General features: G+C 46.2%; 286 protein-coding genes, 1 tRNA gene, 6 pseudogenes and 2 riboswitches. Of the genes and pseudogenes, 212 read left to right on the top strand and 81 right to left on the bottom strand.

What is annotated here, in order from left to right; translation table 11 throughout:
• Nucleotides 1-632 precede the first annotated feature (632 nt).
• The 12 genes from rpmH (at nt 633) to NYR53_RS34260 (ending at nt 11,627) form a co-directional block, all read left to right on the top strand.
• Nucleotides 633-767 carry a 50S ribosomal protein L34 gene (gene rpmH / locus NYR53_RS34315; RefSeq protein WP_029196162.1) on the top strand — a complete coding sequence of 45 codons (135 nt, stop codon included), beginning with the start codon at nt 633-635 and terminating at the stop codon, nt 765-767.
• 146 nt (nt 768-913) lie between these two features.
• The gene (gene rnpA / locus NYR53_RS34310) at nt 914-1,273 is read left to right on the top strand and encodes a ribonuclease P protein component (protein WP_261303401.1); all 360 of its coding nucleotides are present in this window, start codon (nt 914-916) and stop codon (nt 1,271-1,273) included.
• Nucleotides 1,274-1,344: 71 nt separating this feature from the next.
• On the top strand, nt 1,345-2,112 hold the full coding sequence (yidC, locus tag NYR53_RS34305; RefSeq protein WP_437180116.1) for a membrane protein insertase YidC: 768 nt from the start codon (nt 1,345-1,347) through the stop codon (nt 2,110-2,112).
• A complete protein-coding gene (gene jag / locus NYR53_RS34300; protein ID WP_261303400.1) occupies nt 2,109-2,726 on the top strand; it encodes an RNA-binding cell elongation regulator Jag/EloR in 618 nt (205 codons plus the stop codon). The genes yidC and jag overlap by 4 nt, the downstream gene beginning before the upstream one ends.
• Before the next feature lie 71 nt (nt 2,727-2,797).
• Nucleotides 2,798-4,174: a tRNA uridine-5-carboxymethylaminomethyl(34) synthesis GTPase MnmE gene (gene mnmE, locus NYR53_RS34295; protein WP_261303399.1), complete on the top strand. Its 1,377-nt coding sequence runs from the start codon at nt 2,798-2,800 to the stop codon at nt 4,172-4,174.
• Nucleotides 4,175-4,220: 46 nt separating this feature from the next.
• Nucleotides 4,221-6,116 (top strand): tRNA uridine-5-carboxymethylaminomethyl(34) synthesis enzyme MnmG, encoded by a 1,896-nt coding sequence (gene mnmG / locus NYR53_RS34290; protein ID WP_261303398.1) that lies wholly within the window; start codon nt 4,221-4,223, stop codon nt 6,114-6,116.
• A gap of 3 nt (nt 6,117-6,119) precedes the next feature.
• Nucleotides 6,120-6,848: a 16S rRNA (guanine(527)-N(7))-methyltransferase RsmG gene (gene rsmG, locus NYR53_RS34285; protein WP_261303397.1), complete on the top strand. Its 729-nt coding sequence runs from the start codon at nt 6,120-6,122 to the stop codon at nt 6,846-6,848.
• Nucleotides 6,849-7,182: 334 nt separating this feature from the next.
• A complete protein-coding gene (noc, locus tag NYR53_RS34280) occupies nt 7,183-7,998 on the top strand; it encodes a nucleoid occlusion protein (protein WP_261303396.1) in 816 nt (271 codons plus the stop codon).
• Nucleotides 7,999-8,159: 161 nt separating this feature from the next.
• Nucleotides 8,160-8,918, top strand: coding sequence for a ParA family protein (locus NYR53_RS34275; RefSeq protein ID WP_029196154.1), 759 nt, complete (start codon nt 8,160-8,162; stop codon nt 8,916-8,918).
• Complete coding sequence (locus NYR53_RS34270; protein ID WP_029196153.1) at nt 8,915-9,787, top strand: ParB/RepB/Spo0J family partition protein; 873 nt, start codon at nt 8,915-8,917, stop codon at nt 9,785-9,787. Before NYR53_RS34275 ends, NYR53_RS34270 begins: the two co-directional genes overlap by 4 nt.
• Nucleotides 9,788-9,959: 172 nt before the next feature.
• Complete coding sequence (locus tag NYR53_RS34265; protein ID WP_261303395.1) at nt 9,960-11,120, top strand: aminotransferase class V-fold PLP-dependent enzyme; 1,161 nt, start codon at nt 9,960-9,962, stop codon at nt 11,118-11,120.
• A gap of 15 nt (nt 11,121-11,135) precedes the next feature.
• Entirely contained in the window at nt 11,136-11,627 is a 492-nt protein-coding gene (locus NYR53_RS34260) for a DUF4446 family protein (protein WP_261303394.1), read from the top strand.
• Here the strand turns inward: NYR53_RS34260 and yyaC are convergent.
• Entirely contained in the window at nt 11,602-12,225 is a 624-nt protein-coding gene (gene yyaC, locus NYR53_RS34255; RefSeq protein ID WP_261303393.1) for a spore protease YyaC, read from the bottom strand. The two genes, NYR53_RS34260 and yyaC, sit on opposite strands and share 26 nt — an antisense overlap.
• Nucleotides 12,226-12,322: 97 nt before the next feature.
• Here yyaC and NYR53_RS34250 point away from each other — a divergent pair, with 97 nt between their 5' ends.
• From NYR53_RS34250 to NYR53_RS34230, 5 genes are all read left to right on the top strand, one after another.
• On the top strand, nt 12,323-12,559 hold the full coding sequence (locus NYR53_RS34250) for a putative Se/S carrier protein (protein ID WP_082615209.1): 237 nt from the start codon (nt 12,323-12,325) through the stop codon (nt 12,557-12,559).
• A gap of 19 nt (nt 12,560-12,578) precedes the next feature.
• Nucleotides 12,579-13,418, top strand: coding sequence for a mechanosensitive ion channel family protein (locus NYR53_RS34245; protein ID WP_261303392.1), 840 nt, complete (start codon nt 12,579-12,581; stop codon nt 13,416-13,418).
• Nucleotides 13,419-13,465: 47 nt separating this feature from the next.
• Nucleotides 13,466-13,681 (top strand): DUF951 domain-containing protein, encoded by a 216-nt coding sequence (locus NYR53_RS34240; protein WP_029196148.1) that lies wholly within the window; start codon nt 13,466-13,468, stop codon nt 13,679-13,681.
• 70 nt (nt 13,682-13,751) lie between these two features.
• Nucleotides 13,752-13,839: transfer RNA gene (locus NYR53_RS34235), tRNA-Ser, on the top strand.
• A gap of 160 nt (nt 13,840-13,999) precedes the next feature.
• Nucleotides 14,000-14,431, top strand: a complete 432-nt coding sequence (locus NYR53_RS34230) for a hypothetical protein (protein ID WP_261303391.1) — start codon at nt 14,000-14,002, stop codon at nt 14,429-14,431.
• A gap of 41 nt (nt 14,432-14,472) precedes the next feature.
• Here the strand turns inward: NYR53_RS34230 and NYR53_RS34225 are convergent, their stop codons facing one another.
• Entirely contained in the window at nt 14,473-15,837 is a 1,365-nt protein-coding gene (locus tag NYR53_RS34225; protein WP_261303390.1) for a right-handed parallel beta-helix repeat-containing protein, read from the bottom strand.
• A gap of 193 nt (nt 15,838-16,030) precedes the next feature.
• Between NYR53_RS34225 and NYR53_RS34220 the strand changes: the two genes are divergently transcribed.
• Genes NYR53_RS34220 through NYR53_RS34200 form a run of 5 tightly spaced genes read left to right on the top strand, consistent with a single transcriptional unit; the run spans nt 16,031 to nt 20,953 of the window.
• On the top strand, nt 16,031-17,275 hold the full coding sequence (locus NYR53_RS34220; RefSeq protein ID WP_261303389.1) for a hypothetical protein: 1,245 nt from the start codon (nt 16,031-16,033) through the stop codon (nt 17,273-17,275).
• 60 nt (nt 17,276-17,335) lie between these two features.
• The gene (locus tag NYR53_RS34215; RefSeq protein WP_261303388.1) at nt 17,336-18,061 is read left to right on the top strand and encodes an ABC transporter ATP-binding protein; all 726 of its coding nucleotides are present in this window, start codon (nt 17,336-17,338) and stop codon (nt 18,059-18,061) included.
• Nucleotides 18,048-18,800 carry an ABC transporter permease gene (locus NYR53_RS34210; protein ID WP_261303387.1) on the top strand — a complete coding sequence of 251 codons (753 nt, stop codon included), beginning with the start codon at nt 18,048-18,050 and terminating at the stop codon, nt 18,798-18,800. Before NYR53_RS34215 ends, NYR53_RS34210 begins: the two co-directional genes overlap by 14 nt.
• A gap of 12 nt (nt 18,801-18,812) precedes the next feature.
• Nucleotides 18,813-20,240, top strand: coding sequence for a sensor histidine kinase (locus tag NYR53_RS34205; RefSeq protein ID WP_261303386.1), 1,428 nt, complete (start codon nt 18,813-18,815; stop codon nt 20,238-20,240).
• Nucleotides 20,241-20,257: 17 nt separating this feature from the next.
• Complete coding sequence (locus NYR53_RS34200) at nt 20,258-20,953, top strand: response regulator transcription factor (protein WP_261306616.1); 696 nt, start codon at nt 20,258-20,260, stop codon at nt 20,951-20,953.
• Between the two features lie 66 nt (nt 20,954-21,019).
• Here the strand turns inward: NYR53_RS34200 and NYR53_RS34195 are convergent, their stop codons facing one another.
• A complete protein-coding gene (locus NYR53_RS34195) occupies nt 21,020-21,292 on the bottom strand; it encodes a hypothetical protein (RefSeq protein WP_173185084.1) in 273 nt (90 codons plus the stop codon).
• A gap of 26 nt (nt 21,293-21,318) precedes the next feature.
• Nucleotides 21,319-21,510 (bottom strand): YjzC family protein, encoded by a 192-nt coding sequence (locus NYR53_RS34190; RefSeq protein WP_261303385.1) that lies wholly within the window; start codon nt 21,508-21,510, stop codon nt 21,319-21,321.
• A 241-nt stretch (nt 21,511-21,751) separates the two neighbouring features.
• Between NYR53_RS34190 and rpsF the strand changes: the two genes are divergently transcribed.
• The 11 genes from rpsF to NYR53_RS34135 all read left to right on the top strand — a co-directional run bounded on the left by rpsF (nt 21,752) and on the right by NYR53_RS34135 (nt 31,964).
• Nucleotides 21,752-22,039: a 30S ribosomal protein S6 gene (gene rpsF, locus NYR53_RS34185; protein ID WP_029196141.1), complete on the top strand. Its 288-nt coding sequence runs from the start codon at nt 21,752-21,754 to the stop codon at nt 22,037-22,039.
• 34 nt (nt 22,040-22,073) lie between these two features.
• A complete protein-coding gene (ssb, locus tag NYR53_RS34180; protein WP_261303384.1) occupies nt 22,074-22,556 on the top strand; it encodes a single-stranded DNA-binding protein in 483 nt (160 codons plus the stop codon).
• 23 nt (nt 22,557-22,579) lie between these two features.
• Nucleotides 22,580-22,867, top strand: a complete 288-nt coding sequence (gene rpsR / locus NYR53_RS34175; protein WP_029196139.1) for a 30S ribosomal protein S18 — start codon at nt 22,580-22,582, stop codon at nt 22,865-22,867.
• A gap of 81 nt (nt 22,868-22,948) precedes the next feature.
• The gene (locus tag NYR53_RS34170; RefSeq protein ID WP_261303383.1) at nt 22,949-23,287 is read left to right on the top strand and encodes a cupin domain-containing protein; all 339 of its coding nucleotides are present in this window, start codon (nt 22,949-22,951) and stop codon (nt 23,285-23,287) included.
• A 73-nt stretch (nt 23,288-23,360) separates the two neighbouring features.
• Nucleotides 23,361-23,672, top strand: a complete 312-nt coding sequence (locus NYR53_RS34165) for a MazG-like family protein (protein WP_029196137.1) — start codon at nt 23,361-23,363, stop codon at nt 23,670-23,672.
• Nucleotides 23,673-23,678: 6 nt separating this feature from the next.
• Nucleotides 23,679-24,593, top strand: coding sequence for a DUF2232 domain-containing protein (locus NYR53_RS34160; RefSeq protein WP_261303382.1), 915 nt, complete (start codon nt 23,679-23,681; stop codon nt 24,591-24,593).
• Nucleotides 24,594-24,611: 18 nt separating this feature from the next.
• Nucleotides 24,612-26,582 carry a DHH family phosphoesterase gene (locus tag NYR53_RS34155; protein WP_261303381.1) on the top strand — a complete coding sequence of 657 codons (1,971 nt, stop codon included), beginning with the start codon at nt 24,612-24,614 and terminating at the stop codon, nt 26,580-26,582.
• The gene (gene rplI, locus NYR53_RS34150; RefSeq protein WP_056838752.1) at nt 26,579-27,028 is read left to right on the top strand and encodes a 50S ribosomal protein L9; all 450 of its coding nucleotides are present in this window, start codon (nt 26,579-26,581) and stop codon (nt 27,026-27,028) included. Before NYR53_RS34155 ends, rplI begins: the two co-directional genes overlap by 4 nt.
• A 662-nt stretch (nt 27,029-27,690) precedes the next feature.
• On the top strand, nt 27,691-29,055 hold the full coding sequence (gene dnaB, locus NYR53_RS34145; protein WP_261303380.1) for a replicative DNA helicase: 1,365 nt from the start codon (nt 27,691-27,693) through the stop codon (nt 29,053-29,055).
• A gap of 789 nt (nt 29,056-29,844) precedes the next feature.
• A complete protein-coding gene (locus NYR53_RS34140) occupies nt 29,845-31,131 on the top strand; it encodes an adenylosuccinate synthase (RefSeq protein WP_261303379.1) in 1,287 nt (428 codons plus the stop codon).
• Between the two features lie 170 nt (nt 31,132-31,301).
• Nucleotides 31,302-31,964, top strand: coding sequence for a hypothetical protein (locus NYR53_RS34135; protein WP_261303378.1), 663 nt, complete (start codon nt 31,302-31,304; stop codon nt 31,962-31,964).
• 21 nt (nt 31,965-31,985) lie between these two features.
• On the opposite strand, the gene NYR53_RS34130 is transcribed toward NYR53_RS34135, so the two are convergent.
• Entirely contained in the window at nt 31,986-32,246 is a 261-nt protein-coding gene (locus tag NYR53_RS34130) for a hypothetical protein (RefSeq protein WP_261303377.1), read from the bottom strand.
• A 344-nt stretch (nt 32,247-32,590) separates the two neighbouring features.
• Between NYR53_RS34130 and NYR53_RS34125 the strand changes: the two genes are divergently transcribed.
• From NYR53_RS34125 to NYR53_RS34100, 6 genes are all read left to right on the top strand, one after another.
• The gene (locus NYR53_RS34125) at nt 32,591-34,105 is read left to right on the top strand and encodes a M23 family metallopeptidase (RefSeq protein WP_261303376.1); all 1,515 of its coding nucleotides are present in this window, start codon (nt 32,591-32,593) and stop codon (nt 34,103-34,105) included.
• 213 nt (nt 34,106-34,318) lie between these two features.
• Nucleotides 34,319-35,038 carry a response regulator YycF gene (yycF, locus tag NYR53_RS34120; protein WP_261303375.1) on the top strand — a complete coding sequence of 240 codons (720 nt, stop codon included), beginning with the start codon at nt 34,319-34,321 and terminating at the stop codon, nt 35,036-35,038.
• Between the two features lie 2 nt (nt 35,039-35,040).
• Nucleotides 35,041-36,873 carry a cell wall metabolism sensor histidine kinase WalK gene (walK, locus tag NYR53_RS34115; protein WP_261303374.1) on the top strand — a complete coding sequence of 611 codons (1,833 nt, stop codon included), beginning with the start codon at nt 35,041-35,043 and terminating at the stop codon, nt 36,871-36,873.
• Nucleotides 36,870-38,159: a YycH family regulatory protein gene (locus NYR53_RS34110; protein WP_261303373.1), complete on the top strand. Its 1,290-nt coding sequence runs from the start codon at nt 36,870-36,872 to the stop codon at nt 38,157-38,159. Before walK ends, NYR53_RS34110 begins: the two co-directional genes overlap by 4 nt.
• Nucleotides 38,160-38,194: 35 nt before the next feature.
• The gene (gene yycI / locus NYR53_RS34105) at nt 38,195-39,022 is read left to right on the top strand and encodes a two-component system regulatory protein YycI (RefSeq protein WP_261303372.1); all 828 of its coding nucleotides are present in this window, start codon (nt 38,195-38,197) and stop codon (nt 39,020-39,022) included.
• A 65-nt stretch (nt 39,023-39,087) separates the two neighbouring features.
• A complete protein-coding gene (locus tag NYR53_RS34100) occupies nt 39,088-39,888 on the top strand; it encodes an MBL fold metallo-hydrolase (RefSeq protein WP_261303371.1) in 801 nt (266 codons plus the stop codon).
• Here the strand turns inward: NYR53_RS34100 and NYR53_RS34095 are convergent.
• Entirely contained in the window at nt 39,857-40,066 is a 210-nt protein-coding gene (locus NYR53_RS34095; RefSeq protein WP_029196124.1) for a hypothetical protein, read from the bottom strand. The two genes, NYR53_RS34100 and NYR53_RS34095, sit on opposite strands and share 32 nt — an antisense overlap.
• 298 nt (nt 40,067-40,364) lie before the next feature.
• Here NYR53_RS34095 and NYR53_RS34090 point away from each other — a divergent pair, with 298 nt between their 5' ends.
• The 6 genes and pseudogenes from NYR53_RS34090 to NYR53_RS34065 all read left to right on the top strand — a co-directional run bounded on the left by NYR53_RS34090 (nt 40,365) and on the right by NYR53_RS34065 (nt 44,432).
• The gene (locus NYR53_RS34090) at nt 40,365-41,588 is read left to right on the top strand and encodes a S1C family serine protease (RefSeq protein WP_261303370.1); all 1,224 of its coding nucleotides are present in this window, start codon (nt 40,365-40,367) and stop codon (nt 41,586-41,588) included.
• Between the two features lie 267 nt (nt 41,589-41,855).
• Nucleotides 41,856-42,023: a CxxH/CxxC protein gene (locus tag NYR53_RS34085; RefSeq protein WP_063860151.1), complete on the top strand. Its 168-nt coding sequence runs from the start codon at nt 41,856-41,858 to the stop codon at nt 42,021-42,023.
• A 278-nt stretch (nt 42,024-42,301) separates the two neighbouring features.
• Complete coding sequence (gene rlmH / locus NYR53_RS34080) at nt 42,302-42,781, top strand: 23S rRNA (pseudouridine(1915)-N(3))-methyltransferase RlmH (RefSeq protein WP_261303369.1); 480 nt, start codon at nt 42,302-42,304, stop codon at nt 42,779-42,781.
• Nucleotides 42,782-42,898: 117 nt separating this feature from the next.
• Nucleotides 42,899-43,054 (top strand): annotated as a pseudogene (locus NYR53_RS34075) (AraC family transcriptional regulator); the annotation flags it as partial.
• A gap of 34 nt (nt 43,055-43,088) precedes the next feature.
• Complete coding sequence (locus tag NYR53_RS34070) at nt 43,089-43,568, top strand: DinB family protein (RefSeq protein WP_261303368.1); 480 nt, start codon at nt 43,089-43,091, stop codon at nt 43,566-43,568.
• A gap of 78 nt (nt 43,569-43,646) precedes the next feature.
• On the top strand, nt 43,647-44,432 hold the full coding sequence (locus tag NYR53_RS34065; RefSeq protein ID WP_261303367.1) for a class I SAM-dependent methyltransferase: 786 nt from the start codon (nt 43,647-43,649) through the stop codon (nt 44,430-44,432).
• A gap of 122 nt (nt 44,433-44,554) precedes the next feature.
• Here the strand turns inward: NYR53_RS34065 and NYR53_RS34060 are convergent, their stop codons facing one another.
• Nucleotides 44,555-45,646: a GntR family transcriptional regulator gene (locus NYR53_RS34060; protein WP_261303366.1), complete on the bottom strand. Its 1,092-nt coding sequence runs from the start codon at nt 45,644-45,646 to the stop codon at nt 44,555-44,557.
• Nucleotides 45,647-46,056: 410 nt separating this feature from the next.
• Between NYR53_RS34060 and NYR53_RS34055 the strand changes: the two genes are divergently transcribed.
• From NYR53_RS34055 to NYR53_RS34030, 6 genes are all read left to right on the top strand, one after another.
• Nucleotides 46,057-47,673: a xylulokinase gene (locus NYR53_RS34055; RefSeq protein WP_261303365.1), complete on the top strand. Its 1,617-nt coding sequence runs from the start codon at nt 46,057-46,059 to the stop codon at nt 47,671-47,673.
• 2 nt (nt 47,674-47,675) lie between these two features.
• Nucleotides 47,676-48,371, top strand: coding sequence for an L-ribulose-5-phosphate 4-epimerase (locus tag NYR53_RS34050; protein ID WP_261303364.1), 696 nt, complete (start codon nt 47,676-47,678; stop codon nt 48,369-48,371).
• A 42-nt stretch (nt 48,372-48,413) separates the two neighbouring features.
• Nucleotides 48,414-49,838, top strand: coding sequence for an L-arabinose isomerase (gene araA / locus NYR53_RS34045; protein WP_261303363.1), 1,425 nt, complete (start codon nt 48,414-48,416; stop codon nt 49,836-49,838).
• A 502-nt stretch (nt 49,839-50,340) separates the two neighbouring features.
• Nucleotides 50,341-50,943, top strand: a complete 603-nt coding sequence (locus NYR53_RS34040; protein ID WP_261303362.1) for a class I SAM-dependent methyltransferase — start codon at nt 50,341-50,343, stop codon at nt 50,941-50,943.
• A 136-nt stretch (nt 50,944-51,079) separates the two neighbouring features.
• Nucleotides 51,080-51,541, top strand: coding sequence for a DUF8821 family protein (locus NYR53_RS34035; protein WP_261303361.1), 462 nt, complete (start codon nt 51,080-51,082; stop codon nt 51,539-51,541).
• A 310-nt stretch (nt 51,542-51,851) separates the two neighbouring features.
• Complete coding sequence (locus tag NYR53_RS34030; protein ID WP_261303360.1) at nt 51,852-53,243, top strand: amino acid permease; 1,392 nt, start codon at nt 51,852-51,854, stop codon at nt 53,241-53,243.
• A 132-nt stretch (nt 53,244-53,375) separates the two neighbouring features.
• Here NYR53_RS34030 and NYR53_RS34025 read toward each other — a convergent pair whose 3' ends face one another.
• The gene (locus NYR53_RS34025) at nt 53,376-54,173 is read right to left on the bottom strand and encodes a YhfC family intramembrane metalloprotease (RefSeq protein ID WP_261303359.1); all 798 of its coding nucleotides are present in this window, start codon (nt 54,171-54,173) and stop codon (nt 53,376-53,378) included.
• Nucleotides 54,174-54,388: 215 nt separating this feature from the next.
• Between NYR53_RS34025 and NYR53_RS34020 the strand changes: the two genes are divergently transcribed.
• Entirely contained in the window at nt 54,389-55,030 is a 642-nt protein-coding gene (locus NYR53_RS34020) for a MarC family protein (protein WP_261303358.1), read from the top strand.
• A 136-nt stretch (nt 55,031-55,166) separates the two neighbouring features.
• Nucleotides 55,167-55,514, top strand: coding sequence for a VOC family protein (locus tag NYR53_RS34015; RefSeq protein ID WP_261303357.1), 348 nt, complete (start codon nt 55,167-55,169; stop codon nt 55,512-55,514).
• A gap of 159 nt (nt 55,515-55,673) precedes the next feature.
• On the opposite strand, the gene NYR53_RS34010 is transcribed toward NYR53_RS34015, so the two are convergent.
• Both NYR53_RS34010 and NYR53_RS34005 read right to left on the bottom strand, forming a co-directional pair.
• Nucleotides 55,674-56,852: an epoxide hydrolase family protein gene (locus tag NYR53_RS34010; protein WP_261303356.1), complete on the bottom strand. Its 1,179-nt coding sequence runs from the start codon at nt 56,850-56,852 to the stop codon at nt 55,674-55,676.
• Nucleotides 56,853-57,222: 370 nt separating this feature from the next.
• The gene (locus NYR53_RS34005; protein WP_261303355.1) at nt 57,223-57,948 is read right to left on the bottom strand and encodes an NADPH-dependent oxidoreductase; all 726 of its coding nucleotides are present in this window, start codon (nt 57,946-57,948) and stop codon (nt 57,223-57,225) included.
• Nucleotides 57,949-58,151: 203 nt separating this feature from the next.
• Between NYR53_RS34005 and NYR53_RS34000 the strand changes: the two genes are divergently transcribed.
• Both NYR53_RS34000 and ltrA read left to right on the top strand, forming a co-directional pair.
• Nucleotides 58,152-58,643, top strand: coding sequence for a MarR family transcriptional regulator (locus tag NYR53_RS34000; RefSeq protein WP_261303354.1), 492 nt, complete (start codon nt 58,152-58,154; stop codon nt 58,641-58,643).
• Between the two features lie 864 nt (nt 58,644-59,507).
• Complete coding sequence (gene ltrA, locus NYR53_RS33995; RefSeq protein ID WP_261303353.1) at nt 59,508-61,301, top strand: group II intron reverse transcriptase/maturase; 1,794 nt, start codon at nt 59,508-59,510, stop codon at nt 61,299-61,301.
• Between the two features lie 364 nt (nt 61,302-61,665).
• Here ltrA and NYR53_RS33990 read toward each other — a convergent pair whose 3' ends face one another.
• Entirely contained in the window at nt 61,666-62,580 is a 915-nt protein-coding gene (locus NYR53_RS33990) for an alpha/beta hydrolase family protein (RefSeq protein ID WP_261303352.1), read from the bottom strand.
• A gap of 248 nt (nt 62,581-62,828) precedes the next feature.
• Between NYR53_RS33990 and NYR53_RS33985 the strand changes: the two genes are divergently transcribed.
• Nucleotides 62,829-63,206, top strand: coding sequence for a MarR family winged helix-turn-helix transcriptional regulator (locus NYR53_RS33985; protein ID WP_261303351.1), 378 nt, complete (start codon nt 62,829-62,831; stop codon nt 63,204-63,206).
• 291 nt (nt 63,207-63,497) lie between these two features.
• Here the strand turns inward: NYR53_RS33985 and NYR53_RS33980 are convergent, their stop codons facing one another.
• Entirely contained in the window at nt 63,498-64,346 is an 849-nt protein-coding gene (locus NYR53_RS33980) for an NAD-dependent epimerase/dehydratase family protein (protein ID WP_261303350.1), read from the bottom strand.
• Between the two features lie 338 nt (nt 64,347-64,684).
• On the opposite strand from NYR53_RS33980, the gene NYR53_RS33975 reads away from it, so the two are divergent.
• On the top strand, nt 64,685-65,701 hold the full coding sequence (locus tag NYR53_RS33975; protein ID WP_261303349.1) for an SDR family oxidoreductase: 1,017 nt from the start codon (nt 64,685-64,687) through the stop codon (nt 65,699-65,701).
• A gap of 471 nt (nt 65,702-66,172) precedes the next feature.
• The gene (locus NYR53_RS33970) at nt 66,173-68,596 is read left to right on the top strand and encodes an EAL domain-containing protein (protein ID WP_367618683.1); all 2,424 of its coding nucleotides are present in this window, start codon (nt 66,173-66,175) and stop codon (nt 68,594-68,596) included.
• Between the two features lie 63 nt (nt 68,597-68,659).
• Here the strand turns inward: NYR53_RS33970 and NYR53_RS33965 are convergent, their stop codons facing one another.
• Entirely contained in the window at nt 68,660-69,214 is a 555-nt protein-coding gene (locus NYR53_RS33965) for a DUF3231 family protein (RefSeq protein WP_261303348.1), read from the bottom strand.
• Nucleotides 69,215-69,315: 101 nt separating this feature from the next.
• Between NYR53_RS33965 and NYR53_RS33960 the strand changes: the two genes are divergently transcribed.
• The 10 genes from NYR53_RS33960 (at nt 69,316) to NYR53_RS33915 (ending at nt 79,755) form a co-directional block, all read left to right on the top strand.
• Complete coding sequence (locus tag NYR53_RS33960) at nt 69,316-70,020, top strand: response regulator transcription factor (protein WP_261303347.1); 705 nt, start codon at nt 69,316-69,318, stop codon at nt 70,018-70,020.
• The gene (locus NYR53_RS33955; protein WP_261303346.1) at nt 70,020-71,021 is read left to right on the top strand and encodes a sensor histidine kinase; all 1,002 of its coding nucleotides are present in this window, start codon (nt 70,020-70,022) and stop codon (nt 71,019-71,021) included. Before NYR53_RS33960 ends, NYR53_RS33955 begins: the two co-directional genes overlap by 1 nt.
• 92 nt (nt 71,022-71,113) lie before the next feature.
• Nucleotides 71,114-71,878: an ABC transporter ATP-binding protein gene (locus NYR53_RS33950; RefSeq protein ID WP_261303345.1), complete on the top strand. Its 765-nt coding sequence runs from the start codon at nt 71,114-71,116 to the stop codon at nt 71,876-71,878.
• The gene (locus tag NYR53_RS33945; RefSeq protein WP_261303344.1) at nt 71,853-73,736 is read left to right on the top strand and encodes an ABC transporter permease; all 1,884 of its coding nucleotides are present in this window, start codon (nt 71,853-71,855) and stop codon (nt 73,734-73,736) included. Before NYR53_RS33950 ends, NYR53_RS33945 begins: the two co-directional genes overlap by 26 nt.
• A gap of 143 nt (nt 73,737-73,879) precedes the next feature.
• On the top strand, nt 73,880-75,193 hold the full coding sequence (locus tag NYR53_RS33940; protein ID WP_261303343.1) for an ATP-binding protein: 1,314 nt from the start codon (nt 73,880-73,882) through the stop codon (nt 75,191-75,193).
• On the top strand, nt 75,168-76,061 hold the full coding sequence (locus NYR53_RS33935; RefSeq protein ID WP_261303342.1) for a response regulator: 894 nt from the start codon (nt 75,168-75,170) through the stop codon (nt 76,059-76,061). The genes NYR53_RS33940 and NYR53_RS33935 overlap by 26 nt, the downstream gene beginning before the upstream one ends.
• A gap of 289 nt (nt 76,062-76,350) precedes the next feature.
• Nucleotides 76,351-77,160: a transporter substrate-binding domain-containing protein gene (locus NYR53_RS33930; RefSeq protein ID WP_261303341.1), complete on the top strand. Its 810-nt coding sequence runs from the start codon at nt 76,351-76,353 to the stop codon at nt 77,158-77,160.
• Between the two features lie 97 nt (nt 77,161-77,257).
• Nucleotides 77,258-77,914, top strand: a complete 657-nt coding sequence (locus NYR53_RS33925; protein WP_261303340.1) for an amino acid ABC transporter permease — start codon at nt 77,258-77,260, stop codon at nt 77,912-77,914.
• Nucleotides 77,911-78,633 (top strand): amino acid ABC transporter ATP-binding protein, encoded by a 723-nt coding sequence (locus NYR53_RS33920; protein ID WP_261303339.1) that lies wholly within the window; start codon nt 77,911-77,913, stop codon nt 78,631-78,633. The genes NYR53_RS33925 and NYR53_RS33920 overlap by 4 nt, the downstream gene beginning before the upstream one ends.
• Nucleotides 78,634-78,759: 126 nt before the next feature.
• On the top strand, nt 78,760-79,755 hold the full coding sequence (locus tag NYR53_RS33915; protein WP_261303338.1) for an asparaginase: 996 nt from the start codon (nt 78,760-78,762) through the stop codon (nt 79,753-79,755).
• Between the two features lie 38 nt (nt 79,756-79,793).
• On the opposite strand, the gene NYR53_RS33910 is transcribed toward NYR53_RS33915, so the two are convergent.
• From NYR53_RS33910 to NYR53_RS33895, 4 genes are all read right to left on the bottom strand, one after another.
• Nucleotides 79,794-80,300 carry a DinB family protein gene (locus NYR53_RS33910; protein ID WP_261303337.1) on the bottom strand — a complete coding sequence of 169 codons (507 nt, stop codon included), beginning with the start codon at nt 80,298-80,300 and terminating at the stop codon, nt 79,794-79,796.
• Nucleotides 80,301-80,304: 4 nt separating this feature from the next.
• On the bottom strand, nt 80,305-80,700 hold the full coding sequence (locus NYR53_RS33905; protein ID WP_261303336.1) for a VOC family protein: 396 nt from the start codon (nt 80,698-80,700) through the stop codon (nt 80,305-80,307).
• 62 nt (nt 80,701-80,762) lie between these two features.
• Nucleotides 80,763-81,737 carry a helix-turn-helix transcriptional regulator gene (locus tag NYR53_RS33900; RefSeq protein WP_261303335.1) on the bottom strand — a complete coding sequence of 325 codons (975 nt, stop codon included), beginning with the start codon at nt 81,735-81,737 and terminating at the stop codon, nt 80,763-80,765.
• A 118-nt stretch (nt 81,738-81,855) separates the two neighbouring features.
• A complete protein-coding gene (locus NYR53_RS33895) occupies nt 81,856-83,607 on the bottom strand; it encodes a sigma-54-dependent Fis family transcriptional regulator (protein ID WP_261306614.1) in 1,752 nt (583 codons plus the stop codon).
• Nucleotides 83,608-83,846: 239 nt separating this feature from the next.
• Between NYR53_RS33895 and adh the strand changes: the two genes are divergently transcribed.
• From adh to NYR53_RS33870, 5 genes are all read left to right on the top strand, one after another.
• On the top strand, nt 83,847-85,367 hold the full coding sequence (gene adh, locus NYR53_RS33890) for an aldehyde dehydrogenase (protein WP_261303334.1): 1,521 nt from the start codon (nt 83,847-83,849) through the stop codon (nt 85,365-85,367).
• 12 nt (nt 85,368-85,379) lie between these two features.
• Nucleotides 85,380-85,745 (top strand): DUF779 domain-containing protein, encoded by a 366-nt coding sequence (locus NYR53_RS33885; protein ID WP_261303333.1) that lies wholly within the window; start codon nt 85,380-85,382, stop codon nt 85,743-85,745.
• A 362-nt stretch (nt 85,746-86,107) separates the two neighbouring features.
• Nucleotides 86,108-87,304: a ParM/StbA family protein gene (locus NYR53_RS33880; RefSeq protein ID WP_261303332.1), complete on the top strand. Its 1,197-nt coding sequence runs from the start codon at nt 86,108-86,110 to the stop codon at nt 87,302-87,304.
• Entirely contained in the window at nt 87,301-87,750 is a 450-nt protein-coding gene (locus tag NYR53_RS33875) for a hypothetical protein (RefSeq protein ID WP_261303331.1), read from the top strand. The genes NYR53_RS33880 and NYR53_RS33875 overlap by 4 nt, the downstream gene beginning before the upstream one ends.
• Nucleotides 87,751-87,784: 34 nt before the next feature.
• On the top strand, nt 87,785-88,243 hold the full coding sequence (locus NYR53_RS33870; RefSeq protein WP_261303330.1) for a hypothetical protein: 459 nt from the start codon (nt 87,785-87,787) through the stop codon (nt 88,241-88,243).
• A 60-nt stretch (nt 88,244-88,303) separates the two neighbouring features.
• Here the strand turns inward: NYR53_RS33870 and NYR53_RS33865 are convergent, their stop codons facing one another.
• From NYR53_RS33865 to NYR53_RS33855, 3 genes and pseudogenes are all read right to left on the bottom strand, one after another.
• The gene (locus NYR53_RS33865) at nt 88,304-89,206 is read right to left on the bottom strand and encodes a YutH/CotS family kinase-like spore coat protein (RefSeq protein WP_261303329.1); all 903 of its coding nucleotides are present in this window, start codon (nt 89,204-89,206) and stop codon (nt 88,304-88,306) included.
• Nucleotides 89,178-90,224: an aminoglycoside phosphotransferase family protein gene (locus NYR53_RS33860; protein WP_261303328.1), complete on the bottom strand. Its 1,047-nt coding sequence runs from the start codon at nt 90,222-90,224 to the stop codon at nt 89,178-89,180. The genes NYR53_RS33865 and NYR53_RS33860 overlap by 29 nt, the downstream gene beginning before the upstream one ends.
• A 298-nt stretch (nt 90,225-90,522) precedes the next feature.
• Nucleotides 90,523-92,073, bottom strand: a pseudogene (locus tag NYR53_RS33855) (catalase); the annotation flags it as partial.
• A gap of 166 nt (nt 92,074-92,239) precedes the next feature.
• On the opposite strand from NYR53_RS33855, the gene NYR53_RS33850 reads away from it, so the two are divergent.
• The 5 genes from NYR53_RS33850 to NYR53_RS33830 all read left to right on the top strand — a co-directional run bounded on the left by NYR53_RS33850 (nt 92,240) and on the right by NYR53_RS33830 (nt 98,821).
• Nucleotides 92,240-93,229, top strand: coding sequence for a substrate-binding domain-containing protein (locus tag NYR53_RS33850; RefSeq protein ID WP_261303326.1), 990 nt, complete (start codon nt 92,240-92,242; stop codon nt 93,227-93,229).
• Nucleotides 93,226-94,689, top strand: coding sequence for a sensor histidine kinase (locus tag NYR53_RS33845; protein WP_261303325.1), 1,464 nt, complete (start codon nt 93,226-93,228; stop codon nt 94,687-94,689). The genes NYR53_RS33850 and NYR53_RS33845 overlap by 4 nt, the downstream gene beginning before the upstream one ends.
• A complete protein-coding gene (locus NYR53_RS33840; RefSeq protein WP_261303324.1) occupies nt 94,664-96,031 on the top strand; it encodes a response regulator transcription factor in 1,368 nt (455 codons plus the stop codon). Before NYR53_RS33845 ends, NYR53_RS33840 begins: the two co-directional genes overlap by 26 nt.
• 253 nt (nt 96,032-96,284) lie before the next feature.
• Nucleotides 96,285-97,736 (top strand): sugar porter family MFS transporter, encoded by a 1,452-nt coding sequence (locus tag NYR53_RS33835; protein ID WP_261303323.1) that lies wholly within the window; start codon nt 96,285-96,287, stop codon nt 97,734-97,736.
• A gap of 425 nt (nt 97,737-98,161) precedes the next feature.
• On the top strand, nt 98,162-98,821 hold the full coding sequence (locus tag NYR53_RS33830) for a cupin domain-containing protein (protein ID WP_261303322.1): 660 nt from the start codon (nt 98,162-98,164) through the stop codon (nt 98,819-98,821).
• 105 nt (nt 98,822-98,926) lie between these two features.
• Here NYR53_RS33830 and NYR53_RS33825 read toward each other — a convergent pair whose 3' ends face one another.
• Both NYR53_RS33825 and NYR53_RS33820 read right to left on the bottom strand, forming a co-directional pair.
• On the bottom strand, nt 98,927-100,243 hold the full coding sequence (locus NYR53_RS33825) for a sensor histidine kinase (protein WP_261303321.1): 1,317 nt from the start codon (nt 100,241-100,243) through the stop codon (nt 98,927-98,929).
• Complete coding sequence (locus NYR53_RS33820) at nt 100,240-100,932, bottom strand: response regulator transcription factor (RefSeq protein ID WP_261303320.1); 693 nt, start codon at nt 100,930-100,932, stop codon at nt 100,240-100,242. Before NYR53_RS33820 ends, NYR53_RS33825 begins: the two co-directional genes overlap by 4 nt.
• Before the next feature lie 199 nt (nt 100,933-101,131).
• Here NYR53_RS33820 and NYR53_RS33815 point away from each other — a divergent pair, with 199 nt between their 5' ends.
• Together NYR53_RS33815 and NYR53_RS33810 are read left to right on the top strand one after the other, a co-directional pair.
• Nucleotides 101,132-101,566: a DUF6220 domain-containing protein gene (locus tag NYR53_RS33815; RefSeq protein ID WP_261303319.1), complete on the top strand. Its 435-nt coding sequence runs from the start codon at nt 101,132-101,134 to the stop codon at nt 101,564-101,566.
• Between the two features lie 5 nt (nt 101,567-101,571).
• Entirely contained in the window at nt 101,572-102,453 is an 882-nt protein-coding gene (locus NYR53_RS33810) for an SGNH/GDSL hydrolase family protein (RefSeq protein WP_261303318.1), read from the top strand.
• Between the two features lie 57 nt (nt 102,454-102,510).
• Here NYR53_RS33810 and NYR53_RS33805 read toward each other — a convergent pair whose 3' ends face one another.
• Together NYR53_RS33805 and NYR53_RS33800 are read right to left on the bottom strand one after the other, a co-directional pair.
• Complete coding sequence (locus NYR53_RS33805; protein WP_261303317.1) at nt 102,511-103,710, bottom strand: MFS transporter; 1,200 nt, start codon at nt 103,708-103,710, stop codon at nt 102,511-102,513.
• Between the two features lie 359 nt (nt 103,711-104,069).
• Nucleotides 104,070-105,098, bottom strand: coding sequence for an NADH:flavin oxidoreductase/NADH oxidase (locus NYR53_RS33800; RefSeq protein WP_261303316.1), 1,029 nt, complete (start codon nt 105,096-105,098; stop codon nt 104,070-104,072).
• A gap of 394 nt (nt 105,099-105,492) precedes the next feature.
• Here NYR53_RS33800 and NYR53_RS33795 point away from each other — a divergent pair, with 394 nt between their 5' ends.
• Complete coding sequence (locus NYR53_RS33795) at nt 105,493-106,200, top strand: DUF421 domain-containing protein (RefSeq protein ID WP_261303315.1); 708 nt, start codon at nt 105,493-105,495, stop codon at nt 106,198-106,200.
• Nucleotides 106,201-106,318: 118 nt separating this feature from the next.
• Nucleotides 106,319-107,689, top strand: coding sequence for a sodium-dependent transporter (locus NYR53_RS33790; protein ID WP_261303314.1), 1,371 nt, complete (start codon nt 106,319-106,321; stop codon nt 107,687-107,689).
• Nucleotides 107,690-107,824: 135 nt separating this feature from the next.
• Here the strand turns inward: NYR53_RS33790 and NYR53_RS33785 are convergent.
• Both NYR53_RS33785 and NYR53_RS33780 read right to left on the bottom strand, forming a co-directional pair.
• Nucleotides 107,825-107,998: pseudogene (locus NYR53_RS33785) on the bottom strand (small acid-soluble spore protein H); the annotation flags it as partial.
• A 102-nt stretch (nt 107,999-108,100) separates the two neighbouring features.
• Nucleotides 108,101-108,520 (bottom strand): hypothetical protein, encoded by a 420-nt coding sequence (locus NYR53_RS33780; RefSeq protein WP_261303313.1) that lies wholly within the window; start codon nt 108,518-108,520, stop codon nt 108,101-108,103.
• A 244-nt stretch (nt 108,521-108,764) separates the two neighbouring features.
• Between NYR53_RS33780 and rlmN the strand changes: the two genes are divergently transcribed.
• The 8 genes from rlmN to NYR53_RS33740 all read left to right on the top strand — a co-directional run bounded on the left by rlmN (nt 108,765) and on the right by NYR53_RS33740 (nt 117,436).
• Complete coding sequence (gene rlmN / locus NYR53_RS33775) at nt 108,765-109,862, top strand: dual-specificity RNA methyltransferase RlmN (RefSeq protein ID WP_261303312.1); 1,098 nt, start codon at nt 108,765-108,767, stop codon at nt 109,860-109,862.
• A gap of 286 nt (nt 109,863-110,148) precedes the next feature.
• Nucleotides 110,149-111,354, top strand: a complete 1,206-nt coding sequence (locus NYR53_RS33770) for a sensor histidine kinase (protein ID WP_261303311.1) — start codon at nt 110,149-110,151, stop codon at nt 111,352-111,354.
• A gap of 3 nt (nt 111,355-111,357) precedes the next feature.
• On the top strand, nt 111,358-111,957 hold the full coding sequence (locus tag NYR53_RS33765; protein ID WP_261303310.1) for a response regulator transcription factor: 600 nt from the start codon (nt 111,358-111,360) through the stop codon (nt 111,955-111,957).
• Between the two features lie 391 nt (nt 111,958-112,348).
• A complete protein-coding gene (locus NYR53_RS33760) occupies nt 112,349-112,516 on the top strand; it encodes a hypothetical protein (RefSeq protein ID WP_261303309.1) in 168 nt (55 codons plus the stop codon).
• Between the two features lie 248 nt (nt 112,517-112,764).
• Entirely contained in the window at nt 112,765-115,230 is a 2,466-nt protein-coding gene (locus NYR53_RS33755; protein WP_261303308.1) for an S-layer homology domain-containing protein, read from the top strand.
• Between the two features lie 358 nt (nt 115,231-115,588).
• Entirely contained in the window at nt 115,589-116,023 is a 435-nt protein-coding gene (locus tag NYR53_RS33750) for a uracil-DNA glycosylase family protein (RefSeq protein WP_367618605.1), read from the top strand.
• 6 nt (nt 116,024-116,029) lie between these two features.
• Entirely contained in the window at nt 116,030-116,626 is a 597-nt protein-coding gene (locus tag NYR53_RS33745) for a DNA-3-methyladenine glycosylase (RefSeq protein ID WP_437180208.1), read from the top strand.
• Nucleotides 116,627-116,755: 129 nt separating this feature from the next.
• Complete coding sequence (locus NYR53_RS33740) at nt 116,756-117,436, top strand: dioxygenase family protein (RefSeq protein ID WP_261303306.1); 681 nt, start codon at nt 116,756-116,758, stop codon at nt 117,434-117,436.
• A 446-nt stretch (nt 117,437-117,882) separates the two neighbouring features.
• On the opposite strand, the gene NYR53_RS33735 is transcribed toward NYR53_RS33740, so the two are convergent.
• Nucleotides 117,883-118,389 carry a hypothetical protein gene (locus NYR53_RS33735; RefSeq protein ID WP_437180207.1) on the bottom strand — a complete coding sequence of 169 codons (507 nt, stop codon included), beginning with the start codon at nt 118,387-118,389 and terminating at the stop codon, nt 117,883-117,885.
• A 203-nt stretch (nt 118,390-118,592) separates the two neighbouring features.
• Between NYR53_RS33735 and NYR53_RS33730 the strand changes: the two genes are divergently transcribed.
• Nucleotides 118,593-118,772: a hypothetical protein gene (locus NYR53_RS33730; RefSeq protein WP_261303304.1), complete on the top strand. Its 180-nt coding sequence runs from the start codon at nt 118,593-118,595 to the stop codon at nt 118,770-118,772.
• A gap of 79 nt (nt 118,773-118,851) precedes the next feature.
• On the opposite strand, the gene thrC is transcribed toward NYR53_RS33730, so the two are convergent.
• From thrC to NYR53_RS33715, 3 genes are all read right to left on the bottom strand, one after another.
• A complete protein-coding gene (gene thrC, locus NYR53_RS33725) occupies nt 118,852-120,240 on the bottom strand; it encodes a threonine synthase (protein WP_261303303.1) in 1,389 nt (462 codons plus the stop codon).
• Between the two features lie 134 nt (nt 120,241-120,374).
• The gene (locus NYR53_RS33720; protein ID WP_261303302.1) at nt 120,375-121,415 is read right to left on the bottom strand and encodes a copper amine oxidase N-terminal domain-containing protein; all 1,041 of its coding nucleotides are present in this window, start codon (nt 121,413-121,415) and stop codon (nt 120,375-120,377) included.
• Between the two features lie 201 nt (nt 121,416-121,616).
• On the bottom strand, nt 121,617-121,898 hold the full coding sequence (locus NYR53_RS33715) for a hypothetical protein (RefSeq protein WP_261303301.1): 282 nt from the start codon (nt 121,896-121,898) through the stop codon (nt 121,617-121,619).
• 202 nt (nt 121,899-122,100) lie between these two features.
• Here NYR53_RS33715 and NYR53_RS33710 point away from each other — a divergent pair, with 202 nt between their 5' ends.
• Both NYR53_RS33710 and NYR53_RS33705 read left to right on the top strand, forming a co-directional pair.
• Nucleotides 122,101-123,846, top strand: coding sequence for an ABC transporter ATP-binding protein (locus tag NYR53_RS33710; RefSeq protein WP_261306613.1), 1,746 nt, complete (start codon nt 122,101-122,103; stop codon nt 123,844-123,846).
• 26 nt (nt 123,847-123,872) lie between these two features.
• Complete coding sequence (locus NYR53_RS33705; protein ID WP_261303300.1) at nt 123,873-125,621, top strand: ABC transporter ATP-binding protein; 1,749 nt, start codon at nt 123,873-123,875, stop codon at nt 125,619-125,621.
• 382 nt (nt 125,622-126,003) lie between these two features.
• On the opposite strand, the gene NYR53_RS33700 is transcribed toward NYR53_RS33705, so the two are convergent.
• Nucleotides 126,004-126,342 carry a hypothetical protein gene (locus NYR53_RS33700; RefSeq protein WP_261303299.1) on the bottom strand — a complete coding sequence of 113 codons (339 nt, stop codon included), beginning with the start codon at nt 126,340-126,342 and terminating at the stop codon, nt 126,004-126,006.
• A gap of 48 nt (nt 126,343-126,390) precedes the next feature.
• Entirely contained in the window at nt 126,391-126,672 is a 282-nt protein-coding gene (locus NYR53_RS33695) for a hypothetical protein (protein WP_261303298.1), read from the bottom strand.
• A gap of 563 nt (nt 126,673-127,235) precedes the next feature.
• Between NYR53_RS33695 and NYR53_RS33690 the strand changes: the two genes are divergently transcribed.
• The 5 genes from NYR53_RS33690 to NYR53_RS33670 all read left to right on the top strand — a co-directional run bounded on the left by NYR53_RS33690 (nt 127,236) and on the right by NYR53_RS33670 (nt 130,475).
• Nucleotides 127,236-127,679, top strand: coding sequence for a MarR family winged helix-turn-helix transcriptional regulator (locus NYR53_RS33690; protein WP_261303297.1), 444 nt, complete (start codon nt 127,236-127,238; stop codon nt 127,677-127,679).
• A gap of 85 nt (nt 127,680-127,764) precedes the next feature.
• Nucleotides 127,765-128,166: a DoxX family protein gene (locus tag NYR53_RS33685; protein WP_261303296.1), complete on the top strand. Its 402-nt coding sequence runs from the start codon at nt 127,765-127,767 to the stop codon at nt 128,164-128,166.
• Nucleotides 128,167-128,231: 65 nt separating this feature from the next.
• A complete protein-coding gene (locus NYR53_RS33680) occupies nt 128,232-129,191 on the top strand; it encodes a ring-cleaving dioxygenase (RefSeq protein WP_261303295.1) in 960 nt (319 codons plus the stop codon).
• On the top strand, nt 129,188-129,796 hold the full coding sequence (locus NYR53_RS33675) for an alpha/beta hydrolase (protein ID WP_261303294.1): 609 nt from the start codon (nt 129,188-129,190) through the stop codon (nt 129,794-129,796). Before NYR53_RS33680 ends, NYR53_RS33675 begins: the two co-directional genes overlap by 4 nt.
• 67 nt (nt 129,797-129,863) lie before the next feature.
• Nucleotides 129,864-130,475, top strand: coding sequence for a flavin reductase family protein (locus NYR53_RS33670; RefSeq protein ID WP_261303293.1), 612 nt, complete (start codon nt 129,864-129,866; stop codon nt 130,473-130,475).
• Between the two features lie 219 nt (nt 130,476-130,694).
• On the opposite strand, the gene NYR53_RS33665 is transcribed toward NYR53_RS33670, so the two are convergent.
• Nucleotides 130,695-131,690, bottom strand: a complete 996-nt coding sequence (locus NYR53_RS33665; RefSeq protein WP_261303292.1) for an LLM class flavin-dependent oxidoreductase — start codon at nt 131,688-131,690, stop codon at nt 130,695-130,697.
• Between the two features lie 563 nt (nt 131,691-132,253).
• Between NYR53_RS33665 and desA the strand changes: the two genes are divergently transcribed.
• The 6 genes from desA to NYR53_RS33635 all read left to right on the top strand — a co-directional run bounded on the left by desA (nt 132,254) and on the right by NYR53_RS33635 (nt 138,880).
• Nucleotides 132,254-133,288 (top strand): Delta(5) desaturase DesA, encoded by a 1,035-nt coding sequence (desA, locus tag NYR53_RS33660; RefSeq protein ID WP_261303291.1) that lies wholly within the window; start codon nt 132,254-132,256, stop codon nt 133,286-133,288.
• A gap of 142 nt (nt 133,289-133,430) precedes the next feature.
• Nucleotides 133,431-134,057, top strand: coding sequence for a TetR/AcrR family transcriptional regulator (locus NYR53_RS33655; protein WP_261303290.1), 627 nt, complete (start codon nt 133,431-133,433; stop codon nt 134,055-134,057).
• A gap of 67 nt (nt 134,058-134,124) precedes the next feature.
• Nucleotides 134,125-137,235, top strand: a complete 3,111-nt coding sequence (locus NYR53_RS33650) for an MMPL family transporter (protein WP_261303289.1) — start codon at nt 134,125-134,127, stop codon at nt 137,233-137,235.
• A 7-nt stretch (nt 137,236-137,242) separates the two neighbouring features.
• Entirely contained in the window at nt 137,243-137,449 is a 207-nt protein-coding gene (locus tag NYR53_RS33645) for a hypothetical protein (protein WP_261303288.1), read from the top strand.
• 580 nt (nt 137,450-138,029) lie between these two features.
• Nucleotides 138,030-138,371, top strand: coding sequence for a winged helix-turn-helix transcriptional regulator (locus NYR53_RS33640; protein ID WP_261303287.1), 342 nt, complete (start codon nt 138,030-138,032; stop codon nt 138,369-138,371).
• A 116-nt stretch (nt 138,372-138,487) separates the two neighbouring features.
• Nucleotides 138,488-138,880 (top strand): RidA family protein, encoded by a 393-nt coding sequence (locus tag NYR53_RS33635; RefSeq protein WP_261303286.1) that lies wholly within the window; start codon nt 138,488-138,490, stop codon nt 138,878-138,880.
• A 122-nt stretch (nt 138,881-139,002) separates the two neighbouring features.
• On the opposite strand, the gene NYR53_RS33630 is transcribed toward NYR53_RS33635, so the two are convergent.
• Nucleotides 139,003-139,212 carry a hypothetical protein gene (locus NYR53_RS33630; RefSeq protein ID WP_437180209.1) on the bottom strand — a complete coding sequence of 70 codons (210 nt, stop codon included), beginning with the start codon at nt 139,210-139,212 and terminating at the stop codon, nt 139,003-139,005.
• 234 nt (nt 139,213-139,446) lie between these two features.
• Here NYR53_RS33630 and NYR53_RS33625 point away from each other — a divergent pair, with 234 nt between their 5' ends.
• From NYR53_RS33625 to NYR53_RS33535, 19 genes are all read left to right on the top strand, one after another.
• On the top strand, nt 139,447-140,409 hold the full coding sequence (locus NYR53_RS33625) for an ABC transporter permease (protein WP_261303285.1): 963 nt from the start codon (nt 139,447-139,449) through the stop codon (nt 140,407-140,409).
• Between the two features lie 18 nt (nt 140,410-140,427).
• Nucleotides 140,428-141,309: a carbohydrate ABC transporter permease gene (locus NYR53_RS33620; RefSeq protein WP_261303284.1), complete on the top strand. Its 882-nt coding sequence runs from the start codon at nt 140,428-140,430 to the stop codon at nt 141,307-141,309.
• A gap of 152 nt (nt 141,310-141,461) precedes the next feature.
• Nucleotides 141,462-143,045, top strand: coding sequence for an extracellular solute-binding protein (locus tag NYR53_RS33615; protein ID WP_261303283.1), 1,584 nt, complete (start codon nt 141,462-141,464; stop codon nt 143,043-143,045).
• Between the two features lie 89 nt (nt 143,046-143,134).
• Complete coding sequence (locus NYR53_RS33610) at nt 143,135-144,175, top strand: response regulator transcription factor (RefSeq protein WP_261303282.1); 1,041 nt, start codon at nt 143,135-143,137, stop codon at nt 144,173-144,175.
• Nucleotides 144,172-146,016: a cache domain-containing sensor histidine kinase gene (locus NYR53_RS33605; protein WP_261303281.1), complete on the top strand. Its 1,845-nt coding sequence runs from the start codon at nt 144,172-144,174 to the stop codon at nt 146,014-146,016. The genes NYR53_RS33610 and NYR53_RS33605 overlap by 4 nt, the downstream gene beginning before the upstream one ends.
• Before the next feature lie 72 nt (nt 146,017-146,088).
• The gene (locus NYR53_RS33600; protein ID WP_261303280.1) at nt 146,089-146,856 is read left to right on the top strand and encodes an SDR family NAD(P)-dependent oxidoreductase; all 768 of its coding nucleotides are present in this window, start codon (nt 146,089-146,091) and stop codon (nt 146,854-146,856) included.
• Nucleotides 146,853-148,982: a heparinase II/III domain-containing protein gene (locus NYR53_RS33595; protein ID WP_261303279.1), complete on the top strand. Its 2,130-nt coding sequence runs from the start codon at nt 146,853-146,855 to the stop codon at nt 148,980-148,982. The genes NYR53_RS33600 and NYR53_RS33595 overlap by 4 nt, the downstream gene beginning before the upstream one ends.
• 26 nt (nt 148,983-149,008) lie before the next feature.
• Entirely contained in the window at nt 149,009-151,312 is a 2,304-nt protein-coding gene (locus NYR53_RS33590) for a DUF4962 domain-containing protein (protein WP_261303278.1), read from the top strand.
• A gap of 526 nt (nt 151,313-151,838) precedes the next feature.
• Complete coding sequence (locus tag NYR53_RS33585; protein WP_261306612.1) at nt 151,839-153,146, top strand: extracellular solute-binding protein; 1,308 nt, start codon at nt 151,839-151,841, stop codon at nt 153,144-153,146.
• A 94-nt stretch (nt 153,147-153,240) separates the two neighbouring features.
• Nucleotides 153,241-154,131: a carbohydrate ABC transporter permease gene (locus NYR53_RS33580; protein ID WP_261303277.1), complete on the top strand. Its 891-nt coding sequence runs from the start codon at nt 153,241-153,243 to the stop codon at nt 154,129-154,131.
• A 17-nt stretch (nt 154,132-154,148) separates the two neighbouring features.
• A complete protein-coding gene (locus tag NYR53_RS33575) occupies nt 154,149-155,030 on the top strand; it encodes a carbohydrate ABC transporter permease (RefSeq protein ID WP_084595214.1) in 882 nt (293 codons plus the stop codon).
• An 84-nt stretch (nt 155,031-155,114) separates the two neighbouring features.
• Nucleotides 155,115-156,962 (top strand): sensor histidine kinase, encoded by a 1,848-nt coding sequence (locus NYR53_RS33570; RefSeq protein WP_437180115.1) that lies wholly within the window; start codon nt 155,115-155,117, stop codon nt 156,960-156,962.
• A 3-nt stretch (nt 156,963-156,965) separates the two neighbouring features.
• Nucleotides 156,966-158,159: a response regulator gene (locus NYR53_RS33565; RefSeq protein ID WP_261303276.1), complete on the top strand. Its 1,194-nt coding sequence runs from the start codon at nt 156,966-156,968 to the stop codon at nt 158,157-158,159.
• Between the two features lie 162 nt (nt 158,160-158,321).
• Nucleotides 158,322-158,861, top strand: a complete 540-nt coding sequence (locus NYR53_RS33560) for a C40 family peptidase (RefSeq protein ID WP_261303275.1) — start codon at nt 158,322-158,324, stop codon at nt 158,859-158,861.
• A 252-nt stretch (nt 158,862-159,113) separates the two neighbouring features.
• The gene (locus tag NYR53_RS33555) at nt 159,114-159,515 is read left to right on the top strand and encodes a pyrophosphohydrolase domain-containing protein (protein ID WP_261303274.1); all 402 of its coding nucleotides are present in this window, start codon (nt 159,114-159,116) and stop codon (nt 159,513-159,515) included.
• 13 nt (nt 159,516-159,528) lie between these two features.
• Nucleotides 159,529-159,741, top strand: a complete 213-nt coding sequence (locus NYR53_RS33550) for a helix-turn-helix domain-containing protein (RefSeq protein WP_261303273.1) — start codon at nt 159,529-159,531, stop codon at nt 159,739-159,741.
• Nucleotides 159,742-159,916: 175 nt separating this feature from the next.
• Nucleotides 159,917-160,117: a cold-shock protein gene (locus NYR53_RS33545; RefSeq protein ID WP_028555213.1), complete on the top strand. Its 201-nt coding sequence runs from the start codon at nt 159,917-159,919 to the stop codon at nt 160,115-160,117.
• Nucleotides 160,118-160,493: 376 nt separating this feature from the next.
• Nucleotides 160,494-161,387, top strand: a complete 894-nt coding sequence (locus NYR53_RS33540) for an RNA polymerase sigma-70 factor (RefSeq protein ID WP_261303272.1) — start codon at nt 160,494-160,496, stop codon at nt 161,385-161,387.
• A 54-nt stretch (nt 161,388-161,441) separates the two neighbouring features.
• On the top strand, nt 161,442-161,888 hold the full coding sequence (locus tag NYR53_RS33535) for a carboxymuconolactone decarboxylase family protein (protein WP_261303271.1): 447 nt from the start codon (nt 161,442-161,444) through the stop codon (nt 161,886-161,888).
• Nucleotides 161,889-161,943: 55 nt separating this feature from the next.
• Here the strand turns inward: NYR53_RS33535 and NYR53_RS33530 are convergent, their stop codons facing one another.
• From NYR53_RS33530 to NYR53_RS33505, 6 genes are all read right to left on the bottom strand, one after another.
• Entirely contained in the window at nt 161,944-163,260 is a 1,317-nt protein-coding gene (locus tag NYR53_RS33530) for an ABC transporter substrate-binding protein (RefSeq protein WP_261303270.1), read from the bottom strand.
• 146 nt (nt 163,261-163,406) lie between these two features.
• Nucleotides 163,407-165,023: a response regulator transcription factor gene (locus NYR53_RS33525; protein WP_261303269.1), complete on the bottom strand. Its 1,617-nt coding sequence runs from the start codon at nt 165,021-165,023 to the stop codon at nt 163,407-163,409.
• Entirely contained in the window at nt 165,001-166,761 is a 1,761-nt protein-coding gene (locus NYR53_RS33520) for a sensor histidine kinase (protein ID WP_261303268.1), read from the bottom strand. Before NYR53_RS33520 ends, NYR53_RS33525 begins: the two co-directional genes overlap by 23 nt.
• 80 nt (nt 166,762-166,841) lie before the next feature.
• A complete protein-coding gene (locus NYR53_RS33515) occupies nt 166,842-167,681 on the bottom strand; it encodes a carbohydrate ABC transporter permease (protein ID WP_261303267.1) in 840 nt (279 codons plus the stop codon).
• Nucleotides 167,678-168,640 (bottom strand): carbohydrate ABC transporter permease, encoded by a 963-nt coding sequence (locus NYR53_RS33510; RefSeq protein ID WP_261303266.1) that lies wholly within the window; start codon nt 168,638-168,640, stop codon nt 167,678-167,680. The genes NYR53_RS33515 and NYR53_RS33510 overlap by 4 nt, the downstream gene beginning before the upstream one ends.
• Before the next feature lie 188 nt (nt 168,641-168,828).
• Nucleotides 168,829-169,620 (bottom strand): putative protein N(5)-glutamine methyltransferase, encoded by a 792-nt coding sequence (locus NYR53_RS33505; RefSeq protein ID WP_261306610.1) that lies wholly within the window; start codon nt 169,618-169,620, stop codon nt 168,829-168,831.
• Between the two features lie 226 nt (nt 169,621-169,846).
• Between NYR53_RS33505 and NYR53_RS33500 the strand changes: the two genes are divergently transcribed.
• The 8 genes from NYR53_RS33500 (at nt 169,847) to NYR53_RS33465 (ending at nt 179,023) form a co-directional block, all read left to right on the top strand.
• Entirely contained in the window at nt 169,847-170,815 is a 969-nt protein-coding gene (locus NYR53_RS33500) for a lysylphosphatidylglycerol synthase transmembrane domain-containing protein (RefSeq protein ID WP_261303265.1), read from the top strand.
• A 1-nt stretch (nt 170,816) separates the two neighbouring features.
• Complete coding sequence (locus tag NYR53_RS33495; RefSeq protein ID WP_261303264.1) at nt 170,817-172,277, top strand: alkaline phosphatase family protein; 1,461 nt, start codon at nt 170,817-170,819, stop codon at nt 172,275-172,277.
• Nucleotides 172,270-173,016 carry a glycosyltransferase family 2 protein gene (locus NYR53_RS33490; protein ID WP_261303263.1) on the top strand — a complete coding sequence of 249 codons (747 nt, stop codon included), beginning with the start codon at nt 172,270-172,272 and terminating at the stop codon, nt 173,014-173,016. The genes NYR53_RS33495 and NYR53_RS33490 overlap by 8 nt, the downstream gene beginning before the upstream one ends.
• Entirely contained in the window at nt 173,013-174,539 is a 1,527-nt protein-coding gene (locus tag NYR53_RS33485; RefSeq protein WP_261303262.1) for a hypothetical protein, read from the top strand. The genes NYR53_RS33490 and NYR53_RS33485 overlap by 4 nt, the downstream gene beginning before the upstream one ends.
• Before the next feature lie 111 nt (nt 174,540-174,650).
• A complete protein-coding gene (locus NYR53_RS33480; RefSeq protein ID WP_261303261.1) occupies nt 174,651-175,664 on the top strand; it encodes a hypothetical protein in 1,014 nt (337 codons plus the stop codon).
• A gap of 42 nt (nt 175,665-175,706) precedes the next feature.
• Nucleotides 175,707-177,188, top strand: a complete 1,482-nt coding sequence (locus tag NYR53_RS33475) for a copper amine oxidase N-terminal domain-containing protein (protein ID WP_261303260.1) — start codon at nt 175,707-175,709, stop codon at nt 177,186-177,188.
• A gap of 92 nt (nt 177,189-177,280) precedes the next feature.
• Nucleotides 177,281-178,204, top strand: coding sequence for an FTR1 family iron permease (locus NYR53_RS33470; protein ID WP_261303259.1), 924 nt, complete (start codon nt 177,281-177,283; stop codon nt 178,202-178,204).
• Nucleotides 178,205-178,225: 21 nt separating this feature from the next.
• Nucleotides 178,226-179,023, top strand: coding sequence for a Rossmann-fold NAD(P)-binding domain-containing protein (locus NYR53_RS33465; RefSeq protein WP_261303258.1), 798 nt, complete (start codon nt 178,226-178,228; stop codon nt 179,021-179,023).
• 54 nt (nt 179,024-179,077) lie between these two features.
• Here the strand turns inward: NYR53_RS33465 and NYR53_RS33460 are convergent, their stop codons facing one another.
• The 3 genes from NYR53_RS33460 to NYR53_RS33450 form a co-directional block, all read right to left on the bottom strand.
• Complete coding sequence (locus NYR53_RS33460; RefSeq protein ID WP_261303257.1) at nt 179,078-180,136, bottom strand: YncE family protein; 1,059 nt, start codon at nt 180,134-180,136, stop codon at nt 179,078-179,080.
• Between the two features lie 199 nt (nt 180,137-180,335).
• Nucleotides 180,336-181,670, bottom strand: a complete 1,335-nt coding sequence (locus NYR53_RS33455) for a 5'-deoxyadenosine deaminase (protein WP_261306609.1) — start codon at nt 181,668-181,670, stop codon at nt 180,336-180,338.
• 70 nt (nt 181,671-181,740) lie between these two features.
• Nucleotides 181,741-181,840: riboswitch (purine riboswitch) on the bottom strand.
• A 99-nt stretch (nt 181,841-181,939) separates the two neighbouring features.
• Nucleotides 181,940-184,054, bottom strand: a complete 2,115-nt coding sequence (locus NYR53_RS33450; protein ID WP_261303256.1) for a multicopper oxidase family protein — start codon at nt 184,052-184,054, stop codon at nt 181,940-181,942.
• A 340-nt stretch (nt 184,055-184,394) separates the two neighbouring features.
• Here NYR53_RS33450 and NYR53_RS33445 point away from each other — a divergent pair, with 340 nt between their 5' ends.
• The 12 genes from NYR53_RS33445 (at nt 184,395) to NYR53_RS33390 (ending at nt 202,213) form a co-directional block, all read left to right on the top strand.
• Nucleotides 184,395-184,595 carry a cold-shock protein gene (locus NYR53_RS33445; protein WP_047679716.1) on the top strand — a complete coding sequence of 67 codons (201 nt, stop codon included), beginning with the start codon at nt 184,395-184,397 and terminating at the stop codon, nt 184,593-184,595.
• Nucleotides 184,596-184,744: 149 nt separating this feature from the next.
• Nucleotides 184,745-184,972, top strand: coding sequence for a cold-shock protein (locus NYR53_RS33440; protein ID WP_029199449.1), 228 nt, complete (start codon nt 184,745-184,747; stop codon nt 184,970-184,972).
• 70 nt (nt 184,973-185,042) lie between these two features.
• Nucleotides 185,043-186,455 carry a M23 family metallopeptidase gene (locus NYR53_RS33435; RefSeq protein ID WP_261303255.1) on the top strand — a complete coding sequence of 471 codons (1,413 nt, stop codon included), beginning with the start codon at nt 185,043-185,045 and terminating at the stop codon, nt 186,453-186,455.
• Between the two features lie 190 nt (nt 186,456-186,645).
• Nucleotides 186,646-188,808: a heparinase II/III domain-containing protein gene (locus tag NYR53_RS33430; protein WP_261303254.1), complete on the top strand. Its 2,163-nt coding sequence runs from the start codon at nt 186,646-186,648 to the stop codon at nt 188,806-188,808.
• Between the two features lie 120 nt (nt 188,809-188,928).
• The gene (locus NYR53_RS33425; protein WP_261303253.1) at nt 188,929-191,841 is read left to right on the top strand and encodes a polysaccharide lyase family 8 super-sandwich domain-containing protein; all 2,913 of its coding nucleotides are present in this window, start codon (nt 188,929-188,931) and stop codon (nt 191,839-191,841) included.
• A 107-nt stretch (nt 191,842-191,948) separates the two neighbouring features.
• The gene (locus tag NYR53_RS33420) at nt 191,949-193,346 is read left to right on the top strand and encodes an ABC transporter substrate-binding protein (protein WP_261303252.1); all 1,398 of its coding nucleotides are present in this window, start codon (nt 191,949-191,951) and stop codon (nt 193,344-193,346) included.
• A gap of 31 nt (nt 193,347-193,377) precedes the next feature.
• Entirely contained in the window at nt 193,378-194,274 is an 897-nt protein-coding gene (locus NYR53_RS33415; protein ID WP_261303251.1) for a carbohydrate ABC transporter permease, read from the top strand.
• A gap of 23 nt (nt 194,275-194,297) precedes the next feature.
• Nucleotides 194,298-195,128 (top strand): carbohydrate ABC transporter permease, encoded by an 831-nt coding sequence (locus tag NYR53_RS33410; protein ID WP_261303250.1) that lies wholly within the window; start codon nt 194,298-194,300, stop codon nt 195,126-195,128.
• A 104-nt stretch (nt 195,129-195,232) separates the two neighbouring features.
• Entirely contained in the window at nt 195,233-196,927 is a 1,695-nt protein-coding gene (locus NYR53_RS33405) for a cache domain-containing sensor histidine kinase (protein ID WP_261303249.1), read from the top strand.
• A 19-nt stretch (nt 196,928-196,946) separates the two neighbouring features.
• Nucleotides 196,947-198,569 (top strand): response regulator, encoded by a 1,623-nt coding sequence (locus NYR53_RS33400; RefSeq protein WP_261303248.1) that lies wholly within the window; start codon nt 196,947-196,949, stop codon nt 198,567-198,569.
• A 131-nt stretch (nt 198,570-198,700) separates the two neighbouring features.
• Entirely contained in the window at nt 198,701-201,043 is a 2,343-nt protein-coding gene (locus NYR53_RS33395; RefSeq protein ID WP_261303247.1) for an ATP-dependent DNA helicase, read from the top strand.
• A 795-nt stretch (nt 201,044-201,838) separates the two neighbouring features.
• A complete protein-coding gene (locus NYR53_RS33390; protein ID WP_261303246.1) occupies nt 201,839-202,213 on the top strand; it encodes a VOC family protein in 375 nt (124 codons plus the stop codon).
• 15 nt (nt 202,214-202,228) lie between these two features.
• Here the strand turns inward: NYR53_RS33390 and NYR53_RS33385 are convergent, their stop codons facing one another.
• From NYR53_RS33385 to NYR53_RS33370, 4 genes are all read right to left on the bottom strand, one after another.
• A complete protein-coding gene (locus NYR53_RS33385; RefSeq protein WP_261303245.1) occupies nt 202,229-202,591 on the bottom strand; it encodes a hypothetical protein in 363 nt (120 codons plus the stop codon).
• Nucleotides 202,575-202,886: a hypothetical protein gene (locus tag NYR53_RS33380; RefSeq protein ID WP_261303244.1), complete on the bottom strand. Its 312-nt coding sequence runs from the start codon at nt 202,884-202,886 to the stop codon at nt 202,575-202,577. The genes NYR53_RS33385 and NYR53_RS33380 overlap by 17 nt, the downstream gene beginning before the upstream one ends.
• A 61-nt stretch (nt 202,887-202,947) precedes the next feature.
• The gene (locus tag NYR53_RS33375; protein WP_261303243.1) at nt 202,948-203,331 is read right to left on the bottom strand and encodes a VOC family protein; all 384 of its coding nucleotides are present in this window, start codon (nt 203,329-203,331) and stop codon (nt 202,948-202,950) included.
• A gap of 135 nt (nt 203,332-203,466) precedes the next feature.
• Complete coding sequence (locus tag NYR53_RS33370; protein ID WP_261303242.1) at nt 203,467-204,630, bottom strand: iron-containing alcohol dehydrogenase; 1,164 nt, start codon at nt 204,628-204,630, stop codon at nt 203,467-203,469.
• 287 nt (nt 204,631-204,917) lie between these two features.
• On the opposite strand from NYR53_RS33370, the gene NYR53_RS33365 reads away from it, so the two are divergent.
• The 4 genes from NYR53_RS33365 to NYR53_RS33350 all read left to right on the top strand — a co-directional run bounded on the left by NYR53_RS33365 (nt 204,918) and on the right by NYR53_RS33350 (nt 209,150).
• On the top strand, nt 204,918-205,313 hold the full coding sequence (locus NYR53_RS33365) for a VOC family protein (protein WP_261303241.1): 396 nt from the start codon (nt 204,918-204,920) through the stop codon (nt 205,311-205,313).
• A gap of 7 nt (nt 205,314-205,320) precedes the next feature.
• Entirely contained in the window at nt 205,321-206,190 is an 870-nt protein-coding gene (locus NYR53_RS33360) for a MerR family transcriptional regulator (RefSeq protein WP_261303240.1), read from the top strand.
• Between the two features lie 80 nt (nt 206,191-206,270).
• Nucleotides 206,271-207,203: an NAD-dependent epimerase/dehydratase family protein gene (locus tag NYR53_RS33355; RefSeq protein WP_261303239.1), complete on the top strand. Its 933-nt coding sequence runs from the start codon at nt 206,271-206,273 to the stop codon at nt 207,201-207,203.
• A gap of 132 nt (nt 207,204-207,335) precedes the next feature.
• The gene (locus tag NYR53_RS33350; RefSeq protein ID WP_261303238.1) at nt 207,336-209,150 is read left to right on the top strand and encodes an ABC transporter ATP-binding protein; all 1,815 of its coding nucleotides are present in this window, start codon (nt 207,336-207,338) and stop codon (nt 209,148-209,150) included.
• 159 nt (nt 209,151-209,309) lie between these two features.
• Here the strand turns inward: NYR53_RS33350 and NYR53_RS33345 are convergent, their stop codons facing one another.
• Nucleotides 209,310-209,921, bottom strand: coding sequence for an FMN-binding negative transcriptional regulator (locus NYR53_RS33345; protein WP_261303237.1), 612 nt, complete (start codon nt 209,919-209,921; stop codon nt 209,310-209,312).
• Between the two features lie 200 nt (nt 209,922-210,121).
• Here NYR53_RS33345 and NYR53_RS33340 point away from each other — a divergent pair, with 200 nt between their 5' ends.
• The 4 genes from NYR53_RS33340 to NYR53_RS33325 all read left to right on the top strand — a co-directional run bounded on the left by NYR53_RS33340 (nt 210,122) and on the right by NYR53_RS33325 (nt 214,143).
• A complete protein-coding gene (locus NYR53_RS33340) occupies nt 210,122-211,108 on the top strand; it encodes a Gfo/Idh/MocA family protein (RefSeq protein WP_261303236.1) in 987 nt (328 codons plus the stop codon).
• Between the two features lie 200 nt (nt 211,109-211,308).
• Nucleotides 211,309-212,364: an ABC transporter substrate-binding protein gene (locus NYR53_RS33335; protein WP_261303235.1), complete on the top strand. Its 1,056-nt coding sequence runs from the start codon at nt 211,309-211,311 to the stop codon at nt 212,362-212,364.
• A gap of 70 nt (nt 212,365-212,434) precedes the next feature.
• Nucleotides 212,435-213,349 carry an ABC transporter permease gene (locus tag NYR53_RS33330; RefSeq protein ID WP_261303234.1) on the top strand — a complete coding sequence of 305 codons (915 nt, stop codon included), beginning with the start codon at nt 212,435-212,437 and terminating at the stop codon, nt 213,347-213,349.
• Nucleotides 213,349-214,143, top strand: coding sequence for an ABC transporter ATP-binding protein (locus NYR53_RS33325; protein ID WP_261303233.1), 795 nt, complete (start codon nt 213,349-213,351; stop codon nt 214,141-214,143). The genes NYR53_RS33330 and NYR53_RS33325 overlap by 1 nt, the downstream gene beginning before the upstream one ends.
• A gap of 337 nt (nt 214,144-214,480) precedes the next feature.
• Here NYR53_RS33325 and NYR53_RS33320 read toward each other — a convergent pair whose 3' ends face one another.
• Nucleotides 214,481-215,878: a DUF4832 domain-containing protein gene (locus NYR53_RS33320; protein WP_261303232.1), complete on the bottom strand. Its 1,398-nt coding sequence runs from the start codon at nt 215,876-215,878 to the stop codon at nt 214,481-214,483.
• A gap of 252 nt (nt 215,879-216,130) precedes the next feature.
• Here NYR53_RS33320 and NYR53_RS33315 point away from each other — a divergent pair, with 252 nt between their 5' ends.
• The 7 genes from NYR53_RS33315 to NYR53_RS33285 are packed head-to-tail and all read left to right on the top strand — an operon-like array spanning nt 216,131 to nt 226,995.
• Nucleotides 216,131-218,323, top strand: a complete 2,193-nt coding sequence (locus NYR53_RS33315) for an NAD-dependent epimerase/dehydratase family protein (RefSeq protein WP_261303231.1) — start codon at nt 216,131-216,133, stop codon at nt 218,321-218,323.
• Nucleotides 218,316-219,245 (top strand): hypothetical protein, encoded by a 930-nt coding sequence (locus tag NYR53_RS33310; RefSeq protein WP_261303230.1) that lies wholly within the window; start codon nt 218,316-218,318, stop codon nt 219,243-219,245. The genes NYR53_RS33315 and NYR53_RS33310 overlap by 8 nt, the downstream gene beginning before the upstream one ends.
• Nucleotides 219,220-221,040, top strand: coding sequence for a DUF2194 domain-containing protein (locus NYR53_RS33305; protein ID WP_261303229.1), 1,821 nt, complete (start codon nt 219,220-219,222; stop codon nt 221,038-221,040). The genes NYR53_RS33310 and NYR53_RS33305 overlap by 26 nt, the downstream gene beginning before the upstream one ends.
• A 5-nt stretch (nt 221,041-221,045) precedes the next feature.
• A complete protein-coding gene (pelF, locus tag NYR53_RS33300) occupies nt 221,046-222,479 on the top strand; it encodes a GT4 family glycosyltransferase PelF (RefSeq protein WP_261303228.1) in 1,434 nt (477 codons plus the stop codon).
• Entirely contained in the window at nt 222,467-225,577 is a 3,111-nt protein-coding gene (gene pelG, locus NYR53_RS33295) for an exopolysaccharide Pel transporter PelG (RefSeq protein WP_261303227.1), read from the top strand. Before pelF ends, pelG begins: the two co-directional genes overlap by 13 nt.
• Nucleotides 225,578-225,579: 2 nt before the next feature.
• Nucleotides 225,580-226,287 (top strand): polyphosphate polymerase domain-containing protein, encoded by a 708-nt coding sequence (locus tag NYR53_RS33290; protein ID WP_261303226.1) that lies wholly within the window; start codon nt 225,580-225,582, stop codon nt 226,285-226,287.
• A 27-nt stretch (nt 226,288-226,314) separates the two neighbouring features.
• Entirely contained in the window at nt 226,315-226,995 is a 681-nt protein-coding gene (locus NYR53_RS33285; protein ID WP_261303225.1) for a DUF4956 domain-containing protein, read from the top strand.
• 22 nt (nt 226,996-227,017) lie between these two features.
• Here NYR53_RS33285 and NYR53_RS33280 read toward each other — a convergent pair whose 3' ends face one another.
• On the bottom strand, nt 227,018-227,878 hold the full coding sequence (locus NYR53_RS33280; RefSeq protein ID WP_261303224.1) for a copper amine oxidase N-terminal domain-containing protein: 861 nt from the start codon (nt 227,876-227,878) through the stop codon (nt 227,018-227,020).
• Nucleotides 227,879-228,453: 575 nt separating this feature from the next.
• Between NYR53_RS33280 and NYR53_RS33275 the strand changes: the two genes are divergently transcribed.
• The 6 genes from NYR53_RS33275 (at nt 228,454) to NYR53_RS33250 (ending at nt 234,675) form a co-directional block, all read left to right on the top strand.
• Entirely contained in the window at nt 228,454-229,458 is a 1,005-nt protein-coding gene (locus NYR53_RS33275) for an asparaginase (RefSeq protein WP_261303223.1), read from the top strand.
• A gap of 89 nt (nt 229,459-229,547) precedes the next feature.
• Nucleotides 229,548-230,897, top strand: coding sequence for an ABC transporter substrate-binding protein (locus tag NYR53_RS33270; RefSeq protein ID WP_261303222.1), 1,350 nt, complete (start codon nt 229,548-229,550; stop codon nt 230,895-230,897).
• 79 nt (nt 230,898-230,976) lie between these two features.
• Nucleotides 230,977-231,870: a carbohydrate ABC transporter permease gene (locus tag NYR53_RS33265; RefSeq protein WP_261303221.1), complete on the top strand. Its 894-nt coding sequence runs from the start codon at nt 230,977-230,979 to the stop codon at nt 231,868-231,870.
• Nucleotides 231,871-232,088: 218 nt separating this feature from the next.
• Nucleotides 232,089-232,709: a carbohydrate ABC transporter permease gene (locus NYR53_RS33260; RefSeq protein WP_261303220.1), complete on the top strand. Its 621-nt coding sequence runs from the start codon at nt 232,089-232,091 to the stop codon at nt 232,707-232,709.
• 28 nt (nt 232,710-232,737) lie between these two features.
• Nucleotides 232,738-233,439: a copper homeostasis protein CutC gene (locus tag NYR53_RS33255; protein WP_261303219.1), complete on the top strand. Its 702-nt coding sequence runs from the start codon at nt 232,738-232,740 to the stop codon at nt 233,437-233,439.
• 69 nt (nt 233,440-233,508) lie between these two features.
• Entirely contained in the window at nt 233,509-234,675 is a 1,167-nt protein-coding gene (locus tag NYR53_RS33250; protein ID WP_261303218.1) for an ROK family transcriptional regulator, read from the top strand.
• A 71-nt stretch (nt 234,676-234,746) separates the two neighbouring features.
• Here the strand turns inward: NYR53_RS33250 and NYR53_RS33245 are convergent, their stop codons facing one another.
• On the bottom strand, nt 234,747-235,241 hold the full coding sequence (locus NYR53_RS33245) for a PepSY-associated TM helix domain-containing protein (RefSeq protein WP_261303217.1): 495 nt from the start codon (nt 235,239-235,241) through the stop codon (nt 234,747-234,749).
• A gap of 186 nt (nt 235,242-235,427) precedes the next feature.
• Complete coding sequence (locus NYR53_RS33240) at nt 235,428-236,903, bottom strand: DHA2 family efflux MFS transporter permease subunit (RefSeq protein WP_261303216.1); 1,476 nt, start codon at nt 236,901-236,903, stop codon at nt 235,428-235,430.
• Between the two features lie 118 nt (nt 236,904-237,021).
• Here NYR53_RS33240 and NYR53_RS33235 point away from each other — a divergent pair, with 118 nt between their 5' ends.
• Both NYR53_RS33235 and NYR53_RS33230 read left to right on the top strand, forming a co-directional pair.
• On the top strand, nt 237,022-237,561 hold the full coding sequence (locus NYR53_RS33235; RefSeq protein ID WP_261303215.1) for a PadR family transcriptional regulator: 540 nt from the start codon (nt 237,022-237,024) through the stop codon (nt 237,559-237,561).
• 100 nt (nt 237,562-237,661) lie between these two features.
• A complete protein-coding gene (locus tag NYR53_RS33230) occupies nt 237,662-238,300 on the top strand; it encodes a DUF2306 domain-containing protein (RefSeq protein ID WP_261303214.1) in 639 nt (212 codons plus the stop codon).
• 29 nt (nt 238,301-238,329) lie between these two features.
• Here NYR53_RS33230 and NYR53_RS33225 read toward each other — a convergent pair whose 3' ends face one another.
• Together NYR53_RS33225 and NYR53_RS33220 are read right to left on the bottom strand one after the other, a co-directional pair.
• On the bottom strand, nt 238,330-238,854 hold the full coding sequence (locus NYR53_RS33225; protein ID WP_261303213.1) for an AAA family ATPase: 525 nt from the start codon (nt 238,852-238,854) through the stop codon (nt 238,330-238,332).
• A 22-nt stretch (nt 238,855-238,876) separates the two neighbouring features.
• On the bottom strand, nt 238,877-239,362 hold the full coding sequence (locus NYR53_RS33220; RefSeq protein ID WP_261303212.1) for a hypothetical protein: 486 nt from the start codon (nt 239,360-239,362) through the stop codon (nt 238,877-238,879).
• Between the two features lie 163 nt (nt 239,363-239,525).
• Here NYR53_RS33220 and NYR53_RS33215 point away from each other — a divergent pair, with 163 nt between their 5' ends.
• The 3 genes from NYR53_RS33215 (at nt 239,526) to NYR53_RS33205 (ending at nt 242,965) form a co-directional block, all read left to right on the top strand.
• Nucleotides 239,526-241,118, top strand: coding sequence for an MDR family MFS transporter (locus tag NYR53_RS33215; protein WP_261303211.1), 1,593 nt, complete (start codon nt 239,526-239,528; stop codon nt 241,116-241,118).
• Between the two features lie 87 nt (nt 241,119-241,205).
• A complete protein-coding gene (locus NYR53_RS33210) occupies nt 241,206-241,883 on the top strand; it encodes a response regulator transcription factor (RefSeq protein ID WP_261303210.1) in 678 nt (225 codons plus the stop codon).
• Nucleotides 241,880-242,965, top strand: coding sequence for a HAMP domain-containing sensor histidine kinase (locus NYR53_RS33205; RefSeq protein ID WP_437180114.1), 1,086 nt, complete (start codon nt 241,880-241,882; stop codon nt 242,963-242,965). The genes NYR53_RS33210 and NYR53_RS33205 overlap by 4 nt, the downstream gene beginning before the upstream one ends.
• A gap of 608 nt (nt 242,966-243,573) precedes the next feature.
• Here the strand turns inward: NYR53_RS33205 and NYR53_RS33200 are convergent.
• The 5 genes from NYR53_RS33200 to NYR53_RS33180 form a co-directional block, all read right to left on the bottom strand.
• On the bottom strand, nt 243,574-243,783 hold the full coding sequence (locus NYR53_RS33200) for a hypothetical protein (protein WP_261303209.1): 210 nt from the start codon (nt 243,781-243,783) through the stop codon (nt 243,574-243,576).
• A gap of 273 nt (nt 243,784-244,056) precedes the next feature.
• Complete coding sequence (locus tag NYR53_RS33195) at nt 244,057-244,446, bottom strand: MmcQ/YjbR family DNA-binding protein (RefSeq protein WP_261303208.1); 390 nt, start codon at nt 244,444-244,446, stop codon at nt 244,057-244,059.
• Between the two features lie 21 nt (nt 244,447-244,467).
• Nucleotides 244,468-244,851, bottom strand: a complete 384-nt coding sequence (locus tag NYR53_RS33190; protein WP_261303207.1) for a DUF2500 domain-containing protein — start codon at nt 244,849-244,851, stop codon at nt 244,468-244,470.
• 37 nt (nt 244,852-244,888) lie between these two features.
• Entirely contained in the window at nt 244,889-245,326 is a 438-nt protein-coding gene (locus tag NYR53_RS33185) for a GNAT family N-acetyltransferase (RefSeq protein WP_261303206.1), read from the bottom strand.
• A 221-nt stretch (nt 245,327-245,547) separates the two neighbouring features.
• Nucleotides 245,548-246,624: a M42 family metallopeptidase gene (locus NYR53_RS33180; RefSeq protein WP_261303205.1), complete on the bottom strand. Its 1,077-nt coding sequence runs from the start codon at nt 246,622-246,624 to the stop codon at nt 245,548-245,550.
• 157 nt (nt 246,625-246,781) lie between these two features.
• Here NYR53_RS33180 and NYR53_RS33175 point away from each other — a divergent pair, with 157 nt between their 5' ends.
• Together NYR53_RS33175 and NYR53_RS33170 are read left to right on the top strand one after the other, a co-directional pair.
• Nucleotides 246,782-247,507, top strand: coding sequence for an MBL fold metallo-hydrolase (locus tag NYR53_RS33175; RefSeq protein ID WP_261303204.1), 726 nt, complete (start codon nt 246,782-246,784; stop codon nt 247,505-247,507).
• Nucleotides 247,508-247,528: 21 nt separating this feature from the next.
• Nucleotides 247,529-248,098, top strand: coding sequence for a TetR/AcrR family transcriptional regulator (locus NYR53_RS33170; RefSeq protein WP_261303203.1), 570 nt, complete (start codon nt 247,529-247,531; stop codon nt 248,096-248,098).
• A gap of 103 nt (nt 248,099-248,201) precedes the next feature.
• Here the strand turns inward: NYR53_RS33170 and NYR53_RS33165 are convergent, their stop codons facing one another.
• A complete protein-coding gene (locus NYR53_RS33165) occupies nt 248,202-248,915 on the bottom strand; it encodes a DNA-3-methyladenine glycosylase family protein (protein ID WP_261303202.1) in 714 nt (237 codons plus the stop codon).
• Nucleotides 248,916-249,083: 168 nt separating this feature from the next.
• On the opposite strand from NYR53_RS33165, the gene NYR53_RS33160 reads away from it, so the two are divergent.
• The 5 genes from NYR53_RS33160 to NYR53_RS33140 all read left to right on the top strand — a co-directional run bounded on the left by NYR53_RS33160 (nt 249,084) and on the right by NYR53_RS33140 (nt 256,492).
• On the top strand, nt 249,084-251,093 hold the full coding sequence (locus NYR53_RS33160; RefSeq protein ID WP_261303201.1) for a GTP-binding protein: 2,010 nt from the start codon (nt 249,084-249,086) through the stop codon (nt 251,091-251,093).
• Between the two features lie 209 nt (nt 251,094-251,302).
• Nucleotides 251,303-251,860, top strand: a complete 558-nt coding sequence (locus tag NYR53_RS33155) for a glycerol-3-phosphate responsive antiterminator (RefSeq protein WP_261303200.1) — start codon at nt 251,303-251,305, stop codon at nt 251,858-251,860.
• Between the two features lie 24 nt (nt 251,861-251,884).
• Entirely contained in the window at nt 251,885-253,393 is a 1,509-nt protein-coding gene (gene glpK / locus NYR53_RS33150; RefSeq protein WP_261303199.1) for a glycerol kinase GlpK, read from the top strand.
• 132 nt (nt 253,394-253,525) lie between these two features.
• Nucleotides 253,526-255,235 carry a glycerol-3-phosphate dehydrogenase/oxidase gene (locus NYR53_RS33145; protein WP_437180113.1) on the top strand — a complete coding sequence of 570 codons (1,710 nt, stop codon included), beginning with the start codon at nt 253,526-253,528 and terminating at the stop codon, nt 255,233-255,235.
• A gap of 669 nt (nt 255,236-255,904) precedes the next feature.
• Nucleotides 255,905-256,492, top strand: a complete 588-nt coding sequence (locus NYR53_RS33140) for a TVP38/TMEM64 family protein (RefSeq protein ID WP_261303198.1) — start codon at nt 255,905-255,907, stop codon at nt 256,490-256,492.
• 86 nt (nt 256,493-256,578) lie between these two features.
• On the opposite strand, the gene NYR53_RS33135 is transcribed toward NYR53_RS33140, so the two are convergent.
• A complete protein-coding gene (locus NYR53_RS33135; RefSeq protein WP_261303197.1) occupies nt 256,579-257,460 on the bottom strand; it encodes a LysR family transcriptional regulator in 882 nt (293 codons plus the stop codon).
• 109 nt (nt 257,461-257,569) lie between these two features.
• Between NYR53_RS33135 and aroA the strand changes: the two genes are divergently transcribed.
• Nucleotides 257,570-258,925 carry a 3-phosphoshikimate 1-carboxyvinyltransferase gene (gene aroA / locus NYR53_RS33130; RefSeq protein WP_261303196.1) on the top strand — a complete coding sequence of 452 codons (1,356 nt, stop codon included), beginning with the start codon at nt 257,570-257,572 and terminating at the stop codon, nt 258,923-258,925.
• On the opposite strand, the gene NYR53_RS33125 is transcribed toward aroA, so the two are convergent.
• The 8 genes and pseudogenes from NYR53_RS33125 to NYR53_RS33090 all read right to left on the bottom strand — a co-directional run bounded on the left by NYR53_RS33125 (nt 258,918) and on the right by NYR53_RS33090 (nt 268,997).
• Entirely contained in the window at nt 258,918-259,859 is a 942-nt protein-coding gene (locus NYR53_RS33125) for an ATP-binding protein (protein ID WP_261303195.1), read from the bottom strand. The genes aroA and NYR53_RS33125 overlap by 8 nt on opposite strands.
• 4 nt (nt 259,860-259,863) lie before the next feature.
• Entirely contained in the window at nt 259,864-260,739 is an 876-nt protein-coding gene (locus NYR53_RS33120) for a carbohydrate ABC transporter permease (RefSeq protein WP_261303194.1), read from the bottom strand.
• A 134-nt stretch (nt 260,740-260,873) separates the two neighbouring features.
• The gene (locus NYR53_RS33115; protein ID WP_261306606.1) at nt 260,874-261,842 is read right to left on the bottom strand and encodes an ABC transporter permease; all 969 of its coding nucleotides are present in this window, start codon (nt 261,840-261,842) and stop codon (nt 260,874-260,876) included.
• A gap of 85 nt (nt 261,843-261,927) precedes the next feature.
• Complete coding sequence (locus NYR53_RS33110) at nt 261,928-263,535, bottom strand: type 2 periplasmic-binding domain-containing protein (protein WP_261306605.1); 1,608 nt, start codon at nt 263,533-263,535, stop codon at nt 261,928-261,930.
• Nucleotides 263,536-263,843: 308 nt separating this feature from the next.
• A complete protein-coding gene (locus NYR53_RS33105) occupies nt 263,844-266,252 on the bottom strand; it encodes a helix-turn-helix domain-containing protein (RefSeq protein WP_261303193.1) in 2,409 nt (802 codons plus the stop codon).
• Nucleotides 266,253-266,435: 183 nt separating this feature from the next.
• Nucleotides 266,436-267,153 (bottom strand): annotated as a pseudogene (locus NYR53_RS34695) (DUF421 domain-containing protein).
• 284 nt (nt 267,154-267,437) lie between these two features.
• A complete protein-coding gene (locus tag NYR53_RS33095) occupies nt 267,438-267,938 on the bottom strand; it encodes a DinB family protein (protein ID WP_261303192.1) in 501 nt (166 codons plus the stop codon).
• 114 nt (nt 267,939-268,052) lie between these two features.
• Nucleotides 268,053-268,997, bottom strand: a complete 945-nt coding sequence (locus tag NYR53_RS33090) for a helix-turn-helix transcriptional regulator (RefSeq protein ID WP_261303191.1) — start codon at nt 268,995-268,997, stop codon at nt 268,053-268,055.
• Between the two features lie 181 nt (nt 268,998-269,178).
• Here NYR53_RS33090 and NYR53_RS33085 point away from each other — a divergent pair, with 181 nt between their 5' ends.
• On the top strand, nt 269,179-269,985 hold the full coding sequence (locus tag NYR53_RS33085; RefSeq protein ID WP_261303190.1) for a YybI family spore inner coat protein: 807 nt from the start codon (nt 269,179-269,181) through the stop codon (nt 269,983-269,985).
• A gap of 53 nt (nt 269,986-270,038) precedes the next feature.
• On the opposite strand, the gene NYR53_RS33080 is transcribed toward NYR53_RS33085, so the two are convergent.
• Nucleotides 270,039-271,268: an aminopeptidase gene (locus tag NYR53_RS33080; protein ID WP_261303189.1), complete on the bottom strand. Its 1,230-nt coding sequence runs from the start codon at nt 271,266-271,268 to the stop codon at nt 270,039-270,041.
• 84 nt (nt 271,269-271,352) lie between these two features.
• Between NYR53_RS33080 and NYR53_RS33075 the strand changes: the two genes are divergently transcribed.
• The 4 genes from NYR53_RS33075 to NYR53_RS33060 all read left to right on the top strand — a co-directional run bounded on the left by NYR53_RS33075 (nt 271,353) and on the right by NYR53_RS33060 (nt 276,114).
• Entirely contained in the window at nt 271,353-273,017 is a 1,665-nt protein-coding gene (locus NYR53_RS33075) for a glutamine--tRNA ligase/YqeY domain fusion protein (protein ID WP_261303188.1), read from the top strand.
• A gap of 174 nt (nt 273,018-273,191) precedes the next feature.
• Nucleotides 273,192-273,896 carry a response regulator transcription factor gene (locus NYR53_RS33070; RefSeq protein ID WP_261303187.1) on the top strand — a complete coding sequence of 235 codons (705 nt, stop codon included), beginning with the start codon at nt 273,192-273,194 and terminating at the stop codon, nt 273,894-273,896.
• On the top strand, nt 273,890-275,302 hold the full coding sequence (locus NYR53_RS33065; RefSeq protein WP_261303186.1) for a sensor histidine kinase: 1,413 nt from the start codon (nt 273,890-273,892) through the stop codon (nt 275,300-275,302). Before NYR53_RS33070 ends, NYR53_RS33065 begins: the two co-directional genes overlap by 7 nt.
• A 68-nt stretch (nt 275,303-275,370) precedes the next feature.
• Complete coding sequence (locus tag NYR53_RS33060) at nt 275,371-276,114, top strand: hypothetical protein (protein ID WP_261303185.1); 744 nt, start codon at nt 275,371-275,373, stop codon at nt 276,112-276,114.
• 225 nt (nt 276,115-276,339) lie between these two features.
• Here NYR53_RS33060 and NYR53_RS33055 read toward each other — a convergent pair whose 3' ends face one another.
• The 4 genes from NYR53_RS33055 to NYR53_RS33040 all read right to left on the bottom strand — a co-directional run bounded on the left by NYR53_RS33055 (nt 276,340) and on the right by NYR53_RS33040 (nt 281,951).
• Nucleotides 276,340-277,032, bottom strand: coding sequence for a hypothetical protein (locus NYR53_RS33055; RefSeq protein WP_261303184.1), 693 nt, complete (start codon nt 277,030-277,032; stop codon nt 276,340-276,342).
• On the bottom strand, nt 277,029-277,340 hold the full coding sequence (locus tag NYR53_RS33050) for a DUF8691 family protein (RefSeq protein WP_261303183.1): 312 nt from the start codon (nt 277,338-277,340) through the stop codon (nt 277,029-277,031). Before NYR53_RS33050 ends, NYR53_RS33055 begins: the two co-directional genes overlap by 4 nt.
• Before the next feature lie 217 nt (nt 277,341-277,557).
• Complete coding sequence (locus tag NYR53_RS33045) at nt 277,558-280,275, bottom strand: winged helix-turn-helix domain-containing protein (protein ID WP_261303182.1); 2,718 nt, start codon at nt 280,273-280,275, stop codon at nt 277,558-277,560.
• A 509-nt stretch (nt 280,276-280,784) separates the two neighbouring features.
• Entirely contained in the window at nt 280,785-281,951 is a 1,167-nt protein-coding gene (locus tag NYR53_RS33040) for a winged helix DNA-binding domain-containing protein (RefSeq protein WP_261303181.1), read from the bottom strand.
• Between the two features lie 175 nt (nt 281,952-282,126).
• On the opposite strand from NYR53_RS33040, the gene NYR53_RS33035 reads away from it, so the two are divergent.
• From NYR53_RS33035 to NYR53_RS32985, 11 genes and pseudogenes are all read left to right on the top strand, one after another.
• Complete coding sequence (locus NYR53_RS33035; RefSeq protein ID WP_261303180.1) at nt 282,127-282,960, top strand: DUF72 domain-containing protein; 834 nt, start codon at nt 282,127-282,129, stop codon at nt 282,958-282,960.
• Nucleotides 282,961-283,316: 356 nt separating this feature from the next.
• Complete coding sequence (locus NYR53_RS33030) at nt 283,317-283,676, top strand: Na-translocating system protein MpsC family protein (RefSeq protein WP_173184916.1); 360 nt, start codon at nt 283,317-283,319, stop codon at nt 283,674-283,676.
• Between the two features lie 712 nt (nt 283,677-284,388).
• Nucleotides 284,389-286,743, top strand: a complete 2,355-nt coding sequence (locus tag NYR53_RS33025) for an FdhF/YdeP family oxidoreductase (RefSeq protein WP_261303179.1) — start codon at nt 284,389-284,391, stop codon at nt 286,741-286,743.
• A 10-nt stretch (nt 286,744-286,753) separates the two neighbouring features.
• Nucleotides 286,754-286,885 (top strand): annotated as a pseudogene (locus NYR53_RS33020) (formate dehydrogenase accessory sulfurtransferase FdhD); the annotation flags it as partial.
• Between the two features lie 95 nt (nt 286,886-286,980).
• A complete protein-coding gene (locus NYR53_RS33015; protein WP_261303178.1) occupies nt 286,981-289,491 on the top strand; it encodes a trypsin-like peptidase domain-containing protein in 2,511 nt (836 codons plus the stop codon).
• A gap of 94 nt (nt 289,492-289,585) precedes the next feature.
• The gene (locus tag NYR53_RS33010) at nt 289,586-289,897 is read left to right on the top strand and encodes a hypothetical protein (RefSeq protein ID WP_261306622.1); all 312 of its coding nucleotides are present in this window, start codon (nt 289,586-289,588) and stop codon (nt 289,895-289,897) included.
• Complete coding sequence (locus tag NYR53_RS33005) at nt 289,786-290,052, top strand: VanZ family protein (RefSeq protein WP_261306604.1); 267 nt, start codon at nt 289,786-289,788, stop codon at nt 290,050-290,052. The genes NYR53_RS33010 and NYR53_RS33005 overlap by 112 nt, the downstream gene beginning before the upstream one ends.
• Before the next feature lie 59 nt (nt 290,053-290,111).
• Nucleotides 290,112-290,366, top strand: coding sequence for a hypothetical protein (locus tag NYR53_RS33000; protein WP_261303177.1), 255 nt, complete (start codon nt 290,112-290,114; stop codon nt 290,364-290,366).
• A 112-nt stretch (nt 290,367-290,478) separates the two neighbouring features.
• Nucleotides 290,479-290,895: a BlaI/MecI/CopY family transcriptional regulator gene (locus NYR53_RS32995; RefSeq protein WP_261303176.1), complete on the top strand. Its 417-nt coding sequence runs from the start codon at nt 290,479-290,481 to the stop codon at nt 290,893-290,895.
• A 2-nt stretch (nt 290,896-290,897) separates the two neighbouring features.
• The gene (locus NYR53_RS32990; protein ID WP_261303175.1) at nt 290,898-291,737 is read left to right on the top strand and encodes a M56 family metallopeptidase; all 840 of its coding nucleotides are present in this window, start codon (nt 290,898-290,900) and stop codon (nt 291,735-291,737) included.
• Between the two features lie 170 nt (nt 291,738-291,907).
• Entirely contained in the window at nt 291,908-292,396 is a 489-nt protein-coding gene (locus NYR53_RS32985; RefSeq protein WP_261303174.1) for a DUF2231 domain-containing protein, read from the top strand.
• A 435-nt stretch (nt 292,397-292,831) separates the two neighbouring features.
• On the opposite strand, the gene NYR53_RS32980 is transcribed toward NYR53_RS32985, so the two are convergent.
• Entirely contained in the window at nt 292,832-293,008 is a 177-nt protein-coding gene (locus NYR53_RS32980; protein WP_261303173.1) for a hypothetical protein, read from the bottom strand.
• Between the two features lie 311 nt (nt 293,009-293,319).
• The gene (locus tag NYR53_RS32975) at nt 293,320-293,475 is read right to left on the bottom strand and encodes a hypothetical protein (protein WP_261303172.1); all 156 of its coding nucleotides are present in this window, start codon (nt 293,473-293,475) and stop codon (nt 293,320-293,322) included.
• An 88-nt stretch (nt 293,476-293,563) separates the two neighbouring features.
• Here NYR53_RS32975 and NYR53_RS32970 point away from each other — a divergent pair, with 88 nt between their 5' ends.
• The 4 genes from NYR53_RS32970 (at nt 293,564) to NYR53_RS32955 (ending at nt 298,249) form a co-directional block, all read left to right on the top strand.
• Nucleotides 293,564-295,309, top strand: coding sequence for an ABC transporter ATP-binding protein (locus tag NYR53_RS32970; protein WP_261303171.1), 1,746 nt, complete (start codon nt 293,564-293,566; stop codon nt 295,307-295,309).
• Between the two features lie 38 nt (nt 295,310-295,347).
• Entirely contained in the window at nt 295,348-297,402 is a 2,055-nt protein-coding gene (locus NYR53_RS32965; RefSeq protein ID WP_261303170.1) for an ABC transporter ATP-binding protein, read from the top strand.
• 264 nt (nt 297,403-297,666) lie between these two features.
• Nucleotides 297,667-297,765, top strand: coding sequence for a putative holin-like toxin (locus NYR53_RS32960; protein WP_261303169.1), 99 nt, complete (start codon nt 297,667-297,669; stop codon nt 297,763-297,765).
• A 169-nt stretch (nt 297,766-297,934) separates the two neighbouring features.
• The gene (locus NYR53_RS32955) at nt 297,935-298,249 is read left to right on the top strand and encodes a hypothetical protein (RefSeq protein ID WP_261303168.1); all 315 of its coding nucleotides are present in this window, start codon (nt 297,935-297,937) and stop codon (nt 298,247-298,249) included.
• 84 nt (nt 298,250-298,333) lie between these two features.
• On the opposite strand, the gene NYR53_RS32950 is transcribed toward NYR53_RS32955, so the two are convergent.
• On the bottom strand, nt 298,334-298,549 hold the full coding sequence (locus NYR53_RS32950; RefSeq protein WP_261303167.1) for a hypothetical protein: 216 nt from the start codon (nt 298,547-298,549) through the stop codon (nt 298,334-298,336).
• Between the two features lie 228 nt (nt 298,550-298,777).
• Nucleotides 298,778-299,401, bottom strand: coding sequence for an NAD(P)-dependent oxidoreductase (locus NYR53_RS32945; RefSeq protein ID WP_261303166.1), 624 nt, complete (start codon nt 299,399-299,401; stop codon nt 298,778-298,780).
• Between the two features lie 258 nt (nt 299,402-299,659).
• Between NYR53_RS32945 and NYR53_RS32940 the strand changes: the two genes are divergently transcribed.
• The 3 genes from NYR53_RS32940 to NYR53_RS32930 all read left to right on the top strand — a co-directional run bounded on the left by NYR53_RS32940 (nt 299,660) and on the right by NYR53_RS32930 (nt 304,267).
• Nucleotides 299,660-300,766 (top strand): chymotrypsin family serine protease, encoded by a 1,107-nt coding sequence (locus tag NYR53_RS32940; RefSeq protein ID WP_261303165.1) that lies wholly within the window; start codon nt 299,660-299,662, stop codon nt 300,764-300,766.
• 166 nt (nt 300,767-300,932) lie between these two features.
• Entirely contained in the window at nt 300,933-301,646 is a 714-nt protein-coding gene (rluF, locus tag NYR53_RS32935) for a 23S rRNA pseudouridine(2604) synthase RluF (protein ID WP_261303164.1), read from the top strand.
• A gap of 260 nt (nt 301,647-301,906) precedes the next feature.
• The gene (locus NYR53_RS32930; protein WP_261303163.1) at nt 301,907-304,267 is read left to right on the top strand and encodes an S-layer homology domain-containing protein; all 2,361 of its coding nucleotides are present in this window, start codon (nt 301,907-301,909) and stop codon (nt 304,265-304,267) included.
• Nucleotides 304,268-304,411: 144 nt separating this feature from the next.
• Here the strand turns inward: NYR53_RS32930 and NYR53_RS32925 are convergent, their stop codons facing one another.
• The gene (locus NYR53_RS32925) at nt 304,412-304,573 is read right to left on the bottom strand and encodes a hypothetical protein (RefSeq protein ID WP_173184903.1); all 162 of its coding nucleotides are present in this window, start codon (nt 304,571-304,573) and stop codon (nt 304,412-304,414) included.
• Between the two features lie 166 nt (nt 304,574-304,739).
• On the opposite strand from NYR53_RS32925, the gene ilvA reads away from it, so the two are divergent.
• From ilvA to NYR53_RS32890, 7 genes are all read left to right on the top strand, one after another.
• Complete coding sequence (ilvA, locus tag NYR53_RS32920; RefSeq protein ID WP_261303162.1) at nt 304,740-305,996, top strand: threonine ammonia-lyase IlvA; 1,257 nt, start codon at nt 304,740-304,742, stop codon at nt 305,994-305,996.
• A gap of 64 nt (nt 305,997-306,060) precedes the next feature.
• A riboswitch (cyclic di-GMP riboswitch) is annotated at nt 306,061-306,149 on the top strand.
• 86 nt (nt 306,150-306,235) lie between these two features.
• Nucleotides 306,236-307,774, top strand: a complete 1,539-nt coding sequence (locus NYR53_RS32915) for a putative bifunctional diguanylate cyclase/phosphodiesterase (RefSeq protein WP_261303161.1) — start codon at nt 306,236-306,238, stop codon at nt 307,772-307,774.
• A gap of 256 nt (nt 307,775-308,030) precedes the next feature.
• Entirely contained in the window at nt 308,031-309,098 is a 1,068-nt protein-coding gene (locus NYR53_RS32910) for a BMP family lipoprotein (RefSeq protein WP_261306603.1), read from the top strand.
• A 129-nt stretch (nt 309,099-309,227) separates the two neighbouring features.
• Complete coding sequence (locus tag NYR53_RS32905) at nt 309,228-310,769, top strand: ABC transporter ATP-binding protein (RefSeq protein ID WP_261303160.1); 1,542 nt, start codon at nt 309,228-309,230, stop codon at nt 310,767-310,769.
• On the top strand, nt 310,762-311,841 hold the full coding sequence (locus NYR53_RS32900) for an ABC transporter permease (protein ID WP_261303159.1): 1,080 nt from the start codon (nt 310,762-310,764) through the stop codon (nt 311,839-311,841). The genes NYR53_RS32905 and NYR53_RS32900 overlap by 8 nt, the downstream gene beginning before the upstream one ends.
• Nucleotide 311,842: 1 nt before the next feature.
• Entirely contained in the window at nt 311,843-312,826 is a 984-nt protein-coding gene (locus NYR53_RS32895; protein ID WP_261303158.1) for an ABC transporter permease, read from the top strand.
• 189 nt (nt 312,827-313,015) lie between these two features.
• Nucleotides 313,016-315,016, top strand: coding sequence for a methyl-accepting chemotaxis protein (locus NYR53_RS32890; protein WP_261303157.1), 2,001 nt, complete (start codon nt 313,016-313,018; stop codon nt 315,014-315,016).
• Between the two features lie 276 nt (nt 315,017-315,292).
• Here the strand turns inward: NYR53_RS32890 and NYR53_RS32885 are convergent, their stop codons facing one another.
• A complete protein-coding gene (locus tag NYR53_RS32885; protein ID WP_261303156.1) occupies nt 315,293-316,057 on the bottom strand; it encodes an SDR family oxidoreductase in 765 nt (254 codons plus the stop codon).
• Between the two features lie 329 nt (nt 316,058-316,386).
• Between NYR53_RS32885 and NYR53_RS32880 the strand changes: the two are divergent.
• A pseudogene (locus NYR53_RS32880) lies at nt 316,387-316,543 on the top strand (2OG-Fe(II) oxygenase); the annotation flags it as partial.
• A gap of 38 nt (nt 316,544-316,581) precedes the next feature.
• Here NYR53_RS32880 and NYR53_RS32875 read toward each other — a convergent pair.
• Nucleotides 316,582-317,439 (bottom strand): AraC family transcriptional regulator, encoded by an 858-nt coding sequence (locus tag NYR53_RS32875; RefSeq protein WP_261303155.1) that lies wholly within the window; start codon nt 317,437-317,439, stop codon nt 316,582-316,584.
• 232 nt (nt 317,440-317,671) lie between these two features.
• Here NYR53_RS32875 and NYR53_RS32870 point away from each other — a divergent pair, with 232 nt between their 5' ends.
• From NYR53_RS32870 to NYR53_RS32855, 4 genes are all read left to right on the top strand, one after another.
• Complete coding sequence (locus NYR53_RS32870) at nt 317,672-318,853, top strand: galactokinase (protein ID WP_261303154.1); 1,182 nt, start codon at nt 317,672-317,674, stop codon at nt 318,851-318,853.
• 1 nt (nt 318,854) lies between these two features.
• Nucleotides 318,855-319,841, top strand: coding sequence for a UDP-glucose 4-epimerase GalE (gene galE, locus NYR53_RS32865; RefSeq protein ID WP_261303153.1), 987 nt, complete (start codon nt 318,855-318,857; stop codon nt 319,839-319,841).
• 123 nt (nt 319,842-319,964) lie between these two features.
• Nucleotides 319,965-321,542, top strand: coding sequence for a UDP-glucose--hexose-1-phosphate uridylyltransferase (locus tag NYR53_RS32860; RefSeq protein WP_261303152.1), 1,578 nt, complete (start codon nt 319,965-319,967; stop codon nt 321,540-321,542).
• Between the two features lie 454 nt (nt 321,543-321,996).
• Nucleotides 321,997-322,986 carry an acrylyl-CoA reductase family protein gene (locus tag NYR53_RS32855; protein WP_261303151.1) on the top strand — a complete coding sequence of 330 codons (990 nt, stop codon included), beginning with the start codon at nt 321,997-321,999 and terminating at the stop codon, nt 322,984-322,986.
• Nucleotides 322,987-323,026: the final 40 nt, after the last annotated feature.

Here is a 323,026-nt window from a genome sequence, read left to right as displayed (position 1 = left end):
AGTAATTCACTCCTTTTGAAATCAAACATGTGGCATAAGGCCAGTGAAGATATGTTCGGTTTAAAATGCTTTATTGATAAATCTCGAAAATAAGCATTTCATATTACACGATCGGCTTAATCGAAATCTGTATATAGTTTGCTCGGTTAACAACGAAAAGAACCTTTATGTCTGATGCGGTCAAGAAAGGACGATTTTTGTCGATTTTATCCACATTATTAAGGATCGGCTGATATGACTTATTCTTGTAGAGGGAAAATTGTGCACATTGTTATCCACAGGTTGTTGATAAGTCGGAGAGTTAGTGGTGTCTATCCACAACAGAAACATTATCATCTTATCAAAAGATTACTTGTTAATCAACGGATTGTTTGATATTATCCACATTTACAACAAGTTGTGCATAGATTTTGTTCACAACACAAGATATTGTTGATATTATGTTAATTTTCGACAAGCTTCTCTGTGGAGAGGTGAAATTTTATACACAGGTTATTCTTTTTTTTATTTTTACTGAAGAAATGTCTTCTTCACCTGTACGCTCGGGTAGGTTGACTTTCTGCTGTGAAAATGATTTAATGAGTAGTAGAAATTTTGTAGGATGGATATCCTCAGGTAGGGAGGTGCTATAGATGGGTCCGACGTTTAACCCGAATACGAGAAAGCGTAAGAAGAATCATGGTTTCCGTAAAAGAATGAGCACGAAGAACGGTCGTAAAGTTCTGCAAGCTCGTCGTCTTAAAGGAAGAAAAATTCTTAGCGCGTAAAAATGAGGCTCCGGAAGGGGCTTTTTTTTTTGCATTTTATGCGATTGGTTTATATGGGGACAATTTTGTTAAAACTATATAAGCTAACTAATATTGTATAGAACTTAATTTAATCTTGGAGTCATCTGTCTGGAGCGTACATAATCGTGGAAAAAAAATATAGATTAGCTAAAAGAGAAGACTTCAATAAGGTATACCGGTATGGGAAATCGATGGCCAATCATCAATTCGTTCTATATTATTTGCCCCAACCTAAATTGGAACAGTTTCGCCTTGGCGTGTCTGTGAGTAAAAAGGTAGGGAATGCTGTCGTTCGAAATCGGCTCAGACGAATGATGAAGGAAATTATCCGTTTGAAAAAAGAGAATATGACGCCACATTATGACTACATCTTATTGGCCAGAAAACCAGTGGTTGAAATGGAGTATGCCGAGATGGAGAAAAGTATCTGGCACGTGATTCGCAAAGCTTCTTTATTAAAAAGAAATGATGGAATTAAAAAGTAACGTAATATTTCCTTGCGAGCTGAAGATGTGTTATAGTTTATGATGGAAAAGATATTTAGGAGGATCTCATTTTGACTCGTCGAATTTATATGCTAGCTTCACTATCTGCGTTGATCTTATTACTGTCCGGATGTAGTCCGACAAGTGCAGCTATGGCACCTATTGATCCGAATACCGCTGGTTTTTTTGTTAAATATTTTGTGTACCCGCTTTCCATGACGCTGGACTGGTTCGCTGATCATTTATGGGGTCAATACGGATTATCCATCATGGTCGTTACCTTGATCATTCGTTTAATTATTTTGCCGCTTACGCTTAAGCAGTACAAAAGTTCCAAACGGATGCAAGATCTACAGCCAGAGATGAAGAAGCTCAAAGAAAAGTATAAAGATGATGCGAAGAAGCAGCAGGAAGAAACAATGAAGCTGTTTCAGCAAAATGGTGTGAATCCATTAGCAGGATGTTTCCCAATCATTGTTCAAATGCCAATTCTAATTGCTCTTTATCAAGCGATTATGCGTAATGACCACATCCGTGAACATACTTTCCTATGGATGAATCTTGGACAACCGGATCACTTGTACATTCTTCCTTTGATAGCGGCGGCAACGACATTCGTTCAACAAATGTTTATGTCTTCCCAAATGAATCAACAAATGAAAAGTTTGTTATATATTTTCCCTGTTATGATTTTCGTGATGTCCATGAATTTCGCAGCTGCGCTTCCGCTTTACTGGATCTTCGGTAATATCTTTACGATCGTTCAGTCTTACTTTATTTATGGTTCTCCTGCATCGCAAAAGGCGGGGCAAAAAAATAAGGGTGGCTTGTCCAAATGAAAAAAATTGTGGTGACTGGAAAGACTATTGAGCTAGCGGTTAAATCCGGTTTATCTCAATGGCAAGTTTCCGAGGATCGTGTAAACATTCATATTTTGGAGCATCCCTCTCGAGGGTTTCTCGGATTTATTGGTTCCAAAGAAGCTAAAGTAGAGCTTGAATTGATTCCAGATCCACTTGAGGAAGCCATTGCTTTCTTACAAGATATGTTCGAAGCGATGCAAATTTCCATCACCATAGATACTCGCAAAGATCGTGAAGGCTTCATCTTGAATATGAGTGGCTCTGAATTAGGGATTCTGATCGGTAAAAGAGGACAAACACTGGATGCTTTGCAGTATTTGGTGAATATCGTTGCAAACCGGTATGCGAATTCTCATTTTCGTATTATCTTAGATGCGGAAAATTTCAGGGATAGACGTAAAAAGACGTTGGAGGAGCTCGCAGTTAGGCTCGCTAATCGTGTAATTAAGTCCAAAAAAGAAGTGATTCTTGAGCCTATGAATTCTCAGGAACGAAAGATTATTCATGCTGAATTACAAGGACATCCCGTTGTAAAAACATACAGTAAAGGCGAAGAACCGAACCGTCGGGTGGTTATCGCTGTCAAATAACGCTACCGCAATGACTTTGATCATGTCATTGCTTTTTCTTTAAGATGAGGTAAATTCGAGGTGTAAATACTATGTTAAATGATACGATTGCTGCTATTTCTACACCGCTTGGTGAGGGTGGGATAGCGGTTATTCGTGTGAGCGGAGACGAAGCCGTCCCATTCGTGGAACGTATTTTTCGCTCAAAAACGAAATTATCTGTTGCTGAGACGCATACGGTACATTATGGATTCATAATAGAACCTGCTTCTGCCCAAAAGGTAGAGGAGGTTCTAGTTACGTTAATGAAAGCTCCACGTTCATTTACGATGGAAGATGTCGTGGAGGTAAGCTGTCACGGGGGTATAGTTTCCGTTAAGAAAGTTCTTGATTTGCTGCTTCAGCAAGGAGTTCGGTTAGCCGAACCCGGCGAGTTCACGAAGCGAGCTTTCTTGAATGGTCGGATAGATCTGACCCAGGCTGAAGCGGTGATCGATTTAATCCGGGCCAAATCGGATAGAGCGTTCAAGGTAGCTTTGAAGCAAGTCGAAGGAAACTTGTCGAAGCAAATCAAATCTTTACGTTATACATTAGTGGAATTGATGGCTCATGTTGAAGTGAATATTGATTACCCTGAGCATGATGTGGAAGAAATGACGAACAGTTTCATAAAGAACAAATGTGATGCGGTTATGTTTGAAATTGACCGTCTTTTGGTAACCGCGGAGCAAGGGAAGATATTGCGAGAAGGTATTGAAACAGCCATTGTCGGTAAGCCAAATGTCGGCAAATCATCTCTTCTTAATGAATTAGCGCAGGAGAATCGTGCAATTGTTACGGATATTCCAGGTACAACAAGGGATGTCATTGAGGAATTCGTGAATATTGGTGGCATTCCTTTGAAGCTGCTGGATACTGCGGGCATTAGGGAAACTTCAGATCTTGTTGAACAAATCGGAGTTGAGCGTTCTAAGACTGCATTAGCTGAAGCAGATCTTATTCTACTAGTTCTGAATAGTAATGAAGAGCTTCAGTTCGATGAAATAGCGCTGATGAAACAATTAGCAGATAAACAAACGATTGTCATTTTGAATAAGACGGATTTAACTAGAAAATTGAATGTCGAACAAGTTCTGAGTTATTTTCCACAGGAACGTATTGTTGAGTTATCTCTGATTGAGAATAAGGGTATTGAAGATTTAGAAAAAGCGATCGCGGCGATTTTTTTTGAGGGTAAACTAGAATCAAGTGATTTGACGTATGTTAGCAATGTTCGTCATATTTCACTATTGAAGCAAGCTAAACGTTCGTTACAAGATGCACTTGATGCTAATGAACAATATGTACCTATTGATATGATACAAATTGATATTCGAGCTGCTTGGGAGCAGCTGGGAGAAATTATTGGCGATTCAGTAGGAGAATCATTGATCGATCAAATATTTACACAATTTTGCTTAGGAAAATGAAAACGACAGCATTTGCGTTTTCATAAAAGAGGGAGGGACGTTTATTATGGGATATCATGCAGGTGATTATGATGTTATTGTCATCGGCGCTGGACATGCAGGTTGTGAATCTGCACTTGCCTCAGCACGCATGGGTTGTAATACGCTTTTATTAACGATTAATTTAGACATGGTCGCATTCATGCCTTGCAATCCATCTATTGGTGGTCCTGCGAAGGGCCACGTTGTTCGTGAGATTGATGCGCTTGGTGGCGAAATGGGTCGCAACATCGACAAAACGTATATTCAGATGCGCATGCTGAATACAGGGAAAGGCCCCGCGGTGCACGCGCTGCGTGCACAAGCAGACAAATTTGCTTATCAGCATAAAATGAAAGAAACAATCGAAGCGACTCCAAACTTAACGTTACGTCAAGGTATGGCCGAGGAGCTCATTGTTGAAGGTGGCGTGTGTAAAGGTGTTATCACGAAAACAGGTGCTGAATACTACTCTAAAGCAATCGTGTTAACGACAGGGACTTATTTAAGAGGGAAAGTTATTATGGGAGAGCTGATGTATGAGAGTGGTCCCAACAATCAACAACCTTCTGTTAAATTATCGGAATCCTTGCGTAAACTCGGTTTTGATCTTGTTCGGTTTAAAACAGGGACACCGCCGCGCGTTCACAAAGATACAATTGATTTTAGCAAGACGGAAATTCAACCGGGTGATGATGAGCCTAAGTTTTTCTCTTTTGAGACTAAAGAAGAGATAAGTGGCAGTGAACAGCTTCCTTGTTGGTTAACATACACATCTGAGGAAACGCACAACATTATTAATTCTAATTTACACCGTGCTCCGATGTTCTCAGGAGCTATTGAAGGCACAGGGCCAAGATATTGCCCATCTATTGAAGATAAAATAGTTCGATTTGCTGATAAACCTAAGCATCAAATTTTTCTAGAACCAGAGGGACGTAATACTTCGGAATATTATGTTCAAGGGTTATCAACCAGCATGCCAGAAGATGTTCAATTAGGTATCCTGCGTTCAATCCCTGGATTAGAGAAAGTCGAAATGATGCGTACCGGTTATGCCATAGAATATGATGCAGTAGTACCTACGCAACTGAAACCTTCTTTGGAGACGAAATTAGTAAGTGGATTATTCACTGCTGGGCAAATTAATGGAACATCGGGATACGAAGAAGCTGCTGGTCAAGGGGTTATGGCTGGAATTAATGCAGCTCGTAAAGTGCAAGAGAAAGAAGCAATCGTTCTAGATAGATCGGAAGGATATATCGGCGTTTTGATTGATGATCTTGTAACGAAGGGGACGAATGAACCTTATCGTTTACTTACATCACGCGCTGAATATCGTTTGCTTCTTCGTCATGATAATGCTGACTTAAGACTTACACCAATTGGTCATGAAATCGGGCTTATTTCAGACGAACGATATGCTGCATTTTTAAATAAAAAAGCTTTGATTGATCAAGAAATTGAACGTTTGGCTGAGGTAAAGGTTAAACCTGAACCTCATGTGCAGGAATTACTAGCAAGTCTGGAAAGTGTGCAGTTGAACAATTCTGTACCAGCCATTTCCTTGCTTCGTCGTCCTGAGATTGAATATAAGCATATTGAGCAAATGACTCCTTCTCCGCTTGAACTTGACGATGAAATGAAGGAACAAGTAGGAATTCAAGTAAAATATGCTGGTTATATCGAAAAACAAAGCAATCAAGTTGAACGGTTACGTAAGATGGAAAAGAAGAAAATTCCTGATGACATCGAGTATAGCGAAATCCACGGGATTGCGACAGAAGCTAAGCAGAAGTTAGCTAAAATTCGGCCGATTTCTATTGGTCAGGCATCTCGTATTGGTGGCGTTACACCTTCGGATATTTCTATCCTGCTTGTTTATTTGGAACATTACAACAGAATCATTGCGGCTAGAGGTTAATCCATGGATGCTATTCAACAACAATTCGTTCAGTTATTAGAAAAACAACAAATTTCTCTTTCTACACGACAGCTTGATCAATTTGAGTTGTATTACAAGACTCTTGTAGAGTGGAACGAGAAAATGAATCTGACAGGTATTACAGAGAGAGATCAAGTTTATTTAAAACATTTCTATGACTCTCTCTCTGTTTCTTTTAATTATAATGTGGGAGAAGTATCAACTGTTGCTGATATTGGCTCTGGAGCTGGATTTCCGAGTATCCCTTTAAAAATTGCTTTTCCGCATCTTAAAATTACGATTGTGGATTCTTTGAATAAACGCATCTTGTTTTTAAGAGAGTTAGTTGCGCAACTAGGTCTTATGGATACCGAATGTGTTCATGGTAGAGCAGAAGACATTGCTAGACTATCAAAGTATCGTGATCAATTTGATTTGGTTACTGCAAGGGCTGTTGCGCGATTGCAGGTTTTAAATGAATTTTGTCTACCTTTTGTTAAGAAGGGCGGAACGTTCATTGCGATGAAAGGTTCAGAGATTGATGAGGAACTTAGTGAGGCTTCTTTCAGTTTAGCAGAGTTGAGAGGGAAAGTCGTTAAGGTGAATCGTATGCAGCTACCAATCGAAGAATCGATCCGACATTTTGTGGAGATTCACAAACTTTCATCGACTCCCGCTAAGTATCCTAGAAAAGCAGGCATCCCATTGAAAGAGCCTTTGGTCAAATTGTGAATTTGTTCCACGTGAAACATTTACATGGTTTCGAAGGTCAAATAGAAGGAAATATCGACTCTATGTTGAATTAATAATAGAGTGAATTTATTCTAGTAAGTAAGTATTTTGATGAGATTGCACTAGTCATACTTCGACGTAATACTGGTAAAATGTTTTCGTTCGTTGAAAAGAAAGTATAGATTAATACTTTTGCTTCGCATCAACCTTGACAAACGCACTCGTCCCAAACGGACGAAGGTACCGTTTATCCTTGTGTAGGACGAAGAGGTCGTCTATCTTTGGATCATTTTGGTCGCTTAAACTACGGGAAGAGTTGGTGGTAAGTTTTCCTATGAAAGAACAAATTTCAAAGCTATTTGGCCTAACAGATCGATCAACGACTGACGAGGTCAAGAACATATCGGTGAATAGTATTATTCCAAGTCCTTATCAGCCAAGGTTGTTGTTTGATGATGATCGAATAGATGAACTTATGCAAACCATTCGAACACATGGCATCATTCAGCCCATTGTTGTTAGAGTTAAAAACAACACGTTCGAGTTGATTGCTGGTGAACGACGTCTAAGAGCTGTTAAAAAGCTCGGTCTTGATACAATCCCTGCGATTGTACGTGATTTCAACGATTCTCAAGCAGCATCTATTGCTCTTATTGAAAATTTACAGCGTGAAGGACTTACTGCAATTGAAGAGGCGGCTGCTTACCAACAATTAATAGAGATGCATGATTTAACGCAAGAAAGCTTAGCGCAGCGTCTTGGTAAAAGTCAATCGACGATTGCAAATAAGATCCGATTATTACATCTAAGCGAACCAGTTAAGATGGCATTAATGGAACGAAAGATTACTGAACGTCATGCCAGAGCATTATTGGCACTTGATCAAGAAGATCTGCAAGTTAAAGTACTCGAAGAGATTATCGCCAAAGAGTTGAATGTAAAACAAACAGAAATTAAAATTAATTTCTTAAAGGAAGCTACTAAGATTAAGAAATCTCGTCGTGTCTCTTTTACGAAAGATGTTCGCTTAGCATTAAACACAATCCGTCAATCCGTTGAGATGGTTTCGAGTTCCGGTTTAAACATTAATACGTCTGAGCAAGATCATGATGATCATTACGAAATTATAATTAAGATTCCTAAACGATAATAAAGCATTTATTGCTACCTTAAACGGCGCAAGCCGTTTTTTTGCATCTTATGGACATAATCTATCAAATATTGATAAGGTAACTAGGCCATAGATATGATAAGATAGTAATACTGCTTTAGTATGGCATTTGGAACATAAGCGATTGAGGTGAAATGGTTTTGTCTAAAATAATAGCAATAACAAATCAGAAAGGTGGCGTCGGTAAGACGACAACTTCTGTGAATTTAGGTGCTTCACTAGCCTCTTTAGGGAAAAGAGTGCTTCTCGTTGACATCGACCCGCAGGGCAATACAACAAGCGGTATTGGTGTAAACAAAGCGGATGTTGTTAATTGTATCTATGATGTACTTATTAATGATGTTCACCCCAAAGATGCAACGGTTGATACCAATGTTCCAAATCTCAAAATAGTACCTGCAACGATTCAGTTAGCAGGAGCTGAAATAGAACTAGTTCCGACGATTTCAAGGGAAGTACGATTAAAGAAATCCCTCCAGTTAGTGAAGCATTTATATGATTACATCCTGATTGATTGTCCTCCGTCACTAGGCCTTCTAACCATTAACTCATTAACTGCTGCCGATTCTGTCATTATCCCAATTCAATGTGAATACTATGCGCTTGAAGGATTAAGCCAATTGCTCAATACCGTTCGCTTAGTTCAAAAGCATCTTAATACAGGGCTTCAAATTGAAGGTGTATTGTTAACTATGTTCGATGCAAGAACTAACCTTGGTATACAGGTTATTGAAGAAGTAAAGAAATACTTCCAAACGAAAGTTTACCAAACGATTATTCCAAGAAATGTTCGCTTAAGTGAAGCGCCCAGTCATGGACAATCCATTATTACGTATGATCCTAGATCAAAAGGCGCGGAAGTGTATTTAGAGCTTGCGAAGGAAGTGATCTCTGTATGACCAAAGGCCTTTCTAAAGGTTTAGGTAAGGGATTGGATGCTTTAATTACTTCTTTACATATTGATGAAAGTGATAAAGTAATCCAAATTCCATTATCCCAATTGAGAGCAAACCCTTATCAACCTAGAAAAAATTTCAATGAAGATAGTATTAGAGAATTAGCCGATTCAATCAAAGAACATGGTGTTATTCAACCGATTATCGTTCGTAAAGTTCTAAAGGGTTACGAGATCATTGCGGGTGAACGGAGATTCCGTGCTTCACAAGTAACAGGGATAGCGACGATACCTGCTGTTGAAAGAAACTTCTCCGATCAGCAAGTCATGGAAATCGCTTTGATTGAGAACGTACAACGTGAAGATCTTAATGCGATGGAAATAGCATTTGCTTATCAAGGAATTATTGATCAGTTTTCTCTTACACAAGAAGAGCTTTCTGCTAAGGTTGGAAAGAGTAGATCACATATTGCTAACTTTCTGAGATTACTACAACTTCCAGAATCCATCAAACAATATGTTTCACGTGGAACATTATCAATGGGACATGCAAGAGCCATTGTCGGTGTGAAGGATGATAAGTTGAAGAAAGAACTCGCAGAAACAACGATTAGTAAACAGTGGAGTGTACGTGAGCTAGAAGAAGCTGTGAAAACGTTGGAAGAGACACCAGGGCAAGAAAAAGAAAGAAGTAAGCAAAAAGAGAAGAATAGAGATCCATACATTAATCAAGCCGAAGATCAGTTGAGAGATATTTATCGTACGACGGTGAAAATCAAACATCAACAGGATAAAGGTAAGATTGAACTCCTCTATTATTCTAAAGACGATTTAAACCGTCTACTAGAATTACTTCAAGGTAAAATCTCTTAAAATTAGATAGCATACCGATGGTTTTCTTTCGAACTGAAAGATCAAACTAAGGTATGCTATATTTATGAGTAAGGAGTAAGTTTACAACTTAGCGTGCTTCGCACCAACCTTATCAAGCGTGCTCGTCATTAAGGACTGCGTAAGCTGTTTATCGATAAGAGAGGGTGATAAAATGAAGGGTGTTATGTATTTTGACCAAGCCGCATCTTCGTGGCCGAAACCGCCTGCAGTTATGGATGCCATGTTGCAAAATATGCATGAGTTCGCAGCCAATCCAGGCAGAGGCAGTCATCAGATGGCAGTTAAAGCCAGCAGGGTATTATTTGAGACTCGAAAAAATACGGCACGTTTATTTGGGATAAGAAACCCTAATGATATCTCGTTTGCATTAAATACAACCCATGCGCTGAATCAAGCGATCAAGGGCTTCGTAAAAGCTGGGGACCATGTGATATGCACCAATATCGAGCATAACTCCGTGCGTAGACCGCTTGAATATTTGAAGGCTACAGCTAATGTTGAGCTTACATATATCCCTAGTGATGAACAAGGGAATATTCGATTAGAAGAGTTGAAGAAGGTATTTCAACCTAATACAACCCTGGTTGTTGTCAATCACAGTTCTAACCTTTTGGGAACCATTATGCCAGTAAGCGAAATAGGAGACATCAGCCGCGCTAAAGGCGCCAGACTGCTCGTTGACGCGGCTCAGAGCGCCGGTATACTGCCTATTGATGTGGCGAGTATGAATATCGACATGTTGGCATTTCCGGGCCACAAGGGGCTCCTGGGGCCTCAGGGGACAGGTGGGTTATACATTCATCCGGACATAGATTTAGAGCCGCTATTACATGGTGGTACGGGGAGTCAATCGGAGGCCATACACCAACCCACTGTGCGTCCGGATCGCTATGAAGCTGGGACGCAAAACACAGTTGGAATCGCGGGATTGAATGAAGGTGTGAAATTCGTATTGGCTGAAACGGTAGAAAAGATTCATGAGAAAGAGTGGCGTCAAACTCAGCTCCTGATGGAAGGGCTACTGGGAATTGAAGGAGTCACGATTCTTGGGCCGATGCTTGGACAAAATAAAACAGGAATTGTTTCTTTCAATATCAACGATGTGGATTCATCGGAAGTGGCTTTTATCCTGGACCAATCTTTTCAAATTGCCGTTCGTTCAGGCTATCATTGTACGCCACTTGCGCATGAAGCTGCTGGTACTTTAGCCAAAGGTGCGGTTAGAGCGAGTATTGGCTATTACACAACGGATCATGAAGTGAAAGCCTTGATTGATGCTGTTAAAGAGATTCAAACGCAGTATGCGAAGTAGAAAGAGGGATAAATCATGGGGGAACTGTTTGGCATTGATAGTGGGGTCATCGTATTAACATGTTTCGCATTAATCGTTGTGCTATTTATTTTTATATTTATTGTATCCATTAAATTATCGTCCTTGCGTAAGAAGTATACACAAATGATGAACGGTTCAAAAGCAGAAAATATGGAACAGCTCCTGATTGAGATGCAAAATGGATTGAACGAGCAAAAGGCCGAATCAGTAGCGACTTCAGCCAAAGTTGAAACGATTCGTCAAGCATTGATGAAGACGAAGTCAAAACTCGCCATCCATCGCTATAATGCCTTCAATGAAGGCGGTAGTGATTTGAGTTTTACGATTGCCATATTGGATGATTATCAAGACGGGGTTATTCTAACAGGAATACATAGCCGTGAGCAAATGTATTTGTATGCCAAACCAATTCAGAATGCACAATCAACTTATACGCTAAGCCCAGAAGAAAAAGAAGCGATTAATCAAACTTTAAAGCAGCCGTAGCATTAGGTGTATAAGATTGTGTGCGACGCAAAGCAGAATGAAGGGCATCACCAATAATGTTGGCCATATTCATAACTAAGCTAAGCCGCGTGTTTTGCAGAACGAAATATTCCATAAATCCACCGACATTTACAATTCCGGTAACATGAATGTCACCAACTGGAGGCAAATCTTTATTAACACCGGCGCCGGGTTTAAGAGGTCCATCTGCAACCTGAATGCAACCGACGCTGGAAACTTGACCAAGGCAAGCATCGATGGCAACGATGAAAGGGTTTTGAAACTGGTTATGGATTTTATCCACGGTTTCAGCTAAATTCATAGCATGGACAGGCTCATCTAAAGTGCCGAAAAGATGGAGGTTGCGGAGGTTGGTTGTTCGGTTCAAATGAGAGCCAACTAGTGGCCCCAAGGAATCACCAGTAGAACGATCGGTTCCAACACATATGATGACGATAGGTTGATAGGTTGGTAGTTTGCTAAAGATGGTGTGTAAATGCTTTGAGAGAAGAAAAGGGGTATCGGCATCTGTATGTTGAATCTTTAGCGGTTCTAGAACCGCATTTTTCACTCCATCGAAACCAAATTGGAATTTCATCGTATCCCTCCAAATGTTGCTACTTTTTTTACTAGTATATGGAGAGATAGGGACATTTATACGTAGAAGAGGGGGACTTTCCCTGAAACTTTCAATCATGTTGCTAGCGTTCGATTCTACTCAACAAGCACTGAGGGCAGAAATGCTGCTAGAGTACGCAGATATCGAGATCGACATAAGACCGACTCCGAAAGAAATCACAGCGGGCTGTGCACTGTCTATCGAATTCCCTGGAGAGAATTTAGAACAAGTAAGAGACATTATTCATTCTGAAAATGTGGAAATCAGAGGCATCTATTTTAAAAATGAGGATAAATATGTTACGATGGAATGAAAGTAAGGGGGGGCTGAACATGGCCTTTGTAACCAAATTTTTTACGGATTTAAGTCAATGGATACACGAACATATAACTAAGCCAGAAATGATAGCTTCGATATTTTGGATTGTCGTTAAAATTATATTAATCTATGTAGTAGCTAAAATTTGCATAAAAATCGCTGATAAAACAATTGCTCATATGATGTCAGCAAGAGACAAGTCTCCGTTGAAATTTGATAGAAGAAGAACGAACACAATAGGTAGTCTCATACATAATTTAATAGCCTATACGATCAATCTCATATGCATTATGCTGATACTAGGGCAAGTGGGTTTAAATATAGGACCTTTATTAGCTGGAGCAGGTGTACTTGGGCTAGCGATAGGTTTCGGGGCACAGAGTTTGGTGAAAGATGTAATAACAGGATTCTTCATCATATTTGAGGATCAATTCGGGGTGGGAGATGTCATTCAGATTGATTCATTCAAAGGTACAGTAGAAGAAATCGGGATTAGAGTAACGCGGATCAAGAGTTGGACCGGTGAAGTACATATTATTCCAAACGGGAATATCAAACAAGTCACTAATTTTTCTACCTACAATTCACTTGCTGTAGTCGATGTAACGATTCCTCTTCATTTGGATATTGATAAAGCGACAGAAATACTCAAGGAAACGGTGAAGCATGTTCAACTGCTTACCGATGATATCGTGAAAGAGCCTGAGGTGCTTGGTGTTCAGATGGTGGGTACGGCGGATTTGAAAATTCGCATTATCGCGGAGTGCAAGCCAACAAGACAATTTAATGTCACTAGACTTTTGAACATCGAGATTAAGAAGCAGCTCAATATCACGCAAATAGAAGTGCTATAACTCAAGAAGATCATGTCCATAAATTCGGAAAAGGCGGTGACAGACGTATGGAGAAGAAGCAGTATCAACTTGGCGATATTGTGCAAATGAAAAAGCCCCATCCGTGTGGCACCAATGAAATGGAAATCATTCGGATGGGCATGGATATTCGGATCAAATGTGTAGGCTGTAAACACAGTGTGTTAGTGCCGAGAACGAAGTTCGAAAGTAAGTTAAAAAAAGTGCTCCGATCGAATACAGAGATACAAGAAGAATCCTCCTAAAATGGTTCAGGAAAAACACTTGCGAGAGCCTGACTTTTTTGATACAATAAGTCCTGTTCTCGCTTTTCATGGAAAGGTACCCAAGTGGTCCAAGGGGGCTGACTCGAAATCAGTTAGGCGTCGCGAGGCGTGCGTGGGTTCGACTCCCACTCTTTCCGTACTCTAGTGGAATTAACATCGTGAAACAAATTAAGAGCCTTTTACGTCTATGAAGACGTAGAGGGCTCTTTTGCTTTTGCGGGCAGGGAATAAAAGGCAGGGAAAGGAAGCAAAATAACCCCATAGCTAGGCATATGTAAAATGAGGAGGTAGAACGATATGAGAATCTGGGTAATGATGCTTCTGGTGCTGGCTGTGGTCGTTACAGGGTGCTCCAAGAAGAATGCGGGGGGCACAGCAAGTCCAACTGCTGGAGTGACTGTACAGCCGTCTGCAGGGGCTTCTGCGACGCCTGGCGGGACAAGCAGTCCAGCTGGAGGAGCAGCTGCTACTGCGACACCAAAGGCTGGAGACAATGCGACGAAGGATGAGCCGCTTCCAAAGATAACGAAGGAGCAGGCTGATAAAATAAGCATGACAGGCACCTACGATGATGTGGTGAAGCTGACAGGATCCAAAGGCAAGCTGGTTAAAGATGAGAACGGGAAGAAGACGTATGATTTCGAGATATCTAATCAACCTGGTTATTATGTGCAGCTCGTTTTCTTTGCAGACGGTAAAATTTCGGAGAAGCGAGTTTATCAGAAATAACCAAAAAGGCCCCACACCCAATTGGGTTGTGTGGCCTTTTCTTATAGGGTAGAAGTGATTGTATGTGTACCTTTATCGAAAATTTTCTCACCATTGCCTGAACCCACATTGCCAAAGAGGATGGTTTCTCGGCAATTGGCATCCGAGATGCGAATCGGTGCTTTGGTACAGGTGTTTAGGCTATTACCCGTTAACTGATTGTTATCTGTGTACGAACCGCTATCTTTGCCTTCGGCAGCTAGCACGATCCCGTCTGATTTGCAATTTCGAATAGAATTCTGACGAATCTGATTCTCATAAGCATTAATGAGGACAATACCGTTATTACCTATAGCTTGGAGCTGATTATTGGAAATGATGTTGTGATGAGGGCGTTTCTCAATGATGTCCGCTTGTCCAACCAACTGAATGCCAATATCATCGATATCATTTAGCATATTAGCAGTAATCATATTGGAGATACAGTGACCCTTGAGGCGAATGCCATAGGTATACCCTGTGTTACCGCTTGAATTCTTAAAATTCTCAATGATGTTATCGGAAAGGGTATTAAATTGACACGGTTCTTCTTTGGGACCCGATATAAGGTCAATCCCAGATTGATAGCATTTCTGCATGCGATTTCTCGCGATGACAGAACGACTGCTGCCATTGGTCAAAGTGATACACGTTTGAAACAGCATGTTGAATTGATTCTGCACAAAATGATGATTCTTAACGTTACTGCACCAGATGCCATATCCTTGGGTATCGTAATCCTGCGTTCCAATGATGTTATCGAAGGTACAGTTCTCGACAACAACTCGATTCGAATCAACGGATTTAACACCATTATCGATCATGGAAAAAGTGCAGTCTGTGATGGTAATGTCGGCAGCTTGGTCCAGCGCAATTCCGCATTCAATTCGTGGAACCGAGGCGTTTCCGAAGGATCCAATGCCCTGGAAGGACAACCCTTGGATATGTACATGAGAAACCGCAGATAAGTTAAGGAGACCGAATTTATGGGTGGATGACCGAAGGATACTGTTGCTGCCGGCCCCCATTAAGGTAATGTTCGCGCTCACGCGTAAGGGTATCTTGATGAAGTACATGCCTGGCGGAATGTAAACGATGCCACCTGATAAAGCAGCTGTGTCGATTGCACTTTGGATGTAAGGAGCATCGTCTTCGTCATAGCGGCGGTTGCCGCGGGCTCCGAAATCTTTGACATTGTAAATAAGTGTGGAAGGAGATGCTGCTTGAACAGTTGAGCTATTGGTGAAGATGTCTCCCGCTACAAAAGCTAAACCTGCGGCTCCAATTGAAGAGAGCAGTTTTCTACGGCTAAAAGAGGGTGTAGACTGAGGCAGAGGGTTAAGATCAGAAGATGTATCTTCACGCTGTCTATCAATATTTTCGTTCAAAAGAGTTCACCTCATTAAAGGAATGGTAGATATAGTAAATTATAGAATAAAGTGAACAGAACGGGAAGAGCAGAAGTGTCAATGTAAGAGTTAATACTTTGTTAATAATCCATTTAGATGGATTCAATAAGCGTATATTAAAATAAATAGTAAGGAAACGTTTCCCGCAAATTGTGTTTAAAGGAGAACAAAGATGAAACTTAGCAAAAAATCAATTACTGTACTTTCATTTACGCTTGGAGCTTGTCTGTTTGTATCTACCGCTTTCGCCGATACGCTGCTTGGATCCGGGTATGATCGGTTGAAAGATTCGGTCAAAAACACGGCTGCTCTGATGGAAAAGGGTCTAAACAACTATACGGTCGAGGCGCTGTATTCATTGAAAGATAATGATCAAACCTTGCTTCAAGCGTCCACCTTCGCGAAAATGGATACAGTAAACCAGCTGTCTGAGGAAAATACGGTGACTAAAACCGCAAAGGGCGAAACCACCTCCAATTATTCGTATTCTGACAAGAAGCAATCAGTTAGGAAAAGCGGTACGGATAATACCTATTACGTAACCGAATATCCGGCTGATGTGAACCGAAAAGGGCCAGCTGATTTCAGTAATCCTTTTAAAGAAAAGGGAGCAGCGGAGATAGAAAAAATTGTAGACGCTGTGGTTGGCTCTCTGAAAGATTATGTGCAAGTAGAGGAAGGGACTGACGGCGGAAAAGTGTACTCGGGAAGCTTGTCCGAGGCACAGGTGCCGGCTGTGGTGAATGCAGTCTCCTCCTTTGGTATCAAGCAGATGCTTAATGATGAGAGAGATTTACCGGAAATAGAGAAAGATATTTTTGTGAAAAAGGTTGTGGGTACGGCAGTAGAAAATAAAACAGGCTATCTTGAAAATGTGACGGGTGAGATAACCCTGTCAGGAAAAGATAAAAACGGTGTTCAACATGACTTAAACTTAAATGTCATTGTAAAGCTTTCTGCGATTGGCAATACGAAGATTGCCATGCCTGACCTAAAAGGCGCAAAGGTTGAGAAGGTCAGTTATTCGGGCGGATTCAGCAGTAAATATGTGGGAACATATAAAAATGATATCATTATGGACAAAGACGGTAAGTTCGTGAAGATTGGCGAGAGAACGGTTGAAATCACAAGCGTAGACGGCGATAAAGTGACAGGAAAGTATTCAGAAACCGTTTATCCTGGTTTTGAGAGCGAGTATCCAAACAAGGATGCATTTAACTTTGAATACAATCCGGCAACATCTTCAACTTTTACTTACACAGATGCGAAGGGCGAACAGAAAAACGGAACGATTCATCCAAACTCTGCTGGCAAGATTTATTTTGAAATGAGTATAGAGGTCATTGATAAAAACTCGTGGAAATCTAGCAGCTTGAAACCATACTATGATGGAGAATTTAGACGCATATTTGAATAGAAATGATGTTCAGGAGGCGGCGGATAGCGGCTTCCTGAGCATTTTTAGGGAGATGATGAATTGACAGTCAAGGCGATTGAAATAAACGACTTAACCAAGTCATTTAAGAATGGCCGGGGAATCAGCGAGTTGAATTTAGAAGTAGATCAAGGGGATATTTTTGGTTTTCTAGGACCAAATGGCGCTGGGAAGACGACAGCCATGAAGATGATAACAGGACTTATGAAGCCGGATCGTGGCGATGTGAAGATTTTCGGAGCGAGCATTTTAGAAGACTACGTCAATGCGATGAAGTATGTAGGCTGTATGATTGAAACAGCGGAATCTTATCCCTATTTGACGGCAAATGAAAACCTGAAGCTTTTTGCGAGATTCTATCCAGAAATTGATCAGCGGAGAATTGATGAATGTCTTGAAATCACGGGGATGCTGAAATATAAAAATGAGAAATCACAAAAATTTTCGCTCGGGATGAAACAAAGACTGGGGATAGCGGCGGCGATTCTATCGAAACCGAAACTGTTAATTTTGGACGAGCCTTTAAACGGACTGGATGTAGAGGGGATGCTGGAGATGAGGAAGTTGATCAAACAGCTTTCCCAGGAAGGCACGACTTTTTTTATTTCCAGCCACCTGATTCACGATGTGGAACTAACGTGCACAAGAATCGGAATTATTTACGGAGGCAAGCTGGTCAACGTAGAATATACCCAAAATATTCTATCTTATTATTCGTCGCTTGAGAACTATTTTGTTAGTGAGGTGGACAGAAGTGGCAGGGTTTAAAGCTGCATGTATGAATGAAGCCGTGAAGCTGCTTAAAAAGAAAAAAATGATGGCAGCCGCGATATTGTCCATCCTTGCCGTTATGATCGGGCAAATTGCCGTAACAACGATAAAGCATGGCCTTGGATTAAGAGTTGTAGGGAGTGTTGAATTTCCCATCGTAGTTCTGTCGTTTATTGCTTATACACTTTTACCATTATTCGCTATTTTTGTGGCGATCGATATGTTTAACGGTGAATCCTCATCGAATACGATGAAAATAACACTTTTAAGACCGGTCTCCAGATTCGGTGTTTTTAGTGCGAAGGTTTTGAATTTAGCTCTATTTATTGCTGGGAACCTTGTGTTTGTTATGGTTCTTTCGCTGCTGGTTGGTTTTATATTTAATCCTTCGTCCGCCAGCCTGCTTGGGATCGTCAAGGTCATTGTGTCATATGGCTTAACTTTTTTTCCTGTATTTGTGTTTGCACTTATCGTTGTGCTGTTATCCAATGTGATTCAGGGAGGACTAGCCGTATTTTTCCTCTCCATTCTTGTGTTTATTGGTTTTAATTTTCTGGGCATTGTGTTCTCATCCTATTCGAGTTTCTTTATCACGTCGATGTTTGACTGGTATACCCTCTGGATTTCGGAATCGATCAATGTCTTTAAAATAGTCCGGCAGATTTTAATCATGTCAGGTTGTGGTATCATGTTATTTACTACAGGGTATTACTTGTTTGACAGCAAGGATGTATAGAAAGGAATATACATGCACTTAACGAAACGATTTTTCACGATGAATACGCTGGCTGTGCTGCTTTCCATTGGTTTGACGATCCTGGCTGTCATTATTTTTGTGGCTGCTTATACGAAAGTTTTTAGCCGCGAAGCCGATATGAAGGAGTTTCAAAAAGTGTTCGAGGTCAGGGCAGCGATCAGTGAGATCAAAAGAGAAGCACAGACCTTGGGGTTCGAGCAACTCTTGGATAAGAAATATCAACAAGAGCTCTCTGATCGAGTGAACGTTTTGGGTGCCAGTGCCATTATTTTAGTGGGTAGAGAGGTTAAGTACGCCACTCAAAATTTTAATAAAATAGATATCGAGAAAAGCCTAATGCTGTCCGGCGACAAATCTAATCACGATGAGATAGAGCTTGATGGCAAAATGTATATGTTTACCCGAGCGGATTACAAACTTTCGTCTGGCGATACGGGCATTCTGCTGCTGCTTGCGCCAGTCAAAGTGAAAACAAGCTTTTATATGCTGCTTGGCATTTTTACGGTCAGTTTTTTCACGGTTGTTTTTTTGCTAATGAATTTTTGGATTTCGTATAAGTTTTCACGCGGAATTATTTTACCGATTTCCAGATTACAGGACGCCGCTATGAAAATCAGGGAAGGGGATCTAAGCGACGAGATTTCCGAAGAAGGCGAAGGCGAGATTCGGGAATTAGGCAGAACCTTGGAGTTAATGCGGATCAAGTTGAAGGAGTCTGTCTATTTGCAGCAAAAATATGATGATAACAGGAAGTTTTTAGTTTCAAGTATTTCTCATGACTTAAAGACGCCTGTGACTTCCATTAAAGGATATATCGAAGGGATTATCGATGGGGTAGCCAAGACACCTGAGAAAATGGAAGAGTATCTGGAAACCGCCCGATCCAAAGCAATTTTGGTAAACGCGATGATTGATGATCTCCTTTTATATTCTAAGCTCGATTTGAACCAGCTTCCTTACCATTTTGAGAAGAGTGATTTGGCGAGTTATTTCGAGGATTGCGTCGCGGATCATAAATATGAGTGTGAAAAGGCTAATTTAGCCTTAGCGTTAATAAATGAATTAAAGGAGCCTGTCAAAGTATTAATTGATCGTGAAAGATTAAAGAGGGTCGTACAAAATATTCTTGATAATGCTATGACATATGCAGAAAAGGCAAATGGCAAGATTGACATTATTCTCAGGGAAACTAGAACGTCTGCTATTATAGAAATTAAGGACAATGGAAAAGGAATACCCGAGAACAAACTTCCCTACATATTTGAACGATTTTATCAGGTAGACCCTTCAAGAAAAAGCGGCAGTGGGCTGGGTCTTGCTATAGCGAAGCAAATTATAGAAGGGCACGACGGGAAAATATGGGCTAAAAGCGCTGTAGGTGAGGGAACAGGGATCATGATATCTCTTAAGAAGTTCTAACATGTCTGGAGGTTATGATGAAAAGAATTTTGATTGTTGAAGATGACCAAAGTATTGCCAATCTGCAAAAGGATTACCTTGAGCTCAGCGGTTACTCGGTAAAAATGGTGAACAGCGGATCAGCGGGTTTGAGAGCTCTAAAAGAGGAAGAGTTTGAGCTTGTTATATTAGATATCATGCTGCCAGATATGGATGGGTTTGAAGTGTTGAAAAAAGTACGTGAGCAGGATGATATTCCAGTGCTTTTGGTATCGGCGAGAGCAGAGGAAATTTATAAAATTAACGGTTTAGGCCTCGGTGCGGATGATTATATAACAAAGCCGTTCAGTTCGGGTGAGCTGGTAGCAAGGGTTGGCGCCCATCTGAAAAAGTTTGAGCGGATGAAAGAGCGGTTTGGAAAGGGGAATGAGGGAAGCACGATCCAGGTTAGGGGCCTTGAGATTCAAAAGGATGCCAGAAGAGTTTTTGTGAACGGAAATGAAGTCGTTCTGGCTCAAAAGGAATTTGATCTGCTTCTGTTTCTTTTGCAGTATCCTAATCGGGTATTTGGCAAGGAAGAGCTTTTTGAGAGGATCTGGGGGATGGATGCGATGAGCGACGCCTCTACGGTAACGGTTCATATCGCTAGAATCAGAGAGAAAATTGAGGAAATCCCATCTAAGCCCCAGTATATAGGAACAGTTTGGGGATCAGGATATAGGTTTATGGTTTGACCATTCAATTGAAAAAAGCTAGCCCTTAAGCAGGTATACTACAAGGGCTAGCTTCTCATTCAATTACTAATGACTCCTATCACGCCTTCTGTAGCTGACAGAGAAACGGTCAATGATATATCCAACCAGGGCCCATGAGGCGATCGTTAACGCATAAATGATGAGCATTTTAAACATAGAAATCTCATAGATGTTCGTAAATGTTGATGCAAACCATGCTGGTACACTAAGCGCGTAGAACAGCATATAAAAGGCATCATGATCATGAAATAAATAATGAACCAAGCACAAGGCAGCACCTAGGAAGGTGAAAAGCCAGGTAAACGTGGTAGTTCTCATAGCTCATTCTCCTAGTTCATGGGAACTTATTTTAGCGTTATCTTTTTTCGATGCCATTTTCGATTGTGGTTACTATTTTCCGGGAAAGTGTCACCTTTTTTCAACGTAACGGTTTTGGGATTCTTGATACCCATGTGAAAAGCATTTTCGCCGATTTCCATATACTCGCCGTCGTTAGGAACATGATCGCCAGCATTGAATTCTGTCCATTCACCCACGATGATCACCTCTTCTCAAGAATAACATCGTCTATTAGATTACCCCTTTGGAGGGGAAGCATGTATCAATCCCATTACCAGCTTCCTCCTTCGCATTTTATTAGAGAAAAACTTGTAATCTGTCGCTCGATTTGCTATAGTATTCAGGTGCGAGTTTTGAATAAGAATCCTCGCTCCTTGCTCCTTTGCTTGTCTGACAAGCTTAAAAAGGAGCCGCTTAGTCCAAAAGGAGGTGAAATACATGCGCAAATATGAACTGATGTACATCATTCGTACTGACGTTGAGCAAGAAGTTGTTCAATCTACAGTAGAAAAGTTCCAAGGCATCATCACGAACGGTGGGGGAGAAATCTCCAAACATGACCTGATGGGCAAACGCCGTCTTGCGTATGAGATCAATAAGTTCCGTGACGGGCACTATGTGCTGGTACACTTCAACGCAGAACCTGCTGTTGTAACTGAACTTGATCGCGTACTTAAGATTTCGGACGAAGTCATTCGTCACTTAATCGTAAACGACGTAGCTTAATGCATGCCAGTATTTTCGTCAGGAGGGTTGTTCCATGTTGAACCGTGTTATTCTTATCGGTCGATTGACCAAAGATCCAGAACTTCGTTATACACCAGCTGGCGTAGCTGTTACACAATTTACACTTGCAGTAGACCGCCCTTTCACGAATTCACAGTCGAAAGAACGGGAAGCGGACTTTATCAATATCGTTACGTGGAGGCAGCTTGCTGAAACATGCGCGAACTATTTGCGTAAAGGTCGTTTAACAGCAGTGGAAGGACGTATTCAGGTACGGAATTACGACAACAATGAGGGCAAGCGCGTTTATGTGACCGAAGTTATTGCCGATAATGTACGTTTCCTTGAATCCAGCAACAGCGGTAATCGCGAAGAAGGCGGATCGTCTAACGCAAACGCAAGCTACGGCGGCGGAAGCGGCAGTGGCAATCGTGGCGGTGGATCGCGCGAACAGCAGGATCCTTTCATAGATGACGGAAAACCGATCGATATTTCCGATGATGACTTGCCATTCTAAAGTAGAAAGGACTGAACAAACTAATGGCTTTCCAAAAAAGAGATAACAACAGTGAAGATCGCGGCGACCGCAAATTTGCTCCTCGTGGTAAAGGCGGTAAAGGTAAACGTCGTAAGGTTTGTTACTTCACAGTAAACAAAATCAAGCACATTGACTATAAAGATATTGAAACTCTTAAAAAGTTCATCAGTGAGCGCGGGAAGATTCTTCCTAGACGTGTAACTGGTACTTCCGCTAAGTACCAACGTGCATTGACGATCGCTATCAAGCGTTCCCGTACAATCGCATTGTTGCCTTATACAACGGAATAGGGTTAAACCAAGAAGGCAGCTGTATCTAACGGCTGTCTTTTTTGTATGCCAAGAAGCAACCGACGAGGGGAGAAACCAATCGTGAAAATCCACAAAGAGCAGGCAGAACACTACATATGGGGCGATAATTGCGACGGCTGGTACCTAGAGCGGGATGTGGATAGGACCATTATTCAAGAGCGGATGCCCGCGGGAACGAGTGAAATTAAGCATGTGCATCAACAGGCGAAGCAGTTTTTCTTCATTTTAAGTGGAGAAGCTAAGATGTGGATTGATGGTACGGACATCACCCTGAAGCCGCAGGAAGGTTGTACGATCTTACCCGGTATTCCGCATCAAATTCGTAACGAATCCTTGGATGATGTCGAATTTCTAGTGATTTCAACACCATCAACGCAAGGGGATCGAACAGCTCTGTAGAGGCTTTCTTTTCTTGTGCCTATTTGTGGTATAATTGACACAATAGTCATTGCTGAATGAGGAGAGATGACGGTTGCTGAATAGGGAGAAGGATGTTGACCTAGCCAGACGGGCCAAAGTCATTGAATGGCTCAAGACAGAAGTCGTAGATCATGTAGCTCATCTGCTCAAAGGCATATGGGAAGGCAGCCATGTGAAGATTGTTGATGGATTAGCCAGCTTAATTTCGAGCGGTTACATCCTGGGCAGAAGACTAGGCATTTCCTTTCACAGTTTAGACGAAGCTATTGTTGAGAAAATGAAGAAGCACCGCCAAGAGGGCCATCAACTTGAGGACTGGTACGGCGACATTTCATCGCTAGAAGAACATTTACGTAAGAGGTGAGCCCGGTTGGGGAAACGAAGTTGGCAAAGCATCATATGGAGCGCAGTGACGATCGTCTCATTGCTATCTCTAATGACGCCTTTTATTATTTTCACATTTAGTTTTCTCATGATTCCAGTTCTGATGTTATATGTAAAATCAAGCACAAGGCGTTTCGTCATTAGCTATGTGCTCAGCTTGCTCGTTGTTTATATCCTTACCCAATGGCAGGGAATATTCCTTATGTCGGTTTCTCTGTTCTTCTTACCGCCTGTTCTGGTCATGGGTAACTTATATAAACGTAAAGCAGCGGCAAGATCCGTGTTAACGGCAGGGATTATCACGATTCTGGCAGAGTCTCTGGTGAGTCTTGTTATCGGGTATGCGCTCGGATTTGATCCGATTGCCAGGTTCAAACAATTCATGATGGAAAGTATAGCGAGCATGCCTCCAGGGATCCGCGATATTTTGCCGAAAGATCAGGATTGGTATGTCAATTTCATTGTGCAAGTGATTCCTTTGTATTTAATTTTCGTTGCCCTATTCTACACATTTGTCTCTCACGGCATCAGCCGCTGGCTGCTTAACAAAACAGGAGAAGGGATTCCAGGATTGCGCCCAATGAGGGAGTGGATGCTGCAGAAATCGCTTGTCTGGATCTATTTAATTGTATTTGTGTTAGATTTATTTGTTAATCCGGCTTCAATTTCGATGATCTCTACGTTACTGATGAATGCGATGCCGCTGCTTATGCTAGCTTTCGCTATACAGGCGATTTGTTTTCTATTCTTTGTTGCTCATGAGAACAAGTGGAAGCCTATACTGCCAATTGTAGCGATTGTAATCGTTTGTTTCATGCCTCCTTTATTTATCGTATACAGCTTATTAGGGGTATTTGATGTTGCGTTTCCAATCCGAGAACGGTTCAAGAAAAATATATAGGATTAGGAGCTAGTTCGAATGCCGAAGTTCCTTTTAAAGCGGTGGCACGGTCAGCATATCGTGTGGATTTTCGTCCTACTCATCATTTTGACAGCCATTATTTATATGTTCAAATGGTGGCTGGGCCTTACAGCCCTCCTGTTCTGCGGGGTATTGGCCTACTTTACGCTGCAAGCGGAGACTGCTTTTCGCAGAGAATTAAATACGTACGTCGGAACGATTACACATCGGGTGAAAAAAGCGGGCAATGAAGTGATGAGCGGCCTTCCCATCGGAATTATTTTATATAATGAAGAGAAGCGCATCGAGTGGCACAACCCTTTTGTGGCAAAAATGCTTGAGAAGGATTCGGTCATTGGCGAGTCGCTGTTTGAATTCTTCCCTGATTTGAAAAATAAAAAGGACAAGAACGATAAAAGTGATAAGCTGGAGCTGTCCATTGGAAAATTTATTTATCAAGTATGGATTCGGCCCGAGGAGCGGTTGCTTTATTTCCGTGAAATAACGGAGCAGGCGATTCTGGCGAAGAAGTATGAAGATGAGAAAACGGCGATCGGCATCGTGATGATGGATAATCTGGAGGAGTCGACGCAAGGTCTCGATGATCAGACACGCAGCATTATGCTGGCTAAGGTGACGGGTGAGATTACGGAATGGGCTCAGAAGTATCAGCTCTATTTGCGCCGGACGTCGTCGGATCGTTTCCTCATTCTGATGGATCAGAAGGCATTGCGCCAACTGGAACAAACGCGTTTTGAAATCCTGGATGAAGTGCGGGATTTGACGATTGAAAATAAGCTTCCTTTGACGCTTAGTATTGGGATCGCTTCAGGAGCTGAACAGCTCATGGAACTTGGTCAAATGGCACAGATGGGACTAGACATGTCACTCGGCCGCGGCGGCGATCAGGTAACGGTCAAAGTCGGGCAGCGACTTTCCTTCTATGGCGGAAGAACGAATGCGGTGGAGAAGCGTACGCGGGTTCGAGCTAGAGTCATTTCTCACGCATTGCGTGATCTAATGAAGGATAGCGATAAAGTGATCATCATGGGTCATCGGTTTCCCGATATGGACTCCGTTGGTGCAGCGGTTGGTGTCTTGAAGGCTGTACAGGTTGTCGGCAAGGAAGGCTACATTGTTCTTGAGGGTATCAATCCCTCGATTCAGAAGGTGATGGAGACGATTGCTGCCGATGAGCGGCTGCATCGTTGGTTCATTACGCCGGAACAGGCGATGCAAATTACGACACAGCGCTCGCTGGCGGTTGTTTTGGACACACATAAGGCGTCCATGGTAGCCGAGCCTAAGCTGCTGCAGCAGACGCACAGGGTCGTGGTGGTCGATCACCATCGACGTAGTGAGGAGTTCATCCATGATGCGACACTCGTCTATATGGAGCCGTATGCGTCCTCAACGTGTGAGCTTGTGACGGAGCTGCTTCAATATATCAATGAAAAACTAACCATGGAAGTGTTAGAGGCAACGATGCTGCTGGCTGGCATCGTTGTTGATACGAAGAGTTTCAGTCTCCGTACAGGGGCAAGAACCTTTGAAGCGGCATCCTATTTGCGTCGAAATGGCGCTGATTCCGCCTTAATTCAGCGATTGCTGAAGGAAGATCTCGATTCGTATATCGAGAGAGCGGAAGTCATTAAACATACAGAAACGATTTACGAGCACATTGCATTGGCAGTTGCTGAGCCAAATCGCAAATATTCTCAGTTGATGATTGCGCAAGTAGCTGATACATTGTTGAATATGACGAATATTATGGCATCCTTTGTCATCGCCGAACGGCCGGACGGATTAATCGGGATTAGTGCAAGATCGCTGGGACAGATGAACGTTCAGATCGTGATGGAGCGTCTGGGCGGAGGCGGGCATTTAACGAATGCCGCTACGCAGATCGATGGCACCTTAGAGGAAGCAACGAATCGGTTGAAGAAAGTATTAGAGGAAATGCAGGAAGAGGAGGGACTTTTCGAATGAAAGTAATTTTACTAAAAGACGTAAAAGGCCAAGGTAAAAAGGGCGAAGTGAAAGAGGTATCTGAGGGCTACGCACAGAATTTCTTAATCGCGCAGGGGCTTGCTGCTCCAGCTACACAAGGAACTGTTAAGGTGCTTGATAATCAGAAAAAAGCCGAGCAGCGCCGCAAGGATCAAGAGAAAGCTGATGCGCAGGCACTTGGTGAGAAGCTTGGTGAAATGACTGTTCAAATCAAGGCGAAAGCCGGTGAAGGCGGACGTCTTTTCGGAGCCATCCCTAGCAAGCAAATCGCAGAGATTCTAGAGAAGCAGTACAAGATCGTAATCGATAAGCGCAAAATCGTGCTGGAAGATCCAATTCGTACGCTAGGCGTAACGAAGGTTGCTGTGAAACTGCATAGTGAAGTAACGGCTAGCTTGAACGTACATGTGACGGAAGAGAAGTAAGAGCTAAGCTTATGGAGCGTAGGTATTGCGTTGTTTTGGAGCAAGTAGAAATAGGGATCCAGAGCTATAGAAATAACGTTCCAGAGCAGAAAACAGCGTTGCGGAGAAAGAGAAACAAACGTTCAAGAGCAAGAACATGGATGAAGGTAAGAGTCCCTTGGAGGGGCTCTTATCTATTGTGTGGTTATACCACGGTTGTTGATAGTGTCTTGAAATGATAGATTGGCTGGTAGGAAGTAATTGTAGCGCCGACTTAGGTGCCATCTTTTGCAGCGATGATGTAAAAGTGCAGCTAATTCAGCATCTATCAGCACTTTCAAGCGATTTCATGCAAAAAGTGCAGCTAATTGTTCGAATACGAACCCATGAAGTCCGAAGTATGGATATTTGATGCACTAAATACATCAATTCTGCTCAAAATGTGAAATAAACGGTGATTTGCTGCACTTTTTGCATCTAGTTACTTTTAGCTCATAGAGTTGCAGCATGGATGAATATGAACAGAATGATAGAATACTTGGAGTAGCCAACTATATGTGCCTAGTTCCGGGAATAAGAGCAAGGTTAAGACTTCTAATCTATGAAGTTGCTGAATTAGGACGAATAGCGGTCAGTTAAGAGCTTATAAACTAACTAACGAAAAGAAAGGCGGGTACAGCAGCATGAGCGGGGATAATATGTTTATGGATCGTGTACCCCCACAAAATATAGAAGCCGAGCAAGCCGTACTCGGCGCTATTTTGATTCACGGCGAAGCCTTGATTACCGCCATGGAGCGAATATCAAGCGACGACTTCTATCGTGGAACACATCAACGCATCTTCGAGGCGATCGTAGAACTCGCAGAAGAGCAGGAGCCTGTCGATCTGATCACGCTTACGTCACGGCTGCAGAACAAGCAGCAGCTTGAAGAAATCGGTGGCGTGACGTATCTTTCTGAGTTGGCTAACGCGGTGCCAACCGCAGCAAACATTGACTACTACGCGGCTATCGTCGAGGAGAAGTCGATGTTGCGCCGCCTTATCCGCACAGCGACCCAAATCGTCTCCAATGGCTATGCCAATGAGGACGATGTAGGGTCGATGCTCAGCGAGGCGGAGGCCAAGATCCTTGAGATCTCGCAGCGCCGCAGCTCAAGCGGGTTCGTGGTTATTCGCGACGTGCTCATGGAAGTATTCGAGAAAGTCGAGCAGCTTTACTCGAATAAGGGAGGGTCAACGGGGATCCCTTCGGGCTTCATTGACCTCGACAAGATGACGTCCGGCTTCCAGCGCTCGGACCTTGTTATCTTGGCCGCCCGTCCTTCGGTCGGTAAGACCGCGTTCGCGCTGAATGTTGCGCAGAATGTGGGCGTGCGGGCCAAAGAAACCGTCGCCATCTTCTCCCTGGAGATGGGCGCGGCGCAGCTCGTACAGCGTATGATCTGCGCGGAAGCGAACGTCGACGCGAACCGCATGCGGACGGGGTATCTCGAGGGCGACGACTGGGAGAAGCTGACGATGGCGATAGGCGCCTTGTCCGAAGCGAACATCTTCATCGATGATTCACCGTCGATTACGGTCGCGGACATCCGCGCCAAGTGCCGTCGACTGCAGCAGGAGAAGGGGCTCGGCATGATCCTCATCGACTACCTGCAGCTGATTGCCGGCCGTGGTAAAGGCGATAACCGTCAGCAGGAGGTCTCTGAGATCTCCCGTACGCTGAAGCAAATTGCGCGTGAGCTCAACGTTCCGGTCATCGCGCTCTCGCAGCTGAGCCGGGGTGTAGAGCAGCGGCAAGACAAGCGTCCGATGATGTCTGACCTTAGGGAATCGGGATCGATCGAGCAAGATGCCGACATCGTAGCGTTCCTCTACCGGGACGATTACTACGATAAGGAATCCGAGAAGAAGAACATTATCGAGATTATTATTGCTAAGCAGCGGAACGGTCCTGTAGGAACCGTAGAGCTGGCTTTCTTGAAGCAATTTAATAAGTTCGTGAATATGGATCGAAGTCATCAGGAAGCAGCAGCCGCGCAGTATTGACGGCTGTTTTTTTTGCGAACTTTAACGAGAAGGAGTGACTACGGTTGTGGTAAGCCTGCAATTGTACATGCCTTTTTTCTTTGAAAAGCTCCTATACCTAAATTCCTGCAATCGTGCAGGCTTTTGTGGTTTTCTTTTATTCTTAGGATGGAGAAGCTAAAAATTCCTGCATAATAGCAGGCTTTTTTTCTATTCAAACGATTTTAGCAAAAATACCTGCACTTTCGCAGAAATGTGGGACGTTGAAATAATTGTTCTGCTCGTACCACACGAATTCAACATTACATGGAACCACATTCTTCCCTATGCACAAAAGAATGGGTTTACACTAAGCACCTAAGGCAGAGCCTGAGGTTTTTTCTAGTTTTTATTTTGCGAACCTATTAGTATGCGCAATATCCGAACGATTATACAGGCACCTGTGTAATCGTTCGTTTTTCATTGACTTTGCTCAGGGGGACTGCTACACTAGAGACGGTGAAAAACCTTGGTCGAATGCCTGCTTATAGCAAGGCAACTTCGAAATAAGGTCGTTTTTCATGCCGTAAGGTAGGTTCCCTTCCTGCAGATGACTGCCGAAGAAACCTGGATGTTCCTTTGCGGTGAGTAAGCCCTCGGAACCGGTTCACCAAGTGTGTAACGGTGTATAGAGGTATTTGCATCGCCAGAGGGAAAGTACGATGGACGCTAGACGCTTTAGCGCTTTAATGAAGTCCAACTTCTCTCTGTGGTACTAAAGCCATAACGGCTCATTATGGGTGATTCGTCACCGTACGGAGGTAAGTGCATATGTCAACGGTTGTTGTTGTCGGTACGCAATGGGGAGATGAAGGAAAAGGGAAAATCACGGATTTCTTAGCGGAATCTGCTGAGGTTGTTGCTCGTTATCAAGGTGGTAACAATGCAGGCCATACGATCATTATTAGCGGGAAGAAATATAAGCTAACGATGATACCTTCAGGTATTTTTTACAAAGATAAAGCTTGTGTAATCGGGAATGGTATGGTAATTAACCCGGCTGCGCTCATTGAAGAAATTAACTACATTCATGATAATGGTTTTACAACGACGAACCTCAACATCAGTGACCGCGCGCATGTCATTATGCCATACCATTTGTTGCTTGATGGCCTGGAAGAAGATCGTAAAGGTGATAGCAAAATCGGTACGACCCGCAAAGGGATCGGACCTTGTTATATGGATAAAGCAGCTCGCAACGGTATTCGTATTGCTGATTTGATGGATGCGGAAGAGTTCGAGTTGAAGCTTAGACGCATCGTAGCTGAGAAAAATGTTGTGATTGAGCAAGTATACGGTTCGAAAGGGCTTGATGTAGAGCCGATTCTTAAAGAATACCTCGAATACGCGGAAGTGATTCGTCCATATGTTACCGATACGTCGGTTGTATTAAACGAATACATTGATCAAGGCCGCAGAGTGCTGTTCGAAGGCGCACAAGGTGTTATGCTGGATATCGACCAAGGCACATACCCGTATGTTACTTCTTCGAACCCAACTGCGGGCGGCGTATGTATTGGTTCCGGCGTAGGACCAACGAAGATCCACAACATTATTGGTGTGGCCAAAGCATATACGACTCGTGTCGGCGATGGCCCGTTCCCAACGGAACTGGACAATGAGATCGGTGCTTGGATTCGTGAAAAAGGTTTTGAATACGGTACAGTAACGGGTCGTCCACGTCGTGTTGGTTGGTTCGACAGCGTTGTTGTTCGTCACGCAAGACGCGTTAGCGGCATCACGGGTCTATCCCTCAATTCCATTGACGTTCTGACAGGTCTTGAGACGGTGAAAATTTGCACAGGCTACATGTACCGCGGCGAGCTAATTGAGCACTACCCAGCAAGCCTGAAAGCTATCTCCGAGTGTGAAGCGGTATACGAAGAGATGCCGGGTTGGACAGAAGACGTATCCGGCGCACGTACGCTGAGTGACCTGCCTGAGAATGCGAGACATTATGTGGAGCGCGTTTCCCAGCTGACAGGCATTCCAATCGCGATCTTCTCCGTAGGTCGTAACCGTGAGCAAACGAACCTGGTTCGTCCAATCTACGCATAATCATAACCAAATGAAGCGTAATGTTCGCTTTTTCCTGAATAATTTAAGAAATCCTCTAGGCTGTTTGCAGCTTAGAGGATTTCTTTTTTATCAAAAAGGGATTTAATGGAGATGATTCCGTCAATACTGGGAGGGAGGAACATGATTATGCGCCAGGAGTGATAGCGAGTATGAAATTAATAGCATGGTTAGGTAAGATCGTCATTGGAACAGTCCTGATTACATCGATAACGATGTTTACGACATGGTATGTTGTAAATATGTACGTGGAGGATATATTTCGACAATATCAGATCCCAGCTTTGGGTAAAAAGGTTCAATTTAACGAATTTGCTGCAAGATTGGCGGGGGAGCTGAATATAGTTATGCGTAGAGACGGGGGGAAGCAAGCTGCCCCATCTGAAAGCCCTGCACCTACGAAGCCTGTTCCTAGTCTCAACCCGTCTGGAAGCCTCACAAACCCTAGTTCAAACGATCAACTTCCCGCAAGTGGAGTTAGTTCTAGTGACGGTGGAGATGCTTCCCAAGGAGCCAAGGATGATGCCATAGCCGTTATGGGAAGAGCGAGAAGTGAAGCGAACGATCAGAAAAAGGAACTCGTCATGTCGACGGAGGATTTTGCCAAAAAGAAAGAAGCTCTGTCCAGCGACGATAAGATGAAAATATTTTCTCTAGTTGTTGCTAAGCTGCCGCAAAGTGACGTGCAGAATCTATCCGTTTTGCTCGAAGATGGGATCACGACAGAGGAGTTAAAGCAAGTCAATGACACGCTTAAAAAGTATTTAAGTGAGAAGGAATTGAAGCAGCTTACAGATATTCTAAGCAAATATTAATCTTTTCTTTACTTGGATGGATTAGTGGAGTTGTCCGCCGTATTTGATAATCGTATCCTCAGCTTGGCGATAGCGTGACTTCTCAACACTTACTGTGAGTGCAAAGGAGGGCTCAGCAGCAAAGCTGTCTACGGATTGAATGAAGCTGTCAGCATGTTGAACAGAATTAGGCACAAAGCCATTATCGAATTTGATATCTAGTACACCTTGCAGTTTAAGTACTTCAGCCGCCTGCTCTAAATTATCCCTATTTTGGAATGTAGCCGCCAAATTAATTTCCATCGATAATGTCCCCTTTCAATGTTTCATGCAAATTTGTCAATTCTTGTAGCTAAGCGCAAAATCTCTTGGGTTTTCATACAAAAAAATGAATAATTAGAGCCTTCTTTTGGTGATGGACACGAATCTATCACATGGATATCGAGTATTTTGTTGAAATAGGCAGAGAAAGTGTGTTAAATTTAACAAAAGGAAGACATCCTTTATGGATATTATGTCTAATCAAGGTTTATTTATGTATCTAGAAGTAATTAATCATTAGCGTGCAAATTGAATAATTACTTCATGGATGCAAAACCGTTCAAAGGGAGAAGATCATGACAGGTTTCAGGGGAATGCGCTTTGTCATGGATCTCATCAAGAGATTCACGCCTAAGCGAGAAAGCTTGACCGGAAATGAATCAATATCAGACAAGCAGCTGGAAGAATCAACGACAACAACGACGCTAACGGTAATGAAACGACATAAATGGTCTCTTGCACTGGGAGTTAGTGCGATCGCTCTAACTGGAGTAATTACGTTTGCCGGACATCAATATGTAGAAGCTGGCATGGTGAATGTGTATCATGTAAAGCTGGATGGCCAAGAAATAGGTATCGTAAGCGACAATAAGATTATTGATGAATATAAGCAAAGAAAACCGCAAGAAGTGCAACAAAAATTCCCAGATGTCCATGTCGTGCTGAAAACAAATAGAGTCACCTACGAGCCTGAAAAGGCTTACAATGTAAAATCGGATGATTCAGCTGTTTTGGCAACACTTGATGAGCTGCTTGTGCCGCAACCGGTCGGCATCGAATTGAAGGTAGATGGGAAAACCATCGCCATTGTAAAGGATCAGCAGACGGCTGATCGGATTCTTGAACAGGTAAGTGCACCCTTCGCGCCTAAAGCCAAAGAAACCGCTAAGGTAGCTGCCTTATCAACAGGGATAGGTGAGGATATCACCACAGCACCGTCGGAACTCGAGAAAGTAGAGTTTGTTCAACAGGTGGATACCAAGGAAGTTCCTATCGAGCCGAATGACTTGGCTAAACCGGAAGATGTCGTTCAAAAGCTCAAGACCGGTGATGTACAGCCTGCCAAGTATACGGTTGTCGAAGGAGATTGTGTCTCCTGTATCGCCAAGAAACTAGGGATTACGAAGCAATTCATTTATGATAAGAACCCCGGCCTTCAAGATGATAAGCTGAAAATTGGCAACCAACTTGATGTGACGGTGCTCAAGCCAACGCTCTCTGTTAAGACAACAGAACGGGTTGTGCAGAATCAGGAGATTCAATACGACACCGAGTATGTGAAAGATGATTCACTTCGTGTAGGCGTTGTTCAACCGATAACCGCTGGGAAGAATGGGCTGAAGAAGGTTACGATTCAAGTTACGAAGGTCGACGGGTTAATGACCGAAGAAAAGCTTGTGAATGAAGAGATCATTGATAATCCTGTTATGGCTAAGGTGAAAAAAGGAACAAAGGTCATTCAAGGCGAAGGCTCAGGGAAGTTCGCGTGGCCTGTCGTTTCTCCAAGTATTTCAAGTACGTTCGGCATGCGTTGGGGCAAGCTCCACAAAGGAATTGATATCACAGGCAACAAGAATATCATGACGGCCGATAACGGCAAAGTCACGGAAACCGGCTACAAATCCGACTACGGCAATTATATCATTATTAATCATTTGAACGGTTACGAGACGTTATATGGCCATTTGAGCAAAATCACCACCACCGAAGGTACAATCGTCGAGAAGGGCGATAAAATCGGAATTATGGGAAGTACAGGCGACTCCACGGGTGTTCACTTACATTTTGAGATTCACAAAAGTGGCAGTTTAGAAAATCCTTTAAAATATTTAAACCGCTAATTATAGATAGAGGCAAGGTCTAACGGGACAACTCGGGGGACCTTGTCTCTTTTTTCCACATTTAGAAAGAATAAGTTTCGATTTGCCTCGGGTAGAGGGCTTCTCACTTAAATATATGATAAAATAGAGGAATAGTATGCTGGAAATAGGCTGACTTTACATGCTCGTCCCTGTAGGACGAAGTCATTTATTCTTGAGTAGGCGGTGGTAGGTTTGTTTGGTAAAATTCTCGTGGTGGATGACGAACAACCGATTGCAGATATTTTGAAATTTAATTTGGAAAAAGAGGGCTACCAGGTCATCTGTGCGTATGACGGGGGAAGCGCTGTAGAGCTTGCTTTCTCTGAACAGCCTGATTTGATATTGCTGGATCTCATGCTGCCAGTGAAGGATGGAATGGATGTATGCCGAGAGGTTCGCTCGAAGCTGAATACTCCTATTATTATGCTCACAGCGAAAGATACAGAACTGGATAAAGTGCTTGGCCTAGAAATGGGTGCAGACGACTATGTGACCAAGCCATTCGGCACCAGGGAGCTGCTTGCCCGGGTGAAGGCGCACCTGCGCAGACAGACGAAAGCGCAGTCGGCTCCAAGCGAGTCGGACACGCAGCGGAATGGGATGCGTATTCATGGCCTGTTTATCGATAACGACATGTACATGGTGTATAAAGATGGCACTCCGCTCGATTTGACGCATCGGGAGTTCGAGCTTATTCAGTACTTGGCCAAAAATTCAGGCAAAGTGATGACACGCGAGCACTTGCTGCAGGCGGTGTGGGGCTTTGAATATTTCGGCGACGTACGAACAGTCGATGTAACGATTCGGCGCTTACGCGAGAAGCTGGAGACGGACCCGAGCCGTCCTGAGTATATTATGACACGCAGGGGCCTAGGCTATTTAATGCGCAGTCCTAAAGCCGGAGGCTTCTGAGCATGAAGGGCATCCGCTTCTTTCAATCGATTCAAGCGAAGCTGATTATTATTTATGTCTTACTCATTCTGATTGCGATGCAGCTCATTGGCGTGTATTTCTATAAGACGGTGGAGACGTATTTCAAGAATGACTTTTTGGCTTCACGCAACAGTCAGGTGACGCTGCTGGCCGGCTTTGTGGGGCCCTACCTCACAGGGGATCAGGACAGCAAGAACGCTGCTGAAGGCAAGAAGACGTATGCGGATTTGAACGAATTCGTTAGCAATTTATTTTCTATTAATAATGCGGAAATTCAAATTATAGATGCGAATGGGAACGTCATTAGCACATCGGTTCCGAATCATTTGAAACAAAAAAACACACAGCCGGAAGTCATCAGGGCGCTGCAGGGGATTAAAGATAACCAACGGATCTTCACGGATGGGGATGGTTATCGGAAGGTCATTATCGCCAAGCCGGTAGGCAGCGGTGCCCGTGTTCTGGGTGCGGTATACATTATCGCTTCCATGGAAGATGTGTATAAAACGATCCGATCCATTAACCGCATCCTTATCTCAGGAACCTTGATCGCTCTAGGGCTAACCGCTATTCTGGGCGTGCTTCTTACCAGCACGATTACGAATCCGATCAAAGAGATTACGAAGCAGGCGACGGCTGTCGCAGAAGGAAACTTTGATCAACAGGTTATTATTCAAGGGACCGATGAGATTGGGCAGCTCGGTCAAACGTTTAATTTTATGATGAATCGGCTCAAAGAAGCGCTCTCGCTGAATGAAGAAGAGAAGGAGAAGCTTGCTTCGATCTTAACGAATATGAATGACGGGATCATCGCCACGGACGATAGAGGGCATGTCATCGTGCTTAACCGCAGGGCGAAGCAGATTCTACAGACGGAAGAGGAAACGACGCTTGGGCTGGACATATCTGAGGTACTCGGTATTCCGATGGATACGATTCGCGGTTTCCTTCAAGGTCATGTTAGTACGACACTGCTGGATATTCATCTCCCCGATGATGACGAGCAGCTGTCCGTGCGTATCACGTTCACGCCGATTCATCGCCGAGGTGAAGGGCAGAACGGGATTATTGCGGTGCTGCAGGACGTAACGGATCAGGAGAAGCTGGAGCAGGCGAGACGCGAGTTCGTCGCCAACGTGTCGCATGAGCTGCGTACGCCGCTGACGACGATTAAGAGCTATCTGGAAGCGCTCGATGATGGCGCGATTGAGGAGCCGCAGCTGGCCTCACGCTTCATAAGCGTAACGCGCAGCGAGACGGAGAGGATGATCCGCTTAGTGACGGATCTCTTGCACCTTTCGAGGCTTGATTCCAAGCAATCGATGATGAGTAAATCCTCGACGCTTGTGAGCGAAATGCTGGAGGAGGTAGCCGACCGATTCTCCTTCCAGCTGCAGCAACGCAAGATCCAAATTCTAATTCATGTGGAGCAGGGCGTGACCAGCTTACTGCTCGATCGGGATAAAATTGATCAAGTACTCGACAATCTCGTGTCGAATGCGATTAAGTATACGGGTGATGAAGGGGCCATTCGGCTGGAAGCGAGAAGGATCGAGAAGGATGTTTTGGAAATTTCGGTTCAGGATAATGGAATCGGCATCCCGAAGAAAGATCTGTCCCGCATTTTTGACCGATTCTACCGTGTAGATAAAGCACGTTCTCGTAATATGGGCGGTACTGGGTTAGGGTTATCTATTGCCCGGGAAATAGTAAAAGCACATGGCGGCTCGATCAACTTGGAGTCGGAATTGGGACAAGGAACTCGTGTTGTATTCCTACTACCGATTCAGCAAGAGGAGGAAGATGAGCTATGATCGAGAGTCTGAAATCCATCCTACTTGTTGTCCTGATTGGGACGAGCTTGTACCAAAGCTTCTATCTAGCTTCTTACACCCCGCCGAAGATTGAGCCTATTCAACAAAGTAATTATGTTCAAACAGAGACATTAGGAAAGCAATCGGAGCTGCATGACATGCTGTTCCCTGATCAAATCATTGTTCACTTAGGTAATCAGCAGCACTCTGTTTTGTATCCTAACAATTACTATTACACACGACTGCTTGATAATATTAAACAGCGAAGCTTTAAAGGCTTTCGCAAAACGTCGATGTATTTGGTCAACGTGAACTGGGAAGAAGTTCGAACGAAACAGCAAGGGGTTGAGATTCGCTTCCGAGACGGTATTCCTTTTACAATTCTTCAGCAGCTGCTGCGGATTGAAGGTGAAATGCCGGTTGATAATGATAAAATAACGAGGATTTGGATTTATTCGAAGGGCAATAACGAGGATGTGCGTGCTTTCTTCTTTACGGATTCCCCTGGCGTTGGGTACGAAGTCATCTCGGCCGATTTTACAAGTAAAGATGTGGAAAATTTCGCGGCGTTTGGTGACCTGACAAACCTATACAAAACGACAAACAGCGGGGAGTACTATCTCCCAATAAAGCCGCTTCGACTTTCGAACTATATATTTAGTTACAGCTTGTTGACGGCAGATCAATTGAAACAAAGCCTGTTCGTTGATCCGGGTATTACACGATATCTCAAAGAGCGCGACGGTTCTGAAATTTATACGGACAGCAAGCGCGGTTTTCAGCTAAATCGAGATCTGCGGTGGGTTACGTATTCGGATCCTGTTGCACCCGTAGAAAGTAAAACTGAGGTATTGGATGACTTGCAGGCAGGTATTAAATTTATTAATCAGCATATTGGCTGGGATGGGAAATATATGGTTTCTCGCACGCCGCAGAAGCAGTTAATCGATAATCACTCGTTCACATTCCGGCAGTACTATGAATCCTTACCGATTATTACGCCGCAGACTGAAGGCTATGGATCTATGAAAATGCAGGTTCAGAAGGGGATTATATCCGGATTCGAGAGGTCGATGATTATTCCCGATCTGAAGACGGTACAGCGGCGTGATTTCGAAATCATGTCTGGTGAAGCTTTGGAAGGAAGGCTGCAGTATTACCAGAAGCGTTCTAGTATCGTGTCTATTTTCCCAGCGTATCGTCCGGTAATAACGGATAAGACGCTTGTATTGACAGCAACTTGGGCTATTGAACTGCGTGATGGCACGTACGATTTTGTGGAGTAGGCATGTTCCATTTCTGAGGAAAGGTTGGTGAGGTCATGAATTGGAGTCGGGCTAAAACGATTTTGATTTGTTCCTTTTTGATGTTGAATTTGATTCTTGGTTTCCAACTTTGGTCCACCAATCGTTCCAATCAGACGGAAATCGCTTTGGACACATCAAGTGCCGTAGAAGAGCTAAATAACGCGCTCCGAAGCAAAAATATAAGGTTAACGGATGAGCTGCCGACAGATCAACCGAAGATGAAAGTCATAACGGTGAAGTACGACGATAATATGAAGCCCAGTGAGCTGAAGACGCTGAAAACACCCATTAACATGAGTAATCTTCTTGGTAAAGGGGCTAGTAAAGAAGTTCAAGCGCAATCGGAGATTCCGAATTTTGGTCTATACCAATTGGATTCGGCGGTTAGTCGAAATGGTGTGTATGTTTTCACGCAGCTATATGGCAAGATTCCTCTCTTCGATGTGAGAGTAGAACTGAGTGAGAAAAACGGAGAAATTACCAGTTACCGCCAAGCTTATGTTGAAGTAGAATCAGGAGTAGAGCAGGGTGAGCAGAAGCTGATCCCCGCTCAGTTAGCTGTTCGCAGCTTAGTGGACAACTATTTGAGTGATGGCGCCATTATTACAGAAGTCAGACTAGGGTATCACGGGCAGCCGTATAATTCAGAAACGCAACCGATGTTTCCGCACTGGCGGATTACGATCGATAACGGAGATATTTATTATTTGCAAGCTTTCAATGGAGCGGTTGAGTCTCCGCAGAAAGGGTCTGAATTGGCTCCATTCGGTACACAAGCGGATGGTGCGAAAACATCGGAGAATCCTGATAAAAACGGGGATAAGAGTACGGATAAGAAGTAGGCAAATGGGATAGTCAACAATGGACGGCTAGATGGATGACTTGTAAGCATAGAGGAGTAGGGAAGATGGGTATGAGGTTTACGGTACTGTCGAGCGGTTCGACGGGTAATGCAACAGTGGTTGATAATGGTGAAATCAAGGTGCTGATTGATGTTGGATTTAGCGCCAAGAAGATGGAGCTGTTAATGAAGGAACGTGAGCTCGAGGCGAGCAGTATTGATGCCATTCTGGTCACACATGAGCATTCGGATCATATTAAAGGGCTGGGGGCGCTAGCTCGCAAATATGACTTGCCTATCTACGCGAATGAAAAGACTTGGGTAGAGCTGGACCGTCAAATCGGTGTGATCGCAGAAGGCAACAAGAGGGTCATGGAAACAGGAGGTGTCGAGGAATTCGGCACGCTGCGAGTTGAATCATTCGGAATCTCACATGATGCAGCGGAGCCGGTGGGGTACTGCTTTTATGAAGGGGAACAGAAGTTAAGTGTAGTAACGGATTTGGGATATATGAGTGAGAAGGTCAAAGAAAAAATTGCGGATTCAGATAGCTTGGTACTGGAGACGAATCACGATGTGGACATGCTGCGCGTGGGGCACTATCCATGGAGTATTAAGCGACGTATCCTTGGAGACAAGGGGCATTTATCCAATGAAGCCGCAGGGGAAGCGCTCTGTGACGTGTTGACGCACAAGACGAAGTCGGTCTATATGGCGCATTTGAGCCGTGACCATAATTTAATGGATTTGGCCAGGCTAACGGTGAATAACATAGTACAAGAGCGTGCCCCTGAAGCTAAACAGCTGCGGCTGATGGATACATATTTTGACCGCTCTACGAAATGGGATGTATTGGATTCGGAGTAAGCGCGGCGTCGAGCTCTTTGGATTTGAGCTGGATCTCCTGCGCGGTGATGAGACCCTTATCGATCAGAACTTGAATGAGAGATGAGAGGACGAGGGACTGGTGGTAGTGGCTGTCTTTGAGGTCAGCGAGCTTACCAATCATGTTTATTTCATCAAAATGGGAAGGAATCCGGTTCATTCTGGCATTCTCCTTTATTTGTCTGATTTAATTTTTCAGTTAACTCTAGTATTTCGTTAAGAGATTTGGTTTACTATTATTGTAGGCAAGAAGTGAAGGAAACATTCCTATTATTGAAAAATATAAGGTTAGATTGAAAGAACAATCTAGAGATAACATTAAACATTTTAAGGCGAGATCGAGAAACAATCTAAAGTTAACAATAAACAATCTAGGGCGAGATTGAAAAAATTTAGATAACAATTATCCGAGGCGAGAGCGGCATAGCTTAACCCCCGTCAGCGAGGAGGGACCCGATATGAGTTTGTTTGATGATGATTTTTATTCCACCAAAAGGTCCAAACAGCGCCAGGATACTTGGCGTCCCAAAGGGACAGGGGCATTCACAAGCTTCGCGGGCCGCAGACGGAATGTGGCCCTCATTGCTGGAGTTGGCGGAGCGTTAGCCATGCTTTTGCTGGTCGGAATAGTAGCTAGCTTCGGGAAAAGTGATCCATCTGGGACTGCGTTAGCAATACCAGCTTCTGCGGCAAAAGCCGAGGCGCATCCGATGAACAGCAACGATTCCGTTGTGGCGGCAACGGAGAAAATAAAACCTGCCGTGGTCAGCGTTATTTCCTCGAAGAAAGATGATAAAGGGCAAGAGACCGGACTCGGGATTGGCTCGGGTGTTATTTTCGCACGGAATGGTGATAAAGTTCGAATTGTAACGAATAGTCACGTTGTTGAGAACGGGAACCAGTTCGAAATTGTTAATTTCCAAGGTGAGCATCGCAAAGCAACCCTAATTGGTCGGGATCGGATTACGGATCTAGCCTTACTGGAAGCGGATGGAAAAGACATCAAGGTGCTTGCTGAATTCGGTGACTCCGAAACGCTGCGAGCAGGGGAAATGGCGATTGCAGTAGGCAACCCGCTTGGACTTGGATTCTCGCCAACCGTTACCCAAGGCATCATTTCTTCGCCGAAACGAACGATACCAGTTTCACTGTCACGTGAAGGAACCGATTACGACTGGGAGATGGACGTTATCCAAACGGATGCGGCTATTAACCAAGGGAACAGCGGCGGACCGCTGGTGAATATCGAGGGCAAGGTTGTCGGAATCAATTCCATGAAGATATCGGATACGGGCGTGGAAGGGTTAGGTTTTGCCATTCCAATTAATAGTGTGAAGCCGATTATTGAGAGTTTGATCAAGGATCACAAGGTGAAAAGACCGTTGATAGGTGTTTCGACGCAGGAACTGCAAGCTTTTAAAGGGACGGATGTATTAAAGCTCCCTGCAGATGTGAAGACTGGAGTTATCGTCTTCGATGTGTCGGGACCTGCCAAAGAAGCGGGCCTCAAAGCGCAGGATGTCATTGTCCAATTGGATGACCGCAAGATTGACAGTACGATCTCGTTGCGGAAATATTTGTACAATGAGAAGAAGATTGGCGATAAAGTCAGCGTGGTTTATTACCGCGGCGGTAAGAAGCTGAATGCGGTGGTTACTTTGGTTGAAGCGATGGATAAGTGATTGTGATGAGTGATTGTATTGAAGTGCTAAGTGATCAAAGATAAGTGATGAATTATGAATGATGAATTATGAATGATGAATGATGAATGATGAATGATGAATGATGAATGATGAATGATGAATGATGAATGATGAATGATGAATGATGAATGATGAATGATAAGTGAAAAGTGATAAGTGATAAGTGATAAGTGATAAGTGATAAGTGATATTTGAAGAGATATAAGATATGCGTGGATAGAAACATTGCGGATGAGAGGTACTTGCATGCACGTAGTTTGTAAAGATCATGTGGAAATCGCGATTGATGAGTTTGTTGATGAGTATGAGGAGGCTCCGGACATTGTGGATCTGCAGAAGACCCACTTCGCTAGTTGGGAGCCACCGACGCACTGCGAGCACTGCAAGGAGTTAGCGCGATTTCTAGTTGTATGAGGGAGGCGGAGGCCTTCCTTTTTTGTTTGGATTGAAGCGGGTCGATCAACTCGGACCGGACGAGTTTGATTGGATATATTCCAATGATGTCTCATGACATCGGCGGTTGGGATTAGTTCCATTGGATTTTATACAGTAGAATTTGAGGAAATGGCTCAAAAGAGCTGATTTTGGAGCATTCTGTTGGATTTGCTCCAATGAAAACGGGCAAATAAGGTGTATTAGCTTGATTTGATTGTATTTTATCCAATGGATCAAATGAGGGGAGATTGTCGGTTATGCATATACAGATATTAACCGTAGGGAAATTGAAGGAGCGCTATCTCGTGGACGGGATCGCGGAGTATGTGAAGCGCCTTGGGCCGTATGCCAAGGTGCAAATGATAGAGGTGCCGGATGAAAAGGCACCCGAGAACATGAGCCCTGCTGAGGAACAGCAGGTGCGTGTGAAGGAGGGCGAGCGGCTGTTAGCCAAGCTCGGCGCGGACGTGTACGTCGTGGCGCTGGCCATCGACGGCGAGATGTGGACGAGCGAGCAGCTGGCGGGCTCGCTCGATAAATTGGCCACCTATGGGCGGAGCCAGGTGGCCTTCGTGATCGGCGGCTCGCTGGGGCTATCCAGCGAGCTGCTGCGCCGTGCGGATATACGGCTGTCTTTTGGCCGCATGACGCTGCCGCACCAGCTGATGCGGCTGGTCCTGGTGGAGCAGATTTATCGCGCGATGCGGATAAATCGGGGGGAACCGTATCACAAGTGAGGGCAAGTTTTTCATAGAACTCCCTGGGGCGTAGGGATAAGCAACATCTTTTGGCACAAATTGTTGCGAAGCTATTTTTCGATCTGCCTATACTTGAACTCGAGAGGAGGGATTGAGATGGAGTGGCTTGAGAGGATGAATCGGGCGATTGACTATATTGAAGACAATCTGCCTGAAGAGATCGAGTTGGGCACAGTGGCCCGCATGGCGTGCTGTTCGTCGTATCAGTTCCAACGGATGTTCTCGTTCATTACCGATGTGACGTTGGCGGAAATGGATTATTATACCAATAATAGTGGAGGTTACAATGATAAGTTTGGACCAAAATACGATTCTTCGGTATAAAGAATTTACAGAGTGGACGGATACCTTACGTGAAGTTGAAGATACCATATGGTTACGACCGATTGCAGAAGGAAAAGCGTCATTAGGAGAAATTATTTCGCATCTACAAAATTGGGATGCTTACCTCATCTCTTCGATTATCCCAGCGATTAAAAATGGGGAAGGAATGGTATTTCCAGATTTCGATTCGTTTAACAAAATGGCTTATGAATATGCCAGATTGGGAATTTCTAAAGATCGTCTGCTCGATGAATTTAAGCAAACCCGTCTTCAGTTGGTTGAAATACTGTTATCCGAGCCTGACGTTGTTGCTAAACATGTTACAGTGAACGGAGTAGAAACTTGCCCGCACGCCGGCACACCTTATTCCTTGCTTTACATCATTCACGAATTTAACGATCATGACAATCACCATAAAAATCAAATTTTAACGTTAATATAACTCGCTTTATTTTGAAAAAAAATTCTGTATCTTTATCATGCTGGCCGGCAAATCTCATGTTGGAGGTGTTTGCAACAAATGTTTCCTGATTTGACAAAGCATCCAGAATACCTGAGAGGACAAACACTAGAATGGTGCAATCAATTAGCAGCCAAGACGGGAAAATACGAATACTCTTGGAGTCATACTTATGAGGGTCAAGCTGCGGAAAACATTTTGAGTGAAAAGCTTTCTTCTTTGTTACATGGAAAGGTACTGGAAGTTGGTTGCGGTCATGGAGAATATACCGTTCAATGGGCTAAGCACGCGGAAGAAATTGTCGGATATGACATGACGGAGGGGTTTATTGCCACAGCTAATCGAAATCGGAAATCAAATGTCCGGTACGTAGTAGGGCGCACTCATGTTGGATTGCCTTTTCCTGATGATTATTTTGATATAGCCTATACCAAGAAGGGACCGACTAGCTGGTACAAGGAAGGAAACAGAGTTGTTCGGCCCGGTGGAACGCTACTATTGTTTCATCCCGGTGACGGAAATGGCGAAGGAGCAGAACATGGGGTATACTTTCCGGGATTATTCGCTTCACCTTCGATAGGCACCCCGATACTTGATAAGATTCAAGAGAGGTTAGAAACGAGCGGTCTAACTGACATTGAAATGTCTGTCTTGAAAGAAACTGTATGGCTCCCAACACCTGAAGATGTGTTCGAAATGGTTTGCTTCGGGCAGAGTGATGGATTTAGGCAATTTGTTAGAGAAGAATGCTACACTCAGATCGTTTCACAATTTGAAAAACACGCCAGCGAAAAGGGAATAAAAACGACAGGGTTTTACTATTTGATTCAAGCAAAGGCATCATAATTTTTAGGGCTATCCGTTGGGATGGCCCGTTTTCCTTGAGGGACTCGGGAAGCATCAGAGAAGCCGGGGTCAGTTTGATCACTTCTGTAATTCCGGCTTTTCCTTCACACATTTCGCCGTGACTATTCCACTTTGATCGCTTTTACGGTTTCCCCCTCAATTAATACGGGCTGGTAGTAGGTGTTGGTGGGCAAGTCTTTTTTGCCTTGTAAATTCTTAATGACCCAGTCCGCTGCGTCGCGTCCCATTTGTTCTTGGGGGTGCGTCAGCGTCGTTAGTTTGATATTCGCGTTTTTGGCGATATATGAATTGTCCTGCCCAATGATAGATAGCTCGTCCGGAATGGAAATTCCCAGTTTTCTGCAGACATGTACAACTTCTAAGCCTACCTCGTCGTTGTAACACACAAGCGCAGTCAATTCATCCCGATTGTCGTTCAGATATACTTCCAAGTTAGCGGACAGGTCTGACTTTGTTGATGTATCGAAAGAAAGCACATGCTCTTGCTGGAACCGTAATTTGGCTTCACCAAGAGCCTTAATAAATCCTTTCATTCTATACTTCCCTTGCAAATCATCCATTTTCGCGATGATGCCAATCTGGGTATGTCCTTTAGCAATCAGCTCACGTGTTGCGAGATAGCTGGACTGCACGTCATCAAGACAGAAGAAAGGAACTTCCAGCTCTTCATAATAGGCATTGATCATCGCGAACGGAACCTCCTGCTCCTTAAAAGACAGGTAGTAAGCGATATTGGGGTTGAATACATTGCTTCTAGTAGGTTCTATAATCAGTCCATCCACGCCGTAGGATAGCATCATTTCCAACGCCTTTTTTTCCTGGGAGATATCATTATTTGTACTAGCTAACAGCAAGGAATAGTTATCTTCATTTAATCGGCTTTCAATGCCGCGGATAATGGAGGGGAAGATGTAATCCGAGATATAGGTCGTGATGACGCCGATCGTTTTATTCATGGTATTTGCACTCGTTCTGGATCGATATTGGTTGCTGACGTATGTGCCGGATCCCCTCTCGCTTCGCAGGAACCCCTCGTTCGATAACTCCAGAATGGCCTTTCGAACCGTCTGCCGGCTAACGTTATAGTTTTCCTGCAAAACGTACTCCGAAGGGATTTTCTCACCTGCTTTGTATGTTCCAGAGAGGATATAACTTTTGATATCATCAATAATGAGCTGGTACTTTGGCTTCATGCAATCCACTTCTTTCATCGTTGTTCAAAAAGTTGTACGTACATATTCTAGCATATATTGCATGAATTGCAAATGAAGTTATGCTTATTTATGATTTCGACAGTACAAATTCCATGCTTTTCCTTAGAAAGACACCATGATCAGACGAATAAAAACGACACAGTAACTTATGTTAGTATAACTATTAGACTATATTGACAAATGTACGTACAAAAATTATACTAAGGCTGTCAGTAAGAGAAAGCGCCTTCTTTCGGTCGAAATCTTCCGGTTGTCTCATCCAGTGACGGATTCGATGGGAAGCAGCTAGTATAGGAATCGTAATCGGTGGGGTTAAATCACAAAATTAGATCGCGATATAAGCGATTTAATTTCTGTGCAACCCACGAACAGAGAGGGGATACGCGAGCATGAATCATGTCGAAGTGAAAGAAGCGATAACCAAGGGAGAAACTTCGCTGGGTATCGAATTCGGATCTACGCGGATCAAAGCGGTGCTGATCGATCGTCGTTTCGAGACCGTCGCATCGGGAAGCTTTGAGTGGGAAAATCTGTTGAAAGACGGATATTGGACATACAACCAGAAGGATATTATAACAGGCCTTCAAACCGCTTATCGTGAAATGAAGCAGGAAGTGGAACGTAATTATGGAGTCATCCTCCGGACCGTCGGTTCAATCGGGTTTTCCGCTATGATGCACGGCTATATGGCATTCGATAGCACGGGTGAACTTCTAGTACCGTTTCGGACTTGGCGCAATGCAACAACCGGTGCGGCAGCAAGGGAATTAACGGACTTGTTCCAATTTAATATCCCCGAGCGCTGGAGTATCGCCCATTTGCACCAAGCCATATTAAACCAAGAGGAGCATGTTCCTCGCATTGATTTTGTAACGACGTTGGCCGGATATATCCACTATCTGCTGACCGGCAATAAAGTGATCGGCATTGGAGATGCTTCCGGCATCTTCCCTATAGATGAGTCAACCCATAATTACCATCCAACGATGGTCAAGCAATTCAATGAATTAATCGCGGCCAAAGACTATCCGTGGAAGCTTGAGGATCTTCTTCCTAAAGTGTATCTCTCCGGCGAGCAAGCTGGCGAATTAACGGTGGCGGGAGCCGCCATTCTGGACCCGGCCGGGGATCTGCAGTCCGGCATTCCGCTATGTCCTCCGGAAGGCGATGCCGGCACAGGCATGGTTGCGACGAATAGCGTCAGGAAGCGTACGGGAAACATCTCCGTGGGCACTTCCGTTTTTGCAATGATTGTATTGGAGAAAGCATTATCCAAGGTTTATCCGGAGATCGATATGGTAACGACGCCGAACGGAAGTCCGGTTGGCATGGTGCATGCCAACAACTGCTCCAGCGATCTCAACGCCTGGATGGGATTGTTCCGTGAATTCTCCGAAGCCATGGGATACAACTTGGATTCCGGCAAATTGTTCAGCGTGCTGTTGAATAAGGCATTGGAAGCCGACCCGGATGGCGGCGGTTTGCTTAGCTACGGTTATCTTTCGGGCGAAAACATTACGGGAATCGACAAAGGCCGGCCGTTGTTCGTTCGCTCGCCTGAAAGCAACTTTAATCTGGCTAATTTCATGCGAACCCACCTATTCACTGCTTTCGGAGCGTTGAAGCTCGGTATGGACATTTTGACCGAAAACGAAAAGGTGGCCATCGACAGCATCTTGGCTCATGGCGGCCTCTTCAAAACCCCTGTCGTTGGACAAAAAGCTTTAGCCGCTGCGCTGAACGTACCGATCTCGGTCATGTCCACGGCCGGCGAGGGCGGGGCATGGGGCATGGCGCTTTTGGCTTCTTATATGACCAACAAGGGTCAAGAAGAGAGCCTGGAGGACTTCCTCGAGCAGAAAGTCTTCAAAGATGCCGAAGGACAGGAGATTGCTCCGGATAGAGCGGATGTCAAAGGGTTCCAAGCATTCATCAAACGATACCAAGCAGGGCTCGCCATCGAACAAGCCGCTGTAGACCATCTGTTAGAGAACGGGAGGGACTAACGTTGTTAGAACAACTGAAAGAAGAGGTATACCAAGCGAATCTGGATTTGCCGAAGCACGGACTCGTGAAATTCACTTGGGGCAATGCGAGCGCCGTCGATCGGGAAAGCGGACTGTTCGTGATCAAGCCGAGCGGAGTTAGCTATGAGAAGATGAAACCGAGCGACATGGTCGTTGTGGATCTCGACGGTAAGGTGGTCGAGGGAGAGATGAGACCTTCCTCCGATACCGCGACTCACGCCGTGTTGTACAAACATTATCCGCAAATCGGCGGCATCGTGCATACTCACTCGACCTGGGCAACTATCTGGGCGCAAGCGGGACTCGATGTACCTGTAATGGGAACGACGCATGCGGACACCTTCTATGGCACCGTGCCTTGCGCACGGTTCTTGAACCAAGAGGAGGTTGACCGGGGATACGAAGCGGAGACGGGTCACGTTATTATCGAAACGTTCGAGAAGCGCGGATTGGATGTCATGGCGATCCCGGCCGTCCTGCTCCAGGGACATGCGCCTTTCACTTGGGGGAAAGACGTGAAGTCGGCGGTCGTGAACAGCGTCGTGCTGGAGGAAGTGTGCAAAATGAATCTATATGCACGGCAATTGAACAATTTTGCCAAAGAACTGCCGCAAGGCATTCTGGATAAGCACTATCTTCGGAAACACGGGAAAGATGCCTACTACGGGCAGAAGTAATAGCCTTAGCCATTATAAAATATAGAAAAGAGGATGATTAAGATGTCAACAACAGCAGCTAAACAGTTTTGGTTCGTCGTAGGTTCGCAGCATCTGTATGGGGAAGAAGCGCTCGCTGAAGTAAAGGCTCACGCGCAGACGATGACTGATGCCTTGAATAATAGCGGTGTGCTCCCTTACCCACTTGTCTTGCAGGACCTGGCAGTAAGCGCGGATAAAATTACAAGCATCATGAAAGAGGTCAACTATCGCGACGAAGTAGCGGGTGTCATCACATGGATGCATACGTTCTCGCCTGCGAAAATGTGGATTCGCGGTACGAAATTACTACAGAAGCCTCTTCTTCACTTGGCGACTCAGTTCAATGAAAGTATTCCTTGGGCAACGATCGATATGGACTTCATGAACCTGAACCAGGCCGCTCACGGTGATCGCGAATACGGCTTCATCAATGCCCGTCTGAAGAAACAAAACAAAATCGTCGTAGGCTACTGGGAACGTCCGGAAGTGCAGCAGCAAATTGCGGATTGGATGGACGTAGCGGTTGCTTATAACGAAAGCTTCAACATCAAAGTCGCCCGTTTCGGCGACAACATGCGCAACGTAGGCGTAACGGAAGGCGACAAGGTCGAGGCCCAAATTCAATTCGGATGGACCGTGGACTACTTTGGCATCGGCGACCTCGTGCAATACGTGAATGCTGTTAATGAGCAGGAAATCGATGATCTGATGGGCCAGTATGCGGAGCTCTACGAATTCGATTACGGTACGAATAGCAAAGAAGCCTGGGAAGCAAGCGTCAGAGTCCAAGCGAGCTATGAAATCGCTCTTAAACGTTTCTTCGACGAGAAAGGCTATAATGCCTTCACGACGAACTTCGAAGATTTGCATGGCATGAAACAGCTTCCTGGTCTTGCCGTCCAACGTCTGATGGCGCAAGGCTACGGCTTTGCCGGCGAAGGCGACTGGAAGACGGCCGCGCTCGATCGCTTGATGAAAGTGATGAGCCGCAATCAAAACACGGGCTTCATGGAGGATTACACTTACGAGATGGCAGCCGGTCAGGAAGCCATCCTGCAATCCCATATGCTAGAGGTAGATCCGTCTTTGGCAAGCAACAAGCCGAAAATCATTGTTTCCGCTCTCGGCATCGGCGGCCGTGAAGATCCAGCGCGCCTCGTATTCGACGGCAAAGCCGGCGAAGGCGTCGTCGTATCCATGGCTGACTTCGGCACTCATTATAAATTGCTGATCAATGAGGTTTCCGCATTCGAGCCGACGGTTCCGGCTCCTAACCTTCCTGTCGCTCGCGTCCTATGGACGGTGAAACCGAACTTCCAGGATGGGGTGAAAGCTTGGATCGAGAATGGCGGCGGCCACCATACCGTCGTTTCCTTGAACCTGACGACAGACCAAATCGTAACCTACGCCAAGTTGGTGAACTTGGAATATGTCGTAATTAAGTAAACCATACTTGAGGGGAAAAGCAGGAGGACTTGGGACAATCTGGGGCCGCTTCCTTGAACCAAATGTAACAGACCGTTTCTTTCGTAAATGGGTAATTCTATTTAAAAAGAAACGGTTTGCTATCAATGTCATTTATACGGTTAGATGACCCTTTTTAATTTATTATTTAGATGCTAAAGGATGACTCTGGTGGAGCATCCTTTTTGTCGTTGACCACGTTATGGGGAACCGTTCCAGGGAGAACCTTATCATAAGTGAGGCGAAATATTATTCCTTTCCCGCTGAGATCCTCCCCAAGGGGAGAATATCCTTGAGCGATAACTATTTAGAATCCGATATAATGAAGATAAGCTGTTAACAGCTAGAATCGAGGTGCCGAAGCATGATCCTGAGTACCAAACTTCATATTCCACAAACGCGACGCGATGGACTGATGCTCCGCCTACAAGGGGAAGTTTTTTAGTAATCAGGTTTTTTATTAAGGCAGTTAGGAGAGATACTAATGGGAAATACGGATAAGTTTGAAATGATAGCTAAAATGTATGACACTCCTGAAAGAATCCAAATTGCAAAGGTATCATCAGATGCCATTCGTGAATATTTAGTTGACGCTAAAAGTAAGCATGCTATTGATTTTGGTTGTGGAACTGGTCTTGTCGGAATGCACTTGTTAAATGATTTTAATTCTATGCTTTTTCTGGATACCTCACCAAACATGATCGATCAAATAAAGCAAAAAATTTCTGATTTTAATATTCAGAATGTAGATACATTGTGCTTTGATTTTGAAAAGGAAGGTCTAGCGGATTTTCATGCTGACTATATTTTTATGGCTCAGGTTCTGCTTCATATTCATGATGTTGAATTCCTTTTATCAAGGTTATTTGATGTTCTGAATGAAAGAGGACATTTACTAATCGTAGATTTTAATAAAAATGAAAAAATAGTGTCAGATATCGTTCATAACGGATTTTATCAAGATGAGCTGACTGACATTATGTCTAAAATAGGATATAGGGATATTCAATCCAAAACTTTTTATACTGGAAGTAAAATATTCATGGGACAAGATGCATCTATGTTTATTCTTGATTCTCAAAAGTAAACTTCTAAGTCGGAAATTATCCGATATGAACACGATTTAACAAACCAACAAATTTGCAAGTCAAAATGTTCTCTTGAATCATTTTTGGTATAATATTTGGTAGATAAGAAATAATGAGAGAAAACGAGGGATGGAAATGTCGTATATTGTTGATTTTAAAAATGTGTCTACGGTTGGTTTAGAGTCTTCACCTGTAGCAGAAGCGCTTGCTGGTTTACGCGCTAATGAAGCCCGTTACTTCATGAACAAATACAAGCATGAATTTACGGTTGTACCCGCTAGTGAAAGTCAGGAGAGCCTTGATTATGCGAACCGAATTTTGAAAGAACGTGATATTGAATTTGCGGCCAAACCTTTAGAAACGGCACGTTTTCAAGTGGAAAATATCCAATTTACTTACGTCTTTTATGAAGATGGTCTTGCGATCAATGTCATGTATACGGTTGATGACCCTAAGAAGCGGGCTGTTGGTTTTAAGCTTTCTGAGGGGATGGAGGTACCAAAGGAGTTAGAAGGGAAGTTTAAGTTTGCTAGGCAGAAGTCTAAATTAGCTGGAACAATTCGGGGCTCGTTTTTCGTAATTAAAGGACAATATTAAGCAAGCAAAGGCGCAATTAAATTTTTTTTCAAGTATTACGAATAGGCGATCTAATATTAAGGGCGTCCCAAACGGGTGCTCTTAATTTTCGTCGGAGTTGTTTGTTTTCATCAGAAAAAAATATTACAATATACTTCGTCAGTTAAGTAACTCAGGTTAGATGATAATCTTTCTGGAAACTAAGTATGTTTATTAAGAAGCATAATGATATGGAGAGCGCTTACACATAAACCGGTAGCCACTTATCATTGTGAGCATTTCAGTTTATCCAGAAAACAGCTAAGAGCAGCGGAGAGAAAGAGGGACTGAAGTGAAAAACAAAGAATTGAAGAGGGGTCTCGAAGCGCGTCATATTCAGATGATTGCTTTGGGCGGTACAATCGGTGTTGGGTTATTTATGGGTTCTGCAAGCACGATAAAATGGACAGGTCCATCAGTTATGCTTGCGTATGCAATTGTAGGGGTTTTTATATTTTTCATTATGCGTGCAATGGGGGAAATGCAGTACGTAGAACCGAGTACGGGGTCATTTGCGACTTTTGGCTATAAGTACATTCATCCTTTGGCAGGATATACGACAGCTTGGAGCAACTGGTTCCAGTGGGTCGTTGTCGGGATGGCGGAAATTATTGCTGTTGGAACCTATATGAAGTACTGGTTTCCGGATCTACCCGCGTGGATACCAGGTATTATCGCAATGGTGATTCTCGGTGCAGCCAACCTTTTCTCTGTTAAATCATTCGGTGAATTTGAGTTTTGGTTTTCCATGATTAAAGTCGTAACCATCATTTTGATGATTGTTGCAGGGATTGGCGTGATTTTCTTTGGGATTGGCAACGGAGGCAACGCTATCGGGTTGTCTAATCTATGGCGACATGGGGGCTTCTTTACCGGTGGTTGGTCAGGCTTTTTCTTTGCACTCTCACTGGTGATTGGGGCTTATCAAGGCGTCGAACTTATCGGGATTACTGCGGGCGAGGCCAAAAACCCACAAAAAACGTTAATGAGTGCGACTCAAAGTATTATTTGGCGTATTTTGATCTTCTATATCGGCGCGATTTTTGTGATTGTAACGGTTTACCCTTGGAATGAATTGCAGGCAATCGGCAGCCCATTCGTAGCAACATTTGCGAAAATTGGTATTACTGCAGCGGCGGGGATCATCAACTTTGTCGTCATCACGTCTGCCATGTCAGGATGTAATAGTGGGATTTATAGCGCAGGGCGCATGCTTTATACATTAGGAGTAAATGGACAGGCACCGAAAATATTTACGAAGCTATCCCATAACGGCGTGCCCCTGCTTGGAACAATTGGTGTGCTCGTGGGATTGGGCATTGGCGTGATCTTAAGCTATATTGCACCGGAAAATCTGTTTGTCCATGTGTACAGCGCCAGCGTACTTCCCGGTATGGTACCATGGTTTGTTATTCTGATCAGTCAAATGAAATTCAGAAAAGTAAAGGGAGCTGAACTGGATAATCATCCGTTCAAAATGCCTCTCGCCCCAGTGACAAACTATGTAACCATTGCCTTTTTGCTTATGGTATTGGTTGGTATGTGGATTAATGATGACACTCGCATCTCACTTATTTCCGGAATCGTATTCTTAGGTATTGTTGTGATTAGTTTTTACGTTTTCAGAGTTGGCAAGGCTGTTCCATTGCGTGCTCAAACAGGTGATGACATACGAACAGATTGATTGACAAAGAATAGAAGCGATATCCATCAAAAAAGCGGATTCCCTAAAAGGGTAACTCCGAATGACTAAATCCCCAAAGAGAACAAAAAACATCCCGTTTCTCTACCTTAGAGGAATGGGATGTTTATTTTTTTAAGAAGGCGCCAATTTGGCAAACCATTCTTTTGACTTCACAATCACGATTACGGCACCGAGACCGCACACCCACACGATACATTCAACTACCGACAATGGTAATATTTTAGCTTGGAACAGACCTGCAGAAAAATCGATTAGAGCATGAATCAAAACCGCATAAAGCAAGTACACGGCCTTTCGTGTTCGAATCCCGTACAAAACAATTAATGAAAGTGCAATTTGGATAAATATCGCCGGGATGCGCTCGAACGCGCCTAACCAATATTCACTTTGGGGTGTATGAATCATTCGGTCTTTGAGACCTTGGAACAGAGCAATTTGCTCAGATGGTGCTTGGGCGCCAAAGGCCTGCTCGAAGGTTCCTGCGTTAATCATTGTTGCTAAAACGAGCCCCAGTATGCCCATACCGACGCTTATTATCAATACTTCGATACCGCCATGGCCTATGCCTACAGCAATACCGTCTTTGCGCTCTTGGCGCTTTTTCAATAGAAACGAGAAGCCTAGCCAACGTCCTACGTTTTCAAATATACCTGCAGCCAATCCACCGTAAACGGCGGTCATCCAAGGATTTTTCAGCCACGCAGCCGTTGTTTGGTTGCCTGAAAACATATAGCCATGCAGCACTTGCTCCAATATCTGTGAGAAAACGATAAAGATAAGAATTCCGACACCGACTGCACGGTAAGAAATCTTAAGCGTTCTGCGGTAATAAATGAGCAGGGAGAAAGAAATTACAATTCCTAGAATAACCTGAACGATCATAGCCGTGATTGAACTTTGACTCACCATTTGGCTTCACTCCTTATTTTTTTGATCAAAGCAGTTTTCGTTCATCATCTTGTGGCAGTTCCTATTTTATGATATTACAATGATATCACATTTGGCAAATTATTCAATTTTATTCTTGTTGAAGTGGTTGAAATAAATCGTCCTCATTAAACCGTTCTGGGGGTATAATAGGTAATGCTTGTCTATTCATACATTAACAAGTCAGGGGATACAACATGGATCTTTACACATCATTTTTATTGCTGAGCCTCACTTCATTCTTCACACTTATTAATCCACTTGCCATCATGCCAATTTTTATGTCGATGACAGCCGATCTTGAAGCACAGAAGAAAGTCTATACGGCTCGTAAAGCAGTAGTTGTTTCATTTTTTACATTGCTCATTTTTTCAACTACGGGTGAATGGGTATTTCACTTTTTTAACATCTCAATTAACAGTTTAAAGATTGTCGGTGGGGTTATCTTTATTTTAATGGGACAGGATATGCTTCAGGCACGGCTTGTTCGTACAAAGGTTGACAAAGCGGATGTCGATACATATGTCAATGATATTTCCATTACGCCATTGGCTATTCCAATGATTTGTGGTCCTGGCGCAATTACAAATGGCATTGTTCTTATGGAATCTACGACAAATTTTATGGAAAAGATTATATTAATCGTTGTCATTGCGGTTGTACTGTTGCTTACATACATTGTTCTTGTTCATTCAACTGCTATTTATCGTTGGATTGGGCCAACAGGCAATAATGTGCTGATGCGTTTAATGGGACTCATTGTTATGGTGATTGCCATTGAGTTTATGGTCAGTGGAATTACGCCGATTATCCGGCAGATTTTGAAAATTTCGCCCTAGTGATGTTATGTAGACTCATGCGGTGGCCTCGTTACGTTAAAGGGCAGTATAGTTGAAAAGGAACTTAAATTTTAATCTCGAATATCTAATGTAATCGGATAGCTAAAAATTTGATGACAGACAGGAGTTAGATACGATGATAAAAGGTTTCGGAGGAATATTTTGGAGAACTAAGAATCTTGAAGTTACAAAAAAATGGTACAGTGAAGTGTTGAAGATTGAAATAGAAAATTGGAATGGGACTATGATAAAACCCCAATTAGGAAATGAGACTATCTTTTCTTTCTTTACCGAGAATGACAGTTACTTTCCAACAGAACAACAAGTGATGTTAAATTTCCAAGTAGATAATCTAAACGAGACTATTGAGCATCTTGAACATATTGGTGTACCTCTTGCAAAGAAAAAAGAGATTAGTGAATATGGAAAGTTTATTTGGATTGAAGATCCTGAAGGTCGGCTGGTCGAGCTTTGGGAGAAATAACGAGTTGTAATTCATTTGGCTATTGAGCTAACGGAAACGGGAGTTCAATAATCATCAAGATGAAGGCTGCCGACATCAAATAGATCGGCAGCCTTTTCAGTTAGAATGACGTTTTTATTTAGAGAAGGCCCTGTCAGTGTTAAAACAGCGACATTTATCCTAGCGGAAACGACGGAAGAAATTCCGTAGGTCGATCGTCAGAAGGTCAGGCGCATCCATGGCAGCAAAATGGCTACCGCGTTCGAACTCAGACCATTGCACGATGTTGGTATTGTCTCGCTCGGCGAAGCGCTTCATGGATTGGAAGTCATAGGCGAACACGGCAACACCGGTTGGAGTCGTATTCAGCTTTGGTGCTGCCTTGTCTTTAGTATGCGCATCTTCGTAATACCAGCGAGCGGAGGATTCGGCCGTATTGGTCAGCCAATACAACATAACGTTAGTCAGAAATGCATCTCGATTAACTGCGTCTACACCGTCCCCGAACCCGTTGAACAATTCAGCATTCCAAGCGAGCTGGCCTGCCGGAGAGTCTGCGAGCCCATAAGAAAGAGTCAGAGGCCGCGTCTGCTGAATGGCGTTGTAACCCGCCCGTTCATGGAAGTTCGCAAGCACTTGGAGGCGCTTCTGATCATCAGTAGAAAGGTCAACCATTTCTGCTGGATCGCCGGAAGGGAAGGAGAACAACTGCAGCACATGGACACCGAGGAGACCTTCAGGCTTCTGAATGCCCATTTCGCGAGAAACCAGCGAGCCGACATCGCCGCCATGGGCACCGTAATATTCATAACCCAGGCGTTTCATCAATTCAGCCCATGCTTTGGCGATGCGGGGCGTATTCCAACCATTATCCCGGGGCGGCCCGGAGAATCCAAAGCCAGGGACAGAAGGAATGACGACATGGAAGGCATCCGCCGGATCGCCGCCATGAGCCCGAGGATCAGTAAGCGGACCGATCAGCTCCAGGAACTCAACGATCGAACCCGGCCAGCCGTGTGTGAGAATTAGTGGCAGCGCATCAGGTTCGGCCGAACGGACATGGAAGAAATGCACATTAGCCCCATCGATAGTTGTTGTGAACTGAGGAATTCCATTCAGACGAGTTTCGTTCTTACGCCAGTCATATTCATTTTTCCAATAAGCTACCAGTTCTTTCACATAAGTGAGTGACACGCCGTATGTCCAGCCCGCGTCCGGCAAAGTGTCCGGCCAGCGCGTATGTGACAAACGATATTGCAGGTCATCAAGGTCTGCCTGCGGAATATTGATTCTAAACGGCTTGATTTCGTTAGTAGACGCAATGGATGTATGGTTGATGGACGGGGTGGAATTTGACATGTTCAAGAGCCTCCTAAGATCATGATTGCTTCTAAGAGTGGGTTCATTCTTCCCAGCAGTGACAAGCGCTAATTATGGAACTTGCGATTAGGCGGTCCTCTATTCGTTGGACTTTTTGGAAAAATCACTCGCATTTCTCACCCCCTTTGATAGTTAAACGGGCTCAAGGTCCTTGCAAATATCCAGACCAATGATTGAATTCACGGTGTTCTACCTTCAAAGTTTATTTCCGGCAACCCCTATACTGCTTGCAGTTCCACAGCATCGCTTAGATCTATGTCTCAACCAGCTTAAACACGGTTTCTACAAGTAGGTGGCGAACAGTTTAGCGAAGGGGTACACTCCCACGGAAGCTAACGTTGTGCCCGTCTTAGGTTACGTTCAAGCCCTTGCAACGCAAATATTCGGTCATGTCGCCGAGCGGGAATTTCATTTTCAACATGTCGATGTGCTTCCGCGACCAGATGGCGTGGCGGTTATTCTCGTTGCGGGCCTGGTAGTAGTGGTTCATGTCGCGGTCATAAGCTTCGATCCGTTCACGCTGTTCGGTAAAGGAAGCGTAGCGGTTCTCGAAATAAACAGCTTCGAGGGGGAGGCGAGGCTTTACTTCCGGCTCTTGGTCGGGTACGCCGATGGCGATGGCGAAGAGCGGAACGACGTATTCGGGAAGACCAAGCATTTCGTCAAGCCGCCTAATGTCCCTGTTGACTGCGCCCATGATGACGGCACCGAGTCCGAGCGATTCCGCAGCAAGAACGGCGTTCTGGGCTGCGAGTGCAGCGTCAATAACAGCGATTTGATAGAAAGCGGAGCTTTCAAGCATGATTTTCATATCCAGTTTCTCCTGTTCGGTGCCCATGATCGTCAGCCGCTGAAGGTCCGCGCAGAAAATAAACAGATGTCCGTTATCCTCGATATATGGCGTATTCGTGATCTCGCGCAGTTCATGTTTCAATGCGGGATCAGTGAGACCGACAATCGAATAGGCTTGCATGAAGCTGGAGGAAGAAGCCATTTGGGCGGCTCGTACAATAGTTTCTATTTGAGTGGTTGACAGCTTCACGTTTCTGAATTTACGGATTGAGCGGTGATTCATGATGGTAGTCAGCACTTGGTTCGTCGTGGATGCAGGTTGTGTTTTTATTTGCGGTTCACTCCTTTGTTATATTGTTTCCTGGAAACAATATAACATGAGAAGAAGTTGCTGTCAACATTGTTTCTTGAAAACAATATTTACGGACTCGGGTTAGGTTTGCTATACTAAGGACAAATGAAACGGATGAAAGGCGGCACGGAAACATGGCACAGCCCCACGATGAACAGTTATTGCGGGAAGTGTTCGAAGCTTTTACACAATTTGCGATGAAAATACAGCAAGAGGATGACGAGGAGAGAGCTTGGCTGCTTGGGCAATGCACGGATCTGCAGGTTCAGTCTGTTTTGCGCCAGATGACGCCAATGATGTTCCATGTTCTGGATGCAATCGGCAAACTCGGCCGGGCGAACGGCATCACGCTGTCCAGCAGGTTTGGCATTCCCAAAGGCACCGTATCCAAGCTGACGAAACGTCTTGCGGCGCACGGTCTGATCGTGACCGAGACGATTCCGGGCAACAAGAAGGAGCTGCATTTTGCGATTACGCCACAGGGGGAGACGATCTATAAGCTTCACGAGCGGCTGGACGAACAAATCCAGGCGGGCGCGACCCGTTTCATGGCGGACTATACGCAGGAGCAGCTGACATTCCTGAGAGATTTCATGCAAAAGCTAACTTCTACCTCGTTTCTTTAGCTTAACGGACAGCCGGCAGGAGCGGCAGGAGCGGCAGGGACGAAGGCATAAATTGAACTCACTCCGCTGTCGGGAGACAAGAACATAATCTCATTCTGTAGGTGCGTTCAGTATGAAAATTGAATTTCCATTAAACTAACGGATAAGTACGACAAGTTCTGCCATAAGCACTAAACAGTGCGAAAAGCAGAAGATTACAGCAGTAATCTTAACTTTACAACCAAGGATGGGAATGACGGAACCATGTATCCCTAAACCATCCCGCCAATACTCCTGCGCGCGTCATGTTTAACAGAACATGAGGTGTGAAGTACAGGTAGATTCGACAGAACGAAGGCTAGAGCCATTTTGAGAAAAAAAAAAAAAAAAGAGGTAGGCCAACGGATATGTCGCGCGGCTGAAAAACTGGATATGGTGAGAATGCTCGCATAGAAGCGAACTGACGAACTTCCGAATGTACAGGTCTAAAGTTAGAGCATGCGGAAACGTATGTACCATCAGACGATGGGGTGAGCGGCGTAAAGTAAAACTTTTTCCTATGAAATACGCTATGCCGAACCAAGGCGGCATCAATCTCACAGGCTTAGAGGAAGCACCTAAGTTCAGAAAAGATAGCTAGGCTGTAAGGGACTTGGAAAGCAAGGGACGTTGCAAGAAGGGCTGTTACCCGAAACGGTTGCAATAAGGCATAGGCCGAAATGAATTTATCCTTGTGAGGGTAGGGGCACGACCGAAGAAACCTTTGTAATGGAGGTGGAGGAACAGCCCCAAGTCTAATTGAAAAAGAACGATCATTTTCCATGCGTGAATTGCATCGATCAGGTAGGAATGTGGGGACATCACTTCGTCAGGAGGGATGCCACAGTGCAAGCTTTACGAAATTGGGAGTATTACGGCATGACGGAATCTTTTACGGATTTGCACGAAAGATCAGCAAACAAAGAAACCTTCTCACATCTGTATGAGATCGTCACATCCAAAGAAAATATCTTGCTGGCTTATCGTACGATGAAGTCCAATAAAGGATCAAAGACACCAGGAACAGATGGATTAACCATCAAAGACATCGAACAGAGACCCGAATACGAATTAGTAAGTGAAATCCAAAACAAACTGCAAAACTATCGCCCCAAGAATGTCAGACGGAAGCTCATCGAAAAAGATAACGGTAAGATGAGACCGCTTGGCATCCCGTGTATCCTCGATCGCATCATTCAACAGTGCTTCAAGCAAGTTCTTGAGCCCATAGCTGAAGCCCAATTTTACAACCATAGCTATGGTTTCAGACCCCTTCGATCGACACACCATGCTATGGCAAGAGTTCAATTTCTCATTAATCAGGCGTCGATGCATTATGTAGTCGACATTGACATTTTGGGGTTCTTCGACAACGTCAACCATACGTTGCTTTTGAAGCAGCTTTGGAACATGGGCATTCAAGATAGAAAGGTCCTAGCCTGCATTTCTAAAATGCTAAAAGCGGAAATCGAAGGGGAAGGGATACCTTCAAAGGGAGTACCTCAAGGGGGCTTGTTGTCAACACTGCTCTCGAATATTGTACTGAACGACCTCGATCACTGGGTGGCTGGTCAATGGGAACTCTTTCCGCTGACACAACCTTTCAAATCTAGGGATGGAGAAAGGCGCGCGAAAATACGGTCTAGCCTGAAAGAAGGCTATCTGGTGCGTTACGCAGATGACTTCAAAATCATTTGTAGAGATTGGAGATCGGCTCAGAGGTGGTATCATGCGGTAATTCTGTATCTCAAAGATCGCCTGAAACTCGATGTCTCTCCTGAGAAATCGCAAATCATTAATTTGCGAAAACGAGAATCAGAATTTCTTGGTTTCACAATCCGAGCGAACAAAAAGGGTCAAAAACGAGTAGCGCACACAGGTATCAAAGCGAGCAAAAGGCAGAAAATCAAAAGCGAAGCTAAGAGACATATTCTCAAAATGAGGACTTCGCCTACGGCTCTAAGTGCTGCACGTTTCAATAGTTTTGTATTAGGCATTCACAATTACTTCAATCGGGCAACACATGTTAGTGTTGCGTTCTCACGTCTTGCCTACGATCTGCGAGCTTTCATGTACAATCGTCTCAAACAAATCGGGAAATACGAGCATCCTGCAAACCCACCGCCAACGTACAGTAAATTTTACAGTTTGGGTTACAGGACTTTTAAAATAGCAGATGTTTATTTATATCCTCTTGCCAATGTGAAAACCAAGAACACGATGGGCTTCAGTACAGGTCTTTCACTCTTTACCACAGCAGGCAGAGAACTAATATATAAAAAACTTCGACCAGATTTACGTCAGGAAATTTACTTTCTAACGAAATTTAACATCCCGAATCAAAGTGTTGAATATATGGATAATCGAATTAGTCGGTACAGCATGAAGATGGGGAAATGCGAAATTACAGGCATGTATCTCTTCGCATCCGATGTTCACTGCCATCACTATATTCCGTTGCACTTCGGTGGAAATGACAAGTTTAATAATTTGCGAATCCTCCATAAAGAGATCGGGCAACTTATCCTGCAAACACACAAAGAGACGATTGACGTACTCACGAATCAACTTGGTTTAACGGAATTGATGATGATTCAGATCAACAAATACCGTGAAAAATATGCATTAAAACCAGTTTGACATATCCCAATTCAATGAGTAACGAGGAACTTATGATTTAGTAAATTCAGTTAGATGGAGCGCGGAGTACTGGGAAACTCGTATGCTCCGTGTGGAGCAGGGGAAAAGCCGGAGATGACTTCAAATGCTTACCTATTGCAAACCGAAAGAGGAGCTGCTACTTTAAGCAGCTCCTCTTTTGTTCCATTGAAGTAACAGGCAGGATTACGCAATATATAGGCGCAACGATTTATGGTACGGTTCACCGCGCTGTCTGTAACGGCAAGTTTTAGAGCCAGCCTTTTCGGACGGGCCCTTCTTTGAGATCGCATTGATCAATGTGGGCTCAGGTCGCGAGTGTTAGGTCGATGCGCCCTTTAGGCTCTTACTTGGACTCGATGCGACCTAACGGAATGGCCCTCTCTTCAAGAGCTATATGAGCTGCCGACCAGCTGGAATCGTCGAGGTCGAGTGCATCGCGAAGGTAAGACCACGTGAGCCGCCGGAGCAGGGCGACTCGTTCGGGGTTCTCATCCGTCGTTTCCGTGACGTTGTACCCGGCGATTCCGCCAAGCGAATGTTCTGCCCCGAAGAGGATGAGCAGGCTCTTGCTGCCCGGGCTCAGGAAGTATGGGTCGGTGAACCAGTCCGGCCCCCGGGTGGACAGTAGTGATTGGTCATGGTCCCCCGCTACCACAAGGGTCGGCGTGCTCATGTCCGAGAAACTCGGATTCATAAATGGGAAATGCTCTGCCGCGAACGGAGTCAAGTCAGCTCCACCCAGGCCAGTCGTAGCAAGCAACACGCCCGCCTTGATCCGCGAGTCGGACATGTCCTCTCCCGGTTCGCTGTTGGCATCGAGGACCCGCGCGCCGAGCAGCAAGCCCACCGTTTGGCCTCCCCAGGAATGTCCCGCTGCGGCGATACGGCTTCGATCGAGGCGTCCACTGAGGCCTGGAACGGAAGCTTCAATGAGATCGAGCTGGTCGAGGATGCGCTTCATGTCCTCGACTCGGAAACGCCAGATCAGTGGTGTACGGGGATCGTCAGGAGGAAGGTTCAGCGTCCTCGAGTCGAGATGGGTGGGTTGAATGACCACAAAGCCGTGAGCAGCCCAGTAGTCGACCAACGGGCTGTAGCCGTCCAACGACCAGCCAAAGCCGTGCGAGAAAACAATAATCGGCAATTCACTCCCAATCGCGGGCGCAGATACCCGCACTTGCAGATCCTCACCACGGCCCGGGGCAGGCAGCACTACCGGCTTTACCGAGACGACTGGAGTGGGCGTAGACATTTTCATAATAAATGTTCCTTTCTTGGAGAAAAATTGGTCAGACCGTTTCTGAGAGGAAACGTTCAAGCAGGTTTCTGAAATAAAACCTTATGGTTGACATGTCAACTGCAATGAATAGTAGCACGTTGTGGTTGATACGTCAACCATGCTATTATGTTTCTATGGATAAGAGCGAATTAAACGAAGAAGAAATGCTAATATGGCATATGTGGAAAGGCTCCTTTCAGAGCATTTTCGGTCGTGTAATAAAAGAGATGTCCGAGCACACAGGACTATCAGAGGGCGATTATGGGGTATTGGATCGGTTAGTCCTTTTTGGGGACGGTAGCCTTCGCCAACAGGGATTAGCCGTCTCGATGGACTGGGATAAGAGCCGATTGTCACATCATCTGACGCGGATGGAAAAACGCGGACTTCTAATAAGGAGACCATTAGACAACGATCGTGGCGTTCAAGTCATCATCACTTCCGCTGGAAAATCAGCATTGGATGATGCTCGTCCCATAGTCGCAAAGGCGATACGCAAACATTTCTTAGATCAATTAACTGATCAAGACATTGAGTCGATTACTAAAATGGCGGAAAGAACAAAAGCAGAGTCTAAAGAGTCTTGTAAAACCCCGCCGCCATGATCGCGTTTTTTTGAAGTACCTATATTGAACGTTATTTGAACTGGCCCCTTCCGGCAAAACGACGGAGGGGTGCTTTTGCTTTCCGCAAGTAAAAGTCCCCCTCTAGGTACCCCATCGATATGTGCTCCAAAAAACACGCAGCAGCCCGTTTGCATCGGCATTTCCGCCGAGTATGGCCCATCCCAATCCCAATTCTATGTGGTCTGGTGAGATGTTAAGCGTGAGGGATAGTGGCAAGTTTTGCGAAGCAAAATACCCCCCGAAAAGGAAGGGGGGCTGAAGGTAGAACTATTATAATGCTCCTGCATCCCTTGCTGTATAGAATGAAGGGAAGGTAGGACGAAAGTTTAATTCGTCTCTAACGCGTGTTGTATCTACGATCATGTCCCATGGATTGAACGCTTGCTGTAAGTCTTTCGACGGTTCTTGGTAGGGCACATCATTGAGTTGAAACAGCTCTGCCACGGTTATGGGGGAGTCATCGGCAATGTTGTAGATGCGGCCGTCTATTTTTGGTGTTGAGGCAGCAAGCAGCAGTGCTTGGCCCACATCCGCATGATGCACCATATGGAGCCGCTTGGCGGGATTCCACTTGCTCATGATTGGGAGAAATTCCGAGACATGGGGATCACGCTCACCATAGACAAAAGCAAACCGTAGGATGCACAGCCCTAATCCCTTCTCACGATGCAGCCGAAGCAACTCTTCCTCAGCGGTCGCTTTGGTTTGCGGATAAGGAAATGCAGGTCGTAATTCGTCGTTTTCAAGGCTTGGTCTGTCATGATCACTAGCTCCATACACTAGATTCGTGCTTGCAAATAAAAACCTTGGAACGTTTGCTGTCAGAGCAGCCTCCGCTAAGTTAATGCTGGCATCAATGTTTGACATTCTCGCTGTTGCTTCATCTACTCCGCGAAATTGTGCAGCTAGATGTACCACGGTATCAATACCTTGCAACATGTTAGCGAGACTTTCCGGTTGCAATAGGTCACCTTCTATAACCTCGATCCCTTGCTGTTGAAATGAATCCGCCTTTGCAGCATCACGAACCAAAATTTTAACGTTATGACCTTGTTGCAGTAAGCGCGGTATAAACCGGCTTCCTACTTTACCTGTTGCCCCGGTTGCGAAAATATTCATAAATATAACCTCCTCTTATATGGTCGGTACTATACTTAAGAGTATGACATTTTGTGGAATCAACTGCCTTCCTGTAATTATCGTAGGATTGGCAGTGTCAGGATAATAGAGCAGAGGCCTTGACGATTGTTCTGCATGCTTTACAAGCAAATCCGGACCTTAATACGCTTTTAAACTCAATTAAATAATATCTAAACAGGGCATGTGGGTAAGATTACCACGTGTCCTTTTTTGTATGGGCTCCTAGGGGAGGTTTTCTCATAGCAACGTCGAATGCTTGTGTTACTAGCTCTGCAAAACTGAAATGGGTATATCATTTTAACGGAGGTGGATTTGATATGAGAGCACTATTCATCGGAGGTACAGGGACGATCAGCTCTGCAATCACTAAGCAGTTGTTAGAAAAAGGATGCGAGCTTTATCTTCTAAATAGAGGCACAAGGAATGAGGACTTGCCAGCGGGCGTAAATATTATAAAAGCAGATATTAATGATGAAGAGCAGGTATCTAAGCTTATTGAGAACTTGGAGTTTGATGTCGTCGCTGATTTCATAGCATTTGAACCGGCTCAGGTGGAAAGAGATTATCGCTTATTTAAGGATAAAACAAAACAATTTATGTTTATTAGCTCTGCTTCTGCCTACCAAACGCCTTTATCCGACTATAGAATTACGGAGGGAACTCCTTTATCAAACCCTTATTGGGCGTATTCTAGAAATAAGATTGCCTGTGAAGAATATTTGATGAAACAGTATCGTGAGAATGGCTTTCCAATAACGATCGTAAGACCAAGTCACACTTATAGTGAACGTGCGATCCCACTTGGCGTACATGGAAGTAAGGGTACCTGGCAGGTTGCCAAGCGAATGCTGGAGAACAAACCAGTGATTATTCATGGAGATGGTACTTCCCTGTGGACAATGACACACAATAGTGATTTTGCTAAAGGTTTTATTGGTTTAATGGGTAATATTCATGCGATTGGTGAGTCCGTTCATATCACTTCAGATGAGACGGTTACCTGGAATCAAATTTACGAGGTCATTGCTGACGCTCTTGGAGTAAAGCTCAAAGCTGTCCATGTTTCATCTGAATTTCTGGCAGCTTGCAGTAAGGAGGATTACAGGGGCGGGTTGCTAGGAGATAAGGCCAATTCGGTCGTATTTGATAATTCAAAGCTGAAACGACTTGTTCCCGAATTTGTTGCGAGCACGCGATTTGATCAAGGGATTAGGCAAACGATCGCCTATATTTTGGCCCATCCGGAACATCAAACAGAGGATAAGGAATTTGATCGTTGGTGTGATAAGGTTATCCTTGCATTAGAGGCTGCTTTAAGGAAAATAACGGAATAGGTCATTTCAAAGGTAGGGATCAGCATGTACTGGTTAATCTTGATCATTATTTTGATCATCGTACTAATTTTTTTGTTCCTGTTTGCAGGCAAGACGAGAGATAAACTGGAGACAAGGAAAGTAATTCAACTATCACTCAAACAAAAAAAGAATTCGGTAAATAAACAAACGTGTAGTTTTTGTCGCAAAAAAGCCAAACGGCTTCATTTTTATGCATCAGAAGGTGGTCAGGTACTAGGCGTATGTGATCAATGTAAACCACAAGCGGAGCGACGAGCTTTGATGAGAATATAATCAATATAGGTAACGTTCAGGTCGGGAGAGCTTTTTCCTGGCCTGATCTTTTTGTGTTGAATAAAGATAGTTCTTTCCATAATACTTGAATTATTTAAGCAGGGAATAGAAGGAAACTAGTCGAATATAATTGGAAAATGTCGTTTTCTGAGACAAATAAGGAGATTTAAAATATTGATGATGGAGACACTCTCTAACACCTACGACTTCCCCCTTGTCCTTCTTTCTATTCTTATCGCAATCATTGCTTCATTTGCTGCATTGGATCTAGGAATCCATATACATAAAGCAAAAGGCAATGCACGTTACATATGGTTATCTGGCGGAGCATTTGCGATGGGGATGGGCATTTGGTCCATGCATTTCATAGCTATGCTTGCTTTCCATTTGTCCGTCCCTGTCACCTACAATGTAACGCTGGTCATTGTTTCAATTATTCCTGCGATTCTTTCATCGGGGTTAGCCTTACATATAGTAAGTCAGCCTTCCATGCGTAAATTTCAAGTTATCACAGGTGCCTTTTTCATGGGGATTGGCATAGTTTCTATGCATTATTCCGGGATGGAAGCCATGGTGATGGAAGCAACAATTACATATAATTCTTTTCTTTGGGCTCTTTCTGCCATCATTGCTTTTGTCGTATCCTTAGTAGCTTTGCTTCTGTTGTTTTTGGCAAAACAACATTCGAATAAACCAGGTTTTAGGTGGAGAAAAGCAGGAAGTGCCCTCGTAATGGGGATAGCTATAGCGGGTATGCATTACACCGGGATGTCGGCGGCAACGTTCAGACACGATCATCAACAAATCAGCTTGCATGGAGCCTCGTTCGATAATACCCTTCTAGCGTATTCGATTGGAATTGGCATGCTCATTATTTTGGGGTTGGTGTTTATCAGCACCTTTATTGAAAACCGTTTTGAATCACAATCTTTGGGGTCAGAAAGAAAATTCCGTTCCGTGATCGAGTCTGCTAACGACGCTATTATTTTAGCCGACAGCACGGGCACCATTATTTCATGGAACAACGGAGCCCAGCTCATCTTTGGATATCAAGAAAAGGACACCATAGGCAAAAAACTGCAAATTATTATACCTGAACGATACAGAGAAGCTCATAAAAAGGGAATGGAACGTTACCTTTCCACACGTACTCCACACGTTATTGGGAAAACCGTCGAATTACAGGGACTGAGAGAAGATGGAAGCGAATTTCCCATCGATCTTTCTCTTGCCACTTGGGTAGAAGAAGGAAACACTTACTTCAGCAGCATCATTCGAGATATTACGGAACGAAAAAAAGCCGAAGAAAAAATCAATCAAATGGTTTATCTGGATCCTTTGACGGGACTGCCAAATCGACATTTGCTCAATGACCGCCTCACGCAAGCCTTAGATCAGGCAAAGGAAAATAAGCAGACCATAGGAATTATGTTTATCGATTTGGATCGTTTCAAATATATCAATGATACGTTAGGTCATGCCATGGGTGATCGTTTATTGATTGAGGTTGCCAAGCGAATTCGAGACAGCATGGGTAAAATGGATACCGTTTCACGGCAAGGTGGAGATGAGTTTGTTGTGCTTCTCCCTAACACGACTTCGGATGAGGTTACGAAAAAAGCCCAAAAAATAGTCCAATTATTCACGCAATCGGTTGTGTTAAGTGAGCATGAGATGTTCGTAACCCCATCGATTGGGATTAGCTTGTTCCCAGCCGATGGCAGGGATATAGAGACCTTGATCAAGAATGCGGATACAGCCATGTACCGTGTTAAAGAGCAAGGAAAGAATAATTTCCAGTTTTATACACCTGATATGAATGAAATTGTATCCCAAAAAATGAAGTTAGAGATGGGACTTCGCAAAGGGTTGGAACGCGGTGAGTTTAAGGTTTACTATCAGCCACAGATTGATGTTATTTCCGGTAAAGTGATTGGAGTAGAAGCCCTGATCCGTTGGCAGCATCCGGAGTGGGGACATATCTCTCCCGATGAGTTTATCCCTTTAGCGGAGGAAACGGGACTTATTATCCCAATAGGCGAATGGGTGCTTTATGAGGCGTGCCACCAAAATAAAATTTGGCAAAATGCAGGCTACCCACCTTTACGTATCGCTGTAAATATATCGTCCCGTCAATTTCAACAAAATAATTTAGTTGAGATGATCAGTAACACGTTAAAAGAAACGGAACTTGACCCTCAATATCTGGAGCTTGAACTAACCGAGAGCATCATCCAAGATTCGAAGTATGCGATTACGACTATGCAAAAACTTAAAGAAATGGGTATTCATCTATCCATTGATGATTTTGGAACCGGATATTCTTCTTTAAGCTATTTGAAGCTTTTCCCCATCGACAGCTTAAAAATCGATCGCTCTTTTACAAGCAATATTTTTGAGGATTCAAAGGATGCAGCACTTGTTCATACCATCATCGATATGGCACACAATCTGGATTTAAAAGTGATTGCGGAAGGCGTTGAAACGCAGGAGCAGTTACATTTTCTTAGGCAGAGACAATGCAACGAAGCGCAAGGATACTTTTTTAGCCGGCCCGTATCCGGTGAAGAACTATCCATTTTCTTAAAGAACCGTTCGTAAACAAAATGACTGGACAAGTATATACTTATCCAGTCATTTTGTTTATGTCGGTCCCATAAATGTTTACGTTGATGTTTGTGGAGAGCCAGGCGGAATGAAATATGGCGGTATTTTTATCCACCCGCGTTGCATCATTAATTGTTTTAATTTTGCCCCAAGCATAACTTTTTCCGCTTGGAATTGAAGAAATATTAAGCCAAAATCTGTCCGAATCGATTCTGCATTGGCACCTGCGGCACGGAGAATCAAACTCACGATTTTAAACGATAATTCGTTGGCAAGTACGTCATCCGTCAATTTAACGCCAAGCGGAATACTATTAGGATCTGATTGAGGCATATTCTCATGAGCAGGTGGTAAAGTTATTCCTTCCTTCAGCATGAAATCATAGAGACGTTCCCGTTGATTATGATTGAGTTCCAAATCTTCCTTAAGTATTGCTTTCAGATCTTCATCATACGTTGTGTTTATACCCGCTTGGACCGTTGCTTTGGCAACTTCAAGGCCCGCTAAGTAAATCCAACAAGCCATCACCTCACCTACATGAAGAGGGTGGGGTTTTTCTTCATCTGTCAAAGATTTAATTGTAGTAATTGCTGCTTCCAATATGCCAACCATTATAAGTCCTCCTGAAATTGTTATTTATTTGCATATTGTTTACTTGGCAGTCTTTTTTATTCATACTAAAAGTGCGCCGCCAATCGGAAGGAGAGACAGATATGCAAACCATTATGATCGTTGAAGACGATCCCAAAATTGCTGAGCTCTTACAGTCTTACATAAAAAAATACGGATATAACGTAACATTAGCAGCTGATTTTGATCATGTCATGGATGACTTTCATACAAATAGGCCGGATCTTGTACTTCTCGATATCAATTTACCCAGCTATGATGGGTATTATTGGTGCCGGCAGATTCGTACGCAATCGATATGTCCTGTGATATTTATATCAGCGCGAACCGGTGAAATGGACCAGGTCATGGCGCTGGAAAATGGCGGGGATGATTTTATTACGAAGCCGTTTCATGCTGAAATTGTTTTAGCGAAAATTCGCAGTCATCTTCGGCGTGCTTACGGGGAATACGCGGTGAAGGTTGGCGAGCGAGTATTGGAAAGAGACGGACTTAAGCTTTATCCAGAAAGGCTGGAATTCATATTCGGTACAAAGGCCGCTTCCCTGACGAAAAAAGAAGCCGACATTATCGAAAGCCTGATGGAGCGCTATCCGCGCGTATCTGGTCGTGAAGATTTACTTGAAAAGTTATGGGACGATCAGGCGTATGTAGATGAAAATACACTCAATGTAAACATTACACGCGTTAGGAAAAAATTCCATGAACTAGGCATTGAAGATGCGGTGGAAACGGTAAGGGGCGCCGGCTATCGTCTGAACGTTACATGGACGAAGGCGGGAGATTAATGAAGCTATTTATCAAAGAGCATAGGCTATTGCTGGCCTTGCAAATCATACAATTTATAACGATTCTTGGTGTTTACTGGCTTGATGGATATCGCAATATGGCGCCTGCTCTATATGCCATTTTCCTGGGATTTTTCTTTCTTGGATGCTATCTGTTATATCTTTACTTCAGCCGCCGCCGTTTCTATCAGCGCCTCAGCAACCCACTGGAGTCACTGGATGATTCCTTCCAGAAACCGGAGCAAACCCCTGTGTCGGAAGCTTTTAATAAGCTGCTAAGAAATCAGTATAAGCATTACCAACAACAAATCAAAACAGCAGAGCATCGACAAGAGGAGCATCTGAAGTTTATGGACCAATGGGTACACCAGATGAAAACACCTCTGTCCGTCATTGAACTTACCGCTCAGAATTTGGATGAACCGGATTCTTCTTATATTCGCGAAGAGACGGAACGAATGAAAACGGGGTTAAATACGATTCTGTATATGGCGCGTCTTCGAACCATTGAGCAGGATTTTCATGTCAAACCTGTCGTTCTGTCCAAAATCGTGAATGAAGTGAACCAGGAAAATAAACGATTCTATATCCGTAATCAAGTTTATCCTCAGCTGCAGGAGATGAAGGAAGGAATCGTCGTGGAGACGGATGAAAAATGGCTTTTCTTTATGCTTTCTCAATTAGTCAATAATGCGGTGAAATATTCAGCTGGGAAAAGCAAGAAAGTGATCATTTCTCTATATGAAAGAGATAAAGAAGCGATTTTGGAGGTAACTGACTTCGGAGTGGGTATCCCGGATACGGATAAAACCCGTATTTTCAACCCTTTCTATACAGGGGAAAATGGGCGTAAATTCAGAGAGTCGACGGGAATGGGTCTTTATTTAACGAAAGAGGCAGCCGAGCATCTAGGACATCGCATAGAACTTAATTCGGAAGTTTACGAAGGTACAACGTTTCGGATTATTTTCGCGTCATCGCAAAACCTTACATCCGTGTAAGGAAAGTGAAAGATGAATCAATAGTTGGATTCGGTCGATCGCGGTACACTAATCACAGATCGAATGAGGACGATTTGAAAGGGGCTTTCGTGATGCTGAAAGTGAAACAAGTAAGTAAAATCTATGAGGGGAAGATCGCCTACCGCGCTTTAACGGATATCAATTTAACCATTGAATCAGGTGAATTCGTTGGCATCATGGGTCCGTCTGGAAGCGGTAAAACAACCTTGCTGAATATGATCGCAACCATTGACGAACCGACAACTGGTGAAATCATAATCGCTGGCCATAATCCGCATCATCTAAGCAAAAACGACTTAGCGAAATTCCGCCGGCGTGAGCTCGGATTTGTGTTTCAAGACTTTAATTTATTACACACGTTAACGGTTGAAGAAAACATTGTCCTGCCTTTGACGTTGGATGGAAAAAAAGTCAGTGAGATGAAGCAGAAGGCAAATGAAATTGCCAAGAAACTTGGGATTACTGAGATTATGAAAAAACGCACGTACGAGATATCTGGCGGACAGGCGCAGAGAGCGGCAGTTGCCCGGGCAATGATTCATACGCCTAAGCTATTGCTTGCAGATGAACCGACTGGAAATCTGGATTCAAAAGCATCGAAGGATGTTATGGAAATGCTTGAATCCATTAATCAAACCGAACAAACAACGATGATGCTCGTAACGCATGACCCTCAAGCAGCCAGCTATTGCAACCGAGTCGTCTTCATCCGGGATGGAAGGTTTTATTCCGAAATTCATCGCGGCGATAATCGTCAGATTTTCTTCCAGAAGATTATCGATACACTCTCTTTATTGGGAGGTAACGCAAATGACCTTTCGTCAGTTCGCGTTTAATAACGTCACACGCAATAAGAGACTGTATGCGGCCTATTTTCTAAGCAGCATGTTCATGGTGATGGTATTTTTCACATTTGCAATCTTTGCTTTTCATCCGGCTCTGAACGGAGAAGCTGTGAATTCCAAAGCAACTTTTGGTCTTAATGTGGCTTCAGGCATCATTTACGTTTTTTCGTTTTTCTTCGTTTTGTATTCGATGAGCTCTTTTTTGCAGTCTCGTAAGAAAGAATTTGGATTATTGATGATGCTTGGAACGTCCACAAGACAAATCCGTTCGATGGTATTTTGTGAAAACATGCTCATCGGATTTTTCGCCACAATTGGAGGCATTGGCCTAGGATTAGTCTTTGCAAAAGGAATCTTGCTAACAGCTGAAAACGTTCTGATCATAGGAACAGAGTTGGATTTCTATCTTCCATTGAAGGCAATGATCATGTCGTTTGTTTCTTTTACCATTTTGTTTCTGGTCATTTCATTTGTTGTTTCTTTTGTCCTGCGCAGCGGAAAATTAATCGACCTGATTAAAGGAGATAAGAAGTCCAAAGGAGAGCCAAAGGCCTCTGTACTTTTAACCATAACAGCTGTTGCATTGCTCGGGATTGGTTACTTCTTTGCTTTGATTGCGAAAGGAACGTTTGTCTTCGTTGTTATGGTGCCAGTAATTATTGTGGTGATCATAGGTACCTATCTGTTGTTTACCCAATTAAGTGTTTATGTAATTCGCAGTCTAAAGAACAGGGATTCTATCTTCTGGCGGAAAACAAATATGCTGCTGTTCGCTGATCTTTCGTTTCGAATGAAGGATAATGCGCGGACATTTTTCATGGTGGCCATCATTTCAACCGTAGCCTTTAGCGCCATTGGGTCACTTTATGGATTTCAATCGCTAGCCACAGGTTCAATGAAAAAACAAAACCCTTACACGGTAACCTATACGGCAGACAAGGACAAAAGTAAGGATAAAGAAGTGAAGGATATCGCTTTCATCGATGAACAATTAGGCAGCAAGCAAATCGAGACCGTGAAGGCTCAAGCCACCCTCAGTTACTATCGCATTAACGACCAGAAGACTCTTACATTGATCGCCAAGCAATCTGATTATAATCGCTTTGCAAGTGTAATTGGAGCGGGTAAAATCAACCTGCGAGACGGGCAGTCGGCAGTTGTTCATTTTGAAAGACTCGGGAATAACCGAGATGATAAACAGCTGAAGCAGCCTATAAAGCTGCAATCAGGCATGACCCTGCAGCCTAATGTCATTGTCAGCTCAAGAGTTTTTACGGAATTATATGATTATTATGTCGTCAAAGATGATGCCTATGAGCTGCTTCCCAATGCAATTGAACAAAGAAGATTTCATGTATGGCAGGCGAAAGGAAGTCAGCAGCAGGCCATTATTCAAGCAGGAGAAATAATAACTAGACAAGTTGGACGCCATGATCTGTCTGCTGTTGATTACGAAGTGTATGACTTAAATAAAACCTATGGACCGGTCTTGTTTATTGGATTGTTTATAGGAATTGTCTTTTTCGTTTCGGCTGGAAGCTTTCTATATTTCCGCCTCTATACGGATTTAGACGACGACAAACAAAAATTTAAGGCAATTGCTAAAATGGGTTTGACTGAAATCGAATTGAAAAAAGTGCTTAACAGGCAAACAGCGCTTCTTTTCTTCGCACCTATTGTTGTAGCGCTTGTCCACGGGGGCGTGGCACTTACGGCCTTATCCCATATGTTTCAATACAATCTGTTTACAGAATCCGCCATTGTACTGTGTGTCTTTGCCGCTATACAAGTTGTCTATTTCTTCATTGTTCGCTTTTTCTATACAAAACAAGTTAAAGCAGCCATTTAATAAGATTGTATTATCGCCTAATAGACCTCGTGTTTATTAGGTGTTTTTTTTGTTACAATTATGTATGTTAATATAAAGCATTAGAAATTAAGTTCATGGGTAGCGGATAAAATATGACCCCTCAAGTAGGTGCGAGTCGAAAGATGAAGAATTTAGTGAAAAACGAAAGATTGCAAATGATCGTAATCGCTATAGCTACGGCCACCGGCGCACAATTCAAGATTAATCCCTTTAGCAACGATTATTTTCGCATTGGTCTTGGGGTTAGTATCTTTTTGTTTTTATTATTGCTCATGCCGCATCTGCCCTATGTGAAAACGGGTATCCTAACGGGGTTCCTTAGCATGATCGTTCAGTCTGGAGATTGGATTACTCACGTTCATTCCTATACGATCCTGGAGAGCTTGCAGAATAATGTGGCTGCCGGTTGTTATTATGTCGTATTTGCGTTTGGCATGAGTAGGCTTCGACAAAGATTGAAAGAACTTCACCCCCTCATGTTAGGTGGATATATCGCATTAATTGACTTCGTTTCTAATGAAACGGAGTTATTATTGCGTGGGGTATTTCTCGGTACGAATACCTTTTATTTTAAGGAATGGTTCCTTATAATGGTCATAGCAGTAGTACGCAGTTATTTTGTAATCGGCCTGCACAACAGCATTGTGATTAGTCAGATGCGGTTTCTACACGCGGAGCAGGAAAAACGGATGGAGCAGATGCTAAACATCAACTCTGGTTTGTATGGAGAAGCCTTCTATTTGAGAAAAGCAATGGATACTATCGAGGGGATTACCGCGGATAGCTATGACCTTTATCGGAAACTAAATGAAGATAATCTCAAAGCCTATAGTCAGCGCACGTTAGGAATTGCCCAACAAATCCATGAAGTGAAGAAGGATTCCCAACGTATTTTGGCAGGCTTGTTGAAATTATTCGATAGTGAAGTTGTTGTTCATATGAGTCTTTCGGAGATCATGCACTTTGTCGTAAAGGGAAATCAAGAATATAGCGAAATGCTAAAGAAGAAGATTATCATTGAAAAAGAACTGGCATTTAATCAGAACACGACGCACTATGTGCCGTTGTTGACGATCATTAATAATTTAGTTGCCAATGCGGTAGAAGCTATAGCGAAGAATGGAACGATACATATTCGGGTCTTTGAAAAAGAAGACGACGTTTATTTTATTGTTACAGATTCCGGAAAAGGAATTCCTGATCATAAGAAGGAACTTATTTTCGAACCTGGGTACACGACAAAATACAATGAAGATGGGATAGCAGCAACTGGAATCGGTCTTTCTCATGTACGCGATATTGTTCATTCCTTTGGGGGAAGTATTAATGTAGCATCATTAGAGAATGCAAGCGGTACGGAGTTTGTTGTGCGTCTTCCACTAACAAGTCTAATTAAAGAGGGTAGAGTCGATGGCACTTTCCATTATGATCGTTGATGATGATGTCGTTTGTAGAAGTATGCTGCAAGATATTATTGATGATTGCGGCATTGGCGAGGTTACAGGGACGGCGGAAGGTGGCATGGAGGGGGCTCGAATGATCCTGAAATCGAAACCGGATGTCGTGTTGATTGATTTATTGATGCCTGATCAGGACGGTATTGAGACAATCACGCAATTAAAAAACAGTGGGTATGACGGAAAATTTATTATGATTTCACAAATCGAAAATAAGGACATGGTAGGAGAAGCTTATCAAAAAGGAATTGAGTTCTTTATTCATAAGCCGATTAATCGTGTGGAAGTAGAGCACGTCTTGAACAAAGTCAATGAGCAGTGGAAATATGAGCGTTATGTTTCGGAAATCAAGCAATCGTTAGCCAAATTAGATATCGCTGGACCAACTTCTCCACGTAAAGAACGAAAAGTTCGTGATGTGGTGAAGGCCATTCTAATGGATTTGGGAATCATCGGTGAGATTGGCAGTAAAGACATTATAGCTTTAATGGAGAATGCCATTGAACATAGAGAGGCAACGAGCTTCCCTCCTTTAAAAGAATTGTATGAGTCTGTCGCCCACACCTATAAACAAGGCCAGAAAGATATTGAGAAGGAAAGCAAGGCAATTGAACAACGTATTCGACGGACGATCATGGCTGCTTTAAATAATATGGCTTCCATTGGTTTAACCGATTATAGTAATCCTAAGTTCGAATATTATGCGCCGCTGTACTTTGATTTCCAGGATATTCGGATGAGGATGAAAGTCATGGACGAAGATCTGCAACCCGATAAAGGAAAAGTAAACATCAAAAAGTTTTTACAAGTATTTTATATGGAAACCCTAGAAAAATTAAATAATTGAGCAAGGAATTCAACCTCTGGGGTCTGGAGATAGTAAGGACTAGAGGTTTGAATTCCTTTTTTTTATTTCGCTGTGATATATCATCACATGAAACAGATACCGATACGAAATGTAATCGGATACAATTTTTTCTAGTTAAATTACTCGTCGAGCATGTAAACTTTATTTTCATGTCGTGTAATTGTTTTTGTAGGATTCTGTATGTTGCTGTAGAGCAGGAGGTAACATGTAATTACAAAGTGATCCAATCCATTGATTTCAAATTTAATAGAAGAAAAGGGGTTCTTACATGAAAAAAGGTTTATCAGTAGTACTTGGAACAGTTATCGCTTTAACACTTAGTGCTTGTGGAAATGGTGCAGCTACAGATAATAAGACTACACAAACTACGCAACCTGCACAAACAGCAGCAGCCGTTAAGAAATACACGTTTGGTACAGATGCGACGTATCCCCCTTTCGAGTTCCAAAAAGATGGCAAGTACATTGGTATAGATATTGATTTAATCAACGCAATTGCCAAAGAAGAAGGATTTGAAGTTGAACTAAAACCTATGAATTTTAAAGGAATTATACCTGCTATTACATCCAAACAATTGGATGGCGCAATTGCCGGCATCAGTATTACGGACGAACGTAAACAGGTTGTTGGCCTTTCGGATCCGTATTATCAAGCGGGACTATCGCTTATCGTTCGGGAAGATAATACAACGATCAAAACCCCAGAAGATTTGAAGGGGAAAGTCATTGCTATTAAAAAAGGAACATCCGGAGCTAAGCAAGCAGATGAATATGGTAAAAAATATGGCGCAACTGTTAAGTATTTCGACGATAGTCCAGCTATGTATCAGGAAGTCGCTAACAAAAACGCCGATGTAACGATAGAAGACTTTCCAGTGATCTCGTACAAGATCGCAATTGATCCTAACTCCAAGCTGAAAATTGTTGGGGATCGTTTGAACGGTGATAACTACGGTATTGCGATCAGTAAAGAAAATGAAGAATTGATGAAAAAAATTAATGATGGAATCAAAAAGGTAAAAGCGAATGGCAAATATGATGAAATCATTAGCACTTACATGGGAAAATCCACTAAATAGATAACACAAGCGCTAACCTTTTGTCACCCAATATTCGATGGGCTTCAGAAGGTTAGCGTCATTATGAATTCCATAATTAAGGAAGGGTTGGGATCCGGTGACTTCCTCGTTGCAGGTTATTGTAGATGCATTACCCATGTTGATGAAAGGTGCTCTAATTACCTTTAAAATTGTTATCATCTCTTTGCCGATCGCTTTTTTTATAGGTTTAATTACGGGTTTAATGAATGTTTCTTCTAGTAAAACTCTTCGGGCTATTGCTTCTTCTTATGTTGATATCATTCGGGGAACACCGCTGTTAGTACAGGTCTTTTTTGAGTATTTTGGTATACCCGCTTTCTTAGATATTCGGATACCGGCCGAAACTGCAGGTATTATTGCTATCAGTTTGAATGCTGGTGCTTATATAGCAGAGATTTTCCGTGGGGGCATTAACTCTATTAACAGGGGACAGATGGAAGCGGCACGCTCGTTGGGACTTAGTAAATGGTTAACAATGCGATTGGTCATTTTACCACAAGCCATTCGCCGGATGATACCTTCTTTTGTCAATCAATTCATTGTAAGTATTAAGGATACTTCCCTTTTGTCCGTCATCGGAATTAGCGAGTTGACACAGAGCGGGGAGATTATTATCTCTGCCAACTATCGTGCATTTGAGATATGGGGAGTCGTAGGTGTCATCTACTTTATTATCATCTATGCTTTATCCCGCTTAGCTCGCGTATTTGAGAGGAGGTATGCTTCCAAATGATCGTCGTACAAAACTTGAAAAAGAAATTCGGTACCAACGAAGTGCTGAAAGATATTTCGACTACGATCCAAGAGAAAGAAGTGGTTTGCGTGATTGGACCCTCTGGATCAGGAAAGAGTACATTCCTACGTTGTCTGAATCTTCTTGAGGATGTGACGTCTGGTAAAGTTGTGATCGGCGATGTCGAAGTGACTTCACCTAACACGAATATCGATCATTTACGCCAAAATGTAGGCATGGTATTTCAGCTCTTTAATTTATTTCCTCATCTGACTGTATTGGAAAATATCATGCTGGCCCCGAAGCACATTAAAAAGACCGATAAGAAGCAAAATGAACAAAAAGCTATGGAGCTGCTGAACAAAGTAGGATTGGCCGGGAAGCGGGATGCGTACCCAGACCAGTTGTCTGGTGGACAACAGCAGCGCGTAGCGATTGCCCGTGCACTGGCTATGAATCCGCGTGTGATGTTATTCGATGAACCGACTTCGGCCTTAGACCCCGAGATGGTAGGCGAAGTGCTGCAAGTTATGAAGGATTTGGCCCATGAAGGGATCACCATGATTGTCGTCACACATGAAATGGGCTTCGCTCGTGAGGTGGCCGATCGTGTCATCTTCATGGATGGAGGGTATATCGTAGAAGAAGGACCACCTTCCGAGATATTCGATTCTCCTAAACACGAACGTACCCAAGCATTTCTTAGCAAAGTCCTATAAATGGATATATAATATGGTTATACAAACTCGCCTCTAGCAGGTCGCTCATCGTTGAACGGCCTTCATAGAGGTTTTCTACGTATTGCTCATTTATGTAACCGGAAACCACGCGAAAGGAACGTTTCTATGAAAAAGATACTTTTGTTAGCTACGGGGGGAACGATCGCGTCTGTGGTTGGGGAGGATGGATTGACCCCGGGGATGACGGCCGATGAACTGATCAGCTATTTGCCGGCACAAAATCACCTGTATCAGGTAGACAGTCATGTACTGATGGAAATTGACAGCACGAATATGCAGCCTGAATTTTGGGTTCGTATCGCGGAAGCCGTGTATAAGAATTATGACGAGTACGATGGATTCGTCATCACGCATGGAACGGATACGATGAGTTATACATCAGCCGCGCTTTCCTATATGCTGCAAAATATGAGTAAGCCGGTTGTTATTACGGGTTCACAGGTTCCTATCCACAACAATCACACAGATGCCATCCATAACATGCGTAACGCTGCCCAATTTGCGTGTGAAAACATCGGCGGTGTATTTATTGTGTTTGACGGCAAGGTGATCAACGGGACAAGAGCCGTGAAAGTGAGAACCCGCAGTTACGATGCCTTTGAAAGCATCAATCATCCGTATGTAGCTTACTTTGAAGGCGATGAAATCAAGTACACAACGTCTGTTGTACCTGTTCAAAATCAAGAGATAAAGCTGGACATATCGCTATGTCCCGATGTTTTTTTGTTAAAGCTGCATCCAGGTACGAAGCCTGAGCTTTTTGACTATCTGAAACAGCACTATAGAGGTGTGATCATCGAAGGCTTTGGATTAGGAGGGGTTCCTACCCAAGGTCGCAACCTTCTTCCGAAAATTATTGAGCTTGTAGAAGCTGGAGTCGCAGTTGTCATTACGACACAATGTTTGGAAGAAGGCGGCGATCTGACGCTTTATGAAGTTGGGCGAAGAGTAGGCAGAGAACAGATTATATCGTCGAAGGACATGAATAAAGAAGCGATTGTTCCGAAATTGATGTGGGCATTAGGCAAGAGCCATGACCTCAAAGAGATCAAGGAACTGATGGAAACGTCGATCGCCGATGATACCACACTATATAATTAATTTGCATCATACAAGTTCTAATTCACATCATACAAGTACTAATTTACATCATACAAGTAAAACACATAATCACTAGGTACGCCTGCATGTCCGAGTTGACGGAGCATCGAAGTGATGTTGCCGCGGTGGTAAGTGCCGTGATTAACAACATGCTGGATAAGCTCTTCGATGCTGGCATGTAGGACGCCATAGGTTGGATGCGGAAAGTCTTTCACCGCTTGCCAATCGGCATCGCTATTCAGAAAGGCTTTGTAAGCCTCAGCTAGCTCCGAGAAGGCGGCATCCAGTTGTTTCAAGCTTTTCCCTTTGGTCTTTTCTTCAACAGTGACGAGCAGCTCTTTGATTTGTTCATAGCTGTTTCCCTTTATGCCGGACAACCAGACAGTATCCACTCGGTAGATATGCACAAGTCCGGCATAGATGGTTGGAAATACATTGCTCATCTCCTGGTGCAAAATCTCCTCCGGCAGTTCCTCTAAACGTGCGAAAACCCGCTTATTTGCCCATACATGGTACTCGTAATTTTTGAGAGTTGGCGTAGACATCGGATCAATCCTCCTTCTTTTTTGCTTGATAGAGTTCAATTAATGTGCCATCCGCATCCCGAAAATGGGCAAGTCGTCCATTCCATGTTGGATGAGTAAATGGTTCTTTGACGAATTTGATGCCTTTATCGGATAAACGATGGTAGGTTTCATCTATATTTTCAACTTCAATATTGAGTACAAAATTCGTTGTATAGCTGCCGCTTTGCCCCAAATCCTCTCCCAGTGCTTCGCCCATGGCTTTGCGGGATAGCAACTCGATACGAGCAGCGCCTGTGTTAAACAATGCGTATTCCATCGTCTCCTCATACCAGTCAGCTTTCAACTCTAATAGGTCCCTATAAAACGCTGCGCTTTTGTGAAAATCATCTACCAAAATACGAACTTGTAATAAATTCATGATCTTTCCTCCTTAGGTTTTACCTAAGACCCATTGTAGCCCAACTTCACTGACAGAAACGGTCAGTCAAGCTGCGCAGCCGCATAATAATTGTGTAAATTTTTCGTTATCTCAATCATCTGGTTTTGCAGCAGCTGCGGCTCTTTAATGTGAAGGGTCCCCCCATAAGTCAGAAGAAGGTATGGAAGATTAAATAAGATGTATCGCTCTTCCAGTTTAAAATGTGCTTCAAGCTGCGAACGTTCTACCAAGGCATGGGCCAGAAACCAATGACCACATAGATCATCTAGTGCTTGCTCTCTTCCTGTAATTTTGACAGAGATGGGCTCATCTGGCTTATCCGAATCAGGCAGCACACCTGAAAGGATAAATTTGCGCGCCGAGAAATCAGCAGGCCGTTCAAATGTCTTCTCGGTCGTAGCCAACTTGCGAATACGATCGATACGAAAGCTTCGAATTTCATTGCGAAGATGACAATGACCTACCACATACCATTTACTTTTCCAACAAACGAGTCCGTATGGGTCTAAATGACGAGCTTCGGTTACTGAACCGTAGCCTTTTTGATAATGCATAAATAGCGTTACGCTCTGAGCCACCGCAATTTCCACTTCTTGAAGTAGGGATATTTGCGAAGCATCAGCCTGGGGAAGAATGACGTCAAGACCTTGCTCATGCAGATCGATTTGATGGCGTTGTTCCTGATTGGTATACATTTTTAGCTTGGCGACGGCCTGACTTAATTTCTCTCCAAACGGATACCCCGCCTCTTGGGCAAACGCTGCTGCGTGAATCAATGCTTTTTGCTCATCTAGATCAAATACAAGCGGAGCTTCATTGAACTGACCGAGTATGCTATAACCGCCATTATGCCCGGAATCGGCAATAATCGGGACTCCGCTGGCACATAAAGCATCGATGTATCGATAGACGGTTCGGATGTTAATCTCCAGCTTCTCAGCAAGCTGCTTAGCTGTTATTCGCTTCTGAGATTTGAGCAACCATAGGATAGAAAGCATATGATCTGCTTTTGACATAACCCGTACTCCTTTCACAGCGATGCTTTCCACATGATTTCATCATATCATTGACAGACCGATGAAAAAACACCCAATCTCCAATGAGATAGGGTGCTAGATTTATAATAATATATCGTTAAAATAACGTTATGCCGTACTCCTCAATTTTACGATATAGCGTCGTTCTTCCAATTTTCAATTGTCCGGCCGCCTTGCTAAGGTTCCATTCCGAGGCCTTCAGCGCCTTCTTGATCGCCGTGATTTCCGCATCCTTCAACGTGAGTGGATGATCTTTGCCTGATCCTGCTTGCGCTGCCTCATCGGACTCTTCGAATGATAGATGCTCAGCATCAATCGCCTGTTCTCCAGCTAGAAAGACCGCTTGCATAAGAATGCCGCTAAGCTCTCTAATATTGCCCGGCCAGCTGTAGGTTAACAGCTTTTGCTGCGCTGCTTCCGTTATGAATGGACATGGCGAAGCATGCTTTTGGAGGTAATGCTCGGCTAATGCCAAAATATCGCTTCTTTCCCGTAAGGACGGCAGCGTAATATGTATTCCCTTCAACCGGTAATACAAATCGGTCCGAAATCGGCCTGCCTTGATCTCAGTGGCCAAGTCCTTATTCGTTGCGGCAATGACTCTAATGTCGATTGCTTTGCTTTTCGCGCTGCCTACCGGAGTAATCGTGCCTTCCTGGAGTACTCGTAATAAAGCAGCCTGCGCACGAAGAGGCATGTCGCCTATTTCATCGAGAAAAATAGTTCCTTTGTGTGCAGCCTCGAATTTCCCGGCATTGCCGTCTTTGTTCGCTCCCGTGAAAGCGCCGCGAGCGTATCCGAACAATTCACTCTCGACTAGGCTGTCCGGGATGGCGCTGCAATTCAGTGCAATGAACGGCTCTGCCGACCGGGTGCTGGCAGTATGAATGGATTGCGCGAACAATTCTTTCCCCACGCCGCTTTCACCCAATATTAAGACAGGAAAATCAGTCGCGGCGGCCTTCTTGGCCAGCTCTTTCTTCTGTAGGATGGTCGGACACGTGCCGACAATGTCCCTAAACGCATACAGATGCTGTCCGTTTGCCGCCTTCTTCTGAATGGAGACGGACTGCCACAGCTTCTGATGCTCATTATGTATGGTTTCGACCGAAAAGCCTTCCAACTTCGTAAACACTTTGCCAATTGCGTCACTTCCAAGCATTCGGATGGCGGCATGATTAGCTCGAAGGATGCGGTTATCCCGGCTTAAAGAGAGCAGCGGCAAAGGATGATTTAGTGAGGAATGCTCGAGTTCTCTGAGGGTAATGAGATGTTCTTTCTTCGACTCTTCCAGCAGAATTTTGTTCTGCAAGGAATGGGCTGCCATACACGCAAGTGTAAACGTATAGGCCTGGTAATTCTCTTGTTTGCCGCTAATATTGATGATACCGATCAGCTCGCCGATCGAATTGAAGACGGGTGCCGAGGCGCAGGTCAGGAAGTGATTGGAGTTAAAATAATGCTCTTCAGCATGCACACGTACGGGTTTTTTCTCTGCGAGGGCGACTCCAATGGCATTGGTTCCTTTTCTTCTTTCAGCCCAATTTGCTCCTACTTGCAGCTGAACCGCTAACGCCCGGCGAGAGAAATCGATATCTCCGACCGTGTGAATAATGGTTCCCTCCGAATCGATTAGCAGCGCCATCTGGCCGGATTGCTTGATGCCTGTGTGCATTTGCTCAAATATTTGCTCCGTGTAATGTATGGTTTGCTCGTTTTGCCTTAATAGAGATTGCATGTGGCTTCCGGTTAAGATGTCATCGTCAATGGGGTCAGTGGGCATTAAACCAAGTTCGTGACAGCGCTTCCAAGATGACGCCGCCGCTTCTGATAAAAAGTTATTTTCCACGGATAGCAAAAATAAACACCTCCATTGCAATCGGTTTCCTAACCCGATCATATCATAGTTGCTTTTATTAATGGAGAGCTGGAAGAAAGAATGTCCCAAAATGGAACACTTCTGTTGTTTCAAAGCGGTACAAAAAAGAGTAGGCGCTCACCATAAAGCCTAATTGGACGGCGCTCCATATGTTGGCACGATCCTTGCTATTATATTTAACGTATTCCATTTTAAGGAGGCTGAGCTAAATGATTTATGCACAACCTGGACAAAACGGATCAAAGGTTACATTCAAAAAACGGTACGAGAATTTTATCGGAGGACAGTGGACAGCGCCTATTAAGGGCCAATACTTTGATAATCCATCACCTGTAAATAACCGAGTTTTCTGCGAGGTTCCTCGCTCATCTTCAGAGGATATCGAGCTGGCTTTAGATGCTGCGCATGCTGCAAAGGACGCATGGGGGCGCACGTCGGTTGCGGAGCGTGCCGTTATTTTAAATAAAATTGCCGATCGCATGGAAGCGAATTTGGAAATGCTCGCGGTTGCCGAGACTTGGGATAATGGGAAGCCGGTTCGGGAAACGCTGGCGGCAGATCTGCCACTGGCAATCGATCATTTTCGCTATTTTGCAGGATGCATTCGCGCCCAGGAAGGTTCGCTCAGCCAATTAGATGACAATATGGTCGCTTACCATTTTAATGAGCCGCTTGGCGTTGTCGGTCAGATTATTCCGTGGAATTTTCCACTGCTTATGGCAACATGGAAGCTTGCTCCGGCACTTGCGGCCGGAAATGCGGTTGTTCTGAAGCCCGCTGAGCAAACGCCGGCATCCATCCTGGTGCTGACAGAGCTCATTCAAGATTTGCTGCCACCGGGCGTACTCAATATCGTCAACGGCTTCGGACTTGAAGCGGGCAAACCGCTTGCCTCGAGCAGCCGGATCGCGAAAATCGCCTTTACCGGTGAGACGACGACAGGCCGCTTAATTATGCAGTATGCTTCGCAAAACTTGATTCCGGTCACCTTGGAGCTGGGTGGCAAGTCGCCGAACATTTTCTTTGAGGATGTGGTCGCACGTGATGACGCTTTCTTCAATAAAGCGCTTGAAGGCTTTGCGATGTTCGCCCTGAATCAAGGAGAAGTGTGCACCAGCCCTTCACGCGCATTAATCCAGGAATCGATTTATGATCAATTTATGGAAAGAGCTTTGAAGCGAGTCGCTGCCATCAGGCAGGGCAACCCTCTGGATACAGAAACAATGATTGGCGCACAAGCCTCTACCGAGCAGGTTGAAAAAATTATGAGCTATATCCATATCGGTGCAGAGGAAGGTGCTGAATGCCTGATCGGCGGAGGTCGGGCAAAGGTGGATGGAGATATTTCCGACGGCTACTACATTCAGCCGACAGTTCTGAAGGGTCACAATAAAATGAGAATCTTCCAAGAGGAGATTTTCGGACCGGTTCTATCCGTTACGACGTTCAAGGATCAGGAAGAGGCGCTGGCGATTGCGAATGACACGCTCTATGGTCTTGGCTCCGGCGTTTGGACACGCGATATGAACACGGCTTACCGGATGGGGCGCAGCATTCAAGCCGGCCGCGTATGGACGAATTGCTACCATGCGTATCCTGCCCATGCGGCCTTCGGCGGCTATAAGAGCTCAGGCATTGGCCGCGAGAATCACAAAATGATGCTCGCCCATTACCAGCAAACCAAAAATCTACTCGTCAGCTACAGCCCCGACGCACTGGGCTTCTTCTAAGAGAGCCGTACGATGACGATAGAAGTGAGCAAGGTTGTTGCTACCGATGCCGCTCTAGAGCTAATCGAAATCGTAAAGGCCAAGTATGGCCCTGTCATGTTCCATCAATCCGGCGGCTGCTGCGATGGCAGCTCTCCGATGTGCTACGCGCAAGGAGATTTCCTTATCGGCGACAGCGACGTATGGCTAGGGGATATAGGCGGCGCACCCTTCTATATGAGCAAGTCACAATACGACTATTGGAAGAATACGATGCTCATCATTGACGTGGTGCCCGGCAGGGGCGGGATGTTCTCGCTTGAGGGGCCGGAAGGGCGGCGTTTTCTGACTCGCTCGAGGATGTTCTCGGATGAGGAGCGGCGGGTGCTGGGTCTTTAAGCTTTTTTATAGGATAGGATTAAAACCTCTGTTTCCTTTATTGCGAAGGGAGCAGGGGTTTTTGATCTTCAGGTAGAGTCTTACAAGAAAGGCTCCTCCCCTATTCGGCCAATGACCATGAGACAAGTCTCAGAAAGATAAACATAATCTTGGGCGTACTAAACTTTAAAGCTCAAATCTTAACTTTTGAATCTTAAAGTTTAACGTTTAAATTGTAAAGTTTAAAGCTTAAACTTTACAATTTAAAGTTCATTCCAGTTAGCCGCTAAAAATACCAATTACTCCAAATACCCTCTCAATTGGCCCTTGTAGCGCGAATCTTTATATAAACTCAAATAAGGCCTACGGAGAGGGGAATAGACTTGACAAAGAATGAAGTCTTAACCACTACCATCACGCTGTCTATTGATAATGGCAGCAGTCACGTTAAAGTGATTTATGACCATTTGGACTGTAACTTTATTTTTCCTAATGTACTAGCGCAACCGTTTGGCGAACGATTTCTTTTGATGGAACAAGGTGATCCTCTGGATTTCCTCGACGTTCAGATTACATCGCCTTCGATAGAGAGCGATCAGTACCGACATGTTTACGTGGGTAACTTGGCGATCGGTGACGAAGGGATTATTCATGAAATCGTAGGGGATAAAGCGGTGCAAAAGAAGGCCCAGAGACCTGAAACGATGGTGACTCTCCTTACGGCTGCGGCATATGCCATTGCCAAGAAACATGAGGATGCCATTAAGCGGGGGAAAAAGCGGATTAAAGCCGCTGTCAACTTGGGTACGGGCCTGCCGATTCGTGAAATAACGAAATTCCGCGAGGAATTTGCTCATAAGATAACAGGAGGTGTACATTCCGTTACTTTCGGGACAACCCCCATTTTTAAAGGGATAACGGTAGAAATGGAATTTGCGCTTCCTACCGATATCAGCATAGACGATGTATCCGGTGTTTACGACCTTGAGGCCACCTCCAAATCGCATCTATCCCACAAAGGCTTCGGCATTGCGGATGTAGGTGGTGTTGATATGGATATCGCGTTTTTCAAACCCGGCCTCGATCTGGATCAACGGCACTCAACCGGCGCCAAGATCTACCTCAACGATGCCTTAGAGAGCATTCGCAACGAGGTTAACTCGCAAGGCGAGGAATTGATCGCAAGCACGGCGGAATTGACCCTTATGCTGGTCAACAAAGAGTATGAGATTTATGCCGAGGGTAAGGTTGTTTTTGACATGACAAGCCTGATTAACCGGCACATGCGCATTTTAGCGGAAAAAGTGCTGAAATACGCCCGCAACTCTTGGAAGCATGTCCGATATGCCAACGAGTTTTGGTTTATTGGCGGTGGAGCGGTCGTTTTGCAGCCTTGGATTGAGAAGCTAAACGCTGAGCTGGGCTTGCCCATTAAGTTTGATACCGTGGAACACAGCCAATTCCGAAATGTGCGAGGCACCTTTCTCATGCTTGACCACGCGCTGAAACATGAGGACGAAACCGCAGCAGCTAGTAGCGATTCTGAAGGCGTATCCGAGGGTGGGAGCGGTTCGGATTGAAAAAGCGGAGATCCACCGTTTACGTTCGCTCCGGTAAGGATGTTACCCTGTATATTCCTTCAGATACTCCGCCGGAGGTCATCGACTATTTAAACCAATTGAAAATGGAAGGCATATTCAGTCAAGGAATCATGGATATTTTGACCAGATATGTTCGTGAAGAGCAATCGAATAAGCGACCGGTTGCAGAATTATTTCCCGGGAAAGAAATGATCTCGGACGTGGATAGGGCCGCTTCTCTAGCAGAGAACGACAGTCACATGGAGTCGGCAGAGCCTATTGAACCTGCTCATGATGCGTATGATGATTTCAACCAGCCAAAGAAGGAGATCCCGGGTGCCATGGATCAGAAAAAATTCAGCTTGGCGCAAATATTCCGGCAGTCTCGGCACAATTCGGGTAAGCTGGCACAACCCTTGGATGATCATGGGAACAATAATGAGTAGGTGAACTCCATGCTAATGAAAAGGAGGACATCAGATGGACAACGGACAAGCAAAGGATGCAGCGCGTCATTTTAATCTTTCAGATGAAGTTTTTCACCATCCCGGGATGGATATTTATACACAAATGACCTTTATCGTCTTGAAATGTTTTTCTTCGGAATCGAACATTCCAGGATTATCTGATATTGCTAAGCTCGGTCGCATGAATATCAAGCAGGCGACCAAATCTTTGCAGCAACTCGTGGAGCTGAGAATTGTCTCGCACAAAATATTCCGCCGCATGGTGGGAGATTTTCAAGACGATCGACTTTCCTGGGCGGCTAAGGGCTTGCTTACGTTTTGCAAAGAGAACCCGAACATCAACCTAAGCGACCTATTGGAGCTGTCTAGTGAATCGGGCGAGGATGAACACAGCATACGGAAGGCTCTTAGGGAATTGGACGAATATGGGTACTTGGAAGAGTACCCTGTATGGAGCAGAATCGCTAACTAAGGTATAGCTGACATAAGAATCAACTAAAAGGCACCCTGTCTAAGGGTGCCTTTTGATTATTTAAAGCAAAGCCCTAAGCCCACGTTGATACTTGTTCAAATGCGCAACTGTCGGAATAATCTCTTTGGCTAGACGAATTCCGCCAATCCTTATGTTGCGGACCACATGATAAGGTGCAGATAGAAGGGCATGAAGAAGGCTGAGATCAGAAGAACTCAATGGACGGTATTTCTGATAATAATCGATCCAACGAAGCATCTCCGTACTATCCCAGAGGGCGTTTCGATGAAGAATGTGGGACAAATCTTTCATTCTGGTGTGGAGCGACGTGTTGTCAAAGTCGATTAAATGCAGCTTCCGCCGTTTGTCTTTCATCAGATTGGGATAATTGAAATCGCCATGAACAAAGGCGGAAGCCTTTTGTTCCGTATCGATGGCCTCTATCGCTTTGGGTTGTTGCAAATGGTCTAGTACGTCCTCACTAAGTGCTGCTAAATGTTCGGTAATTTTGTAAGAACTGAGTAGGGTTTTATATTCAGTAATTTCGTGATCCAGCCCTGAATATCGAATTCTTGCTTCCGGAGCTTCGGCTATTGGAAATCCTTCAGCTATGGAATGGAATTTAGCTAAGGTTCGAATGCCTTTCTTTAAGTCTTTCCTCCTCGTAAAGTCCGGCCTCGCTCCGTCAACCCAATTTGTTAACGTGTAGAAATGGCCATCATAAGTCATGTAGGGGGATTGCTCCACCGTAGGAGAAACCTTTTGACTACGAGTGAAGCCGCGCTCATCCATATAGGATAGGATACGGGTAATAAATCGGACCTCGTCTTCAGGGAAAGCGTAGCTTTTTAAACAATACATTGCGTCCTTGGTCCGTATCTGATAAATATCTTTGATTTGATGAGTTTCTTTGATTTTTATACCATACATTTGTTCAATCTGTGACTTCATGGACATTTTCATGCTCATTCTCCTTAGGGATTGATTTTGTCCATGCTTCTAATAAATCCATTGCTTTTAACCGGGAATCCCAGGTTTGCTCCAAAATATCGAGCATTTCTCGGCTTCTTGAGCGATTAGGGAACCGAGTAGCGTGCCAAGCTTCCCGAGGCAATCCATATAAGGCCGAAATTAATTTGCGTTCGGTCGCGTCTAAAGGACGGCGTTCCTCGTACCCTTTTAACAACGCTAGTATGAAATCGGGATTGAATTGCGTTGTGTTCATGAGCGCTTTCACTAGATCCACATAGATGGAGCCCACTTTAACACGGTCCCAATCGATAATGAACAGTTGGCCGTTTTCAGAAATAATGACATTAGGGGAAGTAATATCGTTGTGTATCAATGTGGGACGTTCCGATTCCTTCTTCAAAAGATCTGCGATCTCGGGGCTGTTTAAGTTATCCCATACCCGATCGGTAAGGCGCTTACAGTGCTTTCCGTACTTTTTGTACCATCTGCGGTTCCGCTCATGCTTTTGAATAGCTCTATCCATTCGTCTACGAAAGAGGCGATCTTGGATTTTCCATAACTCGATTTGTTTATTTGTGAAGGGCCCTTTCGTGTCGAGGAGATCACCGGATGTTGTATGTAGAGTGGCAAGGGCCCGGCCAAGCTCTTCAAAATCTTCCTTCGTTTCCAGATTTCTTCCTTTTATCCATTCCGTCATATAGAAGGGGCGTCCGTGGTGTAAAGTCCATAACTTCCCAGAACGGGCAGTGAGCCATTTGGGCATGTAGCTGAATCCGCTATTTATCAAAAGTTTTATATTCTCTGCGGTTGTTTTCATTTGATGAAGGGTACTCGAGCGGAGGAGTGTATTTCGAAAAAAGGGTTTCACGGCATAGGTGCCCGTATTCGTTTGTACTTGAATAATTGCGTTTTCTTTGTAAAAGGATGCAACCGTGCCTGACCGGAGCAGCCGCAAGCCAAAGCGGCGAGTAACCTTGCGAATTCGGTGTTTCGTATAGGGATTTGCCATGTGGCAACCTCGCTTTATTTAAGATGGGTGGAAGATTAGTTATTAGCTAGACTATTCATTCATGGGTAGGAATGTATGGTCTAATGCCACGGGTGCAGCTAAAAACTTTCCGTTGAAACAGCGAGGAAACAAAAAAAGAGGAAGGCTAGGCTGCCGGGATTACCAATGTTGTAGTTTCTACAACAATTCAAATGGCAAAAACGCAAAAAGACCCGAGAGAGGTCACTTTTTTCAAAGAGTCCATCTTTCGGGTCACAGTTCTATGAGTATTATTTGGTCATTTTCGAAAGTTTAAATTCTAATATCCATCGGTTCGCTTTCCTGAGTTCTCGGCCATTTCAGCGCCATCTCTTTCGGAATCGGAACCGAGGTGTGCCGAATCGACATTAGCTTGAGCAAGGCCTTCAGAAACACGTCGACCGTAATCCGCATCGGCCTTTGTGAAATATTCGATCATTTTACTCTGGATAATTGGCTTACATATCTTCAGCGCATCTACCAAATTAGCAATCAATTCATCGCGTTCCCAATCTTCGAATTTGCGGTAGGTATCTCCGGCTTGCCCAAAGTCATTGGTTCGGCTGATTTTTTCACGGACTAATTTGTCATTATACATCGGTTGATGTTCTTTGCCTAAAGGAACCGCTTCTTTTAACCCTCCAAGCGAAGAGGGCTCGTAGTTTACATGCGGATTCTGCCCGGGTGCCCGATCCACCATGATGGCCATTTGCCCATCTCGTTGGTTCGTGGCTACACGTGTTTTGGGGGCATTAATCGGCAGCTGAAGGTAGTTCGTTCCCACGCGATATCGCTGGGTATCGGAGTAGGAGAAGGTTCGGCCCTGCAGCAGCTTGTCATCGGAGAAATCAAGTCCATCGACCAGAACCCCCGTACCGAAAGCGGCCTGCTCGACTTCGGCAAAGTAATTGTCCGGGTTTTTATTCAGAACCATTTTGCCCACGGGTAAAAAAGGAAATTGTTCATGATCCCAAAGCTTCGTCGGATCAAGCGGGTCGAAGTCGAGCTCAGGATGCTCGTCATCACTCAAGATTTGAACACAGAGCTCCCACTCCGGATACTCGCCGCGTTCGATGGCTTCATACAAATCCTGCGTGGCATGACTTACGTTTTTACCCTGAATGCCTTCTGCTTCTTTCTGAGTCAGGTTCTTCATTCCTTGCTTCAGCGGTTCCCAGTGATATTTGACTAATACGGCTTGCCCGTCTTGGTTGACCCACTTGTAGGTATTCACACCTGACCCTTGCATTTGTCGATAATTGGCTGGAATTCCCCACGGAGAGAAAACGAATGTGATCATATGAGTGGCCTCAGGAGAGTTCGATACGAAATCGAACATCTTCTCTGGATTTTGCAGGTTGGTAACGGGGTCTGGCTTGAAGGCATGAACCATGTCCGGGAACTTCAACGGATCGCGAATAAAGAAGATCTTCAAGTTGTTGCCGACTAAGTCCCAGTTCCCGTCCTCGGTATAAAACTTTGTGGCGAATCCACGCGGATCACGAAATGTTTCCGGAGAGTAATTGCCGTGAACGACAGTAGAAAATCGGACAAATACAGGGGTTCGTTTACCCGCCTCTTGAAAAAGCTTGGCCCGTGTATAGGTGGAAATAGGCTCTTTACCCACTTTGCCATAGGCCTCGAAATAGCCATGAGCACCGGCACCGCGTGCATGTACAACACGTTCTGGAATGCGCTCCCGGTCAAAATGAGATATTTTCTCGATATAATGGTAGTTTTCGAGCGTTGAAGGTCCTCGATTTCCAATGGTTCTTATGTTTTGATTATCTGAAATCGGATGACCTTGACGATTCGTTAAGGTCATCTCTTGGTTGTCTTTGTCCATTGTCCCCATTCATCCTTCCTTAAATTGTCAGTAGTACCTTTTGCCATGTATAGGAAAATTATTCATCATCGCATACTAAACGAGATTTCCGTTTTATCGGCAGGCTCTGTATAATAAATCTATATTTTTTACTAAACCTCGGGGGTGCTCCATGTCGAATAGAAAGTGGACTGTGGGGCTGATAGGCATATTTCTAGTATTCTGTTATTTTCTATTTCAGTTTTTATCTTCTACACTTAAGATTGATCAACTGGTCGGGCAAATGGAGCAGGGCAAGGTAGAGGATAAACGTATCAAGCACGTTGTGCTTATAGCTCAAGAGATCGACAATCCATTCTGGAGAACGGTGGAACAGGGAGCAAAAGAAGCCGCGGCGCAGCTGGGTGCGAAGATTGATTACATGGGGCCGATTCGCATTAATCCTGCTGAGCAAATGAATCTTCTGGAGAAATCAATTGCTGCCAAGCCGGATGCCATTTTCGTCCAAGGGATAAAAGATCCGCGCTACGATGTTCTGATCGGCAAGGCTATCGATCAAGGTATTCCAGTGATTACAGTTGATGCAGATGAGCCTGAGAGCCGGCGACTTGCCTACGTGGGAACAGATAATTGGGAAGCAGGCAAACGCATGGGAGAGCTGGTGGTGAAAGCTGGTGGCGGGAAAGGCCGTATCGGTGTCATTATCGGGAGCGAACTGGCGGATAATCAACAGCTGCGTCTAGAGGGTTTCCGTTCCATTATTCGAAATACGCCAGGATTTGAAATTGTAGCCGTCCGCTCATCGAATATTTCACGGATTCAAGCAGCTAAGCAGACTGAAGCTATGTTAAACCAATACGCAAGTATTCAGACGATGGTGGGATTTAGCTCCTTAGATGCTGTTGGTATCGTGGAAGGATTGAAGGCAACGAATCGAACAGATGTAAGCGTGTACGGATTTGATGACTTAGATGAAACCAGGCAGGGCATCGCCCAAGGAGCAATCCTTGCTACCATCGTTCAACATCCCAAAGAGATTGGATTCAAATCCGTTCATTTGTTAGCGGAAATTTTCAAAGGGGGCTCCATTCCCGTCCAGCACTTCACCGCTACGGATATTCTGGATAGTAACCATTTGAAGCCAAGTGTGGGCAGCCCATGAATATACGTAGAATGCTATTTGTTGTCATTCCGGCGCTTTTTATATTGAATAACGCGGTCGCTTATTTCATCTTTGAAAGTGGAAGAACGGTGCAGCAAAGCTATAATGTGATGCTGGATCGGGTATTATTGTACAAACAAATTGCCGGACAAACGCAAGAGAATCTTCGTGCTCTGAATGTCTACTTAATGGATCGAACGGAGAACAGCCGCAAGGCCTATATAAGTCAGAGGGATGAGCTCAATCATCTGCGGGAAAGCTTGTCTGCACAGGGGACGACTATTCCAACTACGGATCTTACAGTCCGCAGCTATCGTAATATGATCGATACTTTTATAGGGCAAGAAGCGGGAGTCATAGAGGCTTTAAATAGCCAAAGCTCTTTGGCTTATGCGGCTTTCTACGAAGAGGCAGAGCAGACAGCGGCGTTCATCCAAGCAGAAGGACATCATCTTATTGACCTGGAACTCAGTTATTATCAGCCTTTTTACAGACAAATTCTTATTCAAACAGAAGTTATGAATCATTGGGGAGTCGCTATCTTTATCTTGAATACACTGATAAGTGTCTTGTTTGCTTATTGGATCTCCCTAGGTATTACCCGACCGATCAAGCAGTTGGCCTTAACAGCTCAACAAATTTCAGACGGGAATTTGCAAGCGCCCCCTCCGCAGGTTAGCGAGCATAATGAGTTTGGTATGTTGTCTAAAGCTTTTGGGCGCATGCAAGATAATTTGAAAGATCTGATTATGAAAGAGAAAGAAAGCTTGGAAAAGGACAAGCTGGTTAAGGAATTGGAGCTGGAAGTTTTGCAAAATCAGATCAACCCGCACTTTCTCTTTAATTCCTTGAATGTCATATCCAAGCTTGCTCTGCTTGAGGGTGCTGAGAAAACAAGCGATCTTACGGTATCTATGTCCAATCTTCTTCGGTATAATCTTCGAAAATTGGATCGTCCAGTGACGCTGAGGGATGAGGTCGAGCATGCCAAAGAGTATTTTACTATCCAGCAGGCCCGCTTTCGCGACCGGATTCAGTTCGTAACGGATATTGATGAGAGCGGACTGGATGTGTACGTTCCCATGCTAACCCTGCAACCGATACTAGAGAACGTTTTTGTCCACGGTATTGAGGGAATGGAAGAAGGGGCGGAGATTAAGCTGGTTATTGCATGCGGGCCTAGTGAGGTAAGGGTTGCCATATCAGATAATGGGATCGGTATGAGCGAGGAGGTCCGTGAGTCTCTGCTTCACTTCGAATCCGCACCGCTGCCTGACCAAGAAAAAGGACAATCTACGGGGTTAGGGACGCGCAATGTGTTTAAACGACTTGAATTATTTTATGGAAAAAAGAATCTTGTAGATATTCACAGCGAGCCGGGCCGAGGGACGACTGTCCTCATCCGGATTCCTGCTGCAGGAAAGGAGGATGGAGATGTATCGCCTACTGATCGCAGATGATGAAGCTTTAGAGAGAGAAGGCATCGAGTGGATTGTTACCCGCATGATGCCGAATACGTTTGAAATTATTCATGCAGAGAATGGTCGCGTAGCTATTCAAAAGGCAGATGAATTACGGCCGCATATTGTCCTGATGGATATTCGGATGCCGGGCATTCAAGGACTTGAAGCTTTAAAGGAAATCAAGGCTCATAGTCCGCAGATCAAGATGGTTCTGGTTACAGCCTATGAACACTTTGAATATGCCAAAGAAGCCCTTTCCTTGGGGGTAAAGGAGTACCTGATCAAACCGGCTAAACGCGATCAAATCGTTGCACTTCTAGAGCGGTTGGTAGCTGAAATCGATCAGGACCAAAGAAAGCGCGACGAGGAGTTCGCCATGCGCGATAAGTACTTCCAGCTGCTCCCGCTGGCGGAAACGGAAATGGCTCTGGTCTTTATGTCCGATCAGGTGAATGAAACCGAGGTGGGGTATCTGGCTGATATCCTCGAGCTTTCCATAGATAAAGGATGTGCGCTTGTACTCGCCTTGCCGGAATTCGGGCATACATCCGAACAGGAATTAAGCCTCGAGAAGAAAAAGCTTTACGAAACGGTAAAAAATTTCGCCAAAGGATTTATCAAGAATAGGGTCGGTTGTGTGGTCAGTTCCATGGTCCATTGGCACATGGTCATTTTTCTACTCGAGAAGGCTGAAATCAAGGATGAGGTGTTGCGGGAAGAGGCTCATTTCCTAGGCAATAAGCTGGTCGAGACACTCCGCCAACAGCGCAGCATAGACGCTAATGTAGGCATCGGGTCCGTCCAAGTGGATATGGAGGGAATAAGGAGATCGTATTTTGAAGCCGTCTTCGCATCCACGTATCCTAAAGAGTGGGGTAACCTTTGCTCTTTTGAGGATTTGAAAATGCAATCCCTAGAAGGTGAGCGTGAAACGGCTGATAAGTTGATGGCAGACAACACATCTGAACGTACTTACGTGGAATTGGCCATCAAACGAATCCGTGAGGAGCGTGAGCAGCGAACATGGAGTGTCCTAGACAACGCCATCACGTTCATTCAAGAGAAATTCCGCGAGGAGCTATCCCTTGAAGATGTGGCGGAACATGTCCACTTGAACCCGTATTATTTCAGTAAAGTATTCAAGCAGCAAACAGGAGAAACCTTCATCGATTATGTGACAAGGCTGCGGATCGAAAGGGCCAAAGAATGCATAAGGGACGGGCAATTCAGCCTAAAGGAAGTCTGTTATATGGTGGGTTATAAAGACCCTAACTATTTCAGCCGAGTATTTAAAAAGGTAACTGGGGTAACGCCTACCGAATACCGCAGTCAAGTATAAAAGAGGGTTCATGCTGAGCAGCATGGACTTTTTTGTTTTTACGGGACAAAAATATGCTAGTCTGTCGCCCTATCTCCGACGGAGAATGACAGGCATCAATATTATGCTTGTAATCAACAAATAAGTGAAGGGAATTGGCCCCTGAATTGAACAAAACCCATGGTATAATGAGTCTCGCATTAGACAGATTTACGATTTTTTACGATAAAAGACTCGCACGCGGGTGCGGATAAGTCAGAAGGGATAATCGCTTATGAGCTCACATATAAACCATCAAGACCAACAAGTAAGCATGAAGTTTGTTACGCTAGTTTCAATGGTTGCCGCTTTAGGCGGTTTATTATTTGGATTCGATACAGCTGTTGTGTCGGGTGCAATCGGTTTTATGAAAGAACGTTTCGACCTCAGTGAGGTGGAAGTGGGCTGGGCGGTCTCCAGCTTAATCATCGGGTGTATCGTTGGAGCCGCAGGATCCGGTATGTTGGGGGACAAGTTCGGTCGGAAAAAAGTGCTGATTATGGCTGCGATCCTATTTATTATCGGGTCCATCGGTTCCGCCATTCCAGACACGTTCACCGGTTATATTATTGCCCGTATTATTGGTGGACTTGGGATTGGGATTACCTCAACGCTATGTCCTCTTTATAACGCGGAAATAGCGCCTGCCAAGTATCGCGGCCGTCTAGTGGCCCTGAATCAGTTCGCGACGGTGACTGGTATCTTCCTCGTATATTTCATTAACATGGGCATTGCGGGATATGGTAACGACGCGTGGGACGTTTCAACAGCTTGGCGGTGGATGTTTGGTTTCGGGGTTCTTCCCGGCTTGCTGTTCTTAGTATTGCTTTTCTTTGTGCCTGAAAGTCCGCGATGGTTGATCAAGCAGGGGAGAGCAGCAGAGTCTCTTCCGATTCTGCTTAAGATTCACGGCGACGAATTGGCCAGACAGGAAGTACTGGATATCAAGGAGTCGTTCATGCAGGAAAGCGGATCGATCCGCCAGCTGTTCAGCCCCGCTTTGCGGCTTGCTTTAATTGTAGGTGTAGGGCTGGCTGTTCTCCAGCAAGTTACGGGGATTAACGCGATTATGTACTATGCCCCTGAGATTTTCAAGGAAACAGGAGCTGGCACGAATGCTTCGCTGATTCAGACCATTCTGGTCGGTTTGATTAATTTCCTCTTCACCATTCTTGCTATCTGGCTGATCGATAAGGTAGGACGTAAGGCTCTTTTGCTCGTCGGATCTGCCTCGATGACAGTTTGCCTAGTCGTAATTGGCGCCGCCTTTCACACCGGACAACCTTCCGGGCCATTGGTGCTCATCTTTATTTTATTGTATGTAGCTTCCTTTGCAGTATCGCTTGGGCCTGTCGTGTGGGTGATTATGTCCGAAATTTTCCCGAACCGTATTCGTGGAAAAGCTACGGCGATAGCTTCTATGGCGCTATGGACAGCGGATTATATCGTATCGCAGACCTTTCCGCCGATGCTTGGCTCCGCAGGACCCGCGGTGACATTCTGGATATTCGGTTTCATGTCCTTGGTTACATTCTTTTTCACTTGGCGTCTAGTGCCCGAGACAAAGGGAAGATCGCTGGAGGAAATCGAGGCCTTGTGGTCTTCGAAGAAAGTCACTAATTTGAATAAGGACAAAGAAGTAGAGGGCATCTCATACAGAACTTTGCCGGGCACACCCGAATCCTAAGTGCTCTTTATGGCACGATATGGCGGTTGTTGCGATCCTCTTCACCCATAAAAAGGAACAACGATTCGCTATTTTGAGCAAATGAGAGCTAACCAGGCATCTCGCGGAACGAGGATACCTTATTTCTTTAAAAAACACGCTGCAGGCGCAAAAATGGATCAAATAACGTCTCCTCGTTCCGCATGAACCGAAATTTGAGCAAATCTCAGGAAATAACGCCTCCTCGTTCCCTTTGGATAGGTGGGGATAGGAACATGTCCCATCTATCATGCGAAAAGAACCCCAACTCCACAAAAAGGAGCTTTGAGGTTCTTTTTTGCAATTAAACAGCAACAGCGGCTGCAAAACTAGTCATCTGTCACGAATTAACTTCTAACGCATACCATGTAGTTAAATGATCACGTGCGAAATGGAGTTGTTCCGAAGTGACTACACCTGAGATAGCATATACAAAACCCGATGTTCAGTACTTTTTTGATATCAATAAAAACCGATTAAAAACTAGGAATGCTGAAAACTTTATTAATCGATTGGGACGAGAAAACCTAAACACACTTGGTAACGTTTCTTTGCTTGATATTTATTTAAGCAAGGGACGTGTTGTTGAACCACATTATCATCAAAATGCCTCAGAGCTTGTTTATTGTATTACGGGAACGGCTAGGGTCTCCCTAATTAATCCTTTTAATAATGTGATTACCAATGTGACGATAACCCCTGGACAAGTGGCCAATATTCCACAGGGTTGGTGGCATTGGGAAGTGGCTTTAGAAGATGGTACCCACTTGCTCGCAATCTTTGATGCGCCATATCCAGAGTATATTTTCGGGTCTGATATTCTTACGAAAACACCAATAGAAGTCCTTGCCCATACGTATTGTTTAGATCCTGAACTATTGAGGAAAACTCTTAAACCTCTAGATAATCAGACCATTATCATTGGACCTACGGATGAATGTGTGTCAGAAATGCATAAGCGGCAGGCCTATCCTTCGTATTCCAACATGCCAAGTCATCCTCATGCTGCTCCTCAATACCAGTATCCCCCTCAAAACAATTATAATTATGGGAATCAACAGCGTTGATCATTCGTTATCAATTTGTGGATGGCATGCAAAAAAGGAAGGTCATAATTCCGTTTTCTTTAGAGAAAATCGGAGTAGAGCCTTTCTTTTTTTGTTTCTATCAAGTCATGAAATCCACCCTGTAAAAATTGCGCCTCCTGATGTTGATCGATTCTGAACGATAAGGTCCCCGCTATGTGCCCGTAGAATTCGGCGTGAAATCGTAAGCCCAAGCCCGGTCGCCCCGCTGTCTGGATTTCTTGATTCGTCTCCTCGATAGAAAGGTTCAAAGATATGAGGTAGATCTTGATCGGCAATACCCGGTCCCGTATCTTCAACGATGAAAGAGATCTGGTTCTTCTCCATGTAACACTTCACTTTAATTGTTCCATTAGACGGGGTATGCCGGAGAGCGTTGTCGAGCACATTTCTCACCGCACGGCTAAGTAGATGGGCATCACCTTGAAGCATGCACGGCTCATCCGGAGGATCATAAACGATCGCCAATTGTTTTTCCCGGGCGATAGCATGATAATCATCCAGTGTTTCAGATAGCAATGTGTTGAACTCTACTTGCTCTAAGCGTTGGATTTGCCCCATATATTCCATCTTCGTGTACGCAAAGAGATCCGAGACTAGGCGATCGAGTTGTTCAGCCTTGTGGGAACAGATCGTGATATACCTGGAAATTTTCTCCGGATTATCGGTAAGTCCCCGTTCCAGCCTAGTCAAAAAACCACGCAGAACAAACAGCGGCGACCTAAGATCATGAGCGATCGCACTGATAAAGAACCGACGTTCTTCCTCCAGCTTGGACTGGCGTGTTAACGACTCCCGAAGTCCGTTACCCATCGCTTGGAAGGATGCACGTACATCAGCGATTTCCGCGACGGTCGATCCGGGCAGTTCAAAGTCTAGATCACCACCGGCAATCCGTTTTGCTGCTGCACTCATGGCTTCGAGAGGCTTTACGACCACTTGGCCCATTTGATACCCGATAAATAGGATAGCAAGTATCGCAGAGAGCACGGCACAAATAGTGGCTGTAACGCTACCTCTACCTTGATCTGGCATGTATAAGAGCACATTCCCCAGCAACTGCCCTCCTTCCACAACAGATGCTTGTCGAGCTGGATTTGCTCCGGATTCGATGGCAGCGGAACGGAAAATCTCGCGATCTGCAGAATCCAGAAGCAAGACTCCCATGTGATAAGGAATGGTTTTTTCGCGCAGCGCCGATTGCCAACTCGCGTCCCTCCAAAAGGAAATGTTCGCTGTCAACTCGCTTACTACCGTAGTTAATGCAATTTGTTGCTGCGTCTGTAGGTTTCGTTCGAATACATACCGATCAAGCATGCCTGGAATTTCATAGAATAAACGGGGAATAACGAGGATGATCAACATGCCGAAAAGCATCAATCGGCGTATTTTTAACGTCTTCATCTGGGCACTCCTTCAAAGCGGTAACCGACTCCCCAAACATTTGTAATGAGTGTAGGCTTTTTGGCATCGTCTTCAATCTTCTCACGAATACGGCCAATATGAACCGTGACCGTATGCTTGTCTCCAATCCCATCCCAAAATCGATGGAGCAGCTGATCATAAGTAAAGACTTGACGAGGGTTTTCCGCCAATAAACGCAATATATCGAATTCCTTAGGAGTAAAAGGAACCGGCTTACCTTCAACTCTTGCTTCATGTGCTTTTAAGTCGATGACTAGCCGGTCGAAACTTAATTCGAGCTTCTGCTCTCTTTCGTTATTACTGTAACGACGGAGGACGGCCTTTATGCGTGCTACGACCTCTTCGGGGGTAGCGGATTTAACAATATAATCATCTCCACCTAAACTCAAACCTCGTATTTTATCCACGTCTTCGCCTCGTGCGCTGAAGAAAAGGATAGGTGTGTCGCTCATACGGCGGATTTGTCGGCAGAGTTCAAAGCCGTTCTGACCGGGCATCATGACGTCAAGGAGGATACAGTCCACGCTCGTTTTATTCAATATTTCCATAATCTCCCCAGCGTCAAACGATCCGATTACCCCGAATTGTTCATCTTCGAGAAAGTCTCGCATCAATTCGACGATGGTTCGATCATCATCAACGATCAATACCGTTCGCTTACGGTTCATGGGTAAACCTCCAATATTCTACTTCAAGAAGGGTCTTGCTTGTATTGTATCACATGAAAAATCACCAATCGCCGTTTTGACAGAATTGGTATCCTTTGTTGATCGTTTTGTGACTTTATCCCGCATTGTTTTGTGAGGATTAACGGTTAGTATAAGAGCAGTTGAGAAATGTAAAACGAACTGGAAAGGAGAGGGGAGTATGGAAATCGGTATAGAAAACAAGGGGGCTTCTACCGGGGTGGATGCTGCGAATACCCAACGGCTGCCGATAATCGTTCGAGGGGTGCGTCTTTTCTATGAAATACTGGCTTGGGCGTTCTTACTTTGCATCATCGTACAGGTTTTCATCGCCGGCTTGGCCAGCTTCATGGATCCGGCCGATTGGGAAATACACAAGATGTTTGTGCGGATATTCGCGTTGACTCCCTTAGTGATGTTCCTGCTTACGTTTGTTGGGAGAATTCGAGGACAGGTTCGCTGGTTATGTCTCGGTTTATTCGGTATGGTCATATTTCAGTTTCTTACTGTTCAGATCTTTACATCCGCCTTTGTGTTGGCGGCGTTTCATCCTGTTATTGCGCTGCTGTTGTTCTGGGGTTCGGTCACAACCGTGAAACGAATACCTAGAGGGTAAAGTCTATGCAGATAAAATATGGAACAAGAAAAGGAGCGGCCAAACCGATGGAACCTACGATGAATCCTCTATGGACAAAGCTTGTTCAGTTCCAACATCCTGATAAGATGCTGAGCTTCGCGAGCAATCTTGATGAGAAATTGATAGCGGCACTTTACGGAATGGATATGGAAAGCTATGTTGCTGTAAAACGGCAATTGGAAGATCAGGCGCATGAAGCGGCGATTCAATTGCTTCAAGATCAAGGTTTCGCTGACCGTGTTGATCAGTTGCCCTTTAAACCGGGAGAGACGGTCATCGGTGTTGGAGAAAGTACGACCGACGATCTGCTTTCTTGGCTGGAGATCTTGCGTCACCTTCTGTTGGAGCGGCGGCCGCATGACGGGATTCGCATCATCAACGAAGGTGTTTCGGGCAGCACATCCACACAGATTCTTGGGCGTTTTAGCGGAGTTATGGCCAAACAGCCCGATTGGATCATTTGCATGATCGGGGGCAACGACGTGCTGCGTATAGGGCCGGAGCCGACCAAAACGCAGGTTAGCCTAGAAGAGACGGCTAAAAACTTGTCGGCAATCCGATATGTCGCCGCAGCGCAGACCAAGGCGCATTGGGTTTGGATAACACCACCGACTTTCGACGAGAAGCGAGCGGGTATGAATCCGCATTTTCAGCGGGGGCAGCTTGTTTGGCGCAATGATGACATCATCGCAATCGGCGATAAGATCCGTGGACAGCCGGAAATTGTTGTCGATACGCAATTAGCAACCCGATTCCCAGCAGCACCTGAACTGATCGGTCCGGACGGTATCCATCCATCCATAGCCGGACAGAAAGCGATCGTTTCTTGGTTGGTTGAGGAGCTCACTGGGGGGAAAGCGGAATGAAATTGATCGTGTTCGGCGCCATGCGGGGTGCCTCTTTGTATCATGATAGGTATAAGATTAAGCCTTAGCAGGCTTACGCTCTGCGAGATAGCAAGCAAATCCTAGGACCAGCGCCAGTCCTACGAGTATAGCGCCGACCCAAGGGAGGGATGTGATGGATAGATGTGTAATGACCCATCCCCCAATGAAAGCGCCAGATGCATTTCCTAGATTACCGGCAGAATGGCTGGAGGTAGAGGCAAGTGCTGGCGCCGCCTGTGCTAGGCTCATGATTCGTACTTGCAGCCCAGGAAACACAGCGAAGGAAGCAGCTCCCCACAGGAAAATAGTCAATACGGCAGCGATTGGACTATAAATGGTAAAGGTGAAGAGAGTGAGAAGGACACATATCGAAAGGTAAAGTCCCAGTATGGAAGGCATCAGCTTCCAGTCCGCAAGCTTCCCGCCGACGATATTGCCGATGGTTACTCCACAACCGAAGAGGACTAGAATCCAAGTTACGCTATGCTCAGCAAAACCAGTGACCTGCACCAGCAGTGGCGTAATATACGTAAATACGGCGAATAAGCCGGCGTTGCCTAGTGCTCCGATCAGCAGGTATAGAAGAAGCTTGGGCTTGGCGAGAGCGCTAATCTGCTTAACGATACTTGCAGGTTTGTCATGCCGAATTTGCGGGATAAAGATAAGAATACCGATTAGTGCAATGATTCCCATGATTGCAATCGCGCCAAATGAGGATCGCCACCCCATATGTTGACCGATGAATGTCCCCAGAGGAACGCCGATAATATTGGCAATGGTGAGACCGGCCATCATAATGGAAACGGCCCCGGCCCGCTTGTCCGGGCGCACAAGATTGGAAGCGATAACAGCTCCAACGCCAAAGAAAGTTCCGTGTGTCAATGCGGTTATCATACGGGCTCCCATCAGAATGGCATAGTTTGGAGCGAAAACAGAGATTCCGTTACCGAGAATAAATAAGATCATAAGCAGACATAACAGTTTCTTCTGCGGGATTCGGTGCGTGAGAACCGTCAGTATCGGCGCGCCGATAGCTACCCCTAGAGCATACATCGTAATTAGCTGTCCTGCGGATGAGATGCTGACATGCAAATCAGTAGCAACATTAGGCAGAAGCCCCATGATGACAAATTCAGTCATTCCAATGGCAAAGGCGCCAACGGTAAGAGAAAGTATAGAGATGGGGAACGGTTCTTTGGCAGCTTGTTCCTTGGTAATGCGGTGTGATAACTCCATGATGTCAAAGCCAACCTTTCTGTTGTGTAGACTAAAGCTCCAATCGTAATCAACTCGTGCCGATCAAGAAGACCTTTTTCATATTATTTAGTTTTCTAAGTGTATAATCAAGACATTTCTTTTAAAAGAAATGTAAAGAGGTACGGTTTTTTGTGAATTTTTGCCGAAGGGAAAAAGTGGAGGGATGAGCTGTCCCCACATTTAGGGACACAGAAAACAAAAAAATGAGAAGGCAAGGTACTCTTACCTTCTCATTTTTTGTTTTGACGATTGCTTAGGAAAGCCACCCGGCCACTAGTTTGCGGAACGTAGAGAACGTAGAGGCACTATTTCGGGAAAACAGCCCCTCTCTTTTCATATCAGTAAGCTCGAGCATACTGTTTTGGAACATTATTCGGTTCATTGCGAAGCGTAATGGCTGCATGTGTAGCCCAGTACGGATCACGCAGCATGCCCCGTGCAATCGCGACAAGGTCGGCATCTTCACTGCCGATAACGGATTCAGCAAGCGCTGGATCTTCGAGCATACCTACAGCAATGACGGGGACATTCAGCGCCTCACGGATTTTACGTGCGAATGGAACCTGATAGCCCGGGTAATTGCCTGGTTTTCTCTCGCCAGCGGGTCCTTCTCCGCCTGAGCTCACATGAAAAGCATCCACACCTGCTGCTTGGTAGGCTTTGGACAGCTCGATGGCATGATCAATATCATACCCGCCATCGGCATACTCCACTGCGGAGATGCGGAAGATGAGCGGCATATCAGCAGGCATTTCTTTTTTGACGGCTTGAATGACTTCTACGCCAAAACGGGCAAGGTCTTGACCATAAATATCGTCGCGCTTATTCGTTAGAGGCGATTGGAACTGATGAATCAAATAGCCGTGAGCTCCGTGAAGCTCGATCGTATCCACACCGGCTTGTACAGCACGGCGGGCTGCGTCACCGAATTTTTGAACCACGTCTTGGACCTCTTCGGTTGTAAGGGCGCGCGGCATTTTGTAAGCAGCTCCTGGAAATTTAATCGCAGATGGGGCAATGGGAACTGCCGCGTCTTCTGCTTTGCGTCCAGCATGAGCGATCTGAATCCCGATTTTGCCATTATGCGCGTGTACACCGTCGATAATTCTAGCGAATGCCGGAATATGATCATCTGACCATATGCCTAAGTCAAAATCGGTAATGCGGCCATCAGGGTCAACATCCGTCATTTCCATGATAATGAGGCCCGTACCGCCAATAGCGCGGCTAAGATAGTGAACGTAGTGCCATTCATTCGGCTTCCCGTCTTTGGCTGTAACCGAATATTGACACATTGGCGCCATGACTATGCGATTATTTACGTGCAAACCTTTCAGATCATACGAATCAAACAATTTCTGAGTCATTCTTGTAACCTCCAAAGATATATTTTAAACGCCTTTATGAAGACAACCCTTACGAGAGTTCCTATTTGCAACTAACAGTTACGCCATTTATTATTAAGGGTATTGCAATTAAAAACAAGTACCTACTTTTAAGTACTATAGTATCAAAAAGTATACTAAAGGACCGGCACGCTAATTTGGAATAACTAGAGTTTTTCGTAAAGTTATATAAATAACGAATCAAGCTTCTGTCAGGCATGGGTAATGCTTCCCATCGCACAGAGGCTTTTTTCCGTACATAAGTGGAGAATTCTCCTCCTTAGACAGAGGTTGTAGATACATCTCTAGCCTCCCCCGTGTTTGGTTTTTTCTTTCCCGTTTAGGAGATAATGACAGGGAAGGAGGGAGCATAAATATGAATGTCTACGTGGAGATTCTGATTCGGGCCGTTCTAGCTATTTTATTGCTTCTGTTTATTGCCAAAGTACTTGGTAAACAGACGATATCCAATATGACGTTTCATGATTTTGTGACCGGTATTACATTAGGGGCTATTGCCGCTAACTTGGCATTCAATGAAGAATTAAAACTAACGCATTTGATTTTATCGCTCATTGTCATTGCCGTTACGTCCTATTTATTATCCGTCATTGCATTGAAGAACCGCAAAATGAGGAACTGGATATCCGGTTCTCCAACGGTACTTATGGAAGGCGGGAAAATTCTTGAAGATAACATGAGAAAAGTAAGATACACACTGGATTCATTAGACCAAGCTTTAAGAGAAAAGGGGATTTTTAATATAGAGGAAGTGGACTATGCCGTACTTGAGGATAATGGCGAGTTATCGGTATTAAAAAAAGACGAGTACCAATATGTAACGAAAAAGGATATGATGATTCATCCTAACGGGCAAGTTTTTCCAGTAGAATTAATTATGGATGGCAAAATGATGGAGAAAAACCTGGAGAATAACGGACTGACCAAGGAGTGGTTGGAACGGGAGGTAAGACGCAAGGGAAAACAGATATCGGATGTGTTCTACGCGGCAAGAGGTACGAAACAACAGCTCGTCTTTGATTTTTATGAAGATGGAATCCAACAAGCGATTGATAAAGAATAGGTAGGAACAAGGCATATTTTCTGCTGTTGGGAACTTTGAGAAATTTTACAAGGTGACGTGAGAAGGATTTTCCAGTAACATTATTGCATCATAAAATGTTAGGGGTTTATTATTCAGAATGAGTAACGATCAGACATCAGGAAAAGCAGCAAGCAAGAAAACAGGAACGGTTGAGCGGTTTACGTCTACTGGCTTTATTTTGGCTGCTATCGGCAGTTCGGTAGGCTTAGGAAATATGTGGAAGTTTCCCTACATTACAGGTAAACATGGCGGTGCCGCCTTTTTCCTGTTATTCATCATTTGTTTAATTATTGTTGGCTTGCCTATTTTGCTTGCAGAAATGACGATTGGCCGCGGCGGTAGAGGGAATGCTTCGATATCCTTCATTAATTTGACCGGCAAGAAATACTGGGGAGCATTCGGGTTATTATCGATTCTTACCGCTTTCATGATCATGTCCTACTACGCGGTAGTCGCGGGATGGACGCTTCATTATACAGTAGAATCGTTTACTGGCCTCTTGTTCCAAGAGGGCTCCGACTATAAGAATAAGTTCCTCTCATTCGCTTCAGGCTACTGGCCTATTTTCTGGCAGGCCGTTGTTATGGTGGTTTCAGGCTGGGTTCTTGCGAAAGGGGTTTCAGGTGGTATTGAGAAATTCAATAAAATTTTGATTCCCGGTTTTCTTATCATCTTGTTAATTCTTATGGTCCGTTCGCTTACGCTCCCAGGAGCAGCAGAAGGGGTATCCTTCTTCTTGAAACCTGACTTCTCCAAGCTCGACGCGGAGTCTGCACTCGTTGCTTTGGGACATGCGTTCTTTTCTTTATCGTTAGGGATGGGCTGTATGTTAACCTATGGCTCTTATGTGGATAAAAGACAATCACTCGGTACGGCGACGCTCGCCATTGGTTTCGGTGATTTGGTCTATGCTTTCATTGCCGGTCTAGTTATTTTCCCTACGGTATTCTCCTACGGACTTCAGCCTGGTGAAGGTGTGGGCTTGGCGTTCATGGCGCTGCCTGCAGCGTTCTCACAAATGCCGTTTGGTTTCTTCTTTGGCGGTCTATTCTTCTTGCTGCTAGCCATTGCGGCGTTGACTTCAGCCATTTCCATCTTAGAAGTTCCAGTCGCTTATGCCATGCAGAAATGGCAGTGGAGCCGCAAAAAATCAGCGATTATCTTATCTATCTTTTGCTTCTTGGTAGGCGTTCCTTCAGGGCTTTCTGTTGGAGGCGTGCTAGGGGACTTCCATCCTGGAGGTAAAAGCATTTTTGATTGGATGGACTTCATTACTTCCTATGTTCTGATGCCATTCGGTGGGTTGGTCGTTACCTTGTTTACTGGATACGCTTGGAAAAAAGCTGGAGAAGAAGCGGGTTTGAAAGGTTTTTGGTATAAAGCCTGGATGTTCTTACTTCGCGTCGTTGCTCCCGTACTCATCGTTTGTGTATTCTTGCATTCGGTAGGTATCATTAAATTTTCATAGACCTGTATCAAGTGTCGAACAGAAGTAAAGAGGATACCTCGAGGTATCCTCTTTCTTTTTTCTTACTTTTTTTCAATCATTCGACGGCAATGGACATATCATTTTAATGTCTTCCATCTCCAACATTTGAGAACGCTCGACTAGACTGCTCAGAGGGACACTTTGCTCATTTTCCGGTTGATCCAAAGGATAAATTCTGGCGGTTTCATTCTTTTCGTCGACATTTTGAATGTAGATTGGCGTCCCATTATAAGTGACATCTACCATGACAGGTGAAACCGCAATCTCTTGAGCGCGTTGATTGTTCATTTTTTAGCCTCCTTGACGTACTAGTTACATTATTTGTGGATGTGAAAGGATGTATTCATAAAAAGGCACCCCCAGCTATTTGGAGGTGCCTTAACTTTTATCTCATACTAAGATGATAGCTCTAGCTAACCAACTAAATTTATTCAGCTGAGCTGTTGAACCGTTACCAACTGTAATAAATGAACCCGTAAAAGTAATTCCACGGTTGATTGTAGACCTTTGAATATAACCTTCATAAAGCTGGTTGTTTATTCCTGGGATGCTGCCGCCCGGCACAAATCTTAGGAAAGTAATTTTACCCGAAGGTACGTCATACCATCCTCGAATGGTATTCCCGAATACCGTTCCTGTCACAAAGCCATTACGAGCGATTGTAGTGTTTAGCAGTCCTCTAAATCCATTTGCTTCAATAGACCATGTCGCTAGAATAATGGGGATTTGAGTAGGACGCAAACGACGTTTTTTAAGCAGAACTGCTTGTTTTTTGAAATAAACAGGGAGTTTTTGAGTTTTGGATGCCATGTTTTCTCACTTCCTTTTATCCTATCCTATGTAAAAGCGGTGGGAACTGTATGGATTAATAGATTAGTAGAATAGCGTATTTTTTATAAAGGATGGTAAAATTAGAGGCAGATAAAGGAACGGGTTCGCCCTCCTGCTCCCCTTGTGTTCATGAAGGATTTTTGGCACAATAATAAACAGATGGTACGCTTCGGCTGCTTAGTAGAATAGGACTGTATGTGAAAGTCTTGAAAAGAGGATAACGATGAATAAAGAATCCATCTATGGATTAACATTGGATCAATTGATTGCATGGCTTGAGGGAAATGGACACAAAAAATCGCGGGCACTACAAGTCTGGGATTGGCTATATCGGAAGCGCGTGACGGATTTCTCAGAGATGACGGATGTGAAGCAAGATTGTATTCAGAGTCTGGAAGAGCACTTCGTCATTCAAACTTTGACGGAACATACAAGGCAAGAATCAGCGGACGGCACGATGAAGTTCCTGTTCAAGCTGCAGGATGGTAATTTGATCGAGACTGTGTTAATGAGACACAAATTCGGTTTGTCTGTATGTGTAACAACGCAGGTTGGCTGTAACATTGGGTGCAGCTTCTGTGCGAGCGGGCTTTTGGCCAAAAGTCGCGATCTATCCAGCGCCGAAGTCGTGGAACAAATTATGAAGGTTCAGTTTCATTTGGACAAAGCGGCCAAAGAGGAACGTGTCAGCCACATTGTTGTGATGGGGATTGGTGAACCATTTGATAATTTTGAAAATATGGTTGATTTCATCCGCGTCGTGAAAGATCAAAAAGGTCTAGACATTGCTGCCAGACATATTACGGTATCAACAAGTGGTCTTGCTAATAAAATTATCGAATTCGCGGACTCGGATTTGAAGGTCAATCTGGCGATTTCTCTGCATGCCCCGACGAATGAGCTTCGTACCCGGATCATGAAAATAAACAAAGCGATTCCGATTGAGAAATTGATGCAGGCGATCGAATACTATTTGGAGAAAACGAACCGGAGAATTACATTGGAGTACATCCTGCTGAAGGATGTTAATGACGGTAGAGAGCATGCGCTGCAATTAGCGGAGCTCATCCAGCATATTCGCCACCTTGCCAATGTGAACTTAATTCCTTACAATCCTGTGGACGAGCACAGTCAATATCAACGGAGCGAGCGGGAATCCGTACGTGCTTTCTATGATACTTTGAAAAAACAGGGCATTAGCTGCAGTGTTCGCCTTGAGCATGGAACGGATATTGATGCCGCTTGCGGACAATTAAGAAGCAAACAGATCAAACAATCCGCAGGGGATAACCCCAGTCAGGATAGTTTGGTTGTCGGATAATAATGAAGGCGGGACCCCATCTGTTAGTCCGATGGGGGCTTTTTTCGACATATAATGATGGAACATATGGCACAAAGGAGAAAGAGCACACTGGTGCTTGTATGATATGTATATAGGGTTATCCTTCACGTAGTTGAACGAACTGCTTGAGGGGTAATCTTTTTTTTGTTAAACTTTTCATTTTGTATCGAAACTTTACGACTAAGACAAAAATAACAGGAGTTTCAAATGAATAGTCGAATAAGATAGAATAGTGGCGAAAATTATTTGCAAAAAAGGTGATAGGATGGACTTAGATTTTTTTAAGGACTTTATGCTTCAGCTGGCGATTATTACCACGCTGATTTTTACATATCAGATTTTTTTTGCGGAGAGGGCCGATCAGAAGCGTGAAAAGCTCGTTCTCAGTCTCTTATTCGGCCTATCCATCGTGTTATGTATGTCCTTTCCTGCCCCTGTGGCTCCCGATTACCGCATCGATATCCGAATTATTCCGCTGCTATTGGGGACATTGTATGGCGGTTTGGGCACAGGCATCATTTTGTCGGCCACCATTATCCTGTACCGGTGGGGGATCGGAGTCGATTTGGGGCTCTATACAACTGCTTTGACCCTAATGATCAGTATGCCGGTTATCTTGATCTCTCAAAAGATGTTCCTTAAAGCAAACAAGTACAAGAGGATACAAATTGCGTTTATGCTGCTGCTTCTTTACAGTCTTGTTGGAATCACATCGGTATCCTTGGTCAGAGGGCTTACATTCCTCAGTGTCGTTCGGATCCACTACATCCATATCGTGATTAATGTGGCGGCTTTGCTGTTCTTCATTACGCTAAACGAAGCGATAAGGGAGATGATCCGGAAGGTCAAGGATGCGGAAATCGCCTTTTTGCGCTCCCAAATCAAGCCTCATTTTCTGTACAACGCCCTGAATTCCATTGCCGCTTTATGCATAGATGAGCCTCGAAAAGCGCAAAATTTGACATTGAACCTATCACAATATTTGAGGGGCAGCTTCAACTTCAAAAAGCTCGATTCATTCACGACGATCGGAAACGAGCTGGAGCTGGTCAAAGCTTATATCCATATCGAAAAGGCTCGTTTCGGCGATAGATTGGGCGTGGAGTACGACGTGGAAGCCGATCCGGACGTTTTTATCCCCCCGCTGATTTTACAGCCGTTGGTGGAGAACGCCATCAGACACGGTCTAATGTCGAATTTGCGGGGAGGAACCGTCAAAGTATCGATTAAACAAGGTGCGGACGAGGTGGTCCGCCTTGCCGTTGAGGACGATGGCTGCGGGATGAGCTCCCAAAAACAGAACGAAATCTTGGGGTCCAATGTCAAAGATGAGGGGATCGGGCTTTGGAACATTAGTAAACGGTATCAGCTTCTTTACGGGAAAAGCATTCAGATTGAAAGCGTAGAAGGAATTGGCACGAAGGTTTCTTTCGATATTCCCGCACGGCCGGGCAAGCAGAGTGGAGGCTGACGCATGCTCAGAGCGATTATCGTGGATGACGAATTATTATCGCTGAAATGGTTGAAAAATGTTTTATCCGAGAGCGGCGAGATCGAGATTTGCCAGACGTTTCTGAGTCCGCACGAAGCCTGTGAATATGTGAAGGAGAATCTGGTACATGTCGCTTTTCTGGATATTTCCATGCCGGAAGTGAACGGGATCAGTCTTTCCGGCATGCTGCATAAGCTCGATGCTTCGATCGATGTGGTTTTTGTGACCGCATATGACGATTATGCAGTCCGAGCCTTTGAAATAAGTGCGCTAGATTATTTGATGAAGCCCGTTACCGCGGAGCGTTTGGCGTTGACGCTCGATAAGCTGAGGAAAAAACATCGGATCGGAGCGGCCGAATCCGCTAAGGCAGCTGCCGCAGCAATCGAGCCGCTCACGAATCGCGAAAAAGAAATTTTGAATGCGCTCGCGGCCGGTATGTCCAATGGAGAAATCGCTATTCGTTTCGGGATTACGGAGGCTACAGTCAAAAGCCATGTGTTCCGCTTGTACGGCAAGCTCGGGGTGAAGCGGCGGGGTCAGGCGATTGCCAAGGCACGGGAGCTGAACTTCTTCGAATAATTAATCAATGTGAAAACAAAGCCAACGTCCGGGACCTTGAAAAGGCCGGGGAGTTGGCTTTGTTTTATTTTTTATTAGTTTACAACTTTCGTTTGATTCTTTTTGCGGGAAGAGGAAGTATTATTACTTCCTGATTAATGGGATTTTGAGTCCCTACTTTTCACATGCCGGTTATCCTGTTCTTTCAAGAACGTTTCGCAAAAACCAGGAAGTACAAGAGGCTCCAAATCACGTTTATCCTCATGATCTATTACAGTTATCTTGGAATCGCACCGGTGTTATTGGTTAGAAGGTCTTCAATCGCAGGAGCCACTTAGAACCATTGTATTCATATCGTGATTAATGCGGTGGCTCTGCTGTTATTCAAGCGCGTTTCGGCGCCAGATTAGGCGTGGAGTATGATGTGGATGCCGATCCGGACATCCTGATGCCTCCGCTGATGTTGCAGCCTTTGGTAGAAAATGCGATACGGCACGGGTTGATGTCGAGTTTACGCGGGGGAACTGTAAAAATATCTATAAAACAAGAAGAAGACAATGGCTTTTTTATTAATATTTAATACTGCTTACAACTTTAGTTTGACTCTTTTTTCGGGAAGAGAAGTTATACTTATATCTTGAAAAGGGGGACTTTAATCCTATGTTATAGTCGGATGGTCCTATATAGAGGATTTGGTTTGCCTAACTATGACGAAAATTTTAGCTATAACATTTTAGCACATAGGGAGTGTAATAAGTGAAAATCATTTTTGTAAAAACCTGTTCGCCATTCATTTCATTTTTAATAATTTTTGGTCTAATTTTCGGAATGCCATTTCAAAATGCAAAAGTCAATGCGGCGTCACAGCAAGCTGATTTGCAAGCCGCATTTTCCGTGGATAATCCAAGTCCTAATGTAGGAGACACAATTACTTATACAGCAACTATAACTAATTCTGGCCCTGATACAGCGACAAATGTAAACGTGAGCGCCACGCTACCTGCAGGTTTTACCTTTGTTAGCGCTACGCCTTCACAGGGCAGTTATAACCCAATTTCAGGGGGATGGACGCTAGGAACGGTCTCGCAAGGAAGTCCGCAGACACTTGCGATTACTGTGAAGGTCGTCTCCTCAAACACGAGCTTTTTTACGATATTTGTTGGGACTGCCGATCAATCTGACCCAAATAATTATAATAACTCGGTTTCTTGTATGGTAACTCCACAACAAGCTGATTTGCAAGCCGCATTTTCCGTGAATAATCCAAGTCCTAATGTAGGAGACACAATTACTTATACAGCAACTATAACTAATTCTGGTCCTGCTACAGCGACAAATGTAAACGTGAATGCTTCGCTTCCTGCAGGTCTTACCTTTGTGAGCGCTACGCCTTCACAGGGCAGTTATGACTCAACTACAGGGGGATGGTTGCTTGGAACGGTCTCGCCAGGGAATTCGCGGACGCTTGCGATTACTGCGACGGTCGCTTCCCCTAACCCAAGCACTTTTACAATAACGGTTGTGCATGTTGATCAATATGACCCGAATAATTCAAATAACGCCGGAGCGATCAACGTGTTAGTGAATGCAGCCACACCAAACATCGGAACACAGCCGCAAAATCAAACAGTAACCGTAGGCGACAGCAGTCCTTCCTTAAGCGTATCGGCAACGGTGGGTGACGGAGGAGCGCTGAGCTACCAATGGTACAGCAATACGACGAACAGCGCCAGTGGAGGAACACTGATTTCTAGCGCAACTAGTGCAACATATGCTGCCCCAACGGCAACCGTGGGCACGACGTACTACTATGTGATCGTAACGAACACGAACAACGGCGTAACTGGCATGAACACGGCAACGGTGGCGAGTAACGCGGCGGAGGTCACGGTGAATAGCTTGATTAACGCGGCCACGCCGAGCATTGCTTCACAGCCTGCGGGAGCGACGGTGACCCAAAACGCGAGCAGTCCAACGTTAAGTGTAACAGCTAGTGTAAGTGACGGTGGCTCGCTGAGCTACCAGTGGTACAGCAATACGACGAACAGCGCCAGTGGAGGAACACTGATTTTTAGCGCAACTAGTGCAACATATGCAGCCCCAACGGCAACCGTGGGCACAACGTACTACTATGTAGTAGTGACAAACACGAACAACGGCGTAACCGGCACGAAGACAGCTATGGCAACGAGCAGCACAGCGAAGGTAACAGTGATTGCGCTGGTGGATGCAAACACGCCAATCATCGGAACACAGCCAGCGGATCAAACGATAAATGTAGGCGACAGCAGCCCAACGTTAAGTGTAACAGCCAGTGTGAGTGACGGTGGATCACTGAGCTACCAGTGGTACAGCAGCCCGACGAACAGCGCCAGTGGAGGGACACTGATTCCTAGCGCAACTAGTGCAACATATGCAGCCCCGACGGCAACCGTGGGCACGACGTACTACTATGTGATCGTAACGAACACGAACAACGGCGTAAACGGCACGAAGACAGCTGTGGCAACCAGCAGCACGGCGAAGGTAACAGTTAACACCAGTCCTACGACGGGTACTCATTCGACTTCTGGAACGACTTCGAATTCGACATCTGATCCTAATCCTATCAAGGCCCCAGATCCGAAATCTAACCTTAATTCTGAAGCGGATGTATTCAAATCGGGTGACGATAATGTTCTTAAGAACTTTGAAACTTGGATTCAGGAAGCTAAAGAAGCTCCGACTACCCTAAGTTTTTCGGACATCAAAGGGCACTGGACTGAAAGAGCCATCGATATTTTTGTAATGCTGCATGTCATAGAAGGTTACAATGATGGTACGTTTAGACCGGATAACGCGATTACTCGCGCAGAGTTTGCAGTAATTCTGGAAAGAGTATTTGATATCCGAGGCGGCAACAGTATTAGTGCTGCAATGAATGACATTAGTCATCACTGGGCAAAAGACGCGATTGAGAAACTTGTAGAAGCAGGGATAATCGTAGGATACGAGGATGGTAGTTTCAAACCGGATAACACAATTACACGCGAGGAAATGGTTGTCATGTTGTCCCGCATATTAAATCTTGAGAATGTGGCAAAGGACACTACCAAAGGCAATTTCGTTGATTTAAAGAGTTCATATGCAGCCAATGAGATTATAGCTGAAGCACAAGCTGGTATCATTCATGGTAAAACGGACGGAAAATTTGACGCCAAAAGTAATGCCACACGTGCAGAAGTCTTGCAGCTCATTTTGAATGCGCTGGAGCTTAAACCCCAAATCAAGACGCTGTTAGATTCACTTAAATAAGAGAACAACAGGGACAAAATATGTGACACAGATTTTGAATGCTTACAGAACGGCTGGTTTTTTGTAGTTCCTTCGTTGATGTTATGGATCGGTCTACAATTAAAGAAGTCAAGTTTTAAAACAAAAATAGTGGTTGATAATCGCAGAAATTGGAACTAACATTAAATAAAAATTTTCAGGGAAAAATAATTTAAGATCCAATTAAAGATAAGGATAGGAAGTTAAGAATGTCAGATTTCAAAGCCGTTATTTTAGAAGAGGAGACTGCACCTTCTCATGCCAGCAATGTGAGCTTTCCAAGCAGCGCCATCGTGTGATTTGGGGGGAAGGTAATCCCGAAGCTCCAATTTTTATTATTATGGATAACCCGGGTGCCCGTGAAGACAAGGAGGGACAAGCTTTCGTATGCGGTACAAGGGAAACTTTACAGGTGGGGATGAGGGAAGCAGGGCTGGGTATTGGCATGGTTTATGTAAGTTATTTATTGAAGTGTCGCCCGATTCGAGCTTATAACAAGCCCATTGCCAGGGAGGCGTGCTCTTCCCATTTAAAGCTTCAACTTGAAGAGAAGAAACCCAGTTTGTTGTTTGGACTAGGAAATGTTGTTGTGGATTCTATATTTCCGGATGTTGGTGCCGATATAAAAAGCTTCAGGGGCAGGTGGCACACATTCCAAGGGTTACCTATTGCTTTCTCTTATCATCCACTCGCTGTACGCCGGAGACCTGTCCTTATGAATTATTTCGTCCAGGATGTTCAGCTTATTACTCAAAGGATCAAGGAAATGACTTAAATGGATATGAATGTTCTGCCTTCCCAACCCGTAGTTGCTTCCTTTTTCGAGAAGCCTACACTCGTTTTGGCACGTTCATTACTCGGCATGCTCATTGTGAAAGAAACAGAAGCAGGCGTGGCTTCAGGTTGGATCGTTGAAACGGAAGCCTACATAGGTCCCGGGGACCGCGCCGCACATAGCTTTGGCAATCGCAGGACACCGAGAACGGAAGTCATGTTTGGCGCTCCAGGCTATGTCTATACCTACGTGATGCATACCCATTGTCTAGTGAACATAGTAAGCGGGGAGCCAGGTCACCCAGAGGCTGTCTTAATTCGAGCTGTGGAGCCATGTACAGGAATTGATCTCATGTATGACCGCCGCGGTTCTGATAAAAAGCTAAAGGAGCTCACTAACGGTCCCGGCAAACTAACGAAAGCCCTTGGTATTGTAAAAGAGGATTATGGAAGACCCATTTTTGAGCGTCCTCTCTACGTTGCGGAGGGGAGAGCGGTAGAATCTGTTGCTTCTGGACCGAGAATCGGCATCGACAATACTGGGGAAGCCAGAGAGTATCCATGGCGATTCTGGGTCGAAGGGAATCCTTTTGTTTCGAAATAGCTTTGGAACTTTGATTATTCTGCGCCTATTTTCAGCAAATTTTAAGCCGATCTTAGGCTAAATTTCAGAGAATTGCTCCCATTTTCATGCTATTCTAGTCGTACGAGAGGATGAAATGGGGGGACGACAATGGAAGAGAAGCCAACGGAGTTGAAATCATCGATTACGAAAATAACGCGTCGTAAGTTCTTGGTATCCAGTGTTCTCATGGTCACCAGTGCAGCGTTAGCGGCCTGCGGAATTAATTTGGGCAGCGGAGCAACGGCTCAGCCGGAAGGTAAAGCGGCGAGCGAATCACCGAAAGCGGCGAATCTGGAGCCGACACCTGCGTGCGGTTCGCCGGAGGAGCTGACGCCAGCTGTGACCGAGGGTCCGTATTTTACACCGAACTCGCCGGAGAGAAGTTCTCTACTGGAGCAAGGAATGAAGGGAACGAAGCTTACGATTGTAGGCTACGTTGTGTCCACGGCGTGTAAACCGGTAGCGCATGCGTTATTGGACTTCTGGCAAGCAGATGACGCCGGTCAATATGATAACAAAGGCTTTACCCTTCGGGGACATCAATACACAGATGATAAAGGCAAGTTTACATTGAAAACGATTGTGCCAGGCTTGTACCCAGGCCGAACGCGCCATATCCATGTGAAGGTGCAGGCGCCGAATGGTCAGGTGCTGACGAGTCAGCTTTTTTTCCCGAATGAAGCGGGCAATGCGAAGGATGGCATCTACAACAAGGCACTGCTGATGGATATGAAAAGCAATGCCGATGGCAGCCAGTCGGGCGCCTATCAATTCGTTGTAAAGGTATAAATAAATAGGAGCCCATGAGAAATCAGTAAATCATGAGGCTCCTTTTGGTCTTGGTCTCGGTCTTGGTCTTGGTCTTGGTCTTGGTCTTGTTCTCGCTCTTTCCCCGCCAAAGTTGTAAAACGTACAACAATTTCGCCGGTTTTTCTCAATTAAGCTGAAATTGTTGTATGCCGTACAACAATTTCACTTAATTTCAGAGAAATGAGCTAATTTGCAGGAAAATTGTTGCATTTTCTGCAACATTCGCAAGGGGAACGCGGTTTTTGCCTGTGAGAAGTTGTACAAAATACAACTTCACGATTACTTAGGAGTTTGGATCCAACGTGACTTGGAGCAAGCCTCTTATTGATGATAGTAGCTTGCGTCTTCAAATAATTTTTCTCGGCATTGACCGCACTGCACAACACTCGCGTCCAAAAGGAGTGGGTAATCCTTCTCTCGATAAATTACATAGATTTCCGATTACGCATAATCATCATCAAGCCGCCAGCTATGATGAGAACGATGGCAATGATCGGTTGGTTGTGGAAAACCATGCTGAAAATAGACCCTATGGAGAAAATGGCGAAGAACAAAAGGGACATGACGGTTAGAATATTAATCGGGATGAGCAACCATTTATTTCGTCCCCCGAACCAATACAGTTCGAATAAACCCACAGCAACAGCCAGCATGAATCCAGGCCACATAAGGTGCCAGATATCGAACAGCATGGAGATTTGGCAGATGATGCCGGTCGTTAGGAGAATCCCCCCTGGGACAAGCACGCCAACACCCCGACGCTGCAGGATGAAGAAGTATAACCAATGGAAAAATACGCCCACCGGAATGACAAACAAGGTTGGCCAGAAATACTCGAAAATGGTACCCGCATTGAACGAGCTATCCCCTTTTAGAAACATAAAAATACCTAAAATAATCAATATAGGGCCAAGAAAGGCGCTGCGATTCAGATCCAACATGCTCACTCCTAAACGTTATTATCCATTCTCAATTACTTTAAGAATATCATGACATGGAAAAAGTGTCTTCCTACTCAGGGGGAGGACGGTATCGGTCGGAAGACTGATTTTTCTCCGTTGTGGTCTTCCTTTTCTGCGTTGGCATTGTGGTCTTCAGACTGATGCACCCTTTTATGCCAAAAGGAGAGATGTTGATGCAAGGCAAGTTTCTAAAGGTAACACTGTTGTCGATGTCCATTGCCTTAAGTGTTGTTCCTCTTAGAGCAGAGGCCAAGATGGTGGACGAACACGCCGTCGTCAAAATGAAATGCTATACCGAATCGATGGTGAAGCTGAAAGGCGATTTAAGAAAACTGTGGATTGATCACGCGTAAATGAAGTGGGAAAATGAAGCGAAAAGTTGTAAAAAAAGCCTCGAAGACAATTGTCTCCGAGGCTTCTTTACGTCCTAAATTAGAAAAACTTCACGAGTTGATCCTTGATCTCGTCGTTTGATCCACCAACCACCGTCTGGAACTGCGGCTTGTCGAACAGCGCTTGAATTTGCTGCGGATAAGTTTGCTCAATGTTGCGCAAACGGATGGACTCATCGAATTTAGCTGGATGAGCAGTCGAAAGGGCAACCGTCACTTCGCCGGCTACAGCAAGCTTGTCAGCAGCAGCTACCCCGCAAGCTGTATGCGGATCGAGAAGGTACGCGTACTTCTCATAGTACTCGCTAATGGTGTCGAGGCACTCTTCGTTCTGAACGCCATAGGCAGCAAAGTCAGCTTGCACGGCTTGCAGCTTGTCGGCAGGAATAACAACACGGCCTTCGGCCTTGAATTGATCCATGATTGCCGAGACAGCTTGCGCGTCCTCGCCATAGAGGTAGAACAAGTAGCGCTCGAAGTTGCTAGCCACTTGAATGTCCATGGAAGGACTGTATGTTCCGCGGAACGCACCTGGTTGATAGACACCATCTTGTACGAAACGCTCAAGAATATTGTTTTCATTCGTTGCAAGAATGAGTTTATGGATGGGAAGCCCCATTTTCTGTGCCAAATAGCCAGCGAAGATATCGCCGAAGTTACCGGTCGGCACACTGAAATTTATCTTTTCAGTTTGATTATCTTTCGCTAATTGGAAGTAAGCATAGAAGTAATACACCGTTTGTGCCAAAATGCGGGCAATGTTGATGGAGTTAATCGCACGCAAATGGTAGCGGTGCTTGAAGTCAACGTCAGCGAACAGCTCTTTGATAATACGCTGGCAGTCATCGAAAGTGCCTTCAACGGAAAGATTCAGTACATTCGCGTCGTCAACTGTAGTCATTTGCAGCTCTTGGACCTTACTGACCTTCCCGTGAGGGTGAAGGATACAGATCCGGATGCCTTCTTTACCGCGCACACCTTCAATCGCCGAAGCTCCTGTGTCCCCTGAAGTTGCTCCAAGAATATGGATAATTGAATTCGTTTTACGGGAAACGTACGAGTAGAGATTGCCCAAGAATTGCAGAGCGATGTCTTTAAATGCAAAAGTAGGTCCGTGGAACAATTCCAGCACATACGTGCCGTCGTTCAGACGTTTGACCGGTGTTACAGCGTCATCCCGGAAGGTTGCATAGCTGTCGTCAACGAGCTGCTTCAGCTCATTGCGTGGGATTTCGTTATTCACATATAGCGAGAAGATTTCAAGAGCCAGCTCCGAGTAGGAGAGCTTTTGCCATTTCTGTAACGTGTCTGCCGATAATTGTGGGATATGCTTAGGAACAAGTAAACCGCCGTCGTCTGCCAATCCCATCAAGATGGCGTCGATGAAGCCGAGGGGTTCTACTTTTCCGCGAGTGCTAATGTATTCCATATGAGTCCCCTTACGATTGAATTTTCAGTTATTGTATCAAAAAACAGACCATTTGGACAGTGTAGATACTTTACAAATGAGCAAAGAAACCCTCCAAAGCTGGAAGGTTTCTTCGATATTTTAAAAGCAATAACTTATTCTTGTTTAGCGGCTACAACAATTTTCCATGCCTGGCCGATAGGAGGAAGGCTTTTCGTCAGTGCAGGTCCGTAAAATCCGATAACATTCGCGCCTTTAACAAGAGCGGATTTCTCCACTTTATCGCCGTTTTTATCGACGATAGCTGTTTCGTCTCCAATGTGTAGAACAACCTCACTCGGAGATGTTTCCGTTAAACCGGTACCTTTAACAAGGAGACTCACATTGCCTTTATCATCGCTGCGGACTTCTTCAATCACACCCGATGTACCCAGTGTATTCGCCTCTCTTTTCGTGTCCAAAACCGTAATCTTGGAAGTGGACGTTTGTGGCGGCAAGCTCATCGTAACAGCCATAGAATGTTCGGCAGAAACGGTTAAACCAACATGAAGATCGGAAAGGCTAAGCTTCGTGCCATCCAGCATTTGATATTCCGTATCCTTGTTCACATTGAGGACCATCCCCTCCGTGCCAATACCCTGAATCTGAATCGCGGTATAATCACCAATAGGTCGAATCGATGTAATAACGCCAGTTGTTTGAACTTTTTTAACCTCCTCTTTCATTGCGATGGAAACGGAAGCTCCTTCCGTTGTGACAGAACCGTGCAGCACTTTGTTGACAAAGGAAGAAGGCACGTAAAGCTTGTTATCGACCAATTCAGGCGCCGTACCAAGCGTTGTGAACATTTTATTAATGGCATAGCGATCTTCGCCCGTCTTGACGGTAGTAAATACATTGCCTTTCAACAAATCAACGGAAAGTGTTTCTTGATTCCATGTGAGTTTGAAGCCCAGGCTCTCCGTTACAGCTCGAAGCGGCAGCATAGGTTCAGTCGCAGCAGCTTTCAGATAACCTTTCTCGGAAAGGGCTCCTCCATTGACTTGAACAGAAATAGCCTCTGAAACAGCTTGTGTAGTGACAGGCATAATCGTAGTCGTTTGGACCGTTTCGTTCGGTGCAGCATATGCTGCGCCCGTCGTCATCATGGCGGATAGGGATAGAATAGCTAGACTCTTTCTCATAGTGCGATTCATAGTTGTAATTCCTTCCTGTATGTAAGTTTTGATATATTCTTGCCTTCTCGTTGTATTAAACGGAGTGAATTTGGATATTGTTGCAAGGAACGCTCCGTTTATTATCTGAGATCACATGTCTATTCATACCTATACAAAAAAAGGCGTTCCCTTCATCACTTTGAGTGAATTCGGGGAAAGCCCTTTTCAAAAGGTTGTGGATTATTCGTTAACGCTCAAAAGTTTACTGACACCTGCCGCATAGTCTGTTTTGAATACAGCAGCGTCATCCTCGCTGACACTTCCAGCGGTTACGAAGGCATTCATATTCTCATTCGCTTGAGCTAATAATTGATAGAGCAAGGAGTCGGAATCGGTTTCCGCCGCTTGCGCCAAATTCTCACCTTGTGCTAAACGCTTCATCAAATCAGCAGCTTCAATATTCGAAACGGCAGAGACATCATGAATGATACGGTCCAAGCGTTCTGCCAAGTAGCTTTTCACATCAACCGGGACCTTGTAGCTTCGTGTGAAAACAACCTTATTATTAGTTGAATGATTTCTAAGTAAATGCTGAGAAATGGCTGAATATGAAATCGAGCCTAAAACGAGCGGGAAGAATCTTTTTAATTTTTTTTGGCGTAGACTTGATCGCGGGTAATCTATAGAATCAATAGGTGTACACGAAAAGTGGAAAGGGGTGGAAATCTTGTCTTTTGTAATCAAATTGCGGTGGTTTTTCAAAGAAAGATGGAAATACTACGTGCTTGCTATTAGCTTAATGATCTGTGTGAATTTATTGGCGACCATTCCGCCTAAAATGATAGGGAATACAATCGATCAGATTGGCAGCGGAAATTTAACGGCATCCGGCCTAAGTCAAACGGTCCTTCTCCTTGTAGGCTTGTCTCTCCTTTTATATGTCATTACTTATGTTTGGATCACGACCTTATTCGGCAATTCGGCACTGGTTGAGAAAGTACTTAGAGGGCGTTTACTGGCTCATCTGACGAAAATGACACCGGCTTTCTTCCAACGCAATAGCACGGGTCAGTTAATGGCACTAGCCACCAATGACGTGCTCGCGATTGGCCAAACCGCTGGTTACGGCGTTATGACACTCGTTCACACGTTGGTCGGGGCATCCGTCGTCATTATTACGATGATCTCCCTAATTAGCTTTAAATTAATGATTGCGGCGCTGATTCCTCTGCCTTTTCTAGCCTTGGTGATTAGTAAGCTGGGTCAAAAGGTGAGAGTTCGCTTCTTAGCTGCACAGGCTTCTTTTGGCCAAATGAACGATCATGCGCTTGAGTCCATTTCCGGCATTCGTGTGATTCGTTCCTATGTTCAGGAAGATCATGATCTAGTCGCCTTCGATAAGGTAACGTCAGAAGTGATGAATAAGAATAAACGCGTGTCCATGCTGAATGCGCTTTTTCAGCCGCTTACCTCATTGATTGTGGGTCTAAGTTACTCGATAGGCATTGGATACGGCTCTTATATGGTCTTTCACGATGAAATTACGCTGGGTCAGTTGATTTCATTTAATATTTACCTAGGCATGCTGATCTGGCCGATGATTTCTTTCGGCGAGTTTATTAATGTCCTGCAGCGCGGAAGTGCCTCGGCAGACCGTTTGGACACTGCACTGACGCAGAAAGCGGATATTGTGGATGTCGATGCACCGATTTCGGTGAGTGTACCGGAACGTATCGAGATGAAGGAGCTAACCTTTACGTATCCGACCGCCAACCATCCAAGTCTCGTTAACGTTTCTTTCCAATTAGAAAGAGGGCAGACGTTAGGAATTGTAGGCCGGACGGGTAGCGGCAAAAGCACGCTGCTGAAGCAGCTGCTGCGGCAGTTCCCGATTGAACCAGGCAAGCTGCTGGTTGCAGGCGTGTCGATTGAGAAAATCGCCTTGGATCAGGTGAAGCGCTGGGTTGCTTACGTTCCGCAGGAGCATCTGCTGCTGTCGAAATCCATCCGCGACAACGTCGCGCTGGGTAAGCACGACGCATCGCCGGAAGAGATTGCACGAGCCATTGAGATGGCCTCTTTTACTCAAGATATCGAGCAAATGCCGGAAGGCCTGGCGACAATTGTCGGCGAAAATGGCGTCATGCTGTCCGGTGGGCAGAAGCAGCGTCTAGCGATTGCTCGAGCCCTTCTGATCGATTCGGAAATCCTGCTGCTCGATGACTCGCTATCCGCTGTCGATGCGCGGACGGAAAGCCGCATCCTCCAGCATATCCGCAAGGAACGCGCGGGTAGAACGACGTTGATCAGCACGCACCGACTCTCGGCGGTGAGCCACGCGAACTGGATTATCGTCCTAGATGAGGGACGAATCGTCGAAGAAGGTACCCACGAACAGCTGATGCTGTTCGGCGGCTGGTACCGAGAGCAGTGGGAGCGTCAGCAAATGGAAGCGAGCTTGGAAGAATGACAAACGGAAGAAGGGAGGACGACAAGATGCAGAAACCGTCCACGACGAGAAGGCTGATTTCGTATGCGCTCGTCTATAAGTTCAGAATTATCGGCGCGCTGCTCATTCTATGCTGCGCAGTAGGCGCCGAGCTGGGCGGACCTTATATAACCAAAACCATTATCGATCAGCATTTGTCTACAGGCATACGCGAAATGGCGCCTGTACTTAAGCTGCTTGGTCTATACATGGGCTTGCTCCTCATAGCAAGCATTTGTAATTTTTCGCAAGCCTATTTGCTCCAATCTACGGCTCTGCAAATTATTAAAAACATGCGCATGGATCTAATGCAGCACATTCAGCGCATATCGCTGCGCTATTTCGATAACACGCCGATCGGGCAGGTTGTATCCCGAATTGCGAACGATACCGAGGCGGTCCGCGACTTATTCATGAGCTTCATGGCTACGTTCGTCGTGAGTATGATGCAGCTAACCGGCATTTTCGTAGCTTTATTCATTCTGGATTGGCACCTCGCTCTTTTTTGCTTGGTGCTGCCGCCTATCTTTGCGTTAATCATGGTCGTTCACTTAAAATACTCGAAAATCTTCATCACCATTATGCGTGCGCGGCTGAGTGATATGAACGCGATGATTAATGAATCGATCGTGGTTATGCCCATTATTCAAGCTTTTCGCCGGGAAAAAGTAACGCTTGAGGAATTCGAAGTACTAAACAAGGATCGTTATGTGAATCAGCTGAAGCAGTTCCGCATTTTTTCCTTATCCTCTCGTAATATTGTGGGGACTATCGGCAGCCTGGTGACGGCTATGGTCATTTGGTATTTTGGCCGGGAATCGCTGACGACTGTGATTTCTTTCGGGGTGTTTTATGCTTTCATCGATTATCTGGGGCGGATCTTTCAGCCGATTATCGGGATTTTCGATCAGCTGACGAACGCGCAAAGAGCCTTTGTTTCCGCGGATAAGGTGTTCACCATTCTAGACATGGAAGGTCAAGAGGTAGAGAAGACGGATAAAGTCAGCCGCCCGGAAGGCGTCGTGAAGTTCGAGGACGTAACCTTTGCCTATAAAGCTGGGGAAAACGTGCTGAAGCATATTTCCTTCGAAGCTCGCAAAGGGGAAACCGTAGCCTTGGTCGGTCATACAGGCTCAGGCAAAAGCTCCATCATGAACCTGCTGCTCGGTTTCTATGAACCGGATGAAGGCAGCATCACGATTGATGGACGCGATATCCGGGGGATGTCGAAGCAAGCGCTCCGCAAGCATATGGGCATTGTTTTGCAGGACCCGTTCTTGTTTGCCGGAGATATCAAATTCAATGTGAGCCTGTATAATGAGGAGATTTCACTAGAACGCGTGAAAAATGCGCTAAGTGATGTAGGCGCGGCTTCTTTCATCGAGCAGCTTCCTAACGGTTATGATGAGCAGGTTGTGGAGCGGGGCAGCACCCTCTCGTCTGGCCAAAGACAGCTCATTTCATTCGCGCGGGCGTTGGCCTTCGATCCGTCGATTCTTATCTTGGATGAAGCGACAGCCAGCATCGACAGTGAGACGGAAGGGCTGATCCAGCGAGCGCTGAAGGTGGTCAGTGAAGGGCGCACGACCTTGGTCATCGCGCACAGGCTGTCGACGATCCGTGATGCGGATCAGATTCTCGTGCTGCACCGCGGCGAGATTGCCGAGCGTGGCAATCATGAGACGCTGATGGCGTTGGGTGGCCGATACGCGAAGATGTATCAGCTGCAGAAGGGCGAGTCGGCTGTTGTGGGCTGACCTCAGCTATGAGTCCTAATTTCCCATCAAGCTAGGGGAGGTCATCCTATCGATATCCGTCCTCAAAGAAACACGCAAAAATTACTGGCGTTGGACCGAATTTCAAAGCCTTTCTTTTTATTAAATTTCCTCAAAGCTTAACGGTTTCACGTGGTTCTTAAGTGAGTAAGATAATGATAAGGCAACTGAAATTGCTTATTTGTCTTTATAGCCCCATGTTATGTTTGCAAAAGCAAGCTAAGCTTGTTTATTGTTATTAATGTAACTCAGCAGGTAACGTTGTGCAGATAATAAGCGTGTATTGTGGTCTTAACACACAAGGTGCCCAAATATTAGTATGGATAAGCAAGATTAGTTTGCTTATTTATTCATTCATAAACCACTAACAGTAGAAGGCTCGGTGTCTGCCAGGCAGCTTATAAGAGCGAATACGTGTAGTACCAGAAGCAGGTTGTAATAGCCCCATTTGGGCAAGTTTACGCAGGAGTTTACCGGCATGGTTTCTGCTAATGCTTAGTCGCTGTGAAATGGTTATTGGTAGAAGGGGATCATTGGTTTGTCCAGCGATTCTCAGAATTTCTTTATCTTCCAATGTTAACGCTAGACCAGAATATTCCTCACCAAACCAGCTGCCCATCATTTGCAGGATCAGTTGCTGACACTGACGTGGCTTTTCCTTTATTTCGTCATAGGCAAAGCGGAGAACCTTCCATCCATCCAAAATGAGATGGTTTTGACGAGTTAACTGGTCCGCAAATTGCAGGGCGATTTATTTCTTTATGATGCGTCTTGTAGCCATCAATCTCGATACAGACCAAATGAGTCCCGCGAATATAAAAGCGAAGTCCAAATATCGATCACCGTCCTTAAAGTCCGAAACCTGATATTCGGCATGAAGAAAATCAAATCGTCCGACAGCTGGCCACCAAACCTGCTCGAGGAACAACTTCTCAGCATGACCGTGGCCTTCCTGAAGACGTCTTAGAGATTCGCCCGATCTCGTCTTCATCTGCAAATGCATAAATTTCTCATAGCTTGCGTCAAATAGCATAAACAATGCCTCCTATTATTCATTGTACCTAAAGAAAAAAACCGCTCATCTCCTACTGGAGAGAGCGGTCTATGTACTTCACGACCCGGAATCCTATCTCGATTATTTTACACGAATCAATGACTCAGCGGCAAAAGGGGGGAGGATGAAAAAAATTTAGGGACCACTATAAGCAGAAATCTTAAAGAATATAGTCAGAGGCTAGGTTTAATTTCTTAATGGATCGATTTGATTTTTTTGCCTTGGAGTAGGGGAATTTATAGAAGCGTTATATCATCAATTGGCATCATTTGGAGACAGAATTCAGAAATAGTGAATCGTAGTTCCGCGGAAATATGAATTCGGGCTATTTTCATCCAAATAATTCACTTTAGTTTGACAGCGGGTGAGTTGGATAAAAGCTTGTCAGAAGAGGCGTATTATTTTAAAAATAGCTATTGACATCTATCTCAAATTGATGTATCTTTAAATCAAGATATTACAAATTAAGATTTAGCAGCTCAGCATGACACATTACAGCGCATCACATTACAGAAAAAGATAAAAGAAATGAGGTGAACCAAATGAGTGAACAAAGAAATGATTCATTAGATCTCTATATTGCACTTTCCAGAGCAAGTGAATGGGTCAACGCCCATGGGGACCGCGATATTCGGAATCATGGCTTGAACCGAACGGAATTCGGTGTTCTCGAGCTGCTTTATCATAAAGGCGCGCAGCCGATTCAACAGATTGGCGGCAAGGTGCTGATGAGCAGCGGGAACATTACCTATGTTGTAGATAAGCTGGAGAAGAAGGAGTTCGTAAAGCGAAAGACATCAACCGAAGACCGCAGGCTCATTTTTGCGGAAATTACGGATAAAGGGAAGCAATTTATTGAAGAGGTATTTCCCAAGCATACCAAGGTCATTGAGAAAGCGGTGGCTGGACTTACGGCAGAAGAGAAGAAGATAGCTAGTCAATTGTTGAAGAAGCTTGGTAAGTTTGCTCAGGATGGTTTCAAGTAGTTTGCCCTCCCTAAGAGGATGTTAACTACTTAACCTTTTAACTAATATCTTAAATTAGAGATTCTTAAAATGGAGGAGATTGAATATGAGTATCGCATTGGGATTATTAATCATTCGTTTGGTAGTTGGATTAAGCTTTGTGGCGCATGGGGCACAGAAATTATTTGGTTGGTTCGGAGGCTATGGTCCGAAAGGAACGGGCGGCTGGATGGAATCCATCGGCATTAAACCCGGTGTTGCTATGGCGGTTATGGCGGGACTCATGGAGTTCGTAGGCGGTGCATTGTTTGCCGCTGGATTTGGTACAGTTTTAGCTTCATTGCTTATTATCATGACGATGGTCGTTGCGATTGTTAAAGTACACGGTAAAAACGGTTATTGGGCTACCTCGGGCGGCTATGAATACAACTTACTGCTGATTGCTATTGCGGTAGGCGTGGCATTTATGGGTGCAGGAACTTATTCCGTTGACGCTTTATTCAATTAATAATCATGGATACTTTTAAATCAGGTCTGGACATAATTAAACTAAACTAAAGGAGTTGGATTTCAATGACACAACAACAACAACAAACTGCAGGTATTCACCATATAACAGCTTTCGTTCAAAATGCACAGGAAACCGTAGACTTTTATGCAGGGATTCTAGGACTTCGGATGATCAAAAAAACGATTAACTTCGACGCACCGGAAGTGTACCATCTGTACTTTGGTAATGAAATGGGAAGTCCGGGGACAATCATTACTTTCTTCCCATGGGCGCACTCTCGCAAAGGGCGTATCGGCGGCGGTCAAGTCGGTATCACAACGTATGCTGTGCCTACAGGCAGCCTATCATTCTGGGAAGAGCGTCTAACGCAGTTTGATATTCCTTTTGAAAAAACACAAAGATTCTCAGAAACGTACCTTCAATTCGAAGACCGGGATGGTCTGAAACTTGAAATCGTAGAGCGCGAGCAAGGAGCGCTTAGCCAATGGTCATTCGGCGGCGTTCCAACAGATAAAGCGATCAAAGGCTTCGGCGGCGCTGTTCTCTACAGCACGGCTCCTGACAAAACTTCGCAGCTGCTAGAGCAAGTGATGGGGCTTCAAAAAGTAGGGCAAGAGGGAGCTTACGCTCGATTCAAATCCTTCGGGGATTTGGGGAATATCGTCGATATTAATGTAACCCCGATGGCCTATGGAGCTGGCGGAGCGGGCACCGTCCATCACATTGCATGGCGCGCCAAAGATGATGCTGAGCATGCACTATGGAGAAGCCATGTACAGTCTAATGGGTACCAACCTACGCCGATCGTGGATCGTCAATATTTTAACGCGATCTACTTCCGTGAAGAGGGCGGCATACTCTTTGAGATTGCAACGGATCCTCCGGGCTTTGCACGTGATGAACAGCCAGAGGTGCTAGGTGAGAAACTGATGCTGCCTGAATGGTTCGAAGAGAGCCGTGAGCAAATCGAGCGTAATCTTCCGCCGATTCAAGTACGTGTCGTGGAGGCGAAAAAACAATGAAACATATCTTTCAAAAGGGAACAGATATAACGGCTCCGGTACTCGTGCTCTTTCATGGCACGGGTGGTACCGAACGTGATCTACTGCCGCTGGCTCAGGCGATTTCACCGACATCGTCGGTGCTGAGCGTAAGAGGCAATGTGCTTGAGAATGGGATGCCGCGGTTCTTTCGCCGGTTGGCTGAGGGAATCTTTGATGAGGAGGACCTCATCTTCCGTACCAAGGAATTGTACGATTTCCTCGATGAAGCTGCCGTGGAACACGGCTTTGATCGTCAGAATCTCGTAGCCATCGGCTACTCCAATGGCGCAAACATCGCCGGAAGCCTCTTATTCCACTATCCGGATGCACTGCGAGGCGCGATTCTCCATCACCCAATGGTGCCGCTGCGAGGCATTCAACTGCCGGATCTCTCGGGTATTCCGGTCTTTATCGGAGCGGGTCGGAACGATCCGATCTGCTCCCCACAGGAGACGGAGGAATTACAAAAGCTGCTAAGTGAAGCGGGATCGACGGTTGCCGTTCACTGGGAACAGGCAGGGCATCAGTTGACTCGTTCGGAGGTTGAAGCAGCAACGACTTGGTTTAAGACGAATTTGGCATGAGCCGAGTCTAGTAGCAGAGAGACTTTGAGCAAGCTCAAAGATCCCTATATAAGGTGGGAGATGCTTTGTGAGATCCATTGATCCCTCAAGTCAAAGCGAGCGGGAAAACTATAAGCTATTAATAGGCAGCATAATTCCTAGGCCGATTGCATTTGTTACATCCCTATCCTCGGAGGGTGTGCTCAATGCAGCACCTTATAGTTATTTTACAATTGTGACGGCGAATCCTCCAATGGTCGCTATCTCTGTGCAGAGGAAGCAGGGTGTTCGCAAGGACACTTCGCGAAACGCCGTCGATACTGGAGCTTTCGTCGTTCATATCTCAGACGAATCGTACATTGACCAGATCAATCAAACCGCTGCTGCGCTAGCGTCGAATGAAAGCGAAGTGGCTTTAGCCGGACTTACACCCGTCGCGAGTGACAAGATTGCCGTACCAGGTATCGCCGAAGCGAGTATACGCATGGAATGTGTCCTGGAACAAGTCATAACCCTTGGCGGAACAGATGATGCGCCTGCAGCCGATTTGTTAATCGGTAGAGTCGTACAGTTTCATATCGCTGAGTCCTTGTATGAAAACGGTCATATTGACCCGAATGGACTTAAGCCCGTCAGTCGGCTGGCCGGCAGCTCGTATGCGAAATTGGGCGAACAATTTGCGATGGATCGTCCCATTTGAATAAATAAATAGAAAAGCCCTCGTGGTCCATTTTCTTTCTTTCGAAGGAGAAATGGATTACGGGGGCTTTTTCAATTTATCCATTTACTAAAAATGTACTATTTGTAAAGTGATTGCGTCTACTCTATATATCTTTCGTTACTATATATAGATATAGGTGATTTGTCGGGGGAACACCACTTTTGATATTCAATGTTAAATTAAGACATTCCAACCGCACTAGACCTCTTTAACAACCTCAGCCACAATTTCATAGGACCTCAAACGAGCATTATGATCATAAATTTGACCGGCAATGATCCATTCATCGGCTGAAGTTTGCTCCTGCAGCTTAGCAAGCTTCTCGCGAACGGTGGCTTTACTTCCTACGATGGAGAAGCTTAAGGCTTTGTGGACATAAGCTTTCTCCTGTGGACTCCATAAGGATTCCATGCTGTCGACGGGTGGGCTCAGCATGCCAGGACGGCCGCGCACGATGTTCAGAAATTGCTGGTGCTGCGACGTTGCCAGATGCTGGGCTTCCTCATCGGTTTCGGCTGCAATAATGTTAACGCCGACCATCGCGTACGGCTTCTCAAGCGCGTCAGACGGGCGGAACTGACGGCGATACAGTTCAAGAGCCGCCAGCAAATAATCCGGAGCGAAGTGGCTGGCGAAAGCGAAAGGAAGCCCCAGCTGACCGGCTAGCTGGGCGCTGAAATCACTCGATCCGAGCAGCCAGATCGGGATGTCCAGCCCTTCGCCCGGCACGGCGCGCACGCCTGGCACACCCGTGCCCAGCGCCGGGTTGAGATAGCCCCGGAGCTCGCTCAGCTGCTCCGGGAAGTCCTGGCCATCGCTGCCTAGGCCGCGGCGGAGCGCTCTTGCCGCGGGCTGGTCGGAGCCAGGCGCGCGCCCTAAACCAAGATCGATGCGTCCCGGAAACATCGATTCCAATGTCCCAAACTGCTCGGCGATGACGAGCGGTGCGTGGTTAGGCAGCATAATGCCGCCAGAGCCTACGCGAATCTTTTCTGTAGCCATCGCGACATACCCGATGACGAGTGATGTGGCGGAGCTGGCAATACCCGGCATGTTATGATGTTCGGCGAGCCAATATCTATGGTAGCCCCACTTTTCAACGTGTCTGGCTAGATCAACGGAACGGTGAAAGGAATCTCTTGGCGTACCGCCAGCAATAACGGGAGCCAAGTCTAAAACAGATATAGGTATCATTGAATAGACCTCCATACTATATATAACTACTATACCAGTATTAAGTAAGACATGCATAAATGGGTCATGCTAGGAAGATACAATCTGCGACCAGAAATCAATGTTTATTATTTGTTCACTTAGACTTACCTATTTGTCGATTAAAAAATAATATAGCCGTAATTCCTTCTATGGATCTAATTCTGGGGGGGATTATTGAGTTTTTTGCAACTTTTGAAGGGGAAACGACAAGTTGATCGCCTAATGTTGTAATAAGGATTAAGGAGACTGTCGATTCAGTGAAAGGAGGTTTGCATTTTAATACGCATGACAAACCTCTCTTCCATGGGAAAATAAGGGTTAGGTTGACATTCGCAGGATGATTTTTGTGCTGTGCAGAATAGTAAAAAATAAGGTCTAATTTACAAATGACTTATATGGCATTTTTACAAAGGAACTTATGATGAGAGGGCAATGTAACATTTCTTCTCTTTATAACGGGAACTTAATTGAATTCCCCACGTACTACATCAGGTGTCGCAAATCAGTCCGGTACGAAACGGAGAGAAGGAGCTTTAATTAGAATGAGTCAACAAGACAAAGGTGGGTGGCGGTCTGACATCGCGCCTTACGAAAGACCACATATGAAGCATAGCGTGTGGCAAATCATTAATACATTAGGACCCTTTTTTGTACTTTGGTATTTCGCCTTCCTAAGTCTTTCGGTTTCAATCTGGCTTACGTTTGTGCTAGACATTATTGCAGCAGGATTCCTCATTCGAATCTTTATTATTTTCCACGATTGCTGCCACAAGTCTTTTTTCAAAAATAAATTGGCGAATGAAATTGTAGGTACATTAACAGGTATTTTGACGTTTGTCCCTTATCATCAGTGGCGTCATACCCACTCCGTCCATCATGCATCCAGCGGTAATTTGGATCGTAGAGGTGTCGGCGATATCTGGACACTAACGGTTGACGAATATATGGCATCTTCTCCGCTTAGAAGACTCTATTATCGGGTTTACCGAAATCCGTTGGTAATGTTTATTGTTGGACCTATTTTCATCTTTTTGATTGATTACCGTTTTAACCGCAAACGCGCAGGAATGAAGGAACGCATCAATACTTACATCACGAACGTGGGTATCGTTGGAAGCATTGCATTGCTTTGCTGGGGTATGGGGTGGCAGTCCTTTCTTCTGATTCAAGGTCCGATGTTTTTCTTTTCAGGTATGGCTGGTATTTGGCTTTTCTACGTTCAGCACAACTATGAAGACTCGTACTATGAGCATGACGGGGAATGGGATTATATGAAAGCCGCTATGCATGGAAGCTCTTTCTACAAATTGCCTAGAATTCTGCACTGGATTACAGGCAATATCGGCTTTCACCATATTCACCATCTGAGCCCGCGAGTTCCTAATTACTATTTGGAAAAGGTGCATAACAAGAGTGCTGAGCTGCGTAAAGTGCAGACGATTACACTGAAGACAAGCTTAGAATCGCTTAAGTTCCGTATTTGGAACGAGGAAACGAAGAAGTTCATACAGTTCAAAGATCTCAAGCCTTTAAAGACGAGAAGAATAATCGAGACACTCAAAGCTAAGGCGGAGTAAATCTTAAAGAAGAGTCGACGGCCTCAGGCAGAAAGCTGCTTAGGTTGTCGGCTTTTTTTTCTCGATTTTCATACTTGCATGAAAGGAAGTACCCACGTTATAATCATTCCATTACGACAAAAAGTGAACAGGTGTTTATTATATGCAGGTTTTAAAAGATGACGTAAAAAAGAGTATCCGCCAAGCAGCATTGTCCGAGTTCAAGAAACATGGCTATATGAAAGCTTCTATTCGGCATATTGCAGACGCTGCGGGTATTACACCGGGCAATATTTATCGGTATTTTAAAAACAAAGAAGACCTATTCTATGAACTGATTCAACCGGTCTATGAGCAGCTTGCTTCGTACACCCTGGAGATCAAGAATGAGGTCGATTACAAATTGTGCAAGGAAACTGCCGATCATCTCGTGATATTACGTAAAATTGATGCGACGATTTTGCAGCTTTTTAAGCAATCGAGTGTGGAGCTGACCATCCTCCTTAATCTGAGTGAAGGATCACGCTACGAAACTGTGAAAGAAGAGCTCATTACGCTGGTGTACCAAATCTTGGAGAACGTGTTCGCCACCACGAAGGAAACTCCGGCACCGCTCGAAGTGAATGAGCAGCAATCTGCACGGATGCTAGCTGTTACGCTTATTGAGGGAATAAGCCTTATTTTGCGCGATTATGAGGATGGCGATACGATTAAAGTGCTGGTTGATGAGCTGGTGTACCTGTATTCAGCGGGTATTTCAGAAAAAATAAAGCTTCAAGGGCTGTGTTAAATTTTTTTGACTCAAAAATGAACGCTTGTTTACTAACGGTTTGTAAATCGGAGGAGGTTTTAGAGAGATGAAACAAATTATTAAATGGCGCTGGACGATTGTCGCCTTGTGGCTGGTAGCTACCGTAGTTCTCACGGTTTTTCAACCTGATGTGAATGCCATTTTAGGGCTCAGGGGCCAGGATCCGCTGCCAAAAGACAGTCCGTCCAAGGTCGCTACCTCAATTTTGAATAAAATGAATGGGGTTAAAGGGACTAGCGATATCATCGTGTTCCACAACCCGAATAAACTGTCGGATACGGATATGAAGCAGATTGAGTCCGGTATTACGAGTATGAAAAACCATCAAGCGGAGCTTGGGTTTGATCAATTACTTGATCCGTTTTCACTGCCTGACGCGAAGTCCTCGCTTATTTCAGAGGATCAGACGACGTTAATGGCGAGCTTTAGTTTGGATAAAAGAGGACGTCATGTCGATGAAATTCAACAAGAGTTTGAGGCTGTTTTGAAAGATGTGAACGTGGATTATTACCTCTCAGGTGAGGACTTTATTCAGAACGATTACATCAAAGCATCTGAGTCAGGTGTGGCAAAAAGTGCGGCGTTAACGGTTATATTTATCTTGACGGTACTGGTCATTATGTTCCGTTCTGTAGTGATTCCGATTGTCTCGCTGCTTGCCGTGGGTATTTCCTACTTGTGCTCCATGGGGATTGCCGCGCAGCTGATTGATAAGTTCGAGTTTCCAGTGACAAGTGTCACGGAGATGCTGCTGATCTTGATTCTTTTCGGTATTGGAACCGACTATAACATCCTGCTGTTCAATCGGTTTAAAGAAGAGTTATCCCACGGTCTGTCTGTGGATGAAGCGATTATTGTGACATATAAAACGGCTGGGAAGACGATTTTTTATAGTATTTTGACCGTATTTATCGCTTTCGCGAGCTTGACGTTTTCGGATTTTGGCATTTATAAATCAGGCAATGTGGTGGCTATTGGTACCGCGGTGCTCTTGCTTGAGATTATGACGGTGACGCCTTTCCTCATGAAAGTACTGGGCAATAAGCTGTATTGGCCTTCTAAGGGTGCAACTGGGCATAAGGAAAGTAAATTTTGGGCGAGCTTGACGGCTATTGCGGTGAAAAGACCGGTGATCACAACGCTGCTTATTCTGATTGTGATGATTCCGATTGCCCTATCGAACCATCAGAAATTGTCTTTTGACCAGTTGAAAGAATTAGGAAATGGCCATGAATCCACCAAAGGATTCAGCCTTGTAGCAGATCATTTTAGCCGAGGCCAAGCGCTGCCGACCATGGTTGTGATAGAGAATGATAAAGCACTTGATAATAATGATGGATTAGCGGCAATTGATAAGCTAACGGACAAATTGAAGAGTGTTCCGGGCGTGGATAAGGTGTCCAGTGTGACGCAGCCACAATCGAAGCCGATTGATAATTTCTATATTTCGACTCAAACGACGACCGTTGCAGAAGGAATTACGGCTTCGCAGAAGGGCGTTAATCAAATAAAAGATGGTTTGAATGTGATGCAAAGTAAGCTGGTCAGTCCAGATTTGTCCGGCACCGACCAGCTAGTAGACGGAACGGGCAAAGTTCAGGATGGCTACAGCCAGATTACTGTTGCGCTTGGGCAAGTATCCAAGGGTATCGCACAGGGGGCTGATGGAGCTGGGGAGCTAAGCGCGGGCATTGCGAGCTTAAAGGATGGCATGACGCAAGTTGATGCCAACACGATTAAGGTAAGCAGCGGGCTTACGCAGCTGCAGCAGGGTTACAGTGCTTTAGCTGACGGCTATCGTCAGATTGAAGGGAAGCTTCCTGGCATTCAGCAGGGGCTGACTGGGATGAATGGACTTATTGGCGGGCTGGGTGAAAAGTACAGCCAGTTAAAGATAGATGCCGATTACGTGAAGTTAAAGCAAACGGGTGAGGGATTGGAAGCTGGACTCGCCCAGTTGAACGGCGGGCTGAAGGAGCTTGGCGCGAATGCCGCCAAGTTGAATGGCTCTTTTGCTGAAGCTGCTGCGGGCTTGGAGCAGATTAATGGTGCGCAGGCGCAGCTTGCTGCGGGATTGGCTTCTCTGCAGAGCGGCTCGGAGGCGCTCGCGAAGGGGCTGAAGCAAGGCAGCGCGGGCAGCCAAGAGATCGCCGCGAACATGGCGAAGCTGAATGACGCGCTGGGCAGCGTCAAGGACGGGCAGCAGAAGCTGAGCGAGGGCTTGTCGGGCTTGGCTGGCGGCATGAGCCAGCTGAAGGACGGCCTCGGCCAAAGCGGCAACGGACTGGGCGATGTGTCCGAGGGGCTCGGCAAAACGAGCCAGTTCCTGACACAGCTGAACAGCTCGAAGACGTTCTTCATTCCGAAAGAAGCGCTATCGAGCGCAGATTTCGGCAAATCTTTGGATAGCTTCATGTCCAAAGATCGCAAGAGTACGAAACTCATCGTCATTTTGAAGGATGATCCGTACTCGTCGGCGGCTATGGACACCATCGAGGGGATTAACGCCGAGTTAGCCTCTAGTTTGAAAGGCACAGTGCTGGAGAAAGCGAAATTCGGTGCCGCGGGACCAAGCTCCACAACCTATGATACGAATAAAGCACAGCTGAAATCGTTCAACAGCACGGCGATCATCGTGATCATTGGCGTATTTATTGTCCTGTTGTTCGTGATACGCTCCTTCTGGCCAGCGGTCTACATCATCGTGTCCCTAGTAATCTCCTACTATGTAGCTATGACCGCTACCAATATCGTTACAGATAAAATCATCGGGGCCGACGGTGTTTCCTCTTTCGTACCGTTCTTCTCCTTCATCATCATCATCGCAGTTGGTGTCGACTACAGCATCTTCCTGATGATGCGATACAAAGAGCTGGGCGAGTTATCGCCATCTAAAGCGATCGTTCAGGCCGCTAAGCACATCGGCGGCGTGGTGATCTCAGCTATGGTCATCCTCGGCGGTACCTTCGCGACGCTGGTTCCATCAGGTCTAGTTCTGCTGATTGAGCTAGCCGTAGCCGTGATCGTGGGGCTCGTTGTGCTTTGCTTTATTTTGCTGCCGATGCTGCTGCCGGCTTTGCTGGCTATGCCTGAGGCGCTGCGGATGAAACGCAAGTCAGCGGCTAGGCAAGTGTCCACGGAGAGTAGAACTGCTTGAGCATGAAGTGAATGAAATTGATTGGCGCCTCCCATTGGGGGCGCTTTTTGTTTTGAGCAGCAACCCGACTTTAGCGATGAAAAACACGCTTACGAGCAGGGAAATTCACATAAAGCCCAGAGTAGATGCGGCAATAGCGATGAAAATCATCGTTAAAGCGGTGGTATTGAGCAGCAGCCTGACTTTAGCGATGAAAATGGTACTAGGTCAATAGAGTGGACACGATAAATGGTGTTCCCTATGCTGCTTTGGTTGCCCAGTACATTGCCTCAAATCGATCGGGGGACTTGTAACCTACTATCTCCATTAAATTGCACAAAAATAAAATGCACAAAAATAATTAAATAATAGCTTACTAATATAGGAGTTTCAGAGTTTTCACAGTGATATCAATGTACATAAATAAACAGAACCTAATTATAGAAAAAATTCCATATCAAATTATCACCATTCGGTTATATTGTACATAAATACATTCCTATCGGAGGGCAAATGGTCAATTCAACTTCGTCAACAATCACTCCTCTTCGAAACCTTAAATTTATTATGATTTCTGTTTGGATTGATTAGGGGACATTGGGTATGTCATAACTTCCCCCCTGTTAATATTAATAGTATTAGCTTTAATTTACATTAACATGTATTAGTTTTAGAACCATCCGGATTAAACATTAAGCACCTTTCGAAACCTTGTTCTCTCCTTTACTTCAAAGTAAGGTTATTATAGACTGAGCGCAAATAAAAAAGTAGTACGCACTTTTTTGACAGGTACTACCCGAAAGGATAGTGGAAATATGAGTATGGCTGAATATAAGGGTAAGGTTAAAAAAATTCAAGATACTCCGTTTGGATATACATTATCGGTTATTGGTGGTAAATGGAAAATGGTTATTATTTACCTTTTAGCAGAAAACAAGCCGGTTCGTTTTAATGATCTAAAAAGACAAATTGGAGCTATAACTTTTAAAACTTTGAGTGTACAACTAAAAGAATTAGAAGCGGATGGTATGGTGGAACGGAAAGAGTATCCTCAAGTTCCCCCAAAAGTCGAGTACAGTCTCACAAAAAAAGCGGAAACACTATTACCTGTTTTAGAAGAGTTATGTGAGTGGGGAGTAAAGAACCAAATTAATTAAAACCAGTTTTCTACTACACTACCCTGCTGGATAGTACATATCAAAATAGTGCGTACTGGTTTTTCATTTGTACTCACTTTATACTGACCTTACTTTGAATTGAAGGAGAGGATACAATGACTAAAGCTAAAACCTACAATCATGGTGTTCCATGGGAAAAAGAATTCAATGTAACTCAAGCTTACAGTGTCAACGGCACTATCTACATTTCGGGACAATTTTCACACAATATGCAGGGTGAGTTTGTTGGCGAGGGCGATATCAAGGTGCAGACCCGGCAGACGTTTGAGAACCTTGATCGCGTTCTGGCGGGATTTGGTGTCACGAAGTCGAACATCGCTGACCTGGAGATCTACCTGACAAGACCGCAAGAGGATTTCGAGCCGTTCCTCAGCGTGTACAAAGAGTATGTGGGTGACCATCGGTCGGCCGTCACTCTCATCGGTGTGTCGGGCTTGGCGTTCCCTGAACAACTGGTTGAAATCCGCGCCGTCGCTCACACCGATTAACTATTAACTCGGTCACAGTGGTCAACGCAATAGTAATCGGGTTTATTATCATTAAAATACACTCTCGCACTTTATGTTTGCGAGGGTGTTTTTTTTATACAAGGACAGTAGTACTCGCGTTCTCAAAAACTGTACAAAATTAGCTGCTTACTACGGACATTTTGTACAGTCCATATATACGTAATATCCGTCACCCAGACTTTGTTGGGGGCGGTCGTTTGAAATTGTTGGTTGAGCAGGTTTTGAGCGACTGGCAGACCGTGGGTGGAGTCCGTTGTTGTTACTCTGAATTTCTTCACGGTACGGGAACGAAGACCCTTTTCCCTCATCATGTGATATTTATGTCGCGTTCCTTCATTTTCCCTCACGCTCCCTCACGCTCCATCGCACTCCCTCACGCTCCATCGCCCCAACACGCACCCCATAGCTCAGCCCAAGCCGCACCGCGGCACTTCCCCAACCTAAAAAAAACACAAGTGAGTGAAAAGACAATCCATAGTTGCAAGCGCTTTAGCAGGGTACGATGTAGGTATAACATCAGCGAAGAAAAGTGAGGGGGGCCAAGAATGGCGGTCAACGCACAAGCGGTAAAAAAGATAAATCAGCGCTCGCAGGTACGTAAAGGTAGATCCTTTCTGCGAACGTTCTGGAAGTATAAGGCGCTGTATTTGATATCGCTGCCGGGGATTTTGTATTTTATTGTTTTCAAGTATGTGCCCTTGTTAGGTTCAGTCATTGCTTTTCAAGATTACAACATTTTTGATGGCTTCACGGGAAGTGAATGGGTGGGGTTCGAGCATTTCATTCGAATGTTTGCCCATTATGACTTCCTCAAGATTTTGAAGAATACAATTCTGATCGGCATTTACGACTTGGTACTGGCTTTTCCGGCGCCAATCATTCTCGCCTTGCTGCTTAATGAGCTACGTGTTGTCGTGTACAAGCGTTTACTTCAAACTGTTGTTTACATGCCTCACTTCTTGTCGTGGGTTATTGTGAGCGGGATTGCGATCGGTATTCTTTCTCCTTCAACGGGAGCTTTGAACCATCTCATCACTTGGCTGGGTTTCGAGCCGATTTATTTCATGGGTGAAGAGTCATGGATTCGTACAGTGCTCATTTCTTCGGGTATTTGGCGTGATTCCGGCTACGGTACCATCATTTATTTGGCGGCACTGGCAGGAATTAATCCGGATCTGTATGAAGCTTCTGAGGTGGATGGCGCGAACCGCTGGAGACAAACCATTTCAATTACGCTCCCGTCGCTTCTACCAACCATTATGATTTTGTTCCTCCTTCATATCGGTAAATTTTTGGATTTTGGCTTCGAGCGTGTTTACGTGTTCCTGAACCCTCTGAATAAAGAAAATGGTGAAATTCTAGACACGTATATTTACACTGCAGGGTTGTTAGGTCAGCAGTTTAGCTATACAACGGCAATCGGACTTTTCAAAGCACTAGTTGGCGTAATTTTTATTGTTACGGGTAATCTTTTAAGCAAAAAAACAACGGGTGAAAGCTTGTACTAAGACGGAGGTGAACGCTTTATGAATCGCAAGCCGACAGCCGGCTGGCAAGTTTTTAACGTCTTTAATGTGCTATTTCTGACTCTTTTATCGCTAGCGATGCTCCTGCCGTTCTTAAACGTGCTGGCCCAATCGTTCAGTTCTTCGGAAGCCATTGTGAATGGGAAGGTATTATTCCTGCCTGTTCAATTTACATCGATCAACTACCAATATGTGTTTAGCGATGCAGCGATCTGGCGTTCCTTCGGAGTGACCGTGTATATTACAGTAGTGGGTACCCTGATCAATCTGATCGCCACAGCATCTCTCGCGTATCCAGTGTCTCGACCCGAGTATGCTGGCCGTAACGTTGTCGTTATTATGGTTCTCATTACGATGGTTTTCACAGCTCCGCTGATTCCTAACTTTATTTTGATGAAAAATTTACATTTAACAAATTCGCTCTGGGCCTTAATGCTTCCAGGTGCTATCAGCGCCTTCAACTTTTTCGTGATGCGGTCGTTCTTCTTGCAAATTCCGAGTGAGCTGATTGATTCCGGACGTATCGACGGCTGCTCCGAGCTCAGAATGATCTGGAATATCGTGCTTCCTTTGTCCAAGCCGGTGATGGCCTCTCTGGGAATCTTTTATGCGGTGGGTCACTGGAATACGTACCAAAGCGCACTGTACTACATTAACAAGCCTGCCTTATGGCCGCTTCAAGTAAAGCTCCGTCAATTGATTGTATCTGAGGATATCAGCATTGATCCGAACGCTTCTCAATTCAGCGGACTTGCTCATATGGATCCGGAAGGTATCAAAATGGCGACCATTATAATTGCGACGATCCCCATTATTCTTATCTACCCGTTCTTGCAGCGCCATTTTGTCAAAGGAATGATGGTGGGTTCTGTAAAATCTTAAGGAAATCCGCTGGATGAAATCAACCATTTCTACAGCATTCTAAAAAAAAGACAAATCGAACTAAAGACATTCCATATCGGCAACTTGTAAACGCTTTTACAATGAAGGTGTGAAAGCGTTCCTATCTTAGTGAAATGAAAAGAGGGGTAGAAATGAAAAAATGGATTCCCACCACGATGGCAGCCGTCATGATGGCCAGCTTGCTGGTTGCTTGCTCTTCTAAAACCGCTGAACAACCGGCGTCAAGCGCTGCGGCTGGTGCGTCAAGCGCAAAGCCCGCTGAAAAAACGAAATTCTCCATCTCCTTGCGTACGCTCGCATTCGGACATGTAGAGAAGTCGCCTGATATTAATCAAGACAAATGGGTGAAAAAGTTAGAAGAGATGACGAACTCCGATATGAATATCGTGCTTGTTCCTCACAAAGAATATGAGCAAAAAATGATTCAGATGTTTGCAACCAATGATATTCCTGATGTTGTACAGGGTAGTGGCGGTGTGAACGGCAAAGAAATGGCTGGTTCCGTGAAGGCAGGCGTGTTCACGCCGCTCGATGATTTATTGAAAAAGTACGGACCGAACTTGCTCAAAAAAGTACCGAAAGACGCGTGGGATAACGTAACCTACCAAGGTAAAATTTTTGCCATTCCGGAATACTTGTCCAACCCTTCCCGTCGCTCTATTTTCATTCGTAAAGATTTGCTTGATAAAACGGGTCTAGGAGTTCCTAAAACCGTTGACGAGTACATGGCCGTACTTCGTAAGTTCAAAGAAATGGGCGTTGAGAACCCGTACATGGGTCGTGAAAACTTCAAGTATTCGGACTCCTTCTTCGGTGCATTCGATGTGTTCCCTTACCTGTCCATGTTCGAGAAGCAAGGCGACCAAATTCTGCCGAAATTTTTCGACACAGAGAATATGACGAAAGCGCTGCAAACGTACAAAACGATGTTTGATGAAGGCTTGATCAACAAAGAATTCGCAACGATCAACGCTACCGTATTCAAAAACACCATTCTTGCGGGTAAAGCAGGTATGTGGTCGATGAACGCAAATGAATTGCTGCAATGGGAAACGCAGCTGAAAACAACCGTTCCAACGGGCGATATCGAGATCATCGCATCCCCGACAGGTCCAGACGGCAAAGGCGGCCACTACTTGTATGGACCTGCGCCGCGTGCTTATTTCATCAATAAAAATGCTAAAAATGCTGCGCAAATTATCCAGTTCTTCGATTGGATGATGTCGGACGAGGCAGAGAAATTCTTTACCTTCGGTATCGAAGGTGACACGTACAAAACAGTGGATGGCAAAATCGACTACAAAGCGCCTACGGATACGGCAGGTGTCGATGAAGAGCGTTACCGTCAATCCTTCTTGTGGCTTGTCCAAGATACGACTTATAATAAAGGGACACTTAGCTTGACCGACGAAGGTAAAAAATTAATGAATGTTTATGATACAACGTTAAAAAATGAAGGACGCGACGGTATCAGCTTCGAGCCACGTCTTGAATCTTTAATGAAAAATCCGGACATTTCGCCGCTTTCCGACCAAGCACCTCCCGTCATTCTCCAGCACATGGTGAAAATGGTGTACGGCAAAGAGCCGATCTCCGATTGGCCGAAAGTATTGGAAGAGTGGAAGTCCAAAGGCGGTAACGAAGTCATCAAGGAAGCAACAGAGAAATTCAATAGTAAAGATTCCGGTACGACCGTGTCGATGCCGCGTAAATAAGCTCATCTGCTGAGCATGACCGCCTCCTCACGTGCCAACCCGCTCGTGGGGAGCGTGCATTTCATAAGGGTTTGAAGGGAGCATTCCTCATGTACCGCATACTCATTGTCGATGACGAACCGATGATACGCAAAGGATTACAGAAACTCGTGGAACAATCGGAACTGCCCATCGAAAGCCTGCGAACGGCTGAGAATGGCGTTGTCGCGCTGCAGCGGATTGGGGAGGAACGACCTGACTTCCTGTTTACCGATATTCGGATGCCTAAAATGGATGGGCTGGAGCTATGTGCTCGTGTTGCAGAAATGGATGCGGACATCCAAGTTGTAGTTATTTCCGGCTATGGCGATTTTGAATATGCGCAGAAATGCGTGTCTTATGGGGTAAAAGAGTACCTACTGAAACCCGTCAACATTAAGGGATTTCAGCATGTGTTAGAAAAGCTAATTCGTAACCAAAGTAAAGTAAGCTCCGAATCCTTCATTGCTGTGACGAAGCTCGAACAGTGGGCAGGCCGCATGGAGCAAGCCGTGTGGATGCTGCAGCAGGCGGAATTAAACTGCGTGGTAGATGAAATTCAGGTGGAACTGAAGGCCAATAAGCTTAAGCTCAATCGGGTTAGCGATATTTTGCAAGAAATCCATACGCTATTGCACCAAAGGTTAAATGTGAGGGATGTATATTTCATGCAGGGGGAGCTCGATTTAACCGGTGCTGTGAGCGAGGAAGAAGCTTGGCTTCGATTCACGACAGCGATCAGTGGGTATCTAGATGAGCTTCGCATCAAACGCAAAGGCAAGCTTAAGGACCCTGTTGAGGAAGCCAAGCACTATATAGAGACGCATCTCGCTGAGGAAGTATCCTTAGAAGAGGTGGCTGACTTTATCGGGCTTAATCCTTCTTATTTCAGCCAACTATTTAAACAGAGTACGGCGGAAACGTTCGTGCAGTACCGCACACGCAGACGCATGGAAAAGGCGAAGAAGCTGCTTCAACAGCCGCAGTGGCGAATTACCGATATCTCGGGTGAGGTCGGTTATGCCGATCATCCCCATTTTACAAAAACCTTTAAGAAATACGAAGGCTGCCTTCCTTCTGAATATCGGCAACAAATGGGTATCCGTTCATGAAAAGAAAGACGTTGTCAGGTCAAATTTATACGTACTTTCTCATTGTGATCGTGCTGTCACTTTTGTCCGTAGGCGCTGTATCTTACTGGCAATCATCGAGGGCATTAGACGACCAAGTGAAGCAGTATATGGAGCAAATGGTTGATAGTGCAAACTATCAGACGGATAGTTACTTGCAGGCTTATGAGCTGCTCAGCAATGCCTTTTCGTCCAATTCCGATGTGCGTACTTTCATGGAAATTAAGCCGGATGACGCGTATGAATATTATTTGTATTCGGATAAAATCAAGAAATTTTCAGAATCTTCCGTTCAAAGCGTTGTCACCTTGTACAAACAGTTGAACATGATTTATGTCGTCGGTAAGCATGGGCGCTCCTTCATTTATGAGAATCAGAATCTACTGAACCTCGATCCCGTGCTCGTACAAGAACAATTCGATAACCTGATGAAAATTGCGGGGGACGGCAAAATTGCGCTGCTGAATATGAGTATTCGTCCTGTTGATCAAGGATCAGTCGTAACGATGGCACGTAAAGTAAGAGGACCCTCCTACGGTGATGAGAATCGCGGGGTAGTTGCCATTGAGATCAAATTAGATGAACTGGCAAAGACTTGGGATCGTGTGAGTCTGGGGAAAAAGGGCTTTTTCTTCATCGTGGACGACGCCGGAAACTATATCTATCCTCGTTCAATGAGCATGCGGAAGCCTAATGATGAACTGTCTTCGCTCGTTTTGGCGAGTGGCAATCAGACATTCCTTCATAAATACAATGGAGAGGAACGTATGTTTGTGTCAAGGAAATCTGGCTACTCCGATTGGAACCTTGTTGCATCGATGCCCGTTGAGGAGCTGCGCCGACCAGCCAATACGATTAGAACGACGACTATCATCGTTGGGTTGATTACACTGGCTATCGCGTTATGGCTAGCGTACCGTTTCGGTAGGTCTATTATTGCCCCTATACGAGGGCTGAAAGACAGCATGCGGGAAACGGAAAAAGGAAACTGGCAGTACATCGACGAGATTGGCCGAACGGATGAGATCGGCGGTCTTATTCACAGCTACAACCTGATGGTGACGCGTCTTTCCGATATGATCGAACGGGTGTATGAGGCTGAACTGGAACAGCAGAAGAACCAGCTTGAGCTAGGTGAGACGAAGCTTGAACGGCAGCGGGCCGAATTTCAGTCTTTGCAGCTGCAGATCAATCCGCATTTTTTATATAACACATTGGAAACGATTAATTGTTATGCAATAGTTCAGGATTCCGGTGAGATAACCGAGATGGTAGAAGCAATGGCGTTTATGCTCCGCTACTCGGTGCAGACGAATTTAGAAGAAATTACGGTAGCGAATGAACTGAATCATGTACGCAATTATATGATTGTTTTGCAGCACCGAACGGGCAAAGAGTTTGAAATTGATGTCGCGATCCCGTCAGGTTTGCTATTGGAAAAGATGGTTCGGCTGACTCTGCAGCCGCTCATCGAAAATATTTTTCAGCATGCATTCCCAGATGGTGTAGAACCGCATCATTTCATACGCATCGATGCCCGCAAAGAAGGCGGATTGTTCCAGGTGTTCATCCAGGACAATGGTACAGGCATCAAGCCTGACAGGCTCGCCGAACTGCGCACGAAGCTGGAGGAAAACCGCTTGGCGGAGCCGGAAGAGACAGGCAAATCACAAGGTGGCGGCATTGGACTCATGAACGTCCACCGGCGGATTCAGATGGTGTTCGGCGAGGCCTACGGACTGTCAATCGACAGCGAGTGGGGACGAGGGACCTGTCTGACGATGACCATGCCGGAGACGGTAAGGCCTCGGTTGCGTGGGTGAATGGGAGCGAACTCAGGGGATAGCCTCAAGCAAAGATTAAATAATTTAACACATACATGGGAGGGATTTCAAATGAATATCGATTTGACGGGGAAAATTGCACTGGTGACAGGATCTAACGCGGGGATTGGGCGCGCGATTGCACTAGCTCTGGCTAGCAATGGGGCGAAGGTTGGCGTGAACTGCTTGAATAACGTTGCGCAAGGGCAGGAAGTTGTAGCAGCCATTCAAGAGGCAGGTGGCGAGGCCGTGTTGGTACAGGCGGATGTAACGAATTTGGAGCAAATCGACAGACTCGTTAGCGAAGTTGAGCAAGCATTGGGTGGGACGATTGATATTCTCGTGAACAATGCAGGCCATCTCGTTCAGCGTGTGGCGAATTCTGAGATGTTCGAAGAGATGTACAACCGAATTATGGATGTAAATTTAAAAAGTGCCGTGTTCATGTCCAAAAGGGTGCTTGCCGGGATGAAAGCGAAGGGCTGCGGCCGTATCGTGAATATGACATCGGTTGCTGCGCATAACGGCGGCGGACCTGGTTCCAGTATATATGCAGCTAGCAAAGCAGCCGTACAAACGTTTTCCAAGGGATTAGCCAAGGAAGTAGCGGCAAGTGGAATTACCGTCAATAATGTTTCCCCTGGCTTTATCGGAAATACGATGTTCCATGCGACATTCACGACGGACACTGCACGTCTAGCAACGGTGAATGGTATTCCGCTGCAGCGTGAAGGAACACCTGAGGATGTAGCAGGCGCCGTGCTTTACCTTGTTTCCGATCTAGCTGCCTACGTAACGGGTGAAACGATCGAAATCAACGGCGGGATGATGATGCGATGAGGCTAGGCGAAAAGCTGGAAAAACTGACATGGGCAGGCCGAACAGCGCACATTTTGAAAGAGGAGATTGATAGGCTGCAGCAATCAGGCAGCCTAATAATTCCTAAGGAACCTGGGGGGTGGTGGCACCAGTATGTCTGTCCACACCATCATACCGAACTGACGTTCGATTCAATGCAGGTGGATGCGTCCGAATTTCTATGTCCGCACGGCTGCCGAATTGAAGGAGAAGCTTACCGAGGCGCTTGGCTGGTGTTCAAGCACCAGTCCCTTGCGCGGGTGGCTTTGCAGTCAGCTGCTGTTTTTGCAGCGCTGGGTGAAGAGTCGTACGCGCAGATTAGCAAAAGGCTGCTCGTAGAATACGCAGAGCAGTTTCCGCTCTATCCCGTGCATCCGGAGGCACAGGGCTGGATGCTGAAGGGGCGTGCTTTTCACCAGGCGCTGACGGAGGCGATCTGGTCCACGACCTTGATTCGCGCTTACTTGTTGCTGCGCGATGAGGGAGTTGTTTTTGAGGCGAAGGAACAGGCGGCGATCGATGCCTTCCTGGGTTTGCTCGCCGGTAGTATGGAAGAATACCGGCATATTCTGATTCATGAGCGGAATAATGCGGAGAACAACTACACCGCTTGGCTGAACGCATCATTAGCTTGTGTCTATGCCGCTCGTGGAGGGCAAGCGGCTCTGGAAGCGCTTATTGAAGGCCAAGGTGGCTTCAAACATCACTTATCGATCGGTGTGAAAGCCGATCAGCTGGAGTTCGAGGGAAGCACGTATTACCATGTATTCGTGCTTCGGGCTTATTTAATATCCGCTGAGATGGCGCATCGATTCGGTATTGATCTCTACGCCACCACCGGCGCAGACGGTCAATCCATGCGTGGCATGCTCGAGGCGCTGGCCGATCTGGCCGACGACCAGGGCGCACTTCCCGCCCTGCATGACGGGCCGCTTGCGCGGGACCCTTACGCCCGCGAGATCGCCGAGATCGCTGAGCAGGGGCTCGCGATCTACGGCATCGCCGGGCTCGCGCCGGTCCTGCGCGAAGCGTACCGGCAGCTGGGCGCTGCAGGCGGCGAGCAGCTCGAGGCGCTGCTCTACGGCGCTGGCGAGGCCGCTGACCGCGCGCCTGCCCTAGAGCCGCGCGGGTCGCGGCTCTGGCCGGACGCCGGCTTCGTCATCGGCCGCGCAGCCGGGAACCCGCTGTCGTTCCTCGCCGATTTCGGCGAGCATGGCGGGTCCCACGGCCACTACGACAAGCTGCATCTGACCTTGATGCACACGGAGCAAACCCTGACGCCCGATTTCGGGATGGTGCCTTACGGCTCACCCATGCGGAAATCGTGGTTTGCCGAAACCGCCAGCCACAACACCGTGTCGCTGGACGGCCGATCCCAAGCGCCGCATGAAGGGCGCTGCGTCCACTTTGAGGCCAACGATTCAACTGTATACGCTTGGCTCCAGTCAACAGAAGCCTACGAGGGGTGCACGATGAATCGCCATTTGCTGCTTACCGGCGAATGGCTGCTTGATTGGTTCCAAGTCGAGCTCGCAGGTGAAGAGCCGAAAAGCATCGAGTGGTGGATGCATCCTGCTGTTCAAGTTAACGCCGAACAGCTGCAATCGCTCGGCCGAGATGAAATTTACAAGCTTCTCATTGAACAGAAGGATATTGCTTCTGACGCCGACACTATCTCTGAGCAAGATCTGCCGATCATCGGGCAGTTTGTTGCTAGCGATTCTGTCGATGCAAGCGGTGCATCTCAATTGCACATATCTTATGAACTAGGCTCTGATAAATCACTGGCCTTTGACTCGGAGTCGCACGCATCTAGCGTCATCAGCCCCGCTGCGACCGTGTTCCATACGGTGCTTGTACAACCGGGTGATGAGCTTCTCGCTGTACAGACACCGGGCGACTCCGTTGACCCGAGTCAATCGCTCATAGCGATGCTTCATCGTCGCAATGACCGTCAGGCTGACTTCATTCATGTCTATCGTGCAGGCAGCCGTGCCGAGCTAACGCGCATTTCCGCACAGGAAATTGTCATTACGGTTCCGGGACCAACAAACAGCTCAAAGCGCATGCAATTAACAGCTGATAAAGGTTTGCTTTTTATAAATTAGAGTACCCATCCGGGAGGAGAATGGATATGACTTCATTGTCGCCATTATACGAACCGCAGAGCGGCGTGTTAACTGTACAATACGAACCGAATGAGCAGACTGTACTGCTGGAAAACCCACCTCGTTTCACGTGGATTCCCGCACAATTGGAGCATGATCGCTATGTACTGCAAATCTCGCATTCTGAGGCCTTCTCTCAGGCTGACACACAAACGATTAAGCCGATTCCATACAACTTATATACACCGGATGATGCGTTAACCCCAGGTACATATTTCTGGCGGTACGCTCTTCTCCAAGAAGATGGCACACAAACTGTCTGGAGTCTCGTTCGACGCTTCGAGGTGCCAGCCGATTTACCGGAAACTCCGCTGCCTAGCAGAGAACACCGATACGCGGAAGCATCTTCGCAGCACCCTAGATTGTGGCTGCAATCCTCTGAGCTTGATGACTTCCGCAGTAGACTAGCAACAGATCCGGCTTATTGCGGGTTTGATATCTTCTATGAGAAATCCGTCAAACTTTGGATTGAGCGTGAGCTGATTGCAGAGCCACTGCCATACCCGGGCAATAAGCGTGTAGCTAATTTGTGGCGCCAAATGTACATGGACACCCAAGAAGCTCTTTATGCGGTTCGCCATCTCGTGGTGGCCGGTACGATTTTGAATGACCAAACGCTGCTGGATCGCGCGAAAACGTGGCTGCTCCATTTGTGCAGCTGGGACGTGAATGGTACAACAAGCCGCGACTACAACGACGAAGCCTCCTTCCGTATGGCTGGAGCTATCGCCTGGGGCTATGATTGGCTTCATGCCCAGCTAACAGAGGATGAGCGGAAGCGGGTGCGGCAAGTTCTGCTTGCCCGTACGCGTCAAATCGCCCAGCATGTTATTGAAAATTCCAAGATCCATCATGTGCCGTTCGATAGTCATGCGGTGCGTTCGCTATCCAGTGTATTAGTCCCGTGCTGCATAGCGCTCCTGAATGAGGAGCCGGAGGTTCGTGAATGGCTGGATTATACCCTCGAATACTATGCGTGCTTATATTCGCCTTGGGGCGGGCCGGACGGAGGTTGGGCGGAAGGTCCGATGTATTGGACGACCGGAATGGCTTTTGTTACAGAAGCGATGAATTTGCTGAAGAAATATACCGGCATTAACTTTTATAAACGACCATTTTTCACGAAAACAGGCGATTTCCCGCTATACACTTTCAGTCCGGATACCCTTCGGGCAAGTTTCGGTGATCAATCGACCCTTGGCGATCCGGTTAGCTTGAAGACTGGTTTTAACATCCGTCAGTTCGCCGGTGTGACTGGTAACGGTTTGTACCAGTGGTATTTTGAGCGGGTACGTGAAACGGATACCGATTCGGAAATGAAATTTTACAACTATGGTTGGTGGGATTTCCGTTTCGACGAAATGGTCTACCGTCATGATTATCCGCAAGTGGAAGCTATCGCCCCAACCGATGTGAATATTGAGCCGGTCAAATGGTTCCGCGACATCGGCTGGGTGGCGTTCCACTTGCAAATGGCCGATCCAGAGCGCCACATCATGCTGTTGACAAAGAGCAGCAAATACGGCTCCGTCAGCCATAGTCATGGCGACCAAAACGGCTTCCTGCTGCATGCTTACGGGGAACCGCTCGCCATTGAAAGCGGCTATTACGTGGCATTCAGCAGCACGATGCACATGAACTGGCGCAGACAGACGCGCTCGACGAACAATATTTTGATTGACGGTTTGGGCCAATATGCCGAAAAGAACAAAGTGCTGAACATGGCGGCTAACGGGTTCGTTGAAGTTGCCGAGCAGCGCAAAGGCTACGGTTATTCCCGCAGTAACGCAACCGCAGCATACAAGGAATACGTTCCTTATTTGGAGCGTTATGTACGCGAGCTCTACTTCTTCGGTACGTACGTTGTTGTCGTCGACTACATCGACCTGTCGCAGGCAGGCTCTGTTGACTGGCTGTTCCAAACGCTGTATGAAATGAAGCTGAACGGACAGACTTTCAAAGTCCAAGGCCGCAAAGCGGATATGGACGGCCGTTTCGTCTATTGCTCATCTGGTGAGTTGGAGCTGACCCAGCATCAAGGCTTTACGGATGTGGATCCAGCCGAAATCGAGGGACTGCCGCTGCACTGGCATCTCAAAGCTACTAGCAAGCCGGCGCGCAGTCACCGCATTGCTACACTCCTAGTGCCGATCAAGCACGGCGAGCCGAAATACGTGTCCTATTTCATGGATGATCAAGGCTTCGACACGCATATTTATTTCACCGAAGACGGTGTTACGCACAGAGTCGAGGTTCCGAAGGCTTACTAGTTTTTATAAGCTGTACTTATCATTTATCTTTAAAGATCGACCTCTTATTCGCTGAACTAGCGAGAGAGGTTGATCTTTTTTGCTGTACAAGGCAGCTATTTTTAAATAGAAAGCTGATTGTTATTGTATGGGTAGCTATAGGTTCTAGGAGTGTGAATAAGTGTCAATTCAGCAGGAAGGGAGGATACCTTTGTTTTTTGCGGAGTAAGCGGATAAGGGGAGAGGTTAGTCGGATACAGGTAGGGGTTCCAAAGAGGGGAAAGATTTGAGTTGTAACTAGCGGATTTGAAATTGATGAGATAGCTGGCCTGACGCCGCCCCTCCAGCAATCCCCCCACCAGTACTCACCCATCCCCCCCCAATTCCAACATAAACCTATAAAAATCAAACATCATACCTATAGTTCCCACATTGTAAGGGTTGCCAATTTCGAGCAATAATAAGGACATCAAGAACAACAACCAAACGAGGGGGATTCAAATTGGTAACTAAATATAAAGCACTAAGCGTCGTTGCAGCTAGCTTGATGGCTATCAGCTTAACGGCATGCGGTTCAGGTGGAAGTACGAGCGGCAGCACAACAGATACGAAAGCAAGCGAGGCACCGACTGCGACAGCACAAGCAAAAAAAGCAGAGAACATTACGATCACGTTCCAAAATATATATCCGGATCCAACGGATCCAAAGAACGGCATGTTGAAGAAAATCGTTAACGATTACCAAACGAAAAATCCAACGATTAAGATCGAGCTTGACTCCCTGAACACGGATCAACAAAAGCTGAAGCTCAAAACACAAGCCGCTTCCAAAGAGGTTCCCGATATCACAATCGTGAATCCGGCAGCGCAAATGAAGCCTTTCGTCGATGCTGGCCTGTTCGCGCCATTGAACGATATGGTGGATCAAAACGGATTAAAAGGGACGTTCCAAGAAGGTATTCTGAACTGGTATACGTTCAACAACAACATTTACGCTTTGCCTGACGGTAACAACATTGCTGTTGTTTACTACAATAAAGATCTATTCAAGCAAGCTGGCGTTGAAGTGCCGAAGACTTTCGAAGAGATGGTTACAGCGGTCAAAACACTTAAAGGCAAAGGCATTCAGCCCATGGCGATCGGTGAAAAAGATTCCTGGACGGGTTCCTTCTTGTTCATGAACGTACTGCTTCGCACCAATGGCGGCCCTGGCTTCCTACAATCTGTCGTTGATGGCAAAAAGACATTCGCTGATCCGGCATTCACAGAAGCAGTAAGCAGCTTCCAAGACCTGATTCAAGCTGGCGCGTTCCAAGAGGGCGCAACATCTTTTGACTACAACGCAGGAGAAAACTTGTTCAAAACCGGCAAAGCCGCTATGTACTTTATGGGCAGCTGGGCAACCGGCGGTATCGAAACCTCTTCCGTGAATGGTAAAGTTGGCGTGTTCAAATTCCCAACCGTTAAAGGCAAAGGGAACCCTGACGAGTTCATGCTTGCTCCAGGAAGCGCGTTCGCCATTTCTGCAAACAGCAAACATTTGAAAGAAACCAAAGATTTCTTGAACTACTTCATGCTGAACTTCCCTAAAGAAGCTTTTGCTGTAAAAGGTGCTGTAGGTATCGCACAAAAAGTAGATGGCGACTTCAAAGCCGCTGGTTACTCGGATATGGCGATGGAAGTGCTTGGCTTGTTCAAACAAGTAAAAGGCGGCGATCTTGCGTTCGACAATACGATGAATCCAGGAACAGCGCAAGGCCACTTAACTAGCATCCAAAACCTTTTCGTACAGAAGAAAGATCCTGCTGAAGTAGGCAAAGAACACCAAACCGCTTATGAAACGAATAAAAAATAAGATGAATTAGCAGCCGAATCGGAATTTATCTTGAGCGCCGCGATGGGCTGAAGGTAAATTCCGATTGGTATATGTCAGGAAGGAGGCGAGCCAAGTGAATGTGTTAAGAGTCTCCAAGTGGACAATTGCCATGTTTGTATTACCGTGTTTGCTGATCTATGTGAGCCTCGTTTTCGTCCCGATTCTCGTGTCTCTTTACAGTGGTTTGCTGGATTGGAACGGAATTGGCGATTCGACATTTGTCGGTCTTAAAAATTTTCATACCCTGCTATTCGCAGACCCCGTATTCTGGCCGTCTGTTCGCCGTACCTTGATGTTTGCTGTATTTTCCATGGCCGAAATTCCGATCGCTTTGGGTGTAGCTATTCTCCTGAACCGATTTATCAAAAAACCGAATTTCCTCGTTTCGAGTTACTTTTTACCTGTTATTCTATCCGTCGTTATCATCGGTCAATTGTGGAAAACCATCTATAACCCCGCCGCGATGGGGGGCATGCTCAATCAAGTGCTCGATATGCTTAATTTACATGGTTGGACGAGATCGTGGCTGACAGATCCTAAGATTGCGATGTATTCTCTCTATTTTGTAGCCCTATGGCAGTACTTGGGTTACCATACGCTGATCCAGTTTACTGGAATTCAGAACATCCCTGCTGATATCTATGAGGCAGCCCGGATTGACGGAGCCGAGGGGCTTAAAGCCGACTGGCACATTACTTTCCCTATGAATATTCCGATTTTTAAAATATCGATTGTCCTCGCCTTCATCGGCTCGCTGCAAGCGTTCGACATGGTCATGGTTATGACCGCAGGGGGACCGGCACACGCGACAGACGTGATCTCCACGCATATGTACAACATGTCCTTCCTCTCCATGAAATATGGGTATGGAAGCGCGATTGCGGCTTTCTTGGTCGGCATGTGCTTGATCGCAACGGTTATTATTAATGCGGTATTCAACCGACTAGAGAGAAGATTTTCATGAAGGAGGGGAGTGTTACCATGCAGACCGCACGGGAAATAGCTTCGGCTAAGCCTGCAACCATTCGGAGACGCAAACGCCTCTCTATCGTCAAAATCATCGTGATCGCCTTTCTATCCCTTCTCGTGGTTACGCAAGTATATCCGCTGATTTGGCTAGCTATTTACTCATTAAAAAGTAATGAAGAGATCCTGTCGGGCCAGTTTTTCGCTCTTCCTCATACGCTGCAATGGAAGAATTTCACGGATGCGATCAAGGCCGGACACTATTTTCAATATTTGAAAAATAGCTTATTCGTCACTTCGGTTACGATGGTGAGCGTCCTGCTGCTCAGTTCTCTTACCTCGTTCGCGATCGCCCGATTCCGTTGGAAATACGGTCAAGTCGTGATGGTCATCTTCCTCATTGGGATGATGGTGCCGCTGCAGGCAACGTTATTGCCGCTTATGATTATTTTCAAAAATCTACACGCACTGAACACGCATATTTCAATTATTCTTCCTTATATAGCGTTCCAGACGCCGATTGCGGTCTTTATCCTCAGTGGATTTATGAAATCCATTCCTAGTGAGATTGAGGAATCCGCCGTCATGGATGGCGCGGGGGTTTTCCGGATCTTCCGCAGTATCATTTTGCCGATTTCGATTCCTCCGATGATGACGGTCTGTATTTTAACTTTCATTAGTATATGGAATGAATACATTCTCGCGGCGACTTTCATTTCGTCGGAGCGGCTTAAGACGCTTCCTTTCGGGGTGAACAGCTTCGTCAGCCAATATTCGGTTAATTACGGAGCAATCGGTGCCTTCCTTGTATTAGGTGCGCTGCCGGTCATTCTCATCTATTTCTTGTTAGCTGACAAAATTACAAAAGGTATGGTAGCGGGAGCGGTGAAGGGTTAATTTCACCCCTCTCTTTTTGCTGTCTCTTGGGATGCCTGTGATAAAATAGGGGGTAGCATATAACGAAAGGGGACCTAAACCTAAGTGACACGAGGCTTACACTCCATTCATAACCGGCTATTTCTGTTATTTACCTCCTGCATGTTAGTCCTCGTTCTCTTGGGAAGCGTGCTCTATTATAAGAAGACGACGGATATCATCCATAGTAAAATTAGTGATTTGGCGGAGAAAAATATTTCCCAAACCGTAGGCCTATTTGATTTGCTGCTGCAAGGCTATGACAGTATCACGAAATCTCTGAACAGCAATTTTGAGCTGCTCCGATTAATCCAAGATCGCGACATCAATAAGGATGAAGCTGTTAGCATTATTAATGAGCGCACGATTACTAACATCTTAGGGGCTATCTATTACTCGCGCGATGATATTGTCGGCATTCATGTGATTACGAATGCCGGCAAAAACTATAACTACGAACGAGGATTCCATAGTGTTATGGACACCAACTATCCAACCTCGGCGTGGTACCGGAAGCTGCAGGATTCATCCGGTGAGATGGTTTGGCTTGGGCTGTTCCAAGGCTCTGTCATCAATCAGTTTCAGAAGGATCCGTTATTCATATTTGGGCGCAAGCTATACGATTTAACGGACCATCGTGTGATCGGCGTCATGCTCATCGAGACGAATCCGCAGCCGATTCTAGCTGCACTTTCGAACGTGACCATCAGCCCGAACAGTCTCGTGTATATTGTTGATCGCGAGAACCGGATGATCGCTTCCACTGCGGAAGAGAAGGTCATTCCGCCTTCTTTCAGCGGGCTTCCGCGTCCGCAAGCGAATGAGATCATCGTTGATGATCGAACGGATCATCTTATTGTCGCCGCGAAAGCGAAGATGTCGGATTGGACGGTGTTCGGTTTGACCCCAAAAGGGGATATCAACGCCGAGGTCGTAAAGACGAGAGAGTACTTATACGTCGTCATTGTTGTACTAGTTTTTTTGTCAACCGCTCTAGCGAGTCTTATTTCCCGCAACATTGCATCACCGCTCAAGCTGCTCATCCGCGAGATGAAGCAAGTAGAGATGGGGAATTTCAAAGGCTCAGTGACCGTAAAGTCGTTTGAGGAAATCAATTCGTTGGTTTCATCGTTTAACCGAATGGTGAACCGGATGGATGAGCTTATCGAGCGCATTACACTCTCTTCCATGAGTGAGAAGAATGCGGAGCTGCAGGCGCTGCAATCGCAGGTCAACCCTCATTTCCTCTATAACACACTGGATATGATTTATTGGATGCTGGATGAGCGGGAGAACGATCGATTAGGCAAGGTGATCTTGGCCCTGTCCCACATGTTCCGCTACAGCAGCGACTGGCAGGAAGCGTCTAAGACGACACTGCGGCAGGAGCTGGACCAAATGCGCCATTACATCACGATTATTGAGAGCCGTTTGGAAGGCAGAGTTCGTACGGACATACAAATTGATCCCGATGTTCTTGATGTCATCCTACCGAAAATGACCTTGCAGCCGATCATCGAGAACGCGGTTAAATATGGGCTGGAGCCTCTTCGTGAGCAAGGAAATCTCTGTGTTTTCACGGAGGTTCATGAGCAAGAGCTACATATTATTATTAAGGATAACGGGGTCGGCATCGAGGAGAGCACACTAGCGGAGATGCAGGAGCTGCTGCGTGCGGATACAGCGGAAGCGGGTGGCTTGGTGGCTTCGATGAAAATAGAACAGCAAATAGCTTCAAGCTCGGTCCTAACGGCAAGTCCTTCTGTGAAAACAAGGCGGGGCATTGGACTTACCAATGTTCACCGCCGCATAGCGTTAATGTTCGGAGATGCCTACGGGCTTCGTATTCATAGTAAACAAGGGGAAGGAACAACCGTCATCATCGTGATGCCGCTTCCTCGGAAAGGAATGTAAACCATGGACATTCTCATCGTAGATGATGAAACCGTCATTCGAGAGGGCATCCAGCGTACGCTGCAGAACCGTTTCCCCGAGCATCGGGTTCATCTGGCTGCGAATGCGGAGCAAGCCGTCACGCTGCTGCGGAGCCATCCGATTCATATTGTTCTCACGGATATTTTGATGCCGGGGATGACCGGTCTAGAGCTTATGAATATGTCGCTGAGTCGACATCCCCATGTGAAATGGGTTGTCATTTCGGCTTATTCGGAGTTTGCCTATGCCCAAGAGGCTGTGCGGTTAGGGGCGAAGGACTATTTGCTTAAGCCGATCGGCAAAGAAGTTTTGATTGACATGATCAGTAAGCTAAGCGAAGAAATCACGCGTGAAACGGAGCTGATCGAAGAGGCTGAACTGCTGAAGGCCAACCGCAAATACTTGCAGGAAGCCGTCTTCCAGCGTTTTGCGCAGGGTTTGGACACGGGCCGCATCGACATGGGTCCCTTCATGGAGCAGTACCCTTATTTTCATCTCATTATGGTTAAAATGGAGACCGATAAGCCCGTCTTCCTCGAAAATTTCATTATCGAGAACGTCATGCTTGAGCTTATCGAGCGCTACGGCAAGGGCTTCGTGACGGTGCACGACAGCAAAAGCCTGCTAGGACTAGTCACGCTGCCCGAAGGCGGCTACCTGACCCTGCTGATTGACGAGCTGCGCAGCCATCTTGTGAAATACTTGAAGGTGCCCTTCCAGATGATGAGTTCCGATCTGATCGACTGCTTCCAAGCGGTGCCGGCAGAAGTACATCGTATGCGGCAAGCTTCAACGACGCAAATCTACGAGCACCATGCCAGCGGCAGCGATCGCTCCATAGAGGTTGCCCTGCAGTACATCCGCACGCACTACCATGCTGATCTGTCGCTAGAGAAGGTCGCTTCGATTGTTTATTTAAACTCGGTCTACTTTAGCCAGCTTTTTAAGCAGAAGACCGGTCAGGGCTTCAAGGAGTACGTTATTCACTTGCGTTTGGAGCAGGCTAAGCAGCTGCTGATGAATCCCAAGCTCAAGCTCGCTGACGTGGCTGAACGTATCGGGTACCATGACATGCGCCACTTCTCGCAAGTTTTCCGCAAAAAGTACGGTGTAACCCCTTCGGAATATCGCCAAGAGAACGCAGATAAACCGGATAAATATGTGTCAAGGGAATGATTTTCACCAAATTCTCATGAAATTCTAAGAATAGCGGATAACGCTAGGCGTGGCGTGTCTTCCTCCCTTTTCAGGTAAATGCTGGGTGATCGTAGTGTGGTAAGGTGTATTTAGGGCAAACAAGCCCATCACAACACGATCCATGAAGGAGGAAGTCCAATCATGCTAGTAGTGAAAAACAACCGCCTTAGCAAATCGTTAGTGGGGATAAGCCTAAGCCTTTCCTTGTTAACTTCAGGAACGATGTTCCTTAGTCCACAGTCCGCTCATGCAGCAACAGACGCTGCAGCAACCGCAACATACAGCGCAAGCGCAACGAGTGCCAGCAAAGCTGCCAGCATCGTACGTACGGCGCAATACTATATAGGTAAAGTTCGCTACCGATTTGGTGTTAGAGATACGAATCGTTTACTCTTAGACTGCTCGGCTTTTACGCAAATGGTATTCAAGAAGAACGGCATAACGATTCCTTGGGGTTCTAGCGCCCAAACGAAAGTAGGAACTCCTGTTAGGAAAAAATCGCAACTACAAAAAGGCGATCTCGTCTTTTTCAGCGTTAGCAAACCGGGCCGCATTAATCATGTAGGCATCTATTTAGGCAATGGTAAGTTTATTAGCAACACGACCAGCTCAGGTGTAGTTATTCGCGATATGAATACGGGATATTGGAAAGATAGATACATTACAGGCCGTCATTTGTAAAATTGGACAAGCAGCTCCCCGCGCCGGTGTCGCAGTCCAATAAGCGCGTTTTCCGCGCTTAACTGAGCGCTCCCGCGGCAATAAGCGCGAAAACCGCGCTTATCCGATTCCTCCCCCGCAAAGCCGCAATCCTAAGCCCTCACTCGATCCTCCTATCAGAAGGAGAATCGCAGTGAGGGCTTCTTGTTGACCAAGCATACTTTTAAATGGTATATAAAAGAAAACCGTTTGCAAGGGAGCAGAAGAATCGAAATGACCTTAAAACAAGCATTTGAAGATGTTAAAAAGTTTCATGAAACGTTTGAGCATCCAGTAGGCACATCCCCACAGCGCCTTTCCGAAAGCCGCAAAGCTGCTCGTCTAGCTTGGATGGAAGAGGAACTCCAGGAGTTCAAAGAAGCAGCCACACTGGAAGACGAAGTGGATGCGATGATCGATGAGTTATATTTTGTCCTTGGTACTTTGGTTGAAATGGGCGTGGAGCCTGGACCGATTTTTGACATTGTTCAGCATGCAAATATGTCCAAGGTATGGCCCGATGGACGAGTTCATAAAAATGAGACCGGCAAGACCCTTAAGCCCCCCCATTGGCAGGACCCATTCGACAAAATTAAAGCGGAAATTCGCAGACAGCAAGGCAACCAAAATGGCTGAGGAGGGCGCAGCAGTGGCGTTTCATACGAAATTAAAAGAGCTCAGACAACAGCAGAATCTAACTCTCCGTAAGCTCGGAGAGAAGGCGGGAATCAGCTATTCCATCCTCAATTCTATCGAAAATGGTCGAATCGAACCGTCGAAAGATGTCGCATTAGCACTAGCAATTGCCTTGAAAATAGAGGACAGGGAAGAGTTCTTAACTTTAGCAAGAAATCCCTTCTAGGGATAATTGCATTACATGATATTGTGTGGTAAAGTAATGTTAAGTCTTAAAGATTCAACCTGAATTGCGTATTGCAAAGGGTTATCATTAAGTTAATGAAACCTTTTCCAATGTGTAATTTTTTTGTTCGAAACAAGAAAAAAGACATGTTAATAAAACTTTGGAGGTATTACCCATGGCAGTAGGAACAGTAAAATGGTTTAACGCAGAAAAAGGATTTGGCTTTATCGAAGTTGAAGGCGGCAACGATGTATTCGTACATTTCTCCGCAATCACTGGCGAAGGTTTCAAATCTTTGGACGAAGGCCAACGCGTTGAGTTCAACGTAGTTCAAGGCAACCGCGGACCACAAGCTGAGAACGTTGTAAAACTGTAAGCTTAGCTTGCACAAATAGCATTCTCTAAGAACGGCTCTTAACTTAATGTTGAGGGTCGTTCTTTTTTTACATAAGAATTTATATGTTTTGGTCTGGAGCGAACTTTAACGAGAAGGCGTGATTGTAGGTTTGGTAAACCTGCAAATGTACATGCTTTTTTTCTTTAACTAGCTCATATCCGTAAATTCCTGCAATCGTGCAGGCTTTTTCGGTCCTTTTTAATTTCAGGATGGAAAAGCTAAAAATTCCTGCAGATTAGCAGGCTTTTCCACTTCTGAAGCGATTTTAGCAAAATAGCTGCACTTTCGCAGTTATTTTAGGCTTTGACGTATATTAATAGATACAATACATGCTTCCAAGATTGGAGAACATGGTATGGAAATGGAAATGGAAATGGTGTATCGCACTTATAAACACCTGCTTTTTACTGTGGCTTATCGGATGCTGGGATCTGTGTCGGAGGCCGAGGATATGGTGCAGGACTTATTTGCCACCCTGCAAACGCTAGATACGGATAACATCACCAATCATAAGGCTTATTTAGTTAAAATGATTACGAACCGCTGCCTAAACGACTTGAAATCTGCGCGTAAGAAAAGGGAAGTTTACGTTGGAGCCTGGCTGCCTGAACCACTCCTTATGTCCAATCATGCAGATCCCATGGGACAGGTCGTTCAAGACGAAACGATTTCCTATGCCTTTTTAGTGCTGCTGCAGGAATTATCATCTGTGGAGCGAGCGGTATTCGTATTACGGGAAGTATTGGGTTATGAGTACAATGAGGTTGCCGAAATGTTAAATAAGACCGAAATCAACTGCCGTAAAATCTATAGCCGAGCCAAGGTGAAAATTAATCAGGATAATGAACGAAGCTTGGGCAAGCTGGGTGACTCACAGCCACTTGTACAGAAATTCCTGAGTGCCGTTCAGACTGGGAATTTCCAAGATTTTGTTTCTTTGCTCACGGAAGATGCTGTGCTGGTTTCAGATGGTGGCGGCAAAAGACGTACGGCTATTCATACGATACTCGGGAAACAGCGCATTCAGGCACTCTTTGAAGGTATTGCAGGAAAAGGCTCACTGCAGGGGCAATGGCTGCCTTTTCTTATCAATGGTCAAGCTGGTCTAGTGCTCGTTAAGGATCATAAGGCTGATATGGTCATCTGTTTTGAGATGGAGAAGCATCAGCCGCAAGCCAATCATATTTATCAAATGATGAATCCGGATAAACTTCAGCATATTTCTTCCGTGTTGTCACAAATCTCCTGACTTATTTGTCTTATAAGGGCAACCCTAAATTAAACGCTTATGGAGGAGATTCACATGGAAGTTAGATTGAATTATAGTCAGGTAAACCCGGAAGCTTTGCAAGCGATGCTGAAGCTGGAAGGCTTTATTAAAACAAGCGGTTTGGATGCCAAGCTGTATGAGCTTATCAAAATTAGAGCGTCTCAGATCAATGGCTGCGCCTTCTGCATCGACATGCACACCAGAGACTTGCGGAACATGGGTGAAACAGAGCAAAGAATTAACTTGCTAACGGCTTGGCGGGAAGCTCCTTTTTATTCCGACAAAGAAAGAGCTTTGCTGGAATTGACGGAGACCGTCACTCGCATTTCGGAGAACGGAGTTCCACAAGCAGTTTATGAGAATGTGAGGAAGCATTTTGATGAGAAGGAGTATGTCGTTCTGATTATGGCGATCAATATCATCAATGCTTGGAATCGCATTGCCATTTCTACGGGAATGTTCCCAGCTGCGCAGGAATAACAAAAGAAGGCTGTCCTCAAGTAGATCTACATGAGGACAGCCTTCATTCACGTATTTATTGATAATCCTTCGCCTTTTTCACAAGCTCATCAAAAGCAGCTTCAGGCGTTATTTTACCGAACATCACTTTTTCACCGATACTCTTATAATCTTTAGCTGTATAGTTACTCCAGCCTTTAGCCCCAGCATTAAAAGGTTGAGCGTCAGGAGCAACATTTTTAATGAGTTCAATTTGCAATTTATCTGCCGGTGTTAACTTAGGTGTTAGGTATTCAAGCATTTTCTTGGAAACTGGCACGCCTCTTGTTGTCGTTAGAATGTCTGCGGCTTCGCTATCATTCACGAACCAGTCGATGAATTTCTTGGATTCTTCCACATACTTGGAATCAGCACTTACGGACCAGAACATAGAAGGCTTCAGCCAACCGCTGGACTTTGATCCTTTAGGCTGAGCAACGAGTGAGTAAGCACCTGGTTTTACACCCTCGTAACCTGGGAATAGCGCGGCGAAAGTACGTTTCATCAATACGCTGTCATTGTTCATTAAGTCAAGCTTTGCATCGGACTCTTTGTCTGTGCTGGCAATCTCAGCTGGAGGAACAACTCCGGCTGTACGCAGCTCCGTATATTTCTTAACAAAGGTCAGCCACGTATCTTTATCGAAGTTAAATTTGCCGTCTTCGGTGATCGGATAGCCTTTGCCTTGGCTAATTTGATAAGCAGAATACGTGGTATAATCGGATGTTGCATCCATCAACACATATTTGTCTTTCTCGAGCTTGGCTTTAGCGTCTTTACCGAATTGGAAGTATTCGTCCCATGTCCAGCCGTTTTTGGGTGGTGTAATCCCTAGTTTATCAACGGCATTCTTATTATAAATCATGCCAGTTGCATTATTGCCTAGCGCGATGGCATAAAGCTTATCTTTAAATTTCCCTGAATCAACGAGGGACTTGTCGATATCTTCGGTACGAATGCCTTTGGATAAGTCAGCCAGCTGGTTTCTCCCTGCATACTCAGCGAGCCAAGCCGGATCCATTTGGATAATATCAGGAGCATTTTTGGCAGCAGCTTGGGTAGCTAGCTTATCCGCGTAGCCATCAAACCCAGAGAATTCTGGCTCAAAGGTTACGTTCGGATGTTTCTTTGTATACGCTTCTAGTGCTTTTAATGTAGCGTCGTGCCTTGCCTGTGAACCCCACCATACAATGCGAAGCTTAACGGGCTGGGAGGTTGTAGCCGCGGGTGCTGCCGTTGCAGCAGGACTGCTTCCCGTAGTACTTGGTTTATTTCCGGAACCACATGCACTTAGGGACAGCGCTATCATGGCAGTCATCGAGAGCATGCTCCATTTTCTAATCTGCACTTTCATTGAAAATCCCCTTTCTCTACCTCATTATCTTTACAAGTTAATTATAGGACAACTGAAAAGAAGAAAAAGGAGAGTAATGAACACACTTCTTTCACTATTGATCACAATTTGGATCACAATATGACGACGAATAGGTACATTCCCGGTTATAACCCACTCTTACTTACTTCACTCGGGCTAATGCCATTATATTTTTTGAAAATAGAGCTAAAATAAGGGACGTTTTTATAGCCAACTTTTTCGGATACCTCATAAATCAAATATTTACCTTCGGCCAGAAGGGCTTGCGCCTTCTTCATCCGCACTTGTATGACGTAGTTCGTAAAGGTTTCGCCGGTCGCTTTCTTGAAAATTTGATTCAAATAATTGCGAGACAAGTAAAGCTGCTTCGACATATCTTCCAAGCTGATCTCTTCGGCATAGTGATCGTGTGCATATTGAATCATGAAATCAACCGCTTCTTTATGCTTGGAATTCTCGTTCCAATGGCGGCTGGTAGCAATGATATGAATTTTTCCCCGCAGCCATTCCTGCAATTGCTCTGGTGTTTGAATTTGAATAATTTCCGACTGCAGCTTCATGTCTGGAAACAGTTCATCAAGCACAATGCCCACGCTGTATAAGGAATAAGCAAATATCGCCCACAGCTCTGTACATAAATACTGCAAGTAAGCCGGGGTTATCGTCGACATGGTTTGCAAACGGTTGATATAAGCTTCCACAATCTGTGCAGCGGTTTCTTCTTTGGAATAGACAATCGCTTCCGCAAGCTCTTGATAAAACTTAACTGGACGAATAGCCAGTTCTTTCTCGGATGGAACGGTAGATCGCTGGTCTCCAGTAAGTGTCGGGATGATAGACATTTGCAATAAATCTAGAAAGGCTTCCTCGGTGGAGTCTGAAATTTCCTGCCAGGAATGCTTCATCTGGCCTAACCCTAGACGGATCGTTAGGCGCAGGTAAGTAAGGACACAGTCTGTGATACGCTCGCCAATCAATTGAATTCTACGCATCGCATCATCTTTCGAACTTGAACGCTCAACATGAAACATAATCGCAGCATGATGGCTGTGAAGCTCAATGAAGTCGGACTCCGGCCAATCTTCGGCCAAGATTTCTCTAATAATATTGGCCAATGCAAAACGAAACAAGTTCCAATCGATTAGCGATAGGTTAGCTGTGCGAACTGTACTCATCAGCTCTATACCCATCACGATGTGGTTTCTTTGCAGCCAGTAGGCTTGTTCAGATAGCAGAATGCTTTCCGCGGCAATCGTTTCATTAAAGGTGCCAGTAATGACCGACTTCAACCATTCTTGTTGGACAAAGGGCTCATACATCATCAGCCTTCTTTTGACTTCTTCTTGCTCTATTTTTTTCAGTTCTTTTATTTCCAATTCTTTAATGACTTTGGCCAGCACAGCCCCCAGCTCTTCAATGGTTACGGGCTTGGACAAATAGTCACTCACCTGCAGCCGCAGAGCCTGCCGTGCATACTGGAAATCGGCGTAACCGCTTAGGATGATCAGTTCACCAGGGAAATTAGCCTCCCGGAGCTTTTCAATCATTTCCAGGCCGTTCATCACAGGCATGTAGATATCCGTAATCACAATATCCGGTTGGGCTCTATTAACCATCTCAAGACCTTCGGCGCCATCACTCGCTTCACCGACTAATACGGCGTCAATGGACTCCCAAGGAATCGCCTTCTTCATACCTTCCAACACTTGAAAGTCGTCATCAATAATGAGTATTTTCCACATGATACCTCTCCTCGACTTCTTCTTTTTTTTGGATTTGCGGCAATAGAATGGTGACTTCGGTGCCCTTCCCTTCCGTACTTGTAAGATGGACCCCATAAGGAGGCCCGAAATAAGCCTCAATGCGTTCTTTCACATTTCGCAATCCGTAACCGCCTGTTTTCCTTGCCTTAGGTTGATCCCAGTCGGGTCGCAGCCCAACGCCATCATCCGAAACTTGAAATTGGATGTCTTGCCCTAGCAGCTGCACACTCACGCGGATTTCGCCTTTCTTGCGCCCGTGAAAACCGTGAATGATCGCATTTTCGATAAAAGGCTGCAGGGTTAGTCTCGGCACAAAGAGGTCTTTGGCTGTTTCGTCGACAGAGATGGTGAACGCTAAGCGATCACCCCAACGAATTTGCTGAATTTGCAAATAACATTCAACATGCGTCATCTCATCTGCGATGGGAATCAAAGTTTCACCATTGGATAGGCCGATACGAAACATTTTACCCATTAAAGAAAGGATCTTACTGATTTTCGTTTGACCGGAATCAATTGCTAACCAATTCAATTGATCCAATGTGTTGTACAGAAAATGGGGATTAATCATGGCCTGCAGCGCCTTAATTTCGGCTTCGCGTTGGCGCTTATGCTGAGCTTTCAATGAGATTAAAAGTTCTTCAATTCGTTCCATTTGTTTCCGATAACCGTTAAATAAATTGCCAAACTCATTGGTATAGTCCGTAGGCAAGTCCGAAACAAGACCCCGATCGGGAAGTTTATTCATAAAAGCAACCAAAAGCCGAATGGGATTGGTAAATTGTCTGGATATGAAGAAAGTAAAAAAGGAAGCGATAAAAATGGCGGATAAGCCAACGGATAAGAGAATTAGCGCTAATCGAATACTGCCGCCAATGATGTTCTTCCATGGAGTCACCTCAACTAGTGTCCAGTTCGAAGGGGATTTGCTCCATACAAGTAAGGATTCACTTTGTTGTTTGGCTGATAAATGAACACTCCCGGACTTCTCCTTAATCTGCCTAATGTTCTCGAGTTCACTCTCAGGCAGGTTGGAATCGCCTATTGAAGCAATTGTTCTGCCGCCTGCATCAACTAATAGTCTGCTTCTTCCCTCCGTTTCACCTCGAATCAAATTCTGGATCTCGGATGATTTCACATTAAGCAGGAGCAAGCCGTAATAGATGCCCGAGTTATTGTATAGCTTTCTTGCAAAGCTGGTAACCGGCAGCGAGCCTTTATTGGTTTGAATCGTACGTTCTTTAATCCAAGCAAAATCGTTATTCTGGATATCTGAAAACCAATCCTCGTCCTTCACTTTCCGCAAATCATAAACGCGAATTGGTCCCTGAGCATCTGAAACGAACGGATGTTCGATATATAAATAAATGGATTGCACCATTGTCGTGCTATAGGTAATGCTGGCAAGTAGTGCTTCCAAATCTTGTTTGCGTTTATTACGCTCGAATAAGTCGGTATCTAGCGGATCAAACCCAATGATATCGATATTTCTGGAGGCTGCAAGAGACATTTGCTCAATAGAGTTCAACTGAGTGACCAGGCGCTTATTCAATTCATTTAACAGATCCTGCTGATAATTGGCGGTATTGTCAGCTAACTCGCGAGAAGTTAGGCTGTAGCTGATCCAGGAGGAAATGAGCAGCAGCACGGCAATGAACGCGGCGAAGCTTCCAAAGAACAGGCGACCGATGCGAACACGCTTGAATAAGTTAAACACAGCAGCTCCTCCTCATTTACTTCCATAAAAGTGGAAAAAAGGCTGCAGGTAGCGCAACCTTTTTCCTTTTTTCTATTATTCTATCCTTTCACTGCACCCGAAGCAATGCCATCGACAAAATGGCGCTGCGCCATGAAAAACACAATCAATGCAGGGAGAATAGAAACGAGCGACATGGCTAGCAATTGTCCCCACGGAAGTGCAGACTGGCCATCGACGAACAGCTTCAAGGCAAGACCAACGGTGTATTTACTTACAGAATTAATATAAAGCAAGTGTCCGAAGAAATCGTCCCAATTCCAAAGGAAACAATAAATGGCAACCGTTACGAGAGCCGGCTTAGTTAGCGGCAGCACAATGCGCCAGTAAATACCGAACCAGCTGCAGCCGTCCATTTTGGCCGATTCATCCAACTCCCGCGGAATGCCGCGGATAAACTGCACCAGCAAGAAGATGAAGAACGGTCCTCCGATACCGCCTGCTAAGGCATGTGGAACATAGAAAGGCAGATACGTATTGACCCAGCCCCATGTATTAAACATGATGTACTGTGGAACCAATGTCACTTGACTGGGGAGCATGAGGGTAACCATTAGAATGGAAAACCAGAAATTTTTCAATGGAAAATCCAATCGTGCGAAACCGAAAGCCACCAAGCTGCAGGAAAGAATAGAAGTGATAAGAACTCCAGCAATCAATTCAAAGGTATTTAAATAAAAATGAGTAAAAGTAAACTTAGGGATAGCTACCCACCCTTGGCTGAAGTTGCTCCATAACCACTCTTTAGGAAAAAGACTGGGCGAGCTCATCTCCGCGTTCGATTTAAAGGAGGCTCCCACCCACCATAAAATGGGATATATCATGACTAGACTAAAAAGCGCTAGTAAGAAATGCGTTCGAAAAGTTCGTGCTCCAATCATTTCTTTCTCCCTCCTTCGGTTTCATAGAATACCCAGTAACGGGATGAGGCGAAAATTAAAGCCGTTACGATCGCAATCACCACAAGGAGTATCCAAGCCAGAGCGGAAGCATAACCCATCTCATATCTAGAAAAGGCGCGATCATATAGGTATAAAGCGTACATGTACGTGGAGTTAATGGGTCCGCCTTTCGTAATAATGAAAGCTTGCGTAAACATTTGAAAGGAACCGATCGTTTGCAGCACGAGATTAAACAATAGTACAGGCGACAGCATAGGTAAGGTAATACTGAAAAATTGTCTGACTTTAGATGCGCCATCCACGGAAGAGGCCTCGTATAACTCGGCAGGTATTTGTTTTAATCCGGCTAGGAAAATAACCATTGAAGAACCAAACTGCCAAGCAACCAGAATAATTAAGGTACCTAATGCCGTATTGGGATTGCTAATCCAACTGATCCCCTCGATACCGAAATAACTTAAAAATCGATTGATAAAGCCGTTGATACCGAAAATATTTTGCCAGAGAATAGCTACAGCAATGCTGCTCCCTATGAGTGAAGGCAAATAGATGAACGTTCGATACACGGAAATCCCTTTTATTTTCTTATTGAGCACTATCGCAACCATTAAGGCGCTGAAGAGCTTGATGGGCACGGATAAAACGACGAAAAGAATCGTTATTTTCAATGATTGACGAAACATTTCATCGTCTGCAAAAATACGCTCATAGTTTCTTAGGCCAATCCATTCAGGCGCATCTAACAACGTATATTTAGTGAAGGAATAATACATCGATTGAACCATCGGCCATAAGGTTAACAGCAGAAATCCAAGTAACCACGGGGAAATAAAGAGATAACCAGCTATGGGCGATTCCCAGCGTCCTTTCAGGGTGAATGCTGTTGTCTTTTTGCGTGAAGAAAGCTTTGGGTGAGTAATGCTAGTTTCAGGCTTCATCCGGGTAAACCGCCTTTCATTTCAATAACACCTTTACATTTAGTATAAAAGGTATTGCCCACCTGAAAAATGAGGGTAATGAACACAATTCATTCACAATCGAACAAATTCAATAAACAAAAACCCAGTCAAAACACCAAAATGAAGTGTTAGACTGGGTTTTATTAAGCTGCTCTGCTAAGCAGGGTTCATCTCTCGTTTGCGGAAAGGCCGGGCATGGTTCCTATTACGACGGTGGCGTCCAGTTCGTCTAATCTGGCCACCTGCGGGATCAGCCCATTGCTAGCGAAAAGTTTGGCTGTCTGCGGCGCCTGTCGCTGACTAGTCTCGACCAGAAGATGACCACCCGGTGCCAGCCAGATTGGCGCAGCAGCCACCACCCGGCGCTGGACGTTAAGCCCATCCGCTCCCCCGTCAAGCGCCACTAGCGACTCATGAATCCGAGCCTCGGGAGGCAGCAGCCTGATCGCCTCGGTGGGGACGTAAGGTGCGTTGGCGACCAAGATGTCGACGCGGCCTCGCAGAATGGCGGGCAGCGGCTCGTAGAGGTCGCCTTCATATACGTGACCACTGGCGGAAGTGACGTTGCGGCGGGCACACCGTACTGCGGCTGGGTCGATGTCGGTGGCGTGCAGCTCGATCCGTTCTAAGGCGGCAGCCAGTGCTGTGCCCACAGCACCTGAGCCGCAGCATAGGTCGACCACTACGGCTCCTGACTGTGCGAGGACTGCGGCTTGGCGAACGAGAAATTCTGTACGGTGGCGAGGTACGAAGACTCCTGGATCCACGGCTATCTTTAGACCGCAAAACTCCGCCCATCCGATGACGTGTTCGAGAGGCAAACCGGCGACTCGGCGATCCACCATGGTGACGAGATCGTCCGGCGTCCGAGCTGCTGAGATAAGTAACCGGGCCTCCTCTTCGGCGAAAACACAACCAGCTGCTCGAAGCCTGCTGACATAGATTGTTTCATTAATAATTTAGCTTCACTCTCTTTCGAATAAATCCATCAGATCTCCTATAGAACATGATAACAAACATATAAGGAGAATGCGGATAAAGAATCGCTATAGTCATTCTATCCGTTATCCAAAAGAGTAAGATTAGGTTGACGTAGCCCCCTAAACCGCCTATACTGACCATGATTCTCATTCTCACATACAACTAGTTTGAGGTACCCTTACCTAAAAGAAGGTCACAACAAATATGCCAACAAAGAAACAATTTGTTCGTTATATGGCGCTCCTTTTGATCGTTTGTTCTATTTTTTTAACATGGCAATGGTTCGATTCGAAGGAATGGCTCCGCGACATTGAGCTCCTTTTCCATCAACCTGAGTGGTTGATCTTCATGTTCGTCGTGTACCTGCTCTCCTTCCTTCTAAAGGCCGCGGCTTGGCGAATTTACACAGGATCTGAGGTTCGATTCAGCATTTATTTTCATGCCATTAGCTATAGCTTGCTCGTCAATCATCTACTTCCTGTGAAAGCGGGAGATGGCGTTCGTGTTGGCTTATATATGAAGCATGGGGAGAAATCGTGGGAGGAAGCGTTCCATTCCGTTGCGGTCATGCGATTGCTTGATATGCTCGTGCTTGCTGGAATTGGGGGAATCGGTATTATTCGGTTAGGTCTTCCCTCATCTTGGATCTGGGTGACGGTGTTGGCTGGGGGAACCGTGATTTTCGCAACAGCGCATTACCTGCCTGTGATTCGCAAAATCCCGTTCATAGCCAAGCATTCGGCTTATTTTCATCTTAAAATGCTTTCTGGCAAAGGGTTCGTTATTGTAGGCTTGATTGCTTTAAGCTGGATCCTAGAAGCAGGTGTTATCTTTGCTGTTGCTCGCATGATCGGCTTGCAGCTTGGGACAATCTCGCTCGTTTGGGCGAATAGTATGACGATTGCCGGACAAATTTTTCATATTACCCCAGGTGGGATAGGCACTTATGAGAGTACGATGAGCGGGTCACTTGTCTTGCTGGCCGTGGATGGCAAGGATGCTTATAGAGCGGCGCTTGTGTCGCATACATTTAAATTTCTATTTGCTTATACGTTAGGGGCGTATTCACTTGTGCGAATGCCTTTACATTGGCGCGAGATGAAAACCTGGATTGGACGGCTTACGAGTCACAAAAAACCATCATGGAATGGCAACGCACGGAAGGATGATTAATATGAAAAAAGCTTCATCGTTTGAAATAGTCGCAGCTCGCTGCTGGAACTTATTTAATGAAGGAAAACCGTTTACCCCGATTTTTGTTGTAGGCGTCTTTCTGCTCTACCATATTGGCATTTGGTCTGATCCTAGCTTTTGGAGTGCCACTGGTTTGGGGCTGCTGGTGACCCTCCCTCTTTTTGTGCTGTATTATTGCTTTGATTTTCCGCTATTTTTGCGAAATTATTTATGGATGCCGCTAATTGCTGCGCTTCTGATTTGGGATCGGTCTGATTTCTCGCTTTATTTGCTAGCACTAGGGTTGTTTTACTTCTTTACGGTGTATTTCTGGGGCACTTTTTACTATCATCTGCGAATTGGGACGACTTGGTGGAATTTTACACGATTCTGGAAATTAGTGTTGAAAAATAGTGACTCAACTAGCGGCAATGCGCAGGAGCAGATGCCAAAGTTTTTGCTGCTGCTTTTCGTATGGAATCATTATTACCGTCAGTTTGAGGCAGGCGTTTCCGCTGATGTGGGTACGGGGCTTCTATTTGTGGGCGGCTTGCTCATATACAGCTTCATTCTCCACTGGTATATATTTGACTGGAAACCAGCCGAAATCCCTACATACACACGCGATTCAAGCGATGTACAAGCGGGTGGGCAAGCGCTGAACAAGAAGGTTATTGTGATTGTCGTGGACGGAATGCGCAAAGAGCGCTTTGAAGAAGCCGATGCACCATTTATGAAGAAACTGCGAGCAGAAGGCACGGAGTATGCTCAAATGGAAACTGTGTATCCTGCGCGTACCGTGGTCTGTTTCTCTTCGATGTTCACGGGTACTTACCCGCGCGAGCACGGTATTCGCTCCAATATGGTTTGGAGGCTGGGTATTCGGGTTGAAAGTATTTTTGACTCGCTGCGTAAGGTTGGTAAAAAAGGACGTCTGCTCGGAATAGCGCATTTAATCGACTCCATGGGAGATGATGTTGAAAGTGTGACCGCTGTGATGCATAACGATGTCGCGGATCGTAATATTATCGAACGGGCGAAGAAGATCATGGCCGAACAAAACCCGGATTTACTCGTTGCTCAATTGATTGGTGTTGACCAAACCGGTCACAGCCGAGGTGTTTTATATGACGATTACACGCAAAAAATCGCAGAAGCCGATAAATTAATAGAAGAATTCGTCGGCTGGCTTGAAGAGCGCGGCATGATGGAGAATACGACACTCATCATTTGTGCCGATCACGGACAGGCTGATGGGATTGGCGGACATGGCCATTTGGATGAGGGTGAGCGCTATGTGCCTTTCTTCCTGCATGGTAAGACCATTGAGGCCGGCCATCGCATTGATGAAAAGCATTCCCTTGTATCGATGGCTCCAACTTTGGCTTATCTGCTGGGAGCGCCATTCCCTAGCCATAGTCGCGGACCTGTCTTGACGGAGGCAATCAAGCATCATGACTAAGAAGAAAATCATCGTTTTTATGCCTGCGCATAACGAAGAAGAGAATATTAGCGGGGTTATTGCCCGCGTGCCGAGAGATTTCCACCCTCATTATGAGGTGGAGGTGCTGGTGATCGACGACGGGTCCAAGGACCGCACGGTCGCCGCCAGCGAGGCAGCGGGAGCCGACCACATTGTGTCGTTCCCGCACAATAAAGGGCTCGGCGCTGCCGTTCGTGAAGGGCTGAAGCAATGCTGCCTGCTAGGCGCAGACATAGGCATCATGATTGATGCGGATAATGAGTATCCGCCGGAGCAAATTCCCGATGTCCTTGCGCCCATTATCGCCGGGCGCGCGGACTACACCTTCGGCTCACGCTTCAAAGGGCAAATTCAAGGCATGAAGCTACATCGCCGCTTAGGCAACTATACGTTCACACTGCTGCAGGCGGTTCTGCTGCGCAGATGGATTTATGACGGGCAATCCGGGATGCGCGGATTTTCTCGCGATGCGATGGAGAATGCCGTGATTGTCCACGACTATAACTACGCCCAGGTGCTCACGTTAAACTTGGTTCGTCAAGGCTACCGCTTGGAGGAGATTCCGATCTCGTACCAAGTTCGGACCAAAGGGCAATCCTTCATCAAATTTAGACAGTATGTAACCTCCGTACTTCCAGCAATCTATAAAGAAATGAGACGCCCAGTCTCCAAACGCAATGTGAATCCACAGACGAATCGAGATGATGCGGGCGTATGAGACTTAATGCCATATGGTTGGCGCTGTTCGCATCTGTGGTTATTGCTGGAGTGACATGCCTGAGTATTGTCTACGCCAGCACCTTTGCTCTAACATGGGACGAGGTCGATTTCACGTTGGCTCTGCATCGGTATGATCTACTCGCCATGCAGCCTCATTTTCCGGGTTATCCGTATTTTATTCTAGGCGGTTGGCTTATTAACCAGTGGATAAATAATCCCGTTAAGGCTTTATCTGTCTTCAATACTCTAGCTGCCTTAAGCTCCGCGCTACCGGTGTTTTTACTGGCAAACCGTCTAACCGGCAGCGGGATGAAGAGCCTTTTACTGCCTGCGCTCGTATTAAGCAGCCCCTACATATGGCTCATGTCCTCACGTCCCATGTCGGAGTGTGCGGGTATGGCCTTATTGTGGTGGTTTCTTTGGAGTATCCGATTTGCTATGGATCACCCAGGTTCGCTGCTTCGTCATGGTCTGGCGCTGCTGATGTTCGGCTTCCTAATGGGTACACGCTTATCCTTCTTTCCATTCGGTTTGGCGCTACTGCCGCTCTGGTACGGAATTTGGCAGTACGGTGCGAGCGGTTGGCGGAAATGGTTGAGGCTGGGGTGCTCGGCCTTGGCAGCACTGCTGTTTCAACTGCTTTGGGTGGCTGGTTTGGTGCTTTCCGAAGGAACCCTCGCTGGTTTCTGGAAGCTCTCTCTGGCATTCGTAGAAGGACACTTCTCCGAATGGGGCGGCGGTGTCATCTCTACCCCGATGCCGCTTGGAGAACGAATCTACCAACTTATTGCACACAATTTACTGGGATCAGCCCTGCTGGGCGGTTCCATTCTCATTGGCATATGGCTCGTCATTATTGTCGCTGCAGCGTTTATAGGTCGGAGATTTGCGCCTGCTAGTGTGCAAGGCAATGAGAATCGACGATATATCTTTTGGCTGATTGGCTGCGCCGTTTTGTACACGCTATGGGCTCTTTTTGGTCAAAATATTGAGAAACCGCGTCATATCGTTCCTGTAGTAGTCCCCATTTTGCTTCTTATGTTTACTTTTATCATTCGAACTGCAGAAGGACTCAGGACATCCGCGCATGGTACGCGTCTATTGAGAATAGCGCCAACGATCTTGTACGCCCTCCTCATTAGCCTCATATCCATTCAAGTCGTATACGGGGCTCAGCTTCAGAAACGGCAGGCTGTGGAAGAGCCAGCGGTTTATCAGCTTCATGACTATGTAAGCCGTTTGCAAGGGCCTCTCCTGCTCTTTACATGGGAAGAAACGAGAGTCCTGCAGTACTTGCAGGCTGACTACGATCATCAGCGTATCTACACGTACGGGTACTTTCAAACGTTGGCTGGGGCGAATCCCGAGCGGCGTGTGCTGCTCACCGATCATGTCGTTCAAGGCTTTGAGCAGCAAGGCAAATCGGTGAAGGAGCATTTGAAGCTGCTTGCTGAGTTTAAGTCGGACGCTCTATTTGACCCGGCGTATGGCCACGTTATTTTATATGAGTGGGTGCGTTAAGACTGTATTTATCTTTTCGGCAAAGTAAAAAAATGGTTGACACAAATATGGACAATGATTATCATTATCAATGACAACAGGGTTCCAAACAATCATATCAGGGGTGAAGACATGAAACGATGGCTACTAGCCGGTTTGACTTTTGTTCTAGCGGCATTGATCATCCTGCCGTCCTCCGCGCTGGCCTATTCGTATGGTGACGCCAATACAGAAGCAGTCGCTGAAACCTTTAAGCTGGTTCAAACCAGTGTAGGCGATGGAGCGAACAATTGGGGCGCAGCGGAAGGTGCTTACAAGGAGATAAGAGCAGAACTCGTATCGCACTTCGGCGATGGAATAGCTACCACTCTGGATGCTAATTTCCAGGCCAAAGATAGTAAAGCAGTCATTGCGAATTTCAAATATGTCCTTGTGATGAACTTGGATCGACGGTTCACCTATGCGATTAAAGGTATTGATGATTATGCAGAGTCTAAACTCTTGCTAGCCAAAGCTAAGGCGACCTTTGACACGCTGGAGCCTTATGTGGGAGCGGGCTCGAGTGATATTAATAAAGCTTTCGAAGCTGCGCTTGAAGCGCTAGGGAATCCTGGATTGTTCGGTGTAGGGAAGAAGGATGTACAGCCAGATGTTTTCAAAGAAAAGGTCAATTATATCTATGGTAAGGTGAAGCCTCTGTTCCCTTATACGGCTTACGTCAAGCCAGCTGCACCAAGTGAGGTGACTCCTGTTCCTAAGCCGCAGGAAACGGCGAAACCGGCGCCTGCTGCAAGTGCTAAGCCAGACCAACCAGCTGCGGCGGGTAAAGAAGCTAAACCGACAGAGACGAAGTCACCCGATGCCGCTGCTGCGGTGGAGACGAAGTCGCCTGAGCCTTCTGCAACGGCTAGTGCTAGTCCAACGCCAACCACGGAAGCGGCTCAGCCCACAACGGCTGTAGAAGCGCCGGCTAAAGCAACGGGTTCGGATGCCAAACAAGTTGAGCCTGCTAAGGAAGCATCTGCACATGCACCTATGGAGCGAACAGATAAAACGAATCCGCTAGTAAGCGTAGCTGTTATCGGAGGAGTCATCGTTCTACTAGGTGGAGGCGTATGGTTCGCTCGTAAAAGAAAGTGGATTTAAAGTTATTATTAAAATATGAGATGAATAGAGGAGAAACTTATTATGCGTAAATTTCTAGCTGCTGCTTTAAGTGTTTCACTAGCTTTATCCAGTGTTGTTACCGTTACATCCGTTGCTTTTGCAGAAAGTAAATACCAAATCACGGAAGATCAAACGATCGCTGCGTCAATCAAGTCTTTCACGGATATCAAAGCTCTTTTCACAGATAAAACGGTACTTGCAGATGTTCAGAAATTATACATAGATAAATTCCAAACCGAAGTAAAACGTATTGATACAACGATTAAAGCGGACGATCCTAAGATTGATGCGAATATCACACTTGTCCTGGACAGTGCTATCAAAGGCGATTTGAAAGTCGACCAAGCGAAACAAGCGATTGATAAAGGCCTACAGTGGTACTATTTCTTGGCTGTACGTGATTTGGTAAACAACCAAGTACGTCCTGCTTTGACCAAAGGCGATGTTGCCGGTGCGAAAACGGCTTTTGATAAAGTTGTACAAATTTATGAAGCTGTTCTAGAACCAAACGTTGTGAAACGCGACACGAAATATAGCTTGAACATGGTTGCACTTTTGAAAACAACGATTGAACTTATGCAAAAAGATATTAAAGAGAATAACTTGAATGACTTCAATGTTCACCGTCAATTCCTTGACAAAACGTTGATCAAAAACTACACACTCGCAACTTTTACATACGCTGAAAGCATTGCTACTAAGGCCCAAGCTGATCAAGCTGCAGCGATTACAGAAGGTTACTTCCTCTTCATGCCGGTATACACGTACCTAAGAGGCGGCAGTATCGCTGATGCTAACTTCGTAAGAGATGCCTTCGCATCCGGCGATGTAAGCAAAATCAAAAAAGATGAAATCCAAAATGCCCTACACCGTACAATGATCGGTAAAGTATCTGAATATGTGAAGCAAGCATTCACGAAGCTTGAAGCTGGTGACCTGCAAGGTGCACGTGGATATGCGGCAGAAGCCAACATGTTCCTTGCTAGCCAAGAAGTTTTCTTAGGTAAAGAGAAATTTGCGGCGGCTGTTGAAGTGGCAACGAAATTCTCAAACGCTGTAGACGCATCCGATCTGGCTGCTGCACAAGAGTATGGCTTCCAAGTTCTTAAGTTCCAAGTTGGTAAAGATGGTTCGAGTTTGAAAATTGGCAGCAAGGATTATCAAGTGGATGGAGCTGCTTTCTCAGCTGAGAATGCGCCTTTCATTAACGCAGATAGCGGACGTACATTGGTGCCGGTTCGTGTTATTGCACAAGCGATTCAAGCTGGGGTTGAATGGGTAGATGCAACGAAAACAGTTGTTATTACCAAAGATGGCAAGAAAACAGAAATCACTTTAGGATCCGATCAAGTCGTAGAGAATGGTAAAGTGAATGAGAAAGTCAAACTGGATCAACCGGTTATTATCGAAAACGGAAGCTCCTTCATTCCATTGCGTGCTGTAGCTGAGTTGTTCAGCAAACGTGTATTCTACCAAAATGGTGAAATTATCATTCTTCGTTAATCATTTCATTCATAGCGAAGACACTTGTGCCTAGTAGGCGCAAGTGTCTTTCAGCATGCTGAAGCAAGGAAGAGAACTGGGGGCGGCGGATTATGGATTTACAGGCATTTCTCATTACATTTCGTGAGGCGCTTGAGGCCATTCTCATTGTTGGTGTCATCGTTACGTATTTAACGCGTATTGATGCCGTGCACTGGCACAAATGGGTGTGGGTTGGTGTGTTTTTGGCTCTGATCGTTAGTTATGGCTTGGCTCTGGCTTTCCAGGTTTTATTGACCGGATTCGCCAGTATGGGCAGCCAAAATTACTTGAAAATTGGCATTATGCTCGTCTCTTCCGGGCTGCTGACCCATATGATCATGTTCATGGGCAAACAAAATAGCGAACTGCAAGGGAAAGTTCAGAGCAAGGTTGCACATATTCTAACCATTGGCGGCGCCATTAATATGGTCGTCCATTCGTTCTTAGTCGTTGTGCGCGAAGGCGTGGAGACGGTTTTCTTCTTTGCAGCAATTACAGGAGGAAACATACAGAAAGCACTCCAAAGCTGGGGAGCGCTGGGCGGACTCATTCTGGCTGTTGTCATTGGCCTGCTTTTTTTCAAAGGGACGAAGAGAATTCGGTTGGGCACGTTCTTTCGCATCACTAGTGTGTTTCTGATGATGATTTCTGCGGGTTTGTTCGTGCAAGCCATCGGCATTATGCAGGACTTGGGTATCGTTGGAAGTTTATATCGGACGGCAGGACACCAAATCGGTGAAATATATAATATAACGGGCATTATGCCAGAGCATCCCATTGATGGAGTGCAATATCTCCGTGATTTTGGGAAAGAACCGCTTATTAACGGTCAAGTCGGCATTTTCTTCAAAGCTTTTCTAGGCTATACGCAGAACCCTTCCCTGGAAGAATTCGTCGGTTACTGGGGATACTACTTCTTGGTATTCATCTTGCTTGCCGTTCAGAAGAAGCGTCATGAACAGGAGCAGGCAGAGGAAGAGAAAGTGGCTGCGTGATAGCTGCAGTAGGAATTTCGAATGGTTAAGCATAAGGGGCGAGAACTGATGACGATGAACATAGGAATTGTTGGATACGGTCATGTTGGGAAGGCGATACATGCTTTGTTTCCAAACGCTGCGGTTTATGATGCACCTATGCAGGTGGGCAGCCAAGCGGAGGTAAACGAAAGCGATGTCGTCTTCGTCTGTGTTCCGACTCCCTCGCTCCCGAGCGGCAAATGTGATACGTCCATCGTGGAAGAAGTGATTACTTGGCTGACAGCCAAAGTCATTGTGATACGCTCGACAGTTCCTGTAGGGTTCACTGACGCTATGAAGGAACGAACGGGGAAAAGCATCGTGTTCCAGCCGGAATACTATGGAGAAACCGTGGATCACCCCTTTTCGGATTTGCGTCATCGGACGTGGCTTACATTTGGAGGCGAATCTGAGGATGTTAGCCTTGTGATCCGTGCCTATCAGCAGGTGTATAACGCAGAAGTGAGAATCCGGCGGACGGATGCACGCACAGCCGAAATGGCGAAGTATATGGAGAATTGCTTCCTTGCGCTTAAAGTGTCGTTTTGCAATGAGTTTTATGATATTGCCGGAGCCCATGGAATTGATTACAATGAGCTGCGGGAAGTTTGGCTCGAGGACCCGAGAATCGGCCGCAGCCATACCTTTGTGTATGAAGAAAGTCGCGGGTACGGCGGGAAATGCTTGCCGAAGGATGTTCATGCGCTGATTAGCATGGCGGACGAGAAAGAAGTTAACGCCGATTTAATGAAGTCTGTTCAACGGAAAAATAGCGACCTTCGTGCATTATTCGAATGATCGTAGACAAGCCTCCATGTCCACGGATTGCTCGTGGGTCTGGAGGCTTTTTGGTTAGATGCCGTCTTGAACAACCGTAATGGTGCCCATATTTCCTACATAGATGCGGTTTGTTCTTATGTTTAGAGCCATATTTCCTGCGGATTTCCTTGTACGAAGCTTCGTTAAGCGCGTGTTGGTTCGCCCGCTGTAAACGAATAAATTTCTTTCTTCGGAATCCCCTACGAACAAGTGGTTCGTGAGTGGATTGACGAGAATCGATGAAAATGTCGGGATCTTTAAAGTCTTTACGATCTTATTCGTTTGTCCGTTAAGGACGAAGAGCTTGCCGCTGCCTTCTTGCTGCGCACTTGTGACATAGATGCGATTCGTCAGCGGGTTCAAAGTGATCTCGCTTTGGCGGCTTCCTAGTTGAATCGGGATACTTTTCCCGAGGGTGCGGCCATGTATCAACGAAGTAAAACGACTCAGATTGTTAGCTAAGTAAATACGATTGGTCACGCTATTGATAGCTGGTTTAATAATAGGATTACGACCTACTTTGATCGTCTTAACGACTTGAAGCGTCTTCCCATCAATCACATGAACGGAATCACTGCTTACATTCGTGACATAAATGCGGTTCGTCCGCTGATTAACAGACACCATCGCTGGTGATCCGCCAACCCTTAACGTTTGGAGAACTCGGCTAGTGCTGCCGTCAATGACGCTTATCGTCCCGCTCGTATTGGCTACGTAGATTCGATTGCTGCCTCGGTGGATACCAAGGCCAAAAGGACGCAACCCAACGGGAACGGCCGTCAGTACGCTGTTTGTTTTTCCGCTAATTACGGAAACGGTGGCATCCCGAAAGTTCGTGGCATAGATGCGATTGGTACGAGAATTTACCGCAAGGAAAGTGGTGCCATCGCCAGCCTTCACATTTCGGAGGACCTTATTGGTCTTCCCATCAAGGACGCCAACTTGGTTTTCGCTATGAACAAAATAGACACGATTCGTTACTGAATTCGTTTGGATATCACCAACATCCCCGGCAACTTTAACAATTGTAATGACTTGGGGCAACGTTTGCGACAATCGGGCAAGAGTGTGGGAATCTCGATTATGAGCCATGGAAGTTCCCCTTTCAATGAACATAGTAGTACTACTATATGAACAATCGTGTAAGGGGGAACCTTTGGCTAATCCAAATTATTTAGTGCAGTACCAGATGTGCTATCTGCTTTGCAGTCATTGGGGGACGCAAAAACAGCCTGCAAACCAACTAATGCTACGCTCGTTGGTTTGCAGGCCTATATGCGTTAGCCGCTGCTTAGCGCAGGTTGGCTCGCTTCAGCAACCGCTGGATGGAGCGGTTCGCTTCGGGCAGGACGATGTCTTTGTCGATCGTCCGCATGATGCGGTTTTCCATGACGATACGACCGTTAATGATCGTCGTTTCCACGTCAGCTCGCGTTGCGGAGTAAACGATGCGAGAGATCGGATCCACGTCGAAGGACGGATACGTGTGGAAGTTGTTAAGATCGAGAATGGCGAGGTCGGCCTTCTTGCCGACCTCGAGGCTGCCGATCTCCTTCTCCATGCCGACCGCGCGGGCGCCACCAATGGTCGCCATGCGGAAGACCGTCTGCGCATTCATGGCCGTCGGCCCGTGCACCGGCTTCTGGATAAGCGCAGCCAAACGCATCTCGTTGAACATATCGAGATTATTATTGCACGGCGCGCCATCCGCTCCTAGGCTGACGGAGATATCGAGCTTCAGCATATCAGGCGTCTCGGCAATGCCTGAAGCAAGCTTCAGGTTAGAGCCGGGACAATGGCTCACATGCACGCCCCGTTCATGGATGATGCGCTTCTCTTCCTCATCGAGCCAAATGCAGTGCGCCAGAATAAGGCGCTCATTCGCCAAACCGAGATGATCGAGATAGACAACATTGCGCATGCCAGTCTCGGCCTGCACAATCTCAATCTCGCCGAGATTCTCAGATGCGTGCGTGTGCACTTTCACTTGGTACTGCTCCGACAGGCTGCGGACCTCACGCAGCAGCTCTTCCGTACACGATATGACGAATCGTGGAGAGAACGCGTACTGGATGCGGCCATCGTCGTGGCCGTTCCATTTCTCCAATAAATCGACACTTTGCTGGAGCGATTCGGAGGTCTTCTCTTGCAAAGCAAAAGGAACTTCGTCCCCTTTGTCCATCATCACCTTGCCGGATAAAGCGCGAATGCCGCTCTCCGCGATAGCTTGAAAAGCAAAGTCGGTGTGGTGCACCGTCTCCATATCGACGATCGTCGTTGTACCGCTTTGAATCAGCTCGCCGATGCCAAGCATGGCGGAATAATAGATCGATTCCTCATCATGCGAGGCTTCAAGCGGCCATATCCGCGTTTTCAACCAATCCATTAGTTCCAGATCGTCCCCTTTACCGCGGAATATAGTTTGGCATAAATGAATATGGGTTTGAATGAAGCCTGGAATGATCGTACGATGCTTGGCGTCAATCACCTTATCCACCTGTGCTGGATTCAAATCCGGACCCATTGCTGTAATTCGGTCATTTTCGATGAAAATATCCCCAGTAATAATATCTCCATTGCCGTTCATGGTCACAATTTGCGCATCTTTAATTAGAATGGTTGTCATCATTAAGCCTCCTACTCCTATTATTGTATGAAGCAATGGACACAAAAAAACTAGCCATGAAAAATATGCCTGACATGCGCACATTTTTCGTAGCTAGAAATTTACGGTTTCTAAGTAGAGACCCTTAATCCAATTATTAAGGTTATACGAAATGGGTAGTATTCAGTTCCGTTCCTGCTTTCCTATAGCGTAATCGGATACGGGCCATTTTGTCAACAGTGTGTTACGTAATCTAACATCTCCTCCCTCTTTTATGAAAACGGAGTCAATCATTCTGGATGATTGATCGTTCCGCTTCCTACCGAGAATGGCGTCGTAACGCCTTCATACATAAGATGCATCGTCATTCCAGCTGCGGCATGTACGAGGTTATGGCAATGATCCATCCATAGTCCTGGATTATTTGCAACGAAAGCTACCTCATAAGTTTCTCCTGGCAATACAGCCAACGTATCGGACCACCAAGGGCTGCCCGTGGATGGTTTGCCATTGCGAGACAGCACAAGTACATGATGACCATGTAAGTGCATGGGATGTTCGACGTTACCGCGGTTCACAATAGTCGTTTTGACGAGATCGCCTTCTTTCACCATTAGCATGGGTGTATTCGGGAACACTTCGCCATTCAACGTATAAAGGAAATTCAGATTACGATTGTAGAACCCCAGTTTATTATCCAAAATTAAGGTGAAATTTCGATCAAAACGACTATTTGCATCAAAGGGTGTTGAGGTCGGGGTACCATAGTGAAGGGGATCGAAAGCGACCGTTTGAGAAAGCTCGGGAAGTTCTCCCTTACCGTCTGGTGACATCAAGATGCCGCTGCTGCGGTTATCGCCAACATTCAGGTACACAGGACGCTCTGGCATGATGAACGTGATGTCATACCGACCACCTGTAGTCACTACCAAATGTGTATTAGTCAATACATCCGGCTTATTTAGTTCCGTTCCGTCAATTGCTGCCACCTCAAAATGAGTGCCGACAAGGGTGTATTTTTGCTGCACCCAATCGTCTGTGTTAATAAGTCTCATACGGACAGGCGTCCCTGGCGCAATTGTCATGCGTTCTAATTGATCTGACGCGCCAATGGCGAAATTATTGCCTTTCCAGCGGTGTGTCATGACCGTAATGTCCTTAACTTGCTGCAGGGTTTCCACCTTCGGCTCAACGATTAACGCTCCGAAGAGTCCCATGCTCACAGCCTCTTGTGAATCTTGGTGAGAGTGATACCAGAAAGTGCCTACTTGCTCTGCGCGGAAGCGATACGTGTAGCTCTCGCCTGGCATAACCGCATTTTGCGTGGCTCCAGCAACGCCGTCCTCGGCATTCGGCACATCCAAACCGTGCCAATGCGCGGTAACGCCATGCTCGATATCCTCGTTGACCAAAGTGATCTCGACCAACTCTCCCTGTTTCATACGCAGTTCCGGCCCTGGAATTTGCCCATTGTACGTCCATGCATCCACGGTTTTGCCAGAGCTAAGTGTGACCGTTTTTTTCTGAGCTGTAAGTGTAAAATGGCGATCCGGCGTCCCTTCGAGCGGACCATTAAGGTCAGCAACAGACACCATTTTGGCAGAGGAGGAGGAGCCGTTCATACCCTCTGTTCCGTGATTATGCGGACTCATATTCGCCGTTACTGCCTGCCCGCCATAATCGTGTGTCCCGCTTGCCATATCGATTTCCGCTGGCAATTGACTGTTGTTTATCGCTAGCATAAACAAATAGTAGGCGGATCCAGCCACAACAGCCAAAACTCCTACCGTTGTTAAGGCGCGTTTCCATAAGGTAGGAACGACATAAGTTTCCATTTTACTTACCTGCTTGAAGCGAATTTGATGTCTCGACCAAAGTCCAACCGTTGCGAGTACAAAGGCAGCCAGAGGTATGGAAATGTCCAACCACCGAAATGGAACCGGAGGCACGAGTGAGAAATATAAAGCGGTTAGCGCGCCTAGAGCCGTCATTTGAAAAGGAATAATGAGACCGGGGCTAGCAGCTCTATGGTAAATAGTTGGTTCAATTGCAGCACCAGGCTCGGTTAAGCTTTGCTTCGTTAAGGAGCGTAATTTGATCAGTTTAGGAACCGATACGAACCATATGGTCAAAATAGGAAGAACTACCAGTGGAGCTTGAATAAACACGCGGTCTTGCCAGAAGACCAGATCCATGGATTGCTGCATCCAGACAATAGCTCCAATGATTACGGCAGCTGGAATAGCCGGAAACCATGACCAGAAAAGCAGCTTGTTTGCTTTGCGGTGCATCCGTTCCAGACTCTGGTTATATAGTAAGCGGGACGCTTTGACACTCCCTATCCAGGTGAAAATGAGGAATAATAAACAAACGAACAGTATGATTAGAACACTTATGCTGTACAATGAACACCCTCCTAAGAATCGATAACTTCAGTATAGTTCCCCTACTTGATACGGAATACGGTCCAGAGGCTAAGTGAATTCCTAGACTTAAGTAGGGGTAAAAAAAACATCAGCAGCCATTCGCCCATTTCTTGAGGTAAGCGGTTACTTTGTATGTAATCAACTGGAAATAGTTTGCGTTTTCATAATTGGTATGGTATGATGAATCCAATCGACAAAAAGAACCTGAATTCACATATTGTAAAGGGTTTTCATTTTTGTTAGTGAACCTTATACAATGTGTGAATTTTTTCTCTTTGAAGAATAAAAAACATGTTAATAATTTTTGGAGGTATTTCTCATGGCTACTGGTACAGTAAAATGGTTTAACGCAGAAAAAGGTTTCGGTTTCATCGAAGTTGAAGGCGGCAACGATGTATTCGTTCACTTCTCCGCAATCCAAGGCGACGGTTTCAAAACTTTGGACGAAGGCCAAAGCGTTGAGTTCAGCGTTGTTCAAGGCAACCGCGGACCACAAGCAGAAAACGTTGTAAAACTGTAATATAATTAAAAAGACTGCCTTTACTTGTGTAATGGCAGTCTTTTTCAATTTAGCTTATGAGGGCGAAGAATGTTTTGCCAATAGCAAAACGCTGCGTCAATGCTTACCAAGTTAGTTTTACTAACGTAAAACTCTAAGGAGGTTTATCCATGTATTCCAGAAAAAAGTCGCTTGAAGAGATGCCTCTAGAAAATGTGACGGTATGGTCTTGTGAAAAAGAAGGCTGTAAAGGCTGGATGCGAGATAATTTTGCATTCGATCACGTGCCGACTTGTCATTTATGTCAGTCCACTATGGTTCGAAGTGTCAAGTTACTTCCTTTAGTTAATAACACGAATACGGATCAGAAGGCGCTCAAAAAGGGCGTGCAAATTTAATATAACGAAACCCGAAGGCAAGGATGTCTTCGGGTTTTTTGTGTTCCCATATGTAAGCAGGGAAGGAGATATGTCAGTGAAGTCAAGAAAACGTCGTCAATGGCCGCTTTTGGCCGGCGCTTTCCTACTTGCCGCATGTGTGGTGATTTTGGTTGGGAAATCGCCATTCGGCGCACCAATCTCTTGGAAAGACAATACGCCTGCAGCAGCAGTAGCAACACCGCTACCAACGCCACCACCGCGAGAGGCTGTGGAATTTCGCATGCTCGACTTTGATCGCGGCTGGGTGAAATATGCAGATGGGATCGCGAGAACAGAGGATGGTGGGGCGCAGTGGCAAGAAGCGTCTGGAACAGAAATCACCGCCGAGGAAGTAGGAAACGCTTTGCCGATAGGCGGATCGATCATGGAGCTGCTTAGCCTAGAGGCAAGTTCAGGATCGGCCAACCAGGATAGCCCAAAACCGCTTACGGTTACAGTGGGCAATGCCTCATTACAAGTGAAGCAATCGCAGTTCCTGACGCCTCGCATCGGATGGGTGCTTCTCGGCAGTAGCAAGGATAGTAAGAACCCACTACTCATCACGACGGATGGTGGACAGACCTGGGTAGACGGTATGACGGCAGAGGTCAAAGAGGCCATTCTGAAAGAGAAGAATCATCTGCAGCAATTGAAGATGGAATCGGCGCTCTACGGAACCAAGGAGGATGCTAAAGCGGTCATCGGATCGAAGTGGAAGCTCGTTCCAGATAGCGCTGCTCCAGGGGATGTGGTGCTGGTACGTCATAACGAATCTGGGAGTATCACATGGTTGGATAAAACGTATACCCTTCAGCCTTTTGGGACGGGATACTTTACGTATTTACCGATTACGATGAGTGCAAAGCCGGGGAAATATCCGATTGGTGATCAGACGCTAACCATACAACCGAAGAAGTTTGAAACGCAATATCTGAAGGTAACGGCTGAAATGGAAAGCATGAAGCAGGACACGGGGCGCATTGCAGCCGACCAGAAAAAGATCGATCTGGCGCGAAGTAAGTCCGAGCCGCAATTTCTGTTCAGCGGGCCGTTCGTGCAGCCCGTCGAGGGGATTTTGACGACACCGTATGGACACACCCGTTATGTGAACGGGAAATACGACAGCTCTCATCTAGCCATTGATCTGGCCGCGAAGGAAGGCACCCCGATCAAAGCTACGAACGATGGGGTCGTCGCGCTGGCAGAGACCCTGTATTTGACCGGCAACGCCATCTATATCGACCATGGGATGGGGCTTTTCTCGCAGTACGCCCATCTTTCGGAACTGCGCGTGAAAGCGGGTGATCGGGTCAAGCAGGGCGATATCATTGGGCTCGTCGGCACGACAGGTTTCTCTACCGGGCCGCATTTGCACTTTGCCTTATGGGCGCACAATGTGCAGGTCAATCCGAACTTGTTTTTTAATACGACACCGTTTCGCTGGATTCAGCCGAAGGGATAGAATGGACACCGACTCTCATTCTCCAGAGAGTTTGGTGTCTTTTTTTGTTTTATCCCTCAAATATTTTTAGTCGAAAAACCGCCCTTAATCGTTGTTATGGCGCATTGTAGCTTTTTAATTGTTCAATTATTGTTAATTAAATGTGGAGTAGAAAATGATGAAAACGATCATTTTTATTAAGGGGGAGCACATGAATACTACAAGAATGGACAGAGGCAAGCATAACGCCAAACAACCTCAATTTCAGGCAGCAATGGCCAAAATGAGAAGAGACGTTGAGAAAGCACTCTCTATCAGTTATATCATTACCGCGAATGAATGCGGTGACTGGGGTCATTACTACCATTGTCATCACGATGGGACGAGGCTTCATTTCGACTGGAAACTATCTAAGCAGCATCGCTGTCCTGTTTGCGGGGCAGTCTGGACAGGGGAACCATTCGATGCGGCTTGGCAATCACATGTGCATGGACAGATCGGTCATGGTATCTATAGCCTTGGAATCATGTACGGGATAGACCCGCAAGTAAGGTATGCCGAAAAGGCCAAATCGTTTTTGCTTGCTTATGCTGACCATTATGGTGGATACAAGCCACACGGTGACATCCCCTATAACGGACCTGGGAAGCTTTTCGCACAGACACTAGATGAGTCTCATTGGATTCTTGATCTAGCCGTCGGGTACAGCCTGCTGAGAGTGGTAATGGATCCTGAAGAAGATGAGCGCATTCGGGAAGGGCTTTTTCGGCCATGTGCGAACTTTCTAATCGCCAACAAAGAGCAGCAAATCCACAATCATTCCACTCTGATAACATCAGCTATTTGTTCGTTGGGGGTGCTGCTGCAAGATGACGTTTTGCTGCGAAGCGGACTGGATGGCGAGTATGGGCTTATAGACCAAATCAATCGCGGCGTGCTTGGCGACGGTCTCTGGTATGAAGGGAATTTCAATTATCACTTCTACGCTTTTGAGTCGATATTGACGTACTGCTTCCTTGCTGAAGGCACACAGTGGGATTTGCGAAACCATCCAACACTAGTGAAAATGTTCGACTTCCCGCTCGCTTTCATTTTACCGGATGGCTCATTTCCGATGATGAACGATGCCTCTTCGCAGGGCAGTATTAATAGCTACGCTCGTTTTTATGAAATTGCACTAGATTGGCAGGATAAGCCCGAATACCGAGCCTTATTGAAGACAGCCTACGGGATGACAGAAGCCGCATCCGCGCAAGTTATCGACTTTGAGCCGGGACTGCGAGATTCGGTATATGCGATTTTGTATGGGAAAGATTTGACGGAATCGTCATCCTTTTTTGATTTTGTGTCCATGTGTAGACAAAGCAGCTCTGCACCGAACAGCGGTCTGACGAAGCTGGTAAGAAACGACGGCCTGCATGCAATTGTCAAACACAGCAAGTTCGGCGGTGAACACGATCACATGGACCGTTTGGGCATATCGCTGGCTTACGGGAGTATTCCGCTCATGATCGACCCAGGTACCGTCGCTTATGGGGTTCCGGCTCACTATGCCTGGTTTAAGCATACGTACTCTCATAATACGGTGTGCATCGACGGTAAAGACCAGCCCCCGCAAGACGCGCGCATTATCTGCTTTAAGGAGACACTGTGGGGAGTATGGGTGGAAACGGCGGTTGATTGGAAAGAGGACAGTTACACGATGAAAGACAAGATCATCCTCCCGTCAGAAATGTGCCCATGGGACGAAGAGGCCTACAGGGGTGCAGAGATTCGGCGCATCAACTTACTTACAGAGCAGTATCTGCTTGATATTGTGAGGGTAACCGTACCTTCCGAACGTGAACTGGAACTAACAGGTCACTTCAGCGGGGAAATGCTTCATAACGATTTGCATAACTGGCTGCCGACAGATGAGCATCTTAGCATACTCTCGCAAGACTTATTCAAGGATAAGCAATATCTGGTGATGCAATCGCCGCAATCATTTCGCTATAAGATGCGAAAGGGAGAACTAAAGCATTGGTGCTGGTGTTCACGCCAAGTAGACCTATATACGGCCCGAACACCAGACAATCCGCCCCATCATCAGCGTCAATCCGTTATCCAAAAAGTGCGTACCGAGGGAACGGCTTTATTCGTACAAGCATTTATGTACAAGCAGGAAACGGATGTCTCACGAGCTGCTTTAATAGAAGAAGCAGGAGCGCTGAAGGTCTTCGTGGACCAAAGTATTCAGCATACCGCCCCTGGTCAGACTGATGCTAACCTTTGCATTAAATTGAAACTTAATGGTAAAACTGATACGTATTTGCTCAGATGGAAACAGTCTGGGGCCATATTGGATAAAGTTGGGGAAGGAATTCCCGGATAGTTGAATTCCCTCACCAGCAAAATCGTTTTGCCCCCTATTTTATTCATGAGAAACTGTATACGTTATTTGTGAGAAGCGGTTATTTTAACCGCTATCCTACTCATGAATGGGGGAAAATGAATGAAACGCATGATTACGTCAGGTTTTCGCATGGTTCTCGTCGCCTTATTATTGTTTGGATTCACTTCATCCATATTTGCAGGACGGGTATCCGCTACCGATGAGTACGACGTACTGAGGCTCAAATGGAAATCATATCTGCTCGGAGGTGACTATATAGCCTCCGACCCCGATATTTCCGTTATCTTGCAAACCCTTACATCGACTGCGCAAGGATACTGGGACACAATGGACAAATCAGCTTCTCGCACTTATTTATGGAGTGACTTGAGCGATAGCATTGCTGGAACGGACTTGATTAAATCGAGTTTTATGGCAATTACTTATTCCCGTTTAGATGCCATGGCCAAAGCTTATTCGATGAACGGATCTTCCCTTTATCAGAACGCCTCTCTTTTATCGGACATTATCAGCGGTCTCGACTGGATGTATGCCAATACATACAATGAGAACAAGACAGTATACGGGAACTGGTTTGATTGGGAAATCAATGTTCCCCTCACGCTTAATAATAGTACGATTCTGCTGTACGATAGCTTAACCTCCATGCAAAAAAACAATTACATGACTGCGATCGAGAAATTCGCTCCTTCTGCGACGATAACGAACGGTACTACTGCAACAGGCGCGAACCGAGTGTGGAAAGCAACGGCTGTAGGCATTCGTGGAATCATCGTCAAAGATAGCGCAAAGATCGCTTCATCTCGCGACGCTTTGACCAACGTATTTGCTTATGTAACAAGCGGTGACGGATTTTACGATGACGGTTCGTTTATTCAACATACTTCCCATCCGTACACGGGAGGGTACGGCAAATCGCTGCTGCAGACGATTGTGCCTTTTGTTTATTTACTTAGCGGCTCTTCTTGGGCTGTCACAACACCAGACTCCCAAAACTTGTATAAATGGGTCTATGATTCCTTTGAGCCGCTCATGTATAAAGGGGCAATGATGGATTTGTCCCGCAGCAGGGAGACATCCAGGCGTACAGCACAGGATCATATGGTTGGCATGGAAGTCATGAAACCAATCATTCAGCTTGCCCAGTTTGCCCCGCTTTCTGATGCTAATAAACTTAAAAGTATGGTTAAGTACTGGATCCAATCGGATACTTATTATAACTTCTTTGCCAACGCTTCTATCTACCATATAACACTTGCCAAACAGATTCTAAATGATCCCAGCGTTACAGCTCGGGGCGAACTTGTCGTGAATAAACCGTTCCCTAGCATGGATCGTTCCGTTCATCTGCGTCCTGGGTTCGGTTTCGCGCTTAGCATGTCGTCAAGCCGAATTTACAATTATGAATCGATTAATAATGAAAATCTCAAAGGCTGGTACACAAGCGACGGTATGACTTATCTCTACAATAATGATCTGGGTCAATATAGTGATGAATATTGGGCGCTAGTCAATAAATATCGTCTTCCGGGTACAACGGTCGATACACAAACCAGAGCAAATTCATCCGGACAAAGCTACAAGAGCAGTAAAAATTGGGTCGGAGGCACACAAGTGGCTAATAAGTATGGTGTTGCCGGCATGGAGTTGGATGCTTGGAACAGCACCTTAACTGCCAAGAAGTCATGGTTTATGTTCGACGATGAGATTGTCGCTTTAGGCACCGGCATTACGAGCACGGACAATCGGATAATTGAAACGATTATCGACAACAAGAAAATAAATACGGATGGGGATAATGCCCTGACCGTGAACGGGGTGGCGAAGCCGTCAACCTTAGGGTGGTCTGAAACGCTGAACGGCGTGAATTGGCTGCATATAGCCGGTAACGTGCCTGGATCCGATATGGGGTATTATTTCCCAACAGCTTCTACGATCAGGGGGTTGCGCGAAGCTAGAACTGGCGCATGGAGCGATGTGAATACGTATGCCAAGACGATTGATTCAACCGTATTGACGAAGAATTTTCTGACCCTGTGGCAGGAACATGGAACAAATCCATCGAATGCGAGCTATGCGTACGTCATGCTCCCGAACAAAACAAGTGCCCAAGTGGGCGACTATGCGGCGAATCCCGGCATCTCGATTCTAGAGAATACACCAGACGCCCAGGCAGTCAAAGATACTAGCAGCCAAACAGTTGGTGTCAACTTCTGGACGGACACGCTTAAAACGATTCAAGTTAACGGGTCATCGTTCTTGACAAGCGATAAGAAGGCTTCTGTAATGACGCTTGAAACGGCGAGCGATATCGAGGTTGGCGTTTCCGATCCGACACAAGCCAATACAGGTACGATTCAACTGGAAATCAATCGAAGCGCCTCCAGCGTGCTGACAGTTGACTCTGGCATTACAGTGACACAACTTAGCCCGACCATCAAGCTTGCCATCAACGCAAACGGTTCTAAGGGCAAAACGTTTAAAGCTAAATTCAGTCTGGGATCGGTCACTCAAACGCTTCTCTCACCAAATGCTGACGCTTATGTTAGGGATGGAAGCTATGCAGGCACGAATTATGGAACAGTGCAGACGTTGGTAACGAAGAAAAGTACTGCCGGCTTTAACAGATACAGCTACCTTCGTTTTGATCTGGCATCTGTTACAGGGGCGGTGAGCAGCGCCAAAATAAGGCTGATCCCCGTTGGAGTCGGCTCGATAAGTACGGTAAATCAAGCTGAATTTGTCAGCGATAACACTTGGACCGAATCATCCCTAACATGGAACAACAAACCAATTGGCAGCACTGTGATTCATTCGTGGTCGTCTATGGTTGTTGATACGCCGATCGACATCGATGTGACGGCACAAGTACAGGCCGCTCTTGCTGGCTCTAAAATGATTTCCATTCGAGTGAATTCTCCGACAGATGTGGGCAGTACGGGCGATATAACCTATGGTTCCCGGGAGAATGCAGCAGAAACCAAACGTCCTGTTCTTGTCCTTACACAATAGTTGAAATACACCACCGAACAAGTTGTTTTCCCTCGCTCTCACCTGACGAATTGCACGATATGATAGATACGTAACAGGCAAGTAAAATAGAGGGGATGAATGAAACGATGAACAAAGCCATAAAAAAACCGATAACCGTTTTGGCAGGGATTACATTAGCCATCAGCATCGCAGGATGCGGTACTTCGGATAACGGCCAATCGGCCTCTAGTCCAACTCCTAACGGGAGCGCAGCTCCACAAGCCAAGAAAGAAAAGACAAAGCTGACTTACTGGACCTTCCAACGACATGACGCCGAGTACATCAAGCAGAAAATCCAGGTGTTCAACGAGACGAATAAGGATAACATTGAAGTGGAAATGACGATGATGGCGGAAAATTATCCGCAATCGCTGGACCTGGCCTTTACGAGCGATCAGGCTCCTGATGTATTTGCAACACCGGGTAAGCAGATAGAGCTCTATTCCAAGGGTTATTTTGAGCCGTTTAATAAATACCTAACAGACGATATGAAGAAAAAATTCGGAAGCTACGTATTCGAGGGTAACAACCAATTCGATAACAACATTATTTCACTTCCTAACGTAGGCACCACGATTCGACTCATTTATAACGTTGATATGTTTGACAAAGCGGGCCTGAAGCCGCCAAAATCGCTCGATGAAATGGTTGCCGCAGCGAAGAAAATTACTGAAGTGGGCAAAGCTGACGGTATTTATGGCTGGTCGCTTCCTTATAAGAGCCCGGCAAGCGCTTTGGACCGTTCTGTTGCAAAAATGGCAGAAATGAACGGATTACACAGATCTGGATTTGACTTCAAAACAGGTAAATATGATTTCGCAGGCTGGAAGCCAATTATTGAATCGTTACGTCAAATGAAGGTGGATGGCAGTGTACTGCCGGGTTCCGAAGCGCTGGACATGGATCCGATGCGCGCGCAGTTTGCGGAAGGCAAGATCGGGATGTATATCTCGTACTCGGTTGAACCAGGTGTTTATAAAAATCAGTTCCCGCCAAAAATTCGCTGGGACGCCGCTTTAGTGCCAACAATTGACGGAGGGGAGCCTAAAGGCGTGATTGACCCTGGCGCAGGCACTTGGCTGTCCCTAAGCAGTAAGTCTAAGCACAAAGAAGAGGCATGGAAGTTCATTTCCTACATGTATCAGGACGAGATTCTTCGCGGGTATCACGAGCAAGGCTTTGGTTTAACGGTACTTCCTCATGTATTGCAAGGTGCCAAAGAGCCTAGCATTCCAGGCATCAAAAATTTCCTTTTATCTAAATATGATGCTGCTTGGCCTGTAGCCCCGCAAGGCGTTACACCTGAAGGGAAAACATGGCATGAAGAGTTTACGAAGTATATTTTGGGCGGCGGCGATCTGGATAAGACGATCAAAGACGTAACAGCTCGTTATAACGCCGCATTAGATAAAGCGGTGAGCAGCGGCAGTGTAAAAATTAAGGCTGATCCGAATTTTGACCCGAAGGCATTGCAGAAAAAATAAGGCTTGAATAAATACGCTTCTGGAGGCCGCCATGATTCGAAAATGGAAGAACCACGCGGAAGCCTATCTGTTCGTCTCTCCGAGTGTAATCTTAACGATTACACTCGGTATTTATCCGATCTTATGGGCTTTACGCTACATGTTTTATGACTATAAAGGCTACGGTGTCGCGAAGTTCGTAGGGTTCTATAACTTTAAGCGAATTTTTCGTGACGACGTTCTGTGGGATGCAATTTGGAATACGTTCACTTTTGCCGCCGGCAAAATGCTCATTACGATACCCGTCGCTTTGATATTGGCCGTTATCTTGAACGGTAAGTTAAAGGGGCGCAACTTGCTGCGAGGCATTTACTTTATGCCCACCATTTTCAGCACAGCTGTGATGGCGGTTGTATTTTATATTATTTTCAACACCTACAACGGTTTATTGAATCAAATTTTGAAAATGATTGGGTTACCGACTGTGGAGTGGCTGGGCACGGAATACGCCTTGCTAACCTGCATCCTGATTGCAGCCTGGGGCGGTATCGGTAACTATATGTTATTATTTTTGGCTGGACTTCAAGGCATACCTAAGGATGTTTACGAAAGTGCTGAGATAGATGGAGCCGGGGGTATAAGGCGTTTCTGGTCGATCACTATTCCGATGCTCGGTCCCGTACTGAATATCATCATGATGCTCGCTATAATGAGTGCGCTAGACAGCTATGAGGCGATTATGGTATTGACCGGTGGAGGACCGGCCGGGACGACGGAAGTCATGCACTTATATTTGTACAAATTATTATTCCCTGTTTCTACAGGTGAAACGATGGCTCAAGATATCGGTTACGGAGCGGCAGTAGCCATGTTCTTAGCTTTGATTGTGGGGGCCATAACAGGAATCTACTTATACTTATCAAGAAAACTCAATGAGGTTCATTCCTGAGGAATGCGAAAGGAGGGTAATTTATGCCGCGCATATCGGGCAGAATCATCACATGGATATTTTTACTTTCGGTTGCGGCGCTTCTGTTGCTTCCCATTGTACTCGCCATGCTCGGTTCCTTTAAGACGAATCAGGAGCTAAATGCTGGCACGTCCATACTGCCGAATGTTTGGCAGTTTGAGAACTACATGTACACGTGGAAAGAAGCCAAATTCTCCAGATACGTGTGGAACAGCTTGATTTACAGCATTAGTGCGACGATTACAACAATCATCATTTGTGCCTTGGCCGCCTACGCTGTCGCGCGTAAAGACTTTCCCGGCAAGAAGCTGCTCATCGGGGTATACTCCGCCATGATGTTTATTCACATGGGTGTAATTACCCTGAAGCCTGCTTATCAAATCATGGTCATGCTCGGTTTGCATAAATCAATTTTCGGATTAATTATTATGATGACCGGGGCGGGCGGAACAACCTTTTTTATTCTATATGCGTTTATTAAAGGGATATCCAAAGATTTGGACGAGGCAGCCATGATCGATGGCGCTGGATCGTTCTATATCTTTTCACGAATCATTCTGCCGCTTTGCACACCGGCGATAGGTGTCGTTGCTTTATTCGCGTTCAGAGGAGCGTGGAACAATTACATCATGCCGCTCGTATTCACTATGTCGCAGCCGGATCTGCAGCCAATTACGGTTGGTCTGGCTAACATTCGCTATGGCTATGGAGGGGCTGTGCAAAGTCATCTCATGTTAACGGGAGCTTGCATTTCCATGGTTCCAATGTTGTTGATCTACCTGCTTGCGAACAAGTCCTTTGTGCAGATGAATGTGGGAGCATTAAAGGGTTGAGTGGTGCGTCATTGACGTGTTAAGATCAGGGCTAAGAACCTAAAGTGAGGCTGGGGATTGACGTGGGCTTGATGTACAGATTGTCTTTTCGCCAGAGGATTTGGATGGCTTTCATACTTGTAGTATCCTTGGCGATACTGGCTACAGGGTTGCTTGCTTATCGGATTGCAGCGGGTGTAGCTGAACAAAATGCATACCGTCTTAGTCAGGATACTCTTAACAAAACATCGCAAGCGCTGGATGAAAAGCTGAACAAAATCAAGACGTCCATTTTCTCTATGATGATGAACACGGATTACAGAAGAGCTGTCGGGCTGGAACCCTCATCTGATTTTCAAAATTATTATACGCACCTATCCGCTTTGCAATCGGTGTTCATACAGCTGAAATTAATTGAACCTTTAATTAATTCCATTCTCATTGCAACGCCAGATGGCCAATACTATGAAACTTCGAAAATCGGACTTCCGCGACAATCTTTCTATTCTACGACACTTTACACTAAGGCCAAAGCTTCATCAGACAGGCACCTTGAGTTCTGGATAGCGGGACATGTAGATCCGTTCTATAACGAGAAGAATGATATGGTCTCCTTTTTGACGGAAGGGGCTATGAATGAAGCTTTAAGTGGCAAGTATGTGCTTGCGAATGTGAAAGTAGAGGAACTTAAAAAGTACATTAACCAATATTTAGACTGGAACGAAGGGCGTTTCATGCTGCTTTCCCGCGAGGGAGAGATGATTTTCCCTTCGGACTTCGGTCTATTTCCAGATTTCAACCAGAATAGTGCTGTTCAGCATGCCCTGCAAAACGATGAAGGCTATTTCGATTATCAGGCCGATGGAAAAGACTATTTCGTCAATTATAAAAGGCTGGGGTCGGCCAAAGAATGGGTCATGTTCAGTGTACTCCCCAAATCGAGCCTGCTGCAGCAAATGGGTAACATCAAGTGGGCAATGATTGCGATTATTCTCATCTGTCTGTTGGTCTCCATCCTGTTCGCGAGACTGTTAACCCGATTGCTGCTTCTGCCGCTGAATCGACTCCAAACCGTAATGAAAAAAGTGGGGCTGAACCAATTGAATGTCCGGTTCGAAAGCGTATTTCGAGATGAAATCACGCAGGTGGGGTATCGCTTTAACCGAATGTTAGATGAAATCAACCGTTTATTCCATGAGGTAAAGGAAGCGGAGACGGAGAAGCGGAAGGCAGAACTGAAAGCGATGCAAGCGCAGATCGATCCGCATTTTCTGTACAACACCTTGAACACGATTTATTGGAAAAGTCAGCTTCAAGAGCATGAACACGTGCAAAATATGGTGCTTTCACTCTCTCGTTTGTTTCAACTCGGATTGAACAAAGGTCGTGAACTCACTACTTTAGAGAACGAAATTACCCATGTGACGCAGTATTTGAACATTCAAAAGCAATGTTACACAGCCTTGTTTGACTTTCAGGTTGATGTGCAGAGTGATGTGGATATAAAACAACATATTTTGAAAATTTTGCTGCAACCGCTTGTAGAGAACTCGATCCTGCACGGATTTAAAAATAAACAAAAAGGTGGATTCATTCACATTCGTATCGTACAGAACGGGAAGCTGCTTGTGCTCGAGGTCGAGGACAATGGGGAAGGGCTTTCCGCTATAAAGGAACCCGGGCAGGAACTGAATGGATACGCGCTGTACAATGTTCAGAAGCGTCTAAATCTCGAGTATGGCAATGATGCCGCATTGCATCTAGCAAGCGAACCTGGTTTATTTACCAAAGCGACCATAACGATTCCATCTTATCCATGAAGAAAAGAGTGGGAAGTGTATGCAGACTAACGACTGGAAGATGTGTGTTATCGACGATATTGTGGCTGTGATTGAGGGTATTTCCAAAAGTGTGCGGTGGAGTGAGCATGGCATTCATGTAGTCGGTACAGCGACGAACGGTGAAGATGGGCTTCGATTGATCGAAGAGATGTCGCCAGATATCATCATTACCGATATTCGAATGCCAAAAATAGATGGACTGGCCTTAACGGAGCGAGTCAAGGCGAAATATCCAAACTGCAAAATCATTTTCATAACGGGATTCACAGATTTTGAATACGCCCAGCAGGCACTTAAATTGGGGGCATTCGATTTTATAGCGAAGCCGTTCTCGTTGGCTGAGATCGTGGAGGCTGTTCTTAAGGCAAAGCTAGTACTCGAAGAAGAGCGAAGTGAAGCTCGTAAACGCTGGCAGCTGGAGCAGAGGGTTAAGACAAGCATACCGATGTTGCAGCAAGAGTTTTTGCAACTGCTGCTGCACCATCGCGGTGAGGAAGAGAATATTCTTAAGCGCTGGGAGTTTCTAGAAATACCGCTTGCCAAAGAGAACTTGACAGTCATGGTCCTGGAAATTGACAACTTTGAGGAGCGATGCCTTCACATTCCAGTTCAAGAAGCGGAATTACTGCGATTCGCTTTGCAAAATATCGTTGAAGAAACGGTATCTGCTTATGCGACTTGTATCGTTTTCAGAGAGACAATGGAGCGATTTGTCACTGTATTTAATGAAAAAGAGGGAAATAGCAGCATGGAGATCGCGGAAAAATGCTGTCAGCACATTGCCATGTATACGCGATTTACGGTATCTATCGGTCTTGGCTTAGCTATTCCCCGCATCAACGAGCTCGCTAGTTCGTACGATCAAGCAGTTGCCGCTTTATCGTACCATTTTTACACCGGAGGCAACGGGGTGTTTAGTTACAATGAAGTAATAACGACCGATATCAGACGTATTTATTGCTCCGTCGATATGGAAAAAGAGCTTTTATACAGCATACGCAGCGGCAATTCGGAAAAAGCATCCGAGATCATAACGCACATTTTCGCTGAATTTATGAGTGCGGAAGAAATGCCTGAACCTGAATATGTCATTAGTTTGTATTATGAGCTCGCCTACATGATGATCCGTGTTTTGTTGGAAATCGTTGCACAAGAAGATGCAATAAGTATTCTACAGAGTGTTCGTGACAGGAGTATGCTGGGGTCGATCTCTATGAGTAAATTGAAAGGGAAGCTGCAGCAGCTATCTCAGCTGTGCTGCGAGTTAATTGAACGGTCGCGGGCAAGTGCTGCCTCATCCATCATTGAGGAGTCTGTACACTATATCCGCAGCCATCTTCATGAGGATCTATCGGTGCAAAGCAGCGCGAGGCTTGTTCATCTCAGCGGAAGCTATTTTGCCAACCTGTTCAAAAAAACGATAGGTATGACCTTTATGCAGTTTGTCACGCAAGAGCGGATGGAACTGGCGAAAAACAGGCTGCTTGCCGGTCATCAAGTTCAGGAAATTGCCTATGCAACCGGATACGGGGATAGGCGATATTTCAGTGAGGTGTTCAAGAAGCATATCGGGATGACACCTTCAGAATTTAGGACGAAGTATATGTCTGGGGAGAATTGAAAACGGACAAAGGAGCCCTCCTTTGTCCGTTTTATGTGTTTATACTTCCATTTATAGTGAGAGAGGTAGCTATTTGGTAATGGCGCATGCTACAATAAAGAACAAATGTTCTAGGACGGAGAAAACATAGAATGACCCCTAACGTCAACATTTCCGTACGCTCCTTGGTGGAATATGTATATCGCAGCGGCAGTATCGAGTCAGGTTTTCGGACAAGTCGAGCGCTGACGGAAGGGACCAAAGCCCACCAGAAACTGCAGAAACAATATGGCGAGTCAGACCAGCATGAGGTTTATGTTTCGGCTGAGATCCCTTATGAGGATCTTTTATTTGTCATCGATGGGCGCTGTGACGGGCTTCTAATGGATGCGGATGGCGTGACGGTTACCGTGGACGAAATTAAATCCACCTCATCCGATATTGGGCAGATCGAGGAGGATTCCTATCCGGTCCACTGGGCACAAGCAAAGTGCTATGCCTATATGGTGGCCAAAGATCGAGGGTTAAGCTGTATGCGAATCCAACTTACGTATATGCAGGTTGATACGGAAGAGACTCGGCGATTTGTTGTTGAAGTTTCATCGGATGAGCTTGAACAGTTCATGCTTGACGTGGTGGAGCGGTATTATCCTTATGCGCAGGCTAGAAACGAGCATGAACAGCGCAGGAATCAGAGCATCAAGGAGCTGTCGTTCCCGTTCCCGAATTATCGTGAAGGGCAGCGTAAGCTGGCCGGTGCGGTGTACAAAACGATAAATGAAGGGCGCAAGCTGTTCGCCAAGGCGCCAACAGGCATCGGTAAGACGATGTCGACCCTGTTTCCATCAGTCAAAGCGATTGGCGAGGGGCTGCTGCAGAGGATTTTTTATTTGACGGCGAGAACAACTACCCGTACCGCTGCGGAAGAAGCTTATTCACTGCTGCAGGCTGGGGGACTTAGGCTGCAAGTTGTCACGATCACGGCGAAGGAGAAAGTGTGCTTTAAGGAGGAAGTGCGGTGCTCGAAGGAGCATTGTGAGTTCGCCGACGGCTATTATGACCGGATCAATGAAGCTGTGCTCGATCTGCTGAGACATGAGACTATCATGACCCGCACAGTTATTGAGTCGTATGCGCGAAAGCATCGGGTGTGTCCTTTTGAGTTCTCACTCGATGTCGCCTATGCTGCGGATGCTGTCATTTGCGACTATAATTATATTTTCGACCCTCGTGTGAATTTGAAAAGGCTGTTCGAGGAACAGAAGCGGCAAACCTCACTCCTTGTAGATGAGGCTCATAATTTAGTGGACCGTGCGCGAGAGATGTATTCTAGCGTGTTAAATAAATCGGATTTCCTTGCGCTACAGCGTGAGTTCAAGGGTTTACGGGCTGAGCTGCATGATGCGGCTAAGGCCATTAATCAGTACTTTATTGCGCTGCGTAAGCAAATAGGGGATCGCCAGATGCAGGTGGAGCCTGAGCTGCCGGAGCCATTGATTGGACTGCTGGACGTGTTTATTGCAGCAGCGGAAAAAGAGCTGGCCGGGGCAGGCGCGGCAACACCCACAACGCCAACAGCCCCGCTGCTGTTGGAGGCATACTTCGGCGCACAAAATTTTGTGCGCATAGCGAAGCTATACGATGAACGGTATGTGACGTTCATGGCATGTGACAGGAACGAGGTCAGCGTGAAACTATTCTGCCTCGATCCCTCCCACTTGCTTCGGCAGATGGGCAAGGGATATCGGTCGCATGTGTTTTTCTCGGCGACCCTCTCACCGCTGTCCTACTTCATGGACACGCTAGGAGCTGGGGAGGACGACTATTCTGTGACGGTGCCGTCTCCTTTTTCCAAAGAGCAGCTGGATGTCTTCGTTCAGCCTCTGTCTACTCGCTACCAGGATCGCGAGCGCAGTCGTGAGCCGATTGCCCGCTCGCTATATGAGCTGGTGGCGAAGCGTTCGGGTAATTATTTGGTGTTTTTCCCTTCGTATGCCTATATGAGCAGCGTGTATGAGGCTTTCACTGATCTCGTAGGTGAGCAGGAGGCCCTGCATCCAGAGCAACCGGAAAGGGAGCTCCGAGTTCTTGTACAGCAGACGCAGATGTCGGAGGAGGAGCGGGAGCACTTTCTGGCGGAGTTTCAATCGGGAACGGAGAAGACGCTTGTAGGCTTTGCTGTGATGGGCGGCATCTTCTCAGAGGGCATTGATCTAGTGGGGGATCGGCTAACAGGCGTAGCCGTCGTCGGAGTCGGTTTGCCGCAGCTGGGGCCTGAACGCAACCTTATCAAGTCGTATATGGACAGTACCGGGAAAAACGGCTACGAGTATGCCTATGTGTTCCCAGGCATGAACAAAGTGCAGCAGGCAGGCGGGCGCTTGATCCGCTCCGAAACAGATCGCGGCGTTCTACTGTTGATCGACGATCGCTACCTGCAGCCGCTATATCAACGTCTACTGCCTGAAGAGTGGCGTGACTACACAGTGCTGTAGGGCCAGCGTTAGTAGTTTTATGTTATGCTTTGCGAATATAGCCATACTTAGAGCGAGGTACTGAAAAAGGCGGAGAACCCTTTTGTATAGAGGGATCTTCGCCTTTCGTTGAAAGATAAGAATTTATATGTTTTGGGTTGGAGCGAAATTTAACGAGAAGAAGTATCTATGGTCGCTTTGTGATAAACCTGCAATTATACATACTTTTTTTCTTTGAATAGCTCCTATTCGTAAAAGCCTGCAATCGTGCAGGCTTTTACGGTCTTTTTTAATTTCAGGATGGAAAGGCTTAAAATTCCTGCATAATAGCAGGCATTTTCTCTTTTCAAACGATTTTAGGAAAAATACCTGCACTTTCGCAGTTATTGTGGACCTTGAGTGGATTATCGTTCTCCTCGTACATTAGTGAAGCCCTAAGGGGATGCCAACTACTAAACGCAAAAGTCTTGTTGTACATCGGAAAACAGCGAGAAGCCCCTAGGGATGTTCGCTAAAGCAAAAGGAGCGTTAAGAACACCCTGACGATTTTTCTTACAAAAGCAAGTAAATCTCTGAAATTGTGGAGCATCAGTTGAATTCCATTGGAATTTTTCCAATGGAGTTCTGATTCAGGATTATGGATACCGTATGCTATTGGAATTTCTCCAATAGAAATGAAGATAACACGAGCAATAGCGGCACCCCGTCTCACTCATAGCACAAAAACAGTGGAATTTAAAGGAAGTTACTGATAAAATTAAAATTAAAAAACGAAACTATGTTTCATCACGTGAAATTTCTTAGGAGGGGTTATGTATGAACTTTTCGTTTCATGGGATTGACCATATTCAATTAGCGGCTCCTGAAGGTTGTGAAGATGAAGCGAGAAACTTTTTCGCGAAATTACTAGGCTGGACAGAAATCCCGAAACCGGAGAACTTAAGAAAACGCGGCGGAGTTTGGTTTCAATGCGGTATTCATCAGGTTCACATTGGGGTTCAGAAGGATTTTGTTCCTGCTGCAAAAGCTCATCCAGCCTTTCAGGTCAGTCAATTAGACGAGTTGCAGAGATATTTGATGAGTCATAACATACAAATCGTTCCAGATGATGCAAGGGACGACGAGGGAGTCAAACGATTCTATTTGAATGATCCATTCGGCAATCGACTTGAATTTATTGAATGGCTTTAATAAGAATATACGGCCTCAGTGCTCGTATTCTTGTTTCCATTTTTGGATAGCTAAAATGAATTCATTTCGATGGTTGCCTGGAAAATGCTCCAAAACCCTATGATTAGGGGCATCAGCTGCCATTATTTTAGAAACAGGGGCCACACGCAAAATTTCTGCGATATCGTTCGTTATCCTAAAAACTATTCGAATGTCAACGTCTTGTAGGGTAATCGCTTTACAACCTGCGAATTTAGGATTCGAACAATGGCTAAACTCTTCGCCAACCTCATTCCCTCGGTAACTTAATTCATCGATTGCTTGATTGACTGCATCTAATACGGATATATCCAACTGCCAATACTCCTGAGCTGCTCCTGCATCAAAACGAATAGCCAATCGCTCCTTCGTGTGGTTCTTTGCGAATATCTGTCCAAATCAACATGGAGGCTGGGTCTTGCGTGAGTCGATCGATTCGTTCATTCAGGATGCGCTCTTCCTCCTGTTCTTCTAGCTGAGCCAGTCGTGCAAACATTTGCTCGAAGTAAGGATACCCAACCATTACCGTATCGACGACACCGTTCTCGGTTATGAATTGGGGTCGATCTTTCGCTTTCTTGCGCAGCTCGCCAAATTTTTTGGAAGCTGTGGTAGAACTGACCAATTGATCGGCTGTAAAAGTAAGTTTTGTCATGGATATAGTATGATCCTTGTCGCTTTAAGTATTCAGATGCTGATGGAGACTGTCTATACGTTTATTTACAAACCATTAACAGGTTACCGTCCGGATCTCGAAATGCAAACCATTGCTCATTTTGGATCTCTGTAACAAGCTCCACCTCGTTATTTTTCATGAATTCATAAGAAGCTTGAATATTCTCGGTTTGAAACATAAAAGCAGGTGTTTGATAAGTTGGAGGGCCACCAGGCTCGTTGCCGCCCCACATGGGCATTTGATCAAGCACAAGGGATGTTCCGTCCATGGGAAGAGCGTAGAGGTGTCCGAACAAGATTTCCCCGTCAGGAGCTACACCAAGTAACTTACAATACCAATCTCGTGCATGTTCAATATTCCTAACGGGAATAAAGACGTTGCTAATTCGATTCTTAATCGGACTTGGCACACGAACCTCACTCATATCAATTCAACCTCCAAATAAGGAATAATTTCCCTATAAGTATTTCATACGAACCCCTGTCTGTAAATGATTTTCAGCTTTTTCACCAGAAATAAAAAAGAGTGAGTTGACAATAATGTCAGCTCACTCCTATTTTCATAATGACATCCGATAAATGTTCACAACATCTTCGCGAGTCAGCTTCTTAAAGTTACCAAAATCCCCGTAAACCATGGCTTTATCGGCCATGAGCTCAATAGTCGAGTCGTCGATGTCGTAATTGGACAGTCGGCTTGGCGCGCCAATGGAGGCAAAGAATTCACGAAGAGCCGCGATGCCTTCCTCGGCAACTTGGCGGTCCGATTTGTCTATCGCATCAATGTCAAAAACGTTCTGGGCGAACTGTTTGAACCGCGCCACGTTTGCATCGAGCGTGTAAGTCATCCAGTTCGGGAAGAGAATCGCTAAGCCTCCGCCGTGCGGAATATCGTGAACGGCTGACACGGCGTGCTCCAGATTATGTGTCGCCCAATCGCCGCGAACACCCATGCTTAGAACTCCGTTAAGCGCCATTGTACCGCTATATAGAATTGTTGCACGTTCTTCCAGATCATCTAGGTCTCGCAGCAAGCGCGGAGCCGTATCGATCACTGTGCGAAGGATTGTTTCACAGAAGCCATCCTGCAGCGGTGTGTTAGTCGTATGATGGAAATACTGTTCAAACACGTGAGACATGATGTCAACCATGCCATAGACGGTCTGATTTTCTGGCAAGGAAGTCGTGTGAGCGGGGTCGAGAATCGAAAATTTAGGGAATGAGAACGGACTGCCCCAACCAAGTTTCTCTTTGGTCTCCCAGTTCGTAATAACAGAACCGGAATTCATTTCTGAGCCCGTTGCTGCGATGGTGAGAACAGTTCCCAGAGGCAGCGCACCAGTTGCAGAAGCCTTCCGTGTCACGATATCCCAGAAGTCACCCGCGTACTTCGCTCCTACAGCAATAGCTTTGGCGCAGTCGATGACGCTGCCACCGCCAACAGCGAGGATGAGGTCAATGTTTTGGTTGCGGCACATCTCTACACCCCGATGAACAGTTGTTAGTCTGGGGTTAGGCTCTACACCGCTCAGTTCGAAGATATTAACATCCAAGCCTTTCAACAGGTGAACAACTTTCGTATAAATGCCATTCTGCTTAATGCTCCCGCCGCCGTAGACGAGCAGCACGTTCTTGCCATATTTAGGTACCTCAGCCGTTAATTTCTCCAGTTGTCCCTGACCGAAATGCAGTGTGGTTGGATTATAAAATGTAAAACTATTCATCGAAATAACCTCCTCGGTGAGTCTGTAGGTAGAATGTTCTTACCCATTCATTGTATAAAAGAAACAGTGAAAAACAAAATCTGACTACTCCTAAGGATAACGACAGCCCCTGCTTTGGATTCCTAGCGCGTGAAAGGCGGATCTCCCAACCAGTAGATCGTTCCATCCCGCGTAACAAAATGTTGAAAAACCTGCTGCTCTTAGTTTGGGGATCGTATTCACTTTCCTAGGCTAAATCTGATATGATCGGTCTGTATTCAACGATTATTGATTAGGAGGGAAGCAGCATGGCAACGTTAACTCCATACATTTACAGCAGTGATGCAAGAAAACAAGCTGACTTTTACGTGAAGGCACTAGGCGGGGAATTGGTTAGCCTTCGTACGTTCGCGGATATGCCGGATGCGGATGAATCCATCAAAGATCGCGTCATGCATCTAGAGCTGCAAGCCCTTGGCCTTCGCTTCTTCATGGCTGATTCAGGTAATGATACGGTCGATAGAGGCCACGGGTTGGATTTGACGCTTGCATTTAAGGCCGAAGAAGAAGCGCGTCGTATATTTGATGGACTTTCCGAGGGGGGTATTGTGAAAATGCCTTTCGAGCGCATGTTCTGGGGGACGATGTTCGGTCGTCTGGAAGATCCGTTCGGCGTGATTTGGCAGATAGCAACCGAGTCGTAATCATCCTATGAAAAATATGCTAAGCAGGCAGGGGTACACCGTCGGACAGACGTCGAAAATTTGTCAGACCTCGATCCAAACGCTCCATTTCTATGACAAAATTGGGCTAGTGAAGCCGCACCGTGTGGATGGGCAGAATGGCTATCGATACTACTCCAGTCAAGATATTCTTGCGATTAAAATTGTTCAGGACTTGCAGAGCATGCAGTTCACGCTGGAGCAGATCGGTCAGATTTTCAAAAGCAAAAGCGTGGAAGGCATACCGGAGCTGATGCGTGGGAAAAAGGCGGAAGCGGAAGAAACGATCCGCACGCTGGAGACGGTCGTCGGAACGATTGATCAAAGGCTGCGGCATTTGGACGCCGGGCGGCAGCTGCGCAACGAGTTCGAGCATTCGCAAGTTGTGGTAGAGCTGAAAACATATCCAGATCGCTTCGTCGCTTTCGAGCGCAAAAGAGATGCATGCGGGATGGAGGCTTCCGTTATGCGCTTTATGGCGCTGCTGGACCGGGTCAAAGAGCACGGATTGTCGATGGATGGACACTTTTTGACTATTTACCATGAAGATATACTTACGTTTGACAGGGGAGACTCTGATATTGAGATTTGTGTGCCGCTGCTGCCAAGTCAGCCCGAACCTGCCTTTACCCGGTGGCTGCCAGGCGGGGATTACATATCCGCGGTATACGCGGGCTTTCCTAATGAAGATACGTGTAAATCGCTGTTCCAACGTTTGAAAGATTGGATGAGCCTGAATGGCTATGAAGAAAACGGCCCTGTGCTGGAGCGGTATTTGATTGATTTTACCCATATGATGAATCCAGATGACTTTATTGTTGATCTTCAAATTCCTGTGAAAAATGCATTGACCCTATAGTTGCTATAGGGTTTATTGTTGTTTCCATAAGAAGCAGCCAGTCGGTCATTCTGGCGAAAATTTTTTTGGGAGGATGCAGCATGGAAGTCATATTGGGAGCGGGTCCGCTGGGCAGGGCCGTCATGAAAGAGCTTTTGAAGAGAGGGAAGAAAGTCAGAATGGTTAACTCCTCGGGCAGGGCAAGTGTGCCTGATGGTGTTGAGGTGATGCAAGCAGATCTGATGAGTGAAAGCGGTGCTCTAACTGCGCTAAAAGGGGCAAAGAACGTTTTTCAATGCGCGGCGCCTCCTTATAATAAGTGGGATGGGTTGTTTCAGAGACTGATGAGCCATATTACGAAAGCAGCTGCCCATCATAAGTCGAATCTAATCATGGGGGATAACCTCTATATGTACGGCGAAGTTAAAGGGGCGATGCATGAAGGACTGCCTTATAAGGCTTCCACGCGTAAAGGCAAGGTAAGGGCTGAAGTTGCTCGCGAGCTGTTGGATTTACACCAAAAAGGGAATGTGAGAGTAACAATCGGCAGAGGGTCAGATTTCTTTGGACCGCAGGTAGAAAACTCGTCCGTTGGTTCGCGCTTTTTCACACCGGTAGCGGCTGGGAAGTCGATTTCACTGCTTGGGAACCCTGATGCGCTGCATACCTTTACATATATAGACGACTTCGGACGAGCCCTCGTGACCCTGAGTGAGCATGAAGATGCCTTCGGTCAGGTGTGGCACGTGCCAAATGCAGAGACCATAAGCGCTCGGCGATTCGCGGAACTAGCCTACGAGGTTGCCGGGCACTCTCCTCGCATTGGCACGATGGGCCGTGGGATGCTCCGCCTCGGTGGTCTATTCATTCCGGCGGCCAAGGAGGTTGTCGAGATGCTGTATCAGTTTGAGCAGCCTTTCGTCGTGGATAGCCGGAAGTTTGTACAGCGTTTTGGCGGAGAAGCGGGACCTACGCCGCTGCGTACAGCGCTTACCGAGACCGTGGCGTACTATCGCGAGAGGACAAAGAAATAGGAGGCTGCTTCTCCGCCTGAAGGCCGATGGGATTTGTTTATATTCCGTTTAAAATAGAAGTGTATGATACCTAAGTAAGCAATCATACCAGAGAGACGGATGAACATCCAATCGGTAAAGGAGTAGAGATAGATGGCATTTACAAGGAAAGAAGAGCCTAAGGTTAAGAGCAACTGGCGCGGGTTCGCTCGTTTGCTCGCACAGGCTAACCCGCCTAAGCTCGTATTAAGTATAGCGCTAGGGTTAAGTATTATTTCAACAGTGGTGGGGTTGGTCATTCCACTATTTACGAAGAACGTCGTTGACAGCTTCTCCATTAGTTCCTTGAATTGGGGACAGATTAGCGGTATGGCGATCGCTTTTGTTGCATCGGCTATAGCTTCCGGGATTTCGGTGTACCTACTGAACTTTGCTGGACAGCGAGTTGTGGCCGGCATTCGGGATCGTTTGTGGAAGAAGCTGCTCGTGCTGCCGGTTAGATACTATGACAGCCATCAGACGGGAGATACTATCTCTCGGATGACGAATGATACTGCGGTTATTAAGGGACTCATTGCCGAGCATATGGCTGGTTTCGTCACAGGGATCATCTCGATCATTGGATCTATTGTGGTGCTTCTGTTTATGGATTGGAAAATGACGCTTATCATGTTCAGCGTATTCCCGATAGCCTTCATCATTCTTTTTCCGCTGGGGCGGCAAGCGTTTAAAATATCCAAGGGCATGCAAGCTGAGACAGCTGGCTTCACTTCCGTGCTAAATCGCGTGCTATCGGAAATGCGCTTAGTGAAAGCTGCAAATGCTGAGCCTGTTGAGTATAAAGAAGGTGCCGCAGGGATTCAAAGACTTTTCAAATTCGGGCTCAAAGAAGGTCGGATTCAAGCATTAATGGCGCCACTTGTCACCTTTGTCATGCTCATGCTGTTTGTCGTGCTTTTCGGGTATGGCGGCATGCAGGTTGCCTCGGGGGCTATCTCAGCTGGTCAGCTCGTTGCTTTCATGCTGTATTTGTTCCAAATTGTTGCGCCGATTACGCAAATTACGCAGTTTTTCAATCAGGTACAGAAGGCGATGGGGGCGACCGACACGATCCTCAAGGTACTTGATTACGAAGAAGAGAATCCGCATGCTGGAGTACCTGTCACGAATGCCTCGCAGTCGATTCACTTCGATCAGGTATCTTTCAGCTACAAAGAAGGAGAGTCTGTTCTGAAAAATGTCAGCTTCACCATGGAAGCGGGCAAGGTAACGGCAATTGTAGGACCGAGCGGCAGCGGGAAGACGACGATGTTCTCTCTTTTGGAAAGATTTTATGCGCCGCAAAAGGGTTCAGTCACGCTGGGTGCAGACCGTATTGATCAATTCTCGCTTATTTCTTGGAGGAGTCAGATTGGTTATGTTTCGCAGGAGAGTCCGCTCATAGCAGGCACGATTCGGGACAATATCTGTTACGGCTTGCAGCATGAAGTGACGCTGGAGGAGTTAAAGCGGGCTTCGCGGATGGCGTATGCCGACGACTTTATCGAGGACCTGCCGGATAAGTATGATACGGAAGTCGGTGAGCGAGGGATCAAGCTATCTGGTGGACAGCGGCAGCGGATCGCCATTGCGCGAGCCTTGCTGCGGGATCCGAAGATACTGATGCTGGACGAAGCGACATCGAGTCTGGACAGTAAATCGGAGGTTGTTGTGCAGCAGGCTCTGCAAAATTTGATGCAGGGACGCACCACGTTGGTGATTGCGCATCGCTTATCGACGGTCGTAGATGCCGACCAAATTATCTTTCTGGACAAAGGCGTCGTGACGGGCAGTGGTACACACCAGCAATTGCTGGAGTCCCATGAGATGTACCGCGAGTTTGCTACGCAGCAGCTGCAGCTTCACGAAATGACATCTTCGGATCACTCACAGCTGGAGTCTGTGGCAACTGCGGAGGTTCATTCGTAAAATAGGATGAGCCAAGAATGCGAAAAGCGTTTCAAACCCTGGTGTGCAGGGATTTGAAACGCTTTTTTATAGCTCGGAAAGAGGGAGAGAAAGAAAGAAAGGAAGAGAGAGAAAGGAGTCCTTATTTAATCGTCTGTACACGATAAAATGAGAGAAGGTTCAAGATTTAAGATTTTCTCTCATAAGAGAGGCAATCTTACGTTCATCTTCACCAGTCCTATTTTCTAACTGCTGAATAACAAGCTTTTGGCGCTCTGCTGGATTGTTTTGACTCAATTTCGCCTTACCTTCGATACGAGTAATTTTGATTCGAAATCCTTGAATACCTTTACTCAAGCCTGCTAAATAACTAGCATCTACCTGATCTAATTGATAGGAACTGCCCGGTTCTTCATATTTTAAAACCAAATCAGTTAACGAATTCAACACTTCTTGTGTATCGTTTACAAGCTCAACCTGGCCATATACATGAACGGCTGCATAATTCCAAGTGGGAACTGCAGTAGATGTTTCATACCAAGAGGGAGAGATATAGCAATGCGGACCATGAAAAATCGCTAAGACCTCTTGCTTTTCGATATCGTTCCATTGCGGATTAGGGCGTGCAAAATGTCCAAATAAGTATTCTCTATTTTTATCCAATGATAAGGGTAGGTGAGTTGCGAATGGAACGCCTTGATGTTGAGAAATCAGTGTGGCAAAACCATTTTTCTCGATAATATCGTAAGTAATCAAGTCGTCATTTATTTCGAAGTGTGATGGAATGTACATATTTTCACCTTCCTAATTCGTTTTTCATAAATTATAGCCATTCTGGTGGTACAGAAGAAGTACCAATTTATCATAAAAGTATTGGACCATTCATGTTGTCAGCCGCTTTTATAAGAAAAGGTCAAAGGAGGAGGCGATCTGATGTCGAATATGTAGGATAAAATCTTGTATCACTGTGACCTGATGGGAGGTTTGGGAAAGTGGATAAGGTACGATGGGGTATTATTGGTTGTGGGGATGTGACGGAGGTCAAGAGCGGGCCTGCCTTACAGAAGGCGGAGGGTTCTGAGCTTGTCGCTGTGATGAGAAGAAGTGGTGCGCTAGCTGAAGATTATGCCAAAAGGCACGGAGTTGCTGCATGGTACGATGATGCGGAAGCGCTGGTAAACGATCCGAATGTCAATGCGATTTATGTCGCGACACCGCCAGGTTTTCATCGGGAATATACGCTGCTGGCGGCACGGGCGGGAAAGCCTGTCTATGTGGAAAAGCCGATGGCGAGGAATCATGCGGAATGTTTGGACATGATTGCAGCTTGTGAAGAAGTAAAGGTGCCCTTATTCGTGGCCTATTATCGCAGAGGCTTGGCGAAATTTGTTGAGATCAAGAGTTTGCTTGACAGCGGTATCATTGGTGAAGTCCGATTTGTGCAGACGACTTTTCTCCAAACCTTGAGGGAAGATGATGGACAGGAGCAGCCGTGGCGCATACGGCCGGAGATTTCCGGAGGCGGTTTGTTCGTTGATTTGGCGAGTCATACGCTGGATATTCTTGATTATTTACTTGGTCCAATTGGCGAAGTAAAAGGTTTTGCCAGAAATCAGTCAGCGCAGTATCAAGTCGAAGATATCGTAACAACGACCTATGCTTTTGAGTCTGGTGTTATGGGTACTGGGATTTGGAGTTTCAATGCGTTCAAGCGCAGTGACATAACTGAAATTACTGGGAATCTAGGTAAAATTTCGTTTTCGACGTTTAGTGATGATATTCGCTTGGAGTTGGCAAATGGTCAGATCGAGGAGTATGCGGTTCCGTATCCGGCTCATGTGCAACAGCCTCTTATTCAATCAGTGGTTAACGAGCTGCGGGGGATTGGTAAAAGCCCTAGTAACGGTCGGACTGCGGCGCGAACGAATCGGGTGATGGACGAATTGCTTCGTGACTTTTATCTTCCTAGGCAGTCCTGAACAATTTTCTCCAGATGCTTACAGAAAACATATAAATGAGGATAAAACAATTGACGGAAACCCACGAGCCCTTTAAACTATGGTTAATTAATATGGAGTCTTGGGTATTTCATATCCTCAAACTTTGTCCCGCAAAAGCGTTAAAGTGGTGAGTGAGCAATGAGTCCAAGCGATAAATGGGAACTTAGAGAGGGGTAATTATGTTGAAAAAGAAAGCACTCGTATCATTCGTATTATCAGCAGCTCTTATGGTCGTAGCAGGTTGTGGACAGAAGGCGGCTCCGTCTCCGGCAGCAAGCGCTGCGGCTTCAACAGCTCCGGCAGCAACAGCTGCCGCGCAAAAGTCTTATAAAGTAGCGATTTCACAAATTGTTGAACATCCGTCCCTAGATGCAACACGTCAAGGATTCTTGGCAGCGCTTAAAGATGGCGGTATCGTCGAAGGTACCAACTTGAAAGTTGATTTCAACAATGCGCAAGGCGATCAACCGAATAACTTATCCATTGCTCAAAAAATTGCTTCCGCCGACTACGATTTGGTACTTGGTATCGCAACACCATCTGCACAAGCGCTTGTACAGCAAGTGAAGAAATCTCCAATTCTGTTCGCGGCTGTTACAGACCCGCTTGCAGCCAAAATTGTTAGCAATGTGGACAAGCCGGGCGGTAATGTTTCCGGAGCTTCGGACACGAACCCAATGGCTGTTGCGCAATTAATGGATTTCGTTGCTGCGAACATGCCTAAAGTGAAAACAGTTGGTCTTGTTATTAACGAAGGAGAGCCTAACGCTGTTATCATGGCCAAAAATGCCGAGCAAACCTTAACGAAGCATGGTATTAAGCTGATTAAAGCGCCGGTTACCAATACGTCTGAGGTCAAACAAGCTGCGCAATCCCTTGTTGGGCGCGCGGATGCTTTCTTGATTACACTTGATAACACAGTCGTAAGCGGTGTGGATGGTATTATTCAAATTGCAAATGATAAACATATTCCGTTCTTCTCTAGTGACCGAGATACCGTAGAAAAAGGTGCTTTTGCAACAGTTGGCTTCAAATATTATGATCATGGCTACCAAGTTGGCCAAATGGCTGTCGACATTCTCAAGAATGGTAAAAAACCGGCAGACATGAAAGTAACTGTTCCTGAAAAGATGGATCTGATCTTAAACTTGAAAGCAGCAAAAGCTCAAGGAATTGATGTAACAGACGCTATGAAAAATGCAGTAAAAGATAAAGAGAAAAACATCATTCAGTAAGGATTCAGACACAAAAGGGGTGAACGTCGCTTTCGTTCACCCCTTTTTTTCAAAGTAGGAGGTTATTCACATGATGGATTCAATGAATGGTGCCGTCGAGCTAGGTCTTCTCTATGCATTGATGGCGCTTGGTGTTTATATCACGTTTCGCATTCTCGATTTCCCCGATCTAACGGTGGACGGGAGTTTTACAACGGGCGGCGCTGTTGCAGCTATCATGATTGCTCATGGCTATTCGCCGGTGCTAGCTTGTTTGGCTGCTTTTGCAGGCGGGCTTTTGGCGGGAGCTTGTACGGGACTGCTTCATACGAAGGGTAAAATTAATGGACTTCTATCAGGGATTCTCATGATGATTGCCTTGTATTCCATTAATATGCGCATTATGGGCAAGCCGAACATTTCACTTCTCAATGTCGATACAATATTCACTTCCGTGTCGCCGATTACGGTAGTGCTTATTATCGTTGTCGTATTCAAATTGCTGTTAGATGCGTTCCTGCATACTGACTTGGGACTTGCTCTGCGAGCAACGGGTGATAATGCGCGAATGATCCGCAGCTTCGGCGCAAACACCGACAATACTACGATTCTAGGCGTTAGCTTATCGAACGGATTAGTGGCACTATCTGGAGCTCTCATCGCGCAGCAGTCTGGCTTTGCCGACATCTCGATGGGGATCGGGATGATCGTCATTGGACTGGCTTCCGTTATTATTGGGGAAGCGATTTTTGGCGCTCGGACGGTTTTTCAAGCGACGCTGGCTGCTGTACTCGGTTCCATCGTGTACCGTATTGTTGTCGCATTGGCCCTGCGCGTCGAATGGCTCAAAGCATCAGACTTGAAGCTTATTACCGCGATTATTGTTATTATCGCGCTTGTTCTACCTTCCGTGCAGCGGGCCATTAAGCAAAAAGCAACAGCGAAAAGGCGTTCGGCTGAACTCATCGCCCTTGCTGTGAAAATGAACAAGGGAGGTGATCGTTAATGCTTCAGCTCTCGAACGTTTCTAAGCTATTTAACCCCGGTTCAGCGGATGAGAAAATCGCGCTAATCGGTATTAACTTGAATCTCAAGCCCGGTGACTTCGTCACGGTCATTGGCAGTAACGGCGCCGGTAAATCGACGCTGATGAACATCATTTCCGGCGTCATGACGCCGGATGCCGGCGAAGTGCGAATCGGCGGCGAGGTCATTCACCACCTGCCGGAATACGAGCGCAGCCGCTGGGTCGGCCGCGTCTTTCAAGATCCCATGGCGGGGACCGCTCCTCGAATGACGATCGAGGAGAATCTCGCCATGGCGTATGCCCGCGGCAAGAAGCGCGGGCTAAGCTTCGGCGTCACCGCGCGTAAGCGCGCGCTGTTCCTGGAACAGCTGCAGCGCCTCGGCATCGGCCTGGAGGGCCGTCTGCGCGCGAAGGTGGGCCTGCTCTCCGGCGGAGAGCGTCAAGCCCTCAGCTTGCTGATGGCTACGTTCACCAAGCCGCAGATTTTGCTGCTTGATGAGCACACCGCCGCGCTGGATCCTTCGCGCGCGGAGCTCATCACACGATTGACAGAGGAAATCGTGCGCGAGATGAAGCTGACCACTTTGATGGTCACGCACAACATGGAGCAGGCGATTCGTCTCGGCAACCGCCTGATTATGATGGACAAAGGGCGCATCATCCTTGATGTGAGCGAGGAACGGAAGAAGGACCTCACCGTGGAGCAGCTGCTCGGTGAGTTCGAGCACATCAGCGGCAACAAGCTGTCGGATGACCGCGTGGTGCTGGGTTAAAACGAAAAGCCTTCGGCGACAGGGATGGATTCCCTGAGTCGAAGGATTTTTTTGGTTTGTATGTTTTGGATTAAGGGGGGCGGCGAAGCTTACCCCCTATTTAGCGTGACCAATTAAGGATGTCGCTGAGTTGATTTACTTGTTTAATTGTTCACTTATTTGTGTATTTATTTATAAAGGAATTAGTGAATTAGGAAGGGAAGTTGTACAACGTACAACAATTTCCCCCGCATCTTTGCAAGCACGCTCGTTTAAGGACGGTGTAGCCGGGTTTTTGCTATAATGAAATCTTTGCTTATAGGATCCAGTGTTACTAGACAATTTGACTTGAATGCTGTTAATCAAGTACCCTAACTGTTCCAAGCGAATAACGACCGTCGCTTCTCCTGCCGTCGTTAGCGAAGTCCACTTCTGGTTTGCCAGTTTGCGGATTAAGGATCGCAGCGTTGACCTTATAGTTTCCAGGCGCAAGGTTCTTAGGAATTGACAATGTGCCCGTTACATCTTTTTCTCCTGGAAGCCATTCGCGAATATCTATTGTCCGCATTTGGGACACGATGGCTCCCTGTTCATCCGTTAGGGAAAGCTCCAAGGGCCAAGCAAAGTAAAAGGGGGCTACTCCTCTGTTGATCATGGTAAGTTGGACGTGCAGCGGGTTTCCCGCATGAATATCCTTTTCGTGAGACTCCTTTGCGATAACAAACCGATATCCAATGGTTTTCAAGAATCGGTCAATATTCGACTGAAGCCGACCGCCGAGAGGCTCTGTGTAAGGAGCGCTAGGACCGAGCCAGCTTACATGCGTTAGCTTCGACTGCAACAAGGTTTCTTCAATATGAGCATCATTCAAATAGTCTCCATCAGGTGTAAATTCGCCACCGCTAGGTGCTGATTTCCAGAAGTCAGGCATGGCCGGCTGATCATTTTGAGTAAGCCAAGACTTATATCCATAGGTGTACCATTGCAGAAACCCGTCAATCGTTGACTTGCGTGAGCCGAAAGCGTCATTAAACAACCCAAGTCCATGATTCAATGCGATTTCATGAGGTCTTCTCATTAGCAAACGCTTTTGTTTGAAATTTTGCAAATAATGCTCAACATATAGATCGGTAACGTCTTCTTTAGGGAATTCGATCGGTGAGTTTCCTTCGTTATGGGTATGCCACTCGCCCCAATGTCCTACGCTGCCCAGCTCGATAAAGGCAATTTGGAGATCGTTATCGTAGCGATTACCTAAAGCCTGGATCAGGCGTTCGTGATTTTCGATCAGAACAGGATTGTTATAATCCGGACTAAATCCCTTACCGTAGTCAGAATCGTAGGGAACCCCTTTTTCGTCGATTTCTTTATATAACCAGTCCGGAATATCTTTATGCGGTGTTTTACTCGGGTAATCGAGGACCACTCTGAGAATAAGGGATACTCCCTTTTGCTTCCATAAAGCAAATTGAAATTTTTTTTCAATGGCATCAAAGGCATACTTCCCTTTTTCCGGTTCCAGGTCAGCCCATGTTAAATTTGCATAAGCAAGCCGAAAGGGCTGCTTGGCCTCATTATATTTTGCGTCTATAACAAACCCCATAAAGGGGTTATTCAGAACTTGATTCGTTTCCGCGGGAAAGTAAGAGATTCGGTTTATAACTTCAATTGCCATAAGTTTCCGGTAGCCGAAAACGCACAATATCCCCAGAATAAGGCTTATAGCGATAAGCACACGATGAAGACGGAATTTCACGAGATGTACCTCCTCCAGGATCTATCTTTGAAATATTATCAGACAGGGAATGACGTTACAATACAGATATTGGCACGTATGTTAATTATATTTTAAAAATAGGTCTAAAGAACTAAAAATAGGTTGAAAAACGCAATATTTTGCTGTTAAATGGCGAAAAAATATGCTATAAGTACTATATTGATACTTTCTATTTGTACCGAAATTAAGATGAATGGAAAGCATAAATAATCTGTCCTGGAGGAACTCAGTATGAAGGTGTTAATTACAGGAGGATATGGCTTTATTGGATCTTTTGTCGCAGAACGCTTCTATAAAGAAGGTTATGAAGTTTATATCATAGATAATTTGTCTACCGGCAATAAGCAGAATGTAGATTTTAAGCATAAAGGCTATGTATTGTCCGTGGAGGATCGGAAATGCGAGGAAATTTTTCGCAGTAACCGGTTTGATTCTGTCGTTCATCTCGCTGCTCAAGTGAATGTGAAGACATCGGTTGAAGACCCGAGACTGGATTCGAAATCCAATGTACTCGGGCTTTCCAACATGCTTTCATTATCTCAGAAATATAATGTTCATAAGTTTATTTTCGCTTCTTCTGCTGCCGTTTATGGAAACAATGATGAAATTCCTCTGACGGAATCCTCGGTCTGTAATCCTATTTCCCCTTATGGTATTAATAAATGGATTGGTGAAACGTATTGCAGCAAGTGGAAGCAATTGTACGGTTTGAATACGCTTTGCTTCCGTTTTTCTAACGTATACGGACCGCGTCAAGGCAGCGTCGGCGAAGGTGGCGTTATCTCCATATTTATGGAAAAAGTGATAAATGGAAAAGAACTCGTCGTTTACGGAGATGGCGGGCAAACGAGGGACTTCATCTACGTGGAAGATGTGGCAGACGCTATTTATCGTTCGTCTTATTCCCGTTTGGATGGTGTGTATAATTTATCAGCGAATACGGAGAATTCGGTTAATCAATTAATTAGTGCGTTGGAAGGTATGCATGGCTCGGTGGCCATCGTGCATTCAGAGCAGCGTGAAGGGGATATATACCGTTCCAAGCTGGACAACAGTCGTATAGCGAACGATTTAGACTGGGTACCAAAGAATTCGTTTCAGCAGGGGCTTGCGAAGACGTACAATTGGTTCGTTCAGAAGCATGCCTCACAAGAGCAGACACGAGTTAAGGCAAAGAAACAAACCGCTCCTTCAAGACTAGGACAAGTCATTCGAACGTTGATGCCTTATGCAGAGAATGCGTTTGCCTTCGGATTTACAGCATGGATGAGCCTGCTGCTCAGAGACAGCTTGTCTGACTTTATCGATATCAAAATTATTTATATTATTTTGTTCGGCATCCTATACGGCAATAGACAATCTATGCTTGCTGTCGGGATGTCAACCGGACTTTATATTTATAATGAACTCAGTAAAGGTCGGGAAATGCTTTCGCTATTTTACGATCCTGACTTTTTCTTTCATATCGCTGTCTACTTGTTTATTGGATTAGTCGTCGGATATACGGTTGAGCGGAAAAACACCATGCTTGAATCGAAGAAGAAAGAGCTTGAATCGCTGTCCGAGAAACACGAGTTTTTAACAGAGGTATTTAAGGAGACTCGCCAGGTTAAGGATGAGCTTCAGCAGCAAATTATGAACAACGGAGACAGCTTTGGTAAAATTTATTCTGTTGTTAAAGAGCTGGAAAGTCTGGAGCCGGAAAAAATCTTTACTTCGACGGTTAGCGTCGTGGAATCGGTCATGAAATCGCAGACGGTTACGATCTATACGGTGAATAAATACGGCAGCTACCTCCGTCTCTTGGCTAGGTCAAGCGGTACGCAATTTGACGCGAGCAAATCGATGAAGGTGGAGGATTTCCCTTATATCCAAAAGCTCCTTCAGGAGAAGAAGCTTTTTGTTAACAAAGATTTAAAAGGGGACATCCCCCTCCTTGCCGCTCCTGTCTTCAATAATGGCAAAGTCGTTGCTGTCATTTCTGTCCATACCATGAAGTTTGATTATTTTACGTTATATCACCAGAACCTTTTCAAAATTATAGTGGACTTAATCTCTTCCTCCCTTTCGCGAGCACTTTCCTATGTGGAAGCTACGGCCGTTCAGCGGTATATGGATGGAACGCCTGTATTAAAACCGGAGGTTTTTGCCGACATATTAGCTAGTAAACAAGTTGCTAATGCCAAGCATGGCGTTGAGTTTATGCTGCTTACGCCAATCGATGCTTTTGATGTTTCCGATGAAACGCCACAGAAAGTTTCAAGATTTTTGCGGGAAACGGATTATTTGGGTATGAGCAGGGACGGGAAGCTTCTTGTGCTTCTCTCCAATTCGAGCCAGGAGGAAGCATCCTTCGTCTTAAATCGTTTTGAGCAAAATGGTATTTATATGCGCATGCTAGACGAGGAGTTCAGCAATGCTTGAGTGGATCCTGCTTGTTTACATCGTATTTTGCTCTGCAGTCATCGGATTCCGGCATCGGCAGGATAAGAACGAAGCTTGGGTTCGTATCGTACTTGCTGTCGGATTTCCTGTAATCGGATTTCTTCTGCCTGCCTTTCGCTCCAAGCGTTGGCATGAACGTAACGATGTACGTCATCAACAAGCGAGGAAATCGTTGTTTGACGATATTCTTATCGAAAACGATCATCTTCCGGATGTGGTGAGCAGGTTGGAAACGGAAAAGGAAATGAATGTAGTCCCACTGGAGGAAGCGCTGCTCGTCAATGATATTTCCACGAGGCGCCGGGTGATGATTGATTTACTGAAGCAGGATTCTTTGGACTATTTGGAAGTTCTTCAAATGGCCGTCAGTAATGACGATACGGAAACGTCGCATTATGCGGTTAGCGCGATTATGGAGATGAAGCGCAAAATAACACTAAACCTGCAAGAGCTGGCGGTTAAGTTCGAGGAGAACAAGGAAGACACGCATGTTCTTCGTTCTTACTCCGACATATTAAAATCTTATATGCGCAGTGGTTTTCTTGATGAACGGACCCGGATTAAATATAGCTATACTTACACGAACGTGTTGAAATTGTTGATTGAACAATCGCCGGATTCAGCGGAAGTCTATGTCGATAAGATTAGAACCGATCTTGATTTGGAAGAGTATGCGGAAGCGGAACAGACAGCTTTACTGTATTTAAAGCAGTATCCGCTGCATGAGGATGCTTATCTCAGTTTAATGAAAGTGTATTATACGATGCGTTCGATCGAGCAATTGAAGTCGACGCTGATACAATTAAGAAAATCTCCCATTCGATTATCGAATCAGGCATTAACTATCGTGAGGTTTTGGTTGGAGGAGAAGACGGATGAACAAAGTCAAATTCAATCGTAACGTCTATATCATTCTGATAGGTATATTGCTGCTAGCTATCGCTGTTCAAATTACGAATTCTAAATTTATTCTTCAATTCAACCGCAACGGTACAGCGAACGATGGCCTGAAGGGGTTGAAATCAGCTGTTGCCCAGATACAGCCTTCCGGTAAGCCCTATTGCATTGTATTCGATAGTACTGATGACTTCAGTGAGAAACAAAAGACCCAAACGGAGTATGTGCTAGGATACATGAAAAAGCCGGTAAAGACTCTCGATGTTCAAAGTGGAGCTTTCCAAGCTTCGGGGTGTCAAGTCGTCATATCGACGTTCGTTGACATGGGCTTGCTTGGAAATCTCGATGAGCTCGCTCAATATGTGGCACAAGGCGGATATGTATTCCAAGAGACGACTCCCGTAAAGGGGGATGCTTTTTATCGACTTTACCGCAAGATGGGAATTGTGAACGCGGGCGAGAGTCATGATGCCCAGGGTGTTCATCTGACTTCTAATGTATTGATAGGTGAGGAAAATTTAATCATTAACGATCCATTCATCACCAATTCGGTGATGTCGGTTGAGCTCGATAAGAAGAGCAAAGTTTTGGCGAAAACGGTGGAGGGCGCTCCTCTTCTTTGGGAGTATCCATATGGTCAAGGCAAGTTCATGGTATTTAACGGGACCATGCTGCAGGAAAAAATGAATCGCGGACTCATTTCAGGAGCAATTAGTATGCTGGAGCCTGTGTTTGTATACCCGATCTTCAATTCGAAGATTGTCTATCTGGATGATTTTCCTATGCCGATAGCTTCGGTAATAGATCCAATCATTTATAATGAGTATCACAAAACGAGGCCTGCCTTTATCAAAGATATTTGGTGGCCGGATATGCTCGCGTTGGCGAAGCAGAGTGATGTTAAATATACGGGGGTTCTGATAGAATCCTATCAGGATCGAGTCAAGCCTCCTTTTGAATCACCGACAGACAAAGATTCAAAGGGGCTTATCTCGTACGGACGTGAGGTGTTGAAGAGCGGCGGTGAAATTGGGCTGCATGGGTATAACCATCAATCGTTTACAGGAAGTCAAGAAGTCGCGGATGAGTTCGGTTATAAGCTATGGAGCAGTACCGATGATATGGCGGCGGCAACCAAGGAAGCTGTGAATTTTGCACACGAAGCTTTTCCGAGTTACTCCATGGTAACGTATGTCCCACCATCTAATGTGCTTAGTCCGGAAGGCAGAGAAGCGATTAAGAAGAGTTGGCCGACGCTTGCGGTCATTGCTTCTTTATATCCTGAAGACGGAAAAGGACTAGCTTATGTGCAGGAATACAGCATTGCGAAAGATGGCATTGTGGAGATGCCGAGGGTGACTTCGGGCTATACCGAAGGCGATTTCCAACGGTGGTTAATTGCAAATGCCATAACGACGCATGGGGTTTTTTCTCATTTTGTCCATCCCGATGACGCCTATTCAAAGGATCGTAGCGGGGGTTTGACTTGGGAGAAGATGTATAAAAACTTTTCCGAAATGCTTGAACGTATCCATCAAACTTATCCATGGCTGAGGGCGATGACTTCCGCAGAAGCTGCTTTCGATATGGAGCAAGAACTCGCGGGCCAAGTTACGTTAAGTACGGAAGGGAATGTCTTGCATGGCAAGATTGCGCCTTTCCACGACCGCGCCTTCTTTATTTTAAGGATGGAAAATAAAATAGGTAAACTTCGTGGCTGTAAGATAGAAAAAATAGATAACAACACGTATTTGATCACAGCGAATAATAATGAATTTGACATCGAATTGGGTGGATGAAGAGTATGCGTATCTGTATTATCGCTGAGGGCTCCTATCCTTACGTGACGGGGGGAGTCTCGAGTTGGATTCATTCCCTGATTACGAATATACCGGAGCACGAATTTGTGATATTCACCATCGGCGCCTTCGAGAAGCAGCGAGGGCAATTTAAATATAAGCTGCCGTCCAATGTCGTAGAGGTGAAGGAAATATTTTTGGATGCCTACATGCGGGAAGAGGGAGAATGGGGTCATCGTTTCCGGTTGACGGCAAGCGAGCAGGAGTCGTTTCGTGCCTTGCTTGGGGGGGCCGGTCACATGGACTGGGGTGGCATTTTCAATCTGCTGCGTACGAAGCAGTTTCGTGTAGCTGCTGATTTTCTCATGAGCAAGGATTATTTTGATTTGTTGGTGGAGCTGTGTAAGGAGCGGTATCCCCAAATCCCCTTTACGGAAATGTTCTGGACTGTACGCTCAATGGTGCTTCCGTTGTTCTTATCCATTCGTCATGATATTCCGAAAGCCGATCTCTATCACAGTGTCTCCACGGGTTATGCGGGTGTAATAGGCGCACTCGGCAAGCATCTTTACAATAAACCCTATCTGTTGACCGAGCATGGGATTTACTCACGCGAGCGCGAAGAGGAGATTATTAAGGCGGGTTGGGTAAAAGGGTATTTTAAAGATCTATGGATTGATTACTTCTATCGCTTGTCGGAATGCTCTTATGAAAGTGCGAATGAGGTTATTACCTTATTTAACCGAAATCGTGAGATTGAAATTGAGCTAGGCTGCAGCCCGGATAAAATTAAAATTATCCCTAACGGGGTCAATCTTGCAGACTATGAAGAAGTTATACAAGAGAAACAACCGGACGATTCTATCGTGCGTATTGGCGCAATCGTGCGCGTCGTACCGATCAAAGATATCAAGACAATGATTCAAAGCTTTGCGCTTGTAAAGCGGGATGTACCGCATGCTGAACTATATATCATGGGACCATCCGAAGAGGATGAGGAATACCTGACAGAGTGTCAGCAGCTTGTAGAGACGCTGCAAGTGGAAGGAATTATTTTCACGGGTGAAGTGCGGATTAAGGAATATTTAGGTCGAATGGATGTCATGGTGCTTTCAAGTGTAAGTGAAGGAATGCCACTCGCAATTCTGGAAGGAATGGCTAGCTCCAAGCCCTTTGTCGCTACGGATGTGGGCAGCTGCCGTGAGCTGCTTCAAGGGATGGATGACGGCATTGGCCCAGCGGGGTTGATTGTTCCCGTGATGCATTACGACCAGATGGCTACAGCCCTTATCAAGCTTTGCAAGAATAAAAAGCTGCGTGAAGAAATGGGGAGAAATGGTCTGGAGCGGGCTGGAAAATATTATACAAGGAAGCAGTTTATTGAAAGCTATCAAAGCCTGTATGGATCATATAAGGAGGTGAATACATGGCGGGTATAGGATTCGAACTAAGGAGGCTGTTTGGCCAGCAAGGGCTGTTAAGCAGTTTCAGAGCGTACGCCTATTCATCGATGACGACAGTGGGACCAATGATTTTGTGCATGGGCACCATTGTTTTTATGCAGAGGTTCATGATCTCGGCAGGCTCCCCTTACTTGGAGCGCCAGCTTTTCCTCGCGACCGTCGTCTATTGCTTTATTTTCTCCGTTCTGATTACCGGGGGGTTATCCATGATTGTCACCCGCTATATCTCAGATATGATCTATCTAAAAAAATTCGAGCACTTGCTTTCCTCCTATTACGGAGCGATTGCAGCTGCATTGCCAGTAGGATCGCTAGTTGCGTGGTTATTTCTCCGAAAAGTATCCGCCGGAATTGGTTATAAAGCCGCCGCTTATCTGTTCTTTTCTGAATTGATTATTATCTGGCTGCAGTCGGTACATTTATCTGCGCTTAAGGATTACAAAAGAATCGTGCGCAACTTTTGTTTCGGTGTTGTCATTGCCATAGCTGGCTCCTGGCTGCTTCTGAAGTATACCCCATATAAAAGTGCCACTGCTGTACTTACGATGATGGATATCGGTTTTATGCTCATCGTGCTGCTGACAGCCTATCATTTTGAACAAAAGTTCCCAAAGAAATCCAGCCGTGTTTATTTTGACTTTTTCGCCTATTTCCGTAAATATCCCTCTTTGTTTTTTATCGGCACATTTTTTTATTCAGGCGTGTACGTGCACAGCTTCGTCTATTGGTTTGGTCCTTATAACGAAATCATTGCAGGGCGTTATATCATTTCTCCGTTCTACGATTTGCCAGTCTTTTACGCATATTTGACGGTAATCCCAACACTTGTTACTTTTGTTGTTTCTGTAGAAACGACTTTTTATGACAAATTCCGCGGTTACTATGATAAAATCTTGAATGGAGGCACACTGCTTGAGATTACACGTGCCAAATGGGATATGCAGCGAACTTTGATGCAGGAGGTCAGCTTTATGATGGAGGTGCAGCTGTTGTTTACCGTCGTGTTCCTTGCATTGGGCATTAAGCTGCTGCCCATGCTCGGGTTTTCAATGGCACAGATATATACGTTCAACATTCTCGTTTTGGGTTACTTCGTGTTCATCATGGCCTTTATCATTATGCTCATCATGCTGTATTTTGACGATCGGAGAGGTGTTCTTGCTGTAAGCAGTTTATTCGTTGTATTAAATGCAGGATTCACATACTGGTCTATGAATGCTGAATATCATGGTTTTGGCATTTTCATAGCAGCCTTCGTCACGCTGGTGTGTGCGTTAACCCGTCTTATCATGTATGTAAGAAATATTGATTACTATACATTTTGTGCACAACCTATTACGGTTCAAAAGAAGGTTCCTTTTTGGAGGCGACTCAGGGGCAAATCCACAGCCGTTACAATGCTAATGGTAATCGCTGCAGTTTTTCTAACTGCCTGCTCTGATGACAAGACGAAGGAATCAACATCGGCAGTACAGGCCGCGCCGCCTGTTGCAGCTCCGATTGCGTCCAATGGTAAGCTGGTAGAGGATAAGCGCATCTACGAGCAGGACAATGATACTTCCGTAGATACGATGTACTTAACGATACTACCGGATAAAAGCGGTAAAGAGAATCCGCTCACCTGGTATGCGATGAACCGGATCAGCAGCCGAATGGATGAGGGGAATCTAAAAGTCATCATCCAAGAAGGTGCACCTGATGGAAGTGGTCCTAAATCTGGCATGTTCGGATTCGGGGCTGTAGAAAGCAATGGGAAAGTCAGTTTGCGTGGGAATACGGCTCGTTATGCAGCACAACGCTCCTATAAAATCCGCTTGGAAGATCAAGCCGGATTGTGGCATGACCAGCGGACGTTGAACCTGAATAAACACATTTACGATTACGCCAGAATTCGCAATAAATTAAGCTTTGATATTTTTGAGACGCTTCCCAATTTTACAAGCCTTAGGACCCAATTCGTTCATCTTTACGTCAAGGATTTATCAGAAGGAAACGGGGCGGGAAAAACTTTTGAGGATAATGGTTTGTTTACCCATGTTGAACAGCCAAACGAAAAGTTTTTGAAAAGTCACTGGCTGGACCCGAACGGACAATTGTATAAAGCAGTAATGTTTGAATTTTTCCGCTATCCGAATGAACTCAAGTCGATGTCTGACCCTACGTACGATAAAGCGGCATTTGAGAAGCATTTGGAAATTGACGGATACGAGGATCATGATAAACTTCTGGCCATGCTCGATGATGTGAACAATTTGACGATGCCTATTGACGAGGTGGTTGCCAAACATTTTGATCTGGACAATTACTTAACGTTCCTTGCATCAAATATCCTGATGGACAACATGGATACAGACGCTCAAAATTTTTATCTATACTCACCTTTGAATTCGAAAAAATGGTACTTCCTCCCTTGGGACTATGACGGTGGATGGGAGCTTCAACGCGGTTTGGGAACCATAGGTCCGAGTAATGAAGGAATCAGCAATTATTGGCAAAGTGTGATTGACAACCGGTTTTTCCGAAGTGAAAAGAATGTCCAATTGCTAAAAGATAAAATCGATGAGCTTTATGCATCTATCAACAATGATACTGTGGCTAAGCGCTTGCAAACTTATCGTGGAGTTATTGAGCCGTTCATGTCCAAGGCGCCGGATATTAACTTCCTGCCGATTCAACTGAACAAGTTGGATGATGAGTATAAAAGGATTGCGGGAGTTCCGCTTCGTTCCCTTGAGCGTTTTAAAGAGGATGTGGAGAAGCCGAAGCCTTTTTACTTGGGAGATTTAACTCGTGAGAATGGTAAATATCGATTTGAATGGGACCCGTCCTTTGATTTGCAAGGGGACGATCTGACATACGATTGGACACTTGCAAAAGACCCCTCATTTACACAGATTGTAGACCAACGACAAAAAATGAAGGAAACCAGCCTTCAGCTAGATAATCTGAAACCAGGAGAATATTACTGGAAGGTTATCGTTCATGATGGGAAAGGACATCAGCAAATCGCTTTTGATGTGTACGAGTCGGATGATAAACCATACTACGGTATCAAGGCTATAAAGGTGGAGTGAAGGTGGAATTTCTCGGAAAAAAACTGCGGCACGAGCTGAAATATTATATTCACCCTTACGAATATGTTACGCTGCGGCAGCGGCTTTCTGCGATGCTTCAGTTGGATGGCAATTCCGATGACAAGGATGGGTATGGCATCCGCAGCTTGTACTTCGACGGGCCCCATAATCATTCGCTTTATGATAAAGTGAACGGCATCTTCGATCGGCAAAAATTTCGCATTCGCATTTATAATGGCAGTGATCGGACGATCAAGCTGGAGAGAAAAAGCAAATACGGGGATTATGTGAGCAAAGAAGCCGCTCAGCTGAGCAGAGAAGAGTATGATCGGATATTAATGGGGGATGTATCGTTTTTGTTAGAGTATAACGTTCCGCTGCTTAAGGATTTCTACACATCTCTGCAAGGCGGGTACCAGCCAGCAGTCATTGTGGATTATGTGCGTGAGGCCTATGTGTATGAGTTAGGCGATGTCCGCATCACATTTGATAAAATGTTATCGGCAGGCATTAATACAAATGATTTATTTGATCCGAATTTGGCCGTGTCGGAAGCACTCGATTCAACTAAGACTATCATGGAGATTAAGTACAACGACTTTCTTCCAGAAGCGATTCGACTCATAGTCCGTCCGGATACGCATAACCGTTCCAGTATTTCCAAGTACGTCATCTGCCGTGAGGTAGGCTATCGGCATTTTAGACCATAACAGTTCGATGGGAAAGGGGGAGACACAATGGGGGATTCGCTCAATTTTCAGGATGTCGTCAAAAAAAGCATTATTCATTTGGAGGCATTCCGCAATATTTCATACATCGATATATTGCTAGGGCTTGCCGTTTCATTTGGAATTGGCATGTTCATTTATTATATTTATCGTAAAACGTTCCGTGGTGTTGTCTACAGTTACAACTACAACGTTACTTTTGTGCTGATGAGTATGATTACGACTCTTATTATTATGACCATCAGCACGAACATTGTATTATCGCTCGGTATGGTCGGAGCACTCAGTATTGTAAGGTTCCGAACTGCGGTGAAAGATCCGCTAGATATCGTCTACATGTTCTGGGCGATTTCGGTGGGTATTGCAACTGGTGCAAAGCTCTACCCGGTTTCGCTGCTAGGCTCTGTCGCTGTGGGGGCAGCTCTTCTGTTCCTGTCCAGGCGTAAAATAAGAGAACAGCCCTACCTATTGATTATACGTCATACAGACGAATCCATAGGAGAGCTGCGCACAAGGTTAAGACAAATGAATTATCAAGTGAAATCGAAAACGGTCCGTAAAAACTTCACGGAGTTGACTCTAGAGATGCGTCTGCGGGATGATAATACGGCTTTTGTGAATGAGCTCTCTAGAATTGAAGGGGTGCAGGATGTGTCTCTTATTAACTACACAGGAGACTATGCACAATAACTTTATAAGGCCGCTGCCTCGCTTAGTTGATAATCTGGATGGTCCGAGTCGCATTCTCCCAGATCACGGTCGCACCAAGCGCTTCTCCAACGAAGCGCAGCGGTACGTACGTGCTTCCCTGATAGAGGACCGGAGGAGCATCCAGTTGAATCTTCTTGCCGTTTAGCAGTGCCTTCTCACTATCCAGTGTTAGGCTGATTGTTCGACTTCCTTTTACGGCAGTAACAGTTTGAGTATCCTGATTCCAGACTACCTTTGCATTCATAGCCTCGAAGATAGAACGAAGAGGAACGAATGTGCGATCGTTAATAATTTCAGGACGTTGTGGAAAAAAGCGCTCCTTGCCATCTATGATGAGGCGAGGGGCGTTTATTTTTTCGCGAACGGCAAGAATGCCGAGGCTTGGTGACGTGCAAAAAGCGTCTCCTGAAGGTGCAGCCTTGCACACCAGCTGGTTATCTTGAGCTTGCAGAAGCAGCTTGTAGCGCTCTTTGCCGTTACGGTCAAGCGAATACCAACTGCCGGTGTTATCCTGAAAATAGATATGCTCGGCAGCATCATATTGGAGAGAGCTTGGACGAATCTGATTGGTCTCAGGAAGGGAGTAGGTCCAGAGTTCTTTCTGATCTTCGAGCAAGGTCAAGCTGCGCTCGGTTGCTTTCAAATTTAGCGAAATCAGCGGTTTCGCGGCCTCGGGAAGCTTAGCGCTTTGCTTAACCGGCAGCCGTTCTCCGCTTGGAAGGACAGATTTCCACTGACTATCGGACTGGTAATAGGCCGTGCTGTCATTAGTGATAAATAGCTTTTGAGGAGAAGAGTCCTGCAATCTCCAAGCGACCTCAAATTGGTCTGCACCCTGAAGAGAAGCGTTAATTGGCTCCATGTTTGAAGTAATTTGCGATCGGAATTGCAGTAATTCTATATCTGGACTGCGGGTTTCTGAAGGGGAGTCAGCCCCTAGCAGGAAAATGATTGGTAGGGATGCAATAAAGGGAATCCACCGCATGTTCTCATCCTCTTTGAAGTAAATTGAAACGGTGGTAATAGGTTACACCGGGTTTCTACTTCTAATATAGCAAGAATTCTGGTTGATTTAAATCAATTTCGTAAACTAGGTCTACTCTTATTAACATTGGAGTCAACTTAGTTAACATGAGTTGATTTTATAATCCTCCCCTATTCTATGAAACTTTACTACGAAAGCGCTACCTGTTAGTTTACTTAACAGAAATTTAAAAAATGTTTGACAACAGATAGGTGTGTTGTTAATATTTAATTATTAACATCACTGGAATAAATAAAAGATGAATACCGGGTTAATGCCGTCTTATCAATCGATTTCTTCTAGTAATATGATTATTCCGTTGTTTTATTCCGATAATTAATAACATGTATGGAATAATTGGCCTCGCAACAATAGTAGACCATGAAATTTAACGCAAAAGAGGGGAAGACGAAATGGATAAAAAATTAGTTGAAGAGTATCGTGGAGGTGCGTTGGAATGCGTGCATAGCGGGCATATTTGCGGAGTCTCCATCTCGGGTGCTGTTAAGTACGCAGTAGGGGATGTAGAATCATTAACATATTTAAGGTCATCCGGAAAACCATTTCAAGCTATTCCTGTCATTCGGCATGGAGCGGATAGAAAGTTTGGGCTTTCTGATAAGGAAACGGCGATTATGATTGGGTCTCATCGTGCAGAGACCTTCCATGTTGAAGCGTTGGAATCCATGCTTACCAAAATTGGAGTGGGAGAGGAAGCGCTTGTCTGTCACCCCACTTACCCCTTAAGTGTGCCTGCTTCAGAAGCCATGCTTCGAGCACAGAAGCCTAAACGTTCGATATATCATAATTGCTCTGGGAAGCATCTGGGCATTCTTGCTTTGTGCAAAACAATGGGATATCCGACGGAAGGCTACTTTGAACCTGATCATCCCGCTCAAATTGAGATCGTAGACACGCTCGCTTACTTATCCGAATGTCCTAGAGAACAGATCCACTTAGGTACGGACGGTTGCGGTTTTCCAGTGTTTGCTATTCCGCTTAAGCATTTAGCCACTGCCTTCATGAAGCTTGCCTGTCCCGAGGTGATTGAAGATCTTGAGATTAGAGCAGCCGTGATTCGAATAACCGCTCTAATGAACGAGCATTATGAAATGATTGCAGGTTCAGACCGAATCTGCTCCAGTTTACTTATGGATTCCAATATTGTCGCTAAGGGCGGAGCGAAAGGCGTGTACTGCTTTGGATTGAAACAAGAAAAGCTAGGTTTCGCGCTTAAAGTGATGGACGGTTCTGAGGACGAGTGGCCCCTCATTACGGCATCCATCCTTGAGCAGATTGGTTATAGTAACCAAGAGACAATTGACCGTATGTATCAACTCACGCCAACTGACATTACGAACGATAATCGTAAGATAATCGGAATGAACAAAGCGGTGTTTATTTTAGAAACGGTGTAAAAACCCAGGCTTAGTTACTAAATGTTGTTGAGGAAACTATCTTCAGCAAGATTTTATAACATAGATCAAATTATAGGAGGGGTTATAAAATGAAGAAAAAAGCTACGATTCTAGCCTTATGTACCAGTCTTGCACTTACTTTTGCCTTAGCAGGCTGCTCTACGAATGGCGGGCAGAATGAAGCGGCAAAAGCCACTGCAACCGCAGGTGCCAAAGAAGCCACAGGCAAGAAAGCGAAGATCTCGTATCTCGATCCGCTTCCAAGCCCGGAAAGAACAGCGCTTATGCAGGGGCTTTTGAAACAATTTCAAGAGAAAAACCCGAATATCGAAGTTGAATATACCTCTGTACCTTGGGATGATGCGAATAAGAAATGGATGACCATGGGTGCTGCTGGCATTCTTCCTGACGTATTGAGTATTGATGATACTTCCTTAGTAGCGATGGCTTCAGCTGGTTATATCGAGAACTTGCAACCCTTTTACGACAAATGGGATCAATTAAATAATTTAACGGAAGCAACCAAGCAAGCGAGAAACAAATTCAAAGGCAATGTCTATGCGATTCCAGATGGATTCTTGCTGCAAGGCTTATTTATTAGAAGCGATTGGTTTAAAGAACTGAATATGCCCGAAAACATCGCGACATGGGATGATTACTTTACTCTAGCGCAAAAATTCACAGACTCCGCGAAAAATAGATACGGTATTTCCTTTAGGGGAGGAGCCAACGGTGTTATTCGCGCAATGGAATATGTGATGGCGGCGGTTCACTCTGACAGTTGGTTTGATAAGGATGGCAAATCGATTTTGTATAAACCAGAAGCACAAGCGGCCTTTAAGAAATTTTATGATGTTTACTTAAACGGGAATGCTCCTAAAGAGTCTGTCAATTGGGGCTTCAACGAAATGGTTCAAGGGTTCTTAAACGGGCAAACAGCTATTTTAAATCAAACGCCTGAAGTTATTATTACTGCTCAGAAAAATATGAAAGAAGGCACATGGAATGTCGTTCCAATGCCGAAAGCCGATGACGGAAAACGGTATATTTTCTGGGGTTACACAGCTGCTTACGCCATGTCTTCCAAATCGCAAAACAAAGAGGCTTCTTGGAAGTTAATCGAATTCTTGAGCTCTCCTGAGAATAACCTAGCATACAGCATCAAAAATTCTACGATTCCTATTTATAAAGATAACCTGAAAGATCCGTTCTTCAGCAAAGGTCCTATTGCTGGGTACGCGGGATCCATGGCGGATTCCAACATTGTGTTTGCAGGCCCTCCGAGCCATTTAGCGAAGCTTGGTCAATTCACGGGAACGTTTGCCGTGGAAGAAACGCAAAAATATTTGACAAAAGCGCAATCGCTCGAGGATACTGTTAAGCATCTTGCAGATTTTCTGACGAAAGAACAACAAGCTTATATGAAGGAAAATCCATAAAAAAGAAAGCAGATAACCGGGGACACGGATGAATCCCCGGTTATCTATTCTAAGTATTGAAAAGGCGGGGAGAGAAAGCATGCTGAAAGCAATTCGATGGAAATCATTCGAGCCCTATTTATTAATCGCTCCTGCTGTTCTAATAATTCTAGCTTTTTTTGCTTATCCATTACTTTCGGGACTTAAGCTTGCATTTATGCATTATGTCTTATTTGAACCGGGTAATATCCACTTTTCAGGTTTTGAAAACTTTAAATCTTTGCTGGTTGATAAGAATCTCCTTCAAATATTAGGCAATTCTGTTCTTTGGGTCATCTTAACGGTCGGTTTGCAATTCGTTCTTGGCTTTATGTTGGCACTAGCGCTAAATAAGCAGTTTAAAGGGAAAAACATCTACCAATCTATTGTTTTCCTGCCTTGGGCCGTGTCTGCTTTTTTAATCGGGATGATTTTCAAATGGTTGTTTAATGAACAGAATGGGCTTATTAATTACTTATTGGTGAAACTCGGAATTCTGGAAAAAGGCATCCCCTTTTTGGCTATTCCACATGTCTCTATTTTCCCAGTCATCATGGCTATGGTTTGGTATGGAGTGCCTTTTTTCGGGATTATGATTCTTGCTGCTCTACAAAATGTACCTAAAGACATCTATGAATCTGCTGATATGGATGGGGCAGGCCGAATGACCAAACTGTTTAAGGTTACGATTCCTTATATCAAACCTACGATTATTATTACCTTGCTGCTCCGAGTGATTTGGGTATTCAATTCAGCCGATTTGATCTACATCATGACCAATGGGGGTCCAGCGAATACTTCTCATAACTTGCCTTCCTATATATTTAATAAAATCTTTTATACGACGGACTATGGGCAAGCCTCCGCTTTGGGCATTATGATGCTGGCGATTCTTATTCTATATACGTTAATTTTCTTGAAAACGACTAAATATGATGATGCAGGTGATTTCTAATGGTCTCCTATGTTCGAAATGCAACCCCGACAGTTTCTAGAGTCATTGCGTTAACCTTGTTCCTAATCGGTGCTTTGTTTCCTTTTTATTGGATGTTGGTCACTTCGTTAAAGGATAGACAAGAAATTTATAGCGGGAAGCTAACGCTTTGGCCCAAAAATTTAACGTTTTCGAACTATATAGACACTTTCCAGAATTCTAGCTTTCCGCATTATTTTATGAACAGTTTTATTGTAAGTATGAGCAGTTCCATCCTGGTGTTGATAGTATCCATTCTAGGCGGCTATAGTATGGCCAGACATTCATTTCGAGGCAAGAAGCTATTTCTAATATCCTTTTTAGCTACTCAAATGATTCCTGTGATGGTCATTCTAGTCCCGCTTTTCATTTCATTCAGCCAGTTGCACTTGTTAAATAAGCTGCCTTCGTTGATTATTACTTATACGGCCATGAACATACCTTTTTGTTTACTGACGATGTCCAGTTTCTTTCAAAGAATTCCCGTCTCACTTGAGGAAGCGGCTCTTATTGATGGGTGTAACAAGTTTCAAACGATGATCAAAATTATTCTGCCGATTATGCGGCCGGGAATTGTTGCTACCCTTGTATTCGCATTTACAGGCGCGTGGAATGACTTGTTTTTCGGAGTTATGTTTACGAATAGCGAAAGCACCAAAACAGTCCCGGTAGGACTAAGCAGTTTTGTGCAAAAATTTGATATTAACTGGGGCCAAATGAGCGCAGCGGGTATTTTATCCCTGATTCCGGTTGTGATTATGTTTGCTTTTGCCCAAAAATACATTGTATCAGGTCTGACAGAAGGTGCAGTCAAAGGATAATGACATCAATTGGGAAGGTGGCAGAATTATGCTGCTGGAAGTTATTGCAACTACCGTGAGGGATGCTTTATTGGCCGAACAGAGCGGTGCAGATCGTATCGAACTCATAACGGGGATTCTAGAGGGTGGGTTAACGCCTAGCTACGGCTTAATTGAGGAGGTTGTGCACAGCACGAACATCCCTGTTCAAGTGATGATTCGCCCGCATAGTCAATCTTTTTGCTATGACCAGAGAGATCTGGGCGTTATGATGAAAGATATACAGACAGTGAAACGGATTGGTGCTCATGGTATTGTGCTTGGGGCGCTTACCGCAGACCGCAGGATTGATCACGAGACGCTGCGCCGATTGTTAGATGAGGCGGAAGGGTTGTCCGTGACGTTTCATCGTGCATTTGACGAAGTAAGCAATCTGGAGATGGCTCTAGAGGAACTTCTGTCATATAGCCAAATTGACCGGGTGCTCACATCCGGAGGAAAGCCAAACGTGCTTGATGCGCAAGAAGAAATCAGACAGCTTGTCAAAAAGGCGGAGTATTCTCACCTGCAAATTTTGGCCGGAAGCGGCTTGACGGTAAGTTCAATTCCCTCATTCCTGCAAGCGACAGGTGTGAACGAGATTCATTTCGGTAGAGGGGTACGAGTGGATGACAATCCGTTAAATGAGATCGATACGGAAAAAATGAGGGATATAAAAAATATAGGCTTGGATCATGCTGCTAATGGTTGACTGCGGTGTAGTAGCTTGATAACATGAGTTTATTAACATGGGTGGAATAAAGAAGAGGAATCTAAGTCAATGAAGAAAATTGAGAAACATGACCAAGATGTGATCAGACTGCATAATAAGCAGATGATTTTGGAAATCATTAAAAAGCGTCGGCCCATCTCCCGTGCGGAAATCACCAAAATCACGAAGCTCAGTCCTACATCTGTTGGGCGCATCGTAGCTGAGTTATGTGAACAAGGATTGGTGAGGGAGACCGCGTTGACCTCGGTAGGCGTTGGACGGAAGGCGATTATGTTAGATATCGATCCTCAAGCGGTTTATACCATTGGGGTGGACATCGGTAAAAAGGCGATTAAGTTCGGAGTCATGGAATTCAGCGGCGAACTTCTTCATGAGGAGCGAGTTGATCATATCGCTTTGCAAACAACTCCTGAAGCTACAGCCGCCATCATTTCCGAAACGATTAATTTGATGATTGCGCATAAAAATCTCGACAAGTCGAAAATCATTGGCATCGGCATAGGCGTGCCCGGTGTGATCGATCATGAACGGGGAATCGTCCAATATTCGTCGACATTGGGTTGGCGAAATATCCCTTTCGCCCAATTTATCCAGGACAAGCTGCATATTCTTACGGTCATTGACAATGACTTGAAAGTAAAAATCCTTGCGGAGTATTTGCTAGGCTCCGCACAAGGATCGAGAAAGACAGCGTTGATTGAGTTAGGCACTGGAGTCGGTTCCTCTTTGATTATTGATGGCGACATTTTTCGCGGGGGTTCCAACAGTGCCGGGGAGTTAGGACATACCACGCTGGATCCGAACGGCAACATGTGCGAATGCGGCAAAAGAGGATGTCTGCAAACGTATATCGACGAGTCGGCTATTCTGCATGAAGCAAACCGAATCAAGGAGACTGCCGATATCCAGCAGCTGTTTGCAGCGGCGCACAACGAAGAGAACTGGGCCCAAGATATTATTTCCAGAACTTCGCTTTACATTGGCATAACCATTAACAATATCGTCTGCATGTACAATCCCGATGCCGTCATTTTATGTGGTGATTTGGTGGAAAACTACAGTGAGATTGTGCCTTTAATCGAAGAACAGTGCGGGCAGGTGGTTTGGGAACCTTTTCGCGACACGTTTAAAATCCTGACTTCCGAATTGAAGAGCAAATCGATCGTTGTAGGCGCAGCCATGTTAGTGATGAATAACTACGTCGATAAATCATAAAATAAAAGCGTTACGGACATTAGTGGCAGCAGCCGCATGTTCGTAACGCTTTTTTCTATTGAAATGTACAATTAGGCTTCTAAGGTCCGACGCTTCTTCCTTGAAATACCTTGAGCTCGAAGCGTCTTGATCGATAAAATAATGCCCGTAATCGTCAGGAAGATCATACTAATCGCCGCTATGTCGACAAGCCATTTCACATTGGTGTTCCCGATTTTCTCCTCATGGAGTCCCTTGATGAAACCTGTCAAACTGTTAGCTCCATCCTGACCGGGGCCGGGGCCGGGGCCGTTAAATGCAGGTCTATCTCTCTGCGTAGCTCCAGATGTTCCTTGATCGCCCGCGGTAGAAGGCGTCATCGAATTGGAGGATTGATTGGATGGAGCTGCTCCAGTACTATTTCCATTGGTCATGCCTTGAGTCATAGCCCCAGGAGGACGCATTTCTGCTCCACCTGAGCCTGTCAGCCACTTCTCGGACAAGAGAAGCCCCGTAATCGATTGGATCAAAATAAAAACCGAGCAAATCAGGCCAATCCATAAATGCAGTTGACGTGTTCTTTTCATGTGAAACCCACCTTTTCCAAAATTGTTGGTATGGGTGTAAGTATAGAGGCTTATCCTGAAAAGAATCTGAGGCCTAGCTGAGGGATTGCTGAGTATAGTTAACACAAAAAAACCTACTGATGCATGTTGCATGCAGTAGGTTTATTCAATGTGTGACTAGGCAGCCTGTGTTGGCCGCTGGTCTTCTTACTCAGCTGTTTTGACGACGGGAGCCGGAGCAGTGTTAGCTTTCTCCGTCGGAGCTTTCTGCTTGCCAATGAACAAGCTGAGCGGCAGCGCGGCTAGCACGATGAAAGTGGCTAGCAAGTAAACATCGTTTACACTCATTGTGAATGACTGCATCCCGATCACAACCTTATCCTTCAAACCGCTGCTGGCCAAATCCTTGGCATGCGTAGCTGTTTGAGTGGAAAGGACAGAAGTGAACAGGGCAATAGCAAAGGAGCCGAACACGTTGCGTACCCAGTTGCTGATCGAAGTCGCATGACCAGACAACGTTCTCGGAATTAGCTCCATCCCAGCGTTGCTTGATGGCATAGTGGCAAAGGCGATCCCGAGGTTCCGAACGATCATCCAGAACACGATATAACCGCGAGATACATCAACACTTAGCCAGCTAAGGGTTAATGTCCCAATAGCGATTAAGGAAATACCGATGAAAATGAGAATGCGCGGACCTACAATACTATATAGTTTACCCACAATCGGCATGCTTAATGCCATCACAAGTGAGGCAGGAAGCAGGATTAAGCCAGTATCAAGCGGCGTCACGTGCTGTATATTTTGCAGGAATATTGGAGTCAAAAAAGTGCCAGAGTACAAACTAATCGTGACAATACTAGAAATAATTAGTGTTAGTGTATAACGTGAATTAGATAATACGCGAATATTCAGCAGCGGTGTTTCTACGCGCAGTTCTCTCCAGATGAAGAGCAGAAGAACGAGAATACCGGTCGCAAACAATCCAATCACTTTACCTGACGTCCAGCCCCAAGCATGACCTTGAGAGAAAGCGACGAGTAAGGAAAGACTGCTTACGATGACCGTTAATAAGCCAAGCAAATCAAACTTTTTCGGTACAGAAAGACGATAATACGGAATCAATTTAAATACGAGAAGAATCGCAATAACACCGACAGGTACATTCATGAGGAACAACCAATGCCAGCTCCAATTTTGCAAAAGCCATCCAGCTAAGGTAGGCCCAATCGCAGGAGCCATCATGGCAGACAAGGACCAAAGGGAGATCGCAATCGGCTGTTTATCCCGCGGTATCACTTGGTACACAATGGTCATGGTCGCCGGCATGATGAGTCCGCTGAAGGCGCCTTGCGCAATACGGAAGGCAATGAGAGAAGGAGCGTCCCAAGCGACCGCGCATAAAAAGGAAAAGAGCGTAAAGCCCGCGAGTGCCGTGGCATACAGAAGTTTATAGCTGAACCGCTCACCCAAATAGCCTGTAATGGGGGCGATCGTACCGCTAGCGAGCATGAAGCCCGTAATCGTCCATTGAATTTTGCTTAAATCAGAATGAAAATGATCACTTAAAATCGGTATCGCAATATTAATCGTACTCATACTCAGGATCGCAACGAACGACCCGAAGAAAATAGCAATCATGATCGGCCAAAAACGAACCTGCTGTAACTCATCTTTACTCAAAGTAATGCCTCCACTCTATCCATTGATCTTATCCGTAGTATTCTCTATAATTTGAATGAAAATTATCATACTACCAAATGAATGGATATGTCAATAATGACATAACGAAGGAGAGGCTATGAATACCCTTTCATATGGCTTACTAAGCCTTTTAACCAGAAATTCCCGAACGGGCTATGAATTAACACAGAACATTCAACCATTTTGGCAAGCGAAGCATAGTCAAATCTACCCTCTCCTCGCTCAATTAGAACAGAAGGGGTACGTTGAATTTGTGCATGTTCCTCAGTCGGATAAACCGGATAAAAAGGTGTATTCCTTAACGGATAAAGGCCGGGAAGCACTCCAACATTGGATTGCGCAGCCTACAGATGAGCCAGTGGTAAGGGATGAGTTGTCATTGAAGGTTTTCTGCATTGGCCTTGTAGACAAAGAGCAAGCGCTGAAAGTGCTTCATGAGCGTGAGATCTACTACCAGAAGAAGAAAGAGCGGTTTACACAATCTTATGAACGAATTAAACAGGAAAGTGCCAAACCGCTCGAGGAACTGGAGATCCATGACCCGTTATTCGGGCTTTATGTGCTGTTCCAGAAAGCAACGCTGAAAGTAGATGCAGACTTGGTCTGGTGCGAATGGATGAAGTCTAAGTTGAAATAAAAGTAACGAGTTTAGATTTATTTAAGGATTCATTTAGCAGGGTTTTAGACTAGAGATGTAAGATAGCAGAAGGAGTGATGAACTTAAACGGGGGCTATATATGAGTAAAAAACTAGGAATTTTCTTGTGTGTCATCATCATAGGCGTGGCGATTGCCGCGATTTTTCCCTATGTCACCTTGAATCCGGCAGACAGTCGAGTCAAGCTAAATACGGCATTTTCCCTACACTATACAGTACTTGTTCTCCATATTGGATTCGCGTTCGTTGCGCTTGTTAGTGGTTTGTTTCAATTTCATAGGCGCTTCCGGACCAACCATCCGGCATGGCATAGGGCTTTGGGCCGCGTATATGTCATCAGCGTGATGATTGGCGGTCTCTTGGGACTCGTTATGACCTTGTACATCGAAAGCTTTACGAAGGCAATGGCATTTCTAGCACTGAGTCTACTTTGGCTATTTACAACATGGAAAGGCTTCCGATACGCTGTCAAAAAGCAATTTGACGAGCATCGTGTCTGGATGATTCGCAGCTACGCCATTACACTCGTCGCCACTTCAGCAAGATTGGTTGTCCCGATTTGTATTTTGCTGTATCTCGCTATGCAGGGGTTCCATCTTCCCGCGGGCGGTCGTGAGCAAATGGTCGCTGACATTTTAGAAATAAACATCTGGATCGGTTTGCTTGTCAATCTTATTGTTGTGGAATGGTTCCTGTTGAGAGCACGGAAAGATAAGTGACGACTGAGATAAAGTCCCATTAAGTACGGTTAGGATATTTTCTTTAAAATAAGGTGAATGATATCTTCCGTTTCCAATTCATCCGTCCTAATATGATCCTCAAAAACAGGGTCCTGTAAGGCGGCCACACACTTGTCCACTTGCTGAAATGTCCATCCCCCCGGCTCATCGCCACGCTTGGTTATGCGTCTATGCAGCGTCTCTGCGGAAGCGCTAAGGCAGAAATGAATGACATTCTTGTCTATTGCTTTGAATCCATCATAGATATAGTCGAAATTTTGACGTTTATAAATCGTCATCGGCACGATGAGATGCTTGTTGTACGTCGATTTCAACTCCGCGGCGGGCTTGACCGTGAGAACCTTCCACATCTCCAAATCTTGAAAATCATCCGTTCGCTCATGGGCAAGTCGATGCTCTACAGCAACTAGCTTTCTAAGCATATAACCAATCTCTTCCGGGTCAAAAATCATGCTGTTTGGAACGAAAGGAAGCAGTCCATTGGCGGCTGACGTCTTTCCTGCTCCAAAAGCACCATTAATCATGATTATCATGATATTCCTCCTGATGGCTAGATCAACCGCCAACCTCTTGAATAACCGTTTGAATCTTCTGTAGCCGGATATATTCGGACTTTTCCAATTGAGGCCGGAAATAGGCGTACAGATAGGCGGCGTCATGGAATTCCAGACCAGGGTAGCAAACAACCTCTTGCACGACTTGAGGGTTATCCATAATAACCTGCCACTCGCCTTTGCGGTCTGCTTCCGTTATGGTAGATAAGACATGCTTTTTCGCTGCTAGGGTAGCATGAAGTTCAGGCCAAATGCATTCCCACGAGGGGCTGAAGTTAACTGGCTCAGGGAACAGACGGCTTGCTTTGGCGATGGTCAACTCAATGCCTTCGATGTCAGCATCTCCAGCTGTTTTGATCTCCTCCGTTATGCCATCTAACAGTCGGCGGAACCCGGAGTATCCCTCGGTTAGGACTGCATGTTGAAAAGCTATTTCTGCGTCACTTGTGGAAAGCGTTTTGAAATCTGCAAATGTAGGATTGGCCATATAGGTATTACCCCCAAATCGTTCCTTTTCCCAAAAATGTATCACAAATTTTTTTCCAATAAAAGCCTTTACATATTAAAACGCCCTCCCGGGTTTAAATTCAGTTTATAAATGTCCCTTATGCTAATTTCATTCGAAGGAAATGGCAAAGGAGCGATCATTAATGAGTAGTGAACCAAAGAAAGTAGCGTGGATTATAGTAGGGCTAATGCTCGGAATGCTGCTGGGAGCCCTGGATCAGACGATCATCTCGACGGCGATGCCAACGGTTATTCGAGATCTTGGCGGGATTGCGATGTACAGCTGGGTATTCTCCATCTACATGTTAACCTCGACGACGAGTATGCCCATCTTTGGGAAATTGGCGGATCTGTATGGTAGGAAGCGTGTTTACCTCGTAGGGATTGGTATCTTCGTAATAGGCTCTGCGCTTTGCGGGCTGGCGACGAACATGACGGAGTTGATCATCTACCGCGGACTGCAGGGTATTGGCGCCGGTGCATTAATGCCGATAGCCATGACGATTATTGGCGATATTATGCCAGTTGAGAAACGTGGGAAAATGCAAGGTTTGTTCGGCGGTGTCATGGCTTTATCCAGCATTATTGGGCCAGCGATTGGCGGCTTTATCGTGGAACATTTGAACTGGAACTGGATTTTCTATGTGAATCTTCCGTTTGGTATCGCAGCGATGGTGATTATCGGTTCAGCACTTAAAGAAAGCCGTACCAACGAGAAACGCTCCATAGATTGGTTAGGTGCACTTACATTAAGCGGAGCCATTGTTTCGGGTTTGCTCGGTCTGGTCCTAGGGGGCGATCCGGAGGCAGCGGGAAGCCTGCATTATGCGTGGGGCTCTCCACAAATTATCGGTCTTTTCTCAGCGTGTGCCATTCTCCTGGGTCTGTTCCTCTGGGTTGAATCCAAAGCCAAAGAGCCAATGATCCCCTTACATTTGTTCAAAAATAAAGTCATTTCCGTCACCAGTATGATTGCTGTTTTGATGAGTGTAGGGATGTTCGGGGCGATTACTTACATTCCTTTATTCGTACAGGGCGTCATCGGTGTTAGCCCATCGATTGCTGGTTATATCTTGACACCTCTCATGTTATCCGTAGTGGCATCAGCCATTATTGGCGGAAGGATATCGAGCAAGGTTTCCTATCGCACCCTAATAGGTACGGGGATGATTCTCATAGGTATCGGTTTCAGCTTCATGTCGACCATGGATGCAGGTACTTCTAAGCTCTTCATCATTCTCTATATGATCGTGGCTGGGCTGGGTATGGGTCTTATTATGCCAACACTAAACATTGCGGTGCAAGGTGAAGTTGGGGCAACTAGTCGCGGTATCGTAACATCGCTAGTACAATTTTTCCGTTCCATCGGGGCAACGGTGGGGGTGAGCATCATGGGGGTCATGATGACGAATCGAATGGCAGAAGGCCTTTCCGGTATGGGCGAAAAGTTCCGCCAAATCCCTGCGGAGCAGCTTAAACAATTCGCCAATCCACAGCTGCTGCTGGATGCGAATGCGCGAGCGAAGCTGCCTGCCGACATTTTGACAGAGCTGCAGCAGGTGTTTGTTCATGGCTTGAGCGGTATCTTCTTGGCAGGAAGTCTCATTGTTTTTGCCGGAGTTATCATTGCATTCTTCTTAGGTAAGGCAAGGATGCTGCCGCAAGAGACAAAGCCTATGGATAGCGATGTACGACCGAATAAAGAATCGGTGCTGCAGCAATCTGAATTCGTCTAAATCTGATTGCTGTTGTATGCTAGAAGGAATAAAGAATGAATCTAGATTTAATAAAAGGAAACAAGACTTAAAAAGTGAGGCTACCATATGGCACCCATTATGATCGTAGATGATGATCCTTATATACGTGAGCTGGTCCGCGTCTTCATGCTGAAAGAAGGCTTCGATGTCATCGAAGCCTCGGACGGCGCTGATGCGCTCAAACAACTCGAAATCGTCCAAGTCGACATGGTGATCATGGATATCATGATGCCGAATATGGACGGGTGGGAGCTGTGCAAAGAGCTGAGGGAGCATTACGATATCCCTCTGCTCATGCTCACCGCCAAAGGCGAAACCTCTCAGAAAGTCAAAGGCTTCGAGCTGGGTACCGACGATTACCTCGTCAAGCCATTCGAGCCTGTGGAGCTGGCGATGCGAGTGAAGGCGCTGCTGAAGCGTTACAAAATTGCTTCGTCCCAAACGGTTCAGGTTGGCGACTTGAGCATGAACCGCAAAACCTACGAAGTAACCGTAGGCTCTGAGAGCGTCACCTTACCGCTCAAAGAATTCGAGCTACTCTATAAGTTGGCGAGCTACCCAGGCAAAACCTTCTCACGTGACCAGTTGATTGAACAGATTTGGGGTTTCGATTACGAAGGTAACGAACGCACCGTAGATGTGCACATTAATCGGCTCCGTGAGCGGTTTCCCGAGGAGAGGCATGCTTTTCGGATCGCAACAATCCGCGGGTTAGGTTATCGGATGGAGGTGCTGCGAACATGAGAATCAAGAAGCGAAAAAGGTTAGTGAAAAGCAAAATGACAAAAGCTCAGCGGGTACAAGGCTTTTTGACTGCTGTAAGCATTTTTTTGCTTATTATTCTTTATTGGTTGGGAGCCTTTTACGGAACAGAATGGCTGTATACGACGATTAACAAGCGCCCTTCAGAGGTCGTTGTCCAATTGATCAACTCGCTCGGCGGCATGTTTCTTTGGGGAATAACCATGTCCTTTCTAGGCAGGTTTTTCCGCAGTAAGCAAATGCTCTTCTTTAAAACGATGGTTCAGGCGATTCAAAGTATGTCTAGAGGGAATTTCAACGTGTCCGTCGATAATAATCCGCATGGTGGTCCTTTCGTGGAGCTGGTGGATTCGATCAACAACATGGCCGTTGAATTAGGGCAATTAGAGAAAATGAGGCAGGAATTCATCTCCAACGTATCCCACGAAATACAGTCGCCACTGACCTCGATTAGCGGCTTCTCGCGCGCTCTACAGAATGACCAGATTACACCTGCGGAGCGTAAACATTATCTAGAAATCATTGAAGCTGAGAGTACACGGCTATCCAAGCTTAGCGATAACTTATTGAAGCTTTCTTCGTTAGAATCGCAGCACCACCCATTTGAGCCCAAAAGTTACCGGCTGGATAAGCAAATTCGCAATCATATTCTGGCCTGCGAACCGCAGTGGCTGGATAAAGACATAGAGATGGATGTTGAACTAGAAGAGATTACACTAGTTGCTGACGAGGACCTGCTGAGCCAGGTATGGACCAATCTGATTCATAACGCAATCAAATTCACGCCTAATTGCGGAACGATCGGCGTTCATCTCACAAGCAGCGGGGAAGAAGTCATTATCCGAATTTCGAATAATGGGGCGGGCATTTCGGAGGAGGAACAAGCGCATATTTTTGAACGTTTTTATAAAGCGGATAAATCCAGAAATCGAACGTCTGGCGGTAATGGACTTGGCCTGTCTATCGTGAAGAAAATTACCGAAATGCATCAGGGAACTATTTCCGTCGTCAGTGCGCCGGAAGAGAAGACCACATTTACGGTTCGACTGCCTCTGCCAAAGTAGGAGTGAACGCAAATAGAGACCCCCGCTTATCTATGATAACCGGAGGTCCCTAAGGATCAATAATGGTATTCAATTGTACCTACACAACTCCAATCAATCAACTAACGTTGCAAATTACGACTTTACTTTCAAACGGATCCTTTCCTCGAATAAACGCTATTCACATTTACCGTGTTGGATTCCCACATGCCCCATGAACATAGACCGTTCCCGCACCTTTTCTTCCGTCGTTTTGAAGTAAAAGTGGGCATGTTTCGCTAACGTGGTCCATTGGACTATCCCCTTCCTAAGTTGAGAATATCCTGGCTCCTATCAGGGTGCCGTACCGTCTGTGCGGCTTGTCCTTCAAGTGGGCCTGCTCTTACTATAGCCCATTATTAAAATATTGTAAATATTCAGATTATTCGATAAAATCCAATTTTTGCCGACAAATTTAGGTTATTCGTTGAATTCCTTCGGTATACTTTGTTTTTTAGGCGAAGTCCTGAATTCTTGTTTGTGGGTGCTAAGTTAAGCGGAAAAACCGGGTGGAACTGACTTTGCGAGGGGGGTGTCGCGAGGGAACTGCTACTGGAGTGATTGAGTTGATGCTGGTTTGAAGCCGATTTCTATTGCTTATCTAAATTATCTATCGCCGCGAAAGGCTTAAGGAACTGTTCAACATAACCTTGTTGAGTGTGATGTATATCAACTACCTTCTTACCGCCCGCAACACGCTCAGGCCTTCTCGAAAACCATTTGATGTATAACATGCAGTTAATTTCGCTCCAGTTAGGCTTTGCGATTCCATTTGCTGCTTTTCCTGCATCAAATTTCACTGAAACAGCCCTTTTGGAGTGATTCGGGAGAAATTACCTGCACATTTGTATATAAAACATTCGAACAGACGATCAACGTGTAATTTTGATGCACAAAATGCATCTAATGTGGTTCTCGCGTTCTACTAAGCTGTCCTCCAAAACCGTTTCCTCCAACCGCAGCACGATCCAAGTAACCCCAATCATATCTACTCGGTACTCTAATGTGAACTCTCCTGCTTGTAAGCGTGTATTTCATCGTTAAAGTCGGGATACTGCTCAATGGATAATGCATCATCTATTTCCGAGTTGTTGCAGCTGGCTGAGGAGCTTTTTGGGAGCCGTTCGGGCATAGCCTTCCATCATCAGGTCTTCGATTTCACTCCAAGGTACTTTATCTATATCTAGAATCGATACCCAGCCATGCTGTCCAATGTAGGCCGTTTTGTGATAGGGTGTATCCTCTTGCTGAAGGAGGAACTCTTGTGTTGTCAGGTTTGTTTTGATAGCGGTAGACGGCTGACCATCCTTCTCGCCCATCATCACGAAGGGTTTATCTTTCACACGGAAGGTGATGTGACCGAAGCCATCCACTTTTTCTTCTACTTCCAGCAGTTCCATGCAGAAAGCTCTAACTTTGGCGACCAATTCTAAGCCCTTTTCGCTCACTAACTGATGTGTCATAGGAAGCACTCCTTATGAATTTTATAATAGAGGACGTAAGAATTCCTTGAACCTTGTGCCCTGATACGTTAATGTTCCCTGGTCACCCTCTACGATATAACCAAACTGCTCCCGTCCCACCCATAACTCAAGCCTACTTCTGTCTTCGAATTCAAAGGTTGCATAATAACTCGTACTTGTACTTGAATCTCCAGAACCACCGCTGACATGCATTCTTTTGGCTACGACCTTACAGTTCCGACTTTGGATGGGGGAGGCATTATTGGATGACCATGTCATAAGTGATTTGATAATCAAAATGATAAAAGTGCCAATGACGAGAACGAATACACTCGTAAAGATAATTAGAAAAAGATTTCCGCCGCTTCCACCAGGGAAAGGCCCCATGTTAAACCCAGATGACATGTCTTTCACTCCTTAGTGTAAACATATTCCCGATTTTCTAGAGAAATCGTTTAACGAATCGGTAACCCGTTTCATGAAAGCCTAATGGCTCATTGGCAGCCCGTGACGCGTCGTTCTTCTCTGATCCTGTGATCCACCACATACCGGAGCAGGCGTGCTTAGTTGTTAACTGCTCGGCATAGCTTTTTAATTTATCTGCGGCTGCTTGGCGGGTCTTCGTTTCATCAACAGAAATAACGGAGATTTCACTGAATTTCAAAATCATATCGGCACCATGACGAATGCGAAAGCCTAATGTACCGAGAATTTGATTCTTCTCCTCATACACATAGAGGGATTCATCCGGGTTCTCACGCATAAAATGCAGCCTATTTTCAATGTGCAAAGGTGAAATGGCCTTGCCGGTACGCTCTGAAACAAAGCTGCTTATTTGTTTGGTATCTTGGGATGTTGCCTCACGAATGGTATACGTCATAGTCGTCCTTCTTTCTATAATCCAATGATTCTGCTAATTATACCATATATTGGAACATAAGTTCTATATTTGCTTGAAGATCTCCTTTCTCAATCCTTTTTCATCAACGATTTGCAAGGGAAAGTAGCGATCTACAAAAAGAAAAAGTGATTTAGCAGGAAATACATTCTGCTCGACCACTTTTTGTGCTAATACTTATTTAGATGTGTAAAAGAATGCGACTACGCTTGAGCGTGGATCGTATTCAATGTTGTGCGGTCGCTCGCTTGCACGAGCTTGATCAACAGTTCCTTCGCGGCGGCGTAATCATCCACGTGAAGAATGGACGCGGATGTATGAATGTAGCGCGCGCAGACGCCGATGACGGCAGAGGGAATGCCGCTGCCTTGCACGTGCACCTGTCCGGCGTCGGTCCCGCCCGCCGAGATGAAGTACTGATACGGAATCTTATGCGTCTCCGCCGTATCAAGAATGAACTCGACCATCCCACGGTGGGTAATCATCGTGGGATCAAAGATACGCAGCAGCGCACCGCGCCCTAGCTGCCCAAAGGCGTTGCGGTCGCCGGTCATATCCCCGGCGGCGCTGGCATCCAGCGCGTAGAACAAGTCCGGCTGGATGAGATTCGCAGCCGTGCGTCCGCCGCGCACGCCAACCTCTTCCTGTACGGTTGCACCGGCGTACAGGATATTCGGGAGCTTCGGCCCGCCGTGAAGCTCCTTCAACAGCTCAATCGCCAGGCCGACGCCGTAGCGATTGTCCCAAGCCTTGGCCATAATCCGCTTCGGATTGGCCAGGGGTGTGAACGGGCAGATGGGAACAATCTGCTGCCCGAGACGAACGCCGATGCGCTGCGCATCGGCTTTATCTTCAGCGCCGATGTCCACATACATCGTCTTGATGTCTGCAGGCTTGCTGCGGGCCGCTTCATCCAGCAAGTGCACGGGCACCGAGCCGATCACACCGATGATCGGCCCATTCGCCGTCATGATCTGCACGCGCTGCGCGGGCAGTACTTGACTGAACCAGCCGCCGAGCGGCTGGAACTTGATCGTGCCATGCTCCGTGATGCCGCTTACGATAAAGCCGACCTCGTCGAAATGGCCGGCTACCATGATCTTAGGGCCTGTTTCGTCGCCGCGCAGGATACCGAACAAGCTGCCGAGTCCATCCTGAACGAACTCGTCTGTATATTTCTCCAATTCACCGCGAACAAACTTGCGGATTTCTCGTTCAAAACCGGGTGCTGCTTGCATTTCAGTCAGCGTCCGAAAAAGCTCTAACGTTTCTGTATTCATGTGGGTTCCTCACTTTTATCGAAATAGGCTGGGATACAAATATGAGATCTATTTTACCATAATGGAGAAAAAAATGGATTTCAGGCAATTTCCCTCTTTACAAAACTAATGATATTAGTTATTATACTAATATAAATAGTAAACGGGAGGCGTTATTATGAAAATGACACGTATCGGTTCTTTGTATCAACTGGCTTTTATGCCGAGATTTTTTCCGGTGAATTGTTATTTGGTGGAGGAAGAGAAGGAGTTAACGCTTATTGATGCGGCGCTGCCGTTCAGTGTCAAAGGCATTCTTCGAGCCGCAGAACAGATTGGAAAGCCGATCACTCGCATCGTCCTCACGCATGCACATGGAGATCATATTGGGGCACTGGACGGTTTGAAAAAGGCGCTGCCGAATGTTAAAGTCTATATCTCAAGAAGAGATGCCAAGCTGCTGGCTGGCAGCAAAGAATTAGAAGCCGGCGAACCGAATTCGCCGATTAAGGGAGATGTTCCTAAGTCGGTACAGACGAAGCCGGATGTACTGCTGGAGGATGGCGACCGCGTAGGCTCGCTGCAAGCTGTATCAGCTCCTGGGCATACGCCAGGAATGATGGCTTTCCTAGATGTCCGCAGCCGGGCGTTGGTTGCTGGGGATGCTTTTCAAGTTCGCGGCGGTGCAGCGGTCTCGGGTGTTGTGAAATTCTGGTTTCCGTTCCCGGCGATGGCGACATGGAATAAAGAAGTATCGCTCGAGAGCGCACGCAAGCTGAGACAGCTAGAGCCGAGCCTCCTGGCCGTCGGACACGGACGGATGATCGAGCAGCCGATTCCAACTATGGATCGCATTTTAGAAGAAGCAGCCAAAAAGTTTTATCCAGATGCAGCAACAATTTAGAGACAGAAAAGAGGGGTTTTCGTGGCATACAGACAGGGCTTAGACGCAGAGACTGTACTCCAAGCAGCAATTGAAATGGCCGATTTACAAGGTGTTGAACAGCTCACACTAGCCGCATTAGCTGCTAAATTAAACGTAAAAACACCATCACTATACAATCATATCAAAGGCTTGCCCGATCTCAGAAAGCAGCTTTCCCGGCGCGGCCTCGTACTCATTAAAGAAGCAATGGTCGAGGCGGCTATTGGCAAATCCGAAGATGACGCACTGCTGGCAGCAGGCTTCGCTTACGTCATGTTCGCTAGGAAACAACCGGGATTATACGAGGCGATCTCTTCATTGCCTGACTACGAGGATCCAGAATTACAAGAGGCAGGGAGCCAAGTTGTACTCTTCATACTGCGCATTTTAGCGCCTTATGGACTCAGTGAAGAAGATGCGCTGCACGTGGTACGCGGATTTCGGAGCATGGTGCATGGCTTTGCCTCACTTGAGCATAGAAACGGCTTCCGAATGGAGCTGGAAAGAGACGAGAGCCTGCGGCGTTTGCTTCAAACGTATTTAAGAGGATTACGAATAGCGGTGAAATGAGAATAAGCGCGAGGGGCCGGATGGCTTCTTGCGCTTTTTTAGATTGTGAAGATAGATGGGCTATCGTGGGGCTCGTCTAAATGACGGCTTAAGTCTATTATCCTTATTCCAAAATGGGTTTCGTGCAAGCTTCCACCTGCAGGCCTGAATCCACAAACCCCATATCAATCGCGCGCCATAAATATAACGAGGCAAAGCTGCGATAAGGCGCCCAGCTCGGAGCAACTTCGCCTAAGTAGTTACCATCCTTGCGATCGGCAAGGGTATGCAGCCATTTGGCCGCACGCTGGAGGCCGGCATCGCCAATCGACATGACATCGGGTCTGCCTAGTGTGAAAATGAGGAACATTTCAGCCGTCCAGGCACCGATACCTTTGACACTTGTGAGCTGTTTGAGCAGCTCTGTGTTATCTAAATCTTGTAGATGGTCGAGTGCCACCTCGCCGGCTATCACCTTTGTGCTGAGGTCCCGGATGTAACGGATTTTGGGATAGGAGACCCCACATTGTCTAATAGCCTCCTCTTCCACAGCGAGCACAAGTTCAGGCGTGACGTTCGGTATAACGAGCTTCACTCTGGCTTTAATCGTTGCAGCCGCTTTGGCAGAGAGTTGTTGGGAAATAATCGACATCACGAGCGACTCAAAGGGTTTGTGGCTGGGTGTGAGTGTAAGATCGCCGATTCGTTCAATGAGACAAGCTAGCTTGCTGTCTGCTTGGGACAGGGTCATTATTGCTGGGTGCTGTGTATTCAACAGAATTGTAGATACCTCAGGTTGTATTGACTGGCTTGACTCCTCGAATTCCGTAGTTTCCATGGCGAAAAAACCTCCTTAGATTCAGTATTTCCATCATAATGGTCAACAGGCTATTACACCTAGTAAAATTTGCAAAAAAGTTTAATGGTGATAGGTAGGCTTACCCCAATTGTATGCACTTTTAGTATAATGAAGATAAGAAAGTGATAGAAAGGGATTCGGGCTCTGATGAGGGATGACAATCAAGTAATATCCAGGAGGAATGTGGGCATTTTTGCACACGTGGATGCGGGTAAAACGACAACGACAGAGCATATTCTTTATTATAGCGGGCGAATTCGCGCGTTGGGTAGTGTAGATAACGGGACGGCACAGACGGATTCTATGGATGTGGAAAGAGAGCGGGGGATTTCGGTTCGCAGCGCGACGACTTCTTTTTCATGGAAGGATACGTTGATTAACCTTGTGGATACGCCAGGGCACGTCGATTTCTTGTCAGAAGTGGAGCGATCACTGCGGGTAATGGACGGGGCTATTCTTATTGTTTCATCGGTGGAAGGTGTGCAGTCGCAGACGGAAATGATCTGGCACACGCTGCAATCTCTAAAGATACCAACCTTGCTGTATATGAATAAAATGGACCGCGTCGGCGCAGATCCCGAGCGCGTGCTGCGCGACATTCACAAGCAGCTCACGGAGATGGCGGTGCCGATCTATGCACCGCTTGGTGGGGAGGACACGTTCCGCGGCGCGGCGAACGTGCTCATGGATGACGCGGCGGATGCGGTCGCCGCTGATGGGGTGCGCGGATTCGACTTCGCATCCGCGGTGGAGAAGTTATCGGAGCTCGACGAGCGGATGCTCACGAGCTACATTGAAGGCGCGCCGGTGGAGGCGCGCGAGGTGAAGGCAACCCTGCAGCGGTATGCGCGGCAGGGGGAGGTTTTTCCTTTGCTGGTGGGCGCCTCCAGCAAGGGGCTCGGTATCAAGGAGCTGATGGAAGCGATCCTTGATTATTTGCCTGGGCCGAGCGGCTCTGCGGAGCAGCCGCTTTCGGCCGTGGTGTTCAAGGTCGAGCGGGACAAGACCATGGGGAGAATGGCGTATGTCCGCCTCTACGAGGGGACGATCCGCAATCGGGACACCGTCGTCAATGTCACGCAGGGCGTGGAGGAGAAGGTGACCCAAATTCGCAAAATCGACGGCCGTAAGGCCGAAGATATCGGGTTTGTCACGGCCGGCGACATAGCGGCCGTCTGCGGCTTGACGCAGGTGCGGATCGGCGATGTGCTGGGCCGGGCGGATAGCGTGCCGCCTGCGCCGCAGATGGCGGTTCCGCTCTTGACGGTGCAGGTGCACGCCGAGAGCGAAGCGCAGTATCCGGCGCTCGTCGCTGCGCTGCAGGAGCTGACGGACGAGGATCCGCTGCTCGATCTGCAGTGGCTGCAGGAGGAGCGCGAGCTGCATGTGAAAGTCATGGGCGCGATTCAGCTCGAGATTCTCACGAGTCTCTTAAGCTCGCGCTTTGGGCTCCAAGTAAGGTTCGACCAACCTTCCGTCATCTACAAAGAAACGCCTTCGCAAGCTGGAGAAGGCTACATCGCCTATACGATGCCCAAGCCGTGCTGGGCGATCTTACGCTTTCGCATCGAGCCTGGTGCGCCGGGCAGCGGGCTCGTGTATGAGTCGCTAGTACGCGGCGAGCATCTGCTCGTGCAGTACCAGAACGAGGTGGCGCGCCGCGTGCCGGAGGCGCTCCAACAAGGGCTGCTCGGTTGGGAAGTCACCGACCTGAAGGTGACGCTCGTAGAAGGCGAGCATCACGTGTGGCACACTCACCCGCTCGACTTCGCTGTCGCAACGCCGATGGGTATCATGCAAGGCCTTGCGCAAACGGGTACGACGCTGCTCGAACCGATGCTGCAGGTTCGTATCACCGTGCCTGAAGAGTTCGGCGGCAAGGTGCTCAGTGACCTTGTGCAGATGAGAGCGGCTTTTGATCCGCCGGAAATTGCTGGAGGCCGATTCGTAGTAAAAGGTCGTCTTCCCGTCGCTACTTCACTGGAATATCCAGTGAAGCTGAGTGCAATGTCAGGCGGACGAGGTGTGATAACTTCCTCTTTCGCAGGCTATCAGCCAAGTCCGCCGGATGTTCATGCGGAGCGTAAGCGGCGTGGCGTCAATCCGCTGGATCAGTCGAAGTATATTTTAGCTGTGCGTAAGGCATTGTCGACCTAAGTTAGCTGGATGATCATTGTCATTGACATCATGTACTTGCGTCAGTACAATGAAGGTAAGTTAATAACATGTGACGGAGCGCAGGAGACTCACTTGGATTGCCCATTGAATATCATTGGCAATACTTGGTGAGTCTTTTTGCTTTCATTTCCGCTCATTCTGAGATAGATACAGATGTGCATTTTTTTAAAAAAACGGGGGCGATGGTTATGTCTTTGCAAACGCAGCGGATTTTACCCGCCATTCGCAAAATGAGAGACCTAGAGAAGCTATTTAAATCCAACTATACGTATATTGTTCTGTTGGATTGTCATATTGGGCAGCTAAAAAGTATCGTAGATCTGGCCAAAGCAAACGGAAAGAAGCTGCTGCTGCACGCTGACTTAATAGAAGGGCTCAAAAACGACGATTATGCGGCGGAATTTCTGTGTCAGAGTATTCGTCCTGCAGGTATCATTTCGACCCGGGGGAATGTGATTACGAAGACGAAACAGAATGGATTGATTGCCATTCAGCGGCTTTTTCTCTTAGACAGTAGTGCCTTGGATAAAAGCTATACGCTTTTGGAGAGGACCAAACCCGATTTCATTGAAGTCCTTCCCGGAATTATTCCGCACATTATCACGGAAGTGAAGGAGCGTTCGGGCATTCCTATTTTCGCAGGAGGACTCATTCGTACAGTGGAGGATGTGGATCTTGCGCTAGGAGCTGGAGCAACAGCAGTCACTACGTCGAATACGGAGCTGTGGCAGCATTATCATCAATGATCCTGAACATTTGGAGGCAAGGCAATGGCAAATACGGGGACAAAACCTTCTTATATCCTTTCCCTGGATCAGGGAACAACAAGCTCTAGAGCTATTTTATTTAATCAAAAAGGGAGTATTGTGCATACAGCCCAGAAGGAATTTAAGCAGTATTTTCCGAAGCCGGGCTGGGTGGAGCATGATGCGAACGAAATTTGGCTGTCGATTCAGGGCGTCATTGCGGCGGTACTATCAGAGTCTGGGGTGCAGCCAGCAGAGATCGCGGGAATTGGCATCACCAATCAACGTGAAACAGCGGTTGTTTGGGATCGGCACACGGGGATGCCTGTCTATCATGCGATTGTGTGGCAGTCGCGGCAGACAGCTGATATTTGTGAAGCGCTAAAAGCGCAGGGGCTTAGCGACCTGTTCCGGAAGCGTACGGGGCTGCTGATTGATGCTTATTTTTCGGGGACTAAAATCAAATGGATTCTTGATCACGTTGACGGTGCCAGAGAGAAAGCGGAACGTGGGGATTTGCTTTTTGGCACGATGGATACGTGGCTGATCTGGAAGCTGACAGATGGGAAAGCGCATGTGACGGACTATTCGAACGCTTCGCGAACGCTCATTTATAACATTCACGAGCTGAAGTGGGATGAAGAGCTGTTGGGGCATTTGGACATTCCAGCTTCCATGCTGCCGGAGGTTCGCTCCTCTTCTGAGGTGTATGGCTACACGCAGGAAAGCCTCTTATTCGGTTCGGCGATTCCCATTGCGGGTGCGGCAGGGGATCAGCAGGCGGCTCTGTTCGGGCAAGCATGTTTTGAAAAAGGGATGGCCAAAAACACGTATGGCACAGGCTGTTTTATGCTGATGAATACGGGCAATCACGCGATTCCATCGCGCAGCGGACTTTTAACTACCATTTCTTGGGGATTGAACGGGAAAGTGGAGTACGCGCTGGAAGGCAGTATTTTCGTGGCGGGATCGGCGATTCAGTGGTTGCGGGACGGTCTGCGGATGATAAAATCCGCGAAGGATAGTGAAGATTACGCGAAGCGAGTCGCTTCGACGGATGGCGTGTATGTGGTACCGGCGTTTGTCGGACTAGGTACGCCATATTGGGACAGCGATGTTCGAGGTGCGGTATTCGGGCTCACGCGGGGGACGTCGAAGGAGCATTTCATTCGGGCAACGCTCGAATCGCTCGCTTATCAGACCAAGGATGTGCTGCAAGCGATGGAGGACGATTCCGGCATTCAGCTCACGAAGTTGCGAGTGGATGGTGGTGCTGTGAAGAACGACTTCCTGATGCAGTTCCAAAGCGACATGCTGGGTGTCACGGTGGAACGTCCGATGATTAGTGAGACGACAGCGCTTGGCGCGGCTTTTCTGGCGGGTCTGGCTGTTGGTTTTTGGAAAGATCAAGCGGAGATTGCGGCGCAGTGGCAGGTGGATGCGTCTTTTGAACGGGAAATGGAAGCTGAGCTTCAAGTGAGTTTGTATGACGGTTGGAAAAAAGCAGTAAATGCCGCAATGGCTTTTAAATAAGCGTGAGCAATGATATACTAATAACAAGTTAATATTCGGTTGGAGACTAGGAGAAGCCACAGCGGCCTATACGTGTAAACGTGTTAGGTATGTTGTGGTTTTTTATTTTATATCCGCGAGGGAGAGAATGAGATGATGAAGGAACAAAAGCAAGCCAATGGAATAGGGCAACAGGGGTTTAATGCGCTGAAAAGAACAGAAATGCTGCAAGCCATGTCGGAGCAAAAGCTTGATCTTATCGTAATTGGCGGGGGGATTACAGGAGCGGGCATTGCACTCGATGCACAAAGCAGAGGGCTTCGCACAGCGTTGATTGATATGCAGGACTTCGCCGCGGGTACTTCTAGCCGTTCGACCAAGCTGGTTCATGGCGGACTGCGCTATCTCAAACAGCTGGATGTGAAGGTTGTTGCTGAGGTCGGTAAAGAGCGTGCGATTGTGTATGAAAATGGGCCGCACGTGACGACTCCGGAGTGGATGCTGCTGCCTTTCTATAAAGGGGGCACGTTCGGGAAGCTGTCCACCTCGCTGGGTCTGCGGGTTTATGATTTCTTGGCGGGTGTCAAAAGGTCGGAGCGCCGCAAAATGTTCCGCCCAGAGGAAACCCTCACTCATGAGCCTCTTTTGAAGAAAAAGGATCTCAAAGGTGGCGGCTACTATGTGGAATATCGCACAGATGATGCGCGTTTAACCATTGAGGTTATGAAAAAGGCCGTCGAGCTGGGTGCTTTGGCGGTGAATTACGCTAAGGTTGAAGAGCTGCTGGTGGAGAATGGCAAGTTGGTTGGTGTGCGCGTGGTGGACCAGATGGGCGGCAGTGGGGTGTCTTACTCGCTTTACGCGAGTAAGATTGTTAATGCGGCCGGGCCTTGGGTCGATACGCTGCGCGAGATGGACCGCTCGAAGCACGGTAAGACGCTGCACCTGACCAAAGGGGTGCATCTGGTTTTCGATCAGAGCAAGTTCCCGCTGCGGCAGGCAATTTATTTTGATACGCCGGATGGGCGGATGGTGTTTGCTATTCCGCGTGACGGCAAAACTTACATCGGGACGACGGACACGAATTACAAAGGGGATATCGCGAATCCCCGTATTACGGAAGCGGATCGCGCCTATGTGCTGCGCGCCGCGAACGAGATGTTTCCGTCCCTCGGGTTGACAGAGGCTGACGTCGAATCGAGCTGGACCGGGCTACGCCCTCTGATCCATCAAGAGGGCAAAGATCCTTCTGAGATTTCGCGGCGCGACGAAATCTTCGTGTCGGACTCCGGCCTCATTTCGATGGCCGGGGGCAAGCTGACCGGCTACCGCAAAATGGCGGAGTCGGTCGTGGACAAGATCGCCGCCATGCTGCTGGCGGAGGGCAAGGTCTCGGCGGCGCTGCCGCCGAGCCGCACCCGGACGCTGCCGATCTCCGGCGGCGATGTGGGCGGCTCCGCGAAGCTGGCGCCGTTCTTGCGGGGCAAGGTCAGCCAAGGCCTGCGGCTGGGGCTGACCGAGGCAGAGGCTGCGCTGCTCGCGCGCAGATACGGCTCCAACGTGGACGCCGTATTCGAGCTGCTGGAGCAGCATCGGGCTGAAGCGGCGCAGCAGGGCATGCCCGCCGCCGTGCTCGCTGCGCTCGTATACGCGATCGAGCGCGAGATGGTCGTGAAGCCGGCGGATTTCTTCATCCGCCGCACGGGCGCCCTCTTCTTCGACATCGCGTGGGCAAAGAAGTGGAAGGCGCCTGCGATCGCCTTCATGGCCGAGCGCTTCGGCTGGGACGAAGCGCAAACAGCGGCCTACACCGCTGAGCTGGAGCAGCTGCTCCATGAAGCGGTGAACCCGCTGGAGGCGTGAAGCTCCAGCGGCGCGGGCTTTTTCGGACGTGTCCCTGCTATACGCTGTTTTAGCCGTTCCGTCCGTTCCCGCTATAGCTGTTCCCTGTTCCAACTGTTCCAGCAATACTAGCTCTTCCAGCAATACCTGCTATTCCAGCTTTACTAGCTATTTGCTCCATTGCTACTTTTCCCGCCAATAATTCATTCTCGGCTCCACAAGTTGGTCCATGCCCACCAGTGGGCTTGAACCAGTAATTCTTTTTTTACAACAATTTGGAGCAATTGACCGAATTATGCGGATTGTTGCAGACTTCCCGGCAGAACCTCCTGAGAAGGCAGAAAAGGCTGTCTCGGAGACTCGAATGGAGCGAAAGTGTCCCGAGGCGTCTGAAAAAGACTTCTCAACGGCTGAGAGCAGGCAAATCAGCTGGTTTGCACAACTTGGTAGGTATAGGTAACGTAAACGGACTATGCTTAGTCAGTGAATATCAGCAAACATATTCTAATCTTTGCTTTAAACTAGTATCCGCAGGCGAGATCCCGCATGTGTCAACTTAGTGATTTCCACTTAAAAATAAGCAACCAAGAACCTCCATGTGCTATTATGCCTATGGAGGTCTTTTTTTCGTTAATTCGAAAGTTTATCCTAATCTCCAACTAATTGTTAAGCGAGTAGGTGTGCATACATATGGGAATAACAGAACTCTTGTCCTATCTCACGGAAGAAAATTTGGCGATGATTTTGGACAAGTATCGTTCACTCGGTCCCTTGCCTGGTCTTCTTCTACCTTTCATGAAATCGTTCATTCCGCCGCTCCCAACGCTTGTCATTATTAGTGTAAATGCGGCTGTATATGGGCTATGGCTCGGCTTTCTTTACTCATGGATTGGTATTGTGTGCGGGTGTTTGGTAACTTTTGCGATCGTCAAAAAAGTAGCCGGTCATCCTTATCTGGAACGCTGGGCACAAAAGCCCAAAGTTCAAAAAAGTCTCCTCTGGGCGCGCCGTCAGGCCTTCAACTATGTGTTTATACTCAGTCTTTTTCCGATAGGACCTTTTGTTGTGATTAATATGGCAGCAGGGCTAGTCGGCATGAGGTTTCGTTCTTTTCTGGTTGCAGTTGCGGCGGGAAAAGCGGTCATGGTGCTGTCGGTTAGCTTCATCGGACATGATCCTAAGCGATTCATTGAGAATCCGTATGAGCTGATCTATGTGGCCTTATTTATTGCGATCTCCCTTGTGATTAGCAAGAAAATCGAGAAACGTTTCATGTAGCGTAGAGTTTACGCGTGTACGTGTACGTATATGTTTTCGTCATCTGCATCTCGGCTTACATATAGGCAGTTTAAGCAGTTAAGCAGTTAAGAAGAAAGCATCTCAAGAAATTTAGCTGCCGCAACAGATGAAGTCATATCTCGACGGGTCGTAATTCCGATGCTGCGAGCAGGAATGGCTTTGGCAGGCATCAGTTCATGCAGCGTACCGTCAGCCAATTCTTTGACGACATAAGAACGAGGGACGAAGGCAACGCCGAAGCCGAGTTTGGCAAACTCGATAAGCAGATCAATGCTGCCGAGCTCGATATCCGCTTCAATGGTGACATCTTGGGCAGCAAACCATTGCTCAATAAAGCGCCTAGTGCTGCTTCCGGGAGATAGGAGCAGTAAGGGGAATTGACTGATATCCTGCGCGGAAAGCGGGTGTTTATCTTGATTACGGTAGGCTTCACCGCCCACGAAGCAGTCTTGGAGAGTCATAATCGCTTGGACATCGAGAAGAGGATCATCGGCCGTTGGTAAATGGATAAGCCCGAAATCGATGCTGCCCTCTTTGACGCGAGCTGTAATCTCGGATGTTTTGCCGTGAGATAGCCGGATGCGGACATCGGGATATTGTTTATGATAGCTATCCAAATAAGGGAATAAGAAGTGCTTGAATAACGAATCACTCGCTCCGACACGAAGCTCGCCTCCTGTGAGGTGCTTGAGTGCGGACATTTTTTTCTCCCCAGCCTCCAAAAGCGCAAAAGATTGCTCCACGTAAAGCAGTAATTGCTTCCCCTCCTTTGTTAGTTCCACGCCCTTGGATTTCCGATGAAAAAGCTTCATGGATAAAGCCTGTTCCATTTGTTTTATTGCATAGCTGACGGATGGTTGAGTAATGTAAAGTTCCTCGGCTGCTTTCGTTAGATTGCCCGCTTTGGCGGCATGCAGGAAGATTCGGTACCATTCTAAATGGATCATGATATAGAGCTCCTTTATGGGAAGGTGCTTATTTGGTGATTTCATCTATGTCTGTACCTCCCATTATAATTGGCTTACAAGATACACACAATTGGAGAGGGTGGATGAGATGCAGGAAACAACTATGCACGAACCAGATCGGAGAGCTAGATCTCCTTGGTCACAACATCTGGAAGGACAGGAGGTACGCCTGTCACCGCTTCATGGAGCGGTAGATGCGACTATCACGATACCGGGCAGCAAAAGCTTCACCAATCGCGCACTCCTTATTGCTGCACTAGCGAAGGGGACTACACGTTTGCAGGGTGTTTTACAAAGCGATGATTCCTATTGGTGTATGAAAGCGCTCGGGGAGCTGGGAATTGAAATTGAGATGGATGGAGATACGGTTACGATCACAGGTAATGAAGGGCACTGGTCAGTCACGAAAGCGGATTTGTATGTGGGAGCTGCTGGTACGGTTGCACGCTTTTTACCCGGGGCGCTTGCGGTTGGTCATGGGGAGTGGATACTTGATGGCAGTAAGCGCATGACAGAAAGGCCTCTTGCGCCTTTACTGGATGCGTTATCCAGTTTGGGGGCGGATATCCGATATAAGGGCAATCCTGGATGTGTACCGCTGACGCTTCATGCGGACGGTCTTAACGGAGGAGAAGTAACGGTTTCTGGTGCGGTTTCCAGCCAGTTTATTAGTGGCTTGCTGCTCGCAGCTCCTTATGCCAAAGATACGCTAACCATTCGAATCGCTGATCAAATTGTGCAGCGGGACTACGTCGAGATGACCTTGGATATGATGTGGGCGTTCGGTGTGAGGCCGGAAGTTCACGAGGATGGGCAAGCGATTACGATTCGGCCGAGCGCTTATGAAGCACGTACATTCATGCTTGAACCTGATGTATCCACTTGCGGTTACTTCTGGGCACTCGCTGCCCTGACGAATGGACGTGTACGTATTGAGGGTATTTCCGTGCAGACACGGCAACCGGATATTGAGCTATTGTCTGTTTTGGAGAAAATGGGCTGTTCGGTGACGCATGGTGAACATTACATTGAAGTTCGGGGTACACACCGTCTGAAAGGCGGCTTCACAGTGAGTATGCAGCGTTGGTCGGACCAGACGCTTACATTAGCTGCGCTGGCTCCCTTCGCGGATGGTCCCATTACACTGACAGATGCAGCGCATATTAGGCATCACGAGTGTGACCGCATTGCGGCGATGTGTGAGGAACTTGGGAAGCTTGGCATTCAGGTGGAGGAACATGCGGATGGGTTAACGGTGTACCCAGGGGAGCCGCAACCCGCGCTGCTCGACCCTCACGACGACCATCGTATGGCGATGGCGCTTTCGCTGATCGGCGCAAGGGTGGATGGCGTCAGGATTGCGGATCCGGGCTGTGTTTCGAAAACATGCCCAGACTTTTTTGATCGTTGGGGAGAACTGGGTGTCGGGGTTGAGGTTATTTAGCGAGATCACTCTGCACATGAATATGCAGCTTCGGATACAAAACGGCAAAATCCTCGGCTTGTTTCTCAAGCGTGCTTAGCTCAAATGATTGGCTGAAAATATCGCGGTCTGGCAGGAAGGTAACACTCGTTCCAGTTTCCTTGGTAACACCTACGGTTTGAAGCTCGCTTTGCGGAATCCCATGCTTATAGTGCTGTTGGAACACTAGACCGTCACGCCTGATCTCGACGGAAAACTTGAGTGATAGCGCGTTGACGACGGGCATGCTGATGCCTTTTTCACTGCCGGTTGCTAAGAACGTAGCACTTGCACTTAGACGGCTCATGTCCGTAAGTACAGTCTGAACACGCGGGTGTTCACTGCCAGGAAGTGCTTGAACGGGGATGCCCCGGCCATTATCTGCAACTGTGATGCTGCCATCCGCATGCAAAAAGAGGCTAACCTCGCTGCAGGTGCCATGCAGATGCTCCAGAATGCAATTCTCAACAACAGCCCACAGCAGGAAGTGTGGATCATAGATGTCTTGTGCTCCGCCTAAATAAGCATGCACATTCGTTCTTGCTTCAGTCATAGCTAAATAGTCACTTGTATCCATAAGATCAGAAGCCGCAGCTAGCAGCAATAAAAGTGGAAGTGAACACGGGCCTGGAATGGTATACTTGCCGCCTCTTTCTTCTTGAACAAGAAGGTCTGCCCCTACTAATGCTTTGATATGATGATATAGCTGGCCTGTTGTCCCCATGTTTAGACGTTCCACCAGATCAGGTCCGGTCAGTGGTTCTTGTAGGACGGCTCTTAAAATATCCAGTCGCTGCTTATGAGCAAGGGCTCCCAAGATTTTGGCTGTTTTATCGCCGTCCAATTGGATTAACTGACTGACGTGCTTTTCTTGTGGCTCCCACCGGTAACTAGCCAAATCTCTCCGGTATTGCATTTCGTCACTCCTTAATCGCCCCAATCATGACACCTTTGACGAAATACTTTTGAAGGAACGGATATAGGCAAATAATGGGCAGCGTCGAGATAATAATCGTCGCATATTTAATCGTTTCTCCAATGGCGTATTTGTCATCGTTGGCTGCACCCGTCATCATTGAATCGGTATTGTTGGCAATTAAAATTTCACGGAGTACGAGTTGGAGCGGGTAGTCTTCACGGCTCCGCAAATAGACTAGCGCGCTGAAGTAGGAATTCCAATGTCCTACCGCGTACCACAAAATCATGACCGCAATAACAGGCATCGAAAGCGGAATAATTATGAGAAACAAAATCTTCCAATCGCTAGCGCCGTCCATTCTCGCCGATTCCTCCAAACTAACTGGGATGCCTTGAAAAGAGGTCCGCATGATGATCATGTTGAATGTATTGATCGCACCGGGAATAAGAAGTGCCCACATCGTGTTCATCATCCCGAGATCGTTCACAAGCAGGTAAGTCGGAATCAAGCCGCCATGAAATACCATCGTAATGACGATGAAAAACATGATGATATTTTTGAAAAATAAATGAGGTCTGGACAATACGTATGCGCCGATCGCCGTCATGACGAGATTAATTGCGGTACCAAGCACCACATAGAGCAGCGTGTTCTGGTAGCCTTTCACAATCATTGGGTTATGGAACACGGCTTTATAAGCGCCGAGATCGAAGCCAGCCGGACTGAACATCAGTCCGCGATGCTGCAGGAAAGACGTTGCATTGCTAAACGAAGCAAACAGCACATATAAGAATGGGTACAAAGTGACTATGCAAAGGCCGATCATAAGGAAGGCATTTAAATATCCAAACGATCGTTCACCCGTTGTTGGTTTCATCGACGAGTCTCCCTTCTGACCACATAAGAAAGTATAAGTTTTCTAACAGAGAAACTTGACTTTCTTATTGGCGATAAAACTTACATTTAAACGCGGTCGCTCATCTTCGAAAGGCTTCGATAGAGGTTTTCTCACTACCAAAGTTTATTTTCGGTGAGCCGCTTGCTGATGCTGTTGGCGGATACAATCAGAATGAAGCTTACGATGGAGTTAAAAAGCCCCACCGCTGCCGTAAAGCTGTAGCTTGCCTCCAGAACCCCCTTACGATAGACGTAAGTTGAAATGACATCCCCTGTCTCGTAAGTGAGCGGATTGTACAGAAGGAGTACCTTCTCACTGCCAACCGACAGCATGTTGCCCATATTCAAAATGAATAAAATAATAATCGTGGGCATAATGCCGGGAATTGTGATGTGCAGCGTCTGTTTCCAACGGTTCGCACCGTCCATGCGGGCGGCCTCATACAGGGTCGGATCGATGGTGGCCATCGCCGCCAAATAGATGATGGAGCCCCAACCGATTCCTTGCCAAATACCGGATGAAACAAACAGGAAACGGAACCAGCTCGCTTCTTTCAAAAAGTCGATCGGCTCGATTCCGAAGGAGGCGATGATCTGGTTAATGAGACCGGTACGACCTAAAAAATCGACCATCATCCCAGCTACGACAACAATTGAAATGAAATGGGGCAAATACGAGATTGTCTGCACAACACGTTTGAACATGCTATTGCGAATCTCATTGAGAAGCAACGCTAATACAATGGCCGCCGGAAAGCCAAATAACAGCTCATATACATTGATTAAAATGGTGTTCTTAATTAACCGCCAGAAATAAATGCCGTTAAAAAAGCTTTCAAAATGCCTGAAACCGACCCATGGACTTCCCCAAATGCCTTTTACCGTTGAAAAGTCTTTGAATGCGATCTGTAAACCGTACATCGGTCCGTAATGAAACAGGAGGTAATAAGCGATAACAGGAAGGGCCATCACATAAATGGCCCAATGCCGCTTAAGATCGGAGCGAATAACTTGAAGTAATGTCGGCTCGCGATAGATTTTGGTTACAGTGCCTGCCTGTACGTTTCCAGAGCTTTGCGCCATCATTTCTCCCTGCCTTTCTGCATGGTAACGATATAAAAGCTGGGAGATGAATCCGATCATCTCCCAGTCCGATCTTTCGATTCATTTAACTGCGCTTATTAAATCGTTCGAGCGCCGCTTGCTGAATTTTGGTGGCGTCTTCGATGCCCATGCTTTGAATCTTCTTAACGTATTTGTCGAAGTTCTCGATCGGTTCCACGCCCATAATGAACTTGAGCAGCATTTCGTCGCGATACGTCTCGACATCCGTCATAACGGAAGCATACTTGCTGCTTTCATCTTTCGTTGGCGTCACGAGCGGCATTTTGCGTTCAGCCGTCGGCTTCGACCAGATGGCAAGCGCATCTTTCTGCTGCGGGAGCGCGAGATATTGCAATTGAAAATTATCGCTAAGCACGAATGGTGCGCTCCACGTCGAGCGGTTATGCTTCGAAAACGATTGCGCTAGGCTGACTCCGCTCGGCGGGTTGAGCACTTCCGGGAGGAATACGGCTTTGCCGTTCTCCATTTTATAGCTGACGCCTTCTTTGCCGTAGTTAAATAGCAGATCGCCTTTTTCACCGTAAGCATAATCAAGCCATTTGACAGTCTCAATCGGATTTTTGTTGCTCGTCGTGACAGCAGCGCCTATACCGTTGGATACAAAATCTTTCTGGCCCCAAATCGGTTTATCCCCCTCTTTCAATACGGGGTAAGGAGCGGCGACTAGCTTGAAGTTCGGGTCCTTGTCCTTCATTAAATTGGCGTATTTGCCGATGCCCCCGCCGTTATAGTACACGGATGCTCCCATTAGGTTTGTCGTCATTTTGTTGTCGTACAATTTATCGTTCGGAGCTGCAAAGTCTTTATCAAGCAGACCCTCTTTGTACCATTTGTTCATCGTTGCAAGGAAATCTTTGAACTCCGGCTGGATCGGGCCGTACTTCACTTTGCCGCTATCTTGGTAGAAACCGTAATTAATACCCCATGCGCCGAGGAACGGAGCGTCGGTGGCGAATATTGCTTTGTCGAGGTAAATCGGAATTTCATCCGCTTTGCCGTTGCCGTTCGGATCTTTCTCTTTAAAAGCTTTCATGACGGTGTACCATTCGTCGATCGTCGTTGGCATTTTTAACCCTAGTTTGTCCAGCCAATCCTGACGTACACCTGGGCCGAAGAACACTCTAACCTTGTCACCGCCTCGCAGGAACGGGAACGAGTAGATGCTGCCATCGTCTGTCATGATTTGCTTTTTCCAGTCTGGATGGTCCGTCAACAGTTTTTTAAGGTTCGGTGCGTATTTATCGATCAAATCATTCAGCTTAATGATTTTATTATCTTGAATCGCTTTCTCCGGTCCACCTGGATACCCCGTCCAGCTCGTTTCAATAACGTCCGGCAGTTGGTTGGAGGCGAGCATGAGGTTGAACTGTTCTTTGGCCTGCTGGGCATCGGTCGGAGGATGCTGGAATTCAACCTTCACGCCAGTTACTTTTTCGAGTTCCTTATACATTTCCATTTCTGCATATGTCTTCATCTGCGAAGCGGCTGAGGGCTGGTTGGTTACCCAGTACGTCAGATTGGTCAGCTTCGGCGGCTGCGTTTCTTTGCCAGGCTGCGGTGAAGATGACTTCCCGCCATCGCTGTTACTGCTGCATGCGGCAACTGAAGCTGCGAGTAAAGAAATCAGCATGACGGAGCTTACATGTTTCATTTTTTTCTTCAATGAAAACGCCTCCCTTTTCATAAGTGAATGAATGCATATTTGCTTGCGAAACAGGATCATTGATGTCCCATCCTCTAGTTCCGAGTGTAGCTTCTGCCTGCGAGAATGGATACTTTCTTCTTTTCATTTGCGTTGTATTTTCGTAAGAAATACGGGCTAGGAGAAAACAAATCAGTGGGATATTAAAAAACGTCAGTGTGCAATTTGTTGCCCTGCTTCGCTCAAGGAGCACCGATAGCCTGGCTGTACGCCACATTCAGCTTATCAAAATAAGGCAGCCCTTTAGAGGCTGCCCTTTATGCGTCGGATCCGGTTTTGTCCGGCCTCATTGCTTCGCGGTATTTTCCAGGTGGAATACCTTCCTGCTTCTTGAAAGCGCGAATGAACACAACGTCGTTCGTATAACCGACCATTTGCGCAATTTGTGTGTTTGTCAGCTCCTTGTTGTCCATCAACATTTTCGCTTTTTCAATCCGTTTGCGTGTGACGTAATCTAACAGGTTTTGCCCTTGATGTTTTTTGAAGAAGGTGGAAATATATGGCGACGTCATCTGGAGACGGTCAGCGACAAGCGCCAGCCCCATGTTCGGATCATCGAGATTTTGATCCACGAAATGGACGATCTCCTGCAGTAATTGCGTGCTGTGATCGGACCGTTCGACTTTAAACAAACGGGTGAGCGTTGCGTACAGATCCTTCGTTTTCTGGTACATGCCATCCGCCGTCGGATAGCTGAAAACCGCTTTGATCGGATCGAAATTTGCACCAAGCACTTCTTCCGGGTTCGTATTTGTGGCGTTCACAATTTTCAGAAATGTGCTCATGACATTGAAGAACAAACACTTACCAAGTTCAGGAGTGATATGGTTAGAATCGAAATTCATCGAATAGATCGTAGAGAGCAGTTTTTCCACATTATCGGAATCGCCGCTCCGAACGAAATTGATAAGCTGTATTTCGATTTCAAGCGGATAATAATAGTGATGTGTGGCATCTATGATATCTTGGAAGTGGATGACGGCGTTTTTCCCTTTAATGAGTCTATATTCAAGTGCTGATAGCGCTTCTGGGTAGGAGTCGCGAATCGCCTTTGGCCCCTGATGGATATCTCCTGCGGCTACAGTAATGTTGATTTTGAATTTTTGTGAGATCATGTTGTTAAGCGATTCTGCGAATTCTCGTATATCGACAGCAGAGCGATCTCCTCGACGATCCTTCAGGTTGATGAGAAAAGCAAGACGATCGCGATCGAGCTCAACCGAATATCCGTTATGATGCAGTTGAATAAGATCAACACCTATATTTGATACGATAAACCTTGCATGCGCCCAGCCTTGTTCGGATTGTTCTTCACTGAAATCATCGATGTCTTCGATCTTGACAAGGAGTATGGCAAATTGATCACTTACGAACGATAGATCCATAAACCGAAGTGTTTCTTCGTTTTCTGGGGAAACGTTCACATCCATGTATCCGCGTATGAGGCGGGATAAGTAATTGGTTCGAATTAAAGGGATTTGCTGGGCTAGCAGGTTGCGCAAGTTTTTCTCTTCGTGAATCGATCCTTCGAACGTCTGTTGGATAAACTCGTATTCGTTGGAGGCAGGGCGCCTAATCATGTCTTTCCCGCGCATAATCGCGTTCACCGTTCTCTGGAGCGGCTTGTAATTGCGGTATACCCCGGCGTAGACGGCTAGCAGCCCAGCGATCAAGCAGATAACGAAAAGCCCCAAGGACCATCTTTGAATTTGATTGACCTGCTGCATAAACACGTCATTTGGCGTCACCGACACATACTTCCAGCCCGCCTTTTGCGAAGAAGTGACCGATACCATTTGATTGACGCCAGCGAGCTGGTAATCGAATGGACTGCTATTGGTTTCAATGTGATTGAGGAGGTCGGACGATAAGGGGATATCGCTCGTGCTCATAATTGTTTTTCCTGTAGGGTCAATGATATAAATCGCGCTGTCGCTAGCTGTTTCCAACTGCTTTAACATCTGTTTGATTTGGTCGACATCGATCAGAACGATAAAATTACCAAGGGTATCGGATTGCGAACGAAGGGGAAGCGATTGTTCATAGACGACGACCTCCTTCGGAACGTATTCGGTGTTCGTGGATATTTCGTTCCCTCGAGAGAGGGAGGCGGCTGGCAAGTAAGACATGCTATGCACACTTGTCAAAATATTCTTGTGCCACTGCTCATAGGTCATGTCCTTAAAAGTATAGTAGGTGGAATAATACGTACGAGAATCGGTCAATAAATCTGCTTTGACAATTGTATCGCTGCTGGCAAAATAAACGTAATAGTCAAAAATGAAACTGCTTACCATGCTGCGGTACCTGCCCAATTGGTTGCGCATGAATTCCACGAAGCGGTATTTGTCGGCGCTGTCTGCATCTTTCGGAATTTTCAACATATAATCCAACTTCGGATCGAGCGCGACCTGACGCATCAAATTATCTACTTCCGATAATTTATAGTCGAGCGACAGCTTTAATTGCTCTAGCATCGCCGTATTGGAACGGTTGGCGTTTGTTTCCAGACTATGCTCCACTTTGGCGTACAAAAAGAGTCCCATGGCAAGCGGAATTAACAGGATGAATAAATTGGAGGCGATCATCGTCGTCAGCGCACTTTTGCGATTGCCAATTTGAAACCAAGTCTGCGGCATTTTCAATAAGATCACCTCATTCCTCAAATTGCTTGTTTACGTCGAACACTTTTACCCAAACGTTATCCCGATAAAAATTGAATGGCCCCAAACCATTCCATCACGATGTTAGTTATATTTTAGCTGTAATTTCAGATATATTAAAGCGCTTTCTTAAATGACGGATCTAACGCTTTCTTATCTAAAAAGCAGAAAGACGAACAGACGCAATCAGATCAGCGTTTGCTCGTCTTTTTCATTGGTCTCTAAATCGGTGTATATACGTATTTGATCTTGATCATCTATGGTAGCTAGTTCAACTTCCTTCATATCGAGATGTGCGGCGTGAATCTGAGCTTCCAGCCATGCATGGTCTTTTCCCAGCTGAGCAAGCATTTTATCCTCGCTGGAACCTTCAACAATAATCGGCTTTACAAGAGAGAACGTCGATGTAGGTATGTTCATATCTTTGGCGGTGACAGGTTGATATTGCGGCTCAAGGAACACGGAAATGATTCCTCCTGGCTCCCACAGCGCAAGTGCGACTTTGGCTATATCCTCAATCTGCTGCTTGCGCAGCTCAGAGAATAGGTGATCAATGGAAATTTTGGCTTTACGCAGATTTTTCATTTGAATCTGTCCATTTTTAATTAACTTAAGAGGAGGCGGGTCTAAATAATGCATAAGGAATTTCCACTTTAGACTAAGCCAGGAGGTTGTCAGATATAGGACAACGAGTACAATCGTGGTGATCATGGAGCCAGTTAAACCTAAATGCTCATCCGAAAGCGGATGGGCAATAATATTTCCTAGAATGAGAGCAATAATGAAGGGAGATGGAACGCTGCCCCAAAGCTTTGGCCGTAATTAATAAGAAGAGATAAGCAACAACAGCGCGCAAAATCCACTGGATCGTGGTTAGAGATTCTTGGCTGTGAAAGAAGTCCAATTCACGTCACACTCCGAAAATGAGGGTAAATGCTCAAATAATGTTTCCTCATTTTCCAATTATTATCCATAATGAAGGGTGGGAGTGAAGGGATTCTAGGGGGCCAACGCCTACTCTTTTGTTAATAATCTATACATCCCTAAAAAGCCAAAAAGAGCACAAGGATGTGCTCTTTCATCTCTTCAAGCCCTTCAAGCCCTTTAGGCCCTTCCTGCTCTACCAAACTTTTCCATAAAGTTAAGTTCGTTCTAAACGACTTCACGCTACATTCATCTACCTTAAACTCACACCAACGGCTGCATGCCGCGCTCCAACCAATCCTCGCGAGTCGGTCCGTAAATGTCGGGAACTCGCAGTCCGGCTTGACGCATCAAGACGATCATTTCACCACGATGGTGAATTTCATGCGAAATGAGGATGCGCAGTGTTAAGCCATTGAGCCATTGCTCACCATACATGTCACTGCTTTCAGAGAGCTTAGCATCTGTCCACTGGGCCTGAATAGCTTCGGACAGCCCAGCAGAGGAGGAGCGATAGGTGTCAGCAATTGTTTTGGCGGATGCTGGTGCGAGTTCTTCACCCTCGGGAGTGTCGAATTTGAGCCCTGTACGTGAAGTCATTTCATGAACAGTTGTCGCAATATGCCAACCCAGTTGTCCTAACGAGCGGAAGTCGGGCGCGATTTGCTGCTTAAGAGAAGCATCTGTCAAAGTGTCCAGCACGCGCTGGGTAGCTTTTGTTTCATGATTCCATTCGTTTACAAAATCTTCGATTGTTCTGAACATGGGTGGAGCCTCCTTAGAGTTTTTCGCCAGAAAAACTGGCATCGTAAGCATGCATTGATTGGTTTCGCCTACTTCATAACCCCATTATAGACAACCACCGCTGACAACGTCCTGTCAGTGTTCATCTGCGTAGAGTTGAACAATTTTCTCGGCTTTATCTTTAATAATGGCTGCAATATGGGCCGGTTCGAGAATACGCAGGCTAGGACCATAGCTAAGAAGCATGCCATGAAGCCACGATTCATCCGGTTGAGTGGCGGTAATCATCAAAGTGCCGTCAGCTTGGACGGTAATTTGCTCAGGACGGAAATAATCCTCTACTTGAGCGCGAACGTTCGGCTGCGCATGCAGCACGAGTTTGATGAGCGTGGAGGGATCTCTTTTGCCCCAGTTATGATCCAGCTGTTCTATGGTTCCTTCTTTGCGTTCAAAGGTTCTCTGAAGCACTTCAATCTCTTTCATTCGAGTTAATCGGAAGACGCGAAAATCTTGACGCAGCAGGCAGTAGCCGTACAAATACCAGCCGAACCCTTTGACTACAATGCCCATAGGCTCTACTGTTCGCACAGATTCCTCACTTTGGGAAGTGATATATTGAAAGGAAATCAGCTTGGATTCCTTTATTGAACTGCGCAGTGTACTTAGCTTCTCTTTGTCTTGATTGCTGCCGCGCCAAGGATTCATATCAATAATAAGTTGATTGTTTAGGTTAGCGACGGTGTTCTGTTCCGATTTCGCCACGAGAGCGCCGACTTTATCAAGAAGGTTGCTGATCTCTTGGTCGCCAACGGTAGAGCGGATTCCTTTGAGGCCGACAATAATAGATTGCAGCTCATCGAGGGACAGGAATTGGCGATCCAGCCGATATTGGTCCATAATCTCATAACCACCGCTCATCCCAGCATAGGAAACGACAGGAATGCCAGCTTGGTTAATGGCCTCAACGTCGCGATAAACGGTACGCAGCGACACCTCAAAACGCTCCGAAAGCTCTTTGGCGCTGATTCTTCTTCGGTTCAGAAGCAGCATGGTAATGGCAAGCAGACGATCAATTTTCAAGAAAAGCACCTCATCGATTCATGTGTGTTATTAACTTAACATTCGATTCCAGAGAAGGAATTCCCTTTGTGGAGTTCCGCATATCCGATGGAAAATTTTGAAATAATAAGCCGAATTCAAATCTCAAAGGGGAGAGACTTTGAGCTACACTCAAAGATCCCTATATTAGGAGTCGGATGACATGTTTAGAAAATGCGTTAAAATCGCCCTACACTCAGCAGTGATTAGCTTACTATTGAGCAGCACATCCTTATGGAAAGGGGAACTCGTGTCCGCTGAAGAATTACCGCCACCACAAACCGCACAGCAAGGCGAGCTTATACAAACGCGTGAGATTGATGTCACTGGTGATGGCAAACCAGATACGGTATCCCTGGTAGGGATGAAGTCGGATACTAGCAGTCCGTACTATGATAAGCTATTCATTACCGTCATAGGACAGGCACAGACCCATGTTGTCATCCCGCTTGAGGGCGGGTATAATCCGCAGATGGATTTCTGTGACTTTATTCAGGACAAACTGCCTCAAATCTATGTATCTGCCGAAACAGGGGGCAGTGGGGGACTATCCAACTACTACATATACTCTCTGAAAAATAATGTTCCGACTGCGATCCCGCTGCCTAGTCCACTTCATGTAAAGGCCGCCTTCAAGAAAAATTATGTGGTAAAAATGAAGATTGAAGAGACAGGGAAGTCTTTCAAAATTGATATTAAAGACCGCAAGGACGATTATGAGAAATTCGGTGTATACAAAAATGGCATAGTAGTGAAGCCGATAATTGTGGATGTTCATGCTTATGGCGCTTTGAAGCCGATAGATGTAGATCGGGATGGGTATTGTGAGCTGAGAGGTGCTCAGCGAATCACCGGTATAGCGAATGCCGATACACTGGGATACGCCATCTCCGTTTGGAAATGGAAGCAAGGGAAATGGATGTTAAAAGACTCTTCGATTGTTAAAACACTGCCTGGCAAGTTACGTTAAAAAGACCGCCATCTCACGGAGTGCAATGGTTCCATGATGTGGCGGTCTTTCTATTATGCCCAGTTGCCTTGGCGGAACAAAGGCTCGCGGCTTCCATCTGCAAGAATGCCATCGATCTCCATGCTAGCAGCGCCGATCATAAAGTCAATGTGGATTAAGCTTTTATTGTAGCCATTCTGAACTAACTCTTCGGGGCTCATCGCCGTTCCGCCTTCAATCGTGAACGGATATGAATTACCGAGCGCTACGTGACAGGAAGCATTTTCGTCGAATAAGGTGTTGTAGTAAATGAGGCCTGACTGTGAAATGGGGGAGTCGTAAGGCACGAGTGCCACTTCACCCAAGTAACGAGCGCCTTCATCCATGTCCAGCATCTTATTCAGCACTTCTTGACCCACCTCAGCTGTCGCTTCTACAACTCGGCCATTCTCGAATTTCAGGCTGAAGCCATCGATTAGGGAGCCTTGATAACTCAGCGGCAACGTGCTGCGAACGGTTCCGTTCGTGCCATTTCGTGCAGGCATCGTAAAGACTTCTTCCGTTGGGATGTTCGGCACGAAGAAAATGCCTCGCTCCGACTCGCTACCTGCGGCAACCCATTGATGCTTAGGGGCTAGCTCTATGTATAAATCTGTACCAGGAGCTCTGAAATGAAGCTGCTTGTACTTTTTGTTGTTCAGTAAGTTCTGTTTTTCGGTCAGCGTCTCAATATGTTGTTTCCATGCGGCAACCGGATCTTCTTTATCCACGCGAGTTAGCTTGAAAATCTGCTCCCACAGCTTCTTAATGCGTTCGGGTTCGCTCAAATCCGGGAATACCTTAGCCGACCATTCCGCTGTCGGGAAGGAGACCATCAGCCAGTTCACCTGATTGCTGCGCAAATATTTCAGGAACCCTTCACGCGCAGTTGCCGTAGTTTTTCCAGCGATGGCGACCCGCTCAGGGTCTACATCTTTGAGTAAATCGGAGTTAGGCGCGTAGATTTGGAGGAAGGCGGCACCTTCCTTCGCCATCTCTTCCAGGCCGTTTGCTCGCCACATCGGGTACTCGCGCAGCGTAGATTCCGGGGCATGCTTGATGCGCAGCGCCTTCACTTCATCGTCGTCCCAGTCGATGACGACATCTTTGGCGCCAGCGTCGTAAGCCTTTTTCGTTAGCTTGCGCACAAAATCAGCGCAGGAGATCGGCGTCATGATGACGACGGTTTGGTCCTTTTGTACGTTTAATCCTACACGAATTGCAAGCTCTGCATATTTATCTAAATAATGTTCGAATGTCTCCATATCGCGGACTCCTTTATATTTTAGTAAGATTTAGTGTATGATATAAAATAAAACTTTAACCGGTGGGAGAAAGGCTGGGCGAATATGGAAACGAAGAGTACAACGATAAACACTCCATCCAATTTCATTAAGAACATTGTAAACGAAGATCTGAAATCAGGCAAAGTCAGTCAGGTAATCACCCGATTTCCCCCGGAGCCGAACGGTTACCTTCATATAGGTCATGCGAAATCGATTTGTCTTAATTTTGAGCTTGCAGATGAATTCAAAGGGTTAACGAACCTTCGCTTCGACGATACGAATCCGGTGAAGGAAGATACGGAATATGTAGAATCCATTAAAGCCGATGTGGCATGGCTCGGTTTCCAGTGGGATGGCTTGTTCTTTGCTTCGGATTATTTCGAAGAAATGTACAACCGCGCACTGGTATTGATCCGCAAAGGGTTGGCGTATGTGGATAACCAAACAGCGGATGAAATCCGTGAAACCCGCGGGACGCTTACACAGCCGGGTACGAACAGTCCTTATCGCGAGCGCAGTATCGAAGAGAATCTCGACTTGTTTGAGCGTATGCGTGCAGGTGAATTCAAAGATGGAGAGCGTGTTCTTCGTGCTAAGATCGATATGTCTTCGCCGAATATCAACCTTCGCGATCCGATTATCTACCGTGTCGTGCATGCCCATCACCATAATACGGGAGATGCTTGGTGCATCTATCCGATGTACGCTTTCGCGCATCCGCTGGAAGATGCTATTGAAGGTGTTACGCATTCCATCTGTACGCTCGAGTTCGAAGATCAACGCCCGTTCTACGATTGGGTTGTTCGTGAGTGCGAAATGCCGAATGTGCCTAGACAGTATGAATTTGCACGTCTTAACCTGACGAATACGGTGATGAGTAAAAGAAAGCTGAAACAGCTTGTCGACGAGAAAGCCGTTGACGGTTGGGACGATCCGCGGATGCCTACCATCTCTGGTCTGCGACGCAGAGGATTTACGGCTGAAGCGATTCGCAATTTCGCTCGCGAAATCGGCGTAGCTCGCAGCTACAGCGTCGTAGATGCGAAGATGCTGGACCATTTTATCCGCGAGGACTTGAAATTGAAGGCGCTGCGTACGATGGGTGTTCTGAATCCGCTCAAAGTCGTGATTACGAACTATCCGGAGGATCAAGTGGAAATGCTGGATATGGAGAACAACGCAGAGAATCCGGAGATGGGCAATCGCCAAATTCCGTTCTCCCGCGAGATCTACATCGAGCAAGACGATTTCATGGAAAATCCGCCGAACAAATATTTCCGGTTATTTCCCGGCAACGAAGTGCGTTTGAAAAACGCCTACTTCATCAAGTGCAATGACTTCATCAAAGATGAGAATGGCAAAGTGGTTGAGCTGCACTGCACCTATGACGTGGAAACGAAAAGCGGTAGCGGCTTTACCGGCCGCAAAGTCAAAGGAACGATCCACTGGGTGGATGCGAAAAGTGCTGTACCTGCGGAGTTCCGCTTGTATGAGCCGCTGATTCTTGATAACCAAGAGGACGAAGATGCTTCATTCTTAGAGAACCTGAACCCGAACTCGTTGCAAATCATACAAGGTTTCGTGGAAGACAATATGAAGCAAGCACAGCCGCATGATAAGTTCCAATTTTTCCGCCACGGCTATTTCAACGTAGATCCGAAACATACTACAAGCGACAAGCTGGTGTTTAACCTAATTGTCTCGCTGAAAAGCTCGTTTGAAATATAAGATTGGACTCGTTTGAGTCCATACAAAGATTAGACAGGAAATCCTAGTGAGAACTAGGATTTTTTGTTGTGTAGGCAGCCTGGCGAGAAAAAAATGATTTTGAAAAAATATATTTTTTGTTCACAAATATCCAGTAATATAAACGATATATCCTATTTTTAAGGAGAGTGCCGTGTGACAACCGTATTGGTGGTAGATGATGATCTTAATATTTGCCGGATTACGAAGTTATACTTGGAAAAAAACGGCTATAAGGTGGTAACCGCAAATGACGGTGAGCAGGCTCTAACCCAGTTCGATGAGCTTCACCCAGACTTCATTGTACTCGATATTATGATGCCCAAACGCGATGGCTGGGAGGTCTGTCAGAAAATTCGTGCGAAGAGTGATGTGCCCATTCTCATGCTGACGGCTAGAGGTCACGTGGATGAGCGAATAGAAGGTTTGCAGATGGGCGCCGACGATTATCTAGTGAAGCCCTTTGACCCGAATGAACTGGTTGCTCGTGTGACCACAATTCTCCGCAGGACGCTGCTCCGCACAGAAGCTGCTGCGCCTGCTCATCTATATGAAATGGGCAGCTTGCGAGTGGATAGCTTGTCCCATGATGTGACTGTAGAAGGGCAGCTCGTTGCTTTGCCCAAGAAAGAGTATGAGCTGCTGCTGTTTTTCGTGCGAAATCCGAATCAGGTATTCACCCGGGAGGACCTGATCGCCAAGATATGGGGTTGGGATTTCGAGGGTGAAGACCGCGTCGTGGATTTATATATTAAACGTTTGAGACAAAAGCTTTCGGCTTTGACGCAGAGGAAAGAGGACTGGAGCATCCGTACCGTATGGGGCGTCGGGTATAAGTTTGAGGGGCCAGGAGCATGCTGAACTCCTTTTACCGCAAGCTATTATTTATTTATATTTCAATTACCGTTGTGTCCATTCTTGCCATTTCCGGAACCATTGGCTACACGATGAAACAGAAAACCTATGAACGCAGCGAGAAGCTTCTCCTAGAGAAGGTTGAGCAAGTGGGAGAACTGGCCAAAGATTTGTTCGATAACTCGACACAGCTGAAGGATTTCCGTAAGCAGATTAGCGCCATTGAAAAAACGTCGAACGTTCGCGTTGCCGTTATCAAGCATCCCAGAGCCAATCTGGATAAGATTCAAGCGGTGGGCGAGGCCCCAGCACGTAAGGAATGGGTGGATAAAGTGTTGTCGGGCAATCAAGTGACAGTGCGAAGCAATTTTGCTCAAAATAGTACGGTAAATATGCTCATTGTCGGGCGGCCTGTGATGCAGGAGAATCGCGTGATTGGCGGGATTTTCTTATATACGCCCATTATAAATATTCAAGATACGATCAATGGCATTAATCGAGCAATATTCCTATCAGCACTAACGGTTGCGTTACTTGCGATTGCTGTGCTGTACTTCGTTTCGAGACATTTTATGAAGCCGATTCAGCTCATGAGTAAAACCGCAGAGGCTCTGGCCTTGGGGGATTTCAGCGGAAGGGTACCCGTTAGAGGCAAGGACGAAATCGCCTCGTTGTCAGGATCTTTGAATCGCATGGCCGGTAAACTGCAGAAGGTAGAAGAGGGACGCAAACGATTCCTATCCGAAATTTCCCATGAGCTGCGGACGCCGTTGACGACCATTAGAGCTTCCCTGCAAGGGATAACGGATGGTGTTGTTGAGCCTGAGGATGCGAAGGAATTCATTCAAGTATCTCTTCAAGAGACCCTTCGACTGAGCCATTTGGTTGATGATTTGATGGAACTGTCGTCTTTTGAGGAGAAGCAGGTCAAATTAAATCTCCAGGATGTCGATGTCCCTGACTTAATAGGGCTGGTGGTTACCCAACTCAAGATGAAAGCCAAAGCAAAGCAAATCGAGCTGAGCTCGGAGGCAGAAGGGCCATACTTGGTTTATGCGGATGCTGACCGTTTGAGGCAGGTGTTTATCAATTTGCTGGACAATGCCATTAACCATATTCCTGAGGGGTCCTCGGCAGGTATTCGAGTAAAAGTAGTCAAGAACGAACGCTGGATCGAAGTGTGGGATAACGGACTAGGTATCGCGCCAGAGAAACTGCCGCATCTATTCGATCGTTTCTATAAAACGGACGAAAGCCGCAACCGTTCCGGCGCAGGCCTCGGCTTAACCATCAGTAAACACATCGTAGAAGCGCATGGCGGTTCGATTCGAGTGGAATCACAACTTCAAATGGGTACGGTATTTAAAATATATTTGCAGTCGCCTAATCTTCGCCGCATGACAAACTTATGACATAACTATTCGGTAAGATAGGGTTTGTAAGGTAAACATAACCATAAACGAATCGAGGAGCGATACTTATGTTGAAAAAATTAACAGGCCTTGCGTTGGTAGGAGCGATTGTATTGTCTGTTCCAGTGGCTGTTTTTGCTGAGAACACTCAGGGGGCGTCTACTGCAGCGCCAACAAGCAAGTCTGCTAAACCAGTCAAGCAGCTGCTTCTGGATAAAGCGCAAATTTTTGGCCTATCAACAGATGGTAAAACGACTGAGCAGATCAAAGCGGAACTTAAAGCTTTAAGTGCAGCCAAACATACAGAGCAATTGAACAAAGCGGCAGCGAAGCTGGGGATTAGCACAGACGGCAAAACAGCGGAACAGCTGAAAGCTGATATCCAAGCTGCTGTTCAAGTGAAGCTGAAAGAGAAGGCAACCAAGCTAGGTGTTAGCGCGGATGGGAAGACGAATAAAGAGCTGAGAGCAGCGCTTAAAGCGGCCGTTTTACCGAAGCTGCAAGAGAAAGCGGCTAAGCTCGGTATTACTACCGATGGAAAAACAAATAAAGAGATTAGAACAGAGCTGCAAGCGGCAGCTTTATCGAAACTGCAAGAAAAAGCAACAAAAGCGGGTGTTGCCACCGAAGGCAAAACAGCCAAAGAAATACGCGCTGCTTTAAAGGCGAGTAAAGAAAGTAAAAGGGCCGAAAAGCTGAACGAAAAAGCGGTTAAATTAGGTATCTCCACGGAAGGTAAGACCACCGAGCAGGTATTTGCTGAAATAGAAAGTGCGCTGAAGGCGAAATGGGAGAAGCGGGCGCAGAAATAAGGTGAGATAGTAACAAACCTCGAGGGCGGCCTCGGGGTTTGTTTTTTGAGTTCTTGGATACGTGCAGCGACGATCCACTTTGCCGAACTTGTTTTTGCCGGCACTTTGGTTTTCTGAGACGTGGGTTTCCCTAACTCATTGAGCTCAGGCACATCAAGGGATTGATCTTCATTGTAGATATCGCTCCGGTTGGCAGAGCTGGGGGCTTCCCCTGCCGGGTAAGGATTACGAGGCTTTTTCTCGCCGTTCAGACCAGAGTGCAAATCCCAGCCAAGCCAGGGCTAGCCCCATCGGCACCGCCAAAATCCGATCGAGCGGGTGCGAGAGCAGCGAAGACGCGAGGGTCGACACGGCACCGAAGGCAAGCAGACCGGCCGCCCAGCGCGGCAGGATACCGGCGCGGAGCGTAGCGATGCCAAGTAGCAGGCCGCCCAGAATATAAAGTGCCCCTGCTAGCGGCCCTACCGCTGTGAGAGCTCCGAGGCTAACCTCGCTGGCGGACCCACTGAAGATCCCCAAGAATCCCTCCACAAACTTCGGCGCGTCGGACGCCAACAGCGGCAAGATAAAGGCTTCGGCGAATGTAAAGGCCGTCGTAGCTACCCAAAAGAGGCTAAACAGGAGAAAGCCGGCCAAACCAAGCCAACCGCCCTCTTTCACTTGCCTGGCGTAGATCCCCGCAATGCCTAGTAGGCCGAAGAGGGCCATGGCGATGGTCAAGTAGTGGACGATTGCCCATGCGCCGGTAGTGACTGACGAAAGATTTTCAGGTGGATGGATCGACTGAATGACTATGAAAAGGATCCCTGCCAACATAGCTGCTAAACCTGCCCAACGGATGAGATTCGAGGCTGTTATCTTCATTTTTCTCTCCTTATTGTTCCCTTTAATGTCTGGTGTCTGGTGATTGGTATTCATGTGTTTGTCTCCTTTTTCGAACGATTGTGATCAGTGTCCGCGCTGGCATCAGGCCTGTTCGCCTGTTTGGGATCAACCTGAATGACTGAGATCAATGGCAGTCCGAGATCACGCACTTTCCTCAGCAAGCCATGTAATGCGGCCTGATCGACCACGGGTCCGGTGAGGATGGTTGTTCCGTCGTTTTCGTAGGTGAAGCTCAGCCCCTCAAATCGGTCAGCCCACCGGGCATCAAGATGCCCCTTGAGGCGAATTTCGTAAAGTTCAGCCTCGTGATGGTCCTCTGTTGATACGTGTGTTTCACTCATTCTGCGCCTCCTTCATGTTCCTCCTGTGGATGCATCTCCACTTCATTGCCTGCGTTCCTTTCTTAATCTGAAGATACACGTTCATGTGGTGAGACGGCATCACCATATGTGGTGATTGATGTGATGATTTGTCAATCGGGAGGCTATGTGGGAGAAAAAAAGCCCCGGCACTGGTTCGCTAAACCTGCCAGGGCCGGGGGTAGTAGTTGCGGGCTTGCTAAAACAAATCGAGTTCCTCAGCCCGGCGGACTGCTGTCCGACGGTTATTCACCTCAAGCTTGTCATAAATGTTTTTGGTATGGGTCCGCAGGGTGTTCAGGGACACATTGAGTTCGCGGGCAATGTCAGGGCCACTCAAGTCGGTTCTGAGCAGCCGAAGTACTTCACGTTCTCGTTCGCTCAATGGCTCGCTCACAACTTGTTTGGCAGGCGTTCTGCTGCCCTCAGCCTTGCCAAAGGCTGTCAGGAGGTGACGGACATAGTTCGGGGCGATCCCCTGTTTCACGGCCGCTTTTAGCAGGGCCGCCATGGGTTGGCCTTCGTCCACAAAGATGCGGACGTAGCCCTCTGGCTCAGCCAGGGTCAGTACGCGTTTCAGCGGCACAAGCGCAGCAAGGATATCGCCTTGCATATGGTGAGCAAGTGCCTGCACCACCAGGATTTCGATCACGCTTCCCGTCCTCTCTCCTTCTTCCGCTGCTTGGAGGAGGCGCTCCAGGAGTCCCTTTGCCTCAAGCATGGAGCGGTCTGCACGGTCGTTCTTATACTTGGCCAAGAGCACTCTGGCCAGGGTGATGTGCTCGAATTCGCGCAGATAGCAAAGGTCGTCCCGAGCGGACAGGCCTTGCTCCCGTGTCCAGTCGAGGGCTTCACCCAACCTACCCTGCGCGAGCCACACACGTGTCTTCAACGCCGCTACAGGACGCACATTTGGGAAAAATCCACCCAAATACAGGTGCTCTGCCTCGTGGAGCAGGTCGAGCGCACAGTCCAGATCTCCTTGTGCCTCCCGTATTCGAGCCATTGCGACGTGCCAGCGATACCGGTTTTGCGGGAATCCAGTACGCTCGCTCAGCTCTTTGCTTCTCAGCAGGTGCTGCATGGCGGCAAGCAGATCGTCATGCTCACAGTAGAGCTCACTCATTCCCACGTATATATCTGCCGTTCCCCGCAGTTCAGGCTCGCCCTGCTCCCTCGCAAGCTGCAATCCCCGCTCATAGGTACGTATCGCCTCGCGGAGTCGACCTTGAGTAATCCGTATATCAGCCAGAGCGATTGCGCCCCCGATTGCGTCAGAAATGTTCCCGGACAGCTGCACACTAGCCATGCCATCGGCAAACATCCGATATGCTGCCTCGAGATCCCCACTCGCCCAGGATACCAGTCCTAGGAGCGCAGTTGCCGCTCCGCGCGGGAGATGGTCGTCATCAGGTACGAGGTCGAGCACTCGCCGGGCGTATTTCATGGCGGCGGGTACATCACCCAGCACCTGGGCATGTGCGGCACGGTACACGGCGATCGCACCCGGAAGACGGCGAAATTCCTCTTCGTCCACAACGACCATCTTAGCCAATGGGGCTTCCGGTCGCTCACGCATGTCTGCCGTCGTCTCCAGCCATCGTTCGGCGTCGCGCAGTCGGTCCTCAACGGCCTCTAACTCGCCGCCAGCCAGTAAAGCCCAGGCATACACAACGCTGAGCACAGGCCTGCATCGGACCAGCTCGTCGGGGAGCGCCTTCAGCCAGCCCAACGCCGCAGCCCCCTGTCTACTCCTGAGCATGGCTGGCCATGCCAGCTCGACCAGGTCCGCCGCTCGCGTAAAATCCTCGGCGGCCAGCGCGTGGCGGATCGCATCGGCCGAGAAGCCATGCTGCTCGTACCATTTGCTCGCCCGACGATGCAGCGTAGCTACCTGATCGGGCAGATCCGCCCTCAAATGCGCAGAGAGAACCTCGCCAAAGAGATGATGATAGCGATACCAGTGGCGCCTGTCATCCAGTGGAACGACAAAGAAGTTGCCTCGTTCCAGGGACTCCAACCGCGCGTTGCCTTCCTCATGGCCGGTGACGGCATCGCACAGCGGGCCATGCAACCGGTCGAGAATGGAGGTCTGTAGTAAAAAGCTCCGGACATGATCGGGCTGACGCTGCAGGACCTCTTCGACCAGATAGTCCACAATGTACCGATTGTCTCCAGCGAATGACCGAATGAACGCAGGAATGTCCTCGCGCCCCTGCATCGAAAGTGCCGCCAGTTGGAGTCCCGTAATCCAGCCTTCGGTACGGGTCTCCAGCGCACTCACTTCATCGGCCGATAGACCCAGGCCCATCACCTGTTTAAGGAAAGTGTCCGCTTCGCTGGGAGAAAAACGCAGGTCTGTGTCACGCAACTCGGTCAGATGGCCTCGGGCGCGTAACCGACCCAGGGGAAGGTGCGGATTTTCACGGGTGGCGATGACCAGGTGCATCTGTGGCGGGAGATGCTCGAGTAGGAAGTTGAGGGCATCGTCGATCCGTTTGGCACTAATAACATGGTAGTCGTCAAGGACGAGGACGAATTTGTACGGGAGGGCTGAGAATTCATTGAGCAGGATCGTTAGAATCGATTCGGTTGACGGTGGCTGAGGGGATTTGAGTGCACTGACCACGCCTCCTCCAATATTCTCCGCAATCGTCTGCAGAGCAGCGACAAGGTAAGTCAGGAAGCGTGTAGAGTCGTTATCCCCTTCGTCCAGTGACACCCATGCGACAGGTCGATCACAACCGGCGACCCACTCGCTGACCAACGTAGTCTTGCCAAAGCCGGCGGAGGCAGAGATGAGGGTCAGCTTACGGTCCAGACCCTCGTTCAGCCGCTCGATCAGACGCGGTCGGAGGACAACTTTAGACCGTGTCAGGGGGATATACAGTTTGGTGGTTAAAATTGGAATATTCATAGATTTATACTCACACGAAAATTACTTCCGCCCACATAATTCAACATAATTGATTGCCCCATCCTATGACTTAATATCAATCATGATAACTTCAATTAAAACTTTTCACCACTGCAAGTTACTTCAACAAAAGCAGCTGACCTTCGGGCCGACTGCTTTAGCTGTTTGTGAAAGTAGCAATCACAGAACTAATTCACAGACTGTCGCACCCAATATGGGTAGCGCTTATGGGAGATTAATCCTTTTTGACTGGTTGCACCAGCCTTACCTTTGTTTTTCATAGAAAGATGTGTAAACTACTAACCAACTCCATAAGCATTTCAGAGGCTCAGCCTTTTTTGAAAAAATGCCGAGAGGGTGGCTCTATTTTGTTAACAAAGTGGCTCTCACTCATTAACCCCGCGGCTCTGCCTCATCGAAATATTCATCTATAAACTGATAATATTCTATTGTTTCTGAATCAAAGTCATTTCTGTAAATTCCTGTGCCGGGGCAGTCTCGGGCTTTTATTATTGAAAGACAATATCCCGCGTATTGGCATCAGGAGCGATCAAATCAAATAGGCGTTCCGCTTCATCAGTAACCTCATCTTGAGCAACTTGGGATAAGGGCTCGAATAAGTTGATGGTCAAAATAGCCGATTTATGCTTCTGGGTAATGGACCAAATGCCGCGAACAAAACCATCGACAATCAGCGTGGCACGGATGATGCCATTGTCCGAAAACACTAGATGCTTATCTTCATCACGCATGATGCGGGTGCGATCGTCGTAGGACAGGAGCATATTGTCGAACTCCGACAGGAAACGCGGCGGAGCTGGGGTTGCAGGGTCCGGCCGAGGAGCGTCCGGCAGGTCGAACAGCTCGTTTCCTTGCTCGTCGCGGAAGGAGAGCAGGCTTGGGCGCAGCCGCTCGACCACCTCGCGCAGCCGAGTAAGCCCGGACCAGACCTGCATATCCTTGACGGATGCAGGTCCGAAGGCCGCCAGGTAGCGCAGCAGCATGGCTTCGGGGTCTTGCCCTTGTGCCAGCGGGCGGCCGAGCCAAACCTCCGCTGTGGTGTGGGCGGCCTGCCCGCTGGCGCCCCAGATGCCGCGGGGCGGCACCTGGACAAGCGGCAAGCGGCAGCGCACCGCTTGCGAGAGAGCAGTGGCATCGCTCTGCGGCCACTGGGCTTGGAGGCGCTTGCCGAGCTCACCGAAGGTGAGCGGCTGCGCCTCAAGGAGCGCTCGCCCGGCGGCGGCGAGCGCGTCTAGATCCAGTTCGGCAAGCTTCTTGCCGAACGTGCCCTTTAAGGCGCGGTCCTGCACGGACTGCAGGACGGGGCGCAGCGTCAGGCAGTCTTCGGCCGTGACGAGGTGGATCGTCGAGCGCATGAGGGCGATGCGCACGATGCTTCTGTCCATGATGAGCCGAGACAGCTCCTCATGGCGAAAGTTCTGCAGTCTAGTCCACAACGCCACGTACGGTGGGTTGGGAGCTTGCGCCTGCAGCCCGACTAGATGCTCGACCGCTGCGCGGATGGGCATGTCCGAGCGCTCGAGGAGCAATTGCCGAGATAGTAGGGCTCGGTTTAAGGAGCGCTGACTAAGGATAGGGCTGGCACAACCGGTCATGTCGGGTTTAGCAATGTCCATTTTAGCGCAGCCCTCGTCTGAAGAATTAAATAATGACATGTTCATGCCTCCTATGATTTGAACGATCATTTGATATATTAATTCCATTATATAGCAAGTTGCTGACAACGTAATGTCAGGGAGGAATGACTGTTTTATGACCAGATAAGTTGTTTCCGTTGGCATCAGCACGCTACAATGGGATTAACGAACGAATTGCCGAGAGGTGAGGGACATGATCAACATCGGTCTAGCCGGCTGGGGCGACCATGAGTTGGGCGGCAGCAAAGGGAAGCTGCGGGAGTATGGCGCACACTTTCCGATTGTGGAAGTGGATACATCTTTTTACGCGATCCAACCGCAACGTAACTATATAAAATGGAACCAAGACACGCCAGAATGCTTTGGTTTCATTATTAAGGCATACCAAGGAATGACGGGTCATCTGCGGGGAGAGAACCCTTTTGCTGGTGGGATGGTACAAATGTTTGAGGTTTTCCTCCAGTCGATCCGACCTGTTCAAGAAGCGGGGAAGCTTAAAGCTGTTCTGTTTCAGTACCCGCCATGGTTTGATTGCAGTAAGGCGAATGTGGATGTGCTGCGTGATGCTAAGGAGAGGATGGGGAATGTACCAGTTGCACTGGAGTTCCGCCATCAGAGCTGGTTCACGGAGGAAATGCGAGACAAGACGCTTACCTTTATGCGGCGAGAGGGTTGGATGCACAGCATCTGTGATGAGCCGCAGGCTGGGATTGGTTCGGTGCCGACTGTGTTGGAGGCTACACATCCCGAGATGACGATGGTTCGATTCCACGGCCGCAATGTGGGCGGATGGGTGCAAAACAACGAAGCGAACTGGCGCGACGTACGGTACTTATACCATTACAATCAGCAGGAACTGCTGGAGTGGAAAACGTGGCTGCTAGAGCTGCAGCAGCAAACGCGAGAGGTATGCGTGATCTTCAATAACAATTCAGGCGGACATGCCGCAGGAAATGCCAAGGAATTGATGGGGCTGCTCGGTTTAGAATATGAAGGGCTGGGACCACGGCAGTTGGATTTGTTTTAGCCATCGAAAAGGGGTTATTCGTTTGCGTGTTTACAGATTTTCGAGCTATAGTAAAGGGTAATAATAAGGGATAAGTAAAAGAGGAGAGTTAGACAATGGTTGGTGCCATCATCTTAGGTATTATTGCCCTTGTGATCATCGTGGTTTTGACATTCTGGGTAACGAAGAAAGCGTACTCCCGCAAATGGGATGAAGAGGATAACGATTAAAGATAGAGACAGTGAATTTGCTAGTAGTAGGAAATGAGAGAGTGGGCAAAGTTGTCCACTCTTTTTATAAATGAGTCTAGCGGTTCGGTTGTCAGGTATATGCTTTCTTGCTATGATTGAAGCAGTATATATAAAGGTGGCTGGCCGATGAACCGAATGGAGGCCGAATTTAGTAATCTAGTGAAAGCTTACCGCAAAAAGCATATGGGCAAGGGGCCGGAGCGCGTGATGACGACCTTTTGTAAGTGCTGGGCGATATGCGAAATGGCAGGAAACCTCTCTCCTGTCGAAAAGTTTATAGCGAAAACCGGCGATGGCAGGCAAATGCTCCGCACGGCTCGCACGGAAATGGTGAAAGAGATTTATAAAGAACACCCCCCTGTCGAAATGGAGGAGCTGCTTGGCGCGAAGTTCGTTAAGCTGTTCGTCGATATCGATATTGAGCTGGATGAGGGGATGTCGGTGTTTGTTTTTGATCAGGATTTGGAAAAGAAGTTTTGTAGGTAGATAGGATGTAAAAAGTGCATCTATTTTCGGCTAAATAGCGGTGAAATCGGAAAGAGCTGCAAATTGTGCAGTAAAATTAGCTGCTTTTGACGTTTTTGCAGAGATTGGGCCAGATTAGCTGTAGGAAATGCATCAAAACCATTGAATCTAGTAAAATAAGCCCGCTTTGCTGCACTTTTTGCAGGTGCGGTTCAAATGGAAGCCATCTAGTAAGAGGATTTCTTTAAATAACTGCTCGACTAGCAGCATATACATAGGTAAAGGTGCTTGGCACTTGGTAGCGAACCTGCCGGAGACTAACCACTGTGAGACAAGGCTTGAGACTTCCTCTGATGAGAGGGGGCTTGAGATTGTTTTGCGGTGGTTTTTTGCTTGCTTGGGTGATGTTTTAGTGCAGCTATTGGGTGCACGGAGTTGGGGGGAAGCGATAGTGATATGATGCTGCGTGAGATGGAAGCGGGGGAAGTGACTCGAGGATCTGAGCCAATGGGATAGCGGTTAGAGTGGGGTGTAAGCGAGGGTTACCAGAGAGTTGTTCGTAGGTATGAAGGTGAAGAAATACATAGAGTATGTGCAAGAGTAAGAGTAAGAGTAAGAGTAAGAGTAAGAGTAAGTGCAAGGCCAAGTGCATAAGCAAGAGCAAAAATAAAAGCAAAAGCAAAAGCAAGCTAGTGAAAAGGATATAAAAATAGAACCAAAGGAGCGTTTTTAGATGGGGAAAACGAAACATACAGGGCCAATCAAGCTGCCCGCAAAACCAGATCCGAAGCTTTGGGTCAGCAAGGTGCCGTTTGGGCTCGGGAAAATAAAGCCACAGCATATTCGCGAAACGGCAAAAATCGCCTGGCAGAATCGCGATAATCTGCCCTATGCGTATCGCATTCTGACGCAAGGTGTGTGTGATGGCTGCGCGCTAGGCGTATCAGGGCTCTACGACCAAACGCTGGCGGGGCCGCATCTGTGTACAACGCGGCTGAATGTGCTGCGTTTGAACACGATGCCGGCGATTCGCGAGGAGCTGCTGCATGCGGACATTGATGAGCTGAGCCGAATGAGCAGCACCGAGCTCAGACAGCTCGGGCGTATTCCTTATCCGCTCATTCGCCGCCATGGGGAGCGGAAATTCAGCCGAGCCACATGGGATGAGGCGCTGGACACGATTGCAGGAAAGATGCGTACGATTGATCCGAAGCAGATGGCTTTTTACTTGACGGCTCGGGGGATTACGAACGAGTCGTACTATGTGGCAGCGAAGGTGGCAAGGTTGCTCGGTACGAACAACATCGACAACGCCTCGCGAATTTGCCACTCCCCGTCGAAGACGGCACTTAAGCGCTCCGTTGGCGTGGGCGCTTCGACGTGCAATTACAAGGACTGGATCGGCACGGACGTCCTTGTGTTCTGGGGCAGCGTGGCCGCGAACAACCAGCCGGTCTCGACGAAGTATATGTACGCGGCCAAGCGCAAAGGGACGAAAATCATTGTCATAAACCCGTACTATGAGCCGTCCATGGAGCAGTACTGGATTCCTTCAATACCCGAATCCGCGTTATTCGGGACGAAGCTGGCCGACGATGTGTATCAAGTGAACATCGGCGGGGATATCGGCTTCATGAACGGCGTCATGAAGGTGTGGTTCGAGATGGAGGAGCGCGAGCCGGGCTCCGCGATTGATCATGCGTTCGTGCAGGCGCACACGAACGGGCTGGAACAGCTGCGCGCCCATGTGGCGCAGCAGGACTGGACGACGCTTGAGCAGTCGTCCGGCCTCACCCGCGAACGCATGCGCGAGTTCGCGGAGCTGCTGGCGCGTGCCAAGAGCGCGGTTTTCGTGTGGAGCATGGGGCTCACACAGCACCGCTTCGGCACGGACAACATCTCGCAGGTGGCGAATCTCGCCCTCCTGCGGGGCTTCCTAGGCCGCGAACACTGTGGGCTGATGCCCATCCGCGGCCACAGCGGCGTACAGGGATCCGGCGAAATGGGCGCCGATCCCTTCAGCCTACCGGGCGGCGACATCGCCAGCGCCGCCGACCGCGCAAGAATCGAGCAGCTTTGGGGGTTCGAGCTGCCGAAATGGCAGGGTGACATCGTCGGTGTCACCCTCGAGAACGCGCTCCTGCCCGAGAAGCAGGAGCGGAAGCTCCGGATGTTCTACACATCCGGCGGCAACTTCCTCGAGACGATGCCGGACCCGGCATTCGTCCGCGAAGCCCTTACAAGCATCGATGTCCGTGTCCACCAGGACATCATCCTGAACACCTCCACGCTGCTTGACGCGCGGGAGGCTGTGGTGGTGCTGCCCGCGATGACGCGCTATGAGCAGCCCGGAGGAGGCACGTCCACCTCCACGGAGCGGATGGTGTACTTCTCACCCGAGATCGCCGGCCCTCGGATCGGCGAAGCCCGCGCGGAGTGGGCGATCTACGTCGATCTCGCCCGCCGCGTGAAACCGGATGCCGCCGAGCAGCTGGGCTGCGGCAGCGCAGAAGCCATCCGCGCGGAAATCGCTCTGGCCGCGCCGAGCTACAACGGCATCCAGTACCTGCGTGAGCGCGGTGATGTGTTTCAATACGGCGGCGCGTGGCTGTGCGAGGACGGCGTCTGTCTGACGCCGGATGGCCGCGGCGCGCTGCTGCCAATTGAGCTTCCGGAGCTGCGGAAGCCGGAAGGGCATTTCGCGGTGACGACGCGCCGCGGCAAGCAGTTCAATTCGATGATCTACAGCGACATCGATCCATTCAATGAAGCGGATCGTTATGATGTTTTGATCCACCCTCAAGACGCCAGTGCTCTATCTTTAAACGAAGGTGAAGCGATCGTGATCTACAACAGCTACGGCAGTATGCACGGAAGGGTTATGCGTGCCGACGTAAAACCAGGCAACATTGAGGTGCATTGGCCTGAAGGTAACTCTTTGATTCCCAAAGGTGTGTATGAGCAGTATGCGGGCATCCCGGAGTATAACACAGCAGTTATTGTAGAGAAGGCAGAAACCTACCACGCTCATAAGGATACACGCTATGCCCAGCGGCGCATCCAAGAACTGGAGACAGAAGTGGAGTGAAGTTATCCGATTGTCGAAATCTGCCCCGACAAATCTAGCACTTCGCTTGGCTCAGGATCTAGGGATTTCGGTCGTTGGCTTCATCTGCGGGAATCAATTATCGGTGTATTCATACCCCGAAAACATAACGGAATGTCGATAAACCCCTCTTTTTGTGGAAATATTTGTATTGTTTCTCTATCTTAATTATGCTAGATTCTAGCTATTGCCATCTTTTGTAAAGAGAGGAACACAACAATGGGGAATTGGAATACGTTTATGAAAAAAGGGATCACGATGCTGCTTGCAGCCTTCTTACTTGTCTCTCTTCAGGGCCCTACGCCATCTTATGCAGCTGAAGTGAATGCTGAGGTTCCGAAGGTCATTGAGAAGACGTCACCTTCGGTTGTAGCTATTATTGGAAAGCCTTCATCTGATTCGGATAAATCCTTAGACAAGAACCGCTTTAATCTCGCGCACGGCACGGGTGTCATTGTGGAATCGAACGGTGTTATCGTGACGAATGCACATGTGGTCAAAGATATGAAAAATATCGTCGTCGTTACGTCGAACGGTACAACTTATAATGGACGTGCTACGAATATCGATGAGGAGAGCGATTTGGCCTTGGTCAAAATCGATGCCACTGGCCTATCACCTGCGAAATTCGCCTCTTCCTCCGATATCAGAGTGGGTGAAACCGTAGCCGCAATCGGGACTCCGATTTCTTTTGCCCTAAGAAACTCCGTCACCGTTGGGATTGTCAGCGGGCTTGACCGCTCTGTGAATTCGCAATATCAGCTTATTCAAACGGATGCGGCGATTAACCCTGGTAACAGCGGGGGCGCTTTGATCAACATGAATGGCGAAGTCATTGGTATTAATACGATGAAATACGCGGATATCGGCGTCGAAAATCTCGGGTTCGCGATTCCGGTGGATACCGTCAAATATGTATTAAAGCATTTTCAACTTTACGGCAAAGTGAAACGCCCATATCTCGGTCTGGAGTTGGAAGAAAGCTGGGAAGCGGTTGTTGGTTTACCAAGCTCTACGGGCTTAAGAGTTGCCTATGTAGAGCCGGATTCACCGGCGGCTGGGGCTGGCATTCAGCAAGATGATCTATTCGTATCGATCGGTACAAGTAAAGTGAAGACGCTGGTGGACTACAATGAGGCGATTAAGAAGTATTTGCCGGGTGAAACGATCGAAATAACCATTCAATCGGGTACTTCCACCAAATCGAAGTCGGTTACTCTCGGAGAAGCGCAGCAACTAGAAACGAAACATACGCAGGACGCTGAGGGTTCTTATTTGGATGCAGACCGCGGCAAAACGAAAATCGGCGACAGCCACTACGGATGGTCTATGAAATACCCTGCTGGCTTAGTGAAAGGTCATCAATCCGATGATGGCGACTCCGTCAGTTTCGTGGATGCGAAGGGGGATTTCTCACTATCGATTAAAGTGGAGAGCAATCAAAGCGACGAGCTGTCACCTTCAGCGCTTCTGAACAAATTGGCGAGCGGTGATGAAGATGATTATTCTGGCGTGGCTGGTAGCCTTTTGGAGCGTCAGTATGTGAAGCGTGAAGGTAATTCCTATGCCAAAATTGTCGGTCGTTCAGGGGATGAAGGCTATATCCAGACCCGCGGATACCTTCACCAAGGCAGCTTATATACGGTGCAATTATTTGTATCGAAAGAGCATTACAATAACAATTTTAAGCAAAATAGCTATAACGATTTACTGGACAGCTTTAAGGTTTCCTTTAACGAAAAGGATGAGTCGCTGAAAGACATTTCCGTCTACTCTGGTGGAAATACAACCTACACGAACGAGTATGGCTTATCCTTTGATCTGCCCTCCAATTGGCAGCAAGGTGGTTATACAGGCGGCTCCTCCTTCTTTAATGATGACTATACCCAAATGCTTCATGTCGGCGTAACCTCAGCCTCATCCGGTGATACACTGGGAGCGTGGGTGGATCGTCAGCGTAAGCAGTTTGAAGATTCCTATGCACCCAAATACCGCAGTATGGAAGAACCCGAGGAGCTAACCTTAGCCGGTGTGCCTGCTCTGAAAGTAACCTATGCGAGTGCGTTAGGGAGTAAGTGGAGTGCAGGCTATTCCCTCTTTTTTATAAAGGATAAGTATAAATATGAGGTGGATGTTAACTATCCGAAAGAGGAAGAAGGAGATTCGCTTGACGATCTCTTGAAAACACTAACGGCTACGATCAAAGTGGACAAAGACAGCATGGATCAAGAGCTTGGCTTCATTCAAGATCTGGATGAACTCATGGATCCCAATCGAACAGTTGCTTACAAAAATGAGAAATTCAAATACGCTCTGCAAATTCCAGAGATCTGGACCAGCAGCAAGGCGTATGATAAAAAAGATGAAGTGAATAAGACGTTCCACTTCACAGGCGGGTACTTGAGCGTCGATGCAGAAACGAAAACAACCTACGAAGAGATGGTTAAAGAGGAAGATGCCGCTCAGAAAAAGAATCACGATAACGATAATGACTATACGTTTACAGATACGGATATCTCGCTTTTTGGCGATGTGAAAGCCAAGAAGTATGAGATCAGCTATGCAAGCGCCAAGATCCCTTACAAGGAAACGACCTACATTTTCAATCGCAATCATATTTCTTACACAGTTACCCTCCGTATGGATGATGCTGTCCGCACCGAAGCCAATCTGGCTCGGCTCAATAAGGCCTTTGAGTCATTCACATTTTTGGACGGTGTGAAAAAATAAAGCTGCGCTAATCGAGAAACCTCTCATCGGTCGAGACTGAAGGGAGGTTTCTTGTTTTAACCTTTGTTGGCTTATCTAAAGGGGATAACTAACTATGAATATCAAGCTCGCTCGGCCGCTTATCTGGCTGCTTTTCATAGGCTATACGAGCTGTTTGCTGTATTGGATGTTTCTAGGCTTCGGCCGGCAAATGCACACAACAGGTCAGCTTGCTTACAATGTCGTTCCTTTTCGAACGATTGGTAATATGTGCTGCATGCCGATTCGTTTTCTACCCGGACTTGGATCATTAATTTGTTTGGTAACATTGGTGTTTTCACTCCTTATGGTTTATTACTTCCTTATTTATTTCGGTCTGCAAGACGTTATGGAACGTTCCTTCTGTACTTTGGTTGTCCGCTTGTAGGTTTGGAATTGCTGCAAATGCTGCTGCGGGTAGGCAGCTTCGATACCGATGACGTGATACTGAATGTGCTTGGCGCCAGCATATCCTTTGTTCTTTTCGCGGCTGTGGGGAGAACCTTAGAAAGAAGAGAATCAAAAAGAAGGTATAAAATGTGAGCAAATGCCTCAACATAGCGGGTGTAACGAATTAACCCCAGAGGAGGAATTTAATCACCATGACACAGCCCGATTCAAGCCTACAATCACAAAATCCGATATCCTCAGCGCAAAACTCGGTAGAAAATGTCCATGCAGCCGTTTCTCGTGCGATGTCTCATCCAACGCCGCAGACGAAGGAAGAGGCTCAAAATTCAATCACTCATGCGGAAAGAGCGCTGGAGCAGGCATCGAATCATTCCGATTCGCCAGCTTTGCAGCAAGCCGTTCAATCGTTGAACGATGAGAAAGCTAGGCTTCAGAGTATCCAGTAATACAAAAAGCCCCGTTTCCTGCCAAGGATCGGGGCTTTTGCGTTTCTTTGGGCAGATCTTGACTTCACATCTACCCCGAACTACAATTTCTTATGTAAGGAGTGTGCCTATAATGAAAATGCAAAACTTTAAATATAAAGGAAGCGGGCTTAACCGCTTTTTCGGCCCCTTAGAAGCAAAGATTATGGAAATTCTCTGGACCAACTCCCTTGAAATGACGATTAAGGATGTCCAACAGAAGTTGGATCAAGCCAAAATTATCAATTTCAATACCGTTATGACTGTTATGAATCGCTTAGTAGACAAAGGAATTCTGCAAAAAAAATCCGTTGTAAGATCGTTTAAGTACAAACCTGTTGTTACAAGAGATGAGTTTATGGAAACCCAGTCCAAAGAGCTTACATTTGACCTTATCGAAGAATTCGGTTCTTTGGCGGTCACCCATATGGTGGATGCGCTTGATAAAGTAGATCCCGATCTGCTCGACCAGCTGGAGCAAAAAATTAAAGAAATCAAAAAGGATCGATAACGATGATGGAAAAACGGTTTCAATGGTTGTATGCTGCGTCACTCGCCATATCGGGGGCTATTTTAGGACAGATGCTGCTCTATGCACTCCAGTATATTTTTAAATGGAAAACGTTTTATAATATTTTTGATTTATGTGTCATTTTATTCAAAGATCTTCATGTACCTGCACCCATTGCGTGGCATGTAGTGAACGCTCTTATCCTTTACTCGTTTAGTGCAATTCTGTGGATATCGGCTCAGCATTTCCTTGGCTCCATCAAAGCGATGAAACTCGTTGAGATGTATCAAGACCCTCATCTATCCGAGCAATACCGCGATAAATTTCAGCTTGGTGAAGGTCAGTTCCAGATCATTTCTTACAAAGCTCCCATCGCAATGACGATAGGGCTGTGGAAGCCGCGGATGATCCTATCATCCGGACTTATGGACATGCTGGACCCTAACGAGCTGCGCGCTGTTATCGAGCATGAGAAGTGCCATATGAGGCACAGAGATCCTCTCGCGATCTTCCTGCTTTCGATGATATCCAAGTCGATGTGGTACATTCCAATATTCGCTTGGATGGCCGACAAATACCCTATCATGATAGAACTTAGGGCCGACAAATTTGCCATTGCACAAATGGAACAGTCCACACATTTAGGCAGTGCTCTCCTCAAACTACTCAAACAAGCACCAACACCGCATGTATCCTTATCTCACGCCTCATTCGCCGAAATTTCAATGAATGTACGCATCATGCATATTCTCGATCCACAGAGGAAAATCTCATTCAAATGGCCCCACGTGCGGCTGCTCATTTCGCTCTTAACAATTATTTTACTTGTGGGACTTATCTAAGATAGGATACCCTGAGACTAATGGTTCACATTTAACAGTCGGAGCTCATGTCAGAAAAGTTGACGGGCTTCGACAAAAACTGCCGAAAAGTCTTGACTTTTCGGATATTCAAAACTACACTTTGTAGTGTGGAATTTTATATAGCTTTTTAAAATGGGGGAGAGAGATTAATGGATTATATCTTGAAAAATTTGCACTACATCGTAACACATGTACCGATCGCACTTCTTGTTTTTAGTTTTATTTTTGACTTAATCGCCATTATCGCGAAAAAACGTGAATGGCACTCCGCTGGTATGCTTTGCCTAGTTGTGGGCGCGCTCGGGGCTATCGCAAGTGTCCTGACAGGCCCATCTCCGTGGCGTAATCCACTAGTGGTTCCGCATGAATTTTATGCGAAATTAACGATGTTTTTGTCTATCCTGTTAGCGATTGTACGTGTTGGTTTACTGATCTGGAAAAAGAAAGAAATAGGTCGTAACCCTATCTATTTGATTGGTTCACTCGCGGCAGTTATCCTCGTTGGCTATACAGGACATATTGGCGGTCAAATGGTACATAAACCGGTTCCGGCTAAGACGACTGCTCCAGCTGCATCACCAGGTACATCTCCGGCAGCATCTACTGCACCAGCGGCTACGACAGCACCAGCGAAATAATAAAGAGGGTTATCCAAAGGCTTGCAGCCTTGTGGATAGCCCTTTTTTGATAGATAAGAATTTATATGATTTGGGTTTTGGAGTAAGCTGTGCTGTTCATTGTGCGGATTAGGCAACTGAAGTAGCTTATTTGTCTTAATAACCCCGGCTATGATTGCATAAGCAAGCTAGGCTTGCTTATTCATTTCTAGCTAAACCACTATTCGTAGAAGGCCCGGGTTGTCCAAGACAGCTTGTAAGAGCGAATGCGAGTTGTACCAAAAGCAGGTCGTAATAGCTTCATCTGAGTAAGCTTATTTTGATTCGTAATGCCTCTATTGTAAAGAAAAAAAACGCTCATCTCCTATTGGAGAGAGCGGTCTGTGTGCTTCACAGCCGGTGATCAAAAAACTTAAAGGACCAAGTCACAGACTAGGTTTATCTTATGCTGAATGTTTACTTGTCCCGAACCAATTCCAGCTCCTCCAAGGTATAACGATGCTCCCACAAAAAAATCATATCGTACTGTGTCGAATCCCTTTCGACAAAACGGGCGATGCCTGCGATGACTCCCCCAATAACAACTCCAAAAGCAACAATCCACCCCATCAGAGCAAATACTTGATCGACCATGCACATCCACTCCCCTATGCGCTATGAACCTATACACTATGAATATGCCGCCATATTTTGAAACATGTGTGACAATTCAAAGGGACTAAAGGCGAGTAAATTCATCCGAAATAACGAGGTAAGATAGTTTGTTTATAGTCTTTTTCTCCGATTGACACAGACTCGCCAAGGATGGTAAGATCACCTCTGTGAGCAAGAACATACAACTTTTGGAAAAGAAGTTATGCACGAAACAAGGTTTCTAACAAAAACGCTAAAGGAGGGTTTCAAAATGATTGATATGGTTATGGATCCTATTACCCATCGTAGATTTACAGATAAAAACCATACAATTTCATATTTGGTAACCCGAATGTTAGCCGGAAGCGCATGATTTGTGCTTGTTCGGCTGCTGCCGCCTCTTCACATACGCTATTTAAAAAGCGCGGGTTACGAAGAAGTTCGTAACGAGCGCTTTTCTGTTTCATAGAAGGCATATCGCTGCGTGCGGTGTGCCTTTTTTGTGTGGATTTGGGTCATTTTGGACAGCACCATTTGAGAGGAGTGACATATTACATGTTTACGGTATTAAAAAAGTTAGCTTGGTTTTTCCGCATGAATTGGATTCGTTACACGATCGCCATTGGACTGCTTATCATTGTTGGAATCATTGATGTAATTCCACCGAAATTGATTGGCTATGCGATTGATGGCATACACATGGGAACTTTGACGGGCAGTAAATTGGTCCAATTGCTCGCTTTTTGGGGGGCATTAATTGTAGCTGGCTATGGGCTATCCTATGTCTGGCTGTATCAGCTATTTGGCGGGGCATTCGTGCTGGAACGTATTCTTCGATCAAGGTTAATGAGACAGCTGCTGCGGATGACGCCTACCTTCTATGAGCGCAACCGCACGGGAGACCTGATGGCGAGAGCGACGAATGACCTGCAAGCGGTGTCGACGACAGCGGGTTTTGGGATTTTGACTTTCGTAGACTCTACGTTATTTATGCTTACCATCTTAAGTATGATGGGCTTCTTCATTAGCTGGAAGCTGACACTCGCTTCGATTATTCCGCTGCCCATTATGGCCGTTGCGATTACGATCTATGGGGGGCGTATCCACGAGAGATTCTTGCTCGCTCAGAATGCCTTTGGAGAAATGAATGATCGGGTGCTGGAGACGATAGCCGGTGTTCGCGTTATCCGTGCTTTTGTACAAGAAAAAGCCAGTGAACAAAGCTTCAAAACGATGACAGATGATGTCTATCGCAAAAATATTGCGGTTGCCGTCATCGACGCCCTTTTTGAACCAACGGTCAAAATCCTAGTGGGCATTTCCTACTTAATCGGATTATGTTACGGCGGATATTTGGTTTTTCACAGTGAATTGACGCTCGGAGAGCTCGTGTCCTTCAATACATTCCTTGGCATGCTGATCTGGCCGATGTTCGCCATTGGCGAGTTAATGAACATTATGCAGCGCGGGAATGCCTCCCTCGATCGGGTGAATGAAACACTTGGTTACAAGCCGGATGTCAAAGAGGATCCCAAAGCGACGACGCTGCTGCTGCCGAACTCGATTCATTTTAAAGGAGTAACGTTCCGCTATCCTTCCTCTTCTATTGATAACTTGGTGAATATCAGTTTCCATCTGCAACGTGGGCAAACGCTCGGTATTGTAGGACGTACGGGAAGCGGCAAAACAACGCTGCTTAAACAGCTGCTAAGAGAGTATCCATTAGGTCAAGGTTCGATTGTTATTTCGGAAACGCCGATCGAGAAGTTAACCATCGACACGCTTCATGGCTGGATTGGTTACGTGCCGCAAGAGCCGATTCTTTTCTCCAAAACGGTGAAAGAAAACATCATGTTCGGGCGCAGCCAAGGAACAGAGGAAGAGCTGCTGCAGGCGCTTGACCTGGCTGCGTTCCGCAAGGACGTGGAGTTCTTACCGGATGGCCTTCAAACGTTGGTAGGTGAAAAAGGCGTCGCCTTATCCGGCGGCCAGAAGCAGCGCGTTTCAATAGCGCGGGCGCTTTATGTAGACCCCGAAATCCTCATGCTGGATGATGCGCTTTCTGCGGTGGACGCCAAAACAGAGGCTGAAATCATTCGTGGTATCCGGTCGGAACGAGCCGGCAAAACGACACTCATCACGACGCACCGACTCTCCGCTGTTCAGCATGCAGATTGGATTCTTGTGTTGGATGAGGGGTATATCGTGGAAGAAGGCACGCATGAGCAGCTTCTCGCGCTCGGCGGCTGGTATAAAGAGCAGTATGACCGTCAGCAATTAGAAGAACAGACAAAGGTTTAAGTAAATAGATATCCGATGAAAAGAAGGTGAGAACCCTCATGAAACAAACAGGCAAGCGGTTATTTCAATACGCGGCGTTATTCAAAAAGCCCCTGCTCATTGCGCTTTTATTCTTATCGGTTGCGGTGGCAACAGAGCTGGCAGGACCTTTTATTGCGAGACAGATGATTGATACACACATTCTCGGTATCGAGAAGCCGTGGTACGAGACAACGTCTGCAACGCAGACGGGCAAGGCAGTCCCCGCGAATGGGATTTTTTACAAACGAAGCGACAACTTCGCAGAAGGCGAGCCGAAAGGGAAAGAGGTTCGTATTTTGCAGGTGGGCAGCCAGTTCGTTTGGGTGGATCAAGCGATCACCTTTGATGGCGAACGCAAGCTAGTAGACGATGGTAAGCTTACAATTACACAGGGGACGGAAAAAGCGGAATATGCAGTTAAGAAGCTAAGTATTCAAGAGCTTTACACGTTCTATAAACCTGAATTTAACAGTCTAATGAAGCTTGCAGGTTTGTATTTACTCTTAATCATTATTGGTGCAGGCTTTACCTATGGACAAAAGTATTTGCTTCAATCGGCGGCGAATCGGATTATCCAGCGCATGAGAAGTGATGTTTTTGCACAAATCCAGCGACTGCCGATCAACTATTTTGATAATCAGCCTGCGGGTAAAATTGTGTCGAGAATTACAAATGATACGGAGTCTGTCAGGGACCTTTATGTGCAGGTGCTTGCGAACTTTTTTACAGGTACGATCTATATTGTAGGCATCATCGCGGCTTTATTCGTTCTAGATTATAGATTGGCTTTATTCACACTTCCGGTTATTCCGCTGCTTTATGTATGGATCATTGTGTACCGTAAATATGCCTCCTTCTATAATCATGAAATACGGGAACGGATCGGCTCGATCAATGGGATGATCAATGAGGCGATTCAAGGCATGACGATCATTCAAGCTTTCCGCCGGCAAAAAGAAACGATCCAAGAATTCGAACAATTGAACGATGAATATACGAGATATCAGAACAAATTGCTTAGCTTGAACTCGCTGACCTCTCATAACCTGATGAATGTGGTTCGGAACTTGTTCTTCTTCGGTCTGATCTGGTATGTCGGGGGCAGTTCCATCAACTCATTGATCACTGTCGGTGTACTGTATGCCTTCGTCGATTATCTGAATCGGATGTTTCATCCAATGGTCGGGATTGTCAACCAGTTGCCGAATTTGGAGCGTGCCCTAGTATCCGCTGACCGTGTATTCGAGCTGCTTGATGAACAGGGCATCGACGTGGCTGCGGAGAAAGCGGATCGCTATCTGGGCAATGTGAAGTTCGAGCATGTTCGCTTCGCCTACAAAGAAGGGGAGGATGTGCTCAAGGACATCTCCTTCGAGGCCAAACAAGGGCAGACGGTGGCGCTAGTCGGTCATACCGGATCGGGCAAAAGCTCGATCTTGAATCTGCTCTTCCGCTTCTACGATGTGAATGAAGGCCGGATCACGGTGGACGGCCGCGACGTGCGGGAGATGCCCAAACAACTGCTGCGTCAGCATATGGGCATCGTCTTGCAAGATCCGTTCCTGTTCACAGGGACGATTGCGTCCAATGTCAGCTTGGACGATCCGTCCATCACCCGGGAACGGGTGGAGGCAGCGCTGCGCGAGGTTGGCGCAGAGGAAATGTTTAAGAGCCTGCCGCACGGCATCGATGAGCCCGTGATCGAGAAGGGCAGCACGCTGTCTGCCGGGCAGCGGCAGCTGATCTCTTTTGCCCGGGCGCTGGCGTTTGACCCGGCGATCTTGATCCTCGATGAGGCGACGTCCTCCATCGACACGGAGACCGAGGCCATCATTCAGGCCGCGCTCGAAGTGCTTTCGAAGGGGCGGACCACCTTCATCATTGCCCACCGCTTGTCGACGATTAAAAGCGCCGACCAGATTCTTGTGCTCGACCACGGCGAGATCGTCGAGCGTGGCGGCCATGAGGAGCTGATGGGGCTCCTCGGTCGGTACTATCAGATGTACCAGCTGCAGCAGGGACATTCGGAAACAGCCTCGGCCGCTGAAAGCGAAGTGCGCAGTATGTTGTAGGGTTTGGAGCCAGCCGTCGGACCTATTGTCCGGAGGCTGGCTTTTGCTTTTCTGAGAAACGGTATATGAAATGTTGCAGTTTTCGTATCATTGATCGTACAGATTGGTTGCGTATTTCTAGTATTTGATCAGCAATAGTTTCACTACCCTTTAGGAAATTGAGGTAAAGAAAAAGCCTGCCGAATGGTAGACTTTGTATGATATATTAAATTATTACAGGACAGCCTTGGGTGAGCATTCTCCTCCAGAAAGGAGGGTAATGCCATGGAAACTTTCCAAACGATTGTAATCATGCTTGCGTTCGGTAGCTTTAAACTGGCGCTAGGAGACGGTATTGGTCGCACCGTCTCTTTGTTATTATAAGCATACTACGTATGCTTTAGACACGTAATATAAAAGGGAAACAGCCTATTGCAGCATCTGAACTAGAATGAACTCCACTAAGGACAAGGCTATTTAACCGCACTAAAGACTATCTGTCGGCGCTATGCTACAATAACTAATATTTCCCTATTTGAAATGGAGGAGCATCATGCGTCCAGAAACGATTCGATTGTTAAACTTGCTTCAGCTGCTGTCCGAAATTGCTATTGCTGTTGGATACTTGCTTGGTCTTATTCCGTTTGTATATTTGTGGTCTTGCTCGTGGGTGATCCCGCTCGTGTTTGTCAACCTGGTTTTTGCCTTACTTACAAGCAATGGGACCACGACAAAGACGGTCATCAATATTGCTATGGCTTTCTTGAGTTTTATTCCTGTAGCGGGGTACCTTTTCCGTGTGATTGGGATCGTTGTTTCATGGATCAACATCCAGGCATTGGCGAAGGGAAGAGGCAGAGGTTACTAGTTGTTCGTATAAAAAAAGACGGATGGAGGCCGATTTAACTGGCTTCCATTCGTCTTTTTTCAATTGCTTTTTAATTAGTCTTTTCTATGGAGCGGCATTAATTGTTATTGGGAAGGAATTGCTGGCGTATATCATAACTTGATAGTTACCTGGTTCAAGACCAATTGTGGGAATATCAACATCAAAGCTAGCCTTTGATTGCATGTTTGTAGAATCGTTGGCATAACCGCCTGTTGGAATGCCTACTCCAATGGCCAATAATAGGGCTAGAGTAAAATAAATGAATTTCAATTTCTTCATGCTAGTTCCTCCCACGGACTGAATATTCTGTAATATTTAAATGACATGACAATTTACAACATTTTCCTTGTAAATTCAATTTAATTATATACATAAATAGAAATATATAGCATAAATAACGAAATCTATGAATAGTAGAAGGTTTATCATACAAAAACACCTTATTTGATCGTAAAAATGCCACGATCAAATAAGGTGCTTTTTCATTTCTTTATTTCCAATCCCACGCTAATAAGCAATCCCCACACGACAGCCCACATACTCTCCATCGAGAGCGACTCGGTAGGTGAAGGCCGCGGTGTCGCCCACGGAGATGGACATTCCGCCGTCGGGCAAATAGTCCCGTTCGACGCGGTACTGCCCCTGTGGCTCGCCGTCGGGCAAATAAGTTGGACAGACAACTGTCCAACTTAAGCCCGAGGCAGCGAGCTGCTCCCACGCTTTGCGATGCTCTTCGGCAGCTCTTGTTGAAGAGCGCCGAGAGTTCGGCGCCTCATAGCGCAGCAAGCCGGGATGCTCTCTGCTTTGCAGAATGCCGGCTGTGCCGACAGTGACGATTCGGCTCACGCCGTGTGTCTTCATAGCCTCTATGAGTAGAGGCGTAAACTCAGTCAACACCGTGCCGCCATCGGTGCCGAGGCAGCTTATGACCAGCTCCGCCCCGCGAAGGGCAGCCTGTAGATCTTCTCCGTTCCGAGCGTCCCCTTGAAGAACGGTTAAGCCTTTGGAGTGAATCCCTGTGAGCTTCTCTAGGCTTCGAACAAGTGCAGTGACTTCGTGTCCGTCTGCTAGTGCTTTTTCCATAATTCTTCTTCCTACTCTACCTGTGGATCCTAGTATGAGAATATGCACGATGGTGCCCCCTTATTTCATTATTGGTTATCATTATTATACGCTTATCACACTCGGGGGGGAATTCCTCGAGATATGCTCGCGTTGTCTTGTCTTGTCTTGTATTCTCTTGTCATAACGGTTTCACGGGTCCTGAACCCTTTCTTCAGAAGGGGCAGGAATCTATTAACTTTTTAATAGATACTAGGTTAATATAAGAGTCGAATTCAGATGAGTCGACATAAATTGATAGCATCCCCCTAATAAAGGAGAATGCGAATGGCGACTTTCTATGAGGCTTTGAGGCAAAATGATAGACTTTTCCCCTTGTTGCGGCGGCCTGGGATTAATGGTACCGGTGTCGGGTATGCGGACCCTGATAAGCCCGCTCGTGGTGCGGCTATTATCGTGTACACGAGTAAAAATGCTGCCATTACAGAAATCAGTAAAAGTATCGGAAAGATGATTGGAGCAAGCATTCCTGTTCGCTTTATTACAGCCGGACCCTTCAAACCACATGCGACAGCAGCTCCGAAAAAGATGAAACGGCATATGAAAGCGCCGATAAAAAGAATACGCCCGACACTTTTTCGCAGCAGGATTCGCCCGATTCCAGGAGGAACCAGCATCGGCAGAGAGAATTCCGGTACAGGGACATGCGGTCTCATCGTAATTAGGAATGGCCAATTTTTTATTTTGAGCAACAACCACGTTCTTATCAGAGCGAACAGATTCGGCGCTAACATTATTCAACCGGGGGCTATAGATGGAGGTCGGGCCGTAACAGATCGGGTGGGCACGCCAGTGCAGTTTGTTCCCTTTAATTTAACGGGTCCTAACTTCATGGATGCCGCAATAGCGCAGCCTTTTTCCAACAGTTTACTGAATCCGAGATACTTGGTCAGCTCAACGGGCCAATTGATTGTTCCACAAGGTCATTTGCTAAGTTACAGTGTCGGTGACCGTTTTTTTAAATCAGGGCGTACAACCGGTCTTGTTTTTGGTACTGTCGAAAGTATTGGTATGCAATTTAATGTGGGGCCTTACCGTGAGCTTGGCAATGCCACTTTACAGTTCCGCAATCAGACTTTGATTACAGCACCGAATAACATATCTTTGCCGGGCGATTCAGGCTCTGTCTGGATGAGTGGGCGGTTTGCGGCTGCTTTGAACTTTGCGGGCAGCGGTACTCGTTCTATTAGTACGCCAATTGCAAGCGTTTTGAATACGTTTGGTTTGCGGGTAGCCATTCCTGCAGGAACTGGAGGTTTCAAGGCAGGTAGGGCTACAGGGGCTGCTCCAAAGGGGAATTATGCCTATGTTCGACCTTTATCGGCAGAGATGCTAAAGCAACTGCGTGTCGTTCGCGCCACATCACCGAAATAGATCTATCATAGATCGCCGCGCCATCTGGAATGATCAGTGTGAGGGGCGATCTTTTTATTGCAATATGTTCCCTGCATCAATCCCTTTGAACGCTACTTGAACCGAGTGAGCGAATCCAGCATAATAGGAGGTACTTGATTACGGCAGAGAAGGGGATTTCCCAAGCATGAGAATTAATAAATTTATTAGCGAAACCGGTGTTTGCTCCAGACGGGAAGCGGACAAGTGGGTAGAAGCGAAACGCGTAACGATTAATGGTGAGGTTGCCGGACTGGGGAGCGTCGTTGGCCCTGGGGATGAGGTTCGGATTGATGGTCGACCGATTGGTGAGAAGAAGGAACATGTTTATATTGCACTCAACAAGCCTGTAGGGATTACAAGTACAACCGAAGCGCATATCAAAGGCAACATTGTTGATTTCGTCGGGCATTCGGAGCGTATTTTCCCGATCGGCAGACTGGATAAAGATTCCGAAGGGCTTATCCTTCTGACCAATAACGGAGATATTGTAAACCAGATTCTGCGAGCGGAGAACAACCATGATAAAGAATACATCGTGACGGTGAACCGATCGATTACACCGATGTTTTTGCAAGGAATGGGGAGCGGGGTCCGCATTCTGGGGACGATGACGAAGCCATGTGAGATTTACCAAGTGGGCGACCGCGTTTTCCGAATCATTCTTACGCAAGGGCTTAACCGGCAAATCCGACGGATGTGCGAAGCGTTTGGGTATCGAGTAGTGCGTCTACAGAGGGTTCGGATCATGCATATCCATCTGGGCAATTTAAAAGTGGGTAAATGGCGGAATTTGACGCAAGGTGAAATGCAAGATTTAATGCATACACTTAGCAAAGAGAACACCCAATCAAGAAAATAATTGCAATAAAATATACACATGCACGTGCATTCGATAAAAGGGTGCTCGGACATGTGTTTTTTTGTTGAGTTATCTTAGATTTTTAGCCATAAATCGTTTCGATCTGGTGACATTTCGTGTAAATAAAAAATAAAGCATTAATCTAGTTTTCTAAAGCAACTTTTTCCAGTTTTAAACGTCAAGGATTATTATGGAATCTCTATGTTTCTAATGCTTTAAAGCTGTTATTGAAACGTAAAACGTTGAGGAGGAAGATGACTTTGAAATTAATCAAACAAGCAGGAACGTTGGTACTCGCTTCGACACTGCTGCTAACTGCTGCACCTGGGGTTTGGGCGGCCGAAGCTGCTGTAGGAAGCACATCCATTGCACCCCCTATATCTCCTGGTAAAGAGGATAAACAGCTAGATGCCAAAATAACCAAAGAACAAGCCATTGAACGAGTTAAGACCTACATAACGCTGCCGGAAGGCTATACGTTTCAATCCATCAGTCTGAATGCTTATTACAGCATGAATGGCCGGAATTTCCCAACGTGGAACATTAATTACACCAAAACGGTGAAAGATCGGAATTACGGCTCATTAAACGTATCGATTAACGGCTTAGACGGAACGCTGACCTCCTTTTACATGAATGACAATGACCCTGACCACAAACCAAGCTATCCGCCGAAAGTGGATTTCAAAGCTGCCAAGGAAGTCGCTTCTGCCTTTATAGGCAAAGTGAATCCAGATAAGCAGAAGGAGCTTGTATACAATGATACAGAAGAAAATGCCTTTCGTACGCCGCTGAATGGTAATTATCAGTACAATATTCGGTTCGATCGATCTGTTGGCGGTGTGCCTTTTGCTCCGAATGGTATCAGTGTGGTCGTCAATGGGGAAGGACAGGTTACGAATTATAACTACAATTGGGATGACAATGTCACGTTTCAGCAGAATGTAACGCCGATTTCCAAGGAGAAAGCTGCTCAAATGTTCCGCGACAAGGCAAATCTTTCTTTGCTTTATCAGATTCCATATGGTGCAAAAGGCAAGAAATTACCGATTATTTCTTATATGCTGGGTGGCTTTTCCCTAAATGCAGAAACCGGTGAGATCTGGAATCCAGTCAAAGGGATGGAAGATACGGAGGGGAATAAGCCGTTAACCGACAAGCCATTGGCTGCTAAGCCTACTGCTACGTTGGACCTGACGAAGGAAGAGGCTATTAAAAAGGTGAACGAGGCTTTCAACCTTTCTTCTGACTACAAAATCCAAGAAGCATCCTATAATGAATCGACCAACCCTGAAACAGGGGAAACCAATTCGAACTGGAATTTAAGTTGGAATGAGGCGACTGAGAAGGATTCCAAAGTTAAAATCGTTGGCAAAGGCGCATGGGCTAGCGTGAACAGCAAGACCGGAGAGATTATGAATTTCAACAGTTACATCCCTTACGGACCTGACGCTGATAAAGATATTGAGGGTAAAATTGCTCTGGAAGATGCGATAACAAAAGGTGTTGATTTTGTGAAAAAGCAGCTTCCTGCTTATACCGATCAGTTGTCGCTTCGTGCACAAACGGCTAAAAGTTATTCGGAAGATCAGCTGAAGCATATGCGTAATTGGGATATTAGTTTTAAGCGTGTGATTGATGGTGTGAATGCCGGGAACGAAGAAGTAACGGTAAGCATCGATCGTGTGACTGGTCAAATTGTCGGCTATCACTTCTCCATCAGCAATATGCCATATCCACTGCAAAAGCCGCAGGTGATGGCGATTGATAAAGCCAAGGATCTCTGGCTCGCGCAGTTCGACATCAAGTTAAATTATGTGGCCCAAGGCAGCGGGTTCATCGGTGGCATTCCACTGGAGAAATACAGAGTGATGGTAGCGGCTGGGGATGTTCCGCAATCCATGGATATGAAAACAGACGGGAAACTCGAAGCCAAGCTTGTCTATTCACTCGTTCCCAAATTCAACCGTGAACCTTTCCTCTTGGATGCGCAAAACGGTCAATGGCGGAATAGTGAAACGGGTGAAGTGATTTCCTTGGATAAAGTGACAGTAAGCGACATTGACCATCACTGGGCTAAAAATGAGCTTCAGCTTATGCTCGATTATCAAGCGCTGGATGTGAAGGATGGCAAAGTAAATCCAGATCAAACGATCCAACGGGGTGAGTTGGTTAAAATGCTTGTTATTGCCATGAATGGCGGTAACGGTGGTATTTATTACGGGGCAGAACGGAAGGCGTCTTTCGCCGATGTGAGCAAATCTTCTCCTTATTTTGCCTATGTCGAAAATGCGGTTGATCGCGGTTTGCTGGATGTAGGTGCTGATTTCAATCCGGAAGCTGCAATGAATCGAGAAGAAATGGCTCAGCTAATTGTGAAGGCGCTAGGCTACAAGAGTCTAACGAAGTTCGATGGTATTTTCAATGGTAATTTCGCAGATGCTGTTAAGCTTAAGCATGTTGGTGACGCAGCGATTGTGGTGGGGCTGAATATTATGTCTCTGAATGATGGACAATTTGAACCTCAGCAAGAAGTGACAAAAGCACAGGCGGCTAGCGCCTTCTACCGCTTCTTGCAAAAACGTTCTGAGCTTCAGGAGCAGCCTCGGTACTATTACTAAGTAAGAGCTCGAGTTAGTTAACTCCTCTCATAACCATAAAAGAAGCCTCTAAATCCACTTATTAGTGGGTTTGAGGCTTCTTGTGGTTGAGCGGGAAATAGATGTTAATGTACCCTCTCTGATTAGGGCTCTTACATCCTAGCTCTAGAACATTGGGAATACATAACGAACTAGGAAATACAGAACGCCGAAAATGATGACGATATAAGCAGCGTATTTGATGAAAGTAGAAGCAACTAGACTGGAATCCGATTTTTTCTCCACATGGCGTTCTTCGATATCGATATTGCGAGGCTGAGTCGACATTTGAATCACTCCTTTGAAGTTGTATTGCTATGTAATACCCTGCTGGGCATGAAGTGAAACACAGGAAGAGCGCTGCCAATATTATTTTCGTACAGGCGGACAGAGTTGTGCTACAATAATCTGTAAAACTTTAATAGCTTAATGTGGAGAAAGGAAGTAAGAGAAAATGGTTGTTTCCAGTAAAGTAGGTTTGGAAGATATTATTAGGGCCAATCATGTGCTCAGCAGGGTGATCGAACCATCGCCTCTGCAACGCAATGAGCTGCTCTCTAACTTGTATGAATGCAACGTTTATCTTAAACGTGAAGATATGCAAATTGTTCGTTCTTTCAAAATTCGCGGAGCGTATAATGTGATCCAAAGCTTAACACCGGAGGAACGCGAAGCGGGTGTCGTGTGTGCGAGCGCTGGCAATCATGCGCAGGGCGTGGCTTACTCCTGTAAACAGCTCGGTATTGAAGGCAAAATCTTCATGCCGACTACAACGCCTAGACAAAAGATTTCCCAAGTTAAGCTATTCGGCGGATCTTTTGTTGAAGTTATTCTCACAGGTGATTCATTCGATGATTCCTCTAACCAAGCCAAGGCCTACTGTGCTCAAGAGAATAAGGTGTTCATACACCCTTTCGATGATGTCCGTACGATTGCCGGGCAAGGCACGGTTGGCCTCGAGATTTTGAATCAAATGCCCGAATCTCCTGACTTCATCTTTGCAACGATTGGCGGAGGCGGCCTTGCAGCGGGAGTTGCGACCTATCTGGATAGTGTTTCTCCACGAACGCGCATCATCGGTGTTGAGCCGGAGGGCGCGGCAAGCATGACGGAAGCGCTGAAGCAGGGGAAGGTCGTGACCTTATCCACGATTGATAAGTTCGTAGATGGAGCAGCCGTGAAGCAAGTGGGCGAGCTTACCTTTGAGATTTGCAAAGAAAAGCTGGAGGATATCGTCATTGTTCCTTCCGGCAAGGAATGTACAACCATTCTGGAACTTTACAACAATAACGCGATTGTCATTGAGCCCGCCGGCGCACTCCCGGTCGCAGCGCTTGATGCCTATCGGGAGCAGATTCGCGGTAAGAATGTGGTCTGTATCATCAGCGGTGGCAACAATGACATTGACCGTATGCAGCAGATTAAAGAAAGATCGCTTGTGTATGAAGGCTTGAAGCACTACTTTATTCTTAATTTTCCGCAGCGTGCTGGAGCCTTGCGCGAATTTCTGGAAGAAGTCTTAGGACCCACAGACGATATTACTCGATTTGAGTATACGAAAAAAAATAATAGGGACGATGCTCCGGCGCTGGTCGGCATTGAGCTCAAAAATAAAGATGACTACGAGGGGCTTATTGAGCGCCTATCTCAGAAAGATTATGGCTATATTGAAATAAATAAGGATCCCAAGCTCTTTAACTTGCTTATTTAAGGAAAAATAGCCAAATGTGGAATGAATATGATATAGTTAATTAGTCCCATTTATTGCTTCTTAATATCGTAAAAGGCAAACTTATCGAAAGATAAGGACGCAAAGCTTCAGATCTAAGGTTGCCCTCGCAACAATGATGGCTGGGCTGCCGACAGGTTGCAGTTTACCTAAACAGGTACACCTACGGCTATTCCGATTCGGAATAGCCTTTTTTTAATATCAGATACGGAGGTTTAAGAATGAGAGGCATATTTTCTAAGTGGATACAGCAAATGAAAGCGCAAACGTTGGTCTATATGGGCGTACTGGGCTTCTTTTTGTTGACCGTGAATCTACTTGCTGCTGCTTCTTTCTCCTTTTCACCTTACGTTTTCATTAGTATGCTTGTTCAAGCACTAATCTGTTTATTTTTTGCGAAGAGTATCCATCAATTGCTCCTTACTAGCAAAGAGCAGGAAGAAAAGAGCAAACAACTAGCCTTTCTTGCCTATCACGATACATTGACGGGATTACCCAATCGCCGTTTGTTTAATGACCGATTGGAGCGGGCACTTCTGCACGCGAAGCGTAATGAGCAACTGGCGGCTGTTATGTTTCTGGACATGGACAGGTTCAAAGATGTCAACGATTCATTAGGTCATGCCTATGGTGATCGTTTAATCCGCCTTGCAGCAGAACGTTTGCTGGGATGCCTGCGGGGATCGGATACGGTGTACCGCCAAGGTGGCGACGAGTTTACTATTTTACTAGAATCTTTTGCAAAACCTGATGACGCAAGAGTTGTAGCTTCTCGAATTCAAATGGCTCTGGAAGAGCCTTTTATCCTGGATGGGATGCCAGTAACCATAACGGCTAGTATAGGGATAGCTCTGTATCCGTTAGATGGCCAGCTGCCTGAGCAGCTTATGGCGTTTGCAGATGAAGCGATGTTTGCGGCCAAAAACCGGGGACATAACCAGTTCCAATTCTATGCCTCTGACATCGATGCCATGGTGAAGAGCAAAGCTCACATAGAGAAAGAGCTTCGATCGGCCTTAGATAACAATCAATTTGAAATCCTATATCAGCCTCAATATGAAATAACAAACCGTAAATTAATCGGAATGGAAGCGATCATTCATTGGAGCAAGGGAGACAACCTCCTAGCACATAGCATGGATTGGAAGAAAGCAGCCGAGGAAATGGGCTTCATGATCCCTATCGGGAAATGGGCTGTACGAACGGCTTGCAGACAGATGAGAATCTGGCAGGACGAGGGCTATACACCGCTGAGAATGACCCTAACAGTAACAGCTTCGCAGTTTAAAGATGAGCATTTTATTGAAGAAATTGCTGTTGTTTTGAAAGAAACAAGTATTGATCCGATGTTGGTGGAACTGGACCTTACGGAAAGTATCACATCATCTAATGTACAAGAGGCTAGCGAGAAATTGATTATGCTGAAGAAATTCGGTGTGCGTATCGTGATGGATGACTTGTGTACAGGCCTATTTACACGAAGCGGGCTCGAAGGGATGCCGCTTGATAGCGTTAAATTAGATAGTAATTTGATTCGGGATTTGGTAGACGACAATGAGAATCAACTGCTGGCTGCTGCCATTATTCGCATGGCTCACCGTCTAGGTCTGAATTTAATTGCAAAGGGTGTTGAAACAGAGGAACAACTTGAGCATTTGAGACTTTTGCAGTGCACGGAAGTGCAAGGAATGCTGTTTAGCAGCCCGCTGGGAACCGAACAATTCATGAGACTTATGAACGATAAAATTAACAAAGGGTAATCTAGATTTTATTGACCGGTGGTAGTATAATAAATAATTGGGGCTTGAAACCTATATTGTAGGGGCTTACAAAAAGACCATGTCAACTTGTATGACATAACGAATTATGTTATTTTGCAGGTGTATCGCTTTTCTCTTGGGTTTCAACATGATACACTCATCTATAGCCAGTCTTACATAATTTAACTTATTTTGGTCAACCTACAATGTAAGATTTCACGGTTTTAAATTAAATGATTCTATGGGGGTAATAATGATGAAGAAAATGCTTTCAACAGCTCTTATGGCTGTAACGGTTTCTGCATTGGCTCTTTCCGGCTGTGCCAAAAAAGAAGAAACGAAACCGGCGGCTTCAGCAACTCCAGCTACTACTGCAGCAGCTTCAGCAGCGCCAAGCAACAATAGCGGTAAAGACTTCAAAATCGGAATGGTTACCGATATTGGTGGCGTCAACGATAAATCTTTTAACCAAAGTGCATGGGAAGGTTTGAAGGCGCTTGAGAAACAAACAGGCGTTAAAGTGAAAAACCTTGAGAGTAAAGGCGATGCAGATTATACGCCTAACTTAAACCAATTCGTTAAAGACGGCTACAACCTGACTTGGGGTATCGGCTTCTTGATGGGCGATGCACTAAAAACAGTAGCCACACAAAACCCTAATGCTAAATTAGCGATCATTGATAATGTCGTTGAAGCTCCAAACGTAGAATCCGTAACATTCTCTGAGCAAGAAGGTTCTTACCTTGTTGGGGTAGTTGCAGGTCTAACAACAAAATCCAACAAAATCGGTTTCGTTGGCGGTATCGACATCCCGGTTATCAAACGTTTTGAAGCTGGTTTCGTAGCTGGCGTTAAAGCGGTTAATCCAAATGCTAAAGTTCAAATTAACTATACAGGCGCTTTTGATAAGCCTGATCTTGGTAAAGCAGCAGCAGCTACGATCTACAACGATGGCGCTGATGTTATTTTCCACGCAGCTGGTTCCACTGGTAACGGTGTATTTAACGAAGCGAAAGACCGCGCGAAAAACGGTAAAAAGGTTTGGGTTATCGGCGTAGATAAAGACCAATCCCTTGAATTCGGCGATGAAGTCACACTGACTTCCATGTTGAAACGTGTTGACACAGCCGTTGTTCGTGTTTCCAAAGACATTATCGACAACAAATTCCAAGGTGGTAAAGTGGTTACACTTGGTCTGAAAGATGACGGCGTAGGCCTTCCTGAAACTTCCAAGAAAAACGTAACACCTGAAATCTTGAAAAAAGTTGACGATTACAAAGCAAAAATCATCAGCGGCGAAATCAAAGTTCCTGAAAAACCTTAATTAAGGTATAAAAGGCATTGCGGTTACGAACGATAGATTTGTTTCTGTTCAAACAAGGCTAGTTATAATAACTAGCCTTGTTCTTTAGTTTAAGAGGTAATTAAAAAAATTGATCCTTAGGGTGATCTGATGAGTGAAGTAGTCCCTGTTGTTGAACTTTGCAACATTACGAAGCGGTTTCCAGGCATAGTGGCGAATGATGCCATTAGTTTAAAGCTGATGAAGGGTGAAATTCATGCCTTGCTTGGCGAAAATGGCGCGGGTAAATCAACACTAATGAACATTGTGTTCGGACTTTATCAGCCGGATGAAGGTAACATTAAAGTACAAGGCAAAGAAGTATTTATTGATAGTCCGAATCGTGCTATCGAGCTTGGCATTGGTATGGTGCATCAGCATTTCAAGCTGGTTCAGCCATTTACCGTGACAGAAAACATCATTTTGGGCATGGAGCCTAAAAAAGGATCAAAAATCGATTACAAAACAGCGCAAGACAAAGTACGCAAGTTATCGGAGCAATACGGTTTGCGTGTGGATCCCAAAGCGAGAATTGAAGATATCTCCGTCGGCATGCAGCAGCGTGTGGAAATATTGAAAACGCTGTATCGCGGCGCCGATATTCTTATTTTTGATGAACCGACAGCTGTACTAACGCCGCAAGAGATTAGTGAATTGATGGTCATTATGCGTAATCTCGTCAAAGAGGGCAAATCCATCATTCTCATTACACATAAGCTGAAAGAAATTATGGAGATCGCCGATACTGTGACGATCATTCGTCGGGGCAAAGTGATTGATTCGTTGGATATTTCGAAGACGAATCCACAGATTCTGGCGGAGAAGATGGTCGGACGCGACGTCTCCTTCAAAGTGAACAAGCAGGATGTGAAGCTCGGAGAGCCCGTTCTCCAGGTGCAAGAACTCGTTGCGCGTAATCAGCAGGGTTTGCCTGCTCTGAAGGGGCTTAATTTTGAGGTGAAAGCCGGAGAAATTCTGGGCATCGCCGGTGTAGATGGCAACGGACAGAGTGAATTAATCGAGGCATTAACCGGGCTGCGCTCCATTGATAGCGGTCGTGTGCTGCTGATGGGAAGCGATATTACCAACCATACGCCGAGAGAGATCTCCGAGGCTGGATTGTCGCATATTCCGGAGGACAGGCATAAGCACGGACTCGTGCTCGATTTTACCATGAGTGAGAACATGGTGCTGGAAACGTATTTCCATCCTGCGTATAACAAAGCTGGCTTCTTGAATTATGAAGCTATTGATCGCCATGCGGAAGCGTTGATTAAGCAGTTCGACGTTAGAACGCCAAGTATCTACAATAAAGCGCGATCTTTGTCGGGTGGTAATCAACAAAAGGCGATTATTGCCAGGGAAATATATAAAAATCCCAATCTTCTCATTGCTGCGCAGCCGACGCGGGGATTGGATGTCGGTGCCATTGAGTTCGTGCATCGTCAATTGATCGAGCAGCGGAACAAAGGCAAAGCTGTACTGTTGATTTCTTTTGAGCTGGATGAAATTATGAATGTGTCGGATCGCATTGCCGTCATCTATGAAGGACAGATTGTGGGAGAAGTGCTGCCGCAGGAGACGAACGATCAAGAGATTGGACTTCTCATGGCCGGCAGTAAGCGCACAGAGAAAGGAGCTGCTCATGAATAAGGTTGCTCGCATTTTTACAAGTGAATCAGCGGTGAATCCGATCGTGGCGATTATACTTGGGCTGCTATTCGGAGCACTCGTAATGCTGGCAGGCGGATATAACCCAATTGCCGCCTATGGAGCGCTATTTTCTCGTATTTTCGGTAATTCGTATGATATAGGTGAATCCATTCGTGCCATTACCCCGCTTATTTTGACGGGATTATCCGTCGCATTCGCATTTCGTACAGGCTTGTTTAATATCGGTGCTGAAGGGCAATTCGTCATGGGTATGACGGGGGCCACATTTATTGGTGTCAAAGTGACAGGTCTTCCATGGATTATTCATGCTCCGTTAGCAGTTATCGTCGGTGCACTTATTGGTGGACTGTGGGGAGCTATTGCGGGCTATTTGAAAGCAAAGCGTGGAGTTAACGAAGTTATTACAACGATTATGTTGAACTGGATCGCTTTGTTCCTGTCGAATTATATCATTAATCAATTTCTTCTAGAACCGAAGCAGCAGCGCTCCTACATGATCCAAGAATCGGCATCTCTGAGCATCACATGGCTATCGGCTATGCTGGAGAATGCGAGGATGCACTGGGGCACTCTCATTGCGATACTCGCAGCGATTGTATTCTATATCATCTTGTGGAAAACAAAGCAAGGCTACGAGCTGCGTGCCGTTGGTCATAACATCGATGCCGCGAAATATGCCGGAATGAACGTGAACAAAAACATTATTAAAGCGATGTTTATTTCGGGCGTTTTTGCCGGGCTAGCGGGCGTTTTTGAAGTTCTTGGTGTATTCCATTATCAAGTGGTTTCGGCAGGCTTCCCAGGTTACGGCTTTGATGGGATTGCGGTATCCCTGCTAGGTGCTAACAATCCAATAGGGATTGTGCTCGGAGCCGCATTGTTTGGCGGATTGTCGTACGGTTCAGCGGGCATGAGTTTCGGTGCTGATGTGCCGCCGGAGATTATCCGTATTGTCATCGGTTCGGTCATCTTCTTCGTCGCAACCCAAGGTATCGTTAAATGGGTGCTCATCCCGTTTTATAGTAAACGCAAGAAAGAGAGGGCTACGTAACATGGACCTGCTCACCATGCTTAACGCGTTTTTCACGAAATTTAGTGAACTTATCAACACGACGCTCGTCTATTCGACAGCGCTCATCTTTGGAGCCTTGGGTGGGATTTACTCAGAGCGCTCCGGGGTAGTCAATATCGGGATTGAGGGTCTCATGGTTTCCGGGGCATTTGCTTCGGCCGTCGGCGCATATTATGCAGAAGAGGCGAATATGGGTGTCTGGTCCCCGTGGATCGGTTTACTGACTGCCATGTTATTTGCGCTCATTTTTGCTCTGATTCATGCGGTAGCCACGATTTCGTTCAAAGCCAATCAAGTCATCAGCGGTGTAGTGATTAACTTCTTGGCAGCAGGCGTAACGTTGTATTTGGTCAAAGTACTGTTCCATGGTGCTGGTCAAACAGAAACGTTAAACGATGTGTTTTCCAAATGGGAAATTCCGATTTTGTCCAAAATACCGTATATCGGATATGCATTCTTCAATGCCTATCCGACAACTTACATTGCCTTGATTCTCGTCGCGGTTACCTACTATGTGCTGTTCAAGACGCCTTTCGGTCTGCGACTTCGTTCCGTTGGGGAACACCCGAGTGCCGCGGATACCGTAGGGGTTAAAGTGAAGCGAATTCGCTACATCGCTGTGTTGATCAGTGGTCTGTTAGGCGGACTTGGCGGGGCTACCATTACGCTCACGACAACAAGTGCCTTCTCACATAACACGATATCAGGTCAAGGTTTTATAGCGATGGCCGCGATGATTTTCGGTAAATGGCATCCCGTTGGCGCACTGGGCGCAGCAGTCTTCTTCGGAATGGCGCAGGCGCTCAACAACTTCATGCGGTTGTTCGAATTCTCGAAAAATATTCCGCAGGAATTCCTCTACATGCTGCCTTATGTACTGACCATTTTAGTACTGGCAGGCGCAGTAGGCCGGGCTAAAGCACCATCAGCCCTTGGTGAACCTTACGATCCAGGTAAGCGATAAAATTAAAAACATGCATGGCTATGGGAGTATTCCCGCGGCTGTGCATGTTTTTTTTGTTCCTGCTATTGTCAATAATTACCACGCATGACGTGTCGGGAAATACAGGGGAAATGTCGAATCATGGCGAAATTCCAATCCACCTAGCTATTTTTCATAAATTAGTTGACTGCGGAAGGAAGAATGCCACAAATGTCTGTATTACGAACCTTGTTAGGAGCCAAGTCGCTCAAGGTGAAAATGACGCTGCTGCTGCTTGCCGTCTCACTTGTCCCTCTTTTGATCTCTATGCTTATCCTTACCTCTCAATCCTCTTCTGTTGTTGAGTCGGACACCAAAAATCAGCAAATGCATCTTGCGGAGCTTAGTACGAGCGAGATCAATGCCTGGCTGAATGGCAAAATTGCTTCGATGCAATCCGTTGTTAAAGCCCATCCAGAGTTCTTGAATGGGAAGTCGAACACGATCTTACCCGTGCTGAAAATTATGGCGGAGAGCGATCCGGAAGTGTATCGATTTGCCTATATTGATCCGCAAGGCATGTCCATTGACACAGCTGGCGAAAAGCTGGACGCAAACAAATTTGATAATTTTAAGAAAGCTACTGTGGATAAGAAAGTAGCGGTGTCCGAAATCATCAAGGAGGAAAGCAGCGGTAAAAACATTATCATCATTGATGTTCCGCTCGTGGACGGCAATGGCGATTTCCGCGGTATCGTGCAATCTTTCCTCTTTCCTGAGCAAATGCTGTCCATCATCAACCGTATCAAATTCGGTGAAACAGGTTACGGCTACCTTCTCTCACCAAGCGGTACATATCTCGTTCACCCGAAAAAAACGGGGCAAAAGCTAGAGCAATCATCTACGGCAGAGAAGATAGCTCTTTACAAAAATACGGTATTCAAGGATAAGAGCGGGTATATCCTATATAAAGAGCCAGATGGTACGCTGAAGTCAGCTGCTTTTCAAACCATTGAAGCCACGGGATGGAAGCTTATATTGACCGGGGAGCAAGCGGAAGTATTCCAGAAAGTAAATCTCCTAAAGAAAAATGCAGCCATCATGCTAGCTATTTCTGCGCTGCTTGTCATTATACTTGCTATGATCGTCTCACAGATGATGATTCGCCCAATCACGACAATTTCATCCCTCATGCAGCGAGTAGGGCAGGGTGATTTATCAGGCCGTTTGAACACGCATGGCGAGGATGAAATCGCCTCGATGCGCAAGAACATCAATGCGATGCTCGATTCTTTTTCCGCGATGATTTGCAAAATCTCAGAAGCCGTGTCGCATACCGCGGCATCTTCCGAGCAGCTCACTGCGATTGCCAGCGAATCGACGAAAGCTTCCGAACATATTACCGCAGCGGTGGGGCAGGTCGTGCGGTGTTCCGAAGCCAACTACCAGGCATCCGAACAAATTTCGACCGCGATGGGTGAAATGTCATCGGGCGTGCAGAAAATTGCCGAATCGTCCGCGAATGTCTCGGAAACTGCGCAAAACGTCGTTCAAGAGGTTGGCCGTGGAAACGGGGAAATTCAACAAGCCATTACCCAAATGCGACAAGTCAGTCATGCTGTAGAACATACTGCCGAACTAGTGCACAGCTTAGAGGAGAAATCCGAGCAAATTCGCCAAGTTGTTGGCTTTATTTCTGAAATTGCCTCGCAAACCAACCTGCTTGCCTTGAACGCATCCATTGAAGCGGCAAGGGCTGGCGAACATGGCAGAGGCTTCGCCGTCGTCGCTAGCGAGGTTAAGAAGTTGGCAGAGCAAACTAGCAGTGCGACCGTGAACATCACCTCCATTATCGGTGAAACGATCCATGCTACGAAAGAGGCATCAAGCTCGATGCAAGGCGGACTCTCAGAGGTTGAGAAAGGCTCGGCACTCGTTCAAACGGCTGGGCAAGTGTTTCAATCGATTCTGGCCTCGATTCATCATGTTAACGACCAAATCCAAGAAGTGTCAGCCGCATCCGAGGAAATATCAGCGGGAACCGAAGAGGTGGCAGCCTCTTCTCAGGAGACAGTCAGTATCGTAAAGCAGGCTATGGATCAACTGCAAGCCATTGCCAAGTCGGCAAGCGGGCAGCTGCAATCGATGGAAGAGATCAGTTCCTCCTCCGAATCGCTTAGCGTGCTGGCGGTCGATCTACAGGATCAAATCAACCGCTTCAAGTTGAAATAAAGTACTGCGTTGAGCACCCTATCCGACTATGCGTTGAGCATCTCATCCTACTATCGGTGGGGTGCTTTTTTATAAGAATTTATAGGGCTGGAACGAACTGCATATTAGCAGGCTTTTCCACTTCTAAACCGCTTTTTAGCAAAATACCTGCACTTTCGCAGTTATTTTAGGGGCCGTTATAAAAGTTCTCCTCGAAAAGCGGATTCGAATGCGAAGTAATGGTATGAATGCTGTTAAAAGCTTGGCGCATCCGCCAAGCTTTTTAGTCATTCTATTTTATAGATGAGATCCGCCGCTTGCATCAATCAATTGCCCCGTTATCCAGCGACTGTCCGAAGAGGCAAGAAAGGCCGCGATATCAGCCACATCTTCAGGCTGCCCCCATCTGTTAAACGTGGAGAGACCGACGGCGAATTGCTGCCCACCCGGATCCTGCAATGTTTCGGCATTCATATCGGTATCGATGATTCCCGGTAAGATGGCGTTCACCGTAACGTTGCGATTCCCAAGATGCTGAGCTAAGACAAAGGTGAGTGTGTTGAGCGCACCTTTTGATATGCTGTAGCCCAGAAGATTTGGGAATGCCAAACGGGTAACAGCCGAAGAGATATTGATGATGCGGCCCTCGTCTCTCAGACGCGGTAATGCTTGCTGGATAAGGAAAAGAGGCGCTTTGACATGGAGGCTCATGACTTCATCAAAAGATTGTTCCGTCGTCTCCTCGATGGTTCCAGCTTGCCCGATTCCGGCGTTATTAACAAGAATATCAAACTGATTCCCGCCAGTACGCTTCTCCAGGGCTTCGTCCAAGCCCACATATAAATCACGAACGCCGTTTACGGCGCTCAAGTCCGCACCGAGTGTAAAGGCGGATCCGCCTTTATGTTGAATCTCACGAACCACTTCCTCTGCAGCATCGTAATTCTTTCCGTAATGTACGGCGACCATGGCGCCATCCTGTGCTAGACGCAGAGCAATTCCTCGTCCAATTCCCCGACTTGCTCCCGTTACTAAAGCGATTTTACCTTTCAGCTTGCTCATATGCTCATCTCCTTCCATGTTTTCATGTTTAGTTTTATCACAGAGTGACATTCGAAATGTTGCTTTCTCATTCCGAGTTCCTTCCCTGTCATTGATTGATTGACCACCCTTTGGATAACTTGCTCTCTCATTTGCAAATGCGACAAACAGATGCCCAAGAAATAATACTTCTATTGGAGATGTTCCAATGGAATCGACACTCGTGCCTCGAAATCCGTACTTATATTGGAGACAATCCAATGGAATTGACTTATAGGTTGTCAAATCTCTACATCCATTGGATTAATCCAATGGATGTAGCATTCAGGTTTTGAAATTCAAAAAGTGGGATCGATTGCAGAGGAGGGGATTTTATTTTGATGGAACAACCCCCTCGGGCAAAAAGCAGGGGGCATGTATTATAAAACCAAGCTTCGACATGGAGGGAGCATCATTACATCGGGGCAGAGATGCAGTCTGGGTGTTATTTACCATGATGCAAAATAACAAATTTTGATCCAGCGATACCTTATGGTAGATTAAAATCAAAGAGATTTGATTTGATTGCGATATTCGCTTGGCGAGACACCGTACCAACGTCGAAATTGCTTAGAGAAGTAAAGCGGGTCGTAGAAACCTACGGACGATGCAATCTGTTCGATGGTGAGTTCCAGCCGTTCTCGAAGCAGCAGACGTGCTTTATCCACTCGCAGCTTTAGAAGAAACGTGACGGGTGTTACCTTGGTATGACGCTTGAACATACGGGATAAATACGCGCGGTTGTAGCCCAAACTCTCAGCCATTAGCTCGATGGTGATAGGCTCGGCATATTGGGTGGACAGGTAGTGAATCGCTTGCTGCACGATGCGGTCACTCTCGGCTTCCGTAACCACGCCGGCTAATGTGGAAGCGGATAATGTTTCACAGTATTCACCGAGTAACAAGTGTAGGTATCCGATGGATTTCAGCTGTGCGTTTGCCTTTTTGGATCTTAAGGCTTGCTGAATATGGCGAAAAAGGACAGGGATATGGCGGTTACGCTTCGTATGAATAATGGGCTGTAGGGGATTCACTCCAGTTGAGGCGACTAACGCCGCGACCTGTGTGCCTGTAAAAGCGATCCAGCAATAATGCCACGGATCTGCCTCGTCAGAGACGTAGCTAATGAGCTGTTCAGGCTCGATGACGAAGCTGTCTCCGGCGCCAAGTTCGTACTCTTCGCCTTGCGAAGAGAAGAACCCTCTACCCGATATTACATAGTGAATCAGATAATAGTCGTAAACTTTGGGGCCTAACCGATGCTCAGGCTTCGTCTGGCTCTCACCCGCAAACAGCACGGTTAATTCACTCTCCTGGGAAGGCAGGGGATTCGAAACAACGTAATAGCTCTCTGACTTTGTCATGCTTACTCTTCATCTCCGATCTAAGCATCTACATGTACCTTCACTTTATCATAAATCTAATAAGAGTAGCGAATGTGAGATCACATTTTTCCATGTGAAAATAACATGCCTCCATAGCCAATCCTATATTCTTCTCGTATACTGAAGTTACAAAGATACCAAGCATAAACGACTCCATCATCCTCAGATGACGAGCGAAATTACTTCTAAAACCACTAAAGGCGGTGCCAGAATGGCAGATTTGCAAGCTCTAAAAACCACGTTTATTGAAATTTACGGGAATTCTGCAACGGCAATTTCAGCTTTCCATGCTCCAGGTCGTGTCAATTTGATCGGTGAGCACACGGATTACAATGGCGGTTATGTTTTCCCGGCAGCGTTAACGTTCGGAACCACTTTGATAATTCGTCCAAGACAAGATCGTGTAATTGGATTCGCATCGACAAACCTGGCACTGCGCAAACAAATTTCCATAGATGACTTGTCCTATCAGGCAGAGGACGATTGGATCAATTATCCGAAAGGGATCTTCGTTCACTTAGCGAAAGCTGGCTTCCCTGTTACGCAGGGTTATGATCTTTTGTTCCACGGTGAAATCCCGAATGGTGCCGGACTTTCGTCCTCGGCTTCCATTGAAGTCGTTACAGCTTTTGGCTTATTAACTCTTGAAAAATATCCAATCGATACCGTGAAAATCGCCCTGCTCGCTCAAAAAACAGAGAACGAATTCGTTGGCGTCAACAGTGGTATCATGGACCAATTCGCTGTAGCCAATGGCAAAAAAGATCATGCGATCCTGCTCATGTGCGACACGCTTGAATATCGCCATGTGCCTTTCCAAAGCGGCAGCTATAAGCTGGTTATCGGAAATACGAACAAACGCAGAGGTCTCATAGACTCCGCTTACAATGAGAGAAGAAGCCAGTGCGAACAGGCTGTGTCCTATTTGCAAAAGCAGTTTCCTTCGATCACTTTGCTCGGCCAACTGAACTTGGCGCAATTTAACGAATTCAAACATCTGATCCCGGACGAAACCGTCCGCAAACGGGCGCAGCATGTTATTGAAGAAATTGAGCGTGTTCTCAAATCCATTGAGGTGCTGGAAGCGAACGACCTTGAATCCTTCGGTAAGCTAATGATCGGGTCCCATGACTCGCTTCGTGATCTTTATGAAGTAACAGGTGTAGAGCTGGATACGATGGTTGCGGCGGCACTGAAGGTTCCGGGTGTGCTTGGGTCACGTATGACAGGCGCAGGCTTCGGCGGATGCACAGTTTCTTTAGTTCATGAGGACAGTGTACAGACGTTTATCGATCAAGTGGGTAAAGAATATACGGAAAAAACAGGTTTGACACCAAGCTTCTACGTTTGTGATATCGGCAATGGTGTCGAGCAAGTCGGGGAGGCGTTATAAAATGGCCATACTAGTAACGGGCGGAGCAGGCTATATCGGATCTCATGCGGTAGCGGAGCTGGTTGCCAAAGGGGAAGAAGTCGTTATCGTTGATAATTTGCAGCAAGGGCACAGAAACGCTGTGCTTGGGGGCAAACTGTACGTAGGCGATTTGCGCGACGGCGAGTTTCTGGATACGGTTTTCACGGAGAATAGTATTGATGCTATCATCCATTTTGCGGCGAATTCATTAGTTGGCGAGAGCATGACCAATCCTGCGAAATATTATCACAATAACGTATACGGAACGCTTTGCTTACTTGAAAAGATGACCCAATACGGCGTGAAGAAAATCGTCTTCTCCTCAACGGCTGCCACGTATGGTGAACCTGAAAATATTCCAATCCTAGAAAGAGACCGCACCCTGCCGACCAATACGTATGGCGAGACGAAGCTGGCTATGGAAAAAATGATGAAATGGTTCGACATCGCGCATGGTATCAAATATGTATCGCTTCGCTATTTTAATGCAGCTGGGGCTCATGCCGGCGGCAAAATCGGTGAGGATCATAGCCCAGAGACGCATCTGATTCCTATCATTCTTCAAGTGGCTCTTGGTCAAAGACCGCATATTTCCATCTTCGGAGAAGACTATGCAACAGCAGATGGTTCATGTGTGCGCGACTATATTCATGTTAGCGATTTGGCAAGTGCTCATGTTCTTGCGGTTGAGAAGCTGCGTGGCGGAGCAGAGAGCAATATTTACAACCTAGGCAATGGCACAGGGTTCTCGGTCAAAGAAGTCATCGAAATCGCCCGCAAAGTTACCGGTCATGCGATTCCTGCCGTCATCGAACCGCGTAGAGCCGGCGATCCAGCAACGTTAATTGCCTCCTCAGAGCGTGCAAGAGCGGAGCTTGGTTGGAAACCGACACGTGATTCCTTGGAATCCATTATCGAGAGCGCATGGAACTGGCACCAAAATCATCCGAACGGGTACGAAGAGTAGAGTAGGGTAGCACAGGGTGGAACAGTGTATAACAGGGTACAAGTGCAGAAACAGCGTAAACAGGGTACAACAATGCAGAACGGAGCTGAAAAGAGGCTTGTTTTGTAGAAAGGAACGTGGCACATGGAACGGACAGTTAAAGCGCCGCAGCACGCAGCGTTGATCATAGAAAGGCTCCTTCAGTTCGCTGTGCAGAATGGGCTGATTGAACACCTTGATGTCTATACATCACGAAATGCTTTGCTTGATTTATTTGGTCTTGCTGAACCTTATCAAGGCGAAGTGCCGGCAGAGAAATTGAGCAGTCCGGTTGCACTGCTTGAAGAACTGCTCGATGCAGCTTTTGAGGCAGGGCTCTTGGAAGAGAATACGATGACGTACCGTGATTTGCTGGACGCACGGATTATGGGGCTCCTGATGCCTCGTCCTTCCGAGGTTGTGCATCAATTCTGGAACACAGCCAAAACAACGAGCGTAGAGGCGGCGACGGATTACTTCTACAAGCAATCCATCGATTCCAACTATATTCGAATGGATCGCATTCAGAAAAATGCCTACTGGTTGGCCGAAACAACATATGGCGATCTGGAAATCACGATCAACCTTTCCAAACCGGAGAAAGATCCGAAGGAAATTGCCCTGCTCAAAACGCTGCCGCAAAGCAGCTATCCCTTATGTCTACTTTGCGTAGACAACTTAGGGTACGCAGGTCGTGTGAATCACCCGGCGAGGCAAAATCTGCGTGTCATTCCGTTGGAATTAGATGGCGAGAAATGGTACTTCCAGTATTCGCCGTATGTGTATTACAACGAGCACAGCATTATTTTCCATGAGAAACACATACCGATGAAAACGACGTCGAACACGTTCTATCGTTTGCTGGACTTCATCGATCAGTTCCCTCATTATTTCATCGGATCGAACGCGGATCTGCCGATCGTAGGTGGTTCTATTCTGAACCACGACCATTTCCAAGGCGGGCGCCATAAATTCCCGATGGAAAAAGCGCCAAGTGAGAAGGCCTTCTCACATGCAGAGTTTGCCGGCGTGAAGGCCGCCATCGTCAAGTGGCCGATGTCGGTGCTTCGCCTGAGCGGGCACAACAAGCAGCAGCTTTATAAGCTGGCGAGCAAGCTGCTCGAAGACTGGCGCGCCTACAGTGATGCGGAAGCGGACGTCCTCGCCTTCAGCGAGAAGGACGGACAGCGTGTCCCGCATAACACGATCACTCCGATCGCCCGCAACAATGCACGCGGCGAGTACGAGCTTGACCTGGTGCTGCGCAACAACCGCACCAGCGAAGAGCATCCGGATGGGATTTTCCATCCGCACCAGCACTTGCACCACATCAAGAAGGAGAACATCGGCTTGATTGAGGTTATGGGGCTGGCGGTGCTGCCAGGCCGCCTGCAAGAGGAGCTGGCGGATATCGCCAAGCTGCTCACCGGCGAAGCCGCATTCGGCCGCGAGATCCGCGAAGAGGCCGGCCATCCGCTGCATAAGCATGCGGAATGGATCAAAGCGCTGCTCGCGAAGCATGGCGCGGCGCTGCCGCAGGACAGAGCGAGTGCGGTGCTGCAGGCCGAAGTCGGCAGCAAGTTCATGGACGTGCTGCTTGACGCAGGCGTGTTCAAGCGTGATGAAGCCGGGCAAGCGGCTTTTGGACGGTTTTTGGCGGCTGCGGGCTTTGCGCAGCAATAGTTTTAAAGATGAACCAACTCCCTAAGGCATTTGGCTAGGGGAGTTGGTTTTTTGTATTTGGATTTGTGGTAAGCGAAGCTTACCACAAATTTATTTGGCGTCTGCGGAGACGGATGTCTTCATCGCTAAAGTGGAGGGAGTGCTTGGACCTCTCAGCTGCTGAGAGAAGGCGATTTAGCGGGTTTGCAGCCTGAGAAGGCAGAAAAGGCTGTCTCGGAGGATCGAATGGAGCGAGTCATCGGCCGCCAATCAGATTATATCAATGGAGTTGAAGTGATGGAAAATGTTCCCTTTACTTACACCTGTGGCAGTTGCTAATTTGGCGGCAGTTCTACGTATTGCTTCGCCATACTACATACTCCACAAGCTAGAGGAATGGAAACTGCTGGGTGAATTTAGTAAACTGAGAGAGTAGTTGAATGTGCAGCAGGATGATCGTTGAAGGAGGCGTAGAATGGATAGCTTTGAAGCGTTGGTGGTGGATCGAACAAAGGAATCTTTTGCAATCGAAGTAAAGGAACTTAAGCTCGATGATTTACCTGTTGGCGAAGTGACGATTCGAGTGTTATACTCCGGCATTAATTATAAAGATGCGTTGGCTTGCAGCTCTACTGGGCGTGTTGTACGTGCTTACCCGATGGTACCGGGGATTGATTTGGCCGGAACCGTTGTAGCTTCGTCAGATGCTCGGTTTCGCGAAGGCGATGAGGTGTTGGTGACGAGTTACGAGCTGGGTACAGGGCATTACGGCGGATTTAGCGCTTATGCGCGCGTCCCGGCTGACTGGGTCATACCTCTTCCGCAGGGTTTAACTCATCGCGAGGCGATGATACTGGGTACGGCGGGATTTACCGCTGCGCTCTCCATACAGCGAATGGAGGAAAATGGGTTAAGCAAAGAGCAGGGACCCGTGCTTGTTCGTGGTGCAACTGGCGGAGTGGGCAGCAGCAGCGTGTCCATGCTAGCAGCACTTGGTTATGAGGTGGAAGCGAGCACTGGGAAGTCAGCGGATCATCAGTACCTGCTCGACCTCGGGGCTAAGCGGGTATTAACGCGAGAGGAGCTGGTTCCCTCTGTTAGCAAGCCACTGAATAAGGAATATTGGGCGGGTTCTGTCGATCCCGTTGGGGGTGACTCGCTAGCCCATGTGCTGAGCATGATGAAGTACGGTGGTTCTGTTGCCCTGAGTGGCTTGACTGGTGGCGGAGAGTTTGCCGCATCGGTGTTTCCTTTTATCCTGCGAGGTGTGAATGTGTTAGGCATTGATTCGGTTGCTTGCCGGGTGGAGGTTAGAAAGCCTCTGTGGGAGCGTATTGCGAAGGAACTGAAGCCGAAAGGCCTGGAGCAGACAGTCTATAAAGAGGTTACGCTGGATGGCGTTATGGAAGCTGCTAAGGAGGTTCTGGAAGGAAAGGTCAGAGGAAGAGTGCTTGTCCGATTGTAAAAGGGAGGCAGGACTTCTTTCATTCCATGAAATAAGGAGA

Source organism: Paenibacillus andongensis, assembly GCF_025369935.1.
Taxonomy (GTDB): domain Bacteria; phylum Bacillota; class Bacilli; order Paenibacillales; family NBRC-103111; genus Paenibacillus_E; species Paenibacillus_E andongensis.
The sequence above is the reverse complement of the archived record's forward strand: the minus strand, read 5'-3'. Positions and strand labels throughout refer to the sequence as shown.

Coding starts and splice junctions, on each gene's coding strand:
- rpmH (WP_029196162.1), top strand. CDS start 633: ATGGGTCCGACGTTTAACCCGAATACGAGAAAGCGTAAGAAGAATCAT.
- jag (WP_261303400.1), top strand. CDS start 2,109: ATGAAAAAAATTGTGGTGACTGGAAAGACTATTGAGCTAGCGGTTAAA.
- mnmE (WP_261303399.1), top strand. CDS start 2,798: ATGTTAAATGATACGATTGCTGCTATTTCTACACCGCTTGGTGAGGGT.
- mnmG (WP_261303398.1), top strand. CDS start 4,221: ATGGGATATCATGCAGGTGATTATGATGTTATTGTCATCGGCGCTGGA.
- rsmG (WP_261303397.1), top strand. CDS start 6,120: ATGGATGCTATTCAACAACAATTCGTTCAGTTATTAGAAAAACAACAA.
- noc (WP_261303396.1), top strand. CDS start 7,183: ATGAAAGAACAAATTTCAAAGCTATTTGGCCTAACAGATCGATCAACG.
- NYR53_RS34270 (WP_029196153.1), top strand. CDS start 8,915: ATGACCAAAGGCCTTTCTAAAGGTTTAGGTAAGGGATTGGATGCTTTA.
- NYR53_RS34265 (WP_261303395.1), top strand. CDS start 9,960: ATGAAGGGTGTTATGTATTTTGACCAAGCCGCATCTTCGTGGCCGAAA.
- NYR53_RS34260 (WP_261303394.1), top strand. CDS start 11,136: ATGGGGGAACTGTTTGGCATTGATAGTGGGGTCATCGTATTAACATGT.
- yyaC (WP_261303393.1), bottom strand. CDS start 12,225: ATGAAATTCCAATTTGGTTTCGATGGAGTGAAAAATGCGGTTCTAGAA.
- NYR53_RS34250 (WP_082615209.1), top strand. CDS start 12,323: ATGTTGCTAGCGTTCGATTCTACTCAACAAGCACTGAGGGCAGAAATG.
- NYR53_RS34245 (WP_261303392.1), top strand. CDS start 12,579: ATGGCCTTTGTAACCAAATTTTTTACGGATTTAAGTCAATGGATACAC.
- NYR53_RS34240 (WP_029196148.1), top strand. CDS start 13,466: ATGGAGAAGAAGCAGTATCAACTTGGCGATATTGTGCAAATGAAAAAG.
- NYR53_RS34230 (WP_261303391.1), top strand. CDS start 14,000: ATGAGAATCTGGGTAATGATGCTTCTGGTGCTGGCTGTGGTCGTTACA.
- NYR53_RS34220 (WP_261303389.1), top strand. CDS start 16,031: ATGAAACTTAGCAAAAAATCAATTACTGTACTTTCATTTACGCTTGGA.
- NYR53_RS34205 (WP_261303386.1), top strand. CDS start 18,813: ATGCACTTAACGAAACGATTTTTCACGATGAATACGCTGGCTGTGCTG.
- NYR53_RS34200 (WP_261306616.1), top strand. CDS start 20,258: ATGAAAAGAATTTTGATTGTTGAAGATGACCAAAGTATTGCCAATCTG.
- NYR53_RS34195 (WP_173185084.1), bottom strand. CDS start 21,292: ATGAGAACTACCACGTTTACCTGGCTTTTCACCTTCCTAGGTGCTGCC.
- rpsF (WP_029196141.1), top strand. CDS start 21,752: ATGCGCAAATATGAACTGATGTACATCATTCGTACTGACGTTGAGCAA.
- ssb (WP_261303384.1), top strand. CDS start 22,074: ATGTTGAACCGTGTTATTCTTATCGGTCGATTGACCAAAGATCCAGAA.
- rpsR (WP_029196139.1), top strand. CDS start 22,580: ATGGCTTTCCAAAAAAGAGATAACAACAGTGAAGATCGCGGCGACCGC.
- NYR53_RS34155 (WP_261303381.1), top strand. CDS start 24,612: ATGCCGAAGTTCCTTTTAAAGCGGTGGCACGGTCAGCATATCGTGTGG.
- rplI (WP_056838752.1), top strand. CDS start 26,579: ATGAAAGTAATTTTACTAAAAGACGTAAAAGGCCAAGGTAAAAAGGGC.
- dnaB (WP_261303380.1), top strand. CDS start 27,691: ATGAGCGGGGATAATATGTTTATGGATCGTGTACCCCCACAAAATATA.
- NYR53_RS34140 (WP_261303379.1), top strand. CDS start 29,845: ATGTCAACGGTTGTTGTTGTCGGTACGCAATGGGGAGATGAAGGAAAA.
- NYR53_RS34135 (WP_261303378.1), top strand. CDS start 31,302: ATGAAATTAATAGCATGGTTAGGTAAGATCGTCATTGGAACAGTCCTG.
- NYR53_RS34130 (WP_261303377.1), bottom strand. CDS start 32,246: ATGGAAATTAATTTGGCGGCTACATTCCAAAATAGGGATAATTTAGAG.
- NYR53_RS34125 (WP_261303376.1), top strand. CDS start 32,591: ATGGATCTCATCAAGAGATTCACGCCTAAGCGAGAAAGCTTGACCGGA.
- walK (WP_261303374.1), top strand. CDS start 35,041: ATGAAGGGCATCCGCTTCTTTCAATCGATTCAAGCGAAGCTGATTATT.
- NYR53_RS34110 (WP_261303373.1), top strand. CDS start 36,870: ATGATCGAGAGTCTGAAATCCATCCTACTTGTTGTCCTGATTGGGACG.
- yycI (WP_261303372.1), top strand. CDS start 38,195: ATGAATTGGAGTCGGGCTAAAACGATTTTGATTTGTTCCTTTTTGATG.
- NYR53_RS34100 (WP_261303371.1), top strand. CDS start 39,088: ATGGGTATGAGGTTTACGGTACTGTCGAGCGGTTCGACGGGTAATGCA.
- NYR53_RS34095 (WP_029196124.1), bottom strand. CDS start 40,066: ATGAACCGGATTCCTTCCCATTTTGATGAAATAAACATGATTGGTAAG.
- NYR53_RS34090 (WP_261303370.1), top strand. CDS start 40,365: ATGAGTTTGTTTGATGATGATTTTTATTCCACCAAAAGGTCCAAACAG.
- NYR53_RS34085 (WP_063860151.1), top strand. CDS start 41,856: ATGCACGTAGTTTGTAAAGATCATGTGGAAATCGCGATTGATGAGTTT.
- rlmH (WP_261303369.1), top strand. CDS start 42,302: ATGCATATACAGATATTAACCGTAGGGAAATTGAAGGAGCGCTATCTC.
- NYR53_RS34070 (WP_261303368.1), top strand. CDS start 43,089: ATGATAAGTTTGGACCAAAATACGATTCTTCGGTATAAAGAATTTACA.
- NYR53_RS34065 (WP_261303367.1), top strand. CDS start 43,647: ATGTTTCCTGATTTGACAAAGCATCCAGAATACCTGAGAGGACAAACA.
- NYR53_RS34060 (WP_261303366.1), bottom strand. CDS start 45,646: ATGAAGCCAAAGTACCAGCTCATTATTGATGATATCAAAAGTTATATC.
- NYR53_RS34055 (WP_261303365.1), top strand. CDS start 46,057: ATGAATCATGTCGAAGTGAAAGAAGCGATAACCAAGGGAGAAACTTCG.
- araA (WP_261303363.1), top strand. CDS start 48,414: ATGTCAACAACAGCAGCTAAACAGTTTTGGTTCGTCGTAGGTTCGCAG.
- NYR53_RS34040 (WP_261303362.1), top strand. CDS start 50,341: ATGGGAAATACGGATAAGTTTGAAATGATAGCTAAAATGTATGACACT.
- NYR53_RS34035 (WP_261303361.1), top strand. CDS start 51,080: ATGTCGTATATTGTTGATTTTAAAAATGTGTCTACGGTTGGTTTAGAG.
- NYR53_RS34025 (WP_261303359.1), bottom strand. CDS start 54,173: ATGGTGAGTCAAAGTTCAATCACGGCTATGATCGTTCAGGTTATTCTA.
- NYR53_RS34020 (WP_261303358.1), top strand. CDS start 54,389: ATGGATCTTTACACATCATTTTTATTGCTGAGCCTCACTTCATTCTTC.
- NYR53_RS34015 (WP_261303357.1), top strand. CDS start 55,167: ATGATAAAAGGTTTCGGAGGAATATTTTGGAGAACTAAGAATCTTGAA.
- NYR53_RS34010 (WP_261303356.1), bottom strand. CDS start 56,852: ATGTCAAATTCCACCCCGTCCATCAACCATACATCCATTGCGTCTACT.
- NYR53_RS34005 (WP_261303355.1), bottom strand. CDS start 57,948: ATGAATCACCGCTCAATCCGTAAATTCAGAAACGTGAAGCTGTCAACC.
- NYR53_RS34000 (WP_261303354.1), top strand. CDS start 58,152: ATGGCACAGCCCCACGATGAACAGTTATTGCGGGAAGTGTTCGAAGCT.
- NYR53_RS33990 (WP_261303352.1), bottom strand. CDS start 62,580: ATGAAAATGTCTACGCCCACTCCAGTCGTCTCGGTAAAGCCGGTAGTG.
- NYR53_RS33985 (WP_261303351.1), top strand. CDS start 62,829: ATGTCCGAGCACACAGGACTATCAGAGGGCGATTATGGGGTATTGGAT.
- NYR53_RS33980 (WP_261303350.1), bottom strand. CDS start 64,346: ATGAATATTTTCGCAACCGGGGCAACAGGTAAAGTAGGAAGCCGGTTT.
- NYR53_RS33975 (WP_261303349.1), top strand. CDS start 64,685: ATGAGAGCACTATTCATCGGAGGTACAGGGACGATCAGCTCTGCAATC.
- NYR53_RS33970 (WP_367618683.1), top strand. CDS start 66,173: ATGATGGAGACACTCTCTAACACCTACGACTTCCCCCTTGTCCTTCTT.
- NYR53_RS33965 (WP_261303348.1), bottom strand. CDS start 69,214: ATGGTTGGCATATTGGAAGCAGCAATTACTACAATTAAATCTTTGACA.
- NYR53_RS33960 (WP_261303347.1), top strand. CDS start 69,316: ATGCAAACCATTATGATCGTTGAAGACGATCCCAAAATTGCTGAGCTC.
- NYR53_RS33955 (WP_261303346.1), top strand. CDS start 70,020: ATGAAGCTATTTATCAAAGAGCATAGGCTATTGCTGGCCTTGCAAATC.
- NYR53_RS33950 (WP_261303345.1), top strand. CDS start 71,114: ATGCTGAAAGTGAAACAAGTAAGTAAAATCTATGAGGGGAAGATCGCC.
- NYR53_RS33945 (WP_261303344.1), top strand. CDS start 71,853: ATGACCTTTCGTCAGTTCGCGTTTAATAACGTCACACGCAATAAGAGA.
- NYR53_RS33940 (WP_261303343.1), top strand. CDS start 73,880: ATGAAGAATTTAGTGAAAAACGAAAGATTGCAAATGATCGTAATCGCT.
- NYR53_RS33935 (WP_261303342.1), top strand. CDS start 75,168: ATGGCACTTTCCATTATGATCGTTGATGATGATGTCGTTTGTAGAAGT.
- NYR53_RS33930 (WP_261303341.1), top strand. CDS start 76,351: ATGAAAAAAGGTTTATCAGTAGTACTTGGAACAGTTATCGCTTTAACA.
- NYR53_RS33920 (WP_261303339.1), top strand. CDS start 77,911: ATGATCGTCGTACAAAACTTGAAAAAGAAATTCGGTACCAACGAAGTG.
- NYR53_RS33915 (WP_261303338.1), top strand. CDS start 78,760: ATGAAAAAGATACTTTTGTTAGCTACGGGGGGAACGATCGCGTCTGTG.
- NYR53_RS33910 (WP_261303337.1), bottom strand. CDS start 80,300: ATGTCTACGCCAACTCTCAAAAATTACGAGTACCATGTATGGGCAAAT.
- NYR53_RS33905 (WP_261303336.1), bottom strand. CDS start 80,700: ATGAATTTATTACAAGTTCGTATTTTGGTAGATGATTTTCACAAAAGC.
- NYR53_RS33900 (WP_261303335.1), bottom strand. CDS start 81,737: ATGTCAAAAGCAGATCATATGCTTTCTATCCTATGGTTGCTCAAATCT.
- adh (WP_261303334.1), top strand. CDS start 83,847: ATGATTTATGCACAACCTGGACAAAACGGATCAAAGGTTACATTCAAA.
- NYR53_RS33885 (WP_261303333.1), top strand. CDS start 85,380: ATGACGATAGAAGTGAGCAAGGTTGTTGCTACCGATGCCGCTCTAGAG.
- NYR53_RS33870 (WP_261303330.1), top strand. CDS start 87,785: ATGGACAACGGACAAGCAAAGGATGCAGCGCGTCATTTTAATCTTTCA.
- NYR53_RS33865 (WP_261303329.1), bottom strand. CDS start 89,206: ATGAAAATGTCCATGAAGTCACAGATTGAACAAATGTATGGTATAAAA.
- NYR53_RS33860 (WP_261303328.1), bottom strand. CDS start 90,224: ATGGCAAATCCCTATACGAAACACCGAATTCGCAAGGTTACTCGCCGC.
- NYR53_RS33850 (WP_261303326.1), top strand. CDS start 92,240: ATGTCGAATAGAAAGTGGACTGTGGGGCTGATAGGCATATTTCTAGTA.
- NYR53_RS33845 (WP_261303325.1), top strand. CDS start 93,226: ATGAATATACGTAGAATGCTATTTGTTGTCATTCCGGCGCTTTTTATA.
- NYR53_RS33840 (WP_261303324.1), top strand. CDS start 94,664: ATGTATCGCCTACTGATCGCAGATGATGAAGCTTTAGAGAGAGAAGGC.
- NYR53_RS33835 (WP_261303323.1), top strand. CDS start 96,285: ATGAGCTCACATATAAACCATCAAGACCAACAAGTAAGCATGAAGTTT.
- NYR53_RS33825 (WP_261303321.1), bottom strand. CDS start 100,243: ATGAAGACGTTAAAAATACGCCGATTGATGCTTTTCGGCATGTTGATC.
- NYR53_RS33820 (WP_261303320.1), bottom strand. CDS start 100,932: ATGAACCGTAAGCGAACGGTATTGATCGTTGATGATGATCGAACCATC.
- NYR53_RS33815 (WP_261303319.1), top strand. CDS start 101,132: ATGGAAATCGGTATAGAAAACAAGGGGGCTTCTACCGGGGTGGATGCT.
- NYR53_RS33810 (WP_261303318.1), top strand. CDS start 101,572: ATGCAGATAAAATATGGAACAAGAAAAGGAGCGGCCAAACCGATGGAA.
- NYR53_RS33805 (WP_261303317.1), bottom strand. CDS start 103,710: ATGGAGTTATCACACCGCATTACCAAGGAACAAGCTGCCAAAGAACCG.
- NYR53_RS33800 (WP_261303316.1), bottom strand. CDS start 105,098: ATGACTCAGAAATTGTTTGATTCGTATGATCTGAAAGGTTTGCACGTA.
- NYR53_RS33795 (WP_261303315.1), top strand. CDS start 105,493: ATGAATGTCTACGTGGAGATTCTGATTCGGGCCGTTCTAGCTATTTTA.
- NYR53_RS33790 (WP_261303314.1), top strand. CDS start 106,319: ATGAGTAACGATCAGACATCAGGAAAAGCAGCAAGCAAGAAAACAGGA.
- NYR53_RS33780 (WP_261303313.1), bottom strand. CDS start 108,520: ATGGCATCCAAAACTCAAAAACTCCCTGTTTATTTCAAAAAACAAGCA.
- rlmN (WP_261303312.1), top strand. CDS start 108,765: ATGAATAAAGAATCCATCTATGGATTAACATTGGATCAATTGATTGCA.
- NYR53_RS33770 (WP_261303311.1), top strand. CDS start 110,149: ATGGACTTAGATTTTTTTAAGGACTTTATGCTTCAGCTGGCGATTATT.
- NYR53_RS33765 (WP_261303310.1), top strand. CDS start 111,358: ATGCTCAGAGCGATTATCGTGGATGACGAATTATTATCGCTGAAATGG.
- NYR53_RS33755 (WP_261303308.1), top strand. CDS start 112,765: ATGCCATTTCAAAATGCAAAAGTCAATGCGGCGTCACAGCAAGCTGAT.
- NYR53_RS33750 (WP_367618605.1), top strand. CDS start 115,589: ATGGATAACCCGGGTGCCCGTGAAGACAAGGAGGGACAAGCTTTCGTA.
- NYR53_RS33745 (WP_437180208.1), top strand. CDS start 116,030: ATGAATGTTCTGCCTTCCCAACCCGTAGTTGCTTCCTTTTTCGAGAAG.
- NYR53_RS33740 (WP_261303306.1), top strand. CDS start 116,756: ATGGAAGAGAAGCCAACGGAGTTGAAATCATCGATTACGAAAATAACG.
- NYR53_RS33730 (WP_261303304.1), top strand. CDS start 118,593: ATGCAAGGCAAGTTTCTAAAGGTAACACTGTTGTCGATGTCCATTGCC.
- thrC (WP_261303303.1), bottom strand. CDS start 120,240: ATGGAATACATTAGCACTCGCGGAAAAGTAGAACCCCTCGGCTTCATC.
- NYR53_RS33720 (WP_261303302.1), bottom strand. CDS start 121,415: ATGAATCGCACTATGAGAAAGAGTCTAGCTATTCTATCCCTATCCGCC.
- NYR53_RS33705 (WP_261303300.1), top strand. CDS start 123,873: ATGCAGAAACCGTCCACGACGAGAAGGCTGATTTCGTATGCGCTCGTC.
- NYR53_RS33695 (WP_261303298.1), bottom strand. CDS start 126,672: ATGCTATTTGACGCAAGCTATGAGAAATTTATGCATTTGCAGATGAAG.
- NYR53_RS33690 (WP_261303297.1), top strand. CDS start 127,236: ATGAGTGAACAAAGAAATGATTCATTAGATCTCTATATTGCACTTTCC.
- NYR53_RS33685 (WP_261303296.1), top strand. CDS start 127,765: ATGAGTATCGCATTGGGATTATTAATCATTCGTTTGGTAGTTGGATTA.
- NYR53_RS33680 (WP_261303295.1), top strand. CDS start 128,232: ATGACACAACAACAACAACAAACTGCAGGTATTCACCATATAACAGCT.
- NYR53_RS33675 (WP_261303294.1), top strand. CDS start 129,188: ATGAAACATATCTTTCAAAAGGGAACAGATATAACGGCTCCGGTACTC.
- NYR53_RS33665 (WP_261303292.1), bottom strand. CDS start 131,690: ATGATACCTATATCTGTTTTAGACTTGGCTCCCGTTATTGCTGGCGGT.
- desA (WP_261303291.1), top strand. CDS start 132,254: ATGAGTCAACAAGACAAAGGTGGGTGGCGGTCTGACATCGCGCCTTAC.
- NYR53_RS33655 (WP_261303290.1), top strand. CDS start 133,431: ATGCAGGTTTTAAAAGATGACGTAAAAAAGAGTATCCGCCAAGCAGCA.
- NYR53_RS33650 (WP_261303289.1), top strand. CDS start 134,125: ATGAAACAAATTATTAAATGGCGCTGGACGATTGTCGCCTTGTGGCTG.
- NYR53_RS33640 (WP_261303287.1), top strand. CDS start 138,030: ATGAGTATGGCTGAATATAAGGGTAAGGTTAAAAAAATTCAAGATACT.
- NYR53_RS33635 (WP_261303286.1), top strand. CDS start 138,488: ATGACTAAAGCTAAAACCTACAATCATGGTGTTCCATGGGAAAAAGAA.
- NYR53_RS33630 (WP_437180209.1), bottom strand. CDS start 139,212: ATGATGAGGGAAAAGGGTCTTCGTTCCCGTACCGTGAAGAAATTCAGA.
- NYR53_RS33625 (WP_261303285.1), top strand. CDS start 139,447: ATGGCGGTCAACGCACAAGCGGTAAAAAAGATAAATCAGCGCTCGCAG.
- NYR53_RS33620 (WP_261303284.1), top strand. CDS start 140,428: ATGAATCGCAAGCCGACAGCCGGCTGGCAAGTTTTTAACGTCTTTAAT.
- NYR53_RS33615 (WP_261303283.1), top strand. CDS start 141,462: ATGAAAAAATGGATTCCCACCACGATGGCAGCCGTCATGATGGCCAGC.
- NYR53_RS33610 (WP_261303282.1), top strand. CDS start 143,135: ATGTACCGCATACTCATTGTCGATGACGAACCGATGATACGCAAAGGA.
- NYR53_RS33605 (WP_261303281.1), top strand. CDS start 144,172: ATGAAAAGAAAGACGTTGTCAGGTCAAATTTATACGTACTTTCTCATT.
- NYR53_RS33600 (WP_261303280.1), top strand. CDS start 146,089: ATGAATATCGATTTGACGGGGAAAATTGCACTGGTGACAGGATCTAAC.
- NYR53_RS33595 (WP_261303279.1), top strand. CDS start 146,853: ATGAGGCTAGGCGAAAAGCTGGAAAAACTGACATGGGCAGGCCGAACA.
- NYR53_RS33590 (WP_261303278.1), top strand. CDS start 149,009: ATGACTTCATTGTCGCCATTATACGAACCGCAGAGCGGCGTGTTAACT.
- NYR53_RS33585 (WP_261306612.1), top strand. CDS start 151,839: ATGGCTATCAGCTTAACGGCATGCGGTTCAGGTGGAAGTACGAGCGGC.
- NYR53_RS33575 (WP_084595214.1), top strand. CDS start 154,149: ATGCAGACCGCACGGGAAATAGCTTCGGCTAAGCCTGCAACCATTCGG.
- NYR53_RS33565 (WP_261303276.1), top strand. CDS start 156,966: ATGGACATTCTCATCGTAGATGATGAAACCGTCATTCGAGAGGGCATC.
- NYR53_RS33560 (WP_261303275.1), top strand. CDS start 158,322: ATGCTAGTAGTGAAAAACAACCGCCTTAGCAAATCGTTAGTGGGGATA.
- NYR53_RS33555 (WP_261303274.1), top strand. CDS start 159,114: ATGACCTTAAAACAAGCATTTGAAGATGTTAAAAAGTTTCATGAAACG.
- NYR53_RS33545 (WP_028555213.1), top strand. CDS start 159,917: ATGGCAGTAGGAACAGTAAAATGGTTTAACGCAGAAAAAGGATTTGGC.
- NYR53_RS33540 (WP_261303272.1), top strand. CDS start 160,494: ATGGAAATGGAAATGGAAATGGTGTATCGCACTTATAAACACCTGCTT.
- NYR53_RS33535 (WP_261303271.1), top strand. CDS start 161,442: ATGGAAGTTAGATTGAATTATAGTCAGGTAAACCCGGAAGCTTTGCAA.
- NYR53_RS33530 (WP_261303270.1), bottom strand. CDS start 163,260: ATGAAAGTGCAGATTAGAAAATGGAGCATGCTCTCGATGACTGCCATG.
- NYR53_RS33525 (WP_261303269.1), bottom strand. CDS start 165,023: ATGTGGAAAATACTCATTATTGATGACGACTTTCAAGTGTTGGAAGGT.
- NYR53_RS33515 (WP_261303267.1), bottom strand. CDS start 167,681: ATGATTGGAGCACGAACTTTTCGAACGCATTTCTTACTAGCGCTTTTT.
- NYR53_RS33510 (WP_261303266.1), bottom strand. CDS start 168,640: ATGAAGCCTGAAACTAGCATTACTCACCCAAAGCTTTCTTCACGCAAA.
- NYR53_RS33500 (WP_261303265.1), top strand. CDS start 169,847: ATGCCAACAAAGAAACAATTTGTTCGTTATATGGCGCTCCTTTTGATC.
- NYR53_RS33495 (WP_261303264.1), top strand. CDS start 170,817: ATGAAAAAAGCTTCATCGTTTGAAATAGTCGCAGCTCGCTGCTGGAAC.
- NYR53_RS33490 (WP_261303263.1), top strand. CDS start 172,270: ATGACTAAGAAGAAAATCATCGTTTTTATGCCTGCGCATAACGAAGAA.
- NYR53_RS33485 (WP_261303262.1), top strand. CDS start 173,013: ATGAGACTTAATGCCATATGGTTGGCGCTGTTCGCATCTGTGGTTATT.
- NYR53_RS33480 (WP_261303261.1), top strand. CDS start 174,651: ATGAAACGATGGCTACTAGCCGGTTTGACTTTTGTTCTAGCGGCATTG.
- NYR53_RS33475 (WP_261303260.1), top strand. CDS start 175,707: ATGCGTAAATTTCTAGCTGCTGCTTTAAGTGTTTCACTAGCTTTATCC.
- NYR53_RS33470 (WP_261303259.1), top strand. CDS start 177,281: ATGGATTTACAGGCATTTCTCATTACATTTCGTGAGGCGCTTGAGGCC.
- NYR53_RS33465 (WP_261303258.1), top strand. CDS start 178,226: ATGGTTAAGCATAAGGGGCGAGAACTGATGACGATGAACATAGGAATT.
- NYR53_RS33460 (WP_261303257.1), bottom strand. CDS start 180,136: ATGGCTCATAATCGAGATTCCCACACTCTTGCCCGATTGTCGCAAACG.
- NYR53_RS33455 (WP_261306609.1), bottom strand. CDS start 181,670: ATGACAACCATTCTAATTAAAGATGCGCAAATTGTGACCATGAACGGC.
- NYR53_RS33445 (WP_047679716.1), top strand. CDS start 184,395: ATGGCTACTGGTACAGTAAAATGGTTTAACGCAGAAAAAGGTTTCGGT.
- NYR53_RS33440 (WP_029199449.1), top strand. CDS start 184,745: ATGTATTCCAGAAAAAAGTCGCTTGAAGAGATGCCTCTAGAAAATGTG.
- NYR53_RS33435 (WP_261303255.1), top strand. CDS start 185,043: ATGTCAGTGAAGTCAAGAAAACGTCGTCAATGGCCGCTTTTGGCCGGC.
- NYR53_RS33430 (WP_261303254.1), top strand. CDS start 186,646: ATGAATACTACAAGAATGGACAGAGGCAAGCATAACGCCAAACAACCT.
- NYR53_RS33425 (WP_261303253.1), top strand. CDS start 188,929: ATGAAACGCATGATTACGTCAGGTTTTCGCATGGTTCTCGTCGCCTTA.
- NYR53_RS33420 (WP_261303252.1), top strand. CDS start 191,949: ATGAACAAAGCCATAAAAAAACCGATAACCGTTTTGGCAGGGATTACA.
- NYR53_RS33415 (WP_261303251.1), top strand. CDS start 193,378: ATGATTCGAAAATGGAAGAACCACGCGGAAGCCTATCTGTTCGTCTCT.
- NYR53_RS33410 (WP_261303250.1), top strand. CDS start 194,298: ATGCCGCGCATATCGGGCAGAATCATCACATGGATATTTTTACTTTCG.
- NYR53_RS33405 (WP_261303249.1), top strand. CDS start 195,233: ATGGCTTTCATACTTGTAGTATCCTTGGCGATACTGGCTACAGGGTTG.
- NYR53_RS33400 (WP_261303248.1), top strand. CDS start 196,947: ATGCAGACTAACGACTGGAAGATGTGTGTTATCGACGATATTGTGGCT.
- NYR53_RS33395 (WP_261303247.1), top strand. CDS start 198,701: ATGACCCCTAACGTCAACATTTCCGTACGCTCCTTGGTGGAATATGTA.
- NYR53_RS33390 (WP_261303246.1), top strand. CDS start 201,839: ATGAACTTTTCGTTTCATGGGATTGACCATATTCAATTAGCGGCTCCT.
- NYR53_RS33380 (WP_261303244.1), bottom strand. CDS start 202,886: ATGACAAAACTTACTTTTACAGCCGATCAATTGGTCAGTTCTACCACA.
- NYR53_RS33375 (WP_261303243.1), bottom strand. CDS start 203,331: ATGAGTGAGGTTCGTGTGCCAAGTCCGATTAAGAATCGAATTAGCAAC.
- NYR53_RS33370 (WP_261303242.1), bottom strand. CDS start 204,630: ATGAATAGTTTTACATTTTATAATCCAACCACACTGCATTTCGGTCAG.
- NYR53_RS33365 (WP_261303241.1), top strand. CDS start 204,918: ATGGCAACGTTAACTCCATACATTTACAGCAGTGATGCAAGAAAACAA.
- NYR53_RS33360 (WP_261303240.1), top strand. CDS start 205,321: ATGAAAAATATGCTAAGCAGGCAGGGGTACACCGTCGGACAGACGTCG.
- NYR53_RS33355 (WP_261303239.1), top strand. CDS start 206,271: ATGGAAGTCATATTGGGAGCGGGTCCGCTGGGCAGGGCCGTCATGAAA.
- NYR53_RS33350 (WP_261303238.1), top strand. CDS start 207,336: ATGGCATTTACAAGGAAAGAAGAGCCTAAGGTTAAGAGCAACTGGCGC.
- NYR53_RS33345 (WP_261303237.1), bottom strand. CDS start 209,921: ATGTACATTCCATCACACTTCGAAATAAATGACGACTTGATTACTTAC.
- NYR53_RS33335 (WP_261303235.1), top strand. CDS start 211,309: ATGTTGAAAAAGAAAGCACTCGTATCATTCGTATTATCAGCAGCTCTT.
- NYR53_RS33330 (WP_261303234.1), top strand. CDS start 212,435: ATGATGGATTCAATGAATGGTGCCGTCGAGCTAGGTCTTCTCTATGCA.
- NYR53_RS33325 (WP_261303233.1), top strand. CDS start 213,349: ATGCTTCAGCTCTCGAACGTTTCTAAGCTATTTAACCCCGGTTCAGCG.
- NYR53_RS33315 (WP_261303231.1), top strand. CDS start 216,131: ATGAAGGTGTTAATTACAGGAGGATATGGCTTTATTGGATCTTTTGTC.
- NYR53_RS33310 (WP_261303230.1), top strand. CDS start 218,316: ATGCTTGAGTGGATCCTGCTTGTTTACATCGTATTTTGCTCTGCAGTC.
- NYR53_RS33305 (WP_261303229.1), top strand. CDS start 219,220: ATGAACAAAGTCAAATTCAATCGTAACGTCTATATCATTCTGATAGGT.
- pelF (WP_261303228.1), top strand. CDS start 221,046: ATGCGTATCTGTATTATCGCTGAGGGCTCCTATCCTTACGTGACGGGG.
- pelG (WP_261303227.1), top strand. CDS start 222,467: ATGGCGGGTATAGGATTCGAACTAAGGAGGCTGTTTGGCCAGCAAGGG.
- NYR53_RS33285 (WP_261303225.1), top strand. CDS start 226,315: ATGGGGGATTCGCTCAATTTTCAGGATGTCGTCAAAAAAAGCATTATT.
- NYR53_RS33280 (WP_261303224.1), bottom strand. CDS start 227,878: ATGGAGCCAATTAACGCTTCTCTTCAGGGTGCAGACCAATTTGAGGTC.
- NYR53_RS33275 (WP_261303223.1), top strand. CDS start 228,454: ATGGATAAAAAATTAGTTGAAGAGTATCGTGGAGGTGCGTTGGAATGC.
- NYR53_RS33270 (WP_261303222.1), top strand. CDS start 229,548: ATGAAGAAAAAAGCTACGATTCTAGCCTTATGTACCAGTCTTGCACTT.
- NYR53_RS33265 (WP_261303221.1), top strand. CDS start 230,977: ATGCTGAAAGCAATTCGATGGAAATCATTCGAGCCCTATTTATTAATC.
- NYR53_RS33260 (WP_261303220.1), top strand. CDS start 232,089: ATGAACAGTTTTATTGTAAGTATGAGCAGTTCCATCCTGGTGTTGATA.
- NYR53_RS33255 (WP_261303219.1), top strand. CDS start 232,738: ATGCTGCTGGAAGTTATTGCAACTACCGTGAGGGATGCTTTATTGGCC.
- NYR53_RS33250 (WP_261303218.1), top strand. CDS start 233,509: ATGAAGAAAATTGAGAAACATGACCAAGATGTGATCAGACTGCATAAT.
- NYR53_RS33245 (WP_261303217.1), bottom strand. CDS start 235,241: ATGAAAAGAACACGTCAACTGCATTTATGGATTGGCCTGATTTGCTCG.
- NYR53_RS33235 (WP_261303215.1), top strand. CDS start 237,022: ATGAATACCCTTTCATATGGCTTACTAAGCCTTTTAACCAGAAATTCC.
- NYR53_RS33230 (WP_261303214.1), top strand. CDS start 237,662: ATGAGTAAAAAACTAGGAATTTTCTTGTGTGTCATCATCATAGGCGTG.
- NYR53_RS33225 (WP_261303213.1), bottom strand. CDS start 238,854: ATGATAATCATGATTAATGGTGCTTTTGGAGCAGGAAAGACGTCAGCC.
- NYR53_RS33220 (WP_261303212.1), bottom strand. CDS start 239,362: ATGGCCAATCCTACATTTGCAGATTTCAAAACGCTTTCCACAAGTGAC.
- NYR53_RS33215 (WP_261303211.1), top strand. CDS start 239,526: ATGAGTAGTGAACCAAAGAAAGTAGCGTGGATTATAGTAGGGCTAATG.
- NYR53_RS33210 (WP_261303210.1), top strand. CDS start 241,206: ATGGCACCCATTATGATCGTAGATGATGATCCTTATATACGTGAGCTG.
- NYR53_RS33205 (WP_437180114.1), top strand. CDS start 241,880: ATGAGAATCAAGAAGCGAAAAAGGTTAGTGAAAAGCAAAATGACAAAA.
- NYR53_RS33195 (WP_261303208.1), bottom strand. CDS start 244,446: ATGACACATCAGTTAGTGAGCGAAAAGGGCTTAGAATTGGTCGCCAAA.
- NYR53_RS33190 (WP_261303207.1), bottom strand. CDS start 244,851: ATGTCATCTGGGTTTAACATGGGGCCTTTCCCTGGTGGAAGCGGCGGA.
- NYR53_RS33185 (WP_261303206.1), bottom strand. CDS start 245,326: ATGACGTATACCATTCGTGAGGCAACATCCCAAGATACCAAACAAATA.
- NYR53_RS33180 (WP_261303205.1), bottom strand. CDS start 246,624: ATGAATACAGAAACGTTAGAGCTTTTTCGGACGCTGACTGAAATGCAA.
- NYR53_RS33175 (WP_261303204.1), top strand. CDS start 246,782: ATGAAAATGACACGTATCGGTTCTTTGTATCAACTGGCTTTTATGCCG.
- NYR53_RS33165 (WP_261303202.1), bottom strand. CDS start 248,915: ATGGAAACTACGGAATTCGAGGAGTCAAGCCAGTCAATACAACCTGAG.
- NYR53_RS33160 (WP_261303201.1), top strand. CDS start 249,084: ATGAGGGATGACAATCAAGTAATATCCAGGAGGAATGTGGGCATTTTT.
- NYR53_RS33155 (WP_261303200.1), top strand. CDS start 251,303: ATGTCTTTGCAAACGCAGCGGATTTTACCCGCCATTCGCAAAATGAGA.
- glpK (WP_261303199.1), top strand. CDS start 251,885: ATGGCAAATACGGGGACAAAACCTTCTTATATCCTTTCCCTGGATCAG.
- NYR53_RS33145 (WP_437180113.1), top strand. CDS start 253,526: ATGATGAAGGAACAAAAGCAAGCCAATGGAATAGGGCAACAGGGGTTT.
- NYR53_RS33140 (WP_261303198.1), top strand. CDS start 255,905: ATGGGAATAACAGAACTCTTGTCCTATCTCACGGAAGAAAATTTGGCG.
- NYR53_RS33135 (WP_261303197.1), bottom strand. CDS start 257,460: ATGATCCATTTAGAATGGTACCGAATCTTCCTGCATGCCGCCAAAGCG.
- aroA (WP_261303196.1), top strand. CDS start 257,570: ATGCAGGAAACAACTATGCACGAACCAGATCGGAGAGCTAGATCTCCT.
- NYR53_RS33125 (WP_261303195.1), bottom strand. CDS start 259,859: ATGCAATACCGGAGAGATTTGGCTAGTTACCGGTGGGAGCCACAAGAA.
- NYR53_RS33120 (WP_261303194.1), bottom strand. CDS start 260,739: ATGAAACCAACAACGGGTGAACGATCGTTTGGATATTTAAATGCCTTC.
- NYR53_RS33115 (WP_261306606.1), bottom strand. CDS start 261,842: ATGGCGCAAAGCTCTGGAAACGTACAGGCAGGCACTGTAACCAAAATC.
- NYR53_RS33110 (WP_261306605.1), bottom strand. CDS start 263,535: ATGAAACATGTAAGCTCCGTCATGCTGATTTCTTTACTCGCAGCTTCA.
- NYR53_RS33095 (WP_261303192.1), bottom strand. CDS start 267,938: ATGTTCAGAACAATCGAAGATTTTGTAAACGAATGGAATCATGAAACA.
- NYR53_RS33085 (WP_261303190.1), top strand. CDS start 269,179: ATGTTTAGAAAATGCGTTAAAATCGCCCTACACTCAGCAGTGATTAGC.
- NYR53_RS33080 (WP_261303189.1), bottom strand. CDS start 271,268: ATGGAGACATTCGAACATTATTTAGATAAATATGCAGAGCTTGCAATT.
- NYR53_RS33075 (WP_261303188.1), top strand. CDS start 271,353: ATGGAAACGAAGAGTACAACGATAAACACTCCATCCAATTTCATTAAG.
- NYR53_RS33065 (WP_261303186.1), top strand. CDS start 273,890: ATGCTGAACTCCTTTTACCGCAAGCTATTATTTATTTATATTTCAATT.
- NYR53_RS33060 (WP_261303185.1), top strand. CDS start 275,371: ATGTTGAAAAAATTAACAGGCCTTGCGTTGGTAGGAGCGATTGTATTG.
- NYR53_RS33055 (WP_261303184.1), bottom strand. CDS start 277,032: ATGAATACCAATCACCAGACACCAGACATTAAAGGGAACAATAAGGAG.
- NYR53_RS33050 (WP_261303183.1), bottom strand. CDS start 277,340: ATGAGTGAAACACACGTATCAACAGAGGACCATCACGAGGCTGAACTT.
- NYR53_RS33045 (WP_261303182.1), bottom strand. CDS start 280,275: ATGAATATTCCAATTTTAACCACCAAACTGTATATCCCCCTGACACGG.
- NYR53_RS33040 (WP_261303181.1), bottom strand. CDS start 281,951: ATGTCATTATTTAATTCTTCAGACGAGGGCTGCGCTAAAATGGACATT.
- NYR53_RS33035 (WP_261303180.1), top strand. CDS start 282,127: ATGATCAACATCGGTCTAGCCGGCTGGGGCGACCATGAGTTGGGCGGC.
- NYR53_RS33030 (WP_173184916.1), top strand. CDS start 283,317: ATGAACCGAATGGAGGCCGAATTTAGTAATCTAGTGAAAGCTTACCGC.
- NYR53_RS33025 (WP_261303179.1), top strand. CDS start 284,389: ATGGGGAAAACGAAACATACAGGGCCAATCAAGCTGCCCGCAAAACCA.
- NYR53_RS33015 (WP_261303178.1), top strand. CDS start 286,981: ATGGGGAATTGGAATACGTTTATGAAAAAAGGGATCACGATGCTGCTT.
- NYR53_RS33010 (WP_261306622.1), top strand. CDS start 289,586: ATGAATATCAAGCTCGCTCGGCCGCTTATCTGGCTGCTTTTCATAGGC.
- NYR53_RS33000 (WP_261303177.1), top strand. CDS start 290,112: ATGACACAGCCCGATTCAAGCCTACAATCACAAAATCCGATATCCTCA.
- NYR53_RS32995 (WP_261303176.1), top strand. CDS start 290,479: ATGAAAATGCAAAACTTTAAATATAAAGGAAGCGGGCTTAACCGCTTT.
- NYR53_RS32990 (WP_261303175.1), top strand. CDS start 290,898: ATGATGGAAAAACGGTTTCAATGGTTGTATGCTGCGTCACTCGCCATA.
- NYR53_RS32985 (WP_261303174.1), top strand. CDS start 291,908: ATGGATTATATCTTGAAAAATTTGCACTACATCGTAACACATGTACCG.
- NYR53_RS32980 (WP_261303173.1), bottom strand. CDS start 293,008: ATGGTCGATCAAGTATTTGCTCTGATGGGGTGGATTGTTGCTTTTGGA.
- NYR53_RS32975 (WP_261303172.1), bottom strand. CDS start 293,475: ATGAAACAGAAAAGCGCTCGTTACGAACTTCTTCGTAACCCGCGCTTT.
- NYR53_RS32970 (WP_261303171.1), top strand. CDS start 293,564: ATGTTTACGGTATTAAAAAAGTTAGCTTGGTTTTTCCGCATGAATTGG.
- NYR53_RS32965 (WP_261303170.1), top strand. CDS start 295,348: ATGAAACAAACAGGCAAGCGGTTATTTCAATACGCGGCGTTATTCAAA.
- NYR53_RS32960 (WP_261303169.1), top strand. CDS start 297,667: ATGGAAACTTTCCAAACGATTGTAATCATGCTTGCGTTCGGTAGCTTT.
- NYR53_RS32955 (WP_261303168.1), top strand. CDS start 297,935: ATGCGTCCAGAAACGATTCGATTGTTAAACTTGCTTCAGCTGCTGTCC.
- NYR53_RS32950 (WP_261303167.1), bottom strand. CDS start 298,549: ATGAAGAAATTGAAATTCATTTATTTTACTCTAGCCCTATTATTGGCC.
- NYR53_RS32940 (WP_261303165.1), top strand. CDS start 299,660: ATGGCGACTTTCTATGAGGCTTTGAGGCAAAATGATAGACTTTTCCCC.
- rluF (WP_261303164.1), top strand. CDS start 300,933: ATGAGAATTAATAAATTTATTAGCGAAACCGGTGTTTGCTCCAGACGG.
- NYR53_RS32925 (WP_173184903.1), bottom strand. CDS start 304,573: ATGTCGACTCAGCCTCGCAATATCGATATCGAAGAACGCCATGTGGAG.
- ilvA (WP_261303162.1), top strand. CDS start 304,740: ATGGTTGTTTCCAGTAAAGTAGGTTTGGAAGATATTATTAGGGCCAAT.
- NYR53_RS32915 (WP_261303161.1), top strand. CDS start 306,236: ATGAGAGGCATATTTTCTAAGTGGATACAGCAAATGAAAGCGCAAACG.
- NYR53_RS32910 (WP_261306603.1), top strand. CDS start 308,031: ATGAAGAAAATGCTTTCAACAGCTCTTATGGCTGTAACGGTTTCTGCA.
- NYR53_RS32905 (WP_261303160.1), top strand. CDS start 309,228: ATGAGTGAAGTAGTCCCTGTTGTTGAACTTTGCAACATTACGAAGCGG.
- NYR53_RS32900 (WP_261303159.1), top strand. CDS start 310,762: ATGAATAAGGTTGCTCGCATTTTTACAAGTGAATCAGCGGTGAATCCG.
- NYR53_RS32895 (WP_261303158.1), top strand. CDS start 311,843: ATGGACCTGCTCACCATGCTTAACGCGTTTTTCACGAAATTTAGTGAA.
- NYR53_RS32890 (WP_261303157.1), top strand. CDS start 313,016: ATGTCTGTATTACGAACCTTGTTAGGAGCCAAGTCGCTCAAGGTGAAA.
- NYR53_RS32885 (WP_261303156.1), bottom strand. CDS start 316,057: ATGAGCAAGCTGAAAGGTAAAATCGCTTTAGTAACGGGAGCAAGTCGG.
- NYR53_RS32875 (WP_261303155.1), bottom strand. CDS start 317,439: ATGACAAAGTCAGAGAGCTATTACGTTGTTTCGAATCCCCTGCCTTCC.
- NYR53_RS32870 (WP_261303154.1), top strand. CDS start 317,672: ATGGCAGATTTGCAAGCTCTAAAAACCACGTTTATTGAAATTTACGGG.
- galE (WP_261303153.1), top strand. CDS start 318,855: ATGGCCATACTAGTAACGGGCGGAGCAGGCTATATCGGATCTCATGCG.
- NYR53_RS32860 (WP_261303152.1), top strand. CDS start 319,965: ATGGAACGGACAGTTAAAGCGCCGCAGCACGCAGCGTTGATCATAGAA.
- NYR53_RS32855 (WP_261303151.1), top strand. CDS start 321,997: ATGGATAGCTTTGAAGCGTTGGTGGTGGATCGAACAAAGGAATCTTTT.